Source organism: Sphingobacterium puteale, from assembly GCF_050986225.1.
Classification (GTDB): Bacteria; Bacteroidota; Bacteroidia; order Sphingobacteriales; family Sphingobacteriaceae; genus Sphingobacterium; species Sphingobacterium puteale.
Genome location: NZ_CP158959.1, coordinates 5,824,812 through 6,286,184 on the forward strand (window position 1 = coordinate 5,824,812; position 461,373 = coordinate 6,286,184).

Genomic DNA, 461,373 nt, shown 5'->3' on the forward strand with positions numbered 1-461,373 from the left:
TTTTTTTTGCTTTTGTAAAAATTATTACCTCATAAAGCTCAACAGATAGCACACAAGAAGAATTAACAACACCAAGAAAGCGATTTTCCAAAAGCTATAGGGTCTCTGTCCATACACCTTACCATTGAAAGCATTGACCATGATCTGATAACTCTTGCCCTTATACTGATAAGCTGAAAGCCATACGGGCAAGAGTATATATTTCAATCTGATTGACTTAAAATCACTATCGATAAGATCAATATCCTGGGTATCCCCACCAATATCATTTTCGACCTGCCGTTCAATTTCGCGATCCATAATAGCTCGGGCGGTTCGGGCCGCCACAACATGGTCGACACTAAATGTCTCTGCAATAAAACCACTCAGGTACTGTTCGTTAAATGGCTTCAGGTAACTCAAGTTCCATGGGCCAATTTTATCCGAAAACTTTTCGGGAAGCGAGGTCGATCCAGAGATAACGATGTCCCTAAATTGGCTATAAATTGTTCCCGAAGCAGGATACCAGTTCGTGCGGCGCTCCTCATATTCCTCCGTTTCACCGTCAGAATTACGTCGTGTTCGTGTTACATAATAATATTCACCACGTGATCCTTCATAAGAAGAATGCACATCCGAATCGTATGACCAAAATGGGATGTATACGCCTTTCAACCGATCATTCCGCGTATTGAAGATCCGCTTGAAATCATTGGGAGCAAACCAGAGTTTGCCTGCCCATTGCGTTAATAAACCAAAGGCTTGCTTATAGTCCACCGAGAAAGGCACAAGTCCATGGGGTTTAACGATACGTTTTTGCTGATGATCAATAACCAACGGTGATGCACAAAAAGCACACACATCTGCTGTAACATGGGGATTCAACCTCGAATTCGCCCCACAGTTGCTACAATGAACGACTTCCGCCAGATAGCTATATCGCTCGTCCGCGACACCTTCCATCACTTTTCCAAAAACTTTATAATCCGTAGCTTCAATCTCCCCACCTTCCGGCATGTTGTCCGCAATTTCATTTTTAGTCCCACAATACGAACATTCCAGGTAGGAAGTTCCGGGTTGATAAGTCAAAACAGCACCGCAACCTTGGCATTTTAACCCCCGCTCTATTTCGGAGGTCTTCTCTTCAAAACTCATACTTGTGATTAGTACTTAGATCTCTAAACTCCAGGAATTGGTGGCGGAGTTTGCGAAAACAAATCCTTTAATTCAACAATTTTATCAGCTTCAGTCCAGTTATCAAGCCCTTCTTTCCAAACTAAAGTTGAAGCCGTGAGTGTACCCTCTCCAAGCAGTCCACGTAATTGTTCCTGACCGAATGGTCCTTCTTGCTTTCCCTTTATTGCCAAGTAATAAGCAACGGCCTTTGGTATCGGTGGCGGAACAACGGCGCCTGTCGCAGCACCCGCCCCAGCCGCAGCCGTAGGATTGTTGCCATCAAAATTATTTTGCTGAAACACATTACCCATCTGCCCAACCATTCCTGCTCCCAAACCAGCACCAAAACCGGCACCAACAATGCCACCACTGCTTGGGTTTTCCGCCGCTTTTTCCATGGAATTAGCAGCTTGAAACTGTGCATAAGCACCAAGGTTTCCTACCACCCCCATACTGCTTCGTTTATCCAGTGCTTTTTCGACCTCCTCTGGAAATGAGATATTTTCGATCAAAAATTTGGTCAGGCTCAATCCGATCTCTTCAAAGTCGCCGCTTATTTTTTGTTGGATTAATACCGAAACTTCATCGTAATTCGACGCTAGATCCAGCGCTGGGATTTTTGATTCCGCAATGGCATCCATGCCTCTGGAAACAGCTATATTGCGCAATTGCTCCGTAATATCATCTACGGTGAATACCGGAGTCGTCGCAACCAGCTGCTTCATAAAAACAGCGATATCTTTTACCTGAAAGGAAAAATTTCCAAAGGCCCGAAGTCGTATCGGCCCAAATTCTGGATCACGTAACATGATCGGATTTTTTGTTCCCCAACGTTGATTAACAAACTGCCGTAGGTTGACAAAATAAACATCAGCCTTAAACGGACTGTTAAAACCGTACTTCCATCCGCTGATGGTTGTCATAATTGGCATGTTCTGCGTTGTCAATTCATATCTGCCGGGTTGAAATACATCGGCCACAACGCCCTCATTCATAAATACAGCGGCTTGCCCCTCCCGTACGGTAAGTTGAGCCCCCATCTTAATTTCATTCTGATACCGCGGAAATTTCCACACAATCGTATCCGTACTATTATCGACCCACTCGATAATATCTATAAATTCATTTCTGATTTTATCAAATAACCCCATAAATTTTTCTCTTTACAATTACTTACACTAAATGTAAACATTTCCTTGGAAACCGCCAATTTTACCATTCTTATCGGAAACCATAGATATCTAAAAAATTTAGTCTTTTATACTACATATCGTGGTTTATTTTTTATACTTTTGTTAGCTAAGTTCTACATAAATTTATGAGTACATATAACGAAGACAGTATTAGGTCCCTGGATTGGAAAGAGCATATCCGCCTTCGTCCGGGAATGTACATAGGAAAGTTAGGGGACGGTTCGGCCTACGATGATGGCATCTATGTTTTATTGAAAGAAGTTGTCGACAATTCTATTGATGAGTTTGTGATGGGCGCCGGTAAAACCATTGATATCACCGTAAACGAAAACAAAGTTTCAGTACGCGATTATGGCCGGGGAATTCCAATTGGATCTGTCGTAGATGTAGTTTCCAAAATCAATACTGGTGGTAAATATGACAGCAAGGCCTTTCAAAAATCTGTTGGATTAAATGGCGTGGGTACAAAAGCAGTAAATGCTTTATCCAGCCAGTTTACGGTACAGTCATACCGCCAAAATATAACACGTATTGCGCAGTTTTCCAAAGGAGAATTGGTGAATGACGAGCAGAAAGATACCACACAACGCAACGGTACATCGGTAACATTCTATCCAGATGATTCTATTTTCAGAAATTACAAATACCGTCCGGAATTTGTAGAGAATATGATCTGGAACTATGTTTTTCTAAACTCAGGCCTTACCATTAATTTTAATGGACAGAAGTTTATTTCTGAAAATGGATTAAAAGACTTATTAGAAAGGAATATAGATTCCGAATCCATGCGCTATCCAATCATTCACTTACGTGGTGATGATATTGAGATCGCAATGACCCACGGTCAACAGTATGGAGAAGAATACTATTCTTTTGTAAACGGTCAGCATACGACACAGGGCGGAACACACCAAGCAGCCTTCCGTGAAGCAATTGTCAGAACAATACGCGAATTCTACAAAAAAGAATTTGACGCATCAGATATTCGGTCCTCGATTATTGGCGCCATTGCCATCAAAGTACAGGAACCGGTTTTCGAATCCCAAACAAAAACAAAATTAGGCTCTCAGAGTGTCGGTCCGGAAGGCCCTACTGTAAGAGGCTTCATCAATGACTTTGTCAAAAAAGCATTGGATGACTATCTTCATAAAAATCCAAGTACGGCAGATGCACTGCAAAAACGTATTCTTCAATCTGAAAGGGAGCGTAAAGATATTGCAGGGATCAAAAAACTGGCCAATGAAAGAGCAAAAAAAGCATCTTTACACAACCGCAAATTGCGCGACTGTAAAGTCCACTTCAGTGATAAAAACGAGCGCAACCAAGAGACTACACTTTTTATAACAGAGGGGGATTCCGCATCAGGTTCAATTACCAAGTCACGTGATGTACAGACACAAGCGGTTTTTAGTTTAAAAGGGAAACCATTGAACTCATATGGCATGTCCAAAAAAATTGTGTATGAAAATGAAGAGTTCAATCTCTTGCAACATGCGCTCAATATCGAAGATGGACTAGATGGATTACGGTACAACAATATTGTTATCGCTACTGATGCCGACGTCGATGGAATGCACATTCGTCTCTTGTTATTGACATTTTTCCTACAGTTTTTTCCGGATTTGGTCAAAGCAGGTCATGTATCTATCCTCCAAACACCATTATTCCGGGTTCGGAACAAAAAGGAAACGATCTATTGTTACTCCGATGAAGAACGTCAAAAAGCAATTGCGAAACTAGGAGCCAAGCCTGAGATCACCCGGTTTAAAGGTTTAGGTGAAATATCACCTTCCGAGTTTGGCCTATTCATCGGAAAAGACATCCGTCTTGACCCGGTTATTTTATCAAAAGACAATAAGATTCAACAATTATTAGAATACTACATGGGCAAAAACACACCTGACCGACAAAAACATATCGTCGAGAATTTGCGTGTAGAAGTAGACCTTGAAGAAGAACTGACAAAAAAAGCGGGTTAATTAACCCGCTTTTTTGCAACCTACGACCTATATTTCATGCACAATCAAACCTTAATTCTGATCCAATGTCAAGATGCCGTTGGATTGGTAGCCAATATTTCCAACACATTGGCCAAATATCAGCTTAATATCATTACCATGCGCGAGTATGTTGATGAAGAAGCAAATAAATTTTTTGTCCGTGTCGTCTGTAACGGTTTATTTCCTAACCAGACACAGCTTGCCAATTCACTGGCCGAAGTGCTTCCACCTTCCGCGCAGATCCAGGTAAACCCCAGCAATCGGAAAAAAATTATTGTCCTTGTCACTAAAGAACATCACTGTCTGGCAGATATTCTGGTTCGCCAACATTTCGAAACCTGGGGAGCAGAAGTACAGGCGGTCATTGGTAATTATGATACCTTACGTTCATTTACGGATAAATTTGATATTCCATTCCATTGTATCTCGCATGAAGGCTTATCAAAAGAAGATTTTGAAACACAATTGATCGCGCAAATCAAAAATTACAATTTTGATTATATCATTCTGGCAAAATTTATGCGCATCCTCTCCTCCTTTTTCGTGGCTACATTCGAAAATAGGTTGATCAATATCCATCACTCATTTCTTCCTGCATTCATTGGAGCAAACCCTTACAAACAAGCGCATTCCCGAGGAGTAAAGATTATTGGCGCTACCGCACATTTTGTCACCGACCAGCTTGATGAAGGTCCTATCATCGTCCAGGATATACGCCATGTCAATCATACTTATACCGTTAAAGATATGGTAACTGCCGGTAAAGAAATTGAAAAAGCAGTTTTAAGCAGAGCGATACGCCTATTGAGCGAAGACCGTGTAATGCTCAACGACTATAAAACCATTGTGTTTGAATAGTGATCACAATCACCGCTGTAGACGTGTAGTCATTATTTTTTTTTCGCGTTATTCTTGATTATTTCGTAAAAGAACTATTTAAGAATGACGCACACTTTCCATATCCCGGTATTGGGGCTAGCCTTTTCAATAGACTCGGCAATCAAGGTTGCACAATACGGGATTTCTTCCGTAATGTCCATTGTTGACGACGAGCTCATCGAGCGCATGCGCCGCTATTACTGCGGGCAATATCAAATTCCTTATCATCCGATCTGCACAACGGAAGAAGACTTCCGTGCAAATAGAATCACCGCCTATCTCGATCTCGTACAGCAGGTGGTCAATAGGCAGATAAACTCCCTGAAACATCAATCCTTTACTGAAAATTCGGAACTGACCAAATACTTCCAGCTTTTACCGGATTCCCATCCCTCAAAACCGATCTATCACGCGATGGAAATTGAAACAAATCGCGCGATCAAAACAGAGCTTCAAGACCTGTTGATCAATTATCTGAAACCCGGAGACATCAATGTTAATATTATGTCCAAAGTGGACAAAATAAATTATAAGAATGGCGTTCCTTTAGCCCAGCACTACTCGGATGCTTTAGCCGCCTTACGCGGGTTCGCTAATTCCACATTACACTCTTCAGTCATTCTCTCCGCAGGAATGAACCCGCATTTATATGCCTATCTTGCTGAATTACCGGCATTCTTCCCAAATGCTGACAGCAGTTTTAACAAGAAGGTCGTTTTAAAAGTCAGCGATTTTAGATCATCCCTTATCCAGGCAAAATATCTCGCAAAAAGAGGAGTCTGGGTTTCTGAGTTCCGGGTAGAGTCTGGATTAAATTGCGGTGGACATGCTTTTGCAACAGATGGTTTTCTATTGGGTCCCATTTTGGAAGAGTTCAAGACAAAAAAACAAAGTTTACAAGCGGAGCTCTTCACAATTTATCAGGACTATTGGTTAGGACATGGCTTACAGTTGACCGATTCACCCCAGGTCAAATATACCGTACAAGGCGGAATAGGCACCGCCATCGAACATCAATTTCTATTGAATTACTATGAATTTGATGCTGTGGGCTGGGGCTCGCCTTTTTTAATGGTTCCGGAAGCTACAACTGTGGACAATGAAACGTTGAAAGCACTGGCAGAAGCTGAGCAAACAGACTTCTACTGTAGCGGAGCTTCACCTTTAGGTGTACCCTTTAATAATTTTAGAACCAGCAGCGCCGAAAAGTTACGGTTAGAACGTATCCAAAAAGGAAGGCCCGGAAGCCCTTGTAAAAAAGAATATCTAATCGCCAATCGGGAATTTGGAGAAAAGCCGATTTGTACCGCATCACGTGCATATCAACACCAAAAAATCCTGGAACTGCAGAGGCAGCAACTTACGGCTGAAGAATACAACAAGGCATTCGATACCATCACCGAAAAAACCTGCCTCTGTGAAGGACTGGCTGCTCCCGCTTATCTCAAATACAATATCCAACAAAATAAGGAGCAGATGGCTGTCTCCATTTGTCCGGGGCCAAATCTGTACTGGTTCAAAAAACAATATTCTTTAAAACAGATGATTGATCATATTTACGGCCGCGTGTCGATACTAGAAAATTCAGACCGGCCATTTGTGCTGATCAATGAATTAAACCTTTATATCGATCATATCCAAAAATATATCAGCGACAATAAAGATAAACTCAATGACAAAAAACTAAATTATATTGCCAAATTCAAAGCACAATTACAGGCCGGAATAGATTACTATCATAAACTACAAGATCAGCTCTCGTATCTTCCTAAAAGCACCCTAGAAGCTATACCCTTACAGCTGGAGCTTGCAACTATCCGTTTAAAAGCCCTTCAGATATAGGTCGTATTGGGACTAAAATAAACGCGGCAGGTCCACAGGACTGCCGCGTTTATTGGATTAATAAATATTCCTGTTTATTCAACAGGAATATTTACCGTGCAATTTTACGAAATTTCCCAAAAACTCCCAGTGGAAGTTTTGGCCCTGCAGTAGCTTGCAGAAAAAGCTCGCCAATTTCTAAATTTTCTACTTTCGGAAAGGCAGTTTTTATTAAATTTTCCACAATGACCGAAGAAAAACCCAATGAATAAGTATTTAAGATCAGGAAATGCTCTTTGGGATCCAACAATTGAACCACCTCTGTCATCATCTCCATAATATGGTCTTCGAGCTTCCATTTTTCTCCTTTTGGTCCATGTCCGTATGCTGGTGGATCCAAAATAATACCATTATACGTATTTCCCCTTTTTAGCTCGCGCTTGACAAACTTCAATGCATCCTCAACTACCCAACGGATATTATCCAGGTTGGAAATCTCCATGTTTTCATTCGCCCAAGTGACCACTTGCTTAATAGAGTCGACATGTGTTGTGTCTGCTCCCGCGGCCTTCGCTATTAATGAAGCTCCCCCCGTATATGCAAAAAGATTTAAAACTTTGGGTTTCTCGGCCTTAAAAGAACGGACAGATTCCGAAATATAATCCCAATTGACAGCCTGTTCGGGAAATATCCCAACGTGCTTAAACGAGGTCAATCCCAATCTGAATTTGATAGCGACATCATCGTTTTTATATTGGATATGCCAACGGTCCTGGATTTTTGGATTTTTTTTCAACCACTCTCCGGTAGTAGCCGAACGTCCCTTGAATTTGATATGATAACGTTTGTTCCATTCTGCATCGCTCAAAGCCTTGGGCCACACAGCCTGTGGCTCCGGCCTAATTAATATCAGATCGCCAAAGCGTTCTAATTTCTCAAAATCACCACAGTCAATAAGCTCATAGTCTTTCCAATGTTGTGGGGTCAATAGTTGTATATTCGTTGTTGCCAAAATCAAAATTTTCCGACAAAACTAAGCTAAATTTCCCTTATATTGAAATTTAGCTTCCGCCCATCCGCTTTGGAAATGGAAATTCCTCACATCAAAACAGCAGAAAAATCCATGTAATCCAGGATCTTCAATCTAGGCCAAAACACGGGAAATCTATGATAAATGTAAATATATTCATTATCTCACCGGTTATTGCCCCATAGAAGCTTTGGCACTTTTCATCAATGGGCTTGCAAATACAAAATTATTTAATTCCTCCACATCGGATCGCATCATATCTTTATTGGATCCCTCCCAAAATTTTTGCCCTTGATATAAAAATAGAATATACTCACCGATCCCCATAACAGAGTTCATGTCGTGGGTGACGACGACTGTTGTGCACTTCAGTTCCTGGGTAATTTTAAGCACTAATTCATCAATTACAATAGAGGTCTCTGGATCCAAACCTGAATTTGGTTCATCGCAAAAAAGATATTTGGGATTCATACTGATCGCACGCGCGATACCAACGCGTTTTTTCATTCCTCCAGATAGTTCAGCGGGGAATAACTTGTTCCTTCCCTCCAGGTTAACCTGTTCCAAACAATGGTTTGCGCGGTCTAATTTTTCGGCTTTAGACATATCTGTGAACATATCCAAGGAGAACATAATGTTTTGCTCCACCGTCATTGAATCAAACAGGGCTGAATTCTGAAATAACATTCCGATTTCCTTCCGGATCGGTACGCGTTCTTCAAAATTCATTCTGGTGAAATCACTATTGTCAAACAGTACCTTACCCTTTTCGGGGTGATGCAATCCAACGATACATTTTAATAAGGTACTTTTTCCCGAACCGGATCCACCAATGATCAAACTCACTTTTCCGGGTTCGAAATTTGCACTTATTCCTTTTAAAACATGGTTCTCACCAAAAGACTTGTTAATATTTTCAATTTCAATCATAAGATCTTTTTAAAGCATTAATGCTGTAATTACATAATCTGCTGCCAGAATGGTAATACAGCCGACCACAACAGCTTCGGTACTCGCTTGTCCTACCTCGAGCGCTCCACCTTTCACTTTATATCCCTTATACGCCGATACTGAGGTAATGATAAAACCGAACACAACAGCTTTTACGAGCGCTACAGTGACTGTAAAGCCATTAAAATTGTCTTGAATACCTAAAATATAATCTGCAGGTGTCACAGCCCCGGATAGTGAGCCCCCTAGTAGCCCTCCCACTAAAGCACAAACGATGGCGATAATAACCAACATGGGAATCATCGTCACGCCGGCCAATATTTTAGGTAATATGAGATAGCCGGGGGCATTGATCCCCATGATCTCTAAGGCATCAATCTGCTCCGTTACGCGCATAGAACCAATTTGAGAAGAAATTGATGAGCCTATTTTCCCCATTAATACCAATCCCGAAATCGTAGGTCCCAACTCTAAAATATTTGAATCCCTATTGATAGAACCTATAATCGAATTGGGAATAAGGTCTGAAACCATCTGAAAAGCAATCTGCATGGTCATTACCGCTCCAATAAAAGTTGAAATGATCACAATAAGCCCCAAAGATCCTATTCCAATATCGGTCATGGTCAGTATGGTCTCCTTCCAATAGATACGTCCTTTCTCTGGTTTTTTAAAGACCGCCTTAAGCAGTATAAGATATGCACCAATGTGATGAAAAATCATATTATCAATTTAAATTCTGTATATTACAGCCACCAAATTTTAAGTTTGGCCCGCGTATCCATTAAAGGTAATTAATTCCGTCAAATATATAAACAAGCGAAAACCTAAAAAGTAGGAGAAAAACAAAATTACTTACCGACCATTTCGTCACATTTACCGAATTTTTATGTATAATAGCCTAATCTTTCATACAGTGTCCAATAAAGCGATTTACTTTTGGGGTATATAACAAACGGAATTAATCATGAACACACAACGTATAACAACTGGAATTACAATTCTTTTCATAGGTATTGTCTTATTATTATCCCAACTGAATAGCATATCCTTCAATTGGGTTGGAATTTTCCGATATTGGCCCTTATTCATTGTCCTCGCAGGAATTCGTATGTTGGTCCCTAAAGATCAACAGATAGGACAGTTTATTGCTATCGGTGCCACAGTAGTCATCTTGGGTTTCCTTACTTATATCGGTTTATCTACCCCAAAAGAGCCCCTATTAACGCAATTGCTAAAAAGTAAAACACTTGGTGTCAGAAATACTGACGACCCCAATGATAAAACGAGCTATTCAACGGAAAAACTGACTGTGCCGTTGGATAATAAAATCCAAAGCGCAACTTTAAATATAGATTTGGGAGCCACATCATTAAAAAACGACAGCTCAACAACTTCTGCAATATTCACCGCTTATAACAGCTCTAGTGAATATCTTTTGGGTATAACCACGCGTGGGGAATCCAGCGAAAAACTGAATATCAATCTTAAAGGTAAATTTAAAGACAAAGATTTTAACAGTAAAAACAACAATACGCATATTGCGCTCAATCCAAATATTGTATGGAAGCTGAACTTTGATATCGGGGCAATTGATGCCAATTTGGATCTTTCAGCTTATAAGATTGAGCTATTGGATATTGACGCCGGTGCAACAAGTCTAAAACTCAAACTTGGTCAACCTTTAGCGACAAGCAAGATCGCTCTGGACGCCGGGGCCTCCTCCATCGAAATCGCAATTCCTAAAAATGCAGCATGCCGTATCACAAGTGATAATGCATTATCGTCCACAGATTATGAGGGTGATTTCTTAAAAACTGAGGGCTTAGTCAAATCCACTAATTACGACACTGCAACACAAAAGTTTGATTTTGATATTAATGGTGGGATTACATCCATAAAAATTAGAAGATATTAATTGACAACGAATTTTTAGTCAATAAAAGCTAACTTTGTGTTATATATGAACACAAGTAATATGTTGAGTTTGCCAGGAATCTATTGTAATTCCAAGGTAGAATATTCGAGATGGAAAACGAGGGAAATTCAGATCGGCGACGTCCCTATGGGCGGAGACAACCCGATTCGTATTCAAAGTATGACTACTGTAGATACGATGGATACCCTAGGCTCAGTCGAACAGACCATTCGAATGGTAGAAGCGGGCTGTGAATATGTTCGTATCACGGCCCCAAGCATAAAAGAAGCTCAGAATCTAGCAAATATAAAAAACGAACTCCGGAAAAGAGGTTATCAGGTCCCCTTGGTGGCAGATATACATTTTACTCCAAATGCTGCTGAAGTTGCAGCCCGGATTGTCGAGAAAGTCCGGATTAATCCCGGTAATTATGCGGATAAGAAGAAGTTTGACCAGCTTTCCTATACTGCGGATGAATATAAGTTAGAACTGGAACGCATCTATACAAAGTTTGCTCCTTTAGTTAAGGTCTGCAAAGAGCATGGTACTGCCATGCGCATTGGTACAAACCATGGTTCACTTTCAGATCGGATTATGAGCCACTATGGAGATACCCCTGAAGGAATGGTCGAATCTGCGATGGAATTTATCCGCATGTGTGAAGATCTTAGTTTCCATAATCTCTGTATTTCAATGAAATCCTCAAACCCACAGGTGATGGTCAAAGCCTACCGTTTGCTGGTTGAAAAGATGGTTGCTGAAAACATGAACTATCCTTTACACCTTGGTGTAACCGAGGCAGGCGATGGAGAAGATGGCCGTGTAAAATCCGCAGTAGGGATAGGTACACTACTGGAAGACGGACTTGGGGATACGGTAAGGGTTTCCCTGACCGAGGAGCCTGAACGTGAAGCTCCCGTAGCAATCGCATTGGTTAATAGGTATAGCAAACGAAGAGCTACCTTAAACAGTCAATCAAAAGAAGAAATCGTACAACTCTCCCCAGATAGCCCGGCTATCCCCTATCAGAGTCAAGAGGTCAATACCTTCGTTGGTGGGTCACTAGTTCCCCGGATTGTGACAGATATTTCAAATGAGAATCTCAAGGATGCGCAAATTCTGACAAAAGTCGGTTACCGCTATGATATCCTTTTGGATAAATATCATATGGGCGAACAATCCGTAGATTTTGTCTATCTAGGAGACCATTTGCCTTCCTTTAATATGCCTGCCAATTTAAAACAGGTATACAACTTTACGACATGGTCGAAACTTCAGGACAAAACAAATATCCATCCGCTCTATACATTGGAAGAATTTGTCCAAACGGACAATAAGGATCGCGTTTTGAACATGGTAAAAATAAATAATACGGATTTAACGAGCCCACTATTTGAGACATTTCCTTTGGACAAGACAGTCGTATTTATCTTAGAAACGGATCGTACGCATGGAATGGCTGATCAACGTCAATTTTTCCGGAATCTACAAGAGATCAGCATTGACAATCCTGTCATTATCAAAAGATCGTATCGTCGAGAGGATTTCTCAGGACCTATGGGCGAGTTTATGAATCCAGAAGAACCGATCTCAAAAATCCAGTTATATGCTGCCACAGACATGGGGGCTTTATTAATTGATGGCCTAGGTTCGGGCATATGGATTGATTCTCCGGCCACACCATTGGAAAATATAGCATCGCTTTCGTTTGGTATATTACAGGCAACCCGTTCAAGAATATCAAAAACAGAATATATTTCTTGCCCAAGCTGCGGAAGGACCCTGTTCGATCTTCAGGAGACCACGCAAATGATTCGGAGCCGTACCAATCACCTCAAAGGCTTGAAAATTGGCATTATGGGCTGTATCGTGAATGGCCCAGGTGAAATGGCTGATGCAGACTATGGTTACGTGGGCGCGGGCCCCGATAAGGTAACTCTGTACAGAGGCCAGCAAGTCGTCAAGAAGAACGTAAGTTCCGCGCATGCATTGGACGAATTGATCAAGATCATTAAAGATGATGGGCGCTGGATTGATGAGGTTCAAGAATAAGCAAAAACCAAGGGGGATCAAATGATCCCCCTTGGTTTTTTATTTTAATAATGTCTGTTTATCAATCGAATTTTTTCCACGGATTAACGGACAGAAAATCTCTTGACCACTGTCTCTGATCCGGCAACTACACGCACAAAATAAAATCCAGTTGTCAATTTGCCCCCATGTTCGAACGAAAGATTTTGAATACCAGCATCCAGATTTCCATTCATCAACTGTAGAATCTCGTTTCCTAGCGCATCCATAACTTTAATGGACACACTAGATGATTTTGCTAATTTAAATGAAAGATTGACCTGTTCGGCGATAGGATTATAAAATACCTTAACGTTATTAATCAGTTTCTCCGTATCCTTGATTGTGTTATCACCAAATTCTTCATTACCGCTCCCAGTAGTCTGCAGATAAATATGGCCATCAGGAGACTTTGCATACACCCGAGCTACCCCGCTGCACAAAATCAGTGCGGTAATAAGTGTTAAATAAGCTGCTTTAAGTAGATTTCTCCCCATAGTGTTAAATTAGACTTCAAATATTGGTTACGGTTTAATCAAATATAACGCTAACTATTTGAATTATCAACAACAAAGTTACTATTTTGTTTAAAAATTTTTTAGTGAAACACGGGATCAAAAGATTCTTTTAACAAATTTTAACAGCTCTTGCGCATGTCAAATGAAATGCTAAAATTTGGCGCAGAAAATGTATATGCTTAAAGTATAAGTAAAAAGTATATTTTTGCATTATATTTTGAAATAAAATAAAATTTAAATGACAGATAACAGTCATCACAACAGCATCAATAAGGTGAGTTTCGCCGGGTTATTGATCAGTTTAGGAATCGTGTTTGGAGATATCGGAACCTCCCCGCTATATGTCTTCAAAGCAATCATGGGACAGGGTGCCATTCAAAAAGACCTGGTTTTGGGCGGCCTTTCCTGCGTCTTTTGGACGCTGACACTGCAAACGACCATCAAATATGTCTGGATCACACTACGCGCCGACAACAAAGGTGAAGGTGGAATTCTTTCACTTTACTCTTTAGTTCGCAAAAGAGCACCATGGTTAATTTTTCCAGCCATGGTAGGTGCAGCGACATTATTGGCTGATGGGATGATTACACCAGCCATCACCATATCCTCAGCGATAGAGGGTTTGGACATCAAATTTCCGGGCCTGCCAACAGTGCCGATTGTCGTAACAATTATTTCGTTACTTTTTATTATTCAACGGTTTGGAACTTCTGTTGTGGGAAAAGTATTCGGCCCATTGATGACAATATGGTTCACCATTATTGGCGTCCTTGGACTATCCCATATCCATTTGGCACCAGAAGTAATGAAAGCAATCAATCCCTATTATGCTTTTCATATTTTAATAACCTATCCGCACTCGCTACTCCTGATCGGTGCAGTATTTCTTTGTACGACAGGTGCAGAAGCGCTGTATTCGGATATGGGGCACTGCGGTAAAGCAAATATTCGTATCAGTTGGATCTACGTCAAAATTACATTGATATTGAACTATTTTGGTCAGGGAGCGTGGTTACTGACACAAGAAGGCCGGGTATTGGGGGGTGAAAACCCGTTTTACTCCATTATGCCAGATTGGTTTATCGGTTACGGTATTGCTATTGCGACCATTGCCGCCGTAATTGCAAGTCAGGCGATGATATCCGGATCATACACGCTGATTTCAGAAGCTGTACGTTTAAATATATGGCCCAAGGTTGCTATCCGCTACCCAAGCGAACATAAAGGGCAATTATATGTCCCATCAATCAACCTAATCCTCTGGATTGGCTGTATGATCGTTATCTGGGTGTTTGAAGAATCAAGTAAAATGGATGCCGCCTATGGTCTTGCCATCAATTTAACGGTATTGATGACAACAGTTTTAATGGGCTATTTCCTAGCCATGAAAAAAGTAAATCGTGTGCTCATCGGCATTTTCCTGGTCGCTTATTTTGTGATAGAATTAACCTTCTTGGTTGGTAATGGTGTAAAAATTGCGCATGGCGGCTGGTTAACGCTATTATTGGCAATTGCTTTGTTCGGCACAATGTACTGTTGGTATACCGCACGTAAGATTAAAAATCGTTTTGTTAATTTTATTAATATCAATAAATACTATCCAATTATATCGGAATTGAGTGAAGACAAGTCGGTTCCACCTTTTGCTTCGCATCTGGTATACCTAACCAGTGCGAATTTCAAATCTGAAATCGAAGCTAAGATTATTTATTCCATCATCAATAAAAAACCGAAGCGTGCCGACGTCTATTGGCTGGTCCACGTCGATGTGATGGATCACCCACACACAAGAGAATACTCCATTGATCAACTTATCCCGGGAAAACTGATTCGTATTGACTTTAAATTAGGTTTTAGAGAAGAGCAGCGTATCAGCCTACTTTTCCGAAAAGTCGTTGAAGATATGGTGAAAAAAGGCGAAATTGATATTACAAGCCAATACGAGACCCTCCGTAAACATAATATTCCAGGAGACTTCAAATTTGTCGTGCTGGAGAAGGTATTATCCAAAACGAATCAGATGTCCTGGATCGAGAAAGTGATTATGGACATTTATGGATACCTGAAAAAAATGAGTTTATCCGAAGAAAAAGGATTTGGTTTAGATTCCAGTTTTGTCACCATTGAGCGAGTTCCGCTGAATTTTCCGCAGACATCGGAAGTTCATCTCGTACGAAAAGATTAAGTCTTTAAAGGTGATGCACAAGCATCACCTTTTTTATTCAATAGAATTGCATTACTTTTGTTGCAAATATTATAACATGGCAGACGCTAATCCAACAAAGAAATTACACCCTCGAAATAGACATCTCGATAACTACAATTTTGACGAACTTAGCAAAATCGAACCTTCCTTAAAAGATTTTGTTACCGTAAATGCTTATAAGCTCAAAACAATAGATTTTAACAATCCGGAAGCTGTTAAAATATTAAATCAAGCACTTCTTAAAAAGTACTACCACATCCAACATTGGGACATTCCAAAGGAAAATCTCTGTCCTCCTATTCCGGGTAGAGCAGATTATATTCATTATGTTGCTGATGTGCTTGCCAGAGATAACAACGGTGAAATTCCAAAAGGAGGAAAGGTACGAGTGCTTGATATCGGTGTGGGAGCCAGTTGTATCTATCCCATTATTGGTCACCAGGAATATGGCTGGAGTTTTGTTGGTTCCGAGGTTATAAAAAAAGCCTATAAAAACGCTATTGAGATTACCCGTACCAATATGAGTTTAAAAAAGAATATCCAAATACGGTTACAAAACAATCCAAAAGCGATTTTCAAAGACATCATCCTTCCTGATGAAAAATTTGACATGATCATCTGCAACCCACCTTTCTTTAGTTCCCAAACGGAGGCATTACAACAATCTGTACGTAAAACTACAGGTATAAAAGATGCTAAAATAGATGAGACAAGCGTTGTCCAAACCTTTTCAGGACAAGGAAGTGAGCTTTGGTGCGACGGTGGAGAGAAAGCTTTCTTGACACGTATGATATTTGAAAGTCAGTTCTATAGAGATCAGGTGAAGTGGTTTTCCTCATTAGTTGCTCACCGTGAAGATGTTCGCTTTCTACTACATAAACTAAAGAAAATCAATGTAAAAGAATCTGAAGTTATCCGTATGGAACAAGGCAATAAAGTAAGCCGAATCCTTTTGTGGAGATTTTAAATATCAAATAACAAAGGAGCTATTATTCGATAGCTCCTTTGTTATTTGATACAACATAATACCAATTCTAAGCAGAGGTTGATCTATTTAGTTTGGAGTGTTTATAACCATACATAAAATATACCCCTAAACCAATTACCAACCAAATCACAAAAATAATCCAATTACTAGCACCAAGCTCAGTCATTAGATATAGATTAATCAATATCCCGATAACAGGCAGGAGAGAGAAATTCATTTTAAAGCTATAAATGCTCAAACCTAACCATGTTAACCAAAATATGATTACCAACATTTTATGTTCAACAATTTCCAAAAGTGAAGATCTCTTCCACTCGTCTAATACATTCTGGCCATAAATAGCGATACAAGCAATCGCGATAATGAATCCTGCACCTACTAGATATTTTCCGTTGATGTAGGGAACTTTAAATTTGGATTTGGCCGATAATCCAGAATAATCCATGTAGAGCACACCTGCACAGACCAATATAAACGCAAAGAATGTACCTACACTTGTCAAGTCAACAAAAAAATCCATCTTGAAGAACAGCGAAGGAATAGCTACTACGAGCCCCGTTACAATTGTGGCAAAGGAAGGCGTTTTGTATTTCGGGTGAATTGTCGCAAATTTCTTCCACAACAATCCGTCCCTACTCATTGTCATCCAAATCCTTGGTTGCGCCAGTTGATAGACCAAAAGTGCACTAGTAATCGCAATAACCGATGTCACGGATATAATGCCGGCCATATGGTCAAATCCAACATACTTGAATACGAAAGCCAAAGGATCTTTTACGTTAAGTTCAGTATAGTTGACCATTCCAGTCAACACGATGGTAATAGCGACATATAGGACCGTACAGATCAGCAAGCAATAAATCATGGCTTTAGGTAGATCGCGTTGTGGATTTTTACATTCCTCGGCCGTTGTGGAGATCGAATCAAATCCGATAAAAGCAAAAAATACAGCAGCTACACTTCCGAGGACACCCTCCAAGCCATTTGGTGCAAACGGAGTCCAGTTTTCAGGCTTCACATAAAATATGCCACCAAAAATAACCGCCAGAATTATCCCCACTTTAATCATCACCATAATCATGCTCGCCTTTTGAGATTCCTTGATGCCTATATAGACAAGCCAGGTGACCAAAAAAGTTATTACCCCAGCTGGCAAATCAAATATAATGGGCATTCCACCGATTCGTGGTGCACTGTTAAATGCTGCAAGCCCTTGTTGATCAATGGTTGTAAGGTTTGCTAAGCCATGCTGATTCATTTTATCTACTGCATCAAAGGCATAACCCGGAGCCATGGAAAGCCAGGCCGGTATATGCAAACCAAATCCCGCTAACATGGAAACAAAATATTGTGACCAAGATATAGCAATGACCGTATTGGAAACCGCATATTCCAATACCAGTGCCCAGCCTATAATCCAAGCAAACAGCTCACCAAAAGCCACATAGGCATAGGTGTAGGCTGACCCAGAAACAGGCACCGTGCTCGCAAACTGCGCATAAGCAAGAGCAGTAAACACGCAGGCAAAAGCGGTAAAAATAAAGAGCAGAGAAACAGCGGGACCACCTTCATAACTCGCTAACCCGATGGTGCTAAAAATCCCAGCGCCCACAATAGCTGCGATACCCAATGAAACCAGATCGGTTACTCCCAAAACCTTCGCGAGGCCAGTTCCACCCTCGTTTTGGGTATCCAGTAGGATCTGATCAACACTTTTCTTCCGAAAAAGTCTATGTGACATGTAAAATTAGTTTTATGCGTAAAATTATGCGAAAATAAATATTTTCAAAGTCTTATGCTATTGGTATTTTTTAGCGGACTATTTAAAGTCCACTAATTCGTAATGAATATATTGGTAAATTTCCTGGTAGTCCCCCATATGATGATGTAAATAGGAAACCAATTGTTCCGTCAATAATTGGCGCTGATTCTCTTGAATTTCAAATTGCCACAACCGCTTACAGATATTAAAAAGTGCACCTGCAATCTTCTCCATATGCGCATAATCATATAGATATTTCCACTCAATGAATTGATGGTAAAATCTGTCGAATTTAGGAATATCACTTAATTGGTTTATTTTCAAGAATTTTCGCACAGCATCTTCGTTCACTTGAGACATTGCAATATACAATTTATCAATAGAAACAGCCCTTTGCTGCGTCAGAATATGGTCCAATAAGAGTTCCAAAGCAATATGCGCCATAAAAGAAGGCCGAATAGGTAATCCTTGCAAGCTTGATTGTATCTGCAACTTTAACTGATGGGTATGATGAAAAAAATACGTTGAATTATGAAAAAGGCGATCGACTTCTATGTGACGGTTCCAACCGATATAAAGTTGTTCCAGCAAGGGATTGTCCAGCAGTTCATTTTCATATTGCCTGGGTTTGAGCACAAAAGTTTTATCTGCATTTTTTAATAGATCGGGCAACAACCCACCGACAATTCGCTCGGGATTGGTTGCAAACCGCTCAAAATAAAAATGTGACAAAAAATTCATATTAGCTTATTAGCGTGTGCTTTTATATGGAATTATTCGCTCAATATACGCTTAATCTCCTATCTTTGCATCTTGTAAATTAAAAAATTAAATCCATTTAACAATGAGCTTTGTAGAAGAATTACGTTGGAGAGGCATGTTGCAAGATATTATGCCTGGAACTGAAGACTTACTGAATAAAGAAAAAGTCGCTGGCTATATTGGCTTTGATCCCACAGGAGACTCTCTACACGTAGGACACTTAACTCAAATCATGACATTGATCCATTTCCAAAATGCGGGCCATAAACCGGTCGCATTGGTTGGCGGTGCGACCGGAATGATTGGGGACCCTTCTTTCAAATCTGCAGAGCGTAACTTACTTGACGAAGCAACTCTACAGCATAATGTTGCTTGTCTGAAAAAACAGTTAGGCAAATTTCTTGAATTTGGAGAAGGCGAAAATGATGCCCAGATGGTTAATAATTACGATTGGTTCAAAGATTTCAAATTTTTGGACTTTATTCGTGATATCGGTAAAATGATTACCGTCAACTATATGATGGCAAAAGATTCCGTAAAAAAACGTTTGGAAGGAGACAATGGTCTATCATTTACGGAATTCACCTATCAATTGATTCAAGGTTACGATTTTTATTACCTGTGGAAACACCACAATTGTAAAATACAAATGGGCGGATCTGATCAATGGGGTAATATTGTCACAGGAAGTGAAATGATCCGTCGCCAGGATCAAGGAACAGCTTATGCAATCACCACGCAACTGATTAAAAAAGCAGATGGTCAAAAATTCGGAAAAACAGAATCTGGAGCTGTATGGTTAGATCCAAAGAAGACTTCGCCCTATAAATATTACCAGTTTTGGTTAAACACCTCGGATGACGATGCCAAAAACTGGATTAAGATTTTCACACTTAAACCACAGGCGGAAATCGAAGCGATCATCAAAGAACATGATGCCGCACCACATTTACGCATTGTCCAAAAAGCATTAGCGAAAGACATCACTATCCGCACACACTCCGAAGAAGCTTACGAGACAGCAATCAAAACCTCTGAATTTCTCTTTGGCAATGGTACATTGGAATTTTTAGACAATTTAGATCACGAAGCCGTATTGGATGTGTTTGAAGGTATTCCGCAATTTCAGATAACAAGAGAAGATCTAAAAGCGGGAATCAATATCCTTGATCTCTTGGCTGTCAGTACGCAAGTTTTTCCTTCAAAAGGCGAAGCACGTAAAATGCTGCAAGGTGGCGGTGTTTCTATCAACCGTGAAAAAGCAACGGATATCGAACAACTTATTACCGAAGGTAATTTGGTAAACAATAAATACATCATTGCACAGCGAGGCAAGAAAAACTACTATTTGATTATTGCTTAAAAGTAGCTTTATTCGATAAAAAAATCCCTTCTTATTCTTTTAGAAGGGATTTTTTTATTTTTTATATATCACCTTAAGTACGCAATAAAATCTATTGGCTTTTAAGCTCATTTTTACCCAATTTTGATACTATAATCACTTATTTGAGTAGTTTTTCAAAAGCACGACGGGCAGCACCTCGAAAATGAACTTCTCCGCAATATTGATATCCCAACTTATCAAATACATGCAGCATACCTCCGTTATCAAAGTTTGTGTCCACTTTGATGCTATATACACCATTAAGAACAGCGATTTCCTCCACTCCTTGCATAATGGCTGTACCAACACCTTTTACATGCGGGTCCTGAGCTGCGGCCAGGCGATGAATGCCCACATATTCGCCGTCACTGAGCCATTTGCCATCGATAGCATTGTAAGCAGGTTCGATATCGAAAATTATAGCGACATAACCGATAATTTTACCATCAGCCTCCACCACATGCCCATATCCTTTATCAATATCTGACTGTACTACGTCTTCATTCGGATAACCATCTTGCCACTGCCTGCTGCCCTGCTCCTTGCGCAGTGCTATTGCCTGTTGGATAATTTCCCAAATCCTTCCTTTATCTGCCTGTTCCGCTTTCCGTATCTGAAACTTATTCATAATGCCTTAATTTGATCAGTAAAACTACATAATTTACTTTAACTGTAAAAGACAGACAAACCAGCCTCTTCTTCCCGATTTACTCCAATCTTTATTGCAAATCTCTTCTCAGGGCATAGTATTTGCTAGTTATACATTGCTATTATTCATTTAATAGCCTATCTGGAATTATTCGTTTATGAAAAAAATACAAACTTAAAATAATAGTCTTCATGATCTACAAAATACTATCAAAATAACTAAGTTTGTAAGCAGTATAATTGTGAACTTTTCAATGTCAAATAAAGGAAATACATTTAGGCAGGCAGGAAATTCAGTTTCTGGCAAGCGTGCCCCATCAAAAGAATCGGCAACATTTAAAAAAGAAAAAAGTCAAAAAACCAACTTCCCCAGAGAATACTCAGATGCACAGCAAAAGGCTGTCAAAATTCTAGGGATTTTATTGATTGTACTTTCGTTGGCCTTTGCCACTGCTTTTGTTTCCTATCTTTTTACATGGGAAGATGACCAAAGTTATATCGCCAAAACAAATGGCGGCTGGGGAACCCTTTTTAGTTCTTCCGAAGAAATTCATGATGAGACTGTCGAACTACCTGTCGTTGACAATAAATTAGGGAAATTCGGTGCATTACTGGCCAACCAGTTTATGTATGAATGGTTTGGAGTTGCCGCCTTCCTCTTTATCCCGGTATTGTTCATTTTGGGCTATCGGCTATTATTCAAAAAATCACTACTCCCATTATACCGCACTGTAGTTTACTCATTTGTAGCTATTGTCTTTATTTCAGTTACATTGGGGTTCATGCATGGTTTTATGGCGGATACACCGCACATGTTAGAAGGTAAATTTGGTTTTTGGACCAATAAATTACTGGAGGCACAGGTCGGTGTTGTGGGTGTAGGCTGTATTTTAGCATTCGCTTACCTGACGACATTGATACTCTTGTACAATTTAGATTTTAAATTCGTATTGTTTAGCAATCGAAGGTCCAAATCATTATCCGAGGATCTCGAGGATGAAGATGTAGAAGATTCCTATTCCGCAAATAGTTTAAGGACCAAAGTTCATGTAGAAGATGACTCAATACAATCTGTTAGAGAATCTTTCCAACGGCCAACTTCAATAAATGAACGGTTTCAATCCAGTCGGGAGAATAATTTAAAAGAAGAGCTTGAGCGACCCGCATTTACGCATCATCCAATACCAGAGGTACAAATAGATCCAAAGGACAAGGTTATCCTCACCTTTGATGATAGCCCGCTGGAACGCACAGAACATACACCATCAATTAGCTTCACCATTGATCAACCGGAGGATGATAACGAAGATGAAGAAGATAACCTACACCTTCAGGCGAATTCCAGTCCGAGCGTAACGATTACGCCACAAGCGGAGCCAGAACCTCCTCTTGAAGTAGCTGTAATCCCAGGATTGGTTGTCGAAGACATTAAAGAAGAGAAGGAAATAACAGCAAGTGATCTTGTTGCCCAATTTGGTCAATATGATCCCAAATTAGATCTATCGGGATATCAACATCCGACACTTGACTTGCTCAGAGATTACGGAACAGGCAAAATAACGATCAATCAACATGAACTTGAAGCAAACAAAAACAAAATTGTTGATACACTTCGGAATTATAGCATTGAGATTGAAAGTATAAAAGCAACAATCGGTCCTACAGTAACCCTATATGAGATTATACCGAAACCCGGCGTACGTATATCAAAAATCAAAAATCTGGAAGACGACATTGCTTTAAGTCTCGCAGCACTCGGAATCCGGATTATCGCACCAATGCCGGGTAAAGGAACTATCGGTATTGAAGTACCTAACTCAAGCCCAGAAATGGTATCCATGCGTTCTGTATTGGCTACTGAAAAATTCCAAAAAACGGATATGGATCTTCCCATCGCATTGGGAAAAACCATTTCTAATGAAGTATATATTGCGGATTTAGCCAAGATGCCCCACCTTCTGGTTGCGGGAGCCACAGGCCAGGGTAAATCTGTTGGTATCAATGCGATTTTAACATCCTTATTATATAAAAAGCATCCAGCAGAACTCAAATTTGTGCTTGTCGATCCTAAAAAAGTGGAACTTTCCCTATTCAAAAAGGTTGAGCGCCATTTCTTGGCTAAGCTACCCGATGAGGAGGAAGCGATCATTACAGATACAAAAAAGGTAATCAATACACTAAACTCCCTTTGTATCGAAATGGATCAGCGATACGACCTGTTGAAAAATGCACAAGTTCGTAATTTAAAGGAATATAATGCAAAATTTATCAATCGCAGATTAAACCCTGAGGAGGGTCATCGATTCTTACCATATATCGTTCTTATTGTTGATGAGTTTGCCGATTTGATGATGACTGCCGGAAAAGAAGTAGAAACCCCTATTGCGCGGTTGGCCCAGTTGGCCCGTGCTGTAGGAATTCACTTGGTCATTGCGACCCAACGTCCTTCAGTTAATATCATTACAGGTACAATCAAAGCCAACTTCCCTGCTCGTCTTGCTTTCCGTGTGTTATCAAAAGTAGATTCGCGAACGATCTTAGATACCGGCGGAGCAGATCAGCTAATTGGCCGCGGGGACATGCTTCTGGCTACTGGAAGTGATTTGATACGTATTCAGTGTGCATTTGTCGATACACCGGAAGTTGAACAGATTTCCGATTATATCGGTGCACAACGTGGTTATCCGTCGGCATTTATGCTTCCGGAATATGTAGATGAAAACGGAGAGGGTTCAGGCAGTGTAGATTTTGATCCAAAAGATCGCGATCAATTGTTTGAAGAAGCTGCTCGTTTGATTGTCATGCATCAACAAGGTTCTACATCATTAATCCAACGTAAATTGAAATTGGGTTATAACAGGGCTGGACGAATCATCGATCAATTGGAAGCCGCAGGAATTGTCGGCCCATTTGAAGGGAGTAAAGCACGTGAAGTACTTTATCCAGATGAATATTCATTAGAACAGTATTTGGAGACGCTAAGAAACAATTAACATGAAAAAACAAACCGGATTCGTGCTCAGCTTTTTGCTACTTATAGCAAGTCAATACAGTTATGCACAAAATAACGCAAAAGCGTTACTTAATAAAGTCAGTCAAAAATATAATGGATACAAGACCATACAGGCTGGCTTCTCTTTGGACATCAGACAAGTAAACGGAAGTTCACATAGTGATGCAGGCACTATATATCTAGACAAGGCAAATAACAAATACCATGTCAATACCAAAAACCAAATTCTAATTTCAGATTCCCAAACACAATGGAATATCATGAAAGCAGAGAAAGAAGTGGAAATATCGGAGGCCAGCAACTCAACAAATGAGATCAACCCCACCAATATTTTTACATTCTATACTTCGGGCTTTAACTATACTTTAGCTAATGCGGAAAAAGCAAAAGGAATAAGCTTGAGTGTTGTGGAACTGAAGCCTATTGATAGTAAAAAAAACTATTCCAAAATCAAATTAAGGATCAATAAAGCGAATAATTTGATCTACGATACAACTATTTTTGATAAGAGCGGCAACCGATATACATACACCTTGAACTCACAGGAGGGAAACAAGGCCATTGCATCCAGCTTTTTTACTTTTAATAAAAGCAACTACAGTGGATTTGATATTGTCGACCTAAGATAAGGATAAAGTCTGCCGTCGGATGGATCAACTCTCTGGTCAAATAAGACTAACAAAAAAAGGATTTCCCCATAGGGAAATCCTTTTTTATTTTGTTTTTTCTTTGTCTAGAGCATATTAGGTTCTCTATCCAATGTCTCGGTTTCTTTGTCCGCATAACGCGAATACCCATGTTTCTGCGGATGTTCGATAATTTCCTTCATGGAAACCAATTTATACACGTAAGATCCAGTCTCATTGTTCAATTTCAAAGCAAAGTAATCATCCTTTTTTTGCCTTCTCATCGAACCTTTTAAACTACCGTCTCCGACATTGTAAGCGGCTGCCACCAAAGTCCAGTTACCGAATTGAGCGTAAAGATATTTTAAGTAACGTGCTGCTGCATGTGTGGATTTCACAAGATCTTTTCGATCATCCACTGCACCATTGACCCGCAGGCCATATAAGCGTGCCGTTGCTGGCATAAATTGCCAATAACCACCAGCCCCTTTCGATGAAACGACAGTCTTACTTAGGCCGCTTTCCACCAATGGGATGTACTTAAAATCTTCTGGAATACCATGTGATTTCAGGATCTTAGCAATTTTAGGCAAATAGGTTTCCGCCTTTTTATGCATATCGTAGGACCCTGTTTTTTTAAATGAAAATCTACTGAAGAACTTGCGTAATTTGCTTTCCACTAATGGACGATCCATCGGTAATGAATCATCAGCAAACGTCAATGAACTCAGGTAAGATTCAAAAGAATTATTTTTCTCTTTTTTCTCTTCGTCGCCTCCAAGATGAGCTGGAGTTTCGACCAACTTCGCTGCAACGATCTTATCGCTACCAGAAGTGTTGTTGTGTGGGGTTGAGTATAATTTTGACAGCAATAAAGCAAACAAAATCAAACTACTACATAATACTTTCTTTCTTATCATTCACTCCCTTAATGCTATCCTATCCACGAGTAAATTCGATCAAAAAATAGCTTGGTTCAAATTCAAGGGTACAAAGATAAATAGTATTTATTTAAAAAACAAATAGTTACGTTCTAGCTATCTCAAAGGGCATTTTTTTAGCCTCCAAAGCACGAAAATGCAAGAAAAGACAAAAAGATAAGGATTTTTTCGCAAAACCCAAAATTATACCTAACTTTGCAGTTCACATTTTAGCAAAACACAATGCCATTCAGCAATAAAAGGAACAGTCGTGATGACAACTCCAGAAAGTCACGGGGCAACTCAGATAGCTTCAAATCTAGAGGCGACAAAAACAATAGTTTCGGTAAAAAATCATCCTTTGGTTCAAAGGATCAATCTGAAAGAGGTTCTTTCAGAAAAGATGATAACCGCGAAAACAGATCATTCGGATCTAATAAATACGCAGACAAACCTTCCTATAGAGGAGAAAGTAATTCCTTCCGTTCAAAAGATAATTCAGACAAACCTTTCAACAAAGGAGGCCGTTCATTTGACAAAAATGATTCGTCAAGATCTTTCGACAAAAGAGATTCCTTCAACAAATTTGATAAATCTGAACGTTCTTTCGACAAGAAAGACAATTTCAAACGCTCCGACAGAAATGATTCATCTAGATCATTTGACAGAAGAGAAGGCTCATTTGATAAGAGAGATAGCTTCAAACGCACTGACAGAAATGATTCATCCCGGTCATTTGATAAAAAAGACGCTTTCAATAAATTTGAGAAATCCGAGCGTTCTTTCGAAAAGAAAGATGGAGCACGATCTTTTGGCCGAAAAGAAGGTTCATTCGAGAAAAGAGATTCGTATAAACGTTTTGTTAAAGATGAACGCTCTTCAAACGATCGCAACAAAAGTTTTGACAGACCCCATAAACCATCCAATAGAAAATTTGATGGTGACCGAAGCAGAAACTTTGATGAAAATAAAAATTTCGACGAGAAGCAATATATTAAGCGTCCTAAAAAGAAAACCGAAACTTCAACAGAAGACGACGGCTTGATTCGCTTAAATCGTTATATCGCCAATGCCGGTATCTGCTCGAGACGTAAAGCGGACGAATTGATCGCTGCAGGAGTAATTTGGGTAAATGGAGAACCTGTTTCTGAATTAGGGACTAAAGTTGATCCAGCAACTGACGAAATCCGTTACAATAACGAACGTTTAAAACGAGAGAAAATGGTTTATGTTTTACTGAATAAACCAAAAGATTATATTACCACTACGGATGACCCACAAGAGCGTCATACAGTCATGGAGCTTGTCTCTAAAGCTACCAAAGAGCGAATTTATCCAGTTGGCCGTCTTGACAGAAATACAACTGGGCTCCTTTTGATGACAAACGATGGTAACCTTGCGGAAAAACTTTCCCATCCACGTAACAGCATCAGCAAAATATACAATGTAGAACTTAACAAAAGCCTTACTCAAGGAGATTTTAACAAGATTAATTTTGGTATTGAATTGGAAGATGGTGTTATCAAACCTGATGATTTAAGCTATGTACAAGGAGGTTCCAAAAGAGAAATAGGTATTCAGATACACTCCGGTAAAAATCGTATTGTACGCCGTATTTTTGAATCTCTTGGTTATGAAATTGTGAAGTTGGATCGTGTGGTTTATGCTAACCTGACGAAAAAAGATTTACCACGCGGGCGCTGGAGATATTTAGAAGAAAGAGAGATTGTTCAATTGAAACACTTGATCTAAACAAATCTCATTTGAAAAATAAAATAAAGGACGGTCATTCAGTTACCCGTCCTTTATTTTTTATATTTGCACCTGATAAAAAGAGAGTACAAAAAATTAAAAGAATATGACTGATCCAAAAACACTTTCATCCGTAGCGGAATTCCATAAAACATTCCAACATCCGATCTTGGATACACCAACGATTCCTTCCGAACAAAGATGTGCCCTGCGGGTCTCTTTGATAGCTGAGGAATTAAAAGAACTAGAGGAAGCTATCCAGGATAAAGATCTTGTGGAAATTGCCGACGCCTTATGTGACATTCAGTACGTCCTCGCTGGAGCTGTTCTTGAATTTGGTTTAAAAGATAAATTTTCAGCGCTTTTTGATGAAGTACAACGCTCTAACATGAGTAAAGCATGTAAAGACGAAGCAGAAGCTATTGCCACGCAAGAACATTACAAACTGAAAGGAGTAGAATCTTACTATAAAGAAGTTGACGGGAAATTTTTAGTCTTTAGAACAGCTGATAATAAAACACTCAAATCCATTAATTATTCTCCAGCGGATCTAAAGAGCATTGTCGAAGGATAATTTGCCTTAGGCGATATCATAAAATAAATACGGTCTCCTATGGAAGCCGTATTTATTTTATGATATCTCATTTTCCAATCTTTATGGAATTATATGCTCTACTCTTCATCGGAGAAATCTATTAATTGCATTGAAAGAGACTGCCTTGCACTACTTTCCGGGCCTCTAGCCCCTTGTCAATATAGGTCTGAATACCTGACTTCGGCAATCCCCAGTTAGGCGCGATCAACAGCTCCTTATCGGCAATACCGAAAATACGCTGAATAATCAGGTCAGAACGCAAACGTGGTATAAATTTCGACAAGAAATCCGTATAGCCTTCCATAGAAAATAATTCAAAAGGCTCACGCTTGTATTTTACGCCCATGATGGAGCCTTCCACAATATGTAAATGATGCAGTTTCACGAACTTAATTTGCGTGAAGCGATTAATCTCGTCGGCATATTTCAACATCATCTCCTCGGTCTCCCATGGAAAACCAAAAATCGTATGTACACAGAGTTCCAAAGGTGTATCCTTTAGCATTTCCATCGTCTTAACGAATTCGTCGTGCGAACATCCTCTGTTGATTCTATCCAAAGTATCATTATAAATAGACTCCATCCCCATTTCCAAATCCACATCGTAACGATCTGTATAAGACTCCAACAATGCAATCTTTTCAAAATCCAAACAATCAGGACGTGTACCCACAGAAAGACCTAAGGTATTTTCGGGGTCAATACTTAAAGCCTCATCATACATCATTTTCAGTAGATGAGTCGGCGCATATGTATTTGTATTTGGCTGGAAATAAATGATAAATTTCTCGGCGCCATAGCTATTACGTGCTCTTTCAATGCCCGATTCCACCTGCTCCCGTATCGAAGGGATTTTACGGGCAGTATCCGGTGTAAAAGAATCCACATTACAGTAAGTACAACCGCCATAGCCCTTACTACCATCACGATTGGGACAAGTAAAATTACCATCCACGATCACTTTAAAAACTTTCTGTCCGTTATACTTTTGCTTTAAATAAGCGCCGTAATGATTATACGGTTTAATTCCGTTGTCCAATAATGTACCCATTGCGCTGCAAAGTTACTTAATAAAAATCATAAATGTATTACGGCTGAGGAACAAAGACTTGATTAGTACAGGCTCCTATGGCCTTTGTCGAGTTCCGGTTCGCGCCTAACTGTCAACGGGATTTCCGAAAGTAGTATATTCCTACATATTTCCCTGACGGTAACGCTCCTCATCGCGAGGGGAGCATCCAAACGAAAGAAGCCCTTGACTGTTTCCAGCAAGGGCTTCCGTGTAAAAAAAGGCACCGACCTACTCTCCCACCTGTTACGGCAATACCATCGGCTCTGGCGGGCTTGACTGCTCTGTTCGGAATGGGAAGAGGTAGACACCGCCGATATAGGCACCTAAAGTTTTTTTATAGTATCAAGCTGTCAGACATGAGTATTTAGACTTTCCTCTGAAAGTGTATACCCATCCTATAGCTCACTCTATATTGACATATATATTGAAAGAGTTCTGTTTCCTTTGTTTCAAAAATTAAAGAGGAAGACAACAGTGTCTGTCTGCTTGAGAAAGCTTCGGGCTATTAGTACCACTCGGCTTTGGTCTCTCAACCTTTACACCTATGGCCTATCAACGTAGTCATCTCCTACGACCCTATTAGGAAGTCTCATCTCGTGGCTAGTTTCGCACTTAGATGCTTTCAGCGCTTATCTATTCCAGACGTAGCTACCCTGCCGTACACCTGGCGGCATAACAGGTTCACCAGAGGTCTGTCCAACCCGGTCCTCTCGTACTAAGGTCAGATCCACTCAAACTTCCAACGCCCACAACAGATAGGGACCGAACTGTCTCGCGACGTTCTGAACCCAGCTCGCGTGCCACTTTAATGGGCGAACAGCCCAACCCTTGGGACCTTCTCCAGCCCCAGGATGTGACGAGCCGACATCGAGGTGCCAAACCTCCCCGTCGATATGAGCTCTTGGGGGAGATCAGCCTGTTATCCCCAGCGTACCTTTTATCCTTTGAGCGATGGCCCTTCCATACAGAACCACCGGATCACTATGTCCGTCTTTCGACCCTGTTCGACTTGTCGGTCTCACAGTCAAGCAAGCTTATGCCATTGCACTCCGCGTACGGTTACCAAGCGTACTGAGCTTACCTTTGAAAGCCTCCGTTACCTTTTTGGAGGCGACCACCCCAGTCAAACTACCCACCAAACAATGTCCTCCACATGATGGAGTTAGAAACCGGATACAGAAAGGGCGGTATTTCAAGGGTGATTCCATGACTCCTGGCGAAGCCACTTCAATATCTCCCGCCTATCCTACACATCCTGTACCCAATCTCAATGTTAAGCTATAGTGAAGGTGCATGGGGTCTTTCCGTCCCGTTGCGGGTAATCGGCGTCTTCACCGATACCACAATTTCACCGAGCTCATGGCTGAGACAGCGCCCAGATCGTTACACCATTCGTGCAGGTCGGAACTTACCCGACAAGGAATTTCGCTACCTTAGGACCGTTATAGTTACGGCCGCCGTTTACTGGGGCTTCGATTCAATGCTTCTCTTGCGATGACATCCCCTCTTAACCTTCCAGCACCGGGCAGGTGTCAGGCCTTATACTTCATCTTGCGATTTTGCAAAGCCATATGTTTTTGTTAAACAGTCGCCTGGGCCTTTTCACTGCGGCTGCTCATCACTGAGACAGCGCCCCTTCTCCCGAAGTTACAGGGCCATTTTGCCGAGTTCCTTAGCCATGACTCACTCGAGCACCTTAGGATTCTCTCCTCGACCACCTGTGTCGGTTTGCGGTACGGGTCTTCATAACCTGAAGCTTAGCGGGTTTTCTTGGAAGTCTGTTTACCTGCTCTATCAGCGCCACCGGAGCTTTGCTGTACTATTGGGTTTCAGCTAGAGTTGCGGATTTGCCTACAACTCCAATACCTACGCCTTTCAACGAACTATTCCGTCAGTTCGCGGCAGTGTCACTACTCCGTCACCACATCGCAGTTATCAAGAGTACTGGAATATTAACCAGTTGTCCATCGGCTTGCCCCTTTCGGGTGCGCCTTAGGTCCCGACTGACCCTGATCCGATTAACGTTGATCAGGAAACCTTGGTCTTTCGGTGGGCGGGTTTCCCACCCGCCTTATCGTTACTTATGCCTACATTTGCTTTTCCATAACCTCCACACAGCATTACCACTGTGCTTCCCCGGCGATGGAATGCTCCCCTACCAGATGCATATCTTTCAATGCAAATCCATAGCTTCGGTACCGTTCTTGATGCCCGTTTATTATCCACGCCCGGCCGCTCGACTAGTGAGCTGTTACGCACTCTTTAAATGAATGGCTGCTTCCAAGCCAACATCCTAGCTGTCTGGGCAACCGGACCTCGTTAGTTCAACTTAGAACGGATTTGGGGACCTTAGCTGATGGTCTGGGTTCTTTCCCTCTCGGCCTTGGACCTTAGCACCCAAAGCCTCACTGCCGGCCATATCTGATAGCATTCGGAGTTCGTCTGGATTTGGTAGGATTTGACTCCCCCGCACCCAATCGGTAGCTCTACCTCTATCAGACTCCATGCCGACGCTGTTCCTAAAAACATTTCGGGGAGTACGAGCTATTTCCCAGTTTGATTGGCCTTTCACCCCTACCCTCAGGTCATCCGGAAACTTTTCAACGTTTATCGGTTCGGTCCTCCATTACATGTTACTGCAACTTCAACCTGCCCAAGGGTAGATCACAAGGTTTCGCGTCTACCTCATCTGACTATGCGCCCTATTAAGACTCGCTTTCGCTTCGGCTGCGTCCCTGAAGGACTTAACCTTGCCAGACAAGAGTAACTCGTAGGCTCATTATGCAAAAGGCACGCTGTCACAGAATCTCTCTGCTCCAACCGCTTGTAAGCACACGGTTTCAGGTTCTTTTCACTCCCCTGTTCGGGGTTCTTTTCACCTTTCCCTCACGGTACTGGTTCACTATCGGTCTCTCAGGAGTATTTAGCCTTACCAGATGGTGCTGGTGGATTCCCACAGGATTTCTCCGGTCCCGCGGTACTCAGGATACCACTATGCCAATATTCTTTACCTGTACGGGGCTCTCACCCTTGTCGCGCAGTTTCCCACCTGCTTCCAGTTCATAGCATTGTACAATCTCGTGGTCCTACAACCCCGACCATGCCGTAACATGATCGGTTTGGGCTCTTTCCCGTTCGCTCGCCACTACTTGGGAAATCATTGTTATTTTCTTCTCCTACGCCTACTTAGATGTTTCAGTTCAGCGCGTTCGCGTTTTATACGACTATTCTTCAAATAGTCAGGTTGCCCCATTCGGAAATCTCTGGATCAAGTCGCATTTGCCGATCCCCAGAGCTTATCGCAGCTTATCACGTCCTTCTTCGCCTCTGAGAGCCTAGGCATCCCCCGTGTGCCCTTATTTACTTTCTTCACCGGCATAGCCTTTTGCTACTATGCGGCTGCTTTTGATATATATACCCGTATGCTACGCAAAGATTCGTCCGGCATTCACCGGGGGTCTCCTCTTTACATCAGACACATACACGTATTGTCTCTACTGTTGTCTTCTCTTGTAATTTTTTTTCTCTTTCAATATGTCAAAGAACTCTTTTTTTAGTAACCAGTAGTTAGATGTTAGTATTTAGACTCCTATATATCGCTATACCGTCATCTTCATACTAAATACTTGATACTATGTACTAAGAACGTGGAGAATAACGGATTCGAACCGTTGACCCCCTGCGTGCAAGGCAGGTGCTCTAGCCAGCTGAGCTAATTCCCCTTTTTAATTTCGTAGTCCCGAGCAGATTTGAACTGCTGACCCCTACATTATCAGTGTAGTGCTCTAACCAACTGAGCTACGGGACTAGCTATTCTGTTCATCTATCTCTCTCAGGGACCGCTCCATCCGGGGCGGGCACTTTCTTCTGATGTTTTATTCTTTTTCAATCATATGTAACGTGACGAGTACCGGTCCGCGATACTCTAGAAAGGAGGTATTCCAGCCGCACCTTCCGGTACGGCTACCTTGTTACGACTTAGCCCCAATTATCGGTTTTACCCTAACACGCTCCTTGCGGTCACATGCTTTAGGTACCCCCAACTTTCATGGCTTGACGGGCGGTGTGTACAAGGCCCGGGAACGTATTCACCGCGTCATTGCTGATACGCGATTACTAGCGAATCCAACTTCATGGGGTCGAGTTGCAGACCCCAATCCGAACTGTGAATGGCTTTTAGAGATTAGCACCATATTGCTATGTAGCTGCCCGCTGTACCATCCATTGTAGCACGTGTGTAGCCCCGGACGTAAGGGCCATGATGACTTGACGTCGTCCCCACCTTCCTCTCTGCTTGCGCAGGCAGTCTGTTTAGAGTCCCCACCATCACATGCTGGCAACTAAACATAGGGGTTGCGCTCGTTGCGGGACTTAACCCAACACCTCACGGCACGAGCTGACGACAGCCATGCAGCACCTAGTTTCGTGTCCCGAAGGACGGATGCGTCTCTGCATCCTTCACTAACTTTCAAGCCCGGGTAAGGTTCCTCGCGTATCATCGAATTAAACCACATGCTCCTCCGCTTGTGCGGGCCCCCGTCAATTCCTTTGAGTTTCACCCTTGCGGGCGTACTCCCCAGGTGGATAACTTAACGCTTTCGCTTGGACGCTGGCGGTCTATCGCCAACATCGAGTTATCATCGTTTAGGGCGTGGACTACCAGGGTATCTAATCCTGTTCGATCCCCACGCTTTCGTGCATCAGCGTCAATACCAGCTTAGTGAGCTGCCTTCGCAATCGGAGTTCTAAGACATATCTATGCATTTCACCGCTACTTGTCTTATTCCGCCCACTTCAAATGGATTCAAGCCCGTCAGTATCAAAGGCACTGCGATGGTTGAGCCACCGTATTTCACCCCTGACTTAACAGGCCGCCTACGCACCCTTTAAACCCAATAAATCCGGATAACGCTCGGATCCTCCGTATTACCGCGGCTGCTGGCACGGAGTTAGCCGATCCTTATTCTTCCAGTACATTCAGCCAGATACTCGTATCTGGGTTTATTCCTGGACAAAAGCAGTTTACAACCCATAGGGCAGTCATCCTGCACGCGGCATGGCTGGTTCAGGCTTCCGCCCATTGACCAATATTCCTTACTGCTGCCTCCCGTAGGAGTCTGGTCCGTGTCTCAGTACCAGTGTGGGGGATTCTCCTCTCAGAGCCCCTAGACATCGTCGCCTTGGTAAGCCGTTACCCTACCAACTAGCTAATGTCACGCGAGCCCATCTCTATCCTATAAATATTTAATCAACCGGACATGCGAACTGTTGATGTTATGCGGTGTTAATCTCTCTTTCGAGAGGCTATCCCCCTGATAGAGGTAGGTTGCTCACGCGTTACGCACCCGTGCGCCACTCTCATTAACTTAAAGCAAGCTTTAAGTTAAATCCCGTCCGACTTGCATGTATTAGGCCTGCCGCTAGCGTTCATCCTGAGCCAGGATCAAACTCTCCATTGTAAAATGAAGTTTTTGATTCCAACTATTTATAATAATCAGAATTCTTTTTTTATATCTCTGATCTTGGACCGAATTGAACTATTCTTGAATTTGTTCATGACTTTCGACTTTCGTCTGTCTACCCGTCACGCTTACATGATTGTATTTTCTTAAAGAACTTCTCTCGCTTCAACTTCCGTATCCGCTATATTCCGATGGGCACCAGGCCCCTCTTTATCTTTTTTTGTTTCCCTCCGTTTCCGTTGGGACTGCAAAGGTAGAAATCTTTTCGGAACTTCCAAAAAACTTTTAAAGTTTTTTTTCTTTTCCCTTTTTCCGATTTCCGCGTTTAAACTAAACTCAGCGGGATTTTAAATCCTGCCGAACCCTCTTAAACCCTTCTTTTTTCATGGATACCTGCTCTCGCGGTAACCGTCCCTCCCTTGCGGAGTGGTGCAAAGATAGGGAGTTTTCGGGCAAACTTCCAAGCCTTTTGTTCTTATTTATTTCGTTTTGCCGCTAACTGGCTGTGAACTTGGGGGATTATTTTTCCAAAAGAGGACTCTCCGCGGTCCGAAAGGCCGGTTATCCGCGGATCTGCGGCAGACTCTGGGGCACAACGGGGGACCGGGGCGGCGACCGGAGGACTGGAAGAGGATACAGAACGCCGTGAAATCCCGCTCCGCGGATTATAGAGCACTCCGGGGCACAGGCGGAACCGAAGAATGTCAGCAGCCTCCCGGCACTCGCCCGGAATCCGGAAAGGGCAAGGAAGCGGGAGGCCCGGTGGCAATACGCTGATCCGGCAAAGATTGCAGCACGGACGGTGCGGGTGGACAACGGAAAAACAGACGGATATTCCCTTCCAGACCGGGCTCTTCGTGGGATCACGGCGCGAGGAACAACCCGAAAATTTCAATTCGATAGCCTATGGAAAACAATAGTAATAGCTCAAGGAAAAGTTATGCTTTTACTTAGGTTTTAGTTAGGTTTTGTTTAGGTTTAGTTTAGGTTTTGCTTAGGTAAAATCTAAACTATACCTAAGGGATAGCTAACTTAAATTTAATTTACTACTAAGCTAATACTAAACTTATCCATAAATACGGGTAACAATGGGTGGATCATAGACAGAATTACTCGCTACAGGGAATTGTTTTTACTAAATCAACACATAATAACACGTCTCTATCTTCTTCAGTTAATCTTTAACAGGAAGGAATTCCTGCTAAGCACTTATAAATACCGTTTTAATAGCGATATAATGGTTAACTTATTTGCTTTATGAAGGGGAAATAGTGTCCGCCGCCGCCCCCCCCAGTTGGCCAGCCCCAGAACAGAGACTTCCCACTCTATCTCAAGCCGACTTTAATTAAGAGATCATTAGATGATAGACTATACTTTTTTTCGGTAACACCAAAACTTAATATGGCAGTAATGTTAATAACAACCAAGAAAGAGCATGTTATAATTCTATAGATATCATTGCAAATAGAGTCAATAATACAAACAGGTATAGCTGATATTCAAGCGCTGGACTCAAGCAAGAGTCATTTTTTTCGCAAAATCGTTTAACTATAAATGGTAGGATAATTTTAGAAAAACCAACGAACCTGTACGGAAAACTTATTGTTTATTGGCTTTAAAAACCCAAAAACGTTGAAGTGTATAATTAAAACCTAAGGAGACAAGCAACTCAACAAGTAGCTTCGAAAACAAGAAATTAAAACGGTAGACATCCACCAGAAAATGTATACCGGTAGATTTAAGCAGAATACTGCCACTGACAACAATCACAAACTTCCATAACTGGCTACCAACAGAATTTTGAGTGCTACCAAAAGACCAATACCGATTGATCAGAAAATTTACGACAGCGCCAAGGCCCCCGCTGATTGCGTTGGAGAAAGGTGCGCTAATATGTAACAGTTTATAACAGGCGGAATATACACCAAAATCAAACAATCCGCCCAGAAAAGCGGACAGTTGTGCTTTTAGAAAAGTAACAACTCTTGAAGACATATTTAGCCCGCCTCCTCTTGTTGTTTTTTCAATTTATCTTCCTTATCCTTCGCATCCCCCAATTTTAACAACAGACGTGTATCATTTGCATTAATAATAAAAAGCAACAGGCAAATCACAAATACACACCAATTAATGGAACCGGGTATCAATACCTCCAATAACATCACCAAGGAAATAATTACACGTATTTCTGTCGGGCCCAAGATTCCGGCATCTATAGTATACTTATCAGTAATTCTATACCGAAGTTGGGATATAATCATCGCCCATCCATATAAGGAGACCAAAGTAAAGCCGAGATATTTATAATCACCTGTCGTGTAGAGTACATATCCCAATCCGATAAATACCGTACTGATCCAATCCATTACAATATCGAGTGCAAATCCATACCAACGGCGTGATTTATTCCTATAAAATGCAATACGTCCATCCAATGAATCACCAAACCATTGTACAAAAAAACCAGGAATACCTAAAAGTAAATACCGGATATCAACATATTCTGCTAGTAAAAAACTACCTAAAACCATCAGGGATCCCAAAAAACCGATCGCCGTAAGGCCATCAGAAGTAATCCAATTCGGAACCCTCGGCACGAGGTACGTAATCAACTTTTGTTCGGGTTCACTCAGGATATTTGTTCTTTTTCGATCTTGAAAAAGCTTTTTATTTATTTTAAACTCACTCATTATCTGTGATTATAACCATTTATTTTCTTTATACCAAGCCAGTGCCTCCATTAAGCCCGCTTTCAAATTATATTTAGGTTGGTATTGTATTTGGCTTTGAGCCAATGAAATATCACAGCCCCAGTTTTCTGCTGTAAGTTCATTCAGTCGCTCTGGATATAGTACAGGTATTGTTTTAGAATTTTTATATACACGTTCAAAGATTACAGCCACTGCTTTGACAATCCCCAAGGGAATATGCATCCTGATCATTTTCTTCTGCGTGAACTCTTTAAAAATTTTGGCCATTTCATAACGATCATAAATGTGCCCATCACTTAGATTATAGCTATTTTTCCCACCTTGATCAAAACGACAGGCGTTTAAAATCGCTTGGACTAGATCCGTCACATAAATAAAGCTTAGCTTTTGAGGAGATTTTCCGACATAGGCATCCATTCCACCGTTCATTGTCTTGAAAAGAATAAAAATATCTTTCTCTCTGGGGCCATATACTGCTGTTGGCCGCAAAATTGTCACTGGTTGATCATCAAACTCGCTCAATGCGAGTTCCGCCTTACTTTTGCTTCGACCATAAGCTGTCACTGGGCAGTAGGGATTACATTCATCAATTAAATTGGATGCATAAGGAACAGGCCCTATGGCTGCAAGACTACTTACAAATACAAATCTGCGGATTGGGTTTTTCAGTGAAAAACAAGCCGACGCCAAGTTTTTGGTATAACCAACATTGACCTTGTCTAAATCTTCTTCGCGTTTGGCACGCGTCATTGCCGCCGCATGCACAACATAGGTATAGTTTTCCGATTCCAATAAAGCTTTGATGGAAGCTTCATCAGTGAAATCAGGATAAACAAATTTATCCACAACAGAACGAATTTCTGAAACATCACTCGACTTTCTAACGGCAGCATGAACTTCCATTCCTGCTTCCTTCGCCGCCCTTGTCAAATGATAACCCACAAAACCACTCGCTCCAGTGATTAATATTTTTTCTATCATAATGATTTTTGATACAAACGATAACGTTTGTACAATTCTCCATTCATTTGTTCAATGGCATGGTTCATCATGTAATTATGCTCCAACATCCACGAACATTCAGCCCCTTTTATATTGGAACCTTTCGATTCTTTAATAATCCGGCCATACAAACAGGCTTCAATTCCAAGCTTGCGATAATCCTCCAATACACCCAACATCAATACCCGTAGCAAATTAATTTTTTTCTTTCCGAACAACAACTTAAAAATACCCGTAGGAAGTAAACGGCCTTTCTTTACTTTGATAAGAATTTGATTGATATCGGGGATACCTAAGCCAAAACCAACGAGCTCCCCGTCTTTTTCGGCCACAATGGCAAAACGTGGATCGAGGATCATCTTCAGATCTTTAGCCGTATAGTTAAATTCATCTTCCGTCATCGGAACGAATCCTGAATTTTTATCCCAAGCTCTATTATAGATATCACGAACCTTAGCAGCTTCGTTTTTAAAATCCTTTACATTAAATTGGCGTAATGTAATTCCTGACCTTTTTAAACGTTCCTCCAGCTTATCCAAAAGCTTTACAGATCGCTTATCGGCAGTTTCTTCCATGACCAGATACGCCCTAAGATCTACCTTATGTCCATAACCGGCATTGGTAATCAAATCCATGTAATAGGGTGAATTGTAAGGCATCATCGCTACTGGTGGCCTATCAAAACCCTCAACCAAAAGCCCTACCGTATCATTGGTTGATAAATTGATGGGGCCGACGATGGTATCTCCACCTTTAGCTTTTACCCATTTCTCAGCAGTTTCAAACAAAGCATTAGCCACCTCCTGATCATCAATACAATCAAAAAATCCCCATTGCCCTTCATTGACATGATTAAAGGCGTTGTGATTGTTGTTCCAAATCGCGCAGATTCGGCCAACGATCTCATCATTACGAAAAGCTAGAAAGGGTTGTGCTTGGGAATGTTTGTAAAAGGGATGCTTGTCAGGGGAAAGCAAATCGAATTGTTCAAGAAATAAGGCCGGTACATAATTAGGATTTCCCGCATAGAGGCTATGAGGGAAATCTATAAACAGCCGTTTTTGTTTCTTTGTTTCAACGGGTACAATCTGAATCATATACGATTAGATTTTATATTAATGTTTCAACTTCAGCTTGTTTGAATACTTTAACCATCTTCTCAATTGCTTCATCGATTTGGTCATAAGTATGTGTCGCCATCAATGAAAAACGAATCAAAGACTCCTCCGCAGGAACTGCCGGAGAAACTACCGGGTTAACAAATACACCATCATCTTGGAGCATTTTAGTCACCCAGAAAGTTTTTTCATTACTACGAATAAATATTGGCAAAATAGGGCTTTCCGTAGCGCCTAGATCAAAACCATGGTCTAATAATTGCGCTTTGGCGTAATCTGTATTTTTCCATAATTTTTCAATGTGTTCAGGTTCATTTTGAATAATCTCCAGCGCTTTCAATGTAGAAGCAACAGAGGCTGGCGTCATCGACGCACTAAACATTACTGAACGTGCATTGTGTTTCAAGAAATCAATCACATCAGCATCGCCCGCTACGAATCCACCTAAAGAAGCTAATGATTTACTAAACGTACCCATGATCAAATCTACATCGTTATTAAGCCCAAAATGCGACGCTGTACCTGCGCCTTTGTGCCCAATAACACCCAAGCTATGCGCATCGTCCACCATAACGGCAGCATCAAACTCATTGGCTATCGTAGTGAGTTCTGGTAAGTTAACAATATCACCTTCCATACTAAAGATACCGTCCGTACAAATTAGTTTTGCGCTTTCTTCAGGCAATCTGGATAATTTAGCGCGCAGATCGTCCATATTGTTGTGACCGTATTTGATCACCTTCGCAAATGATAAACGGCTTCCATCAATAATAGATGCGTGATCACGTTCATCCAGCAAAATATAATCGTTACGGCCCATCAGACAAGACAAAGGGCCAAGATTTGATTGGAATCCTGTGCTAAACAGAATCGCGGCCTCTTTACCTACATAAGCAGATAGTTTTTCTTCCAGTTCTACGTGAATATCCAAGGTACCGTTTAAGAAACGCGATCCAGCACATCCAGTACCATACTTCTCCAAAGCATCTTGCGCTGCTTTTATAATACGTATATCAGTCGTTAACCCTAAATAAGAGTTAGAGCCGAACATCAATACACGTCTACCATCGATTTTTACCTCGGTATCTTGTTTTGATTGAATAGGCCTAAAATAGGCATATAAGCCCTTAGCTTTTAACTCCTCTACAATCTTAAATTGCGATATTTTTTCGCCTAACTTTCCTTTACTCATGCGATAAAAAGGTATTTCTAAAACTATTTCTAACTTTTAGATGTTATTGTAACAAACAAAATTCTCGAATTGGACTTTTATATAAAAAACTCTGTCTTCGAATAAAAATCTGCTCTATCCACAATGTAAGTTGAAATTCTACGTTGTCTATATTCACAATAATTCCAAAAAACGTTGCAAACATACGAAAACATAATCTGACTTTCACTTAAATTTAGTCATATTTTTAACACACCGCCCAAAACAGTTAATTTTATTTTAATACTCTCCTAACATCTTCCCCACACAATTCTACTATAAAATAAGACAATTTTAATAATTATATTTGCGAACTTTAAATTATCCTATAATTAGTTACATTTAGGTTCATTGCACTAGCAATGGTATAGACTTACTAATATACAACAATATATGGCTTTATCTTCAGATATCAATATAAAAAATAAAAAAGCTTCTTTTGAGTATCATCTACTGGACAGATACGTTGCTGGAATTCGACTTTTAGGCACAGAAATAAAATCAATACGGGAGGGAAAAGCAAATATTAACGATAGTTTCTGCAGTTTCTTCGAAGATGGACTTTACATTCGTAACATGCATATTGCCGAATATTCCATGGGTTCATTCTACAATCATGAAGCAAAACGCGACCGCCAGCTTCTGCTGACAAAAAAAGAACTTAAGAAATTAAAAGAAAAAGGTGAAGAACGCGGTTTTACAATTGTTCCATTGCGCATATTTATCAGCTCACGTGGTTTTGCAAAAGTTGAAATTGCCCTTGCACAAGGGAAAAAAGACTTCGATAAACGGGAAAACATAAAGGAAAGAGATGTCAAACGTGAGCTTGATCGCGTTATGAAATTCTAACTTTGTCATTGCGCCAGGACAAATGCCCCTGGCGTGATGCCTACCCTATTTTTAAACAGCCGAACAAAATAATTGACATCATTGAATCCTGCCCCAAAACAGGACTCCTTAACATTACGGGTCAAGAGCAACAACTGCTTAGCTCTATGAATACGCTGCTGAATCACATATTCCATTGGGCTAAGCCCAAGTTCTCTGTTGAACATCCTGGTCAAACTGGCCTTGCTCATATGCGCGGCCTTCCCCAATAGGTCTATCGATATCTTCTCTGTAATATTCCTACGGATAAAATCTTGTAAATGAACAAGTACCTTATTACACGATTTCCCTACCTTCAACGCCACGAGAGACTGCGACTGCAGCAATCGAATCGTGAGCTCCTTAAATGTCAGATCTGCCAAAACATCTTTAAGCGGATTCTCGCTTATAATAATCTGAAATAATTTATTAACCAATTCGGCCAGTTCGTTGGAATTGTAAAGATGAAAAAGTTCCGGATCAATATACCAGCGGTCTAGCTGTTCCTTTGGATAAAATTCATTTAAATAATCCAATACAGCTTCTATTTTCTCTTTTCGGATAGTGAGCGCCGAACACTGTGTAGGCCGCTCCAGCGTAGCTTCTGGAAAGTCAATATGCATACCGACCATGGCTGGCAATACGATCGTCTGTCCGGGTAGATAGTCGAAAGCTTTCATATGATCCAGGTGCATAATTTTCTTCCCTTGAATCATATTGATCATGACCAGGTCATCAAACCGCAGGGGTACATATTCAGACACACGATATGTCTCAAATATATTCAGTTCCAGGCTATCCAATGTAAATGCACGGCGGTTTTCTACCAGCGTACTGAGTTCCCTTCCCTGAGAAAATGGCAATGTGCGAATCCGTGTACTATCCTTCATATCGTATCAACTAAATATAATTGGAAATCAATCAAATATAACAAAAAAATCGAGCATTTGTTTCGGGGTATCCTGGAATAATATGCTTTGCTGCGCTGCAACGATGCTGCTATGCTTTGCATCAATAATGCTATGGTATTGAATAATTGCTGGCTAACTTTGATAAGAAGGGATTAAAAATAAGTAATAATAAATCATATGAGCGTAATTCAAAGACCATCGTTCAGAGAACGATACGACAATTACATTGGCGGTAAATTTATTGCCCCGATCCAGGGAAAATATTTTGACAACATCTCGCCGGTGGATGGTAAAGTATATACCCAGGTAGCGCATTCAACGAAAGAAGATCTCGATCTGGCAGTTGATACGGCGTCCAAAGCCTTTGAAACCTGGGGGAAAACATCGGCAACCGAACGCAGCATTATTCTCAACAAAATTGCAGACCGCATCGAGGCTAACCTGGAATATATTGCTGCAGTAGAAACCATAGATAACGGAAAAGCGGTACGTGAAACGCTAAATGCGGATATCCCGCTTGCCATTGATCATTTTAGATACTTTGCGGGAGTAATCCGCGCAGAAGAGGGATCAATAACCGAATTAGACAGCAATACCGTTTCCCTCATTGTGCACGAACCGATAGGCGTCATTGCACAGATCATTCCATGGAACTTCCCAATTTTAATGGCGGTATGGAAACTTGCTCCAGCTCTTGCTGCCGGAAATACCGTTGTTTTAAAACCGGCAGAAAGTACACCCGCATCAATTCTGGTCCTCATGGAAATTATTGGCGACCTGATACCTCCCGGCGTGGTAAATATTGTCAATGGCTTTGGGTCCGAACTGGGCAGGGCTTTGGTAACAAATCCAAAAGTTGCGAAGGCAGCCTTTACAGGTTCCACAGCAACGGGCCGATTGGTCATGCAATACGCTACAGAAAATATTATCCCCGTGACATTGGAATTGGGTGGAAAATCCCCAAACATATTCTTCAGCTCTGTCATGGATGCTGACGATGCGTTCTTGGACAAAGCGATCGAAGGGGCTGTTTTATTTGCCCTTAATCAGGGAGAAATATGTACATGTCCCTCGCGTTTATTGATCCAGGAGGATATCTACGATAAGTTTATTGCACGTGTTATTGATCGGGTCAATCAGATCAAAGTTGGCGACCCATTGGATCCGACAACAATGATGGGAGCCCAAGCTTCCAAAATTCAAAAAGACAAAATCATGTCTTATATCACACTGGGTAAACAAGAAGGAGCAGAAGTGCTAACCGGCGGAGACGAAAATAATGTCGGGGCAGGTTTTGAAGAAGGTTATTACATCAAACCAACGCTATTCAAGGGGAATAATAAGATGCGTATTTTCCAGGAGGAGATTTTTGGTCCGGTCTTGGCTGTTACAACGTTCAAAGATGAGCAAGAGGCCATAGCTATTGCGAACGACACCATATATGGCCTTGGAGCCGGTGTATGGACCAGAGATGCACATCAGCTTTATCAGGTTCCACGCGCCATCCAGGCTGGTCGCGTATGGGTCAATCAATACCACTCCTACCCAGCAGGTGCCCCATTCGGAGGCTACAAGCAATCGGGAATCGGTAGAGAAAATCATAAGATGATGCTTGCTCATTATCGTCAGGCAAAAAATATGTTAATTTCATACAGCAAAGAAAAACTAGGGTTCTTTTAACAATGGCCAACAGAATAGATAGTACGGACAAAGCAAAGGAGCTCATTCATACACTTGAAGCACAACACGGCCCATTGATGTTTTATCAGGCAGGTGGCTGCTGTGAAGGTACTCAACCTCAATGTTTCGAAAAAGAGGGATATTTTCCGCGGATGAATGATGCCATGATCGGATTGGTTGAGGGATATGAGTTTTGGGTAGACCGGGATTTGTTCGAGTACTGGAAACATGCACATTTCACCCTCGATGTGCTGGAAGGTTTTGGCCCCGGTGGTTTTTCATTGGAAACACCGTTAGGAAAAACCTTTAAAGTACATTATCGGCTCTTTACGGAAGAAGAATTAAAAGAACTTAGTCCGGTCAAACGTAGTGAATAAACACAGAAAACGGGTGGATTACTCCACCCGTTTTAAATCTTTGCCATCGCAAACAAAAGCATCCCAGTTAAATTAGGAAAATCATTCTATATCTAGCCCCTCTAAGACAGGAATTGGCTGCTTATTTTCATCCAAAGCAACAAAGGTAAAAACACCTTCTATGGCCATTTCGCGTCCTTCTTTATACATGTGCTCCAAAAATATTTCAACTTTCACCTTGAGACTAGTACGCCCGACATTTTGGACACGTGCGATTGCTTCAATAATACTTCCCGAAGGAATTGCCTTATTGAAATCAATACGGTCGGTGGACACAGTCACTAAAGTTTTGCGGCAGAATCTCGTAGCCGCCATGAAAGACACTTCATCCATAATGGACATCGCCTTACCGCCGAATAAGGTATCGTGATGATTTGTCAGAAAAGGAAATACTGTTGTACATACATGCGTTTCCGATAAATCAATACGTTCTTGTAAAGTCATTTATTGTTTTAATTTTGTCGATTTAAGAGGACACAAATGTAAGGCTATCCCAAAACAATTGAGTCATTTTTATCCCATATTTTCTTCGATATCCACCCCTATACCCTTTAATAACAGCGAGGCATTGAAGATCTTACACTCTCCGGTCTTCAATTTATAGTCAAACAGCATCTGCCCTTCGTCCACCTGAATGTCAAAATGATAATTTTTGATTTCTCCCGGAAACTCCTGTTCCAAGCTGGACAACTGCAAATCATGCGTAGCCACCATTCCTTTCCCATCCAAGCGGACTAATTTTTTGATAATCGCGCGGGATCCCAAATACTTGTCCACCGAATTTGTACCACGTAGCATTTCATCAATCAGGAAGAAACTATCCGTAGAGTAAGCGACTGTATCTAATATAAATTTCATTCGATTGAGCTCTGCCTTGAAGGTAGAGGTACTTTCATTCAGGTTATCCCGTATACGCATATAGGATATAAGCTTATAAATCGGCAGCCGAAATGTTGTAGCGGCAACGCTGGCTCCGGCATAAGCCAGAACTGCATTTATTCCAATTGTCCGCAAGAATGTACTTTTTCCCGCCATATTGGATCCGGTGACCAATGCAACCCGATGATCCATACTTGTATAATCATTGGCAACAACCTGTTCGCTCGGAATCAGCGGATGGAAAATGCCTTGTGCTTCAATCTTATCTTCATTAGGACGGTTTAAGATAACCGGGTAAATATAAGTTGGATGGTTTCTTTTCCAGATGGCCAGACTATTCACGGCCTCCACTTTTGCCAGGGTATCAAATGAATTCAGAATTTCCTTTTCATACTTATTTTTCCAATCTATAATCGCCAATACCTGTCTAAAATCCCAAAGCAAAAATAGATTCAGAAATAGACCAACGAACACATTATTTCGCGCATCTAGATTATTGATCAGTGCAGCGAGTTTTTTAAACGCTTTTGAAATAGGTTCAGCATGATTCCCTTGCTTTAATTCATTCGCCATTTCCTGTAGCGATGCAGACTTCCATGAATGGCTTTCAATAGCCTGTATGGCATCGGCATAGGATCCCAGCATTCCACCTATCTTGTCGATTCTTGAGGAGAATAAACTTATGTTACCTGCTTTGGCAAAAGCCCAAAGCACATGAAACAGGCCCAATATGGTGGCGACAGCCGCAAATTTGGGAATAAAAAAACTTCCAATGAGCGCCACCGCAAATAAAGCCGGACCAACCTTGACATACATGCGCATGAAGTCGTTTCCAAAGTTAAAATTCCGATCTTGAAAATAATTGGACAAAAAAGCTTTAATATCCAGCTTATGATTTAGGTTTGCCAGCAGTTTTGCCTGAAAATCCCAGATCCATTCGGATTCATTTTCCAATTCTTTCGAGGCTTCCTGATTGCGCCAGATCTGCTCCTTATCCAAAGGAGCACTGAACCAAGACGCCAGAAGGTCAATACCCTGCTTCGTTGTCGAACGGTTCAATTGGGCAAACAAAGAATAGGATCCAAATACATCCATATCCGAACTATAAGGATGGTTGCCGTCTTCAAATTGCTCGCCATGGGCATACATGTTCGCTTTCCCTTCCGCTATGGTCTGTTCGTTGGAAAGCACCTTTAAATAGGCTTCAAAATAATTTTTCTGAAGTTCCAGTTTACTTTGCCGGCGCACCAAATAAGCAAAAAGGAATAGCAAAGCAAAGAAACAAAAGAACACCAGGGGTAGACTTTCCAACTGAAAAGTATAAAACAACAGCGCTCCACCGCCAAGAATGACAAAGAGTCGGGTTAAACTCAGGGTATTCACCTGCTTATTTAATTTTAAGACCGTTGCCGCAATTTCCTGATGCTTTTGCGCATATAATGTAGCTATTGGAATCATTCCTAAATAATTTTTTATTCCATTAATCATTCAACTACCAGGCCTGATCGCCCACCAAAGGCACAAAACGGAAGGTATCTAATTCTATTCGATCAAAATCATTTTCTCCCACACGAATTATTGTTACCATTTTTTGAGACTTCTCGTCTCCCACCGGAATAACGAAAATCCCCCCTATTTTTAACTGTTTCAGCATGATTTCAGGCACAAATGGGGCTCCCGCAGTCACAATAATTTTGTCGTAAGGGGCATGCTCTACAATACCTTTGGAACCATCACCTAGAAAAAAATTTGCCTTATACCCCATATAGGGCAGAACCTGAATTGTCCGTTGATAAAGATTCTCCTGACGTTCTATGGTATATACGTCAGCGCCAAGTTCAAGTAAAATACAAGTTTGATAGCCTGATCCAGTTCCTATTTCCAGAACCTTATCTCCTTTTTTCACGTGGAGCAATTCGGATTGATAAGCGACAGTATAGGGTTGTGATATCGTCTGCCCGTCACCGATAGGAAAAGCAATATCCCGATAAGCCTGATTCCAAAACGTTTCATCAAAAAAGAAATGGCGTGGTACCTTTCCAATGGCTTCCAATACTTTTTGGTCCTCAATACCTCTTCCTTTTAGATGCTCGACCAATTTCTTGCGTGCACCTCTTTCCCGATAATTATCAATAAACTTATACGCCATGATATTTCAAATTTACTTTTAAAAAGGGATATATAGTCGAACTATTCACAAATCATTTAACATCAAGCCGATACATGATGGCGAATACCGAATACAGAACAAGGCTGCGTTACTTCAAAAAGACCTAATCCAAACAGCAACAGTAGATTAAAAATGACTATCGCTTTGGTTTCAGAATAATTACTACATGATTCTTCCAGGGTAAGCATAAAAAGCTGCAATCTTAATAAGGATCGACATCGACCTGCACACGAACACCGCTATTGGTCTTATCAAGCTCAAATTCCAATAAAACGGAGCGGATCAATTCCTTTACTTTGGCAATACTGATATTTGTCCGTTCAATCTTGAGGGTAATGGTCTGAATAAAATTATTCCGTACCCGGGAGACCAGTGGCGGTTCGGGGCCCAGAACTCTTGCACCAAGTTGCTGGCGTAGTGCCGAAGCAAAACGATTGGCAGAATCATAACATTTTTGAAAATCAATATGCTTAATATCAATACGGATAAGCCTATAAAATGGAGGGTAAAGATAATTCTTCCGCTCTGTGATTTCCGTCATAAACATCCCCTCATAATCATTGTTAACGACCTGCTCCAAGACCCTATGATTGGTGGTATAACTTTGGATAATTACTCGTCCTCCGGCTTCCCTGCGACCAGCCCGGCCAGCAACTTGGGAAAACAGGGAGAAAGAACGCTCATAAGCGCGAAAATCAGGGAAATTAATAATTGTATCCGCATTAACCACTCCGATTAAGCTGACACGTCCAAAATCAAGCCCTTTGGCGACCATCTGAGTACCGATCAGCACATCAAACTCGTGCTCATCAAAGGCCGTAATTATCTTGTCAAATCCATACTTTCCTTTGGTGGAATCCAGATCCAACCGTCCAATACGAATCTCCGGCATCAGCAATTCCAGCTCCTCTTCCACCCGTTCTGTTCCAAACCCTTTACTTTCAATATGCGGCATGCCACAAGCTGGACAGACCCGAAGCGGCGGTTCGACGTGTCCACAATAATGGCAATGCATCATGTTGGAGCTTTTGTGATACGTCAAACTGACATCGCAATTCACACATTTGGCTACAAAACCGCAGGTATTGCACTGGATCATAGTGGTGTGTCCACGTCTATTCTGAAACAGAATAACCTGTTCCTTATTTTTAACAGCCTCTTCAATCGCTTTTAACAGCGTACCTGAGAAATAGGAGAACATATTTTCTTTTCGCCCTTCTTCGGGAATATTGACCAGTTCGACACTGGGCAATTGCGCATTACCAAAACGCTCCAATAACTGTACAAATCCGTATTTCTTTGCTTTTGCGTTATAATAACTTTCCAACGATGGTGTTGCAGACCCCAACAGCACCTTAGTCTGATGCAAAAATCCTAAATAAATGGCCGTATCCCGAGCATGGTAGCGTGGTGCAGGATCAAATTGCTTGTATGAGCTCTCATGTTCTTCATCGATAATAATAATTCCCAGATCCTGAAATGGAAGAAATACAGAGGAACGGGCGCCAATAACGACCTGAAATTCGTTCTTCATTACTTTATGCCAGACTTCGGCCCGTTCGTTGTCATTAAATTTAGAATGATAAACCCCGAGCTTATCACCAAAATGCAGTTTTAGACGCGCTGTAATTTGTGCCGTCAATGCAATCTCCGGCAAAAGATACAACGCCGATTTCCCTGCCGCTATCGCTTGTTCGATCAGCCGGATGTAAATCTGGGTTTTACCCGAGGCTGTCACACCGTGCAAAAGCGTCACCTCTTTTTCTTCAAAAGATGCGTTAATTTCCGTATACGCTCTTTGTTGGTTTTCATTAAACTGAAAATTAGCATCCAGTTCGATATCTTCTCCCTGAAACCTCGACACGACCTTTTCCTTTATTTCAAATACTCCTTTATCGATCAAAGCTGTGATCGCCGCATTACCGCAGCCTGAGGCCTCTGCCAGCATGGGCCGAGTAATCTCCTCCGTTTTCTTGACGAGCTGCATAAATGCCAGAACCGCATCCTGCTGTTTAGGCGCACGGTTAAGACTATCCAAAAGTTCCCGCTTTGCATTCTCATTTCTAAAGTCCGGAGCAAAACGCAGAAATGCTTTCGTTTTAGGTTTATACCTTTCTGTAATTTCCTCCGAAATAAGGACGATACCTTTGTCAAACAATTGCTTTAAGATCGGAAATACAGTCTTCTGCCCCAGTAACTTGACGATATCATTGACCTTAAGTTCCCCCGCCACCTCCAGCGCCTCAATAATGAGGTACTCTTTATCAGATAGCGTTGATCGGTCAAATTCCTCTGTTATCGACGACGCTACTTTTGTTTCACTTGCCAATTTTAATGCCGCTGGAAGAGCAGCTTGCATGACTTCACCCAAACTACACATATAGTAATCTGCCAACCAATCCCACAATTTAAACTGAGCCAGATTGACAATGGGTTTGTCATCAATGATATCTAAAATATACTTTGCTTCGTATTTTAGTGGTGCTTCTTTGCTGACAGATTTCACCACAGCCGAATAAATTTTATTTCGTCCAAATTGCACAATGACCCGAATCCCAACCTGTACCCGATCATTCCAATCTGCCGGAATACGGTAGGTGTATGTTCTTGCTAGAGCCAACGGTAGAACCACATCAATGAACAAGGTATCTCTTTCACTAAAAATCGAAGATTGCGGATTGGACATAATTTCTTATTATGGGATAAAAATACAAAAAAAGCCGTAGAAAGAACAGCGAAGTCATCCTTCAAAAAGAAAGCCTTCCCCGACTAGTCTTGGGAAGGCTCCATATTTTTAAAGCTCGTGCGCTTTATTTTATGCAAACAGCAGGGTTATGATTTGTTCTTTAACGCGGCCACAAATAAGGCAATCCACCCAATGATCAATGATAGCCCCCCCAAAGGAGTGATAGGCCCCAAGATGGCGGGACTCCCAAAACCGGTTATCTCCCTGATACTAAGAACATATAGCGACCCCGAAAAAAAGATAATACCGACAATAAAGGCGATAAAAGACACTTTAATTGAATAGGTTTTTGCACGCGAAAAAGTAGATAAAAATAGTAATGCAAAGGTATGATAGAAATGATACTGATTTGCAGTTTTCCAAGTTTCGATATGATATGCACTTACCTTTCCTTCTAGACCGTGGGCACCAAAGGCCCCTAATATTACAGCTAATGCTCCTAATAAAGAAGCGGCTAAAATGATTCTCTTATTCATTATAATAAAGTGAATGCTGAAAACGTGTTTCTCCGATAAATGTATTAAAAACCGAACAAAATAAGGAATATTTTGTTAAATTTATATTACAAAGCCCCATTATCGGGATGATCTTCTAGCGCTTCCCGCATATTTTTATTAGGTTTGTTTTATAGATGGATCCATCCTGAGTTTCATGTAAATGACAGCCTCATTACCATCATAAAAGCAAATCGAAAGAAATACGCTCATGTATTACCATGGCAGGTGAGCAGCCATAAAAATATTTATTCTGATGAAAAAAACAATAGTCATCACTATTTTATTATTCATAGCCGTCATTGCGGCAACGATCTATCTTTTCGGAGATTTTAATAAAAACAACAAACAGGATTCAAAGGCCTTACAATATTTACCAGAAAACACCCTGGCCATTGCATCTTTCGCCAACGACGAGACTGTAGACACAATATTTAATGAGTACGAATTATTTAAAGCCATCCTGGGACAAGCAAATTTTGGTGATCTCGAACGATTAAAAGGAGAATTACTGCAAAGTGAACAACTCAGCCCCTTCGTTACTGGTCAACAAATCTTGTTGTCTTTTCACCGGGAAAAAGATCAGATAACACCACTTTATAGTGTTCAGGTTGGCCAAAGTCTGGACAATAATTCACTGGGGGCACTTATCGGACAGATCGGGAACAATTACAAGGTGCAACCATTTGACACCTTAGGTCAACGATTCTTCGGTCTCAATAAGGGAATAAAAGACAGCACGCTCTATTGTGCCTATTCACATGAAATTGTTTTTGCCAGTTATTCAAAACAGGTTCTCGCACAAATTTTCGACAAGAATATCCGAAAAATAAATACAAAACAGATTGAGTTCTTTGTCAATCATAACAATAAAAATACACCCCTCAGTCTGTATTTTTTCAATGACCAACTCGCGCAGGTTGCCCAGATATTGATGAAATCAAAATTTGGCAATTACCTCAATTTAATCGATTCCCTGAAGGGGCAAACCTCCTGGAATATGAATTTTAAACAGGATGCGCTGATCTTTAAGGGTGAAACAGATCTTACGGGAAGTAAAAACAGCTATCTTCAATTATTTGCCAATCAAACACCCCAAGTTCAGGCCTTAGGAAATTACTTACCAAAAAATGCGGCTTCATATATTGATTTCAGCATTTCAGATGCAGCCAGCTTTCATTCAGGATTAAAAGAGCTGTTAATCCAGCAAAAAGAATATGACCGTATAAGCAAGAACGTAAAAAATTTCGAAGATGATACTAAAATTTCCTTTGATAGCGTCATCACACCGCTCTTCAACGACGAATTTGCACTGGCTGAATTGGATAATCAAGATGTACTTGGATTAATCAGCTTATCGGATTCCAGCTTATTTGCAAATAACTTCAAGAAATTCAGTTCTTCAGTAGGTGACTCAATCCATCAATTTAAATATTCTCACCTCTTATATGCCTCTTTTGGTGAACCGTTCAAGGGTTTCACAAGGCCCTATTTTACCATCGTTGACAATATTATGGTTGTCGCAAGCAGAACAGGAATCCTGCGGGACTATCGCGAAGCATTCCGTGAAAAGCAATTTTTATCGGGCACTGCTATTTTCAAAAATCACGCAGCTTTACAAAATAGCCGCAGCAACGTCACCTTTTATTTGGAACCCAAAGCAGCTAAAAGCACTATTTTGGATAACCTAAAATCCGACTATGCAAAGAATTTTAAAGATGAGGAGCAATTTGGTTTTCAAAACTTTTATTCTTGGTCGTACCAGCTAAGCGGCAATCAAGGCACATTCGCATCCAGCTTATATGGACTTTATAAAAGTGATACACGCCTGGGCGGAAAACCGGAATGGACTGTCCAGCTTGAAAACCGTATCATCAATAAGCCCTGGATTCTGGATCAGGATGGTAAAAACAAATTCATCATGATCCAGGAACAGGATCATACCGTACATGCGTTTTCACCAGATGGAAAGGAACTTTGGCAAAACCTTTTCCAGGGCGAGATTTTGGGTGAACCGACTCAATTACAAGATCTCAGTATTGTCATTGTCACCAAAAGTCGGCTGTACCGGATTAGGCCTGATGGGAAAAATGTGAGCGGCTTTTCGGTCGAACTGCCTTCTACCGCAAGCTATGGTGCCACAGTAACCAACTTCAATAAAGAACAACGGATCTACATCCCGGCTACGGATCGTATTTTAGCTTACACCTTAGATGGCAAAAAAGTAGAGGGAATGGAAAATAATACCGTAGATAGTCGCATTCTTTTTGACCTCAAAACTACCACTTTGGGGCAGACGAATTACGTTATAGCAGGTACCAGTACAGCTTCGGTTTATTTTTTCAATGAAAATGGCAAAATTATCCGAAAGCAAACCCTGGATACCGACGGTGAAAGTGTTAAAAACCCGATCGGTTTAGTTGCTGCTTCAGATGAAAAAAATTCGTTTGTCTATGTCGCCGATAATAAAGGCAGTGTTTTTAAAGTACCTTTTGAAGGTGAAGCAAAAAAAATAAAACTAGGTAACTGGGGCAGGAATGTATTCTTTAATTTCGAAGATATTAGTGGTGGTGCCGATCGGGATTTTATCATTTTAGCCGACAATAAATTGAATGCCTATAGCGCAAGAGACTCCTCTTCCTATTTTGAATATAAATTCATTGAAGATGCGAGCAACAGGCCCCTATTTTTTAAACGTATCGGTAAATCCGATGTATTGGGAGTCGGCACTGACAATCGTATGATTTATGTTTTTGGATCGGATGGTTTGGTACAAGAAGGATTTCCAATGGAAGGCTTTTCAAAGTTCTATTATGGACCGATTAACTATGGCGACAATGCGAATTATTTGATTTGCATGAAAAAGGATTTCAAGGTTTATGTTTACAAGTTTTAAAAACTTGTAAATCAATTTTTTAAACCCCAAACAAAACAAAATAAGATGCAAAAGATCTTTATAAAAAATTTGTCTAATCTAAATTTTTTATAGTAGGTTTGCAGACTTAATATGACTATGCTAAAATCGGAAGAATTAAAAGAATTATTGGCGGAACCAAAGCGTATTGTAATCACTACACATTACAAGCCGGACGGAGATGCATTGGGTTCATCGTTGGGATTATATTTTTGGTTAACCGCAAAGGGACACCATGTTAATCTAATCGTACCATCAGATTTCCCTGCTTTTTTAGACTGGTTGCCCGGCTTGGAAAAGGTGCAGATTTATACGCAAAATATTATCTTACATAATCAGCAGATTGAGGCGGCAGATATATTATTCTGTCTGGATTTCAACGGTCTGGCCCGTATTCATGAGATGGGAGACCCTATCCGCGGGGCAAAAGGAATTAAATGTATGATTGATCATCACCTGGATCCGGAAGGATTCGAAGATTATGCCTTTTGGGATCCTTCAGCAGCTGCAACCGCGCAATTAATCTACCGTTTTTTGGTGAATGAGATGCAAGATGGGGACAGTATCAGTGCGGATATGGCAACTTGTCTTTATACCGGTATTATGACCGATACTGGCTCTTTCCGCTTTCGCTCCACCACCTCCGAAATCCACCGTATCATTGCGACTTTGATTGACTGTGGCGCACAAAACTGGGCGATCCATGAAGAAATTTACAACAGTTCTTCGGAAAGCCGTCTCAAGTTCCTCGGCTTTTGTCTGCTTAACCGTCTCGAAGTCATCCACGAGTATAATACTGCTGTCATTCATGTAACCAAAGAAGACCTCAATCAATTTCAGGTCATTACTGGAGATACCGAAGGTTTGGTCAATTATGCACTTTCCATCAAAGGAATTCGATTAGCTGCGTTAATTATTGACAGAAATGAACAAATTAAACTATCTTTGCGATCGATTGGAGAAGTTCCCTGTAATGAAATCTGTAAATTGTATTTCAACGGCGGCGGTCATCTCAATGCTTCCGGCGGAAATTCGAAAGATAGTCTGGATGTTGTGATCGCAAAATTCAAATCCATTTTACCAAATTATAAAGAAATATTAACAAAATAAGATATCGTAACATACATTAGAAAATGAAGAAAGCAATTCTATTTTTCGCGGCTGCCGGTCTTTTGATGACGTCATGCCAAAAATTCAAAAAGGCTGAAGGTGGTCTTGAGTATAAAATCGTGGATGATAATGCAAAAGAAAAAGCAGTATCTGGCGATTTATTAGCTATTGACATTGTACAATCAACAGATAGAGATTCTGTAATGAGCAGCACTTACGAAATGGGCATTCCTCAGATCGTTCAATTATATCCAGACAGCGTTATCGCAAAAAATCCAGGTGATCCAACAGGTTTATTCAAATATGTCGGTGAAGGTGATAGCTTGGTATTCAAAATCAACTTGGATTCCATGGCTGCGAAAACGCACCAACCCAAACCAGAATTTGCTGACAAATTCTTAGTGTTCTCGATCAAAGTGAAAAAACACTTCAAAAAAGGAAAATTAACAGATCAACAATTGGGTGAGCAAGTTCAGAAATACTTTGAAGAAGAATTGAACAAACACAAAGCTGCTGAGCCTGCAAAATTGGAGAAATACATCAAGGATAAAAACTTGAAAACAACAAAAACAGCTTCAGGCCTTCAATATGTGATCACGAAACCCGGAACAGGAGCAAATGCTAAAGTAGGTGATTCTATCCATGTAAACTACGTAGGTTCATTGACTACAGGACTTGTATTTGATACTAACCTTCCGGATGTTGCGAAAAAAGAGAAAATCTTTATGCCACAACGCCCTTACGAAGCATTGAAATTCCAATTGGGTGTTGACGGTGTTATCCCGGGATGGACTGAAGCATTCCAGTTGTTCAACAAAGGTACCAAAGCGACTTTAGTTATTCCTTCTTCTTTGGCCTACGGTGACCGTCCATCAGGTAAAATCCCGCCTTATGCCCCATTGGTGTTTGAAGTAGAGGTATTGGATATCAAACCAGGAAAAGTTCCTGCGCCAGCGCCCACAACTCCGGGAACAGTAGCTCCAACAGCAACTGCCCCTGCGACAAAAGCTCCGGCAGCTAAAAAATAACTTAGCAGAATAAACTCGCTAACAAACAAAAGAGCCGTTCCAGATGTTGGAACGGCTCTTTTGTTTACGCTGTTTTTATTAGTGCTGAATCTGTTTCCGCTTATCAGCCTGCTTTAACTTCCTTATCTTCCACCAAAGTACAACAACTGCCAGGACAAAACAGACGACCATAATGATCGTCAATGCCCATAGCGCTTTATTGGTATGGTAGTTTTCGGCATGTTGTATAAACATCAATCTAAAAATCCGGAGATAATGTGTCGAAGGAATCACATTGGCAATCCCCTGCACCCAGCCGGGCATTAGACTAGAAGGCCATGTAAAACCGCTCAGGATAAAAGCGGGTGTTGCGATCACCATCAAAACCTCCGTTGATTTCAATTGAGAAGGCAAAATCATACTCACTAAGACGCCAATAAAGCAAACCGCCAGCAAAAACACGAAAGTGCATAAAATAAAACGGCCCAAGTCGGCATGCAGTGGCATTCGATAATATTTCCCAAACCCCCAATACAACAGCAATATTCCGATAGACATCAATACATAAGGCAATATCTTGACGAGAATAAGTCCAATCGGATTGGAAATTTTCCGAACAAGATCAGGGAATGTATTTCCCTCAAACTCCGAAGAAAAAGATAATGCCAAGCCCAGTAACAAGACCTGTTGCAGTACGGTTATCAATACTCCGGGCAACATAAAATAGAGGTAATTACCGCTTCGAATATTTTGCTTAATTATCGTTGTCTTAAACGGTTCATACTGTTGAGCTGCTACCTTTGCCGGTACACCGCGCTTCATTTGCGCCTGAATCTGAATACCCGCTTTCATCGTCATCGCACAGACGTTGACGGCCATTAACGCCGTATTGGAGGTCAACGTATTCGCACCGTCAACAAATACGGTCACCTCGGGTAGACGGCTCTGTTGTACCCCCGAAGCAAAGCCCTTGGGAACATGAACAATGGTTGTTGCATCGTGTTGGATCGCAACATCCTTCGAATCAAACAAAGAAGGTAATACCTTCGCCACCCGAATGCTTTCATTGTCCGAAAGCATATCTATAAATGAACTACTTAAGGGGCTATTGTCTTCATCAACAACAATGACAGGCATTTCAGTGACCTTTCCCTGTTGATACACATGACCAATCAGAATACCATACAATATTGGTGCGCCTAAAAAGAGCATTAACAACACCTTATTGTTAAAAAAGAGTCTAAACTCCCGTTGGATTAATTCTAGAAATCTTTTCACATCCATTCCCTTTAATTCGTATGGAGAACCACAAGCGTTTTTGTTAACAAATCTTTTGTTCCAGCCATATCCTCGGGGACAACTTTTAATTCAAAGACTGCTTGCTGTGGATCAAAATCTGGATATGCTGAAGCGATATTGGCATAAGAATTCAATGCTTTTACGCTAACGATCTTGGCCGATACCTTTTCGTTGCTCCGATAAGGTATCTCTACAGTTACCACAGCCCCCTTTTGCAGTTTCCCGATCTGATTTTCCGGCAGTGTAAACCGAAAATAGGTAGAACGGTCAAGAAAGCCATTTACAATGGGGTAGCCTGCCATGGCCAGTTCACCCACTTTGAGATTGATGGTTTCTACACTCATGTCCTGCGGCGCAATCACATATTTCTCCCGGGCAGCAACATTCACCTCAGACATGGCGCCAAGCGCCCTTTCTTTTTGGCCTAAAGCCATAATCTGTTGTTCCTGCCGAGCTCCGCCCCTTGCTTCCGCCATTTCTGCCTTAGCAGCGAGGTATTGGTTTTTAGCGCCCTGATATTTTGCGTAGGTTTCATCATACTTCTGTTGAGGGATCAGACTATCCTGTAGTAAGGCCTCAAGCCGACTGATTGATTTCTTGGCAAACTCATATTGCTCTTTCAAGCCATCTACCTTTGCTTGCAACTGAACCAGTTGTCCTTTGGTCGCGCCTTTAACGGCCATATTATATTGTGCGTCGGCAGATTGCAGCGCCCCTTTCGCTTGCTCTTCCTTTGCATCTACCTCAGGAATATTTAAAATAGCCAGTGTATCGCCTGCGCGGACAAAGTCGCCCTCCTCAACCAAAATCCTGGCGATTTTTCCGGGTACTTTTGTGACCACAGTCACCTGCTCACGTTCTACTTTTCCCTCAATGGGTTTTTCTTTCACTTGATCTGCACAGGAAACAAAAATAGACAACGATAATATCCCATATAAATTTTTCATGTTACTCATGTATAGTTTGTAATAATTTTCCAGAAGTATGTAATAATTCGACGGCAGCATTTCGCTGTTGCAAAACGTTATTAAAATAACCGAGGTTAACCTTATACCAGTCATTTTCCGTCGCCAGCAATTCCGTCACATCAATCAACCCGGCCTGATATTGCTTTAAGGCCATTGATAAGTTGTTTTCAGCGACTTTCAGCTGTTGTTCACCTACTTTCAGTTTTTGATTTCCGGTACTGTAACCTACCTTATTTTTACTTAACAACAGATTAAGTTTTTCCGCTGTATCTTCCCTTTTTGTCGCATTAATGGTTTGGTCAAGCTTAACCTGTTTAATTTTATTATGATGTTCTCCGCCAGTATAGAGGTCCCATTTTATCCCGAGCCCGACCAATAGATTCGGGCTTCCTTTGATTGAATTTAGGGGCAGGTTCACTGTTCCCAATAGCGGTTGGTCTTTTATGCTCAATTTTGAATTGAATACATTTAAGTAATTTGCCGATCCAAAAGCAAAAACAGCCGGTAGAGCTCCCCCCTTTTCCTTTTTGTATAAATAATCATAAGCTTTTGATGATGCTTCAAGGGCTTTAAGTTCTGATCGTTGCTCAACATCATTGGGTATTTCCGACAAAAATATCGGCTTTAGTCCATAGTGAATGCCGCCGACCTCCTGAAAAGAAACGCCAGTTTCCTGCTCAATCTTCTGACAGAGGAGATCGCGATTTCCAGCAAGCTCCACCTTCTTCTCCTCTAGTTCGAGGAGCGCCAATTTAAGTTTATCTCGATCATAGGGAATAGCCAGGCCATTTTGTATCGCCTTATTGACTTTCTCCTGCTCTTTTTTTAGTCTCTTTTCCGAATCAGCGATAAGTTTCTCAACTTCGTCCAAAAGCATCAACTGGTCAAAAGAAGTGATAATATCCTTTGAGAGCGTCTCACGGCTCGCAGATTCCAAATATTGTTGTGCCAGGGCTTTCTCTTTGAGTGCCTTTATACCATTAGGAATCTGTAGTCCCGAAAAAATAACTTGTTTTACCGAAACACCCGCATATGCCGCCTGCCCATGCATACTGAATCCGGTCGCACCCTCAAAAAGTCCCAGGTTCAGCAGTGGAACATTCACGGTCGGAATATCCACGCTACCATTGCTATGCACATATCCATATAGCCCCAATGCAGAAACATGTGGCAGCCTGTTGGCTTTTACCCCTTCGGCTTCCAGCCTTGCTTTATCAACTTCATATGCCTTCAGTTTCAACTCCTTATTCGTTTGAAAGGCCTTTTGAATAATATCTTTTACCGATGGGTCAATCACTGACTGCGCATGCAGCTTATTTAAACCCATAAGCGATGCAAAGGTGAACAAACCCACACATAATTTCTTATTCATCATATGATTCATTTATTCTTTAAAAAATAGGGCAACAACCGTTCTTCTGTTTAACAGCAAATAGTAAAGTATGTTTTACAACACGCCATTTTTTCCAAGATAAGAAAAAAAGTATAGCCCATATATGACTCAAATTCTCATTTTTGGCTTTATAGCTAAAATATCCGATAGGAAGAGAATCCGTTATTAATTTTCATTTTGTTAATTAATAAGTTATCTTTGGAGAACGAATTGAAATTTTGGTAATGAAGCCGACCTCTTTATTCGATAATAACAAAAAGAAGTTTTTTACCCTAACCCGCTTTTGCCTCCAAGCAGAAAACTATGTTGCTTACTGATACACATACACACATCTATTACCATTCAGGTACCAATAAACTGCAAGAACACCTTCAACGTTGTTTAGACAACCATATAAAACGTCTTTTTTTACCAAACGTAAATAGCGCCTCCATCAAACCTGTATTCGATACGGTTGCAGCCTATCCAGAACACTGTTTTCCTATGCTAGGACTACATCCATGCGATGTTAAGGAAAACTATGTGGACGAGTTAAACAACATCCAAAAGAGCTTGGAAAATAACAAAGTCCATGCCATAGGTGAAATCGGACTAGATCTTTACTGGGACAAAAGTACGCTAAACATCCAAAAAGATGCTTTTCGAACACAGGTAAAATGGGCTAAGGAGCTTGGTCTAGCGATAGATATTCATTGCCGTGAGGCTTTCACGGAATTATTCGAATTATTGGAAGAACTCCAGGATGACAAGCTATTTGGTATCCTCCATTGTTTCACAGGGACATTGGAACAGGCTCAGCATGCGATTGACTTAGGCTTTGCACTTGGCATAGGTGGTGTTGTCACCTTTAAAAAAGCCGGATTGGACAATGTTGTCAAAGAAATCGACCTAAGACATATTGTATTGGAAACAGATGCGCCCTACCTCGCGCCTGTTCCTTACCGAGGTAAAGAAAATGAAAGTAGCTACCTGGTTTATGTTGCCCAAAAGGTCGCCGACCTACACGCGATTCCTATTGAAGAGGTCGCAGAAGTTACAACCGCGAATTCAAAACGTATTTTTGGTATATAATCTATAGAATCCCATGCACAATATTTTTATTATCTACACTGGCGGAACCATAGGAATGGTCAAAGACGAAACGGGTACTTTTGTCCCCTTCGACTTCGAGCTAATCAAGCGTAATCTTCCTGATTTAAGCCGTCTGGATTATAAACTGACCGTACACTCTTTCGAGCCGATCATCGACTCTTCCAACATGAAACCAGAGATCTGGATTGAAATGGCCCAGATCATCAAAGATAATTATGCGAACTACGATGGTTTTGTCATCCTACATGGATCCGATACGATGGCATTCACAGCGTCTGTGTTAAGTTTTATGCTTGAGGGACTGCAAAAGCCGGTCATTCTTTCCGGATCACAATTGCCTATTGGAGAGATCCGCACGGATGCACGCGAAAATATGATGACAGCGCTGGAAATTGCATCTGCAAAACAAGACGGTGTTTCGATTATCCAGGAAGTCTGCATCCTGTTCGACAACAAATTATTCCGGGGAAACCGCTCTTTCAAATATAACTCAGCCAAATTTGAAGCGTTCAGATCCCCCAATTACCCTGTACTTGTCGAAGCGGGCATTCACCTTAAATACAATACCGATGCTTTATTGAATAATATTGATAAAGAATTTATCTTACATACCAAATTGGATAACCGTGTTGCTGTATTGAAGCTCTTCCCGGGAATATCCGCGCAGACCATCAAATCTGTCCTGGATTCGGATGTGCGATCTATTGTGATGGAAACTTTTGGTTCGGGAAATACCACGACAGATAGCTGGTTTCTGGATTTATTAAAAGGAGCCATAGATCAAGGGAAAAACATCCTTAATATTTCGCAATGTAAGGTTGGTTCAGTCGAACTTGGGCGGTACGAAACTTCGCAAGGCCTGAAAGCCATCGGAGTACTCAATGGGTACGATCTTACATTTGAAGCTGCTGTCACTAAGCTCATGTACCTCCAGGGCGAGCTCGAAGATCAAAAAGAAGTTGCCTATTGGGTAGAAAAAGATATTCGCGGTGAACTGACGGTTAACGATTAGAAAAAACGACTAAAAGATAGGTATAAAGACCAAGGAATAAGGATCATGGACTTTGCAGAATAAGCTTAGGCTTACCAAGCTGTTGTCTTTGATCCTTGTTTATTACGCCCTACTCTTTTTACTATGGCCTTTCAGCCATCTCCGCCAGGACTTCAGCTACCACAAAATTACTTCCGCCCACAAAAATCAGGTCTCCCCCTTCGTATGCAGCCTTTGCCGCAGCAAAAGCCTCCTGTACAGAAGAATAGTCTTCACCATTCAGGTCAAAAGCCACTGCCTCCTGACGCAGTAAATCCGGGGGCATAGCCCTCGGCATATCCGGTGCAGCAAAATAATAAATTGCATCTTTGGGCAGGTAAGGCAACATGTGTGTCAGGTCTTTATCGCGCATAGCCCCAATGACAAAATGTAATTTGTTATAGGTAGTCGCGTTTAGATTTTTCAATACCTCATGAATGCCATCCTCATTGTGTCCAGTATCGCAGATGACAAAAGGATCTTTGGAGAGCTGTTGCCAACGCCCCTGAATACCTGTGGTAGACTGAACATGTTTTAAGGCTTCATGTACATGGGCGGAGCTGATTTCGAAGCCTTGCTTACGTAGTTCATCCACAGCCAAAAGAACACCGGCAAGATTCTTCACTTGATAGGAACCTTTCAGATCAAGTTGATAATGATCTATTGCACCATTGCCATCGATGGCTTCAATGTTGAGGTAATCCTGATCAACCCCCAGTATCCTTGTCTGATAAAACTGAGACGCAAATTGAATAGGAGCCGCTTCAGCATGTGCTTTATTCAAGAATACAGACGCTGTTTCGGCAGCATATTCAGAAATTACAACAGGTATATTTTCCTTGATAATACCTGCTTTTTCGCTAGCTATTTCTCCGAGTGTATCTCCCAGCAGATTCATGTGATCAAAACCGATATTGGTAATAACTGACAATAATGGTTTGATGATATTGGTGCTGTCCAATCGTCCGCCGAGTCCGACTTCAATAACAGCAATATCCACTTTACTTCTTTCAAAATAATCAAAAGCCATTGCTACGGTGATTTCAAAAAAAGAAGGCTGTACATCCTCGATCAGCGCGCTGTGCTTATGAACAAAATCCGTAACAAATTTTTCCTCACACATCAGGCCATTGACACGGATACGCTCCCTAAAATCCAGTAGATGTGGTGAAGTATAGAGTCCGGTTTTATAGCCTGCCTGGGCTAATATCGCCGCAAGCATATGGGAAGTAGACCCCTTTCCATTGGTACCGGCTATATGTAGGGTTTTGAATTTTTGCTGCGGGTTGTCCAGCGCATTGCAAAGTCTGATGGTATTGTCAAGGTCTTTTTTGAAGGCTGAGGCACCATCCCTTGTAAACATAGGCAATCGAGTATATAAATACTCGATTGCCTCTTTATAAGCATTCATCTGAATGATTTTTATCTTAATCTAAAATTGAACACAATCCGGCCAGTTTGGGAATCTGGTGCATTAGCCAATTGATTTAGCCGTGCACCGCGGACAGCACGTTCACATTTCTCCAACAATGTTGGATCCGTGATTGTAGTACCTTTTACTCCCGCACGCGCATAGGTAATCACGCCTTGCTTATTCACTCTGAATTCCACAGCAACCTTACCGGCTTGCTGGCCATTATCGTCAATGCTTGGCCGCTGGGTAAAACTACGGTTTTCAATAGACAACATCATATTGCCGTTACCTGATCCCCCCTCACCATAATTGCTCGCCAAAGGATCGCCCAACTTAGAACCTTGATTTCCCGGTGTTGTGCCAGTACCGTCTCCAGCGCCCTTGCCATTGTTTTTATTGCCCTTGAAAAGCGCTTTCGCATTTGCCTGTGGTGCTACTTCCTTTGTCTGCTTAGTTGTTTCGGGCGCTTTTGATACCACTTTCTTTTCCGTTTTTGTGACGGCAGGAGCCTCTTCCATATCTTGCGTTACAACCGCATTTTCGGCAACTTGTTGTGTTGGTGTAGGTGTGGGCGTCTCCACAGGATCTATCCGATCCGGTCGCTCACTATTTGCATTCGGATCAATAGAAGGCTCTTCCACACTCATGTAATCGTCGCCCATCCCCTCTGGAGAAGTTCCATAGTTTACAATCATACCACCCATACCATACTCGTCCGGTTCCTGTGCCTTAAAAACGACAAAGAAACCAATCAAAAGCAGTGATGCCATGACCAATGTAGATATTCCCAAAGCCTTAGGGAAATTATTTTCTTCATGTTGAAGATGATATCGCATTGTGTAAATCTCCTATATTAACATATGAGCAATAAACTTCAAAAAAGTTTAATTACCCCTACTTATCTTTTTTAGGTTCTGTTGCCAGCACCACTTTCACTTTCAGACGATTGGCTACATCCATGACCGAGATCACGTTCTGGATAGGAACGGTATTATCGACATACAGCATAATGGTCAATTCTTCGCCACTGGCCATCTGCGATTGGATTGCAGCTTCCAAACCTTCTACCGGAACAGGGTTTTTATCGATAAAATAGCCCAACTCCTTTGTAATAGATACTGTGATTGTCTTTTTTGCAACAGATTGTTCACCTGCGCTTGACTTTGGCAACAATAGTTTGACCACTTGCGGATTCGAAACTGCCGACGCCAACAGGAAAAACAACATCAGGAAAAACATGATGTCGTTTAGCGCTGAAGTATGTACTTCGGCAGATGGTTTATTTTTTCTACTTCGTAAGTTCATTATCTTCCCGGTTCATCCAATAAATCAATAAATTCTACTGCATCGGTTTCCATACGTAAAATCAATCGTTCAACCATCATATTTAAGATATGATAGCCTAAATAAGCCAGGATACCGACAGCAAGACCTGACGCTGAAGATACCATTTTCACATATAGACCACCTGATACGGATGCAATGTCGATACCACCCGCCAATTCTACCTCATGGAAAATCTTAATTACCCCAAAGATAGTACCAACGAAACCTAGCATTGGAGCGATACCGGCGATAATACCAAGGATATTGATATTTTTCTCCAATTTGGCTACCTCCAATTTACCGACATTCTCGATAGCCCCTTCAATGTCTTTGATCGGCCTGCCCACGCGTAACAGTCCTTTTTGCAACATACGTCCTAAGGCCGAGTTGCTGGAGCGACATACAGCCAACGCAGAGTCTAAATTTCCAGACAATACATTTGCTTTCACTTGAGACATCAAACTATTATCGTATCTGGCGGCTCTGCGAATGGTCAGATAGCGTTCAAAAAAGATAACCAATCCAATAAAGAACAGCAATAGGATCGGAACCATTATCCATCCCCCTTTGATCATCATATCGATCAAACTCATGTTTTCTGTACTAGCAGCAGCAGGTAATGGTTGTTGCGCAGCTTGATTAAACGTATCTACAGCAGCCCTGGCTGTATCTTGCACTAATGACATAATTATTAATAGTTTTATTTAGTTTCTATAATGTTTCTACCCAAGCACCTTCAATTTTTTTCTCTACAGATTTTTGAGCGAGGTCAGCCTCTGCTTTTGTCATGTAGGTATTCAAGATGATCTTCTTTCTATTCCTTTTATACTTTCCTTCCACAGCGCGTGCAGTCTTGTAGCCTAGCATCCGAAGACGTTTTGCCTCTTGCTCTGCCTGAGCCATTGTCCGTGCCGAACCGATCACAACCTGATATTTCGGCTGTGCTACGGGTATGGATTCTTTGATGACTGGATCCGCCTGCAAAACAGGAGCAGCTTTCTCAGTCGTTGCTGTATTCTTCCCTGATTCTACGGCTGTACCCTTTAACGAATCTGCCATTGTTCTGGCTAAGGAATCCACTTTTTTTAAACTATCCGCAGCGAGCACATTGGATGATGAATCAGCAGTTGGCAGATTATTTTTCTGAACGACTGTGTCAGCAGCGGGTTTTAGCGTGGGCTGGGCTCCGCCAAACAACGAATTTTTCAACCCCGGATTCGTGTACAATACGCCTACAGCAATCATGACCAGTACAATGGCTGCTGTTAGCCAGTACCAGATGGCATTCGAATTGCGTGGCTCCTCATAAATATGGGGTGCATAAGCAGAATTTGCAGCCGCAATTGCGCCAATTTCTTTTTGCGTGTCAATTTGCGCCGCCGTAAGAGTTGTGGTATCCTCCGAATCAGCTATGGCGGGTACTGCCACGGCATCCAATAGTTCGGCGTCCGCAGGGCTAGCCTCCTCTTCAGCTTGTGGTGCATCGGACTCAACCCCCGATTCAACAATAGCTTCAGCAACAGGAAGCGAATCCGTATCAGCAAGAGCCGCAGACTCTTGTTCCTCCTGCTTAGCTTGCTCTTCATTTTCAACACTGTCTGTTGCTTCAACGACAGGTTCTTCTGCATTTATTTCCCCAACAACATGTTCTGATGGGGCTGATTCGACCGAATCAGCAAGCCCGTGTTCGTCTTCGCGTATCGGAATAACTGTTTCGATTTCAGGGCCGACAAGATTGACAACAGGTTGAAAATTAAAGCCAGAGAGGTCCAGTGGTTTAAAAACCAAACTCGAACCATAGCTTATCAACAGACCGAGATCCTCCAGCTTCACCTGACCAAATTGTCCCAGGTCATTTCGCAATGCCCCAACGGTATCATCCAGTATTTGCTGCGCCTGCACCAAACTCAAATGCTCCTGCTGTTGGATATAATGCACGATATTGAATCCCCGCTGTGCGGAATAGTCCAGCTCAACATAGGAAATGGGGGGCAAAAACACATTGTTCTGTTTATCGAATTGAGCCGGAGAATGAATTCTTTTGAACACACCTATTCCGGGCACGTATACTTCCGTATAGCGTCTTAATAAACTATTGATGTCTTTGCCTAGATTCATTGTTCTCTGATTTAAAATGCAAATTTATAATCTTAATTCGTTAAAACGAATAATTAAGACCACCAATTACATTGAAGCCCAATCTTGGATAATACATGTAACGCTGATATTCCTTTCCAAAGATATTATTTGCTTTCACGAAAACACCAAATTGTTTTTTAATTCGGTATTCAGCACCAGCATTTAGATCAGCAAAGGAAGCAATCGTCAGCTTGCGACCACTATCTGCTACACGAGTACCGTCACTGTTATAATCGTAAACATAGGCATAGGTATTGCCTTGGCTAGAAAGCTCTGCATCAACGAAGAATTTATCCGAGATATTGAACCTTGCATTGGCTTGCAGCCTAAATTTCGGCAAGCCCCAGGCCTCTTCCTCATCGCTCAGATTATAGTCATCAATAAATACTTTTCCGCCTAAATTAACCAATTGTGATAGACGTACATTGATCTCCCCTTCCAGTCCCATATGCTTCGCTTTGTTGATCTGACCGTCATATACCACATCAAAAGCCCACGGAATATAACCGTTCTGGTCATTGCCAAATGTACTATTTTTAAATAAAGGTAGTCCTTCGATCTGTTTGTAAAACACCTTCACCTTATAGCCAAATGTCGCACCGGCATTACCTTTTAAACCACCATATACATTCAATTTTTCAATTGAATTGGCGATCCTGACATTTGGTGCCAAATAAGGATTCTCCTTCGCAAAATTTCGGAACGAGCCTTGTCTAACATTACCATTAACTCCGGCAAATAAAGAGATATATTCCGGAGCCAAAGAAAAATCGGCTTCTACCGATGGAAAAACATTAAAACGGGACTCATCTCCAAATTCCGAAGTCAGGTTGGCTCCCAAAGTGACATTATAGTTATCGCCCTTAAACCGAATGTACGGATTGATCAAAAACAAATTGTTCTTCACATTTGCCGTATCATTTTCGTTTTTGACATCATTCATGGTGACACTCAGGTTGGCTCCAACATTGAAAGCGCTCATGCGTTTGTTCAGATATCCGGACAGAGCGAAAGAATTTTCTTTTGCCTTGTAGGCATCCTTAAATAGGTAACCATCTACCTTCGCAGCGTAGCTCATCGCTTGCTCATTTTTTGGATCAACGTTACTTGTCAGTTCACCATTTAAATAAATATCGGTGAATGTTTGTTTATCCGGGGTGGTATTCAATAATGTCGTCCCCGGTTGGTCAAATGTCTGACCGTAGAAATTTGTACCATACCTATTGTAGCCTAAGGTACCTTTTACAGTCACGGCATCCAGCACACGGCGTCCAAAAACACCAATATCCTGTGTACTGAATTTCTGTCCTTCAATATTGCCCTTTTGGCTTAAATGTTTTGCAAATAACCCAAAACGCGTATTTTCAAACTGCTCGGATGCCAAATATGCTTCACCTAAAATCGAGTTATAATTACCTATTCCAAATTTGACATAATTGCTACTGTGTTCAAAAGGTTGTGCAAAGGGTATTTCCTGTACATTCAATTGTTTCAGACCAGTATTGATATCCAATTTTTTATCAATGATATTACCGTAGTTTAATTTGGGCTGATATTCCCGTTTGTTGGTCATATCGGGACTACGACGTATTTTTACAGCATCTGCAAGAATCGGTTTGTAATCGCGAACAACATCAAAAGAATCAATAGTGACCGGTTTTTCAGGATCATTCTTCTTGCCTGTTTCCTGTGCAAAAGAATTCAATCCCACGCCCATCAAAAGCGCTGCTAAGGTATATTTCTTCACATTTCTATTTTGCAACTTCTTCATTGTATCCTATTTCTTTTTGTTGTTCAATTTATTTAGACGTTCTTTTGCAGCAGGCAGAACATCATCTTTCGCATCGTAGTTATCCACAATTGATTCCAATGTCGCTTTCGCCTGGAATGTATCGCCTTTACCTGCATACGCATCCGCCATCGTGATAAAGCTTTTCGCTACCCAATATTCATAAGAGGAGAAATTGTCAGACAAATCCATTGCCGTTTTGATACAGGCATCGTACTGTTTATTTTCCAATTGAATAACAGCGACATTATATTTTGCTTCCGCACCGTATACAGTACGACTCTTCAAAGCTGCTAAACTGAATTCCTTCATCGCCTCAGTTTTCTTATTCTGCTTCACATAGCATTTTCCTGCATACAAGAAAGCGTTCGCGATCTCTTCTTCAGAAGATTTCTCGTAATTTTTCACCGCATTCGTGTAGTTTAGCGCTTCTTTGTAATCACCGATTTCATAATAAGAAACCATTAAATTATTGATTGCAAAACCGTAGTTAGATTTGTATTCGGAGGTAAGCTCCAATTTTTTCAACAACTGTGTTGCCTCATTATATTTCTTTTGTTTCAAGTATAGATTAGAGACCGAAATCAATGTACGTTCCGTATATGGTGAGGTCCAGTCGTTCAAGATAATATTGTAATCGTGTAAGGCATCTTCTGTATTTCCCAATGCGGCATTACTTTCCGCACGAACAAAACGCGCGTATTTCTCTTGATTTGGTTTCGGGAATTTATCGAAATAAGCATTTACAGCCTCGACTGCTCCTTTGTAATTGCCTCTGGAGAATAAAGTCGTTGCTGTTGAGAACGAACGCGAATCTTGTTCTGACTTCGAGACATCACCTAAATTGGTTCCCGTGGCATATTTGATATACCCCGTAGCATCCCCTTTATCCAGATAGATATTCTCAATTGATCGCATGGCCTGTCTGGCTTCATCCGTAGAAGCATATTGATCAACGACACGTTGGAACGTTGCCAAAGCCGCATCATTGTTGTCCTGATTATATTGAACCAACCCGATCGTTACTAAAGCACGTGGCACGTAACTGCTTCGCGGATATTTTTCAACCATCGTTTGAAGCCCTGCAATTGCCTGATCGCTTTCTCCCATCAAGAAACGGGTGTAAGGAATTTCAAAAGCAATATCATCCGCATAATTTGAATTCGGGAATTGTGCGATGACAGCATTAAGGGTTGAAATCTTACCATTATTGTCTCCTTGTAGCCCCTGGATAATACCACGTTGAAACAGCGCATAATCTTGACTTGGAGCTTTTGAAGAAATCAGCTTATTATATTCCGTCAAAGCTCTACCATAATTTTTCGACGAGAAATATGAGTCTCCCAAACGAGCGATGGCATCATTACGTGTATTCATCTCTATGCCTTTAGAACCGCCAGAGGCTAAGAAGCGTTCAAAGTAATTCGCAGCGGTATTATAGTTTCCGTTACGGAAAGCGGCATAAGCTAAGGCGTAATTTGCATAACTGTATACGTCCGTTTTATTTGCTCCCGGCAAACGTAAGAATTTATTAAAATTCGTTACCGCCTCACCGTATTTGCGTACTTCATACATCGCTTCTGCCTTCCAGTAAGTAGTCAAAGCGTAGATTTCTTCGTCATAACGATGCTGTTCTGAACGCATGAACAAAGAAATTGCATTTTCAAAAGCCCGCTCATTATAATATTCCAGCCCCCGGTAATAGGTTACTTTTTGATAAGCAGCATTGGCCTCTTTTCCTCGTTTTGGAATAGACTCTAAAATATCGACCGCATCACGGTAGTTTTTAGTACTCAACAAGACTTCCGCCAATAGCGTTTTCGCTTCTTCCTGGCGTTGTGATTTTGGATAAGTTTTTAAATATTCCTGCGTAGAAGCCAGTGCGACCTGATGGAACTCCAATTCGTAAGAAAGCTTTGCGTAGTTGAACAAACCTTCTTCTTTCATTGCTGGATCAAAGTCCAGTTTCGATGCTCTAAAGAAGGCATTACGTGCAGACTGTTTGTTCCCTTTTTTCAAGAAGCTATCCCCCAGGGTAATCATAGCCGATTGGTAATAAGCATCAGGCTCTGTCATTTTTTCCAGTTCCGTAATTGCCTTATCGTAATCCTTTAATTTATAAGCGATATAACCGATTTGATAACTATCCTGGTTATTCTGAGTCTTGCCTTGATCTTGTGCCTGGAATTTATCGTAATAATCTTTTGATGTTTTTAGGTCACCCTTGATAAAGTATGTCGCCGCGATAATGCGGAACATCTCTGTTTCGTTTTCTTGTTTTGTTTTCGACAAAATTGGCAACGCATAGTCCAACACATCGTCGTAGCGTTTATCCAAGAAATACAGTGCAGTGATATAATAAGGGTAACTATTTTCGAATTGTTTAGATCCATTTAGACGCTCAAATTCATTCAATGCCGTTTTGTATTCCGCATCTAAATAACATAAATACGCATAGTAGTAGATCGAGGCTTCCTGAAATTCAGTTTTCTGATCTTTCAGTCCCTCAAATAAGGGCTTTGCTGTCTTATAATCTTTCGTCATGAAAGAGGCATAACCCAATTTAAAGCGATATTCTACATTTTCTTTCCCGGCGAGATTTTTACTGTCAATCTTTGTAAACCATTCAATTGCCTTAACATAATCCTTTTTAGCATAATATGATTTACCTATCTGAAAGTAAGCGGCTTTAGAATTGGCACTTACAGGGAAATCTTTAATATATTTTAGGAAACGATTTTCGGCATCTGACTCGCCCAATTCCAAGGCGCATACTGCTTGGTAATACCGTACATTTTCCTTTAACAAAGATAGCTCCTCTGTCTCGTCCAATTGTAGGTTGGATTTCGTCCGCAAGGCCTCCACACGATCAAATTGTGCCGCTGCGGACCCGAATTTTCCACGTTCATACAATTCCATTCCAGTCTTGTATGCCTTGTTGATTTGTTGCCATTCTGTCTGTTGCGCTAATGCTGGCGTCGCCATAACGGTTAGTGCAACTCCCACCTGGTAAATCTTCTTATACATAATATGTGAAACCTTAATATGTTATTTATCTGCAAATGTAAATGAATCTCCCTTCAAACCGAGGTAAATTTGCCCTGACATGCAAATTTAATGACTTCTCCTCTTTGATTGGCCGATTTAAAATAAGCCAAAATTTATTGAAAATCAATTCAAATCTCTCCCTTTTTGGGAGATAGTTTTATTCATTTTACTAAATTATACTTTAATTGAGCTATTTTACACAAAAGTTATTAACATCTGTGAATAATCCAGTATTATAACGGAAATTTTGCACAAAAAATATGCCCGACCAAAAATAAAGTCAGGCATAATATTGTTGATTGATGAATCTGTCAATTTCGTCCTCCGGTAGCTAAAACCGGCTCAAAATCAAAATTCAGTTAGCCGCGTTGTCCGGCCAACAGATACAATACCGCCATCCGAACAGCAACTCCATTTTCAACCTGATCCAGGATAATGGAGTGTTCACTATCGGCAACATCAGAGGTGATTTCGACCCCACGGTTGATCGGTCCCGGGTGCATAATCGTAATTGGCTTTTCCAAAGAATCCAAGATTTCCTTATTTAAACCATATAACATGGAATACTCTCTCAAAGAAGGAAAATAGGCAATATCCTGACGTTCCAGCTGGATACGTAACATATTTGCCACGTCACACCAATTCAGTGCTTTTCTCAGGTCATGTTCCACCTTTACCCCCAGAGAAGTAATATGCTTAGGGATTAATGTCGTCGGCCCGCACACCATGACTTCTGCGCCTTGTTTCTGAAGACATAGGATATTAGATAAGGCCACCCGGGAGTGGGTGATGTCACCAATAATAGCAACTTTACGGCCCGCCACATCGCCAAAACGCTCGCGGATAGAGAAGGAGTCCAAGAGCGCTTGCGTAGGATGCTCATGTGCTCCGTCGCCAGCATTCACAATTTGTGCATCGACATGTTTGCTTAAGAATACGCCTGCTCCAGCATATGGATGTCGCATCACAATCATATCCACCTTCATCGCAAGGATATTGTTGACGGTATCGATCAAAGTCTCTCCTTTGCTCACTGAAGAAGAAGAAGCCGCAAAATTGACAATATCAGCAGATAGTCTTTTCTCAGCAAGTTCAAAAGAAAGCCGCGTACGTGTTGAATTTTCAAAAAACACATTGGCAATGGTGATATCCCGTAGAGAAGGCACCTTTTTGATCGGTCTATTTAATACCTCTTTGAAATTACTCGCTGTATCCAGAATCAATTGGATATCCTGTTCATTTAGATCTTTGATTCCCAACAAATGGCGAGTACTTAATTGTTCTACTGCAGCTGACATTTTATAGTATATTCAAGTATTTACTAATCTTTTTTTAATTGAAGTGTTCGTTCCCAAGGGCTTATTAGAACCTTCAGTTATCATTTTACTGAACCGGATTTCTAATCATTACCCGAAGGTTTTTTCTCCGTGACCAAGATAATGCTATCTTGATCGTCAGATTCTTTCCAGTTCACAATAACTTTTTGTGAATCTATAGAATCAACCTGTATTCCAATATAATCGGGTTGAATCGGAATCTGTCTGGAGAAACGACGATCGACTAAAACAAGCAACTCAATGCTTCTTGCTCTTCCAAATGCCTGTACAGCATCCATGGCTGCGCGAATGGTGCGTCCTGTCCACAAGACATCATCAATAAAAATAACGTCTTTACCTTCTACAATAAAATTGATATTTGTACTATTTGCTAACAACGGACCTGCATTACCTTTTGTACGGAAATCGTCCCGATAGAATGTAATATCCAGATCACCGACCAAGATCGGTTTTTCGATCATGCGTTCAAGTTCTTTGACGATACGTCTAGCTAAGAAAGTTCCTCTTGGTTGAATACCTATGACGACAGCATTTGAAAAATCACCGTGATTCTCAATCAATTGACGACATAGTCTTTGAATGGTGATTTGAAATTTTGGTCCGTCTAATAAAATCGACTGTTTCATTATGGGAATGTTTGAGCAAAGCTACACTTTTTTTAACAAAAACTATCGCTCGTTTCCCAATTAATTTCAATATTTCAACTCGTTTCCAGCATAAACAAAGAGACTAATAACTTTTAAAACAACAGTTCATCAATGCGGACAAACGAGCTCATTGGCATACCTTCTGGCACCACACAGCATATATCAGTTCCGAGGAAACCAGCTTCCGGTCCATATTACCTATTCAGTGTAAAAAGGACCGACGCGATACATTTGTCTAATCATTTTTCTTATTGCCCCGTGCAAAAAAATATACAGGTACCCCAATCAATACCAATATAAAACCTGGCCAAGTATATTGCGGCTTGTATATAATCAATAGCACACAAAATATAGTACCGATGAGGAGATAAATAATTGGTGTAATAGGAAATAAAAAAGTCCTGTATGAACGTTCCATTTCGGGCTTCCGAACACGTTGAATAATAACACCCAGTACCGTAATCATATAAAATATGACGATAACGAAAGAGATCATATCCAGCAAATTGCCATATTGCCCACTTAAACAGAGCAAGGAGGCCCAGATCCCCTGTAGCCATAGCGATCGGGCGGGTACATCATATTTATTGTTGGGAATAGCCTGTTTTAAAAACAGTCCGTCTTTGGCCATGGTCTGAAAAACCCGTGCTCCGGACAGCGCAAGACCATTGACACAGCCAAATGTTGATATCATAACGAGGATGGCCATGGCTATCGTACCACTGTGCCCGAGCATCTTCTCGGCGGCAGCAATTGCGACCCGGTCATTTGTGGCAAAAGCGATCTCTTCCCGGCTCAGGGCAGAAAGATAGATGTAGTTACAACAGATGTATAAAAGCATAACAAGGCTGGTTCCGATGACGAGCGCACGAACCACATTACGCTGCGGATTCACAATTTCGCCCGAAACAAAAGTAACGTTTTCCCAGGCAACACTGCTAAATACGGAGCCCACCATAGCCGCCGCCAGTGCCCCCATTAAAGCACCACCGGAAATCCCCATCCAGCCCTCACCTTTCAAATTCTGAAAAGCCTCCCAGCTGTACGCCATATTTTCCGAAAAATGATTTTCTTTGATTAAGAACAAGCCGCCGACGATCAATAGAACCAATGCAATAATTTTTGCTGAAGTAAAAAAAGACTGCACTGATTTGCCGCTCTTGATTCCGCGGGTATTGATATAGGTCAACAGGAGAATTACACCCATGGCGAGTATCTGTATCCAGGTAATCTTAAACTCACCACGCTGAAAAAGCGGTGCCGCATCGTTCAGTTGCGGGATCAAATAGGCAGTAAATTTACCGAAGGCGACCGCAACTGCCGCTATGGTACCCGTTTGAATAACCGTAAATAAGCTCCAGCCATATAAAAAACCAATCGGTTTGCCAAATACTTCGGTAAGATACGTATACTGCCCGCCCGCTTTGGGATACATTGAGGATAACTCACCGTAACAGATTGCCGCCGCAACAGTCGCTATGGCGGTCAATATCCATACGATTGCCAACCAGTATCCTGAGCCCAGTTGCCGCATCATGTCGCTCGACACAATAAAGATCCCACTTCCGATCATCGAGCCCATGACCAGCATAATCGCATCCCACAATTTCAGTTGACGTTTCATCATAATATCAGGTTGATTTTATGCCATTAAGCTAAGAAAAAATAATCAAAAAAAGAGCTGTCCTTTTTACACGCTGCTCAAATTTTATTTTTAAGCATGGCGCGTTAAAGGACAGCCCTTGGGATTAAAACCGTGTATGAACGGTTATTCTACACCATACTGTTGTTTATACGATTTCTCCAGCTCAGTCACCTGTTGCAGCAATTGTTTTTCCGAGGTGGAAGCCAATATACTTTTATAAGCACCCAGAGCCCGTAAAGCCGTCCCGATATTTGAATATTCCAGTTCAGCTTTTGTTTGGGCGATATCCTGGTACCAGCGCATATTCTGCGTCATAAATTTCAGATTACGATTGACAATTTCATTCGCACGTTTCGTTTCACCAGTTTCATACAACACATTGACAATTGGAATATAGCCTAAAATATCACGCATCAAGTACACACGTTTTGGCATCTTCTCATAAGTTTCAACAGCCACTTTACGTGCCTCGTCTTTATGACCTTCCATCATTAACTGTGTGGCAGTACCACCCATGACTGTATTTGTAATCATGGTGATCATGCGGTAGGATTCAGGATCTAAATAAGAAGCATTCGCCATATTACCCCATTGATATTTCGTTGTAATATCCTTAAAAGCAGACTGTGTATCCACTAAAGTTCCTTCAGATCCTGCAGGAGTCGCAATAGGCATTAAACGCAAGGCAAAACCTTCTTGTACCAGGTACTTATCCAATCCAAGGTAGTTGTCGTTTGGAACGGTCGCCGCAAAGTAAATTGGACGTTTCCAATTATTGTTCAATAATACGTTTAGGATCGACAATTCCGCTCTAGACACATAGTTTCTATTATAAGTCCATGTCATCGTATCGACGATAGATTCCTGCCAAGCTTTTGGTACCACATTATTTTTTAGCACAGCTTCCTTGTTTACCGGAAGGCTAAAGTTTTTGGTCGGTAAAAAGTTCTCAAATTTACCACCGCGTAATTCCAGTTTATTTTTTTGGTCATCAGACAATAAAATCTGCATCACCAAATCAAGATCTACGTGCCCGGGTACTTTCATATCTTGATAATAAAGTACCTCACGAACACCTTTTTTGAATTTTTCGTCATCAATATTGATCGGTAAGCCATCTGCCTGATTGACTTTCTGTTTCATTTGGCGCATATACCAATCCGAACTCAAGAGACTTAAGTTCACCACGCGTACATCCGGACGATAATTTTCAACTTCTTGTACATACCACAATGGATAGGTATCGTTGTCACCATAAGTGAACAAGATCGCATTTGGCGCACAGGAAGCTAAGTAGTTTTTCGCCAAGTCACGTGCTGTTGTTTTTTCTGAGCGATCATGATCATCCCAGTTTTGGAATCCCAACAATACCGGAGCTCCCAACAAACAAGCCGCTGTAGCTATACCTGCTGCCATCTTACCATCTACTTTCTTACTTAGATAATCCGCAATGGCAAATACGCCCAAGCCAATCCATATTGCAAAGGCATAGAATGATCCCGCATAGGCGTAATCACGCTCACGCGGCTGCAATGGACTTTGATTTAAGTATAATACAATAGCCAGACCTGTAAAGAAAAACAGTAATCCCACAATTCCGGCATCCCGTTGTCTTCTGCCAAAGTGCCAGAACGCACCGATCAAACCAATGATTAGCGGCAAGAAATAGTATTTATTATTTGAAGGATCCGTCTTCAATGAATCTGGAATCGCATTCTGTCCACCATTATGCATTTGGTCAATAGGCTTAATACCTGCTTGCCAGTTGCCCTCCGTGAAAGAGCCCTGTCCCTGTTGATCATTTTGGCGACCGGCGAAGTTCCACAAAAAATAACGGCCATACATGTGCCCGATCTGATAACTGAAGAAAAATTTCAGGTTATCACCGAATGTAGGCGATTGCCCCTCCGGAAGTTTTAGATAATCCCGATAATATCCATCATGTCCATCCCGATTACTATAAACACGCGGAAAGAACATCGTCTTATCGTATTTATAATCCATTCCATTCTCTACTTTCGTGTATTTATCCTTGTCTTTTCGATAAGTATAAGTTGGCACAGCATCCACTACTTGTGCATCGAAAGTCGGCCCGTTTAGAAGCGGCTCACTCGCATATTGCTCGCGTCCCAAATAACTTACAAAAGAAAAGGCATTGTCCGGATCACTATTATTTAAGGTAGGATTCGCTTTAGCACGTACCATGATCATCGCAAAGGAACTATACCCAAAGATGATAAACGCGGTACTGATCAGGATCAGGTTCAACATCGGTTTTGCTTTTTTGATCGAGTACCAGATACCATACACAAAAAGAGCAACCACTAAGATCAAGAATAGATTAAATCCGGTACCGAAGCCCATTCCCAGACTATTTACAAAGAATAAGTCAAAATAAGCCGCGGCTTTGACCGTGTATTGTATAATACCCCATAAAATCAAAGCCAGTACCACAACACCGATCAGGAATGCTTTGGTTGCTCCAGAAGAAGTCACTGTTTTTGAGCGTTTAAAATAAATTACCAAAGCAATGGCCGGAATCACCAAGAGGTTCAATAAGTGGACACCAATGGAAAGACCCATCACATACGCGATAAAGATCAACCAACGGTCAGATCCAGCCTCCTCAGCATGATTTTCCCATTTTAAGATCCCCCAAAATACAACAGCGGTACAAAGCGAAGACATGGCATACACCTCAGATTCAACCGCTGAAAACCAAAATGTATCCGTGAACGCATAAGCCAATGCACCGACAGCACCTGAACCAAATATTTTGATCAAGTCCGTTGAGGTATAGGACTCGCCGACTCCTTTTGCAACGACTTTCTTTGCAAGGGCTGTGATCGTCCAGAACAAAAACAGAATCGTCAGACCACTACAAACAGCAGATCCCACATTCATCCAAAAAGCGATCCGTGTGACATCACCCCCTGCTAGATTCGAGAAAATGTTTTGAATCATTAAGAATAAAGGTGCCCCTGGCTGGTGCACAATTTGAAGTTTAAAGGCTGAGGCGATAAACTCACCACAGTCCCACCAACTCGTCGATCGTTCGGCAGTCATGACATACGCTACTGTTGCAATGAGCGCACATATCCATCCTAAAAGATTGTTGATTTTAGTATAGTTCATAAAATGATAACTGTAAAAGTATTATAATACGGCTCGAAAATAAGGATAAGTTAATAAGAAATGAACTTTATTCTGATTTTTTAACACATATTAATTGAAAATTTTCATTACGCGATGCAATATTCGCTGTAAAGAAAGCAGGACAAAGCCATTGATAAGCTGGAGCAGGCCAATACCTAAGCTAAAAAACAGCAAGTATGTCTTAAATTTTCGGGCAAAACAAAAATTATTTATTTGAAAATCAAGCCCAATGCACTTTACAACACATTTTTATTTGCAGAAATAGGAATAGTCCGTATATTTGCATCATCAAATGTGAACGACATCATCACGATAACGAACACAATTGAATTGTTTGTCCGATAGTATAAGGGTAGTACGACAGTTTTTGGTTCTGTTTGTCTTGGTTCGAATCCAGGTCGGACAACAAACAATAGAAAAGGCTTGCAATTGCAAGCCTTTTCTGCGTTATATGCAAGGCTTATTATTTATAAAAGGGTTTAGATTTTTTTTAATTTGAATTTTGATTTTTAAAACAAATCTCTATCTTTGCGTCGTCAAAAGGAAAAAGACGGAAACGTTGGCTTTTTTGAGACATTGTCCGATAGTATAAGGGTAGTACGACAGTTTTTGGTTCTGTTTGTCTTGGTTCGAATCCAGGTCGGACAACTTTTAAAGTTAAGAGTATATGGATTGTGCAAACAATCCATTTTTTTTAATGTTTAGCTTTAAAAAATATTAGGGAATAAAATATTGAATAAACGACAATACAATAACCCAACATAAATATACAAAACCATGCCTTTGCAATTCAACACGGTTAAACTATTTGCAGGTTCTGGCACTACAGAACTGGCTGAAAAAATCGCACAATCTTACGGGAAACCTCTAGGGGACAAAACATTATCGCGTTTTAGCGACGGTGAGATTCAACCATTCTACAATGAATCTGTACGTGGAGCCGATGTATTTATCATCCAATCTACCAATCAACCTACCGACAATCTTTTTGAATTATTGTTGATGACAGATGCTGCAAAGAGAGCCTCAGCGCACTACATTACAGCGGTTGTCCCTTATTTCGGTTTCGCAAGACAAGATCGAAAAGACAAACCAAGAGTTGCCATTGGCGCAAAAATGATTGCCAATCTGTTGACAGCAGCTGGGATCCACCGCATCATGACAATGGATCTACATGCCGCACAAATCCAAGGTTTTTTCGATATCCCTGTTGATCACCTCGATGGCTCCATTATTTTTGTTCCCTACATCAAATCCCTAAAACTCCCTAACTTGACAATTGCATCACCGGATATGGGTGGATCATACAGAGCACGTACTTTTGCTAAATTCTTCAATGCAGAAGTGATCATCTGTGACAAACGCCGTAAACGTGCAAATGAAATTGAGTCAATGTCTATCATTGGTGATGTAACGGATCAGGATGTTGTATTAATTGACGATATCTGTGACACAGCCGGCACACTTTCAAAAGCTGCTGCTTTGATCATGGAAAATGGCGCGAGATCCGTAAGAGCGGTCTGTACACACGCTGTGTTATCCGGCAAAGCTTATGAAACAATTGAAAACTCCGTGTTATCAGAAATGATCGTAACAGATACCATTCAATTGGATACAGAAAAAGCAAAGCAATCGACAAAAATCAAAGTGTTGTCAACAGCTGATCTGTTTGCTAAAGCAATCACCAGCGTCAACCAACATACATCCATCTCTGATTTATTTGACGTCGAATAGTATATCGTATTTAGATATTGGTATGGAGACTCTGGTATAGTAAGCCTTCGGCTGAAATACTGGAGTCTTTTTTTAGTATTAAGTATTGATATAATAGTATTTAGACTCTGATATGGTAAGCCGGAGGATAGACAGTTTGTTTTTTATTCATGTCCTGCACAATTGGCCCTCTCTAAACAAGCATATAAGGGCGCCGCGGTTATACTTTAACAGCCCCTCCTCAAGTCAGCAACTTACAAAATAGCATTAGGGATCTTAGTCACTCAATATCAGCAACTTTTTTTGATAATACCAAAAATTAAATTATCTTTGCACCTCAAAATTTATAAAAATTAAAAGATGAAATCAATTGCTATTAGCGGTTCTGTAAGACAGAACGTAGGGAAAAGAGATGCAAAAGAATTGCGTTACCAAGGTTTAGTACCGGCAGTACTTTACGGAGGTAAAGAACAAACTGCTCTTTCTGTATCCGCAGCTGATTTGAAACCAGTTCTTTACACTGCTGACGTTATCATCGTAGAATTAAACGTTGACGGTCAAACAAAAAGAGCTATCGTTCAAGACGCACAATTCCACCCATTGACAGACCTAGTTACTCACGTTGACTTTTTAGAATTATTTGATGACAAAGAAGTATCATTGAATATTCCTATCAAATTAACAGGAACATCTCCAGGTGTTAAAATGGGGGGTAAATTAGTTCAAAAATTACGCAATTTACGCGTAAAAGCATTACCTGCTAACTTGCCACAAGAAATTGAAGTACCAATGGAATCTTTAGAAGTTGGTAAATCATACCGTGTAGCTCAAGTTCAATTGGACAACGCAAAAGTATTAAACAATGCTGACGATACAATCGTATCCGTTATCATGTCCCGTGCATTGCGTCAAGCTGAACAAGAAGCAGCCAAAGCAGCTAAAGGTGGTAAAAAATAATCTGAACAAGATTCTTAAGATACTACAGAAAGCACCGAAATTCGGTGCTTTTTTGTTTATTAAATTTTTATTTTTGCGTCATGAATTATCTTATCGTTGGATTGGGAAATATCGGAAGTGAATATGCCGATACGCGGCACAATATTGGTTTTATGGTTGCCGACGAGCTCGTTAAACAAGCTGGCGCTAGTTTCTCCCTGTTAAAATTAGCCTATTACAGCGAATTTAAACAAAGAGGGCATAACGTAACTGTCATCAAGCCGACTACGTATATGAACCTCAGTGGTAAAGCAGTCAATTATTATATGCAGCAATGTAAAGTGCCGATTCAGAATGTCTTAGTGATCGTGGATGATCTGGCGATTCCATTTGGTTCGCTCCGGATGAAACCCAAGGGAAGCAGCGCCGGTCACAATGGGCTTAAGTCCATCGAACAGCTTTGCGGTGGACAGGTATATCCACGTTTACGCTTTGGCATTGGTGACAACTATCCAAAAGGCAGACAGGTGGACTACGTCCTTGGTCCCTTTGACAAAGAAGAACAGGTAGAACTTCCTGCTTTAATAGATCATTCTGTCAAAATGATTCAAAGTTTTGTCAATATCGGCATCGAGTTGACCATGACAAATCTAAATACAAAATAAAAGGGACTGATGTCCCTTTTACTTTATTCCATCTGAAGATAATCGTTATTACCCTTTATCTTTTAGGCCAACAGCACGCTTTCTTTCGGCATCTAGCTCTGTTTTGATTGTTTTCTTTATCTTTCCATCCAGTGGTTCCCTATCTGCCTTCCTGTCATTCAATTCCCCCGCTTTTTTCTTTGTCGTTATGAGAATAACACCATTCGCCCCCGCTGCACCGTAAAGACTTGTTGCACTCTGATTTTTAAGAACTTCGATGGACGCAATATCTTCGGATTTCAGATCATTCCGGTCTTTAGATTGCACCTGACCATCAACAACAAACAACGGCTGTTCTTTTCCCGATAGCCCACGGATCCGGAGGCCATTAATATCCCTTGGTTCTCCCTCTACCTTCGTGTATGTTGCAGTTTGCGCCACAAATTTCGCCGTTTTCCCCGGGCTATCACTTTGCGCAGCTTTTCCCTCAAAGGTTATCGTTTTAGGATCATTTCCCTTATCACCGTTTTTATACCCCACTACCGTAATTACCCGCTCATCTGGGGTATTTTCTGATTTGTGTTTGTGGGATGCTTTATCCACTTTATCCGGATTTTCCCTAGCCCATTTTTTTGTGGTCACTTCAATAACACCATTTTTCCCTTCACGTCCATATTTTACCATAGCTGAAGCATCCTTTAAAACATTAATACTTTCAATATTATTCGGATCAACCCCCTTCATATCCTCAGAACTCATCTTAACCCCATCAATCACATACAAAACATTAACAGGATACTTTATCGTATGGGATTTTGTTGTACCAACGGAGTCCTGCTTCACTTGAAACCCCACGACCTTGCCCTGAAGGTTATTTTCAGATTTTTTTGTGGCATTTCCGATTTTAGTCGTCAGCAAAACAACGCCATTTTTACCTTTCTCCCCATAAATTGCTGTAGCCGACTTGTCTTTCAATACTGCCATAGATTCGATCTCCTCTGGAGCAACTGCATCCAGTTCTTTTTTGCTAACAACTACGCCATCCAACACAAACAATGGATTTCCAATTACGTCAGAGGTACCTCTCAGTCTCAAAGAACCAATCTGATCGCTTAATAAATTAGCTGTTCTCTTGGAGCGGCTTGTATCAATCTTTATCGTATCTGTCCTTATATCTTCCTGAAGCACTTTTCCCGCTTCACCAACCATCTTCACTGACAACGTGGAATCCCGCTGCTGACCTACCTCCAATTTATCGGCAGGCATTTGAATCGGCAGCACGGTTTCATTTGCCCGCTCAACAACCCCTTCTATGCTGCCCTCCGCTTTGCTTACAGTAAATGCTGCTCCCGTTAGTAAGAATATAGGCAAAAGGAAGGCATATTTACTCAGTTCTATTTTGGATGACCTTTTCTTATTCATCATCATAATGCGACGTTTTAATAGTTTAAAATTAAATTGATTGCTCAACCCTATTGAAGTGCCCTTTTTGGACACATTCAACAGGCTATATTGGTACGTCTGTTTGTCAATTCCTTTATTGAGCACCTGTTGATCAGTCAGAAACTCCAAATTTTGGCGAATGGCTCTGCGCATGAACCAGACGAAAGGATTGTACCAACAACACACCAATATCATTTCAAACAATAAAATATCCAGACTGTGAAGGCCTTTCACATGAATATCCTCATGCTTAAAAATATCTTTCAGCTCAGCATCCACATGCTGTTCTTTGTTGACATAAATTTTATTCAAAAATGAGAATGGAACAATAGGAATGATGACATTCCGAAATAGATAGGATCGCCACTGATCCGCTCTTGAGTGCAGATGAATCCTTAATAAACTCAACAGTTGGAATAGAAGCCTCAACATCAACAATATTGCACCTAATATAAATACCAACTCCACCAAGCTTGCCACTGTTAACCTCTCCTGCACCTGCTGTTCTCCCATATAAAGGAAAATCTGCTCACCAACACCCCCCATATCCAACCCGCGCCGCACAAACAGCGATTTTAAATCCAAAAACGGATATACAAAAGCAAATAATCCGCCTATTAAAAAGTAGAATCTATTCAGTGAATAGAAGGTTAAGCCTTTCAATAGCCCGACATAACCCAAATAGATTATACTCAACAGCAGATTGACTTGAATGATATAGGTCAGCAGGTTTTCCATCGTATTACGATTTGTTATTTTTAATCATATCCATGATCTCCTTCAGTTCATCTTCAGTCAGCTTTTCCTCTTTCACGAAAAAAGAAACCATCTCTTTATAAGAATTCTTGAAATAATCACCGACAAAGGAATTCATAAACTTAGCTTTATAGTCCTGTTCGCTTACCATAGGTTCGTAACGTTTCGCATTGGCGTAACGGACAGCTTTCACAAAGTCCTTGCGCTCCAGATTCTTTACCGTTGATGCCAAGGTTGTATACGGCATTTTTTCACCCTTGATATTATCCAGAATCTCTTTGATAAAACCTCCATTTAGGCTCCAGATAGATTGCATTGCCTGTTCCTCTTGCGCTGTTAACTTTTCCATGTATTAATCTTTTTTACTAATCTTTCACTAATCTACGAATAATTCGTAAATACCAAAAATATTTTACTTTTTTTATTTGTATCCCCGTAAACAGCATCTAAAGCCCCGATTTTTTGTAACGTTACAATATGAATCATTATTTGACGTATTTAAAATCAATCCTATCGAATATAAGATGACTGGCCGAAAATTTGTTATACCTTGTTTTTTATTTTAACTTTCGACTGTATATTATTTTATTTTCGCTACTAGACAGGCGGTATTGTGATGAAAATATACATGCCCTTCTATGCTGGAAATGAAACTTTAAAACAGGAATAATTCAACACAAATACAATAAAAATAAATGGCCAAAAGCATCAAAGCGATCAAATGTCCTCATTGTGGCAGCATAAAAGTCAGCACAATACGTCCCGACTTTTACAAATGTGACAGCTGCGGAACTGAATTTTTCTTAGACAATGACGATATTAACATCAATCACAATTACAATTATCCACGCAACAATACGGATCAATATAAAGCCATACGGATTGTACTATTTGCCGTTGTTGGTTTTATTGCGCTCATGTTTTTAATCGGAGCTTTAAGCGCCATTTTTTCCAAAAAACCCGAACCGAGTTATTCGACCTATAGTTCGTCCAACACTGCTGACAAAAAAGAAGAAGCCATTACGCTAGAATGGAATTACGCCTCAAACGAATTATTTTTGGACAAAAACAATATTCCCCACGTTGTCTTGGTGGGGAATGTCCGGAATTCAAAAGCGAGATTTGACGAAGGCAAAGACAATAAAGTCTATATTGGATTATTTGATCCCAAAACGGGCAAAAAGGAATGGATAAAGCCATTGATGGATACTCCCGTCGAATTATCGAGTAGCGACGTTAAATTACAGGTGTTTGAAGACCAAAACCTGTACATCATCGTAAAATCCAAGTATATCTATCAATTGGACAGAAATAGCCTCACCTACAAAAGTGTTCTTGAAAATTATGTCAAAGATGCCCCCTCACTCAGCACGGGCATTGCCAAAGTTGAATTTAAATACGAAGATTATGGATCTTCCTATCAAATAGTAAATAATGAAGGGCAAAATCTTGCCTATTACCCTTTAATCAATAAATCAATACCGGATAAGCAGCTCTACGATGAAAGAAGGAAAAAACTTCCCAATCCGAGCACAAAAACTGAATTCACTTTTTCAAGTAAATCCAGTTATTACCCCGAGGAGAAAATTCAGTTAATCCAATACAATTATTATTATCAATATGGATATCCCAAAGATAGCCCCCGCTTTTCATGGGATAAAGATTATGGCAGATCAGGTATTTTTACCGACCGCGATCCCTACAAAAAGGTGCTGATCAATTCATGGCAATTTAAGGGAGCCCGTCTCATTAGTTTTAAAGACTTTACACCGGGTCGGCTCTATTTTCAGCCTGTAGTGGTTGCTCAGAATGACAAAACGCTTCTGATTGCATACAAACCAACACCTGCGGAAGACGATCCTTTACAGATCCAGCTATTGGATGTCGCTACAGGTGCCATACAAAAAACAGTCACAACAGACCTTAAATCCATTTATGGAAATGGCTGCCTGCTCAAAGATGGTTTTATTGTCAAAGGTTCAAGCGACTATTACTATTTTGATAATAGCGGAAAACAAATCAATAAATTCGAAGGGTACAACCCTAAATTCGATACACTAAACTAAACACTATGGGACTATTCAATCTTTTTAACAATCAACTATCCGAGGTCATTGAGTGGAAAAATCAGGACCCTCGTATATTATGGTATAAATTTCCTTCCGAAAGAAATGAAATTAAGAATTCCAGCAAACTGATCCTGGCTCCAGGACAGGGCTGTATTCTTGTCTATGAAGGAAAAGGCGAAAACCTCCTTACGGAGGCAGGTACCTATAATTTAAAAACGGACAATCATCCTTTCTTCACCACATTAGCGCGATTAAGACAAAATTTCGAGTCAGAGCACAAGCTTTATATTTATTTCTTTCGTACGGCCGCAATTGTCAATCAATCCTGGGGAACAGGAAACCCAGTCAAATATATTGACCCACAATACAATCTGCCCGTTGAAATAGGCTTGAACGGTACTTTTTCTTACGTCATCAAAGATCCGGTACATTTCTATAAAAATATCGTCGCCAATCAAAACACAGTTAGCACGGCAGTCATTCAGGATATTATTAACCAACGAATTCCACAACAGATTGTCTCACAGATTGCGCAGAAGAAATTAGGTTACAATGAAATCGATAGTCAGTTGCCTATTTTGTCCACAGATATCAAAACAGCGGTTGAACAGGATTTTAAAGATCTCGGTTTAGATGTTACAGATTTTAAAATCTTAGGAACCCAATTTGACTCAAACACACAACGTCGGATTGGTGAAATCGCTGACTTGACGACACAAAATCAAGCTGCGCAGCAAGCAGGCTTGAGCTATGTGGAACTGGAAAAATTACGCGCCCTCCGGGATGCCGCTAAAAATGAAGGTGGACTGGCAGGTATTGGTGCGCAACTTGGGGTCGGCATGGAGCTGGGCAAACAATTTGATCTGCAAAAAGAAGAGATTAAAGACAATATACAAGCGGAAGGAGATTTTGTCGAAAAACTACAAAAACTACAATTGCTATTACGCGAAAACATCATTACACAGGACGAATTCGACGCGCTCAAAAAACAGATTCTCAACAAAATATAACCCATCATGAAATATATCTTTGGCATATTATTTACCCTGGTTATCCTATTTGTCGCCACCTATTTTCTATTGGGACTCTGGGGTATACATTTTTTGGATGCTGAAAATTTCAGCAAAATCCTATGGACAACAGGAATTCTAACGTTGACATCTATTATTTTGGTATGCTTCGTCATCTTACCTTTTTTTGGTTCGGGCAAAAACGGAAAATATGAAGATAAAGGGAAAGTCGCTCAGCGAAAAATAGATTAATATTTCGGACATAATAAGATAGTGTTAAATTTGAATAAACTATTTGCGTATTTAAGTAAATCGTTATTCAATATTATCCAAAATGACGTAATGATGTCATTTAAATTCCAAAAGAACTTTCAGTTTTAAATATCAAATAGTTAAATTTGTGAGATTAGCATACAAATCAGATATAAGATAATATATAAACATGTCAGATAAAGCATCTATAAATTTAGACGGCACTTCTTATGACCTTCCGGTCATTGTCGGTACTGAAAATGAAAAAGCAGTTGATATTTCCAAATTAAGAGATCTAAGTGGATTTATTACGTTAGACCCGGGATACAAAAACACGGGTGCAACAAAAAGTGCGATTACTTTCCTTGACGGTGAAACAGGTATATTGAGATATAGAGGATATCCAATTGAGCAATTGGCAGAGAAATCGACTTTCCTGGAAGTTGCTTATTTATTGATCTATGGAGAGCTTCCTAAAAAAGAGGTATTGGAAAAATTCAGAGCTGACATTAAAAAGCAAATGATGATTCACGAAGACATGAAAAATTTCTTCGCCGGATTTCCATCCAAATCCCACCCAATGGGCCAACTTTCTTGTTTAGTAGGTGCCTTATCTGCATTTTACCCTGAATCTTTAAATCCAAACCTAACAGACGAAGAAGAAGATCAAACGATCATCAATCTTTTGGCAAAAATGCCAACGATCGTTTCTTGGATTCAAAAGAAATCACTAGGTCATCCCGTCGTTTATCCTAAAAATAACTTAGGTTACATAGACAATTTCTTAAACATGTTATTCGGCGAGGTTAACGACGAAAAAACATTCGATCCTGTTGTGATTGATGCCATGCACAAATTGCTTATTTTACATGCTGATCACGAGCAAAACTGTTCTACATCAACAGTTCGTATCGTAGGTTCATCGAATGCCAACCTTTATGCGTCTGTTGCCTCGGGGATCAATGCCTTGTGGGGTCCGTTGCATGGCGGTGCCAACCAAGCCGTAATTGAAATGCTTGAAGCGATCAAAAATGATGGTGGTGATGCGGAGAAATACCTAGCAAAAGCCAAGGATAAAAATGATCCGTTCCGTTTAATGGGATTTGGTCACCGTGTATACAAAAACTTCGACCCTCGTGCTAAGATTATCAAAAAAGCATGTGATGATATTTTAGAAAAATTAGGCGTTCAGGATCCCGTATTGGACATCGCCAAAAAACTTGAAGCAGCAGCATTAAATGATCAATACTTTATCGACAGAAAGCTTTATCCGAACGTCGATTTCTATTCAGGTATTATCTACCGTGCATTAGGCTTTAAAGCAGATATGTTTACCGTATTATTTGCGTTGGGCCGTCTTCCGGGATGGATCGCGCAATGGAAAGAAATGCGTGAAAACAAAGAGCCTATCGGCCGTCCAAGACAAGTATATGTCGGACATACAGAACGTAATTACGTTGAGTTCTCAAATCGTTAATCGATTGATTTCCATAAAAAAAGCATCCCAAGGGATGCTTTTTTTATGGAAATACTGTTACAGCAGCTTTTCCAAAAAAACACTATGTGATAGCACGTTATGTAAACATAAAGTCTATTATTTTTCTGACAACATCCTCAGTTAGCAGCTTACATATCCAAAATCTAAATACTCAAATCTAAATACTAACCTCTCTAATATGTCACGATAATCTACTTGTTAAGTATATTTTAATTTTTCCCTATCGAAATTCCCTGTTTTTCGTTAAGTTTGCGTATTCATTGGTCGCTTATTAAAAATCATTATAAATAAGACTTGATAGATACAATACTACATATCTTGGTTCCCATTGCTATTTTCACCTTTATAGCAGCATTTACCTTATTTGCAGTATATGCCGAACGTAAGATTGCGGGATTTGTCCAAGATCGTCTCGGGCCAATGGAAACCGGAAAATATGGCAGCCTTCAGACCATAGCCGATATTCTCAAATTACTTCAAAAAGAATTAATAACACCGACATTAGCCGACACAATTCTCTTTAGAATTGCCCCGATTATTATTTTTGTGGCTGTTTTCACAGGTTTTTCGGTCATTCCCTGGGCCAAAGATTTTATTCCGGCGAATACACATACGGGGCTATTCTTTATTATGGCGATCATCTCCATTGATGCCTTGGGAATCCTAATGGCTGGCTGGGGATCAAACAATAAATATTCACTGCTCGGATCTATGCGTGCCATCGCCCAAATGGTTTCTTATGAAATACCCGTCGGGCTCTCCCTGATTACCGTCGTGATGTTAACACAGACCTTAAATCTCAACGAAATCGCAATCGGTCAGGGCATTCTGACCAACGGAAGTATCAAATTTTTAGGTTTTTGGGAAGTTAATGAGATTGGCGGAATTTTCGCCTGGAATATTTTTCAGGCCCCCCACCTAATAGTAACCTATATCATATTCTTTATCGCAACGCTTGCCGAATGTAACCGGGCGCCATTCGATATTCCCGAAGCGGAATCTGAATTGGTCGGTGGTTTCCATACGGAATATGGCGGGATACAGTTTGCCTTTATCTTCCTGGCCGAATATGCCATGATGTTTTTGGTAGCGATGTTGGGTGTAGTCCTGTTTCTGGGTGGATGGAATACACCGCTCCCTAATATCGGCGCAGTACGATTGGCAGACTGGACAACAGGCCTTGCCTGGGGAATCTTTTGGACCTTGACCAAATCGTTATTTATCGTCGGAGTACAAATGTGGATCCGGTGGACCTTACCCCGATTACGTGCAGATCAATTGATGAGCTTATGCTGGAAGGTATTGACTCCGTTAGCCTTTGTTTGCATGGCCATTTCAGCCATTTGGAGAATTTTAATTATAGCATAAGATATGATATTTAAAACGGCTTCCCACGCATTTCGTACAGCAATCAAAGGACTATCTTTGACTGTGAAGCACTTGTTTGGCGCCCGACGTTCGCGTCAGGAATTGAATATCAAAAATGATAATTACTTTGACCGACAGGAGGGCATCGTTACGGTGCAATACCCGGCCGAAAAAATGCCTATTCCTGAAGTTGCCCGCTATCAATTGCAGGTGGATATTGACGATTGTATCGTATGTGATCTCTGTGCCAAAGCATGCCCTGTAGATTGCATTGAAATTGAGGCGATCAAATCGCCGGAAGCGATCGGAAAAACTTCAGACGGTAGTGTAAAACGGTTATATCCAGCCAAATTCAATATTGACATGGCCAAATGTATGTATTGTGGCCTATGCACCGTTGTCTGCCCTACCGAATGTATTGTCATGACCAACGAATATGATCGCAGCTCGCAAAAACTGACCGATCTGATCTACGGATTTTCGGACATGACCGACGAACAGGTTGCTCAGCGCAAAGCCGAATGGACGCAATTTCAAGCTGAAAAGGAGGCAGCAAAGCAAAAATAAGAACATGGAAATTATTTTATTTTATGCCTTCGCTGTACTGGCAATCGGATCTGCACTTTTATTGGTTAATCTTAAAAATATAGCCCGCGCCCTATTTTTATTTTTCATCGTTCTCTTTGCGATGGCGGGTCTCTATCTCTTTGCCTTAGCAGATTTTGTAGCCATCACACAGATCATGGTTTATGTAGGCGGTGTGCTGATCCTTATGCTGTTTGCCTTTATGCTTTCCAACAAAGAACTATTGAAAGATCTTCAGGACAGCAGTGGTTCATTTTTGAGCATGCCCAGGTGGCAAGCAGTTGTATTGGCAATAGGTTTTCTAATACTTATGATCTTTGGTATTACAGAATGGCACCAGTCCATTCCTACCTGGATCCAACAAGCCAAAGAAAATAATACGGAGATTATTCCAACAGATAATAATATTCAACAAATCGGATTACGGTTTATGACCTTCTATGTATTGCCATTTGAAGTCATATCGGTTTTTTTGATGATGGCACTGATCGGAGCCTCACATTTATCCAGAAAGGAGCGCAATAGATGATCACACTAACACATTTTTTGGTTGTTAGTGCCTGCATATTCTGTATTGGCCTTTATACCGTGCTTTCAAAGAAAAATGCCATTATGATCTTAGTAGGTATCGAACTGATGATTAATGCAGCTATCCTAAACTTTGTAGCTTTTGGCAAATACGATAAAGTCAGTTATGGCGGACAGATTTTTGCCTTATTCGCCATTGTCCTTGCTGCTGCTGCAGTTGCGGTCGGATTAGCATTGGTCCTGAATGTCTATAGACACTATAAAACCATTAATCCGGATGAAATAAAAGAATTAAAAGATAAGTAAGAATTGGATCCAGTTGCCCACATATCACCCATATACACCGCGCTGATTGCAGTAGCCGCACCATTTATTGCCTTTTTATACCAAGCGATGGCTGGCAAGCGTGATCAGTCAGGAACCATCTCCCTGATCGGCATCGTATGTAGTTTTATATCCGGTGGAATCACTTGGCTGGCCATCTGGAATCATCCGATCGCATCCGCTGAGATCAACTGGTTCACCATTGGTGCTTCAACTTTTAAGGTAGGCATCCTATTGAACAACCTGAGCGCACTTATGCTGTTGCTGGTTCCCACAGTCGCCCTTCCCGTACATATCTATTCGAGAGCCTATATGAAAGGAGACCCGGGCATCCATCGTTACTGGATGTATCTTAGTCTCTTCTGTTTTGCTATGCTGGGACTAGTGGTGATGGATAGCCTGTTGCTCATGTATATCTTCTGGGAATTGGTCGGTTTTGCCTCCTACCTCCTCATTGGTTTCTGGTTTACACGCGAAACGGCTGTTCAGGCCAACAAGAAAGCATTTATCGTAAACCGCATCGGAGACCTCGGTTTTCTGGTTGGTTTAGCAATCATATTTACGCAATTTAAGACGCTCAATCTAGTTGACCTTTTTGGTGAAACGGGATTGATCTATCAGTCTGCTGTCACCAATGGGCAATGGGTCTCTCCTGTCAACAGCATGGACCAGGTTTGGCTTACAATAGCAGGACTGGCATTTTTCTTTGCGGCTATGGCTAAATCAGCTCAGTTTCCGTTACATATATGGCTGCCAGATGCCATGGAAGGGCCAACATCGGTATCTTCGTTGATCCATGCAGCTACCATGGTCGCTGCAGGTGTATTTTTGCTGGCCACCGTATTTCCGTTATTCAATGAAAGTGCATTGATATTTATCGCTATCATCGGTACAATCACCGCCGCAGCCGCAGCCTGTTTTGCATTAGGTCAATACGACATTAAGCGCATCCTGGCCTTTTCAACCATCTCACAATTGGGCTTTATGATGGTCGGAATCGGTATTGGAACCTGGGATGCCGCACTATTCCATTTGGTCACACACGCCTTCTTTAAATGTCTCTTGTTCCTTTCCGCGGGAGCTATTATCCATGAGATGGCACACCTCAAAGCACACAGCCAACTTGATTTCGATCCGCAGGACCTGCGGAATATGGGTGGACTGAAAAAGTATATGCCCAAAACCTTTATCCTGATGAGCATTGCTTCATTGGCACTTGCAGGATTTCCTTTGACATCAGGCTATCTTTCCAAAGATAGTATCATCATCTCTTCCTTTGAATGGGCTTTATCGAAAGGTGATTTTTACCTCATTATACCGGTAAGTCTCATCATCGTCAGTATATTGACCGCCTTCTACATTGGCCGCTTAATCTTTAAGGCTTTTTTAGGTGAACTTCGAATCCTGGATCAGGTTCAGGACAAACTACAAGGTGACCCTTTGCATGAGGCTTCCAAAACCATGTTGATTCCGATGATGCTATTGGGGCTCTGCTGTCTATTTCCGTTATTTTCTCTCAACCCAGTATCTTATCATGATTCCTGGTTGATGGATGGTTTATTATTGGATGAATATACGTTTGCACCTAGCCACAGCGCTCACTTGATTATTCCATTGATCTTATTGATCGGTTCGGTCATCAGTTGGATAATAGGCTGGAAATGGTACGTACAACATAAATATTCACTTAACAGCGATAGTCTGGCGTTGAAAGCGGCGTTCAACCAAGGCTATATCAATGAACTTTATCAATGGGTATTTGTTGACGGTACACTGAAAATAGCTCGGTTCTGTTATTGGTTTGACCGTTACATTGTGGATTCACTAGTTGCTTTTATTCAGTTTATCGTCCTATCCCTCTCCAGATTGAGCGTGTGGATAGACAAATATATTGTAGACGGTATTGTCAATGCTGTTGCTTCTGTTGCCTACTGGACCGGCAATCAGGTGCGCCTGGTACAGAACGGCAAATTACAGACTGCACTGTATTCCGTTTTTCTATTCGTTTTACTTGGTTTAATTTATCTTATATTTTTCTAGGAAATGCCTATTTTATCCTTACTGATATTTTTACCGCTTCTGGCGACGGCGTTTATCCTCGCCCTACCGACACGATACAAATCGAGTTACAAATATATTGCCTTGGCATTCACGGCTGTGCAATTTGTACTTGCTGGTATATGCTATGCACATTTTGATGCCAACAAAACCGGCGTACAAGATCTGGCGGGATACCAATTTGTCGAACAACTTCCCTGGATTCGCCTGGACTTGGGTTCTATCGGAAAATTAGAGATCGATTACCTGATCGGGATAGACGGTATTTCCATGCCATTATTACTGCTCAGCGCTTTTGTCATGCTGATGGCAATCGGTGCCTCCTGGAACATACAAAAGAGCCCCAAAGGTTATTTCGCCCTACTTATGGTACTCAATATGGCTGTAATGGGTATATTCTGCGCATTGGACTTCTTTTTATTTTATTTGTTCTATGAAGTCATGCTTTTACCGCTCTATTTCCTAATCGGTATATGGGGCGGCGCACGTCGTGAATATGCGGCCATAAAATTCTTTCTCTATACGCTCTTTGGTTCGGTATTTATGCTATTGATCATTGTCGGTTTATATTTTTCGGTTGTCAATCCCGAAACTGGGGCACATACCTTCAATATGATCTACATGATGAATCCACAGAATTATTTAGGGGATTCCATATTTGCCTGGGATGGCTATCAGGAAATATTGGGTATTTCCGCCAGATTAGTTGGCTTTGTGGTGCTCTTTTTCGCTTTTGCGATCAAAGTGCCCATCGTACCGTTGCACACCTGGTTACCTGACGCACACGTCGAAGCGCCGACACCGGTATCCATTATCTTAGCAGGTATCTTATTGAAAATAGGCGGCTATGGCATTATCCGTATTTGCTATAGTATCTTCCCCGACATGGCCGCGCTATCCAATTGGTGGCTAGGACTGATCGGCGTCATCTCCATTATCTACGGGGCATTAAATGCCTTAGCTCAAAAAGATTTAAAGCGGATGATCGCCTATTCATCGGTATCCCATATGGGCTTTGTATTGCTTGGTATAGCCTCATTGACAGCTGAAGGGATTTCTGGGGCGATGTTCCAAATGATTTCCCATGGTTTTCTATCGGCGGCACTTTTCTTTCTTGTCGGTGTGGTTTATGACCGTGTACATGATCGCAACATTTATAGTTTCCGAGGTTTAGCTCAGCTTATGCCCAAGTATACTGGCTATATTGCTGTTGCTTTCTTTGCCTCATTGGGGCTACCCGGATTCTCCGCATTTATCGGTGAGGCATTTGTTATCATCGGTTCCTTCAACGCAGCTAGTGTAGGTACAGGGCTCCCCCGTTGGATGGCCTTAGCAGGTTCTATCGGTATTCTCTTGAGTGCGGCTTATCTGCTATGGACACTGCAACGGATGTTTTTTGGAGAGATCAGGCTGAAAGGTGGTGAATCGTGGGTCAATGAACTAACTGACGTAAACAGCCGTGAACAACTGATTCTATTTCCGACCTTGGCTCTTGCTCTTTTATTGGGTATTATGCCATCCTTGGTATTCAGCAACCTCAATGCAAGTGTATTGAATCTGGTCAGCTTTATCCAACAATTTATTTAATCCAGCATGCTCGCATTCAGTCCATATATCAGTTCATTTATTGATCAAATTATTGTTAGTATTCCCTATTTCAAACCGGAATTAACGTTGATCATTACTTTTATAGGTACTATTATCGCCAGTCTTTTCGTTGATAAATATTGGGACAAGGCATCTTTCACGATTACAATAGCTGGATTACTGCTGAGTGGCTGCTACCTAGTTGGACAGGGGCTCAGTCACGTGGATATGGTTGGATTCTTCGACATGATTCACATTGATACATTTGCAACATCCGCACGAATGATCATCTTGCTGTCGACATTGCTGATTGCCATCTTTATTCAACAGCGTCATCAGCACGACCGCCCTTTAGGAGATTTGTACGCCGTACTCCTGACGGCGACCTTAGGACTGAATCTTTTGACCATGTCGAGCAATTGGCTAATGATTTTCATCGCAGTAGAAACCGTATCAATCAGTTCTTACATTATGGTCGGTTATTTTTCATCCAATAAAGCACAGTCCGAAGCAGCGATGAAATATGTACTCTTTGGGTCGACCTGTGCAGCCGTTATGCTCTATGGCGTATCCTTGCTATACGGTTTCACGGGAAACTTAAATTTTGATGCGCCAAGTCATATCGCGGGTTTGGTGGAAGCGCCGAAACTCATGATCAGTATTGCCCTCCTGTTTCTGCTGACCGGTATTGGCTTTAAACTGAGTTTCTTTCCTTTTCACGTTTGGAGCCCCGATGTTTACCAGGGTGCCCCGACAGTGATCACCACTTACCTGGCGACGGTACCTAAAATTGCTGTTGTCGTACTTCTGTCCAAGCTACTCGCGGCCTGGCTTGCTGTATCCTTTTATTTCAGCGATTTTTTGGCTTACGCGATCATCATTATTGCCATCGCAACCATGCTGATCGGTAATCTGGCAGCCTTACGCCAACAGGATGCCAAGCGGATGATGGCCTATTCTGCTATCGGTCATACGGGTATATTGCTGATGGCCGTATTGGTCTATCAAAATAATGAGTCAAATGTTTTACTATTCTATTTATCAATTTATACCCTGATGAATATCGCTGTCTTTATTTTTATTGATAGTTTGGAAGTCAGCTTGGGCAATACTTCAATTGATTCTTACAAAGGATTGGGTAAGCAATCTCCCGTATTGTTCACCGCTTTTTCTTTAATCCTAATCGCCTTGATCGGTTTGCCTCCAACCGCTGGATTTGTCGGTAAGCTACTGATATTTTCAAAGGTATTTGAACAATATCAAAACTTTCAATCCTTTGGTTTGCTTGCTTTATTAATCGTGGGCGCCCTAACCTCGGTGATTTCTCTATTTTATTACTTTAAGATTCCATTGAACGCATTCTTAAAAGATGGTCTAGGTCAGTATGTACACAAATCCAACCCTTTGCTTCTCGGTATTGGCTTGTTGTGTACCCTTTTGGTGATCTTGCTTGGACTATTCCCTGACGTATTGCTTTCTATTTTTTAAAAAATATTTCCTTTCTTCAATGGTGTGATCTACCCCAGATTTTACTGTGTTTATACAGGGCTTGAAGTTAAGGATAACTCCATAATATATTTTATATTTGTACCATGATTAGTGCAATAGCAAATCCCATTTTTCAACGTGCTATCCAGGATTACCACGTATACGATCAGATTGATCATCCAATCCAGAATCCGTATGACAAACAATCCCTAGAACATCTCCTGTACTTAAAGTGCTGGATTGACACCGTACAATGGCACATGGAAGATGTTGTACGTAATCCTGCCATTGATCCCAAGGACGGATTATATTGGAAACGACGCATCGATGAGTCTAACCAATACCGCACGGATACGGTAGAATATATAGATAGCTACTTTTTACAGAAATACCAGGGCATCGACGCATTGCCTTCAGCAAAGATCAACACAGAAAGTCCGGCATGGGCTATCGATAGATTGTCCATCCTCGCTTTAAAAATCTATCATATGGAGCAGGAAACGCTCCGTTCAGATGCCACAGAAACGCATATTTCTGCCTGTCAGGACAAATTGAATATCTTATTGGAGCAACGTAAGGATCTTTCACAAAGTATCGACGAATTATTGACAGCTATTGAGTTGGGCGAAAAATACATGAAAGTTTATAAACAGATGAAAATGTATAACGACCCCGAGCTGAACCCTGTACTTTATACATCCGGAAAATAAGGACATGCCCCTGCCGCAGCGAATCATAGTAACCCGATTTTCGGCCATGGGCGATGTCGCCATGGTAGCTTCTGTATTGAAAGAATTTTGTCAGCGGTACCCAGCTGTAGAGATTATCATGGTGAGCCGTCAGTTTTTTGCCCCATTTTTTGACGGCATAAAGAATGTTAAGTTCCATCCCTTTGAACCAAAGACAGTCCATAAAGGCTTTGGGGGCCTAGTAAGGCTAAAAAAAGAACTGGCACAGTATGGTGCGGATGCTGTAGCAGATCTGCACTTCAATTTACGCTCGCGCGTGCTCGATGTTTTATTTTCACTTACAGGCCTGAATGTCAAACAACTGAACAAAGGACGCCCTGAAAAGAAGGCGCTGACACGCAGAGAAGATAAGGTTAAGCGGCAGCTAAAGTTAACCGTGGAGCGCTATGCGGATGTATTCCGCGCTTTAGGTTTCCACTTTGAACTAAGTCACAAATTGAATTCTGATCTGCAAGACGTCCCCAAAGCGGCATTTAGTATGTTTGGCAATTTCGAACGAAAAAAAATTGGTATCGCAGCTTTTGCGCAACACCGATATAAAATTTTTTCACTGGCAAAGATGGGGCAGATCATAGACCATCTGACACATCATGGATATGATGTATTGCTCTTCGGAGGTGGTCAGGAAGAGTTTCAAATCACACAAAACTGGACCGAAAGTTTTCCGAACACTTACAATACCATTGGAAAATTTACGTTGAGAGAAGAGCTGGATATCATATCAAATCTGGATCTGATGATCAGCATGGATTCCTCGGGTTTGCACATGGCTTCTCTGATGGGGGTAAGATGCTTATCGCTGTGGGGAGCAACACATCCATACGCAGGATTTACGGGTTATGGGCAGCAAGCTGAGGACTGTGTTCAAGTGGAGCACCCCAACCGACCAAGTTCCGTATATGGCAATAAACCTTGCGATTGTGATGGCACAGAAGCAATTGATTTAATTACACCAGAAATGGTGATCGAAAAAATAACAGCGATAAGATGAGGATAGGATTTGATGCAAAGCGCTTTTTTTTGAACAAAACCGGTCTGGGCAATTACAGCCGTGATCTCGTTCGTATCCTGGAAAAATATGTCCCGGAAAACGAATACATCAAGTACACTACAAAAACTGGGAATTACGATATTAAAAATCCAAACCTCGAAAAGACAACCCGCCTGCCAGAAGGATTTATTAATACAAGATGGCCCAATCTGTGGCGACGCAGACGTATTGTTCATGATCTTAAGAAAGACAACATAGACATCTTTCATGGGTTATCAGGAGAAATTCCTTCAGGTCTTGCCAAAGCAGCTATTAAGTCTATCGTAACAATCCATGATCTAATTTTCATGCGGCATCCGGAGCTCTATCATCCCATCGATCGCTGGATTTACAAAAAGAAATTCAGACACGCCTGCACAGCTGCCGACCGTATCATTGCCATAAGCGAGTGTACAAAAAATGACATCATTGATTTATTTCACATACCTGAAAATAAAATTGACGTTGTCTATCAAGGATGCCATGAATCCTTTAAAACGGTCAAATCCGAAGAACAGAAAAGGACAATCAAAGAAAAGCTTGGTTTACCACAAGAATTCTTGCTTAATGTGGGGACAATTGAAGCCCGAAAAAATATCTTACCAGTAATAAAAGCGATCAAGGACCTCGCTATTCCGTTGGTTGTTGTTGGTAAACCGACACGGTACCACCAAGAAGTCATCGAATATATCGAGCAGAATAAGATGGAAAACAAGGTATATTTCTTCCAGGGCCTTGAAATGGAAGAATTGGCAATTTTATATGCCGCAGCGACCATATTTATCTATCCATCTATTTATGAAGGCTTTGGCATTCCCATTATAGAGGCACTCTATTCGGGAACACCGGTTATTACAAGTAAAATGGGCGTATTTCCGGAGGCAGGTGGACCTTCATCCTGTTATGTAGATCCTATGGACATATCCCAGATACATGATGCGATTAAATCGCTACTTCAAGATACGGGCAAGCGTAAGGAAATGAGCAAAAAAGGTTTAGAGTTTGTACAAAAATTCAATGATGACCGTGTCGCACAGCGGATGTCTGCGATTTATTCGGCCCTATAAATGTAAAGGGTCCTGACCCGTCGAAATAAAATATTTTTTCAATACCCGGAGTGAGATGGCATCTTCCTCGTGTTGATCCATAAAAAGCCTCACATACTCATGCGCATTTTTTACGATTGCTTCGGCTTTATCCACATGCTCAATAAAATAAAAAAGCTTGGCCTCTAAATCTGAATAGTCTTCTTTAATACAAATAAAGTGATGATCAGGTATCAGTGTACCTTCCATAAACCAAGTTTCATATTTCGGCATTGGCATTACAGCGATGGAATTAGAGGACATAATCCATTTCAAATTTGTCGCTACATCGTTCCCTTCCAAAGCCAATATAAATTTATAGGAAAGATGCTCTGTGATGGAAAGATAATCGGGGTCCGAAGTTTTAAATGCCTTTTTTAGATCACATAATGGATGGTCATGATATTTTTCAAAAAATATGTGGCGATGTTTTTGAGCGAACATGCTTCTCCCCACCAGGATGTCTTTCTTTTCGCAAAGTGGGATATGATCTTCAATAAAATTAAAATGTCGGCTCTTATCTAGATTTAGCAGCACGGCATTCGCATTATCTCCAACAATAGGTCTACTTTTTACAAGGGTCGGATTTGATGGAATATTGATGATGTCGCCCGGCAAAATCTGAAATTTCAGTTCTTGGTTAAAATAATTCAGATACTGTTTACTATCAAAATAGTAAACTCTGATTCTTTTCGGAATGCGGTAATCCTTAATGCGTATGGCATCGTTTGACAACGTTCGCCCTGGTGTCAATTTATTATAATAGTTGACGCGAAAGTCCAACCATTCGGATCGATTTCCCCAATCCGTTGTCAATATTTTCCGCGCCTTTCTCCTAAGAAAAGTCTTTGGTATTACCCCTCTGCACAACACTTCCAGATAATAGAAGAATTTTACATTTTTATTCTTAAAAAAAAGCTTCTTATAATTTAAATTCATGGCATAAATAAGAATATATCGAGCAAAGTCTCCACTATTTGTCTTTGGGTTTGATAACAGGGGTCTTCAGTTGCATTTTCTTCCAATGCAATGACCGATCCCCATAAATTAAAATCTTGCTTAATTTATATTTGAATTTCAACAATCCCCGATAATCATCTATTATTCGACGAAATGACACTTTGGGGTCTTCTTCCAATACCATATTAATTGCTTCAGTATAAACTGTGGGTCCCGTCATCTGATGCACATCATGGAGATACCGGTCCTCCTCGATGTTTCTAACGATCAATTCAATGGTTTTTTTTAAAAAGGGATGGCCTTTATCATAGATCAAGGCCCATTGTGCGTAGAGACTTCTGTTGTTCTCATGTGCTATTATCGCCCTATCATCCGGTTTGATAACATCATCCAAGCGACCGATAATATCACTGTCCAGATCCAAATAAATCCCCCCGTGAACGTATAAAACGGCATATCTAAAAAAATCTGCTTTGGCGGCACCAATTTGCAAACGGGCGAAGGCGTCATAAGTACGCTGATCAAAATGTTCTCTAATAAGATGATCAATTTGCGTATCATCAAAGAACTCTCGCCGATAGCCCTTATTCCGTTTCAGGAACCGCCAAATATAAAATTTGGTTAATAAAGGGATCTTATTTGTTTTAAAAGTTTGATATATAACCTTTGGAATCGCCACCTGAATTAAAAAGTTAAAATAATGGAAATAAATAGCAACGGAACGACAAAAAGCATCTTGAAATCGTCCAACTGCAAAAATAAAGATATATCCTTAAAAACACTCTTTTTTCATATATTTAGTAAGCTAAAATTCTGTTTTATTTAATAAAAACTGTAAGATATACAACAAACTATTTTTTATATCTTATTACAGAAAATATGTAATATATTTGTCACAAAATATAAAAACCTTAAAAAGTAGATGTCTTAGTTCAGAAAATCTAATGTCATTTTTTTAAAAATATTGTAACGATATAATGATCTACTACGTTATAATATATATGGTCCAATTTTCAATTATATCATAACATTGAGTCAAAAAATAAGCGCTTTAATTATTACATACAACGAGGAAGACAATATAGACGAGGTTCTTCAGAGTATGGAGTTTGCAGATGAGATTATTCTTCTGGATTCATTCAGCACAGATCAGACATTGGAACGAGCTCGATTGCACCCAAAAGTAAAGATTTATCAAAATAAATTTGAGGACTTCACCAAGCAGCGGAATTTAGCACTGACTTATGCGAATAATGACTGGATTTTATTTTTGGACGCTGATGAACGTTTATCTGCGGCCAGTCAAACTGAAATATTGTCAACGGTAAATGATCCGCAAGCAAAGGATGCGTATTACATGTATCGTCTCTTTTTCTTTTGTGGTGAACGGATAAACTTTTCAGGAACACAAAACGACAAAAATTTCCGTCTGTTCAAAAAGAGTAAGGCGACCTATGACACTAAAAAGAAGGTCCACGAGACATTAATTGTCAATGGGACGATCGGTAGTTTAAAAAATAAAATATGGCATTATTCTTTTGCTGATTATGCGTCTTATAAAGAAAAAATGGTTCATTATGGAGAGCTTAAAGGCAAGGAGCTCTATGCTAAGAACAAGCGATATTCGCTATTGAGTCACCTGGCCAAAGTATCTTTTAAATTTTTTAAGGCATACTTTTTGAAATTAGGAATTCTTGATGGGCGACGAGGATATCAACTTTGCTACTTACAGAGTCTCAGCGTACATGAAACATTTATGTCGTTGAAAAGAGAAGAAAAAAAATGAAGATTTGTATTATAAGCTTTGATTACTGGAATTACGACCACCATATTGTAAAGAAGTTACAAGAAAAGGGTATTGATGCCTCTCATATTAATATGGGATCTTATCGGTACAAAAGTTTCGGTGAACGGGCTTTCAATGCGATCAGCAAAATTTTTCTCAACAGAAACATTAAGCATGTCAAACGTCAGCAGTATGTACTTGAAACATTGGCAAAATTAGGGCCGCAGGATAAAATACTTGTATTGAATCCCCACACGCTGGATTACAAAACGATTAAGAAGATCAAATCATACACCCCGCACTTAATTTCCTACCTATATGACAATCTAGAACGTTTTCCTGTAGAAGACAAATTGGATCTGTTTGATAAGATATATTCTTTTGAAGACAAAGACGTAAAAAAATATGGCTTTGAGAAAATTACAAATTATAACTATCTTTCTGATCAACCCCTTCAATGCGATACGATTGAAAACGACTTATTTTATATAACATCCTACGACAAACGACGTATTAAATTGCTTCGTAAATTAGCATCTCGCCTCGCTACAATGAAAATAAAAAGCAAAATTATCGTCGTGGGGAAACAGGTATGGAAAGAAAAATTACGTAATTTTATACTCAAACCCTCTGGTTATAAATTGATTGAATTTAAAGACAAGCCGTTGGATGGAAAAATTGTTCTGGAGGAATATAAAAAGTCTAAAGTTATCATTGACTTAATGCGCGATGGACAAGAAGGCTTAAGCTTCCGCATTTTTGAAGCAATGGCTTTTGAGAAAAAGATTATTACAGATAATGTTTCCATACAAACATATGATTTTTATAATTCACAGAATTTTTTAATCATCAACTACGATCTTTCCAATATCGAAGATCATTTCTTCAATATTTCATATCAAAAGATACCCAAAAGTCTATATCAAAAATACTCACTTAATCATTGGGTGAATCATGTTTTTGGAATTTCTTCAACACATGATTATCCAAAAATTGTATGTCCTCCGTTGAATATCTCCAATTAATATGCTAGATCAATTTTCTAAAATTCGATAAATCCAGTTGTCAAAATTATACTTGCTCAATATCTCGGGATTAATAGGGCTATAAGGTACGTTGAGAAATTCATTTAAAGTACGCTCTTCATTATTCAGGACATAAATATTATGTGGATGATAGAAGTCATAGTTCATTACCTCCTTATTATTGGTAATTAATTTTCTACCATAACCAATTGCTTCAAAAACTCGAAAAGACAAGCCACTATGAACATCCACTAAAAAATCAACGAATATCTCGCTTTTCAGAGCCAATTTGATATTTTCCTGATATGTCATCGGTTTATTAATAAAAGTAATACCATCTAAAATATACTCTCCGCTCAAATTTCTATCCCCTGAATACAAGTAGAAATTAGGGATACCTTTATTTTGAACAATAAATTGGATTGCCTCTTTGATTTGTGGCCATCTAATTTTCATAAAGGTTCCCAGAAAAAAGAAAGAAGATGATTTGGGTTTTATGTCACTTCTATTCAAATGCCCAAAATAAAAATTAGTCGTTGAGACGAACCCTTTATCTTCTTGACTAGCATCTTTACTATCAAATACATAAAAGCGATCGAACAAATCTACCAATCTCTTTATCGCTGGGTATCTTTCAACACCATCCCATTGATAAGCGATCATTTTATTTGCCTTCAATTTGATTTGCTCAATAATCTCTTGAGGATAAATGTCAGCTCGGATCAGCATACAATAATCTGCTTTATTTTCTATTGATTGCAAACGTCTTACAACCTCAGAGCCTAATGCTTTAAACTTTAATCTGTTCTTGTATCCTTTATCCTTCAAAATCGTTTTGTGATATAAATTCGAAAGCCTATCCCAGATATTTCGATATTTAAAATAATCATCATCATAGCTAATATCAATCACGCCAAATCCAAGCTCTTCTAGCCGATTTATCAGAACTTTATAAATACTAAACGTTCTTGGCATTCCAAGAATAATACTTTTTTTTACAGATTCCATATATTGTTATTTATCCGGAAGATGTTGAGAAGATATAGCACAAATTTTTTATTTCTTCTTAAGGCACTTTTTAAAAAAATAAAAGAGCCTTCTATACCATGTATTATAATACTTTCTTTTATATAATGCAGCTTCGTTTACTTTCTCTAAAAGTACATCGATAGTTAGCCCATGATTTTTATACAGATTATAGTGTTTCCTATAGAGATATAGCGATGCATCAATAAACGAATTGTTCTTTTCATTTAAATCAGTTACTGAGTCCAGAGAATTTCTTCTACGATACAAAAAAAGAGGTTTTTCGATTTTACGGAAATAAGGGTAGATATGTAATAGTCGTATCCAAAATTCCCAATCTTCTACATAATTTAATTTTTCATCAAACATTCCTACGCTTTCAAACATTTCAGCCCTAATCATTGCTGTAACAGCCAAACAATTGCCAGATAACAAACGTTGGAAATCTAATTTTGGTAAATTGAATATACCTGATTGTCTTTCAAAAAATTGAACTTGAGTATAAACAACACTTAATGTATTATTCTCATCCATCATTCGAGCACATTCAGATATAAATGTTTTAGCTAGAAGATCATCCGCATCTAAAAAAACAACATATTTACCCTGGGAACGCTTAAATCCATAATTTCTTGTCGCCGAAACACCTTCATTCTCCTTGCTATATACCTGAATGTTTTGATATTGATTTGATAATTTCTCTAAAACCTCTTGACTATTGTCTGTTGAACCATCATTTACTATGATAATTTCCAGATTTTCATAGTCCTGCGCAATTACAGACTCAACCGTTTCCACTACAGAAGATTGATTATTATAAACGGGTATTATAATACTCACTAAACTTTTATTTGTCATTAATATAGGTTTCATTAATGCTTAATTTAGTATTGAGCCAATTCGTGAAAGAATACTTTTTCAAAATATCACTGTTTGGAGGAGAATATGGTTTTTTCAAAAATTCATCAAATCCCATTAACTCTAAATCCGTGAGGCTATCTATTACAAAATAATTATTAGGATGGTAAAAATCCGCATTCCGAACTGAAGTATTTGTTGTAATTACTTTTTTAGCAAACCTCATGCCCTCTAAAATTCTGAATGAATATCCATTATGTTCAGAAAGAACCAAGTCGACAATTAAATCCGCAGATGAAACATACCTCAATTGTTCCTGAAACGAAATAGCCCTAGTTGTTAGTTCCATATTTTCCTTCACATCGTCTGGAATTGACTTAAATTTATGCTTGTTATAAACAACTATAAACTTTACGGATTTAAACCGGGTTTTAAGGAACTTGTATATGAGAATCAAATATTCAACTCTACTTTCATGAAATGTACTCACATAATAGATATTATATCTCTCTGAATCAAGTAAAGAATCAAATCTAAATGGGAAATCGAAATAAAAATTAGGTGAATATATAAAATGATAATCAGGAAATTTATTGACATCCTTTTCATCAAAAACATAAAACTGATCAAAATAGGATATGTAATCTAATATGACCGGATCACGCCCTATGCCGTCGAAATGAAAACTAAGCATTAGATCAGTTTTTTGACGAATACATTTTATAATATCCTTATCAAAAAAGTCCGCTCTAAGAACTAAACAAAATTCAAATCTTTCGTGTGTTTCAATCCCATCAAGTTGTCTCTCTCGATTCAATTTATGTTGTAATTTGCCTTTATAAGATTTATCTCTAAAAATTAGTTTTCTAATTACATTTAAAACCCGCTGTCCAAAAGAGCCATAAGAAAAGGGATATCCTCGATCTTGTATGTGTACTACATCGTATTCCAAATGCTTTAAATTTTCAACAATTAATTTGTATAAATCAAAGCTATCCGGTGCCAGAAGTAAAATCTTTTTTCTTATATATTTATTATTCAAGATAAATTTTTATTCAAAAATACACAAAATTTGGAAATATGCTTTTGATTTGTGCATGTAACCAGCGCTTTTATAATGTCACCTAAAAACAGCTAAGACTATGAATATATTTTTTTAGAGTAGATTACAATCGTATTTCCTATTTTTGGAATATTAAAATTAAAATGAATGATTAAGCCGATAGCGATTTATTTACCCCAATTTCATCCTTTCCCTGAAAACGATGAGTGGTGGGGCAAAGGATTTACAGAATGGACCAACGTAACAAAGTCTACCCCTAAATTTAAAGGTCACTATCAGCCTCATCTACCCCGAGATTTAGGATTCTATGATTTAAGGCTCGAGGACACATTAATAGCTCAATCAGAGCTAGCAAAAAAATATGGCATTTTTGGGTTTTGCTATTACCATTATTGGTTTAATGGAAAATTACTAATGGAAAAACCATTAGAGAATATGCTGTCTTCCAAAAAAATAGAAATGCCGTTTTGTTTATGTTGGGCTAATGAGAATTGGACAAGAAGATGGGACGGACACGATGAGTTGGTTCTAATAAAACAAACCTACAATTCAGAGGATGATTTGAATCATATCCTTTATTTAATCAAGTTCTTCAAGGATCCTAGGTATATAAAAATAGAAAATCGTCCTGTTCTATTAATATATAGGACTGAGTTGTATCCTAATATCAAAGAAGCAACTGAAATATGGAGAAGAGAGGTCAAAAAAGCTGGTTTCCCTGATCTATATTTAATACGCGTAGAAAATATCTTACGCGACGTAGATCCATCAATATATGGTTTTGATGCAGCTATGGATTTTGCTCCGGACTTCAATCTCCATAAAAAACAACTCATAAAGGAAAACTTCTTTAGTTATAAACTCAAGAAATTCATGCATAAGTCTGGCATCAAAAAAAACAACCATTTCACAAATACCATTACTAAATATAATGATCTAGTAGACAGATCAATCGCTAAACCAAAAAGTAATTATAAACGATTTAGTTGTGTAACTCCTAGTTGGGATAATTCCGCTAGGCGTGAACAAAATGCTCTTATATATCATCAATCAACTCCTGAAAAATTCGGTCAATGGGTAAAGCAGGCAACCCAATTCACTAATGAAAATTTTAAAGACGATGAAAAATTATTCTTTATAAACGCTTGGAATGAATGGGCTGAAGGTAATCATTTGGAGCCAGATTTAAAATTTGGCACTGCTTATTTAGAAGCATTTAAAGAAAATTTTAAATCTGAATAATGATGTATTACTAATAAAAAATTGCATCTTGTTATATAGACTAGATGTAATTTTTTTATTTCACTCTCAATTTCAAGAGAAGATATATAAAAAAAGCCTTAAACGCATATCGGAATTCTTTCTTTTTTAAAAAAGATCTACCAGTGATTCTGATCAAAGATTTTCGTTGATAAAATTCTCTTTTGGCCAATGAAGTTCCGAAGTATGTTACTATTTTTTCCCATTTATCCTCAGCAAAGTGTGTATCAGAAATATTAGAACTTATTCCTCCGACATTATAGTTGGCGATAGTTAGCGGAATATATAAAAATTTTTGTCTAGCGGCCAATGATAGATTAAACATATAATCTGCTAAAATGGGATATTTTAGATCATAAAAGCGATGGTCCTCAAAAAAAATAGTAGAATTATAAAATATAGCCTGATGGCAAATATTTTCATCGAACAGTTCATTAATGGAAGTTTCACCCCTATACAGGCCTCTATCATTAAGCTTATAATGACTATTATTACCAACGATATTTACATCGCCATAAACAATATTGGAATCTGTTAACTTCAACATGTCATAGACTTGCTTAAGCACCAAATTAGAGCACAAGATGTCATCACTTCCCAAAAAATAAAACCATTCTCCTCTAGCACGCAAAATAGCTTTGTTCATCGCATCATAGACCCCAGCATCCCGTTCTGAATAAAACACGACCCTATCATCTGAGAAATTCTTCACAATCTCTGAAGTATTATCTGTGGAACATCCATCTTGAATAAGAATTTCAAAATCATCAAAAGTTTGATCTAAAACACTTTTAATACAATCTAAAATCGTGTTTGCACTATTAAATGTCGGAATGATAATTGAAAAAAACGCCATCTTATTTAAAAAAATTTATTACTCTAGCAAATAGGCCTTTCTTCTCAATTGGTTTAATATAATTCATAATATGTTTCCAATCGTCTCCTAACGGTTGTTCACTTTCATCGATGCGCTCCCCAATAAATCTAAAACCCTCTCTCATTATAGGAAAAGGTTGCCCTTCAAAAAATTCGTCATGCACAGTTTTGGAGTCGTTAAATTTTTCATGTATTGATTCTAAAAAAGCCTGGTCAACTCCATACTCCTGTGTTGTTTTTCGCACAACAAATTCTTCTATTAATTTTACCATTCGCAATTCTCCTCCTTTTATACCCCACATTCCGGCTAAAATTCCGAGCTTACTTGCTCCAAAGGGTATCTGATGGAAAGGATGATCACGCATAACATGTAACATTGTATTATCGGCAATCCACTCTTCAACGGCTAGAAACTCGCGCGCTGAGACTCTGGAATCAGCATCTCTAAAAACTACTCGGGCACAATCGTCCAAATCAGCTGCATAAAAGCGCCAAAAGGAAGGATGTATTGATTGATCATTTATCAAAATCAATTCAACATTTCTATTAGACAATTCATCCAGGATATCCTCAGGTACAGTATCGTCATGATATACGATCATTTTCCAACCAGGATAAATCGAGGGGATTAGATCTGCATTTTTTATCGTCCCTTTTGTATATATAGGAAGATGTCCCCACAGACTATATGATATATAATTTGTCTTTCTCATTTTAAATTGATCAATCCTTATTCGAAGGGATAACCCCAAAGTATAAAAGAATATTTCTAATGTAAACAAAGCTACTGTTTTTCATTTCTAAAAAAAATAGTCATCCATTTTCGAAATAAACTTTAGACCCATTTCTATTTTTCCTATTTTTATCGGATAGCACTATTTCTATTATCAATGAATATCATCTCACCAACTGTTACAGTATTTATGGCGGCTTATAATGCAAGTAAGTATATAGAGGCGGCGGTAAAAAGCGTTTTAAATCAAACATATCAAGATTTTGAGCTATTAATAGTTAATGATGGTTCAACTGACAATACTAATGAGATATTAAAATCCTTCAAAGATGAAAGAATTAGAATCATAAACAATCTAGAAAACAAAGGATTAACTTATACCCGAAATATTGCATTAAAGGAAGCTCGAGGACAGTTTATAGCAGTGATGGATAGTGATGATATAGCCTATCCAAACCGTCTAACAATACAAGTCGATGCTTTTAAAAATAATCCAAATTTAGCTTTATACGGAGGACAGGCCAAAATGATCGATGAAAACCAAAAAGAAATTGGTTTCATCGAGGAATCCGAAACAAACACCGAGCTTTTAAAAGTCAAACTATTATTTCATAACACGTTTGTTCATTCTTCTGTCATGATTCGAACTTCTGTTTTTAGAGAATTTGGCGGTTATCAAGAACCGTTCGCTGAAGATTACGACTTATTTCTGCGTATCGCACAAAAATATACTGTTGGAAATTCGAGCGAATTTATTATTGCTTATAGATGGCATGGAAGTAATATATCAAGAACGGAAGGCGAAAAAATAGTCAAACAACTTTTACCTATTAAAGGAAAATTACTAAAAAAACTTGGATTAAAATCAGCTATAAGTCAACAAAAAATATTAACAAATCCCTATGTCTGGGATGATGTACCGATCTATGCATATCAGGAGTTTTTTCGATCTCTATTGTCATATAATAAAAAAGAAAAAGCGTTTAACGAGCAAATATTGGAAGAGATCATTTTTCACAAATGGTACAATGCAGTAATACATTTAGGAGAAGCTAACACATTAAAACTTTTTTTCTCAAAGCCAATGTTTAAATGGAAATATTGCACTTTCAAAAAAATAAGAAAAACTTTTAAGAAATCCGTAAAGAGTATAATTAAAGCTAAAAAATGAAAGTAGTCAAATTTTTAGGGGGATTAGGCAATCAATTATTCCAGTATGCATTCTTATTAGCATTACAGCAAAAGTTCAAAACAGTAAGAGCTGATTTACGGTATTTCGAAGATTATCCTCTACATAATGGGTTCGAATTAGAAGCCGTCTTTAACATTACGCTTACTCAGCTAAGCGTATTTGAAACAAATATTTACACTTCGGAAAATAACAAATGGCTGTGGAGAAAATTAAGGAGATTATACAGAGCGAAAAATATCAGACACGAGGAAACGTCTTTTTTTTCTTATTCGAAAGAGATCTTTGAAGATAAAAAAAACCGCTATTATTGGGGATATTGGCAACATATAGATTACATCAATCGGGTCGCTCCTCTCCTTCGCCAACACCTCAAATTCCCCTCTTTTAAAGATTCGGAAAATATACAAATACAGCATCTGATACAACAGAAAAATTCAGTATCGTTACATGTTCGTAGGGGAGATTATTTGCAAGAACCGTTATTTAAAGATATATGCACGGAAGAATACTATCAAAAAAGTGTACAGTATATCCTTGAAACACAAGAATCACCTTTATTTATTGTGTTCTCCAATGACATTGCCTGGTGTAAATCCAGATTTAAAGATTTAAATGCAATTTTTGTTGAGCATAACACCGGCTCCAATAGCTTTCGAGATCTACAACTTATGTCGTTATGCAAACACAATATTATCGCTAATAGCAGTTTTAGCTGGTGGGGAGCTTGGTTAAATGATAATCCAGATAAAGTTGTAATATCGCCTAGAAAATGGATCAATGAACCAAACATCGATACTTCAGGCCTAGTTTTACCAAGCTTTGTTACATTCTGACTCAATTAAATTCGCTATTGATGCATTCATCCACCTATAATCCAAACTATGATATTGTCATCTGTGTGGGACCACAACATATTGAAATCGCACAGGTAGTAATCAATCAAGTTAACCGTCTTTTTCAGGCACAAACTATTTATGTCATAACCAATGACACTAATTTTAAATATTTTGAATCACTCGGTCAGACAATAGACTTAGTTCCTATTAACGAAAATGAATTATTTGACAAATTCAACTTTCAATCTGTTTCCCACTTTTTAATATCGAAATTAAATAATAGTGACAGAACTGGGTGGTATTTTCAGCAATTTCTTAAAATGGAAATTGCCAAAATTATTAAAAGTGACTATTATCTGATATGGGATGCAGATACCATTCCATTAAAACCGATCAGTTTCTTTGACAAGGAAGGCAAGGTGTTAATCCATAAGAGTGAAGAAAATCATGCCCCTTATTTTGAGACTTTACAAAACGTACTCGATATAGCAAAATCAGTAAATTATTCATTTATTTCCGAGCATTTTATGGTTCAAACGACCTTGATGCGACAAATGTTGTTTGACCTAAGTAAAAATGCTAGTGAGCGTCCCTGGCCCTATTATATCCTTGACAATATAGCAATAAAAGATATGGCACTTTCGGGATTCTCAGAATATGAAACTTATGGGAATTTTCTTAATTCTACTAACCCAGATAGTTTTAGATTACGGACCGCCACTGGGGAATTATTGAATACCTCTAGAAATGGCAGCATGCTTTTTGGCACTTTACCAAACACAAAAGACCTCAAATTTTTAGAGGTCTTAGGTTTACATTATGTCACATTTGAGATCTGGCAGGATATCAACCTGAAAGAGATAAAAAACAACAAAAAACGTACTAAATTATTTTTTCTTCTTGAAAAGATCCCGTTGATAAAATTGCTAAATAAATTAATCGCAAAAAAAATTAAGAAAACTTATTCATTACCTCCACAACCTTAATGATATCCTCTTCAGCGTGCCCATAAGAAATAGGAAGACTCAGTATTGTTTGGTGAATTTCCTCCGAAATAGGGTATCTCTCGTTTGATAGAATCCCCTCCATCGCCTTCTGTCGATGTGGAGCTATAGGATAGTGGATTTCTGTCCCGATACCATTATCTAATAGGTATTTTTTCAATCTATCTCGTTCAGGATGACGTATTGCAAAGATATGGTAAACATTCTGTTCGGTTTGCACAGTCGGAAGTATAAAATCAGACTTTAACTCACGCAGATAGACTGAGGCCAGCTTCTGCTTGTGAGCTGTAATCTTATCCAAATATTTCAATTTTACAGATAAGAAAGCTGCTTGAAGTTCATCAAGCCGGGAGTTATAGCCCACTTCATCAAATACATATTTCGCCGAAGAACCATAATTTCGTAGTGTACGAATCGACTTATTAAGCCCCTCATCCTTACAGGTTATGGCACCGGCATCTCCCAATGCACCCAAATTCTTTGTCGGATAAAAGCTAAATGCGCCAAAATCACCAAATGAACCCGCCTTTTTGCCTTTATAACTAGCTCCATGAGCTTGCGCACAATCCTCAATAACCTTTAAACCATATTTCCCTGCCAGTTGAAGGATTGGATCCATGTCACATATCTTTCCGTAGAGATGAACAACAAGGATAGCTCTTGTACGTGCTGTAATAGCCGATTCAATTTTTTTGGAATCAATATTATACGTATTTATATCAGGTTCTACAAGAACTGGCTTTAGACCAGCCTGCATTACAGCAAGTATAGACGCAATGTAGGTATTCGAGGGAACAATCACTTCATCACTCGGATCAAAACCAAAATAACGCAATGACAAAACCAACGCATCTAGTCCTGAAGCAACTCCGACGCAATGCGGCACACCACAATAGCTCGCAAATGATTGCTCAAATTGTGCGACCTGTTTTCCCAAAATATACCAGCCTCCATGCAATACTTCCTGAAAAACGCTCGTATATTCATCCATAAATTCCTTATTGACTTGTTGTAAGCTCTCGTAAGCGATCATGTATAAAATAGGGTTCGTAAATATAATCTGTTGAATCAAAAAATTCGGAAGCGAGTACCATTAGGATAGCATCTTCCGAAAAGTCAAACATCTGATGCCAGTCCTTGGGTTCCAAAATCAGGCATTGATCTGGTGAACTCAATTCAAAAACGCGCTCATTAATTCCGTCCTGGTTATAAATAGCACAACTTCCCTTCAGGCAAATCGCAGCCTGTATCGTTTGATGATGTCGATGTCCACCGCGGGTAGAACCATCCACACCGTAGATGTAAAATATCCGCTTTACATCAAAAGGTGTAACTTTTTCGATCACCGTTAGATTTCCACGATCATCGGTGAATGTTTTTAAGTCAATTTGGTAAGCCATTATCTTAAGAAGTAAGATTGATGATAAAATTCTCTGAATTTGCCTCGGATATATAGATGAAACATACGCCTTAATGATTTTCTAATTCGCGGAATTTCATAGGTTTCATGCGCAACAACATGACGCGATAATGATTTTAACTCTCGTTCAACAACTACTAAAGCTTTTATATAAGGTTTATATAAAAATTCAACATCATTATCACTAACCAAATAGCTTCCAGCTAGTGAAAAAGAACTTCTTTCGGCATATTTTAAGGCGTGAAAGTGATAGAATATAACTGGGAACATATGTTGAGTCGCCAATTCACGTCCCCAAACTTGACCGATTCTGTGAGTAAAATCATATTGCTCCACGTTCCAAATAGCTACCCCACCCCCTAAATGCTCCAAAACATGAACTCCTGTAAACATAGTGGTCCATCTATCCAGGTATTTCTGATCACCAAACCTACCCGGCTCTCTTCGATTATAGCACCATTCCAAACATGCCGCACGCCACCATTCCAGTACAGCAAGCCCTTCATCTGAATTTTTAAAGTAAACAAACTGTACGCAATAGATACCCCCCGATTCACTGTCATCACATATAGGAGTATATCTATGCGGGGTAATAATTACTGACGCACCTCTGGCCTCCTCTATTAACACTTCAGGATCTGCATAGAAGAACAAATCGGCGTCTAGATAGGTACAATTTGACAGACCATAATTACGGATGCTATACAAAATAATCGAAGGCGTACATGTCCAACAATATTCACCTGTTGTACGAGTAGGTTTTACAGCCAATAGTTGTTCATCCTCAAAATCCGACAAGGGGATAATTGTTGCTTTGGGAAGTTGCAATTTTGTTAGTGTCTCATAACATGCATCATCAAATGCAAAAATATAAAGATGGAAGCTCCTAGCCCATTTTTCAAGTGACCGGTACATCGCAAGCCCTCTTGAAAGATACAGTGAATTAAATAAGGTGCAATAATTATACATATATTATATACTTTCTCAAAACTTCGTTTATTATTATTTGTATTCATATTCAAGACCTGTTGTCTCCTTCCGCAAACACAATGAAATGGAGAACAAAAGCGTTAATACTATAAGAATCAAAAATTTTAATCATGGACAACACTAAAAAACTTTATATCATCCGACACGCCAAAGCTGAAACCATTCCCGGAGTCAATGACTTTGATCGTGCATTGACAGCTGAAGGGATACAACACGCAAAACAGGTTGCAGAGAAGCTTGCAGCCAGACTCACACTCAACGATAACAGCATTATAATCAGTTCTCCGGCTAATAGAGCCGTACAAACTGCCCGGGTCTTTTTGGATGTCATGGGCACTCCATCTTTTGATATCCAACTGGAGGAGTCTATTTATGAATGTACCTATAAGCACTTACTTTCGGTCATCAACACCATCCCAGATCATATAGATCATGTTCTACTTTTTGGGCACAATCCGACATTGACGGACTTGGTGGAATACCTAACCAGAAAGTCAGCTTATCTCCGCACCTCATCATTTGCAGAGATTAAGATCGATGCCGGCTTTACCTTTCAAATGCTTAGTGGCAATTGCGCCGATCTCGTACAGATTGTTGATTAAAATATAGATTAAAGAACGATAGGTCCTGGAACAAATCTCCAGAACAGTCCAATTTTGTAATAGTGACTACTCATGGATAAAAAAGTCCTAGTCAATCCGGTCATTTTTTTTAAAAAAATTAAAAATATAATTCTAGCAATTTGACTAACTGAAAAAGCCTTATGCAATTTCGACTTGCATAAGGCTTTTAGTTCGCTTTTTATCAGCTACAACGTTTATTTACTATTCCTGATATTTTTCATTGAAACCGTTTTCTCTACACCATCCATCACATAGAAATAGCCCAGCGCGTTGCCCGAAATATTTCCCTGTACATTTGCCGGAACGGCGGATAACAATCCTTTCCATTTTGTCTCTTGGAATAAATTGTAAAGAAACTTAGCATATCGGGGAGAAATAGCAAATTTTGCTATCACTAAGCTATCTTTTTTACTCATTTCATAACTATAGGATGAAGCGAGTAAGGTATTTAATACATTTGGTGCTCCGGACTTAAAACTGTAGCTGAAAGGCGCTTTAAACACCGTAATACTTTCATCCGAAAGTTCTTTTTTGGGCAGGATCAGCCATTTATTAGAATTTCGCATGCCAAACAAATAGGTGGAGACCTTGACTCGAAAATTTGGATGAGCATCGGATTTCTCGGCAGGAATAAAAGATTTCTCTATTGGAATAATAGATACAAGCTGGTCTTGTGCCTCGTATATCCTGCCATTTGATTCAATTCTCAATTGGAACAGATTATCGACTGTATCTTTCAGATCAAATAATTCCCCCTTGTATAAACCATCGCCTAGATCTTCAAATATAATGTTATTAGGTCCATTTCTTACTGTCACAACAGCAGCATCTATTCCCTGGGTAATAGTTCCAGCTGAAGATATATTTAGCCGCTTAAGCTGTATATATTGTTCTCGATAGAGCGTATTAATGCCTCCTTCGACGATCATATCATAAGATTGCTCCCTCTCAACCACAGATTTTTCACATGATAGGAGCACATAACATAGAAGAAACAAAATGATTATTTTCATGGCTTTTAAAATCTAATTGCATAATTTATAGCCGGAACAATTCCAGAAAAGGAAGTCTGCTGAACAACAGGATTACCGCTCTCATCTTCAGAAAAGCTATAATAAAGTGGATTGCGTCGGTCCAACACATTATATAAACCGATGTTCAGTGTACTTCGTCGGCCTCTTTCCCTTTGTTTTTTTGTTTCTAGGTCTATTGAACAACTGATATCTAAACGGCTGAACAATGGCATCCGATGAGAATTTCTATTCGAATAAATTGGAACGATAATCCCTTCATATTCCGTAAAACCCATAGGATAGGTCAAAGGACGGCCTGATTGTAAAGTATAAAATGCATTTAAATGTATTAAACTACTCAGATCATACGATAAATTGCATTTTGCGACATGTGGAATATCAGCGTTTGCAACATATTCCCGATCTTTATTAATTCCCATAATTTTACGAAAAGACCGAGACCAACTATAGAAAAAAGTGCCATCAATGTTTCCAACTCTTTTATTCAGTGAAAATTCCACCCCGTACATCCGGCCATTTCCCTGCTTGACCTGCGATTCAATAAAAGGGTTCAAAATAAGCTGCGCATGGTCAATAAGCTCAACTTGATTTTTCATTTTCTTCCAGTATCCTTCCACACTGATGGAGCCTTTAAAAATCAATTTATGTAACCGAAAAGAAAAAGCATCTGCGGATTGCGGTTTTATATTTTGGCCAGCAGGTATCCAAGCTTCCAGCGAAGAAAATGCCAACTCGTCATTTTGTAGCAGTTGGAGGTATTGATACAGTCTATTATAGGAAAATCTCGCACTATATCCTGAACCAAATCTATACATCATTGTGATACGAGGTTCCAGCCCATAATATGTTTTCCTTTTATCGGCCTCTTCAGCCAACATTTTATACTGATTATTATTCAGTAAGTAGTACCGTCCAAAAGAAGTGCTGGCAAACGCATTTACACGGGTACCTAACACCACGCGAAAGGTGGAATCTATTTTCCAGTTAAAAGAGGCATATCCGATATATTCATAGGCTTGTGCCCTAAAAATATTATCCTCATTATTGACATCTACTGGAGCAATCTCACCTGGTTTAAAGCGATGAAAGGTAGCCTGAGCTCCAAAATCCAGCGTACGCTCTAATCCCATAAAATAAGTAAAATCTGCTTTTAAGCTTTTATCCCTGATTTGCGTCAGCCAAGTTCTGTTATCAGAAGATTCTGGTTTACTGACATCCAGCTTATTACGATAATTACTAAGAATCGCTGAGACATTCATAAATAAACGTGGACTATGCACATAATTCCACCGCAACGTTGAAGTCCAATTACCCCAACGATTTGTATTTTTATTTAGAGCCACCACCTCGTCCTGTCCTATATACCCTGAAAGATATATCTTATTTCGTTCTGTGAGAGCATAGTTCAATTTCACATTATAATCACTATAGGTTCCCTTGACATTAAATAACCGATACTCCGTATTTAATAGATTTGAAATGCTTGAGCGCGCTGTAACTAAAAAAGATCCTTTACCTCTTTTGATAAATGGTCCCTCTGCCCCTAAACGTGCAACCAAAAGGCTTGTTCCACCAAAAAAATGCGTCGCCCCATTATCGCCGTCCCTTGTGTTCATTTCCATAATGGACGCTAGCCTACCGCCATAATTAGCAGGTATTCCATCCTTATAAATCTGCGTATGTTTTAAAATATCCGAATTGAATACAGAAGTCAGGCCAAATAAATGTGAGGGATTGTAAACCACAGCTTCATCAAGCAGAATAAGGTTCTGATCCTTTCCACTACCACGTACAAAAAGATTACTTCCTCCTTCCGTTAGTCCATTAATGCCATTTTGCATCTGTAGAACCTTTATAATATCTGCTTCGCCCTTGTAGAAAGAATTATTTCGGAAGCGGGCCCAGTTTATTTTCTCATTCAAGCGCTGTTGTTCTCTATCAGCAACAATCGAATCAGTATCAACAACAACCTCTTTAAGGCTCATATCGACTGGCGAAAGCTTAATGAGGAGAAAACTATTCTCCATTTCAGGCGTAAAGTGGATATATTTTGTGCGATAACCAAGGTAACTCACCACACAATCGTAGTTATTTTTTGGAAGCGTCAATGAATAGAAACCATAGTTGTTACTAAAACCGGTTCTATTTTTTTCAGCAATTACCAAACTGGCACCAATCAAACTCTCACCGCTCAAACCGTCAACAACTCGTCCTTTTATTGTGAAAGTTTTATCCTCAGGATAAAAAATCAATGCCCGATTGATTACTGTATAACCAATTTTCGAATCCTTCAGCAAATAGTCAAGAACATCTTCCAGGCTAGTTTTATTGAAGTTCCTACCATAAATAATATTTCTGTTAAAGATCTGCTCATCATAAGACATAGACACCCCATAATTTTTATGGATTTCCGTCAAAATCTGAATAATCTCTTTATTTTTTGTATCGATAGAAACTTGCAAACCCGAGAGATTGCTTTGGCTAAATGACTTTAGACAAGTAGAAATAAGCAGTCCGAAAAAAAAGAGAAAACGAGGCAGAACAATACCCTTCATAGCAATACTCCTCAGCCTCTACTCGTAGATACTGTACCCCTTTTTACTTGCTTTCCATTTCACATTTAATGTCTTGGAAAGAATCTGCACAATTTCATTCAATGATTGGCCATCGAAATACATGCTCAACTTACGGGCTTTTAAATTATCTCCAACCACAATGATGTTGGATTGAAAACGCTTTGTAAGATCAAAACAAATATTATCTAAGCGTTCATTGGTGTAACTGAGTTTCTGGGCTACTTTATGCTCATTCTCCAAATTATCAGGGGTAGCCTTTGATAAGGAAGCGGTCTCTTTTTTAAAGAATCCCTTTTCATTCTTTTGTAAAATCAGTTCTTTTGCCGAAGGCCCCTTACTGCCACTCAATGCTACGGTCCCTTCTTTCACTAGCACCTCTACATCCTCAGCGAGTAAGTTAACTTCAAAAGATGTACCGATATCACGCACATAATTATGTGCCAGTTCGACCACGAAAGAAGAAGTGCGCCCATGCTTTACATCAAAAAATGCCTTCCCCTTTTTTAATGCTACAATACGTTGCTGGTTAAATGTGCGTTTATTAAACGACGCCTCTGCGCCCGCATGTAATACTAGCACAGAGCTGTCGGGCAGTAATATAGGCTCCTGTTCTACCGATCCATATAATTGGACTTCATATCCCATCCAGCGGTCAAAGTTCAGGTAGCATGCAAGTCCAATCATCAGCAATACTGCCGCAGCAACAAGTTTCATCCAGGGTTTCCAGATTGCTTTCATAGGTGTAGGCAGCGTTGCTTCATCAGTTGCCGGTGCCCGATCCAACCGTTGTTTAAATCTATCCCACTGGCTATTGGTATCTACATTTTTATAATGTTCCAGCACAATAAGGTCATCGGATAGTGTTCTGACTTCATTATATAGTTTCGGATTTTCCACATCCTCAGAAAGCCAACGTTCAAGCAACAGCCTTTCCTCAGCGGAAATAACCCCATCCAGATCTTTCTGGATCAAGTCATAGGGAATAAATCTTGACGTATTGTTTTCTTCCATATTTATATGATAACAAACTGAACAAAAAGTCCTAATGAAAAAAATAAAAAGCCAATTAGGAACAGTACATATACTTCTCGCTTTGCCAATGCAACCCGAATTTTATCATAGGCAATGGTCAAATGATTTTTAACGGTTTTAATGGAGATTCCCAATTGATCCGCAATTTCTTGCTGTTTCATCTTATCGTATTTACTCATGAGAACAATTTTCCGACATTGTGGAGGCAACTCTTCTAATATACTTTCGATCATTAACAATTTGGATTCATATAAAGTCGCGTGATCAGTTTGGTCCGCATCGTCTGCTGGATTCAAATCCTTTAAATAATTCTTATTTCGATCCTTCAGGCGCTGGTTCTTTTTAAGGTGAGTAAGTGAAAGGTTGATGACACTGCGCGATAGATAAGCTCCGAGGGATTGATTAATAACCAGCTTGCCCGCATTTTCCCATAACATCATAAATACATCATTTGTCAGTTCCTCGGCGATCGCTTCATCTTTCAGGTACCGAAAAGACAATGTATATAATTTACAGAAGTAGGCTTTATAAATAGTTTCAAAAGCATCTCTATCTTTATGAACTATCTTTTTGAGCAGCTCAACGTCGTTTGACATAGGACTTTGGTAAAGCTAATAATAATCGTATGTAAAAGTAATCAAATTAATCTGTTCTTATGGAAATGAAAAAATAAAGTTCTTCACCCTTCAATCGAACGCATGATTAAAGACAACGTTCTAAATAACAATAAGATCTCTTCTTCCGAACATTCCTTTTTTAGACGGAAAAACAGAAAGCTATGCTACAACGAACATCTTTCCTCCATTTTCACTACCTTCGTCTTATGGCGAATCAACTTCAGTTTGAAAACTCTCCTTACCTTAAGCAACATGCGCACAATCCCGTGGATTGGATGCCCTGGGGAGCGGACGCCTTAAAAAAGGCGAAGGAAGAAAATAAACTTATTATTGTCAGCATAGGCTATTCAGCCTGCCATTGGTGTCATGTGATGGAACGGGAGAGTTTTGAAAACTCGGCTATTGCACAGACCATGAATAAATTTTTTGTGTCTATCAAAATTGACCGCGAAGAACGCCCTGATATTGACCAAGTGTATATGCTCGCTGTCCAATTAATGACCAATGCCGGTGGATGGCCTTTGAATTGCATCTGCCTACCTGATGGTCGTCCAATTTATGGCGGCACTTATTTCAAACCGCATGACTGGCAGAACATCCTGTTACAGATTGCACAGATGTGGGAAGAAAAACCCGAGGTAGCTTTGGACTACGCCAATAAATTGGAGAATGGAATCCAACGGGCGGAGAAACTTCCCATCCAACCCATTCCCGAACAATATACGCACCAGGATCTCGAAGACATCGTTTTACCATGGAGCGAAACATTCGACCAGAAAGAAGGAGGCTACAAAAGAGCCCCCAAATTTCCCCTGCCCAACAACTGGCTGTTCCTTTTAAAGTATGCTGTTCTAAACGAAGACCAGGCGATCTTGAACCACGTCCATTTTACCCTGAAAAAAATCGGTTCGGGAGGAATCTATGATCAGATTGGCGGCGGTTTTGCCCGATATTCAGTAGACCACTACTGGCATATCCCCCATTTTGAAAAAATGCTTTACGACAACGGACAGCTGCTTTCTCTTTATGCCGAAGCTTATCAACAAAATAAAGATCCATTTTATAAAAGAATTATTGAAGAAACAATTGCTTGGGCAGAGCGTGAAATGCTGGCCCCTAATCACGGTTTCTATAGTGCTTTGGATGCTGATAGCGAAGGCGTCGAAGGGAAATACTACTCTTTTTCGAAAGCTGAATTTAATGAAGTTCTAAGTAAAGATGCGGAATTATTCCGCCGGTATTTTAATATTTCTGAAATCGGAAACTGGGAAGAAGAGCATACAAACGTTCCCATTTGCGCCATTAATGCAGACCAACTTGCCACAGAAGTCAATATGTCACCTGACGAATGGGCAGAGTTTTTAAAAATATCGAAGGCAAAACTTTACGATTATCGGGAACAACGTGTTCGTCCCGGACTCGATCATAAACAATTGACAACCTGGAACGCCCTCTTATTAAAGGGACTGATAGACGCGTATCGAAGTCTTGGCAATACGCATTTTTTGGATCTCGCATTGAACAATGCAACATTCATTTGTGAACAACTTATTCAGGAGAACAGCTATATATTACATCAACCGCAGGATGCAAACCGTGCAATATCAGGTTTTCTGGACGATTATGCTTTTACGATAGAAGCCTTTATAGCTTTATATGAAGCGACATTTGATCAAAAATGGTTGGTCATCGGACGTCAGCTTGCTGACAAAGCCATCGCATTGTTTTATGATCCCGAACAAAAAACATTCTACTATACTTCTATAGAAGCGGAAGAGCTAATCGCCCGAAAAAGTGAGATCATGGATAACGTGATTCCCTCTTCTTCCTCAACGATGGTCCGTCAGTTGAAACGTCTGGGTTTACTTTTCGACGATGAAAATTATACCGCCATAGCTGATCAGTTGTTGGCGAATGTATTTCCTCAAATCAAAACTTACGGTTCCGCGTATTCAAATTGGGCAATATTATTGCTAGAAGAAATATATGGGATCAATGAAATTGCATTGACAGGCGAGGGGGCATTAGCTTTTCGCTCTGAACTGGATCAATATTATATACCCAATAAAATAGTTCTCGGCGGGACGGAAGAAAGTCTTCCACTCCTGGAGAATAGAATCGGAAAGGAAACAAAAGCATATCTTTGCAAAAATAAGACCTGTAGTCTTCCACAAGATTCCATAACAGCGTTAATAAATTATATTTAATAAACGGTAGTCCAAGGCTACCAAAAATCAAAATCAGATGGCTATAAAAGCAAACGACGTCGTAGCATTGACTTACAGACTTCACACAGTAGAAAACGGTGAAAAAGTTTTCGTTGAAGAAACAACTGCAGAACAACCTTTAGACTTCTTATATGGTGTAGGTATGATGTTGCCTAAATTTGAAGAAAACATCGCTGACTTAAATGTAGGTGACAAAGCTTCTTTCGAATTGGTACCAGAAGATGCTTACGGTGAAAAAGACGAAAGAGCATTCGCACAATTGCCCGTTGATATGTTCAAAGAAACTGGCTTACCTCCAGTAGGCGAAGTATTGCCTTTGCAAGACAACCAAGGAAACCAATTCCGCGCTGTCGTTGCAGAAGTAACTCCAGAAATTGTTATTGCGGACTTAAATCACCCAATGGCTGGTAAAACGTTGAATTTCGATATCGAAATCTTAACTGTACGCCCTGCTACGGAAGAAGAATTGTCTCACGGACATTCTCATGGTGTAGATGGCACACAAGGTCACTAATCAATGATCAAATAAAACAAAAAAGGACGTTAATCGACGTCCTTTTTTGTTTTACTCGATTCAAAATATGTAACTTGTTTCTAAAACACCCATCATGCCCACATTCGCCGAAAAAGTCATAACATTCAACAAGCAGCTTCATTATCAGGGAGACCTTCCTTCCGATTTTAATGTCATCAACCCCTACCTCGATAACCCCGAAACGCTGGTCGTCATGCAGCAATTTTATAATAAGTATTATAATGACAATCTCAAACGCAAATTTATCATCGGGATCAATCCAAGCAGGCATGGTGCAGGCGTCACTGGCGTGCCTTTTACAGATACCAAACGATTATACAGTGCCTGTGGCATAAAAATGCAATCCGCAAACACGCATGAAATCTCCTCGGTATTTATGTACGATATGATTGAAGCCTATGGCGGGCCTGAGATCTTCTATAAGCAATTTTACATCAATTCCCCCTTTCCCTTAGCCATCGTCAGACATATCAAGCCGGACAGCTGGATAAATGCCAACTATTACGATGATAAGCAGCTTTTTGAAATGGTGAAACCCTTTATGATTGAATCCCTAAAGCAGCATATTTCTATGGGACTGGAAACTGACGAAGTCTTTGTCCTCGGAAAGAAAAATGCGACGTTCCTCGCAAAAATCAACAAAGAAGAGAAACTTTTTGGAGAGATGATCATCCTGGATCATCCCCGTTATATCCAACAATATAAATCAAAAGACAAACAATTGTATATTGACAATTATATCCGATTATTAAGCAGTTTGTAAAATGTGGATAAGTATGTTAATTTACTGAACACCAACCTTATTTATGTTGATAAGTAATCTCACCTATTAAGGCGATATTTTGCTACTTCCTCTATCGGCCAGCTGTAAGTCGTTTAAGTAGGTCCAATAGTGAGTCATTGCTTTACTTTGAGAACCGAGTCCGTGTCTTATCGACTATTTACCCGTCGTTCGAAGATGACTCGAGGCACCTTCGGGCTTTATTCGTACTTGAAAGCAGGTAAAAGCATTTTCCGAGAGGCTTGCTACCGCCTTATCTCCGAGTTTAACTCGGACTCACCACGGACTCATGTCGCTCTCACCACGGATACACCCTAACCCCGATACGAAGATGTATCGAATGAGATACGAAAGGACATCGAAGCAGAAGTCTTGCGTTCATGCGATATTCGCCATAATCTTTACTTGAACGGTTAATCAAAAAAATCCACTGCAAATTTAATAATGGTCATTTACCAGCCATTATCATTTTGGCAAGGCCCAGTACTTACCAATTTTCATTTTTCTAAAAATAAACAATTATTTGTTTTTCAATATCTTAATTACTTAAATTCAACCTATGGCTATTTTAGAAAACGGTAGTTTGAAGGGCTTGGTTGGGAACCTTGTCTTTCGGAAATCAAATGAAAAAACAATTGTGCAAACTGGCCCCGGCCGTAAAACAAAACAAACGCAAGCAACAAAAGCGGCCGCTATAGATTTTGGACATGTTAGCACTGCAGGATCTCGTATCAGAAATATAATGGGGGAAATACACCTAAACATGCATGACAGCTCCATGCACAACCGACTAATCAACCATTTAAAACGAGTAACCCGAGCAAGCAACGCTCCAGTGGGCGAAAAAACAATGCGGAGTGGAAAAATCGATCGTCTCATCAATTTCCAGTTCGTCGAAAAATGCCACATGCACGATTACATGCATTTCGATCCAGAAATAAAATTGTTAGACACAAAGCAAGTCGCCATACAGTTCCCAAAGTTTGACATGCAGAAAGATATTCATCGCCCGAGATACTGCAATCTCATGAAAATAAATTTGATGATCGCCATATTCAATTTCGAAAAGCAGCAATATATCCGCTGGTATAAACACCAGATTCCGATAGACTTACAGGCACCTTCAAAAGATGTTGAATTGGAAGAATTACTATTTGATGCGAACGATCAAGATGCGGAGACAGTGCTTATTGGAATGAATATCGAATACTATGAAAGATTCCGCGAAAATTATTCCCTGCTAAACAATAAAGATTTGCATCCCGCCGCTATAGTAGGTGCGTTTATTATTTAATAAAATCAAGGTATTGGCACGATGGAATGATCCTATACTAAATACATTTTGGGAGAAGCTATAATTTACCCAGAAGCAGTTATTGGATACCACGTACAATAAAGAGAATACCTTAATTGCCTATTATTGATAAAAAACAATAAGTTGCTTAAATCACTAAGGGGAATTTAAATAAACTTGTTATTTCAATTTCTCAATCTCTTCAATTGACAGCCCGATAATATCAGCTATGACCTTGGGTTCAAAACCGCTCTTCAACATCTTTAAGGCCGAGATTCGCTTCTCGGCTTCAGCTTTGGCCCGTTCCTCCTGCCGACCTTTTTCTATTCCCTTTTCCATGCCTTTTTCCATACCTATACGTTCTGCTGTAAGGCGGATACTTTCCGCATCCCTCTTATCCTTAAGGCTCAATTCGTATGCTTTCATATCTTCTGAATTTAGATTTGACACCTCTCCTATGTCAAAGATAAGACCAAAGACATATGTTTGAAAAGATAAAGCCACATGTCCATAAAACTTTTTATCTCAACCTCCTCTTTGCGAAAATTAGGCAATGAAGTTTATGAAAACGCGGAGAATAATCCTTATATTTACCGTATCTGCTGATACAGCATTGCGCGATATTACAGATCTGGTCAATAAAGGTGTGCTATTGAAGACAGATTCAGGGGGCAGAAGTACAAATCACTTCATATCCTCCAATCTACTATAAACCATTGCCTTAAAAGTTCGTTGATGGCTCGACCACGAGTCTGGCTTGAACATTATCTTGATCACATCGCTTTCATAATTTTCCGTTATCTTGAGAATCAGCTGTTCAAGATCGGACGGATCTGTCCGATAATCAATCTGAACTCTAGTCGCAATTATACTCAAGAACCCTAGCTTATCGGTGGCGTATAAATATTTCCAAAATTTTAGCAGTAAAGACAGCTTAACGCGATAATCTACAAGATCAAGCATTTTCTTATAATTCTTTTCGTGCTCCAATATCCGGAAATATAACTCAGCATATTCTTCATGTGCCATATTATTGCGAAGCATACTCAATGTCTTCGTTCTAAATTTCTTATTTAGCTCTTTATCGTTGGAATTGTCCATAATAAAAACATAATCCGCGATATTTGGAGCGCTCGAAAATTTTTCCATTTTAACATAAGCTAGCTTGCTAAAATCTCCATTATCCGCATAGATATCTTCTAGAATGTCCAAAAAAGGTTCATTATATGCTGGATTCACATTCCCAGCGATTACCCTATTGCAATAATCAATGGCTTTGTCGGAATCAAAATGTCGGATTGCTTCTATTAATTTCAGATTATACTTCGCTTCCCATTGGCGGGGCACAAAGTAATCAGCCTTTTCCTCAAACATATTATTCTCAAGCAATACGTCTAAAAAAAAGCCATCAACAACTACAGACATGTGATAGCCCCCTGCTAAAAAAGATGCGATCAGATCTTCTATTTTGGCAGCCAGCAATCGTTTTCGCCCCGCAGTAGAGCTTTGGTAGATCTGTATAAATAATTCCAACATACCGCCCTGTGAGTTTTCCTCCGCCCACATTTTATCCCAATAAGAATTTGTCAATGCGGCCCACTGTATGTCAGAATCAACATGAGCGATGATTTCAGCGATTTTCGAATTTCCGGTTTCAATAAACTTTCTAAAACGCGTACCAGTATAAAAAACGCTATATTCAAGATCCAAAACAGTATTATATACTGCCGAAAACAAATCGATGATCTTTTCATTTCCGATATTCAACGCTAAATACTCCCAAAAAGGCACAAGTGCCTTTTCCCATAACTGCACAATCTTCTTAACTTCCGAAGCTTCTATCTTCTTGCGTTTACCCACCACCGAGACTACTGCATCTTTTAAAATCTTCGCGACATCTGTTGCTTGAAATTCATGCTTATTTTTCCCGAATTTCAGCAGAAACTGTAATTCAATATCTTTATTTGACTTGAAGAGCTCCAAGAGCCAAGAATTAAGCTTTTCCTGCTCAATTGTCAACAACAATTGCTCGCTCGCATTGATCTTTTTGGGTGGAACCTTTTTATTCGTTTTATTTTTAGTGGTTTTAGGACCTGCTTTTGGAGATAAAGCTGAAATAACAGAAAGCTGATGTACACAAAAGGAATCCCGCGAATTGCAATCACAAGAATGTACAATAATAGTATCTTTATCCAGCAGAATGTTGACATCATAGGACTCATCACCCTCATCTACATAAGCGACATAGTTCCCTTTATTGTCAATTTCCTCTAATTCACGAACGCCTAGCTTTTCTGCTTTGGCAAGTTTAGTTGGACTCTGTTTGGATAAAATTTCAGTAATCTTCATAATTTATAATTGATTAAAAGATATGCTAAAGATAACAATCACAATAGTTTTGTCGCCCGCAACATTTCTCTTTTTCCCGGTGCCCCCGGAGCTTTCTCGATGGAAAAACCCAAAGATTTCATACTACGTTTGAGATTACCCGTAATGGCATAAGTAACAAAAACACCGCCCGGTTTAACGAACTGGGCGACATGCGCCAATGCCGCATCGCTCCACATCTCGGGCTGATGTATGGCGGCAAAAGCATCAAAATACACTACGTCAAACTGTTTTTCGGATTGAAAATCCATCAATAAAGTATGAGCAATGTAGAGCTGTAAACGCTCGTGAATTTGTACCGGCTGCTGCAATGCCGCTTCATAGTGACTCAGATAAGCCGACCAGACGCTTGCATCGACGGTCTCATTGTATCCTGTTGCGGCAATGGTTGCTAGCGCTAACGGAAAACCTTCGATTCCGACATAGTCTACCTGAATTGATCTGTCCCGGATATATTCTGCTGTTTGCAGAAAGTTAAGTCCGGTACCGAATCCCACTTCCAGAATGGAGACATCCGAAGCTGCTGTCTGTTGCACATAGTGATCCAAACCGCTTTTGATAAATACATGCCTACTTTCCTGGACAGCACCATGCTTTGAATGGTAGCATTCGCCTATCTCGGCATTGTACAATGTCTTCGAGCCATCTCCCGTTGTTACAAAATCCATGTTCGTCATACTCATTATTAAAAAAATCAAATATCTCTTACGCATCACCGATCTAACAAACGGTGCAGCAGATCAACACAAAAACAGCGTAAGCCTGTAAAGCAGGCAATATTCACATTTTCAGGTTCTCATAGCAACAGTGATGATCTTCTGTAGTTATATCCGCTCAAAGATAAAAAGCTGGCTCAAATAAATCCCAATTAATCTTTATCCAAATGTTATGGAGTGAAACCATCACCATTTCACTTAAACCGAGGAAAACGAACGATTGAATTCACAGATACCTTACCCATTAAATGAGTAAACGAGTTCATTTATGTCAACACGACCAATACTTATAATTAATTTAAATGGATAAAAATAATAGATAAAAAGATTATTTTAGCGTCGTAAACGCTAAACAATCACAGAACCTAATGGCATACTCAGCAAAAACTTTTATACGGAACTATGGCAGCATCCTATTGCTGCTCCTTGGCATCAGTATCGGAAGTTTAATCGGCATATTTTTTCCACATTTTGTGAATAACCTGAAGCCAATTGGGGATATCTTTCTAAACCTGCTCTTTGTCAGCGTCATACCCCTGGTATTTTTTGCGATAGCCTCATCGGTCGCCAATATCGAAGGCGACAGTGTATTAGGTCGTATCATTGGCATGATGTCGCTGGTATTTGTGGTCGGGATTGTCGTTGCCGGTGTTAGCAGCGTTATTTTCCTCTATCTGTTTCCCGTCAGTTCAGACCTTCCGATTGAGCAGGCCAAAGATGTCATCGATACAGCTGCACAGGATTCCTGGGGCGAGAAAATGGTCCGGTTCCTGACTGTTAGTGAATTTTCCAGTCTATTGTCCCGCCAGAACATGCTGGCCTTTGTGATATTCTCATTTTTAGTGGGTATCGCCACACGCAGATCCGGTGCTTCTGCTGACATGTTCCGAAAATTTATCAATTCCGGAAATACCGTCATGGGCAATTTATTGGTCATGGTCATGAATCTTGCTCCGGTCGGACTCGGCGCTTACTTTGCCTACCAGGTCGGTACACTTGGTCCACAGCTCTTTGGGTTCTATGCCAAACCCATCGGCCTGTATTACATCTTTGGTATACTTTATTTCTTTGCAATATTTAGTTTATTTGCCTTTCTGGCATTTGGCTTCAAAGGCATCAAACGATACTGGAAGAACAATATTTTACCTTCTCTGACTGCACTCAGCAGTTGCAGCAGTCTCGCTACCATGCCGGCCAACTTACTGGCAGCAAAACAGATTGGCATACCCGATACCGTTGCCAGTGTCGTCATCCCTCTAGGCACAACCTTGCATAAACATGGTTCAGCCATCGCCTGTATCTTTAAAATTTACATTGCGTTGCTGTTGAGCGGACAAGATTTTTTTGTACCTGCCAATCTGATTATGGCTGTCGGGATTACCTTGCTGGTCAGTATCGTTGCCGGTGGTATTCCAAACGGTGGATATATCGGCGAGATGCTCATCATATCGGTTTATCAAATGCCGACAGAAGTCATCCCCTCGATTATGATTATTGCGACTTTAGTAGATCCGTTGGCGACGATGCTCAACGCGACCGGCGACACCGTGGCTGCGATGTTGACCACCAGACTCATCGGACAGAAACTCTCCGACCCGATCACCGAAACAACAGTAAATAACGGCTAAAAGCGATAAGCAAAGAATATCTGTCCGTATTGATGTCGATGAAAGACAGACTTAAGTTCCTTGGAATTGAAAATATAATTAATGCCGTAATTGACCTTGTGGTTGGACCAGCTGAAGCCTATCCGGTGACTTAACATCCAGGGTTCAATCTGATATAATGCTCCGATAGGATCATCCTTCCCCAATCCGCCCTGTATCGTGGAGTTATAAAAAACGCGAGCAAAACTAGGTTGATAAACAAAATACCATTCCTTCTCGTTGTCACTTCGGCCCTGCGTCAAATGTCCATGGGTAAAGGTCGAAGCGTGGTACGGTTTAAGTTTACCTGCACGTATCGGAATTCCAGCTTCGATATTGCTATTGTTCATGCCCAGAACTCCTCTTCCTATCACACCAAGATCGAAGGACTGCGATTCATTCCGGTACATTCCTTTCAGATATTTCGCCTGCAGATCCACACCAAAGGCATTGCGCAATTCCGTTTCCCAACCTGTGGCCTCATACATTCCAAAAAGATGGTGGATAAACTTCTGCGCATCCTCACCGTATGACCGGGATCCGATTTGCCCAAACTCCACTTTCAATTCAACAGCTTGCTCTGCCTTCAAAAAATGGGTCGCCGCTGCGCTCAAATACAGGTACCCCGCAAAAGGCCGGTCATATTTCTTATTTCGCTGACGGTAATCCATCATGCTAATACCATTGTAGATCCGTTGTCCAAGTTCAAAGTCCAGTACTGTATTTGAAATTTCTGATGTGCCACTTGGCGGTAGTGCAATGCGATAGTTGACATTGATACCATTGGTATAATACCTGTCCTGGCCGATCAATAGATAGACATCGTTGTCATTCTGAATAGAAAGCTCCTGATTGCGCGACCTCACCTGCCCAAAAACCAAAAAAAATGGAAATATAATTCCATATAAGAGCAGTAACGACCGCAAAGCAACACTCATATTAACAGGCAATTGTAAAATTCATGCGATATAAACTGCGACAAAATATTAAATCTCGACTTAAATTATTCAAAAGCATCCAAATATACCTCATTTTTTCAGATACAACAATCTATTTAGAACAAATATAAATAATGTCGAAAAGTTGCATTATTCCTTTCTTCGCAAATCTATTTGTAATTTTGCATTCGATTAAGTGTCAGTTATTGTCAAAATGATCGCATGCAAAGCGCTCTTTGATGTTGACACCTAATTCATTTTAGGGGAAACATGAGATCTCTGAAGGTGGTCGCAATACATAAACAAATAATACGAACGAAACTGTCAATAAGTGCTCTCTTGTTCAGATCATATCCCGAACAGTTGCTCATGATAGCTTCATCGCAAACAAAACCGCCGAAGGCAGCATGAATGCCTTAAAGAGGAAATAGACTAAACGAACAAACAAATTAAACGGATGAAAAAAAGTTCCATCATTCTAATCGCTATTATTGCAGTGGCAATTGCCATGATACTTGTTATCTATACGGATTCAAGTACCTACTCGACATTTTCCGAGGCAAAAGAAAAGAAAACAGAACTATATGTGGTCGGCCAGCTCAACAAAGATAAGGCGCTCCACTATGACCCAAAGACAGATGCCAACAAATTCAGCTTTTTCATGTACGACAATGATGGTACAGAGTGTGAGGTTGTCTTCAGAGGTGCAAAACCTCAGGACATAGAGCGTTCAGAACAGATTGTATTGACTGGTAAAATGGACGGTAATGTGTTTAGAGCGAGTAAAATATTGATGAAATGTCCTTCGAAATATAACGATAAATCGGTCGTGACGGAAATCAATGCCACAGCTTTCAATAATTAATCTGTAAAATCAATTTTTCAATGGACGTTAATTACGTTGGTGAGCACCTGCTACCCGGGCAGATCGGACAGTTCTTTATTGTTCTTTCCTTTGGTGCCGCACTTTTATCTTGTATCGCTTATTTTTTCGCGACTAAAAACCCTGAAGAGACTTCATGGAAAAAGATCGCCCGCATTGCATTCTGGATTAATGCAGTTTCTGTGGTAGCCGTCGGCGCAACTTTGTTTTACATTATTTACAACCACTTTTTTGAATATAATTACGCGTTTGCACACTCTTCGAGAGACTTACCCACATATTATATTATTTCGAGCTTTTGGGAAGGACAGGAAGGAAGTTTCTGGCTGTGGACCTTTTGGCAAACGGTACTAGGAGCGATATTACTATTCAAAGCCAAAAGCTGGGAAACTTCCGTGATGACTTTTGTGATGCTCTGTCAAGCTTTTTTAGCCTCGATGATCATAGGCGTTGAATTATTGGGATTACGTATCGGAAGTTCCCCATTTATCCTTTTACGTGACGCAATGAACTTCCCTATCCTGAAGGAAGCAAACTATTTATCACTAATTAAAGACGGTAACGGCTTAAATCCACTCCTGCAAAATTATTGGATGGTGATTCACCCACCGACCTTATTCCTTGGTTTTGCATCGATGATTGTTCCTTTTGCTTATGCGACAGGTGCTTTATGGACCAAACGCTATAAAGAATGGATCAATGCAGCTTTACCCTGGGCACTATTTGCGGTCATGATTCTTGGAGCCGGCATTATTATGGGTTCATTCTGGGCGTACGAAGCACTTAACTTTGGGGGCTTCTGGGCTTGGGATCCTGTAGAAAATGCGTCTATTATTCCTTGGTTTACCTTGATCGCGGCGGTACATGTCATGGTTGCCTATAAAAACTCGGGCCATTCGTATTTTACAGCAACATTTCTGGCGATGATCAGCTTTGTGCTGGTAATCTATGCGTCTTACCTGACGCGTAGCGGTGTTCTTGGCGAAACCTCCGTTCACTCTTTCACCGACTTAGGTATGAGCGGACAGCTGATCTTATTTAACGTTGCATTTTTAGCGATTATGGTTGTCTTTCTTGTTGTTAAAAAGAAAGAAATGCCGATTACTGAAAAAGACGAAGATATTTATTCCAGAGAATTCTGGTTATTTATCGGTGCTTTGGTACTGACTGTTGCCTGTGCACAGATCATTGCTTCTACCTCCATTCCGGTATTTAACAAAATTTTTGGCACCAAGGTAGCACCTCCCCTGGAACCAATCCAACATTATAATAAATGGCAGTCCGGTTTCGCGGTTATCGTCATGATTATGACCGGATTTACACAGTTCTTAAAATACAAACGCACGGATAGCCGCAAGTTTTTAGCATCTACTGTAGCATCGCTGGCTGTAGCCATTATCCTGACAGCAATTATTTCTTATTTTACCAAAACATATACCAACCTGATCTATATCCTGATCACTTTTGCCAGCATCTTTTGTATTCTGGCGAATATCCGGGTGCTGGGTGATGCAGTCAAAGGTAAGTGGAAATTGGCAGGTTCTTCGGTTGCCCATATTGGTTTTGGACTGTTACTTATCGGTGCTATGGTCGCTGCAGCGACAAACGAGGTTATCTCTGTCAACAATACAGGCTATATCGCTGTATCTGGTTTTGATAAAGTCGAAAAGCCGGGAGAGAACCTATTCCTAACCGAAGGACAGCCCGTGCAGATGGGTGAATATAAAATCACCTATATCGGTGACAGTATTGTAGCACCAAATACCTATTACAAAATCAAATACGAACGTGTTGACGAGGAAACAGGTAAAGTGAAAGAAGAATTTGTGCTACAGCCTTTCGCGCAAAACAATGCCAAGATGGGCGGTCTGATCGGTACTCCGGCTACCAAACACTATATTACACATGACGTATATACGCTGATTACTGCAGCTGCAGCTGAAAGTCAGGCGCAGCACGCCAAAGTAGCGGACGAGGAAAAAACAGGTTTTGAAGATTATGAAGAACCTGCGACCTATCAAGTCAGCATCGGTGATACCTTACGTTATCGCAACGGGTATTATGTCATTGAGGGACTGAATAAAGAAGCGCAATTAGAAAAAATCCCAAAAGGTCCTAACGATGTGATGGTGGGTTTAAAAATAAAGGTCTTTGCAGCGGATAACAAACAATACGAAGTGCAGCCCATTTACTTGATTAAGGATGGTGGAGTTTATGACTTCAATAAAGACGTCACTGATCAAGGTCTTAAATTTAGGTTTACGGGAATCAAACCGGACAAGGATAAACTGGAAATCATGGTCTACCAAAAACCATTGCCCGAGAAAAAATGGGTGGTCTTTAAAGCGATCAAATTCCCCTACATCAATTTCTTTTGGTGTGGAACGATTGTCATGACTATTGGTTTTATCATGTCTATTGTCAGAAGAAATAAAGAGGAAAAACGAAAACAAGCAAAATAATGAACATTGTTATCTTAGGAAGCGGAAATGCCGCAACACATTTCGGACAAGCATTTCAACTGCTGGGACATCAGATCGTTCAAATCTATAGTAAAACAAAGGCCAATGCGGATGCATTGGCCTTTGCGCTTCAATGCCCGGGCATAGACGATCTATCCCAACTGCTGCGTAATGCCGATCTTTATCTTATCGCCGTTTCTGACCAAGCTATTCCCAGACTTGTAGAAACAATGACACAGGACATCAATGGAATTGTTGTGCACTGCTCTGGAGCTACCGATATGGCTATTTTAAACCGCTTCAGGAATTATGGTGTCATCTATCCTCCGCAATCGCTCTCCAAAAACAAAATCGTTGACTTTTCACTTATTCCCTTTTGCGTCGAAGGCAGCGATACAAGCATTGCGAACAGCTTACTTCAGCTGGCACGCACGTTTTCTTCCCGAAGCATCCTGTGTAATTCACAGCAGCGATTGGCGATCCACCTATCTTCAGTCATGGTCAACAACTTTTCAAATATTTTATATCAGTTCGCTTATGAGCTGTTAGAAGAGCATAATCTTTCCTTTGATCTGGTCAGACCGATCATTTTGGAAACGGCAGAAAAGGTTCAAAATCACGTTCCGATAACAGTTCAGACAGGTCCGGCAATCCGGGGAGATGAAGCAACACAGCAAAAACATTTGAAATTTATTAGCAATAAACCAGATTTACAGCAAATCTATCAACTTTTGTCGCATCAGATTACTAAAAGAAAATAGTTTATTAGAAACAGTTATAAACTTATCAAAACTTATTCTAGCATAGTAAATATAACTATTTACTTAGGGAACTTTAGTACATTTGCTCTGTCCAAAAGCGCATTTTGGAATGCTAATTGAGCAATAATATATTCAATTGGACTAAACATTAAAATAGCGAATTAAAACTAAACAATCGTATTTTCTATGGAAGTTAGAAAACTCATTATTTCAATAATGATTGTGATTAATTTAATCATTGTATCATTTGGCTTTATATTTACATCGAGCTGGTTTTGGTTATTGATCATTCCATTCCCGCTATTGTTGATCGCCTTATACCATAGTTTCCAGACCAAACATGCAATTTTACGCAATTATCCCTTGGTTGGTTACTTTCGTTATATCTTCGAATCCATTCGTCCCGAATTAAGACAATACTTTTGGGAATCCGATATGGATGGTCGTCCGTTCAATAGGAGACAGCGTTCCATTGTCTATCAACGGGCAAAAAATCAGCGCGAGACAGTTGCATTTGGTATGCAAACAGATCCACAGGCAGTTGGTAATGAATGGGCTGCGCATTCTGTATTTCCCTGCCATATTGAAAACCATGATTTACGTACTAAAGTTGGAAATGAAGCCTGTAAAAAGCCATATAGCTTAAGTGTATTCAATATCTCGGCAATGAGTTATGGTGCGTTGAGCAAAACTGCTATTACCGCCTTAAACAAAGGTGCCGCACTACAGAATTTTGCTCATAATACCGGAGAAGGTGGTATCAGTGATTACCACAACAACGGCGGTGATTTGATCTGGCAGGTAGGTACCGGTTATTTCGGCTGTCGTAATTCGGAAGGTAAATTTGACCCTGAACTTTTTAGGGAAAAATCAAACCGTGAAAATGTGAAAATGATCGAACTTAAGCTTTCACAGGGTGCAAAACCCGGTCACGGAGGTATCTTACCGGCCGCAAAGAATACACCCGAAGTGGCGGCGATACGCCATGTCATCCCGGGCACGGATGTGATGTCCCCGCCCGCACACAGTGCTTTTTCTTCACCAACGGAAATGATGTATTTCATCCAACAGATGCGCGATCTTTCGGGAGGAAAACCTATCGGATTTAAAATATGTATCGGTGATAAGCACGAATTTATGGACATATGCCATGCCATGCAAAATACGCAGATCTTCCCGGACTTTATTTCTATCGATGGATCTGAAGGCGGTACAGGGGCCGCGCCACTGGAGTTTACGGACAACCTCGGCATGCCGCTATATGATGCATTGGCATTTGTAACCAAAACCCTGATTGCATTTGGTCTGAAAAAACACATCAAGGTAATTGTGTCAAGCCGTATCGTCACTGGTTTTGATATTTTAAAAGTGATCGCTCTGGGTGCCGACGCATGTTATAGTGCACGTGGAATGATGTTCGCTTTAGGTTGTATTCAGGCCCTAAAATGTAACGAAGACGTTTGTCCGGTCGGTGTTGCCACGCAACAGCCGCATCTGTACAAAGGACTGGATGTGAACGACAAGTATGTACGTGTTGCTCAATTCCACCGCAATACACTACGCGCCACCGTTGAGATCATGGAAGCCTGTGGGTTCAAAACCTTGGCCGACGTATCCGCAGACAAATTCTATCGCAAAGTGGATGCAATACGGACGTTAAGTTTTCAGGAGATCTATTTTGGCACCGAAGGAAAATTGGTCAATAGCCACACGGACTTTGAAAGCAAGCTTTTCGAAGATTAATCTTTGGTCTAGCAACTATATACAAGAAGCCCTCAGTCGTTATTAACGCTGAGGGCTTCTTATTTTCCTTTCCCCTATTGGCCTTTTGGTTCAGCTAATTTCATAATCCATGTGATTCCTAAGTATATTCCCGATATTATTTCAAATTGAATAATACGCGATGCAACGCGGTATGCGAAAGTGCAATTTGATCATCGGTCAATCCTCCCAATGCCTGTTCGATCGTATTATTGGCCTGCTTCATACCTTCATCCTTCATTTTGCGGCCGGTTTTGGTCAAATAGATCAAATTCGAACGTCTATCGTTTTTATCATTAACACGGATAACCAGATTAAGCCGCTCCAGATTATTGATCAGGCGCGTTACACTTGGCTTGTCCCTGAATGTACGGATCGCCAGCTCCTGTTGGGTCAGTCCCTCCTCTACCCACAGATTATACATAATACTCCATTGCTCTGATGTAATACTTAAGCCTGCCTCCTTGAGATTACGCTGCAATCTCCGCATAACAGCGATTGAATATTTCCCAGTCAGGAAATTATAAAAATACTCTTGCGATACTAAATCTTGGTCTAACATATAAATTATGGTTATGGTTGTTTACGCAACTTATGTTGCTAATCATATTATGCTCAAATCAAGATAAAAAAACTAAACTTATTTTGGCTAATACTTAGCCTAAAGTACGCTTTTCTACAGTTGTGTCAAACAAATTTTATCAACATGCAATAAATAGATGTTAATAAATCATCATAAACGATTTATAGTAGACTGAATTTAGGAATAAAAGGGATACAAACAAAATAAAATTGCTTGTCTTTATACCTAATTTTGGGAGGAATTCTCCCGCAGTAAGAAGTGTTATCCGATTGTAAATGAATCAGAGTCCTTTAAAAACGGGAATTTTTCACGTGCCTCTAGCAGGTCATTCGGATTTAAGGTAAAGGTGTATAGGTCTTCATCTTCGGGTTTATAGTAAACAACATCACCTAACGGTGATATGCACATTGATCCACCCGAGTAATAAATATCATTGCCATCGTGCCCAACCCGGTTCACACCGACAACATAAGCCTGATTTTCAATAGCACGTGCAGGGATAAGTGCTCTCCAATGTGCTGAGCGCTTATCAGGCCAGTTAGCTGTGTAAACAAGAATATCGTATGCTGCATTTTGATTCTTAGACCAGACCGGGAACCGGAGATCATAACAGATCATAGGACATATTTTCCAACCTTTGATATCGACTAAAATGCGTTCCTTGCCGGGCTCAAAATACTCACTTTCTTTTGACATGCCAAAAAGATGACGTTTATCGTATTTCACATATTTGCCATCAGGGAACATCCATAGAAAGCGGTTGTAGTATTTTCCACCCTCTTCAATGATCAATGATCCGGCGACAACACAATTCAATGAACTTGCCATTTCAAACAGCCATCTCGTGGTAGGACCATTGGCCGGTTCGGCACATTTTTCGACGTTGTTCGTGAATCCCGTATTAAACATCTCCGGTAAAATAATCAAATCTGTTTTTTCGCGCAACGCAGATAGCCTCAATGCCAGATTATTCAGATTTTTTTCAATATTTTCCCAGAATAAATATGCTTGAAATACGGTAATTTTTAAAGGATCCATGAACGTTATCTAAAATTTATTTAATTATTTAGTACAAAATAGCCATTTATTGGCAAAATACGAATTTTAATGGAATTTTCTATCTACTGCTGTCTAACCAAAAGGTTATTTGCTAACAGTAATAACGCTTCCTTACGTTCCTTTGGTACATCCAATGCGCTCATTTTTTCAAATGCACGCTGTGTATAGACATCCTTTAGTTCATCTGCCGATTTTCGGACCTGATACTTATCGTATAATTTGAGCATATCTTCGACTTTGGTCGGAACCGCCTCGACAGTTGCATGTAATAAATGTTGCATCATGGGAACATCCTCCGGAGCAATAACCTCCATCAATTTAACCAGTAAAAAGGTTTTTTTATTGATTATAATATCACCGCCAACGATTTTGCCGAAAGTATCGGGATCGCCGTAGGCATCCAATATATCGTCCTGCAGCTGGAAAGCCAAACCAACATTTTCCCCAAAATCATAGATCAGTTGCTGCTGCTGTTCGTTCGCTCCTGAAAGAATAGCGCCCAATTGCAATGCCCCCCCTAAGAGGACAGATGTTTTCAAACGGATCATCTCCAAATAGTCTTCCATAAGCAATGATCCACGGCTTTCATAATCCATATCGAGCTGTTGGCCTTCACAGACCTCCATGGCCACCTTACTCAAAATTCGCAAAGTTGCCGGCAAATAGACCGGATTACATTTGGAGATTTCTTCGTAAGCCTTGACCAATAGTCCGTCTCCGGACAGAATGGCAATATTTGCATCCCATTTTTCATGAACGGTGGTTTTTCCCCTCCGCAAGGGTGCCTGATCCATCAGATCGTCATGTATCAGGGAAAAGTTATGAAAAAATTCCACAGCCTTTGCCGCCGGAATAATTTCTTCCATTTCTTGCATGCCAAATAACTCGGCCGCCATCAATGTAAGCACTGGTCTAACCCTCTTGCCGCCCAAAGTCAATATATACCGTATCGGATCATATAAATTTGTTGGAGTTTCAGGAAATTGACTTGTCTCTATCGCCTCTATCACGAGCTTTTGTAAGTGTTGCATATATCTTTACGATCGAATCATGCGAATATAGCAATAACATATAGAAATGGCAATTTTGTACCACCAAAGCAAGTCAGCTCAAAATTGTACATTTGTATAAGTCTTTTGTTATGCGCATACTGATTATTCATACATTTTATCAAGCTCCTGGCGGTGAAGATACTGTTTTTCAACAGGAATCATCGCTCCTATCCCAGGAGCACGAGGTCCATACCCTCACCTTTCAAAATAAAAAAGGTTGGCTCGGGGCCCTTCAGACGATAGGATCTTTTTGGAATATCTTTGCGGCGCAGCGTGTGAAGAAATCAATTCACGCGTTTAAACCAGATATTGTCCATCTCCATAACACGCATTATGCCTCAGGCCCGCTCCTGATACGTACAATAGCCAAGCTGGGTGTACCACAGGTAATGACACTGCACAATTTTAGGCTACTCTGCCCTTCGGCAACGCTATACCATCATAATCATTTATTTCTGGATTCTTTGCATGAAGAATTTCCCTGGACAGCAGTTCGACAAAAGGCATTTAATAATTCTACAGTCAAAACATTTCTGCTGGCACTGAATTACTGGCTTCACCGCCGAATGGGTACTTGGGAAAAAGTGAATCGTTATATTAATTTAAGCGGCTTTGCCAAGTCTATATTTGTGGAGTCAACATTAAGCATATCTACCGAAAAATTTGCGGTAAAACCTAATTTTGTTTTCCCTGCCAGCGTAGGCTCAGACATCTCGCAGTCTTATTTTATTTATGTGGGGCGGCTTTCCGACGAAAAAGGAATATTGCAACTGATTGAGTCCGTAAAAGGAACTAGGTTGGAACTCCGAATTATCGGTGCTGGACCCCTGGAAGAGGAGGTCGTGAAAAGCATAAGTGGGCATTCCAATATCAGCTATCTCGGTTTTAAATCCCGGACGGAAATTTTACCCCTCCTTGCCGCAGCACAGGCGCTGATCGTTCCTTCCATCTGTTTCGAAGGAATGCCAATCACGATCCTTGAAGCTTACTCCGTAGGAACAGCCGTACTCTGTTCAAAATTAGGGCCTTTACCGGAATTGATCATCCCGCACAAAACCGGACTGACATTTGATCCTCACAATTATAACGAAATTGCTGCGTGTCTGACGCAGTGGAATGCCAAGCCAGCGAATGAAAAAGATGAGATAAGAAAGACCTGTCTTGCCTATTATTTTAGTAAATTTACTCCTGAAATAAACGAAAACGAATTATTAGCGATCTATAAAGACGCTATTGAAGATAAAAAATTGAACAAATGAGCATTATTGTAATGGATAAGCTGGGTTTGGCACCTCAGATCCAAGCTACACTGGAAACAATCTATGATCCCGAATTAAAACCGGCAAATATCGTTGATCTGGGTCTCGTCTATGAAATTATTACTAAAGAGGATGGCATTGCAAAAATTGTCATGACACTCACTGCTCCCGGCTGCCCTGTGGCTGGTGAAATCATGAATGAAGTGCAGGAGAAAGTTGCTGGAATAGAGGGGATCACAGAAGCCTTGGTGGAATTGACTTTTGATCCGCCCTGGACCAAGGATATGATGTCGGAAGAGGCGAAACTCGAATTGGGATTTTTATAATTTAGGCGGCTTTTTTGTAATTATCCGCCACTCTTATTTTCAAGGTCGCTCAACTTCTTAAGCGGCTTGGCTGTATTGGCATCACTTCCAAAGAGCACTTTCCATAGGTTGCGGGATTCCTTGGTCAAGAGCGGTGATACAATGGAGAGGATCAATACATACACCACGACGAACGACTGGATTACGGGAAGCAAAGCACCTGCTTTACCGATATTGGCCATGATAATCGAAAACTCTCCGCGGGCGGATAGGGTAAAGCCGATGTCAAAGGAAGTTTTGGGCTTCATTCCCGAGAATTTGGCTGCAAAATAACCTGAAGCAAGATTACCCATGACGGTCACCACAGCTGCTATGGAGGCCCACAGCACGGCTCCCCCCAGTGACATCATATCTATGGATAGTCCGAAGCTAAAGAAAAACATTGCCCCAAAAAAGTCCTTATAGGGCAGTACCATCGCTTCAATTTTCTTAATGTACTGCGAATCTGCCAGCACCAATCCCGCCATCAAAGCACCGATCGCCTCAGCAACATGAATAGTCTCCGAAAATCCTGCAACGATAAATAGCAGTGCAAAGATGACCAATATAAATAGTTCGGAAGTTTTGTCTTTTAATAAACGGTCTATGGCTGGCACTAATTTACGGCCCAAAACCAAAAAGGCTAAGATAAAGCCCAATGCCAGCAAGGAAGTCCCTGCTACGGTCCAAAACGAGCTGCTACCTGTCAATATCAGCCCCGAAAGAAAGGAAATGTGCATGGCAATAAACAGGTCGTCAAACATGATCATTCCCATAATAACCTCTGTCTCTGGATTTGCCGTTCGTTTAAGGTCAGTGAGCACCTTAGCAACGATCGCAGTCGAAGAGCTGGTCATGATACCACACAGTACCATCATCTCCTTAAAAGGCATATCCATCAGCCATCCGATCAATAGTCCCGAGGTAAAATTGAGCAGCACATAGATTGTTCCTCCAGTTACGATCGCTTTACCGGATTTAATGAGTCGATTGACTGAAAATTCCAGTCCCAGATAAAATAAAAGAAACAATACCCCTAGCCTCCCCATAAAATCTATAAAGGGTTTGCTTTCGGTAAATGTGAGGTCTACCACCCCTATCTGAGGTGCATGCTGCCCCAAAACCATCCCTATAATAATGAAAAAAGGAATGACGGAAAACTTAAGCTTGTTGGCAATCAATCCAACAATGGCTACAAGTCCGACAGCGATTCCAATTTCCAATATTAGGGTATGTGATAGCATAGATTACAGTAGAATTTCCTTTAAAAGTTTGATGTTGTTTTTCTTTCCGGCAATGACCAAAGTCGTTCCCGGAGTGATCAGATAAGATGGTCCAGGGTTGATGACCGTTTCATCATCTCTGATTCCGGCAATAATGGAAGCTCCTGTACGTTGCCGTACCTCCAATTCTCCGATCGTTTTCCCAGCCCCCTCCCATTTGCCTTCGAGCTTGTACCATTCGATACGCAAGTCATCCAAAGCCACTTCAATTGTTTCCAATGCCTTAGGCTTATAGGAAAGACCACCTATAATACCCGCTATCTGACGAGATTCATCATCATTAAGTGTCATCACACAACGTGATTCGTGCTCTTCATCATCATAACGATACAGTTCCCGTCGACCATCATCGTGGATCACAACAACCATATTGTCTCCCGCATCGGTTTCAATTTGAAATTTCTTTCCAATTCCAATCAGATCGGATTCTCTTACAATAGACATAATCTTCTATTTAAATAAATACCAATAATAATAGCGAAACGCCATTTTACTAAAAACAAATTTAACCAAAAACTCAATCTTAAACGAATCCGCCACACGCGACAGCAGGGGACATCAACCGGCAGATTATCCCAAAATACTAAAAAAAGTTCAGAAAAACGAGTTTTAGGCCGTTTAATTCATTAAAAAACATCAGTCAGCGCCCCTTCGTGGAATTTGAATTCCACAATGCTTTTCATTGGCATATCATTTTTTCTCTACCTGGCCTCAATAAGTTTGTAACTTCCGTCAGGACGCAGCTGGCTACGGCCCATGGTTATATTTTTAGAGTGATAGAACAGAAAAATCCAGCCTTCGGGAGCCCCCTCTGTCCAATACCGCTGCCGGAGCTCTTTCGAGCGTCGTCCGTCAAAATCGTATTTGGCTACATAATTATGAAAAATTTCCTCGGGTTCAGGCAACACATCACCTCCGAAAAAATAGTGCTCTCCCCCTGTACGGATGTGAAAGGCCTGGTGATTTGGTGTATGTCCGCCATTATGCACATAGCTGATCTCGGTATTTATCTCTCCTTCCCCCTCGACCAACACGAGGTTTCCGCTCCGTTGGACGACATCAAAAATTTCTGTACGGTAGGAACTGGAGATACCAGAATAGGCATCCTCCCATTCGCCCCTTTGCACAATATACTCAGCCTCCGGAAATGCAATACGGGGCGAGCCTTCTTCCGTTTTTACCATACCACCGGCATGATCTTTATGCAGATGTGACATCAATACATATTTTACATCATCGGGCTCATAACCTAATTTGCGGATATTATTGTACAGCTTCAGCACACCACGGTCGTCCGTATGCCCCAGGCCGGTATCACAGATCACAATACCTGATTCTGTTTTGATCAAAAAAGGATGAACATGGATAAACATGGATCCGGGACGATCTTTCGGATCATCCACAGCCGGATCAAAGGGAACGAATTTTCTACTTTTATCAACGGAAAAAGAACCTTCATATAGAGAATAAGCCTGCACCATATTTAAAACATTGGGAATATGCACGTTAAGCAACAGATGGTCAATACCAGGTTTAGGAATTAGGTAAGTCCAGCCTTAAAACGTATATTTACACTTAAAATATTGTGCAAAGATATGCAAAAAAGGTGGGTACTAAAATCTAAAACTGATGTCAAAATAACCAACAAACTGCGCGAGGAATTAAATATCAACGCTGTATTAACAGAGTTGCTTGTCAGCAGGGGCATTGGAAGTTTTGATGAAGCAAAACAGTTTTTTAGACCACAATTGTCTGATTTGCACGATCCATTTTTGATGAAAGATATGGAAAAAGCCATATCCCGAATCATCCAGGCCATTGGCAACAAAGAAAAAATTTTAATCTATGGTGACTACGATGTCGATGGCACAACAGCCGTTGCCGTAGTCTACAGCTTCTTCAGAGAATTCCATAGTCAGCTTGAGTTTTATATTCCCGACCGTTATGCGGAGGGTTATGGTATATCTACACAAGGTATTGATTATGCTGCTGCAAATGGATTTACTTTAATTATTGCATTGGATTGCGGCATAAAGGCCATCGATAAGATTGCGTATGCCAACAACAAAGGGATAGACTTTATCATTGGCGACCACCATCTGCCGGGAGAAGAACTTCCGAAGGCTTTCGCCGTGTTAGATCCAAAACGTGCCGATTGTGATTATCCGTATAAAGAACTTTCGGGTTGTGGCATCGGATTCAAGATCATTCAGGCTTTCATCCTGACCAATGGTATGGATATCAATGCCTGTTATCAGTTTTTGGATCTGGTCGCGGTCAGTATCGCTTCAGATATTGTTCCGATCACCGGAGAGAACAGAATCTTAAGCCATTTTGGATTAATCAAGCTCAATACCAACCCTTGTGTTGGACTAAAAGCCCTGATAGACCTTTCCAATAATAGAACAAAGACCTTCACGGTCAATGATATTGTCTTCCAGATCGGGCCGCGCATTAATGCCGCCGGAAGGATCGACCATGCCAAGGATGCTGTTAAATTATTAATTTCAAAATCCTTACAGGAGGCCAAAGATTTCAGTTCGAGTATTGATGACCAAAATAATGTCCGCAAGGATTTTGACCTAAAGATAACCGAGGAGGCATTGGCACTCATTGAGGAGAATGTCGTTCTCAAAAGCCGAAAATCTACTGTACTGTACAAAGCAGACTGGCATAAAGGTGTTATCGGTATCGTTGCCTCACGATTGACCGAGAAATATTACCGCCCGACCATTATATTGACAGAAACAAATGGTCATATCGCGGGATCCTGCAGGTCAGTGATCGGATTTGATTTATATGAGGCCCTAAACGAATGTGCCGACCTGCTCGAACAGTTCGGAGGACATAAATACGCCGCTGGACTAACCATGTCTCTTGACAATGTAAGTCTGTTTCAAGATCGCTTTGAAGAGGTTGTTGCCCGAAGAATCAGTCCGGAGATGCTGACACAGGAAATTCTGATCGACGCCAAACTTCAGCTGAAGGATATAGACGCAAAGTTTTTCCGTATACTCCAACAGTTTGAACCATTTGGCCCACAAAATGAAGCTCCGGTATTCTTGAGCAAAAAAGTAAGTGCGGTAGGTCCGGCTTTTCCTGTCGGTACCAATCATTTAAAAATGACGGTTGTACAGGAAGATTCCGCATCTTTTGATTGCATCGGTTTTGGATTGGCCGAACACATCAGTCTTATCAATTCAGGCCAGAGTTTTGATATCTGCTATAGTATCGAGGAAAACGTCTGGCGCAGCAAAAGGAACTTACAGCTCAATATCAAGGGAATTCGATATTAGTATTATTACGGATGGATAACGAGTACGTGAATTTAGGTTTTGTGGGGTTTAGAATGATCTAAATACTACGACCATGATACTTAATACTAAGAAGATATTAATATATTTACAATAGATTTGCATCAACATGCTCCAACCGTAATTTCCGCATTAAATTCAGGTCATCTGGTATATTGCGGAAAAAGTAGAGCACAAACTTATAGCAACAAGATAGATCAAGAAGATGATTTTAAAGGCAGAGCATCTCATAAAAAAATATAAACAACGTACTGTTGTCAACGACGTATCCTTTCATGTAGAACAAGGAGAAATTGTCGGATTATTAGGGCCAAATGGTGCCGGTAAAACGACCTCCTTCTATATGATTGTTGGTCTGATCAAGCCCAATGAAGGAAAAGTTTTCTTAGACGACCAAGAGATCACGCAAGATGCGATGTATCAACGCGCACAACGTGGAATAGGTTATTTGGCTCAGGAGGCTTCTGTCTTCCGCAAGTTATCCGTGGAGAATAATATTCTTGCCGTACTGGAGATCCATTACCCCAATAAAGAAGAACGTATGGCCAAACTGGAGGAATTATTGTCCGAATTTAGTCTGCACCGTGTTCGTAAAAACAGAGGTGATCTTTTGTCAGGGGGGGAACGCCGGCGTACCGAAATTGCCCGTGCATTAGCTGCAAATCCTTCTTTTATCCTTCTGGATGAACCATTTGCGGGGGTCGATCCTATTGCCGTAGAGGAAATACAAACGATCGTAGCAAAACTCAAGACGCGTAATATAGGTATTCTAATCACGGATCACAATGTACAGGAGACCTTATCCATTACGGATAGAGCGTATCTTTTGACCGAAGGCAAGATTATGCTTACCGGTACACCTGAGGAAATTGCCGACAATGAGCTGGCACGGAAATTCTATCTGGGCCGTCACTTTGAATTGAGAAGGAAAAAATTTTAAAGCAAAAAGAATACCCGCTATGGCCTTATTAAACTCCATTTTTACTTGGTTCATGAAAAAAAGGATTCACCAGATCGAACTTTTTATGAAATATCCGCACGATGTACAAGAAGAATGGTTCCAAAGTTTAATCTCTACCGCAGAGGCAACAGAATGGGGAAAGAAATACGATTACACGAGTATACTCACACCTGAAATATTTAAAGAACGTGTCCCTATACAGGACTATGATGATATCAAAGGTTATGTAGACCGCATGATCAAAGGTGAGCAGAATATTCTGTGGCCTTCGGACATCAAATGGTTTGCAAAATCTTCGGGAACAACCTCTGACCGTAGCAAATTTATCCCCGTCAGTGAAGAGGCTCTTGAAGAATGTCATTTTCAGGGCGGTAAGGACATGTTGACCATCTACTGCCACAATAGACCCGAAAACCGTGTTTTCACGGGAAAATCGGTTGTCATCGGCGGCTCTTCCCAGATCAATAACTTCAGCCCAGACTCCTATTATGGGGATTTATCTTCGATCCTGATCCGAAATCTCCCTTTTTGGGCAGAATTCAAGCGAACCCCGAATATGGAGGTGACCTTAAATCCCAATTTTGAAGAGAAAATTGAGCAGATAGCCCAAATCACCATTAAGGAAAATGTAACCAGTCTAGCGGGTGTGCCAACCTGGAACATTGTAATGGCCAAACGTATTTTGGAAATCACGGGCAAAGATAATTTATTGGAGGTATGGCCAAATCTGGAATTTTATGGTCACGGTGGCGTAAGTTTCAAGCCTTACCGCGAGCAATTTCACAAGCTGATTCCCTCAGACAAGATGTATTATCTCGAGAACTACAATGCCTCCGAGGGGTATTTTGGGTTACAGGACAAATCGGATTCCGAAGATCTGCTGCTGATGCTGGACTATGGGATCTATTATGAATTCCTTCCGGTGGAAAGATTACATGAGGAAAACCCGACAACGCTACGCCTGGATCAAGTAGAAATCGGCAAGAATTATGCGCTGATCATATCCACCAATGCTGGACTATGGCGTTATAAGATAGGGGATACGATCAAGTTTACATCACTGTCACCTTACCGTTTTCAGATATCAGGCCGCACAAAACAATACATCAATACATTTGGAGAAGAAGTGATCGTGGACAATGCCGAACAAGCGTTGGCGGAAGCAAGCAAATTGACAAATGCTCGAATTAAAGATTATACCGCGGGTCCGGTATATTTTCGGGAAGCAGAAGCTGGCGCACACGAATGGGTTATCGAATTCGAACAGCAGCCTAACGATTTTAATCGCTTTTGTGAAATATTGGATGCCAAGTTGCGGGAAATCAATTCGGATTATGACGCGAAACGATTTAAGAACATGGCATTGCAAGCACCAATAGTCCATAATGCGCCGTCAGACACTTTTTATAAATGGATGAAGTCTAGGGGTAAATTAGGTGGACAGAATAAAGTTCCAAGGCTGAGCAATAATAGAGAGTATCTCGATCCGCTTTTGAAGATTTTACAAGATTGACCTGAAGTCTGTCCTAGTGGAGATTAGCCAAAATTTTTCCAATATATTTTTGGCTAATCTCTTTGTTTAGGGTTTAATTGCGGTTTTATACAAAAACACAAAAAAACCAAGGATAAAATTCACAGAAATACCTTTCTTTTGAATTTCAACATCACGCTGTAACAATTCGCGAGTTTCACCCGATGTTACTTCATTGCTTTTGTTAAGACTGTGAGTCAATTCCATACTAAGTTTATTTTATGATAAGTGATTTTATAGCGTAAAGCAAACCAAATGCCCATACATGGCTGCATTCTTGATTTCCAAACTTTATGCCATAAATGCAAGAGAGGTGTTAATTAATATAAAATTAACACAATTAATTAATAATAGACAGATTCCAAAAATTTCTTAGTCAAATCTTTCATTTTTATATAAAAAGTGTAGTCATTTGGAGAATGACTGTCCGAAATAAAAGGCATTGTGCCGAACGGGAAATTATCCGGACAAAGTGCGGTTTATATTTCAATTTTTCCTAACTTAGCCTAAGTAATATAAAAAATAAGATGAACGCGACAGAGAACTATTCAATTCGCGTAGAGCCAACTCAAAATTCAAGACTCTCGCAAGTAGATTTCGACAATCTAAAATTCGGAAAGATATTATCCGACCACATGCTGGTCGCAGACTATGATGATGGTGAATGGAAAAGTGTCAGCATCGTCCCTTATGGAGACATCAGTATCAGTCCTTCGATGTCTGCTTTACATTATGGTCAGGCGATATTTGAAGGCATTAAAGCTTATAAATTTGCGGATGGTACGGTGAGTATCTTTCGTCCGGATAGAAACTGGGAAAGATTCAACAAATCAGCAGCCCGTCTTCAGATGCCTGAAGTCCCTGAAGAAATTTTCATGGATGGACTGAGCAAGCTATTGGATATTGACCGGAATTGGGTTCCTGCTAAAGAAGGTTCTTCTTTATATATCCGCCCATTTATGTTCGGTACAGAAGCAGCTTTGGGCGTACATCCATCCAAATCGTATAAATTTATCATTATTACGGGACCGGTAGGTGCTTATTATAGTAAACCAATTAGCTTAAAAGTTGAAACTTACTATACCCGTGCAGCCGAAGGCGGTGTTGGATTCTCGAAAAATGCGGGTAATTATGCATTGTCGCTTTACCCTACCCAATTGGCTAATGATGAAGGCTACGATCAAATTATGTGGACTGACGCAGCTGAACACAAATATATTGAAGAAGCCGGTACTGCAAACCTGATTTTCCGTATTGGCGACACCATTATCACGCCGCATGGCGATACCATCTTACATGGTGTAACCCGTCGTACCATTATGGAATTAGCGGATAAATGGGGCTATAAAACCGAACAGCGAAAAGTATCCGTTCAGGAGCTTATCGATGGCATCAAATCGGGAACAGTAACCGAAGCATTTGCCGCTGGAACAGCAGCAACAATAACACACATCAGCCGTATCGGTTTTGAAGGACAAGACTACAACTTACCTCCGGTAGAAGGCCGCGAGTTCTCCAATAAAGTCTTAAATTACCTGAATGAATTGCGCTACGGTAAATTAGCTGATTCATTTGGATGGAACTACTTGGTGAAATAAAAGGATAATCCATAATAAAAAGGGCAGTTGGGGATCATCAACTGCCTTTTTTTATGCGATAGGGTCGACTAGTTCTCCTTATTGCCATCAAGAAGTTTAGTCTGTATAAAATCAATGATATCCCCCGTCTCAGTAGGCTGGAACCAGAAAGTATCGCCATATTTTTTAAACCAGGTAATCTGACGCTTTGCATAACGTCTTGAATTCTGTTTGATTTTGTCCACAGCATCTCCCAAGGAGATATTTCCGTCGAGAAAGTCAAATAATTCGGCGTACCCTACTGTAAGCAAAGCGGGCTTGCTTCTAAAAGGAATCAATGATTTTACCTCCTCCAGCAAACCAGTTTCCATCATACGATCTACCCGAAGATTGATCCGTGCATACAATTGGGAACGCTCCATATTTAACCCTATCGTCAAAATATCAAACGGTCTTTTATCGACATCTTTCCTATGATAAAAGGACATTGGCTTGCCTGTAGCTTCAAACACTTCGAGGGCGCGCACGACACGCTGTGGATTATCAATGTCAGCGACTTTATAGTAGGCTGGATCAATTGTTTTTAAGCGTTCCTTCATCTGTTCGATCCCCAATTGCTCCATTTCGCTATTAAGCCGCTCTCGCACCTCTTCCCCGGCCTTGGGAAGGTCATCCAGACCTTCACAGAGTGCGCGAACAAATAATCCGGATCCACCGACCATAATAACAACATCATGCTGTTTGAAAAGTTCATTCAGTCTGAGTAAGGCTTCGCGCTCAAAATCGCCCGCAGAATAATCCTGACGAATGGAATGTGAATTTATAAAGTGATGTGGGGCACCGGCCAGTTCTTCTGCGTCCGGCTTAGCCGTACCGATGGTCATCTCCCGATAAAACTGCCGGGAATCGGCAGAAATGATTTCGGTTTTAAAATATTGAGCCAATGAAATAGCCATTGCAGTTTTTCCAACAGCAGTCGGACCTACAATGGCTATCAGTGTTTTTTTGTTTGCCATAATATGTGCTTCAGATGCTCAAATCCGCATTGAAGGCATTTTCAATTAATATTCGTCTTCGTAGCCGCTTGATTCTTCACGCTCCTCCTCGCCTTCTCCCTCTTCATCCTCGTCGTCGCTGTCAAATCCATCCAATTCATCCTCGTCATCCACACCGTATTGCGTATCATCTTCTTCAACATAATCATCTTCTTCAACAGCATCTGACACCGGAAAATTAGCCGCGGTCATTGTTTTAGGCACCTGACCGACAGATTTGAACAAAGCCGGATACGCTTTACCCGCTTCCTCCTTCAAAATTTTGATCAGTTCCACCTGAAAATCATAAGGACGGTCAAAGTTATAGATGTAATAAAATTTTTGGTGTGGATCATCAATAAACTTGCTCAGGCGAATATTCTCCATCAACAAAACTTCTGTATCTTTCTTACGCTGCGTGGGTTTAAAAGCAATTTCTGTTCCTTTTTTCCACTGATCATTGCTTACGTAGAAAGAGGAAGAAGCATCTGGCGCGTAGCCTGTCGTTTTATGGATTTCCTCATGCATGTCTAAAAATGTACTTTTGGAAGGCATATCAATTTCGCGATATACATCTTCATAATCTTCAAAAGTAACTCTAAATCTATAAATTGCCATCTTTTATGTATTCTTCTTTTTAGCAGTTTAAAATTAATACTATATTTTAAGAATTGGAAATTTCCAATGGGATTTCTTGCTTGACCTCCAAGCCCATGTCTCCGGCTTTACGAACTAAATATTGATAGGCTTCGACCCGGGAATTGGGGATATCACCTTCCAAAATAGCTTCGCGGATCAGATTTTTCAACTGTCCGACAACACGTCCCGGTGTCAGTCCAAAAAGTGTCATAATATCTTCGCCACTGATGGGTGGTTGCCAATTTCTAATCTTGTCACGTTCTTCAACGTCCTTTAGCTTTTGCTTGACAAGTTCAAAATTCTGGCGGTATTTTTTCTTTTTAAACTCGTTCTTCGTTGTCACGTCCGCATGACACAACATCATCAGGGCATCGATGTCGTCATCGGCCTCAAATAGTAAACGTCGAACGGCAGAGTCGGTGACCGTATCCTGTGCCAGCACAATCGGACGAAGATGCAATTGTACAAGTTTCTGTACAAATTTCATCTTTTCATTCAATGGTAATTTCAGTTCGGCAAAAAGCTTCGGCACCATCCGTGCACCACGGTCTTCATGTCCATGAAACGTCCAGCCCAATTTTTTATCGAAACGTTTTGTCGCCGGCTTGGCAATATCATGCATTATAGCAGCCCAACGTAACCAGAGGTCCTCAGAAAGTTCACACACATTATCCAATACCTCCAATGTATGGTAAAAATTATCCTTATGCCCCTTTCCATCAATAATATCAACACCATGCAGGTTGTACATTGCGGGGAAGATCAATTCCAGTAGGCCCGTATCAAAAAGATATTTAAAGCCTACAGAGGGTTTAGGTGAAAGAATGATCTTATTGATTTCGTCGATAATCCGTTCTTTTGAAATGATCTTGATGCGTTCTTTCGTATCCGTGATCGCTTTAATGGCCTCAATGTCAATTTTAAAATTTAGCTGAGTTGCAAAACGGATTGCACGCATCATACGCAAGGGATCGTCTGAAAAGGTTTCTATTGGATCTAGCGGGGTCCGGATAATACGTTGTTCAAGGTCTTTTACACCTTCAAACGGATCTACCAAGGTACCATAATCAGCCTTATTCAACGAAAAAGCCATGGCATTGATTGTAAAATCACGGCGATTCTGATCATCGCCCAATGTGCCATCCTCCACGATCGGCTTCCGGGAGTCCGCACGGTAGGATTCCCTCCTTGCGCCAACAAATTCAACATTCAAGCCCTCAAAAACGAGCATTGCGGTACCAAAGTTTTTGTAGACTGAGACTTTAGTATGAATTTTTTCACCCAGCAAAGTTGCAAACTCAATACCACTTCCTACCACAACAATATCCACATCATTCTTGAATGGACGCCGCATAATATAGTCGCGTACATAGCCTCCGATGACATAACACTCGGTATTTGTCTGCTCGGCGAGCTCTTTGATGATTGAAAATATTGGATGTTGTAAATTATCGTACATAGTTAGAACAGGAGGTAAAAAACCAAACAGTTTGCAAAAGTAATACTTTTTTTTAGTATTAGGCATTGCGCTATTAGAATTGAGATTTTGATCGTACAAACTCTATGCAGATACGACCGGTGTTTACCTTGTCACGCTGGAATCATTATAACTCCTTAATGACAATGTGATTCTCGTCATCTGCTTAACTTGACACTTATACCGCTATAGATCAAAAAAAATCAGCAATTATTACAGGCCTAATCCCGGTCTTTGGACAATTTGCGGAAGGCCAATGGGTTCTTCAATAATTCAGCTTGTTCCCGGCGGCGTTTCACAATATGGACCGCAGTAAAAATTGCCTCTACAAATGAGCTCGGTGACGCCAGGTTTTTCCCTGCGATATCGTACCCTGTACCATGATCCGGCGAAGTACGCACAATGGATAATCCAGCCGTATAATTTACACCGCCTCCCTTGGCGATATGTTTGAAAGGAATCAGTCCCTGATCGTGGTACATGGCCAGTACGGCGTCAAATTTCTCATAAGCGCCTTTTGCAAAGAAACCATCTGCAGGATAGGGGCCAAAACAGAAAATCCCCTGTTCATTTGCTTTTTCAACCGTTGGTCGAATAATCTGGTCGTCTTCGGTTCCGATAATCCCGTGATCTCCAGCATGTGGGTTAAGTCCCAAAACGGCTATTTTGGGTTTCTCAACCCAGAAATCCTTTTTCAAAGATTCGTTCATCAGAACGAGCTTTTTCAAAATTGCCTCTTCAGTGATATTCGTAGCCACATCGTGTAATGGGATATGACCTGTCACCACACCAATACGCAGCTCATCACAGACCATAAACATCAGCACATCATCAGCTCCAACCTTTGCCTGCAAATATTCGGTATGCCCAGGAAATTGGAACCCCTCCTGTTGAATATTATGTTTGTTTATCGGTGCAGTCACCAATGCATCAATTTTACCGGCTTTCAAATCATCGATTGCTCGCTCGAGAGACAAAAAAGCATATTTGCCCCCGATTTCATTTTCCTCACCCAAAGAGATCTTAACATCTTCCTGCCAGCAATTGATCATATTCGCCCGTTTGGAATGGGCCTGTTCAGCATCATTGATGACGTTAAAACTAAAATCGTTTACTCCGATCGCTTTTCGGTGAAAAGAGGCAACTTTTGTATTTCCATAAACAATCGGCGTAAAAAAATCGCACATACGTTGATCCACCAATGACTTAATAATTACTTCAAGTCCAATGCCGTTAATATCTCCTACGGTAATTCCGATTTTTAGTTTATCACTCATCCTTTTTTAAATGCTTTGACTCAAAAATAGGGATTTTTTTTTAGTATTGAGTAGTTAGATATGCGTATTAAGATTTTGGGCGAACAAGTCTCTGGTCTAAAAACTTTCTGTCCATTTGAATTTTTACTTTTGACTTTTTACTTTATAAAGCTTTTAAATTTCTAATTTTGCATCATGAGTACAGTTAGAGCAAAAAAACATTTAGGACAGCATTTCTTAAACGATAAGAATGCCGCGCAACGTATTGTAGAAGCATTGGATCCTAAATTGGGTTTTAGCCAAGTACTCGAAGTCGGTCCGGGAATGGGTGTCCTTTCAGATTTTCTATTACAGAAAGAAGAATATGAGACCTATCTGATCGATGTGGATGATGAATCGGTCGCCTATCTGGATGACAAATATCCGCAATTGGGAAAAAGATTGATCCATGGCGATTTTCTAAACCTTGACTTTTCACAATATTTTGGTGAAAAAATGGCTATCATCGGCAATTTTCCCTATAATATTTCCTCACAGATCCTCTTCAAAATTTTGGACGAGCGTCAACGTGTTGTTCAGATGACAGGTATGTTTCAAAAAGAGGTCGCTGAGCGCTGTACAGCGAAAGCAGGCAGTAAAGAATATGGTATCCTGAGCGTATTCTTACAGGCGTACTATAAAGTAGAATATCTCTTTACCGTAAAGGCAGGAGCATTTAATCCACCACCCAAAGTATTGTCGGGTGTCATTCGCATGACGCGAAATGACCGTGAACAATTAGCCTGTGACGAGAAGCTGTTCTGGCGGGTCGTTAAAGCGGGCTTCAATCAACGTCGCAAAACCTTGCGGAACTCGCTTTCAGGCGTTGTCCCAAAAGATAAAATGTCAGACAATCCGCTATATGAGCTGCGGGCCGAACGATTGACAGTAGATGACTTCGTTAGCTTGACCAACGAGATCGCAAATAGTCTTTGAGATGAATTTAACAGATAGCACATTTATCATCGTTGGTGGAGGTATCGCTGGATTATGTGCCGCAATTGGCCTGAGACAGTTAGGTATTGAAGCTCATGTTTATGAAAGTGTGCCTGAACTCAAAGGAATAGGGGCCGGATTTGGTCTCGCCGCTAATGCCATGCAGGCTTTGGATCATTTGGGACTAAAAGATGAAATCAGCCAAATTGGACATTATCTTGGTTCTTATAATGTTCTGGATCAAAAAGGAAATATTTTGGTCGAACCGAATACCAAAACAATCAGTCAAAAATACAAACAGGACAACTTTGCCATACACCGAGCAGACCTGCACCGATTTCTTCTGTCAAAGATTCCCGACAGTCAAATCCATCTTGGCAAACGTGCGCTGTCTTTTGAGCGATTAGGTGAACAGATCCGCGTTCATTTTGCCGATGGTAGCCAAGTAATGGGTAACGCTTTACTTGTTGCTGACGGTGTGCACTCCCTTATACGCCAACAGTTGCTGCCGACATCAATCCCTCGCTATTCAGGCTACACCTGTTGGCGGGCGACAATTGACAATAGCAGTATCCAACTCAAAAAAAGCACAGAAACATGGGGCGCAAAAGGCAGGTTTGGTATGACGCCTCTTGTTGGCAATCGTATTTATTGGTACGCCTGTATCAATAGTGTACAACAAAATCAACATTTAAAGAATTGGACCACGGCGGATCTGTTGGATAATTTCAAAGATTACCACGCCCCTATTCCGACAATTCTATTAGAGACGAAGGATACGGAATTGATCTGGAATGACATTATCGATATCGTCCCATTACGACAGCTTGCTTTTGACAATATCCTTTTACTCGGAGATGCCGGTCATGCCACCACCCCCAACTTGGGACAAGGTGCCTGTCAGGCCATAGAAGATGTCGCGGTATTGTTGGACGAATTAAAAACAGCATCTTCGATACCCAAAGCCTTCTCCCGATTTGAAAAACGTCGCTTGGACCGTGTCAACTATATCTGCAATACTTCGTGGCGAATCGGGAAAATCGCGCAATGGGATAAACTTGCTTTGATTGGCATGCGCAATTTCTTTATGAAAATTATGCCAAATAGGCTTAAGCAACAACAGTTGAATAAATTATTGTCCGTAGACTTTATGCAAATAAACCGTGACCATGAAAGCTAATATTTTGATTGTCGATGACATCCACGAAATTATGTTGGAGAAATTTGAGCAGGCGGGGATCGCTTATGACTACCAGCCTGACATTGATCGCGAAGAAGCGGAAAGAATCATTGCGAACTATTCAGGTCTGGTTATCCGCTCTAAATTTCAGGTAGACAAACCTTTTCTTGACTTAGCGCCCAACTTAGGTTTCATCGCCAGAGCAGGGGCCGGAATGGATAATATTGATGATAAAATTGCGGCACAGAAACAGGTTATATTGATTCCGGCCAATGAGGGTAATCGAGATGCTGTCGGCGAACACATGATCGGCATGTTGTTAAGCTTGATGAACAATCTCAACCGGGGCGATCAACAAGTGCGGGCTGGCCAGTGGTTGCGCGAAGCCAACCGTGGCTATGAACTTAAAGGGCGTACAATTGGTCTGATTGGCTATGGACATAATGGTATGGCTATGGCCAAAAAACTTTCGGGCTTTGACGTGAAGATACTGGCTTATGATAAATATCGGACCGACTATACGGACCAGTATGCAGAAGAGTCCACTATGGAGAATATCTATGCACAAGCGGATATTATTAGCTTCCATATTCCGCTGACCGCCGAAACAAAGGAAATGATTGATGATGCTTATTTATCGAAGTTTAGCAAACCTATCTTCTTCCTATTAGGCGCTAGGGGTGGAATTGTACAGGTACCGGCTGTATTAAACGGTCTTGACAAAGGCCGGATCCTTGGCGCAGCCTTTGATGTGCTCCCTGTTGAAAAGTTTCCTAAGCTTGCCGAGCAGACCTGGTATCCAGACCTTATTAGTAGAGACAATGTAATTTTGTCCCCCCACGTAGCAGGTTGGACATTTGAAAGCTATTACAAATTATCGGCAGTTGCTGCAGATAAGATTATTGCATTTTTAAAGCTTCAGGAAACGCTTTAACAAAGATGACACTTATTGGCCTCAAGTTCCTCTAATTAAAGCCCTTGTTCTTTATGCGTCTTCGGGGACTATGAAAATGATTTAAACAACACCACGATCAAAAATTGTAGCACTAAGCTACCGTCCAATAAGTAGGCATAATGGTAGTGATCTTTTGTTTTGAAAACCGCCAGTTTTAGGAGTGCATATATCAGTATATTGGTTAAGATCAGTCCCAACTTGATCCATAGCAGATATGGCGCAACAAGGATTAACAAACTATGTAATAACAACAGGCTATAAGTTAGATTTTTCGCTTTCTGCTCCCCTAGCATATTGGGCAGCGTGCGCAGATGATAGTAAGAATCCTGCTGAATGTCACGGATATCAAAAGGTAGTGTGCAAATAATCAAGAATATAAATTTGAGTACACAAAGTGCAGCAAATACCCAACGCGCTATCGTATCCCCTATATTGAACAACTCGACATAAGGGAGTACCACACTACTACAAACCCAAACCAAAGCGATATGAAAGATTTTGGCCCCTGGTATTTGCCGCAATCCCACTTTTCGATTATGGAAGGTAAATAGAGGCATTCCGTACAATAAGCTCAATATTCCTATAAAGCCTAAAAACAAGAATGAATACAAGTGAATATGTAGCAAACAGTACCCAAGAACAATCAATGCAATGACATTATTAAGCCACATTACCCACTCATTGTTAAATATCCAACGGGTGCGTGCAAAATTTGATTCTTTTGGATTTTTGGGCTTAGACCACCATAAGCTAAAATTATAGAGCAACAATGTTGCTGTTCCCTCAACCAGAACTATATATAAATTGATTGGCCGTTCAAATATGATATAAGTCAGTGCACATTGCGCCATGGCGGCCAATGCAATCAAAATATTCGTATAGATGCTGATATAGAATATCTTTCTTAGAAACAACATGCTCGTCTAAACTTACCGCAAGATAACAATCTTGATAAATAAAAGTAGTTTAACATTATATTAAACATCAAAATGTTGATAAAATGGGCAAAAACCGCTAAATTGTACACCGAAATTGAAGTATCAAAAACAATTTCGCAACGATAACTTTATAAATTAAAATAATTCATAATAATCCTATAACAATGAGCCTACAAATAAAATCATTTGAAGAATATCAAAGCGAATATAAGCGAAGTGTAGAACAACCTGAGGAGTTTTGGGCGAGCATAGCGGATCATTTTTTCTGGAAGAGGAAGTGGAACAACGTGCTGAACTGGAATTTTGAGGAACCTAGTATCAAATGGTTTGAAGGTGCAAAATTAAACATTACTGAGAACTGCCTAGACCGTCATATTTATGCCAATGGCGATAAACCTGCGATTATCTGGGAACCAAATGACCCAAATGAAGCGCACCGCATCCTTTCCTACAAACAATTGCTACAGAAGGTCGAGCAATTTGCCAATGTATTAAAGAACAACAATATCAAAAAAGGTGACCGTGTCTGTATCTATTTGCCGATGGTACCTGAATTGGTGATTGCGGTACTGGCCTGTGCGCGTATCGGTGCTATCCATTCCGTTGTCTTTGGCGGATTCTCTGCGCGTTCGATTGCGGATCGTATTGAGGATGCGGAATGCAAATTGATCGTGACTTCCGATGGCAGTTACCGTGGTAATAAAACCATTGGCCTTAAAAATATTGTGGATGATGCGTTGATGCAATGTGATAGTGTAGAGAAAGTCATTGTATTGACACGTACACGTACACCAGTATCCATGATCAAGGGGCGTGATGTATGGTGGGAAGATGAGATCAAGAAAGTAGAAACGCAAGGTAACCCAGCCTGCCCTGCAGAAGAAATGGATGCCGAGGATACTTTATTTATCCTTTATACGTCAGGATCTACAGGCAAACCCAAAGGTGTAGTACATACCTGTGGTGGCTATATGGTCTACACAGGATATACCTTTATGAATACCTTCCAGTATCAACCAAATGATGTATTTTTCTGTACTGCTGACATTGGTTGGATTACTGGTCATAGCTATATTGTTTACGGACCATTATCTCAAGGTGCAACGTCATTGATGTTTGAAGGTATCCCAACATTCCCAGATGCGAGCCGTTATTGGGATATCGTTGATAAATTTAAAGTCAATATCATCTACACCTCTCCTACAGCCTTACGTTCATTAATGGCTTTTGGCGATGAATATGTCAATAAAAATGATCTTTCATCCCTGCGCGTACTGGGTTCAGTAGGCGAGCCTATCAACGAAGAAGCCTGGAACTGGTTTAACGAGAAAGTAGGCAAAAAGAACTGTCCCGTCGTGGACACCTATTGGCAGACGGAAAATGGGGGTCACCTGATCACCTCATTAGCTGGCGTTACGCCCGAAAAAGCAAGTTATGCCATGTTCCCGATGCCGGGAATACAACCCGCATTGATGGACGAGAACGGAAAAGAGATCGAGGGCAATGATGTAACAGGTAATCTATGCATCAAATTCCCTTGGCCGGGTATGTTACGGACGACTTGGGGAGATCATGACCGCTGTAGACAAACATACTTCTCCACCTACAAAGACATGTACTTTACGGGCGATGGTTGTTACCGTAGTCCAGAAGGATATTACAAGATCACGGGCCGTGTGGATGATGTCTTGAATGTATCCGGCCACCGCATCGGTACTGCTGAAGTAGAAAATGCCATTAATATGCACGCTGATGTTGTGGAATCCGCTATAGTCGGCTACCCGCACCCAGTCAAAGGCCAAGGTATCTATGCCTATGTTATCGCCAATCACCATACCGATGCAGATGCTACGCGGAAAGATATCATGGAGACTGTATCGCGTATTATTGGCCCTATTGCCAAACCGGATATTATCCAGTTTGTCAAGGACCTGCCAAAAACACGCTCCGGTAAGATTATGCGTCGTATTCTACGCAAGATTGCTGAAGGGGATATCAGCAATTTGGGAGATACCTCAACGCTACAGGATCCAACGGTAGTCGAAGGGATTATACAAGGTGCTGAAAGCTTAAAAAAATAGTTCTGCTAGAACCTTTAACAAAGAAAAGCCTCCCAAATGGGAGGCTTTTCGACTTTCAATGAGTTTCTGAGTTTTATCTTAAATTCAATCGTATTGGGAGGGTATATGCCACACGCACAGGCTCGCCTCGTCGCAATCCGGGCTTCCACTTCCCAAATTTCTTTACGACACGTATACCGGCTTCCCCAGTACCAAACCCCAAATCCTGCTTGACCTTAATATCCTCAACCTCGCCAATTTTATTGATGACAAAATCTATCTCCACAATACCGCTGACACCATTTTTCATGGCCTCTTTTGGGTAGTCAAAATTTCTGGCAACAAAAGTCATCATCTTATATATTCCTCCCGGATACTCTGGATTGACTTTATAAGTCGTTGAATCATATTGAACAATAGCGCCATTCGCCTTTGTTAAAGCCCCCGATAATAAACTATCCTGACTATAATTTTCCACAAAGGAATCTTTTCCCATCCATCCTTTCCATTCTCCCTCACGTAAATTATTAACAATTTCACCTTCTTCATATTCCTCTTTTCCTTCTACATTAAAGCGAATACGTCCATTTCCATTTTCCAATGTCTTGTTCTGAAGAGAATCATAATATACAATGTAGATTGGCTTTTTAACTTGTAACTTCTTTTTGTAAAGTTCGCTAGGATAAAAAACCATCATTTTCAGAATCCACGAGCTCTCCTTCATCGGTAAAATTCTCTAGGCTCTTTAATGTACCATTTTCATAGAATTCATATTTCTTACCTTGAAATTGGAATGGGTTAGGTCCATTCTTACTGATACCGTTGAGTTTGATCGAGTCGTTGCGCAGATAATATTCCTCAATTCGATAGATCTTATCTTTGCCCTTGGCATCGACATGGACTGTCCTTAAAAAATAGGCCGAATCTTTTTGTTCAGTTTCATCACCATCTTTTTTATGATATGTGGTAAAGGCGATTTGTGCTGAAAGACTCAATCCACAAAGGTTGAATAGAAGAAAACAAATAAGTTTCACCGGAAAATGTAAATAATACTTCATAATGGTTGTTAATATCTGTATAAATTAATAAATCGTTAGAGTAAATTACAAATTACCAGGTTAAATAATTATTAGGTTCCTTCAACAGAACTGCAATTAAAGCGATTGAGTTTTCCACATAATGTTAATAACAATGTTAACAACTCAGAATATGATAGAAAAAGCCACCTCATTGATGAAGTGGCTTAAGTTTATATCAGCGCAGGGGAAAATTCGGCACAATTATTAATATCCCGGATTTTGTGTAAGACCAGTCCCTAAACTTATCTGTGCAGAAGGAATAGGATATAAAAGGAATTTCTCATCTTTCAGATTTTCATATTTTTTAAGCGCTAATTTCGTGCGGCCAAAATCAAACCAAGTCTCACCTTCAAACATAAGTTCCCTTTCTTTTTCTTCCTGCACGGCGGTGATGAAGGCGTCCAAATTACTGTAGGTATCTATTGGAACCGTGACACCTGCACGTGCCTGTACAGCTTTCAACGAGTTGTAAGCTGCTGTACTCACACTATTATCTACACGTGCTTTAGCCTCGGCATGGATCAGGTAAATCTCCGCAAGCCGGATAACAGTAAGGTTTTGACTGGCTGGCGAGAAATTTGGAAACTTGCCCATGAAGTAATTATTATTACTTCCTTTTTTCACAGTAAAATCCTTTCGTTTGTCCTGCTCCGAATATAGGTCAAGGATTGCAGAATCTTTGGCAAAGAACAGCACGCTGGGATTGTCATTTGCAACCGCTGCAAGCGGATTCGTTGCCTGATCGTCAAATTGGATTTCGAAAATAGCCTCGTTTGTATTTTGTGTCGTCCAAATTGTACTGTAATCCGTCACTAGGTTAAAGCCACCTGCTGTCAGAACTTCATTTGCCATATCCGCTGCTTTTTTATAGTCATTGGTAATGGAAGCCTGATACAGGTAGACCTTTGCCAGCAACGCTTTCGCTGCCCAATGAGAAGCTCGTCCCTTGGCAGCATCACCTGTATTTGGGTTCTCTATGGGAAGCGCAGAAATCGCATCCGTTAGATCCTTAACAATCTGTGTATAGAGTGCTGCTTTGTCAGATTCAGCGATATCAATATTATCCCCTTCTTTGGTATAGGAAAGTTTCAGCGGTGCTTTACCAAAGGCACGTACCAGAAAAAAATAGTTCAGCGCTCTTATAAATTTAGCTTCGCCAACAAACATCTTTTTCTTGTCTTCCGTGATCATGGCCCCGGTCATTTTAGGCACTTCCTCAATAACTTGGTTGGCCGCATTGACCGCGGTATACACAGCCTGCCATATATTGGCTATCCAAGGATTGATGGCTTGTATTCTGTGCTCGAAAAAGTTTTCGTATTCGGGAAAACTTGCAGCATGCCGAACATGAGCTGCCGAAAACTCTGGAACAACAATGATAGACTGACCAAAAGAGAATGAATTCATCATCGTCCGGTACATCCCCAAAACAGCAGCATTAGCATTGGTTTCGGAATTGAAAAATTCATCTTGGGTTATCTGTCCAAGCGGGTCTCGATCTAAGAATTTGGAACATGATATTGCAAAAGAAGCCATCATGGTCACCAAACAAAGTAATATTATTTTATTTCTTTTCATCCGTACAAATTATTTACGAGTATATATTTTAAATTGCTTAAACGAGCTTGCCATACTCCGTTTATTATCCCTGTTGTGCTTGTCCCGGGAGCGGTTTATAAACAGTGAATCGTGAATCCGGACCGCAGGCATCATCGTGATTTATTGAGTGTCTTAGAACGTTACGTTAACACCGGTAGTGAATATACGCGGCTGTGGATAACTGCCATAGTCATACCCATAGATCAGTCCGGTATTGGCACCGCCATGACTTGAACTCACCTCTGGGTCATAACCTCTATAGCTTGTAAATACAAAAGCATTCTGCACAGTAGCATACCAACGGAGTTTTTTCATTTTGATCTTCTCCGCGATACTGGACGGCAATGTATAACCGAATGTGATATTTCTAATTCTAAAGAATGAGCCGTCTTCGACAAACCTTGAGGATATTGCACCATTGCTCAGGTCCCCGGGTGCCGGCCTCGGAACGTCGGTAATATCGCCGGGTGATCTCCATCTATCGACAAAGTCAACAAACTGATTGGAACTCGGGTTGAATCCTTCCAGTCCCGAAGCCAGGTTATAATTGAAGATATCATTCCCATAAGTGAATTGCCCCTGGATACTTAAATCAAAATTCTTATAAGCAAAATTATTGGTAATACCGCCAAAGAACGATGGATTAGGATCGCCGATCATCCTTTGATCTTTGTAGTCTGTAGGTGTTACGGCAGAGCCATCCGCACCTAGGTAATCGATCATCCCTGTCTGTGGATTTACACCTGTCGCTTGCCAGCCATAGAATACGCCAAGGGGTTGTCCCACTATTGCACGGTTCAGATCACCTACCCCGCCACGCATTTCTGTCAATCCCTCAGGTAAAGCAACTACTTTATTTCTATTAAAAGTCATGTTCAGCGAAGTGGTCCACTTGAATTCGCCGACTAAGTTTTTAGTCGTCAGTTCAAATTCGAAACCTTTATTTTCAATATCACCGGAGTTAGTAAACCGGGTGAGATAACCTGAACTAGTCAGAATAGGCAGTCCGATTAGCAAGTCCGTTGTTTTCTTGTAATAGTAATCGGCCAATATTGAAATTCTATTTCCCAGGAACCCGGCATCTACACCAACATTCCACTGATTGGTGGTCTCCCATTTTAAATTACGATCGCCCAATACATTGGGCACAAACCCCGCCAGCCCCATGTAGTTGTAGCCACTAGAATATAAAGAACGACTGGCATAATTGCCGATATTTTGATTCCCGGTAATCCCCCAGCTCGCACGAAGTTTTAAATCATCGAGCACCTTAGAATCCTTTAGGAAATCTTCTTCTGTAAGTCGCCATGCTCCTGCGAATGAAGGAAATACTGCCCAACGGTTGTCAGCCCCGAATCGTGATGAGCCATCCGAGCGCACATTCGCATTGAGGATGTATTTATCTTTATAGATATATGTTGCACGGGCAAATCCAGAAGCAATAGCCCATTCTTCGGGATACGAATTTGCACCGGTAATAACCCCTCCGGCCGTAATATAAGGGATATCATTATTGGGGAAATTTGAACGTTGTCCATGAACAAACTCAAGCCTGGATTCCTGAACCGAAAAGCCAGCTAAGGCATTGATGCTATGATCACCAAATTTCTTGTCATAGGTCAGTGTTGTCTCATTGATCCAAAGCTGATCCCTGGTATTGCGGCGTGCGCCGATACCACCCTGACTCGCATACGAACGAAGCCCCACAGGGGGCATAAAGAATGTCTCGTCAATAAAACTGATGTCTGTACCAAAGCTTGTCTTTAGTAAAAGCTCTGGGACTATATTGTATTCTGCGCTGGCATTTGCCAATACGCGAAAAGTCTGCGCTTCATTGGTCGGAAGCGTCAGCATAGCGACAGGATTTTCACGTGTCGCCCTCACCTGGTCATATACAAAGTTGCCTGTCTCGTCACGCACCGCTAAGTTGGGCGGAGAAAATATGCCACTCTTAGTGGCTCCTTCTTTTGAATTCTCTTCCTGAACACGTTTGTTGACAGCTCTGGTTAGGTTGATTGCAGTAGAAAATCTAAGTTTTTCATTGTGCTGATGGTCCAGATTTATACGACCGCTTAAGCGGTTGAAGTCGGATCCCAACAGTACACCGCCCTGCTTCATGTAGCCAACAGATGTGTAATATTGTGTCTTTTCACTTCCACCCCTTGATGAAAGCTCGTAATTCCTGGTTCCTGCATTTCTGAAGATGGCATCCTGCCAGTTCGTATTGACATTCGGATTGGAGAATATCTGCTCGGGAATAACCGCTTTAGGATCCTGTTGCTGTAAGATTTTGTAATAATCTTTCATATAATCCTGATACTGCTCGGTATTCATAAAATCGTAATACCTTTCTTTCGGCACCTGTGAGAATCCTTCGTACATATTAAAGTTGAACTCACTTTGTCCAGCTACGCCTTTTTTCGTAGTGATCAGGACGACGCCGTTTGCAGCTCTTGAACCATAGATTGATGAGGATGCCGCATCTTTTAATATCTCGATGGATTGGACATCAGAGGGATTGATCGAGGATAGCACATTGATCCCTTGGGTACCGCCTCCAAAATCAAATGTAGACCCTCCCGTGAAGTTGGTCGTACTGTTGACTGGAATACCATCGACAACATATAATGGGTCTGAACTTGCATTGATCGATGTTGTACCTCTTACCCTGATACTTATCCCTCCTCCCGGAGAGCCAGACTTTTGGGTAACCTGAACCCCGCCCGCCTTACCCTGTATGGCCTGGGTAATACTTGGCAATACTTCGTCTTTGATCTCATTAGCACCGATACTTGATACCGCACTCGGTAATGTCGCGCGATCCATCGTACCGTAACCTACCGCAACAACTTGTACAGAATCAAGCACTTTCGTTTCACCGCTAAGCACGACCTGTATATCCTTCCGATCTCCAACGAGCTGCGTGACTGCTTCGAAGCCGAGCGAAGAAAACCTGAGTTCGTTCTTCGGGCCAGCGGCAATTTGAAATTTACCGGATTCATCTGTACTTGCAGACACATTTGTACCGACTACCGCTACGGTAACTCCCGGCAGCGGCCCCTTGGGCCCAGTTACAGTTCCCGTCACTGATGCCTTTCCAGCGGTCACTGCACCACCCGAACCCTTCGGACTCCCAGCAACGTTCTTAGTGCTATCCTGATTACCAGCGGCGTTTTTAGTGCTATCCTGGCCAGCAACAGTTATACTATCCCGGCCGGCAGTAACTTTTGTCGTGCTATCCCGACCAGCTGCGACAGTGGACGAAGAATCCCTGCTATTGGCTGTCGAATCTGTTTGCACCTCCGCAGTACCAGGCGACAGGACGACTTCTATAAGTTTTTGATTGTTTACAGGAACTTCTTTAATGGCAAATCCAGTTTTTATAAAAACTAATACACCATTAGGGTCCGCTGAAAGTCTGAACGCTCCAGTTTGATCTGACAATCCGCTATTGCCCGTTTTCTTTTCGGTAACGACCACTCCTGCAAGTGCTGTTCCCAATGAATCTGTGACTTTACCGCTAATTCCGATCGTGTCAACCGCAAGGAAAGAAAGCGGTTTGGTACGCCCAACTACATTAGTGCGGTACTTGATTTCGGTCGTGTGAGCCTGCCCTGAGTGGCAGAAAAGAACAAAACCGCAGGCAATGAGGAGAGTGTGGTTTAGGGGGTGCATCATACGTTAAATATTTATAATAAGAAACTAATTGAAATAATGACGTTCCAAGCAAAAATGGAAATACATGTAACAAATTTGAAACATCGATACGTTAAAATCCGTTCATTTATATCAATTTTGTTACATATACTTATAGATAATAAAACGTCCTTAAATCTAATTTGTTATTAACTATTGATATTAATTTCAAAAAAAACATTAACGATGCATTATACATTTACGACAAATAAAAACACAAACTTCTGAATATCAATATATTTAAAAAACAATACTATAAAATATTCTTACTTATATAATGATGAAAAAAAATCCGCCGGCAACTTGAGATCGAATACCGCGTTTACTTTTGATTAGGGCTTAGCTAAAATGTCGATACAGATTCTGAATGAATGGAAAATACGATCTCAGGGATGATGTGAAAAAAAATAGCCACATCATCACGACGTGGCTAAAAATAAACATATGAATTTAATTAAACAGTTGCTATTTGTATGAGTTTACCGAACTTGCAACCTTCCAGCTTCCGGCTTCATTTACTAAGGTAACGAGATCAGTTTTTATAAAATCGTCGAATTTCATTGTAATGCGTGCGACCATGTAATTTTCGGATTCCTCTAAGATCTCCGTATTTGTGCTACAGTTGAGTTTTTCTCCTTTTTGTTTTTTCAAAAAGGAAATCACTTCTGAGCGTTTATTGGTACGTCCATTCTGACCTTGGATCTTTTGGCTAAAATCGGAGGTAAATAATTGCTCCACTCCACCGGATACTCCTTCGGTCATCACCGATACATAGCTATCTATAGCCAAGTCAGCTGTGGATAGGTTCAATGCTTTTCCGGGATTACTTGCTGCCATTGTACATGTTGATACCGTGATCAAAGCTGCTGCCGCGAATGTTTTTATTAAAGTTTTCATAACCTTTTATACTTTATATTGTTAGTTTTTTTGTCTCTTTTATAATTGTCGCAAGGATATTGATTTTGTTGCATCATTTCCTTTAAGATTCTGATTCAAAAGTAAGACAACGCATGATGCTATTTTATTACATTTAGACTAACGTTCGGAAAAAGTCGGTGAAAGGGGCAATTGGGACGGTAAATTGGAAATAACTGAGCGTATATAGCAACTCAATAATAAAGGATTATCTTCCTATCAGTTGGTCAAAAATTGAATAAATTCTATAAAAGATTAGGATCGGTTAAATTTTGAATATCATCGAGATCTTTAGGTCTATTACTAGATTTCTTTGCCTCTAATAGCCTGTTTTTATGCAGGGTACGTATTTTAAGGTTATCATCTTCAAAAAGCACAGCCTGATTAAAATTCTCCTCAAAATCTAAGCCTTTTACTTTTAACATAATGTCAATCGCGACAGGAGGAATTCCAAATGTAAAAACATCCCATATTGGATGGTTTAGAAAATTATCCTCAGTCATATCAAACACGGGCATTCCAAAGTCTGAGAATGCTGCTTGCAATTTCAAATAATTTTCCGAAGTTCTGTCCACCCAAATATCCATATCACCGGTTGTACGCGAGTAACCATGTAAAATTACCGCAAAACCTCCAACCAATATATATCTTACCTCGTTCTTATTTAACGCTGCAACAAAATCTCTAAAATCTTCATTAAAAATATTTGCCATAATAAGTTGTAATTATCCTCTTGAAGAAACTTTAAATTTGCTCCTATCCATTTTTGGAGGATTCTCTAATGGAAAATTATAGGCCACACTATTTAAATATAGTGCGATTTCGAGCCGCTGTTGCCAACTCAAACGCGCATAATAAGGTGAATGATTTGCAGCCTCCTCGGCAGTTTGTGCTTTGAACGCTGATCTATCTAAACGAAATGCTTTCATTTATCAAAAATAAGTAAATCAAATATGTAATCCAATTCCTTACATGGGACACCGAATTACTCACAGCTGAAAAGCGGCTAAAATGGATGAAGGGCTAAAGTCAACTTCATTGAGCACATTACATCGTCGGGCACTTTTATGGAGATATAGGATCGTAAATCCAACCAGGATGGGTGTGCCAACAAATTCGATCGCCCATTCTTCGATGTTATGATATCTTTTCAGTTGGTGCATGGATATATGAGAGAAGAGGGGGGCAAAGTTTTTTTATGACAAATGACTAATCCTTGCTACGTGCATTTGTATCAATGAAGTCGTGAGTAAATCAATGTAATTACCTCGCTTGGGCTTTCATTCTTCTTAGTCTAAAGCCAATCTATAGAAGAAAAGCTGTCACCTAATTTTGCTTGAAACAAATATAGGTGACAGTTTCATAATTTGTTATCTGTTTGGTATCATCAACTATTTCAAATTTCCATATATAACATTATTCGAGTTTACAATGGAGTACCAACCTACTATAGGAGTGCCAACCCGATTCGGCACCCAATCTGTCTTATAGGGCGAGTTATTTATTAAATAATCTTCCAATTCACGAAGTACTGATCGGCGAGTATTCCAATTTCCCGTTGTATTATTTGTCGGATTAGATAACGTCAGGACACCGTCCACCAAAGTATAATCAAAATACATCGTTGCGGTAAAGTTTGCAGTAGAATAATAATAAATATTGATACTTAATTGCTTACTACTTTCAAATTTGAATTCAAAATGCCTAAATTTCACTGTACCGAATTTCGTTACCGTATTTTTAATTAAATCTGGGAATGATGTGTTAATCAAAACTTCAGGCAATGTGTTTACGTCATTTGGAGTACCAAGTATTTTGTAGGTTCGGTTATAGCCATACACACTTTCTAACGGCAAAATAGGCTGGGTATCTTGTAGTAATTTTATTCGTTGGCCATCAGTAGTCACAAGATACAGATCATTGCCGTCAAGTATCGCCTTGACAAATGATTTATTCCCAATGGCTACAGGGTCATTAAAATTGAGGCCGGCTAGATCATAATTAAACTTGCCAGATACATTACTAACTCCTTTTTCACTATTAATATACTGAAAAATAGCACTTTTCCCAGTTGTAGGTGTAAATTCAATTTTACTTTCGATATCATCAACTTTAAAATAATTATTGGTATGCGACTTAAAATATGCTGCAATTGCATCAATAGAATTTTTGTATTTACCGTCCAAATAGTCCTTCTGTTCACTTTGCTTCAGCTTAACCAATCTCAACACATTACCATATCTTTTGCCTTGGAGGGTCAATGTATCCGCAGTAATTTTAAGAAGCTCAAATTCTATATCACTTTGCAATCCATTACCAGGAGTACCTCCATTTACAGATGGTGTAGGGTCTTGTAACATTGTAATATAATTGTACGTATCAAACATCAGAACAGCATTCATTGTCCATGTCACTCTATAAGTAGATTCTTTCAACACGGTAGAACTGCTGGTGGAAAAGTCAGACAACATGCTGAGGGTTTGATCAGGTCTAAAATCAACATAAAAGCCATAACCACCACTTGCCTTGGTGTTGAGTGCTGCTTTCCAGCCATATGGTGAGGATAATAACGCAGTCTGTAAAGAATCCAATTTTTCAGCAACACGTTCCTCAGGTTGCTTGTCAAAAATAAATTCTACATTATTTTTTTTACAACTACAAAAAAGTGAAATTATAGTTATAAAGAACAAGAGTATTTTTTTCATTTTTGCTAAATTAATTTAAAACAATAGGTCCATAAAAATAACTCTCAGCATTTCCTTGAACATAAAAACCAGCATATTTTCTGAGGTTCGCTAAGCCTGCTGTTTTTGGTAACCAATCAGGCACAAAAACGTTATTGGTTAAGTAGTCTATCAGTGGCTGCCATCCGGAGATTGTTATCCTTCCATTATTATACTCTGTGCCGGAAGAAGTATTAGGAACATAGATAAACTTTACACTACCGTCAGCCTGATAGGAAATATTAAAATCGAAAAATGCTTTCGTAATTGATGTCGAAGTAGATGAACTGCTATAGGAAGCCTGAATCTGTAACATGTTACCATTAAACACACAAGAGAAGTTCCTAGCAGTTCTACCTGTGCTGCCATTTATATTGAGTCCCAGCTTTTGTTCTACATCAGTCCAGACAGTTTTAAATACAGCTGACTGGCCATAGGAAACATAATGGGCTCCCTGATTCAAATCAACATCTATTTGTCGGAGATAGGACTGTTTCATCTGATAAACAAGTGTTTCCGTTGGATCTTTATATAAGCTGGCGAGTGTCCTAGACATTTCATATTGCAATTGTCTAAAATCAATATCATAATATTGCTTAAAATAGTCTACGACGATAGCTTCCTTTTGTTTTAATTTGGCCTTACCATCTGCTCCCGCAGCATTAGCATAGCGATCGTAATATAACTGTCCTTCAACCAGTAAATGTGCCACTGTCTCTGCAAAATCCTCCGTATATTGATCTCTTGCATATCTTGAGATAAACCCCAACTTTTGCGCTAAATCTTCCGTGTTTGCTGAATTCGTCCAATCGGAAGTATAATCAGAAGGCGTAATTTTTTCAAAAGTTGGTGGGATTTCGATGGTCTGATTTAAAATATGTGTGAACTCGTGGTGAATGGTTCGCAATCTTCTTTTTACATTATTGTAGTCATTTTCGTCCAATGTATTTAAATTATAAAGTATTACGCGCCTTCCTCCGTCAGCAGTGCCTAGTGTCTCTGATCCGTTTGAATTATATACCGTAGATCCAAAAAAGACAAATTGTTTTGGTGTGCGCGTTTTGATAAAGGTCGCTCCTGCTACTTTCTCATAAACTTTGATAAAACCATTCAGTACCATTTCGGCCGTCGGTTTAACACGATCTATATTGGGTGGTGAAATATTCTTGGCAATATCACCCATGGAACGATCAAAACGATACACCACCTCAATGTTGTAGGGATTTGTCAAACTAGCTTCCAACCAATTATCTAGCTCTCCATAAACGTATTTATCTGAATTATAATCATTCAGATCCACATCTAAATTGCTATCGCTCTTTCTACAAGAGTATTGTAAGATAGCGAGCATCGAAAACGCAATGAGTATTAAAATATTATTTCTTTTCATAAACTATTATCTTGGATTTTTTCCTACTCCAGCAATAGATGCCTCGTCAGGTATTTGAAACATTCTTCTATTATCATCTGGGGACAGAGTCTCAAAGGTCTCCGTGCCATCTATATCCAGAAAATTGTGGACTACTGGAATACGATGTCTTAAGATATCTAACCAACGGATACCCTCTGTAAGGAATGCCAATTGTTTATACTGTAAAATCGTCTCGATCAACGCTTCCTGATCTGTCTGAGCAGTTGTAAAATAGCTCTTCGCTTTTGCCAATGTTACATTGTGATTTGCGGGGTTAAAGTCAACAATTCTCGTACTTGCAAAATAATTGATATCATTCAGACCATTCACATAATCATTTTTCATCACATAGGCTTCAGCTCTGTTAATTAAAGCTTCATCCGCTGTCATAAGCGGAACCATGGTATATGGCTGTCCAGTACCCGCTGATACATTGGTATAAAAGAAATATTCATTATATTTCCGAGGCCAATAATGTGTACTACTTGCATAGGAAGAACCATTCCATTGAAATGTAGCTCCAGCTACAGTCACCTTACCGAAGGTTGCAAGATATTTATCCCGACCATAACCAAATCGACTATAATATCCCGTACTCTGTCTTTGGTAAATTGAATACGTATCCGCAAGTAACAAATTGTAGTTTTTATCCGCCTTTGTGTATTCGATTTGTCGTTCAGCAGTTGTTAAATCTCTAATTTTCGTTGCTTCAGGCCGAGTGTTATTGGTATAATCACCGTTTTGAAACACTTCATTCGCATGCAATATTACTTTATCCCAATCGCCTTTAAATAAATAAAAACGAGTTGCAAATGCATTTGCTGCAGAATAGGTAAAATGATATTTAGGCACTTTCCATTTACCGCCTTTCAACAGGGGAATCCCTTCTTCCAGGTCTTTTTGAATCTGCTGATAAACGGATTCTACTGTACCGCGTTCATATTGTTGTAAGGCAATTTTTTCGGGTTGTGTAACATAAGGAATACCCGGCGAGCTATTATCTTTCCCGATCTGATATGCTTTTGCAAAATAAGTGACAAGCATAAAATGTGCATAAGCTCGGGCAACCAATGCTTCCCCTTTGTATGGCAGCACAGATTTATCCAATTTAAACTCATCAATGGAAGCCAATGCTTGATTTGCGCTTGCTATAGCAGCATAACAACCATTCCAATATTGAGTTGGTGTATTGTTTCCAGATCCGGCAATATCGTTCCAGCGATACAGATCCACATAAGGATCCAATAATGGAGCTCCACTGTTAGGACCTTTATCATTCACATTGTCTGAATATGTTTCTGCCATTGCTAAATACCCATATCCTGGGTATGCTGAAGTCACCAGTTTAGCGACCTTGTCAACCGTATTGATTTCAGTCCGCATATCCGGTTCCTGCTCCAAGTATTTTTCACAAGAAGACAACGACAATGCTGATAAGATAACTACCGATATATATATTTTTAATCCTTTCATTATTTTAATAATTAGAAGCCTACTTTTAATGAGAGTGTATATTGACGGGGTACAGGCATGGCCACACCGCCGTTGTTGAAGAATTCCGGATCTGCACCGTTAAGTTTTTTATCCGAGTACAACAGCGCAATATTATTTCCGACGAGTGATACCTGTAACGAATTAAGACTTATTTTCTTTAATAAATCCTTGGGAAATATATAAGTCAATGCGACCTGCTTTAACCGCACATAGTCTCCTTTAGCGACACGTTCGGTTGAATAATTATATGCATTATAGGGATATACCGCATCTACGGTAGAACCATTGGCGCGAATTACCGAGTTGTTCTTTACGTAACCATCAAGTAAAGATGGAATATTTGTATACATCTCATCGCCCGGCATCAACCATCTATTGACCATATCTTTTGAAATCGTTTGCATATCAGTGTAAACGCTAGCATAGGTGGGTTGAAGACGAATAAAATTGCCTGCCGCGAAAGTAAAGAGTGTGGACAAGGACAGTCCTTTGTACCCAAATTGATTAAAGAAACCACCCGTCGTAGTCGGGTTCACCGGACCATGATATTTCAGATAATCAATTGTTTGACTCTGCAAATTGATATAAGTATCCTTTATGCCTTCTGTACCAATAAAGGTTGGGTAGCCATAGCGAGAATCTAAACCATCAAATTGAATAGAGAAAAGTCCGCGTTGTGAATACCCTTGTACTGCCGCCCCTTCAGCTCTGACAAGTGTCCAGATATTTTGGTTGACGTCCAATCGCGTGACTTCGTTCTTATTTATGGCAAAATTGAACTGTGTACGCCAGCGAAAACCGTCTGGATTTTTAAACGGGCTGCCTGCAATAGTAAACTCAAATCCATGAGCTTTCATTTCTCCATAGTTGGCCTGTTTTGTAAACTGTCCACCAATACCAGATGTACGTATCGAACCAATCAGGTCAAAAATATTCCTTTTATACCAATCCATTGTCAACTCAACCTTATTATTAAATAAATTAAGATCAGTACCAATATTCGTCTCATACATCTTTTCCCATGTTAACTTGGAGTTTTCCAAGCTACTTATATATATAAGACTTTCCTTTTCATCTTCATATGGCCTTTTTGATATATCATTGTAAAAAATAGGTGAGGAGTTTCTGGCACTACCTAAACTCGCAGTTAATCCATAAGTCGCTCTCAAACTGAAAGCGTTGACGATATCATTCTTCTTAAAAAATTCTTCCTGGTCAACATTCCATTTCCCCGAAACATTCCAGGTAGGTAACCAACGCGCAACTCTAGATTTCCCCAATTGGTTTGCTCCATCGTATCTTGCCGTGAAATTGACCGAATACTTATCCTTATAGGCATAGGCAGTTCTCAACATTGTCGCAACATAACGATCATAACCATAGCCCATGCTAAAATATGGGTTACCCGCTTCAATAATTTTTTTAAAATAGCGGTAATTTGGATTCACTAAGCCGCCACTTGCAAATTGATAACCTACACCATCGTACGAAGAATTTTGCCTGTCCGTATACCTCATTTCCATAGATCCAAAGACATTTAATCTATGATCTTTTGAGAAGGTATTATCATACTCCAAATTTTGGCGCAAATAGTAATTTTTTAAATTATTATTAATTGTATTAAAGAAACCGCCCTCCGGGAGAACAACAACAGGAGGATCGTTAGGATTATCCGGGTCTTTGTACAGCCACTTATTCCCATCTGCAATGGTAGCATCGCCATTCGCGAGATAAGATTTAATCACATTTGAATTTTCCTTCATTGAATGTTGACGCTCAGTTTTCGCGTAACGATAAGCTCCATCGACGGAATAAGTTAATTTTGGTGTTATTTTATATTTCACCCCTCCCTGCACTTTAATGTCAAGCATATTGAGTGCTAGGCTATTATTTTGCAATTCGTTGATAATATTAAAATCACCATAATTTCTCACGAAATACTCTAAATCACCATTTTCATCATAAGGTGTGATCAGTCTGCTTGTATTTAAAGCGTATGAATACGGGTTGATATCAAAATCCCTAGAATATTGGCCATACACAGGATCAGATTGTCTGGTTAATGTTCCAGGAGCACGTTGATCGCGAATAGCCGTGTTTACAAGAAATTCTGCACTCAACTTATCACTAATCTTTATATTGTTCCTAAGATTACCCGTATATCTTTTTACATTATCCCCCAATGTTTGCCCATTATCACTTGTCAAACTACTTGAAAAATACGTTTGAGACCGTGCAGTACCAGAATTAATACTAAGAGAATGTTCTTGCAATAATGAATTCCTGAAGAGTACGTCAAACCAATCTGTATTTGCTTTAGCATATCTGCTTAAAAAGTTCAACCGATCTTGTAAGGTATTTTTCAATGCAAAAGAATCTGTCGTCTCGTCATATTGATACATCTGGTTGTACATCTTATAAAATATGCCACCTGTAGAGCTTCTTGACACACTACTATGATTAAAACTTCCTTTATTTTCTAATTCCAACAAAACAGACATCTGTTCCGCAGAGTTCATAATATCAAACTGACTATAGCTTGGTTTTAGATAGGTCGTAAATGTTCCAGAATAGTTGATCAATGGTTTTCCTTCTGTATTTTTACCTCTTTTGGTATTCACCACAATAACGCCATTCATGGCACGAGCTCCATACATTGCTGTTGCCGCCGCATCTTTCAAGATAGTAAAGGATTCTATATCATCTGGATTAAGCCCCGCTACCGATGATCCGATCAACGTATTGGCATCACCTGTAGAAAGTGCCTCATTGGAAATATTGACCACATCTTCTAAAATAATTCCATCAATAACCCATAGCGGTTTATTGTCACCCGAAAGTGAAGTTGCTCCACGAACAGTAATTTTGGGAGCAGCACCGAAAGTTCCAGAAACATTCTGCACGGAGACCCCTGCCACCTGCCCTTCTAACATCCTGGAAATATCAGGTACTCCGCTTCGTTCGGCATCCCTAGCATTTACTTTAGAACTTGCCCCAGTAAACAGCTTGCGGTCAACATTCTGATATCCGGTCGCAACAACATCAACAACATCCAGTTGATTATCCGATGATGTCAATACAATAGGAATAATTGCACGACCATTGACAGTAACTTCTGTACCCGAAAATCCAACATACCTGACAACCAAAGTTGCGGAAGAGGAAGCATTAATCTTGAATCGTCCCTGTTCATCGGTTTGAGTAGAAACCGAAGTTCCTTTTACGGTCACTGTAGCACCACTCAGTCCTTTTCCGTCTTTATCCTTAACTGTACCTGTAATCGACTGCTGTAGCAATGCAGTAGGTGTAGTCGTATTGCTATTTTTTAAATTGCTATTGACAGAGATTGTATTGGCAATAATCTTATATTCAATATTATTATTTTTCAATACAGCGTTAAGTGCTTCCTCAACAGTGGCGTTCTTGACATTGACTGAAATTCTCGCTTTCGAATTCAGATTTTCACTGTACAGTACGCGCAGATGAGACTGCTTGGAGATTGCAGACAAAGCTTCTTCAATACGTGCATTCCGCATGTTCAAGGTGACTTTCTGGGCAGTGCCTTTAGCATGCACACCTGTAACAAATGCAAATAAAAGACATGTACTAATTTTCATAATACGTAGGGGTTTGCAAAACCGCGGATCTCGAGGGATCAAGAGCCACCTTTTGCTAAATGGTAAGTTATTCATACATTTACACTTTGTGGTTAATTGGGGTTTAATTGTTCACTTTTTAATTTAGGACCTGATAATCACATTTTTCTGAACAGGGATGCGCCAACATTCCTGTTCTCTTTTTTAAGGTCTTTTGGGTAGGTATTAATTTGTCATAAGCAGCCGGTTTTGGGTTTAGTTCATTATTATATTTCTAGCTTTTCGTTTCTATGATCAATTTTCTTCCATCCACTTCAAATTTGAGATTACTTACATAGGATAGCATTTCCAGAACCTGTGATAATTTGACATCACGCTCGATACTTCCGGTATACACCTTGTCCAGTTGTACGTTTCCCCTGAATTTCACATCCAGATCGTACCATCTCGATAATTGATGTGCGATATCTACGATCGTCTCCTTCTTGAAATAAAACTCATTATTGTGCCAGGACAGATCGCGTTGCAAATCCGCCTCTCCCTTGATCAGATTATCCCTAGAAGACCATACATATTCTCCGGGTGATAACTCAACACGTTCGTTATTTCTCCTAACCTCAACTTTGCCTTCCGCAAGCGTTGTACGAACCTCTTCTGAATAGGAATTCACATTAAAATGTGTGCCCAGAACTTTGATTTCATTCCCTTTGGACTCCACAATAAAAGGGTGATCCGGATTGTGCGCCACTTCAAAATAAGCCTCGCCTTCCAGAAAAACCCGGCGTTCTGTTTTTGAAAATTGCGCAGGAAATTTCAGTTGAGAAAGTGCATTGACCCAAACTTTTGTACCATCCACCAGCGTCATTTTATAGAAACTCGCCTTTGGGACAATTAATGAATTATATTGTGTAGGAATAGCCTGATCTGTCGCTTTGACGATCAGCTCATTGCTATTGCCAACAAGATTATTGTTTTTAGTCAGTGTTTTCGTAGAATCGTTATCCAGTGAGATCTTTGTTCCGTCGGCCAACACTAAGATTGCCCCACTTGTCGCTGGCGCGATATCTTGTGGCTGTGCAATAACAGCATGCTTTTCTTTGGAATTATCGGTGGTTAATTCAGTTCGCCATAAAACAAAGCTTCCAACTAAAAATGTAATAGTGGCGGCAATCCCCAACGACCATTTTCCAATTGATGTTATTCCTGTACGATTTTTATTATTTAGTTTATTCCAAGCCTTGTTGGCGTCCAATTTGCGGACAATGGATAAATCATCTTCTATATTTTTTGCCTGGCGGAAAGATTCCAGAAATTGTTTGTTCTGCGGACTAGCATTTAACCAGTCGTCAAGCTGGCTTTGCTCTTCTCCGGTCAAGTTACCGCTAAGGAACTTCCGAAGTATTTCGGCAATATGTCCTGTGTTTTCTTTCATATTCTACACTAAAGAAACGCAAGACGAAAATAGGGGTGACAAGAATTTAAATATTTTTTAACAAAAATATAACAAGGGGGATAAATTCTGGATTTAGGCGTTTCAACAGCATTTTCATGCCGCGTTGCTTTTGGGTTTTCACGGTGTTGATGCTAATTTGAAGTTCTTTGGTGATCTCAAGATTAGACAATCCTTCCAGGTATCCCAACCGGAAGACCTGTTGGCAGGAGGCAGGCATTTGTTCAATAATTTTATAGATCTCCTGAATGAGTTCACTGTGGATCATATTCAATTCAAGCGCTGTGTTATCTTCTTCGGTAAAGCCAACTACAGTCCAATATTTTTGACGCACTTTTTCATGGCGTATGTGATTATAGCAAGCGAAGCGCACAGAACTGTAGAGATAGTTTTTGATCGCAATCTCATTATCGCTTACTTGGTCCGTATGTTTAAAATACGCGATAAAAGCATCTTGCACCAGATCCTCTGCGACCGTCAGATCACCTAATATCTTCCACGCAAAATGACAGAGCCCGTTGTAGTGTGTTTTGAATAATACTTCTTCCTTCTGCATAGTTAGATCACTTCCTTTTCCAGCTACTGTGTTTTATAGATGGGATATTTTAGGATATATATGTGCATCTCATGAAGATGCTTAATAATTGTGCTATAAAAATGGCTAATATTTTTTATTATTTGCAAGAAAAATATTTCAAAAAGACTATTTTTCCATTTTTTCATAAGGATCACGCTGTAATATTTATTATAAAACGAAAAGGAAAATGTATTGGGGTGATAAAAAACAAAATATTTCCCGGATTATAGATATCAAAGAAAAAAACAGTTCTTTTTGGATTGAATTGTCACAAGGATATGAGAAAACTCCCGCGGAACTTTTATTTAAACAAAAAGCTGAATTATAATTATACCTCGGGACGCATTTATTTCCGCACTTTTCGTTATTGCTTCATCCCTGACCGTAATCCTTTGGTTGGACTACAGAATTACTTACAGAGCCGACGTGTTCACTTGCCAGGCTCATCCTGTTGCTTAGCCGGTGTATTGGTTCTCTTCCACTATCGCATGTGTTACTTGAGATATGTAACAGTTTCCCGATGATGCCCTTCGGCACGCTTTGGCTATTTATGTGAATCCTTCGTCCTTGGAAGCAATTGCTTACGTCAAGGAACTAACGGCATTAGCCGAGTATGCGAAATGAAGGAACAATACCGTGTTTCTTCCACCTTATATAAGGTTTACTTCGTTCGTCGCAGCGAATCATTCGCCACTAACTGTGTCTATTTGGTGGAATATGTAGTTTGCATCTTCTGCTGATCGGTCTCTGTCGATTATGAACCTGTTTACTTGAAGCCTTTCCGTTTTCACTTGCTCTATCCATCGGAATTTTTCCACGATCGAAGGATTTACATCCCAGCGCCAAGCGTTTACTCTGATCGGTTACGTTTTTGCTTCGGCTGCTTACCGGTTTGCAACAAGGGAGGAAGCGTTTGCGTCCCGGCAAATTAATTATGAATAATCTATGCAAAAGGGGTGTCTCGCAATAATTTTGAGACACCCCTTTTTTTACCTCCATCCAATTTTATGTAGAAATAAATATCTTTTTTATTTTTATTATCGACCAATTCCCCAAGCAAGTTGTGCATAGAAACCTCCTAATCGATCTGCAGGTACGCCTGTGGCTTTCGTTACCACTGATATCTTTCATCTTTATGGAGCAAACTATTTAATTGACTTTTTCTTTCTAGTTCGCCCGTCAACAAATGTTAGGATCAAACCGCCAAGGATTACCCATACAAATGCTGCAATAAACCAAGATAAGGTATGCTCATTAACTTTTTTTTGAAAATAATAATTGATAACCTCCCCCATAATTACCATAATAATCATTGCCAGGCAGTATCTTAAAAATAACTTATAATGATTTTTTATAATTAGTCCTTTTTTAATTCTAAAGACCAGTTTTCTCAAATTATTTGATATTGCTCAACAAAGAAAAAACAGTCCATAAATTGCTACACAAAGTAATCTCCCAAGAAAATGAAAATAATTGTAATAGAAGAATACAATATATTCATTAACCAATTACTTTTACTCTGCTTTTTAAAAATTAAATGATAAAGTGAAATCAGCCAAATTATCACAGTCAGCAATACCATCGGGATCGTGCATAGCTCCACAATAAAAGAAATAATTGCATTAGCCAATTCAGGAAGATATTGATGTGTTGAATAATTTGCTATCAATAACGCAAAGTACAGTAAACAAACTTTAGACAATAAGTTCATTAACAATAATATATTAGAACGATTCGGCAAGTTCTGTGTTTGCTTTTCCATGACAGTATAATTAATTAAGTTATCGAATTTTGATAAAAATTTAATAAAGTGGGGCCTCCTTAAACAGCCCCGCTTTATAATTATCCTCTCAATCATACCATTCTGTAAAAGCAATATACTCGATTACAATGGCCCCAAACTAATCCATCTGCGTGCATCAGTTGCGGTAACTAAATCGAAAGTATTCGCTCCAGTCTCAATAACATATAAACCTTTAGGATCGGTAAAGTTTAGTGCCGTTTGAATAATGATATTGCGGTATACTGTAGGAAGCGTTCCGAGAATACCATAAACGTCATATTTTAGCATGCCTGAGCTTTTATCAATCGTCGGAGTAATACCAATACCGTATCTCAAACTAAAATTTGCTCCATACGCAATTAAGTCAAGATCTTCATCGTACCCTAACCACGCAATACGTTGATTTACACCAGTACCAGCCGTTATGCTAGCATCATTTAAATAATCGACGACATTGTCCATTACCCAAGGTGTAAACGATAGTTGTCGATCCGCTTGCCAGAATCTACTTACAGCAGTTTTATCATAGAACAACGGTTCATTTGCTTCAGATATTTTCAATTCTTGAGTTCCCAATTTGCATTTAATGTATCCAGCGGCAGCATCATAAGTTATTTCATCCAAACTCGAAAGCGAATCTTTTCCCAAAACAATAGGTTCAAAAAAGTTTAGGTCATTATCGACAACGAAGAAATTTCCGCTTGTAGTTTTTCTTACACCATCGATATACTGTATAAAATCAATTTTTCTATTCCCATTATCAATTTTCAATTCATAATCTCCACCATTAATCACTGTTCTCTTAAAATAGGTACGGACCTTAGCCATTTTTTCCAACATAGTCCCGGTATTATTATATGTTTCGTCAATTTCGTTTTGCGATTTTGCTTTAACCAATACCAGCTGACTTTTATTGAATGTACCTTCTAATACAACTTTATCAGTTGTTGCAGAAACAATGGCAAATTCAAAATCGGCAGCGTATCCTTCTCCTAAGGCACCTCCCAAAACTGACGGAGTCGGGTCTGATAATTTATGTAGTGTTGAATAAGTATCAAATAACAATGTTGGACGTTGAAGTGCTTTAACTCGATAGGAACTTTCCGATCTTTGGTTATCAAACTCAGCGTTCATGGACACTCTATTTTTTCCATCAAATTTAAACGTAAAATCTACCGCAACATCTGTATTAGTCAAAAGATAAGCTTTCCAACCAAACTCAGCATCTGCCAATATACTATTATATCTATCGAGAGTTTCATTGATACGTTTATCTGTCGTATCAACTGGCGTAGGTTCAAATTTATTACACCCTGATAGACAAATTATAACTGTTAACAATAAAAAATAAATTCTTTTCATATCATTTTATTTTAATGAATTTATAGCTTCTTGGGTCACGGTTTGAAGCTGGTCAAGATCAATATCCCAAGTTTCTTTCAAATACGATCGAATGATCGCTTCTTTTGCACGGAGAGCAGCTGTCCCAGGTCCAGCACTATTCACCCTCGCTTCAAATGCTGTCTTTCCATCAGTTAACATTATAGCTAGCATTTCCACGAAATCATCTTCCACAGTATTACGAGCATAAGCAGAAATAAACCCTAGTTCTAATACTTCATCATCTTCATAATTGAACCAAGTAGCATCATATCCATCAGGAGTGATCAAAGCATAAGCAGGAGTAAACATTTTCTTTTGATGAAGAATATGACCAAATTCATGATGCATTGTCTTTAACATTCGTTTTACCTCCACCTTATTGGATTTTTCAAAATTATTAACAACAAACAAGGTCACTTTTTTTCCTCCTTCTGCTTGACCTAAAACAATTGTTCCATTTGAATTATACTCTGGACTTCCAACTAGTACAAATTGTTTTTGGGACATCACTTTCATAAAAGTCTCTCCTTTCACTGCTACATAAGGTTTAATCCAGACATGCTCCATTGCTTCCATAACAGGCTTCACTTTGCTTTCAAGTGGAGGTACTAGTGTTTTGTCCATATTGACTTCTGATCGATCCCACTTATATTTAACTTGGATATTATAAGGAACTGTGAAGTGTTCGTCTAACCAATTATCCAATTCTGTTTTGACCCATGTATCACCTCCAAGTCTTAAATCCTCAATATTTAATTTCTCCTCCTTTGTACATCCCACCATAAGCACAGACAGTACAATGAGACAAATAAGTAACTTTTTCATAATTTTAAAATTTATCGTGGGTTCTTATCCAGTCCTGAAGCAATAACCTCAGTAGGTAATTGCAGAACTCTACGGTTATCTTCAGGCCCAATTGTTAAATTTATATCTCCTTTTACACTACGATGGTTAACTGTCCTTTTCAATCGGATGATGTCAAACCAGCGCATACCTTCAAAAATATACTCCTGACGTTTAAAGTTTAGAATAGATTCTACCAAAGCATCTTTTATTGATAGGTTTGGATAGAATGATGTTACTTTTGCAAGTGTTAACTTATGATTTGGATTTGATTCATTATATCCGGTTATTCGTTTTGAAAGAAAAGCATTTAAATCATCTATTACAGCTTGATTATTTCCTAAGTTTGCATTTGCTTCGGCTCTATTAAACAGTACTTCTTCCATAGTAAGTAATGGTATGACATTATAAGGTTCACCAAAATTTGCAGATATTGTTTCTTTGATAAAATTCTCCGAAAATTTCGGTATATTAAATACGGTCTCGGTTCCTCCAAATATTTTACTTCTATAAGTGAGCTGAATTTTTACTGGATTATTTGCTGCTGAAAATATTTCAGCTAATAAAGCCGAATTTAAACCATAATTATAACCAGCAAACGATCGTCCCCATATTGAGTTCGCTTCACATAAAAGCAAATTAGCAGATTCTGTTGACTTAGTATAAATAGCTTGAAGATCATAATAAGCCAAATCTTTATACTTACCATTCCAATTTCTTAAAGAAGTAGCGATCGTACCGGTACTGGCTACTAAATTGGCATACTTTACAACATTTGCATAATCCTTTTTAAATAAATAAAATCTGGTAGCAAAAGCATAGGCTGCATTTTTCGTAAAATGATACGCTGGCGATTTATAAGTGGAATTATCTATCAACGGAATCCCTGCTAACAGATCTCTCTCTATATTATCATAGACAGCTGCTACTGTACCCCGCGAATATTTCCCTAATGCTGTTACCTCAGGTTTCTCAACATAAGGAATCCCAGGATCAGTAGAGGATGAACTCTCATCATACGGGCGTGCGAAAAAATTAACCAACATAAAATGATTATACGCTCTAGCGACCAATGCCTCCCCTTTTGATGCATTTAATGTCGGATCATTACCTAATTCAGCAATGGACTCAAGCCCCTGATTTGCAGCAGCAATCGCTTTATAGCATTCCTGCCAATATCTCGCAGGCATATCGTAAAGTGACTTTACTTGATCTTTGAATTCCCAAGGAAAAGAGTTCTGTTCGCTTCTTGAAGAGACTCCTTTGTCTCCCGCATTGTCGGACATGGATTCGGCGAATGCAATATATGTCGATTTAGGGTAAGCCGAGGCTACCAATTCTTTAATTTTAACAGGTGAATCAATTTTTGTCCTTGCATCTGGTTCCTGTTCTAAAAATTTATTACAACTGCTAAGCGTTGCACCTAAGACTATTATAAATAAATACTTTTTCATAAAAAATTCATTAAAATCCTACTTTAAGTGATAAAGTATACATTCTTGAAACTGGTAATGCTACTCCACCTGTACCAAAAAATTCCGGGTCTTGCCCATTGAGTTTTTTATCGGCATAAATCAACCAAAAATTATTAGCTACTAAACTTAAAGAAGCATTTCTCAATTTGATTTTTTCCATAAGTTTATTGGAGATATTATATGTCAACCGGATAGTTTTCAATTTCAATAAATCACCTTTTGCAATACGCTGATCTGAATAATTATATGAGTTATAAGGGAATTCACCATTCAACCCGTTGAACGTTCCTCGATCAGGTATGGCTGGAATATTCGTATCCAATTCGTCGCCAGGTACAACCCAACGATTTCTAAATTCAAGAGGTGTAGCATCTAAATCTGAGTAGGAACTATTAAACACAGGATTTAATCTAACCTTATTGCCTTTTGCGAAAGTAAACAATGCAAATAAGCTAAATCCTTTGTAATTAAACGTATTGCTAAAACCTCCCATAAAAGTTGGATCTGTAGGTCCTTCATACTTTAAAAAAGAAATATCATCTCCTTGAGGATCTATATAAGTCACTGTTTCACCTGAACCGTTATGGAACATTGGGACGCCAGTTTTGGGGTTTAGTCCACCAAATGGAATAGAATAAAGACCTCTATACGGATGTCCTTGCAGCGGTCCTCCGTCTGTTCCAACCAATTCGAATATAATTGGTGTCCCCTCAAGTTTGGTCACTTCATTTTTATTAAAAGCAAAATTCAGATTACTGTTCCATGAGAAATCAGTAGAAGGTTTAATATTTGCTCCCAAGGTAATCTCAAGACCCTTGGATCGCATATCTGCGTAATTGAAATTTTTCTTATACTCACCTCCTATTGCAGGTGTTCTCGCATTATAAATCAAATCAAAGCCTTTTCGATCATATAAGTCAACTGTTAAATTTAGCTTGTCTTTCAAGAATCCAAAATCAAATCCCAGATTGGCTTCATATTGTTTTTCCCAAGTTAAATCGTTGTTAGCCAAATTGATTATATTTATCACATTTTCCTGTTCTGTAGGAAAGGGCCTTAGTGAACTAGAACTTTTTACAACTAAACTTGAATTGGTTGCGCTACCAATACTCGCTGTCAGTCCATAAGTACCACGAATTGTAAAACGATTCATAACCTCTTTTACACTCGAATTATCATAAAATTTTTCACGGTCTATATTCCAAGCGCCAGAGATATTCCATGTGGGTAACCAGCGAGCGGTAGCACTGCTACCCATTCGATTTGAACCATCATATCTAAATGTACCATTAATTGCGTATCGGCCATCATAGGCATATGCACCCCTAAACAAAAAATAAGTTTGGCGATCATATGTCGGTCCCATACTATAATACGGTAGATTATTAGCAACAGCTTGTTCTATCGCCTTTGGATCAACAAAAGGAACTCCGCCCTTATCAAATTGATAGCCATAACCAATGTTTGATTTATTTTGACGATTCGCTGAACGAATTTCCTGGGCAACAAAAAGATTTAAATCATGCACTTCGTTAAAATTCTTATTGTATTCCAATGAATTTCTAAAGGTATACGATTTCAAAAAATCGTCCGTTGTATTATAGAATCCGCCATAAGGGAGCACAGTTTCTGGTTCCGCAGCAGTATTTTCTGGATCTCTATAAAGGAAACGGTTATTTTTTCGAACTTCTGAATCAACGCCTAAGGGGTCGAACGACGTACCTGCGCGATAAGCCATTGCCATATTAGAATTCTCACGAATTTTATGTTCCTGACCAGTCTTTACATATCTCATCGCACCCAAAGAGCTAAAACTTAAGCCATCCAAAATTTTATATGTAAGTCCCCCTTGAAACTTGAGATCCAACATATTCAAATCCATGGTATTATTTCTTAATTCATTGATAATATTGAAAGGAGCATAATTTCTTCTAAAATATTCTAGACTTCCGTCTTCGTTATATGCTGTAAGTGTTCTACTAGAATTGATCGCATAAGAAAAAGGATTAATATCAAAATCTCTAGAGTACCTACCTTCCACCGGATTACTCACGCGCCCTAACGTTCCTGGGGCTTGCTGATTTCGTATAGCTCCGGTAGTGATAAAATTCAAGGAAAGTTTATCAGAAAGTTTAAAATTCGCATTCAAATTTGACGTGAAACGCTCTACATTGTTTCCCATAGCCCAACCATTATCTTTCAGATAAGATGTAGAAAAATATAATTGACTTTGTTCGCTACCACCATTAAAACTTACGGAATGCTCCTGTTGCAATGAATTTTTGAACAATAGATCAAACCAATTCGTATTCGCCAATGCATAGCGTTTCAAAAATGCTCCCTTTGCCTCATCCGTATTTTTTACTCCATAGTCACCTAAACTTTCATCATAATCAATTAAGGAAGCAAGCTTTGTATAAACACCTCCATTCTCCGCTCGGGAAGTAGGCGAATAATTGAACCAGCCTTTCCGTTCCAATTCGGCATATACGGACATCTGATCGACCGAATTCATGATGTTATAATTAGAATAGTTGGGCTTCAAGTTTACAGAGAAATTACCTGTATAGTTTACCTGAAGTTTTCCAACTCGTCCTCTTTTCGTACGTACAACAACCACTCCGTTCATCGCTCGTGCTCCATATTGTGCTGTCGCAGAAGCGTCTTTAAGAATATTGATATCTTCAATATCATCCATATTTAACCCAGCTACTGAAGATCCTATTAATGTAGAAGCATCGCCAGATGAGAGCTGTTCATTAGATATATTAACAACATCTTCTAAAATTACTCCGTCAATAACCCACAAAGGCTTATTCTCACCTGTAATGGACGTAGCTCCGCGAATCCGCATTTTAGGAGCAGCGCCGAAAGTTCCTGATACATTTTGGACTGATACACCCGCCACTCTACCTTCCAATGCTCTACTAACATCTGTTGTCCCCTCTTGAATAACATCTTTTCCTTTTAAAGAGACCGCTGCTCCAGTAAACAATTTAGGATTCAAGTTTTGAAAACCCGTAGAAATTACAACCTCTTCTAGTTTATTCTCATCAGATGTTAACACAATATTCAAATTATTTCGATCTGAAACAGCAACTTCTCTGACAGCATAGCCAATAAAGCGAATAGTCAAGGTCGCATTACTGTTAGCATTTATTTTAAAATGTCCGGATTCATCAGTCTGCGTAGTGATAGCGGTTCCTTTGACAGTCACTGTTGCCCCGGCCAGCGCATTTCCATCTTTATCTTTTACTGTACCAGAAACTCCTTGCTGCACAATATTACTTGATCTACTACCTTCCGTTTTCCCATTGACAGAAATCGTATTAGCTATAATCTTATACTCAATATTATTGCTTTTCAAAACGGCATTTAATGCATCAGCAACGGAAGCGTCTTTCAGATTGACATTGATCCTCGCTTTGGAATCAATATTTTCCCCATAAAATAACTGCAGATTGGACTGCTTGGAGATCGCGTTCAGTGCTTCTTCAATCCGTGCATTTTTCATTTTCAACGTAACTTTCTGCGCAATGCCATTGGCTTGAACTCCGGTCACAAAGGCGAAAAGAAGGCAGGTACTAATTTTCATAATACGTAAAGGTTTGCTAAACCGCGGGTCATGAGGTATCAGTCGCCACGTTTTGCCAAATGGTAAGTTATTCATACATTTACTCTTTGTGGTTAATTGGGTTTACTTAATTCGCTTTTTAAATTTTTAGGCCTTTTTTAATCATTTCCGGACAGGGATGCTGCAACATTCCTGTTCTATTTTTATGTAAAGGCTCTTAGGTTAGGTATTATTTCTCTTACATAAGTACTCCTCCTATTTGTTTTCTACTATTAATTCTTTTCCTTGAAGCTCAAATTTCAGGTCACAGACATAGGTCAGCATTTCCAACACCTCTGACAGCTTAACATCACGTTTAAAATTACCGGTATACACTTTATCTAATACCACATCTTTTTTAAATTTCACTTGGATATCGTACCATTTAGACAATGTAGAGGCTATTTCAACAATGGTTTCTTTCTTAAAATAAAACTGATTATTATGCCAAGACAGGTCGTGTTCCAAATCGGCTTTTCCTTTCCGTAGCTGTTCTCCTACGAAATTCGCGTATTCTCCCGGCTCCAGGACAATCACATGTCCAGAATGACTTACTTGAACTCTACCCGAAGATAATGTGGTACGAACATTATGACCATAGGCATTGATATTAAAATGTGTTCCCAATACTTTTACTTCATTCCCCTTGGACTCGACATAAAATGGTCGCTCAGCATCATGTGAAACCTCAAAATAGGCTTCACCATCCAAAATTACCCGGCGCTCTTTCTCATCGAATTTTTCAGGAAATTTAAGTTGCGAATTTGCGTTGACCCAAACTTGGGTACCATCCTCCAGATTTAATTTATAGAAATGCCCTTTAGGAACGACTAATGTATTGTATTCAATTGCCGATTCTGTCAGTGGTGCTGCTACAGCTGCAATCCCGCTTTTAGTCTCGTCCATAATAACTTTTGGGTCTAAGTTTCTTACCGAACTTTCCAATGGCACTACTGACCCATCTGCCAGCAGCAGTAAAGCTCCGGGCTGGGCGGGCAGAATATCCTTTTTTCCGGCTGTATTGGTCACTACTTTGCTCGGATCGACGACCTCCCGATCACGCAGGTAAACTAACACCGCCCCAAACAGCAAAACAAAAATAGCTGCAATACGAATAAATGGCCAATAATTTATTTTTTTAACAGATCTAACAGCACCTACTCTTCGCCAAGCCTCTCCTTCGTCAAGATCCGCAAAAAAATTCAGGTCCTGCTCAATATTTTTTGCATCCCGAAATTCCCTAATTAGATCGTCATTCCTTTGATCAGATTTCCGCCAGTGCTCAATTGAATCGCGTTCCGCAGCACTTTCCTGCCCACGAAGAAATTTCTGGATTAATTCGGCTATGTAATTGGAGTTAGCTTTCATATCTATAGGTTAGAAACCCTATAGATTAATATGGGGTGACAAATATTTAAAATTATTTTAACAAAAAAATAACAAAGGGCAAAAATTCTGGATGTAGCTTGTCCAACAGCATTTTCATACCGCGCTGTTTTTGAGTTTTAACGGTATTCACACTGATCTGAAGCCTTTCTGTAATCTCTAAATTAGACAATCCCTCTAAATATCCCATTTTGAAAATTTGCTGACAGGCAGCCGGCATTTCTTGAATAATCCGATAGACTTCATTGATAACCTCCGTATGGATCATTGATAATTCAACAGAGTGTTCATCCTCTTCCGTAAAACCGACCTGTGACCAGTATTTCTCCTTTACCTTCTCGTGCCGGATATATTTTAAACAGGAAAACCGAACAGCAGTGTATAAATAATTGCGAACAAAATTCTCGGATTCATCCATGCGCTGTTTTTCCCTAAAAAAGGTAATAAAAGCTTCCTGTACCAAATCTTCCGCAACGGAAGACTCCCCCACGAATTTCCACGCAAAGTGACACAAACTTTTATAATGCTGTCTAAATAACTTTTCTTCAGGTCCCATAACTTAAAACGGGTGTAAAAAACAATTGATCAGTCGCGATTAATGGAGATCGACAAACTAGTCTAGTGTAAAGATAGAATTTTAATCTTACTTTAACAATTATTAAATCAATTCTTCCTTGACCACAGGTTTAAATTACTTTAAGCCCATTTACAGTGACTGATTCCGTCTTCAAGCAAAAAAAAAACATTTATTGGAATCAATGAACAAATTCACATCCGCTAAAAAAAACAAATAAACAACGAATTTTTTAAAATTAAAAAAGCACTGATAATCTTTTTTATTAAAAACATTTCTACAATATTATTTTTTCACTAAAATTGTATTGCATTTTTTAATAAAAAAAATAACCATTTAACATTGAAAACCTTATTAATTAAATTAACAATAGTATTTCAATTGATCCTGTTAAGCTACTGTGGAAGAAAAGACGATTATTACATTGGGGAAAAAATAGCAAAAAAAACGGTTCTGTTCTATATCTCAGGAAATAATGATTTGAGAAATGAAGCCTTCTCAACAATAAAAAAGATTCAAAAAGGTATAAAGGAGATTGATGGCAGTGTCATTGCTTATGTTAAAACAGACAAACACAATTCTTACCTCCTTAGAGTTCGTTATTCTTTAGAAGAAAGAATCATCTCTGACACGCTAAAAATTTATCAAAATAGCAATAGTTCTGATCCAAATTTTCTTCAGAAAGTTGTGGCTGATTCCAGAAGCTTTGCACCAGCTGATTCTTATGGACTAATTTTATGGTCCCATGCCACTTCTTGGCTCCCGAAAGCGAAAGCTGTAAATACTAAATCTTTTGGAAACGATAACGGTTTTGAAATGGACTTATTGGATCTTAAACGAGCATTACCCAATGATCTTGATTTCATTTTATTTGATGCATGCTACATGGGAAGTATAGAAGTTATGTATGAGTTAAGAAATAAAGCTAAATATTTCATCTCTTCTCCGGCGGAAGTATTGGCCTCGGGTTTCCCATACCAAGATTGCACCGCTGATCTTTTCGCTGGAGAAGAAGGCTTAAAGCGAGTTTGTGAAAGCTTCTTTAATTATTATCAGACAAAGAAAGGACCATATGCCTCAGCTACAGTTAGTTTGATTGATGCTAAAAAACTGAACCTGATTCCAGCAGGAATAAAGCGAATTATTGAAGATACGGATAAGCTTCAAATAAATATTTCCGGAGTACAAAAATTAAACTTCCAGAATGGATCTGATTTATTATCGTCTTACGATCTTTTGGATTTAATCAGTAAGAACTACCCTACTAATAAACTCTATAATTTAGAGAGGTCTTTAGAAAACGTAGTCATCTATAAAGCTAACACTAACTTCTTCTTAAATCAAAAAATAAACTCTTACTCGGGATTAAGTGTATTTGTCGGAAAAAAAACAAAAAAAACATACTTAGATGCCTATAAAAAATTAGAGTGGAACAAGGACACCAATTGGATTAATTACTTCAAAACTACTTAAATAAATTTTATGAAAATCAAATCAATTATTATCCTGTCATTATTATTGACATTTATCATTTCTTCTTGTAAAAATGATATTGCTGAGCAACCGTTAAAAGTAAACCGTGCAGAGATAAAACGAATGGCCTCACTCCATCACAAAGGACTCGAATACCTAAAGGAAAATAGAGTAAAAACAAAAGGAGCAGGTATCCAAGTCCCTTTAGATCCTATTCGAACTCCTTTAGAAATAAGCAATGAATTAACACCTGCGCTTTTTAATTATCTAGAACTTGAAGGGTTACAAGACTACAAATATTTAGCGAACTCAATTCCAGGATTCAATTTAGATAATTTGCCTACAATTAGTTTAAGCCAGACGGGGCAAGCTTATAGTCAACAGTTTTACCTGACGAGCAACCAATTGCTAGCTATACAAGAACCATCTTCATATCAAGATCTGAACAACCAAATCGAAGCTATTATCACATCCACTACCTTTTTAAATCTTTCCACAGAGGAGCAGACAATTTTAACCAGCGCTGCAGAGGTAATGTTGGATTCTTATTCCTATTGGTCGACTCCAATTAATATTCCACAATTGGTCGCTACAAAAGGCTTTTGGGGCGGTTTTTGGAGGACGGTAAAACGTGATTTAAAAGGAGCTATAAGTGGTGCAATTACAGCTGGTATTGCTAGTAGAAATGGGACAGCGATGGTAGCTGGAGCTATTGCAGGAGCGATACTACATTCAGCATTTGCAGCTGAATTATCTGAAAATGAGCAACCTTTATTTAAAGACGATAGAATGGTCTTAATTGGAAATGTTCTGGTTCCTGCTGAATTTGATGAGATTATCTATAAACCACAAGTACCAGTCTTGAACTTCCCTACAAATTACATTGGTACTTATTATTACGTTTCTCACGAAGGATATGCACACAATGACAATACAATGTACCCAACATTCATTTATAGTAACAACAACAAAAACTATTACAATGTGGGATTAACTTGTTTATTGCCTGACGGAATTTATTTTAATAAATCCAATCCAAAATATTACAAAGTAAAAGACGGAATTGTAATCGAAATAGGGAATAAGCCAACATTTTCATCAGGAGAGGCTAAACCAATTCAACACGTTATAGACAATTTATTTCCTGCTTGTAACTAGCTATTAGGCGGGTTGTATGTCAAAAATATCTAAAAAAGAATTGAATTCTGAAAGATGACTCTATTTCAACGGCCAAAAAAAAGAACCAGATTTATAAATAAATCTGGCTCTTTTTTTCAAAGCATTTTTAGCGTCAAGAAATTCCCCAAGCAAAACAAAACCATCTTTTTTTGTCTTTATACGAAGCAAAACATACAAAAACTCCAATTTTTTCGAGTTTTTTTACTATATTGTAGACTTTCAAAAAAAACCTTCATAGCCAGATATGTATCAACAGCGATGAAATTTCGAAGGTTCTTATTGAAAAACGTATACTTCCAATAAAAATTAAAACAAAGACTAAATGCTATTTACTGTTCTATCAGGATTAATAACATCGAGCCTTATTGTTCCATTTGGTAGATTCCTAAAAACCAAATGGGGTTTTATTCTCGCATTCTTACCGGTACTCCTATTTCTGTATTTTACAAAATTTGTGGTACCTATCGGCCAGGGATCTTATTTTGTCCAATCCACAGCGTGGGTTCCGTCATTAGGTATCAATCTGGATTTCAAATTAGATGGGCTCTCCCTGCTTTTCGCCTTGCTAATAACTGGAATAGGAGCGTGTATATTCTTCTACGCGAATGCCTATCTGAAGGGACATAAATACATCGACCGATTTTTCGGCTACCTCTGTTTGTTTATGTCCGCCATGTTGGGTCTGGTACTGTCCGACAACATGCTCTTGCTCTTTATATTTTGGGAATTAACATCCATTAGTTCGTTTTTTCTGATCGGCTTCAACAACGATCAGGAGGATTCCAGGAAAAGTGCGATGACCGCGCTATCCATTACGGGCCTCGGCGGATTTTTTCTGCTTGCTGGTTTTGTATTGATAGGCAATATCGCTGGAACGTATAATATCAGCGAACTTGTCGACAAGGTTTCTTTGATTCAACAGCATCCACTTTTCCCGCTTATTTTTGGACTGGTCGCGCTCGGTGCCATTACAAAATCTGCCCAGTTTCCCTTCCATTTTTGGCTGCCGGGGGCAATGAAGGCCCCAACACCGGTATCAGCTTACCTTCACTCTGCAACTATGGTGAAAGCAGGGGTATATTTGCTGGCCCGCTTCTCGCCAATCTTGGGCGGAAATCCGATCTGGATGTATTCGCTTATGATCATCGGTGGTATTACCATGCTCTACGCAGCATTTCACTCGCTTTTCAGAACGGATCTTAAGGGGGTGCTGGCTTATTCGACAATATCCGCACTGGGGATCTTGGTTTTCTTACTTGGGCTTGGGTCTAAGGAAGCTGCCATCGCTGCAAGTGTTTTTATTCTCGTGCACGCCTTGTACAAAGCTGCGCTGTTCCTAATTACGGGTATTATAGACCATGAAACCGGGACAAGGGACCTCACCGTTCTACAGGGCTTACGGAAAGTCCTAATGCCTGTTGCCATTGCTGGCTTCCTTGCAGCTCTCTCCAGTGCAGGCGTGCCCTTGACCTTTGGATTTATTGGAAAGGACCTGATCTATGAGGCTACTTTACATGCTGCCCCTAGTTTATTCCTCTACTTGACAATAGCCGCCGTAGCAACAAACATACTGCTGGTATCGGCTGGATTTATGGCTGGAATCAAACCCTTTATCGGCAGATTACCTGAACAGTTTGACCATATCCATTTACCTTATAAATCGATGTGGATCCCACCGTTGCTTTTGGCAATACTGGGAGTGATCTTTGGTTGCTTTCCCGGTTTTGTTGGCGACTGGATTTCCGGACCAACCGCAAACAGCATCTTGGCGCAACAGGAGGTCTTTCATCTAAAAATATGGCATGGTTTTAACCTCATACTTTTGCTGAGTGCCATCACCATCTTGGTCGGAACGCTTGTATTTATTTCCAACACGCCTAGTCACAAGAAACTGGCCTGGATCGCTACGTTTGAGAAAATTTCGCCAGCGAATATTCTCAACGCATGTGCCCGCGAAATTGAATTATTTTCGGCCTTTTTTACCGCAAAGATGCACAATGGCTATCTACGCTCCTATTTATTGAAGATCATTCTATTCGCGGAATTATTGATTGGTTATCAGCTTTACCTGGGCGGTCCATTACACATCAAATGGGATACCCTGTCACCTGTGAGTTTCTATGAGGTGACAACCGTATGTATCTTAATCGGCGCCATTGTATTGACGATCAGAACCTCATCAAGATTAACCGCAGTGGTAGCGACAAGTGTTGTAGGCTATGCGATATGCCTCATCTTTGTGTTCTATAGTGCACCGGATCTAGCAATGACACAATTTACGATTGACACTTTAACAGTGGTTCTTTTTGTACTGGTCCTTTTCAAATTACCGTCTTTCCTAAATTTGGCAAACCGACGTACCATCATTCGGGACGCCGTGGTCGCCATCATATTTGGCATGCTGCTTTCCATGGTCGCCTTACGTGTCTTACATGAACCGACAACCACAGATATTAGTGACTTCTATGGTGATTATGCTTATGTATTGGCCAAAGGAAAAAATGTTGTCAATGTACTGCTGGTGGACTTTAGGGGCTTCGATACCATGTTTGAAATCGTTGTGCTGAGTATTGCAGCACTGGGAGTCTACAGTTTATTGAAATTACGTTTAAAATCCTCTGATAAAGAGTAAAATGAAAAAGTTAAAATTGGAAATTAAAAAGGGAGTCAGTACGTAAGCCTTAGGCTTGTATCAGTAAAATCTCAATACTCCTATCTAACTACTCAATACTATAAAATGAATAGCACGATATTACAAACCGCGACGCGGTATCTCTTACCGATACTTTTATTATTTTCGGTATTCCTCCTGCTTAGGGGGCATTACTATCCCGGCGGGGGATTTGTAGGTGGCCTGGTCGCATCCATTGCTTTTGTACTGCATAGTTTTGCCTTTGGTACTCAGAACACCATGAAACTCATTCAGTATAAACCTTTGTCACTGATTCCCATTGGACTTGGAATTGCTGCGGTAAGCATGTTTTTACCTACCTTTTTTGGCTATCCGGTCATGACCGGACTCTGGCTGGAGGAGAAGATCCCCGTCATCGGTATGATCGGCACTGCTCTGTTTTTTGATCTCGGAGTATACTTTGTGGTCATTGGGGTCGTATTGACTATTTTATTCACGATCGCTTTAAATAAGGAGGAGGAATAATGGAACTGATTCTCGTTTTATTGATCGGTATTCTATATGCCGCTGGAATATACCTCATCTTGCGACGCAGCATGGTAAAACTACTTTTGGGGATTATGTTATTGGGCAATGGTACCAATATTTTGATCTTTTTGTTGGGTAATATTATCAAAGGTAAGCCGCCCATTATTGATCCTGATTTAAAAGTATTTACGGACATCTATGCGGATCCTATTCCGCAAGCGCTTATTTTAACTGCAATCGTGATCAGTTTTGGCTTGACTTCGTTTGCTATTGTGCTGCTTAAACGTGTTTACGCATTGCTGGGCACGGATGATTTGGATGATTTGAACACGCCTGAGGAAGAAGATATATGATAGACAACCAGATTATTGCCACGGTGATCGTGCACCTTTTTATTGCCATTGTACAACTGATGTTCTGGCGGAAATCGACTGCGCAGCGTTTTTTGAGCGTAGGTGGAAGTATTTTAGCACTTATTCTTGCATTTAAGCTTTTTTTCAAGGTCTATGACGGCGAAATCCTGACCATGAATGCGGCTAATTGGAAGGCTCCATTTGGAATCGTCTTTGTTGCGGATCTATTCAGTAGCACACTTGTTCTCCTCACCTCAATTGCAGGACTTGCCGTTTCCATTTTTTCCTGTGTGGGTGTCGGAAGACAACGTATTTTATATGGCTATTTTCCTATTTTTCATTTCCTGATGATGGGCTTAAATGGAGCATTTTTGACTGGAGATATTTTTAATCTATACGTCTGGTTTGAGGTTATTATCATCTCTTCATTTGTGCTGATGACACTGGGGGGGCGTAAATCACAATTGGAAGGTGCAGTAAAATATATGGCCATGAATATATTGGCTTCTACATTCTTCTTGACAGGTATCGGTATCTTATACGGGATCTCGGGCTCGCTCAATATGGCTGACTTGGCCATGCGTATACCCAAGATACAAAATCAGGCACTCGTCGAAATTACGGCTACTTTTTTCCTGATTGGTTTTGGTATCAAATCTGCTGTTTTTCCGCTTTATTTTTGGCTTCCCTCTTCCTATCATACACCGCCCTCAGCCGTCGCCGCGACCTTCGGCGGATTATTGACCAAAGTGGGAATCTATGCCTTATTCAGGGTATTTTCTTTATTGTTTATCCCAAACCATTTCACCAAAGAATTGTTGGTCATATTGGCTGTACTCACGATTTTAACCGGCGCTTTTGGCGCTTTGATCAAGACAAATATCAGAAGGTTATTCTCCTACCTGATTGTTTGCCATATTGGTTTTATGATTGGCGGTTTAGGTTTATACAGCAAATGGGCGCTATTGGGTGCTATTTTTTATCTTATTCACGATATCATGGTAAAAACGAACTTGTTCTTAATGGCAGGCGTCATTCGGCAGCTCCGGGGTACCATGGATATGAATAAATTGGGTGGTCTTTATGCACAATACCCAAAGATTTCCTTACTTTTCGCTATTGTCCTCTTCTCCTTGGTAGGTATCCCCCCTTTATCCGGATTCTGGCCCAAAATCTATCTTTTTAAAGATGCCTTTCAATTGGAGAAATATGCGTTTGCCGGAGCACTGATCATCGGAAGTTTTATTACGCTCTATGTCATTGCCAAAATGTGGGCTCAGGTCTTTTGGAAGGATGCCCCGCAGCCAGAAATCATCGAAGACAAATTTGCCAAAATGATCGGCTACAGAAAAACAATGCTGCTCTTGCCTGTGATTATATTGGCATCTGCATCGCTTTATATCGGATTTAACGCAGAGGCTATTATACACCTTGCAGATCGGATCGCTACGCAACTATTGGATACTTCACCTTATATAAATGCTGTATTGGGAGGACAGAATTAATATGATAAAGCAGTTTTTAATGAACCTCATGCTCTCCTTTATTTGGGTGGCACTGACAGGATCAATGTATTATTCAAATTTCCTGTTCGGTTTTTTACTTGGCTTTGCCATTCTTTGGATCATGAATAAGAATGAGGCGGATCAACGTTATTTCTATCGTGTTCCAAAAACAGTCAGTTTTATTCTTTTTTTCCTCTGGGAGATGATCGTCGCCAATGTTCAGGTTGCTTACGATGTCATTACACCAAAGTTTTTTATTAAACCGGCCATCGTCAAGTATCCTATGGATGCCAAAACTGATCTGGAGATCAATTTGCTTTCAACGTTTATATCACTCACACCGGGCACACTTATTCTGGATGTAAGCGAAGATAAGAAAACGCTTTTTATACATGTAATGTACATGAAGAGCAAGGAGCAATTTGTCTCCACACTTAAAAACAATGTTGAACGCCGACTTTTAGAACTCTTACGATGACTTTAACTACTTACTTCGATTATGTTATCCTGCCGATATTAACGATATCGGTTATACTTGCGTTTATCCGCCTGTACAAAGGCCCGCAGATCTTTGACAGGGTCATTGCACTGGATCTCATTATCACAATTGGAATTGGAATTATTACAGTCTATAGTATACGGACTTCGCAGGAAGTATTTTTAGATATTGCCATGATCTTGGCCCTGATCGCATTTTTAGGAACTATAGCCTTTTCATTTTATTTAGAAAAACAAAGCAATGATGACTGATATTACGTTAGCAATTTTAAGCACGATCGGCGCACTGGCCATATTGTTCGCTTCAATTGGCATATTAAGAATGCCGGATTTCTATTTACGGCTTTCTGTGACCGTAAAAGCAGCGACCTTAGGCGTTGGTCTTTTATTGATCTGTGCCGCAATGACATTCCCGGATGTGTCAGTAACGACCAAAGCGATAGCAATTGGTTTCTTTCTCATTTTGACCGCACCAGTTGCCGCGCATATGATCGGACGGGCTGCCTATATACAGCGTGTAAAAACCTGGAAAGGAACAACCTTAAACGATCTGGAAAAAGAAGGGCAGCTGGATTGCAGAAAAGAAAATTTTTAAACTTTGCTGTTTCAATATTTGGTTAAACGGCACCATCAACAAAATACCTTCGACACAGATAAGGGGTCAAAATTTTGACCCCTTATCTGTGTTGGTTCGATTCCAATAGATCATGCCCCCTGACTTCCGCTAGAGGAACTAAAAAATAATGCAGACCGGAGCCGGAACTTTAATTTCCTTACCCGTGTCAGTCAATAATCCGGTCTTGGGATCACGACTGAACAAAACAATATTATTGGTATACTGATTAGCCACCAGCAGGTATTTTCCATCGGGAGAAAGATTAAAATTCCGCGGCCCCTTTCCTTTTACTGAAGTATTGGACAGTTTTTTTAATCCTCCGTCTTTTTCCACCGAAAAGATCGCTATCGTATTTGCATCACCGCGGTTGGTCGCATATATAAATTTTCCGTCTGCAGAAATCTTAATATCTGCGCCACCATTCTGACCCTTGAATCCCTCGGGGTTGATTTCGTAGGTACTCTGATACATCCAATCATTGCCCTCTTTCTTAAAAGAGGCAATTTGTCCGGTCATTTCCAATATTGCATAAAGGAATTTTTCCTTTTTATCGAAAACAATATGACGGGGTCCTCCACCTGCCGGGGTAAAGAAATCTTCGGATGCTTCGGCTAGGCTAAAAGCATCTCCACTCTTGTTAACCGGAAATACCGAGATTTGATCCAATCCCAGATCCTGCACGTATAAGCGGTCGCCTTTGTTTGAAAAAAAAGCAGAATGGACGTGTGGCTTTTCCTGGCGGACGGGATCAACGCCTTTGCCTTCATGTTGCACCAGCCGGCTTCTTTTACTTAAGACACCATTTGACTCGAGATCAAATAGAGCCGCCGATCCACCAGTGTAGTTTGCAACAGCGAGCAGATTCCCTTTCGGATGAACTTCAACAAAACAAGGTGATTCTCCGCCTGTAGGGAGTGAATTTAAGAAAGTTAATTGTCCATCCTTAAATGAATAGGCGGAAACTGTGCCCTCTTGGTTTGGAAGTTCGTTGACTGCGTAGATAAAATTATTATTCCGTGCCAGAAAGGACGGATCCTTACTTTCCTGTGTACTGACTAGTGCAGCCTCACCGGTCTTTGTATCGAAATTATAGATATAGATACCTTTGCTTTCTGTTTTGTTCGTATAGGTTCCAACAAACATTGGAATCTGTTGTGCAAAACTTGCCATCGGTAAAAGTGTCATCAGATAAATAAAAGCTTTTTTCATATGTATACAATCTATTAAAAAATAAAATACCAAAATTTCGCTTTGTTCGCACTATGAGGCAAAAAATCAAGATACTTTTCGACCTTATCATTAGCGCCGATAAACTTGTTAAATTAGGTTAAAACCGCCCTTTCTAAGAGGCAAATCCGTATTTTTAGCGAATCAATTTTAACAAGTCGAAAATCTCCATTTGAAATATTGGGATTATAAAAATATTGTTAAATAAAAATACGAATAATTCATATAATCTGATAATTTTGTGCTGTTGTTCAAAATAGTATCTATTGAACGACAGAATCGGGAGATTATTAGTGATCTAGATGATTTCATCGTGACACGGATCTGTATGACCTGTACAGGATTTACAAACTGTTCGCGACTGTTTCATCAGCATTTAGAAATATATTATTTAGATGAAACCATCATGATTTATTCAATTACATAAGGGAATGAATAGATCTGACAGCTTCATCACAAATGAAAAAAAACCGAGTGAAACGAGTTCATTTATACCGATGAGATCGACACTTATAAATAATTTAAAAAGATGAAAAAAAACATATATATATTGTTTTTGTTGCTGTTTGTATCAATTCAGGCCAGCTTTGCACAAAATCAAATTATTGACCGTGTGGTGGCCACTGTTGGTTCGGGAATTATCCTACAATCTGATTTGGATATGCAATATTCACAATGGCTTGCCCAAGGGAATAAACCAAATGAGAAGTTTAAATGTGGAGTTCTTGAGCAATTGATCATTCAGAAGCTCCTTTCCCAACAGGCAGTAATTGACTCCATCGATGTGACAGAAACAGAAGTGGATGACAACTTAAATTCTCGCTTGCGCCACATGTCGCAACAGGCTGGTGGTCAAGAACGGCTGGAAAAATTCCTGAACCGTTCTTTGCTGCAGTACAAAGAGGAAATGCGCGCAAGCGTTTTCGAGCAGTTGAAAGCGAATAAGATGCAACAAAATATCGTTCAAAAAGTGGACGTAACGCCACTTGAAGTAAAACGTTATTTTGAAGGATTGGATCAAGATAGCCTTCCTTATTTCAATACGGAAGTAGAGATCGGCGAAATCGTTATGCTGCCTCAATTGACCGACGAAGAGAAAAAAGAGCAACGCGAGAAGATCGAAGGTATCCGCAAGCAGATTGTCGATGGCTCAGATTTCGGAACCATGGCTCGCCTTTATTCACAAGATCCGGGTTCGGCGCCATACGGTGGTGACCTTGGCTTTGGTACCCGTGACAATTATGTAAAAGAGTTCTCGGCAATGGCTTTTAAATTAAAGCCGGGAGAGATATCACCTATTGTTGAGTCAAAATATGGCTTTCACATCATTCAGGTACTGGAAAGACGGGGTGAAGAGGTGCATACCCGCCATATTCTGATGAAAATGAATCCCGGTGCAGCTGCTTTGGAACGGACCAAAAACAAATTGGACAGCATCTATAAATTGGTTGTCGACAAGAAATTAGATTTTTACCACGCTGCTACCAACAATTCTGACGCTGAAGAAAGCAAATTTAACGGTGGTATGGTCTTAAATCCACAAGGATCCAGCCGTACAACGTTAATTCCGATGGATGGACTAGAGAAGTCCGTATTTACTGCCATTGACCCACTAAAACCGGGGGAATATTCAAAACCGGAACAATTCACCGATAAAACAGGAGAGATAGGTTACCGTTTTAACTATCTTAAAACCCGTATCCCGCCGCATAAAGCAAACTTAGATCAGGATTTCACCAAGATCAAGGATGCAGCAAAAGAAGATAAAGTACGTCGTAATCTGAGCAAATGGTTTGACGATAAAGCGAAGAATACTTTCATAGATATCAGTGATGACTTTGGCGCTTGTGAAGAACTAGAAAAATGGAGAAAAAAATAAAGAATTTCTCCCTACTCCAAAATAAAAAAGACTTGAATGCATATTCAAGTCTTTTTTATTTTATTTTCTAGAATAGCTCCAAGTCTATTTCTCAAACATCATCTCGATCAGGATATTCCAGTTTGCCTTCTTTACATCATCTTTTGCCAGTTCACTCAGTTGCCATATCCGGATATAATTATACTTAACGACCTTATCTTTTTGTCGTACAGTTGCAGTTCCTTTTGTATAGGCAAAATCTCCGCTATAAGAACGTTTTACTTCTTCCGGAACCGTTTCGATCGTCATTCGTTGTTTCTTCAGGTAGGCCATCATTTTATCCTTTCCTTCCATCGGACTCGTCCAGGGAAACAGAAACCGTACATCTTCACTCAAAAACTCTTTGTAAGCCGTAGGATTGTCCGCTTTAAGGACAGTGGACATCAACTTATCAGTTTCCAGAACAATATCTTCACGCTGGTTTAAACGCACCTTTGACCGATGCTTGAGGTACCATGAATCCGTCGGTTCAATAAATTCCAGATCAAAGTCACCATCCTTACCATTATTCTCCACTTCGGCACGGATATCAACTAACCATTTTCCTTTCTTGTTGCGTTTCCATACTGTCAGGTATTCCCCGTGGCGCAATCGGGCGCCCACTTTTTGAAAATCCATGGCACCAGATGTCACCCCAAACTCCAGGCTTTTAGCAACAAGCGCAAAAGTAGGCTGCCAGTCTAATACATCTGGAATATTGGGCCTATTATTGAGGTAATTGTATGCATTTACCGCCGAAGGAACATAAAATGTGGATTCTTTGTCAATAATAGATAAAAATGCCTGATGGGGAGTTGAAGCTTTCGCCAATGCTGCGGCATCTTTATCAGCCTGTAGTAAGCTCCCTACTTTTTCGGGTATCTGTGCGTACAATGTTGTACCCATTGTACTCACCAATGCAACAATGGATAACCTGTTCCAAAAATTCATATGCAAATGATTATTTATCAGAGTTCATTTTTTTGTATTGGATGAACTCGTTACACTCGGTTTTCTTTTAAAGGCGACAGGAAATATTCTCTGGTTTTAAACGTATCTAAACTTTCCAACGATGAATATTCCATTTTTTTCCTCTTTTTTTGATTCGATTTTTTATCTATCAAATCTTATTCCAAAGTGTTCCTTCTTTACTATCTTTCAGTTGGATACCAATTGCATTGAGCTCATCACGTATGCGATCCGAAGTGACAAAATCCTTATTTGCTTTTGCCTCATTACGTAATTTGATCACTAGGCTCATGACATCGTCAATATCATCTGTCCCCGAAGCTTGATCATTTCGCAGTCCAAGAATATCTTCGACAAACTCTTTCATGAAAATTTTTAGCTTTTCCAATCCTTCTTCAGAGACTTTTGCTTTACCGTCATAAATGGAGTTAATGACCCGCACGATCTCAAATAATTCAGCGATCAGCACCGGACTATTGAAATCGTCATCCATTGCGGCATAACATTTATGACGAATTTCTGCCAGATTGAACGAGTCAGCTCCATTTGAAACCTTGAGTTTATCCAGCAATCCCATGGCGCTCATCAAGCGCTTATACCCCTTATCAGCAGCATCCAGTGCTTCATTGGAAAAATCCAATGTACTTCGATAATGTGCCTGTAGCATGAAGAAGCGAACAGCCATTGGCGAATAACCCCTATTTAACAAGGGGTGGTTGCCGGTGAACAGCTCCCCCGGTAAAAATCCATTACCCGCGGATTTGGACATTCTTGCACCATTAACCGTCAGCATATTTGTATGCATCCAATATTTAGCAGGTGCAGTATGATTACAGGCTTCAGATTGTGCGATTTCGTTCGTATGATGTGTAGCCGCCAGATCCATTCCACCGCCGTGTATATCAAACTGGTCACCTAAATACTTTCTGCTCATTGCCGAACATTCAATATGCCATCCCGGAAATCCAACGCTCCAAGGTGCCGGCCAGCGCATAATCGTTTCGGGTTTTGCTTTGATCCACAGCGCAAAATCCAAACGCCCTTTTTTTTCATCCTGCCCACTCAACTCCCGCGTATTGTTCAGCATGTCTTCCAATTTGCGATTGGTCAATACGGTATAATCATACTGCTGTACGTATTTTTCAACATCAAAATATACTGTACCATTTGTTTCATAAGCATAACCATTGTCAATGATCTGTTCGATCATTTCGATCTGTTCAGAAATATGACCTGTTGCAGTTGGTTCAATGCTCGGCGGCAAGGTATTGAAAAGACGCAAAACATCATGAAAACCAATGGTATACTTCTGCACGATTTCCATTGGTTCCAGCTGTTCCAGCTTAGCCTTTTTTGCAAACTTATCATCTCCTTCATCACGATCGCCCTCCAAATGCCCTGCATCTGTAATATTGCGTACATAACGTACTTTATACCCCAAATGACGTAGATACCTAAAAATCAGATCAAAAGAAATGAACGTTCGACAGTTACCTAAATGTACATCGCTGTAAACGGTAGGTCCACAAACATACATCCCAACAAGGTTGGCGTGGATCGGTTCGAATTTTTCCTTTGTTCGCGAAAGCGTATTGTATAAAAAGAGATTGTGGTCCATGTTTGTTCTCTGCTTGGAAATCTATTTTTGTCTGAAATATATTTGAATAGGCACACCTGTAAAGTCAAAGTGCTCACGCAATTTATTCTCAATAAAGCGTTTATATGGATCTTTGATATATTGTGGCAAATTACAGAAGAAGGCAAACATCGGTGTTCTTCCTGGCAATTGTGTCACATATTTAATTTTGATATATTTTCCCTTTAAGGATGGAGGTGGATAGCTCTCGATAATATCCAGCATCACTTCGTTCAACTTTGAAGTCGGAATCTTTTTTGTTTTGTTCGCGTAAACCTTGTCAGCCACTTCCAATACTTTTAGGACACGTTGTTTTTCCGTTACCGAAGTAAAGATAATTGGCACATCCGTGAATGGTGCTATTTTTTCTCTGATCCGATCTTCGAAGGCTTTCATCGTCTTGTTGTCCTTCTCGATCAAATCCCATTTATTGACGACGATTACGATACCTTTACGATTTTTCTCCGCCAAGTTAAAGATATTCACATCTTGCGCTTCCAAGCCATCCTGAGCATCCAACATCAAAATAGTCACATCAGAATCCTCCAATGCTTTGATGGTACGCATGACCGAATAGAATTCAATATCTTCGTTTACTTTTGATTTACGGCGAAGACCGGCAGTATCGATCAAAAGGAAATTATGTCCATATTGATTGTAATGAATCCGGATAGAATCCCGTGTTGTGCCCGCCATAGGCGTTACGATATTACGGTCTTTACCGATCAATGCATTTGTCAATGAGGATTTGCCCACATTTGGACGACCTACAATTGTATATTTAGGTAAAGCTTCATCTTCTTCCTGCTCTTCTTCAAAGTGCGATACGACAGCATCCAATAGCTCTCCGGTACCAGAACCTGTTGCAGATGAAATATTGAATACTTCTCCTAAACCGAAAGCATAAAATTCGGCAGATTCATGATGCAATTTAGCATGGTCAACTTTGTTGGCTACCACATATACGGGTTTAGAGCTTCTTCTGAGGATATCAGCGATTTCATCATCCAGGTCAGTAATACCAGTAGTAACATCTACCATGAATATAACGACTGACGCTTCCTCAATAGCGATGTATACCTGATCACGGATTGCCTCTTCAAAGACATCATCCGAACCATGTACAAAACCACCTGTATCAATTACTGTAAATTTCTTTCCGATCCACTCCGCCGTCTCATAATGACGGTCGCGCGTCACCCCGCTAAAGTCATCAACAATCGCTTTTCTACTTTCGGTAAGACGATTGAATAAGGTAGATTTACCAACATTTGGGCGACCAACAATTGCAACAATATTTGCCATATTTATTTTATTTGATCCACCTACTATCACAGCAGACGGCACTTTTATGCTAAATTACACGTTAAGGGTACAAAGATACGGATTCAAAAGGGATTATGGAGACACAAAAACAAAAATGGCTTTACCGTGAAGTAAAGCCATTTATAGGGTTTAAATTATGAATATTCGTCTAGTTAGACGTTGGATTCTGCGTTAATTTCCCCGGATAAGAGTTGATGGCATCCTGAGGGATGAAATATGTTACCCTAAAATCAGTTGGGGCAATATCTTCAAACTGCTTTTGCGGCCCTGGATACGTTCTGTTTAGCGGTTCACCATTACGGAAAACATCATAACTACGTTCAGCTTGGAATGCCAACTCCAATTGCCGCTCCTTATCAATTAATTTACTTGCATTATTTGCATCAAGTGATGTATACCCGCCATTGACAATAGAACGATTTCTGATGGTGTTCAGATCATTCAGGGCAGCACCATAGTTGCCTAATTTTGCCTGCGCTTCGGCACGATTCAAATAAATTTCACCTAGACGGCTAATTACTGGTGAATGCAATTGCGACTCTTCACCTTCACGTGAACACTTTACGATATAAAATTGTGGATAGGCACGATTCAGCGAAATATAGTAGTCAATCACACCTTCATATGTTTTTCCATCCTCATAGGCAATAGAATAGGTCTGTTGTGCCGCATTGACAGCTTTTAGCGTATAGTCTTTAACAACGTCCTTATCATCGACCTTTTTCACCTCACGAACGGTCACGGTACCGCCATTGATTGTCACAGGAAGCTGCATATAACTCGTCGTCAATGGGTCACCAGCTTTCTTTGGTACATCTTGCTTAACAAATCTAAATACAGTTGAATATTTACCCTTGTCATCTTTGGAATAAGTAGGCTCAATAAAGGCGGCACGTGCGTCAACAATGGAATAACGATCAGGTCTCCAGTCATTACGGCCAGTCTCATTTAATAGATCAATGTATTTTGCACTAGCATACATTTCTCCCCAGCCCATACCCCCGATATTGGAGTACATACCACCAATACCATAGTAATGATCATCGCCAGAAAACTCGGTAGCAACACGTTTCACCGCAAAAATAGTTTCCGCATTATCTTCAGGTTTGAATGTATTGTACTTCATGAATTGAGCACGCCCCAATAAACTGTACTTACCGGAGTTGATCACTTTATCCGCGTATTCTACCGATAAACGCGCATATTCAGCATTCGGATTTTTATAAGTACCACTCATATACAAGTATATACGGGAGAGCATTGCCTGAGCAGCTTCTTTCGATGCATAGGAATGTCCTTTATTGACCGTAATCAAGGCTTCCGCTTTTTTTAAGTCACTGATGGCCTGTGCATAAGTATCTTTCACCGTAGAGCGGTCAGGAAAATTCAAATCATTGATCACATCATCAGGTGTACCGTTTACAATGGGAACACCAAGGTTTGTCTCTGGACTTTGGTAATACGGTTTCCCAAATGCGCGGCAAAGGTAAAAATACATCATTCCACGGATGTAATAACATTCGCCTAATTTATTATCCATCTCCGCGCTTTCTCCCTCTGCGTAAAGCTTAATAATATTGGAAGACTGTGCGATTGCTTTGTAGCCATAGTCCCAAAAATTTTGCAAACGGTAGTTATTCGGTGTTCTTGCGTAGGAGATAAATTCATAAAAAGCATCTGTAGATGACCCACGGATCATCATGTTATCTCCGGCGTATTCGCCTAAACGGTGCATTGGATCCGACCATTGTTTTAATTGAGCATAAGTCCCAGTGACCATTGCATCTGGATTATTGACAATCATGTCGCCGTCCATTGAATTTTTTGGTAACCGGTCTATATCACATGAGGATACCGCTGTAGCGACCATTAATCCCATTAATATCTTTTTCATTGTTCTTTTTCTAAACGTTAAAATTAAAATGTTACGCTCGCGCCAAACATAAACTTGCGAACCATTGGGTACACCGAAACTCCTGTCGATCTGACGATCTTACCACCGGCACCTTTTCCATCCGGTTCAGTTAATGGAATTTCTGGATCAACTCCTGAATAATTTGTAATCGTAAATAAATTCTCGCCGGCTAAGAAAACACGCAAGTTTTTAACATTATATTTCTTTAGGTCAAAGTTATACCCTACTGTCAAAGATCTCATCTTTAAAAAATTATTACTTTCCAAAAAGCGCGTGGAAGGTGAGTTGCCTTTATCCTGGTTGTCGTATCTTGCTATTGGGTGAGTAGCGACGTCCCCAGGTTTTTCCCAGCGTGTCCACCCGTCCTGAAGTTTCATTTGATTACGGTCGGTATATGTACCATCCGAATCAAACTCCTGGCGTGAATAATTATAGATTTTACCACCCAGCGAAAAACCAAACACTGCATTTAAATCAAACTGTTTGTAGCTCAAGAACGTGTTAAACCCACCAAAAAGATCAGGATTCCCTTTTCCGGCCTTACGGAAAGTCGCCTCTGAATAATTTGAAGTAGTCGTTCTTGTCTCGTTTCCATCTGCATCCGTTCCATATTTGTACCACATCGGAAGACCATTATCGGAATTTACTCCTGCCCATTCCTTTAAATAATAGGTATCAATTGGATTTCCAGGTTCAAACAAACGTTGTGCTGAACCAGCTATTCCCAAATCATCGCCAGCAATGATGGGTTTAGATACGGGATTACCATTTGCGTCCTTTGTCGTGTATAATTCGGTCAGCTTATTGACATTATGGCTTAAATTCAGATCCACGCTCCAATGCCAATCGTTATTCCGAATAATATCACCACCGATGGTCAATTCGACTCCACGGTTTTGCATTTCACCAATATTCTTCCATACATGGTTGACACCTGTCAAGCTGCTGATCGGAACATTATACAAGATATTATCCGTACGCTTATTATAGTAGTCGAAATTCAGACGAACCCTATTTTGGAATAACGCGGCATCAACTCCGACCCCTGTTGTATATGTACGCTCCCAGGTCAGATCAGGGTTGGCATGTTGATCGATCAATGCTCCAGGGATTCCATCATAACTTGACGTAATTTTCACGGAGTAAAGCTTATATTGCGGATACAAATCACTTGGACGGTTACCCACCGAACCGTAAGCAGCTCTTAACTTCAGGTTATCTACCCATGGCGCGTTAAACCAGCTTTCTTTATTAATGTTCCACCCTCCACTGATTGAGAAGAAATTTCCATATTTTGCATTTGTCCCAAAATTGGAAGCACCATCGCGGCGAAAGGACACTTGAGCCAAATATCTGTTATCATAAGCATAATTCGCATTGGATAATAAAGACTGAACTGCCCATTCGGTAATCCCCCCTTTAAAACGTTCTGGTTTTGCCGTTACATCCGGCACCTCAAATCCAGGTACAATACCCGTACCAGCGGCATCTAATGATTTATCTTTATAATCATTATATTCATAAGCAACAAGACCATTTAAGCTATGCTTATCCCAAGTTTTATTGAAACGTAAAATATGGTTAGTATAACGGCGTGTAAACTCTTTACGATATTCTGAAATACGCCCGATCACACCTTCGCCACTATTTGAGCGAGGATCTGTGTAATCTGTCGCCGAGTAGCTGATGTATCGATAGTTATTGACAGAGGAGAATGTCAACCAATCGGTCAACTTAACATCAAAATCCAGATTACCCATAAACTCGTAGTTGGAATTTTCGGACTTGTTCCATTGCAGATCATACAAATAGTTGGTACTTTGCGCATTTACCCATGAGCTACTACGGTGTGGCACGAGATTACCATTTGCGTCGTACGGACTGTCCCAAGGTAAATTGGAGTACATCGCACCAACATCATATTGACGATCTTCAACTGAACGCTTGGAACCAACGATAGATGGCTTGATAGTCAACCATTCAAATGGTTTATAATTCGTACGCAATCTAAAATTATAGCGATCATAGTCGTAACCTTTTACCGCACCAGCCTCATTATAATAACCTAATGACAAATAGGACTGTAATTTTTCCGTCCCTCCTTGAATAGAGACATTATGATTTTGGACAAATCCGGTCTTCATCGCTAATTTCCACCAATCGAAGTTACTGTTGCGTAATTCGGGGTTCCAGCGTGTAAATTGAATTTTCTCAGGGTTCGAAAATGATGCAAAGTAATCGTAAAGCTCTGCACCATCCATCATTTCCATGTTACCATTGGTCAGTTGGTTGATCCCCATTTTTGTGGAAAAGCTAATACTTGTTTTTGATGCAGATGGATTTTTAGTCGTTACTACTACTACGCCGTTTGCGCCTTGCGACCCGTAGATCGAAGTTGAAGCTGCGTCTTTTAGAATTGTTAGCGATTCGATGTCATCTGGATTGATATCGCCAGGGCTACTTCCAACAATTACGCCGTCAATTACCCACAAGGGACTTGTGGTCCCGCTTATCGTGGCCTGCCCACGAATGACAACCCCACCGTTTGATCCCGGTTTTCCCGCTCCTGGTGCGACATATACACCAGCGGCTTTGCCGTTTAGCATGTTTTCTACGGATGGCGTTGTCACGTCACGCAATTTGTTGCCTTTGACCGCCTGAAGTGCCCCAGTCAAGCTTTCCTTTTTTTGTTGCGTTCCGTACCCTACAATAACAACCTCTTCCAATGCTTCGCTATTGGACTCCATGCTGATACTGACCACGGAACCCATTACGGTCACTTCCTGTGTCTTGTAACCGATGCTATTGATCACTAAAACGTCTCCATTTTTAGCCTCAATGCTAAATTGACCATCAGCTCCAGCCGAAGTAGAACGTGAGGTACCTTTAACACTAATGGTTGCTCCCGCTAGGGGACCATCCGCGGACTGTACTTTTCCACTTACTTTTTGCTGAAAAACAGCACTGTTCAACAGAACATTACGGTCTGGAAATTTAAGACCATTAGCATTAGCTGGGTTGTGTGTACTTGTTATGAGTAAAGCTAATGATAACAGACTCAACTTGTGATTGTCGAGAATCTTTGAAATCATAATATCTAATAGTTAGTTTAAAAATTGATTAGCGTGCTAATCAAAATTTAGGTACATGAATGCTAAAACTAGAAGAAGATAGGGGCATATCAAAATTCCAACAGCATGAAATCGATTGCGCCAATTAAACAAACGATTGCATAAACATCCTATTGCAACAAAAATGTTCCGTTCTTATTTGAGATCTTGAAAGAATAAGGTATACTCCAAATCCGAGGGGGCATTCAACTGATAAGACTAAATTAAACCACTCTTATTTTAGAAAATAATAGTCGAATATTAAAATGAGCGAAGCATAAATGAAAAAAGCCGAGGTTATCACCTCAGCTTTCTCTTTAGTAGCGGGGACCAGACTCGAACTAGTGACCTTCGGGTTATGAGCCCGACGAGCTACCAACTGCTCCACCCCGCAATGTATTTTTAATTTCTTTAAAAGAACCGGTCATTGCAAACCGGCTCTTTCTTTTAGTAGCGGGGACCAGACTCGAACTAGTGACCTTCGGGTTATGAGCCCGACGAGCTACCAACTGCTCCACCCCGCAATGTATTTTTGATTTCTTTAAAAGAACCGGTCATTGCAACCGGCTCTCTTTTTAGTAGCGGGGACCAGACTCGAACTAGTGACCTTCGGGTTATGAGCCCGACGAGCTACCAACTGCTCCACCCCGCAATGTATTTTTGATTTCTTTAAAAGAACCGGTCATTGCAACCGGCTCTCTCTTTAGTAGCGGGGACCAGACTCGAACTAGTGACCTTCGGGTTATGAGCCCGACGAGCTACCAACTGCTCCACCCCGCAATGTATTTTTGATTTCTTTAAAAGAACCGGTCATTGCAACCGGATCTTTCCTTTAGTAGCGGGGACCAGACTCGAACTAGTGACCTTCGGGTTATGAGCCCGACGAGCTACCAACTGCTCCACCCCGCAATATATTTTTGAACAAAATTGCTTTTTTCTTTTGAAAAAACAAGATTATGATCCTTCCGAATTGGAGTACAAAGATATATTTTGTTTCTTTGTAATCCTAATAAAATTTAGAAAAATGTCACATAAAGCAGGATTCGTAAGTATCATCGGAAAGCCAAATGCTGGTAAGTCCACCCTAATGAACGCTTTAGTAGGTGAAAAGATGTCTATCATCACACCCAAAGCGCAAACGACAAGACACCGCATTATCGGTATTGTAAACGATGAAGACCATCAAATTGTGTTTTCCGACACACCGGGCGTCATCAAACCAAACTATTCTTTACAGGAATCAATGATGAACTTTGTCCAGGGATCGCTTATTGATGCGGACATTATTTTATTTGTGACTGATATCCACGAGAAATACGACGAGAATGACGTATTGGAGAAATTGCGTAAAACGAATTCTCCGGTAGCCGTCCTGATCAACAAAATAGATAAATCTTCTGAAGAAGAGGTAAAGGCCAAAATTGAATTCTGGCAAGAAAAGCTAAATCCGGACACAATCTTTGCTATCTCAGCCAAGTTGGATCATAATGTATCCGCTGTCATGCAATACATCAAAGATAAGTTGCCGATCCATGAGGCTTACTACGAAAAAGATGAACTGACAGACAAATCCATGCGTTTCTTTGTCTCCGAGATGATACGTGAAAAAGTATTTAAACTGTATGACAAGGAAATTCCTTACAGTACAGAAGTGATTGTTACTTCCTACAAAGAAGAAGCAAATATTACGCGTATTGCCGCGGAAATTATTGTTGAACGCGATTCGCAAAAAAACATTATCATCGGTAAAGCGGGTGCTATGATCAAAAAAGTAGGTACCTATGCACGCCAGGATATCGAAGAATTTATTGATGGAAAGGTTTTCCTGGAACTTTTCGTTAAGGTAATTCCTGACTGGAGGAGCAAAAAGAATTACCTCAAACGTTTTGGATACGACGATTAATCAAGTATTGAGTAGATCGTATTGAGTATTGAGATTTGGTTGTACAAGCCTATGGCTTACAAGCTGTCTTCAATTTCTTGTCTTGACTCTTCAGATGTGATATGGAGATTTTTGTTTTGAAGCCCTAGCCTGGCAAACTTGTCTCACTAAAATATGTACGAAGTGCTTTAATCTGCTTCAGATTGAGCACTTTTTTTAGGTCTTCATCCGAAGCTTCCTTCACTCGTTTAACAGATTTAAATTCGGTCAGCACCCTTTCCACCGTTGTTTTCCCGATACCGGGTATATTTTCCAATTCAGACACAAAAGTCTTTCGGCTACGTTGATTACGGTGAAAGGTGATCCCAAAACGGTGGGCCTCATCACGCAGATGCTGAATGACCTTTAACGTTTCCGATTTCTTGTCTAAATACAGCGGATACTGATCCCCGGGATAGAAAAGCTCTTCCAGTCGCTTGGCAATACCGATGACTGTTACCTTACGTTCTATCCCTAGTAAGCGCAAGCTTTTTAATGCAGCACCTAACTGTCCCTTACCACCGTCGATAATAATCAATTGCGGCAAGGATTGATCCTCATCCAATAACCTTCTGTACCGTCTAAAAACAGCCTCCTCCATGGTTGCAAAATCATTCGGGCCCTCCACTGTTTTCACATTAAAATGCCTATAATCCTTTTTGGAAGGCTTTGCATCTTTAAACACCACAATGGCCGATACAGGATAATTTCCCTGAATATTGGAGTTGTCAAAACACTCAATATGTTGTGGCAATACACTCATGCGGAGATCTTTCTGCATCTGTTTTAAAATACGCTCAGTGCGGATATCCGGATTCAGCTTTTCATATTGCAACAGGCGTTCCTTTCTGAAAAAAGCTACATTTTTTTGGGATAGCTCCAACAACTTTTTCTTCTCGCCCAGCTTAGGAACTGTAAAACGTATCCGTTCATTTTCCTCAATATCCAGTTCAAACGGCACAATAATCTCCCGCGACAGACTTTTAAACCGTTCACGTATTTCGGGGATGGCCAAAGACAGGAGTTCCTGCTCACTCTCATCCAAGCGACGTTTCATTTCAAGGGTCTGCGTCTGAATAATGACGCCATTCATTACCTTTAGATAATTGACAAAGGCATACCCTTCATCCGAAGCAATACTAAATACATCCACGTTGGTTATCGAAGAATTGACCACGGTCGATTTGCTCTGATAATTATCCAGTTTATCGAGTTTGGCTTTAATCAATTGTGCCCGTTCAAAATCAAGCGAAGCTGCTGCTGCCGCAATGCTTTCCTTTAACCTATTGGTGACCACGGAAATTTTACCATTCAGAATATCTTTGATGTCACTCAGATTCTGATCGTAATCTTCTTCAGACTGATAGCCTTCGCAGGGGCCCTTGCAGTTTCCGATCTGATATTCGAGACAGATTTTGAACTTACCTTTTCGGATATTATCCTGCGTAAGTGCCAGATTACATGTCCGAAGCGGAAACAATTCCCGAATCAGATCAAGTACGATATGCATCATACCGACAGAAGGGTATGGCCCATAATAGCGGGAACCATCCTTAATGAATTGACGGGTCCAAAACACTCTGGGAAAAGGTTCATTCTTAATGACAATCCATGGATAGGTCTTGTCATCCTTGAGCATGACATTGTATTTTGGCTTATGCTTCTTGATTAATGAATTCTCCAGCAACCAAGCATCAATTTCGGTATCTACTATAGTAAAAGAAATACGGTTGATCTTACGGACCAAAACACGGGTCTTACCGTTCAATTGATTTTCATTGACAAAATAAGACCCCACCCGGTTACGAAGGTCTTTCGCCTTACCGATATAAATCAGTTCATCGTGTTTATCAAAATACTGATAGACCCCTGGTCGATGAGGTATTTTCTTTAATTCTTCTCTATAGTCAAATGTCAAAACTCTAAAAATTAAAAAGTAAAAAACGGAGGCAGCTTGTAAGAAATGGGCTATCGAACCAAAGCCTCCATGATCACATCTGAAAAGTCAAAACAAGAAAATGAAGACCATTTGTAAGCCGCAGGCTTGTCCAACCAGAATCTCAATACGCAATACTAACTACTCAATACTAAGATTAAAATCCCAAACGGTCATCCTTTAGTTTCGGCTCATCCTTAGTGCTTGAGTCTGTAGATCCGTCTTCGACATCAGAGCCGCCACCACCCCAATACTGATTACAGTCAATAACGCGGGTAAGTCCACCCTGCGGTTGTTCGAAATCACCTTTCGTATATTTTAAGTTTGAATCTTTGTAGACCTTTTGCATAAAGAAAGCAAAGACTGGCATAGCTGCGGCAGCCCCCTGCCCATATTCCATCCGGTCAAAACTGATTCCGCGATCCTCTGCTCCCGTCCAGACCCCTGTAACCAATTCTGGAGTAATACCGATAAACCATGCATCAGAATTGTCATTGGTTGTACCCGTTTTACCACCGATCGGATTGGTGAGCTTGTATTTCCACTGAATACGTCGTGCAGTACCCTGAGATACAACTTTTTTCAGCATATCAACAATAATATAAGCGGACTCGCTATTCAGCGCTTTAACAACTTTCGGTGCCTTATCATAGATTGGTGTACCATTTTTGTCTTCTATCCGTAAAATCGCTGTTGGTTCGATCCAGGTACCCTGATTAACGAAGGCAGAATAAGCGCCGACCATATCAAAGACCGATGCTTCGTAGGCGCCTAAGGAAATGGAAGGATAATTAGGTATATCGCTTGTTATTCCCATGCGTTTGGTTAATGCAGCAACCTCTGCTGCACCTACTTCATGCACGAGATAAGCCGTAGCATAGTTTTGGGAATAGGCTAATGCTTTTGCCAGGGTAATCGGGTTACCTCCTTGCGCATTTCCGCGTGGTGTCCAACCGTTGTAAGTTTGTTGGTAATTAGGAATACTATAACAAGGCGAATAACCGTTATCGATAGCCACTGCGTAGGTAAATGGCTTAGCCGTAGACCCTACCTGCCGTGTTCCCATTTTAACCTGGTCATATTTGAAGTGGTCAAAATCAATTCCGCCAACCCAAGCTTTAATATGACCTGTTTTTGGTTCCATGGACATCATGGCATTCCGTAGCATTAGCTTGTTGTATTTAATGGAATCCATTGGCGTCATCATGGTATCTTTACTGCCTTTCCAGGTGAAAATATTCATCGCAACTTTCACATTGAAGGCTTTTTTGATCTGATCGTCATTTAATCCCTCTTCGCGTAATATCCGATAACGATCAGAACGTTTCATTCCACTGATCAGCAGTTTCGCTTTATCTCCTTTGAACGGATCCCTATTTTTCCACTGCGCTGAAAATTTCGATTGCAACTGCTTCATCCATTCTTTCTGCGCATCCTCAGCATACTGTTGCATGGACATATTGATGGTCGTATAGATCTTTAATCCATCGCGATCCAAGTCATAAGGTGTCCCGTCAGCTTTAACAATCTTAAGATTAGCAAATTCCTTCTTAATCTGATCCTTCAATACAGCTCTAAAATAAGGTGCCAGCCCTTCCCCGTAGTTTGCGATTTTCAATTCCAGTCCGAGTGGCTTCTCCTTCGCATTCGATGCTTCTTCGGCAGAAATAAAATTGGCCGCCACCATATTATTTAATACAGTGTTACGCCGAATTTTTGACTTCTCAGGATACCTTACGGGTGAATAAGCTCCCGGACCTTTCAACATGCCCACTAAAAGCGCCGCTTGTTCAGCAGTTAATTTATCCGGCGTGGTATTGAAATAAGTTCGGGCTGCAGATTTTATCCCAAATGTATTATATGCACCGAAATCCACCGTATTGAAATACATGGTAATAATCTCATCCTTAGTATAATTTCTTTCCAGACGGACAGCAGTCACCCACTCTTGAAATTTTTGGATAACCCGTTTTAAAAAGTTCTTTTGGCGGCCATCAGAAAAAAGATTCAGCGCCAGCTGTTGCGTAATGGTACTTCCCCCCTGTTTATTGCCGGTCAATGTATGGAAGATCACGGTAAAGGTACGTGAATAATCTATCCCAGAATGGTCATAGAAGCGCTTGTCCTCTGTGGATACCAATGCTTTGACCAAATAGGGAGACAGCTCACTGTATTTAACATTCGACCGGTTCTGTACATAATAAGTCCCTAATACTTTATGATCCTCCGTAATGACCTCAGACGCTAAATTGCTTTTTGGATTTTCCAGATCGTTAAACGAAGGCAATTTTCCAAATAGTCCAAGGCGTATACTCAATATAAACAGGAATCCCAAGGCTACAATACCGATAATGATCTTCCAAAAATTGAACGTATATCGTTTTATATCGCCTTCAGTAAGTTGATTTTTTTTTGATACTCGCTTCATCTATTTACTAAATTTCATGTGCAAATATTATTCATTTATGCTTGTTTTCATTGGCATTGATGAATGTACTGCATTTTGTTTTTTAAGGCTACATGGAATATCCAGTTTTTTGATCCGTGTCTATTTTTTTTATTTGGATATTTCACTATTTGCTCTTATATAGACTTCAATATGATTTTAATGTCCACTCTATCAGATAATGTGCCAAAGAATGCTTCATGGCAAAGGTATTACTAATTCATTCAAAAGTTTGCATGAAAACATGAAAATGTTTCCTTTTACCAAGTTGATGAGGATATTATACCCGTTCTATCAAACAGACAGCATAAGCAACGACTCCCTCTTGCCTACCGATAAAACCCATTGTTTCATTAGTGGTTGCTTTGATGGAAATATCATCCGCATCCAGACCTGTAGCTTCAGCAAGTTTGACCTTCATCTGTGGAATATAAGGCTTGATTTTAGGTGCTTCAAGGCAAAGCATCGCATCAATATTGCCAAGTTGATATCCTTTTGCCTGAATCAATTTCATACATTCTTTCAACAGCAACAAGCTACTGATCCCTTTCCAGCGCATATCCGTATTGGGGAAGTGATAACCGATGTCTTCCAGGTTTGCAGCGCCCAAAATAGCATCACAGATGGCGTGGACCAACACATCGGCATCTGAGTGACCAAAAGCTCCTGCATGATGCTCCAACTGTACTCCTCCAACAATAAATGGATGCCCCGCCTTTATTTGATGGACATCAAACCCAAATCCTACCTTGATTTTCATGATTACTATTAAATTATGAGAATACGTTTTTCAACGTAATAAATAAGTTCGTTTCGCTTTGTTTGTTCTGTAAAAGATGCCTCATACCTAGTCCATTTATTTACTTCACAAGCTTAAATTGTGACCACGATACTTTTATAGCTACGAAGATAACATTTTAGTACTGATATTTTGAAATGGAGTTTAGCATCGGACATGATCTTCTGCTTTAACTGCTGGCTACCAATAGCGGTATAATCCGAATAACAAAGGGCTATTTCGTCGGAAATAGCCCTTTTTAATAATTTATTGTCTGTTTGTTTTACTCAACCTTTCAGGATGGAGCTATACTTCCACTTCTTCGGGCGCAAACTGATCATATACTTCGCCAAATGCATCGTAATCCTGATCACCGTTAGGTTCAAAAACCTGAATATCTTTGGATCTGGCAAAATCAACAATCTCTGTATTGACATTTTCATCAGCTACGACAACCATATCCGTAAAATGCAATGCACCTTTATAGATTGCTTCATAGCTACCATCACCATACACTTGCGCATCCTCAGCTTTAAAAGCACCTTCCGGAGCCATTTCGGCATACTTTGAACCCAATGTACCTTTGAACTCTTCGTTAAACAAAGAATACATCACTTTTGCATCCTTAAATGTAGGGTCATCCTTGTACGTTGTTTTCACGTAAGCAGGCACCAAAGCAGAAAACCATCCATGACAGTGTACTACATCAGGTGACCAGCCTAATTTCTTAACAGTTTCCAACGCTCCTTTACAGAAGAACACCGAACGCTCATTATTGTCTGCAAAGAATTCGCCATGCTCATCACTAAAAACTTTTTTACGCTGAAAGTAGTCCTCGTTATCCAAGAAATACACCTGCATCCGGGCTGCAGGCAGTGAAGCTACTTTAATAATTAGCGGATTATCATTATTATCCACAACAATGTTCAAGCCTGAAAGACGAATCACCTCATGTAATCTATTTCTACGCTCATTGATATTCCCAAAACGAGGCATCAAGATTCGGATTTCAAAACCCTTCTCTTGCATCGCTTGAGGCAGTTGACGTGTAATTTCAGAAATTTTGGTTAATTCGAGGAAAGGCGACATCTCGTGAGTAATAAACAATATCTTCGTTTTTGCCATCTCCAGTTATTTTTATTTATTATTTTCGAACAGTAAAATCGGTCTACAAAGGTACAAAAAAAATACTTACCATGCAATTTACTATCAATCATCGTTTTATATTCCCAAAATAATATGCAACTTTGCGAACAAAAAACTATTCAGCAAAGTGGAAATTTTCAAAACGAAAGCATCCCTCCAAGCACATCTCCAAAAAGCACGCTCGGCAGGTAAAAAGATAGCCTTGATCCCCACCATGGGAGCACTTCATGAAGGGCATTTGTCGTTATTAGATTATGCCAAACCCATCAGTGATATTCGTGTTTGTAGCATTTTTGTCAACCCTACGCAGTTTAACGACCCCAAGGACCTGGAGAAATATCCACGTCCGATTGAAAATGATATCAGGCTACTGGAGTCCGTCGATTGTGACATTTTATTTATGCCAAGTGTAGAAGAAATGTATCCCGATCAAGACGAAAATTGGCATATTGACCTTGGCGAACTGGATCAAATATGGGAAGGTGAAAAACGTCCGGGCCATTTTCAGGGTGTAACACAGGTAGTCTATAAATTGTTTACTCTAGTACAGCCCGATATTGCCTGCTTCGGTCAAAAGGATTTTCAGCAGGTCATGGTCATCAAACGTATGATCGAAATTAAAGATCTTCCAATTCAATTGGCGATCTGCCCAATAATCAGGGATGAACACGGTTTAGCCTTGAGCTCCAGAAATATGCGCCTGAGCGAAGAAGGAAAAACAAAAGCCCGCGCACTTTCGCGTTCGTTACAATATGTAAAAGATCATCTTGCAGACAACATTGACCTACAAGAAATTAAAGAGAAAGCCCTTACTATTTTGACACAGACAAAGGGAGTAACAGTCGAATATTTTGCGATCTGTGAAAGCAACTCTTTAAAAGAAGTTGAGCGGATTGATGCCAGTAAACAGTATGTGGTACTGGTAACAGCCTGGGTTGAAGGCGTTCGTCTTATTGATAATATGACGTTAGCTTAATAAAAAAAATTTTACCTTTGCGCCATGGTAATAGAAGTAATGAAATCCAAGATTCACCGCGTGAAAGTCACACAGGCGGAATTGAATTATGTGGGTAGTATCACGATAGATGAAGATTTGATGGATGCTGCAAATATCATCGCTAACGAGAAAGTTCAGATCGTAAATAATAACAATGGGGCCCGCCTGGAAACGTATGTGATTCCCGGACAGCGCGGATCGGGCACGATCTGTTTAAATGGAGCTGCCGCACGGTTAGTACAGGTTGGCGATATCGTTATTATTATTTCTTATGCAACAATGGACTTTGAGGAGGCTAAGCAGTTTCAGCCTTCTTTAGTTTTTCCGGACGACAACAATCATTTGATCAGATAGTATCGAACTAGCGACTCCAATACTTAATAATAATTTTATCCAGTAGACACACCTACTGCTAAATAAAAATCGTATTTTTGAAGCGTTACTTTATCAAGTAGCGCTTTTTTATGGAATTAAAAACAACAAGAAACCTGCGTCAGCTTATCGCATCATTCCAATTGGCTTTGATGTCGCTGATTATTATTTCTGGTGTTGTTTTTATGCACAAAGAGGTAAAATCGACTGGGGAAATCGTGATGCACACGCACCCGTATGATTTTACAAAGAAAGAAAAGCCTCAGGAAACCGATGACCAGATCGATTATCTGAATGTCATCTATCAAAACACATATGTTCAGACGGAATTCATCGTTCTCGAGCTTCCAGCACCAAAGGAAATTCAGACAACAAGTTACTCTTCGATCTGTCCAGAAGTTGCCCGTATTTCAACTAGTCCCTATTACCTCCGAGGACCTCCCCGCTTAGCATAAAAACATTTATTTTTTTTAATCAAACGTACCGTGAAATAACATCAGGCAATGCCGCCGGCATTTGTCAGTTGCTTTATTTCCAGAATCGAAAAATTGATCAAGATCGTGGGTTGCCCACTGTTGCACCTGTTCATATTTAATGATTAAAAGAAAACGGTAGATTGGCTGCAGGTGAGGGATCTGCAGTCCAAAGATCTTAGTACATCTTAAGACTAAGTTATATAGTCAATGTTATATGATACAGCTGACAGGCAAGATTCTAAAATTAGCATCACCCCTGTCTATAGCGAAAAGTATGCAATATAAAAGATTATAAGCTTTTAGGATTAAGATCTCAAAACGAAGTACTCCATACTCAATCTTATAAAAATGCTAAAGCAATATACGTTGCTGGCTACACTAATAGCCGGCACATCCACCATATACGCACAATCACCTCTGGAGGGATATTTATTCAATAAAAACCGTGAAGCCATTGCTTCTGGCACATTGACCATAAAGAACAGCAAATCAGCCACAACATCAGATGCTGATGGACACTTTAAATTCAATAACCTGACTACGCCCAAAGTAACTTTAAATATTTCCGCTGTAGGTTATCGCTCACTGACAAAAGTGATCAGTTTGGACACCTTAAAATCACCGCTTCAGGTCCAGCTCGACGAAGACAATCTTAATCTCGACGAGGTTGTCGTTTCGGCTACCCGTTACGGTGTCAAACGTAAGGATGCACCGGTTGTGGTCAATGTCATTGGTCCAAAACTATTCAATGCGACACAATCCGTCGCAATGTCAGAGACATTAAATTATCAACCCGGTGTTCGGGTGGAAAATAACTGTCAAAATTGTGGTTTTTCGCAGGTTAGGCTCAATGGTCTTGAAGGTCCATATTCACAGATATTAATCAACAGTAGAGCTGTTTTTTCGGCATTAAACAGTGTCTATGGATTGGATCAGATCCCGACCAGCATGATTGACAGGATCGAAGTTGTCCGTAGTGGCGGCTCAGCACTATTCGGTGCCAATGCCATCGCCGGAACTATCAATATCATTACGAAAGATCCCGTCGAGAATGACTGGCAGGTAAAATCCACCAATTCATTGATCGGCGGCAAAAGCTGGGACAATACCGTAGACTTCAATACTTCTCTTGTGGCGGAGGACTTAAAAACCGGTGCAACATTTTATGGCATGCACCGTAATAGGGAATCTTATGACGCTAATGGCGATGGATTTTCTGAGATCACCAAGCTTCGGAATACTACGTTTGGCACCAAGGTGTTTTACAAACCGAGCGATCTGGATAAAATTACCATTGATTTCAGCACGGTCAATGAATTCCGTCGGGGTGGAGATCAGCTTGATAAAGCGCCCCACCTGACTCAGATCACAGAGCAATTGCAAACCAGCTCCATTGTCGGGGGAATCACCTACGATCATTATTCCGAAGATTACAAACACAAACTGTCGGCTTACGGTTCCGTTCAGAAAACCGCACGGAACAGCTATTATGGCGGTCTTGGCGGCGGAACCACACTCGCTGACAGTACGCTTGCATCCAATTCGTATGGAAAGACAAACGACATTGCGTTAGTTGTTGGAAGTCAATACACCTACAATTTTGAAAAGGATGTATTTACTGCTGGCGTAGAGTTTTCATACAATGATACACAGGATGAAATACCCGGATACAAACGCACTATCGATCAGCAAAACAAAGGATTAGGAACTTATGCACAATATGAATGGAAACCTTTTGCGACATTAAAAACGCTGATCGGTGCCCGTTACGACTACACCTATGTCGATGGCAAATACAGTCTTGCAGGCATAGATCGGAATTCGGATCAACGTTTCGGAACTTTCAGCCCACGTTTAACCGTGCTGTATGATCTGACAAAAGACCTCCAATTCAGAGGTGGATATGCACGTGGATTTCGGGCTCCACAGGCCTTTAATGAAGATATGCACGTCACCTCTATCGGAGGTAATCAGGTTTTTGTCCTGATTGGCGAGAACTTAAAAACCGAATATTCCAATGCTTATACGGGTTCCTTCAGTTACAACAAGAATTTTGGAAATGTACAGACAAGCTTTCTTGTCGAAGGCTTCTACACGGACCTCAACAATCAATTTGTGAATGTTATGGCTTCAGAAAAAGACGGACTGATCATTCAAGAGATGCAGAATGGCGAAGGAGCACGTGTATATGGTTCTAACATCGAAATCAATATTGCCCCTTCATCCTGGCTTTCCTTCCAGACCGGAGGAACAATCCAACGCTCGCGTTATAAAAAAGATCAGCTGATCTATGAAGGCAAAGAGGATACCCATGATATCTGGACAAAGAAATATGTCCGGACACCCAATATCTACGGTTATATGAACACAAACCTAAAAGCGACCAAACGATTTGCAGTCGATCTGACAGGAGTATATACAGGTAAAATGATTGTGCCACATATCCAGCAAGATATTATGACCTTAAAAAATGCAAGAGATTTTGTTGAATTGAACCTACGCTTGGGATATACTCTGCCTGTACATAAGGATTTTAGTATCGAGTTCTTTGGTGGTGTACAGAATATGTTCAACGCCTTTCAAAAGGATTTTGACAAAGGTGCATTACGGGATTCGGACTATATCTATGGCCCTACACGTCCACGAACATATACCTTCGGTGTTCGGGTAGGACATTTTCATTAGGAAATTGCCATCGGGAGAAATAGACGTTAATAAAAAAACAATGAAATATTGCCGGAAAATAAGCATGCTATTGATCGCATTATTTTATCCGCTCCTCCATTTTGGACAGGAGCGGATAAATTGGGTCAGTTTTGAACAGCTCGATTCTTTACTTGCAGTCGAGCCGCGGGAGACCCTTATTTTTATCCATACCGACTGGTGCTCATATTGCCGGAAGATGGAACGGGAGATATTCACCAAGCAGAATCTTGTCACCGTGATCAATAAAAATTATTATGCAGTCAGTTTAGACGCGGAATCTGCGCAGGAAATTACTTTTGATCAGAGCGTTTGGAAGCCGAAATCCAACAAAAAAAGAACTGGCCAGCATCATCCTTTGGCGTTAGCGTTATTGAATGGGAAACAGATGGTTTTCCCAAGCCTTCTTCGATTTGACAAGGAGTTTCGCTTAAAAAATATACAACAAAAATACCTGAACTCAAAAGAGTTAAATGATTTTTTAGAATAATTTAACATATTTGTGTAGCGAAACCAAACGAACGTGCGTTTGGAATCTTATAATTAATACACACTTTAAGAAATTATGAAAAATATCACGAAATTTTTAATGGCATTTTTGTGTCTGGGAATGATCTTCGCGTCTTGTAATAAAGATAATTTTGACTGGGATGAATATTACAGACAACAAGAGGAAGCTATCAAAAGGGAGAAGGCAAGGCAAGATTCTTTATATAAAGATCAAGCTCCTTTATTATTAGAATATGCGCAAAAAAACTTTAAAAACGAAGCCGGACAGCCAAATTATGTTGTAGATGATTCAACTAAGATTGTTTATCAAATTTTAAGCCCCGGAGACAAAACCTCTTACACTTATAAAGCTCAGGTTGGAAATGGAGGCTATGTAATTACGTCGCCATCGGTAACAATCAACTTCAAAGGACAATTGTTGAACGGAACTGTATTCGATCAAAGTAAAGAGGGTACGCCGACTAATTATAGCAACTTAAGTCCTGCGATCAATAAGTATGGCGGTTCGTGGTACTATGCATTTATCCCTAAAGTAATTAGTCAAGATGGTCGAGAGTTAAAATTCAATGGGCTAACAGCCACAGGCTTAGTGAAAGGATCCAAAATTCGTTTTGTAGCACCATCTTATTTGGGTTTTGATCAAAAAGAATTTAAAGATGGAAGTGAAAAAGTAACGGTTCCTGTAAATACACCCGTTGCTTATGAAATTGAAGTTACCGCAATTGCTGCAGCCACTTCAAACTAAAAAACATACTATTTAAAGAAGCCATTTTCATCCCGAGAATGGCTTCTTTAAATTAAAATTAACATAATACCATGAAAAAACTACTTTCTGCCCTATTCTTTGGACTAACACTGACCTCGATCTTTTTTGCCAGCTGTAACAAAGACAATTTTGACTATGCCGCTTGGGAAAGAGAACAGTTGGAAAAACAACGCATTCAGGATTCCATCAACAAAAAGCGCGTTGAAGAACAATTTCCTATTATCAAGAAATATGTGGCGGACAACCAGCTTCAGAATGTACTATATATTGATTCTCTAGGTCTAGCCTACCAGCTTTTAGCTACTGGAGAGGAGAGCTCATACACCTATTCATTTAATTCCAACGGTGGAATTATTGCTCCTGATGCGACGGTAAAATACATTGGTAAACTTGTTCCCAGTGGCACAATATTCCAACAGACCGAAGAGGGAAAAACAGCTACATTGAATTTATCCAGCGTTATCACAGCTTGGCAGATCGCTTTTCTTCCGAAATCCATATCGTATAATGGCAAGGACATTCCAACAGGAGGAATTACGCCAACAGGTCTAAAAAAAGGATCTAAAATACGCATCATTACCCCGTCTCCTTGGGCTTACGGTGATACGGGCAAACAAGGCTCTTCCGCTTCAGACGTTTCGATTCCAGCTAAATCACCTTTAGATTTTACAATTGAGGTTGTTGATATTAAAAATAAATAGTCTTACAAAAAACACAATAGGTCTTCAAAAACCATCCAAAAAAGTTTTTGAAGACCTATTAACCGTGCTATGAATAAATTTTTATCGCCTTTATTTTTAGGAATCGTAGCCCTCGCTCTACTGAATGTTGTTAGCTGCAATAAAAACGACGATATCCCTATTTATAATGCGACTGAGCAATTTAAGACAGATTCCGTCCTACTTAAAAATTATGTTGACAGCTGGTTTCCTGATGCACAGTATGATGCAGAAACGGGAATATGGTATGAGATGCTTGCCACAGGAACGGGTAACTATAACTATAAAATAGTAGATACACTAAATGCAAAACATCTCAAATTTTCTCCTACCGTAAAATATGTAGGAAAACTTTTGAATGGGAATATCTTTGATCAAACGGAAGCAGGCAAAACATCAACCTTCAACATTAGAACAAATACAGGCTATCAATATCCCTTCGACAGCACAATTATTCCGGCTTGGACATTCGCCTTCGCACCAAAAAGGATTGGAGATATGAAATTAGGAGGGCTGACCGAAAAAGGGCTTCAAAAAGGCTCCAAGATCCATATTGTGGTACCTTCCAGATGGGCGCATGGGAGTCTAGCAATGGGTAAAATCCCTGCTAATTCTCCATTGGATTTTGTTATCGAAGTCGTAGACATCAAATAAGATCCTTCAACACAAAAAACCGGTAATATTTTTAAAATACAAACGTAAAGACGTCTAAAGCAACTTCTGATTTTAGGTGTTTTCTATTTCTTCCTGTTAATCACAATATAATCTTATCAAAAATATCGTATTATATTTCCCCTTGGCTACTGGAAAATAGGAATATGCTCAAAATAATAAATCCCAACTAGAACAATAAGTGCATTTCCCGACTTAGGAATCCAGCCGAGTAAAGCTCCATGTCTGACCGGTATAATAAGTGAATAGGAAGAGCTTTTAAACAACAAAAGCTCGAAGTGGGGAACTCCGAGCTTTACCTAACCAATTATTAACCTAAATTATGAAAAGTTCTTTATATATTATTTTGTATATATCTTTCTGTTTTGATATATCAAAGGTAACACACATTCCCTTTCATGTCAAGAAATTTAACAGCATTTAACGTTGTTAAAATTATGTTAAAACAATTTAGCAAATTGTAACAGGCTAGTGACCATGTTTGAATAATATTTATTGTGAAATAAATTAACCAATAGATATAATTAACGATAATAATGCACGAAAGAATTCATTGGAAGCTTTTAAATATATTCTGAAGCAGTATTGTTCAAGATTCGACGAAGTGTGTAAGACCATATCATGGTCTTCAAAATCAGAGAATTAAACGGCCAATTTTTAAGAAAAAAATAAGCAAGGCAATGAAAGCCTGAATTCTTTTAGAAAACAATATCAATAAACAAACACTTTCAATAAAAAGGAATAAATTTGTGTAAGAGCTTTTGTCAGTATACACTACGTTTAATGAAGTGCGTTAAAAAATAGGAAACTATCAGAATTTTCTTGACGACACTTGCCATCTAATAAATTGAAAAAAGAAATAGGAATGAAAATAGCTTTAGCACAATTGAATTACCATATTGGTAATTTTGAAGCAAATACAAAAAAAATAATTCATGCCATCAACCAAGCCAAAGAAGCATCGGCAGATCTTATCATATTTGCAGAACTCGCTATCGGAGGTTATCCGGCCAAAGACCTGCTGCGAAGTAAGGTATTTAAACAACAGTGCAACGCCGCTATTCACCAGATTGCAGCTCACTGCCAGGACATTGCCTGTATCATCGGTGCGCCTGTCACAAACAGCGATCCTGAAGGAAAAGCACTTTACAATACCGCCATATTTATCGAACAGGGAGCTGTTCGAAATATTGTAAAAAAGGGTTTATTACCAGATTACGATGTATTTGATGAATACCGATACTTTGAACCCAACAAGCGTTTTGATTGCATCACATTGAACGGTGTAAAAATTGCCCTGACCATATGTGAAGATCTTTGGGACGACGATGAGGGCGGCAACTCATATGTAGGTGACCCTATGGCCGAACTCCGAAAAGAGAACCCTGATCTACTGATCAATATTGCAGCTTCGCCATTCTCGTACACACATTTTGAAGAGCGTGTTAAAGTGCTTTCCCGTCAGGTCGTGAAATCCAATCGTCCACTGATATATGTCAACCAAGTGGGGGCACATATGGATATTATTTTTGACGGCAGATCACTTGCGCTCAACAACGACGGAACAAAGGTCGCTGAATTAAAACGATTTGAAGAAGACCTACAGTATGTCACCTATCATCAGAAAAATATTACTTCAACCACCGCTCCGACAAAAGATCCTATAACAGAGATTGCCTTGATCCATGACGCATTGATTTTGGGATTACGTGATTATTTCCAAAAATCAGGATTCAAAAGAGCAGTATTAGGTTTATCAGGAGGATTAGATTCAGCCTTGGTTGCTGCCCTGGCCTGTGAAGCACTCGGCGCAGATAATGTGCTTTCCATTTTAATGCCTTCTGTCTATTCCTCAGATCATTCCATCAAAGATGCAATGGACTTGGTGACCAATACCGGCTGCAAACACCATATCGTCCCCATTAAAGATATCGCTTCAGCATACGAAAATACACTCGCTCCACTTTTCGAAGGTTTGAAACACGATACCACCGAAGAAAATATACAGGCGCGTGCACGTGCTGTTATCTTGATGGCCGTATCAAACAAGTTTGGCAATATCCTATTAAACACTTCCAATAAAAGCGAGGCCGCTGTTGGTTACGGCACCTTATACGGCGATATGGCAGGCTCCATTTCGGTCATTGGCGACGTCTATAAATCCAAAGCTTATGAACTGGCTCGTTATATCAATCGGGAGCGTGAAATTATCCCGGTCAACACCATTGAGAAGGCCCCCTCAGCCGAATTGCGTCCCGATCAGAAAGACTCGGATTCCCTACCGGAGTACGACCTACTGGATAACATCTTATATGAATTGATTGAAAATGAAAAGAGCGGTTCCGAAGTTGTAGCAATGGGATTCGAAAAAGCGTTAGTAGAAAGAGTGAGTAAATTGTTGGACAATGCTGAATTTAAACGCTTTCAGGCACCGCCAATCCTGCGGGTGAGCCCCAAAGCTTTTGGTACGGGAAGACAGATTCCACTAGTAGCAAAATATCCATATTAATTTTACAATTAGCATTAAACCATATTTATAGTTTTTTGTCTAACATTAATAAATTAAAATCCGTGCTGTACAGTACAAAAATGAATTGCCATAATAATTGCTTTGGCTTGCTTAGAGGCCGCCAGAGCGAATAGTTAAGAAAGTTTAAAACAATTTAAATAAATATAAGTTCCATATAGGCCATGAAATCTTCATGAATATACAGCTAACAAGCAAAACAAGCTGCTCATGATAGATTCATCACAGTTAATAAACAAATTACTACGATGAAAAAGATTCTGTTATTTTTGGTGCTCTGCGTTGCGTTGGCATCATGTTCGTCTTACCAATACAATACCACTCGGGTAGAGAAGATGGATTTTACTCCTTTCAAGACGTATGCCTGGCTACCACCGGTAGACTCGCTTTCAAAGTCTTATTTTGATAATGATATTGCCAAAACTAACATTTTGGATGCCGCAAATGCCGCCTTGGAAGCGAAGGGACTCCAATATTCAAAAGATAATCCTGATCTATTATTCCGTTATATCACTATCGTCAATAACAAAAGCCGTCTGGTATATGGCGGTGGCGGATATTATGGTTGGGGAGGTCCTTGGGGCTGGTACAGACCATGGTTCTCACCTTATTATTATGGTGGCGGATATTACCCTGTTGCTAAGGAGCGTTACCGTTATGGCCACTTGATTATCGAAGCTATTGACCGCAAAACAAATGCAGTGATCTGGCAAGCACGTGGTTCGGGTGATGTAGATAATCCAGAGAAAGCAATCAACAACATCAGTAAGGTAGCACAGGGTGTGATTGACTTATTTCCTGTAAAAACCTTAAAAAAATAAACAAAGTTTAATTTAACGCCTGTAATAGAAAAAGACCGGTTTTCTTCGATTAACCGGTCTTTTTCTTTTTGAACATGTTTAAGGCATTGCCCCCACGTTATATATCGGCTCCGGTTTATAACCGTTTAGGAATCTCCTAATAATCCTAAAAAGCGGTCACTAAACGGAAGGTCTCAATTTTAAGTAGAATGGTACTTCAACGCGTTCTTTGGATTTATTAATGATCAATTCAGCTGCCATCCGACCCATCATCTCAAAATCAGTCGATATTGTCGTAATACCATTAAGAATAAACTTCTTTAATGGCGTCTCATTATAGGAAATGATACCAACATCTTTTCCGATGATCAATTTTTTTTGAATAACCTTGTTCAACAATTTGACGAGATCGTCTTCAATTATATTGATATAGCAAGTACCTTTCTCTACTTTCTCTTCATCTATATCGGAGACCAGCTCATGGTCAAAGGCATATTGCTGACAGAATTTATAAAATCCCTTGATAATAGCTTTCGGGAAATCACTATAGTCTGGAAATACCAGTTTCAGGTTTTTATACTTGCTCAGTACTTCATTAGCTTCCTCCAATGCAGAATAAATATCATGTTCATAATTTTCGTAAACCGCAGGAAAGTCGCCGGGCACATCCTCAATGAACTTCCCCAGCAACATTAGCTTTTCGGCAGGAATTTTACGGATAATATCCGGTGCTTTGTCTCTCCCTTCCTTAAAATGAGGGAAGAGTACATAATGGTCATAGGTTTTGGTTAGACTCCCCAAAAGGGTGTTCAGATACGATAAGTCTGAATTGTAAACAAACAAATCCAAATTGGCATGATCACCGAGTTCTCTTGCAAAGGAATCGTATACAATTTTTTTATGTGCGCTCAGCTTATTAAGAAAGAGCGCTATCTTAAGTTTTGATTGAACATCAGTTTTATTTACATAATATCCCTTCCCTGGATTGGATGCTATGATCTCATTTTTTTTCAGATATCGGTACGCTTTTTCGACTGTGTCGCGTGATATCTCCAGATATGCACTCAACTCATTAATGGAAGGCAACATATCATCTCTGACCAATATTTCATTTTTAACAGCATCAATAATCGTATTTGCCAATTGCAGATACTTGGGCGTGGCAGAAAAATCACTAATTTCTAAAGTTTTTAAAAATTGATTTACAGAATTGGTCATTGTTAGATTTTAATAATTTTAAAATTAACGATTTGTTTATAATTTTTTTAAAAAAACCTTAAAAACTACCTCTTTCAAAATCCTCCCTCTATGCAGCCCATGATAAAAGGACCTGTTGCCTTTGCATCATTCTCACGAATTCGCTCACCTACGTAGTAATCATAACTACCGTCTCGATACGGATTTCCCCCCAAACCGGCAACGGCATTACACTGTATCAATGTCCACAATCCATTTTCTTGTTTTAATAGTTTCTTTTGGATACCCTGATATAATCTATCTACCAAACTTTTATAGCTTTTTGAAAGGTATTTTTTATTCATGCCTTTCGAGTAAGCATACAGAAACATGCTATTTACTGACGCTTCCTGATAATTTCTTTCTTTTTTTGGCTGGTCAATTACTTGCCACCAGAGGCCTTCATTATCTTGATAGTTAGCAAGAGCATTGGCTAACGATTGCGCCAATTGAATCAATTTGTCTCTTCTGGGGTAATCTAACGGCAACTCGTCCAATACATCGATGACCGCCATAAAATACCAGCCAATACTTCTCCCCCAAAAATTGGGCGACTGCCCCGTTTGGGGATTTGCCCAAGCTTGCTTTTTGCTTTCGTCCCAAGCATGATAATACAATCCTGTCCTAGGGTCCAATGTATGTTTAGCAGTAATTAAAATTTCGTCAATAGCCTTATCATAATACTGATCATCCGTACTCAGCTTAGCATATTTAGCGAGAAATGGCCCGGTCATATAAACCCCATCCAGCCAGATCTGATGGGGATAAATCAGCTTGTGCCAATAGCCACCTTCGAGTGTTGTAGGCTGGTATTTTAGTTGGTGAATCAAAGTTTCAATAGCCAGTCGATATTTTTGTTTCTTGGTTTTTTCATAAAGTTCAAAGAGAATTTTTCCTGAATTGACAAAATCCACATTATAGGCACTAAGCTCATATAGATGAATTTCGCCCTTTTCATTGATGAGTGTATCCGCCCACTTTTCTACATAATTGAAGTATTTTTTATCTCCTGTCTTTTCGAAAACTTTTAACATGGCAAGACAACCTAAGCCTTGGGAATACCCGAAATATAATCGTTTACCGTGATCCAATTGCCAGGCCTCGGGAAACCGCTTCATTTCTGAATCTGCAAAATGTTGATACATCGATTGTGCTGTCAGCGTAGATACTACTCCCAGTAAGCATAGGAGAACAATTATTTTTTTAAAGACCATATGTTGTACTGTATGATTAAAATAAATATTTTACAATTATTATAGTACTTATAAAGAGTTAAGACTTTCTGGAGCTAATAGATAATGTCATTAGTTACCTTTTAATAATGGCATATAATTAAATTATGAACTTACCTTACGAGAGGTAATAAATATGTACATCAGCCAGTAATGCTAAAAATATCACAAAAAGAAACAATAACCGTCCTGAGCTATCTTGATTTGCATGCTGTCTGAACGATTTCGCGCAGCAAAATATTGACTTCGTCACGTAGAAAAGTCATTCCGACCAGTGTTTCGTTTGTTTTCCCACGTGGAATTTTCATTTCCCCACGTGGAAAAATCGTTCAGACACCCGACTTTTTCATTTCGCCGAGTGACAAAATGAAAAAGTCCATTAACTAAACAAAGAAGTCGGGGGGCTTTTTCATTTCGACAGGCGTCAGGGATATTTTGTCCTAAGGGGAAATCAAACGTTCACCTGTCGAACTCATTTTGCCAAGTGGAAAAATTGCGCAAATACAGCGCAATTTTCCACAGACAGAGCGCAAAATCGATCGGAAGGAATATGAAACCAAGACTTTTCCTTTCAATCTGATCGGTTCCACAGACTGGATTTCAATAAGCATAATTGATCTCACTCCACCAGAGTAATCACCCATCTTACATTTCAAGCAAACTAAACTGTTAAATATATTTCGTAATTACTCCAATGGATACTGAACAAACCAATTTTTTCGATTCAACAAATATTGATGAATCTGATTAGCTTGCCCGGAAGTATATTTTTGAGCTACCACATCAGCTAAAATTGCAGGATCGTTCCAACGATCAGCAATCCGCATCATGGTAAAATATGCCTTTGCTTCTCCTGCACTTTCCATCAAGGTCTCTTTAACAACCAATTTATCAAATGCTTTCTTATACGCATCCATTTTTTCGACAGTTGACAAATCATCTTTGCTGACACCTTCCGGGTAAACAGGTGCAAGATTGACCCGACGTCTGATCCCCCAATTTCTAGCGAGGCTAACATTCATCACCGCATCATCAAATGGATACTTCAAATTGCCTGCATTTCGTGAAAGATACAGCTCCACACCATCATTCAATAACGCCTCGGCCTGATCAAACATGCCCAAGTTATTTAGGGCCTCAATCATAAAAAAATGTATGTCAGCATCTCTATAGATGACGATATGGACGTTATTTTTATAGATCTCTGAAGCGCTCTCCCGATCTCTTGAAAATTTGCGGATGACCCATTCGCCATTCTGTAGATAATAAGTGTAATTCTCGCCCCGATATTGATCACCCAAGGTGTGACCATCATATCTAATTTGTTCCTGGTATCGTCGCATTGCCACTTCCGTTGGTTTTAAATAATATACAGAAGGATTTAGGTTCGAAAAAAACTGAATCAACCTATTTGTCTGGTTTCTTTCAAAATCATAAGGGACAATATTAATCAATACCCTTGTCCGTGTTATTGGATCTCTGGTAAATACCTGAACCCACTCTCCGTTATAATCGTCGTTACTGACCTTAAACTTATTACTTCCATTGTCATAAATAAAGCGAATACCAATATCGACCACTTTTGTATACTGCTTTGTCCATAGATACAATTCCATCAACAATGGTTCCGGTGAGGGACAAATCATATTCCAGGTAAGATCCTGTTGATTGGTGTTGACCCCTGGGAACAGAATATTGCCCCAGTTTGCGACATAGTTACCATCAACCCCGTCCAGGCCAACTTCCATTAATGAAACAAGTTTAGGCAACAATTCATCTAAAGAAATCAGGGGAATGGAAGACAGATTGTCTAAATCGATTTTCGAATTATCAAAATAGGCTACCTTGCCATATAATTTTCCTAGCGTCAAATATGTCCACACTTTAAAACGTATTGTGCCAGAAATCAATGCTCTATAGTGTTCGTCTTCTAGTGCTTTTGGGTTTGCTTTTCGATAGGTTATGATCTTTTCCAAATAGGCATTGGCATTGACAATAAGATCATAATAGGTACGCGGATTGGAAAAGGCATTCCCCTTCTTTTCTTTATAATTGTACAAATCCCACAAATCCTGTGGTGCATTGGCAGTAGGTTCGAGGAGGTCTGTCCGCAAATCGCTTAAAAACACGGTCTGATCGGCCAGCGCCTGCATTTTTGCAGCCACCCCCATATAGCCTGAATACAATTCATTCGTTTCTTGCCCATATTCCTTGTCCGTCAATATATCATTGGTATTCACTTCAAAATATTTGGAGCAACTAGTAAAGAACAAGCACAGGACTATTATGCCATAATGTATATGATAACTTTTCATACTTTTCTAGAGTTTAAAATTGACGCCTAATTTAAAAGTTCGAGGTAATGGGATTTTCCCATAATCTACGCCGGTATAACCAACGCTATTGCTGTATGCAGTTACAGGATCTAGCCCCAAATACTTACTCCATGTAAATAAATTTTCAGCAACGATATACCATTCCGAATTGGAAAGAATCTTAAGCCTATGATTGCCAAATCTATACGACAACGACAAATTCTCTAAACGTATGTAAGAGGCATCTTCAATCCAGCGGCTAGAAAATCGTGCGTTCTCCATAGGGTCACCGTATTGCGCCTGAGGGACATCGGTTTGCTGACCATCAGTCTGCCAACGACGTAAAGCTGCAATAGATTGATTGCTGTAACCAGCGAGATCCTCAAGACTTCTCCGTACAGCATTGTAGGTCTTGTTGCCTTTGGTAAAACTCATGATCCCTTGCAGTTGGAGCTTCTTATGACGCAAGGAGAAATATGCGCCCCCAAATAATTTGGGCAAACTATTCCCTAAATCGACCTGATCTTCGGCGTCTATAATACCATCATTATTCACATCTTTAAACTGAATATCGCCTGCTGCAAACATTCGATTTTTGTAATCGTACAAATTCAATTGCTCGGCCTCTTTGGCGCTAGCGATAACTCCATGGGATTGATAGCCATAAAAAGAAAAGGGTGACTGTCCTACCTGATGGATGCGAACAACTTCATCTTCCTGCCGCAACAGTATTGGATCCACGCTCAATAGTTTTTTCACCGTACTGTTTAATGTGGATAAATTACCTCCAAGTGTGAAAGACCAATCTTTTTTATCAACGAAAACGAAATTAGCATCAACTTCCAAACCATGATCATCGATTTGTCCCCCATTTAAGAATATCTTGTCGATCCCAGCTATGGGAGACACTGAAAAACCATTCAAAAGATGACTCGCTTTATTGTAATAATACCCGAAGTTCAAATTAAAACGTTGATTTAGTCCCGAAAAGATTAAGTTCCCCTGAAGGTTTTGGTTATCTTCCCATCGAATTTCATTGCTAGGGATATTTCCTACGACAATGCCAGCAAGTTGTCGATATAATTGGCTGCTGTAATACGATTGCCCAATCTTTGATGAAAAACGGCCGTTACCAGTTTTCGCGTAACCAAATTTTAATACTAGGTTGTTAATCGATTCCTGCTCCTTAAGAAAAGACATATTCGAGAGCAAAATTGACAAATCCGCTGCAGGCAACAATCCAAACCTTTTGGCATTTCCGCCAGTAACCGAAGTACCGTCAACACTCAGATTGACATCTAGTTTCAATAAGCTACGCCAGTTGTAATTAACAAAGCCATACATATTCATCCAATTCCAGTCTTCGTCATACCCCCAAAACTTACGACCTGCGTTGCTCACATAATTAAGTGTACGGTAAAAATCTGAACTCGTATTCCTGCCCGCACCTGCATCATACTCCTGGCTATTCAAAAGCCCTTGTATACCGGCACCAGCGTCCAGTTGATCTCTGCCCAATTGTTTCGCATAAATTCCGTAAAAATTCCATGAGATATTGGAAGATTTTCCGGCCCCTGATCGTGCAGTATTTAACGCTATCCCATTTTCAAGCGGTACAATTGTACCGCTTGAGAGCCCCGGAACGAAGGTAGTCTGTCTACTATAATTTGTATAGTAACCGAGCAAAGCATTAAATTGAAGACTTTTAGTCGTGCGGTAGCGTAAGTTAGCCTGCGCAAAAACATCGTAGATATCCGAAGTAAAATCGCCAGTTTGTAAAAGCGCTAAGGGATTAGATACTCCAAATTGTCTCACACCATCCAGATCAGTTAATAGATTATTGTCTTTATCCTTGGTGTAAGGACTAAGCATAGGTGCTCTGTACATTGCAGCCAACATAGGATTAGTGGCTTTTAGCATTCCCTGCTCTTGTAATCTTCCTGTGCTATAAGTTAACGCCATAACCGCATTCAAGTCGAATTTCTGTCCCAAAGCGATATTGGAATTCAAACGTGTACTATATCTTGTATTATTTGTATTATCCAACACACCATGTTGGTTCAATACACCAAGTGAGAGGTCATATTTTGCGATCGCATCGCCGCCTTTGATTCTTAAATGGTTATCTGTTACAAAAGCATTTCTATAAATCTGATCCTGCCAATCTGTTTTATTATTGTACAAATAGTTATAATAATAATTCGGGTCATCTTTCAGGAAAGGAAATTGTGTCAAGAGCTCCCCCATATCATCATAATTAGTCATACCAACCGCACCAAGATAGCTCTTATATTGACTGTCATTTAGTAAGGGCAACGTTTTAAACTGATGCGCTACACCGAAATTACCTCGGTACTCAATGACTGTCTCCATATCATCGGATGCAGATGTTTCCAATTTCAGTACACCATTGGAACCTAACGAACCATACCGTGCCGTTTCGGCTCCCTTTAAAAATCGAACGCTCTTAATGTCGTGCAGATTAAATGGAGCGAAGAGACTTCTCGAGTAACCACCTATTATCGGAGAATTATCCATATCTGGCAAATAGGGCACATTATCAACCACAATTAGCGGATTGTTGTTCGCTTCAAACGACCGAACACCCCTAAAATTTAAGGATCCCCCTTCGGAAGGCATCCCACTTTTGTTCGTGACGCGTAAACCAGCAATTTGCCCTGTGAGTACCTGCTCAACTGTAGCAGCCCCTTTTGGGTAATGATTAGCAGTCAATAACGTTGAATTCGCTGACGAAAATGATCCTGAAATTACATTTTCATAATGTTCACGTCCTTCCGAAATTAAGGTTATTTCAATTTGATTGCGACCGAGCACTTCTATACGTGATTCAAAGAACCCTGGACTCCAAATACGAATGACAGGGGATCCATCTGTTATTTTGTCCAACTGAAATGTTCCATCCGCTTTTGTCTTAGTTGTATGTTTCGAGTTCAAAACAGTCACAACAGCTCCCGCCACTGGCGTTTTATCGTACGAATTCACCACTTTTCCCTGAATATTTTGCTGGGCATAACTATTCATGCAGAATAATGAGAATGACAAAGCCATTGACCACTTCCAAACATGCTTACTTTTTTTATACATGAGATCTGTAAAATTTCATTTGGTTAATAATTATTTACTGTTGGAATTAATGCCCAGTGATAGGGTTCGATATTTTCTACAGTCCCCTTCCCTAATCCTGCAAATTCAACCTTTATTTTAAAGGACCGGATTTTATCGCCTTCGATAACGATGGGTCCGACCAGCCCTCCCCAACCATTATACTTCGTTCCAGATACGGTATTTGTTGCGCGGTCGTAATTCCAGGGTGTAGCAGGCTCGACATTTAATGATTTTGCCACAAGTTTATCATCTACATAAATATTCACAAATGGATGATTCTTGGCCAAAAATCCCATATATAAATTATATTCTCCTGGGGGCACTTCCACAATTTTATAACCGGTTGAACCATCAGGTTTCCGCTCCAGCATAATGGGTGTAAAATCAATCGATGCAGGCTTGTTATCTGCGATATCTCCTCGTATTAGCAAAGTCCTATAGGTTAGCTCTATACCCAATGTAGGGAAGCTCACCTTATCCCTGTCCTTGGGTTCTATATTGGTCACATTGGCTAGTGTAAATAGATTTGCTTTTTCATTTTCCGGCACATATTCATAGTAATGAAACAGCTGTTTTATCATTTTTATATGAACATTATTGGGAATTTTCAATTTCGTGACATTAAAAATTCGGCCATTACTCATGCGCTTATATTGTGGATCCACAAGTTGTACATTCGGCTTCCATAGTCGATTAAAAGCGGATGTAAGGTCCTTTGTACCATAATCTTCTATAATTTCATTATAAAAAATGGCTTCTTTGATCCAGGTATAGGCTATTAAGGAATCTTCTTTCAAAAACTTCTTTCCAAATTGATTATAGAGACTCTGTAAATCATCAAAACATTTTTTAATGACAGTATTAGTAGGCAAAAACATGCTAACATTTGCAAATTCAGAGCGGATGTTTGCCTTATCAAAAATTGGATTCGTAATGGTAAACACGGAATCGTATAAAGTATTTCCAGTTGGATCTACGCCAATAGGAACACTATTTGACAAATCGAAAATTGTATCGTTCATGGCAAGAACACTATCTCTAATAATAGAATAGTCGTTTCCAAGTCCACGGAGATAATCATAGATACTGACATCCGGTTTTAGCAATAGGTCAATTTCATGAACCACCCCATTTTTACAAAATTGATTGGCTTTTATAAGCTTGGCATCACCAACATATGCTTGACTCTCCTTGCGCGAAACCAACAGATACTTTCCATTTAAAGTAATTAGTTTTAGACCATCCTTGAGTTTTCCACTATCATATTTCAGGTTATTGATATGATACTTTAAAATCGAGGCTTTATCTTCTGTAGATGCTTCCAAGGCTGCCATCTGATCATTAGGCACTGCCCAAATTGTTAATTCTTGATCGCGTGTCAGCTCCTCAGCAATCCCATACTCTTCCAGCTTTGAGACAAATAGACTATATTGCGGTTGAGTTTTAAGATAAGCTAATAAATCCAAATTGGATACGGATCCTTGTTCCTCATAATGGTCGTTCCAATTCTTCTTACACCCTGTTACTACAACAAGTATCAACAGGAGAACTTCTACAATTTTTTTCATCTGTAAATAATTAGATCTCATTTATTTGGTCAATTAATCGGTTCGAATTGGATGTAATCTAAGGTCAGCAGCTTACCATCCAGGGACAGTATGCGTAGTGTATGGTTTGTTGTTTCATTAAATTCAACGGTCCCTAAGTCTTGTGACATGATCTTGTCCGAGCTGGTATTGGACATGACCAACCGAGGATAGAGCATTTCGTTATCTAATACAAAGGCACAGATTCCTGTATTTGAAGCATACTTCGTACTCGGCCATGTCAATTTGACTTTATACTTTCCCTTTACAATAGTTGGGCTTTGCATCTGAATCCAACCCGACTCTCCTAACTCCACACGTAAATGATCGTAATTCAGGGGACCGGTATACCAAATCCCATCCGCGCTCCTGTTGTTACGATAAATCAGGACATTTGACTTTGTCTCAGGCTGTGCCCGCCATACAATACTCGTTAGATCGGCCGCCACAAAGGTTTTATTATATTGAGCCCCTAGACTTGGATTTCTATATTGTATGACATTGGCAGCGATATCCGGGTAATCTGTAAACTCCCATACCACTTTTACCTGCTCAGGGACAAAGATTGGCATCCAACTATCAACCTCATGGATTACCCCATTCTTACACGGGATATTAATTTCATTGAACTGAATAGCACTACCAGCGTCTCCAGTCGCATTGATAACCAAGCCGTCCCCACCTTCACTAATTTTAATCAACTCGTATTGTGCCATTGTCTCCAAATTCATTTTTGTTGCACCGGCAGGAAATTTCCCTAAATCGGCAAACGAGCGTTGCTGTGCAAGTAAATGGTAAGCCATATAACGGTTGGCAGGATTGCTTGTCGACTTTAGATCTGAACCAGAGGCTCCCAATTTATTTAACAGCTCTGCTAACGTATGAATACCTTCTTTCAGATAAACATCATCACTTACCGCAAATGCCGTATACCTGAATCGTTGTTGAATTGGATGTCCATCTGGATCTGTGCCTGCAGTATACACGGTATTTAGTCGTTCATCATATCCGGTGGCAACGGCCAAATCGTAAAATAGGCTATATTTTTGATCTTTCAATCGATCCAATACGGTCGCTGTAAGTGGCTCCAAAACGTCGTCTATGCTATGAATAATACCGTTAGTCACTTTAATATCAAAAGCATTAAATCTAGACAGTCCATTCAAATAGATTTGATCTAGGCCACCTTCTTTAAATTCAACAAAAAGATTGTCATCAGTCGCATTTAAATCCGAGATTGCACCACTTTGAAACTGACCAAGATCAATTGAAACATTGGGAACAAGATGATAACGTACCAAATAATTCGCATCGTCTTTTGTCATTTGATCGACCGAAGTTAGACTCATTTTTTTCAGATATCGTTCGACACCTTCGTTGACCGGAGCAAAAAGCGTATAAATGGTATTAATATTTAACGTATTGTACAGGTCCGCCTTTTCGAGAACCTTAACCCATAGACTGTATTTTTCAGGCTGGTTTTTGAGGTATATAGCCATTGGCAAATCTTCATAAGCTGAATAGGTATTGTGTTCAAAATCATCCTTACAGGAGCTAAGTATTATTGAAAAAAATCCAATAAAAAGCAATACGATTTTAGAAAGAGGAATAAGATTCTTTTTCATTTTTGCATTAATTTAGGTTTTCATAATACGGGTTCTGCACGAGCAATTTATTATACTTCAATTCATCTGCATGGATTGGCAAATAATGTGCATTTTCATTGAGCAATAAGGATCTAATGACAGGCGTTGAAGCACCCGATACGCCTAGTAATACCTGTTCGATCAAATATTCTTTATATTTATATTGATCTCTTTGCGCTATGCGTAACAAATCAAACCAGCGCTTCCCTTCTCCAACAAACTCACGGGCACGCTCATCCATTAATACTTTTAATAAATCCAGTTCGGTACTGCCTGCTTCTAGAGGGCGGGAAATAGCTGCCCTCGAACGAATTGCAGTGATCAATTCCATCGCCTGGGGGTAATAACCTTCCCCTTTCATGATTAATGCCTCGGCCTTCATCAGATAAATATCTGCCATCCGGTAGATGATCCAGTTTTGGTCACTGTATGGCCTAGGAATTGTTGTATTTCCCTCTGCTCCTAAATATTTCCAAAGCTTATAGGTAACCGTCTCGTAGGATGCCCCTGCTCCACGAATATCTTCGGCATTTTCTGTAAATAATGACACACAGTAATTGGATATGATCCAATTATAGTTTGAGCCAAAGATTTCCATCAATTTATTTGTTTGGTTCTTGGTGTAATCAAACTGTACTTCAAAAATTCCCTCATTGGAATTACCGGGGCTGAAAATACTGAACCAATTATTTTTATTATTGACTGTTCCTTGCAAGAGTCCGTATTTTCCAGATTGCAGTATTGCATTACATGAAATAATTGCTTCGTCATATTTTCCCAACCAGAGGTAAACATCAGCGAGCAAAGCTTGTATAGCCCATTTTGTTGAGCGCCCTTTGCTTTCCCAAATGGTGGGCCAGATTTCCTTGCCGCTATTTGATGCAACTGTCAAATCTTGAATAATTTGTTCAAAAAGTTGGGGTCTAGATGATTTTGGCAACTCGTAAGCCTGCTGATCATCCATATAGGGTTCTAGGATCAATGGTGCCTCTCCAAAGCTTCTGACGATATAGAAATAACTGAGTGCCCGCAAGAAATAAGCCTCAGATAAAAACGAGGACATTGTTGCCTGATTAAATGAGGGATCTTTTTCAACGACAGCAGGAGCATACTTTATCACCATATTTGCGTAATTAATAATCTGATAAAATTCACCCCATTTTGCATAACTGTTTGTAGGCAAAAGAGAGAAGTTTTTTAAGCGTAAAAGATCGACATCAACATAACCTCCTAAGCTCAATGTATTTCCCCGTCCTTCACCCCATACTAACATTGTTTTAACAGCTCCCTGCAATTTGACGTAAGCCGCACCTAACACAGCTTCAACTTCAGCCTTATTCGTCCAATAGGCATCGCTGACCTGTTCATTCTGTGGTTTAAGATCAAGCCATTTTTGACAAGATGTTGCCGACAATAATAGGCACAACATCATTAATTTATAACATATTTTCATCCGCTTACTTTTTAAAAGTTTACATTTACGCCCAAAGCAAAACGTCGTGGACGGGGCGTGCTTGCATTATCCTGACTCAACATATAGATGTTACTTGAGAGAGAGACTTCTGGATCTTGTCCCGAATAATCCGTCCAAGTGAAGACATCTTGAACCGTAGTAAATATTTCACAGCGTGTCAATCCCCATCGCTCGATTAATTTTTTAGGAAGCGCATATTTTAAAGAAATCATTTTCAATCTTACAAAAGATGCATCCTCTACAAAGCGGTCAGACCCCAGGTAATTATACCCTTCACCATATAGCGCACGTGGTATATCCGTGACATCTCCCTCTTGCCGCCATCTCCCAAGAACCGCGGTACTTTGGTTAGCTGTTCCATACATATTCTCTGTATTGATCCGCACTTGATTGACGACCTTCTGGCCAAACCTACCGTGCAAAAATGTACTCAACGCAAATGCTTTGTATCGCAGATTTATCCCGCCTCCCATCGTAAATAAGGGCATTGCATTCCCTAAATAAACAATATCATATTGATTGATCACACCATTGCCATCGATATCCTGATATTTGGCGTCGCCGGCAAATACCCGCCTGTTGCCATTCATCATAAATACAGGCTGTCCCTGTAAATCATGAATCACCTGACCGTCTAGATCTTTTGCATAAGTATCTTGTTCATTCTGATATACACCGATATAATGATAGCCATAAAATGAACCTACTGGATTTCCCTCAATAATCTTATGAGCGTATTTACCATTACCGAAGTTGTAATTCTCAAATTGCATATTATCGGGTAGAACAATAACTTCATTTCTATTGCGTGACACATTCAGATTAACAGAGAGACCAAAATCCTTAGAACGGATTGCCTCAGCATTGAAAATCAATTCCCAACCTTTATTGGCTAATTTCCCGGAGTTGTAATACCGCATTTTACCAAAACCAGTGGATGAAGGTAAGGTCACATCTTTTTGCAGGAGGTCGGTCGTAACCCGATTATATAGCTCGCCCGTAAATTGCAGCCTGTTTTTAAAGAAAGAGAGATCTACACCAAAATCAGTTTGGGTTATTGTCTCCCATTTAAGATTATCCAATTGAATGGATACTGGTCCCACAGCAGTCATATCAATATAGCCTGGAGTGAGCGGCTGAAACGTGCCTAAATAGGTGAAAGCGCCCGAAGGGGCATTCCCACTTTTCCCCCAACTAAAGCGAAGTTTCGCGGTACTGACAAGACCTAGCTTTTTTATAAATTCTTCGTCACCAAGATGCCAGGCAGCACCGATAGAAGGAAACCCTTTCCAACGATGTTGTGCCGAGAGACTGGAGTTGGCCTCCCAACGGTATGTACCACTGACGATGTAACGATCCTTATAGGCATAATGTAGACTGGAAATCGCACCGATATTCCGTGTCTTAGAATTGCCAGATCCCATATTTACGACGGCTCCGCCAGCAGTCGGATCACTTAATGATGATGAGGCATTTCCCGATGTCTCACTGGCATAGCTAAACTTTCGTGCTTCATTTGTCTGCAATAAGCCTGTAGCAACGATGTTGTGGTCTTTTATTTTTTTATTGAAAATAAATTTATTCTCCGTGTTCAGATATAATTCATCTGATAGCATATCTGATCCCCTGTTAAAGAACGGGTCTGTCCAAATAACACCTGTAACAGCCTGCGGAAGATATTTTCGATTTTTCGTTGATCTTGTATCAAATCCAACTGTACCAATATATTGAAGTGCTGGAATAATATTATAGATCCCTCGAAAGACGACCCTTGCCTGCTCGCCAATCGTATTGTTAATAGACTCGTTCACCATCGCAACAGGGTTAAACATTTGATTATCGCCAAATGAACCCTGAAAGTTAATCCTTGGTGTAAAATATTGATCTGTATACTGGCCATCCTCCCCAATGACATAAGGGCTCATATTGGGCATTTTGGTCATGGCCATACCTCTTGGTGTACTGATATCTCCACCCGTCCAAAAATTCTTCCGATCGCTAATGGAATAGGACATATCGGCATTAACATTAAACTTATTAGAGAATTTATAATTGAGACTCAACAGTGTATTATAGCGATTCAGTTTGGTTCCTTTTGTCGTTCCCACATCATTTAAGAAACCTAGCGACAGCCTGTAGGTGGCTTTATCTCCTCCGCCACTAATCGAAAGAGAATTATCTTCGAAATGTCCTACTTGTGTTACCTGATTAAGCCAATTGGTATTTTGATTATACTCATTAAAATACACCCATGACGGATCATATTTAATTTCGTTGGTATTATAGAGTAAATTAAGATATGGAAGTGCGGCACTGTATCCTAGGTCGTTTACCGAATTCCATACAGCATCTTGCACCATGGCAACATACTGCCCTCCATTTAACATAGGGATAGTTTCTGCTTCCCGCTTAACATCCAATTTACTGGACAATGCAAATTGGGTTTTACCTTTCCGACCTTTTTTAGTCGTAAAGAGTAAAACACCGTTTGCACCTTTCGATCCCCAAATAGCAGTCGCTGCGGCGTCTTTCAATACCTCAATTGATTCAATATCGTTCGGAGAAATATTAACTAAGCCACCAAAATCCTCGTCATTTGCAGTAGAGAAGTTGAAATCGCTGCCTATGGATGTTGGATAAGGAACTCCATCAACCACAATCAGTGGTTCAGAATTACCATTCAATGATGATGTTCCTCTAATCCGGATAGAACTTCTTGCGCCCGGATCTGCACTGGATACGATATCGACGTTCGCCAGCCTACCTTGCAATCCGCTTTCAATAGAAGCAAAAGGTAAAGCCTCCAATTCCTTCATATCAAAACGCTCCGTTGCCGAAACCTGGTTACGGTAATTGATTCCCATACTATTTTTAGTATTGGCTTTCTCTTTGGTAATTACTACCTCGTCCATCACGCGATCATCTTTAACGAGTTTGATCATCACACTGCCTTGTCCCTTAAATGGTATTTTTGTTGTTTTGTAACCGATACACGCAGCGACAATAGTCAGCCCTTCACCGGAGGGAACCGCGATGGTGAATTGTCCTAAATTGTCCGTTGAAGCGCCCATCAGACTCCGATTATCTTTATTTTCGATATACACGGAAGCCCCAGCCAAAGGCGCGTTTTGCCCACTTTGAACACTACCTGTCAAGACTTTTGCCCGTTGCCCAAAAACGGGTAGCACAAAAGCAATGCAGGTAATCATTAAAAATATATTTAGCTTCATGAATTTTAGTTTATGGTAATGAAATCAATGCGAATGAAATCATGCCTATGGCTTTAAAAGTTTGTTAATATGATAAACAGCGCCATCATTAAATACTTGTGGCAAATAGTCTACGATTGGAATGCTCGTCCCATCCGAATCTTCCAGACGCAAGCTTGTCCCCTGATCAACCACGGTAAGCTGCCTATAAAGGTTATAACCTACTCTTCGTGTCGTATTCCAGATCCCTTGGACACCAAAACCGGGGAATGGATAATCGCCAATAGAATTGTCAGCAATAGAAACAAAATAGGATTTAAGATATTCCGCTAGAGCTGCCTTATCTGTTGGAATAAGGCCTGCCGCTAACCCCGACAAAACGGTAGCATTGTCTGGGGCGAACAGTATAAAACGATTACCAAAAAGAAAGGAGAGCGAACTGCCTGCGTCAATCATACCTGCTTTCGCCAATAATTTGGAGAATTCCGCGTATTTATTAAGGGGATTGCTACTTGTTTCAGCGCCAATCAGCGTAAACTTGATCGTCCGCGTTTCGCCCAACAACGTTTGAGCTGCTTCATAACTCTTTCCATTGTACCAATTTCCCCCAAGAGGCGTCACTGGTACAGACTCATTACTATTATAGGTAGCTGTCGAATACAGGTTTCCATTTTTTGTATATATATAGTTATATGGGTTTCTAGTTCGGTATACCTTGGTGCCAGCCAGACTACTTATATCATCATACACAATGTGATCGGAAACAAAAAGCTCCTGTTGACGTTGAGACATGGCCACTTTAACACCATCATTATTTTGAATCTGAACCTCTTCATCTCCAAATACCAAAGGACTACCTTCATTCCAAAAGATATAACTATCACCATAAAGCGTATTGAGAATTTCTTCATCAGACGGAATCAAAAGTGTGTACCGTATATCTCTACTCGCTAACGTTTTGTACATACCTGAGTTATAAAGCATGTACATAAAAATTTTGTATTTTGGATTGACCAATACAGGGCCGGCCACGCTATTAAAAGCTTCGGGAATTAATACTTTATTTAAGCCATAGAATACCCCATTTGAAGCTATCGCTTTATCTCCAACATCCGACTGCGTATTGAAAACAATAGGAATTCCATCGACTGTTTTGATATCGGAATTCTTACCGATCTCAGCAGGAAAAACAATATTTCCTGCGTATACATGGTTTCGTAGCATCATTGTCAAAGGCAACATGTCTACATCTTTCATCGAAGGGTAGTATGATTTAAAATACTGATTAAAAAAAGTCGACAATGCCTGATTATTGGGCGCAAATACATTAAAAGCTTTATAAGAGAGATTCCCAAGATCGGCATAGTCAGGGATACCAGCTTCACCGTTGTAAGACCATTCTGACGCTATTGCGGGTAGGGTTCCATGGTTGACTAAATATAAGGAGTCGCCTGGCGCAGCATAATTTAAACTAGCTTGTTCATCATAAGTAAAATTTCGAAAACGGTCATAAACAGACAAAAAATCTTTATAGCTTGTACTATGCGCCAAACGCTCATAAACTGTTGGCAATGGCGCGATTACCTGATCGACCACATAAACATAGCCGTTATCTGCAGGAATATCATATTCTGTAATTCCTGCATTAGAGACAGCAAAACCATTTTCTCCAGCCCAGCTACCTGGTCCAAAAAAGTATTCATAATTCTGTTTCGCATCAATTCCTTTCGTTTGAAAATGTGTTGTAGAAAGAATTGGTACAAACCTGTCCTTGTGATATACTTTTTTCAACTTTCCATCTGTTACATCAATTTCTTCAGTAATAGAGTCCTGACTTCTGGTGCGATGCTTATAATACAAACCAGCAAAGGCAGGTTGCACATTTTGACTCCCTTGCGGTTGATAATTCATCAGCCGACTCTTATCATAGGAATAATAGATAAGGTGGTAACCCATAATCTTTTTTAGCTCATTGACAGGGATCTGCTCTATGGAGGTCAGGTTTCTATTTCTCAAATAGTTTAAAAACACTTGGTCCTTGGGAGCAAAAACCGATACGATCGTCTTACCATTCAATATTTCTTTAAAACCGGCACGCTCGACTCCATTTAAGAAAATGGAAAATTCTTTCCGATTATCCAAAACCTCCCACACATTGCCCTTCAGCCAATCTGGTCTCTCATAATGCGATACAAGTTCCTTCTTAGAACAGGAATACATACCGGCTAAAAAGACACTAATAACATAGATGAATAGTCTTTTCATAAAAAATTTAAATACGCCAATTTGTTATACTGGCATTGGTTTATAATTGAGATTTGATTATAGCTGGATAAACTATCTTATTTTTGGGCTAACAAGATCAAATAGGCCTCCATATTTAAATAGCCCTTGAACAATGGATGTTTACTTGATTGCAAGGCATCAGCATTATTATTTTTGTCAAGCTTTAACTTTACTTCCCATTCATCAGGTATTCCATCTCCATCCGAATCCATCGGTAGATCGGCAGATTCAAATCTGCCCAACCCGTCATTTTCCAAAGGAAGATCCGATTCGCGATAGGTATAAAATCCGAGTGTGCCTTTGCTCTGTAATTCATGAATTAAAAAAGCATCAACCTGATCTCTTTGGGGCAAGGTGGCACCGACATGATCAATCAAATAGGAATACGCTTTTTTAGCGCTCATTTTGGGTCTCAAGGTAGGGTAGGTCTCGTAGAAGCCGGCTGTTTTAAAATTATCTGCAGCTAGCCCCGGGTACCAAGCTTCTGTAGCCTCAATTAATTCCCCGTCTAGCTTACCATTCTGATTATTGTCAAAATAATTACCCGACTGATAGAGATTAAAGTTGCCGTTTCCTCTAGAAAATGGAGTTCCTTTCGTCTTTGGGGTTGACGGCCCTCCCACAAAATAATTATTTAATATGGTCACGTTAGACTCTCCGGAGGATTCACCACCAAGAATGTAAGCATCAGCAGATACGCTATGATTAGGATAGGTTGTATTAGCGTTTCCAAAGTTATAAACAACATTATTGACAAATTCGTTAATGCCTTTCACTTTCGGATTTCTGGTCTTGTTGCTATGATATAATGATTTGATAATCGATATTTTTCCTCCTGTCTGTATCAAGCCGCCAGCAGAGTGATTGTGACGCTGTAAACCTTGACCAATAATCGAATTTTGAATGGTAATACTATCAGGCTCATTCCCTTTATTATCCCAGTTAATGGAAAATACCTCATCCAAGCCCCAAGTGAAAGACATATGATCGAGCATGATATTTTTTCCGTTGGCAATACCGGATGCATCGTCACTTTTCCCGGCACCCGCATTGGCGCCGAGCCTGATCCTCACGAAGCGCGCAATCGTCCCATTTGAGCCAGAAAAAGAAACTTTCCTTCCATATAGAACCACACCATCGCCTGGCGCCGTATGCCCGGCAATGGTGGTGTTTGCAGCAACAGCTAGATTAGATTTTAATTTAATGATTCCGGATACGTTAAACAACACAAAACGTCCAGGCTTGCTCACTGCGTCACGAAACGAGCCTGCACCGCTGTCATCCAGATTTGTTACAAAATAAACGCTTGGTGTTGCTGTCCCTCTGGCCCCGGTAGCAAAACGGCCAAAACCTTCTGCCCCAGGAAAAGCAAGTAGCCTTCCGTCCTCAGTTGTAGCATTACTTTCAGCCCATTCAATCCATTCCAATCTGGAAACAAGTGTATCTTTGGTACAAGAAAGAAGAATCATAGCCAAAGCGCCAAAAGAAAATAGACACTGTCTTTTCATAATGATGAGATTTTCAAGCCAGCCAGTGCTGGCTTTGGGTTTATAATTGTTATATATTGGTTTACACAATATTACACAATGCAACCGGTTTCATCATCCTGTACTGTACTGTTGTATGTCAAAAGGACACCAGGCATTGTATCTTGTTTTCTCCTATTTTTTGTGCTTTGTTACTATCCGTGCGTTTTCCGGTAAGAAGGTCGGTTCCCAGCCATCCAACACCTTCTCTTTTGTATATTGCTCTGCTTCGGCATCGGTCAGCTGATGTGACCAGCTAACTCGGCTGTTTATATGAGCTCCTTCACCACGACTTTTATATTCAGCATAATAAGCCGTCTTTTCATTCTCAGGATTTCCCCAATTATGCCAACCCTGCGGCCGAATATGTTTTCCCATTTCAGTATTCATAAAGACGACTTTTGCGTAAGGACGCCAAGGTCGACCCAACCATACCTCTGAGACATTGTTTGCAGCGGTTAATTTACAGTCGACAAAGACATAACCATAGTGCTGCTCATCCGGAGTAGAAGCAGCAGTAATATAGCCTGCGGTACGGTTGCTATGAACCTGGCATTTGGAAAACACGGTCGTAGATCCTCCAAACATAAAATCCACAGAGCCTTCTATATAGCAATTTTCCAACAGGGACTTTGTTCCATTGTGTCCGTACCAGGTATCCTGATAGCCCAACATTTTACAATCATTGAAGGCGGACCTAGGTGCGTCGATATATAAAGCGACCGCTTGTCCGGCATCCATACCCGCAGAATTGGCAAAAGTAAGCCTTTCACCAACAAACTGATCTCCTTTTATATATACGGAGCGGGAATCTGCTGTTCCATATGTACCACCATCAGGTTTAGTTTTACCACTGTAATTGTCAAATGTCAAGATAGTCGTTTCTTTATCTTCACCTATCAGGTGAATAAGGGGTTTATTTTGTGGTATTTCAATGATTTCTTTATAGGTACCGGATTTGATATAGATATAAAAGGGTTGTGCTCCATTGACTGGAGCTGCATGAATGGCTTCCTGTACAGAAAGATAATCTCCGGTACCATCTTTTGCTACAACAATATCCGGTACGAAATCTTCTTTGGGCATCGCTGCAGTAGTGAATGTCTTTACCTGCTTTTTGGAGGTTAGCGATGGCGATGTAAGGTTTATGCTCCGCAGTCTGACTGTATAAGCTGTATTTGCTTCCAAGTCCTCAAAAGTATATTTGGTGTTCTTTATCGTATCGGACTGCCTCAAAGTTGAGACAAAAGAAGGTCCTATTGAAAGTTCAGCAAAATATCCGTCAGCACCAGTAATGGGATTCCAGCTGACGGCTGCTTGATTATGCTGGCTTTCAATATGTATCTCCTGGGGGCCTTCTAACTCAGAAAGCATTTGTTGATTATACAGCATTTCATTTTTGCAGGAAGGAAGGAATAGGATACAATTGAAATAGACCGCACTATTGATCCAATGTAAGATTTGATTTTTCATCGAACTAAAATTTAATATAAATGTTTTACCAAACTATTTAGATATACCTCTACGTTATCATAGCCCGGGCTCAAATCCCTATCATTTGCATTTGGTTTGTTCGGATCCAACTTGTTGGCGGTCTCCCAAGCATCTGGCATGCCGTCCCCATCGCTGTCTTTTAGAACTGTTCCTTGTTTGAGTTGAGGCCATCCACCAACATCGTCTTGTGAGTCAATAATGCCATTTCGGCTCCGCTCATCGCCACTAGATCCATTCGCCGTAAAATTCCCATTCTTAACTGTATTTATAATCTGGATGTCAGCATCATCCCGTACGAGTGAGGCGCCTACTTTCTCCAGAACGGTATGATAAGCTTGTTCAGCTGATTCGGTTTTCACATTATCTTCAATCGGCAAAGCTGCTGTCAACTGGATGGCACTTAGCGTAGCTGCGTCCAATATGCCATATTTTGCATTGAATTGATTCGCTACGGCATTTGTCCAGTTATCGGAATTAGCCAGAACATTCCCTTCAATGAAGTTTCCCTGAACATAAAATTCTCCCCATTTGTTGTAAATGGGCGAAGCCTCATTTTTTAGATATTTATCGATGGATACTATTCTGCCACGAACACCAGACCGCGTAGCAGGACCGGGTTTATAATAATTATTAACGATATTGACATGCATCGCTTCACCACCATAACCGCTATTGCTTGCCCAATTGTAGAAAACATTATTTCTAATATCAACGAGATCCGTCAATGCATACGCTGATCCTTCCCGCTCTCCTAAGCGTGGATTCCGGCTGTCATGATGCGCTACCAGATTGTGATGAAATGTCGCTTTCTTTCCACCCCAAATGGCACCATAACCATGTGCTCCTTTGGCATGTGCCGATAAGCGCAAACTTTCGGCGATAATACACCATTGCATGGTGAAGCTGTCGTTATTATAAAATGATGCACATTCATCTGTAGACCAACTCATCGAACAATGGTCAACCAGTATATTTTTGCGTTCAAAACCACCTATCGCATCCCCCTCAACCTGTTGTCGGTCCCCCATCCGGAAACGCAAAAATCGGACGACAATGTTATCGGCTTTTATGCTAACCGGATAATCCTGCAGGCAAATTCCATCTCCAGGAGCGGACTGCCCGGCGATAGTCACATCACCATTCTTGATATCCAGATTACTCTTCAGCACGATATTGCCGGACACTTCAAAGACGATAATACGTGCCCCGGTCTGATCTAAGGCTTCGCGCAGGCTCCCCGGCCCCGCGTCATTCAGGTTGGTCACTTTGATGACCCGACCACCCCGGCCACCTGTAACCTGGCGTGCAAAGCCTTCGGCCCCGGGGAAAGCATATATCGGCTCCACAGCAACAGCTTCTGTCTGAAAGGATTTGTATATGCTCCGCGATGTAAATGCTGGATTATCCTGATCTATCGCCCTAATCCGTAAGGTATAATCTGTCTTGGGTTTTAAATCAGCAAAAGCATATTGCTCATTTTGAATAGTATCGCTGGAGTAAGCTGCCTTACCGAAGGAGGTTCCTTCCGCCAATTGTAGGAAATAGCCATCTGCCATCGGATCCTTCGTCCAGCTAAAATTTGCCTTTGTTCCTTCGACCTGCACATTTAGATTCGAAGGATCCGCCAAAACTCCCCCGTTATCGGGCTGCTGTACAATGGATTTTGAGCATGCGGCATACATGCTAACCGTAGTTAACAGTAGTACTGTTGATAATTTCATCATGTTAAGTAAGGTTTAAATGGGGTATAGCTATATAGGATTCGGTTATTCTCATGGTCTCCAACGTGGATCTCCGGCATTGTCTTTTCCGGCAAAGCCGTTATCTTTAATCTTGAAGTTGCCCGCTTCTGGATCTGTAAATAAATCCGTACTTTTCTTGGAATAATCAAGTGTGGACAGCGGAATTAAATCAGACGCCTCCTTCCAGGTAAAATCGGCCGTACGGTAATTTCCGCCGGCAGTAATCTGTGTACTTGGATTGATTCTTATGCTGCCTAATGTTTTGTTTGTCGCATTTGGTTCTGTGGTCTTCGGATCACCGAATATCACACCCTTGATCTCAAGCCCGCCGGTAATGGTATTTGTGGTACCGCCAAAATCGACAACGTTCTTCCCGGCAAGCGGGACACGATAAAATGTGCTGTTCAAAACTCTGTAAACGCCGCTGGCGTTATTTTTACTGGCTAGAAATAGCTCTGTATTATAAACAGTTGAATTTTCGAATGTGAAATTATTGACTGCAGACTTGTTATCATCGACTGTCAGCACTCCATATCCACCTATGTTAAACAAGATACAATTGGAAAAAGTCTGCTGCCCAACAGTGATCCCCCCTCTGTACCTAGTTACCCCGCGCACATCGTGTATGATACAGTTTTCAAAAGAAAATAGATTGATAGTTGCCATTGTATTTGGATTGAAAATATATTTACCAGCTGCATCATTACTAAATATTTCGAGGTCAACAAAGGAAAGCTTAGCTATCGTGCTATTGGCTGTAATACCAAAATTAGATACTCCACTGATGGACAATTGTGCTTTGATCTTGATCAATGGATTATCTTCGGACATTACTGTCACTGATTTACTGAAATTAACACCGGTCGATATTTCGTATGTGGCTCCCTTTTTCAATAAGATGGTCACCCCTGCATTGGCTTTTGAGATGACATCCCCCAAATTAACACCTGCGGGGTTTTCCTTGCTCAAATCGATGATTTCACCGCTCAAAGGATCTTTTGTCGTGTAATTATTTTCACCCCTAAATTTCTCACCGCTATAAAGCGCCACGCGATAGGCCGTTGCTGCTTTTAGATTTTCGATCAACACCCAGGTATCGGAGATATTTTGCGGTGTTAACACTATTGTCTGGACGAGTGTTTCGGGAGTGGATTCGGTAGCTCCCTGAAAAACCTTGACCGTTGTCACGGCGTCACCTTCATTATTCCATTTAAACAGAATACGATTCACTCCAATGTCCGATGAAACCGGATTAAGGACGATCGTAGGAAACCGCGGAGTCTTTATTTCACCAAAATCCGCAGGTCTCGAATTTTTAGCAGCATCCGTGGGGTGAAGCGTTGTTACACGGACTTGATAAAGTTGCTCCCAAAGCAAGTCATCTACCGTTCCAGCAGTCGTGTCCACGACATCAATTGATTTTGTAATAGTTTTAAAAGTATCTATACTGACCTCAACTTTATAACCGCCAGCTCCCTCACTCTCCTGCCAGGCAACATCAATATAATTACCGGTGGCTACGAGTGCTCCCTTCATAGAGGGTCTAAACAATCGCGGAGCATCACCGTCCAGCTCCGCGGTCCATTCTTTTTTACAGCCCGACAGGAGTAGTATCACTGTGCCCAAAAGCATAATCGAGTGGATTAAATATGATATACGTTTCATCTTAAATACGTTTTTGTTTTCCATCAATCCGATGGAAAATAACCTGATTAAAAATTATAGCCTTCATTTTTTAATGTCCCCAAACTGCTGGTCACAGTAGAACTATGCAGGGGCAATATATAGGGCGCCGGGGCCATTCCTGTATCGTCTTTATATCCCCGCCATGAGCGCAAGATGTAATCCGCGGCACGCTTTTCTTTATCGTTGTATAGCGCTTTAAGCCAAGTCAGATTAGTATATCCATCCGGGTTATCCCCCTTTGAAGGACTGTCTTTTAACTTAGGTGGCACAACGACCTGTTTAAACAATCCACCATACCATTCGATTGTTTTGTCTGCTTTCAAACGATAGTAAAGATTCCCCGGTAAACTTGCATATGGGCCTGCTCCATTAAAGGTGTTTTCGCCTATCTCCATCAGTTTTTTACGATTTTCGGCAATTTTTTTACCAAATAGATTCCATCGGATTAAATCATAATGACGAATGCATTCACCGCCCAGCTCCCAAGCGCGTTCATCAACTATCGCATTGAAAAAGGTGCCTTTACTTCCCGAAACCTGAGTCACATATTGATCGACCTTATTCGTCCATGTTGCTGCTGAAAAGGCACGTTGCCGTACTTTTTTCAATGCCTCTTGGGCCTCGAGCGTCGGACCATTCAGTTCATTCTCACTTTCGGCATACATCAATATAACATCCGATAAACGCATAATAGGCCAATTTATCCCGGTTCCTTTAGCAGAATTTGAACCCGATGGTGTCGGCATAAGCATTCTATTCCATTTGCCTATACCTATTCCCGTCGCACTGATCGTCGCTTGCTCCAGCTTAGAATTATATTTGACGAACGCTGCTGTTTTGGATAATCTGGTATCCAGGGTGTCAAAACTATATACATATGCCGGATTATAGGGCATATAACTCGACCCAGATCCATAAGGATGCTCTCCAGCATCAACCGCAACGCCAATATTCCACCCCACATCGCCAAAGCCCGGAGCAAAAGCGACTTCAAAAAGCACGTCAGTTTTACTGTCAACAATCCATTTGCTTTGATTATCGAAAATATCTGCGAATTTTGGATTTAACGAATGTCCTGACTCATCCATCACTTTTTTACTATACTCTTTTGCAATTTGATAATAGGTCAGATAATCGTCTTTACGCTTCATAGTCATATCAGGATATAGCCAATAACCTCCTCTACATAAAGCTAATCGGGCAATTAAGCCTTGCGTAAATTCTCGATTTACAGATTCGACACCATAGCTCAGCTGCGAAGCTGGTTTCATACTCGACTCAATACCGATAAGGTCTTGAATCAAGGTACTTAAAATTGTATCCCGTCCAGTTCGCGACAGGTATAAATTATCTCCCCCTTGCGTAGGTTTTAATTTGAACGGGACATCCCCCCAGTAATTGACCAACCAATAGTACCATAGCGCGCGGAGCGCTTTAGCTTCACCTAGCAGCTGCTTCATGTCGGCATGATTGGCAATAGGAGACTGTTCAATTCCTTCGATAGCCAAATTTGCACGGTTAATCGCATTATAGGCGTTGTTCCAAACCGTCCGGATATCGCCGTTACCATCCGTAGCTTCCATGGACCAGATATCCCTTCTCGAGTTTTCCGGTGCAGCTCCCACTCCGCCAACTTCAATGTCCGTATTGGGAATAAACGCATTGGAAAGCCGGGAGGTAAAAGCATCTTGATTAAATAAAGCGTAGATGCTACTCACTCCTTTGGTTGCATCGCTCACATTGGCATAGATCGTCTCTTGTGTAAAATTTGATGGCGAATCCGTATCTAGAAACTTCTCACAGGAGATCAGTCCCAGTGAAATAATTAAAGCTATATATCTTGATTTTTTAAAATATTTTCTCATGGTGTTCTTATTTAAAATTGACATTCAAACCGAACGTAAAGGTTCTACTTTTTGGATAGGCAGAATAATCCACACCCGGTGTTAACGCAGCATATGCGCTGCTTCGGGTAGTTGAGACTTCAGGATCATATCCGGAATACTTGGTCCATACAAAAGCATTGTAAACAGTAGCAAAGAGACGCAAAGAGGCTATTCCAACGCGTGAGGTCAGTTGCTTGGGCAAGGTATAGCCTAAAGTTACATAGGAAAGCCGCAGGAATGAGCCATCCTCAATGGCATCGGAAGTTAATACAGGAGATGCTGTGCCCATCGAAAATGGCGACCATACTTTGGCATCTTTATTCAGTGCTGCAAGTTCGTCCAAGCCTGTTACCAACTCCCCGGCATTATTGATATACTTAAAGCGGTCATGGGAATTCATCCGATCGGAAATATTACCAAATGTCGTTCTATAGAGCATATTATACTGTATACGCCCCGAATTATAGATGTCATTTCCGTAAACCCAGTTAAAAAAAGTACTTAAGTCAAAACTTTTATAGCGGCCGTTGAATCCTACTCCACCGGAATGTTTAGGTAAAGCATTTCCAATCACCTGCCTATCCCCTTCAGCTGTTATGAGACCATCTCCATTGAGATCTTTAAGCTTCATCGTTCCTGGCCTAATGCCCAATGTTCCGCCAAGTATACCCTGCGACGAAGCGATTCCATCCTTAAGGGTATAGGAACTACCACCATTGTAAGATTCAAAATCATTTGATGTATAGAAACCGTCGGCAACATATCCATAAATCTGCCCGATGGTTTCACCTACATTAAAAAGGTAATCATCTTGCGATTTAAGGTCTGTACCCGCCCAATTGGATTGCAAAACTCGTCTATTATTGCCGTCAAGTTTTTCAATTTTCGGAATATTACGACCTATATTGAACGAGAGCGTCAATCCATAATCCTGCTTTTCGATCAGTGGTGCTGTGAGCCCTATTTCAATACCCTTGTTGCTCGTTTCTCCAAGATTGATCAATTGCTTGGTAAAACCATTATAAGGTGGAATTTCATTGTCGATAATTAAATCTTTTGTTGTGTTTTTGTAGATATCAATGATGGCCGAAAGCTTATTGTTAAAAAGGCTGAAATCTAAGCCTAAATTACGCGAGACTGTTGTTTCCCATTTTAGATTGGGATTTGGCAAAGAAGAATTTAAGATATTGTAATACGTCTGATTAATATCCCCGGCGCCATAAGGCCGATTTTGGCTAGGTCCGTATAACATTCGCCAGGAATCGTTGGCGATCCGGTTATTTCCTGCCTGGCCGTAGCTCAAACGCAGCTTTAGGTCATTGATAAAACTCACATCCTTCAAAAAATTTTCTTCTTTCACCTTCCAGGCCAAAGAGGCCGAAGGGAAGTAGCCCCATCTTTTGGTCGGTGCAAATTTGCTACTGCCGTCGGCACGTAATGTTGCATAGAGAATATAACGATCTAAATAGGAATAGTTTGCACGGCCAAAAAAGGACACAAAATCTTCGCCACGGACTTCATATGTTTCCATGCGTTCAGGTGTCCCCAAAGCCATATTCGAAAATAAAGCCTCTGGCGTTACATTTTCGTTGAAATATTTGGCCCGGTTCAAGCTGGTATTACCCGTGGTAAAACTCAATTCATGTCCCAGTAAGAGATTTAAATTATGTTTTTTATCCTTGAGAGCTGTATAGTTAGCGGTATTCACAAAACGATAAATGCTTGCATTGGATAAATCAATTTGACCTAAAGGCAAATTCAAACCCACATTCCGGGATTCTCCGGTCAGCGGGCCCCAGTAGCGTTTGCTATCACCTCCACGCAGGGTGATTGCAGCCTCGGAACGAAGGTTCAGATTTTTTAATGGGTTATAGGTAATGGCCGCCCCGAAACTAAAGTCACGGGTTTTCCGCTGCCGGTAATCCTGTTTGGCGAGTTCAACAGGGTTGATCAGACTACGAAGAAAATTATCGTAATCGTCTTCGCCGTCGACTATTGTAGTAGGATCGATAACCATATGATCCACCAAACCATTAATCGGCCTAGTCTGGATACCATCTGAAATACGGACGCTCGAAGTTCCCGATGTTCCGGCGCCATCGATCACATTATTGGTATACCGGGCGGAAAGATCCAATTTGAGATTTTTGTACAATTCATGGTTCAATTTGAAATTAAAGTAGTATCGTTTTTGTCCAGAATTGAGCATTAGCCCTTCGTCCTTGTTATAGGTATTGTTAAAGCCCCATTTGGTTTTCTCTGTCCCCCCGGAGATGGAAAGGTTATGCTGGCTGGAACGCACAGCACCACCGAAAAGTTCGTTTTGCCAATTGGTACCCGCTTGATATTTGTAGAGTTCCAGGTCATCATATTCGCCAAAGAATTTTTTAAAATTGGTATACTCGCTCGACGTTGTTCCGCGAATCATTCCATATTCATAATGCAGGAGGGCAAATTCATAGGGTGAAAGTACCCCCAATTCCTTGGGCATATACTTACTTTGAAAAAAGTTATTATAATTGATGCTGGTCTTGCCAGCCTTTGGTGTCTTGGTGGTGACAATAACGACACCATTTGCTCCTTTGGAACCATAAATTGCTGTTGATGAGGCATCTTTTAGTACATCAATGGATTCGATATCCGAAGCAGAGATATCGTTGAGGTTATTAACAATAAAACCATCGACAATGTAAAGGGGGGCATTATCTTGCGTAATTGAGCCACCTCCGCGTACTCGAATAACGATCTCTGCCCCCGGAGCACCATCCACTGTGGTGACCTGTACTCCCGGCAGCCGGCCAGTTAATGCTTCGGCAACATTGACCACAGGCGCTTTCTCCAATTCCTTTCCTTTGATCGAACTCACTGCACCGGCAAGATCCTTACGTGAAACAGTACCATAGCCAATGACAACAACCTCATCAAGTCCACGGGCATCTTCCTGTAGGGTCACAACAATATTATTGCCGATTGCAGCGGGCTTTTCAGCTCGAATAAATCCTACAGAAGAAAAAACTAGGGTATCCTGGAGAGAGCCAACGGCAATAGTGTATTGTCCATCTTTATTGGTACTTGCCTGCTTGCTTTTTCCTTTTATGCTGACCGTTACCCCCGACATCGGTCTTGCATCAGGACCATAGACTGTCCCCACAATTTTCTTTTCCTGCGCCAAGGCGACTTGTGCCACAGAAATCAGAAACAACAAGGTTTTGATTTTTCTCATAATTAAGTTACTATATTAAATTGGTTATTATTTTATTCGTGAATTACTTCACAGCAGTGTTAGCTGTTATCGTTGCTTTTTAATATCGATTCGTAATTCTTCTAATAAAATTTACAGCAAATTTCAATTGGTTATTCTTGCAATTCGTATAAACAATATTAACTGAAAACAGGCTTGATACCATAGAATGGTGCGATTAAAATTACGCAAACGATACCGGCAACGTTTGCAGGACAGTTCAGGACAGTCGATGGTAACAACCGGTTGCACGTTAGATTTAAAAACATATCAAAGTTAAGACAAGATGAATCACCACCATGTATCGTCGGATATTTCACCAAAGATTAAAGATGCATCTGCGTTAAAAAATCCAGAATGGATCTAGGAAATATTCTTCTGAATAAAAAAGGCGTAATCAGATTTGATTGCGCCTTTTTGTGAAATAGTCCTGTCAATAAAAGTTTAGAATATCAACTTGGAGTATCACTCTATTTTTTTGCAAGTTTATAAATTTCAGTTCCTGCCAACAGGAAACAACCTAGCCCATAATCTTCAAAATCCGGAACTTTATCGACAGTAACAGGCTGTCCATCTTTAGGTTCTTTCCCTGTCGATTGTATGTATCCTAAAAAGCCATTTGGTTGCAGTGACTCCTTCGAAATTGCATTCCATCCCCTTTCCACTGCTGGTAAAAAATCTTTTTTCGCCAAATGCCCTGTATTTATTCCCCAAGCCATTCCATAAACAAACAATGCAGTACCCGAAGCTTCTTTTCCGCCAAAATGATTCGGGTCGTGCAAGCTCACATTCCAGAAACCATCTGTTCTTTGTAATGGACGCAATGCTTCCGCTAACTTTTGGAAATCATCCAGATACTCCATATAATGTGCATCTGTCTTAGGTAGTTCCTGAAGCACCAGGGCCAGTGCTGCGAGCACCCAGCCATTTCCGCGTGCCCAGTAACAGTCTTCACCATTAGGTTCGGCATAGGGTGGTATAAAATCCTTATCGCGCCACCACAGGTTGTCTTTCGGATTAAAGAGACCATGCCCTCCTTCCTGATATTTAATATGACTATACATCTTATACATACAGTCAAAATATTTAGTATCGTTTAACGTTACGCCCAGTTTGACAAAGATCGGCATCGCCATTTGGATCGCATCGATCCAAGTCCAGTCATCATATCGGCCACTATTGATGACAGAGTCTATATTTGCTTTGATCGCTGCCAGACGTTCAGGTTTCGGATCAATGCGATATAGATCAATATAAGTCATCCCACAATTTTGATTATCGGCATGTCGTGTATAAACTTCACCACGAACAGGTTTCCAATGATGTTTTTCACCCCACTCTACTGCATAATCATAATATCGTTTCTGTTTATCGATCTTGTAGAAGGCCATCAGTCCCTCATAGTACACACCACGGGTCCAAATATTGGCCGGCCTTTCTTTATTTGTAATGATGGTTTTAACAGGGTCTGGCCATTTACGCATAAAATAATCATTCGCAGAACGCAACTCACGCACAATCGTTGACTTAGCGGGCAATTCCTGAGCAATTGTTGCTACCGTTCCACACCCCAAAAGCAATAGTAATATTATTTTCTTCATCTATTAAGGCATTTTTTTAAATCCTTCTTTTTTTATAACCCATGAACCGTCTTTTGGAAACCCGGGTAAATCACTGTTGGAAGCGTCCCAACCTTCAAGCATCATCGCTACGGCCGTCAGCACCCCACCATTGCCTGGCAAATAGATTCGCAGGCGTCCATCTTGATAATTGTGACCATTTTTGAGATAAGTATTGGTTTGGATATTCATAAATAATGCATCCAGCGCTTTATTGGGAAGATTCAGACGGGCAGCATTCATGGCCGTCATCGGGAAATCCCAACCCCAGGTTTTTTCCCAATGCCATTTCTTTAAAACGACATCCAGCGTATTTTTCATTATATCTTTATTCAGCTTCGGAGATTCAGGAACCATCCCCAATGCACCGAGTACCGCAGGATGGTCTGTCATCCAACGATCGTAAGTATAAGAATCGGGAGCAGTTTCAGTGGCCAAGTAGACCTTGTCTTTACTTGGTAAGGGGGCCAATTTTTCAATCACTTCATCCCATTTCTTAACCCTGGGCTCACCTAATCTTTCTTTCCATTGTTGGGCTATACGAAGTGCCCAATCCCAATAAGCAACCTCATAAGTCGGATTCATCGTCTCCGAAGCCTTAAAAACTTCTTGCGCGGGAATAACTCCTTTTCCTACATTATATCGACCTGTGGCCTGATCATAATGTGCAAAGTCAGCCATAAAATCAGCCGTTGCAAACACCAAATCCTTGTATTTTTCTAAAACAGCCAAGCCCTTTTTATCCCTGTATGCCAATTCCGTCATATAGATAATATGCGGCTGCTGCCAAACTAGAAATGCTGCTACCGACGAAGGACTTTCATTACCTTCATTATCAGACATTTTGACCCATCGGACGCCTTGATAACCTTGCCGCTTTGCAAGCTCCCTCGCTTTTTCAAAAGTCCGAAAGTAATAGTCCAATGTTTTTTCCATGATGTCGGCTCGTCCCCACAATGCAAAATGTACGGCGTGCCACCAATGCATTTCTGTATGCGGCTTCCCATACCAACTATTAAAGGTAAGTCCTGTCTCTTGTGGCGGATTGCTTCCCCCGCATTGGACTTTTGTCAAATATTGAGATAGCACCACTCTCCTTTCCAATTCATTGGCCCTGGGGTCTGTACTTCCTGCAAAGTCAACGGCAGCACCGCTTTCCCAAAAATGCTTCCAGAATGCTGTACTTTCGCCAGCCGCATCAAGATAATTGTGGGCTTCATTATCGAATTTATTTTTCGGTGCAAATGCAAAAGAAAAATCAAATTCCTTTAGTCCCGCTGCTGGTTGGTACACGAAATAGTGTGGATCTGTATTTTTTATCGTTCCTTGGGAATAATCGAGTTTCGTAAAATAGTCTGTTCCCTGCAACTGATGATTTATCAATGTAACATTTGCCGATTGCGTTACGATCGTAGTTTTATGATTATCCGCCTGATCATAATTAGTCCCTTCATCCAAAAATTTCCCACTTGGGTAAGGATAGTGTATAAATATTTTAAGCCTTTTTTGTGCTATCAATGGCGAAGCGACATGGACAGCGATACGGTCATTACCTTGATACGATGCGGTTTTTACAGAAACCGCTTCTCCTTCAATTCGAAATTCACTTGTGACAATACCGGTCCAAAGATCCAGCTGCTGTCGAATATGCTGTATATCCTGAACGGCTGCCCGTTGGCCATTTTTCAGATAAAGCTCCAGGCCAACGTTCCCCAATTGTAAACGATGTTTGTTTTCTCTAAAGTAGTTTACAGCCTCCACATTACGCGCTGGCTCTTTCAGTTGGATACTATATTTTGCATCCCGCCCTTCGTTGTTAAAGTCGTAGGATTTTAATGTTTCCTCAAATTTATAGCTCTTTGTATTAGGAAAGGCATCCCATCCCCACTCGGACTGTGTCCCCAAAGAAACACCATTTTTATAATATATAGGAAACGATTGCATCCCAGTAGCATCAACAGTATAGGCAAAGGCACCGTTACCTACGGTAAGTGAGGCCAGGGTATCCATTGCTTGATTGGAGACATTATGTCTTCTGACAACGCTCTCCCGATTAATTTTTGTTTCCTGTTGTGCCTTGCTCAACATAGGGTATATTATGCTCGCAAGGGCAATGAAAATAATGTTATATTTCTTTTTCATTTATAGTTGGTTTTATACAAACTTTATCCGTATCCAAGATGTTAGTCCAAAGCGATGGATTACATTTCTGAACTTCCTTATTTTATCTATCGCATTAAAGTAAAACTTATCAAACCGATGACCGCATCGTTTGCCACAGCCATGAGCTCCAAAGATTGCAACGTCTTTTTCCTATTCAATGGTAGATCCAATATGGTCGCAGCTCCCCCATCAATTGCACGATTACTATACCCCTTGATTTCCGTATAACGTTTCCAGGTCCCCCCTTTGTAAAGCTCTCCCGATTTTAAACTGATTCGATACGGAATTCTTTCATCGGGCAGTTCAAACGCATGGTTGTCATCCAGATAATCTTGTTCGATCGGCCACCAGTTTATGGGGTTGATCAGATCGAGGGTATCAGCGGTTCCATCCCTATAATTGATCTTAATCTTTGCGTTTACAAATTGAGATTGCATCGGATTTGTAGAACCGGAGACCAGCAAATACATTTTGCTGGCCTGACCTGCTAAAGGTATCTTAACGCTTTCCGGATAGTTATCCCACTGGCTGACAAAGACCACATTTTTGGAATCATTTTTTAGCTGAAACGGAATCCCAAGGTATGTTAAATTCCCCTGATTGCCTTTTTTCATGATTCCACTGTCATCAATATTTGCCGTGGTCAAGGGATAACACCAATTGCCTATACCCTGCCAGGGGAGCTGCAAGGTAGGTCCTTCTGGCCTTGGCGAAAGATATTTTTGTTGAAAAATATCCGTCAAACGAGCATTGTAATAGCTTGATAAATTTTCTTCCAGAAAACTTGGTTTATCGTTGATATTCCAATCAATATAATCTACTTTTTGACGATAAGCTCCTGTAATCACATAAAAACTGTTTGTTCCTTTTGAAAAGATATGGGCAGGAAGCGCAAGTTCTTTTTTCTCATTAGATTTTAAGTTTAAGCTAGTCTGAAAATCGTTATGCTCAATCTTCAGGTTTTGCAACTGATCTGAACGGTTTTCTAGCGTCAGGTAATAGTTTGGTTCTCTACGAACGATGGTTGATTTTATCGGCGGCAGTAACCGCATATCAACCGCTTGCCACCAAACCATAGCTCCCTGCTGAAGCTTTACAAAAAAGGTTCCAACGCGGTCTTGCTGGACAAAAGAAAATTTGTGATCTACGCGATTTTGGATAATTCTTTGTGGATCGTAGCATTCCAACAATTGGGTATTGGCAGCTAAAGGAAATGACCATTGATCGGTGAATGCTTGCTCCACATGTTGGGTATCCTGCTTTTCGAGCTTACCTTCGCCGATTATTGTGACGTCGAAATTCCACTCAGCTTCAGATTCAATAACAATACATGGTCTATTGATAGCGGAAGGTTTTAGCGACCACTTTACTTCCTTTCCATTGACTTTAACAGCCTTCACCTGGGTAAAATCTACGGGAACCTCCAAAACAAGTTTTACGGGCATCGCATAATGGGTCTTCATCTGCAATGTGATAGCGGTATTATCTTTTTTATACGCATAACTCCATTCCGGCATTTCAATTTGCGCAAAATTCCATGCCAATGGAAAGCCCGGCTTAATAAACAATTGATTATCCAATAGTCGTGGATGTACACCAAATAACCCTTCAACCAAAGTTCGTGATGCAACACCTATGGGATCGGCAAAATCGCGGTATAATTCGCCACGAAATGCATCATAATGGGAGAGTTGCTGAAAGTTACCAGGGCTGATTCCGTAATACATGCTCTCCATGAGATTACTTTTCCAGAGCTGATAGGCATCATCTGCCCGACCGGATTGCCAGTACGCAAGTGCCGTTTGCAGATTCTCGGCCAAAGCTACATTATTGGTTGACCAAGTATAAGGTTGCCATCTCGTCGTAGGCAATGTATACAGGTCATGCTGTTCCTGTCCTTTGAAGCGAATAGGAATCCGCGGCAAATAATTAGTTACATATTGCAGGTTTTGGTAACTTTCAAAATCATCCAGCATAGCAGCGTCCGCAGCATGATAAATCGTCCATAGGCCCGGATTTTCGTGTACAAGCTGGTTGCCAAGCGCATCCTGAAACTCCGCAAAATGTCCTTTTTCTTTCAGCCAAAGTCGGTCTTTTAGCGCTTTTCGAATCTTATTGGCTTCTTGTTGATAGGGAGTCGGGTCCTCTCCTATGACCTTTGCGAGTTTGGCCATCATGTAATTGGCACGGTACATATAAGCGCTCGTGTGCGTGACGGCACCGCCAGAATATTGTAGTCCGTCACTGGCCCAAATGGCACAATAAGCATCATATAAGCCGTCATTGTCCCGGTCAAAATTTCGCTTTTCCCAATGGAGATGCCGAGTCAGGGTGGGCCACATCTGTTTGATGTAAGCAACATCCCTCGTATAATTAAAATGCGACAACAGTTGATCAATAAAGACCAAGTTCATATCGTAGTGATGGGCGACTCTGTTGTTATTGGGATTGCGGGAAATATAGCCCTTGGAAAACATGGAAGTCCCCATTTTCTCCAGATGTCTTGCGAGGTGCAGTGCGGTATCCATCACAACCGGGCCAGAACTTGGTTCAACCACCTGCGAATTGGCATAACTCGAAAAGTGCTCTTTCGCTCTGGCATGCCATCCCAATGCATCTGCGGTATAAGCTCCTCGCCATGCATTCAAACGCATGCGCCATGCTACAGCACCATGCAAAAAAGTGGGCGATTCCCAAATACCGTCGGCAGCTACCGCGAGCGCCGCCCCTAAATTATTGATATATCGATCCGGGGTATTTATTTTAACACGGCTAGCCAAAGAAACCCTTTTTTGCTCTGCTTCTTCGTAGGCCTTTACCAATGAACTTTCAGAAAATTTCTCAGCAGAAAGCCTACCCTTTGAGATTTGAATATAACATATTTTTTTAGCTAAATTAAGTTCCCCAACAAGGATAGGGCTGCCCTTGTTCTCAGACTTGGTCAAATTCGATAGATCGTCCAAAACCGTAGCATCTGAAACACGAAGGGTTGAAAGCCCAGAAAAATTACCCTGAATAAACTGCAGTTCATTTTTCTTATTTTGATACTTTAGTCCGAAACTATTTTCTTTTAGTGTATATTGATTATGTTTACAATATGCGGGCAGAAGATAAAACCCCGATTCCGGATCTGCACCTATGTCGCCATTTCTACTGAATGTTTTTCCGCTGGCACCCCCATACACAACATACAGTTGTACTTCTGGTTTAATAGCTGTTCCCTCTAGTTTTACAATCATCCCTTCTGCCTCGGCCTGCGCCATCACAACGATATCGATATAACCGTTGCCCAATAAAGCATCTTTGATACGATAATGCATAGCTCCAGGTCGATATCTTGTCTCGATATGGTCGGCATCTATCATTTTCTTACGCGCCTGTTTATTGCCTAGGACAAATTGTAGATTTCCCCCCATTCCGGGCATATATAATGCAAATTCCGGTAAATCTCCCGCTTCGACCCGTGATGCCAAATTATTGCCATAAAGTGCCCGATTGAATCGATATCGTCCATTCACCAGCAAAAAGTCACCTTGATCTTCGGTATAATGCAATACACGATCATTATGTTGCCAATGTTTGGATTGGGCAACAGCGAACTGCAAGGCAGCTCCCACTAACAAACCGCAAACAATCAAATGCTTTCGTATCATATCAATCTTTATTTCATGTGCTGACTATAACAGCTTTGTTTTTTTGATGTAACTTCTTGCTGCTTCGTAGTCACTGGCGCTAGTGCTTTCCATAGATAGCTATTTCATGTTAATCAAAAGACTTTAGCTCTTTTCCGTTGACAATAACATTCTTTAATGAAACATTCTTTAGGTAATCCACTTTGAATGCTTCTTTTACACCGTTAATTTTACAATTGACCATTGTAAAATCTGTCACAGGCGAGGTCTCATATGCGGTTGATAACACAGCGTATTTCCCGCCACCGTTGACCTGAAGATTTTCGACCCAGATGTTACGGATTGTCGGAATATGTTTCCCAGGTTTTTCATAAAACATATTGAAACGTACCGCCGCTTCCTTATACTGTCCCACCTGCGTGTTATAAAAGAATATGTTTTCGATGATACCACCTCTACTGGAACTGGTTTTTATCCTCAAGGCACGATCCAGATTGGGACTATCCATCACATTGTTAAGTGCGTAGATATTTCTGGCTCCGCCTGCAATTTCGCTACCGATGACCACGCCGCCATGACCATCTCTCATCTCGCAATTTTCGATGATATGATTTTCAGCGGGCCGACCAATATTGCGGCCATCTTCATCCCGCCCGGATTTTATAGCGATACAATCATCGCCGGTATCAAAATAACAATTTCTGATCCATACATTTTTGCTTGCTTCGGGATCACAACCATCGTTATTTGGTCCATGGCTAACCACTTTTACGCCTTCGATCAATACATTCTCGCATAAGACAGGATTCAGATTCCACATAGGGGAATTAATCAGCTTGACCTCAGCAATCCAAACATTTTTGCATAGATAAGGTTGAACAAAATTTGGCCGAAGGAAATGTCCGTCCCCGAATACCCTTTTACGCGCATCCATTTCTTCGGCCATCTGTTGATGTAGAATTGCGCGAGCAGGTTTTTGTTCACCCGGGCGACCTTCATGCCATCCATATTTGCGCGCACCACACCAATACCACCAATGGTCATTATTCGCATTTCCGTCCAATAATCCATTTCCTGTAATCGCAATATTTTCTTCTTTATACGCATAGATAAAGGGAGAAAAATTGATACACTCCATTCCTTCCCAACGTGTGAAGACCATCGGATAATCTGCACTATCTCTACTAAAGAGCACTGTTGCACCCGCGCTGATATGAAGGTTGACATTACTTTTCAAATAAATAGCACCAGTCAAGTAGATTCCTTTGGGAACAACCACCCGTCCTCCGCCCTGTTTATTGCAAGCTTCAATCGCTTTTTTAAAGGCTGCTGTATTTTTTGTTTTGCCATCCCCAATAGCTCCGAATTCAGCGATGGAATAATCCTTATTTTTGAATGTAGGAGCCACAATAATCTTTTTGAGCTCTTCAATTTCATTTAAAGGTTGCTGGGCACTCGTCCACGTTGTCTGTTGTGCTTGACTTGCTACACATACAAAAAGTGTGAGCAGCATACTAAAAATTTTTTTCATGGGTATATAATTGTTTCTGGTTATCATTGTTGTAACAGCTTTCAGGTTTAGTGCACTTGCATCGGTCTTCAGCATACAAAGGCACAACTTTGCAACTACTTTCTCAAACTGAACATGACTATGGCAAATTCCTCACACGATCTCAAAAACAAAAGTTGTCGAGGTACCAGCTACACCACCTTGGGTAGCTCCAAATAGGAAACGAGGTTTATCTGTAATTTTATCCATTAAAATCATGGGCCGTTCAAGCCGACCAAACCGTTTCAAATTTGCCGGTGGTAGCGGTTCCTGGACATATTTAGTTAAATTCAAATACGCTACTTTCGGTTCGGACCATTGCAATCCATCTGATGATGCTAAGATTAGGCCATATTCATGATTATAGAACCCCATATCCCTTGCGATCAAACAATACTGCCCATCCTGCTTCCAAAGGAAAGCGTCTTCAAGCTGGGCATTATTGGGCCGGTTCGAAAAATCAATCACTGGATGATCAGCTATTTTAATGTATGGCCCCAAGGGATGATCTGCTTTGGCCAACCCATATTTCCGATTCCCCCGGACAGAACCTTTATCACGGAGGTATTCGGCTGTATTCCAAGATTTGTAGTAAAGCCAAAATTTACCGTCATCGCCTTTTAAGAATGCTGGATTTGTGGTGCAATGATCATCCCATGTACCTTCGGCACCGGGCATCAAAATGGGACGATCACTGCGTTTCCATGGTCCATCCAGGTTTTTCGACGTTGCCACCCCAATTCGCTTCGTATCTGTCTTGCCATTGGAATTTCCCATATAAAATAAATAATAGGTATCATCTATTTTTTTTATCAAGGGATTATGGCAAGTGGTACTGTCCCAAAAACCTTCTCGAGGTTGTAGAACAATATCTTTATGTTTGAATGCTTCGTAGGGCGAATCGGCGATCGCATGGGCTATTTCAGAACCTTTGATCCAGCCCCCCATTCCTTTCTCCTTTCGCCAACGTGAATAAAAAAGATGCACTTTCCCATCCTCGCCCCAAATCGGTGATGAACACCAAATAAAATAATTTTGTAATTGCAATGAACGACCGATCGGTTTCAATTTAAAATAGGGCGACTCTATCCAGCTTTTTTTGGCCGATGTACCTAAAGGTAATACCGCTGTCATCCATAAAAATGCATTTGACTTTAAGAAGACTCTTCTATCCATGTGAACATTTCCCTTCCGTTGATTTACAATTTGGTTTATCCAGATCCGCAATGTTATACGAATCAAGCCGTAAGATACCAAAACTAGCTAAAGCACCTATCCTGCCCTATCCTGCAACCGATTGCAAACCAATATTTACAAATCTTCTAAAGGATTCCTCAAAAAAAACTACCCATTCTAGTACAGAACAGGTAGATTCACGTTTATTATATTCACTAAATTAATAGCCTGGATTTTGCATTGCTTGTTTTTCTGCCGGTGTCAATGCGGCACCACTTTCATTGGTCGTTGCATCCAAGAAAGATTGCGGAATCGGTCGGTAATAGTGTGTATTTGGACTAAAAGCTGCTCCCGTACGAACATAACCATCATTGAAGGCTTTCCATCTTGCTTCTAAGGTTTTGGTACGAGCTAGGTCTTCCCAGCGATAGAGTTCACCGCACAATTCGCGTGTGCGTTCATTCAATAGGAAAGCCATCATTTTCTGCGCATTGCTTGCTGCGCCCAATTTCTCATAGATCGGAGCATCGACTTTCGAGTTATAAATATCGGCGACCGAATTAATCAGCATCTGCGATTCGGATGATGCTGTTGTCTTGGGCATATCATTATTGGATTCATAGTAGGAGTTTCCTTCCCAATAAATTGCGCCCTCGGCTGAAAAACCGCCACCTTTACCGACAGCATACGAATTATTCTTGTAAGCTTGTCCACCGTCGACATGCTTGGCCCGGTCTTCACCATTTTTATATCCGGCACGATTCCGTAATTTATTGATCCATTGTATGGCATTAGCATACTGACCTTCGCCTTTACGGATATATGCTTCGGCCACCATCAATACATCTTCTGCCGAACGGGCCATAATCACATCACGGGTACCATTGGCAGATGCGATACTTACTCGGTAACCATCTCTAAATTTCGAAAGTGCCACATAACGTGATTGTACACCATAGTAACCATTGTTACCATGCTGACCTACCCAAGCCTGTGGTTCACCTTGGAAATAACGCACAAACGTATGCGGATTTTGCATCACGCCATTTTTAAGAACTCCTGTTGGATCACTCGCTATCGCCTTATAACGCGTATCGCCGGCATTGTTCACGATATACTTGATACCCAACTCACCACCTTTAAAACGTTTATCTTTTACCGCGGTTCCGGCAGGTGCATAAGCGATATTCGCGGCAGTCCATTCTGGTGCATTAGCGGTATTATTGGCACCGTACATCGTAATAAAAGATTTCCAAAAACGGGAGTCATTCACACGATCAAAGACATCCAATGTATAATTTGTGGTACGTGCATAGGAGAATTCACGATCACCCGATATATCTCGGCTTGTTCCACCTAAATCTTGGTATACGGCTGGGTAATAGAGATGGATTTGATTTCCATAACGTCCCCATGTCGCCTGATCGTCCGAGAACTGTGCCGAAAGAACAACCTCAGATACTTTTTCGTTGGCGCTATTGGCTTTTTGATAATCCCATAATTTGACATAATCATCAACCAAAGGGTGCGCTGCAACAACTTCCGATCCGTATTTAATGACAGCATCCAAATCTTCTGCGGTATATTTGGAATTCCAGGAAGCATATAACTCACTCGCACGGGTTAATCTTGCTTTGGCAATGTAATGCGCCGCAGCAGATTTGGTGACCCGCCCAAATTGTGTCGCCGAAGCAGGCAACAATGTATAAGCTTGTTCAAGATCTGCTATAGCTTGGGCAAAACAAGCATCCTCCGAAGCCCGCGTGAAATAGGATTCTACTTTTGTAGTTGGTGTCAATTTGAGTGGAACTCCACCAAACTGTACAATTAGTTGCAGATAGAAATAGCCTCGCATAAAGTATCCTTCGCCTAGACGTGTATTGTAGTTGGCGTTGGATTTATCATAATACAACGGTACATTCTGAATCAGCGTATTGGCCGATTCGATACCGCTATACATATTGTCAAATACTGGCTTAATATTTCCGCCACCATAGGTTGATTCCATAGAATTTAGATCCGCACTATAGCTGTTGAAACTTGGGGAAGGATTATTTGCATCTGTAAATTCGTCTGCACCCAAATTGAACAAGGCCATACCCCAGGTATAGTTGTATTTAAACTTCAGCTTCGAGTAAACTCCTGTAGCCAGATCATCCAACCCTGCCTGCGTTTTAAAATATTCCGTATCTGGGATAGTAATCTGGTCCTCTTTTAAAAAGTCTTTGCTACATCCATTCAATACCAGCAATCCAGCAGCACCAAAGATGGAAGCAATTAATATTTTATAATTTTTCATGAATATCTTTTTTAATCTTTTTAAGGTCTAAAACCCAATGTTTACACCAATTACTGCACCCCGAGTTGTTATTGCAGACCCTGATTGCGTTGTATTATTATTATAACTTGACAAATCCGGATCCAAAAAATCTACTTTTGAATACAACATTGCGGGATTCATGATCTGTGCATAGACTTTAAAATTACTGATACCTAGTTTTTCCAATTTTGCCCTTGGAAAATTATAACCCAAACTCACATTCCGCAACTTAATAAATGATCCATCACGGTAATTCATGGAAGAGTTCTTCGGGTCCGCAACATCGATACCATTCAATCCCGGTTGATAATACTCCGCGTTTTCATTCACGCCAGGGATAAAATAATCCAATTTACGCATCATAAAACGTCCACCTAGATTTTCTGCCCCAGCATTGATCATTTGCCCCCAACGGGAGAAAATAAAGAACGATAAATCAAAATTCTTATAGGTAAAAGTGTTCATAATACCACCGGACCATTTCGGGCGATAAGATCCCAAAATCTGCCGATCATAGGTTGGGTCTATTTTTCCGTCAGGTACACCTTCCGGACCACTGATATCCTTTACACGAATCTGTCCGGGATTAGCGCCATATTTTTTAGCTTCATCCAGTTCCGAGGTTTTCCAAATACCATCGTAAACATAATCGTAGGGTACAGAAATTTGCTGACCAACAAACAACTTATTATCGACATCTTCTGTTCGCCCATTGTTCAATTGCAAAATCTTATTTCTATCCATTGACCAAGTTAGGGTTGTATTCCACTGAAAATTATCATTTTTCACATTGACTGTATTCAGCTGAAAATCAATCCCCCAACCCGATGTTTTCCCCACATTGGCCCAAGTACTCGGAAATCCGGTAACAGGGTTTAAACTCATTGCGAATAATAAGTCGTTCGTTTTTGTTTTAAAGAAATCCACAGCACCATTGATACGATTATTAAAAAATCCATAATCGACACCAAGATTATATTGGGTGGTGCGTTCCCAGCCCAATTCCGGATTGGCCATTTTCTGCGGGTTCGCTGCAGAAGGATCTGATGCCACATAACCCGGGCTCGAATTGTTAGCATTCCAATTGTAAAAATTTTGCGTCAATCCTCCTTTTGTGCCATAGGCGCCAATTGCAGCGTTGCCAACAACCCCCGCGCCTACCCGTAATTTTAATGCATTAATAAATCGCGCATCTTGCATAAAATCTTCTTGGTCAATGCGCCATGATGCAGCAACAGATGGAAATGAGCTCCATTGGTGACCAGGCGCCAATACCGAAGATCCATCCCAACGCACAAAGGCTGTTAACATATAACGGTCTTTATAGCTATAATTAGCACGGGCCATATAAGATTCCATCTGAACTTCTTCTAGCCCTGTTTTCCAATTGCCAGCGAGACCACCAGAATTGATATTATACCATAATTCTCTTGCACTATAGACATTAGTTGCTTTCATTTCACTAATTTCAAGATTCTTTTTCGACGAACTTTGCAATAATGTAATGCCCAAATGATGATCTGTTCCAAAGTCCCGATCGTAGTAAATTAAATTGTCCAAGGTCCAAGCAAGATTCCTATTAGTCGAGTAAGTCACAGCATTATTACCATCACCATTAACTCCTGCGGCCGCATTCGCCAAACCCAAACGGTAATATCTAAACTCAGGACCAAATTGTATCCGATATCTCAACCCTTTCAATGGCGCATAAATCTGTCCAAAATCCAATTGACTAAAGAAACTACCATTAGCACCGAAAGTCTGACGTTGATTAGTATTATTTGTCAACTCGTTTATTGGATTGATAATATTTACTTCTCCTGCCGCGGGATTACGAAGGTAGTTCCCGTTTTCATCGAAAGGTACTGACCATGGCAACATACTCCGCAAAGCTGAGTAATAATCGCCCGCCCCCGTGACCGATTTGGAGAAGTTATAACCATAGTCTTGATCGGAGAAAAAGGTATTTAGAGAAGCTCCCATGGTAAACCATTTCGTCGGAGTCGCTTCAAAACTTACTTTTGAGGTATAGCGATCAAATTTTTGGCCTGGTTGTGTGGCATCTTGTTTTAAATAGCCAAATGAACCATAACCTTTTGAATTCTCTCCTCCACCTGAGATGCTTAAGGTGTGCTCTGTCGATAAAGCGTTTTTACGTCCTGCAGCAGCCCAATCGTAGCTACCGACTAAGCTTGGATCCCATATGGTATTATTATTGGTCCATCCTTTGGCAATATTTGCCCAAGAAGCCGGCACTTTAGACCATTTCTTATAATCTGCTTCATAGTTAGGTGTCATCGTACCGAAATTTGCCAAACGTGCATAATCTAACCATTCGGCAGCATCCATATACTCCGTTACATCGTACATCTTTTCAAATGTTGCTGTACCTGCATAGTTTAACATTAACCGACCTTTTTTACCCTGCTTCGTCGTCACTAAAACTACACCATTAGCACCACGCGAGCCATATACAGCTGTTGCAGACGCATCTTTTAGAATATCAATAGTTTCGATGTCACTCGGATTGATATTGTCAATGCCACCGGCCTGCAATACCATTCCATCGACTACATACAGCGGATTTTGATCTGCATTGATAGATCGTACTCCCCTGATTTTTATACTACCAGTGGTTCCCGGTCGTTGATTCGATGTAATATCCACTCCCGCAACCTTACCTTGCATGGCCTGCAACGCATCTTTTACGGGCATTGCCTTCAGTTCTTTTTCGCCCACACTCGCTATCGAACCCGTCACATCTTTCTTTTTCATCGTGCCGTAACCAACCACCACGACTTCATCCATCACATCGACCTTTTGTGTTAGAACTACATGGAAGCTATTTTGACTACCCACAGAAATTTCTTGAGATTCAAAACCAAGACTTCTGAAGGTTAATACATCAGATGGCAGCGCATTTATGGTAAATGAACCATCGGCATTGGTCTTTGCCGTCATCGCTCTGCCTTTTACCTGTACCGTCACGCCTTGGATAGGTGAACCTTTTTCATCATTTACCTTTCCAGTCCTCGTAGTTTGAGCAAACAAGTTGAAGGTACACAGCATCGCCATAAACAGCAAAAAAGCGTACTTCTTTACATGATGATCAAACCTAATTGTTAAATAGTTTATCATTAAAGTATTATTTAGGTATTATTTTATTTTTCCCCTTGTTGATCTTCCGTAGTGAAAATCTATTTTCATTATAACGAGATAATAAAAAAGCTGTATGATCTTTACTTATCGCTTAATAGGCAGGCAAACTTAAAAGATTATCAGGATTCCTCTCAGGCTTATAATGTTGGCTAAAAATAACAGGATGATCTGTAATAACCATCCTGTTCAATCCTGTGATGAGTTAGCGTCAAAAATAAAAAAAACGCCCTTAAATACTAAGGGCGGTTAAATTAATCAAAATATTAATATCCGGGATTCTGTGTATATAATCCGGGACTATTGTCGAGTTCAGATTGTGGGACTGGGTATAATACATAATTCAATTGAAAATCTGACATCTGTTTTGCCTGATCTTCTTTCGCAATCCACGCCTTCATGACCGGTTCTACGGCACCACTGCGGATAAGGTCAAACCAACGCAATCCCTCACCAATAAACTCACGTCTCCGTTCGTCCATCAACTGAGAATTAGTTATATTGGCCAGCTCTGTAGTCAATCCAGCACGTTTTCGGATTTGGTTAACAACCGCATCCACATCAGTCGAACTGTTACCGGGAGCGCCATTCAAGATGCATTCTGCCTTTAACAACAGCAAATCACTATAACGAAACACAATATAATTGATCGGCCAATCCATGCGGCTCGCAGGCACTTTCGTCACATCAACGAATTTTTTGACAAAAGATCTAGTTTCAACAACATTGCCATAGGTATACCCTTGCTGAATACTGAATGTTTTCCTACGATCACTTGCATCATACAATTTTAGCAAGTCTTCAGATACAGGTCTAATCGTAAGGCCTCCTTGTGTGGCTAGCCCGAGTGAATTGAACCAGTTGTCAGGTACGAGTACCCAAGGAAAAGTAGCCCCTACGACAGGGGTCGCCCCACTTGAATATTCTATATTGAAGATCACTTCCTTGTTGCGCTCATTACCATAATCAAAAACGCTATTATAACTTGTCAACAAACTAAATTCATTGCTATTGATCACATCGTTAAATTGCTCCACAGCTTTCGCCCATTCATTGCTGTTCAAGCCCGCTCCTTTAACACCTAAAGTGGGTCCTGACCGCGTCATATAAACCAATCCCAGCAACATTTTTGCAGCGTATTTATTGACACGACCTTTATCTACCGCCGCATAGGCACTGGGGGCTGGAAGGGCATTAATAGCCTTGTTCAGATCTTCAATAATCAAGCTATACAGCTCCTCCACGTTGCTCCGTCCAATATTTTTGGCTTGACTGGCAGACACAACCTTGTCGATCAGTGGCACTTTTCCGAAGTATCGGATCAAATCAAAATAAAAAAATGCACGCAAAAATCGAGCTTCACCTTCCATTCTATTACGAATATTCGCATCCGCGATAGCCGTAGAACCATTTGCCGTAAGTTGTTCCAAATAATTGTTTACCCGAAAAATACCGTTGTAATTTGTTTGCCAAGCTTCTATTACATAGGGATTACTGGCAATCGTTTTATGAAAACTATTGATTCCTTCCCAGTCTCGTACCCCTCCATCCGACACGGCGTACAAATTGTCAGATCGTGTTTCCGAAAGACTCATCAAGCGGTCCGGATATCCTCGTGTACTGTTATAGATGGCGTTCAATCCTTGAACAAAATCATTCGTAGTCTTAAAGTACGTGTCAGATGTTGCACTCGAAATTGGCTGCTGGTCCAGATCCATTTTGCAAGATCCCAATAGACCTGCCATCAACAAAAATATACTCAACTTTTTCATCATTTTAAAAATTTACGTTTAAACCAAATGTTACTGTTTTTGGAATTGCCAAGCCTCCATAATCACCCGCTTCGGGATAATCAACGCTTCCGCTTAGGTTTGTATTGGAAGATTCTGGATTTACACCGCCGTCATATTTGTCCTTTCCCCAGAAATTTTCCAATGTCACAAATAAACGGACTAAACTAAGTTTGGACTGACTCCCCAATTTTAGGTCTTTTATATTATAACCAAGTGTAACGTTTCGTAGGCGCCAATAATCCGAAGAATACAACCAATCTGTATTTTTGATCCGTCCGAATGTTGAATACGCTTTTCCCACGCGACCTTCCCCGGGATCCTCTTCTGAACGCCATCTATCCCGATAAAATCCAAGTGCATTGTCCGATGATCCTTGACCGGTACGCCCCAATGCCCTTCCTAAAAGGGAATAGATATGGCCTCCATTTTGGCCTTGAAACATGAAACTCAAATCAAAATTTTTATATTTAAAGTTATTGGTGATTCCCCATACATAGCTCGGGTTTGGGTGTCCCACAATTACGCGGTCATTCGCGTCGATCACGCCATCACCATTGGCATCCACATACCTTGGGTCGCCTGCCTTTTGGCTACCATACAATGCGGTCCCGGCATCAATGTCCGCCTGACTCAATATACCATCTTGTTTAACAACATAAATACTATACATCGGTTCACCAACCCGCAAAAGGCTATGTTGGATATCGAACGAAGACGGAATTAAGATTTCTTTCTGCTCCCCATCAAGTTTTGTTACCTTATTGGAATTATGACTGATGTTAAAAGAGGTAGACCACGAAAAATCCGACTTTCTGATCTGATGGGAAGTGATCTCGAAATCCCAACCTTTACTTTTTACTTCACCGGCATTATCCAAATAGGAAGAAAAACCTGTCGCTAGCATAGAAGGCACGTTCAACAATAGATCACTGCTCTTACGCGTATACCAGTCAAACGATCCCGTGACGCGGGAGCCCCATAGGCCAAAATCCAATCCAACATCATAAGTTCGGGATTTTTCCCATTTTAAGTCCGGATTAATGATATTGCTTGGCGCTTGCCCGGATGACGAAAGACCATTTGACGAATAATTATAAAAGCCCAATAAAGCAATGCTGCTGTAATCTCCGATATTATTATTTCCAGATTCACCATAACTTCCGCGCAGCTTCAGCTCATTGATAAAGGTGATGGGTTTCATAAAATTCTCTTGCGACAAACGCCAACCCATGGACAGCGACGGAAACCAGCCCCATTTTGTATTGGACCCAAAACGGGACGAGCCGTCACGTCGAATACTTCCCGAAAGAAGGTATTTTCCGTCATAGGCATATTGAACCCGTCCAAAATAAGACAGCAAGACGCTTTGTGTTGCGCCGGTTGAAGCCACCGTAGCGACTGCACCATTCAACGTTGTGATGGAACTATTGGTATAACCTCCCTGTGAGGTGATGGAAGAAGTTTCAAGTTTATCAAAATTATAGGCCTGCCCCAACAAAGCCGTAATATCATGTTTGTCGATATTGAGATGATAGTTTAGGGTGTTTTCATTGACGAAAGTTTGCTTTCGATATACGCTATTGGATCCATAGGTCGCTTGATTCGGGTTGTTGGTGCGATTGGCCAAAGTTCCGCCTACGGTATAGGGCTGAAATCTATTGCTTCGACTATCGGTTTGATCCAGATTGACCGTGGTCTTAAAATTTAAGTTCTCCAGGATATTGTACTGTCCGTAAACCGTCCCCAATAAACGTGAAATTTTGTTTTCCCCCATATAATAGTTCAATTTTGCAATCGGATCATTTGTTGATGTGCTCCAAGGGTATTTTTCGTTGTCAAAAACGTTCACCGTTCCTGCCGGATGATCCTGAACCGGCGACATCGAGTAAATTTGATGCATAATATTGTCCTTTCCTTCCACCCCGGGGTCATTTCCTATTGAATAGGTCGGTGCCAGGTTTAAACCAAATGCGAATTTCTTATTCGGTTTCACTTCGACGTTAGCTCGCGCAGTATAGTTTTTATAGTCTAATCCTTTAACAATACCTTGCTGATTGAGATAGTTTCCCGACACATAATAATTGACAAATTCTGTCGCTCCCGAGGCAGCAACCTGGTAGTTTTGGATCACGCCTTTTCGATACGCTTCGTCTTGCCAATTAATGAAGTAAAGCCCGGGATGTCCAGGTTCCAGCCAACGGTCATCATACATATATGATGTATTATATGTCCCATCGGCGAGCCCCAATATTTTCCGTCGTTCGGCATTGCTTTGGCTTGCCGACCTTCCTGTACCCGAGGCTTCCCATTGCGCATTGATCATCTCCACCGCTCTATCTATCCATTCTTCACCATTCAACATATCCAATTTCTTATAAGCCTCGGAAATGCCTACGTATGAATTGAGACTCACTTTGGCCTGACCGCTCTTTCCACGTTTTGTGGTGATCAGAACAACACCATTTGCCGCCCGGGATCCATAAATTGCAGCTGCAGATGCATCTTTTAAGACCTCGACAGATTCAATATCGTTGGGATTCATATTATCCAAAGGATTTCCTGAGGCATAGTTTCCGGAACCATTCTGTGCAGCCGTTGATAAGGGAAAACCATCAATAACGTACAAGGGTTCACTACCGGCAGTAATAGAACCCGATCCCCTGACCTGAACACTTAACCCTTTTCCGGGAACTCCTGTAGATTGCTTGACCCTTACTCCAGACATCTGTCCGATCAGGGCTTGATCAACACGCGCAATAGGACGCTCATCGAGATTTTCGGCATTGAATTTTGAAACTGGAGCAATAAGATTAGTCCGTTTTTGGGATCCATAACCAATGACAACTACCTCATCAAGCGATTCTTGTTTAGAGGTCAAGTTCACTTGTAAAAACGAGAGGTTAACGACATTGAGGGTTTTAGTGAGGTATTCTATCGAAGTGAAGGTAATTTTATCCCCTGGCTTGGCAACGACACCAAATTCACCATGTTGATTCGTTGTTCCATTACTTTTGCCGTTGACATGAATAGTTACTCCACTGATAGGTTGACTTTTATCGTCAACAACTTTTCCTTTCAGCAGTTCTTGAGCATATAATACCTGAGTCAAAGCCAACTGGGTCATTACTACGGTACCATATCGTAAGATATTTTTCATGGGTTGAAGTTTAAATTGTTATTTGTGATTTATATTGGTAACTGGAAGTTATAGTATCCCTTGAAACTAACTATCCTGAACTTACAGGCCCGCATGTATCTAGTCTGTTACAGAAAGCAAAAAGCCCCTTAAATGGGGCTTTTTATTGGTATATATGTTTATTAATGTAACAAGATTATTCTCTTTTGAATCCTGTTAAACGTCAAAATCAACTTCTTGCCGTGGTGAAAAATTGACCAGCCAAATAGGAGCGCCGGCGGACACATCCAATCGTTTTCACTTAATAACTCCACAAAGTCACGGGGCCGATCAAACCACTTTCCATGGGTTTCCAATCGCTGGCATCAAAGTTTTTATAGTTGATATTTACAAAGTTTATTTCATGATAATTACGCCACTGAACTTTCTGCTGATCCAAATGACGAATACGGTTTGCCATTAAGTTGGCGACCTCAATACGAATCTTGTTTTCGCCATCAACCAATAATGTGGTAATATCCTGTTGAAACGGAATTGACCATAAGACACCCGCATCCTTTCCGTTAATATACACCCTGGCGCTTTCCGCAACACGCCCAAGTTTCAGAAGATAGGATTTTGATTGATCCTTATGGATAGAAAATGTTTTCTCAAAGGCCGCTGTACCTGAAAAATTGATGGCATCTTTATCGCCCCATTCGGTCCAGGAAGAAAGTCGATCTAGCTTTTGGGGCTTTGGTAACACCGGGCCTCCAGCGACAAAACGTACTTTCCAATCACGGTCCAATTGAGCCACTTGGATGGATTCGTCCTGATAACGGAAAGGTTCTTTGGCTTGTTGCTCCGAGACCAAGACTATCCAGGAATAACCCGATGGAATCTGCACTCTTATTTTGCCATCAATCGATGGCAATTGATATGTCCGCCCGGTTTGGGGATCCAGCAACGAATAATACGCGGCTTTCGCATTTAGTGTAATGTTTCGATCCACCATCTGTTTGCTATGATTAACAAGATAATAGTATGTATCATTACCTGCTATGCGTCTCGAAAATTTCAACCCTGTTTGGTTAATTCGTTCAGGTGCGATTTGTTCCGTCTCAAGTGCTGAGTTGACATCCGTCGTCAGATAGATTTTTCCCTTTCCAAAAGCTGTATACTGGTTCGCTTTATCTTTTTCGAAACCTAGCGATGCAATTAATTTATTGAACAGTGTACGCCGTTTCTCTAATTGGTTATATCCAGGAACCTCTCGCGGTAATTGCTGGAAGATGACAGTTGCTCCTTGATTGGCCATTTCCAGGATTTTCTGTAGTGTCACTTCCGAAAAATAATGACAGGCAGGAATATAAATTGCACGATACGGGATCGCATCCTTCGAAGTATGTAACTCCCCATCGTTTACTGTAGTTCCGGCCAGAATTTTATCTGTCGCGAAATCAAAACTATATCCTCTTTTCTGTAGCTGTACACTCTGTTTATAAAATTCTGTCGGATGTAACCAATCGTCAACATCATGCACTTTTAAAGCCTTATCCATCCCTTTTGCATTGTTCCAAATATCATAAATGGGCCAATATACGAGCAGTTCATTATCGGCACGACTGGACTGTAAGATGGACTGAACACGGGTAATATATTGATTCAAACCTGTGAGATGATCCCAAAAAGAATTTTGCGGGACAAAATTAACGGAAGCATAAAATAACCATCCCGGAAAGGGTACATTTTTTGGTGAATATGTTGTGCCGTGGTAGAACACATGGTTCACTCCGGCGAGGAATAGTTGTTCGACTTCAGGTTTCGTTTGCGACAAGGAGGTTTTAAAATGTTCCGTAAGCCAAGTGAAAGTCTCCGAAGAAGTATATTTTTTACCGTATACATTTGTTGCCGATGTCGCAAATTTGGCCATCATAGGATCTGGATCCACATTACGGATATCCGCGGTATCGCGTCTTAAACCGGGAATATCAAAACTGCTGGATCCAAAGGTTTCACACTCCGCAATATCGGTATCTGCATATAAATCGATCAGATTTCCTGGAGACCCATGCGCTTGATTTTTCGAAATAGCTTTATAGCGATGGGCAAAATCCGTAAATGGATTCAAAAAATTCTGGGTAAGCAGCGCATTCACGACTTCACGATAATCCGATTTAAGGCCTGCTGTTTTAGCTTCATCCTTGCCCCTGCCTGCAAAATCTAGCAGGTTATCTTGTAGTTTGTATCCTTTTATCCGTTCGAATGACTGCAAAAAATCATCCGTCCAATTTGCCCCATATACTTCGTAGCTGTCGTTAAAAAAAGCATGTACATGCAATGGTTTGCCCTTAAAAGCTTCAGCAAATCTATTAAAATAGGATCCGACGGATTGCTTTCCAAGATGATCCAGTGTATACCCCTCGCCCCCTGGTGCTGCACGTTTAACTTTTTGGCCTGTCCTTCCCGAAAATACAGCCGATAAACGAATATCGGTAGGTGCTTCCCAGGTTCCAGTGGTCTTTGAAATATACTCATCCAGATTAATCTCACTATTGTCGGATCTAAACGCCCGTAAAGCCTGCAAAAAGAAATAATGCTGTTTAGGATCCTTAGGTTTTAGGGGAAAGGTAATTTTTTCACCTTTTTTTAATTCAAATTCATCTAGGATTAATTTGGTAGCGGCATCCTTTTCTTTGATTTGAGGTCCCCCAAAGGGCCACCCCGTCCCCAAATTAATGTCCACTCCCATTCCCAGCGTACCGGCTTTATCCGTAGTTACAGCTAACATATTCATCCATTGTGGTGAAAGAAAGCTCAGGTAGTTGGATTCAAATCCCTTAGCGCCATAAATCGGTGTTATCTCAACACCACCAAATCCACTTTTTTCAAAGAGGGTCAATTCACGTTCGACATTAGGTCGGTCTACAGCTGAACCAAGCCACCACCAACGTGTCCACGGCTTCATTTCTTTGGTAATTGCTGGCCATAGATCTTGTGCAATACTTCGGCCAGAGGCCAACAGATTACAGACAAGCAGGAACGATATATAAATTTTCTTCATGTTAAAATTGGGCTAATCCATGTGAAATACCTTTTTCAAACTGACCGATACCGGAGAATGATCGGCATGTACTTCCATGATATCATACATATAATCCCACCATTGCTGAACAATAGTTTCTTTGCCCAATTCCTGTGACGAATGCCCCGCCAAGTACTGAACAGCAAATAATGTATCCGTCTCTTCGTCCAAAAAGATACTATAGTCAGAAACCCCATTTTCGCGCAATAAGGTTATTAATTCTGGCCAGATCGCATCATGTCTCCGCTTGTATTCCGCCGACATACCTGGTTTCAGTTTCATCTTAAATGCTATTTTCTCCATCTTGTTTATGTATTGAACTGTTTTATTATTACCGTATTATTAATTGGCTAATACCTGATGGATATCGGCTTCAATAATACTCAAGGTACCTTTGGCATTGGCATCATTACGAGCCAACCCATCATCAAGTTTCTTACCCCCCATTTCCACCTGATTGTTTTCCTTTGCTGTAAAAGGTGCGTTTTTAAGTTTTATAGTTACCATTTCGCCCTTAGTACGCGGAAATGACAATGTACAATAGCCTAATGTCACATCCGTATTTCCATCAAAAACAAGCTTGTCGTCAACGAAAACCTGTAATGGATAGGATCTTGATCTAAAATTATTCAGTTTCAGATCGATTTCATCCATATCGGATTTTTCCTGTAAGATGTATGTAATCCAAGCAGTACCTAACTGGCCATCATTGACCCAGTCGGATAGCTCATTGTCATCATAAGACTGTGCTACCCTCGCTTGGTTAGCTCCAGCTGCCGCTGTACAGATTTTAAGACTTTTTTTCAGCTGCACCAGCGTAGGTTTCGTTGGACTTGGTCCCCGCGCTAAAAATGAAGGTAAATTTTCATTGGATTCTTTGACAAAATAATTCGCCATCGTTCTGATAGGTTGTACCATCCAGGTAACCGAATCCGATAAAAGGCCTTCAGCCACTGCTTTCAATACAACCTTACCCGATTTATCGTACTGTGTACGAAGTAATACACGGTTTATACCAGCCTCGACCGGAAACGATCTGGCTAAAATATAATTGTCGGGACCCTGAGCAATTCCACCACGCCAATCCATTGGTCCATCTAGCTGGAAATCAATTTTGTTTGAAGCCAATGGGCAGCGTAAGCCATTTTTATCGAGCACTTCAACTTCGGCCAATACCATATCGTTCCCATCTGCAAAAAGGCCATTTTTGCCATGTTGTGCCGTCAAACGGATTTTATACGGTTCGCCTGTGGTTCTGAGCTCTTTTGTATTCAATAATTTTCCTTCTTTGCTGAATGATTTCGCAGTCAATACGCCAGCCTCAAAATCAACAGCTGGAAAACGGTATAGGAAATCATATAGCTTTTCTGCCGCTCCCTGTACTTTTCCATTCACAGCTAATTCTACATGGTCAGCGGCCGAAACGACTAATACATCCTTTTTCGTTCCTGGAGCATAGTTCCAGTGGCCAACGAGATGTAATCCCTTTGGATCTGGATCAATCCAACCATCCCACATAACCTGATGGGCAAAATAAGCATCTTTGGGGATGCGCATGGCATCTACTTCGCCACTTCTTCTATAATTCTCTTTTCCCCTAAAATGTGTATTGGAATCTGAGAAAATAATATTGACGCCGCCCGAATTTACTCGATCACCAGTTCCTGGACGCATTTTCCAATATTCCCACCAGCGATGTACAGCTTCAACAACATAACTATCCTGGTTTCTGTTATAATCACTGGCATCTACACCTTTATAAAGCGGCCCTTCACCATCCTTGTGAAATGGATAACTCCATTCGTCCCAATATTTACGTAAGGCCTCATCCCGCATATATTCGGTTGCGATCATGGGGTGACGCGCACTTTTATTGATATACAGCATTTCACCACCATATTCAGCTAGCTCACTATCCAGCATTTCTCGGGAACCGATTGCCCGTCCACCAGCTGGATCATATTGATCACGAATAGCCTTCATCTCCGCCATATGTTCCTCCGAAATCGACTCGTTTCCACATTCATAAAACAAGACACTTGGATTATTCCGATAATAAATAATTGCATCACGCATAAGCTCTGTTCGCTGTTCCCAACGTCTACCTTGCGTATCTTTTTCAGCATCTCCAGCAGGTAGCATCTGCATAAGTCCCACACGATCACAGGATTCAACATCCTGTTTCCAAGGGGTTACGTGCATCCAGCGAACCAGATTGGCATTGCTCTTGACCATCAGCCCATTGCTAAAATCACTTAACCAAGGTGCTACAGATAGGCCAACGGCAGGCCACTCGTTACTGGTACGCTGCGCATAGCCCTTCATCATCAAAACTTGGTCATTGAGGTACACCATTCCATTCTTGAAAGCAGTTTTTCGAAACCCTGTTTTCGTCTGTACAGCATCGATAGTTTTGTTGCCCTGTACGATTTTTGTTGTCAACGTATAGAGATAACCGTAACCCCAGCTCCAAAAATTCACTTGACTCAAAGCTGAACTCATAGTCAATTGTTGTGTTTGATTGGCAGGAAGATTGAACTTTTTTGAAAAAGTTTTCACCAACTTCCCATCGGCATTACGTACTTCGGCAACAAAGTTGACCAGGCGCGATTGCTGGGTTTCATTTTTCACCTCGGAAGAAACAAAAAGATCCATTGTCTTTTTAGGGATGTTCATATTCTTCGCATACACGTAAACACCCGTAGTCTTTAAATTGGAATATAATGGTAGCGTCTGATAAATTTTTGAAGCAAAGTGGATCCATACATTTTTTGGAATTCCACCATAGTTTGCATTAAAGTTTTTATCGTTCCACTGATACGTACTGTTTGTTGCTTTTTCACGATAGCTCCAGCTATTGTCTATCCGTATAGCCAAGATATTTTCGTGATCGCGATCAATCAGGTCCGAAATATCAAATCCTGCAGCCATGACGCCATTTTCATGGCGACCAATAAATTTGCCGTTGAGATAAAATTCTCCGCCAAAGCGAATTCCTTCAAATTCCAAAAAGACCTTATCAGAAGTTACTCCCTTGGGGACACTAAACTTTTTTCGATACCAGACAATATTCGCTGAAAGGTCATGGATCGCTTTCGCGAAAGCTTCATCTTCATTCCATGCCTGAGGCAAGGTAACCTGTTTCCATACGCGATCATCAAATCCTGCGGCAGAAGCGTTGTTGACATCGCCGATGTGGTAACGCCAGTCAGCATTAAAACTAAAAGTCTTCCGGCCTGCTTGAGCATATGTGTCGAACGAAAGTAGCAGGCAACAAAAAATAAAGAATAACCTTTCCATCGTATACTTTTTTAGGGCTAATAAGAACGCGTACTTTTATGTATAGCATAACCGGCTCCATTCCCATCACGAATGCTAATTGATCAGGTTGCTGTCAACAACCTGAATGAGACAGCTTATTTTGACAACATCTTATAAACCTCTGTGCCCCCTAATAAGAAACAACCCAAACCATAATCTTCAAAATCCGGCTGGCTTGAAAAACTGACGGGCTGCCCATCCTTAGGTTCTTTTCCCGTTCCTTGTAAATAGCCTAAAAAACCTGAAGGGTGTACCGCTTCAGCAATCATTGCTTTCCATGCTTTTTCGACAACAGGTCGATATGTTTTAGCATCTAGAAATCCATTATTAATGCCCCAGGCCATACCATAGACAAACAATGATGTCCCTGAGGTCTCGCGCCCGCCAAAATTACTAGGATCATGCAAACTGACATTCCAAAACCCATCCGGCCTTTGAATAGGAACAAGTGCTTCCATCAGCGCTTTATAATCGGCCAGATATTCCGCCCGGTGGGCTTCGTTTTCCGGGATTAAAGAAAGTACCCTAACTAAAGCAGCCACGACCCATCCGTTACCGCGTGACCAATAGCAGTCCTCACCATTCGGTTCTTTGTAGGGCGGAACAAAATCCTTATCACGCCACCAAAGTTTATCGGTCTTGTTATATAGACCACCACCTTCCTGTGTTTTTGAATGATGATACATTTTATACATGTAATCAAAGTAAGTTTGATCCTTGGTCATTACACCCAATTTAGCGTAAATTGGCATGGCCATTTGTATGGCATCGATCCAAGTCCAATCGTCTACTTTGCCCGATTTGATAATGTAATCTATATTTGCTTTAATCTTTTGGATACGCTCAGGCTTCGGTTCAATCTCATAGAGATCCAGGTAGGTTTGCCCACAAGCCTGGTCATCGGCATTTCGGGTTTCCAAACCATTCCGCATTCCCCAATCATGTTTGTTTCCCCAATCCACAGCATAATCGTAGTATGCACTGTTTTTGTCAATTTGATAAAGTGCCATGAGCCCTTCGTAATATACGGCCCGGGTCCAGATATTGCTCGGCCGCCAACGGTTGGTGTAGATCGGTTTCCCCGTATCCTTCCATTTATTCATGAAATAACGATTGGTTAACTGCAAGGACTGAAGGACATCCACAGCAGCGAGTTCTTTTTTCTGTTCGGCCATCTTTTTTGTCGACGAACATGCTGAAAGGAAAAACGCTATCAATAAAGTAGCCGTATAAGTATTAAATATTTTCATGTTTTTCTATATAGTTATTCATAACGGGTATTTCCCTTTTTTTGTGCTAGTTGTTCGTAGGGTATTACACCAACTCTTTTAGCCCAATTTTCATAGCGCTGAACCATTTCACGGTATACCTTTGGAAAAGAGGCTGATAAATCTATTGTTTCACTCCTATCTTTTTCTATGTCATATAGATACCACCTATTTTCAGGATAGGAAGAAACCAATTTCCATTTTCCTTTGCGCACAGCTTTGTTGCCTTCATGTTCAAAACAAATTTCCCTGTCGATATTCTGCTGTTGCGCTGTCCATAGCGGAAGCAAAGATATTCCTTCCATTGGTTTAATCGTATTACTGGCATAGTTCTTAGGATAGCCCGCTCCCGACCATTGTGCTAAAGTGGGCATGATATCGATCAAATGGGCGGGCATATCAAACTGCCTTCCCCCCTGTAGGTATTTCGGTCCATAGGCGATAAATCCCGTTGCATTCCCTCCCTCAAACTCCCAATGTTTGAACTTTTTGAAAGGCGTATTACTCACTGCAGCACCTTCGATTCCATAAGCTGTAAAAGAACGTGGATGACTGGCAGGAAATTCATTGGCAGCCCTGATTTCTGCTGTAAATCCCGCATTGCTTATTGTCTCATTACTCGCGCCGTTATCGGAGAGAAAGATAAAAACGGTATTTTCCAATTGTCCTTTCAACTGGAGATAATCAACCAATCTACCCACATTTTGATCCAATTCGTCGACCATCGCCGCGTATACAGCCATCTTTTCATCCCATTTTACTTTTTCTTCCCAACTGCAATCATTCCAATTTCTCAAGGTTGTATCAATTTCCGACAACTTCGTTGTTGGTGGTAATATTCCTAGTCGCAGCTGTTTCTGAAAACGCCTTTCACGGATAGCCTCCCAGCCTTCCATATATTTTCCCCGATACTTTGCAATATCCTGCGGCTTGGCATGTAAAGGCCAATGGGGAGCCTGAAAAGCGAGGTATAGAAAAAAAGGATCCTCTTTTTTCGTTTCCAAATGCTCGCCAATGAAAGTCATTGCATAATCCGTATAGGCATCCGAGCTATAGTAATCTTTTGGCGGAACGATCGCTTCATTGTCCAAAGCTATCGTCAATGTTTGCTTGGGTCGATAAGGTCTGTTTTCAAAGTAGCTGTTTGCTCCATCAATCAATCCATAATAACGTTGAAATCCACGCTGTAGCGGCCAATTTTCCTTCTCCTGTCCCAAGTGCCATTTGCCAGCCATATAGGTCCCATAACCTGCACCTTTTAATAGTTCAGCTAGTGTAACCGAATTTCTATTTAAATAACCCTGATAAGCAGGAAAAGGACGCTTATTCATCATATCGCCCACGCCCGCCTGATGCGGGTATAATCCCGTCAATAGGGAAGCACGCGATGGACAACAACGTGAAGCGTTATAAAAATTGGTCATCTTGATGCCTTCATTTGCCATCTTATCTAGATTTGGAGTCTGAATTTCAGAACCAAAGCAACCCAAATCCGAATAACCCATATCATCGGCCAGAATCAACACAATATTGGGTCTTTGCTGTGCATGCAATGAAAATTGTATCAATAGAAAAAAGATACACAGCGGAAATAGTGGTTTCATCATGCTACATAAATTTCTTTAGTCCGATTTTGGTTTGTGCTTTTAATTGCTCAGCAACGAGTTTAGCATTCAACAGCGCGCCCTCTTTGATCGTATGCGTCGCATCCTTCGGATCAAAAAAATCCGTTTCTACTTTCTTTTTCCCTAGAGTTTCATAATGCGCAACAACAACATCCTGTAACGGGATAAAAAATGCCCCAGCCTGTTGCGCAGCCTCCTTAGCCCATTGCGCATAATCTGATCTGCGCACCTGGTTTCCATCCCATGCGTTACGCGGAATTGGCGAACAGATAATTGCTGTGGCTCCTTTATCTTGAATATTCTTCACAAAGCGTCGTAAATAGAAACCATAACTATACACGACTTCATGTTGCTTCAATAACGGGTTATACACTTCCTCATAATCGTCACCATTTCCCTTTATCGTTCCACGGGCACGTAGCGTATCCACAATGGGACTTGAATCATTATGTCCAAATTGCATAAGGACAAAATCGCCTGGCTGTATGCTATCCAGTACCTTCTGCCAAAGCTTTGGATTGTTATAAAATGTCCGGGTACTTGTTCCCCCCAAAGCACGATTCCTGACATTGATCTTATCTGATTTAAAATACTGACCAATAAAACTTCCCCATCCCCATTGTCCGTTTGAGCCATTTCCCTGTCCGTTTTTTACGGTGGAATCACCAATAATAAACAAGGTCGGTTTATGTTGTTGTCCCAAAAAGGACATACTGATTACAGCAAAAAGGGCCGCAGCCCATGGCAACAATTTCATCTTCACTATTATTTAATATATTGTACTAGCTGACTTTTAATCCTACGAAATCCTTCGATTATAGACAATGCATTATCTCGCGCCCCATTTTTATTCGTATGGGTATGGTCACCTGGAAAATAGTTAGATTTTACTGCTTCAGGGCCAAGCCGATCATATTTATCTGCTGTAATACTGTTTAGATCCAAAAAAGCGACGCCTTGTTCTTTCGCAATCTCCTTTGCCCACAGTCCAAAATCCTTATCTGCCCGCTTCACTTTACCTTGATGATCCCATTGGTTGCGCGGAATCATGGATAATAAGATCGGTGTTACCCCTTTTTTCTTTGCTTCAATCACAAAACGACGTAAGTTTTCACCGTAAGTACGTACGGTCTCTTTCTTCCCATTTCCCCAATCCAAAACAATAGAATCCTGACCGATACCCCGTAGCACACCGCGATAGCCTTGCTTACTGGTATCGGGCTTACTTCCTTCGTTATGGCCAAACTGAATCAATAAAAAATCTCCCGGCTTGAACAAAGAATCAACTTTTGCCCATCTTCCTTCTTTGACAAATGTACGTGTACTGCGCCCCGCCATCGCATGATTGTCTACACGGACTCGTGTCGTATCCAATAATTCAGGAAGCAGAGTACCCCAGCCCCAATATTCCTTATTGCTGTTCTTAACGGTCGAATCACCGATAAGATAAATCGTAGGTTTATTTTGTTGTTTTGCAAAGGATATCAAAAGAAAGGCTGTCAGTGCCATCCCTATCCATTTTATTGTATGCTTCATTTGCTAACTTATCTATTTCTTTTAGTCAAAAAATCCAAATCGCGCTTCCAAATTTCTATTTCTTATAGGCATACTTAACCAGCCGAATGTTTGGTTTGACCGGCCGATTCATACCCATACCAAGGTAATAGCCCACATGCGGCGGTTGATTATAACCTACATTCTGCCATGCAATACTCAGACGATACTGCGGATCGTGCATTAGTGTATATACGCGCTGTTCTGTTGGAATCGTTGTTGTGTAGATACGCAGATTCTGGTTATCTTCTGAACGCAGGACCAATTCTTCCCGCCAGTCACCAAAAATATCAGCACTCAGATTGGGCGTACTTTTGGATCCATTGATTGATGAACTACCTGTCGCCGTAAAGATTCGTTCCGTTTTCCCATTTTGATATTTTTCAATATAGTTACTATTTAAAAGCTCACGGCTTAAATCGGCATCCCACCAGATCAAAAAATTGGTCGATCTCGGAGCCCGCCCGATAATATTTCCCTCGGTATCATACATGTCTTTAGACCCCAGCCACCATAGATATGCTCCTTTATGATCGGGATCAATATTTGCAGCAACACCGCGAGGAATATCTTGGTCTATTGCACTTTGAAACAATATGTCTCCCGTTTTGGCGTCCAACAAGGCTACCCCTATCCCTTTTCGTCCCCCTTTCAGTTCATGAATTCCAAAAATCTCCAGTCCGGGCCTTTCAGGATCCAAGTCACTGACATGCAATGCATCGCCATGCCCCAACCCTGTACTATACAGCCCCTTTCCATTATCATCAATAACCATCGACCCAAAGACAATTTCATCTTTACCATCTTGATCTACATCAGCAACTGTGAGGTTGTGATAGCCCTGACCGGAATAAGGGTCTTGACGAACCTTGCTGTCGAATACCCAGCGGCTCACCAATTTTTTATCTTTGAAGTCCCATGCTGCCAAGGCCGTACGTTCATAATATCCTCTCGTCATCACGACACTCGGATGTATGCCGTCCAAATATGCTACACAAGCTAGAAAACGATCACTGCGATTAGCATTCGTATCTCCCCATGAGCGCAGATCCCCACGTTCAGGTAGATAATCCACAGTACTTATCGCCTTGCCCGTCAGCCCGTCAAACACGGTTAAATATTCAGGCCCTTTCAGTATGCGGCCTACAGTTCTTGAACTTGATACGGTATCACGCCAATCGGCTTTTGGATTACCAATAACATGTCCGAGTGCATCTTTAGTACCATCGGCAGTTTTACAGACCAGCTCGGCACGGCCATCGCTATCGAGGTCGTAAACCATGAATTGGGTATAATGTGCTCCTTCCCGGATATTTTTACCCAAATTGATTTCCCATAAAAAGGTACCATCTAGTTTATACGCCTGAAAAATAGGTTCTGAAGTAATGCCATTATGTGCATTGTCATGTCCAACACCGGTCTGATGAACAATAAGTTCATAAGTTCCGTCTCCATCCAAATCGCCCACAGAAACATCCCCCGGTGTGTAGCCTTTGGGGGTGCGTAACGGAATATTCAAGTATTGCTGTACTTTTTGATCTTTGGATAAAGTGAGTTTAGCAACTTCCTTTTCTTTCCCCCCCGACACAAGATCTAAGGTGTAGGTTACATCTTTACTCAGGTCAACATGATCGTCCAAAAAGTTGGTACCCTTTGTTAAAGGTGCGTTATTCAATTTTTTATGTATACCATTTCCTTCCTGCCGATAAATAGCAAAGGCCGTGTCAAAATCGTCGGTACCCAACAAACGCCAGCTCAAAAACACGGAATTTTCCGTAGTTTTTACACCAACCATTCCTCGATCCAAAAACTCCATTTTGCGTTGGCCTGAAACGGCTAGAGAACCTATCAGTGCTCCTGTCAAAAGAATAAGTTTTGTTTTCATCATTCAAGGTCTACATCACAGCAACATGCTGATAGATATTATTGCTTTTTATTATTAACGGTTACACTGTTTAGAACAAATCTTTTAATGTATTCCTTATGAATAACAGGATCTTTACTCGCACGGACATGCATATTTTGAAATGTAAAATCCGATAATACATATTGCTCCGAATTGAGTACATCAAAAACAATGTCGCAATCCAGATCAATATTACGCAGGACAATATTTCTCGCATAAGACATTTTGATATCTTTCTCGCCCTTTAAATCAAAAAATTGGGTCCAGGGTTTGATAAACAACAGACTATTGACATTTCCTTTTACATTTTCAATCAAAATATTTTCATATTCCTGTGGTGTATCCGGACGCATCTTTAGCTGCAACAGCTTACGCGCTTTATCCAGCGTGTTGTTTCTAAAAATCACATTATAACTATGAATTGACTCACTTCCGCACGTCAGTGCACTATGACAAAATCCAAAAAAACAATTTTCAATAATGATATTTGAATTGGGACCATTGTTAGTATCCTTATCGGAATTCGGCCCCTTCCCACCTTTTAATGCGATCGCATCATCGTTAACGGACAAGTAGCAATTCTTAATCAATACATTACGGCAGACATCCAAATCGATTGCATCGGAACTAGGTGCCTTGACAGGTTCCTTTGGCGCTGAAATATGTAAGCCGATCAATTTGAGGTTTTCACATTTATAATAATGAGAGGTCCAGAAGGGAGAATTGATTAAGCGAATGCCCGAAATCTGTACATCTTTGCTATTGGATACATAGAGTAAGCGCGGGCGCATTTCGTCCATATTTGTACATTTTGGATTAAACTGCCGTCTAAGCCAAAAAGACCGCCAGTAGCGTAACCCGTTTCCATCGAGCGTACCCTTGCCTGAAATTGTAAAACCATCCACCCGATCTGCATTGACAAGCGCCAAAAAATATTTGACCGTTTGCCCCTCCATACGCGTCTCTGCCAATGCAAAATCTGCAATATCATCGCTTCCTTTTAATACAGCTCCTTCTTCTAAGTATAGGTGTGTCTTTGGCTTAAAAAATAATGACCCACTCAAATAGATACCTTTCGGTACGACGACCACTCCCCCACCACTGGTATAGGCTTTATCAATTGCTTGCTGGATTTTGGCCGTTTGCACAATGGTGCTATCTGTCGTTACACCAAAATCAGTGATCAAAAATTTCTTTCCGAGCGTTCCGATATCGGTCGATTTTACAGTTTCAAACCATTTTGAGATTGCTGTTCCGTCCGGAAATTTTTCTTGCGCATGTGCTGTAGACAACAACACAAGTGAGGTAAGTAGATGTAAAAAACGAAAGAATTTTTTCATAATATTTAGATTTATAAATATGTTTCCCCCTAACCTATCAATCCATTCCATGCAATGAACGGCCTTTTAGAATTGATTGCGTCTAAGGACGCTTATAATAAGTAGTTATCCCTAAAAGTATCAACATTTTTAACAAGAGCTGTCCTGTAGTATCCTGAACATCATACCCACTAGTTGCCCTATCCTATCAATTTGTCTGAAAACAAGTCTACTATCGGCTTTTCAAGCAGCTACGTAATATCTTTGTTATAGAGGAAACTAACCTAAAATAATGGTAATCCAACAATATTGTTCCTACTATTGGCACGAAACTTTCGACGGGACGCCATCTATTTTTTGCCCCGTTGAATTATTTACGGTAACTCAGCACTTAGGCATGATTTATTCGTTTTTTTGCCATCTGTTGGAAGCATTGAATCCTTTTTCTTACGAACTTTTCCGTACACGCAAAACACGCGACATTTTCGCGAATTGGCAGACCAACTACGATCCTTTAAACTCCCTTAAACTCCCTTTAAGTCCCTTCAAGTCCCTACATTATTTGACTTAGCTTCGGGATTAGTTCGAGAATGCTTCGCAACTACTTCGACCCTTCTTCGACAACGCTTCGGGTGGGCTTCGGGTAGGCTCCGACACGAAGCCGAACAACAATCGAATAAGCGCCAACGCCGTCCCCTCGCTGTCCCGAAGCAGTCTCGAACAGCTACCGGACGATTCCCAAACAACTGCCGAACAACTAACCGAAGCTGCAAAAACATACCGAGAAGTATTTCAGATAGACGATAAATTATTTTCCAAACCACCTTGTACTGTCCTGCTCCGTAAGATTAGGCGAAAAGCTGATAGTTCTTTATTTTTAACAATTATTGTTCTTTAATTAGTTAGCCCCAGGGCTTCATTCAGAACTTATTACCAATCAATTATGACATATAAATCAATCTTTACAATCATTTTATTATTAAATTCGTTCGTTGGCTTAAGCTTTGCACAAACAGGCAAGATCGCACAGGAAGAGATCAACATTCAGGCTCCATTTGAAATTCCAACGTTTAAGGTTCCCAATTTCGAGCATTGTAAAAACTACGATATCCGCGATTTTGGTGCCAGGCAAGGAGATAAGAAAAGTACTTCCAGCGCAATTGCAAAGGCAATTGACATGGCGACAACTTCTGGGGGCAATATCATCATTCCGCCAGGCGAATGGCACACCAAGACTATACACTTAAAAAGTAATATCAACTTGCATATCAGTGCAGGAGCAACGTTATTATTTTCGGGAGACCCCAAGGACTATCTGCCTGCTGTTCACAGTAGTTGGGAAGGACTAGAATGCTATAACTACTCCCCGCTGATCTATGCCTATGAAGCGACAAATGTTGCCCTTACCGGTAAGGGAACCATAAAAGCAGATCTTACTGTTTGGGAGAAATGGTTTCCAAGACCGAAACCACATATGGAGAGCATCAAAAATCTTTATAACTGGGCACAAGATGGAATACCTGCCGAACAACGCCTTATGGTCAATGACACATCTAATCTCAGACCGCAATTTATTCAATTCAACCGTTGTCAACATGTTAGAGTCGAAGATATTAAGATCCGAAACAGTCCTTTTTGGACGTTGCACCTCTACTTAACGAAAGATGTCCTTGTACGTGGGATCGACATCTATGCCCATGGTCATAACAATGATGGGATCGACCCAGAAATGAGTCAGAATGTATTGATTGAGAATTGCATTTTTGACCAAGGTGATGATGCTATTGCATTGAAATCAGGCCGAAATCCGGAAGGCTGGCGATTAAAAACACCAACAAAAAATATTGTGATCCGTAATTGCGAGATCCGCGATGGTCACCAATTGCTTGCCGTTGGGAGCGAGCTCTCGGGTGGAATTGAAAACATTTATGTAAACAATTGTACGGTCCTACCCAATGAAAAATTGATGCATTTACTGTTTATCAAAACGAATGAGCGTATGGGTGGCTATGTTAAAAACATTTATTTTTCAAATATTAAAGCCCAAAATGTAAAAGAGGGTATACTTGGAATTGATACCGATGTCCTCTATCAATGGCGCAACTTGGTACCAACCAAAGTCAAAAAACTAACGCCCATATCGAACGTCTATCTTTCAAACATTGATGTAGAAATAGGTGAATTTATTTCAAAGATCAACGGCAATTCGGAACTTCCAATTCAGACAGTTCAATTGAAGGATGTACGGCTCAAGAAAATAACCTCAACTGCAGTCCAAAATCAATATATCAAGGGTTTCTCTTACATACAATAACAGGTCAAGCCGAATTGATTCCCGACATTCAATAAACCTGATGCCATTGATCTTCACACATAAAAAAGGCTTTTCTATTAAAATAGAAAAGCCTTTTTTATGTGTGAACCGGGATATTAATCGGTCAATACATTTATTTTAGGCATCACGAATTGCGTATTTTCTTTTTCGCCCTTCGGAGTACCAAAGTAAAAATAGAGTGTCCGGTTTACATTTTTATTCATTTGATTCGATTCTCCTGCAGGTCCATTCACTGCGGCATTACCATTTATCCCCAGGGCCAACTTTGTTCCAATTGGAGGAATAGCGTCCAAAAAGGAAATATCTCCAGTAGGCAATTGCGGATATCCTTTGGGACCTGAAATCCCATAAAACTCGAACAGCCGTAGAAATAGATCATCTTGATCTGTTGCGACCAAAAACTTTCCTTGAACGGTATTGAATTGTACCCAACTGACATCCGAAAAGTAGCCTTTAAATTCAGGAAATGTCCATTGACCAATACCGGCTTTTCCATCATTGTACATTTTTTCCCATGTATTAAGCGTAACACCTTGCAACCTATTCTTCCATATGCGATAAGGGCCATTTCCCAGCCATTTGGCACCGATAATATAGTTTTCAGGAAAGTTGAAGCTCACTCCCGCATAAGGTGCCGCTTTTTTCATGTTATAGGCATAATCGAGTTTCAACCAACCATCCGGACGCATCGTCCAACGGATAAAGCTTAGATTACCATCAAACATAAACTCGACTACCTCATTTTTTCCTTCTCGCCAACGTTTAGTGCTCTTCAGCTCTGACTGACCATCGATAAGCACCGGACCATTATTGAAAGCTAATTTCATGCTATAATCATTGGCCAGATCAACCAATAATCCTGTTTTTTTAGAAACAAAAGCAGTTATCCCATTTGCCTTAAGGATATAATTCACACTGTCTTCTTTCGCTTCAACATCGGTAAAAGATTTCAAGGGTAGGATTTCAGCAGTAAGAGCTTGATTGGATCTTACCCGCCATGTCCAGGTATAGATTTCCGCACCCTGTGGATCAGTCGCAGTCAATAACAGTGCATCATACTGCTTCCAGTCAACAGGCAAATTCAACTGCAAAGCCCCCTGTTGCGTAGGAGCCACTACGGGACTATTTACTTTCAGGTTCAGCACCGAATCCATGCCCGATTCATCCGCATAGGGCTGTTGATAAGTAACCAGTTTACCCTCAAATCGACACGCTTTTAGATCGGTAAAGTGGAAACGATTTTCCACCGGAATAGTTCCATTGAAATCAGCAGGTAATTTCTTCATCGTAATATGCACAGGTGCATAGATCTCCCGAATGGCATAGAAACTTCCTTCTTTTTCGCGATGTGGTCCAAGGATTCCGTCCGGGGCATTTACCCGGTTGACATCAATCACATTATTGAAATCTGTTCGTACGATACCTTCATCTGCAAAATCCCAGATAAATCCGCCTGCACCCAATTTGGAATTCCAGTGCAACTCCCATATATCTGCTAATCCTGCTGCGGCGCCACCGTCATCCTGTGCATGGAGAAATTCGGTCGGCATGTATATATTTGGACCTTCCAGAATTTTTTTTGTTGAATAAAAGTCTTCATAATGGTTGCAGTCGATTCCATTGATTGCATTTCCCGGTCTATGGTGTGCATGGATCACTGTTCGTGCGGAAAGATCATATTTTTTGTACTCGTCTACGAGTTCTTTATTGTGCCCGCCTTCATTACCGTTACTCCAAAGTATGATAGAAGGGTGATTGGCATCTCGGATAACCATTTCTTGCACCAGCTTTTTACCTACAACGGTACTATACGCCTTTTGCCACCCGGCCAATTCATCCAAAACATATAAGCCCAATGAATCGCAATAAGCTAAAAACGACCGATCTGGCGGATAATGCGAACAGCGTACCGCATTCATATTCATTTCCTTGATCAATTTAACATCATTCAGATCCAACTGGGCGTTCACCGAACGTCCGGTTTCGGGCCACCATACATGACGATTCACACCTTTCATCTTCACTTTCACACCATTGACGTAAATGCCGTCTCCTTGGCGAACTTCGATCGTCCTGAAACCAAAACGATCCTGATATTGATATCCTTTTTTCTTGCCATTTACTAGGGTATAGGTAACCTGATATAGGTTTGGTGTCTCCGCTGTCCATAACAACGGTTTTTCTACTTTCATTTCGACCAATTTCACTGAATCTTCCGAAGTAATCGGAAATTTCTGAGTTGAGATCACATTCCCCTTTAAATCTTTGATCTCTACCAATAGATCATTAGCTTTAGACAAGTCCTCCAAATGCACATTGCTTCGAAAAGTTCCGTCTGCTTTTGCATCAATAGCTGTCCAGCTGATATGTTCATGTGGCGTCGCCTCAAGGTACACCGGTCTATAAATCCCGCCTAAAATCCAATAATCCGCCAGACGCTCCGCATTGTTAACGGATTTATCGGAAGACATCTTCGATACAGTGGCTTCTAATATGTTGGTCTTGCCAAAGGTGATCTTGTCGGTAACATCGTACTTAAACCGATAGAAAGCACCTTGGTGGATATCTCCAGCGATCTGGCCGTTGACCTTGACTTCAGTATCCGTCATCGAACCCTCAAAAACCAAGCTTATTTTCTTACCTTTCCAATGCTTTGGAACAGTAAACTGATGCCGATACAGACCTTTCTCATCATGAAATACAAAATTTTTTCCATAGGTTACATAATCACGTCCATAATTATAAGCTCCAAATCCCTGCTGTTCCCAATGGCTCGGCACTGCAATCTTATCCCATTTTCCTGCTTTACGTCCTCCTGTCACCCAGAAGTCCCAATTCACCGTGTGAATATTGTCTGTTCCTGAAAGATAATGTATTTCTTTCTGCGTCTGTGCTAAGGCCATCAGAACAGACGTAACGCATAGCAATGCAAGCAAGACAATTCGAATTTTAAACATAGGTTTATTTATTGAGTTTGCAAACCCCTAAAATAAAAAGTTCAGGACACTAAAGTGTCCTGAACTTACCTGAATTGTTGTAATTTTCTTGTATGGCGCCCCTTAATGGCAGGCTACGGGCTCAGGATAATCTCCTGTCGCCATCCCTTTGACCAATTGTCCACATTCGCGCATAGAAGCTGCGTAAGGATTTTCAATCTCCTTGTCATAACTTAACCAATAGCCTTTTTCCATGGGACAATATTGTAAGTAAACGGCTTCATCTGTACATTTCATCGTTTCCATTATGGTAAATAGGGATTGCGTAATTGCAGAGAAGGAAACCTTCATTGCCTTCATATCCTGCGCAGATTTCAAGCCGGCAGCATCTGTCTTCATGGTCTGACTGACCTTCTTGAGGCGCATCATATCATCGAGCTGCAAACCTTTTAGCCGAAAGTTCTGTACTTCTTTTTCTAACTGAACGACATGCTCTTTACTGCCAGCAAAGTTCTCATCCGTGATATCCTGTTTCACCTCCATATAGGCCTTAAATAATCTGTCGCGCTGTGCTTGTGCATTATCCTGCCCGCTTAATTGGCAAGAAACCAGCATGAAGCCGATCACACATGCCACATACATTTTTTTTAATCTACTTTTCATTTTAGTCTTTGTTTATTTGATTTTGAATACGTTTAATTTCTTGCAGCATCAAATTCAGATGCTGCTTATTGAGTTGATCTGTTTGCTTGGCATGAAGCAGATTGATCTGCTCAATCAAACTAGGCAGATAATTTCTGACATACAGTTGTACGTCACTGCGCTGCGCCTGTGTAATGATATCCGACCCTGGTCCGATTTTCGGGTTGACAACTTGATTTACCCGTTCCAGAAAATAGCGTTGCTGGCCACGTTTGAAGGCATCCATCCGAAGATCCCCACCGGGCAATGTCCATACCCCATGACCAACGTCTTCCAAATATTCATTCAAGGTGTAAGGATCCTCATTACTTAGAGACTTGACATAAACATTATAAAGCAAGCCGGGACTCATCAGCATGTTGAGCATCTGCTCTTGTTGATCATTTATTTCTTTATTGGCGTCTATTCCAATGAGCGACTGTATATTGTCAGGATATAACCACAAGGGTGGAGCGAATACATTATTATTTACATAGTGTACTGCTGCTTTCACTTTTTCTTTGGGAACTGCTGCGTAGACGGCTCCTTTTTGACCCCGGACTTTATTCGTAATCTCTTGGCTTCCGATATTTTTTAGCACATGATAGAGATAACGATTAAATTGTCCTCGGACAGCTCTATGCATATCCTTTAGGTTGCTATAATCATCGCCAGGTTCATGAGTCCAATCCACCAAATGAGTAACTACTTTTTTCAGATTTTTGATACCATAGGTACTTGCCAATATTGAATCATCACCAAGATCTTCCTTCTGACTACGCGGATCCTCATTGTTTCCTTCACCACCAAACCATAACTTCGGGTTAGCCGTCAGGCTGTCTGTCACCTGTTTTGTAAGATAGCCGCGCTCTTCTTCACCACTTGAAAACTGTGGAAGATATTGATACCCCCATTGAATAGCCCATTTATCGTACATGCCTACACGCGGGTATATACCAGACAACCCCACACCATCTTCGGGCTGAGCGACATAATTGAAACGTGCATAATCCATAATTGATACCGTATGGCCATTTTTTTCCACCCATTTCTTGTCGCGCAATTTCTCGACCGGTGTTTGGCTGCTTGCCCCCATGTTGTGACGCAGACCCAAGCTATGTCCCACTTCGTGTGAGGAAACAAAGCGAATTAACTGCCCCATCACTTCGTCATCCAGCTGCATTTTTTGAGCAGCTTTGTTTAATGGCCCCACTTGTACCATAAACCACTGTTGAACGAGCTTCATAACATTATGATACCAGCCGACATGCGCTTCGATAATCTCACCGCTTCTAGGATCTGAGATCCGCGGTCCATAGGCATTTGCTTTTTCAGAAGCGAAATAACGAATCACGGAAAAACGTGCATCTTCAAGGCTCATGGTGGTATCTTGTTCAGGCCATTCTTTGCCTACAATCGCATTTTTAAATCCGGCTTGTTCAAATGCGACATTCCAGTCGTTGATACCTGCGATGAGATAAGGGCGCCACTTCTTGGGCGTCGCGGGATCGATATAATACACAATTTGCTTTTGTGGTTCTACAAGTTCACCTTTTAAGTATCGCGACACATCTTTGATTTTAGGTTCAAGTCTGTAGCGTTGTATAAAATTCAACGCTTTAGAACGTTGATCTTTATCGGTGAATAGGATATACTTGTTTGCAAAATACCCTACACGTTCGTCGAAAATCCGCTTTTTCATCGGCACCTTTGGAAGCAGTACCATGGAGGTATTGGTTGTAAAAGTCATTGCCCCAGTCAAACTTGCCGCTGGTGTGCCAGATGTCGACGAATAGGTTTTTGTTGTTTTTACTTCCAAATTAATGGGAAAGACCTTCATGTCTGTAATGAAAGATCGGTCATCCGCCAATGAAGATAGTTTATTTTCGCTTTTTATCTTACTATCAAATGAAATTGCAGCATTGTCTTTCCGAAAAAGATCCGTCACATCAATAAGATAGCCGTTCTTTGCCGGATTAAGTCCTTTGATATCTAAAATCGCGATAATAGGATCCTCTTGTGACTGTACTAAGGCGGTCCGTATGGCATCGTTTTCTGGGGCATCTTGTTTATAAATTGCTGCCCGCAACTGTATACGGTCACCCAGGCCTTTCTCGAAATAAAGTGTCTGTTCATTCAGTTTTTCACCACCATACATTGGGAATCCCTGTGGAGCAGACACCAAGCGCGTTACCGTCAGAAAATAGCGGTTCAATAAACTATCCGGTATTTCCAAATACCATTTCTTTTCCGACTCTACGACGTTAAAAACGCCAGACCGGGCAATTTTCTTCTTATTTAAAATCTTGCTATAAGCTTCATTCAGATCATTTTTTGATTTTACAGTGTCCGTCTTGCTCAGGCTCTGTTGAGCTTGAACCATACCGCCGGACAAAAGCAAGGCAAGGGTACTATAGATAATTTTGTTTTTCATGTGTAATGTAATAGCATATATTAAAACGGTACAGTTTCATCAGTGTTCAACCGTAGGTTTGGATTTAACTTCATCGCATCCAATGGAAATGGAATAATATACATTCGTGAATTCGGAGCCAATGTATAGGTCTTTTGCTCCACCGTCTTATTGACAATCGGGAATACACGAACGAGCGTTTTGGCATAATCAGGTTCTAGATTCAAGCGTTTCAGATCGAAAAAACGATGGTAACCGATTGGCAATTCCCGACGACGTTCGTTTATCACTAGATTCATCACTTCTTTTCGGGTCGTTGGGACCGCCAATATTGCTTTATCGCCTTCGATCCGGGTTTTACGTAAGGTATTCAACATGTTAATAGCCTTGGCAAATTGATCCTGACGGGCATAACATTCGGCCAACATCAAATAAATCTCCGGTGTTTTCAGCCCTACTGTGGGAAAGAAAAAAGCAGTGTATTTCACGTTGTAGTAACTTGCTCCAGCGCCAATATCCAGAAAACTGGCATTTGAGGTCGTGTAGAATAGACTAAAACGTTTGTCTTCCTTATCAAACATGCTTGTCAATTCCGGGCTTAAGATATAGCTGTAACCAAAGTTCATCTCCGTATAGCCATTCACATACATGTAACTCAATACTTCTGGATTATTTTCAGCGATTATAGGCGTCTTACTCGGACCACCTAACTTTTCATACTGAACAAGATCAATTAGCTGCCCATTAAGCTGCAATGCTTTTTCAGCAGCAGTTTGTGCTTCAACAATTTCTCTTTTGAAAAGATGTACCTTCGCCTTCAATGCATAGGCAAAGGCTAAGGATGGATGATAGGGGTTTGTAGGTTTTTCCTGCAAATGCGGTAAAGCATCCTCGATATCCTTTTGGATAAAATCGTATACCTGCTGTACCGTCGATTTTACGGGCATAGCTTCCAGGTCATATTTATCCATGATACAGACGCCGCCATCCTGAGAAGCAGTATTCGCATCATAGGCTTTGGCGTAGACATTAATCAGGTGGAAATAATCAAAGGCTCGATACATCTTGGCCTCAGCCTTGGCTAGGGTCTTTAATTGACTATCTCCTGTACTTTCATCAACCAAAGAAATAATCATATTCCACTGTGCAATGTATTTATAGCACTGATTGTAAAAGCTTGATGCAGTGATGCGACTTACTCGATCCTCCTGTTCTTGAAACAAAAAGTTGATCGTGTTAATATTAGGTGTCAAACCAATTACATTGGATTCCTTCAAATACTGGTCATCGACCAAATACTGAAAGTTATTGATGGGATACCCTCTATTGGGATAAGCAACCAAGTCGTAATAATCTTGCGCTGTGCTCACCAGTTGTGAGCCTTTTGGTGTTATATCGAGGTATTTGTCACAGGCGGAAAAGACCAGTAAAGTCACAAATGCCGCCGCCAAAGTTTTAAAAGTCATCGTAGATTCAGATTAAAAAGTTAATGAAAGCCCCATGAGGAATGATTTAGCCAGCGGCAAATTGCGTGTTCCGCTATTGAGCGAATAAGCTTCTGGATCGATGTCATCACCAGCGGCGCTCCAGGTCCATAAATTATTCACCTGCAAGGTTAATTTGACGTTTTGCATCCCAGCTTTCTGCGCTAATTGTTTTGGTAATTGATAGCCGACGGCCACATTTCGCAGCTTGATGTAATCTGCTGAAACAATCTGCTTGTCGCTATATCGCCATAAGGTAGATAGTTTGCTCGCGTCGGTACGCAATTTGTCAGGATAATCAACCAGCAATCTTGGGTAATCATTATCCGCACCTTCTGCCCATCGATTGATCAAACCAGCGTTTGTCAGCTTATCACTAGCTAAGTCGATTGCATCTTTACGCAGTTTATGTCCGCCCGAAAAGACAAACATGGCCGAAAGATCAAAAGCCTTATAGCGCAAACGTTGATTGATGGAACCTGTATATTTGGGAAACAGTGTCCCCATATTCACCAATGCATCTGGCGAGGTAATATCTTTAATGCTTGTCGGAGTACCGTTCTCGTCAAAAACAACATTTGATTCACCGTTTTGATCCAAGAAATATGGATAACCATTCACCATGCCCCCGTAGCGATATGCCATAATTGAATTATAGCTACTTCCTTTAAAAAAGTAATTACTTGGCGAACCGACATACGATTGTGCTGTAGATGTTAAGCCGTTCACTTTCTCCACCTTGTTCTTATTGAAGGAAAATACCAGCTGTGTGCTCGCCGTTAAATCTTTCTTCTTCAACCAAACTCCATTGATATTAAATTCAATACCTTTATTCCGTAACGCACCATTGTTAATCACACGGGAACTGGCTCCCACAGTAGGGTCCAATACTGAGTTGACCAACAAATCCGAACTATATCTATTATAGGCATCGATACTAGCCGAAAGACGATTATCGAAAATCGAAAAATCCACCCCTAAATTGGTGGTTGTTGTTTTTTCCCAGCGTAACATCGGATTTGGCAATGATCTCTGTTCCAAATACTGTAGATAAGGAAAAAGTTTATCCGATTTCCAGGTTGCAGTTCCATAGCTGGAACTGGCTTGATCCACGTTACCGGTAATACCATATGTAGCCCGCAGTTTGAGTGAATTCAACCAGTCTTCATTTTTCATAAAGCTTTCGTTGCTGACATTCCAGCCTGCTCCAACGGACCATAAAGGACGATATTTAAACTTTGGATCTACACCAAATAGATCTGCTTGATCTACCCGTATGCTTCCAGTCAAGTTAAATCTATTGTTATATGTATAACCTGCGTTGGCATAAAGTGAAGTATATCGATGTAAAGTTTCTGTTTGCGCCCCGCCATTCAAATCAGATAATCGGTTGTTTCCCCCGTACACATAACTCGTTATTCCTGTTTTACTTAAGGTAGCCCAATCAATTGTGGTCGAAGTCAATGTTACTGGATTGTACCCTAAAAGCAATTGTTCAATTGAGCGTGGTACATGTGACTGTCGCATCTCGAATCCGGCCAGTGCTGTCAGTTGATGTTGACCATATTGTCCAAAGGTATTATCGTAGTTAAACTGATTCCGAAAGGTGTAACTATAGCGTTTGCTCTCAAATTGATAGTAACGTCCCCCAGCAGGTAAGTTCTTGGTATAAATACCCGTCGCATCATTGTAACTGACCATCGCATTTGATGCAACGCGCATCATGTAGCTATCTTCATCGTAGAAGCTTTCACGTGCTGCTTGGCCCAATTCATATGAAAACTGTGTCTGAAAAGAAAGTCCTTTGTAAATATTGGCCCGCAACGATGTAAAAGCACGAAGGCCTAAACTTTTATTACTTTCAATGCCCTCTCCTAATGCCTCAAGCACATTAAAGGATGTACTTTTTAGATTTCCATTAGCAGCAATTTGTTCCGCCGTTTCGCCGTTAATGGCAGAGCCCGGTCCTACTGAACTGGACAATTCAACGTACGGCGTATAAACTAAGTTGCCACTTTCATCTTTGATGCGAGCATAACGTGGTTGCAAGAACACATTATTGTAAACGCCGTCGGTTTCTTTATTTACTGTATACGTACCATTCAGTCCTACTGTTGCAGACAACCATTTGGTCAAATTAAACCCCGACTTCAAATACAGATTGAATTTATCATTCTTTTCATTGACCACCTGTCCCTTACCCTTATCATAATTAAAAGAAACAAAGGTATTGCTCTTACTGGAATTCTGGGAGATGCTCGCATTATAACGTTGACGTATTTCATTCTGCCAGACATTTTCCGTAAACTCCTTGATATAATCGTTGCTCCGCCATGAATTGATCGTTGCTTCGCGTTCTTGCTGACTAATCGCACCAATGGATTCTTTTCGAAATAGATCATACAGTGGTGAATAATATTTTAGACTACCACTTCCAAGCCTTCCGTAGTAATTAAATAGCGATTCACTGTTCGCATAACGGGATAACTCCTTCTTATATACATCAATTTCATAATCAATTAAATCCGATGTACGCGCATAGTGCATTTTGGAGATATCCGGTTTCTGTGTGATGAATTGGTCCATATTAAAGCTCACGGAAACACCTTGCCCCTTCCCTTTTTTGGTGGTCACGACGATAACCCCATTGGCCGCACGGGCACCATAAATGGACGCCGCTGTCGCATCCTTCAAAACGGTAACGGACTCAACATCATAGGGGTTAATATCGTTCAAGGTGAACTCCGTCGGCAGGTCATCGACAACAATGAGTGGATTGGTGGTTACCTGACTGGAATAGGTGCCAATGCCCCGAAGTACGGGGCTGTCTGCACCGGAGCGCGTTGGATTTTTGATATAGGTCAATCCAGCCACCTGACCTTCTAATGCGGAAGTCAAATCGGTATTAATCTGTTTGTTCAATTGATCATTGCTAATACTCGTATAAGCTCCAGGACTACGTTCTTTGCTGATGCGCTGATATCCCGTTATCATAATTTCGTTGAGCATAGACTCCTTTGCACTCAACATCACACGGATGGGCCGAGCAATTTGTTCCGGACTGAAGTGCATGACCTTTTCATTAAAAGAAACATGCCTAAAAGACAATTGGATGTCTGAACTAGCAACATCCAGTTCAAAGTCACCATTTCCGGAACTGATCGTCTGACTATCATCCTGTAAATTATGAATAGACACGCCGGGAATGGTATTACCCAAACTGTCTATTACTTTTCCGTGTACAAGCTGACTATTGGTTGATACAGCTTTACGATAGAGAATGATCCGTTTGTTTTCCAACCGATAGCCGAAGGGCTGATCCTTAAACAAAATGGATAAAGCATCTTCGACGCTTGATAGTTTCAGATTAACACTGATCGGGTGCGCCGATTTGAGCAGATTGCCGTCAAAGACAAATTCGTAGCCGTAGTGATCCGATAAACTCGTAATCACTTCTTTGACATCAGCATTTTTAAAATTCAATTGTACCTGTTGCGCATGTAATTCATAGGGGTCAATCATGCTCATCAAGGCAATTCCAGCAACCAAACTCAGGTATTTTCGCAAAAATACCGGTTGCTTTTCGGTTAGGTGTGACATGGTAGATTAAGGTAAATGTACTATTTAGTTGTTATTTTTTATCAGTAGTTTTTAATGTGATTTTATTATTGTTCAATTGAAAATTTAGACCACTTGCTTCATTCAATAGATTCAACATTTCCTGTAATGGAATATTTTTTCGGACCTTCATATAGATCGATTGATCAGTTGGCAGCATGATGGTATCGACATCTACGCCATACCATCTGGACATATCTGACAAGATAAGTCGAAGTGACTGATCCCGGTAATCAAAGTAGCCAACCGTCCAAGCAACAGCTTGCTTGGGAGCCAAATTTTCAATATGTATTCCTTTCTGATCGGTTACAGCTGTTTCGCCTGGACGGAGAACAATTCTTTCGGAGGTCCCCGATTTACTCAAGGCTATCCGTCCAGACATAAGGGACGTGGTAACCTGCCCATCACTCGTATAATTTCGTACGTTAAATACAGTTCCCAATACTTCAATTTTTGCCGCACCAGCATTTACCGTAAATGGTCTTCGCGCATCGTGGGCGACTTCAAAGTAACCTTCCCCTTCCAAAGAAACTTCCCTTTTTGCAGGGGTAAAAGGGAGCTGAAACCGTAAAGTTGATGCAGCGTTCATCGTAATCTTACTGCCATCTTCCAAAACTAACCTAAAATCCGAATTGGGAGTATAAATCGTTTGTAAACTTGGATTTTTACCTACTGCGATTACTTTTACAGTTTGACTGTCGATTCGAGAAAACGCAATATCGCCTACTGTCCAAATCGAATCCGTTTTCGGCAAAATGGCTATTTCTTTACCAGATTTATCTTTAACATATAAAATAGGTTCCGAAGGGGCTATCACATCGGAATGCTTGGGGCTTTGTTTCGCATAAAACCATGTAGCCAATCCCGCCATAAAAAGAATGGACGCAGCCGCCCACCAGCTCTTTTTATATCTTAAACGGATAGGCAGCTTTTTGGACTCGTTCAGTTTATTTTCTAATCGCTGCCTAATAACCGGGATATGCGCAGCGAAAGATTCTTCGACTTGATCTGCCTCAAAATCATCAATAGCAAAGGAAGTCAGCGCATTCAATTCTTCATCACCAGCTTTCTCAAAATACAGAAGGAGCGCATCCAGATCAACACGATTGATACTCCCATTCAAATAGCTCTTGTAAATATTTTCTATTTTTTTTGCCATATCTATAAGTTAATACGCAACTTACTAGCAAAAACACTATCGCTATCTTATTATTTTTAAAAAAAATAGAAAGTAACAAGAATGATTAAAATTTCATCATAGTGGTCCTGCACAAATTGGCGAATATGTTGATTGGATTTGACCATAGCATTACTCACAGTAGATACGGAAATATTCAATTTTCTAGCAACCTCTTCGTAACTCTTTTGTTCTATTTTACATAAAACAAAGATTTCTTTCCTGCGCTCACTTAAGGTATTGAGCGCTCTTTCTAATAATGCGGACTGTTGTTCTTGAATATCGCCCTCTTTGTCCATAACGTAGAGCTGCTCGAAATGTTGATATAAATTTTCCTGCAGTGCCGTTTCCTTAGCTAATTTTCTATACCAAGAAATCACATCATTTTTTGCAATCGTAAAGATCCAAGATTTAAAACTTCGAGTGGGGTCAATAGTGGACCTCTTTTGCCAGACTTTTAGGAATACATCTTGTACAATCTCTTCACTGACTTGCCTATCTTTAACCATTCTGAAAACATTGGAAAATAGGGCATGGCTGTAACGCTCGTATAAAGCAAAAAAAGAGTGCTCGTCTCCTTGGGAAAGCGAAATCATTAGCTTATTTTCTGCGATAGCATCCATTGTTAACTTTTCAAAAGGAAAGGTAGCATGCTGTTTAAACACTTAACCAGCGACCAAATTTACAAATTTTCAGCTTAATATAAACGCCAATGACTTTCAAACGAATATATTAAATTCATCTTAGGCCATTTTGATTTGTTCACATAAGCAGAACAGCACAGGATGACAAATTCATTCAGTATACCTAAACTTGTCGTATTAAATTGGTTATTTCCAAATTTCAATGGTGAGTACTTTATATGACACTACGCGAGTTACAGTAAAGGAAAGCCCATAAAAGAGCATTATATTTTTTATCATAAATTTAGGATTAATTGGTTATTTTAAAGGTTTTCATTCTCCCCGTTTGAAAACCTTTTTTTATAACACCCTTCTATTACCGGATGGCAACTATAGTTATAACTTCGTAATTTCAGTAACAACTAGATAACTTCAAAAGTAGTGTACTTCAATAGAAAAACAACAGAAATACACTACTCTGTTCTAAAAGGCAATGCCGGTAATCCTTCTTTATTAAAAAAATTGGGACGAGCTGTTTCATTCCAGCCAAAGCGGACCTGTTTTGGTGATTTTATCGATGCTGCGGATACAATCACTTGATTGCCATCGATCTTCGCTTCAGCAGGTACAAATTTGCCGTCCTGCCCTGCGATCTCAAACCAGGTCAATTGATCCCCTTTACACTGTAATCCGCTGCCAACATGCTTAAAATTCAAAATAATGTGATCTTTTACGATCTTTTTGCTTTTATATTGCGGTCCTGAAAAAACAGTATTTTTCAGGCCATAGTCAAAAGCCAGGGGCCACAGTGCCAAACGACGCCCCACTTCCCATTTATAGGAAGGGTGTATATCAGAAAGGTCATCGACCAAATCCGTGACTACAGCCATTCCCGAATGTTTAATATCCATACATTTTGTCTGGATCTCCCAGAACCAAGGCAATGCCTCTGCAGTATGTTTTGTTTTGTCATTCCTTTTACTATAATAATAAGGTGCAATCTGAACATAGTAAAATGGCATATTTTTATCCTGCCAGACACGACGCCAAGTGTCGATCAGCAATTTTTGTTTTGCATAGTAACGTGCATCCTCAAACATAAGATTGCTTTCACCCTGATACCAGATGAAGCCTTTCATGGCGAAAGGTGCCAATGGACGGATCATCGCTTCATACATTTCTCCGGCGACGGTATTTTCAATTTTGGTTTCACCATTTTGCATCTCCTGCTTAAAGAGACCGGAGTTTTGATAGGCCTCCAAGGGTGTCCATGGCTCTATTCTACTGCCGCCCCAGGATGAACTAATTAAACCCACAGGAACATTCAGCTGTTGTTGTAGTGTCTTTCCAAAGAAATAACCCGGAGCGGAAAACTGGCCAAGTGAGTTTGGACCTGCAATTTGCCATCCGTTAGTTTCCACATCCCCCAGAGGCCCTTTCTTTTTGGCAACAAGGAATAAGCGAATTTTTGGATTTTCAGGTTGGTGCAACTCCTCCTTCGCTAGATCAATTCCAGTAGCAGGCTGCTTATACCCCTTACGTAATTGCATCGTATACTCCATATTGGACTGCCCCGAACATAGCCAAACTTCACCCACAACAACATTTTTCAGCAAAATTGTATTATCTCCCTTTACTTCCATAGTAAATGCATCGAAACTTGCTTTTTGAGCAGTAAAGGTAACACTCCATGCTCCTTTTTGATCGGCCACTGTTTTTCTTGTCAAACCTTTCAATCTGACTTCAATCTTCTCCTGAGGATCTGCATGCCCCCATACCACCACTGGTTTTCCTTGCTGAAGTACCATATTCGATCCAAAAACATGTGGTAATGTGACTTTAGCCTGTGTGCTGAACGCAATACCTGCCAAAATAAAGGAAAAGAGGATTTTCTTCATGCTATTTTAATTGAATTGTCTATTCTTAAAACCAAGAGAAACGTTCAATCAGAGGCTTGGCATAGGACAAGAACCGTCATGACTATCCCTTAAATAATATTTATCTATGTCTGCGTATATTCGGATTCAGTGCCGAACTCATGCAATGAAATTAAGCATCTATTTATCGATATGCAACCTGTACTTCACTGTTTCACCCTATAGCATAATACGATAGCCTGTCAATAATCAACAAGGCTATCTATTTACTTTTAATAAATTTGATAAAACCGTTTGATTTATTGTGAAAGCTGTCCCATGACGTACTCCCTTCGGAAAGCGCACCAGATCGGAGACATCTTCCCAGTTGATGCCGTCTTTGCTTCTTACAGCCCCATATTTGTGGTCGCGGTACTTATCAAAATATACATACATATACTCCCCAACCTGCAGCGGAGCAGGCCCCTCCGCCCAATAATTTCCTGTAATCGGCTTAGAGACATTAGTCGGAAATCCTTTCGCTAAACTCTTTGTTGTTGTGATCCGAATATTTTTCTCAGGTGGGTTAGAATTTTCATTTTTCAACACCATCATGTATTCCTTATTGGCCTGCTGTATAATAGCCGCATCAATGACACTAAATTCGGGATCAAAATATAACTTGGTTTTTGAAAAACGTTTAAAATCCTTTGTCGTGACGCTATACATCCGATGGTTTAAGCCTTTTTCACTATCGCTGGTCTGTACCTCTTTATGTCGACCGGGGATCGTCGTGGCCCAAATGATATAATATTCCTTCGTCGCCTTGTCGTAAAAAAGCTCTGGAGCCCAAGCATTTTTAGCCTCAGGTTCATCTACCATGACCGGTAGTGCTTTTTGTTCGGTCCAATGCATAAGATCTTTAGAAGAAGAGTATCCGATAATTTTATCCCACCAGCCTGTTGTCCATACCAGATGAAACGTGCCATCAGGCCCTTGGCAAATACTGGGATCGCGCATCAGTTTATCTTTTCCCACAGTTGGTTCTAAGAAAGGTTTACCCTGATTTAAAGGCTCCCATTTCAGTCCATCCAAGCTGTAAGCGAGATGTAACCCATCGGCGCCATTACCTATGAAATAGGAAAAAAGATAGACAGGAGACTGTGCCTTAGCCAGGCAAGTCAATACAACGAAGAGCGTGACTAGAAATTGTTTTTTCATTTTTATAATCTTATGAATAAGTCTATAACGAGTTTCCATTATTGAGCAGGAAACGAATACTTTAATCCAAATATACGGTTACTTCATCGACCACTACGCCCTCATCAAGCGCTTTGATACGCAATATGTCCTGTTGCAATGAAGCTATTTTAAATTTAACCGTTCGAATAGCCTGGTTTCGCAAGACATTCTCTTTCCATTCTTCACTTCGTCCGATTGTTTTATAAGAAATAGCAGACGAATGCTGTTGCCCCAAAGACAGCTCAAAACGCAAATCATCTGAAGAGACAGGATGTGTAGGCAGCAAGTGGACGACAATGGTAACAGAATCGCCCTTGAGCCCTTTGAGCGGATAACTGGCTTCTGCGCCCAATGGGATAGCTCCGGCCTGCCCTTGATACCCCAAGCCTTCAAATCCTATTGCCCCCTCTAAATCTTTACCAGGAATTCGCTTGTCGGGTTGATCATCATTGGCCAGCGGAGCAACTGCTTTCTCTTCTATAATCTTATCGAAAACAGCAAGGTTTCTTGGTTTATAGTCCATCATACCCTTCCACTTACCTTTATTCAAAGCATTGTATTGCGCAGTTAAGGAAACAATTTTATCATATGCATCGTGGCTTTTTTGCCATTCAGCTTTGCCATGACGTGCCAACTGCGCATAAAGGTGTTTTTCATTCATCTTTGCCGCTGCAACAACCGGATACAGGACTAATTCAAAATATGCATCCTTGCGATCCAACGGGACTGATGCCCCAATTGAGGTGGCTGCATCTTGAATATGTTTATATTGTTCCAATCGCTTTTTGATCTGCTGTTCGGACCAAGGTAGGTCTTTCACAATTTTATAGGCTGGATCTTTTTCTTCCGTACGTGTATTTCCCATAAACTCAGGTTTTCGAATATACGCCAACCGATAATGTTCCTTCATAATCGGCACAATCTTCTTCGCCAAACGATGTCCAAATTCCCGTTGCAAAAATTGGCTCATATGCTGGTAAACGCCGATTTTTTGTATATGATCCATATCCCAAGCCATATCCATCAGGAGTTCAATTTGGTATTCAGCAGGCTTAATGTCCCCAACATTGACAATCCACATTTTTTTAACATCATGATGATAAGCTGTATAAAGCTGCTGATAGATCAGCGCCGGACTCATGGTCGACAACCAAAGATAATCATGTGGTCGCCCCCAATAGGAAACATGATAATACAGTCCATTACCACCCGACCTTTTTCTTTCTATCTGATTTGGGAAGTGGGTGATATAGCCATAATTATCGTCACACCACATCAGTGTTGTATAGTCAGGAAGATCCATACCGGCTCTATATACGTCCAATACCTCTTTATAGGGTATAACAACCTGAGGAATCTGCGCGGGGTCTGCATTGACATATTTTTTCAACAGATCCGTTTGATCTTTAATGACCTCATTGATCGCATCTTTATAAGCTGCAGTTGTTTTGACGCCCTCCATTGCTCCATCGTGTTTCCCACGCATACCCAGTGTAAATATGTTATGGGATTGCCCCAGTGTTTTGAGTCGATTGGACCAATAATCAACAATCTCATTTTTATTCGTCAAATAATTATAGGCCCCCCGACCTACGATATCCCATTCCGTCGCACTATTTCGGGCAAGGGGTTCACAATGAGATGAGCCGATATATATCCCATATTTTTCGGCCATTTCTCGATTTCCTTGGACAAAATAGAAAGGAACAGTTACTTCATGCATTGCTGGCCAGATTGAATTAGCCCGCAGCCGCAATAATAATTCAAAAATACGGGCATAAGTCTTAGGCCCTATGGTTGCCATTTCTTTTGTTTTGGCCGGATCAATTCCTGCATCTAACTTTGCTTCGGGTTCATAGGTTTTGCTGCTCCAAGGTGTCAATCCCCAGTCCTCGTCATTTATAAAAATCCCCCGGAATTGCACGTTAGGAAATTGCTTGTCTTCAAAATCGACGGGTAGAGAAATCGTTGATTTTTTACGGGGAACCACATCAGCCCACCAACTCCATGGAGAAACGCCCAATTTTCTGGAAATTTCCATCACTCCATATGCCGTACCTCTAGCATCAGAGCCTACCACTAAAAGTGTCGGCACTTTTTCGATCGGAATCACCTTCAAACAAAACATTTCCCATTTACCTTCCATTTCAGGAAGACGGATATTATAATCTTTTATCAGTTTGTCGATAATTGGATCATTTAATTCCCCAATTATAATCGCTCCGCCATCTGCACTACCTATTCGTCTAAAAACAGATTGGCCAACCTGCTGTGCGTCTGCAGCCAACAGTTCCAATGCGGTTTCAACCACAGCGTTAGTGCCTCCGTAATAGATATTCGCAGCTCGACTATTTTTGATCAGATGGAACGCCTCGCTCGAAAACAGTGGGAGTATTGCCAAACAGAGATTAATAAAAACTAAAATAAACTTTTTCATCAAAGCTGGATATATCATATTACTTGAATTAGGCTATTTCGTTGCCGGAGGAATCCGGATGATGGTCAACGAATACGGCGGCAATTTTTGATGTTTAAGTTTTTCTACTGTCTCAGTCCGTTCTTCAGGTTTCGCTGTTTTACTATCCAATTTCCCTGTCAGCTGCGAAACAACCGCTGTGTCCGCTTTCAAATCAAACTGATCCAGTTCCAATTGTATGTTGGCCGCAACAGGCAAAATATTAACCAGTTTTACAATGAGCGATTGATCTTTCGGATCTTTAACCATAGAAAATGCCACGCGCTTCTGTACATCAACTGCAGCATTAGAATAGCTGGCTTCCATTGGAATATACTCAGTCCCATTATTACGGCCAAATAACTGCTGTACGTAATAAGATGGTGTTAAATTCACCTCAGTATTGGAGAAATAAATAAGGTCGGGGCGCCATTGGGTATAACCATCTTTCGCCAATAACGGCGCATAAGACGCCATCTTAACGATATCAGCATTTCTCTCTAATGCCGTGAGATAGGCTGCCTCCGCCAAAGCCACTTCTAAAGTACTTGCCCTTCCATGAATATGAGCCGCATATTCGCCCAAATACACCTGTGATTTGCTGCGATCATATTTATCATAGAAGTCCTGATTATGAATAAACCAGCCCGGTGTCTGATAATAGTGTTCGTCCATAATGGGTACATTCAATTTATCAGCAATTTTCCAACCTTCTACATAGTCAGTTCCTTCAAAAAATGGCCCTGCCGTCCCAATAACCTGTATTTCGGGATATTTTGCACGGATAGCGTTATAAATCATGGTAAAACGCTCCTCAAAAACATTCGATATTAAATCTTCGTTACCAACACCAATGTATTTTAGATGAAATGGCTCGGGGTGCCCCGCGGCAGCACGTACCTTTCCCCAGGTACTATTTTTATCGCCATTGGCCCATTCAATCAGATTCAGTACTTCCTGGATATAGTCATCCATATCTTCCATTGGGACACCACATTGTTGTCCACCCAATGGGTGACCGTGAGCACCCGAATTTTGGCAGGGTACACCAGCCGCCACTACTGGAACAGCATAGGCACCGATGTCTTCACAAAATTGAAAATACTCGTAATATCCCAAGCCCACGGTTTGATGATATCCCCACATATTACGCTGTGGCATACGGCTTTCCAGCGGCCCTACAGTATTAGACCAATGGTAGATATTTTCAATCCCATCGCCATGTGCTAAACAGCCACCCGGAAAACGGACAAAACGGGGATTCAATGCAGCTATAGCATCGGCCAGATCCTTACGCAATCCATTTTTTCGCCCTTTAAATGTATGCTGAGGGAATAAAGAAATCAGATCCAAATCCAATTGTTGTCGGTCTGTAAATACAAATTCCAATACGGCATCCTTACAGGTTTCATTGGATGTCAATACCAATTGATATTTTTTCCAGTTTTTACTGTCAACAATTACGGATTTCTCATCGAGGATTTTTCCGTCTTTTGTACTTATCCGGATCTTTAGTTTAGGTGCTTTACTAACAGTGCCCCTTCCGAAAAACGAAAGATCATAGCGTTCATTCTTATTCAAGGCAATACCATCGTAGCCTATATTTCTGAAGATACCCTCACCTTGCAATCTCGCATAATGTTTATTATTAGGATGAATTGGATTGATGCTGTCAATATGAAACTGCCCTGAGCCATCCATACGCCAAGCAGTTTTCTCATTCCAATCTTTATCATGCCCCTGTTTATCGTCCAATTTATATTCAAAATCCCTATTTTGAATCAATTCTGCATAAAGACCTCCGTCTGCGGCATAATTAATATCTTCAAAAAAAACACCCACCAACATATCACTGATGGACTTGGTTTGTCCTACCTTCGGCGTTAATTTGACATCCAATGGCTTTAGGCCAGGGAAGCGGGCATCATCGTCAACGCTTCGTTCGGACCATTGCTTTTGCTTAAGCAGCGCGAGATCATAGTGCTTGATTAATTCTTTGACAACAGGCCATGAAACTTTCAACTTCGTTCCATGTAAACGATCGCCATGAAGTGAAATATGTTCACGAGCCAATAAACTGTTTTTTACAAGAGATTCAGTTGATTTATCCAAATCTTTTAATGCAACATGATAGTCCTGTCTGCCCCAATTGAAAAAATCAGTGGTAAAAGTATATGCATATGCTCCGTTACTTTCAGGACTTAATTGCCATGCGCAGGACCAACCACCTTCATTTCGAGGGAATAGTACAGGATTTATCATCCGTTTTTCTGATCCCCACCGTCCATAATCTGATTTCACAAAGGCAAGATCCGTTCCGATGGAATTCCATTGTTTACCGTCTAAACTCCAGGCATATAACAGCCCTTCCCTCCCAGCATTCTTTTCTTTTGCATACGCAAAAAAATAAACCGAATCCGGTTCAGAAGCGCTGCTGCTGTGGACGTGAGCACTGAAAATCCAAAATAAACAAAAGAAGCAAAGCGATTTTGTAAGAAACAAATTATAGGCTCTTAATTTGAAGTTATCCGTTTTCATTGGTTATAATTAATCATAATATTTATAAATGTATAAATTACAATTATAAAACGCAAACGGCATTATCAAAAGAATGTGCTGTCATTGACATGTTACGATTTTATTCCTTTTTAACTAGCACCGAGAGGTTTGAATCAAATTATGGTTATGAATGGTTTAATGTTGATTGCCTGTAACTATAGTACCTATACTACAATTATATTAAATATTCTTGCAATCACCATCCTGTAGTATCATGGTCAAAATCAACAAATAGCGTACAAAAAAAGCCGAACAAAATCTATCGTTCGGCCTCACATTATATCAATACAAAACTAATTGCCATCTGGTTTCACAACACTATTAATTAGACTTGGCGGCCAATACCAAGTTTTAAAATTATCTGGTTGCTGCGGATCAAAGCCCTGAAAATCGACGATATGGTCTGCTATATTCAAGTTGTTTTCTTTAATTCCTGTTAGCACCATTTTAGCAATCTCATAGGCACCATAGGGATTGAAATGGGTATTATCGGCCAAATCATTTTTTTGATTTGGAAAAGTATGCGCAGGATAGTGGACGAATGCCCGTTTGGATTCTTCAACTCCTAATGCCTTATAAAACAAACTTGTTTTCTTATTGAGATCGATCAAAGGAACTTGAAGTTCTGCTGCGACCTTTCGAGCCGCATCCGGAAAATCACCTAATGTCTGCAACAGATTTCCCTGTTCATCAAATGCACGCCGTGCCGTAGAAGTCAAAATAACGGGTATACCCCCTTTGGTTCGAAATTCATTAACAAAGTGCCGCAATCGTTCGCTATACCCTTTATACGCTCCGGCATGCTCTCCCTTTTCTTTTTGATCATTGTGTCCAAATTCGATAAACAAATAATCTCCGGATTTGGCGACCGAGAGAATCTTTTCCAATCTTTTTGAGGACAAAAACGAACTTAAAGCTAATCCAGATTCTGCATGATTAGCAATGGCTATACCAGAATCAAAAAAACGAGGAATCATTTGTCCCCATGAAGCCCATGGTTCATCCTCTTGATTTACCACAGTAGAATTTCCCGCCAGGAATATAGTAGGTATATCGCGAACCGATTCGATACGAATGGCTGAAATACAATTCGTTTGTTGAAACTCTAACGTCAACTTATTATCCCAATCCAATTTCTGGAGTTCACGTGGCTTCTTCAATGCTACAATCCCACCAGAAACTATCTTCGGATTTTTAATATGTACAATAAAGGTCCTATCTAACACTCGATTGGGGAGCACCTCTTGATTTTCAATTTGCAGCCTCCGGGATTCAGACCGTATCGTACTGCTGTAAGCTTGATTCCCTAATCCCTGATATGAAATCGTAATCTTATAATTTCCTTCAGGAACTTTTACCGAAAAATAAAATGGCTTTTTGCTAAAAAGATTCCTATTTTTTTGATCAATAGTGACACTTTGTTCTGTTGAAAACTCGAAACCATATCCTTGGTTGATCTGATAGGCCATTGCCTTCTTCAAGAGGATGCTGCCGCTCTTTGTCGTATGGCCAAAATTAAACTCTTTTACGATCTGCTCCGCAAATAGTACGGGACACTTTATCAATATAAGAAGACCAATTGTTAAGATTAATCGCTGCATTTTTAAGTTCTATAATTAAGTTGTACAAATATAATTCTTCATCTTAATCTAGCTTTCCTGCGCTTACCTGTACTTTAAAAATCAAAAGTGCCCCTATCAACAGTTCAGGACAGCTGAACCATTAAAATTTAACAACTTTACATATCATATAATAATTGGTATAATTATTCATAATTTTAGGTTTTTAATAAAAGGTTTCCTTACTCCCGTTTGGAAACCTTTTATTTTTATAATTCCCAATAATGTCCACTCATAGCTCATTAAAAAAGGCCAGACAACAAGTTGCCTGACCTCACACGATAACTAATAAAAAAACTAAATCCTATTTCATCTATAACACCGCACTAATGCGTTTGCTGTTTGGCTCTAAAATACCTTAACTCAATAATATCATTTGGAATCGCCCGGCTATTCCAATGCTCATGAATCACTAAAGCTGCACCAAGTGCAGTAGCTTGGGCCATAGAGGCTCCAAACACTTCACTATTTGGAAAGGCTTGAGCCAGCAGCCCCATATATATGTGATTACGGCTAAAGCCTCCATCCACAAATATTCGCTGCACTCCGGTTTGATTCATGACAAGAGTAGTCGCCTTCACTTGAGCCTTGACCAAATGCATCATTAGCACGTGATAAGCTTCAACATAATCGCCAAAATGACTCAGATCAATTGTGGAAAAGGCAGACAGTTCATCCGAAATATCCAAAGCTTGATATTTTTCTATTATGGTCCAATCCAAATCGATCTGCTTAAACTTACCCGTGGAAATCTGGAATGCTTTAGCAATGCGTTTTACTTGCTCCTCATGCTCATATCCTGCAAATAGTCTTGATGCTTTCACAGGTTTACCCGTATAGGTCATATACGAAAGACAGTCACTGTGAAGTTCTTCTTTGGTGAGCGGATCAATGTTGAACGGATTGAAAGAAATACACCAGGTTCCCGTCGAAATCAATATAAAAGGTTCATGAAAATTCAATAAATAGGGGATCAATGCAGACGAACTGTCGTGCAAACCGCTTCCAACTAGATAACCACTTCCAGGAAATGTCGCCCTGTAAAGACGATCTCCCTGAACGATCGGAGGCATTTTATCAATAATTCCTGTATCTTCTACCCACTTATGATAATTATTTTTACTAAAATCCCATAGCGCTGTATGACATCCAATACTTGTCATATCCGAATAAGCTTGCCCCGAGATCAGATAACTCAAGTATTGTGGAAGGTGTAGCGCCCACTTTACTTCCTTAAATACTGCTGGTTTAAGTTTTGACAAACGGTAGACCTGTAGTCCTGAATTCAGACTCCCCAAGCTTGGAGAGGAGGTTTCTAATGCGAATTTATCCTTTCCACCGTATTGTGCATAAAAAGATTCCAACAATTTTTTAGGGTATTCTTTTAAATAATTATATAATGGTGTCAAAGGCCTGCCGTCTTTATCAATGTAGACAAAGCTTGCTCCATATGAGGTAAAATTAATTGCTTTGATTTCAAACTCGCCCTTTCGAAACACTTCATGCAACGAATCAAAAACTGACAGACGCAAACTCTCCAAATTCTCACAATGGTCGCCATCTTCATCTACAGTTTCCAAAAAACGAGCCGACCGTTCAAATACGATTTGGTACTGCTCGTTAAAGAGAAATAATTTCTTGTTCGTCTTCCCAACGTCGAATATGGCGACTACTGGTATTGGTTTCCCCTTCATTCTTTTTCCCTAATTACAAACCTGTAGCTACAGAATTTACTCCGCGTTCCTCGATAAGTTTACTGCGTAAATTTCCTTCATTAAATAACTGAACAGGATTTAAAGCAGCTCCACTTCTTAATCTAGCCTCAGCTACTAAGGGTCTAACATCTGTCCGGAATGCATCTTGCAATATCTCCTGGGCTTTCACAATATCATTTGCTTGCTGTGCCTGTTTCAACGCTTTACGATCGACCAACAAAGCCTGAGCATATGCAATCTTAATCGCTTCAACTGACTGTAAAAGGTCTACCAATGGGTCTTTTAAATTATGGGAGGCATCAATCATCCACCCCAGTCCGCTTGCATGATCAATACCTTTCACATCCATACCGTCGATCAATTCATTAAAGATCAAGAATAGCTGATAAGGTTTGATACTACCTGCAGTCAGGTCATCGTCGGCATATTTGCTATCATTGAAATGGAATCCGCCCAATTTGCCTTCCATCAACAATAAAGAAACAATTTGTTCAATATTTGCATTTGGGAGATGATGTCCCAAATCAACTAATGTATATGCTTTCGGTCCTAATTTGTTTGCCAACAACAGGGATTGTCCCCAATCACCAATTGTCATGGAATAAAAATACGGTTCAAATGCTTTGTACTCTACAAAAAGTTTCCAATCTTCCGGCAAATGTTTGTAGATTTCCTGTAAGCTTGATAAGGTATTTTGAAACGCTTCTCTGAAATTCAACTGTCCGGGGAAGGATGATCCATCGGCCAACCAAACTGTCAACGCTTTAGAACCAACCGCTTTGCCATAGTTGATTACTTCAATATTATGGTCTACAGCTTGCTGACGAACTTTTGGATCGACATGGTGTAGGGAGCCAAACTTATAGCTATGCTCCTGGCCTGCCTGATCTTGAAAAGTATTAGAGTTTACTGCATCAAATCCAATGTCCAAGGAAGATGCCAATGTTTTAATTTTCGCTGCATCTGAAGGAATATCCCAAGGGATGTGCAGCGAAATTGCTCCACTCGATCTGTTAAGTGCATGCAACAAGCCAACATCCTCAAGCTTTTGCTCTAAAGTAGCCGGTTCACCTGCTCCAGAAAAACGGCCAAAACGAGTTCCACCTGTACCTAATGCCCAGCTTGGTATGGCAATTTGAAACTTTTGAAGTTTATCCAGAATTTCATCTACCTGTGCAATATCTCCCGACACATAGTCAAATGCTCTTTTATGCTTATCTTTTAATTGGCTATTGTGCTGATCTATAATTTTCTTATCTAAAATCATGATTTAATGGTTATCGTGTAAAAATACTAGGTGTCGCGCACATCTTTTCCCTTTCTGAACGCGACACCTAAGATATAAAAATTAGCGTACAAACGCCATAGCAACACCTCCGTCAACGTTTAGCACATTTCCAGTAGATTTATTCAATAATCCACCGACAAAAGCAAAACATGCATTTGCAATGTCTTCTGGAAGGATGATCTGATTCAAAAGCGTTCGTTTTGCATAGTAAGCTGGTAATTCAGCGACCGTGATGCCATAAGCCTTAGCGCGACCTTCAGCCCATCCACCTGCCCAGATATTGCTGTCTGAAATAACCGCATCTGGATTCACAACGTTCACACGTACTCCTGCAGGGCCTAATTCTGCTGCACACAGACGACTTAAATGCAATTGTGCAGCTTTTGCACTCCCGTATCCTGTATTATTGGGACCACTAACCAAGGCATTTTTACTGACAATATTGATGATATCGCCACCGATTGCTTGGCCTTTTAAGAGTGAAGTCGCTCCTTGAGTAACTAAGAATTGGCCTTTTACCAATACATTGTACAATAAATCCCAATCTTTCTCTGTATGATCTTCGATTGTCTTGGAAATCGATAATCCCGCATTATTTACGACAATATCGATACCACCAAATGCTAAAGCAGCATCTTTTAAGGCGTCCTTAATAGATTCCGCATTGGTTACATCAAGGGTCGTAGCAATGACTGCATCATTTCCAAATTCTGCTACAAATTCTGCTTTACTTGACTCCAAACGTTCTGTATTGATATCATTTAACACGATAACAGCACCTTCTTGAGCCATCTTTTTGGCAATTGCTTTTCCGATACCGCCACCGCTTCCAGTGACCAAGGCAATTTTTCCAGACAAAGCTTTTGGCTTTGGCATACGTTGAAGCTTCGCTTCTTCCAGTAACCAATATTCAATATCAAACGCTTCCTGACGGGGCAAAGCAGTGTATTCACTTACGGCTTCGGCCCCTTTCATGACATTGATCGCATTGGTATAGAATTCTGCCGCTACACGTGCCGTTTGCTTGTCTTTGGCAAAAGCAAACATACCAATCCCCGGATACAAAACAATGACCGGATTTTTATCACGTACAGCCGGACTGTTTTCGTGTTTGCAGTTTTCGTAATATTGTGCATACATTTCACGGTATGCTTCAAACAATGGTGTCAATTTCGCTTTTAGTTCCTCCACATTGTCCAGATCTTCTGATTTATCCAGATTCAATACCAACGGTTGAATTTTAGTTCTTAAGAAGTGGTCCGGACAGCTTGTACCAAGCGGGGCCAAACGTTCTAAATCATTTGAATTGATAAATTCCAATACACGCTCATCATCCGTGAAGTGTCCGATCATGTGACGTTCACTGGAACAGAAACCTCTTAAAACAGGCGCAAGTTTAGCTGCCTGCGCAGTTCTTTCCTCCTTACTCAAGCTGGTTACCTGCTGCCCACCGAATACAGGTGCCTTTTTACCATAATTTTGCTCAAGATATGCCGCGCAAGCTTCGATGACATCCAAGGAATTGACATAACATTCGTATGCTGTATCGCCCCAAGTAAATAAACCATGTGACCCCAACATAATACCACGGATACCTGGATTTTCTTCCAAGCAGGCACGCAATTGCAGCCCAAGATCGAATCCCGGACGTTGCCAATCTACCCAGCCAATGGTTCCGCCGAACAATTCCTGTGTAATTTTTTTACCATCTTTGGCAGCAGCAATCGCAATCGCAGCATCGGGATGTAAATGATCAATATGTTTAAATGGTAAGAATCCATGTAAAGGCGTATCTATAGAAGGTGCTTTTGACGCTAAATCATAGATACAATGGTTAAATAACTCAACCATTTCATCTTCATGTTCAAGACCACGATAGACATTCTCCAAATTGCGGAGACGTTGCAAATAAAGAGCCGCAAGACCTGACTTTTTTAACGTTCCGATGTCTCCACCAGATCCTTTAATCCACATCACATCAACTTCTTCGCCCGTCAACGGATCTTTTTCCACAACTTTACAAGACGTATTACCACCGCCATAATTTGTGATTCTTAAATCTGCACCTAGAATATTTGAACGATATAATAACAAAGCTACCTCATCACCACGAAGTGCTTGAGCTTTCTGATCGTCCCATAAATAATTGACATGTTTGTACGTTTTCACTTCTTCTATATTTTGTTTTAATATTAATTTTCTAATGTTTTAGCAAATCCTACGATACAAATGGAGATGATAATTGTCACGATACCTGCTATTATGGAACGATAGGTAGGCCGATCTACACCTTTCCATTCTTTGAGTACCACACCCCAAGCATTTGATATCAAAATGATAAACGCCATATGCAATATCCAAGAACTAGCTCCATTACCCAAGCGGCTTTCGCCCATACCGTAAAAGAAAAACTGTAAATACCAAGTCGTTCCTGCTAAAGCACATAAAAGTAAATTCTTGCCTTTAGGCACATCAGATTTCGTATAATCCGAAAACGTTTTGTTCTTGATCAAAAGGTAAAGACACCATAGGAAATTAGTCGTAAAACCGCCCCATAAAATCACAATGTAAGTGACATTATTCTGGTAGAGAAATTCACCTTGATTTGGATTAGCAGACTTCCACAATATATTTGCGACATCAGCCATGGGCTTCCCTGATTCAATACCAAAATTGAAACAAGCACTCAATATTCCAGAAACAATAGCCACAACGATCCCCAGCCCAAAATTATAATCAGACTTGCTTTCTGAGGACAATGTGGATAAGCGTTTTTCTTTTGAAACACCAGCTTTACCACATAGATAGACACCAAGCACACAGACCAAAAGTCCAAGAAGGATACATAGACCAGATTGGGTCGTAAAAAAATAATCTATGCCATGTTTGCCCTCGGCCTTATTGAAAAAATAATAGATGCTGGGCATCAAAGAACCAAAGACCATGCTAAGCCCTAAAATAATGCTGCTACCTAACGAAACACCGAGATAGCGCACACCAAGACCATAAGTTAATCCACCAATTCCCCAAAGCAAACCAAACAAAAAAGTATAACCTAATGTGGCGTTATCTGTACTTTTAATAATTTCAGCAAAATTGGGTATGGTTAACATCGCCGCTATAGGCGGCACAATGATCCAGGAAAAAAGCCCCCCTAATATCCACATGGATTCCCAAGACCATCCTTTTACTTTCTTGTACGGCACATAAAAACTTCCCGAGGCGAATCCGCCTATGAAATGAAATATAACTCCGAAAACTGCATTCATATAAACGTTATTTAGGTTCTTAACGACTAAGTTAATTCATTGTTTTTTTAGAACTGTTATGCACTGTTATGACCACCTCGATTTTGTGTGCAAAACAGACAAACGGAGCGGTCCAAAGCAATAGACAGCCCAGTTTTATTTATTTAGTCTTGTATTTTTAGCAATTTAGGATTCAAAAGTGTATACTTTTGCTTTGGCTCGCAATGCTTAAATCAATTCATAAGCTGTAATATAATGTTAGCAATCTACGAATAGCCTATTTTAAGAGGTTGATAATAGTTGCTTCCCGTTCTTTTGGGAAAACTTTTAGATCCAATAATTTACCATCCTTTAACCTCCCTTCGACCGTGGTCTGCCCGGGAGCATGCAGCTTAAAATCCACATCCCAATCTTTGGGCCATGCCGGAAAAAGGTAAATTTTATCGTCAACGGCCTGCAAAAGCATTTCCTGTAAGCCGATCATGCCCGAACCACCCCAGTTATGATCCGGATCCCAGTCAAAGCCCGGTCCCCAAAAGGTTGGAAATCTTCGTTCTGAATTTTTGAGCTTTAAGACAGTCAATTGTTTGGCTTCATCGGTCAACCCAAGACGTGCAGCAAAGATATTATGCTGCTTCCAGCCGACATGGCTTTTGAATTTAAGCACATCGGGATCATCCGTATAAGTATTGAGCGCAATACCCATGTCGGGTTTACCAATACCGTAAATTCCCCAAGGATATACAGGATAGAGCTGCGGGGATTCGGTATTGTTGATCCGGGCCCATAGCTGTGCTGGCGCCAACATCTTTTTACCTCCAAGTTCACGTTGCGGCAAAGGTGGAATTCTGGTCAAAAACCCCTGCAAATAACGACACATTTCAGCATTGATGTAGCCTTTCGGCAATGCCAGCAATCCTTTGGTTACTTGCTGCAAAGCGGCAATGGTAGTAGCCGAATTATAGGCCATTTTATAGGTTTCCGCGGAGGAACCCGGATACAAGACAAGATGACCTGCATCGTCCAATACCTTGCTACCTCTTTGCCGAGCCCGGTATTGATAATGTTCGTCAAAAAAGCGTAGGCAGCTCTCGATTAGTGGTATATAAGCCCGAATATCGGATTTATTGTAACGTTCGGTTTCCAGCATCATCATGCAGAACTCCAGTACGGTATCCCACTCATATTCCAACCAAGCATTATATTCCAGGCCCTTATCGAAATCTTTTGGCCGTTTCCAATTGTATTCTGCTGGATTGGGTAAACCAAAATTTTCAATCTGCTCCGTAAAGCTTGCACCAGAATGTCCCCAATAAAATTTGGATCGCCATTCGGCGTTACTCAAAAGACGTTGGTAAAACTTAAATTGTGCCGGCATTAAATCAAAATCACCGCTCTTCAATAATGGCCAGTAGACCAAGCGCTGATTCTGTGCGGTATGGGTACCGCCTCCCCAGTTGCGGAAATCTGGTGTGAACGTAAACGTACTATCAATTGTGACAGGATCATAGGTGAATAGACCCCCGTTAAATTTTGTCGGATAATCCCCATAAGCATTACAAGCCAGCATAAATCGAAACAACTGATAGTTTCGGCCAACTTGCCAAGCTTCATTATTAGGATCTGTTAAGCCAGGCCGGATGACGATATGACTTCTACCCCAAAAGGCTTTCCACCATAATTCCGTCGCTCGTTTGAGGGATACAAAGGTAGGTTTGGGCGTAGCCAGATCCTCCAGTACTGCTTTCCAGTGTTGCAGGTCTGCCTGTTGCCCTACATGCAAGGTCACTTGAAGCGCATGATTGGTCTTTGCCGCTTTACTTTTAAGTATCCAGGATTGGTAGGGTGTATTCATATAGGTCCCTGCACGCTGGCCAACGTATTCAAAATTCTCACCTTTTAAAAGACCTCCTGAAATCCGGCTTTTTAATGGATTGTATAACGAATCTTTGATAGTCGACAGACCTTGCTGGTCCACGACGATATCGAATGCTGTACTATCTTGATTTTGATGATAAAAAACAATTTTATTAGCCTCAACGCCAATTTGGTCTTTATGTGTGACAACGGGCCTTGGCGGTGCCCACTTCCAAGAATTCGCGTTATTTTCCTTCTTCTTAGGAAACAGATCCTGAAAACGCCAGCTCTCGTAAGCTGCTTCCACCTTGATCTTCTGATTGGCACTTACTTCGAGATGTACATTGGGATTAAACACATCTACCCAAACCAGTACTTCGGCCTTGACGCCTCTGCTTTCGCCCTTCAAGACAATATGACCTTTATCCAACTGCAATTCCTGCTGGAATTTTCCTTCTGCAAAGGGGTTGGGATATAGATGGAGGCGGATGCGGCCGAGCTTCAACAAAGTATTATTCTCGTCAAATGCACCTGTTTTCCCCAAGTACAAAAGTAATTCGCCATGCTCAACCCAAACGTTCAATCCAATATCTCCACCACCTACAGGCATGGATTCAGATGAATTTTTGCTCTGTGTGGTCCAAGATACATTGTAGTCTTTCCAATTGAACTCTTGAGCCCCAATTGGGCTCAATAAAACAATTATTAAAACTAGAATCCCTATAATACGTTTTTCAATCATCATTTCTGTTTACCAATCGTCTGTACGGAAAGAACTTAAGGGCAAGCCATTGGCACCGAACACATCTCCGACAACGAAATCTTTAAATGCATAACGAACAGCCACTGGCTCCTCAACTTTGAGCGACGCTACAACAATGGTCTTTCCTTTCAAAACAGCGTTCGCAGGATAAAAAACCTGATCTTTACCCGCAATTTCAAAAGTCTTTATTTCTTTACTATATGAGGTCAGCCCTAGCGGTACATCCTTAAAAGAGAGTACTGCAGTATTGCCTTTAATTTCCAACTTTTCATAAACAGGACTTTTGAGATTTAGTGTACTAAAACCGTAACTATCGTGTAGCGCCAGGTAGGCCAACCGTTCACCACTTTGCTGTTTATGTGATGGGTGGATGCAATTCTGTTCGCCCAAATCCAAGGTAACAGCCATCCCGGAATACGGAATTTTATCCAATGATTTACGCTGTGCATCCCGTAAATAGGCCGAATTGTATTTTCCCCCTACATGATAAGGCGGCAATGAAGCGTAATCAAATGGCGCAATTTGCATAAAATAAAATGGAAGTTCATTATTTCCCCATAACGCACGGTACTTCTCGACCATCCGGGGAAATAAGACTTCATATTGATCTGGACGTTCGTAATTAGACTCACCTTGATACCAAATGATACCTCGAATGCCATAACCGGCAATGGGATGAATCATACCATTGTATAACATGGTCGGTACGCGATTTTTATCTTTCAAGCCTTCCTCTTGTTTTGGGATTTTTATATCTTTCTGATCCGCCAGCCAAGATGCCTCCATCCAGGCTTCGATATTTGAACCGCCATAGCTGCTATGAATCAAACCGACAGGCACCCCTAAAGTTTTGCGCAGTTGTCGGCCGAAATAGTAGGCCGTTGCACTAAAACCGACCACAGACTGCGGTTCGACTTTTTTCCAAACACTTGGCTTGCTATCGGATGCAGGCTGTAACAAGGGATTGCGGGGTACGGTATAGATACGCAATTGATCGTCCCTTGAATTCATCATCGCTTCTGTACTGCCGAGGATGGGTTGCCCAGGATAGCCCTTTAAGGGCATTTCCATATTCGACTGGCCCGAACACAGCCAAACTTCACCGATTAAAATATCGTGCAGTTCAATCACATTTTTTTCTGAGACCTTGATCTGATAAGTTCCACCTGCTGCTGGTGTCTGCACTACAATTTTCCATTGGCCAAGCTTGTCCACCTTCGCATGATATTTTTGCCCATTCCAGGAGGCCTGTAAGGTTACTGTTGTCTGGGGGTTCGCCCAGCCCCATACCGGGACTTTACTTTGTTGCTGCAGCACCATCCCATCGGTAAAGAGAGCCGATAAACGTACTTTCGCCTGGCTACTCAATTGGGCCAACAGTAACGCGATCGCAAAAAAACAAGTTTTCATTGTCATAAATTATCGCTTTAAAAAACTGGCATCCAAACGCTCATGTCTCCAAATGTACGGTTTCCCCAAGCAAAATAGGGCACTAAACGTACCGGAACAGTCTCCGGCTTTCCATCAGATGTTTTCCGGTACAGCGAATTCCATTTCGTACTGTTTTTCCGATAGGCATTTCCCTCCAACAGAACAATATCTTGGCCCAGTATATTTTCATGTCTTGGCGCGAACTGTTCGCCTTGTTTCATTTTTAGATCAAAGATATTGATGTCCGCAGCCACATCCTGCTTTTCCAGACAATACACAATTGGTCCACGCATGACCGCAACCTGATTGCGGGTTTCCTCGACCAATGGATTTGATTCCATCAAAGAAACATCCATGGGTAACCTAATTTCAATGCGGTCCCCCTTTTTCAGCGGTCCGGCTAAAAGGGCATAGCCTTTCTCGATCGGTGCGTCTACTTTATTCTTGTTTTTCCATATTTCTGCCTTTCCAGCCCAACCCGGTATCCGTAGTTTCAAAGTATGATCGGAAGGAAACTCTTTTAAGGTGAAGGTGGCAGTTCCTTCCCATGGGTACCTGGATTCTTGTACAATGCTGATATGTTTGCCTTGGTATGTTGTATTCAATTCATTTCCGCCATACAGGTTTACCGCAACAGCATCTGTGGATAGTCCGTAAGCATAGTTGGCTACTTCTGCAATCGTACGAACGATATTGGGTGGACAGCAATTAGATAATGAGATATAAGGAACCCGCTTTTTCGACCAGCGCTGCTGGAATGGAAGATCGGATGAATAACTCAATGGATTGGTGTACAAAAATTTGTCGCCATCTAAACTAATCCCTGACAGTACGCTATTATAGAGCGCCAGTTCCAATATGTCGATGTATTTTGCATCGCCCGTGAAATTAGCCATGCGCCAATTCCACAACATATTGCCAATATTTGCACAGCTCTCATTATGCGCAGTTAAGTTGGGCAATTGATAATCCCGCCCAAATGCCTGATGGATTTTCTGTACCTCACTGGGATTATAGGAAGTTCCGTCAGGTGAGGTACCATCATACAGCGATCCCAGACCACCAGTAATATACATCTTATGCTTAGTGACATCAGCCCAAATTTCAAAAAGGCGGTTGCTCAATGTGGTATCTGCAATCTCGGCACATAAGTCGGCAACTCCTGCATAGAGGTAGCTTGCCCGCACGGCATGTCCCGTGGCTTTATGCTGCTTGCGGAATGGGATACGGTCCTGATTGTCGTCAGTACCATCCTCAATCTCACCTTTAATATCGATCAAGTGCTTGGCAAGTTCCAGGTATTTTTGGTCTTTGGTCGTCCGATAAAGTTCTACAGTACCCATATAATGAGAGGGACAGATCGCGTTTCGGGCCAAGGTCGGATTGGATTTTTTATAAAATCCATACAGGTAGTCGGCGGCTTTGATTGCGATATCCAACAACTCACGTTGTCCGGTCGCCCGATAATGTATACATCCTGCTGTCATCAAATGCCCGATATTATAGGATTCAAAGCTCAGCCGATCTTGAAACTCAATATTTTGTCCCGATCGCTGCTGGTCAATTGTCGCCTTGGTATAAATATAGCCATCTGCACGTTGCGCTTTGCGGATAACGGGAATAACTTCATCCAGCATGTGAAGCAGCTTTTTATCTTTTGTCTGTGCATAGATTGCGCAGACAGCTTCCAATGTTTTGTAAAAATCGCCGTCATGAAAGGATGGCCCTGTATGTTCTCCTTTCTCCAAGCCTGCCGCAATTTCGAAATTCCGATAGGCGTGACTGATCGAAGCATCTGTATAAACGTGCCAGAGTTGTGGCACCATCTGCTCATAGCATGACTTTGTACGATCGGCCCAAAAACCTTTGGTCCATTGCACATCCCCCATATCGACCGCCTGTTGGACGGCATAAGGGCTTGCGCCAGTATTTGTAATAGACTTTTCCTGGGCCTGGACCTGCCAGGCCGTCGCGAAGAAGAGAGCCAGGATCAATAGTTTGCGCTTCGTTTTCATGATTTCTTTATTTTGCATCTAGCCATAGTAATTCAACTTTCCCCTGCAAGCCCGAAGGCAGCAAGCCTTTCAGAAACTTGTCCGATGCCGTCGTTTTTATTTTCTTTTCTGCAGCGGGGTTTTCTTTTTCGTACAGCAAGCGATTGCCCCAGGTGTTGTACACTTTCACCCTGATTTTATTATCTCCTTGCCGGATAAAATCAGTCACATCGATCTGATAAGGTTTGGTCCAGACGACCCCAGCAGACTGTTCATTGACAAAAATTTCAGCCATGGATTCGATCGCTGAAAACTCCAAATAAGCACGCTGTTTTTTACCAATTTCATGAACACGCAAGGTTGTCTCATAGCTTCCGGAGCCAGCATGGTACCTAGTTTCATTGTCTGTACTGCTTGTCCAAAACTGAGGTTCCTGCTGTTTAAGCGTTTGTTTGTTGTGCAGCCCATCAGCCGTGAATGACCAGGGTTCTGTCAAGGCTGTTTTCCCGGATAACTGATAGGTTGGTACATCAATCTTTTTATCAGTGGTTAACACAAAGCCGGATTGATAGGCTTCAAATGACAAGTCAAAAACTGTCCTATCCTTGATCACTTTAAACGGTAGCACCGCCAGTTTGTCGCTTACCGGATCGTAACGGTATGCATATCGGTTATTTGTCCGTAAAGACAAAGTCGCTCTTTGCCTTAGGCTGTCCTGATTGGCCACAAAAAACAAATGGCCGCCATCGAAACGGCGATGGTTCCAGGAAATATGCGGATTGTCCCCTTCGTTGATCAGCACATCAGGAACAATATTTAATGGACTAAAATCCTTGGATTCATAGTGTCCAACAAGCACCCGCCCTTTTCCGAGTTGTTTAACCTGTAATGTTGTATTTGTGAATGGCTCGAGATTGCTGAATAATTCTTTAAGCAAACTGCGATATTGTTGTGCTTTTTCATCCGTCAATTTGCCCCGCCAGGTCTGTGGTATATCTTGAAAAAGCACCGTAGCCCCTTGATTGACAAGACTCCTGATACGTTCTAAGGTACGAAGGGAATACTGGCTACCATTCGGATTTAATGCTGTTTCTCCAGGCATCACAAGTAAAGAGTAAGCAATATGGTCCGCAAAAATCACCTTACCGTCTAGCACCCTAGTCTGGTTCCATAGTGCATCGGGATTGAAGGAATCGTAGGCATAGCCGCGTAGCGGATCAACCCAATCTTCGGGCCTATACATATTGGCTCCTGTGGTCACCCCCGCAACTTTCTGCATCGGTAAGCCGACATTGGCCAACAGAGAATCTGTCCGATGGACACGGCCTTCACCGATAATACCAGGCAGCATATTGACCAAAGCACTTGGAAGCAGGGATCTTCTGGGAATCTCTTCACCAATAAATACAGCTACATCACGTACGGGTACCCCGTGTTGTAAGAGTTGTTGTGTCCGGATGGCATAATTCACCCATTCTTTACCGGGTTTCCACCAGGTTTGATCGCGCTGAAAATAGGTTCCGATACCATCCATGGTCATACCTGGTTTGCGGTCTACCCAAGGATTGTGGACATATACATGGTAAACTAGATTATTGATTCCCAAGGCGTAATTTCTATCCTGAAGACTTTTCAGGAGTCGTGGATGTTCGTCCCATTGAGCCCGAATCTGGGTAAAGGCTTCGGACATCGTCACCTGTTTACCATAAATATGGCTTCCAGAAATGGCATCCAGGATATCAGCAGGTTTATCGTGCGAAGGGCTTCTGAGCCAAAACTCACCCATTGGACGATCGGTTGAAGCAAAATGGGCCAGCCCATCACCGACCATCACGGGAGCCGTGGCTTCGGCTGTAAATTCGACTCCGTATTCATCCGCTTTTTGGCGTAATGTCGCATAACCATTCTCCTGCAACAGCTCACTGATGGTCTGTCTGTAATCTTGCAAAAACGCTTCGGAATCTTCTACACTATTGACAAAACAACCCGTCAAAACAGGGAGATAGTTGGTCAAGTCATAACCCCGGCGTTTCAAAAATTCGTTCGGAAAACTTCGGGTCCAGTTTTGACTACCACATTCCCAAGAATCAATATGAAATACCGTGAGGACTTCTTTAGATAATTGCGGATCTACCTGCTTTTTAGCTGCCCCGAACCACTGGTCAAATTGAAAAGCGACAGTAGCCGCGTCTAATTTATCACATTCCAGACCTTTTCCTGCACCAGCAGTTTCGTTTTTATGTCCTGTGGAGGTATGTCCAACACGCAATATTTTCCACTTTCCTTCCGGCAGTGTCAGGTCGACACGACCTGCTTGGTCGGGACTGGGCAAACGGATAAGCTGTTGCTGTCCGACGATAGCGTCTTTGTCTACGGTGCTTGGTTCAGAGTTTTTTCCTACACGCCAGATTTCTCCCGTCTTTCCTTCGATCTGATTGACCTGCGCTTCTTCAAACAGACTGATGCCGTTTAATTTTAGCGAAGGTTTCCATTTACCGGAATCGAGGTCTTCGGCTCCAGGCTCACTGCCCACGGGATCGTAGACAAAACGGAAATATTTTGCTCTGGTATAGGGAATCAGGTGTGTGACGCCATTGTCCCAGTCCAACCAGCCCATTCTTGGGGATTCTAATTGTGTAATCTTCCGAAAATTTAGGCCATCATCGCTAGCCCAAACTTGCAAACGGTTCGCTTGGTAGTTGGATGCTGTCCATTCAATTTTCAATGAATTGCAAGGGAAGGGCTGATCAAATGCATACTGTATCCAACCTGACGCAGCTGTTGCAAAATTTTGTTTATTCCCTCTTTCAGCCAGTCGTTTTAGATCTTCGCCATAGCTGTTGGATACGTGAACCTTCTCCGTAAAGCTTTTTCGCGGCGAATGTGTCAATGGCAGTGCAAATAAGGCAATATCTTCGTAATAGCCTTGTTGGGCTTGTGGTTGTGGCAATTGAACATTGCGCATCCGCTCGCCCTTGCTATCGATTACGGTATCGGCATGCACGACTTTCTGCATCGACTTCTCTGGACTGATCCATGGTCCCCCCGCGGTTGCAAATCCATCATTGGGCAATAAAGCTATTTTTACCCCATATTTTTTTGCTTCGCCGACGATATATTTGAACATATCCCACCATGCTGGTGTTAACGTCTCTGTCGGTGGATCGAAAAGAGGCGGATTGGTTTTACCCTTGATCGGTGCCAGGTAGGCTCCTGCGATCTTATTTTCTGCCATCGCTTTCAGATCCGCAGTAATACCTTCCTTAGAATAACTGGCATGCATAAAGTACCAAAATACCCATGGTTTTGCCTGTTCAAACGAATGTTGACCCAAAGGAACTAATGCCGTTGGAATACCTTTAATCTGTGCATTGCCGCTCAAACAGCCAAAAAGAAGACTTGTCCCTAATAGCAACTTAATCCTCGTCATATCTTATCTTGTTCTTTGAAGCTATCCAAAAGTTTGGACAACCTATTTCTTTCAATTTTGAATGTATCCCCTTTATTGCGTCATTTCAACTAGTTGACTACTACAGGGTTTAACTTTACTTACTGGATATCTTCCTACTAATCTTCATTTATTTAATTGTATTGCACAAAATCCTTGACCGATTGTTTCAAATCTGTCGGAATCAGATAAAAGGAATAGCTGTAGTCTTTTGCCGGAATTTGATATTTTTCCAACGGTTGCGACACATCTGTCCAGGTATCATTTCCGCCAACACCCATCTGCTTTAAATCGACATTTAAAGTGATCTTATCTTCTTTTTTCAATTTAAACCAGTGTTTTGCTTCGACGATCGCTTTTTGTGAATAAGACCATGCACTCATATACAGCGGCTGCTCGCCGACAACCAAAAGACCTGCATTTTTATTTTGAAGGTGCATCCAACGAACATCCATCCGATTTCCGTTTTCCTGTGGATAAAGATAATGCTCCATGAATTGATCGATGTTCATGTGGTAAACACCAAGATCAAAACCATAAGCACGATCGGGATAGTTTTCCATGGGCCCTAAGCCATAGTATTGGATATCTTCAAATGTGGGATTGATCCCCATTTGGAGCCCAACTTTAGGGATATTAGGTAATCCAGCCTTCACCTGCAGCTGGTAATTGACGAACACAATACCTGGATTTTTCACCGTATAGATCACTTTTACCTGTGCGGAATCACCTGCAAGGGCGTACAATGTCTGGATTTCATACCCTTGATCTTTTTCCTGCGCGTTTACTGACACTACTCTTGGCGCGCCATACCAGTATTTTAGTTTTTTATCCGGTTTCCAGCCCCGGCGGTCATTGTCCGTAGCTGGTCGTGTGAAGCTTGGTCGAATGGCATCTTTGATAATTTCCTGCCCCTTGTAATTAAACGCAGTCAAACTTCCGGTCGATTTGTCAAAGCTAGCCTGAAAAGCGTTACCCCTGATCTGATACTGATCGGCAGTTTCTGTCTTTACCAATTTGTTGCCTTTGTAGGATAAAGGTCGTAGGACATTGGATTGATCCTGCAATCGGATCTGTGATGAAGACACAACAAATCCTGCTGGCGCCCATGAAGTCGCTTCCCGTAAACGGAACTGGATATCAAGCTGATATTCCTGATCTGCGGCACGTTTGAAAGGTAAATATTTGGCAAAGCTTACCTGTGCAGAATCGCCTGCGGCTAAATCGATAACCGATATCGGCACTTCTTTTACCAGCAGCCCATTTCTGCGAAACAATAAGACGGCATCGTAATGATTTAGGTTGAGTGCCGCTGATCTATTTTTTAGCTGTACCATGATCTTTTGCGCATCAACCAAAGTGACCTCTGCAGGCTGATAGATCCGTTTATTTTCATACATCGCCGCTTTTGGCCGACCCCAGGCATCCGTAATACCATTCAGGCTAAAAGCACCATTGTGTACCTTTTCACCAAAATCACCACCATAGGCCAATACTTTACCATAAACAGAATCCTTACGGATCAAGGCCTGATCCTTATAGTCCCAGATAAAACCACCGATCAAACGGGGATGTGCACGAAAGATATCCCAGAAATCAAGAATGTTACCGGTCGAATTGCCCATGGAATGGGTATACTCAACAAAAAGGATCGGGCGATGATCGCCATTATCCTGATTTAAGAGTAACGAGGGGGTGAAAATACCGGGATAGAATCGCGATACCATATCAACATAATATTGATCTTTTATATTTTGTAAACGATGGGAGTGATCGTTGGATTTTGGATAGCGTGGATCTGAAGGATCAATATAGCCCGGTAGCTGATGGCTGCCCATGGCCGGTTCGTAATGTACTGGGCGCGTAATGTCAAAATCATGGATCCAAGCCGCCATAGACGCCGTGTTCGGACCTCTTCCAGATTCATTTCCTAGCGACCAAATAATAATGGAGGGATGGTTCTTGTCACGTTCTACCATCCGCGTAACCCGTTCGTTGAGTGCCGCCAGCCAGGCCGGATCGTTCATCAGCTTTCCTCCTAGACCATGTGTTTCCATATTGGCTTCATCCATCACCATAATACCATAGCGGTCACAGAGTTCATAGATATAAGGGTCATTGGGGTAATGTGAGGTCCGAATCGCATTAAAATTAAATTGCTTGATCTGACGAATGTCGGCTTCCATATCTTCCCGTGTCAATGCCTTTCCACGTTCAGGATGGTGATCGTGACGGTTGACACCGTATAGATAGGTGGTTTTGCCATTGATCAAAAGTTTACTGTCTTTTGGAGAAAAAGCGATACTCCGAAACCCGACTTGACAAGTCTTCGCTTCCAACAAGCGATTTTTCTTATCGTAAAGGGTCAGTACCAAACGGTAGAGATGAGGTTCTTCCGGCGACCATTTCTTTGGATTTTTGATCGTCGTTTCCAATAAACCAAACTTCACGTTGTCCAACCTCGGATAGATTTCATCAAAGATGGCTGAAGCATCTTTCTCTAGTGGTTTATCGAGAATAGGTTTATTATTGCTATCATACAGTTGTGCTTTGAGCGTAAAACCGTTGATGCTGTCGCCTGAAAAATTATCGACTTTTGGGCGAAGCGAGAATTTGGCATCTTGATAATCAGCATCTAAAGTGGCCTGCCAATGAAAATCAGCGATGCGAACTTTCGGTTCAGCCATCAAAAATACCTCACGGTGAATACCGCTCATGCGCCAATGATCCTGATCTTCCAGGTAGGAAGCATCGCTCCAACGCAGGACTTGGACAGAAATACGATTTTTACCTTTTTTAAGGTAAGGTGTCGCATTGAACTCGGATGGTAAACAGGAATCTTCCGCATAGCCTACGTAGTTGTCATTAATCCACAACTGATAAGCTGAAATAACCCCGCCGAAATGTAAGGTGATATTCATTCCATCCCAGGATTCGGGCAATTCGAATGTTTTTTGATAAGACCCGACACCATTGTACTCTTTGGGAATGCGCGGCGGATCAATTGGACTAAATGGATAGACTGCCGAACGGTAAATGGGGATATCATAACTTTTCATTTCCCAATTGGAAGGGACCTGTATTTTGTCCCAGCCTTTGACTTCGGATACATGAAAATCTTGAGGTGCATCGGCCGGTTTAAAGGCAAATTTAAAATCCCATTCGCCATTTAAAAAGAGCATTCGTTTATTGCTTGCCCGGTCATTCTTCAAAGCTTCTTCCACTGTCGCATAGGAATAGCCCGTGGCACGTGAGGGATCCCGATTGACCGATGTAATCATCGGATTTTCCCATGGTGCAGCGATTTGTCCATTCGGCACTGGCGGGATGACCGCAGGTTTTCCATCAACCGTTTGTGCCTGTACCGAAATTACTGACAATGACAACAACAGGGCAACACCCAGCTTGGATACGACTATTTTTTTATATAACCTAGTTTTTGTAATCGACTTCATATGCTATTCCTTTTTCCAAGACGAGCTCATAGTCGTTCCCTGAAATATGTTTTACTTGACCTTGTTTTACACGTGGAACTGTTTTGCTTTGCAACTTGAGCTTTCCTGTTCCAATAGGCGATTTAATCTTGATTTTATTTTTTGACACGTAAAGTTCGATCTCACCCAGAGGTGTGGGCACCTTTCCTTCCATCCATTCCAGCGATGCCAGATAGGGTCTGATTTCATACTGTGCGTAGCCCGCCGCTGTAGGTTGCACACCAAGATAGTACTTACCCAGCAAATAGATCGGGCTTGCTCCCCACGAATGACAAAGGCTCTTGCCAAAATCTCTTCCATACATCGCATAGTGCTCGGCTCCTTTTTTCGCTGGATTGAATTCTTCCCAGAAGGTCGTCGCACCAAGTTTTAGCATACCGCCCCAATAGTCTTTCATTTCTTTCATCACATAGTCCTTTTCACCAAGTTCACACAAAGCTTCAAGTTCATAGTAGCGCATATAAGGTGTGGTAATCTGTTGTACTTGATCATTTAACAAGACATTAGCCTTCACGCCTGCCTGTTGCTGTTCATTCAGATAATTAAAGAAAATCGCAAACATATTGCTGTAGCGTGTCACGTTATCGGTTTGCTTACCATCAATACGGCTATGTGCAAAGGCTTTTTTCTGATCGTTCCAATAATAGGCAAATAGCTTATCTTTGAGTTGTTTCGCTTCTTGTTGATAGTGCCGGTTGTCTGTCGGTTCACCAACCAAATCGGCACACATCGCCATGGTTTCGAGACTACGGCAAAGCAATAATTGTTCAAAGCTCACTTCCCCTTGCTTGCTGAGACCTTCGGCCCAGTCAATAAATACCCAATCGCCAGCTAAACCTTTCATCAAACCATCACTATTTCTTCTATCCAGACAAAACTGCATCAGACTTTTCATTCGTGGATAGATGCCCGCTATAAATTCTTTATCACCGGTATAGCGGTAATAATCAGCAATGCTCAAAAACCAATAGAAGGTATAGTCCATGATGGTGTTGATGTGGCTGATCGTCGGTTCTTTACCCCGTAAGGCTAAAATCGTTCTTTTGACGGACTCGGAATCAAAGCCCAAATAGTAATTCATCGCATAAGATTGGTAGGCATCACCGCTCCAGATCCAGCGATCGCGTTTGATACCGTCAATGAAAAACTCACGTGTGGTTAACTCCATGGTATATTTGGCAACATCCCATATCTTGTTTAATTCATTGTCTGAACTGCGAAAGAATCCGCGATCTGCAACAGGTAAGTATTCGTACTGCATGGATACCTGGTCGAATTTCACCGTTCCTTCAGGTTCCAGGTAGACAAAACGGAAGGCTTTGGAAAGGTCGAGTGTACTGTCCTGTGGTTGTTGGTTGTGTACCTCAAGTAAATCGATGGTCTCGCTGGTTTTAGTTGAAAGTGCTTCTTCACGGGATTCGCCATAATAGATGTTCAGGTGACCTGTCCCCACCAGCTTATGCAGGGTAAGAAAACCAAATGTATTTTTTCCGAAATCAACCAAGAGACCTTTACCTTGTTTTTCTTGCGAAAGCGCTTGCTTTGGCTTAACAGGCAATTTAAATGCGGATGGGCGAACTGTTGGTTCATCAAAGTTCCATTTACCAGCCTTAACATAGGTTGTTCCAGATTGATCAGATGCTTTGCCTGTCTCGTCTATCCATTCCTTATCTTCATACGTTACGTTCCAGTCACTATCCGTCGTTACAGTGTTTCCAGCTACATACAGCGCTGGCACGTTCCCCTGGTTATAGACTTTGACGTTGATCTTTTGCTTTCCTTTTTGGAGCTTCACCTTATCGGGTGTCCCATGAAGCATTTTTCCATTGATCTTCACGTTATACTTACCTTCGGCATAAATACGGATTTCCTCCGCTGCCGGCAAGTCAAATTCTTTACTGAATTCGACCAGCACATAGTGACTGTCCATCTTCCAGAAAGGCGGGAAAAATGTACCTCTTTCGGTGCGGCGATTTTGCATATCGTTGCTCAGCCAGACCTCATAATCCCCCGGATACCAAATCCAGGTGCTCTTATGTTGCGCGAATGATGTCGTTGTGGTGATAAGACATGCTATCATTAAAATAATTTTATTCATATGCAATGATGTATTTTTGTAGGTGCCCCGGGGAGCTTCCAATTTATTTTTGTGCATGGCCTATGTTTTTGCAGGTTTATATCCATTGAGCGCGAACCACAGTATGACAAGGTAGCAGGTTAAAGGGACACTGTATCCAATCTTTGTATTGTCATTGGCGGCATCAATAAGCATTCCTGTTAGGAATGGAAATACTGCGCCACCGACAATGGACATGATCAACCAAGAAGAGGCTTGTTTCGTCTCGTTCCCCAGCCCCGCAATACCCAGGGAAAAAATTGTTGGAAACATGATTGACATAAAGAAGCCAAGTCCGCCCAACGCATATAAGATCACCATTCCCGTCCCCGAAATGGCAACAGCTGCCAATACTGCGCAGCAAACAGCATAAATTGCCAATAAACGCTGGGCTGTCGTATAACGCAACAATAGGGTACCGACAAAACGTCCGCCCATAAAGAGCAAACCATATACACCTAGGAAATACCCCGCAGTCTTCTCATCGACACCGGCTCCCTGCTGTGCCATACGAATAAAAAAACTGGTCACACAAACCTGCGCTCCAACATAGAAAAACTGTGCGATTACAGAAAAACTCAAATGCTTATGCCGAAGTACTGCGAATAAACCAGAATTTTGCACCTTTTCTCCTTCCTTCTTTTCACCCTGAATTTCAGGCAGTTTAACAAACAAAAAGACTAACGCTACGACTAACAAGATTAAACTTAATATCAAATAAGGCATTTTTACGGAAGACGCTTCATGAAGCAGATACGCTAACCGGTTGCTCTCCGACATAGCCGCCAGTTCCGTTTCTGAATAGCTCCTACCCGACAAAATAAAGGTAGTACCTGCAACTGGAGCGACCATTGCCGCCAATCCATTAAAGGAGGCCGCCAAATTAAGCCGATGTGTTGCTGCTTCGGGCTTACCTAAAACTGCAGCATACGGATTAGCCGCTGTTTCCAATAAGGCTAGTCCACAACCAATAATAAATAATGCCAGCAAGAAGAGCTCATACATACGGTGATCTGCCGCAGGGATAAATAGAAATGCACCTACGGAGAATGTAACCAGTCCTATAATAATGGACAATTTATACCCCCATTTGCGCAAAACATAACCCGCCGGCAGTGCCATAATGAAATAAGCGAAGAAAACTGAAGTATCAACCAGTGCCGACTGGCTATTATTCAGCTGACAGGCTTTTTTCAAATGCGGGATCAGCACACCATTTAAATTATGAGTCATACCCCATAAGAAAAATAGGCTGACAATCAGAATAAAAGGAAGCAGATAGCCTTTACTAGATGTCTCTGTTAACTTGATTGATGATTTTGTACCAATTTCCATATGCTTATCGGTTAAATTGACGCTTCCTTGCGTTTTGCCAATAGGATATGGTCTGCGACCAACACCACCACACCATGTTGATTGATAATTTCAACATGTTCAACTACGGTACCAAATTCAGGCTTTTTTGCATCGGATTTTTCAGAAATAGTCACCTCTGCGTGGATGGTATCGCCAATAAATACGGGCTTGACAAAACGAAGGCGATCGTAGCCTTTGGAAAACGCTTCCGGATTAATAACTGAGGCCGTCAGTCCGATACCGATTGCAAAGATCATTGTGCCGTGCGCAATACGTTGTCCAAAGGGTTGGGTCTTGCACCATTCTGCATCGAGGTGATGGGGGAAGAAATCGCCTGTATGTCCGGCATGAACAACAAAATCTGTTTCGGTGATCGTGCGGCCCAATGTTGTCCGTTTATCGTTTAATATATAATCTTCAAAAAAAATAGATTCGAAATGCATAATTTAATTTAATGTTGGTTTTAAGGCTTTGTTTCTTTACCCCTTTGCTATGGGTTGCCCCCCTTGGGCACTGCTTTGATAAGCAGCCTCTACAACGGCCATGGTATGGATTACATCTTCAACTGCGGCTGGTAATACCGCTATTTCACCCAGTTTAAAACGCATCAAGCTGCCCATGCTGCCAATGAAAGCATCGGGAAACCAAGTTCCCTCGATCGGGTAGGTCACCCATTCCGGTTGGCTGCCGTCTGTTGGCTTGATACAATATTCAAACACATCAGATACCCCATGCGGATAATCCATCAGCAAACCCATTGTCGCTTTGATAGCCCCCTTGGTACCTTCCCATTTGATATAGCTTTCTTCATGCTTTGGCCCGAATTCGTGGTCATGGTTGGTATTGACAACTGCATGCAGGGTATCACCATAGTCAAATAATAAGGTTGTCCTACTGGAGGATAAATCTTTAGCCGGGTGTTTTAATGTTTTTGCATAAACCGATTCAGGATTGCCCAGAAAGGAGCGAATCAAATCGATATAATGGACACTGTGATAAAGAATTTCCAAGCGTGGGTGTACCATGACATGGGGAAAGAGCTGCCAAGGTGTATGCACCGATACGCGTACTTCCATATCGTAAAGTTCACCGATATAGCCTTGCTCGATCAACCAACGTGCGGCGTTTACAAATGGTGCCTGCCGAAGCTGACAGTTGATTGCAGCTACCAAGCGTTTACGTTGGCAGACTTCCAATATCGCTTGACTATCGGTATAATAATCGCCCATAGGCTTCTGAATCAATACAGCCGCACCATTGGGTAAGGCCTCCAAAGTCTCGATAAATTTATTCGGCATAATGGTTACATCATAAACCGCGTTTTCAGGAGCTTGTGCAACAGCATCTTCCACCGTATCGTAAACATATGGAATGCCAAATTCTACTGCCAATGCTTCTGCTTTCGCCTTTGTACGATTGACAATACCATGCACATGAAAACCTGCCTTACGGTAAGCCGGGAGGTGTGCATCTTTCACTATACCACCTGCGCCTATAATAATAATCGGCAAAGCAGTCTGGGGCAAAATCGCTTTATAAGGGATATCTATCATAACCATGCATTTATTTTTTCCTGTGCTTTTGTTAACAATGAAACACTACTTTCATCGGTCTTAATCGCAGCAATTACAGTATCATCGATGATATGTGCAATCTGAGGCCAATTGGCCAAGCGCGGTAATGTGCGTGCAGTATCGTGCAATTCCGCCAATTTATTATAAAAGGGTATCATCCGATTGATTTCGGAATCATACCAGGTGGAGTAACGACAACCTACTCCTCCTTCAACGGTGAGCAGCTTATCTTGTTGGCGTCCGACTGCAAAACGTATAAAGTCATAAGCCAACTGCTTATGACGACTACCTTCTGGAATTGCATACAACCAATACACATTTAATGAGGGGGACATCCCGCCTTCTGCCGAAGGAATAGCTGCTACATCCACCTTACCTTTTACTGCCGAAGTGGTATCAATCTGTGCCCAGGATGCAAAACCAAACCAATTGACCATCATAGCTACTTCACCCCGCGCAAAGGCAGCACCAGCCTGCACTGATTCATAATTGGCCGATTCGGGATGCAATCCGCTATCCTTTATAAATAAGCTACGATAAAAATCCAATGCGTCTACAGCCAATGGCTGATCCAACTTAACAGGTACGTCGCCTTGCTGCAAATCTCCACCGCGGGACCAAAGTTGAATACAGAAATCAAATACCGCATTATGTCCATCCGGATAGCCAGCAAACACTGTCCCGTACAAGTTATCTTCCGGCCGCGTAAAAAATGCTGCAACAGTCATAAAATCAGGCCAGGTTTTTGGGACGGCCAAAGGCTTTCCGTAGCATGCCTGAAAACGCGCTTGCTCTTGCGGATCTTCGAATAAATCTTTTCGAATAACGAGGCATTCGGGACCATCATGAAATGGCAAGCCAAATATTTGCTCGTCAAAACGCTGTAAAGCTTGTAAGCTTTCTGACCAAGCCCCCTTCAGGTCTTCCGGTGGATTTTGTACAATCATACCATCCAGTGCCGACAAACCCTTGGTTTCATAGGCACGTGCAAGCCAATCGGTATTGATGTGAATGATATCCCAATCGCCATTATTAAGGCCTTTCTTTTCAAAAAAAGCTGCTGTCAATTCCTCTAAATCCAGCGGAACAAACTCCATCTCCACCTCCGATGGATATACCTCCTGATAAGCTGCCCAACATTTCTCCATGGCACGCTCAAAAGGTTCAAATTTTCGCACAGCAAAACGTAATTTATCCATACAGTTCCTCCAGTATTTTAGCGGTGTGCTCACCTAGTTTGGGCGAACCTTTTGTGGCGGTCAACCGCTCGCCATCGATGCGAATCGGGCAACGGGTGGTTTCATAACGGAAGCCGTCGCCCATCGTTACTTCCTGTAGCATGTCTAGCACTTTAAAAGCATCGTGGTCGGTCAAACGGCGCCAATCCAATACATCGGCGCACCAGATATCCGCTGCTTCCAGTATCTCAAGCCAATGTCTGGTACCTGCTGTCGTCAGGTGCTCGGCTAAAATGGCCTTAATGGTATCTCTCTCCCGAAAAGCTTGCTCTCCGTCAGAAAAACCTTCTAACAAATTGCAATTCAATAATTTACCAAGAAAAGGAATGGACCCCATCGCAAGGGCAAGAAAACCATCCTGCGTACGATACACCCCATAAGGTGCTGCCAAATATGCATGTGCATTGCTCACCTCGCTACGTTGTGGCAACAATTTGCCATCACGAAAATAGGTTGTGACGGCCTCAAACTGTATATCCACAGCAGAATCCAACATGCTGACATGAACATGCGCTCCTATCCCTTGCATCGCCCGACGGTACAGGCAGGCCAATACGGCACTACATAGATTGGATCCAGCAAACATGTCCACAATGGAAAGTCCCATGGCTACTGGACCATTATTTGCATCGCCACTCAACCAAGTCATCCCGGTAAGCGATTGCAATAATAAATCCTGGCCAGGCCGCTTAACCCAGGGTCCTTCTTTTCCATATCCCGAGATCTCTCCATAAATCACCGTCGGATTGATCTCTCGGACACCTGCATAGTCAAAGCCCAAACGTTCCATGACACCTGGACGAAAATTGTGCAACACCACATCTGCCCGCGCGATTAAATCACGTATAATCTGTTTGTCGGATTCGCTTTTCAAATCCAACACCATACTTTCTTTATTCCGATTAATGGCATGAAACACTGTTGAAGTACCATTCAATATCGTATCAGAGGTATATAGTTGCCTGCAAATATCACCCGTTTCTGGTTTTTCTATTTTTATAACCCGTGCGCCTAAGTCAGCTAGCCGTAAACTTGCTAATGGCCCGGATAAAAATTGACTAAAGTCGACTACGGTATAACCTGCTAATGGTAACATATTAATTTTCTAAATAATCGTGAACAATTGATGCCGTATGCTGGCCCACTTTTGGTGCAGGTTTATCCGCATATAAACGTTTTCCATCGATCTGGTACACGCTACGGGTGGTGGTCAGTGCGGTGCCATCTTGTAAAGTGACTTCCTGCAGCATTCCAGCCTCCTTAAAACCCTGCTCCTCAAAAAAACGATGATAATCGTTGACTGCACCACACCAGATCCCTTCGGATTCCAAACGGGATATCCACTCGCACGTTGTCTTTTGACACAATACGGCAGCAAATTCTTGAAGTATTTCATCACGTCGTGAAAACCAGGTTGCAGCGTCTTGATAGAACTGTCCAGACAAGCCTATGGTTTCTGCAATATGCTTTACATTGCCCATGGCCAAGGCTAGATAGCCATCAAGGGTTTTGTAGAGTCCATAAGGCGCACTTAAATAAGCATGGCCAGCTCCTCTAACCGTCGACCGCTGAGGCAGCTTGCGGCCATCGTTGACATGTGTGGTCAGCATTTCAAACTGCATATCCAACACAGATTCAAGCAAACTGACTTCAACAAGAGCTCCCTGTTGGGTATGGGCACGTTTCAACAATGCCGCCAATATACCTTGTGTCAGATGTGTGGCACAGTACATATCCACCACGGCCAATCCAAAAGGAACCGGCCCATCCTGTGCACAGCCCGATAACCAGGAAAGTCCCGACAGCGACTGCACGAGTAAATCCTGCCCTGGTTTTTTTGCCCATGGACCTTCATTACCGTAGCCCGTTACTGTGGCATAGATCATTTTTGGATTGATTTTCCGTACGCTCTCATAATCCAAACCGATCTTTTCCATCACCCCCGGACGGAAGTTATGTGTCATTACATCGGCTTGGCGGATTAATTTTTCAATATTTTCCAGATCATTTTCATCTTTCAAATTGGCTGCATACGATTCTTTATTTCTGTTGATGGTATGAAAGACCAGGCTGCTCTCATCTACAAAAATATTTTTAATCGCAATCTGCCGCCCCCCTTCGCCAGCCCCCGGACGTTCAATTTTGACGACTCGGGCACCGAGATCCGCCAAACGCAAGCCAGCAGTTGGCCCAGCCATAAATTGTGAAAACTCGAGGACCAAAAGTCCTTCCAGTGGTTTATTATCCATGATCTTCTTTATCCACTAATGATTCCAGATACATCGCATTCATCTTGTCCAAAACTGCCTTTTCGTCGCCGCCATCCCTTAGATAATCAACCACGATATCACCAGCATGATCCTGAAAATAAAGATGTCCATCATAACGCGGACGCAAATAAGCCCGATCTAATGCGGGTAGTGTGTTGCTAAAATAATTGGCCGTAGCGGCATTTACTTGCTCATTTTTCCAGGCACGTAAATGTCCAGGCTGGCCGCCATTTTCGACATATAGCGTTTCCTGAACTTCCGGTGTCGCGACAAATCGTGCATAATCCATGGCCACATCAATATGCTTGCACTTTGAGGATACTGCCAGCCCCGCACCACCAAGTGTGCTGATCATAGGCGTACCATTTAATGACACTAAATCATGAAAATACAACACCTTACGTGCATAACCTGCCCGAGCGTAATTCGAATAACCATAGGCAAATGGACAGTAAGCAATTTCATCACGCTGCGTCATTTCTTCAAACACCCTAAATGGATTTTTATCATAAAATCCGGCATCCAGTTCATCCGCAAGTGATTTGAATAATTTTAAGACCTTTATTCCAACTGCGTCGCTGATTACCTTTTCGTTATCTTGGCAAGGCTCTTCACCCAAAGAACAACAAAGACCGTAAAAGTGCATCAAGGAATCAATCGGCAACAGCGAAAATCCGACTTTTCCGGTTTTTGCTAGCGCTAAAACATCTTCAAATGTACGTGGAAGTGCCACTTGCAAGGCCTGTAAAAGATCCGGACGACTTGCAGCCACTGGTGTTGCAGCATCCGTAGCCAATGCCCATTGCTTTCCAAGAAAGTTATAGCTTTCATGAGATTTCCCAACACTATTAGCACGCTGATCTGCCAAAAAATCTGCGGATAGGTAATCATCAAATGCAGCGAGCATCCCCTTCGCGGCAGCATGTCCCGTCCATGGATGGTCAATAACCAATAGATCGTATTCCATTGCCAAATCTGTCACTGATTTATCAGCAAATTCCTGTAAAGTCCGTTTTGTCCAAACAATTTCAACTGCTGGACATAATTCTTCATAACGCTGCGCAGTCGCAACCATCGGTACAAAGCCTCTGGTATGCCCCCAGGTAATCCCTTTTAACTGGATTTTCTCTGTCATTGTGTATTCATTTATTATTTTATGTTGTCTTGTCGAAAAACAGAGCAACTGTAACTATCATCTTATGATCAAGGTCTATTACCGATTCCTCCTTAAAAACGCCAAAATACAATAGTGGAGTCACGGCTATTTTATCCTATTTCGTTTCGCTATTGATCTGATAATATAGCCTATGCGGAACAGTCCTGTTTTTAATTTTTGATATTATTGTTTATAATCTTTTCCCTTGTCATGCTTTTTCCCAAAGAAAAAGCGGTTTATAGTATTCAAATATAAATACAATATTTGAATATAAAAATTTAACATGCTTTTTTGAGAAGCTAAAAACTCATAAATACTTTTTCTATCTTTAGCCCGATCATTTGTTAGCAAAACATATTATGATAGTAAATAGCTCCGATAAATATAAAGCACCAGCGCTCGAAAAAGGATTGCAGATTCTTGAATTTCTGGCCCTACAACCAACAGCACAATCCCAATCCGAGATCGCCTTGGGCTTGCATCGAAGTCCCAATGAAATCTATCGCATGCTTGCATCACTGGAGTCCAACGGGTACATTCATCGTGATCCAATTTCATCTAAATATTCGCTTTCACTGAAGCTATACTATCTTTCACACCGGCATTCCTTTGTAGAGAAACTACGGGCAACGTCATTACTACCGATGCAGAATACGTCCAACGAAATCAAGGACCCCTGTCACCTCTGTGTTATTTACGATAATCAGGTCATGGTCATCGCTTACGCCAGAGGTTCGTCGCCCATCAGCATCATGATTGAGGAAGGCAACCTCTACAACACGTCCCAGACCGCGTCTGGAAAGCTCCTTTTAAGTTTTTCCGAGGCTAAAAAAAGAAAATCCATTTTAGAAGCCGATCCCTATTACCGCAGTTTGAAGAAAGCAGAACGTCAGCAATTTGATAGCGACCTAGCCGATATCAAACGCAAAGGCTTTTATGAGATGCCCAGCGCATACGCCGAAGGCATCATCGATATTTCTGTTCCCATCGGAACCAGTGAAACAGGCATCATCGCCTGCCTCACGGTTTCAAAGCTCGTTCGACGTCAAATGGGGCAGAATATACCCACCGAAACTATTGTTGAAAGTTTAAAAAAATGCAGATCACAAATTGAATCCAATCTAGGATTAACTTGACAAAGGCTATTTAAAATAAATATACAACAAGAGCATAACCACAAATAACATTGCCCAAGCAGTCTTCACGCGGCCACTTGGTTTCTCCACAGTGATATTGTACATATCCCTATGTTCCATTTCATAACCCGACTTGGGTACACAGTATGCTAGGCCTATTCCAATAATAAGTAGCAGCATAAAAAGACTAAAGGAAAGCATTAGATAATGCGGCCAAAAGAAATAAATATCTTTTGGGAAAATCCAGAGATAACATACACCTGTCCCCAAGCTCATTACCGCACCAAAAGTCAAAATCGTATTGATTGCTGCTCGATTGGTTCTTTTCCACAACACGGCCATTAGAAAAGCAACAGCTAAAGGTGGCGCAATAAATCCGAGAATAGACTGAAATACATCGAAAAGATTGAGCCCTTTAATTTGGTCAATCGCCAGGGCAACGAAAACCGAAGCTAGACAGCCGATGATAACTGTATAACGTCCTACCTGGGTGATTTGCTTATTGGTTGCATCTGGTCGAATATGCTTCAGATATATGTCCATGGTGAAAACAGTACTCAAAGAATTAAGCGACGAACCGATGGTGCCCACCAATACAGCAATTAACACCACGATTACCAATCCATTCAGACCTGTAGGAAACAGGTTGGTCACCATGGTCATATAAGCAAGTGATGGATCATTAAGTCCCGGAAATAAAACCGAACAGATGATACCGGTGAGGATAAACAGCGGCAAGGAAAGTATCTTGAGCCAAGCAATAAAATTAATTCCCAGTTGCCCCTGTTCGAGATTCTTTGCACCCAAAACTGATTGTACCATGGCTTGATCCGTACAGAAAAAAGCGATTGCTGCCACTGGATAGCCTAAAGCGATCGCATACCAGGGGTAATCTGGATCGCTTGCCGGTCTGATCAACGACCAATAATTGGCTGGAGTCTGTTGTATTAAAGAACTTATGCCACCGATTTTGGAAAGCCCAAGGAAAGTCAGAAAGGCCGACACGGCGATCAGCAAGATCATCTGAAAGATATTGATTTTAGCAACTGTCTTTAATCCACCCGTATACGCAAACAGACCAGCTAGAGAGACTAAAACAGTAACCGATTGCCACATGGGAATTCCCAAAATCTGCCGCACTAAAAATCCGCCAGCAAACAGCCCCAACGACAACCATGAAATAAGCATTTTTACCAGTGAATACAAAGCCAGAATAGTTTGCGTATTTGGACCGAACCGCTTACCCATAAACTCAGGTAAGGTGCGTACTCCGGTAGAAATATAGCGCGGTGCAAACACCACCGCCAATAGGAAAAGATAGATAAAAGCATACCAGTCAAAATTGACCGCAACGATGCCTGTTGTATAGCCTACTGTAGCAAAAGCCAGCAACATGGACGGTCCGACGTTCGTCGCCCACATATTGAATCCAATACTGTACCAGCTTAAGGATTTGCTGGCCAGGAAGTGTTCTGCCCCTTCTACCTTTTTACGGGATGACAAGAGACCGATCGTCAGTAATGCGACCAAATAGACTACGACGATGCAATAGTCGTAAATGGTTAACTTGTCTAAGATACTATTCATCTTCCTAGGTTCAAGTCGACACCATATCTTTCCAACAGTTCCTTTGGACGGACGGGCTTTCCTGTTGTCAATGATTCATCCATAGCTTGCAATAAGGCTATAGTGCCTATACCCTCTTTCATATCTGGGGAGGCTTCCGCTCCAGTACGGATGGCTTTTGCGAAGTGCTCCAGGTAATTTTGATATTCACCGGCATGATGGCTTTTTCCTTCAAAACGGAAATAATGTTTTAGTTTATGCTCCCAAGTCAGCATGCGTTCTTCGCCCGTTTTATCCGTAATTGCATACCTTAGGTCCATATAATCTGCCTGACTAGCACCTTCGGTCCCCCGTAAAATGCAGCTCATTTCACTATCCCTTGTGACAGGTTGCACAGGTCCGGTATATGCACCACTTACTCGGGCTACACGGCCATCTCCGGCTTTGAAAATAAAATGCATGGTGTCTGGATTTTGCAGCCCTCCTTTTTTTCCGTTGGCGCTCAGCATGCCATATCCCATCACTTCTTCAATATTCGGCAGATACCAGCGGATAAAATCGACCGGATGACTCAATCCACCGTAAAGCCATTTGAAGGAAGACTGTAAAGACCAAGGCTTCTCCAGAAACCAGCGGTGATCAGCATGATAATAGCCTTCAATGGTAATCAACTCACCAATCAGTCCGGCTTCAAAATCTTCTCTTTGCTTTTTCACCGGTTCAAAAAAACGGGAGCTCTGCCCAACAAATACACGCTTATTTTTCTGAGCTGCGAGTTCCAATAAACCATTGGCATCGGCCAGATTATCAATAAATGGCTTGGTGCAGATCACGTGTTTATCGTGCGCTAGCGCCAATCGGATATGCTGTGCGTGAAGATGATCCGGGGTATAAATTGCAATAGCTTCAATGCTTTTATCATTAAGCATTACTTGATAATCATTGGTATAATCATGAAAGTCAAATTCTTTCATGCGTTTGCGCCCTAGGTCTTCGTTCAGGTCGCAGACTTTGACCAAATCGATATATGGACTTTGTAGTGCCGCAGACATCGTGCTACGTCCTTCACCAAGTCCTAATATTCCTAATTTTAACTGTTGTATCTGTTCCATTTTATTGTTTATAAAAAATCCATGTTTCATTCACGCCCGTTCCGGGAATACCTTCCTGATAGGTCCCCATAAGTTTGTTCCATTCCATAACCCGTGGATTGTCCTTGGTCGTTAGCTGATCGATTGTTTGAAAATCCTGTCCTTTTGGAAAAGAAATATATAACATCAGCTGACGTCCATTGCGGTAGACCAATACCTCGTCAAAGCCTGCTCTGCAGAACCCTGCTGCAACTTCGGGCCATTCGTTAGATTGATTTTTATGGGCCTCAAAATAAGCCTCCTGTTTCGATTTATCGTCCACCAGTTGTGCGGTAAGTAACACAAAATCGATGTCTTTCACTTTTTCGGCTCCACAGTTGCTCCGATCGAACGTATAAAATAGATCATTGAATAACTTATAAGAAATTGCCGGATAATTGGCTACCCAAGCACTCGATATTTTCTTACCGATTTCATCGTCTGTCATCAGCAAGATATAATCCTTCCAGCGATATACCTGGCTGCTATCGGCTCCTTGTTTAGCAAAAAAATCTTTGATTTCAGTCAGTTTAAGCTGCTTTTTTACATCATGGATCTGAAAAAACACAGGTTTGGTAAAAGGAACATAGGTATTGAAAGATGCATTTTTAGGAATTGATCGTTTTTCGGACAATAAAAAGTTATAACGCGGACTGATGCCTGCTTCTTCTTTCACCCTTGCACCTGCCTCGGGGCCGTTATTTATCCACTCAACACTTGGTCCATTAGCGTTTCGCAATATTTTATTGGATGGAAACCAGTTGTTGCTGACATTCATATAGGCTGAGCCTTCATCGGTATAGAGATAAAACCAATGTTCAGGAATATGCGCATAAGGCGACACATAGATACTGTCGATATAATTTTCCTGAATTTTTGTTCCGGGCTGAGCCGATAAGGTGTAAATACCGGCTACATCATACATGTATTTGCCATAACGTGTGATCTTATTTTTGAAAACACGATTATTACGCATAGTATTGACTGTCGGTGTCCAGCCCCAGCCCAAGCTAATGCCTGTGTACGGCAGATCAAGCAATTCATTATTTGTAATAGCTACATTGCGGACAAAACCGGCACCAATCCCTACTGTTCCCCAATCCTCATTCCCAATATCTTGGATTAGATTATTGCTGACCACAACACCATCGGTCAAGATACGCTCATCGCTGGGCTGAAAAGGCAAATGTGCTTCCACTTGTTCGTCCGAGAACTGACCGAGTAATATACCAGATCCGCCGATATCCTGAAATAGATTTCCATTTAAACTATCTTTTAGATTGCCAGCTCGATAGTCTATACCTGTCGCGGCTAAATGGGCGAACCGGCAAGATGAGATTTTAGTAAATGCGGTATGATTAAGTAGGACTGCAGCTTGAGGCCGTCCCAGCCAAGCCTGGTTCTCCAATCCCGCTTTATCACTGGTGCCCGGTTTGGCCAATTTGTACGCATCCAAAAAATACATACCTGCCTGTAAGGCAACGTGTCCGTAGTAGTGCGGCCTTAACCAGGAGCTGTGCTGAAATTGAAGCCCTTCGATATATACATGACAAACAGGTGATTCCAAAGTCCCTTGCATCCTCAGGATCGTTTCAAGATAAGGCGCTACAACATGTAACTTGTTTAAGTTTTCATCAGGTCTTTTATAGTAATATACTTTATGGTTTTCTTCATCCAAAAACCATTCTCCCGGCTGATCCAAAAATTCAAGGGCATTGACCAGACGAAATGCCGAATTGCCATATTCCTTAGACAACCAAGGCTTAGGCCAAGGGTGTTCATTCTGTAATTTACCTTCCGGTTCATGAAAAAATAGTGTGGTACTATCTTTTGTGACTACCGCCTCACGAACCCGGAGCTGCGCTATTGCCCACCACTGATGGATGAAAAACTCCATACCGGCCTTATAGGCAAACCTTTTCGGTAACACGTTCGGAATGACGGCCGCTTGTTTTTGGAAATCCCAATTGATGATCCGGGGCAAGTGGGCATCATCGTGACTTTCCGCACGGATTGCTTTACGTGAACCAACCCACAATTGGCGGAAAGGGAAATACTTTCCTCCGGCCTGAGGGGCATCTGCCACCACGATATGCTTAGCAATAGCAGGATCCAATCTCTTTTCACTTTTTACTCGCCGCCAGCCTGTAACAGGAATCCCACCCGAAAATATGGCTTCATTGCCTACCGCTTTTATCCATGTCGGACTTTCGGCTGTTCCGCTGTCTTCAGGGCGGATAAAAATAGTCTGAGTAGGCACATACTGTCCATCCTGAATCCAGATTGTGATGCCATGCTGCATGCGCGGATCGTTTAATCGTCGCCATTCCCTAGCCTCACGCAGGGCATCCTCCAAACATGAAAATGGAGCTCCCGGACTGCCATCCCGTTGTTCCTTGTTGCTTTGTTTACCCACATGGATTTCACCTGTCTGCGCCGACAGACTACCGAGCGAAAAAAATATAAAAAACCATATGAGAATTGTCTGCTTCATCTGTAAATAATTTAAATATGATACTATTCGGTTTCAGCCGTACTTATAGACTCAGAACAATGGCTATCAATAGCCACTGTTCTAAAGAAATTCACCGAGGTTGCTAATAGCATCCATCTGTCCCTGCGGAATAGGCTGAAGGGCATAAACGCCATTCGTAAAGCTGTTTACCTTAGGACTGAATAACGAACCTGAATTAAATTTCACCAAAAAAGGATAAAAACTATATCTCGCTGTACCTAGATCGATATTTGTTGGTCACCTAAAGCCGAGCTGATAATCACAGTACAGGGTGTGTCGACCATTTTTTGAATCATTCCCAATGCTTTTCCCTTAAATGTTCTTCTTTTGGGCTGATGTAAGCCCCTTAGGTCGGCCTGAAATCCGTTATCGGTTCCAAGCACTTTCGCATTTCCCTTTACAATAAACTCAATTTCCTGATCATTGTGCAACACGGACTGTCCTGCTTGATCCACCAGTTCTGCGGTCACAAAATAAAGGTCCCGGGATTCTCCTGCGGCATATTTTTCATGTTCCACAGAAACTTTTACTGCATGTGCTTCTGTGGCCGTGCGGACACTTGCTTCCTGAACAATTTTACCGGCCCGCTTTTTAACCACCTTCAGTTCGCCTTTTTCAAAAGGCACCTTCCAGCTAGCGTGCAAACGATCTGCTGTCTTTGCTGAAGTTCCCAAACTCTTACCATTGAGAAACAGTTCGACCGCCTCAGCCTTGTTATAATAAGCCCACACGTCCACACTATCGCCCGTTTTCCAATTCCAATGCGGTAAAAGATGCAGGACATCCTTGTCAGTCCATTCAGACTGATACATATAGTACACGTCTTTGGGAATACCGGCAAGATCAACAATGCCATAGTAAGAGCTCCTTGCGGGATAAGGGTAAGGCACTGGCTCGCCCAGATAATCGAAACCTGTCCAGACAAACGTTCCGGCCAGGAAAGGACGATTCTTGACCGCCAACCAAGCTTTCTCATGGCTTGTGCCCCAGTAGGCGGCAACATTATCATAGGCCGATACCGTAAAATCAGGATTGCCATTGACGACATATTTGTCCTTCGATGATGCAGGCCAAAGCTGAATCGTGTCGTGCAGCCTGTCATATACCCCTCTGGTCTGTAAGGCAGACACGGTTTCTGATGCCAACAGCGGTATATTTTTGAATTCTACAGGTAATTTATCATAATCTTCATGCTTGTAGTTGAAGCCCAGTACATCCAAAGCCTCTGCCTGTGCGATAAAATTCTTTACATAATTATTTTCGGTCAAGGCAGCAGTAACGGGGCGTGTTGGATCCAGAGATTTTACCAATTTGGCCATTTCTTGCGTTAAGGCAATACCCGTGGAGTCAAATTGTTCTCGAATTTCATTTCCGATGCTCCATAGGATAACCGAAGCATGATTACGATCTCGACGCACCCATGCCTCAATATCCTTGAGGTGTTCCGTAGGAAAGTCAATGTGGTAGTCGAACTTATTTTTTCGCTTTTTCCACATGTCAAAGGCTTCATTGTAAACCAAAATTCCCATTTCGTCGCAGAGATCGAGTAACTCTTCTGCGGGTGGATTATGCGCAGTGCGAATGGCATTGGCGCCCATTTCTTTCATCATAACAAGCTGCCTTTTTGCAGCGGACTTATTGAAAGCCGCCCCTAAAATGCCCAAATCATGATGCATGCAGACTCCATAAATCTTCAAAGCCTCGCCGTTTAAGTAAAAACCTGTTTTTGCATCAAACCGAATTGTCCGGAATCCAATTCGCTTTTCGATTTGATCTTCGATTGTATTATTTTCAGTTAAAAGAGCCAGCTGCACGCGATATAAATTCGGCGCAAGGGGACTCCAACGTTGTGGTTTTTCCACTTGAAGGGATGCATCTATATGACCATCTTTCTCCAGCCCTGCTTTTTTCAGCAGCAGATTGCCATTGGGATCCCATACCGTAATTTGATATTTCTTCCCTGCAACTCCATTAGAACGGGAACGCTTATTCAACTTGGAAAGTATTTTCAGCTGTCCCAGTTCACCATGGATTTCGGGCGTGGTGATAAAAGTCTCCTGCTCATCGAGGCGTACTGGACCGGTCTTGATCAGATAAACATCCCGGTAGATTCCGGAACCTGAATACCACCTGGAGTTTGGCTGTTTACTATTATCCACACGAACAGCGATCCGGTTGGGCTGGTTCCCAAATTTAAGATGCGGAGTCAGATCCAGTGTAAAAGAGAGGTAACCATTGGGCTTTTTCCCCAAATAAACCCCATTGATCCATATTTCAGCATAGCGGTAAACTCCGCCAAAGTACAATTGTATATTTTTGCCTTGATCTGCGGTCGGCAACTTAAACTGCTTACTGTACCAGCCAATTCCGCCGGGCAATGCTCCACCGGCGTTTCCAGCAGGATAGGCAGCGCTAAATTCAGCTTTAATACTCCAGTCATGGGGGAGTTCGACCGATTCCCAAGCTTGAGCATCCCCGTCGCTCAAGCGAAAACCGAGGTGATCCTGCAAAGTAAAATGCCAGTTTTCATTAAAGTGGATTTTGGCGCGTCCCTGCCCAGATACAAGTTGTAGCTGCAACAGAAAGAGAACAGAAATAAAATAATGTAACTTCATATTAAATGATGATTTATAAGCACTGTTATCACTGCCATCAATGATATTATTGTGCTTGTTTCTTTATTCATTAATCAATGTTGAGGCATTTATGCTGCTCGATTCAAAGCTTGGATAGAATGGTCCTTCCTGGATGATGATTTCCTAAGGACTATCCGTGCTTTTGGTTTAAGATCTTAAAAATGCAGGTTACTCCGGCCTAGATCTTTAGAGGTCGCCAAGGCTATACCACGGTTACCTTTGCTATCTACGGCACAATAAAAATGATAAACAACGCCCTCCGTTTTCAGCACAAAAGACTTGTGGGCATATTGCTGATCAAAGCTTTCACTTGATTCGATGAGGTTGGCTCCCCCCCAGTCTGTCCAATGGATCAGGTCTTTGGAAGCGGCAAAACGGTTAAATGCCCCCTTACGATCTTTCCAGAATGCACCAAAATAGAACATGACCCAAGTATTATGGATCCGCTGAATCATAGGGTCTCCCGTAATTCCTACCGGATGGTGAACCACAGGGTTCGGCTGGAACCTCTTCCAGTTTTCCATATCATCTGACACAGCCATACCGATACGTTCGTACCAACGAGTAGGTTTGTTGTTTGCCAAGGAGTCCCCTACAGCATTGTAATACATCACGAAGCGATGCCCCGTCTGTTTATCAGGATCCTCAATCACATAGCTTTTGAATAGCTTATGCCGATTTTCCCACCAAGAAACATCCGGATCCGTACTGGTCAACACGGGCTTGGACAACCGTTGCCATTCCACAGGTTGTGTTGGTTTTTTAGTTGTATAAGCCATTCCAATCGCCAGCGGCTCAGGTTCGTAACCAGCTGTGGAACCACCGAAATATGACATCCAGTATTTTCCAGCGTAGCTGTTGAGCTTATACTTCCCGCCCCATTTTGTATCAACCAAGGCATTGTATCCTGCTCGCTGCTTAGCATCCCAGCCGCCATCTGGTGCCACGGAGAGTTGTTTCCCCAAGGTCTTCCAGTTCAAAAGATCCGAGCTCTGCGCCAGCCAGGTCTCATAACCACTTCCATCAAACACAATATAGGTCATATACCAATATTTTCCTTCCTTATAAATTGTCGGACAATCCATCAGCTCACCTTTACGCTGTGGGACCAACACGAGCCCATATTTGTAAGGTGTCTTTACTTCTTCATAAATTTTTGTCATTTCCGCACTGGAAACTGCCGGAGTCTGAGCCTTTAATTTAGGGCCGACCAAAGCAATGGATAGCAATAGCATTAATCTTTTCATCTGTCTACTCTTTTTCTTCGTTAGTACAATCTGAACTATTTACGTTGTTGTCTAATGGTATTTCAATGGGTTTATAGCTGGCTAAAATAATCGCGATATCAGCTTTTACTGAGTAATTGTATATTTTCCCGAGCCCAATTTCAGTTCCACCTGCTCCTTGGTAGAAACCACAGCATCGCGATCCAGCTGCTTTCCATTGACCAAATAGCTTCCTTTAGGCAAAATCAACGTACATTGGCTATTGACAGGAATTTCCAGTTGATAATTTCCTTTCGATTGTTCCCGGTTAAAATAAATTTTCCCATATGGACTTCTAAAACTTATTTCACAGTCTTTCAGTGCATTTAGCAATTTGGGCTCGATCCGAAAATGTTTAAATGCAGTCGATCCTGCATCTTGCTGTATCCCACCTAGACCGGTATGAAACCATTCCATCAGGTGTCCGAGCATAAAATGATTATTGGAGACGTTTGGAAGGCCCGCCCAGGACTCGGTCAGTGCTGTAGCACCTTTCCGCAGTTGATAACCATACCCGGGCCTGTCGTCACGGTGATGCATAGCATAGATCAGATCATCACGCTTGTTGGCCTGCAACACCTGTAACAAATAACGATGACCGATATCTCCGGCGGTCAACGCCGTATCATTTTGGCAGACGGTTGTTGTTAATTTTTTAAAAACAGCTTGTTCTACCTCCTGAGGTACTAATCCAACATAGAGCGGCATGGCCAGCGCCGTCTGACTACCGGAACCATAGCTATGCTCCTGAGGCCGATAAAATTGCTGATTGAACGCATCGAATACGGCCTGCTGTAAATTCTCAAACTTGTTAGCATCTTCTTTCTTTCCAAGCTGCGTAGCAATCTCTTTCATCAGTTTGAGGTCGTAGTAATAGATTGCTGTAGCCGTGATTCCTGGAGTAGTCAGCTGGGAGACACCCGGCCGCTCAGGCCCCAAATCATACCAGTCACCCAAACCCTGTGTCAAAATATGTTCCTTCGCCTTTGTGCCCAAATAATCAATATAACCGGTCATCATGGCATAATTATCAGTTAGAAAGGCCTTGTTTCCATACCAGCAGTAGGCATACCATGCCAGGATAATCGAGCTGCTTCCCCACTCGGGTGAATCCCTGAACATATCTCCGCCCCAGTCAAATTGCACATATTCGGGCGCTATTTCAGGAACCAACCCATCCTTTGTCTGAGATTGGCGCATATCCCGCAGCGACTTGGCAAACAGGCGTTCAGCATCAAAGTTAAATTGTACCGACGGCCCCATTAAATGTAACTGCTCCAGCCATCCTAATTTTTCGCGGTGCGGACAATCGGTAAAGACACTGACCATATTACTTTTAATAGCCCAATTGATCAATTTATGGATCTGATTAAATAGCGTATCGGAGCTTTGAAAGCTTCCTACCTGTGTCGTGCTATTTCTAATATGGGCCAATTGTATCGCATCGATTCGAATTGGTTTGCCGCCTGCAGAACGCAATTGAACCTCGGCGTAGCGAAATCCATAATACGTAAAACGTGGCTGCCAAGACACCGTCTCATCTTTTGCAAAAATATATTGGTAATAATAAGGGTTTCCCGAATGCTTTTGACTAGGACGTCCATCCGCAGTCAGCAATTCGGCCGGATACACCCGTACGGTATCTCCCGCTTGTCCGGTCATTTGCATGGTGACAATACCTGATGCATTCTGTCCAAAATCATAGGTGATCCGTTTCCCCCCATCAGCTTGCTGAAATCCAACAGGTGCAAAGCGCTGCATAATTTTTACCGGATCGATATCCTGTGCCCGTAGATGCGGTCCATCCGTTATGACCGCTTGCTGCCAGCTCCTGTCATCGTAGTTGGGAGCTGACCAATGATCAGGCAAAATTTGTGCATTGTAGTCCTCGCCTCCATACATGCTGGAAAAAGTAATTGGTGACCGGTGTGTTTTCCAGCCTACATCACTCACGATGAATTCCTGCGTTCCGTCCGTAAAAGTATTGACAATCTTAAGTTTGAGTTTTGGTAGACCAAAAGCAACTTTATGTTTTTGGAATCGACCTTTAATTGGTGGAATATAATAAAATCCATTTCCTAATAGGGCAGCAATCGTATTTTTACCTTGTTGCCAGGCTTGGGTAAGATCGTAAACCACATAATAGGCTTCTTTATCATATTTCGTCCAGCCCGGCTGTAGCACTGCATCATCTACCCGCTTGCCGTTCAAGAGCAATTCGTAATGTCCCAGACCTGCCACATAAGCGATTGAAGAACTGATCTTCTTTTTCACCTGAACTGATTTCCTGAAAACCGGAAGCTCATAACTTTTATCCAGGCGGAGCTTGCTGGAACTTAGAGGTAGTGGGTTGATCAACGAATCCGGCAATATATCTTTAGCAATCCATCGTGCATTCCCCCAATCTTCTGCATTCAACAATCCCGTATGAAAACGTTGTACCGCGCTTGTAGCTGTCTCCTTTTTATTATCACGTACCTGCACACGTATGTAATAACTTGTACCTGTAGCTAAAGGGGTTCCCTGGTATAACAAATTTAGGGATTGTTCTGTCGCTACCCATTGGGAATCCCAAAGCATGTCCTGCTTTGCAAAACGAGCGCTTTTACTGACTTCAATACGATAAGCCTGTTGTCGTACATCAGATTTATCGCTGCTCAATTGCCAACTAAACGCGGGTGTTAAAGTATTTGTGCCCAATGGGTTTTCGCGTCCTTCGATTAAAACACGAGTCACCGCTAACTTAGCCATACCAACCATGGGTATAGCAAGTAATAACAGGAAAATGCTTCCTAAAACGATTCCCTGCTTTCCAATATTTTTCATTCTTTTTTTCTTTTTTCCCCGGTTGTATTCATATCCAACTATTAAGGCGCTTCTGTCATTACACGGACACGATCCTGTATCAGCCCCGAAACATTGGTTGTTGAGACACTGGTATCTTTACACACAAACACACTATTTTTAATTTTGATATTTTTAGCATCTTTAACTGACAGATACCGGTCCCCACGGCCAAAGACGCGATCAATTCTAACATCATCCAAGACTGATTCTGGAATACCTTCGATCTTAATACAATCTTTAGCTGCATCAATATATATATCCTTTATTTGGATATTTGAGAAACGTGGTGTCAGGGCGTTCTTCTGAACTTCGAAATCACGGTTGGCTTGGTTTCCAACGTGCTGGGCCTGTCCCAGCATATCCCAACGCAATGCCGACTCAACATCCCGCATGCGAATACGTTCAAAACGCATGGCAGATCCGCCGCCGCCCCGCGGCCTTCTAGTTTTAAAACGGATACCAACATTGGTTTTTCCAAACACACAATCATGGACATACACCTGCTTGGCCATGCCCGCAGTCTCGCTACCGATCGTAAATCCACCATGACCTTTTTCCGAAAAGCAATAGCGGACTACAATATTTTCAGAAGGTCTGTTCACCCGTAGTCCATCATATCCACGTCCTGCTTTTACGGCGATACAATCGTCGCCAGTATTCAGGGTGCAATACTCCACAAGCACGCGGTTGCACGATTCAATATCTATCCCATCACCCCGTGGTATACCAATTGACTGTATACGTACCCCACGGATCACGACATCCTCACAGTACGTGGGAACGATATTCCAAAAAGCCGTACGCTCCAGTGATACACCTTCGATCCAAACTTTTTTGCAGTTAATAGGCGCAATGAGTGCGGGTGGAAAGATGAAATCTGCGGTCTTTCCATCATAGATTCGCCGCTCAACAGGCGTATTACTGTCCACAATCTTTTCAATGACATCGTGCGTCATGGTTTTGCTTCGAATACTTCCATCACCGGGGCCAATAACCTTACCCCATCCTGTGACAGCAATATTTTCGGCTCCATTGGCATAAATACACGCACCCAAACTATATAATTCTACACCTTCATTTCGTGTAAACACTACGGGAAGAAAGTCCTCAATTTCACTTTCAAATTCCAATACTGAACCCGCATCCAGCTGTAGATTAATATGGGATCTCAGCGTAATCCGTCCCGTATGATGATGTCCTTTCAATACTAGCGTACCGCCCCCCTGTGCCGCAAGCTGGTCGAGCTTACCCTGAATATCGTCATTCGGCCATACGGTATCTTGTCGCGTCGGAAATGTTGGCCGCTGGACATTCCATGCCGTAAAAGGGGATTGCATTTTCTCTGGCTCAGCGGGCATCTGTCCAGCACCTACCTGATCAGCACGCAACAGGATCTTATCCAGCTGCTTTTCAACCGGAATACTTCGACATCCCTGCATGCCCATTACTACTACGACAAGCGATATTATCCAGTTTAATTTCATTGAAACACCTGTTTTACGTAACGTGTATTTGCACCAAAATTTTCTTTGACGGCACGTGGTGATAGATTAGCATCGCGAGATCGCTCGATCACGAGCCAACCGCGCCAGCCCATACGATCTAAGGTTTGTTTTACCAGGGGCATATTTAGTCGTTTATTATTTTCGAGCCAGACACCGTCCTCATCCGTACAATGTATCTGACAGATCCGCTTCTTTCCTAAAATAGTCAGCTCCTGAATCAGATCACGCCCTTCTTTCAACGGATTGGAAAAATTAAAATAGATTTGGATATGTTTGGACCCAATTTCCTTTAAAAGATCAACCTCAGCTTTTGCATCCAATGCTGTTTCAATCCCGATGATCACACCGGCCTTTTTTGCCATTTCACCTACTATACGAAGACGCTCGACGATAGCAGGTCGCAGTTCGGGATATTTAACCAAGTCGCATGTCACGCCTAAGGGCAAAAAAGCCACTTTAATTCCCATTTTCTGACAAGTGTCCAAACAATCCCCTACCATCTGCTGATAAGTCGGCCGTGTGGCAAAAGACTGTGCATAAAAGCCGGTCATGGCCAACGAACAGATCGTTATTCCGGTTTCCTTTGCTTTGTCAAGAAAGGCCTTCCGTTGCGCAGGATCGCCTAACTTACTGTCAAAAGTAACCCGGTTGCCCAGTCCGCCCATATCTACCTCCAACCCATCCGCTCCTATTTCTTTTGCCAGGTCAAATGCACTTAGTTTTTGTCGCTTTAAGATCATCAGATCAATTACAGCGACATTGTAGCGTCGCTTAGGTGCAGCAAAGACAGCGGAAGGCAGGGCTGCTGCGCCAATCAAGGCCAGGGTATCGCATATAAATTTTTTTCGGTTCATCATAGTTCAATCTGATATGATTTTAATACTACTTTCAATTGTTCCATCCCGCGAATCGCGTTTTTTGGTAAGTTTTCCCCCTTCTTTCCAAAACTGTATAATAATTCCTCCGGCTCGATCTGAATACCAGTCTCCGCGATGATATCGGCAGCTTTAGCTTGATCTAAATGAAAATGATCCAGCAGGAATTTGTAGAGTGCCTGCCTTTTGTTATAGCCAAAATCATGACCTTCATCGGGAAAATGTGCGTGTCGCACCTGATTTTGCTGCCCATAATAACCATAAATATGTTGCAGGTATGGAAAATCGTTGATAGCGGTCTCCTTCGTCCAATCCTGTCCATCGGAGATGATCAGTTGTGGTTTGGGGGCTGTCATCGCTGCCAGTTCGACATTATTGGTCCCCCCACAGACAAAATGCACGGGTAGTCCACTTTCACAGGGGCAACCTCCAAAGAAGTAGGATGACATCGCCACGACCGGGGCGACCAAAGTAAAACGATCGTCCAAGGCGGCCATTAAAATACTGTGACTACCTCCGCCCGATCCACCACTAATGCCTACCCTGCTTCGATCGACTTGTGGCAGGCTCATAACATAGTCTAAAATGCGCTCCGCGCCCCAGGTCTGCATTAACATCGCCTCACTGCTGCGATGATCTGAACCAGCGAACTGCAATAAAGACTCCCCCCAGGCAAATAGATCATAGCTTACAGCCATACAGCCCAGTCGAGCTAAGGTGATAAATCTCTTCTGCGCGTCCGAACGATAACGCTGCTGCGGCCAATGACCATCAGGAGAAAGTACGACAGGGATATTTTTCTTCTGTTTGAGCGGAGAATAGATACTGCCATTGATATAGACCCCTGGTATAATTTCTAAGGCAAAATTCTGAACTTGGTAGTCCGCATAGCGGCGTACATTGCCCAAGCGAATGGGTTGATCCGGTATACTTTTCAGTTTATCCCAGTACATCGCTTGCCTAACCGCAGCTCGCAATTGATATTTTCTCTTTTCCCAACTTGCCTGATCCGTATATTTTTTAGACAATAGGTTCAGAAAATCCCAGCCTTCCTGTGGTTTCCAGCGGTTATATTCGTATGATTTTAATTTATACGTATTGGGCTTTGCTTCCTCTTGCAACTTAAAACCCAAGGGATACAGCAAATTGATTTCTGTGCCCCCAAGATCTGCCCTAAACTTCCAGGGTGCGTAGTCCACCATAATGTCTTTGACATTGCGTGGATCATATTTAATCTTGACTTGATACCGTACTTGCATCATTTCCAGCACTTTTTCCAGGGACTGCTTAAATTTATGTTCATAATTGAGTAAGCTGTCCTGCCCCTTGACAACAAGCGAGACAAAAAACAAGCAGACTGCACAAACGAACTTAATCTTCTTCCTTAACATATGCATTAGGGTCTGGTTTTTTATATCCTTTTTTTGTTGGCCAGATGCCATTCTCAATCGGGATTAACTTCACTTTCTTCGGATCTACGACGACATGTTTCATTTTCTTTCTACGCCAGGTGTAGCCAAAATGCAATAGCCCATCTTTGGTTTGAATCACTGCGGGATAAGAATACTGACTGATTGGCGAATCCTCAAGAATAAGTGCGGCCTGCCACTGCTTGCCATCTTTGGAAAAAGCAACATTTAATGGGGTGCGCGCGCCCTTGGCTAGATTACCTTCTGGAAGTACGTGATTGTAAACCAATACATGCCGTCCGTCTTTTAGCGTTACGGCATCTGTACCCGAATTATTATTGGGGAGCGTCGTTTTTTCCAATGGAGTCCAATGTTCGCCCCAGTCGCTAGACCAAGATGTTACGATCGCACGGTTGCGTGTGCGCGCCAATATTTGCAACCGACCATTTCCATGGTCGAGTATGCTTGGTTGTATAGCATCCAGATTATCTGCACCACGGGCGATTGGACCTATCTTGCGCCAGGTCTTACCAAAATCCGAACTCGCTTCAAAATGTACGTTCCAGCCATTTCCTTCGGTACTGGAAGGACTCAGCAAGGTGCCATTTTGCAAAAGAACAGGTTTGTTTTTCACCGGTCCAATAAAGCCATCGGGCAATCGTTCGGCAGCAGACCATGTCTTTCCGCCATCGTTGGAGCGTTTGAGCATGCCCCACCATTCCGATGGCTTGGGCCCAATTTTATAGAATAACAAGAGATCTCCGTTAGGTATTTGATATAAAACTGGGTTCCAGGTCGGCAAGCGCTTGCCATCCGGTTGTACACCATCCGCTGCCGACACTGGCGCTAACCAGTTGCCGTTTTCAAATCTACTCACATAGATCTCCACATCGGGGTGACGTTCTTTCGTTCCACCAAAAAAGGCATAAACCAAACCTTGATCGGTCTCTGCCATGGTAGCGGAATGACAGGAAGGGAAAGATGCCGTATCATAAATAAATTCGTCTTTTTTTACTCCTTTTTGCCATTCTTTTAACGTCGGATTTTGCCCGTAAGAACACAAGGAATATAAAAAAAATAGGGCTGTTGCGAATTTAATCTTTATCTTCATAAATGTATTTTTAATATTATACATGTATACTAAATACTGCTTATAGTTTAATTTTGAATTGGTAATCTCCAGATCCGATAGTGAACCAAGTGCCTGATTTTTCCTGTCGTAGGATCTGAATATCTTTATTGTTTTTTAATTTTCGATTGCTTTCCAGGATAGATGACAGTACCGTTTTGGGCAGATAGATCTCTGCTTTGGTATTGGCCGGAATAGAAATCTTCCATTCAAAAGCCGATTTGCTTTTGCTCCAATTGGATTGAATGGTTCCATAAACACTTTTATAGCTTGCATCCACATGATCCAACCCTGCTACGACCTGCGGTTTCATCACAACAGTCTGAAAAGCATGCTCCTTTGATTTGATGCCCGCCAGATCCTCATAGAGCCATACCAAGAGGTCGCCCAACATCATCACATGGTTTTGTGAATTCATTTTGGGATGGGCAGTATTCCCGTTCCACAACTCCCAAATTGTTGTTGCCCCATTTTCGACCATATAACCCCAAGAGGGATAGGTCGTATTTGTGGCAATTTTATAGGCAAGATCTGCACGACCGATTTTGGTTAGCGTACGCATAATCCATTGTGTTCCGATAAGTCCTGTACTCAGATGCCCCCGATTTTCTTTTTCGACAATCTCAACGATCCGATTACTGAGCTTTTCTCTATTCGCATCCTCTACCAATCCCAAAGACATTGGTAGTAGGTTATCGGTCAATGAATTACTGCCATAATAACCTGCATCATGATAGAATGCCGTATTAAAATTTGCTTTCATCTTTGCTGCGCGGTCCAAAAAGTCAGTTTGATCTCGTTCGTTGCCAATAAGGGCACTAAAGCGGGCCATCGTCTGCAGCAAATGATAGTAATAAGATGTTGCGATCAATGTACTTGGATATTTTTTATCCGCAATCTTTCCTCTTCCGGCTTCAATGGTTATCGGTGGGAAACACCAATCTCCATAACTATCTTTGGTAATGATACCGCCCGGGCCTGTATAACGGGCCTGCATATAATCCATCCATTTTTTCATGGCCGGATAATGTTTCTCCAAAATGCGTAGATCTCCGGTCTGCTGATAGAGCATATCGGCGATAAACAGATAAGTTCCTGGCCAGCTGATATTATCACTATAGTAGCGCCAGAAAGCTGGTGCAACATCCGGTAGCGCGCCATCCTCCTTTTGGGACAGCCGAATATCTTCGAGCCATTTATGATAAAAATTGGCGTTGTCAAAGAGGAAGCTCTCACCGTACGCACTGACTGGACGGTCCCCCAACCAGGGTTGACGCTCGTTTCGTTGTGGACAATCCACCGGTATACCTTTGTAGTTTGAAGCAATCCCCCACCATGCATTTTGATGGATCTGATTGATGAGTGTGTTGGAAGACACAAAGGTTCCCGCATCAGGTATATCGTCGTAGACAAAACGACCAACAAAATTACTTTTTGAAGCTACCCCAGGATAACCGCTTACTTCCACATAACGAAATCCATGATAGGTAAACCGCGGCTCCCAGGTTTCTTTTCCGCCACCTTTTAATATATAATGATCCGTTGCTTTGGCATCCCGTAGATTGGTTGTAAATAACTCGCCGTCTTCCGTCAAAGATTCTGCAAAACGGAGTGTTACCGCTGTTCCACGCGTACCAGTCACCGTCATCTTTATCCAACCCGAGAAATTCTGTCCGAAATCAAGGATGTATTTTCCTTCGGACTTTTTGACAATCGAAACTGGTGCAATATCTTGCATAACCTTCATACCTTCCGACTGCGCTTCATAATTGCCACCGGGCTCCTGCACAAAAGCAGCCTTTAACCATGTTTTATCGTCATAATCCGGATTTGCCCAGCCCGTTAGCTCCTTTCTGGCATCATAATTCTCACCGTCATATTCGTTATTTGCCGTTATGGGTCCTTCGGTCGTTCCTTTCCACGAATCATCGGTCTTAATGACTTCCGTTGAGCCATCCGTATAGGTCAACATAAGCTGCATCTGCAATTTGGGGAATCCAAAGGTTTTTACTTTATAAGGTTTTGCTTGACGCATGGCATAAAACCGTCCATTTCCCAAAATGACACCAAGCGCATGTTTACCCTGCGAAAGTGATTTTGTTACATCCAAAACATTATATTTAATGTTTTTGGTATAATCCGTAGGCACTGGAGCCAGTACTTGATCCCCTATCTTCTTGCCGTCAAGATATAACTCATAAAGTCCGAGCCCCATCACATAGGCTGTAGCCTGTTTTATCTGCTTGGTTGTTGTAAATTCCTTTCTGAAATAACGGGCAGCCAATTGCCCGGTCTGTTCATTATCTGTCGGGAAGTACTGATCAAAACCAATCCAGCGTCCTGTCCAATCCTTGTAATGCAGCAGTCCCACAGTCCAACCCGCCGGCTCAGACCAGCTACTTTCACCCTTATTCGTATACACTTTTACTTTCCAGAACACTTCCATGCGGCTCCGCAGAGCGCTGCCTGCATAAATAACATGCGTGGAATTATTCGAAAGCTGTTTCCCAGAATCCCAAAAATCGCCGATATTCTGATCCAGTTTTTCTTGTGAAGAAGCAACCAAAACCCGATAGGCTTCTTGTCGGATAGACCGCTCACTGCCCTGCAATTGCCAGCTCAGTCTTGGAGCAATGACATCTATACCGATCGGATTCGACCGTAATTCAGTCCGCAGGTTTGCAACAGTGATCTGCGCTGTAGCTTGATGCCACAAGATCGACAAGAAGACCGATACAATAGATATGACAGTTCCTGCTTTCATTAGTTTTCAAAATCAAAATAGAGGACCATATGCAGCGCTCGACTCGGTTCCTTCTCAAAATCGTAGTAAACGTGCTTCATGCCCATAGGCCCGGTCGTTTCTGGCTTTTGTGTTTTCGTGCCTATGGCTGAAATACCATTCATAAAAGAAATATCCCCTTTCGGGAAAGTGGGTTCCATGTTTTTCCATTCGGTATCTTGCTGTTCTTTTGGCGTATATAAACGCAGAAACACATCCTCCCGATCGGTAAACACGCGGAAACTTTGATCTTTTCCGATAAATTTGGTCCAGTACATATTGGCATGGTACCCTTTAAATTCGGGATATTCAAATGGCGATTCGCCCGTTGCCGTGTTATTGTACTTCTTTTTCCAAACGCCAAACTGATTCCCTTTCATCCGGTTTTTCCAAACCCGATAAGGGCCCATTCCCCGATATTCAACACCTTCGATTTGATCTTCTGGAAAATCGAAATTCACTCCGACAAAGCGCGTAAAATAACTCTCAGGAAAATATTGAACATGCATTTTCAACTGTCCCGAAGCAAGGATTTCCCAACGCAAGGTATTATAACTATCTTTTTTATCAAAAGTAGATGCGATAATCACCTTTCCATCTTCACGGGTCAATTTGAAATTCTTATAATTTGTCGCCGCTTCCTGCAAAACCGGTCCGTTTTTGAAAGGAATAATTCCTTTTGCATTTTGCACCTGCTCGAGCAACCCGCTCGTCTTATTGACCTGATAACTAATGCCATTTGCTTTTACCAGATACGTATTCGGGGTCTCCTGTACGACAATCTCCCCTGTTCCATTTGGTTTCAGGAGACTACTTGCCACCTGATTCGGCAATGTAATTGGAAAACTCCAGGTAAAAAGTTCCTGTTGATGCACATCTTTTGCAGTAATATATAAAACATCAAAGTCCTCCCAACCTGTAGGAAAGTCAACTTTTAAAATCCCTTTATCACCAGGACGGATATTGGGAGCGACAATCGTTCCGCTTTTTGTTGCTTTCACTTCATCATAACCGCCCAGCTTTTTGAGTTCGTACGAAAATGCACACTGATTAGTATTGGTAAAAGAATATCTATTTTCAATATGGAACGAACCATCAAATCCTTTGGTCATTTCTCGTTTTTCAAAGAAGATAGGACTCCATACTTCTTTAATGGTAAAGAAGCTTCCTTCCTTTTCGCCGTGTGGACCAATAATACCATCTGGGCCACGATTTCCGTCAGTATCTATGATACCACCTTTATCCGTCCTGACGATGCCCTGATCACGAAAATCCCAAAGAAAACCGCCCGCAGCAAGGGGATTGGCAAGCATCGCTTTCCAATAATCCTCCAATCCGGCACCATGCCCGCCATCGTACATGCCATGCAAAAACTCAGTCGGCATAATGATATTGTGCCCATGATCATAGGTACCAATACCATAATTATATTCCCGGTAATGAGTTGTTTCAAAACCATCATGTACGGCCCAAGGATAAATCACGGCACGTTTTTGAATATCCTCCTCTGCGAAGATGGGATCGAAATCCGGATTATGCCCACCTTCATTGCCATTTGCCCAGAAAACAACGGACGGATTATTTTCGGATACCGCCATCATCTCCCGCAATAATTTGGTACCGACTTCCTTATCGTAATGTCCGTGCCAACCCGCTAACTCGTTCATGACATATAAGCCCAATGAATCACAAACAGCCAAAAAATGATTGTCTGGCGGATAATGGGCCATCCGAACAGCGTTCATATTCATTTCCTTCATGAGCTTCACATCGGCAATACTAACTTCCTTACTCGTCGTCCGTCCAGATTCCGGAACGAACGCATGCCGATTGACCCCTTTGAATCGAATCTTTACGCCATTGACATAAACACCATCACGTTCTTTCACTTCTATGGTTCGAAAACCAAATTTTTGCTCCAGCTTGTTTTGTACCTTACCATTTTTCGACAAGATAAATTGCGCCGTATATAAGTTTGGAAATTCGGCAGACCATAATTGCGGCGCTGAAAATTGTCCCTCGAGCCAGTTATTTTTGTCTGACAACTTTTTTTTCAGCTGTTTTCCAAATTTCCTTCCTTTGGCGTCAAATAGTTGAACGGTAATTTCATCGGCTTCTCCCACCGTCTTTATTTTCGCTCGGAATGTTCCGTCAGCCTTTGCGTCCAACGAAACACGTTCAATATGATGCTGGGGCAGGGCCTCCAAATAGACCGGTCTAAAAATCCCACCGAAAATCCAGAAGTCACCTTCCCGTTCCGCCGCATTCACCGACTTGTTTGCCGAATGTTTAGCGACATTGACTTCCAATAGATTTTCTTCGCCAAACTTCAATAGTTTCGTAATATCGTATTTGAAAACATAATATGATCCCTGATGGATGGCGCCGGCCAGCTTACCATTGATCTTGACTTCGGTATCAGTCATAGATCCTTCAAAAACAATACGCACCTGCTTATTTTTCCAGTCATCGGATACTTTAAAGCTATATTTATAGTGACCTACCTCTTTCCCTTTATCAGCCTCTTTATTGAACCCGTAATTATATTTCCCGAAGCCTTGTTGTTCCCAGTTGGAGGGAACTGGTATTTTCGTCCATTTCCCGGCATTCATGCCTTCGCTCACATAAAAATCCCATAATACACCATCATCCTTTCCTGTTCCAGAGAGGTACTGGCTCGCTGTTTTTTGGGCAGATACCTGCAATCCCATAGTCCCCAAAAAAAGTAAGGATAACGCTATTTTTGTTTTCAAGTTCATGATCGCTAAAGACTATTTCAATTTAATATGTTGTAATGGATTATTTGTTCTAAAAGGTGCGGCCGGCAGGTCAGCGGTATTCACCAGGTTGGGCTGGGCAGCTTCGTCCCATCCGAACCGGATCTGACGGATCTGTTGTACCTGGTCACTTTCAAGTACGACTGTCTGTCCGTTGATAGCAGCCTGTGCTGGATAAAAGATGCCATCCTCACCCGCAACTTCAAATGATGTTAAGGGCTTGCCGTCTACGGACTTTAATCCGGCAGCATGTTTCAATTTTACCCTTGCTTGTTTGCCTTGATATTTTACGGCCTCTAGTTCAGGACTATCGGCTACAATATTTTTATGATAGACATATTTTAAAGCCTTAAGGGCATGACGACGACCAATTTCCCATTTATAACTTGGATGGAGATCGTGTGGATCATCGACCAAATCCGTCGTAATGATACGTGCTGTATGTGGCAATTGTAAAACCAGATCTTGGGCTTCCCGAAATTCCGGCAACACCGTTCTCGGCATACGGACATGACCTTTTTCGTCCAGGGAATAATAAAAAGGTGCGATCTCGGTAAAATAAAACGGTAATTTGGGGTTCTCCCAAAGAGTTCGCCAATTTTCGATCAGCGCCTTCATTTTATAACTATAACTAATATTCTCTTTTAAAAAGGTATTGGATTCACCTTGGTACCAAACAAATCCTTTTAAGGTATAAGGCGCTAATGGTGCAATCATCGTATGAAAGAATTTACCGGGATCGCCTTCTTTCTTTTTATCTTTCAGATAAGGTGAACCTGCCCAATATTCTTCGGAGAACCAGGGCTCGATTCTGCTGCCGCTCACAGCTGATGAAATAATGCCTACAGGAACACCTAATTCTTGCTGTAGCGTTTTCCCGAAGAAATAGGCCGGTGCAGAAAATTGACGCAGTGCCGAATCCCGTGCTACAGCCCAGCCCTGATATTGGCCATCCGGTTTGGCCAGAAATTTCCGGCGTACCAAAAATATTCGGATATTGGAATTGTTTGCTTCGGCCACTTCGTTTTTAGGGAAATAATCACCCTTCAGCGGAGTTTTTACCTTCTCAATTTTACGCATTTGGTATTCCATATTCGATTGGCCCGAGCACAACCATACTTCACCGACCAAAACGTCTTTAAGTTCGATCGTATTGTTTCCCCTAATGGTCAACGTCTGTCCAACCGCATTAGCCGGCATGGCTTTTAGTTCAACTTTCCAACGACCATTTTGATCGGCTTCTGTCCTCTTCAACTGGTTTTGAAAAGCTACGCTTACCTGCTCGCCAGGGCTCGCTGAACCAAAAATGGCGACCGGCTGGTTGCGCTGCAAAACCATGTGATTGGCAAAAATATTGGGCAATATGACATTCGCCTTTGCCGAAAAACCGGCTACCAATAAAGCTATATGTACAATAAACCGTCTCATTTATTTCAGCTTTTGAGCTTTCAACGAAGTAATCTGATAAGTGGCTTCTTTTACCGAAGCTCCCGCATTTTCGACATCAAAGTCCTGATCTGTTTCCGTATCCGCATTGGGAAACCTTCTGACATCGCCCGTACGGAACGACACTTTGCTCACATTACTTACCGGTTGAAAAAATAGCTTCGTACCTTTGTCCTCGCCATTGATAGCAACTTGATAAGAGCGGGTGCTCACATCGAAAGTCAATGCAAAGTGATACGTTTTTCCCTCCTCATATTTCGTCAAAGAGGCATTTCGGTATCCGGCTTTATTTTTGATCATGCCGTCTTTGTCCATGATAATTCTCGCGGCTGCTAAGCCACTATCATTTACCAACTCAATCTGTAAAGAGCCGTGATCATTTTGTTGTGGCGTTACGGTAAATTCAATGGTGCCTTTTTGCGCCGATTGAATCACACGATCTGCCTTCGCATAGTCGAAAGGATCTTTATCACGCAAAACCAACGCTTTTCCTTCAACCTTGGCACTTGCCCACAATGGACTATAAATGTTCCAGTTGTTATAGGCTTGTCCTGCATTTTTCGCGAAATTATCATTCACGGCCTCATCGACGGTAGACTTGATCGGAACGGGTACAACAGCAGTCCAAATATCTTCTTTATTCATGCTGTAGGTCAACCACATGTTATTATCGGGAACCACACCATTGCCTTCGACAATACCACGGACATATTGCGGTCCATAAGACTTATAGTTCCCGCCATAACGCATCGTGGTGATCTCTCCGTTGACCAATAACAAATCCGTGTAATTCAAGCCATCATTACTGGTTGATACGGCCAAAGGCCATCTGAATTCGGAAGGATTATACACCGTTGCATAACGTCCATCAGCGGTCTTTTGCCCCCAGATCTTTGCATTGCTGTTCACGAAACCCGGCGCGCGCAACGGTGAATATTGCCAGGTCTTTCCATTGTCCTTGCTCATCGATGTCAACGCATGCTTCCATAAACCGACGACCCTTCCATCATTGAGATGATAAAAGGAAAACGCTTTTACCGGACGTTGCAAAGGAATTAACGGATCGTTTCGGTCGGACTCCTCTACCCATTGTTGCATCATAAGTGGTGTACCGAGCAACTCGTCACAAGCTTGTACAAATGCCTTATCCTGGCTCTTTTTATAAAAAGGGTATTTGGCACCCTTCTCGTCGAAAGAGGCATTGAAGTGAATAAAATAGATTGGCCCAAAGCTACCATCTTTGTGGATCTCCCGGACGACACGTCCAAGACCATTCCCATCATTTGGATCGTCCTTGGCATCCAGGGCTACACCGTAGTAAGCAAGCGTCAGCAATTTATCATTCTTTGCATGATAAAAGCCCATACGCTGGTGCATGATTGCATATAAATTTTTCTCGGCCTTATCAGTTCGTCCCGGCTTGGTAAAGCCTTCCGGAACCAGATAAGTCGGGAATAAATCCGTTGGATTAGACCAATTGCGGCCATCTTTTGACGTCAGCAACAAGGTTTTTCCTTCCGCGATATGCTCGCCCACGGGATTGCTCAGAAACTGTAAATAATAAGTATTATTCCAATACGCCAAAAAGGGCTGGTGGTTATAGGTAAAATTGTGTCCGCCGGCCAATTCAGGAAATTCTCTGTTTGCTCGAAATACCTGGATATTGTGCGTACCCACAGCAGGTGTAAGCTGCCCGTGGTGATAGTCTACATTGGATAATGTCTTTCCTATATACCTTACCGTATCTTGCTGTGCTACCACCTGTTGCACGACAGCAGCCAACGATAGACTGACTAATACTGATTTGATCATCATATTATTTCTTTTTGGCTTCATCCCGAAGCAAATTTTTTAAATCTTTATTGGACGCTTTGAAGATCGTTCCATGTTTATGCCCTTCTGGAACGGAAATCATGTCGTTGATTTTTTCGAAGACCTTGAAATCTTTGGTGGACACAGCCTCATAGCTTTTAGTGCCATAAGAGTCGAAATAGATCAACCATTGATCCTTGACTTTAAGCACCGCAGGTCCCTCACTTAAATACGGGGAGAAAGTCTCAGAGATCTGCTTAAATGGCCCCAACGGATTTTTCGCAAAGGCCACCTTTAGATTTCGGTTGGGCCGTGTATTATCCTTTAATACAAGTACATAATCCTTTTGCGCCTTCTTGACAATGACCGCATCAATGATACTAAAGCCCGGATCGCTAAATAATTTCGTCTCTGTAAAGGATTTAAAATCCTTTGTCGTCGTATAGTACATCCGGTGATTATTTTTCTCCTCTTCCACACCTTTTGCGAAGCGATAAGGAATGGTGGAAGCCCAAATAATAATAAACCGGTCTTCTATATCATCATAAAATAACTCTGGCGCCCAGACATTGACGGTATTTGCTTCTTGTTGCATCACTGGAACGATCTGTTGATTTTCCCAATGGATCAGGTCTCTCGAACGGGCATAACCAATGCCCTCATTTCCCTGCCAGCCAATAGTCCATACCAAATGATAAATACCTTGTTTATCCCGGATCATCGACGGATCGCGCATGATTTTCTGTTTTCCTAATTCCGGCTTTAAATACACCCCGTTAATCGCATTCCAATGGTATCCATCTTTGCTATACAGATAGCGCAAACCTTCATTGGCCGGTTCGTGGAACGAGGTAAATAGGTAAACATCCCGCTGACAGGAAGCCAAGAGCGATACCACACTAAATAAAATAAACAATTTGACCAAATTCCTCATTAAATGCTATCTAAGATCAATACCCAGTCGTTTCCGTCCTTTTGTCCTCCGTCAGGCACAAAAGTTTGTACACCCTTGTTTTCAAATTCCCCGATTACCTTGGTCGATCCATTCCGAGGGTCAAACCAGGAAGCTTTTACTTTGTACCCGTTGATTTTTCCCATATTAATTTTCATTTCCCTACCATTGTAATTGTAGATAAATGCATAGTCCGATGTTCTTGTTGCGAGTAAGCGATTGTATTTCTCGCCATTATCCGCAATTAAAGACTGATCTGGAACACGATCAAAGTAATTGTCTTTGGAAAGCATAAGTTCTTTTAAGTACTTCATCTGAGCAGCACCAGGTGCATTGATAGCCGAACTCCATACTTCATCCGAACCATAGGCCGAAGTGGAGTCTTGCTTTCCATGCATCTGCATGACCGAGTTCTGTCCGTAGGTATACCCAAATGCCCCAGCAAATACAGACCAGTATCCGTATCGTCTTACGTCGGCATCGCTCCAGCGTGGCTGAGTAATGTCGTGTAATCCCTGTGGGATGCCTTCATAAGAGGGTTCGCCGTCTATCGTTGGCTTGAAGGGCTTCATATCCCAGTCGGCTGCCATAAACTTCCAGTTATCCTCACCATAATGTTTCTGTTCATTCGCGGAAGTGTCCTGAGCATAAGTACGGTGTCCCGATTGCACCATGTTGAAATCTAGCCAAGGTCTATCGTGGAACCAATCCGAAGAAGCCGTTCGTCCTCTAGGATGAAAAGTCATTAAATGGTTATGATCGATGGATTTTATTGTTTGGCCGATTTTCTCCCACACTTCCATCTTATCGGATCCCTTGATATCACCCCCATTCAACCAAATGATATTCGGACGGTCTTTCCACCTTTCCGCAAGAAACGTGGCATATTTTTCTGCTTGCTCAACTGACACTTTTCCATCCTTCACCGGTGATCCCCAAACCGGGACCAAAGCAACGTAGAGTCCTTTTTCAGCTGCCTTATCAATAATGTAATCGACATGATCCCAATAATCATACGCTGTTGCATTATCCGGATTGTTCCCTTCAGTCACCAGCGGTCTGGAAATATCTTTGTTGACAAACGAAGAATCACCATAACTATTTACCGAAGGAACCGTATGCAGGACCATGGCCTGGATGACATTGAAACCTTTTTGTTTTCGATCTTCCAGGTATTGATCAGCTTCGGATCGGTTGAGTTTATTAAACAATAACCAACCTGTATCACCCAACCAAAAAAAGGGTTGTCCGTCTTTGGTCATCATATATCTGCCATTTTCCGATATCTTCAATAATGTAGTATGCTTTGACTCCTTATTGGACGCACATGAAAAAAGCGCTCCTACGACTGTAAATAGTATAAGTTTCTTACGAATAGACATGTTGTTATTTCTTATTTAGCCAAATAATTTCTGGCCCTTTTGTATAATTGCTTAAATTAATGTGCTTGCCCAAATTGATCTGCTCGATTTTGGTAATCGCTCCGTTTTTCGGATTAATATGTGTCATTTCAAAACGTCCTTTATAATCAGATAAGTCAATGTCTTCACCTATAGCTTGCTCGCTATAAATAATCAATCCTTGTGCGCTCTTTAATAGCCATGTACCTTTGTTGATTTGTACAGCTTTCATAGTCGATGCCGCACGGTAGAAATCATTGTTCCCTATTTTAGGTAAGTTGGCCATAGAACCGCCGGCCATAAACGAGGCCCAGGCCATCGTTGGGTAGTTGTCCGCAAAGTATAACACTGCTTTATCTGGATATCTTGTACGGTACTCGGATACTGCTTTATAAACGGCCTCCATCGATGTTTTCTTTGGCTTCAACAATCGTGCATGCTGACGTGGTGCCAGATTTTGTCCCCCCTGAGGTGCATAGGTCTTTCCATCGGCTTGGTAGTGCCAGTAGCGGATGTCAATAACCTGAATTTCTTTAGCACGTTCTTTATCGGCTAAAATGGCATCCTGTACATCTTTTGTTGCACTCAAACCAATAATTGGATTTTTACCTGTCTCCGCTTTCCATTCTTTGATTATATCGACCCAAAACTGAACGAAATGTAAGGGTCCCGTATATTCGGCGCTGATCATCTGAATGACTCCCGAGTTATCTTTAAAGTTATTCAAGCATTGACGGATATAAGCGCGATGTAATGAACGACGAACAGGATTACTGATATCATAGAACTGCTCGGCCATGAAAATACGTTTGTTTCCGGCATAAGGAACAGGCTCTGGAAATCCCACATTGTTAATATTATTGGCGGTCCGCCATGGAAAGTCCGCATAATGCGCACCGGCTTCGATAATATTATGCTGGAAATAATTTTGGTGAATCAAGACTAAACCTTTTTGGTCGGCTAGATCTGCATATTGTTTCAGGCGTTCCCAATAAAATTTGTTATACTTGGTCAAATCATACTTAGATAGGCCGTCATAGGCTAGCCCTTGGCCACTACGCGCAAAGGGCAGTTCATAAAACGGCGGCCACACTTCCCCATTGATCCGACGAATACGTTCGTGATCATCACGTCTCCGATCGTACCAAAGTCCGTAATTATGATCAATAGCGATAATATTATCTTTTTTTAATGAATCCGTCATCTCCTCAAGATCGTCCGTCAACCCCGCGCCAACCTCTCCAGGCACATAGCGCGTGATATGTGGTTTAGCTTTTTCAGCACCATGCGGTCGAGCGCTACCACTCCACCAGGGAACATCCGATTTGGTCCCTACGAGTATTTCATCACCACGTACCAACCAACCGTTTTCGACACGCATATCGGCTTGTTTTTTTGCTGGGGTAGTCTCTTTATAGCCGATCTGATCGATGGTTTTTACATTTGCCGTCGTATTTAAGGAATAACGATTACCGGCTTCTACAATAAAGTCAACCAGTTTTGCCATGGGGTTTTCAGACTGACGTGTCAGTTCCATGGCAACACTGACAGGAGGGCTACTGGATGCTTCGGTCAGCACTGGCAACAGTACTGCGCGTTCATCAGCAGCTAGGCCAATTCTTTCCCGTAGCTGCGCATAATACAAGCTTTTGGGCTTGATGTATTCGTTAGATTGCTCCCAATAGCCATTTCCCTGAAACTGGGACCAAATCCCAAAAGCCCAATTCTGTGCTGTTGGTGGTTGATAACACTCTACAAGTCCAGCTGTCGACTGCCAAAATACAGAATTTGCTGCCGACCATCCAGCTCCCTGACCATCTTGACCTCGGTTTTTATAGCTTAGCGCCTGCGCATCTATATCTGCATTGTCAAAAAGAACTCCCGACGCCCAGCTGTCTATTCCACCACTGAAACTGAAAGGCTCTACTGCTTGACATTGGACAAAAGCATTTGGGCCTGCTGCCAGGTAGCCTACCGCGAAATCGTGATATCCATGTTCGGAATAGAGCCGTTGAAACAAAGTCTGCTGACCCTTTGTAAAAAAAGTATATCTTCTTTGCCCACCAATTTCCGAAACCGGATCCCGGGAAATACAATCTTCAACGGTTAATTTCTTCGTGCTTGCCAAAGCGTAAACAGCTGATCCTGCAAAATGCCGGAACTCCATGCGACGAACCCAAACGTTTTCTGCATTTTCAATCGTAATTGCCATCCAGCGATGGTCGTCGTCTTTTGGGTTATTCGCATCGAAGGAAGATCTAAGTGCAATGTTTTCTATACCTACATTTTCGATTCTTCCTTTCCAAGTATATTGTTCAACTGTAGCTTGGCCATAACGTCTATCCAATGCTGTTGTAATTGGCGCATCGATCTCGATACGATTACCTTTCACAGCAACAATCGTTCTATCCCAGGTAACATCGCGTTGCCCGGGCTTCCAGCCTAAAGAGGTAATGCCACCACCAAAATGATCGGTACCAAGCTGATTAATCCAGTCTTGGGTAGAAGGTCTTGTAATCCTAATTTTATCTCCAGCTTTATAGGAAGCTGCATGATCAATATCCAATACCCGCGCGTTGACAGGGACGTAAGAACTTGTTACGTTTGTCTTTTTTGCAAATGTGATATCGTCTTTTCCAAGAATACGGATGAGCGTTTCTCTTGTTGTCCCCTCACCAACGATGGCGGTTCCATTTTTTGTGAAGCCGCTGCCACGCAGAATTACACCTGAGGCACTCAATTTAAGAGAACCGGAAACAGCATAGGTTCCGGCTTGTAAGAGAACTGCACCGCGCAGCCCATCTTTACCTAAAGGCAAGGATGCGACATAGTCGATAGCAGCCTGTATACGTTGTGTCGCATCTCCTGTTTTTACAGGAACGACAACAGCAATCTGCGCTGTAGGAATAGCTTCGTTCCCCCCTTTGTATCCTGCATAGGAAAAGTCAGGAATTTGGTTTCCAAGCGAATCTGCATGGTAAACGAACTTTGACTCATCCCATACCAAAGGAGTATATGCCTTCATTTGTTGTGCATGTGCAGTACAGATAAAGGCATATAGTCCGAGACAAGAAAAGAACAGCATTCTTTTTCTCATGGTTATTTCTTATTTTTTGGCACGACTGCATCTAGTGCAACAACCCCATTTAAATAATTCTCAATATTGGCATAGCCATTTTTAGCTATTTTTCTTGAATCACTTGGATCATTTGGATTCAATCCCATATTTTTCTCTACATCATCCGGAATACCATCATTGTCTGCGTCCTGGTAAGGTACTCCCTGATAAGCCGGATAACCACCTACCTGTGCGATATCAGATATAATCCCCTGCTTGTAAGAATCCGCTGGCAAACGTCGTTTCACATAAGCCGATACAAATCCATGCTGCGTCTTATCTTGATTGTAGTAAACCTTATTCTCAGCAACTTGCTTTATAATCCGTGTATCCACTGCATCTTGCTTTGGCAAAAATGCGCCTACATTTTTAAGTACATAGTTGTAAGCATCTTGTGCGGATAGTGTTGTAACGGGTGCCATTGGAAAAGGTTTATCCACCCGAATTTCTTTTTCGCGGCCGCCAACATTCGGTAGATCTTCAATCTGGATACCTCCAGCCCAATTGTCTTTAGTTACTTTTGGGAAACCCTCTACTACATTTCCATGCGCATACACCTTCCCATACTGATCTTTAAACGCCTTATCTCTTCCAGACTCTGGTTTTAAAATCCGGTATACAATCGGCTTATCTTTTGGTGTAATGGGGCCAGGTTTATAGTAATTATTGATAAAATTAAATAACGACCTATTATCACCACCATCAGCACTTCTATTCCACCAATTCCAAATAACATTATTGACAAACCCGAAATCGCCATACATTCCTATGGAAGGATTCCGGCTGATATTTGAAGCCCAGAGATTACGCATAAAGGTACTATTCAAGCCGCCTATTGTACTTCCAAAAGCGTGGTTGTACGCATCCAATGCTTCAGAAAAAATAGAATTTTGTATCGTAATATTGACGGTAGGTAATTTGAGGTTCTTACCTTCCCGGTCGTATACATGCCGATAGATCGACATATTTTCATCCAAGCCCCAGCTTGCAGATACATGGTCAATCATAATATTGCCGACTACATTTCCTCCTACAGCATCGTCACGGCGTGTTACATCGGTTTGCCCACGACGTAAACGCAAAAACCGCAGGATAACATCATGCGTATCAATTAGAAAAGATTCTCCGGCCACACATACCCCATCGCCAGGGGCTGTTTGTCCAGCAATCGTGATATAGGGAGCCTTAACGACAATCGGTTTCTCGAGTTGAATAATTCCGGCAACATTAAATACGACAATGCGTGCGCCACCGGCCTCACAGGCCTCTCTCAGTGTACCTGGACCGCTATCAGCTAAACTTGTGACCACAAAAACTTTTCCGCCTCGCCCTCCAGCAGTAAAAGCACCGCCGCCTTCAGCACCGGGGAAAGCTTTTATTTTTGACTGCGGTAGATCTTCAGGTTTAGCAGCCCAAGGAATATAGGGTTTACCTTCTTTCTTAATAACTTGCTGTGCTTCCGCCCAAACTTTCTCTAAACGTATATTTTCCTCATTTTCCCGCTCAGCAGCCATTTTCTTTAGCGAATCTGGAATAACTGGATATTGCGCCAATGTAGCTATTGGGCTTATTAGGCCCAATAGTAACACGGTATTCCGATTAAATAATGATTTCATATGTAAATGATTAACCTAAGCCCGCAAGCTCAGTTATTTTTATATATAAATACCCTAGCTTATTTGATTCTTTATCTGTCACCTAACCAGTGGCATTCCAGGGCAATTACTTTGCAGCGAGTTTATTAAGATATATTTCGATGTTTGCGTAACCTGATTCGGTAATTTTTGCTGAATCACTTGGATCATTTGGATTCAATCCCATTTCTTTTTCTACCGCATCCGGAATACCATCATTGTCCGAATCCTTATATGGTGTACCTTTGTAGACGGGATAACCGCCTACTTGGGAAATATCCGTAATAATGCCAATCTTATACGAGTCTTTTGGTAATCGTCTATGTTCAAAATCTTTTTCAGGCAGCTTCACGTTGCTTAATAACTTCACCGGTTTACCATTTTTCACATCACCAATAACACGTGTATCGACAGGATCTCTTTTTGGTAAGGTCGCACCTGCGTGATCAAGTACATAACCATAGGTCTCTTGTGCAGTCATCACTGGGAAATTAGCATGCGGAAAAGCTTCCTTGGCACTCATTGCCGCAAAGTATGGTTGAGCTTCTTCGTAAGTCATCGCATCGCCTTTTTTATTTTCCAACTGTATTCCCCCATCCCAGTTATTTGAAGTTACTTTCGCATTGCCTTCCACAATATTGCCTTTAACATGCGCACGACCAAATACAACATAGGATAATTTACTTCTACCTGATTCAGGCTTTAAAATACGGTAGCTGACAGGTTGACCCAACGGAGTTGCAGGGCCTGGCTTAAAGTAATTGTTGACAATATTGTATGTCGCTTGGTAATCACCACCATCAATTGAGCGGTGCACCCAGTTGTAGACAACATTATTGTAAAAGTTGAACAAACCATTCCAACCAATAGATGGGTTACGGGCTGCGTTATTCGCCCAGAGATTGCGCATAAAGGTACAATTCTCTCCACCTAAAGTACTCCCAAACGCATGGTTCCATGTATCCAGTGCTTCTGAGAAAATAGAATTTTGAATGGTAATATTTACGGTACCACGTTTTTCTTCTGCTTTACCGGTGCTATCATTATACATATGACGGTACATGGACATATTTTCATCCAATCCCCAACTTGCCGACACGTGGTCTATCATAATATTTCCTACCGGATTACCACCGATCGCATCGTCTCGACGTCCGACATAAGTTTCACCGCGTCTAAATCGCATATGACGAATCAAGACATCGTGTGTATTGATCCAAACAGATTCACCAGCTACGCACACACCATCGCCCGGAGCAGACTGTCCTGCAATGGTCACATAAGGAGCACGAATAATTAAGGGGGTCTTTAAACGAATAATGCCTGAAACGTTAAATACAATAATACGTGGGCCGCCTTTTTCGCAAGCTTCCCGTAATGAGCCGGGGCCATTGTCTTCTAAGCTTGTGACCACATACACTTTACCGCCACGGCCACCAAAGGTGAATTTACCGCCACCTTCAGCTTCTGGGAAAGCCAAAATCTTAGCTTGTGGGAGATCATCAGGCCGTCCTGCCCATGGAATATAAGGTTTACCTTGTTTTGCGTATTCTTCTATGACAGGAAGGGCTTTTTGCCAAGCTTCATCCGATTGTTTGGTCGCTTTACGCATCAGCTCATCTGTATTCTTCTTAACGTCTTCTGGAATTTTGGGATACTGACAAAATGCGATTGATGTAATGAGACTCAACAATGCTGTCAGCGTTATTTTATGTAACATGTTTATCTAGTTAGTAGGATTTATAATTTCTATTTCAAATATATGTCAATAGTACATTTATCAAAAGCAATGTATGTCACAATTCACATACATTGCCTTAATATTTTTTACAAAAAAACTATTTTAAAGGATCAAAAGTTCCTGCTCCATTCATGCTATCCCAACCAGTAGTTTGTTGTAAATAAGGTGAAGTAGACAAGATTGTTTGATTTAATCCGAAGAAGTAATATTCCGTATACCATCTAAATTTCCAAGGAATATTTGTCGGATCTAAATCATCTTTTTCGGCAATTACAAAATAATTATCATACAGGTAATCCAAATACTGGTCCTGATTTGCAATCCCATCAGGATAAGTTGCGGGTTGGCGTTCGACGACAGGAACACTTGAGCCATTTCGAACCAACGGATCTGAAGCACCGGTATATTCCATGCCATTGTTTTTCACTGTAATTAATAAGCCTGTTCTTCTTGTTCCATTTAATGGTTTTACACCAATACGTTGGGCGGTAGGTGAATCCTCTTCAAAAAGCTTCCAACGTCTCAGGTCATAAAATCGTTTACCTTCATACGCAAATTCCAATTTGCGTTCATTAATAATCGCTCCAAATAATTTATTGCGATTGCCTGCAACAGTGGCTAAACCATATGATCCATCACCGACCTCAATTCCCGCACGTTTCCGAATTTCAATGATTCCATTTAAACCTTCTTGTAATTTATCGACACCGATAGCCGATTCCGCTAAATTCAATACTACTTCCGCAAAACGCATTTCCATATAATCTGTACCACTTTGCTGAAATCCAGCGGCCCCATTCGATGTAGCAGAAGCAGCAGGGTTAGATCCCTTTCGAAGATAGATACCACTTGCATTAGAACCTTTAGTTTCCGTCGAAACGTAGGCTCCTTTACTATTTTTCCAATAATAGGTCCACTGACGGTAGCTCTCCCCATTGGCGTAAGGAAATAAAGCGCCATTATAAACAAAGGTTTTGCCAAATCTTGGATCTCTATTTTTATAAAACTTTTTCGCATCATACGTATAGGTAGATGTCGGATCGTCAATATTTTTACCATCTAACATCGGGAAAGCATCAAAGATCTGCTTAGTTGGCGAAATCGATCCTGCACCGGAAAGCTCTCGTGGTCGAATTGCTTGCTCCCAGCCATTATTTTTTACAGCTGTAGAACTAGAAGATGCATTATTAAATCCGTATACAATAACAGCTTCGGGATTATTTACTTCGGTAAACCACATATCACTCCAAGCCTTGCCTCCTGTAGTACCTCCGGTTTGAAATAAACCGAAGCCATTTTGCTCCAGCAAAGCTTTTGCTTCCGTATTTGCCGCATAGGCAGCCTCCCAACGATCCCGTGAATCATTTGGATTAAATTGCGGACTAGCATAAGTCAGAAGCACGCGTCCTTTTAATGCCGCCGCTGCACCACTGGTAATCCGGCCCCAATTGCCTCCATCCCATTTGCCTGGCAAAAGGCTTTTCGCTAAATCCAGATCTTTCACAATTTGCGCAATACATGCTGTCGTGCTACTTCGAGGAACTGAATTAGCATCATTATCTCCTACTATCGGATTTTGTGATTCGAGCACTAAAGGTACACCACCATACATCCGCACCAATTGGAAATATTGAAAAGCACGCCAAAAATACATTTGACCTTTCAGTTGATTTCGAGTTGCTTCATCAATCCCACCATGATCAATTTTTTCGAGAAAGACATTGATCTCTTTCATTCGCGTCCACACATTATTCCCAATACTGGCACTCATGCGCTGACCAAAATATTTATTTGCATGATTGTTGATGTAGGAAATCACATTCCATTGCTTATTGAAATCGGTCTCCCCGGCTAATTCATCTGTGGTCTGTGTAAAAGTATTGTTATACCCTCCGTTATCTGAAGCATCCTGAGTCGCAACGAAAGATTGTGCATTATTAGCTGGCAAGAACAGACCATAAACATAATCCACGTAAGCTGTAGCCAAAATAGGATCCTGAAATAAATCCATTTCATCTACAGCTCCTAAATCTCTTTTTTCCTCTAGAAAATTATCTTTACAAGCTTGATTTGTCAATAACAGACAACAAAGCCCAATATTTAAAATTGTTAATTTTTTCATTGCTCAATTATAATGTCACATTAATACCAAAAGAATAAGTTCTCAAATTCGGATATACATCCCATCCACCACCATTACCATCTTTATAACTAAATGGATTATAAATTGTCAATGGATTCATAGCACTTAAATAGGCCCGTAAATTTGAAACTTTCAAGTATTTATTAACCTTATCTGGAAATCTATAGCCTATATTAAAGCTGCTCATCCGCATTTGAAAAGCCGGAACAGTCCAGAAACTCGAACGAACATTATACATATCTGACCAATTTGGGTTTGGCATATTTCCTGTTGGGTTTAACACTGGATCGTAAACATTGCCCCAAAAGGCAGGCAAATTCGTGTAAACACGCGAAATATCATTATTCAATGGCTTACGTTCCGTAATTTCATTATAACCACCGAAAGAACCGGTTATAACTGCTTCAGCACTAATTCCTTTATAACCAGCCTTTAATGTCATCCCAACCGAGTAATGATTAGTATTGTTTTTGGCTAATTGAATTTGGTCGAATTCGTTGATAATACCATCCGGGCCAGCAAACGTACCATCAGCTTGAAGCGCCCCCCGAACGTCACGATAGTAGAGCATACCGGGCCTCAACTTGTCGGCCGTCTCATTGAACACTTGCGTGATATTGTATTGACTAACGTAGTTATCAATATCTTGTTGTGTTTTAAACATACCCAAATAATCATAACCCCAAGCACCGTTATCTGAAGAAGCATTTAGCTGTGGATTCCACGGGTACATCATATCAACCTCGTTATAATTCCACACAAGAATCTTATCATTTGTCCATGAAAGGCGCGCGCCAACTCCATAGCTAAATTCATTAATTTTATCTTGCCATCCCAAGTCAAACTCAAGACCATAAGTATTCTTTTTTGCAAAATTCTCAGCAGCGACAGAACCGCCAACTGAGATTGGGACATTACCTGTACGTTCGAGAAGCAAATTTCGTCCGAAATTATAGTAACCATCAATAGTAGCCGACAATCGGCTATTGAAGAAACGAGCATCGATACCGATATTGTTTTTATAATCATTCGCCCATGTGGCGTTCCGGTTAGCCGTTTTCTCCATCTTCATCCCTGTCGTTGCATCGCCATTTCCACCAAATACTCCCCCTTTTCCAATTTGATAGGTATATCGTTGTTTCCACCCCCAAGCGGCGGTCTGATCATTGCCCAATTTACCATGCGATAGGCGCAATTTTAAATAATCCACACCTTTTACATCAAAGAAATCTTCTTCACTGATCACCCATCCTACAGAGATGTTATAAAATTTTCCCCAGTAGTTTTCGGGAGCAAATTTGGTCGAGGCATCTGAACGGAATAATACCTCCGCAAGATATTTATCACTATAGCGATAATTCAATCGACCAAGGTAGCCCAGGGTTCCGGATTCATAAGCTGCTGTACGTCCTTCTACAGAACCAAAAGCAGTTCCAAATTGTCCATTCGTATTTTGTAATGGATCATTTTTCCAAACGTCTTCTTGAGACGATTTTGCTTCCGCTTTTTCTACCGAAAATAAGCCCGAGAAATTATGTTGTTTCCATTGTTTATCATACGTTGCTGTAAAGTTTGCTTGGTAATTACTTCCTGTTGCATTTGAAAAATAAACGCGATTACCGTTGCTAAAAGTAACAGCCTTTTCGCCAGATATATTTTCATCGTAAATATGTCCGTTTTCGCCGCTTCTTTGATCAAATGTGTACGTTTGGTACTTTGTACCTATTTGATCTCCACGTTCATTTTTTAAATTTTTAGCATAGGATCCACGTAAAGTCAAACCTTTCAACCAGGGTGCCTGGTATTCGGCATTGAGGTTAATACTAAATTGTCTTGAATCGGTTGTTGTTAAATTACCTAATTTCTGCAATTCAAAATAATGATAGGCCGATAGATCTCCAGCCGTGCCCGGCAGACGAACAGGTAAACCATTCACATAAGCTGGAACATAAGGTGAAGCCAGCAACAGGTTTCTGTAATCGTTATCGTCATTTTCACCACCGATCTTGTTAAAGGTTTTTTGCTGATTACCTGTATTTCCCGAAACCTGCATACCAACCTTAAAATTACTGGCTACCTGGATATCACTTCCTGCACGAAAATTCCAGCGATCATAATCCAGTGTACCCAAATTACCATTCTGTTTGTTATAGGCCACGTTTGCAAAATAGGTTGCTTTATCTGCCCCTCCTGAAATATTCAAGGAATGTCGTGTAAGATAACTTACTTTCCAGGCATCATCTAACCAATTATAAGAATGATTCTTAAAATGGTCCAGCTCATCTTGCGAGAAAAACCATTTGTCAAATCCCGGCGATTTTGGATCACGGTTTGCACCATTTTCCCCATTCATAATATTGAAGTAATTACCAAACTGATAAGCATCCATTACTTTTGTACGGTAGGTCGCATCATTAATGGCATATGATCCATTGTAGCTGATTTTTGGCGTACCCACTTTTCCTTTTTTGGTTGTCACCAAAACAACACCATTTGCCCCTCTAACACCATATACCGCGGCAGCACCGTCCTTTAAAAAGGAAATATTCTCAATTTCTGACGCATCGAGATTGTTAAATAGCGTCTGATCAGGTTGATTTTGACCATCTACCTGAATCACACCATCAATCACAAATAAAGGGGTACTTGTTCCACCATCTTTTCCTCCACCCATTGGATTCCGTATAATATAGCTTGGTTTTGCTCCCGGACGGCTCGTTCCCCCGCTGACGTTAAGGCCTGCAACCCGGCCCACCAATGTCGCGCCCACATTCGTAGATGGCAGATCTTCTATCTCTTCCGCTTTAATTGCCACGACAGAGCCTGTTAAATGTGCTTTTTTCTGCGTGGTGTAACCAACAGCAACTACCTCTTCGAGTTCCTGACTTTCGGCTTCCATGCGTATATTCAATACATTCTGGTTTCCAACGGGGATTTCCAGCCTTTTATAACCAACAAAATTGAGTACCAAAATCTCGTTTCCAACAGGCAGGTTCAGCCTAAATGTACCATCTGCATCTGTTGAAGTCGCCGTCTTTGATCCTTTAATGGATATCGTTACTCCGGCAAGCGGTTTTCCATTTTGATCAACGACCTTTCCTGTTATATTTTTAAAAAAGTTTAAATTGTGTTCACTTAGATTTACTCCATAGGAGTATGACGGAATGATCCCGCCAGTCATTATTCCAATAGCCAGCAGTTGTGCTAACCTTTTAGAGGATTTACTCGGGAATATGAGCTGATTCATAATTTGGGTATTAATTTGTTTTATTGGGTTATTTTTTTAATCTCGCGGCCCATTTATCGCCTTCTTCCTTTAGGTTATAGCCATGGGACGCTAAATAGTTATTGATTTTGCCTTTATATTTACCGAACCAAGCGTGCTTTTTTTCTGAAGATTCAGCCTGCATTGCAAAATCCCGTGCTTCATACAGCAAACTGTCGATCATATGCACTTCGTCTTTTGTAAGCCGCGGAATCATATCCTGGTAGGCTCTCACCGTATTTGGATAGACATTATAGGTCATGCCGTTTTTAACCGCCTCAACTTCCTGCTCTGTTAAAACCTCTTTTAGCCGTTTTACAAACGCCTGATTTAAATTGTTGGTTTCCTGCAGCGTCTCCTGCGTGATTTGCTCTTTTAGACTCTTATCGGTATTCTCCTTGATTTTTAAATCACGAAGTGTATAACAAGCGTTTAAAAGATAATACTGGTCACGGATAATGTGAGCTGCTTTTTCTTGTTTGGCCTGATCTTGTAACGCTAATTTTGCTACAATTTTTCCTGATCGATCGGTGATGGTTTTCCAATAAGTGTCTTCTGTCTGACTAAATGTCATAGATACACTTAAAAATAAAAACATAAATAATGCAAAACGTTTCATAGGCATGAATAGTTTATCCCTTTTTTGGTTATTATTAAACATTAAATAAAGTCCCTTACCTTTATTTTTTTTCTATAAATTCTCAAACAAACTTCAAAATGATATAAAGAATTTTTGAGTCTTCAATATAACTGAAAATTTTATTGACAACCGTCATGCACTATGCTGACATTTACGCTATTTAACCTCTAAATTGTCAATAATAACACCTTCTGAATCAGAAGAGTACAGCTTAACAAAATAGGTACCCGCATTAATCATTGTCTTTGTATCAGTATTGATATAATTCCATTTGCCTACACGTGTAGGCTCCAATTGTATTGTAGTTTTAGGCACCAGCACATGCTTATCTTTGTCCAAAATTTCATAATAACCACGACGTGCTTCCTTAAATGGATTATGATACTTAATCGATAACGCATACACATCTGCCGCGCCAACCTGAAACTGCCAACCGATATAACCTTCATTTTTGTTGAATGCCACACGCTTTTGTCCTGCAAACTCGATTTCGGAAACACCATCGCGCCAGCTACTTTGATAGGCCTTATAGTTTTTCACCTCTTTAAGGTCATACACGGGCAGCATCCCACTTTGCTGCTGAAATACCAGAATTTCCCCTTGCGTCTTGGTCGTTATGGAAAGCTCTTCCCCTGCCTGCAATACCTTACGGAATACGGCCAGATATTTCCCTGTATTCAATTGCACACTGTCTTTGGTCTGTTCAAAATCATCAGGCTGATTACTCCCCAATAAGAAAACATTGGTAGGCTCTTTAAAGTGTAGGCGATAGGTTCTATTGCTATCAAGCTCAAAATAATCTGAACCAAACAAGGAAGATGGTAAGGAGAAAAATGTTGTTTCAGTAATCCCTTCCCTTTTCAGGCAGCTACCTATATCCAACCAGCTGTGGAGCTTAATATTTTGATTCCCTAATTCAAGATTATAATGCTTTTGATCAAGCGATAAGGTTTTCCTGTTTTCTTTTGATGCAATAGCAATAGCCTGTATCACCGCCTGACCAGCATAAATACGTGGAAAATTAATAACAATCTTTCCATTCATGACTTTAATAGGATAACTTTTTTTTAAGGCCTGCTGGAACCCAGCATTTTTATAAATATCAAACTGATGTTCCACAACTTGACCATTAATGGCAATATCAAAAACACGATCGCCTTTTCCCGATGAAAACTTCCCGTACCAGGGTTCGGCAAAATACAGTTCGACGAAATAATCTCCATTCGGTAAGTCAAATTGATACCCCAAGTTATCAAGCCCGTAGCGGAACGTCTGAAAAAGAGGCCAGTCCTTTGTTCCTTTGATAGGGTCAGAAATTATCCGTTGACTGGCAAAATTCGTGCTCATCCCATTGAATTTGTCCGCCCATGACCTACTTCCCCAGGCGAGCATGGGCCTATAAGGCTGGTCAGCCTGCCAGTATCCCCCATATTCATCGATATAAGTATCTCCGCCACAATTGACGCGATAGATATAATGATATCCCTGATCTGGTTTTAAAATCTTGGATTGCTGCTGCAAGGCAGCAAAATGTGGACTTTCAGGAAAGTTTTGTAATATAATGGTATCACGGGAAACCACTTTTCCAGCATTTCGTCCTTCAGCATAAAGTACATTGTAATTTACCTTGACGCCATCAAATTCAATATGCTGTCCAAACCCTGGATGTTGCTTTTTTCCAAGCGATAACGAACCGAGATCGTTGAAAAGTTCTACTTCATCACAATTCGAAAAAATACGAATATTATCTTTTATCCCAGGGGTCAACCAACGATTCGGCCAAGAATGCATGGCGATGTACACCATAGGCTGCTCTTTCTTACCATAATGCGATAAATACATATAATAAGCATCTGTCGGTTCCCCCCAGGGTGTCAACAACCCTTTATAATTAACCGGTCCAATCCGATCAATCTCACGATTTCCCTCTCCCCCCTGGATACGGCCAGGATTATCATGTGAGTTCCAAAGCCATAGATAATGGCCTACAGCGCTATCTTTCACCGACTCTGCCAAACGTACCTTGGTCTGTAAAATATCAGCAAAACGTTCTTCATTGTAATTATTTTCGTTGGGTAGATAGGGCGGTTCGGCATGTATACCCAGACTGCGCCAAGCACCATATTCACCCACGAGCTGTTGCTTTTTTAGATCGTTGCCATAGGTTTTTTGATCTCCCCCATAAGTACCCGTCCAATTTTGCGGTACGTCCCAATCAGTCCCACTACCGCCATTACATGTGGTTACTAAACGTTGTATAGATGCTGTTGGATCTAATTTGCGAATCAACGCAGTACATTCACGTGCAAAATCTTCCGGAAGCGTACTTTCATTTTCCAGTCCCCATAATATTACTGACGGACTATTTCGACGTTCGCGCACCCAATCCGTCAGCAATCTCTTAAAGTTCGCTCGAAATGCGGGCGTATCAAACCAGATGTGTGCCGCAAGCTGTGTCCATAACAAAATACCATGTTGGTCCCATGCCTGTTGATAACGCAGGTTATGTGGCTGATGCGCATCACGAAAGGAGTTGAACCCGAGTGCTCTGATGTGCTTAATCCGGGAATCGATCTCTTCTTTTTCGAAAGCGTGTGATTGCCCGAATTTATGTTCATACTCCGCAATACCGTTTATAAATACCGGTGCTCCATTAACTAAAAGACGTGGATCACCGGATGGTTTTAACCCTTTTGACCAACGAACAGCGCGAATTCCGTAAGGTGTTTCTATCTCGTCTATGATCTGTCGACCTATTTTTAACTTTATTTTTATGCGATACAAATAGGGTGAGGTCACAGACCATAATTGTGGATTGCTAAAAACAAGATCTTTCAATCTAATTTCCTTTATAGCATTTCCTTTAATCTGGTCTTTTGATGTAGATCGAACAATTAATTTTCCTTTGTGGTCCAAAACCTCCGTTATAAGCTCCAGATCTTTATTAAGATGGCTTTTATTACTCACTTCCACGACTTGGTGTACGATCGCCTGCTTATGATCAACGGTTTCATCATTCCAATAATGTTCACCAAAAGGCGTAATAGACACTTCATTTTTGATCAATAGACTCACTGGACGAAAAATTCCCATAGGCTGCGATCCTTCAGAAAATCCCCGCTCTGTCGAACAGCCTCCATCCACCCAAGGAAGATCCATAATATGTGCCGGATGATCTGCCCGAACGGCCAAAAGATTGGGACCCCCATCCAATTTGATCGCATCAGTGACATCCAGTGTAAATGTGGTTCTTCCCCCAGCATGATATCCTACCCGTATGCCATTTAACCAAACTGTTGCATAGGATCCTACTCCCTCAAAAAATAAATAGAACCTATTTTTATTCCTTTGCTGTTTAAGAGAGAAAGTTTTTCGATACCATGAGTAACCGTGTAAATTGCCATGCAGCAATCTGCGATATCCTTCGTAGCCATCCCAGTTATGTGGGACATTTACTTTCCGCCAATCTTTATCTGTCTTAAAAGACAAACGGTGAAATCCACCGTACCTAGCAGAATCTTTTTGGTCCATTATCGTCAACCAGTCTGTATCCAGTGCAATCGTTTTACGGATTTTTTGACCATAGGAAAACATTCCGAATAATAATATACAGGCACAGCAAAACAGCCTACTCAACAGCATCAATCTGGTTTTCATTATTTCTTTAACTTCAATTCTTGATCGAAGGCATAGGACCTGCCCTTCTTTGTTTTGATTTTTACTTCGCGACTAGCATACCGCAAATGGAGTTCTTCTCCAGCAAGCGATTCAACAGTCACCTCCAATAACTGATTGTCTTTCCATTCCATATTAACCTGAAAAGCCCCCCGTGCTATGAGTCCCCTAACTTTACCCGTGCTCATTTCCTCTGGCAATGCTGGTAATAATTCAATCCCGTTGATATGGCTCTGAAGCAACATCTCGGTAATTCCTGAAGCTCCACCAAAGTTGCCATCGATTTGAAATGGTGGATGGGCATCGAATAGATTCGGATAGGAGCCGCCTCCTTGACCCGCCGGCCGCAATAGCATTTTAACCATGTGATAAGCATGCTGAGCATCTTTTAATCTAGCCCAAAAATTAATTTTCCAGGCCAGGCTCCAACCCGTTCCCTCATCACCACGTAGTATCAACGAACGTTTTGCAGCTTCGACCAATTGTGGCGTATGGGTCGTATTGATTTCGTCTCCTGGAAATAACCCCCATAAGTGGGATACATGACGATGTTTATTTTCTGGATCGTCCAAATCCATCAACCATTCCTGGAGCTGTCCATGTTGCCCAATTTGATTTGGTGCTATTTGATCTCGCATCTCCATAATTGAATCCCGCAATTGAACATCTTTCACCAATAACTTGGAACTTTGATCGAAAATATCAAACAACGAACGAATAATCTGATGATCCATTGTAGGTCCTTTGACCAAACCTCCATTTTCTGGAGAATTTGAAGGCGAGCTGACCAACCATCCCGTTACTTTGTCCTTGACAAGAAAGTCCTTGAAAAATAAGGTAGCATCCTTAATAATTGGATAATATTCTTTTAAAAAGTGTAAATCTTGCGTGTAAAGATAATGCTCCCAAAGATGTCGCACCAACCAAGCTCCACCTGTGGGCCATATACCATGGTTGGAATTATTAATGGGAGCTGTACCCCGCCATAAATCCGTATTGTGATGTAACACCCACCCCCGGGCAGCATAATATTCTTTGGCCGTTTCTGCACCCGCTACGTGAAGGTCTCGAATCATTTGGAATAAAGGTTGCTGCAGCTCAGAAAGATTCAATGCTTCCGTCGGCCAGTAGTTCATCTCTAGATTGATGTTGGTTGTATATTTACTTCCCCAAGATGGTTCCAAAAATGGATTCCAGATTCCTTGAAGGTTCATGGGTTGGCTTCCTTCTCTTGATGCAGCAATCTGTAAGTAACGTGCAAATTGTACATAAAGTGCCACAAGCCCAGGATCAGCATGCTCCACAGCACGTTGTAATCTCCTATCTATCGGGATTGTATCTAACTGGTTTACCCCACCAAATTCTACAACAAAGCGATGATATAAACGCTGGTAATCTTTTTGATGGATTTGATACAATTGATCAAAATTTAGCTTTGTTAATTTCTTAAATTTTTCCAATGCAACAGCAGCGTACTTCTCATCCAATTGTTGATAAGATTTAAAATTTGTTGCCGCACTCAAATAAAGCTGAGCTTCATCTGCTTGGTTCACCAAAAGTTCATCACCATCATAGGATAATTGGCCCCCTTTCAATTTGAGCTTTACGAAGACTGTTCCACGCATCGACCCATTCTTCACCCATGCTTCCAAGCAGATAGACGAATCAGCGATGTGATTAAGTTCATTACGCTGATGTTTGGTCTTTAGAGCAAGCCTAAAACTAACTTTTTTCTTCTGATCAGCCTGCAGTCGCACACCAATAAAATTGTTAGGCTGGCTCGCAAAATAGGTTCTTGTGTATTGTACTCCCTTGAAAGCATAATTGACCCGGACTTCGCCTTTATCCAAATCGAGTATACGGCTATAGTTTTCAGCGACATCGTGATCAAACTGCAGTCTCAATGAACCAAAAGGTTGATAGGATGCTTGATAACTCCCTATTTTCGGACTGCTTTGATCTTGAATATGGTATTTCCACTCTCCATTTAGCGAGATTAGTTTTCCGGTGGAACTTTTTAATCCTATTGACTGCTTTGTATCCTTATATCCAGCTACACCTCCTTTTCCTTCTAAATTGATCACCTGAATAGCGATACTATTCCGCCCTGTACGCAATAATCCCATCGGAATTTGATAGTGTCTCCTAGTTTCATCTCCCGTAGATTGGCCGACGAGCTCACCATTGATATAGGTGTAATCATTGGTTCGTATTTTATTTAAATCCAACGACCAGTGCTCAGCTAGATCATTTTTTGACAGGTTAAAATCATAACGAAACCACACTGCTCCGTCCAAGCCTTCCAGCCCCTCAGTTTCCCAACCCTCGTAATGCGGAACGGTAATAAGTGGCCATTTACTATCATCAAAAGAGAATTCAAAAGGACCATGTTTTTGTTTTCGGATGCGACCAATTTTGTCTAACCAAGCGGTAGGGTCCTCTGATTCACTTTTAACTCCCATAAACTCCTGCATCGCCAAAGATTCTGCTTCTTTCTGTCGGCCTTGATCCAGCAATTCGCGGATTTTTTGAAGATACGTTGATGCTCCTTTTTTATTGTAATTCCGTGGCCCATCGGTCCATAATGTCTCTTCATTAAACTGTAACTCTTCATTCCCAACTCCTCCATAAACCATGGCTCCCAGCCGTCCATTACCAATAGGTAAAGCCTCCTGCCACTGTTGGGCAGGACGATCAAACCACACACGTGCTTGTGCCAAAGCAGAACCCAAGGGGCATATCGATAAAACAGACACGATGAGATACAGGTATAAACGCATTATTTAATTTCTAAAGGATTTATATTTGATGAGAGCTGACCAGTTTTATAGGTACCACGGAGAATTTGCTTTACTCTTGCTAGATTATTACCATGGATATAAATAGACTCATTCGCAGAGCCTACCATGTCTAAAAATAGCGCTGTACCTATTGTAGGAAAACAGCTCTGCACATCGACTGACTGACAGTTTTCCAGCTCGATGAGCGATTTATCTACCGCCGGTGTCGTGTTTTTTACATTTAATATATTCAGTTCTTTCCCATTATTGACAGACAATAATGAGCCTTGTTTGACCGCTACGTTGACGTTACTCAATGTCAAACCATTGACATTGAGTACTGAAAAACCGGTACTTCCTTGCATGTTGATATCCGAAAAAGCAACATTCTCTATGGGCATTTCTTCCAAGCCACGGATATAGCCAATACGGTTTGTTGTGCCAGATAAATTGTTAATATAGATATTCCTGAACTTAGGCGTGCGTTCACTAATAGGCCCTGGTTCACTTTTGGCATATTCCATATCCATGACGATTGCTTGATCTCTAATATCGCGCATGACAATATTGGATACTTGAATATTTTCCACAATACCTCCTCTACCTCTCGCAGTCTTTAAACGTATACCGCGATCCGTTCCATCAAAAATACAATTGGAAATCACAATATTTTTCACGCCACCCGACATCTCGCTTCCAATCACTACACCGCCATGTCCACGAAGCATTGTACAATTTGTAATCGTATAATTTTCGGCTGGGATGTTAATTTTTCGTCCCGAACGATCCTTTCCTGATTTTATCGTAATGCAGTCATCCCCCACACTGATGTGACAATTAGCGATCCGAACATTAGAACATGATTCGGGGTTAATACCATCGGTATTAGGCGAGGGCGGGTTATCGATGGTCACACCATCCACAGTAACATTATCGCAATATTGTGGATTAATTGTCCAAAATGGCGAATTCTGAATTTTAATATCTTTGATCTGTACATTTTTACAATTCAAGAACTGTATAAAGGGCGGGCGTAGAAATCCTCTTTCGATCCATCCCGGAAGGTCCGGAGCCAAAACAGCCTTGTTGAGACGTTTAAACTCTTTTTGCCATTTACTGTCTTCAGTCTGCTTTTTAACTTCGACCTCTGAATAGCCCCACCACTTTTTACCATGTCCGTCGATCGTACCACGGCCTTGAATACTAATATTTTCAAGGTTATTGCCATAAAATAATGGCGAAAAATTGGTTACAGCAGTTCCCTCCCAACGGGATTCTACCATGGGTAAATAATCATCAAAATTATCGCTAAAATGCAACTCAGCGCCAGCATCAATATAAATGGTGATATTACTTTTCAGGTGAATTGGACCTGTTATATATTTTCCCGCCGGGAAATAGATGGTTCCTCCTCCTTTATTTACAGCTGCTGCAATAGCTTTCTTGATAGCCAATGTATTACTTCCGGTACTGTCTTTCCGTGCACCAAAATCCATCACATTTAGCCAAGCTTGCGCCTGCAAACCCAACATGGATAAACAAAGGAAAACAGTTATTATTCCGCGACGATAGTGCTTTCTGATCATATTAATTTAAGTTAATCTTACAATTTTTTAAATCCTTTTGTTGCAAAGACATCGTTCCATCCACATAGATGGTCAATCCCTTTCCTTTGTGGTATCTTTCACCGGTAGCATCCCAATAGATGTCGATGTTCCTATTGTGATACGTCAATTGAGTTAGCGCAAAATAGTCCCACTTATCTTTCGAAATCAATGGTTTTATCTCGAGCATAGAATCAGTTCGCGGTTTTATTCCGATTAAATCCTGGATAATGATATCCGCAAATGTAGAGTGGTTATAAAATTTACTTCTCGGATTGTCGCCTTTCAACCATGCTCCTGTCCGCTCATCTTGGTATTCACCAATATAAGGGTTACCGTTCATCACATGCGATTTTGCATATTTGTGAATCTGCTCGTATAAATCATTCGCATTTATCGCGTTATTCCGCTTGTAATCGCTTAAGTAATTAGCCATTCCACGGATCGTCTGCGAACTTGTGAAAGGCCAAATCGCACCATCCCATTCACAACTATGCCCTGTCCCGCGTGTTCTAAAGGTCGGTTCTCGTCGCTCGGCAGTCGTTGTTCCCCAAGGAGCATTAAATCCTGCCGTATCAGGCAACTGGAGCCAAGCTTTTCCATAAGTCGTTTTGTCTGGTGGTAAATGAAAGTACCAAGGGATAAAACCGATTGCTTCACGTGTGGGATGTAGTGGTCCTTTTTCCAGTTTTGTTTTAAAAAACTTATCATCTTTGTCCCAGAGTGAATCCAATACCAATTGACGTAGAGATTGTGCATAGGTGCTGTATTTTTTCTCCAATGCTGGATTTGACACCAATTTGGCAATTGCTGCTATTGCCACAGCGTTGCCATACATATAACTATTGATCGATGGCCGCATATTATGCACTTTACGGCCACCGGAGACGGATTCCTCCATGCCATCTTGAACATCATATTGCCAAAAAAGACCATTTTTGCTTTTCCTCTCTTTCTCCCACTTTTCAAAGTCGAGATCCAGGTCCGATAGTCGATCTTTTAAATATTGCGTATCAGGATTGACTTTATAATAAGCTAATAAAGCATCCGGTAGCCATGAACTAAATTGATGGAATCTAGGCTTGGATTGCCCCTTATCAGCATGATAGAGCCAAAAATCCATGTATTCTTTTAAAAATGCATTGTTCTTCAACCATCGTCCCTCATATAAATGGTGGCCGAGTGCACAACTGATTGAATTATATTTTCCGGCATGCTTTACTGGTTCAATAAATTCTGTCACCAAGGTACCTTCTGGACTCGACTTGATATGTTTTCGATAAGACCACCATCGGAAATAATACGTTTGTTCAATCTCCTTATCGGGACAGTCCAATAAGGGAATATTTTTCTGCATCCACCCATAAGCAGCTTTATTGGGAATATTATTGATAACAGACTCGTTATCATTGGCATTGAATCTCTGAACGTAAGTTTGAAGTTTTTCAGCTAACTTTTCCTGCGCATTCCCATGTAGCGAGTATAATAGAAAAGCGAGCGCAACGATATTAATTTTCATTTCCCTGGTTATATCAAAAAGTGGATATTAGATTTGATTTAGTTTGCCGTAAAATACCCACTTCATTTATGTTATTTATCCTGTACTATCCTGAGCATACATGCTCATTTACAATTTTGTACCCTTAAAATAGCCAAATAGGTCATCAAGGTCATCTCCTTGATTATCCACATCAGCATTATAGGGATATACGAGCTGGCTGTCGTCCACGACACCTAAAATTAGAGCCTCTCCTTTCGGAATTTTCAGTTCGTTTGTTCCCGCAGGAAAGGAGTAAGTATGAATATCTACCACAGGCATGTACTGAATTCGGATCGCATTACGCACTTTTGCCTCTGCCTGGCCAAAATCGTTGGCACTCGCATCAATTTCCAGGACGGGCCTAGGGGCAAACACCTTATCTGTACTATTGAAATAGCCAACCAATATTTTTACAGGCTTCTGGGTTTTAAACCGGAGCTGTGTACCAGTTAACTTTTGTTTGCCTGCGTCTATCTGTACTGCCATCAGTCCTTCTAATTCCTGGGCTAAATGTGTAACTACAAGTTCCTGGTCCACATATAACTTTGCTCCTTTTTTTAAAAGGACCAATTGCTGATGATCAAAAAAGGTGATCTGTTGGGACATTAATCCCGCTTTTGAATGCGTAGGATTATCGTTCATCGTTGATAAGGAATCTATCGCATGTTTAAAGTTGTTCAATTCAGTTTCAAAGACAGGAAGCATCTCTTTCCAGTGAATGAATGTCGCATCTGCACCACGCATCGGTATTTTACGTTGTTTGGTCTGCATGCTGTTTGCATATAAATATGATGCAGTAGTAAGGTCCGTGAGTTTACGGTATTCCTCCACACTTCTTTCCAAATCAGGCAGGGCTTTCTCGAGCGCGTGAATATCGCGATCATATTTATATCGCAAAAGTTCAATGGCAGCCTTGACCTTATAACTATAATGATTTGCTAACAATTGATGGATTCGAATATCATTGACCCATCGATCAAATTCAGCCACATTTTTAGTTGGCTTTCCCAATCCCTTGATCAACGTTGCTGCGCGTTCCCCATGCTGCACAATTTCCCTTGCCACCTGGGCAGGTGTTTCTCCGATATGGCCTTCATGGTGGTAATCCTTCTCTACATAATCTATAATCATTTCTCCTTCTGGAGCCTCGGATTCATAAAGTAGGGTAAATAAGCCATAACGATAAGGATTAATCAATTGCGTCATCAACATTCCCAAAGAAGAGGTCTGTCTGTTGCCGTCTGTAATACCAAATCGTCGTAGGATTTTAGGTGATATCTCACCAATTTCTTCAATGGCCAACAGTAATTTTTGCGCATCCTGCTCAGGAACACCATAATATTGTACAAGCTCCTTCGACCAATAAGATTGCTCTTGTGACGAGTCTCGATTTTCATTCCATGCGTACCGCGCCCAAGCTTTGTACCACATCCAGTCCCGGTCTACTTGAAGCAGTCTATTATCGACCTTATCAGCTGCATATGGCCAATCCCAATACGAAGCCTGTGGATAAATATGAATGCCATTCGAATGATGGACTTCATGCATAGCTTTGACCGATTTTTGGATGAAATCAGGCGAGCCATAACGGAAGGGTTCCAAATTGGCCAAAATATGTACATTCTGAATATGTACGGTTCCGATATCACTTAATGAGCGATGCAATTCGGCCCATTTACCACGAGGAGTATAGGTCGTCAGTGCCTCGCCATTATATTTAGCCATTGTATACAGATTCTTATAAATTGGTAGTGCTGCTTGCATCACTGCCGGAGCGTCGGTATCATGAGCCCTTAGAATGATAGGGGGCTCACCCTTGGCGCGCGATGCATGTAGTCCGTCCTGTACTCCGGGTATAATCGTCTTCGTAAACCAATTGATATCATCTTGTGCCACCCCTTCCATTGCTTCACCCAAAGTAATCAAGAGCCCTACATTTGGATATTTAGCCACAAAAGCGGCAATACTTTTTCGTGTGTAATCAGAAATTAAAGGTGTAATAATCCGATTGCGTTCCTGGGTCTTTAAACCATGACGATCGGCAAAAGGCTTAGGCAGGATAATGTTGTAAAACATCTGGATAATCCAAATTCCTCTCTTGTTGGCTTCTTTGGTCAAGAATGTATACATCTCCTCGTTTTTTTGGAATGTTGTCTCATCCACTTCAAGCGCATATGGATAATCCTTTAGTTTTACTAAAGAAGAAAAAGGATGTCCATTCCATAAATACAAGGCATTATACTTATTTTCGGCCATCATATCTAAATACTTCAACCATAATTTTTTATCATAAAACCAAGAAAAAGATTCAGGTGTATAAGGGTATTCGTAAATGTCATGTCCCGGCAAGTAAGTCGTTTTCTGAAGGCCGATGCTTGTCCCACGCATAACCATTTTTGGGCCATCGGCAAAAAAGAACCGTCCACCATTCAACCATTGTTTATGTGCAAGCAATGCCATACAACCATATAACACACCTGACTCATCAGCGCCGATTAATGAGATGGCCCCATTTTCGGTCTTTCTATATAAAACAAAATGTTCCTTCTCGATCAACTGAACTTTAATTGAATCCGGTAAAGACTTCTTTTGCACCAGCGTACTCACCTCAATACCTGAAGTGTGGATGGCAATCGATTTGGACAGTTCTTCTTGTAGCAGATCTATTGCATATTGAAATCGCTCTCGATTTACGATGCGCTCCATGGTATAAAAAACGGCCCCTTTTTTATTTCCTGCATAAAGTTCACCAAGGAGAGAACAGACACAAAATACCATGCATAGTAGCCTTTTGTACATAATTGGTCATTTATAATTTACTAATAAATGTCAATTTTACACATAAATTTCCAAACATTGAAATACGTATCTCGTTTTTTACAAAAGCTATCCCTTACAAATACAGATTTACCTATTATTAACAAGAATATTTTAGTATTTTAGAGGATACTCAACAATAATTCATTGAAAAAATATTTGCTATTTCTAGATACAGAAACGTCTGGCCTACCGAAAAAATGGAATAAAAGGTACACAGAAAGCGATAATTGGCCACATGTACTGCAATTGGCTTGGATCATTTTTGACGAAGCCCAAAATGAGATCAAACGGAGCAATAAATATATCTACGAACCACTCATTCCAATCAGTCCGGCATCAGAGCAAATCCATGGGTTGACGCCCCCATTCTTAAGGCAATATGGTGAGAAGAAAAAAGATGTGTTGCGCAAGCTCAGTCATGACATTAAAAAATATAAACCGCAAATTGTCGGACATTTTCTTTCCTTCGATCTCCAAGTTTTATCAGCAGAGTTCTACCGATCGAACCTGGCTCTCCCATTTGGTGACTTAGATTATTTTTGCACACTGTTATATAGTAAAAGATACGTAAGAAACCCCAATATGGTCCATCTTCCGCTTTCGCTATTACATGAATCCTTTTTCTCGGCTCCGCCGGAATATATGCACGATGCAGAAAAGGATGCTGAGATTACGGCAAAATGCTATTTTGAAATGATTCAACGAAAAGATCTGACCCATCAAGATATCCTAAACCAACAAACAGAGTTTGATAACATATTCTAATGCTGTCCTCATGAAAAATCCCGAGGTTATTCTTTCCATACTGAAATCTACCCCCCCTTTTCAGGCACTGCCCGATTCCCTACAGCTCAGTATTGTAGATATATTCCATGAATACCGCTTCTCCAAAGACACGCTTGTCTATCGTCAGAACATTACCGACATGGATGGAGTCGACTTAATCTTTGAAGGCGAATACGAAACGTTCTTCTTGGATGACCTAGATAACAAAAGATTGACGGAAATTCACCATAAACCCTATTGTTTCGGCGGAATATCCGTCCTTTTGAATCGAACAAAAGCATTAAAATCTGTAATTGCCAAGAAAGGCACCGTCATTTATCGTTTGCCCCGGAAAAACTTTATTGAGCTATGCAACGCAAATGAAGAGTTTTTCCATTTTTTCACCAATTCTTTTGGCAGGAGAATGCTGGATGAAGAATTTTCTCATTTTGTCAAATCCCCAGCTTCTTTCGAAGAAAGCTATTTTGCAGCAGATCAATTATACTCAAGAAAGATCGAACACATCACCTACAAAGATATCGTTTCCTCGGCCCCAGAAACGCCCATCTATGAGGTTGCAAAGACAATGGCAAACCAAAAGGTAAGTTGCTTATTTATCAAAGACGACAATAGCATTATTGGTTATGTGACCGATATGACTTTGCGGGATAATGTAGTTGCTCAACAAATACCGGTTGACCATCCGATTGTGGAAGTCATGGACAATCCTATTGTTAGTATTTCTGATCAGTCTTATCTTTATGAGGCTGTATTAAAAATGTTCCGTACAAAATCAAGGTACCTGCTTGTGGAAAAAGAAGGAAACTATGTTGGCTTCCTAAGTCGTAATCGCCTGTTGAGCGAACAAGGACAATCGCCACTTGTATTCATTCAATCGGTAAAACTAGCAGAGACGCTGGATGAATTGCGCGAGAAATGGAACAATGTTCCGGAAATTATCCACCAATTGCTTGGTAGAGGTGTAAATGCCGAAATTGCCAATCAGGTGATCACGACGGTGGCAGATAGTATTGCGCTCAAAGTAATCGAAAAAGTAATCGGGGAAATAGGTGAACCTCCGGCAAAATTTGTTTTCATGGTCACGGGCAGCGAAGGAAGAAAAGAACAAACGCTGATGACGGATCAGGACAACGCAATTATCTATGAAGATAAAGCCAACGAACAGCGTGAATTGGTGCGTGATTATTTTCTCCGTTTCGCTACTCATGTATCCGATCATTTGAATACAATAGGTTTTAGCTACTGCACAGGTGGTTATATGGCTAGCAATCCCGAATGGACACACTCCCTTTCCCATTGGAAAAACAATTACAAAAAATGGATTGAAGAGAGTGTTCCGGAAAATGCCATTAAGTTTTCAACATTTTTTGACTGCAGACGGCTATACGGCGACCCGGAAATTATTGATCAGCTTAAAGAATTTCTCAATATCGAGTTACAGCGCCCTAATGATCGCTTTTTCGCGTTTATCGCCAAAAATGCCTTACAATATGAGCCGCCGTTAACATTTTTTAAAGCAATCAAAACACAAACCATCGGTTCATCGGAAGTCTTCAACATAAAAAAAGCGATGACACCTATCGTAGACTTGGTTCGTGTTTATGCCCTGAAAAACCGTATTTATGAAGAAAACACCGGCGGCAGGCTCAAACAACTGCTTGATTTGGGCGTTTTTACGCAGGAACAATATGAGGAATTGCATCAATCTTACTACTATCTGATGTCGATTCGCCTGAAAAATCAAGCGAATCAAATTCGGATAGCCAAATTAAGTCCAAACAATTATGTACCTATGGACAGTCTGACAAATATTGAGAAGGCAACCATTAAAGAAATATTTAAAACGATCAATAACTTTCAGCTGGGGATTAAAGTAAAATTCACCAGTAACCTCTTTGGGTAATGGCCCATTTTAATGACTCGGTACGACTGGAAGAATTTTCCCATCTGGACCAAACTGCAATTTGTCCATACAGACCTCCCGATTATAACCGGCAGCATCCCCCATTGTTATTCCGTTGGGGTAATTAAATCGATGGTAAATAATATGCCACTCATCTTTTCCCGGTACCTGCAGTATGGAGTTGTGCCCAGTACCAAAAATTCCGAGCGCCGCATCTTTCTGCAAAATGAGGTTATCATCAGGAACTTGAATTGGTCCCAAAGGAGATGTTGAAGTACCGTATCGAACCCGATAATTTTCACTACGGGTATCGTTTTCAGACCATAAAAAGTAATAAGTTCCCTTTCGGAAGAAAACATAAGTACCTTCGCGAAAGGTGCGATCCGGTGTTATTAGTTTAATCGAATTTTCCTTGATCGTGATCATATCTTTATTGAGCTCGGCCACAGCAAGATGTCCATTCCCCCAATACAGATAACTTTTACCTGTCTTAGGATCAGTAAAAACCGCGGGATCAATTTCTTGGCCGCCTTTCACACCATTCGGCTTAAAGTCTATCAACGGTTTACCTGAATCTTTAAATGGTCCTGTCGGTGAGTCAGCTACGGCAACACCTATTTTCTGGGCTGCTGTAAAATAAAAATAATACTTATACCCCCCTTTTACTTTCTTTTCTATGATTGTCGGTGCCCAGGCATGGTGCGTACCCCACAGAACATCTTTTTTTAAATCTAATATCACACCCTCATCTTTCCATTCCTTGAGGTTCGTAGAGGAAAAAGTTTTGAAGTAATATCCACCCCAACCGTCAAAGCCATCACTCGTTGGATAGATATAATATTTCTTTGTCTTATTGGAATACAATACATCTGGATCTGCGTAAAAGCCTTCCAATATAGGATTTCTCACATTGTTCAATGTGATATCAGCTGGTTTTCCCCAATGTTGAATCAATTTATTCAACTCATTTCTTGAAAGCGGTAAAATAGTGCCATGTCTAGGATGAAAATCCATATCAATCTGTTGATCTATCGCTTTAAAATGATGTAGATCCTGAGATTCACAAAACTGGTACTTCCCTTTTTTATAAACATCATACATGAGGACATAAGTATCGGATTGATTACGTTTAAAAACCCCAGATCCTTCCACATCTTCTGAGGTTACCTGTTTATAACCCGGTTGTTCCACCCATTTTCCAGAGGTCAAGGAATCTGTAATGGCTTGTTTTATGCCTTTTCCATCGCCCTCCGTTTTATAAAACAAATGATATAATCCATTTTTAACAATAATATCCCCATCAATACAGGATTGACCGTTTTTAGGCAAAAACAACACCTTAGGTTCGCCCTCCAGATCCGTAAAATCACGATTAGCATAAGCATAATAAATCACATCGGGTTGATCTCCATATTTCATGGACCAGTAAACCATATATTTACCTACACTTGGATCAAATATAGTCTGGGGCGCCCAAACCCGTTTTAAGTCTTTCTGCCCTTGATAACGTTGTTGGATGTTAATCACATGATGATCCCAGTGAATCAAATCTGTAGATTTTAACAAAACCATGGCCCGGTTAGAATCCCATCCTTTGGATGCCGTCATATCTGTTAATACCATATAAAATGATTTTCCATCTTGCGCACGTAGAATATGTGGATCCCTTACACCACCTGTACTACTGATGATCTTAGAATCCAATATCGGCTGATTATTGTTCAGTGCCCTGAATGTATAACCGTCAGTACTAATCGCAAAACAAACTGCCTCGTCTGCAACGGCATTTCCTTTAAAATAGGTAAATAAGTAAGCGGCAAAATCTTTTTCCGATGGACCAAATTTATATTCCTGAGCAACTACGCCGGATAAGGACCCAATGATTGAACAAACAGCCCCAATGATGGACATCAACTTTTTTGTATTCATAATAAAGTGCCTGCAGATAATCATCCTATTTCGTGGACATTTTAATCAAGGTAAATGAATAAGGCTCAAATGTTTCAACGAGCTTCTTTCCCTTATAAGTCACGGTATCTTCCTTTGGGCTAATAATTAATGGCTCTTCCAAACTGTTACTCACATTGAGGTCGGCATTTGCCAACGTGATCTTTTGAGCCGTCGCCAAGAGCTTTTTTCTCGAAACGATGTCTAGACTCACCTTTATGGGCTTACTGTTGTAATTGACCACTTTCAAAACCAACTGCTGCGAAAGATCGTCATAGACAGCAGAAGCATATAGGCTATCTCGTCCGGCAACGGGTTCGCCCTCACGTTTGATCGGAATAATAGACGTCCCTTTATTGGTGGCATACAATTTTTGTACTTGGTAGCTAGGCGTTCCATATACCTTCAAATTGTCAACCCAAATTAAGTCGGGCGACCATTGCCATCCATCTACATGGCCAAACAAAGGTGCATAAGACGCCATCTCGACAACATCAGCATTTCGTTCAAGCCCAGTCATAAAAGCCGCTTCGGAAAGTGCGGCCTCCCAGGTACTTTTCCCCGGGCCGTTTGGCCGTGTTGTATGTGAAGCGTACTCACCCGCGAAAATCTTTACGCCATTTCGATCATAATTGTCATAGCGGCTTGCACTCGAAAGAAACCAGGATGGTGGGCGGTAATAATGTTCATCTATGATATTTATATTCATCGCGCGAAGTTTTTCATTAAGGAAATCAAACCGGTCTCCCTCCGGATCAGTTCCTGAACTGGCGATAAGTGAAATTTCGGGATGCTTTTCGTTCAACGCTTTCTTAAAAACAGCCAACCGTTCGATATATTGAGGTCCCCAATTTTCGTTTCCAATCCCCAACATCTTGAGATGAAAGGGCTCGGGATGTCCCATTTCAGCACGCAATTTACCCCATTTTGTATCTATAGACCCATTGGCAAATTCGATCAGATCCAACGCATCCTGAACATATTCATCTAACTCCTCTAAGGGCACGACTTCACCGGTATTAAACTGGCATGCCATTCCACAATTGAGGATGGGGACCGGCGTTGCACCGATATCTTCTGCCAATAAGAAATACTCAAAAAATCCTAAACCAAACGTCTGAAAATAATCCGGCGTCAAACGATGTTTAAATTCGGTGTTCCAACGGTTGATGATCAACTCCCTTTCGGTAATTGGGCCAACCGTTTTCTTCCATTGGAATCTATTGGCAAGATCTTTACCTTCCACAATACAGCCGCCAGGAAAACGGATAAAACCAGGCTTCATGTCTGCGAGCATCTGAACCATATCCTTTCGCAAGCCCTTTGGTCTTCCTTTCCATGTATCTACCGGGAATAACGACAGCATATCAATATCTAAAGTACCTGATCCTATAAACCAAACGTTTAATTTAGCCTTAGCTGTCGTTTCCGATACTGAAAATTTAACAGCGGCTTCGGACCATGATGTAGCCGCATTTAATGGAAATTCAGCTTCACCAATTACTTTATTCTGTTCGTTTAAAACTTCGACATGGATTTTCATGCCAGTCGCAGCACGCTGATACTGCAAAGAAAACTCGTAAGCTTCCCCTGATTTAACGCCCATACCTCTAAAACCTTCATTTTGCAGTCCCAATTTCAGATTGGTCGTATTATTTAGTCTTAGATAACGTTTGTTCCCTTTGCGCTTACTGTCGTTTAACAGTAAATAAGTGCCTTCAGGTCCATTTTCCAGCTTCTTCCAAGCCATCCATGGCTGATCGAATTCAAACGATCTATTTTTCACCAATTCGGCATAGATCCCTCCATCGGCGCCCAAATTGATATCTTCGAAAAAGACACCCCACATGTGCGGCGATATTTTGCCCGTAGGTTTGTCCAACTGTATATTCAGTTCAATTGGGGACTGCGCCACTGCCGAAGAGCCTAAACCCGCCAGCAATAGCATCATTGACACAATTTTCTTCATCTATTAGAATTATTTATCTTTTCTATTATGTTTAATGGTAAATGAACTCGTTCCACTCGGTTACATACTGATCAATCCTTCATTTATCAGGTCTTTACAAAATGCTACATTAACTCCAGTACAATAACAGAAAACGCAGGAATATCAACCTCAATAGTTCCATCCACAATTTTTGCATCTTTATAAACCACAGGTGTAATCACCGTAGGTTTTTTAAATGAATTGTAATCTCTTAGATTCTTAGAAGTAAGGATCCGACCGGTGACTTTTGCCGCTTTGACAGAGCCAAGGTCCACGCGTACTTTATTTTTCCTTTTTGGATCTATATTCACTAAAGAAATATGTGTGCGCCCTTGTTTGTCTTGTGATGCAGAAACAGACACCGCCGGAATCTTTTCGTTATTAAATTCAAAATCTGTTGATTGAAGAGAAATGGGGATTAATTTCGCATCCTGATGCACCTTATACATTTCCATCACATGATAAGTGGGTGTTAGGATCATATTCTTACCCTCGGTCAAAATAACAGCCTGCAAAACATTTACGGCTTGTGCCAGATTAGCCATTTTAACACGGCGGGCATGATTATTGAAAATATTCAACGTCATCCCCGCAATCATGGCATCACGCATCGTATTCTGCTGATAAAGGAAGCCGGGGTTTGTACCTGGTTCAACCTCATACCAGCCGCCCCACTCATCAACGATCAGGTCTACTTTTCCTTTTGGATCATACTTGTCCATAATGGCAATATTCTTTTCCACCAGTTCATTCATGAACCAAGCCGACTTCATCGTCCTAAAATATTGTTCTTCCGAATACTCGGTCGCTGATCCTTTCTTGTCCCAGTTGATCACGGCATAATGATGCAGACCCATACCCTTCATCAGACCACTCGGTATTTTCTTCATTAAGGTCTCGGTCCAGTTGTAGTCTGCGCTATTGGCTCCAGAAGCAATTCGATATAAGCCGCTTCCATTTGTCCAATCCGACATAAATGTGGCGTATTTACGGTAAATATCCGTGTAGTAATCAGCAGTCATGTTTCCACCACAGCCCCAGGCTTCGTTTCCCACGCCCCAAAACTTTACCTTCCAAGGTTCTTGTCGACCATTTTTTCGTCGCCAATCCGACATGGGGCTTTCTCCCTTAAAATTCACATATTGGACCCAGTCGGCAAGCTCTTGCACCTCACCGCTCCCCACATTACCCGCCAGATAAGGTTCTGCACCAAGTAATTCACACATATTGAGAAAATCGTGTGTACCAAAGGAGTTATCCTCTGTCACCCCACCCCACCAATTATTAACAATAGCAGGGCGCTGTGCTTTGGGGCCGACCCCGTCTTTCCAATGATAGGTATCCGCAAAACATCCCCCCGGCCAACGTAAATTGGGAATGTTCAAATTCTTAAGGGCTTCGATAACATCTTTCCGGACGCCATCAGCATGGGGAATCGAGTCATTTTTCTCACCGACATAAAATCCATCATAAATACAGCGCCCCAAATGTTCGGCAAAATGTCCATAGATATGTCGGCTTATAATCTGCTCCTGCTGCGGCGTTTCTAATCTTACACTACTCTGTCCATACAGTAATCCAGTGGCCAGCGTAAAAGCAACGCCTAATTTTAATCTTAGTTTCATGATCTAAACTTCATTATTTAACACGGAATCGGTAAGTTGTTTTTGAACTATATTTTTCTCCGGGTTTCAATACCGTTGATGCAAAATTGGGATGGTTCGGTGCGTCCGGAAAATGTTGTGTTTCCAGACAGAATGCCGAACGGAAGGGATAAACTTTTCCTTCTTTTCCTTTTGGATCTGAATCCTTCATAAAATTACCGCTGTAAAATTGCAGGCCCGGCTCTGTTGTGTAGACCTGCATTTCAATCCCCGTTTTCGAAGCATATACCGCAGCTACTTTCTGGAAACCATCCTTCTTGTTAAGTTCAAAATTATGATCATAGCCTTTTCCGATCTTCAATTGTGCATTTTCATCTTCAATATGGGCTCCCACAAGCTGTGGTTCTGTAAAATCAAATGCTGTACCTGCAACAGGCAAACTCTTTCCTGTCGGAATTAACGTATGATCAACCTCTGTTATCGCCTTTGCATCAATTTGAAGTTCATGATCTAAAATAGAAGAATCGCCGGCACCATTAAGATTAAAATAGGCGTGATTTGTCAGATTTAAAACAGTTTCTTTGTCCGTCGTTGCTAGATAATCAATGGCCAACCCACCATTTTCTTCGAGTGTGTAAGTAACCTCCATTTTGACTGTTCCGGGATAACCGGCCTCTTTATCGGGTGAGGTATATGCCAGTGTTATCGAGGTAGCCGTATGATTGATTACATCCCAGACTTTGTTGTATACGCCATTTGTCCCACCATGAAGCGAATTCTCACCATCATTTTTTTCCAGGGAATAAGACTCCCCATTCAGTGTGAAAGAAGCTTTACCTATACGGTTACCATAACGTCCCACAATTGCTCCGTAAAAATTATTATAGTTTTCCTTGTATTCCTTCGCTGAATCATAACCCAAAATTACATCCGTAACACCGCCGTCTTTATTCGGAACTTTTAATGTCACCAATCGCGCGCCATAATTCGTGAGTGTGACAGCTAATTTATCATTCTTTAGTTGAAACAATTTAACCTCTTTACCATCAATCTGACCATCGAAGGTCTGGTTCGACGTAGAATCAGCCGAAGTTGCCGCTTGCTTATTTTGAGTCGAAGAGGATTGACATCCATACGCTAAAGAAGCACAAGTCAACAAACCAATAATAATTTTCTTATTCATCTGTATTTAAGTTTTTATTCCATCATCCAAGATGGAGTTTCCTAGTTACATTAGGAAGGGTTCATAATAATTTCTAGCATTCAAAAGTGGCCATTTTACCAAAAACGAACATAAATCGCGGTCACCAACAATAAGGTTACAACAATTAATGCCAATACGGATGGTTCAACCTTGAACATCGATTTATCCAAGACAAAAGCTTTTGGATTAATTTTTGGCCCAAATAAGCTTACGCCTATCATGGCTATCATGGTAAAAACAAACGCCAGTCCCATACAGATCTGGAATGGAATCTCATAAACCCCAGCTTTATTTGGATAAGCTGTATAGATCCATGTTTCCGGTCCGAAAACTTTTGTTGCAAACTCGTTAAAAAATACGGACAAAACAAAGCCCGTGACAAGCCCTGTAATGGCGGCAGCCCCCGTCGTTCTTTTCCAAAACATGCCCAATAAAAACATCGCAAAAACACCAGGGCTGATAAATCCAGTATATTTCTGGATAAAAGTAAACCCGCCGGCGCCACCGATGCCCAAAGCATCATTCCAGGTAAACAATACGGAAAGTAAAATAGAGATAACAATAGTTATCTTGCCAACCCATACCATTTTTGCTTCGCTCGCATCTTTATTGATATATTTTTTAAAGATATCCAATGTAAAGATTGTTGCAATACTGTTGGCCTTTCCGGCCAATCCCGCCACAATAGCAGCTGTAAGTGCTGCCAGCGCAAGCCCCTTCATGCCATTTGGCAGATAACCCAATATCGCCGAATAAGCATTATCGGCATGAAACACACCTCCCGGAGCCATTTCCTGTTGCAAGGCTCCATTTTTATATAACACATAAGCAGCAATCCCCGGTAGCATCACGATAATTGGCATAAACAACTTAAGAAAACCGGCAAAAAGAATTCCAGTACGCGCCGTTTTTAAATCAGCTCCCAAAGCTCGTTGCGTGATATATTGATTACAGCCCCAGTAATTTAGGTTGACAATCCAGATTCCTGCAAGATACATCCCTATTCCTGGCAACATCAGATACTTATTAATTTCTTCCTGACTAGCCCCCGGCCCAGGTTTGGAAACAAACAAATTAAAGTGTTCCGGCGAATCTTCCATCAACTTATTAAAACCGGCCAATACATCCTTGCCTAATCCAAAATGCTCACTTACTAAAGTTAATGCAACATACGTTGTAGCAATACCACCAATAATCAGTACCACAACTTGGATAACATCCGTAAAACCGATCACCCGCATTCCTCCCAATGTGATAACCACAGCAAACACGGCCAAAGCCACCGTGATGGTATGGAAGCTATCTCCACCACCTGCCATACTAGAAATGGCAATGGCTCCTAAATATAGAATCGACGTCAGGTTGACAAATACATACAAAAACAGCCAAAAAATAGCCATGATAAGGCTCGTTGTTTCATTGTATCGGTTATTTAAAAACTGCGGCATGGTGAAAATCTTATTTTTTAGATACACCGGGATAAACCAAACCGCAACAATGATAAGCGCCACCGCAGCAATAAGTTCATACGCTGCTACAGCAATTCCAACTTCAAATCCATTACCGCTCATTCCTATAAACTGCTCCGCAGAAATATTGGATGCAATCAATGAGGAGCCGATCGCCCACCAGGTCAGTGACCCTTCCGCCAAAAAATAATCCTTGCTGCTGCTTAGACTATTCGTCTTCTTGCGATAAATCCAGTAGCCATAGCCTGCCACGATAAAGAAGTAAATCACGAATATAACGTAATCTACCGTTGCAAATTTTTCCATATTTTCCAAATTGGTTATTTATCAAATAAGCCATTTATGCCCCGAAGATTGGGTACATAAATGGCTTACAAACTATTACTTACTCAGTAAATAATAAAGTTCATTCCATTTCAATTGATCTTCGAGGTTTGCAACCGTAGTCTTCTCATCAATCAACACATATTCTAACCCTGCTATGCGCGCAAAATCTTCAAGATATTCAGGTGTCAAACTCAAGCTATAAGCGGTATGGTGAGCACCGCCAGCAACGATCCAGGCACTACAACCTGTTTTCATATCTGGAAGCGGTTTCCATAATACCCGGGCAACTGGAAGTTTTGGTAATTCTTCTTCGACAGAAACCCCTTCAACCTTATTGACGATCAATCGAAAACGTGTCCCCATATCAACCAGCGAAGCATTGAGTGCATCTCCGCTCTGCCCGTTAAAGACGAGACGAGCCGGATCCGCTTTGCCGCCTATTCCCAATGGATGTACCTCAATTCGCGGTTTGTCAGTAGCCAAGGCTGGATCGACTTCCAACATGTGTGAACCCAAAACCATGGCATTTTGCGGATCAAAATGATAGGTATAGTCCTCCATAAATGCTGTCGTTCCTGCCAGACCAGCTCCCATGACTTTACATGCTCTGACCAAGGCCGGCGTCTTCCAGTCCCCCTCACCGGCAAAACCGTATCCTTCGGCCATTAAGCGCTGTACCGCCAAGCCCGGAAGCTGCACCATGCCATGCAGGTCTTCGAAAGTATCTGTAAAACCTTTAAAATTGCCTTGCGCTAAGAATTTGCGTAACCCGATTTCAATTTTAGCAGCTTCAATCAGATTGTCATGAAATTCACCACCGACCTTTACGTTTTCTGCCAGTTCATACGTAGCTTCATACTCGGTCAATAAAGCCTCTATTTCTTCATTAGTGCTCGCGTTAATAACCTGAACCAAATCACCAATCGCATAGGTATTTACAGAAAAACCAAATTGAGATTCCGCTTCCACCTTGTCGCCATCCGTAACAGCTACATAACGCATATTGTCGCCGAACCGCGCAAATTTGGCGCCTTGCCAGTCATGCCAGCCTGCTGCGGCACGTGACCATACATTAATACGCTCCAATACTTCAGGGTCTTGCCAATGTCCGGTCACCACTTTACGGCCTATTTTCAATCGGCTTACAATGTGGCCAAATTCACGGTCGCCATGTGCGCTTTGATTGAGGTTCATAAAATCCATGTCAATACTGCTCCAAGGAATATCCTGATTATACTGGGTATGTAAATGCAATAATGGTTTTTGTAAAGCTTTTAATCCTCTGATCCACATTTTAGCAGGCGAGAATGTATGCATCCATGTAATGATACCGACACAATTTTTTTCGCTATTGGCAGCTGTTAACGTTGCATAAATTTCATCTGTATTTTTGACGATCGGTTTATATCTCACTGCCACAGGAATCACCGTATGCGCATTTAAATAGTTTGCGATTTCCTCGGCATGTATTGCAACTTGGCGTAAGGTCTCTTCTCCATATAGATCTTGGCTTCCAACGATAAACCAGACCTCAAGTTCTTTTAAATTAATATTCATTTTTAAATAGTAGTTTTTTTGCTATTGTTTTTTATCATCACGAATTACTGACCATAGTAGGCATTGGTTCCATGCTTCCTTTCATAATGTTTTTTGATTAATGCGGACTTTAACCTCGGCGCATTGGGGTTAATCTGCTCTGTCAACAAAGCCATCTTGGCAACTTGTTCCAGTACCGCGCTATTATAAACAGACTTCATTCCATTTTTACCCCAGGCAAAAGGCGCGTGGTTGCCAACTAGAATCATTTCCACTTCTTTATAATCAAGCTTATTTTCGGTAAAGTGATTGATAATCTGAAAACCGGTTTCGTGCTCGTAGTTTCCGGCGATCATCTCATCACTCATGGGTGGAGCACAGGGAATATCTGTTGTTAAATGATCGGCATGTGTCGTTCCGAAAATCGGAATATCGCGTTGACTTTGCGCCCATGCTGTTGCATAAGTTGAATGCGTATGTGTAATACCGCCAATTTCTTTCCAGTGTTTATATAAAACAGCATGCGTTTTTGTATCCGATGAAGGTCTAAGATCTCCTTCAACCACATTACCGTCAAAATCAACAATGACCATTTGCTCGGGAGAAAGCTCCTCATAAGGTACCCCACTGGGTTTAATGGCAAAAACTTCATGCTGCCGATCCACAACACTGACATTTCCAAATGTGAAAAGTACAAGACCCAATTGGGGCAGTTGCATATTGCAACGGTATGCTTCTTCTTTAATTGAATTATACATAATAAATATTCATCGATTAAACAGTAATGGCTAACGATTCTTTCCCTTCGATGAAAGCTCCGAGCGCCTTGTAGCGTTCATAACGTTCAGCATAGATTGGCACCCACTTTTCTTCGGGTACATAGGTACATTCGAAACCTTGCCCCATGGTTTTCATGGCATCCTCAACACGGTCATACAACCCCGCCGCAGTAGCCGCGAACATTGCCGCACCGATGGCACAAGTTTGCTCACTCTTGTGTATACGAATTGGCATGTTCATGACATTAGCCATCATCTGCATAATAAAAGGGGATTTTTTGGCTACGCCACCAAGACCGATCAGCCCTTTAACAGGAATTCCCTGATCAACAAAACGGTCCACAATGGCTTTTGCTCCGAAACAGGTTGCTTCAACAATAGCTCTAAATATCCGTGGCGCATCGGTTCCTAAATGCAATCCTGTAATTGCACCTTTCAATGATTGATCCGCATCAGGTGTTCTTCGACCATTCAACCAATCTATCGCCAACTCCGAAGTTGCGGTCACTGACAACTCCGCTGCCTTTTTACTCAAACTGACCAACAATGTCTCTTCCAAACCATTCACAACTTGCTCACGAACGTCATCATTCAGACCTTCTACATCTTGTAACGCCTGTTTAGCAGGCCATAACAAGACCTGTTTCAACCAAGCATAAGCATCGCCAAAGGCGGATTGCCCAGCTTCCATACCGATCATTCCCGGAATGATCGAACCATCCACCTGACCGCAGATTCCCTTCACAAGTGTATCTTGAACCTCTTCTTTTGGTGCAACAAGCATATCACAAGTCGATGTGCCCATGACTTTACTGAGGTAATAAGGTTCGATCTGTCCACCCACAGCACCCATGTGACAATCAAAAGCACCGATACCAACTATCACCGATGTCGAAAGCCCCAAACGTTCGGCCCATTCCGCTGAGAGATTCCCTGCAGGTTTATCTGCCGTATAAGTTTCTGAAAATAAACGATCCACAACACCATCCAATAGCGGGTCAATATCCGTAAAGAAAGCATTTGGAGGCAGGCCACCGAATGCTGCCGCCCAAAGCGACTTATGACCGGCAGAACATACACCCCGCTTAATCGCAGATGCATGCGTGCCTCCCGTCAATAAGAAAGGAATATAATCACAATGCTCAACCCAGCTAAATGTCGCTTTACGAACTTGCTCGTCAACTCTAAAAATATGAAGTAACTTAGCCCAAAACCATTCCGAAGAATAAACACCACCAACATATTTCAAATAATCAACAGCGCTTGTTTCGTTGTAGTCATTGATTTCCTTGGCTTCCTTAACGGCGGTATGATCTTTCCACAGGACAAACATCGCATTCGGATTATCCTTAAATTCATCCAGCAAAGCCAAAGGAACCCCTTGCTCATTGACAGCAATAGGGGTTGATCCGGTGGTGTCTACCGAAATTGCTCTTACGGCCTGTCCAATATTCGCTATTCCCGATTTTTGTAAACAATCCTTTACTGTCGCCTCCAGACCTTCGATGTAATCTAAGGGATGTTGTCTAAACTGACTGGATGCAGCATCGCAGTATTCCCCTCTTTTCCATCGTGGATAATAAAATACTGAAGATGATATTTCTTCTCCATTAATCGCATCGACCAATACAGAACGGACCGAATCGCTTCCGTAATCTATCCCGATGACATATGATTCATTCATTTTTGCTGAATTTGGTTTATAATTTATAATTGTTTCAAACATTATTTTTCAATGCCCTCAATCGAAGATAAGCATTCTAAAATAATTAGTGTCAAATAAACATTTATTTTTTTGAATTTGAAAGAAAATTTTCATATTTAAAAAAATGAATTAACTTCATCCCGTTAATCATGATGAGCTTAAATGCCTGTGTATGTTGTATTGAAACATTTTTAAATCAGTTACCGACCAAGTATTGTATTTATTTTTAGCTAGTCACTTTATAGTTTTGATCATGAAAACGGGAGGAAGTCAAAAAAAGAGATAAAAAACAATAGACAATGGAATATTATAAAAAAGATTCAGGGATTCTTTTAGCTGTAGACTGTATTATATTTGGCTTCAATGGGGAATCCCTAGAAGTATTGTTGATTAAGCGTGATTTTGAACCTGAAAGAAATAAATGGAGTTTGATGGGTGGTTTTGTTCAACCCAACGAAAGTCCAGAAGAATCTGCCAGTCGGGTGTTGAAAAAATTAACCGGTCTTGAAAATGTCTATATGGAGCAATGCAGTGTCTTCGGCGAACCCAAGCGCGAGCCTAATGACCGAGTGATAAGTATCTGCTATTTTGCATTGATCGACACCCAACAGTATAAGCATATCCTGAGCGACGATTATGAAGCAAAATGGTTTCCATTACAGCAGCATCCTACACTGATATTCGATCACGAGCAAATGATAGCATCGGCACAACACCGCCTACGTATGAAAGCAGCACTATATCCTATTCTGTTCGAACTGCTACCGGAAAAATTCACGATTCCGCAAATCGCAGCCTTATATGAAGGTGTCTATAATATCGAGCTTGACAAGCGTAACTTTAGTCGAAAACTACTCGCATCAGGCTTAATCATCAAACTACAGGAAAAAGACAAAGAAAATTCCAAAAAGGGGGCTTTCTATTTTAAGCTAAATACAGCGATCTATAAAGAGAAAATTATGTCATTTCTCCGTTATCTGCCCAGCTGGGGCCTCGAAACATAAAGATATCTATCAAAAGAATAGACTATAATCGGAATATATTTCACTTTCAATTTTCGTTTTTTCAATATTTCCTTATATTTATCACAGGCATATGCTAGCTTTGTAGCTGGAATATTCTGATTAAACTTATTATAATAACGATAGACAACATGAGCAAATTGAGATTAGCATTTGTATTCTTTACGATTTTATTTATTTCATCGTACACTTTATTACAGGCTCAAACTCCTGCAGCAGCGCCGGTTACCGCCACCCAGCAGGCAAATAACGCTTATAAATACAGCCCGGATGGACTAAAAAAAGGGAGCTTGGCAAATCAATTTGATCACTTAAATTATATATCAAAAAACAATTATGACTTCAAGATGGTGCGGAAGACCAACCTTGACATCGTCAAAAGAAATGTTGTTGATACTGTTGCAAAGCTGCATAAGGAAATCAATTCCCTAAAATCCTCATCCAGCAATTATTCATCCAACACCAAGAATTTGCAGGATTCTATTCAGACATTAAAGGATCAACTCGCACAGGAGCAACAAAAGACAGATAGCTTTTCATTCTTGGGTATCAATACATCCAAGAGCTTATACAGTACGGTCGTTTGGACCATCATCGCCGTCTTGGCTGTAGCGACTTTCATCTTTTTAATCTCTTATAGAAAAGCAAAAGTCGATACAGTAGAATTTCAAAAGACAGCAGAACAATCACAAGAGGAATTTGCGACATTCCGTAAAAAGGCCATGGAAAAAGAACAACTGCTGAAACGTCAATTGCAAGATGAATTAAATAAAAAGATCTAGTCAGGTCGTCATAAGACTATATTATACAGGATTCTTATCGACCTGAAGCGGGTCCTCATGACGGCCCGCTTCAGGTCGATCACATTTGTATACCCTCTGAGCTTCACCTTACGAACATCGGAAACGAACAGCAGTTCAAAAAAAATAGTGTCACCAATACACCGAAATAGTATATTTGCAACAACAAGAGTCGAAACTCACAGAATTACAAGAGATAACATTTTGACCTACATTAATGAAAATATAATTTAATTGCAAATTCTATTTGTTTTTAAAAACGAATAACCTTATTTTTGCTGACCAAAAAAGAGGCCTTTTATGTCTCTTATATAAAATTGATTAATAAATATTTAGTCCCTATAATATGCCCAAGATTGGTAAAATAGCGCAGATTATCGGCCCAGTTGTTGACGTCAACTTCGCCGACAGTGAAAATCTACCTAAAATTTACGATGCATTGTACATTCAAAAAGAAAATGGACAACGTGTTGTATTGGAAGTTCAACAACACTTAGGTCAGGATCGTGTACGTACAATTGCCATGGACGCAACTGAAGGTTTGGTTCGCGGAATGGAAGTTGTCGATACTGGTGCTCCTATCAAAATGCCTGTTGGTGAAGAAATCAAAGGTCGTGTATTCAACGTAGTTGGTGATGCCATAGATGGTATCCAAAATTTGAGCAAAGAGAATGGTCGTCCTATCCACAACGTCCCTCCTAAATTCGAAGATTTATCTACTGAATCCGAAGTACTTTTTACTGGTATCAAAGTTATTGACCTTTTAGAGCCATATGCTAAAGGTGGTAAAATTGGTTTATTCGGTGGTGCCGGTGTAGGTAAAACTGTATTAATCCAAGAATTGATCAACAACATCGCTAAAGGTCACGGTGGTCTTTCCGTGTTTGCCGGTGTAGGTGAACGTACACGTGAAGGTAACGACTTATTGCGTGAGATGTTGGAATCAGGTATCATCAAATATGGTGAGCATTTTATGGAAGGCATGGAAAAAGGTGAATGGCCTTTGGACACTGTTGACCACGAATTAATGAAAGACTCTAAATGTACTTTCGTATTCGGTCAGATGAATGAGCCTCCCGGTGCACGTGCACGTGTTGCTTTATCCGGTTTGACTGTGGCAGAATATTTCCGTGACGGTGATGGCGAAGGTCAAGGTCGTGACGTCCTTTTCTTCATCGATAACATCTTTCGTTTTACACAAGCTGGTTCTGAAGTATCCGCGTTGTTAGGCCGTATGCCTTCAGCAGTAGGTTACCAACCGACATTAGCTACAGAGATGGGTTTGATGCAAGAGCGTATTACATCAACTAAAAACGGTTCAATCACTTCAGTACAAGCAGTATATGTACCTGCCGATGACTTAACTGACCCTGCTCCAGCGACAACATTTGCTCACTTGGACGCAACGACAGTATTGTCCCGTAAAATTGCTGAGTTAGGTATCTATCCTGCGGTGGATCCTTTGGATTCTACATCACGTATCCTTTCTCCTGCTGTTTTAGGTGCTGAACATTACGATACCGCACAACGTGTAAAAGAAATTCTTCAACGTTATAAAGAACTACAAGATATTATCGCCATCTTAGGTATGGACGAGTTATCCGAAGAGGATAAGTTAACTGTTCACCGCGCACGTCGCGTACAACGTTTCTTATCACAACCTTTCCACGTAGCAGAGCAATTTACAGGTTTAAAAGGTGTATTGGTAGACATCAAAGATACCATCAAAGGATTTAACATGATCATTGATGGCGAGGTTGATGAATATCCAGAAGCTGCCTTCAACTTGGTAGGTAACATTGATGATGCTATCGAAAAAGGTAAGAAATTATTAGCAGAAGCCGTTTAATTTAGATTATATCTAAGAATAATGAAATTAACAATTATCACTCCCGACAAATTAGTATACGAAGGCGAAGTAACATCTGTTACGGTCCCTGGCTCTGCGGGCTCTTTTCAAATTTTGAAAGACCACGCGGCAATTGTTTCTACTTTGGAAGATGGAAAAGTAATTATTCAACAAGGTAAAGGTGGACAAGAAGTGTTCATTAAAGGTGGCGTCGTGGAAGCAAAAGACAATGTCATTACCGTGCTTGCTGAAGGAATTATCGGAGATTAAATCAATTGGTTTTAAAATATTGAAAAGCTTCCGATAGAAATATCGGAAGCTTTTTTTTTAAAGTTTTTTTGACAATTTCTTCATTTTAGGAAGAAATTTGCCCTTTGTAACAAAAAATAATTTTTTGACAGGGTAGACCAATTTTAAATACGGTATACGACTAACAAAATTTAAAACCGAAAAACAACTTAAAATAAAGTTTAAAATTTTTTAAAATATAAAATTTTAAAATTTTATTCTAAATAGAAAATTAGCACTTTACCTATTGCCAATTATTGTAATTCCTGCTACCTTGAGGAGATGAAAATCGAAGGTTTTTACAGCGGCCTGAGATAGCATGATTTACCAGCAAAAACCAAAAAGGGAAATTATTTATATAGGTAAATTTTGGGTTATGAAATACTACGACAAGAACACATTGATTTATTTGGATGGAGCCTTTGTAAAAGCCTCCGAGGCTGCATTGAATCCCTTTGCACAATCGCTTCACTATGGCTACGCTGTATTCGATGGTTTACGCGCGTACAATACCCACAATGGTCCGCGCATCTTTAAAGCGGACAAACATTTTGACCGATTGAAGAAATCCTGCGAAGCGGTGAATATCCCTTACCAATGGAGTAACAGGGAGCTAATTGACAAATGTTATGAGCTTTTGGCCATCAACAATTTACGGGAGGCTTACATCCGTCCATTGGTACTCACCGGCTCGAATATGCACCTGACTTCTTCCACGGAGGCTAATCTGATGATTGCCGCCTGGGAATGGGGACCTTATCTCGGTCAGAACCTTTTGCGTGTATGCATCTCTGATATCAAAAGACCTAATCCAAAATCTTTTAAAACAGACTCGAAAATATCAGGTCAATATGTAAACTCTATTCTAGCGACGACAGAAGCCATTAAAAGGGGTTTTGATGAGGCACTTATGCTTGATCATGAAGGCTTCGTGGCCCAGGCTTCCAGCGAGAATATTTTTATTGAGAAAGATTTCAAAATTTATACACCGCCAGCGAAAAACATTTTTCCCGGCATTACACGGCAGACCGTTAAAAACATCTGTAAAAAACTGAATTTCGAAGTCATTGAAAAACAATTGACAGTAGAAGATATCTATACAGCTGATAGTGCATTCTTATGCGGTACAGCGGCTGAAATTATCGGAATCAAACAAGTCGACGATGTCATCTATCAAGAAGCGTGGGAACACAGCATAGGTGCATCGATCCAAAGAAGATATAAAAATTTAGTATTAGAGAACGAAAATTATGAAGTCATCATCTAACGGCGAAAACACAATGAACAAATACAGCCGTACATTTACACAAGACGAAACGCAACCTGCTGCAAAAGCAATGCTTTACGGTATCGGTCTTACGGATGCCGATATGGAGAAAGCACAGGTCGGTATTGCCAGCATGGGATATGATGGTAATACGTGTAATATGCACTTAAATGATTTGGCACAAATCGTCAAAAAGGGCGTTTGGAACAATGATTTAGTGGGTTTGACCTTTGGAACCATTGGCGTCAGCGACGGTATGAGCAATGGTACAGACGGTATGCGTTATTCGTTGGTAAGCCGTGACGTGATTGCCGATAGCATCGAAACGATCTGTGGCGGACAATATTATGATGGCTTGATCTCTATTCCTGGCTGTGACAAAAACATGCCTGGTGCAATTATGGCAATGGCCCGTTTGGACCGCCCTTCTTTGATGGTATATGGAGGTACTATTGCTCCAGGCCACTACAAAGGCGAAGAATTAAATATTGTGTCTGCCTTTGAAGCATTGGGACAACGCATCTGCGGAAATCTTTCTGACGAAGACTATGAAGGCATCATCAAACATACTTGTCCTGGCGCTGGTGCGTGTGGTGGTATGTATACAGCCAACACCATGGCTTCTGCCATCGAAGCTTTGGGAATGAGTCTACCTTACTCATCTTCCAACCCTGCGATCTCCGAAGAAAAGAAAAATGAATGTCTAGAAGCGGGTAAACATATCCGTACCCTACTTGAAAAAGATATCAAACCTTCAGATATCATGACGCGCAAAGCATTCGAAAATGCATTACGTACCATCGTGATTTTAGGGGGTAGTACCAATGCCGTACTTCACTTTATTGCGATCGGTAAGGCCGTAGGCGTTGACATCTCACAAGATGACTTCCAGCGCATGAGTGATGAAACACCTGTATTGGCAGACTTTAAACCTTCGGGCAAATACCTGATGCAAGATCTTCAACAATATGGTGGAACTCCCGCTGTAATGAAATACCTTTTGGACGAAGGTTTATTGCATGGTGATTGTATCACCGTAACTGGAAAAACTGTTGCCGAAAACTTAGCTGATGTCAAATCCATTATGGAATATGATCAGCCTATTATCAAACCATTGAGCAACCCAATCAAAGCAACAGGACACTTACAGATCCTTTACGGAAATCTGGCTGAAAAAGGTTCCGTGGCAAAGATCTCCGGCAAAGAAGGTGAAAAATTCACTGGTCCCGCACGTGTGTTCGATGGCGAACATGACTTAGTAGCAGGAATTGCCTCAGGCAGAATTAAGCCCGGAGATGTTGTCGTTATTAAAAACGAAGGCCCGGTAGGTGCCCCAGGCATGCCGGAAATGCTTAAACCAACATCATTAATCATCGGTGCCGGCTTAGGTAAATCTGTGGCGCTTATTACAGATGGGCGTTTCTCCGGCGGCACACACGGTTTTGTTGTAGGCCACATTACACCAGAATCTTACAAAGGCGGGTTAATTGGTTTAGTTCATGATGACGATATCATCGAGATTGATGCTGTCAACAATACGATCAATGTGAACCTTTCCGATGAGGAGATTGCACAACGTCGTGCAGCATGGGTACAGCCGGCTTTGAAAGTCAGTAAAGGCGTATTATACAAATACGCTAAGACTGTAGCCGACGCCTCAGAAGGTTGTGTAACTGATCTATAAAAAATCAAAAAATGGAGACACTTCGTGTGCTGAAGGTTTAAACAAACGGAACTTCCGATCTAATGTCTCCAGATCTAATATCTAAATATTAAAAAAGACTGAATAATCAACAAAACTAAAAAATCAACGTAATGAGTACACTGGAAATAACAGAAAATAAGGCTGCTACCAAGCAGGAAACTCCGACACAAATTTCGGGATCGAAAGCTGTTATGGAGGCCTTATTGAGCGAAGGAGTTGATACCGTATTTGGCTATCCGGGTGGTGCGATCATGCCCATTTATGATGCCCTTTATGATTATACGGATCGTTTGAAACATATCTTGGTGCGCCATGAGCAAGGAGGAATCCATGCGGCCCAAGGTTATGCAAGAACTTCCGGTCGTACAGGTGTCGTCTTCGCGACGAGTGGTCCCGGAGCAACAAACCTAGTTACCGGGCTGGCAGATGCCATGATCGACAGTAACCCGATCGTCTGTATTACAGGCCAGGTCTTTGCTTCACTATTGGGAACCGATGCATTTCAGGAAACGGATGTCATCAATATTACCGCACCGGTCACCAAGTGGAACTATCAAGTCACTGACGCTACTGAAATTCCAGCCGCACTCGCTAAAGCATTTTATATTGCCAGCACGGGTCGTCCGGGTCCCGTATTGATCGATATTACCAAGAATGCACAAATACAATTGTTCGATTACTTCGGTTACGAAAAATGCAATCATGTGCGTAGTTATAGACCTGCTCCGCAAGTCCGTAAAGAGTATATCGAACAAGCTGCTGAGTTGATCAATAATGCAAAAAAGCCATTTGTACTTTTTGGTCAGGGGATTATCTTAGGAAAGGCAGAAGAGGAATTCAAAGCTTTTATCGAAAAAACAGGCATTCCTTCTGCCGCCACTGTCATGGGATTGAGCGCACTTCCTACAGACCACAAACTTCATGTCGGTATGTTGGGGATGCACGGAAATTATGCGCCAAACGTCATGACCAATGAATGCGATGTCTTAATTGCTATTGGCATGCGTTTCGATGACCGTGTCACAGGCCGATTGGACAAATATGCCAAACAGGCAAAAGTGATCCATTTGGATATCGATCCAGCCGAGATTGACAAAAATGTACAAACAACTGTACCTGTATGGGGCGATTGCAAAGAATCACTTCCAATGTTGACTGAATTGGTTAAAACCGTGGATCATTCCGCATGGTTAGCTCAGTTCCGCGAACTCGAAAAAGAGGAAATCAAAGAAGTCATCACAGATGAATTGCATCCAAAAACGGATATCATGACCATGGGCGAGGTGATCAATGTGTTGAATGAATTAACCGGTGGGGACGCAATCATAACCACAGACGTTGGTCAGCATCAGATGGTCACATGTCGCTATGCAAAATTTAACAAGAGCAAGTCAAACGTCACATCAGGCGGATTGGGAACCATGGGTTTTGGTCTTCCTGCAGCTATTGGCGCCTGGTATGGAGCCCCTGAGAAAACTGTCGTAGCCATCATCGGTGACGGTGGTATCCAAATGACCATTCAGGAACTGGGGACCATCATGCAATTTGGCGCAAAGGTAAAAATCTTGATCTTGAACAACGAGTTCTTAGGTATGGTACGTCAATGGCAACAACTGTTTCATGACAAACGCTATTCATTCGTGAATATCACCAGCCCTGACTTTGTTGCAGTTGCCAAAGGTTATTATATCGATGGACAGAAAATTTCGGAACGGAAGGATCTCCGCAATGCCCTTCAGACCATGCTTGACCACGATGGTGCTTATCTATTGGAAGTTATGGTAGGAAAGGAAAACAATGTATTCCCGATGGTTGCACAAGGAACATCCGTATCGGAGATTCGATTAAAGTAAAAAGTCAAAATGGAAAAACAAGAATATACCATTACTCTATATACAGAGAATTCTATCGGCCTTATCGGAAGGATCTCAACGATTTTTTCAAGAAGAAAAATCAATATCGAAAGTTTAAACACATCGCCTTCTGAAGTAGAAGGTATACATCGCTTCACCATTGTCATTACAGAGGCAGAGGATGTGCTGCGTAAGCTTTGCCGTCAGTTAGAAAAACAGATAGATATCCTTAAAGCCTATTACAATACCAATGACGAAGTGATCTGGCAAGAACAGGCCTTGTATAAAGTACCGGCAGACGTTGTCAATGAAAAAGTATATGTGGAGCGTTTGCTACGTCAATATGGAGCCAATGTGGTTGTGATCCGCAACGATTACATCGTGTTCGAAACCGCAGGCCACCGTGAAGAAATTGATAAGCTGACGGAGGAATTGACAAAATACGGGTTAATCGAATTTGTCCGTGGTGCCCGTATCGCCATCATTAAAGATAGTGCTGGCTTCCACTCCAAATTGGTTCAGTTTGAAGCACAGGAACCGTCGATAGAAATCGTTGAAAATGAATATCTCGACAAACGGGATGATGTATTTACCATGTAATCAGATGCAAGAGACATTTAAATTTATCTTACAGGCCCGCCAAAAATTCATTGAATTGGTGGATAACCTTTCCATAGAACAACTCAACAAAATCCCTGCTGGATTTAACAACAATATTATCTGGAATTTTGGACATATCGTTGTAAGTACACAGACTTTGGTCTATGTGCGTACCGGTATCAAAGCGGATACCGCCTGGGTAAAATACAATGAAGATTATAGAAAAGATACCAAGCCCACACGTTTTGTCGAGCAGGCTGAGGTGGATGAATTAAAGACAATCGCTATCCAAAGCATCGAACAAATCGCCAAAGACTATGAGAATGGCGTTTTTGAAGAGATTACCTCGTTTTCAACAGCAACTTATGGTTATCCAATGGGCACAGTCGAAGATGTTATCGCTTTAACCTCAGGACATGATAATGTTCATTATGGTTATGCTTTGGCGCAACGTAAATTAGTACAATAAAAAAATAAATAATCAACAACCAATAACAGAAAGAAAGTAAAACAATGGCAAATTATTTCAACACCTTACCGCTTAGAGAGCAGTTAGAACAATTAAGTCACGCTGAATTCATGGACAACACCGAATTTACGGATGGAGTAAATGCTTTAAAAGGTAAAAAAATCGTAATCGTAGGATGCGGTGCACAAGGCTTGAACCAAGGTTTAAACTTAAGAGATAGCGGACTGGACGTTTCTTATGCTTTACGTAAAGAAGCTATTGAACAAAAAAGAGATTCTTGGAAAAATGCTACAGACAATAACTTTAACGTAGGCACTTACGAAGAATTAATCCCAACAGCAGATTTGGTCATTAACCTGACTCCTGATAAACAACATACCTCAGTGATCAACGCGGTCATGCCTTTGATGAAAGAAGGTGCAACATTATCTTATTCACACGGTTTCAACATCGTTGAAGAAGGTATGCAAATCCGTAAAGATATCACTGTGATCATGGTTGCTCCAAAATGTCCGGGTTCTGAGGTTCGTGCAGAATACCTTCGTGGTTTCGGTGTCCCTACTTTGATCGCTGTTCACCCAGAGAATGATCCACAAGGAAAAGGTTGGGCTGAGGCAAAAGCATACTGTGTAGGAACAGGTGGTCACAAAGCCGGTGTATTGAAATCTTCATTTGTAGCCGAGGTAAAATCAGATTTAATGGGTGAACAGACAATCCTTTGTGGTTTGTTACAAACAGGTTCGATCTTATCTTTCGACAAAATGATCGAAAAAGGAATTGAGGCTGGTTATGCATCCAAATTGGTACAATACGGTGTAGAAGTGATCACTGAAGCCTTGAAACATGGTGGTGTAAGCGGTATGATGGATCGTTTGAGCAACCCTGCAAAAGTGAAAGCTTTTGAGATCTCAGAAGAGCTAAAAGATATCATGCGTCCTTTGTTCCAAAAACACCAAGACGATATCATGTCCGGTCACTTTAGCAAGACGATGATGGAAGATTGGGCAAATGGTGATGCTAACTTATTGAAATGGAGAGCTGAAACAGGCGAAACTGCATTCGAGAAAACGCCTGCAGGTGATATTAAAATCAACGAGCAGGAATACTTCGACAATTATACTCTAATGGTTGCTTTCATCCGAGCAGGCGTTGAATTGGCTTTCGAAACAATGGTTGAAGCAGGTATCAAACCAGAATCAGCATACTACGAATCATTGCACGAAACGCCATTGATTGCCAACACAATCGCCCGTAAGAAATTGTTTGAAATGAACCGTGTTATTTCTGATACAGCGGAATATGGCTGTTACCTATTTGATCAGGCTTGTAAACCTTTATTGGCTGATTTCATGAAAACTGTTGATACCGATCTAGTAGGTAAAAACTTTAATGAAGGTAAAGATGCTGCTGTTGATAACGCACAGTTGGTTGTTATCAATGAAATTTTGCGTGACCATCCTGTGGAAATCGTTGGTCGTAAATTGCGTAAGGCGATGACGGCAATGAAAGCGATCAAAACTGTTTAAAAATTGATACGAATTATTTGTTCTTTTTAAAAACGGATAGCATATCCGGATGAATTCAATCCACAGATATGCTCCAAAATCATGAATATTTCGTAATTTAGTATATTGAAATCAGGGTGATATTGAGACATTTACAATATCGCCCTGATTAAAATAAAAATAACATAAGAGAGATTAAAAAATGTCAAAAACATTAGTAGAAAAGATTTGGGATGCTCACGTCGTCAAGCGTGAAGAAGGGTTTCCGGATATTATATATATCGATACCCACTTGATTCATGAGGTTACTTCACCGCAAGCTTTTGATGGCCTACGCAAAAGAGGAATCCCAGTTTTTCGTCCAAAGCAAACGGTAGCAACTGCCGACCATAACGTACCGACACTCAACCAACATTTGCCGATCAAAGAAGAGCTATCGCGCTATCAAGTCGATATGCTGACCAAAAATTGTGCTGAATTTGGCATTGAATTATATGGTTTGGGACATCCTTACCAAGGAATCGTACACGTGATCGGTCCTGAGTTGGGTATCACACTACCTGGTAAAACAATGGTCTGTGGTGATAGCCATACGTCAACGCATGGAGCCTTTGGAGCTATTGCTTTTGGTATCGGAACCTCTCAGGTAGAACAGGTCTTTGCGACACAATGTTTATTGCAGTCCAAGCCTAAAACCATGAAAATTGAAGTCAATGGTACTTTACAAAAGGGTGTTGGCGCAAAAGATATTATCCTCTATATTATCGCCAAGATTTCTGCTGCAGGAGGTACAGGGTATTTTATCGAATATGCTGGTTCAGCCATCCGCTCTTTGAGCATGGAAGCGCGGATGACCATCTGTAATATGAGTATCGAAATGGGGGCACGCGGCGGACTTATTGCACCGGATCAAATCACATTTGATTATGTGGAAGGCCGCGAATTCGCACCAAAAGGAGAAGAATGGGACCAAGCCTTAGCATATTGGAAAACATTATATTCAGACGAAGATGCGATCTTTGATAAAGTATTGACATTTGATGCAGCTGACATCGCTCCTATGATTACCTATGGTACAAACCCCGGCATGGGTATGGGTATCACAGAGCATATCCCGGCAACAAATGCACAACCGGAATCCGAAAGACCATCCTATCAAAAAGCGCTGGACTACATGGGCTTTAAAGATGATTCCACGGTCTTAGGTAACCGCGTGGATTACGTTTTCATCGGAAGCTGCACCAACTCCCGTATCGAAGATTTACGTGAGGTAGCTTCATTCGTGAAAGGGAAACAAAAGGCACAGGACGTCGAAGTATGGATTGTTCCGGGCTCAAAACAGGTAGAAAAACAAGCCAAAGAAGAAGGCTTGGATAAAATCTTTGAAGCCGCGGGATTCCAACTACGCGAACCGGGATGTTCCGCATGTTTAGGCATGAACGAAGATAAAATCCCTGCGGGCAAATACTGTGTTTCGACTTCAAACAGAAATTTCGAAGGACGTCAGGGGCCCAATGCACGTACCATGCTGGTATCTCCACTGACAGCAGCAGCAGCAGCAGTAACGGGTAAAGTAACAGATGTTAGAGAGTTAATATAGTATTGAGATGAGAGAATTGAGTATTGAGACCCTGATTGTCCAAGCTTTCAGCTTATAACTAGCTCCATTTTTTAATTTTTAATTCTGACTTACTAAATTTTTGACATGAAAAAATTTGAAACTTTAACATCACAGGTAGTTCCATTACCTATTGAAAATATTGATACTGACCAAATTATTCCAGCACGTTTTCTAAAAGCGACCACTCGTGAGGGATTTGGCAATAATTTATTCCGTGACTGGCGCTTTGATAGCGATAATCAGCCAAAAGCAGATTTCGTATTGAACAGCCCCATCTATTCAGGAAAAATATTGGTTGCCGGCAAGAACTTCGGTTGCGGTTCCAGTCGTGAACATGCTGCTTGGGCAATCCAGGACTACGGCTTCGATGTCGTTATCAGTTCGTTTTTTGCGGATATCTTTAAAGGTAATGCGCTTAATAATGGTGTATTGCCTATTCAGGTTCCCGAAGAATTTTTAGAGAAAATCTTCGAATTGGTCCACCAAAACCCAAATACCCAAATCATCGTTGATCTCGAAAAACAAACGGTGATGTTAACCGAGACCGGCGATCAATTTGAATTTGAAATCAATCCATACAAAAAATCATGCTTGATCAATGGATACGATGACATCGATTTTATCCTTAATCAAAAAGATTTAATTGAATCATTTGAAACAACAAAAAAATGGTAGACCCTGTCGTCCATATTGCCAATTTAACGATTCAGCACGGTAAAGATTCCGTACTGCAAGATTTAAATTGGCAAATTTTTCCTGGAGAACAATGGATCTTAGGTGGTCCCAGTGGCACAGGAAAAACAACGCTCGCAAAAGCAATTGTAGGGCAATTAAAATATGAGGGCGCCATATCCTTCCATCTGGATAACAATAGTTCCCTTCCTCCAGTTGTCCATTACGTATCCAATTGGTTTCAGTTTACCAATCTTGAAGGTGATCGCAACTTCTATTACCAACAACGCTATAACAAGTTTGCAAAAAACGATACCTTAACGGTTTTTGCTGAATTGAAACATTTTGCGAAGGACGAACAGCTGGCCTTCGAAGATGTGGCACCTTACCTTACCATCTTTGGATTTGAAAATTTCAAAGACCAGCAATTGATCGAACTTTCCAGCGGCGAACATAAACGCTTACAATTGGTCAAAGCACTTTGGCTTCAGCCGCAGGTCTTGGTTATCGACCAGCCTTATACCGGACTTGATGTACAATCCCGAAAAGACCTGAACCAGATCTTCGATCAGCTTGCGGACAAGGGCGTATCCCTCTTACTAATCAGCAATGATGACGAACAACCGGATTGTATTAATCGTTTTGCCGAAATCCAAAATGGAAAAATTGTTCTCCGTCATCATAGCAGAGAAATTTCAAGGGGAATACCACGAAAACGCAAGGAATTACCGTATTTCTTACAGCAACCACCCAAAATCTCCGACCCAACGATGGTCAAGATGCGGCAGATCAACATTTCATACGGTGAAAAGCAGGTCTTGAAAAACATTGATTGGGAAGTAAAAGCGGGAGAAAAATGGCTGCTGCAAGGACATAATGGATCGGGAAAATCGACTTTATTAAGTCTGATCAACGGGGATCATCCCCAGGCTTACGCAAATGACATCCATCTTTTTGGTAAAAAGAGAGGATCAGGAGAAAGTATATGGGAAATCAAAGAGCATCTGGGCATTATTTCTCCCGAATTACATTGGTACTACGATATGAATGCCAATGTTGGACAGACCATTGCTTCGGGATTCTTTGACTCGATGAGCCTGTATCAAAAATTGGGCTATGAACAACAGCAGAAGCTTGATCAGGTACTCCATTTTTTTGATCTCAAAGACGTGAAACATAAAACATTAGGATCTTTACCTTTAGGCCAACAGCGATTAGCATTGCTGGCGCGTACAATTGTAAAACATCCGGAATTGCTTATATTAGATGAACCTTGCCAAGGATTGGATAAGGAACAATCACAATATTTTAATGATGTGATCGATGACCTGAGCAAGAATGGCCAGACCCTTATTTATGTCGGTCATTTCCAATCCCAATTACCTACCTGTATAGACAACAAGATGGTACTGGAAAAAGGTGAAATTAAGTCTGTAGAACGAGTTATCCACAAAAAAGAGACTTTATCAACATAAAAATTGTTGAAAACGACAATTAACAATAGATATTTAGACGAAAGATAATAGATATTAGACAATGGACATGAGCGGGTGGATATTCAAATTTGATAAAAATAGCACCTCAAGACTCATATCTCAATACGAATAAAACAATGAAAAAAAATATTTTAATCATACCTGGAGACGGCATCGGCCAAGAAGTAACCACATGGGGTAAAAAAGTTTTAGAAAAGATCGGTGAAAATTATGGTCATGAATTCAGTTTTGATGAAGCAATCATGGGCCATACGGCGATTGAAGCTACCGGCAATCCACTTCCTGACGAGACGTTAGCAAAAGCCAAAGCATCAGATGCCATCCTTTTTGGCGCGATCGGACATATCAAGTACGATAATGATCCTTCGGCCAAGGTTAGACCAGAACAGGGTTTGTTGAAAATCCGTAAAGAATTGGGGTTATATGCCAATCTCCGTCCTATCCTTTTATTTGATGAATTATTGGATGCATCGAGTTTAAAACCTGAAATTCTCCAAGGCACAGATATCCTTTTTTTCCGTGAGTTGACGGGTGATGTGTATTTCGGTGAGAAAAACCGTAATGAAGACAATACCTTCGCTTCGGATTTGATGAACTACCACCGTTATGAAGTAGAACGTATCGCACGTAAAGCTTATGATGCAGCACGCACCCGCAACAAAAGATTATGCTCTGTAGATAAAGCCAATGTATTGGAAACATCCCGCCTGTGGAGAGAAGTTGTACAAGAAATTGCAAAAGAATATCCAGATGTTGAAACTGAACACATGTTTATTGACAATGCAGCAATGCAATTAGTCAAGAATCCAAAGAAATTTGACGTGGTATTAACAGCGAATCTTTTTGGTGATATTTTGACTGATGAAGCATCTCAGATTGCGGGATCAATGGGCATGTTGGCCTCAGCTTCCGTTGGCGATGGCACAGGTTTCTTCGAACCTATCCACGGCTCGGCACATGATATCGCGGGCCAGAATAAAGCGAATCCGCTTGCTTCAATTTTATCCGCTGCATTGATGCTTGACATTAGCTTTGGTCTACAGGAAGAAGCAAAAGCGGTTACTAATGCGGTTGCCCAAACGCTCAAAGCAGGCTGGAGAACCGGTGATATTGCGAATGCCGATACAGAAGCTTCTAAAATCTTGGGTACTCAGGAAATGGGAGAGAAAGTGTTGGAGTTTATTAAATAGTAATGAGATATGCGTATGGAGTAATGAGATTTGGGTGCCACAAACCAAAAAAGATCGCTGCACTTACACTCTTTGCCCCATACTTCTTTAGTTATAAATCTTTTGAATTAAGAAATTATGTTACACGATCCTAATCATCTTTACATCTTCGACACCACATTGCGTGATGGCGAACAGGTACCGGGTTGCCAATTAACTACTCCAGAGAAAATTGAGATCGCAAAGGACTTAGAAAAACTGGGGGTTGATATTATCGAAGCTGGTTTTCCTGTTTCCAGTCCCGGAGATTTCCAATCTGTCGTAGAATTGTCCAAGGCGGTGAATGATGTTATTATATGTGCATTGACCCGTGCCAATCAAAATGATATCGACGTAGCTGCGGAAGCATTGAAATATGCCAAACGTCCACGTATTCATACCGGCATTGGCTCTTCAGATATGCATATCAAGTATAAATTCAATAGTACACGTGAAGAAATTTTAGAACGTGCCGTCGCAGCTGTAAAACACGCTAAATCTTACGTGGAAGATGTCGAGTTTTACGCTGAGGATGCCGGTCGTGCTGACTTGGAGTTTTTGGCTAAAATGATTGAATCAGTTATTGCTGCTGGTGCAACAGTTGTCAATATTCCCGATACCAATGGCTACTGCTTACCAGACCAATATGGTTCAAAAATCAAGTACCTTAAGGAAAATGTACGTAATATCGATCAAGCTATTATTTCTGCACACTGCCATAATGATCTGGGGCTTGCTACGGCCAACTCTATCGCCGCGATACAAAACGGTGCCCGTCAGGTAGAATGTACCATCAATGGTATAGGCGAACGTGCCGGTAATACCTCATTGGAAGAAGTTGCAATGATTCTTAAAGTGCATAATCAAGCTTTCGGAAGCCTAACTTCGAATATTGATAGCCGCATGTTTACCTATCTATCCCGTAAAGTGAGCGATATGATGAACATGCCCGTGCAACCAAATAAAGCGATTGTTGGCCGGAATGCCTTTGCCCATAGTTCAGGCATCCATCAAGATGGTTTCCTGAAGCACCGCGAAAACTACGAGATCATCAGACCGGAAGATGTAGGCCTTGATGAAGCAGATATCATTTTGACGGCCCGTTCAGGAAGACATGCACTTAAACACCATTTGGAGCGCCTTGGTTTCCATCTTGAAAAAGATGATCTGGCAGATTGCTATCAACGCTTTTTGGTATTGGCCGACGCAAAGAAAAATATTTGTGATGATGACTTAAAAAGCCTCATCCAAGAAAAGATATAGAAAATGGAAGGCTGCATCTGCAGCCTTTTTTTATCAAAAGACAACCTTAATCATCCTATTAAAAAAATGGATCTATCAACCTTAAACATCAACTCAGAAGCTACGCTTGAGCGCATCAAATCGGTGGTCAATCGTACGCCTTTACAATATAACCGCTATTTATCCGAAAAATATGGCGCAGAAGTTTATCTCAAACGGGAAGACTTACAGGTCGTCCGTTCCTATAAACTGCGTGGTGCCTACAACAAGATTATTTCCCTGACAGAGGAAGAGCGCCAACGGGGCGTCGTCTGTGCAAGTGCTGGTAACCATGCTCAGGGTGTCGCCTTTTCATGCAAAAAACTGGACATTAAAGGCGTTATCTTTATGCCCGGCCCGACGCCGCGTCAGAAAATCTCCCAAACTGAAATGTGGGGCAATGGAAATGTTGAAATTGTATTGACCGGAGATACGTTTGACGATTGCCAAAAAGCGGCACTGGCTTACACGGAAGAGCATGGCATGACCTTTATTCCTCCATTTGACGATCTCAAGGTTGTGGAGGGACAAGGCACCGTGGCCGTAGAAGCATTACAGGATCTTCCTGATATGGATGCCATCTTTATTCCGATCGGTGGTGGCGGTCTTGCGGCAGGAGCAAGTTACTACCTGAAAAGCAAAAATAAAGCGATCAAGTGTTACGGAGTCGAACCGGAAGGAGCACCTTCCATGCAGGCTGCGCTGGAAAACGGAGCACCGATCGAATTGGAGCATATTAACAAATTTGTTGATGGGGCTGCTGTAAAGAAAATTGGCGCGACCACCTTTGAGATTGCCAAACAATTGCTGGACGATACGCGCTCCATTCCAGAGGGCAAAATCTGTACTTGTATCTTGGAACTATATAATAAAGACGCCATCGTGGTCGAACCAGCGGGAGCACTTTCTGTTGCAGCTTTGGAATTTCACAAAGAAGAAATAAAAGGCAAGAAGGTCGTTTGTATTATATCAGGCGGAAACAATGATATCGACCGCATGAGCGAGATCAAAGAACTATCGTTACTTTATGAAGGTTATAAACATTATTTCATTGTCCGTTTTCCTCAGCGCCCGGGAGCATTAAAACTCTTCGTTTCTGAAGTGTTGGGTCCGAAAGATGATATTACCCGTTTCGAGTTTATCAAAAAAACAGAACGGGAAAGAGGTCCGGCCTTAGTTGGGATTGAGCTCAATAAACCTGAAGATTACGAAACACTGATCGCAAGAATGAAAGAGTATAAGTTTGATGTCATTGAAATCAACAAAGACCAAACATTGTTCGAATATTTGGTATAAGAATAAAAGCCAGTGATTAAAACGCTGGCTTTTATTCTTATACACTCTCATTTTTTTTCATATAGCTTGATGCCACCCAGTCACGATTTCGTCAAGTTCTAAAAAAACAGAAAATTTTCATCACATAAAAATCTTATATTTAAGTGTTTAATCAAAAAAATAAGCACATATGAGAGTACTAATTTTAACAATTTTGACCTTAATCGGTCAACTTAGCTTCGCCCAGACAGACAAAAGTAAACGCCCGAGTCCTCCAGAAAACACCAAGGTAACCACGACAGATGGGGTTACGATCGACATCAATTATAGCCGTCCTTCACTTAAAGGCCGTAAGCTTGGTGTTGATATCGCTCCCGTAGGAAAAGTCTGGCGTACAGGTGCCAATGAAGCAACCACCATCGAATTCAATAAAGATGTACTGGTCGAAGGCAAAAAACTAGCGGCGGGAAAATATGGCCTTTACAGTATCCCCGGAGAACATGAAACAACCCTTATGTTCAGCAAAGTATGGGACCAATGGGGAACAAAATATGATGCAAAAGACGATGCCCTACGTGTTTCGGTCAGCAACGGCACAAGCAGCAATGCGCAAGAGCAGTTTAAGATAAGTGCCACACCAGAAGGCACTGTATCCTTAGAATGGGGAGAATATGTGGTTCCCTTCAAAGTTAAAGCGAGTAATTAACTGATCCGATCAGTCCATTTACAAAATAGGACACTCGTCGACGTACGACGGGTAGCCTATTTTTGTATTGTCGGAAAGCAGTTGGTATGGTTAATAAATAGTCGTTTCTTCGCTAACGGTATTATCTGTTTTATTTAACCCGTACTTTAACATAAAGGCATTATACTCTTCCTCCTCGCGGGTCATTTTATCATACCAGTTCTTTTTAAGTATAAGTGTGGTAATACCCAATAGCAAGACTGTTGTCAACAAACCCTGTCCCTGTTTGATCACAATATACATGGGAACCAAGGTCAGGCAGCATTGCCATACAATACCAACGGCCACATTGGCCATATCCCGCTTAAAATGATCGTTCTTTTTGAGATCCGGGTATTTTTCTAGTGCTTTCTGATGAATGGGTCCCCAAAATCCCCAAGGCCGTACACGTACATAAAAATCAATCAGCACTTCCTTCTCGGTAGGCCGGGATAACCATGTACCTGCAAAACAGCCCAATAGAGATAGGACAAAAAGCAAAGGAAAAAAATAGAGCGGAAGGGTATCCGGAAAAAACTGCGGGAGTATCACTGCCCCAAATATACCCGCCAGCATTCCCCAGAAAAATCCGGCACCATTAAAACGCCACCAGTGCCATTTCAATACATTTGCCGCAATATAACCACCATATAAAGCGGAGACAATCCATTGTAATACCGAATTGATATTCTGCACATATAAGCCAATAATGGTACTACAAACGACCACAGCAATAGAAACCACATAACTCAAACGGATCTGCTTCTTTGGCGAAGCAGACCGGTACATAAACTTCAATAGTACATCATTTACCAAATAAGCCTGTGCGGCATTGACTGTTGAAGCGAAAGAAGACATAAATGCGGCCAATAGGCCCGCCAGCAACAGCCCGGTTAATCCTATCTTTCCGAAGCGGCTAATTGCCTTGGGCAGTATAATTTCAAAATCCATCTGATTGCCCATATGTGCAAATTCATCCCGAAAAAATACCAGAGCTAATACCGTGAAACCCATAATCATCAGATAACGCGGGATAAGTAGGATTACCGACACCGAACCACTCATTAAAGCGGCCTCTTTAGGGGTTCTGCAGGCCAATATCTTCTGCATGTCATAGTTGGCCGCCGGTCCTGCCATGCTCATAAATATACCTTTAAATAGCATCATCATCACAAATACCGCAAAAAGACTGTATTGATCATCGGCAATCCGGTCCATGATGGAAGGAAGTAAAGTACTCCAGTCCAAATCCAAGTGCCAACCGAAGAAGGGGGAGTCCCAACCTTCAGGTGTGTTTGCTGCCAATAGCTCGGGGCTAACCTCCTGCATGGCAATAACAGCGATGGCAATTCCCGAAATAATCATAATGCCAAACTTGACCATATCCGCCCACACAATACTGTGCATTCCACCAAGCATGACATAAAATGTCGTTATCGCTGTAAAGAGAATACCATACAGTTGCGGAGCCATTGCTGGGTCAATCGTCAAGGGAATAAAGCGGGATACCTGTTCCCACGGAAAAAAAACTTCCATGAACTTCCCTATACCGATAAAGCCATAACATAAAAACCCCATTACCGCAACTATGGCATATAGAATAACGATGGTATAAGCTCCATCAGCTCCCCGACCATGACCAAAACGTGTACGGATCCATTCTGCTCCGGTCAGGACATTGGATCGCCGCAGCCAGACCGACAGATAGACCATCAAAAAAATCTGATTAAAAACAGGCCATAACCAAGGGATCCACATGCTTTTTAAGCCATATACAAAAGCAAGATAGACCATCCACATGGTTCCCGAGATGTCGAACATACCCGATGCATCAGAAATACCGAGCATATAATAGGGAAGCGTTTTTCCGCCTAAAAAATACGAATCAAGATTCTTGCCGGCTCGCTTTTTAAGGATCAAACCGATGACAATCATCGCAAGCAAATAACTGACGATGATAACTATATCTATTACGGAAATTTCCATGAATATTCTTTTCGTGGTCATCCGCAATCTACAATTATATTTCTATTTCTCCAATTGATCAATCACGACCGAAACAGGATAGTGATCAGATATCCCCTCAAGTGCGGGACCATTATGTACCTCCACCTGCTTGGCATGAGATGCTAAGGGTTCAGACAGCAAAATATAATCAAGTCGTTCAGAAACCGTGGCTATCCTGGGGTCTCCCCATTTCCAATTGTAAAGCGTAGCTGAAGGATAGCTGGTACGTTTGATTTCGGGAAATATAGATCGTCCGATACAATCTTCAAAACCCATGGCCAAAAAAGTCGATAGTACACTATAATCAAATCGCCCCCCTCTCATATTGCCATATTGGGGATGCTCCGTGTCCCATTTTATGAGATTGTTCTTCAAAGAGGACTGCTTTTCCAGCCAAATGGCATCCAATGGGGAATAGGCATTCAGATCCCCCAGAATAATACAGCTATCCAGGTGATTATTTTTTACATATTCTGCGATTTGTTTTGCTTCCCCCAGCCGATATTGCCAGGAAAAGGGACTAAGATGCGTGACAATAAAGTCTAAGTTTTTAATCTTCACATGCAGCATACCATGCCAAAATTTATCTAGCCGGGCGTTGACAACAGTGATCGGATACCGGGAGGAAATACCGACAGGATAGCCTTCCTCCTTTAATAAAACAGCGTAGTTGTGGGCGTATGTCTTGGCCAATTGTAGTAAGTCGGCCCGCTTAAAGTCCACCAGTTCCTGCAATGCCACAACATCAGGTTGCTCCTTCTTCATCCACGCACTAAATTTATCCTTTCGATCCTGCTGCTTTTCAAAACCGTTCCAAATATTATAGGAAATAATTTTCAACTTCGCCCGTTCCTGGGCATACAAAAGGGATGTCAGACACAGAAGACCAATCAGAGTCAGGATTTTAATATTATCTTTCTTTAACATATCACGAGTTTGTTCAACGTACATTTTTTTACTGCATTTCATACAGCCATAACTCTCATGAATCCACAAGATTTCATTTATACTGGGCAGTTGAGCTCGATACCGGATCAAATATGCCCTCTAGGCCAGCTTCATCTATCTCTATTTTGTCAGGCGATCGATCGTTCCATTGCTTTTATTACCCACGTAGGCGGCATTATGATCGATCAGATGAATCACTTTGCGCAATGATTCCGCAGAGCGTAGCCCGTCCTCCGGTGTATTCAGGCAATAATCCAGCAGTTTGGTCACCGAAGAAACCGCAACATGTGTCCGCGTATCACTGGAGGCATAATAAATGTATACGGTACCATCCGCGTCCATGATCCAACCATTGGAAAACAATACATTGGAGACATCGCCTACTCTTTCCTCCCCCTCGGGAGCCATCAGATAACCCGCCGGTTCCGCAATTAATTCGCTTGGATCCTCCAGGCTCGTGAGATAAAGGTATAACACATAGCGTAAGCCGGCGGCAGTCCCCCTTACCCCGTGCGCGAGGTGTAACCAGCCTTGATCCGTCTTTAATGGCGCTGGCCCCTCCCCGTTTTTGAGTTCTTTGATGGTATGGTAAAAACGCTTATTAATAATCTTTTCCTGACCGATTACGGCATTGCTGATATCGTTCACAAGAGCCCACCCGATACCGCCACCACTTTTTGCCAAAATAAAATCATCCTGAGGGCGTGTATAAAATGCATACTTACCTTCCACAAACTCTGGGTGCAACACCACATTACGCTGCTGGCTATTTGCCGTTAGATTTGGTAGACGGTCCCAATGAATCAGATCTTTCGACCTGATGATTCCTGCCGAAGCAACCGCACTTGAAAGATCACCGGGAGCAGCATCAGGAACATGCTTCTCACTGCAGAAAATACCGTATACCCAACCATCCTCGTGAGCTGTGAGCCGCAGATCATAGACATTTGTTTCCGCTTCGTCCAAATCAGGCAACAATAGCGGATACTCCCAAAAATGAAAATTGTCAACACCATTATCGCTTTCAGCGACCGCAAAAATAGACTTCCGGTCAACACCTTCCACACGGACGAATAACAGGTATTTACCTTTCCAATGCAGTGCACCAGCGTTCATCGTTGAGTTGAATGCGATTCGCTCCAAAAAATGAGGGTTTGTCAATGGATTGAAATCATAGCGCCAGCTGAGTGGAATATGTTCTTTGGTAACAACAGGATTTAAATAACGGGTGACAATCTTTCCCATATCCAACAGACCGACATTCGTTTTTTCCAATAATAAGCGTTGCGTTTCGATAATATAAGTTTGTTGACGTTCAAAGGATTCGGACATAAATTACGTAAGTTCAAAAAGTTTATTTATAAATTCGCGGGATATAGTGGTATACGTGTTACGCGGTGAAATGCGGTACCACTACCGGCAGTGATCTCCAGCTCAAATACAACCTCTTTCGTTTTAGGGCTAATCTCAATGACACGTCCTCCCGTCCCGGTACTTGTTTTGACGCCCATGCCCGGAAAGAATAGTATATTACCTGTCTGCGGGAGGTATTGCACACCGGACAAAGCCTGAGAAAAAGCCTCGACTCCCCTTTCCTTTCCATAACACCAAAGTTGTTGTACTGTTCTTTTAGTTGCGTCAATTTTATACTCAACAACCCGGCTATAATTATTTGTACCGCTTCCAAAATTGGGAATCCAATTCCGGTTATAGCCATTATCAAAGACCAAAATACGATCTTCCGCAAGTGCAACCGGAGTATGAGGGCCCCAAGGCCAGTCAAATCCTGCGGTGCTGGCATCCCCATTGATAACAGCAGGGTCAGTAATGAGTGTCCCATCTTCTGCAATAGGTTTTAAAAGCAAGGATTGATATTTAGCTCCCCAAAACTTATGTGGAGATATCATCCATTGTGGTTGCCCAGATTGGTTAAAACATAGGATTCCCTGATATCTTAAAGTCGCCAATAAGTCATTTCCGATTTCGGCAATAGAATTATTGTGGGCCCAATTATTGGGCGTCTGTGAAAATGCAGGTGGTGTAATACCATCAGGTTTTATATAGCGAGCTGTGTCCAGTTGTTTGGCAAGATCCCATTCCATGACCAAACTCCCTGTCTGGGGATTCAGTTCGATGATATGATCATTCACACGCGGTTCACCATTAACTAAACGCGCGGCCGTTTTTGTGACTGTTATTAAAAAATTGCCATTGGCAGCCTCTGTAATTTCATGGTGAAATCCGAATCCTGATTTAGCGAGATCCCATTCACGTTTCAAATTACCGAACATATCAATTTCCACTACTCTTTTCTGGGATTGGTCACCAGCAATAAAAGTTCCGCTTTTAGTACGCTTGAGACCAATGGAATAAGAGAGCCGTTGCAGTTCCGGGGATGATTTAAACTGCAGAAGCCAACGCAATTCACCCTCCTGATCAACCATATATGGAAGTGAAACATCAGCTTCGCTTCGCCCTGGATAATGCACAAGATTGACGCCCGGCTCCATTTTACCGGCTTGGGCTTTTACTATTTTCCACCTTGGAAAGTCTTGCATATTCAATGCCGCAGTCTGGATATGTATGGTCGTTTTCCCTCTTTCGTTTCCTTCGCGATCGGTAAAAATCAAATCGACAATATTGTCGTGATCAGGATATAAGCCCAGCACAGGCACGCTTTGTCGCGGAATATCGGTATAGCACAAATGTGTAATTGCTCCTGCGGAACCATTTTTGCCCTGCACAGTTACTTTTACACGACCGTAAGTAGGTAGCCAAACATCAACCAAAGCCGCGAGTGGATTGCAGCCCGAAGGATTGAGCTTAATTTTTTCAACAATATAATCCAGCGCAGTACCTTTTGTCGGAACGATTAATTTATCCCCATTTCTGAAGGTTAGATTGGTGCGCCAGCGTTCGAGCTCAGCTTTGATGTTAGAAACCTCTTGCTGTGGAATATGGACACGGCTCTTTTCAAAATTGAAAACATACTCTTCTGCTTTCTCCTCGACGTTGAGGAGCAATTCACCAGCCTCAATTTTTGCATTTAGGGATAGCTTTGCCGTTGATGCTTCCGATGTCTCCCGATCTTTCTTACACGAAACAAACAGTATAAACAAGGTTGTGGTATATAAAGCCAAATTTGCAAAGGTCCTAGCTATTCTTGTTGTTATCATACCCATATGTTATAAAAATGGAACTTCTATTATATTCCAACAGCGAAAATTCCGCAATACCATTACTACGGTTGGGGACAAATTTAAGCTGAAATGCTTACAGTTTCAGATGAACTAAAACCGTAAGCATTTTCTGCGTTTATCGCCACAATGGATGTTGCTGAATTTTTGAATTTGTATTGATTTCACCTTCCGGAATAGGAAGATAATAATGTTTGGGCTGGAAATTATTCGCACCTTGCTTTTTGTTATCTACAAAAATCTGTTTCATTTGTGTTGGTGTATACCACCGTTTTAGATCAAAAAAGCGATGTCCCTCAAAGAAAAATTCCAATTCATTTTGTTTTATGATTTCTTTCATCAACTCATCGGCATTGGCCCAGGTTTTATTTGCTAAACCTGCGCGGTCACGAACGCGCTTCAAGCTAGATGCGGCTCCAGCGATATTTCCATTTTTGGCACAGGCTTCAGCATGCAATAACAAGACCTCAGCAAATCGAAATACACGAAGGTTATTATTCCGGTTTGCAGCATCGTACATACTATTTGCTCCAGCGATATTTCTATAAAAATTGGTATATTTCTTAATCAGGAAACGACCGGTTTTACCGTCAATTGTTGGGTAAGTTGGCTCCCCACGTTGCCGCTTCGGTCCAGCATTACTCCACATAAGGTCAAAAGGCTGATTGCCAAACCAGGCACCATCAGTAAGACCTGTTTCATAATCTGAATATTTCCAAAAGAAACTTGTGTACATCCGTTTATCAAAGCGGGTATCTGAACCTGCGGGACGTTCTTCTGAAATAAAATCACGAACAACAGCTGCCCCGGGCATTAATTTAAACCAGGCACCTGTACCATCTGGTCCAGCAAAGTTAGGCAGCACAAAGCCCATCGCACAAGAAGCACAGTCTACCCCCCAATTTCCATCCCCACCGAACTTACTGTCATAAACTATTTCCCAAACCGACTCCTTATTAAGCTTAGTTGTTTCCTTGAAATTATCTTCAAAATTAGTCATCAGCTCATAAGCATAGGGGGCAGTCAATAAGGCCTTCAATTCTGTTTCGGCCTCGGTATATTGTTTGGTATATACCAATGCCTTCCCCAGATAGGCGACCGCAGCCCCTTTCGTAACCCGGCCAGCCTCGGCTGCAGATCGTGTTATTGGCAGATTGTCCTTCGCTATTTTAAAATCTGCAATGACCTGTTTCCATATTTCAGCTTCAGGTGACGCAGGTTTGCTCGCACCATCTGGATCATCGTCTGTCGGCAATACTCTTAACGGCACATCACCATAATTAGCCGCAAGCAGAAAATAATACATTCCCCTTAAAAAGCTAGCTTCTCCGACCAGCTCTTTTTTTCGGTTTTCATCCATTGAAACACGCGGTATATTTTTTAAAAACACATTTGCTCTATTTATTCCGCTATACAAGCTACCAAAATCACTTTCTGGGGTACCTGCGGAATTGAGGAAGTTGACATATTCCCATGTAAATGCTTCCTCACCACTTAGAAACCACATATCATCCGCTCTGTTCATCGTTTGATAACCACCGTACGCCCCATAGTAGCCTGACATTTGTGAACGAATTGGTGAATAAATCGTAGCCATCGCAGACTGCGCATCGGATTCAATTGCCCAATAAGTCTCTTCAACTGGTAAATTCGGATTGGTTCGATCCAAAAAATCTGACTTACAGCCTCCTAAGAACAATAAGGATGCTGCTATAACTGTATATTTTTTTATTGAAAAGTTCATCTATATCGTATTTAAAAAATAAAATTTATCTATTTAACAGATCGATATCCATTAAAAGTTAGCCTGAAAGCCAAACATAATAGTCCGTGCCAATGGGAAACGACCATGATCCGTACCAGCTGTTAATACACCAGATGGCGTTCCATTATCACCGTTGCTCTGACCTAGATCCGGCGTATAGCCTTTATATTTTGTCACGGTAAACAGATTGTCCCCAGCCAGAAATACGCGTGCGTTTTTCAAAGTAGCCTTACTTAGCCATTCTGCGCGTAGTGTATACCCAACTTCAATAGTTTTTAAACGTAAGAAAGCTCCGCTCTCAATCCAACGGTCACTCACCCGACGCTTATTGTCATTTGGATCCTCCCGTGTGTACCGCGGAATATCAGTATTTGGTTTGCTTGGCGTCCATGAATCTAATAAACGGGCAGAATGATTATTCACTTCATTGGTTTGTTCCATGCGTGCCCGGGTATAGTTATAAACCTTATTACCATACATGCCATCAAAGAAGACAGTCATATCGAATCCTTTATAGTCTAGTCCTCCTCGAATACCATAAGCAAGACTTGGGAAAGGGCTACCAACATACTGACGGTCATTATTATCAATACGACCATCTTTGTTATAATCTACAAATTTGATATCCCCTGCAGCGGCATTTGGTTGAATTACTTTACCATCCACAGATTTATAGCCTTGTGCTTCTGCATCTGACTGGAAAAGTCCATCGGTTTGGATCACCCAAAACCCTCCAATTGGATAACCAACTTTAGCCCAGGTAATTGTACCCTCACCCTGCGGGTTGTAACCACCAAATTCCTGAACGTTACCTATTGTAACAGCTTTCACTTTATTTTTTACCGTGGAAGCGTTCACACCAATGCTATAGTTCAATTCTCCAACAGAATTCTTGTATGTCGCTAATAACTCAAAACCCTTGTTGCTAATTGTACCCGCATTCATCACCGGAGTTCCCTTAAGCCCAGCCGAAGGAGGTTGATTGATCCCTAAAAGAATATCTTTTGTCTCGCGTACATAATAATCTGCGCTGATGTTCAATTTCTTTTGCATAAATGCCAAATCCAATCCAATATTGCTTGTCGCTGTTTCTTCCCAAGTCAGATTTCGCGGTGAAACCCAATTGATACCGGTACTTGCTCCCTGCCACCAGGTACCACCTTGCAAATAATTGATGCCATAAGTAGTTATCCTTTGTGTGGTGTAATTTGCAATTTCCTGATTACCCAGTCGACCATAACTGGCACGGAGTTTAAATTCATTTACTGTACCTTTTGCTGTTTCGAAAAATTTCTCATTCATCACATTCCAGCCGAGAGCGATAGACGGAAATACCCCATATCGTGCTCCATCTGCGAATTTGGAAGAACCATCGCGACGTATTGTCGCTGTAAGTAGGTAACGACTATCATAACTATATATTAAGCGTCCAAACTGGGAGATCAATGCCGCTTCATTTAGACTACCTGAAGTCGTTTGTTCCGTCGGAGAGGCAGCATCAATAGCATCAGTTCCCAATGGAAGATTATTTCTCCCCGCACCAAAACCCCGATTGGTGTTTTCCTGCGCGGAATAACCCGCTAATAATGAAATGCTGTGTTTGTCAAACGTGTTATCGTAATGCAATGTATTTTCAACTAACCATTGATTGTTAAAAAATGCGCTTTCATTGAGAAAAGATTTACGCACATCGGTACCATAGGTATAGGCATCCCCTTTATTATAATTCCTGCCAGTTGTCTTGTTGACCCCGACATTTAATTTATATTTTAGCCCCTTAACAAACAAATCTACTTCGGCGTATCCATTGAGCATAAGATCCGTCTGATATACATGTCGGTTAAATAAGTTCAAAATCCCCACTGGATTGTCCAAGTTCTTCATCCACGGCGCATAAGTAGCATATCCACCAACTAAATTGGCATCATAAATAGGTACCAAGGCGTTTTGCCTTAAGATATCTGTGATAGTCAGGTCTGAAAATTTTCGGTCACCTGATTTTATCAAAAAGGTATTTCCTAGCCGTAAGTGGTTGTTAAAAAAACTAAAGGTATTTTTTGTACGCAGATTGAAAGCTTTATAACCGGTAGTCTTCAAGATACCTTGTTGATTTAAGTAACCTCCGGACACACTATAGGTAGACTGTTCTCCCCCACCAGAAATATCGAGATTGACCTTATTAACTGGGGCTGTATGAAACACCTCGTCCTGCCAATTCGTATTTGTATTCAGATTTTGTGCTTCTTTTGGTAGATACCCGTTATCCTGTTGAAACTGTTTCCATTGTGGGCCATCCATCAAATCCATTTTTTTAGGAAGGCTTTGAATACCCGTGTATGCATTTACGCTTAAAGTCGCTGGAGTTGCTTTTCTACCGCCTTTTGTGGTAATGATAACAACACCATTGGCCGCCCGAGATCCATAGATCGCAGCAGCTGAAGCATCTTTCAAAACTTCCAGTGAAGAAATATCATTGGGATCCACCATATTGATATCGCCAAATACGCCATCAATGACGTAAAGAGGCGTATTATTCCCCATAGAACTTAGCCCACGGACATTAATGCTCATACCTGCCCCCGGCGTTCCACTAGCGTTAGATACCGTTACCCCGGCAACACGCCCCTGTAATGCGCCAGCAGCACTCTTTGCTAGATTAGACTGCAGGTCCTTTCCTGTAACAGATGCTACAGCACCTGTTAAATCACCTCTTTTTACCGTACCATACCCGATAACAACAACTTCCTCCAAGTCGGTGCCCGACTGAAGTATAATACTATATGCCGATGCTTCATTAACAAGAACCTCCTGTTCCTTCATACCTACATAGGTAATTTTTAAGGTCTTCCCTTTCTCAACATCAAGCACGAACGAACCATCAGCATCAGTTTTTGTCCCTCCGACACCACCTTTGATGTTTACAGTAGCACCCGCCACTGGCCTATTATCCGCATCAAGGACTTTTCCCCTTACTTTTTGGGATTGTTGTGCCCAAGCAAACGTGCCATAAGCCGAAAATAAAAGCAGTAAAGCTGTTTTTTTCATATTTTGTGTATTTAAGGTTTACAATAAATAAATAGATAGATTGTATATAATATGTTTATACTTAATTGGTATGCTATTATTGGTCTACAGGACGAAATTAGAGAAAAGGAGAAGTCAGGAATAGCAAGATCAGGTCATTTGTATTGTACTTTTAATTCATATTTCCGATAAAGGTATCTCAAGAAATATAAACACAAACGATTGCGCACTCCAAAAATTTAAAGAGGTTAATGAAAATACACACCAGCTTAAAACAAAAATCAAAACACTGAAAAACAACACATTAAAAATAAATCAGCAGCAATTCATTGAACTCTAAGTCCATTTTTATTGAATTATTTCGCAGCATTGGACAATGCTGTGTGATCGTTTTTCAAACAGTATGGTTACTATCCGACAAGTTTCCGATACTCAGCCATTGCTGTCGTAAGTATGAAAGAATGTACGCAGAATCTGCGTATAAGAGAAGATGTAACAGCCAGATTGCTAGATAATCATCTGCTGTTTCCGCAGGCTATTTCTGTATTCAATGGGTGTTATCCCTTTTTTCTTCTTGAATACACGGTAGAAATAAGAAACACTATTAAAACCACATTGCTCGACGATATCGGCAATTGGAGTCTCCTCTTTTAATAGCCTTACAGCCATGTTGATCCGAAAGTCAAGTAAGTAATCTGTAAAATTCAATGTTGTAGCCGATTTCAAAAAGCGAGAGAAGGTCGATTTGCTCATGTTCATAATCGCCGCCACCATAGGCAGGCTCAATTCTTTGTTGATATTAGCAATGACATATTCCTGCAGACGCCCCATAAGCAGTTCGCTATTGCTCAAAACAGTATTTGTTGCTGTGGATAATACACGGATATCCTCGCCCTTTGAGAGTTCATAGAGCAAGACAAGCAGCTTCATCACCGAATAGAAACCGTCGCGCTCTAATGTCAATATACGGAGCAAAGGAAGCACACGATCGACAGTATTTTTTCCAAATACAACCCCGCGAGATGCTTTTGACAAAAGTTGTTGTATACTTGTAAATTGCTTTTTATCCAGATATTGTTCGATGAGAGAAGGATGAAACTGTATGGTGATTTCATGAATATCGTTCGATTGGCATTCGCCATCTTTCCAGGCATGTTCAAGCTCAGGGCTTGCAATCAGTACCAGGTCCTGTTCACCGATCGTTTCTATGGAATTACCAATGATACGTTGTGCGCCGGGAGCCCCTTCCACATAATTGAGCTCGTATTCGGGATGGATATGTACCGGAAAAGTGAAAGAAGATTTTCGCCTGTCAAAGACCACAAAGCAGTCATCAGCGGACAATGGTGATTTCTCTCGAAATATATCAGGTCTCATAATCAGTTCTTATTCCCTTTGGTAAATTACTCAAACTTAACTAAAATTATACGCATAACCAATGCCACCTTCTTATCAAAAAACATTTCAACTCAGCGACAGTCCGTTAATTTGAGTTGCTGCCTCCCCGCCACTCAAGCGTCGGTCATCATTTTCCACTGTACAAAATGCATCACCATTCATTTTGTACAGTGGAAAAATACCTGATGGGACTTTATTCTTCTTATAAGATAAGAAGAAAATAGGCTGCATTTTAGACAGCCTATTTTTCATTTAGACACAACAATTAATTCTTTAAGTATTTTTCCAGGAATTGATCCTGCTCCCATAGGAGGTGAAAGATATTCTCCTTCGCGACGTAGCCATGGGCTTCACGTGGCAAAATCACCATGCGCACAGGCGCGCCCAAATTCTTTAAGGCCTGAAAATAACGTTCTGTCTGTAGAGTAAATGTTCCCGGATTATTATCGGCTCCGCCATGAACAAGCAATAAAGGTGTCTTCATCCGGTCTGCACTGACAAATGGGGACATGGTCATATACAACTTTGGATCATCCCAAAAGTTACGTTGTTCGCTTTGGAAACCAAACGGTGTTAATGTTCTATTATAAGCCCCTGAACGGGCAATTCCGGCAGCAAAAAGCTTTGAATTGGAAAGCAGATGTGCAGTCATAAAAGCCCCGTACGAATGTCCGCCAACCGCAACTTTTTTGCGGTCAATATAGCCCAGTTTATCTACCGCATTAATCGCTGCCTCGGCATTGGCGACCAGTTGCTCAATAAATGTATCATTCGGTTCCTTCTTTCCTTCACCTACAATCGGGAAGGCCGCATTATCCAGTACAGCATAGCCTTTGGATACCCAATAGATAAATGAGCCATAACTTGGGAAGGTAAATTCCTTCGGATTCGCCGTACTTTGCCCTGCAGTATTCTTGTCTTTATATTCCCTCGGATACGCCCACATCAACAGGGGTAATTTTTCCTTTTTATTCAGGTCATAGCCGGCTGGTAGATATAACGTCCCCGAAAGCTCCACACCATCCTTACGTTTATAGCTTAAGATTTCTTTATGAACTTTTTCAAGTGATTTAAATGGGTTTTCTAATGTTGTCAATGCAACTTGTTTACCCGATTTTATATTTTTTAGGTAATAATTCGGATAGACTGATGCGGATTGAAGTGAAATCAGTAATTCACCCGTTTTTGGATTTATAATCTCTCCGATCCGCTCTTGTAGCTCAGATGCAGCAGCTGTATATAATCGTTTTTTCTTTAACGTTTGTAGGTCCAATTCTTCAACAAATGGGAACTCACCTTCTTTTGTAAAGCCTTTTCCTACAAATAAGGCTTTGTCTTTATCGATATACATGCTGTAGTTTCCGAGCGCATTTTTCTGTTGATATACGTTCCCCGGATCGTTATAGACATCCTGACTATTTCTGTCATGCAGCAATTTGGATTCACCGGTCGAAGGATTGACAACAAAAGTCTTGGCATTACGCGTATCGTACCATTGCGAATAAACCAACGCATACTTATCATTCCCCCACACAACTCCTGCATAGCGGTCCTTCGTTTTGAAGATCAGCTTTCCTGCACCCGTATAAGGGAAGTCCAACGTATAAAGGGCATCACGAAATTCTGCCGCTTTGTTGGCATCGCCACCATCCAGGGCTTCAACATAGGCTAAGGTTGCCGGCCGATCGTCCCGCCAGTGCAAAGACCGTCTTCCTGGACGTGTCGAAGAAAACCCTTTGGGCATAACCTCCGTTAAGGGCACCTCGTTAACCAGTGCAATCTCTTTTCCGGATAGATCATAGATCCGTGTCTGTTGCGGAAAACGTGAGGCTGGCACCACATAAGAATAAGGTTTTGCTATTGTTGTTACCATCACATAGGCACCGTTAGGCGAAAAGGAAACCCCTGTGTAGATACCTTTGTCTTTAAAATTGGAAATTGTTCCGTCCAGATCCACAAACTGCAAATTGGACTGTACCAAGGTTTCAAAATTCTGTTCGTCCTGCGGGTTTTTCAATAGATCCTGATAGGTTCTCAATTGTGATATCTTCCCGTCACTTGTTGATACAACTGGTCCAGTGGGCAGATCTCTGGACGGATCCAGTAATGGTTTTTTTTCTTTTGGCAACGCCGTAATGATTAATCTCTTTGAATTACCAAGCCATTGAAAAGGCGCATCCAGCGTCGCATTTAAATTGTAGGCGGTCAATTGTTTTACTGTTTTCGTTGTCAGATCCAGAACAAACAAAGCCGTCCCATTATCGTTTGTATTGGTAAATGCCAAATGGCTATTGTCCGGTGAGAATACAAAATTGGATAAGGAGGGTGTGTTCGGCATCCCCACAAAATCTGTATCCTCTACCTGTTGTCCGATTTTCTTCAAACCGATCTTATTGTAAAAGACTGTCGAACTTTCCATATTTGTGCGTGGATTGATCCGTAGTCCAGCCAATTTCATTTCTTCCTGCCCCAGTTCCTCCAGACTCTTATAAGTTGACCGATAAGTGAATAACAACCATTTGTTGTCACTTGACATTTTTATTTGAGGCGGGCGGGCAAAATCGGCCAGGGCCAAAATTTCGGAAGTCGGTTTTTGAAAGGTAATATTCTCTTGCGCTTGTGTTTTTAGAGACAATAATAGCAAGAGACCATAGTATAGCTTCTTCATAAATTTATTTTGCAAATTAGGGCAATAAAAAGTAATAAATTTATGAAAAAAAATCAAGCATTGTAGTCGTTTTATGACACTAAAATTAAACTTGAATAGTTTCATAAAAAACAGGCAAAATTTCATAATTTAAAGTTATCCACATTTATATACGCCAGTATATCAGACACTTATCAGCACCAACAAGCAGTAAACGCATCCTATGACAAACTTTTACCCAAAATGTGGAAAAGTCAAACTAGCGCTTCGCAAGAAAATATGTGATATTTGTTAAGCTAATGAAAGAATTGGCAATTCAACGAAGTAACGACCTTTCTTTTTCTACGAAGATTGGATTAAAAAAATAAACATACAAACATGGCAAGAATTATCAAATTTGAGAAAAACGATTGTGCTCCTTGTGCGCAAGTATCGGCTTATTTGGATCAAAAAGGTATCCAATATGAAACAGTTAATCCTTTTGATGAACCTGACTTGGCCGCAAAATTCAAAATCCGTACGGTACCAACAGTAATCGTATTGGAAGATGAAGAAATTCAACACCGTATCATTGGCTTTAAACCAGAAGAATTGGCAGCCATTGCACTTTAATAAATCGAAGTATCATTAAAACAAACACGACAACATGATACACATTTATTACGATTCCAGAACGGGTAACGTACAGCGTTTTATGGACAAAGTCGCACAGATCACTGGCTGGCAGATCCATAAAATTAGCGCTGACCTTCAGGTAAATCATCCCGGCCATTTGGTCACATTTACCACGAATTTTGGACAAGTGCCCGAAAACACAAAAGAATTCATGAAACGAGAAGCTAAAAACATTTATTCTGTAACCTCAAGTGGCAACCGCAACTGGGGGCCAAATTTCGGTTTGGCAGCTGATCGTATTTCACAGGATTTCGACATTCCACTGGCATTCAAATTTGAATTGTCCGGAACAATGGAAGATATAAACCAATTTATTGACATCTTAAAGAACTTTTGCGATGGTAGCAAACGAAGTAGCAAAAAACTGGATATTGCTTAATAATGAAATCATGATTAAGCATGATGACGAATTCAGCTTACATAAAGATAAGGAAGCTGTTCGTGCATATTTCCTGGAATATGTAAATAAGAACACGGTGTTCTTTTATACACTGAAAGAAAAAATAGACTATTTGATAGAAAACAATTATTATATTGATTTTTATCAATGGTTTACATTTGAAGAAATTGAAGAAGTATTCAACTATGTGTATGCCAAAAAATTCCGTTTCGAATCCTTTATGGCAGCCTTCAAATTCTTCCAGAGCTATGCACTTCGTGATGACTCCGGTGAAAAATTCCTGGAGCGCTACGAGGACCGCGTTGTTGCGGTATCCCTGTTCCTAGCACGTGAAGAAGGTGTAAAAAAAGCGATTGAATATGCGGAGATCATGATCAACCAAGAATACCAACCTGCAACGCCAACATTCTTGAATGCGGGTAAAAAACGCTCCGGGGAATTGGTATCCTGTTTCTTGGATGAAATTGGGGACAACCTGAACGGTATTGGTTATGCGGTTGATTCAGCCATGAAATTATCCTCTATCGGTGGCGGGGTGTCTTTCAATATCTCCAAAATCCGTGCACGTGGCGAAGCGATCAAAGGTGTTGAAGGCCGTGCAGGTGGTGTACTTCCGATCATGAAAATCATGGAAGATACATTCTCCTATGCGAACCAATTGGGGCAGCGCCCAGGTGCTGGAGCAGTATACTTAAATATCTTCCACTCTGATATTGAAGAATTCCTTGATTGTAAAAAGATCAATGTGGACGAAAAAGTACGCATCAAGTCACTTTCAATCGGTATTATCGTTCCGGATAAGTTCATGGAACTAGCGGAGAAAGACGAACCTTGTTATTTGATCTACCCACATACAGTGATGCAAGAGTATGGACAATTCTTGGATGAAATGGATATGGACAAGATGTACGATGAGTTGATCACCAATCCAAATGTCAAAAAGAAAAAAATCAACGCACGTCACCTGTTGGTTAAGATCGCACAGACACAAAAAGAATCAGGTTACCCTTATATCTTCTTCAAAGAAAATACCAATCGTGTACACGCTTTGAATGAAATTGGTCAGGTGAAATTCTCCAATCTATGTACTGAGATCATGCAGGTATCACAAGTATCCGATATCGAGATCTACGGTAAACAAGATACGATCCGTTACGGCATCTCCTGTAACCTTGGTTCGTTGAATATCGCTACGGTGATGGACAACAAACGCATCAAAGAAACAGTAAAAACAGCGATGCGAGCGCTAACAGTGGTCACTGATGTAACCAACATAGATATGGTACCTTCAATTGCAAAAGCAAACCGCGAATTGCACTCTGTAGGACTTGGTGCGATGAACCTACACGGTTACCTTGCGAAAAGCTTTATTATGTACGAATCTAATGAAGCCTTGGATTTTGCCAATACGTTCTTCATGATGATGAACTACTATTCATTGGAAGCATCCATGGAAATTGCCAAAGAACGTGGAAAAACATTTGTTGGATTTGAAAAATCAGCCTATGCAGATGGCACTTATTTCAATAATTACGTGAACCGTGACTACCTTCCAAAAACAGCTAAGGTACAAGAATTGTTCGAAGGTATACATGTTCCAACTGTTGAAGATTGGTTAGAATTAAAAGCAAAAATCAAAGAACATGGCATCTACCATGCGTACCGTTTGGCGATTGCTCCAAATCAATCTACATCCTATATCATGAATGCAACAGCGTCGGTCATGCCAATTGTGGATATTATTGAAGTGCGTGAATATGGTGATAGTACAACTTACTACCCAATGCCATATTTGACAAACGATAACTATTTCTACTTCAAATCGGCTTATGATATGGATCAGTTCAAAGTATTGAAATTGATTTCGGTCATCCAACGTCATATCGACCAAGGGGTATCTACAATTTTGCATACCAATTCGAAAGACTCCACAAGAGATTTGTCTAGATATTATATCTATGCACATAAATTGGGATTAAAATCCCTTTATTACACACGGACAAGAAAATCGACCATCGACGAATGTGTCTCTTGTTCAGCCTAATCTTGAGATTTTAGTATTTGGATATATAATGTGAATAGGTCAAAAGTTGCCAAGTTATCGGCAACTTTTGGCTTAATCAACAGATCAGAAATTCAAATACATGATAATAAATGCCTAATACTTTAAAATAAAAATGAGTAAAACATATAAAGCTGTCAATTGGAATACTCCCGAGAACGATTATGTATTGATGTTCTGGGAACAAAACATTCGTCAATTCTGGATTGACACCGAATACATTCCATCAAAAGATATCGATAGTTGGAAACGTATCAGCCCAGAAATGAAAGATGCCTATAAAAAAGCATTAGGTGGTTTGACCCTATTAGATACCTTGCAGAGTCATACGGGTATGCCAAAAATTATCGACCACATAGATACTTTACAAAATAAAGCTGTATTGTCCTATATGTGTATGATGGAAGCCATTCACGCAAAATCCTATTCCACTATTTTCACAACGGTTTCAACGACAGCTGAAATCAATGATATCTTCGAGTGGGTTCAACAAAATAAATACCTACAGTACAAAGCGCAGATGATCGACGGTTATTACCGCGCTATCGATAAAGAAGATGCTTCCGATGAGGAGATCTACATGGCTATGGCTGCTTCCGTATTGTTGGAATCCTTCCTGTTCTATTCAGGATTCTTCCTGCCTTTGTGGTTATGTGGTCAAGGTGAAATGGTTGCTTCCGCAGATATCATCAAGAAAATCGTCGCTGACGAATCTATTCACGGTGTATTCGTCGGATTGATGGCACAGGATCAATTCAAAAAATTAAAGAATCAAGATCAGGTAAAAGCACGCTTCCTGGCTTTACTTTATAACTTATATGAAAACGAGTTGAAATATACTGAAGAAATCTACACGGAAGTTGGTTTAACTGCGGAAGTGAAAGAATATGTTCGTTACAATGCGAACAAAGCATTGATGAACTTAGGTTTTGATCCGATCTTTGAAGTAAAACAAGTCAACCCAATTGTCTTAAATGGCTTGAATACAGAAACGACACAACACGACTTCTTCTCTAAGAAATCGACAAACTACGAAAAAGCGACAGAAATCGTCCACCTAAAGGATGATGACTTCAAAATGGATGTGCTTGTCGATATATAAGGATTTTCAATAGATCTAAAAAACCCGGAAGTTAAAACTTCCGGGTTTTTTATTAGGGTGAACGTATTCTATTGTTGCTGAAAAGCTTTAATGGCCTGACCGCGCCAAGCAGCATCAAGCGGAGCGCCAAGCAACCAGGTCAATGTGGGCGCGATATCATAAATCATCACTGTTCCTTTGATCTCCTTACCTTTGGGTACTCCCGGTCCGGTCATTACCCATGGAATCTCAACTTCTGCCAATGATTTGCCACCATGTCCTTTACCCGTACCTCCATGATCCGCAGCGACAACAAAGATCGTTTCATCTGCAATACCCGCATCCTTAACAGCCTGCTGCAATGTTCCGATCCGACGGTCCACCTGCTTTAGTTCGGCATAATATTCAGGTGTATCATGGCCTATGTTGTGACCGACACCGTCAGGCTGATCGAAATGCACAAAAGTGACTACCGGTCTTTCTTTTTTGATAATATCCACAGTCGTATTCAATGCTGCTTCGTCATCATCCTTGGTATTAATAATCTTTTGCACGACTTTATTATCAATCAGGTACCCTATTCCCGGCCAACTGTGAACCACAGCAAATTGCGCTTTGGGATTCATCTGTGCCACCGCATTGAACAAAGAAGGAAACATCCCATTTTCAGTTTTGACAGTTGAAGGGATTTCAGGTGTTTTGCTATCCCATTCCGTATAACCATGTATTGTCGGTCCGGCCCCCATCAGCATGGAAGCCCAGTTCACCGCACTAGACGAAGGTAAAACCGTACGAACATGTGTGCTATACGTTCCTTCCTGCATCATCTTTTTAAGATTGGGCATCTCCGCTTTTGGAAGGGCATAAGCTCCAAACCCATCGAATCCCACCAAAACGACATGCTTGATCTTTTTGCTTTGTGCCAACACCGCATTTGTAGTCAAACCTACCATGAGTAATGGCAATAATAAATTTCTAATTTTCATAATTGTTGCACTTGCAAAGACTTAAAGACTTAAAAATAGAAACTTTATTTTATTAATTATGTTAAGTAAACATTATTTAATATATCTATCCAATATGTTACATTAAATTTAAGACACATAAAAAGCCGCTAGAAATTCCTTCTAGCGGCTTTTGTAAAGGACAATTCACCACCATATCCAATTGTCTCAGCCCAGAATTTTAGTTACTATTAATAACCCGGATTTTGCTTTAAATTAGGGTTCATTGATATTTGTTGTTGAGGTATCGGAAATACTGTCTTTGTATCAGTTGTCGGCTTATGATCCCACCAAGTTGCTGTATGGAATTTACCAAAACGAATTAAATCCCTCCTTCTGAATCCCTCGAAAATAAACTCCCGACCACGCTCCGCTAAAAGTTCATCCAACGTTAATGTACTTGTTGTATATTGTCGTTCAGCCCAATCAGAATCGGTAAATGCTCTTTTTTTGCAACTATTGATTAGATCAACAGCTTCCTGTGATGCAATACCACCATTTTTCCGCATCAGGGCCTCTGCTTTCGCAAAATAAATCCAGCTCAAACGATAGACGTTCCAATCCGTATTATTGTAATTTTCATCGACGGGTATCTTTACACCATTAACATTCCCCACAAGTGAGTTACCGAGTTTATATTTATTAAAACGGATGCCACTATTTTCTTCACCGTCGCTCATTGTAGAGGATGTACCGCCAGTTTTGGCCCTTCGAATATAATCGACAAAAACCAACTGTTCTCCCTTATATTCTTCTGATCCTTCCACAGTTTTACCATCCACAAACTTAACCATCGGTCCGTCTAAAAACCATTCTTTTTTCCGCAGATCTTTTTCATTGTATTGACCAAAAACACCAGGGATCAAGACGATACCATTATTTCCAGTTCTCCCGCCACCATAAATCTCACTTTGCACGAAATGATAAAACTCACCAGGAAATCCAGTTGCAAAATCGGCTATTTTATAATCGTAGGCAATTGAAAAAATGGTTTCCTTGGACATATCATTCGTAGGCACATAAGAGTCTGTTATATTAGAGTCTAACGCCATAGCACCATTCAATCCTCCCCCGGCACCCGATATCAATTTGTCAGCCGCTGCGATACAATCGTCCCATCGTGGTTGCCCATACCATTTTTCAGCATTTAAATATAGTTCGACTAACATCGCATAACCTGTAGCCTGCGAAACTCGGCCTAACATCGCTCTAGATAGTTTGGGCGCTGAATCAATATTATCCAAGATTTCCTTTTCAATAAATTCAAAAACCTCTTTCGTAGAAGAAGGTTTGGGTAATGGTTCTTCCGCTGTACTAGGGGCTTTAGTCGTTATCGGGATGTTTCCGAATAGATCCATTAATTTCAAATAATGTAAAGCACGCAGCAGCTTAAGTTCGGCGATGAATTCGGTCTTCTCTACATCTGTTAAACCCATTTCAACCACATCAGATTTTTCAAGAATATCGATGGGACTATTACACAAACCAACCCCCCAATACATCAATACCCAAGCTTGGTTTAATCCACCTTCATCTACTGTCCAAGTGTGATAATGTAGCCGTTTCCATTTCCCGCCGTCTTCTCCATGCCGTCCCTTGGTTGGCCAGGCCAATTGATCCGCAGATAACTCCGCAGGCCGCCACCATCCATCCTGCCCTGAGGGGGATATCCATGCATTTGCATGCGTATATGGCCGTAATACTGCAGATATCACTTCATTCTTATTCTTATAAAAATCGCCTGCGACAATAACATCATAAGCGTTTTCATCTAGGTTTGTACAACTTGATGCATTTATTACACACACTAGAAGTAAAATTTTAACAATATTTTTCATAATAATCATTCATTAAAAACTAAAATTTACACCAAACAAAACTGATCTGGTGTTGGGATAGGGACCTCTACTGTCAATGCCCAAACGCTGTCCATTAATTTCGTTCCCTAAGCCTGTATCCAATACAAAATCTGGATCATTTCCCGAATAACTAGTAATGGTTGCTAAATTCTGAACCGTCAAATACGCGCGTACATTATTTACCCACGTATTGTTCTTCAATTTAAACCGATAACCAATCGTAACTTCATCAATTTTTAAGTGGCTACCACTCTCCAAATAATAATCAGAGTACATATAGGTATCGTCTATTTCTTTATATTTGGTAAATGCGTCTCTCAAAAGATTCCCTGACCATACTTTGTTGCCATAAGAAAGCGCTGTCGTGTTTAAAATATCGTAGTCGAATTTACCTCGCATAAAGATTCTTAGATCAAAATTTTTATAAGAGAAATTATTGGTCCAAGAGAGATAATATTTTGGAACCGCGTTTCCTAACACCGCCAGGTCAGAAGCATTTAAATCATCTCTTGAATTATTGATCGCGTCATTGCGAACAGCCTCGCCGTTTCGATTATAAAATAGCCATTTTCCTTCGTCATCAAATCCCGCAAACCGTTTACCAAAAAACTCGCCGATACGATGTCCTTCATAGGTCGTGAAAGCGTTCCCTAACGCCCCTGCTCCACCTATATCTCCGAACTCCTTATATCTGACCGTAAAAATATTATTCGAATAACTTTCCATTACATTTTTCAATGTACTCGCCGTAAAGTCCATGTGCCACTTAAAATTATCTCGATCAATAGCACGATAACTCAATGCCAATTCAATACCTTTTGAAGAAAGTGTACCCACATTAGAATAAACATTTTCTCTTATATAAGGCGGTTGCGGTGTCTTATAAGTGTCTAATAAATCGACCGTTTTTCTTTGAAAAAGATCAATTGAACCTGAAAGCTTATTGCTCAACATCGTGAAATCAACGCCAATATTTGTCTCCTTCTTGGTCTCCCACCTTAAATTTGGATTGGGGTTACGGTCCGGACCATAGGTTTCCCGGTAGATTTCATCTGGGTACAAATACTTACCTCCTCCTCCTAAGGTCAATCGAGAGGCATTATTTGCAAAACCCGTATTTCCCGTTTCGCCATAACCTGCACGTAATTTCAAATTATTTATAAAACCAACATCCTTCATAAAGTCTTCATTGCTGATATTCCAGCCTACTGACACTGCAGGAAAGCTTCCCCATTTGTTATTCGCACCGAATTTGGATGAACCTTCACGTCTTAGAATAAATTGGGCCATATACTTATCCGAGAAAGTATAATTTATCCGACCAAAAAAAGCGATCAATGTATTATCGTTCTTATAACTGTCCAGATTGGCACGGCCATCGCGTAACGCTTGCCCTTCCGACATGTTATCCTCATTAAAACGATCGTTTATAAAACCCCTATTGTCTGCACTTTGCCCCTCATCTTTCTCATAACGGTAACTGTAACCTGCCAATGCTGTTATGCCATGTTTCTCTGCGACTGTCGTATTGTATTGGAGTGTTGGTTCAAACGCATACTTTTCATTCAACAGATTGGATTTGGAAGCATACCCGCCCCCTGGATAATCTTGGTCTTCCAACGATGCTTCGCTGTTTAAAGCCCTATAAGCACCATCTATATAAGAATTACGCTGCACTGACCCAAAAACACTGGCCTTTAACCCTTCAATTATATTTAAATCCGCTTTTCCATCGAGTGAAGATGTCTGTTGTTTCCGATAACTGGTTTCGGTAAATAATCGAGCAAATTCATTTGTACTTGTCCGATCATAGCGATAAGATCCATCTTCGTTAAAATTTGAAAGCGTCGGATTTTTGGTTGCCTCGCTTTCCCATCCTCCGCCGCCCAACAAGTTTGCATTGTTTGTATTTGTCGCTATATTCAAGAGAACGTTCAAGCGATCATTAAGCCCCTTCTGATTGATACTTGTTCGCACCGTATACTCCTTTCGCGAATTTTCCTTGGCGATACCTTCCAGATTTCGGAAATTCACGCTTCCGCGATAAGTGGTTGACTCATTACCTCCTGACAATGAAAGATTATGATTTTGCGAAAAATTATCCTTATTAATCAAATCATCAAAAAACTTTGTGGAATTCCCGAAATCTGTTTGTTTTAACTCACCGGATGCAATCTTGTCCCTAAACTCCTGTGGAGTCAAAAAATCAGGTCTGTTATAAACAAATTCCTTTCTAAAATAGCTGGAATAGTTGAATATAGCTTTACCTGGTTTTCCTCTTTTTGTCGTAATTAGAATGACCCCTGCGTTGGCACTAGTTCCATAGATAGCAGCACCGGATCCATCTTTCAATACATCCACTGATTCGATATCATCTTGCTGTAAAAGATCTGGATTACCTCCAGGTATTCCATCAATTACAAAAAGGGGGCTAGCGCTACCTGTGACAGAAATTGCACCCCGCAATTGCGTAGCAACACCTGAATTAGGATTCGATCCACTTCTGGAAACCTGCAGACCTGCGACCTTACCTTGTATTAGATCCAAGGGGTTTCTTGCTCCACTTTGTCGAAATTGGTCTGCACTTACGTGCGCGACCGAAGATGTTACTTCCTTCATTTTTTGCGTTCCATAACCAACAACAACGACTTCATCCAATTGGCTCTGATC

The 461,373-nt window shown here is 41.0% G+C and carries 317 protein-coding genes, 7 tRNA genes and 3 rRNA genes (1 of these 327 cut by a window edge); 110 read left to right on the forward strand and 217 right to left on the reverse strand.

Annotated elements, in window-relative coordinates:
* Nucleotides 1-24 precede the first annotated feature (24 nt).
* Nucleotides 25-1,134, reverse strand: a complete 1,110-nt coding sequence (locus tag ABTV71_RS24445; protein ID WP_433901394.1) for a zinc finger domain-containing protein — start codon at nt 1,132-1,134, stop codon at nt 25-27.
* Between the two features lie 23 nt (nt 1,135-1,157).
* Nucleotides 1,158-2,306: an SPFH domain-containing protein gene (locus ABTV71_RS24450; RefSeq protein WP_121127273.1), complete on the reverse strand. Its 1,149-nt coding sequence runs from the start codon at nt 2,304-2,306 to the stop codon at nt 1,158-1,160.
* A 167-nt stretch (nt 2,307-2,473) separates the two neighbouring features.
* On the opposite strand from ABTV71_RS24450, the gene ABTV71_RS24455 reads away from it, so the two are divergent.
* The 3 genes from ABTV71_RS24455 to ABTV71_RS24465 all read left to right on the forward strand — a co-directional run bounded on the left by ABTV71_RS24455 (nt 2,474) and on the right by ABTV71_RS24465 (nt 7,069).
* Nucleotides 2,474-4,327 (forward strand): DNA topoisomerase IV subunit B, encoded by a 1,854-nt coding sequence (locus ABTV71_RS24455; protein WP_121127274.1) that lies wholly within the window; start codon nt 2,474-2,476, stop codon nt 4,325-4,327.
* A 36-nt stretch (nt 4,328-4,363) separates the two neighbouring features.
* Nucleotides 4,364-5,206 carry a formyltetrahydrofolate deformylase gene (gene purU, locus ABTV71_RS24460; protein ID WP_121127275.1) on the forward strand — a complete coding sequence of 281 codons (843 nt, stop codon included), beginning with the start codon at nt 4,364-4,366 and terminating at the stop codon, nt 5,204-5,206.
* An 84-nt stretch (nt 5,207-5,290) separates the two neighbouring features.
* Nucleotides 5,291-7,069 carry a hypothetical protein gene (locus ABTV71_RS24465; protein ID WP_433901395.1) on the forward strand — a complete coding sequence of 593 codons (1,779 nt, stop codon included), beginning with the start codon at nt 5,291-5,293 and terminating at the stop codon, nt 7,067-7,069.
* 91 nt (nt 7,070-7,160) lie between these two features.
* On the opposite strand, the gene ABTV71_RS24470 is transcribed toward ABTV71_RS24465, so the two are convergent.
* The 3 genes from ABTV71_RS24470 to ABTV71_RS24480 form a co-directional block, all read right to left on the reverse strand.
* The gene (locus ABTV71_RS24470; RefSeq protein WP_121127277.1) at nt 7,161-8,066 is read right to left on the reverse strand and encodes a class I SAM-dependent methyltransferase; all 906 of its coding nucleotides are present in this window, start codon (nt 8,064-8,066) and stop codon (nt 7,161-7,163) included.
* Nucleotides 8,067-8,249: 183 nt separating this feature from the next.
* Nucleotides 8,250-9,008, reverse strand: coding sequence for an ABC transporter ATP-binding protein (locus tag ABTV71_RS24475; protein ID WP_108636691.1), 759 nt, complete (start codon nt 9,006-9,008; stop codon nt 8,250-8,252).
* A gap of 9 nt (nt 9,009-9,017) precedes the next feature.
* A complete protein-coding gene (locus ABTV71_RS24480; protein ID WP_121127278.1) occupies nt 9,018-9,752 on the reverse strand; it encodes an MlaE family ABC transporter permease in 735 nt (244 codons plus the stop codon).
* A 244-nt stretch (nt 9,753-9,996) separates the two neighbouring features.
* On the opposite strand from ABTV71_RS24480, the gene ABTV71_RS24485 reads away from it, so the two are divergent.
* Together ABTV71_RS24485 and ispG are read left to right on the forward strand one after the other, a co-directional pair.
* Entirely contained in the window at nt 9,997-10,947 is a 951-nt protein-coding gene (locus tag ABTV71_RS24485; RefSeq protein ID WP_121127279.1) for a LiaI-LiaF-like domain-containing protein, read from the forward strand.
* A gap of 45 nt (nt 10,948-10,992) precedes the next feature.
* On the forward strand, nt 10,993-12,999 hold the full coding sequence (gene ispG / locus ABTV71_RS24490; RefSeq protein WP_433901396.1) for a (E)-4-hydroxy-3-methylbut-2-enyl-diphosphate synthase: 2,007 nt from the start codon (nt 10,993-10,995) through the stop codon (nt 12,997-12,999).
* A gap of 83 nt (nt 13,000-13,082) precedes the next feature.
* On the opposite strand, the gene ABTV71_RS24495 is transcribed toward ispG, so the two are convergent.
* A complete protein-coding gene (locus tag ABTV71_RS24495) occupies nt 13,083-13,514 on the reverse strand; it encodes a T9SS type A sorting domain-containing protein (RefSeq protein ID WP_121127281.1) in 432 nt (143 codons plus the stop codon).
* Nucleotides 13,515-13,773: 259 nt separating this feature from the next.
* Here ABTV71_RS24495 and ABTV71_RS24500 point away from each other — a divergent pair, with 259 nt between their 5' ends.
* A complete protein-coding gene (locus ABTV71_RS24500) occupies nt 13,774-15,720 on the forward strand; it encodes a KUP/HAK/KT family potassium transporter (protein WP_433901397.1) in 1,947 nt (648 codons plus the stop codon).
* Between the two features lie 76 nt (nt 15,721-15,796).
* On the forward strand, nt 15,797-16,708 hold the full coding sequence (gene rlmF, locus ABTV71_RS24505) for a 23S rRNA (adenine(1618)-N(6))-methyltransferase RlmF (protein WP_121127283.1): 912 nt from the start codon (nt 15,797-15,799) through the stop codon (nt 16,706-16,708).
* A gap of 67 nt (nt 16,709-16,775) precedes the next feature.
* Here the strand turns inward: rlmF and ABTV71_RS24510 are convergent, their stop codons facing one another.
* Nucleotides 16,776-18,470, reverse strand: coding sequence for an amino acid permease (locus ABTV71_RS24510; protein WP_433901398.1), 1,695 nt, complete (start codon nt 18,468-18,470; stop codon nt 16,776-16,778).
* 78 nt (nt 18,471-18,548) lie between these two features.
* Nucleotides 18,549-19,232: an ACP phosphodiesterase gene (locus ABTV71_RS24515; RefSeq protein ID WP_121127285.1), complete on the reverse strand. Its 684-nt coding sequence runs from the start codon at nt 19,230-19,232 to the stop codon at nt 18,549-18,551.
* A 103-nt stretch (nt 19,233-19,335) separates the two neighbouring features.
* On the opposite strand from ABTV71_RS24515, the gene tyrS reads away from it, so the two are divergent.
* The gene (gene tyrS / locus ABTV71_RS24520) at nt 19,336-20,616 is read left to right on the forward strand and encodes a tyrosine--tRNA ligase (RefSeq protein ID WP_121127286.1); all 1,281 of its coding nucleotides are present in this window, start codon (nt 19,336-19,338) and stop codon (nt 20,614-20,616) included.
* A gap of 139 nt (nt 20,617-20,755) precedes the next feature.
* On the opposite strand, the gene ABTV71_RS24525 is transcribed toward tyrS, so the two are convergent.
* Entirely contained in the window at nt 20,756-21,265 is a 510-nt protein-coding gene (locus tag ABTV71_RS24525; RefSeq protein WP_433901399.1) for an N-acetyltransferase family protein, read from the reverse strand.
* Nucleotides 21,266-21,539: 274 nt separating this feature from the next.
* On the opposite strand from ABTV71_RS24525, the gene ABTV71_RS24530 reads away from it, so the two are divergent.
* Together ABTV71_RS24530 and ABTV71_RS24535 are read left to right on the forward strand one after the other, a co-directional pair.
* Nucleotides 21,540-24,278, forward strand: a complete 2,739-nt coding sequence (locus ABTV71_RS24530; RefSeq protein ID WP_433901400.1) for a DNA translocase FtsK 4TM domain-containing protein — start codon at nt 21,540-21,542, stop codon at nt 24,276-24,278.
* A gap of 1 nt (nt 24,279) precedes the next feature.
* Nucleotides 24,280-24,927: a LolA family protein gene (locus ABTV71_RS24535; protein WP_121127289.1), complete on the forward strand. Its 648-nt coding sequence runs from the start codon at nt 24,280-24,282 to the stop codon at nt 24,925-24,927.
* A 104-nt stretch (nt 24,928-25,031) separates the two neighbouring features.
* Here the strand turns inward: ABTV71_RS24535 and ABTV71_RS24540 are convergent, their stop codons facing one another.
* Nucleotides 25,032-25,844, reverse strand: a complete 813-nt coding sequence (locus ABTV71_RS24540; RefSeq protein WP_121127290.1) for a lytic transglycosylase domain-containing protein — start codon at nt 25,842-25,844, stop codon at nt 25,032-25,034.
* 243 nt (nt 25,845-26,087) lie between these two features.
* Here ABTV71_RS24540 and ABTV71_RS24545 point away from each other — a divergent pair, with 243 nt between their 5' ends.
* A complete protein-coding gene (locus ABTV71_RS24545; RefSeq protein WP_433901401.1) occupies nt 26,088-27,596 on the forward strand; it encodes a pseudouridine synthase in 1,509 nt (502 codons plus the stop codon).
* Between the two features lie 106 nt (nt 27,597-27,702).
* A complete protein-coding gene (locus ABTV71_RS24550; protein WP_121127292.1) occupies nt 27,703-28,170 on the forward strand; it encodes a nucleoside triphosphate pyrophosphohydrolase family protein in 468 nt (155 codons plus the stop codon).
* Nucleotides 28,171-28,291: 121 nt separating this feature from the next.
* Here the strand turns inward: ABTV71_RS24550 and ABTV71_RS24555 are convergent, their stop codons facing one another.
* The 11 genes from ABTV71_RS24555 to spt form a co-directional block, all read right to left on the reverse strand.
* Nucleotides 28,292-29,242 carry a TIGR01212 family radical SAM protein gene (locus ABTV71_RS24555; protein WP_433901402.1) on the reverse strand — a complete coding sequence of 317 codons (951 nt, stop codon included), beginning with the start codon at nt 29,240-29,242 and terminating at the stop codon, nt 28,292-28,294.
* Nucleotides 29,243-29,478: 236 nt separating this feature from the next.
* Nucleotides 29,479-29,590 (reverse strand): 5S ribosomal RNA (gene rrf / locus ABTV71_RS24560).
* A 159-nt stretch (nt 29,591-29,749) separates the two neighbouring features.
* A 23S ribosomal RNA gene (locus ABTV71_RS24565) occupies nt 29,750-32,633 on the reverse strand.
* A 278-nt stretch (nt 32,634-32,911) separates the two neighbouring features.
* Nucleotides 32,912-32,985: transfer RNA gene (locus ABTV71_RS24570), tRNA-Ala, on the reverse strand.
* A gap of 12 nt (nt 32,986-32,997) precedes the next feature.
* Nucleotides 32,998-33,071 (reverse strand) — tRNA-Ile (locus ABTV71_RS24575).
* A 121-nt stretch (nt 33,072-33,192) separates the two neighbouring features.
* Nucleotides 33,193-34,722: ribosomal RNA gene (locus ABTV71_RS24580) — 16S ribosomal RNA — on the reverse strand.
* The 16S, 23S and 5S rRNA genes sit together here with 2 tRNA genes alongside, the layout of an rRNA operon.
* A gap of 1,602 nt (nt 34,723-36,324) precedes the next feature.
* Nucleotides 36,325-36,720, reverse strand: a complete 396-nt coding sequence (locus tag ABTV71_RS24585; RefSeq protein WP_433901403.1) for a GtrA family protein — start codon at nt 36,718-36,720, stop codon at nt 36,325-36,327.
* Between the two features lie 2 nt (nt 36,721-36,722).
* Entirely contained in the window at nt 36,723-37,415 is a 693-nt protein-coding gene (locus ABTV71_RS24590) for a CDP-alcohol phosphatidyltransferase family protein (RefSeq protein ID WP_121120455.1), read from the reverse strand.
* A gap of 9 nt (nt 37,416-37,424) precedes the next feature.
* Nucleotides 37,425-38,417 carry an NAD-dependent epimerase/dehydratase family protein gene (locus tag ABTV71_RS24595; RefSeq protein ID WP_121120456.1) on the reverse strand — a complete coding sequence of 331 codons (993 nt, stop codon included), beginning with the start codon at nt 38,415-38,417 and terminating at the stop codon, nt 37,425-37,427.
* Complete coding sequence (locus ABTV71_RS24600) at nt 38,414-39,535, reverse strand: hypothetical protein (RefSeq protein ID WP_121120457.1); 1,122 nt, start codon at nt 39,533-39,535, stop codon at nt 38,414-38,416. The genes ABTV71_RS24595 and ABTV71_RS24600 overlap by 4 nt, the downstream gene beginning before the upstream one ends.
* A gap of 13 nt (nt 39,536-39,548) precedes the next feature.
* The gene (spt, locus tag ABTV71_RS24605) at nt 39,549-40,748 is read right to left on the reverse strand and encodes a serine palmitoyltransferase (protein ID WP_121120458.1); all 1,200 of its coding nucleotides are present in this window, start codon (nt 40,746-40,748) and stop codon (nt 39,549-39,551) included.
* 411 nt (nt 40,749-41,159) lie between these two features.
* Between spt and smpB the strand changes: the two genes are divergently transcribed.
* Nucleotides 41,160-41,615, forward strand: coding sequence for an SsrA-binding protein SmpB (smpB, locus tag ABTV71_RS24610; protein ID WP_108635088.1), 456 nt, complete (start codon nt 41,160-41,162; stop codon nt 41,613-41,615).
* 5 nt (nt 41,616-41,620) lie between these two features.
* Here smpB and ABTV71_RS24615 read toward each other — a convergent pair whose 3' ends face one another.
* Nucleotides 41,621-42,523 carry a helix-turn-helix domain-containing protein gene (locus tag ABTV71_RS24615; protein ID WP_433901404.1) on the reverse strand — a complete coding sequence of 301 codons (903 nt, stop codon included), beginning with the start codon at nt 42,521-42,523 and terminating at the stop codon, nt 41,621-41,623.
* Nucleotides 42,524-42,721: 198 nt separating this feature from the next.
* Here ABTV71_RS24615 and ABTV71_RS24620 point away from each other — a divergent pair, with 198 nt between their 5' ends.
* The gene (locus ABTV71_RS24620; RefSeq protein ID WP_433901405.1) at nt 42,722-44,224 is read left to right on the forward strand and encodes an aldehyde dehydrogenase family protein; all 1,503 of its coding nucleotides are present in this window, start codon (nt 42,722-42,724) and stop codon (nt 44,222-44,224) included.
* A 2-nt stretch (nt 44,225-44,226) separates the two neighbouring features.
* Nucleotides 44,227-44,601 (forward strand): DUF779 domain-containing protein, encoded by a 375-nt coding sequence (locus tag ABTV71_RS24625; RefSeq protein ID WP_121120461.1) that lies wholly within the window; start codon nt 44,227-44,229, stop codon nt 44,599-44,601.
* 81 nt (nt 44,602-44,682) lie between these two features.
* Here ABTV71_RS24625 and ABTV71_RS24630 read toward each other — a convergent pair whose 3' ends face one another.
* The 5 genes from ABTV71_RS24630 to ABTV71_RS24650 form a co-directional block, all read right to left on the reverse strand.
* Entirely contained in the window at nt 44,683-45,084 is a 402-nt protein-coding gene (locus ABTV71_RS24630; RefSeq protein WP_121120462.1) for an acyl-CoA thioesterase, read from the reverse strand.
* Between the two features lie 69 nt (nt 45,085-45,153).
* On the reverse strand, nt 45,154-46,977 hold the full coding sequence (locus ABTV71_RS24635; RefSeq protein ID WP_433901406.1) for a MutS-related protein: 1,824 nt from the start codon (nt 46,975-46,977) through the stop codon (nt 45,154-45,156).
* A gap of 34 nt (nt 46,978-47,011) precedes the next feature.
* On the reverse strand, nt 47,012-47,668 hold the full coding sequence (locus tag ABTV71_RS24640; RefSeq protein WP_121120464.1) for a protein-L-isoaspartate(D-aspartate) O-methyltransferase: 657 nt from the start codon (nt 47,666-47,668) through the stop codon (nt 47,012-47,014).
* 223 nt (nt 47,669-47,891) lie between these two features.
* Nucleotides 47,892-50,375, reverse strand: coding sequence for a replication restart helicase PriA (priA, locus tag ABTV71_RS24645; protein WP_433901407.1), 2,484 nt, complete (start codon nt 50,373-50,375; stop codon nt 47,892-47,894).
* A 146-nt stretch (nt 50,376-50,521) separates the two neighbouring features.
* Nucleotides 50,522-50,911, reverse strand: a complete 390-nt coding sequence (locus ABTV71_RS24650) for a DUF423 domain-containing protein (protein WP_433901408.1) — start codon at nt 50,909-50,911, stop codon at nt 50,522-50,524.
* A 274-nt stretch (nt 50,912-51,185) separates the two neighbouring features.
* On the opposite strand from ABTV71_RS24650, the gene ABTV71_RS24655 reads away from it, so the two are divergent.
* The 3 genes from ABTV71_RS24655 to ABTV71_RS24665 all read left to right on the forward strand — a co-directional run bounded on the left by ABTV71_RS24655 (nt 51,186) and on the right by ABTV71_RS24665 (nt 55,981).
* The gene (locus ABTV71_RS24655; protein WP_433901409.1) at nt 51,186-53,825 is read left to right on the forward strand and encodes a hypothetical protein; all 2,640 of its coding nucleotides are present in this window, start codon (nt 51,186-51,188) and stop codon (nt 53,823-53,825) included.
* Between the two features lie 117 nt (nt 53,826-53,942).
* A complete protein-coding gene (locus ABTV71_RS24660; protein ID WP_433903728.1) occupies nt 53,943-54,953 on the forward strand; it encodes a DHH family phosphoesterase in 1,011 nt (336 codons plus the stop codon).
* Between the two features lie 23 nt (nt 54,954-54,976).
* Nucleotides 54,977-55,981 (forward strand): FKBP-type peptidyl-prolyl cis-trans isomerase, encoded by a 1,005-nt coding sequence (locus ABTV71_RS24665; protein ID WP_121120468.1) that lies wholly within the window; start codon nt 54,977-54,979, stop codon nt 55,979-55,981.
* 78 nt (nt 55,982-56,059) lie between these two features.
* Here ABTV71_RS24665 and ABTV71_RS24670 read toward each other — a convergent pair whose 3' ends face one another.
* The 3 genes from ABTV71_RS24670 to ABTV71_RS24680 are packed head-to-tail and all read right to left on the reverse strand — an operon-like array spanning nt 56,060 to nt 59,602.
* The gene (locus ABTV71_RS24670) at nt 56,060-57,238 is read right to left on the reverse strand and encodes an ABC transporter permease (RefSeq protein ID WP_433901410.1); all 1,179 of its coding nucleotides are present in this window, start codon (nt 57,236-57,238) and stop codon (nt 56,060-56,062) included.
* A gap of 11 nt (nt 57,239-57,249) precedes the next feature.
* Nucleotides 57,250-58,206 (reverse strand): HlyD family secretion protein, encoded by a 957-nt coding sequence (locus ABTV71_RS24675; RefSeq protein WP_433901411.1) that lies wholly within the window; start codon nt 58,204-58,206, stop codon nt 57,250-57,252.
* 1 nt (nt 58,207) lies between these two features.
* Nucleotides 58,208-59,602, reverse strand: coding sequence for a TolC family protein (locus ABTV71_RS24680; RefSeq protein WP_433901412.1), 1,395 nt, complete (start codon nt 59,600-59,602; stop codon nt 58,208-58,210).
* Nucleotides 59,603-59,923: 321 nt separating this feature from the next.
* Here ABTV71_RS24680 and ABTV71_RS24685 point away from each other — a divergent pair, with 321 nt between their 5' ends.
* Nucleotides 59,924-60,691 (forward strand): TatD family hydrolase, encoded by a 768-nt coding sequence (locus tag ABTV71_RS24685; RefSeq protein ID WP_433901413.1) that lies wholly within the window; start codon nt 59,924-59,926, stop codon nt 60,689-60,691.
* 13 nt (nt 60,692-60,704) lie between these two features.
* Nucleotides 60,705-61,724 (forward strand): asparaginase, encoded by a 1,020-nt coding sequence (locus ABTV71_RS24690; protein WP_121120471.1) that lies wholly within the window; start codon nt 60,705-60,707, stop codon nt 61,722-61,724.
* A gap of 121 nt (nt 61,725-61,845) precedes the next feature.
* On the opposite strand, the gene ABTV71_RS24695 is transcribed toward ABTV71_RS24690, so the two are convergent.
* The 11 genes from ABTV71_RS24695 to ABTV71_RS24745 form a co-directional block, all read right to left on the reverse strand.
* On the reverse strand, nt 61,846-63,153 hold the full coding sequence (locus ABTV71_RS24695) for a bifunctional folylpolyglutamate synthase/dihydrofolate synthase (protein WP_433901414.1): 1,308 nt from the start codon (nt 63,151-63,153) through the stop codon (nt 61,846-61,848).
* Between the two features lie 11 nt (nt 63,154-63,164).
* Nucleotides 63,165-63,992 carry an energy transducer TonB gene (locus ABTV71_RS24700; protein WP_433901415.1) on the reverse strand — a complete coding sequence of 276 codons (828 nt, stop codon included), beginning with the start codon at nt 63,990-63,992 and terminating at the stop codon, nt 63,165-63,167.
* Nucleotides 63,993-64,050: 58 nt separating this feature from the next.
* The gene (locus ABTV71_RS24705; protein WP_108635073.1) at nt 64,051-64,461 is read right to left on the reverse strand and encodes an ExbD/TolR family protein; all 411 of its coding nucleotides are present in this window, start codon (nt 64,459-64,461) and stop codon (nt 64,051-64,053) included.
* Nucleotides 64,461-65,168, reverse strand: coding sequence for a MotA/TolQ/ExbB proton channel family protein (locus ABTV71_RS24710; protein ID WP_104383976.1), 708 nt, complete (start codon nt 65,166-65,168; stop codon nt 64,461-64,463). The genes ABTV71_RS24705 and ABTV71_RS24710 overlap by 1 nt, the downstream gene beginning before the upstream one ends.
* A 25-nt stretch (nt 65,169-65,193) precedes the next feature.
* On the reverse strand, nt 65,194-66,600 hold the full coding sequence (locus ABTV71_RS24715; RefSeq protein WP_433901416.1) for a hypothetical protein: 1,407 nt from the start codon (nt 66,598-66,600) through the stop codon (nt 65,194-65,196).
* 40 nt (nt 66,601-66,640) lie between these two features.
* Nucleotides 66,641-68,392, reverse strand: coding sequence for a hypothetical protein (locus ABTV71_RS24720; protein WP_433901417.1), 1,752 nt, complete (start codon nt 68,390-68,392; stop codon nt 66,641-66,643).
* A gap of 6 nt (nt 68,393-68,398) precedes the next feature.
* Complete coding sequence (locus ABTV71_RS24725; protein ID WP_121120475.1) at nt 68,399-71,437, reverse strand: tetratricopeptide repeat protein; 3,039 nt, start codon at nt 71,435-71,437, stop codon at nt 68,399-68,401.
* A gap of 380 nt (nt 71,438-71,817) precedes the next feature.
* Nucleotides 71,818-72,756, reverse strand: coding sequence for an aspartate carbamoyltransferase catalytic subunit (locus ABTV71_RS24730; RefSeq protein ID WP_108635068.1), 939 nt, complete (start codon nt 72,754-72,756; stop codon nt 71,818-71,820).
* A gap of 101 nt (nt 72,757-72,857) precedes the next feature.
* On the reverse strand, nt 72,858-73,421 hold the full coding sequence (gene pyrR, locus ABTV71_RS24735; protein ID WP_121120477.1) for a bifunctional pyr operon transcriptional regulator/uracil phosphoribosyltransferase PyrR: 564 nt from the start codon (nt 73,419-73,421) through the stop codon (nt 72,858-72,860).
* Nucleotides 73,422-73,677: 256 nt separating this feature from the next.
* Nucleotides 73,678-75,069, reverse strand: a complete 1,392-nt coding sequence (locus ABTV71_RS24740; RefSeq protein ID WP_245971210.1) for an APC family permease — start codon at nt 75,067-75,069, stop codon at nt 73,678-73,680.
* Nucleotides 75,070-75,210: 141 nt separating this feature from the next.
* Nucleotides 75,211-78,222 carry a glycosyltransferase family 117 protein gene (locus ABTV71_RS24745; RefSeq protein ID WP_121120478.1) on the reverse strand — a complete coding sequence of 1,004 codons (3,012 nt, stop codon included), beginning with the start codon at nt 78,220-78,222 and terminating at the stop codon, nt 75,211-75,213.
* A gap of 798 nt (nt 78,223-79,020) precedes the next feature.
* Here ABTV71_RS24745 and ABTV71_RS24750 point away from each other — a divergent pair.
* The 3 genes from ABTV71_RS24750 to pth all read left to right on the forward strand — a co-directional run bounded on the left by ABTV71_RS24750 (nt 79,021) and on the right by pth (nt 81,557).
* Entirely contained in the window at nt 79,021-79,977 is a 957-nt protein-coding gene (locus ABTV71_RS24750; RefSeq protein WP_121120479.1) for a ribose-phosphate pyrophosphokinase, read from the forward strand.
* Between the two features lie 339 nt (nt 79,978-80,316).
* Nucleotides 80,317-80,913 carry a 50S ribosomal protein L25 gene (locus ABTV71_RS24755; protein WP_121120480.1) on the forward strand — a complete coding sequence of 199 codons (597 nt, stop codon included), beginning with the start codon at nt 80,317-80,319 and terminating at the stop codon, nt 80,911-80,913.
* 80 nt (nt 80,914-80,993) lie between these two features.
* On the forward strand, nt 80,994-81,557 hold the full coding sequence (gene pth / locus ABTV71_RS24760) for an aminoacyl-tRNA hydrolase (protein WP_121120481.1): 564 nt from the start codon (nt 80,994-80,996) through the stop codon (nt 81,555-81,557).
* Between the two features lie 48 nt (nt 81,558-81,605).
* Here pth and ABTV71_RS24765 read toward each other — a convergent pair whose 3' ends face one another.
* On the reverse strand, nt 81,606-83,717 hold the full coding sequence (locus ABTV71_RS24765; protein ID WP_433901418.1) for a TonB-dependent receptor plug domain-containing protein: 2,112 nt from the start codon (nt 83,715-83,717) through the stop codon (nt 81,606-81,608).
* A gap of 4 nt (nt 83,718-83,721) precedes the next feature.
* A complete protein-coding gene (locus ABTV71_RS24770; RefSeq protein ID WP_104383965.1) occupies nt 83,722-84,084 on the reverse strand; it encodes a BlaI/MecI/CopY family transcriptional regulator in 363 nt (120 codons plus the stop codon).
* Between the two features lie 346 nt (nt 84,085-84,430).
* Between ABTV71_RS24770 and ABTV71_RS24775 the strand changes: the two genes are divergently transcribed.
* From ABTV71_RS24775 to ABTV71_RS24840, 14 genes are all read left to right on the forward strand, one after another.
* Nucleotides 84,431-85,801, forward strand: a complete 1,371-nt coding sequence (locus ABTV71_RS24775) for a hypothetical protein (RefSeq protein ID WP_433901419.1) — start codon at nt 84,431-84,433, stop codon at nt 85,799-85,801.
* Between the two features lie 5 nt (nt 85,802-85,806).
* Entirely contained in the window at nt 85,807-86,814 is a 1,008-nt protein-coding gene (locus ABTV71_RS24780; RefSeq protein ID WP_121120484.1) for an SPFH domain-containing protein, read from the forward strand.
* 6 nt (nt 86,815-86,820) lie between these two features.
* On the forward strand, nt 86,821-87,066 hold the full coding sequence (locus ABTV71_RS24785) for a hypothetical protein (RefSeq protein ID WP_104383962.1): 246 nt from the start codon (nt 86,821-86,823) through the stop codon (nt 87,064-87,066).
* 190 nt (nt 87,067-87,256) lie between these two features.
* On the forward strand, nt 87,257-88,543 hold the full coding sequence (locus tag ABTV71_RS24790; protein WP_121120485.1) for a citrate synthase: 1,287 nt from the start codon (nt 87,257-87,259) through the stop codon (nt 88,541-88,543).
* Nucleotides 88,544-88,858: 315 nt separating this feature from the next.
* Nucleotides 88,859-89,932: an NADH-quinone oxidoreductase subunit NuoH gene (nuoH, locus tag ABTV71_RS24795; protein ID WP_433901420.1), complete on the forward strand. Its 1,074-nt coding sequence runs from the start codon at nt 88,859-88,861 to the stop codon at nt 89,930-89,932.
* Between the two features lie 3 nt (nt 89,933-89,935).
* Nucleotides 89,936-90,499: a NuoI/complex I 23 kDa subunit family protein gene (locus ABTV71_RS24800; RefSeq protein ID WP_120260076.1), complete on the forward strand. Its 564-nt coding sequence runs from the start codon at nt 89,936-89,938 to the stop codon at nt 90,497-90,499.
* A 4-nt stretch (nt 90,500-90,503) separates the two neighbouring features.
* Nucleotides 90,504-91,046, forward strand: coding sequence for an NADH-quinone oxidoreductase subunit J family protein (locus ABTV71_RS24805; RefSeq protein WP_121120487.1), 543 nt, complete (start codon nt 90,504-90,506; stop codon nt 91,044-91,046).
* Complete coding sequence (gene nuoK / locus ABTV71_RS24810; protein WP_108635057.1) at nt 91,043-91,351, forward strand: NADH-quinone oxidoreductase subunit NuoK; 309 nt, start codon at nt 91,043-91,045, stop codon at nt 91,349-91,351. Before ABTV71_RS24805 ends, nuoK begins: the two co-directional genes overlap by 4 nt.
* Nucleotides 91,352-91,354: 3 nt before the next feature.
* Entirely contained in the window at nt 91,355-93,409 is a 2,055-nt protein-coding gene (locus ABTV71_RS24815) for an NADH-quinone oxidoreductase subunit 5 family protein (RefSeq protein WP_433901421.1), read from the forward strand.
* Nucleotides 93,410-93,412: 3 nt separating this feature from the next.
* Nucleotides 93,413-95,014 carry a complex I subunit 4 family protein gene (locus ABTV71_RS24820; protein WP_433901422.1) on the forward strand — a complete coding sequence of 534 codons (1,602 nt, stop codon included), beginning with the start codon at nt 93,413-93,415 and terminating at the stop codon, nt 95,012-95,014.
* Nucleotides 95,015-95,020: 6 nt separating this feature from the next.
* Entirely contained in the window at nt 95,021-96,502 is a 1,482-nt protein-coding gene (locus tag ABTV71_RS24825) for an NADH-quinone oxidoreductase subunit N (RefSeq protein WP_433901423.1), read from the forward strand.
* A gap of 104 nt (nt 96,503-96,606) precedes the next feature.
* Nucleotides 96,607-97,212 (forward strand): DUF4254 domain-containing protein, encoded by a 606-nt coding sequence (locus tag ABTV71_RS24830; protein WP_433901424.1) that lies wholly within the window; start codon nt 96,607-96,609, stop codon nt 97,210-97,212.
* A 4-nt stretch (nt 97,213-97,216) separates the two neighbouring features.
* Nucleotides 97,217-98,242, forward strand: coding sequence for a glycosyltransferase family 9 protein (locus ABTV71_RS24835; RefSeq protein ID WP_433901425.1), 1,026 nt, complete (start codon nt 97,217-97,219; stop codon nt 98,240-98,242).
* Nucleotides 98,239-99,348: a glycosyltransferase family 4 protein gene (locus ABTV71_RS24840; protein ID WP_433901426.1), complete on the forward strand. Its 1,110-nt coding sequence runs from the start codon at nt 98,239-98,241 to the stop codon at nt 99,346-99,348. The genes ABTV71_RS24835 and ABTV71_RS24840 overlap by 4 nt, the downstream gene beginning before the upstream one ends.
* On the opposite strand, the gene ABTV71_RS24845 is transcribed toward ABTV71_RS24840, so the two are convergent.
* Nucleotides 99,343-100,305, reverse strand: a complete 963-nt coding sequence (locus ABTV71_RS24845; protein ID WP_433901427.1) for a glycosyl transferase family 90 — start codon at nt 100,303-100,305, stop codon at nt 99,343-99,345. The two genes, ABTV71_RS24840 and ABTV71_RS24845, sit on opposite strands and share 6 nt — an antisense overlap.
* 34 nt (nt 100,306-100,339) lie before the next feature.
* Nucleotides 100,340-101,005, reverse strand: coding sequence for a glycosyltransferase family 32 protein (locus ABTV71_RS24850; RefSeq protein WP_121120495.1), 666 nt, complete (start codon nt 101,003-101,005; stop codon nt 100,340-100,342).
* A 351-nt stretch (nt 101,006-101,356) separates the two neighbouring features.
* On the opposite strand from ABTV71_RS24850, the gene ABTV71_RS24855 reads away from it, so the two are divergent.
* Entirely contained in the window at nt 101,357-102,112 is a 756-nt protein-coding gene (locus ABTV71_RS24855; protein ID WP_220700000.1) for a glycosyltransferase family 2 protein, read from the forward strand.
* Nucleotides 102,109-103,137, forward strand: coding sequence for a hypothetical protein (locus ABTV71_RS24860; RefSeq protein WP_121120497.1), 1,029 nt, complete (start codon nt 102,109-102,111; stop codon nt 103,135-103,137). The genes ABTV71_RS24855 and ABTV71_RS24860 overlap by 4 nt, the downstream gene beginning before the upstream one ends.
* Nucleotides 103,138-103,146: 9 nt before the next feature.
* Here ABTV71_RS24860 and ABTV71_RS24865 read toward each other — a convergent pair whose 3' ends face one another.
* From ABTV71_RS24865 to ABTV71_RS24875, 3 genes are read right to left on the reverse strand one after another with little or no spacing between them, the layout of a single operon-like run.
* A complete protein-coding gene (locus tag ABTV71_RS24865) occupies nt 103,147-104,145 on the reverse strand; it encodes a hypothetical protein (RefSeq protein ID WP_433901428.1) in 999 nt (332 codons plus the stop codon).
* A gap of 48 nt (nt 104,146-104,193) precedes the next feature.
* Nucleotides 104,194-105,036, reverse strand: coding sequence for a glycosyltransferase family 2 protein (locus tag ABTV71_RS24870; protein ID WP_433901429.1), 843 nt, complete (start codon nt 105,034-105,036; stop codon nt 104,194-104,196).
* Entirely contained in the window at nt 105,011-106,063 is a 1,053-nt protein-coding gene (locus tag ABTV71_RS24875) for a hypothetical protein (protein WP_433901430.1), read from the reverse strand. Before ABTV71_RS24875 ends, ABTV71_RS24870 begins: the two co-directional genes overlap by 26 nt.
* 168 nt (nt 106,064-106,231) lie before the next feature.
* Between ABTV71_RS24875 and ABTV71_RS24880 the strand changes: the two genes are divergently transcribed.
* On the forward strand, nt 106,232-107,326 hold the full coding sequence (locus tag ABTV71_RS24880) for a glycosyltransferase WbsX family protein (RefSeq protein ID WP_433901431.1): 1,095 nt from the start codon (nt 106,232-106,234) through the stop codon (nt 107,324-107,326).
* Between the two features lie 55 nt (nt 107,327-107,381).
* On the opposite strand, the gene ABTV71_RS24885 is transcribed toward ABTV71_RS24880, so the two are convergent.
* Both ABTV71_RS24885 and ABTV71_RS24890 read right to left on the reverse strand, forming a co-directional pair.
* The gene (locus tag ABTV71_RS24885) at nt 107,382-108,200 is read right to left on the reverse strand and encodes a glycosyltransferase family 2 protein (protein WP_433901432.1); all 819 of its coding nucleotides are present in this window, start codon (nt 108,198-108,200) and stop codon (nt 107,382-107,384) included.
* Nucleotide 108,201: 1 nt separating this feature from the next.
* Nucleotides 108,202-108,933 (reverse strand): hypothetical protein, encoded by a 732-nt coding sequence (locus ABTV71_RS24890; protein WP_433901433.1) that lies wholly within the window; start codon nt 108,931-108,933, stop codon nt 108,202-108,204.
* Nucleotides 108,934-109,110: 177 nt separating this feature from the next.
* Between ABTV71_RS24890 and ABTV71_RS24895 the strand changes: the two genes are divergently transcribed.
* From ABTV71_RS24895 to ABTV71_RS24905, 3 genes are read left to right on the forward strand one after another with little or no spacing between them, the layout of a single operon-like run.
* Nucleotides 109,111-110,124: a glycosyltransferase family 2 protein gene (locus tag ABTV71_RS24895; protein WP_433901434.1), complete on the forward strand. Its 1,014-nt coding sequence runs from the start codon at nt 109,111-109,113 to the stop codon at nt 110,122-110,124.
* A complete protein-coding gene (locus tag ABTV71_RS24900) occupies nt 110,121-110,978 on the forward strand; it encodes an alpha-1,2-fucosyltransferase (protein WP_433901435.1) in 858 nt (285 codons plus the stop codon). Before ABTV71_RS24895 ends, ABTV71_RS24900 begins: the two co-directional genes overlap by 4 nt.
* A gap of 20 nt (nt 110,979-110,998) precedes the next feature.
* Nucleotides 110,999-111,967: a DUF6492 family protein gene (locus tag ABTV71_RS24905; RefSeq protein ID WP_433901436.1), complete on the forward strand. Its 969-nt coding sequence runs from the start codon at nt 110,999-111,001 to the stop codon at nt 111,965-111,967.
* On the opposite strand, the gene ABTV71_RS24910 is transcribed toward ABTV71_RS24905, so the two are convergent.
* The 3 genes from ABTV71_RS24910 to ABTV71_RS24920 are packed head-to-tail and all read right to left on the reverse strand — an operon-like array spanning nt 111,933 to nt 114,320.
* Nucleotides 111,933-113,018 carry a DegT/DnrJ/EryC1/StrS family aminotransferase gene (locus ABTV71_RS24910; RefSeq protein WP_433901437.1) on the reverse strand — a complete coding sequence of 362 codons (1,086 nt, stop codon included), beginning with the start codon at nt 113,016-113,018 and terminating at the stop codon, nt 111,933-111,935. The genes ABTV71_RS24905 and ABTV71_RS24910 overlap by 35 nt on opposite strands.
* On the reverse strand, nt 112,984-113,385 hold the full coding sequence (locus ABTV71_RS24915) for a sugar 3,4-ketoisomerase (RefSeq protein ID WP_433901438.1): 402 nt from the start codon (nt 113,383-113,385) through the stop codon (nt 112,984-112,986). Before ABTV71_RS24915 ends, ABTV71_RS24910 begins: the two co-directional genes overlap by 35 nt.
* Nucleotides 113,385-114,320 (reverse strand): glycosyl transferase, encoded by a 936-nt coding sequence (locus tag ABTV71_RS24920; protein WP_433901439.1) that lies wholly within the window; start codon nt 114,318-114,320, stop codon nt 113,385-113,387. The genes ABTV71_RS24915 and ABTV71_RS24920 overlap by 1 nt, the downstream gene beginning before the upstream one ends.
* Nucleotides 114,321-114,505: 185 nt before the next feature.
* Between ABTV71_RS24920 and ABTV71_RS24925 the strand changes: the two genes are divergently transcribed.
* On the forward strand, nt 114,506-114,997 hold the full coding sequence (locus ABTV71_RS24925; protein ID WP_121120507.1) for a SixA phosphatase family protein: 492 nt from the start codon (nt 114,506-114,508) through the stop codon (nt 114,995-114,997).
* 215 nt (nt 114,998-115,212) lie between these two features.
* Here ABTV71_RS24925 and ABTV71_RS24930 read toward each other — a convergent pair whose 3' ends face one another.
* Genes ABTV71_RS24930 through ABTV71_RS24945 form a run of 4 tightly spaced genes read right to left on the reverse strand, consistent with a single transcriptional unit; the run spans nt 115,213 to nt 120,256 of the window.
* Nucleotides 115,213-116,031 carry a DUF4249 family protein gene (locus ABTV71_RS24930; protein WP_121120508.1) on the reverse strand — a complete coding sequence of 273 codons (819 nt, stop codon included), beginning with the start codon at nt 116,029-116,031 and terminating at the stop codon, nt 115,213-115,215.
* 5 nt (nt 116,032-116,036) lie between these two features.
* Nucleotides 116,037-118,607, reverse strand: coding sequence for a TonB-dependent receptor (locus tag ABTV71_RS24935; RefSeq protein WP_433901440.1), 2,571 nt, complete (start codon nt 118,605-118,607; stop codon nt 116,037-116,039).
* Nucleotides 118,608-118,625: 18 nt separating this feature from the next.
* Nucleotides 118,626-119,639 (reverse strand): FecR domain-containing protein, encoded by a 1,014-nt coding sequence (locus tag ABTV71_RS24940; protein WP_433901441.1) that lies wholly within the window; start codon nt 119,637-119,639, stop codon nt 118,626-118,628.
* A 2-nt stretch (nt 119,640-119,641) separates the two neighbouring features.
* Nucleotides 119,642-120,256, reverse strand: coding sequence for an RNA polymerase sigma-70 factor (locus ABTV71_RS24945; protein WP_121120511.1), 615 nt, complete (start codon nt 120,254-120,256; stop codon nt 119,642-119,644).
* Nucleotides 120,257-120,483: 227 nt separating this feature from the next.
* On the opposite strand from ABTV71_RS24945, the gene ABTV71_RS24950 reads away from it, so the two are divergent.
* The 4 genes from ABTV71_RS24950 (at nt 120,484) to ABTV71_RS24965 (ending at nt 125,115) form a co-directional block, all read left to right on the forward strand.
* Complete coding sequence (locus tag ABTV71_RS24950) at nt 120,484-122,484, forward strand: thioredoxin domain-containing protein (protein ID WP_433903729.1); 2,001 nt, start codon at nt 120,484-120,486, stop codon at nt 122,482-122,484.
* Nucleotides 122,485-122,521: 37 nt separating this feature from the next.
* Complete coding sequence (locus ABTV71_RS24955; protein WP_121120514.1) at nt 122,522-123,019, forward strand: FKBP-type peptidyl-prolyl cis-trans isomerase; 498 nt, start codon at nt 122,522-122,524, stop codon at nt 123,017-123,019.
* A gap of 94 nt (nt 123,020-123,113) precedes the next feature.
* Nucleotides 123,114-123,803, forward strand: a complete 690-nt coding sequence (locus ABTV71_RS24960; RefSeq protein WP_433901442.1) for an SMUG2 DNA glycosylase family protein — start codon at nt 123,114-123,116, stop codon at nt 123,801-123,803.
* Nucleotides 123,804-124,380: 577 nt separating this feature from the next.
* Complete coding sequence (locus ABTV71_RS24965) at nt 124,381-125,115, forward strand: hypothetical protein (RefSeq protein WP_433901443.1); 735 nt, start codon at nt 124,381-124,383, stop codon at nt 125,113-125,115.
* A gap of 180 nt (nt 125,116-125,295) precedes the next feature.
* Here the strand turns inward: ABTV71_RS24965 and ABTV71_RS24970 are convergent, their stop codons facing one another.
* Nucleotides 125,296-125,541: a hypothetical protein gene (locus tag ABTV71_RS24970; RefSeq protein WP_147430273.1), complete on the reverse strand. Its 246-nt coding sequence runs from the start codon at nt 125,539-125,541 to the stop codon at nt 125,296-125,298.
* 136 nt (nt 125,542-125,677) lie between these two features.
* Between ABTV71_RS24970 and ABTV71_RS24975 the strand changes: the two genes are divergently transcribed.
* Nucleotides 125,678-125,827, forward strand: coding sequence for a hypothetical protein (locus ABTV71_RS24975; protein ID WP_433901444.1), 150 nt, complete (start codon nt 125,678-125,680; stop codon nt 125,825-125,827).
* Here the strand turns inward: ABTV71_RS24975 and ABTV71_RS24980 are convergent.
* Nucleotides 125,800-127,464, reverse strand: a complete 1,665-nt coding sequence (locus ABTV71_RS24980) for a hypothetical protein (protein WP_433901445.1) — start codon at nt 127,462-127,464, stop codon at nt 125,800-125,802. The genes ABTV71_RS24975 and ABTV71_RS24980 overlap by 28 nt on opposite strands.
* 38 nt (nt 127,465-127,502) lie before the next feature.
* Nucleotides 127,503-128,171 carry a tRNA (5-methylaminomethyl-2-thiouridine)(34)-methyltransferase MnmD gene (gene mnmD, locus ABTV71_RS24985; RefSeq protein WP_121120519.1) on the reverse strand — a complete coding sequence of 223 codons (669 nt, stop codon included), beginning with the start codon at nt 128,169-128,171 and terminating at the stop codon, nt 127,503-127,505.
* A gap of 416 nt (nt 128,172-128,587) precedes the next feature.
* Here mnmD and ABTV71_RS24990 point away from each other — a divergent pair, with 416 nt between their 5' ends.
* Entirely contained in the window at nt 128,588-129,847 is a 1,260-nt protein-coding gene (locus ABTV71_RS24990; RefSeq protein ID WP_121120520.1) for a dicarboxylate/amino acid:cation symporter, read from the forward strand.
* On the opposite strand, the gene ABTV71_RS24995 is transcribed toward ABTV71_RS24990, so the two are convergent.
* The gene (locus ABTV71_RS24995) at nt 129,844-130,803 is read right to left on the reverse strand and encodes a lipid A-modifier LpxR family protein (protein ID WP_433901446.1); all 960 of its coding nucleotides are present in this window, start codon (nt 130,801-130,803) and stop codon (nt 129,844-129,846) included. The two genes, ABTV71_RS24990 and ABTV71_RS24995, sit on opposite strands and share 4 nt — an antisense overlap.
* 457 nt (nt 130,804-131,260) lie before the next feature.
* Between ABTV71_RS24995 and ABTV71_RS25000 the strand changes: the two genes are divergently transcribed.
* The 4 genes from ABTV71_RS25000 (at nt 131,261) to ABTV71_RS25015 (ending at nt 136,652) form a co-directional block, all read left to right on the forward strand.
* The gene (locus tag ABTV71_RS25000; RefSeq protein ID WP_104383916.1) at nt 131,261-131,668 is read left to right on the forward strand and encodes a cytochrome c maturation protein CcmE domain-containing protein; all 408 of its coding nucleotides are present in this window, start codon (nt 131,261-131,263) and stop codon (nt 131,666-131,668) included.
* A gap of 20 nt (nt 131,669-131,688) precedes the next feature.
* The gene (locus tag ABTV71_RS25005; RefSeq protein WP_121120522.1) at nt 131,689-134,148 is read left to right on the forward strand and encodes a heme lyase CcmF/NrfE family subunit; all 2,460 of its coding nucleotides are present in this window, start codon (nt 131,689-131,691) and stop codon (nt 134,146-134,148) included.
* Nucleotides 134,148-134,909 (forward strand): Rossmann-like and DUF2520 domain-containing protein, encoded by a 762-nt coding sequence (locus ABTV71_RS25010; RefSeq protein ID WP_121120523.1) that lies wholly within the window; start codon nt 134,148-134,150, stop codon nt 134,907-134,909. Before ABTV71_RS25005 ends, ABTV71_RS25010 begins: the two co-directional genes overlap by 1 nt.
* Nucleotides 134,910-135,095: 186 nt before the next feature.
* Nucleotides 135,096-136,652, forward strand: coding sequence for an FMN-binding glutamate synthase family protein (locus ABTV71_RS25015; protein WP_121120524.1), 1,557 nt, complete (start codon nt 135,096-135,098; stop codon nt 136,650-136,652).
* 136 nt (nt 136,653-136,788) lie between these two features.
* Here ABTV71_RS25015 and ABTV71_RS25020 read toward each other — a convergent pair whose 3' ends face one another.
* The 3 genes from ABTV71_RS25020 to ABTV71_RS25030 form a co-directional block, all read right to left on the reverse strand.
* The gene (locus tag ABTV71_RS25020; protein WP_108635019.1) at nt 136,789-137,232 is read right to left on the reverse strand and encodes a MarR family winged helix-turn-helix transcriptional regulator; all 444 of its coding nucleotides are present in this window, start codon (nt 137,230-137,232) and stop codon (nt 136,789-136,791) included.
* Between the two features lie 282 nt (nt 137,233-137,514).
* Complete coding sequence (locus ABTV71_RS25025) at nt 137,515-138,291, reverse strand: amidohydrolase (protein WP_121120525.1); 777 nt, start codon at nt 138,289-138,291, stop codon at nt 137,515-137,517.
* 83 nt (nt 138,292-138,374) lie between these two features.
* Nucleotides 138,375-139,343: a polyprenyl synthetase family protein gene (locus ABTV71_RS25030; RefSeq protein WP_121120526.1), complete on the reverse strand. Its 969-nt coding sequence runs from the start codon at nt 139,341-139,343 to the stop codon at nt 138,375-138,377.
* Between the two features lie 110 nt (nt 139,344-139,453).
* Between ABTV71_RS25030 and ABTV71_RS25035 the strand changes: the two genes are divergently transcribed.
* On the forward strand, nt 139,454-140,623 hold the full coding sequence (locus ABTV71_RS25035; protein ID WP_433901447.1) for a glycosyltransferase family 4 protein: 1,170 nt from the start codon (nt 139,454-139,456) through the stop codon (nt 140,621-140,623).
* Nucleotides 140,620-140,949 (forward strand): iron-sulfur cluster assembly protein, encoded by a 330-nt coding sequence (locus tag ABTV71_RS25040; RefSeq protein WP_433901448.1) that lies wholly within the window; start codon nt 140,620-140,622, stop codon nt 140,947-140,949. The genes ABTV71_RS25035 and ABTV71_RS25040 overlap by 4 nt, the downstream gene beginning before the upstream one ends.
* 20 nt (nt 140,950-140,969) lie before the next feature.
* Here the strand turns inward: ABTV71_RS25040 and ABTV71_RS25045 are convergent, their stop codons facing one another.
* The 3 genes from ABTV71_RS25045 to ABTV71_RS25055 form a co-directional block, all read right to left on the reverse strand.
* A complete protein-coding gene (locus ABTV71_RS25045) occupies nt 140,970-142,211 on the reverse strand; it encodes a cation:proton antiporter (protein ID WP_121120529.1) in 1,242 nt (413 codons plus the stop codon).
* A gap of 3 nt (nt 142,212-142,214) precedes the next feature.
* Nucleotides 142,215-142,694, reverse strand: coding sequence for a cation:proton antiporter regulatory subunit (locus tag ABTV71_RS25050; RefSeq protein ID WP_077438826.1), 480 nt, complete (start codon nt 142,692-142,694; stop codon nt 142,215-142,217).
* A gap of 257 nt (nt 142,695-142,951) precedes the next feature.
* Nucleotides 142,952-143,755, reverse strand: a complete 804-nt coding sequence (locus tag ABTV71_RS25055) for an MBL fold metallo-hydrolase (RefSeq protein ID WP_433901449.1) — start codon at nt 143,753-143,755, stop codon at nt 142,952-142,954.
* 90 nt (nt 143,756-143,845) lie between these two features.
* On the opposite strand from ABTV71_RS25055, the gene recJ reads away from it, so the two are divergent.
* The 4 genes from recJ (at nt 143,846) to ABTV71_RS25075 (ending at nt 149,654) form a co-directional block, all read left to right on the forward strand.
* The gene (gene recJ / locus ABTV71_RS25060) at nt 143,846-145,546 is read left to right on the forward strand and encodes a single-stranded-DNA-specific exonuclease RecJ (protein WP_121120531.1); all 1,701 of its coding nucleotides are present in this window, start codon (nt 143,846-143,848) and stop codon (nt 145,544-145,546) included.
* A 223-nt stretch (nt 145,547-145,769) separates the two neighbouring features.
* Nucleotides 145,770-146,504, forward strand: a complete 735-nt coding sequence (lptB, locus tag ABTV71_RS25065) for an LPS export ABC transporter ATP-binding protein (RefSeq protein ID WP_121120532.1) — start codon at nt 145,770-145,772, stop codon at nt 146,502-146,504.
* Between the two features lie 19 nt (nt 146,505-146,523).
* Nucleotides 146,524-148,038: a GH3 auxin-responsive promoter family protein gene (locus ABTV71_RS25070; RefSeq protein ID WP_433901450.1), complete on the forward strand. Its 1,515-nt coding sequence runs from the start codon at nt 146,524-146,526 to the stop codon at nt 148,036-148,038.
* 545 nt (nt 148,039-148,583) lie between these two features.
* Entirely contained in the window at nt 148,584-149,654 is a 1,071-nt protein-coding gene (locus ABTV71_RS25075; protein ID WP_121120534.1) for a branched-chain amino acid aminotransferase, read from the forward strand.
* Nucleotides 149,655-149,722: 68 nt separating this feature from the next.
* Here the strand turns inward: ABTV71_RS25075 and miaA are convergent, their stop codons facing one another.
* The 4 genes from miaA to pdxA all read right to left on the reverse strand — a co-directional run bounded on the left by miaA (nt 149,723) and on the right by pdxA (nt 154,060).
* Nucleotides 149,723-150,649: a tRNA (adenosine(37)-N6)-dimethylallyltransferase MiaA gene (gene miaA / locus ABTV71_RS25080; RefSeq protein ID WP_433901451.1), complete on the reverse strand. Its 927-nt coding sequence runs from the start codon at nt 150,647-150,649 to the stop codon at nt 149,723-149,725.
* A gap of 45 nt (nt 150,650-150,694) precedes the next feature.
* Nucleotides 150,695-151,285: an IS1096 element passenger TnpR family protein gene (locus tag ABTV71_RS25085; RefSeq protein ID WP_121120536.1), complete on the reverse strand. Its 591-nt coding sequence runs from the start codon at nt 151,283-151,285 to the stop codon at nt 150,695-150,697.
* Between the two features lie 46 nt (nt 151,286-151,331).
* Complete coding sequence (locus tag ABTV71_RS25090; protein ID WP_433901452.1) at nt 151,332-152,765, reverse strand: CCA tRNA nucleotidyltransferase; 1,434 nt, start codon at nt 152,763-152,765, stop codon at nt 151,332-151,334.
* Nucleotides 152,766-153,004: 239 nt separating this feature from the next.
* Entirely contained in the window at nt 153,005-154,060 is a 1,056-nt protein-coding gene (pdxA, locus tag ABTV71_RS25095) for a 4-hydroxythreonine-4-phosphate dehydrogenase PdxA (protein WP_121120538.1), read from the reverse strand.
* A gap of 174 nt (nt 154,061-154,234) precedes the next feature.
* Here pdxA and rsmA point away from each other — a divergent pair, with 174 nt between their 5' ends.
* Genes rsmA through ABTV71_RS25110 form a run of 3 tightly spaced genes read left to right on the forward strand, consistent with a single transcriptional unit; the run spans nt 154,235 to nt 157,128 of the window.
* Nucleotides 154,235-155,014, forward strand: coding sequence for a 16S rRNA (adenine(1518)-N(6)/adenine(1519)-N(6))-dimethyltransferase RsmA (gene rsmA / locus ABTV71_RS25100; protein WP_433901453.1), 780 nt, complete (start codon nt 154,235-154,237; stop codon nt 155,012-155,014).
* Nucleotide 155,015: 1 nt separating this feature from the next.
* Nucleotides 155,016-156,194, forward strand: a complete 1,179-nt coding sequence (locus tag ABTV71_RS25105; RefSeq protein WP_433901454.1) for an FAD-dependent monooxygenase — start codon at nt 155,016-155,018, stop codon at nt 156,192-156,194.
* Nucleotides 156,184-157,128, forward strand: coding sequence for an NAD(P)-dependent oxidoreductase (locus tag ABTV71_RS25110; protein ID WP_433901455.1), 945 nt, complete (start codon nt 156,184-156,186; stop codon nt 157,126-157,128). The genes ABTV71_RS25105 and ABTV71_RS25110 overlap by 11 nt, the downstream gene beginning before the upstream one ends.
* Before the next feature lie 68 nt (nt 157,129-157,196).
* Here ABTV71_RS25110 and ABTV71_RS25115 read toward each other — a convergent pair whose 3' ends face one another.
* On the reverse strand, nt 157,197-158,066 hold the full coding sequence (locus ABTV71_RS25115) for a hypothetical protein (protein ID WP_121120542.1): 870 nt from the start codon (nt 158,064-158,066) through the stop codon (nt 157,197-157,199).
* Nucleotides 158,067-158,251: 185 nt separating this feature from the next.
* Here ABTV71_RS25115 and acs point away from each other — a divergent pair, with 185 nt between their 5' ends.
* Entirely contained in the window at nt 158,252-160,168 is a 1,917-nt protein-coding gene (gene acs / locus ABTV71_RS25120) for an acetate--CoA ligase (protein WP_433901456.1), read from the forward strand.
* A gap of 73 nt (nt 160,169-160,241) precedes the next feature.
* Here the strand turns inward: acs and ABTV71_RS25125 are convergent, their stop codons facing one another.
* From ABTV71_RS25125 to ABTV71_RS25220, 20 genes are all read right to left on the reverse strand, one after another.
* Nucleotides 160,242-160,844: an energy transducer TonB gene (locus ABTV71_RS25125; protein WP_433901457.1), complete on the reverse strand. Its 603-nt coding sequence runs from the start codon at nt 160,842-160,844 to the stop codon at nt 160,242-160,244.
* A complete protein-coding gene (locus ABTV71_RS25130; RefSeq protein WP_433901458.1) occupies nt 160,825-161,205 on the reverse strand; it encodes a hypothetical protein in 381 nt (126 codons plus the stop codon). Before ABTV71_RS25130 ends, ABTV71_RS25125 begins: the two co-directional genes overlap by 20 nt.
* A gap of 225 nt (nt 161,206-161,430) precedes the next feature.
* Nucleotides 161,431-162,804: a RagB/SusD family nutrient uptake outer membrane protein gene (locus tag ABTV71_RS25135; protein WP_433901459.1), complete on the reverse strand. Its 1,374-nt coding sequence runs from the start codon at nt 162,802-162,804 to the stop codon at nt 161,431-161,433.
* 153 nt (nt 162,805-162,957) lie between these two features.
* Nucleotides 162,958-166,503 carry a SusC/RagA family TonB-linked outer membrane protein gene (locus tag ABTV71_RS25140; RefSeq protein WP_433901460.1) on the reverse strand — a complete coding sequence of 1,182 codons (3,546 nt, stop codon included), beginning with the start codon at nt 166,501-166,503 and terminating at the stop codon, nt 162,958-162,960.
* Between the two features lie 483 nt (nt 166,504-166,986).
* On the reverse strand, nt 166,987-167,418 hold the full coding sequence (locus tag ABTV71_RS25145) for a nuclear transport factor 2 family protein (protein ID WP_433901461.1): 432 nt from the start codon (nt 167,416-167,418) through the stop codon (nt 166,987-166,989).
* 263 nt (nt 167,419-167,681) lie between these two features.
* Nucleotides 167,682-168,149, reverse strand: coding sequence for a DUF6036 family nucleotidyltransferase (locus tag ABTV71_RS25150; protein WP_172396350.1), 468 nt, complete (start codon nt 168,147-168,149; stop codon nt 167,682-167,684).
* A 12-nt stretch (nt 168,150-168,161) separates the two neighbouring features.
* Nucleotides 168,162-168,365: a hypothetical protein gene (locus ABTV71_RS25155; RefSeq protein WP_172396349.1), complete on the reverse strand. Its 204-nt coding sequence runs from the start codon at nt 168,363-168,365 to the stop codon at nt 168,162-168,164.
* Nucleotides 168,366-168,425: 60 nt separating this feature from the next.
* Complete coding sequence (locus tag ABTV71_RS25160) at nt 168,426-168,599, reverse strand: hypothetical protein (RefSeq protein WP_433901462.1); 174 nt, start codon at nt 168,597-168,599, stop codon at nt 168,426-168,428.
* Between the two features lie 228 nt (nt 168,600-168,827).
* Nucleotides 168,828-170,141: a DUF4302 domain-containing protein gene (locus ABTV71_RS25165; RefSeq protein WP_433901463.1), complete on the reverse strand. Its 1,314-nt coding sequence runs from the start codon at nt 170,139-170,141 to the stop codon at nt 168,828-168,830.
* Between the two features lie 10 nt (nt 170,142-170,151).
* Nucleotides 170,152-171,549 (reverse strand): substrate import-associated zinc metallohydrolase lipoprotein, encoded by a 1,398-nt coding sequence (locus ABTV71_RS25170; protein ID WP_433901464.1) that lies wholly within the window; start codon nt 171,547-171,549, stop codon nt 170,152-170,154.
* Nucleotides 171,550-171,555: 6 nt separating this feature from the next.
* On the reverse strand, nt 171,556-173,043 hold the full coding sequence (locus ABTV71_RS25175; RefSeq protein ID WP_433901465.1) for a RagB/SusD family nutrient uptake outer membrane protein: 1,488 nt from the start codon (nt 173,041-173,043) through the stop codon (nt 171,556-171,558).
* 11 nt (nt 173,044-173,054) lie between these two features.
* Nucleotides 173,055-176,681 carry a SusC/RagA family TonB-linked outer membrane protein gene (locus ABTV71_RS25180; protein WP_433901466.1) on the reverse strand — a complete coding sequence of 1,209 codons (3,627 nt, stop codon included), beginning with the start codon at nt 176,679-176,681 and terminating at the stop codon, nt 173,055-173,057.
* A gap of 253 nt (nt 176,682-176,934) precedes the next feature.
* Nucleotides 176,935-178,092, reverse strand: a complete 1,158-nt coding sequence (locus ABTV71_RS25185; protein ID WP_433901467.1) for a FecR family protein — start codon at nt 178,090-178,092, stop codon at nt 176,935-176,937.
* Nucleotides 178,093-178,138: 46 nt separating this feature from the next.
* Nucleotides 178,139-178,666: an RNA polymerase sigma-70 factor gene (locus tag ABTV71_RS25190; RefSeq protein ID WP_433901468.1), complete on the reverse strand. Its 528-nt coding sequence runs from the start codon at nt 178,664-178,666 to the stop codon at nt 178,139-178,141.
* 1,906 nt (nt 178,667-180,572) lie between these two features.
* Entirely contained in the window at nt 180,573-181,832 is a 1,260-nt protein-coding gene (locus ABTV71_RS25195) for a DUF4302 domain-containing protein (protein ID WP_433901469.1), read from the reverse strand.
* Nucleotides 181,833-181,838: 6 nt separating this feature from the next.
* Nucleotides 181,839-182,678 (reverse strand): zinc-binding metallopeptidase, encoded by an 840-nt coding sequence (locus ABTV71_RS25200; RefSeq protein ID WP_433901470.1) that lies wholly within the window; start codon nt 182,676-182,678, stop codon nt 181,839-181,841.
* Between the two features lie 11 nt (nt 182,679-182,689).
* Nucleotides 182,690-184,150 carry a RagB/SusD family nutrient uptake outer membrane protein gene (locus ABTV71_RS25205; RefSeq protein ID WP_433901471.1) on the reverse strand — a complete coding sequence of 487 codons (1,461 nt, stop codon included), beginning with the start codon at nt 184,148-184,150 and terminating at the stop codon, nt 182,690-182,692.
* 10 nt (nt 184,151-184,160) lie between these two features.
* Entirely contained in the window at nt 184,161-187,766 is a 3,606-nt protein-coding gene (locus tag ABTV71_RS25210; protein WP_433901472.1) for a SusC/RagA family TonB-linked outer membrane protein, read from the reverse strand.
* A gap of 234 nt (nt 187,767-188,000) precedes the next feature.
* Nucleotides 188,001-189,152 (reverse strand): FecR family protein, encoded by a 1,152-nt coding sequence (locus ABTV71_RS25215; protein ID WP_433901473.1) that lies wholly within the window; start codon nt 189,150-189,152, stop codon nt 188,001-188,003.
* A 52-nt stretch (nt 189,153-189,204) separates the two neighbouring features.
* Complete coding sequence (locus tag ABTV71_RS25220) at nt 189,205-189,726, reverse strand: RNA polymerase sigma-70 factor (RefSeq protein ID WP_433901474.1); 522 nt, start codon at nt 189,724-189,726, stop codon at nt 189,205-189,207.
* 360 nt (nt 189,727-190,086) lie between these two features.
* Here ABTV71_RS25220 and ABTV71_RS25225 point away from each other — a divergent pair, with 360 nt between their 5' ends.
* The 9 genes from ABTV71_RS25225 to mnhG all read left to right on the forward strand — a co-directional run bounded on the left by ABTV71_RS25225 (nt 190,087) and on the right by mnhG (nt 198,507).
* The gene (locus ABTV71_RS25225; RefSeq protein WP_433901475.1) at nt 190,087-191,217 is read left to right on the forward strand and encodes a clostripain-related cysteine peptidase; all 1,131 of its coding nucleotides are present in this window, start codon (nt 190,087-190,089) and stop codon (nt 191,215-191,217) included.
* A gap of 9 nt (nt 191,218-191,226) precedes the next feature.
* Entirely contained in the window at nt 191,227-192,375 is a 1,149-nt protein-coding gene (locus ABTV71_RS25230) for a hypothetical protein (RefSeq protein ID WP_433901476.1), read from the forward strand.
* Between the two features lie 343 nt (nt 192,376-192,718).
* A complete protein-coding gene (locus ABTV71_RS25235; RefSeq protein WP_433901477.1) occupies nt 192,719-195,028 on the forward strand; it encodes a putative monovalent cation/H+ antiporter subunit A in 2,310 nt (769 codons plus the stop codon).
* 105 nt (nt 195,029-195,133) lie between these two features.
* Nucleotides 195,134-195,553 (forward strand): Na+/H+ antiporter subunit B, encoded by a 420-nt coding sequence (locus ABTV71_RS25240; protein ID WP_433901478.1) that lies wholly within the window; start codon nt 195,134-195,136, stop codon nt 195,551-195,553.
* Nucleotides 195,553-195,909 (forward strand): Na+/H+ antiporter subunit C, encoded by a 357-nt coding sequence (locus ABTV71_RS25245; RefSeq protein WP_104383872.1) that lies wholly within the window; start codon nt 195,553-195,555, stop codon nt 195,907-195,909. The genes ABTV71_RS25240 and ABTV71_RS25245 overlap by 1 nt, the downstream gene beginning before the upstream one ends.
* A complete protein-coding gene (locus ABTV71_RS25250; protein WP_433901479.1) occupies nt 195,906-197,414 on the forward strand; it encodes a proton-conducting transporter transmembrane domain-containing protein in 1,509 nt (502 codons plus the stop codon). The genes ABTV71_RS25245 and ABTV71_RS25250 overlap by 4 nt, the downstream gene beginning before the upstream one ends.
* A 1-nt stretch (nt 197,415) precedes the next feature.
* Complete coding sequence (locus ABTV71_RS25255; protein WP_108634981.1) at nt 197,416-197,892, forward strand: Na+/H+ antiporter subunit E; 477 nt, start codon at nt 197,416-197,418, stop codon at nt 197,890-197,892.
* Nucleotides 197,889-198,164 (forward strand): monovalent cation/H+ antiporter complex subunit F, encoded by a 276-nt coding sequence (locus ABTV71_RS25260; RefSeq protein ID WP_121120558.1) that lies wholly within the window; start codon nt 197,889-197,891, stop codon nt 198,162-198,164. The genes ABTV71_RS25255 and ABTV71_RS25260 overlap by 4 nt, the downstream gene beginning before the upstream one ends.
* On the forward strand, nt 198,154-198,507 hold the full coding sequence (gene mnhG, locus ABTV71_RS25265; protein WP_245971213.1) for a monovalent cation/H(+) antiporter subunit G: 354 nt from the start codon (nt 198,154-198,156) through the stop codon (nt 198,505-198,507). Before ABTV71_RS25260 ends, mnhG begins: the two co-directional genes overlap by 11 nt.
* A 138-nt stretch (nt 198,508-198,645) precedes the next feature.
* Here the strand turns inward: mnhG and ABTV71_RS25270 are convergent, their stop codons facing one another.
* Nucleotides 198,646-199,737 (reverse strand): lactonase family protein, encoded by a 1,092-nt coding sequence (locus tag ABTV71_RS25270; RefSeq protein WP_433901480.1) that lies wholly within the window; start codon nt 199,735-199,737, stop codon nt 198,646-198,648.
* A gap of 547 nt (nt 199,738-200,284) precedes the next feature.
* On the opposite strand from ABTV71_RS25270, the gene ABTV71_RS25275 reads away from it, so the two are divergent.
* Nucleotides 200,285-201,634, forward strand: a complete 1,350-nt coding sequence (locus ABTV71_RS25275) for a peptidylprolyl isomerase (RefSeq protein ID WP_121120561.1) — start codon at nt 200,285-200,287, stop codon at nt 201,632-201,634.
* Between the two features lie 84 nt (nt 201,635-201,718).
* On the opposite strand, the gene ABTV71_RS25280 is transcribed toward ABTV71_RS25275, so the two are convergent.
* The 10 genes from ABTV71_RS25280 to ABTV71_RS25325 all read right to left on the reverse strand — a co-directional run bounded on the left by ABTV71_RS25280 (nt 201,719) and on the right by ABTV71_RS25325 (nt 211,517).
* A complete protein-coding gene (locus ABTV71_RS25280; protein WP_121120562.1) occupies nt 201,719-202,603 on the reverse strand; it encodes a DUF4440 domain-containing protein in 885 nt (294 codons plus the stop codon).
* Between the two features lie 169 nt (nt 202,604-202,772).
* Nucleotides 202,773-204,239, reverse strand: a complete 1,467-nt coding sequence (gene cysS / locus ABTV71_RS25285) for a cysteine--tRNA ligase (protein ID WP_433901481.1) — start codon at nt 204,237-204,239, stop codon at nt 202,773-202,775.
* A 21-nt stretch (nt 204,240-204,260) separates the two neighbouring features.
* The gene (gene der / locus ABTV71_RS25290; protein WP_104384042.1) at nt 204,261-205,562 is read right to left on the reverse strand and encodes a ribosome biogenesis GTPase Der; all 1,302 of its coding nucleotides are present in this window, start codon (nt 205,560-205,562) and stop codon (nt 204,261-204,263) included.
* A gap of 169 nt (nt 205,563-205,731) precedes the next feature.
* Nucleotides 205,732-207,477, reverse strand: a complete 1,746-nt coding sequence (locus ABTV71_RS25295; RefSeq protein ID WP_121120564.1) for a RagB/SusD family nutrient uptake outer membrane protein — start codon at nt 207,475-207,477, stop codon at nt 205,732-205,734.
* 23 nt (nt 207,478-207,500) lie between these two features.
* Nucleotides 207,501-210,590: a SusC/RagA family TonB-linked outer membrane protein gene (locus tag ABTV71_RS25300; RefSeq protein WP_433901482.1), complete on the reverse strand. Its 3,090-nt coding sequence runs from the start codon at nt 210,588-210,590 to the stop codon at nt 207,501-207,503.
* A gap of 339 nt (nt 210,591-210,929) precedes the next feature.
* Nucleotides 210,930-211,002, reverse strand: a tRNA-Met gene (locus tag ABTV71_RS25305).
* A gap of 57 nt (nt 211,003-211,059) precedes the next feature.
* A tRNA-Met gene (locus ABTV71_RS25310) sits at nt 211,060-211,132 on the reverse strand.
* Nucleotides 211,133-211,187: 55 nt separating this feature from the next.
* A tRNA-Met gene (locus ABTV71_RS25315) sits at nt 211,188-211,260 on the reverse strand.
* 55 nt (nt 211,261-211,315) lie between these two features.
* Nucleotides 211,316-211,388: transfer RNA gene (locus tag ABTV71_RS25320), tRNA-Met, on the reverse strand.
* A gap of 56 nt (nt 211,389-211,444) precedes the next feature.
* Nucleotides 211,445-211,517: transfer RNA gene (locus ABTV71_RS25325), tRNA-Met, on the reverse strand.
* Nucleotides 211,518-211,632: 115 nt separating this feature from the next.
* Here ABTV71_RS25325 and era point away from each other — a divergent pair.
* Nucleotides 211,633-212,511 (forward strand): GTPase Era, encoded by an 879-nt coding sequence (era, locus tag ABTV71_RS25330; protein WP_077437022.1) that lies wholly within the window; start codon nt 211,633-211,635, stop codon nt 212,509-212,511.
* Nucleotides 212,512-212,635: 124 nt separating this feature from the next.
* Here era and uvrC read toward each other — a convergent pair whose 3' ends face one another.
* The 4 genes from uvrC to ABTV71_RS25350 all read right to left on the reverse strand — a co-directional run bounded on the left by uvrC (nt 212,636) and on the right by ABTV71_RS25350 (nt 218,814).
* A complete protein-coding gene (gene uvrC / locus ABTV71_RS25335) occupies nt 212,636-214,447 on the reverse strand; it encodes an excinuclease ABC subunit UvrC (protein ID WP_433901483.1) in 1,812 nt (603 codons plus the stop codon).
* Between the two features lie 175 nt (nt 214,448-214,622).
* Complete coding sequence (locus ABTV71_RS25340; protein ID WP_121120566.1) at nt 214,623-216,893, reverse strand: transglycosylase domain-containing protein; 2,271 nt, start codon at nt 216,891-216,893, stop codon at nt 214,623-214,625.
* 298 nt (nt 216,894-217,191) lie between these two features.
* Entirely contained in the window at nt 217,192-217,671 is a 480-nt protein-coding gene (ispF, locus tag ABTV71_RS25345) for a 2-C-methyl-D-erythritol 2,4-cyclodiphosphate synthase (RefSeq protein ID WP_433901484.1), read from the reverse strand.
* A gap of 324 nt (nt 217,672-217,995) precedes the next feature.
* Nucleotides 217,996-218,814 (reverse strand): glycogen/starch synthase, encoded by an 819-nt coding sequence (locus tag ABTV71_RS25350; protein ID WP_433901485.1) that lies wholly within the window; start codon nt 218,812-218,814, stop codon nt 217,996-217,998.
* Between the two features lie 148 nt (nt 218,815-218,962).
* Between ABTV71_RS25350 and panC the strand changes: the two genes are divergently transcribed.
* The 10 genes from panC to ABTV71_RS25400 all read left to right on the forward strand — a co-directional run bounded on the left by panC (nt 218,963) and on the right by ABTV71_RS25400 (nt 229,398).
* The gene (gene panC, locus ABTV71_RS25355) at nt 218,963-219,811 is read left to right on the forward strand and encodes a pantoate--beta-alanine ligase (protein WP_433901486.1); all 849 of its coding nucleotides are present in this window, start codon (nt 218,963-218,965) and stop codon (nt 219,809-219,811) included.
* 24 nt (nt 219,812-219,835) lie between these two features.
* The gene (panD, locus tag ABTV71_RS25360; protein WP_121120570.1) at nt 219,836-220,186 is read left to right on the forward strand and encodes an aspartate 1-decarboxylase; all 351 of its coding nucleotides are present in this window, start codon (nt 219,836-219,838) and stop codon (nt 220,184-220,186) included.
* Between the two features lie 110 nt (nt 220,187-220,296).
* A complete protein-coding gene (locus ABTV71_RS25365) occupies nt 220,297-220,659 on the forward strand; it encodes a hypothetical protein (protein ID WP_433901487.1) in 363 nt (120 codons plus the stop codon).
* A 369-nt stretch (nt 220,660-221,028) separates the two neighbouring features.
* A complete protein-coding gene (locus tag ABTV71_RS25370) occupies nt 221,029-223,365 on the forward strand; it encodes a TonB-dependent receptor (RefSeq protein ID WP_433901488.1) in 2,337 nt (778 codons plus the stop codon).
* A gap of 40 nt (nt 223,366-223,405) precedes the next feature.
* Complete coding sequence (locus ABTV71_RS25375) at nt 223,406-223,873, forward strand: thioredoxin family protein (protein WP_433901489.1); 468 nt, start codon at nt 223,406-223,408, stop codon at nt 223,871-223,873.
* A gap of 75 nt (nt 223,874-223,948) precedes the next feature.
* Nucleotides 223,949-224,638, forward strand: a complete 690-nt coding sequence (locus ABTV71_RS25380) for an FKBP-type peptidyl-prolyl cis-trans isomerase (RefSeq protein WP_121120574.1) — start codon at nt 223,949-223,951, stop codon at nt 224,636-224,638.
* Nucleotides 224,639-224,709: 71 nt separating this feature from the next.
* Complete coding sequence (locus tag ABTV71_RS25385) at nt 224,710-225,360, forward strand: FKBP-type peptidyl-prolyl cis-trans isomerase (RefSeq protein WP_433901490.1); 651 nt, start codon at nt 224,710-224,712, stop codon at nt 225,358-225,360.
* Nucleotides 225,361-225,429: 69 nt separating this feature from the next.
* A complete protein-coding gene (locus ABTV71_RS25390; RefSeq protein WP_121120576.1) occupies nt 225,430-226,032 on the forward strand; it encodes an FKBP-type peptidyl-prolyl cis-trans isomerase in 603 nt (200 codons plus the stop codon).
* 883 nt (nt 226,033-226,915) lie between these two features.
* Entirely contained in the window at nt 226,916-228,559 is a 1,644-nt protein-coding gene (locus tag ABTV71_RS25395) for an NAD+ synthase (protein ID WP_433901491.1), read from the forward strand.
* Nucleotides 228,560-228,825: 266 nt separating this feature from the next.
* Entirely contained in the window at nt 228,826-229,398 is a 573-nt protein-coding gene (locus ABTV71_RS25400) for a DUF4136 domain-containing protein (RefSeq protein WP_121120578.1), read from the forward strand.
* 159 nt (nt 229,399-229,557) lie between these two features.
* Here ABTV71_RS25400 and ABTV71_RS25405 read toward each other — a convergent pair whose 3' ends face one another.
* The 33 genes from ABTV71_RS25405 to ABTV71_RS25565 form a co-directional block, all read right to left on the reverse strand.
* Entirely contained in the window at nt 229,558-230,595 is a 1,038-nt protein-coding gene (locus tag ABTV71_RS25405) for a GntR family transcriptional regulator (protein WP_121120579.1), read from the reverse strand.
* A gap of 74 nt (nt 230,596-230,669) precedes the next feature.
* On the reverse strand, nt 230,670-231,827 hold the full coding sequence (locus ABTV71_RS25410; protein WP_121120580.1) for a glycoside hydrolase family 88/105 protein: 1,158 nt from the start codon (nt 231,825-231,827) through the stop codon (nt 230,670-230,672).
* 704 nt (nt 231,828-232,531) lie between these two features.
* Nucleotides 232,532-234,160 carry a RagB/SusD family nutrient uptake outer membrane protein gene (locus tag ABTV71_RS25415; protein WP_433901492.1) on the reverse strand — a complete coding sequence of 543 codons (1,629 nt, stop codon included), beginning with the start codon at nt 234,158-234,160 and terminating at the stop codon, nt 232,532-232,534.
* A 6-nt stretch (nt 234,161-234,166) separates the two neighbouring features.
* On the reverse strand, nt 234,167-237,229 hold the full coding sequence (locus tag ABTV71_RS25420; RefSeq protein WP_433901493.1) for a SusC/RagA family TonB-linked outer membrane protein: 3,063 nt from the start codon (nt 237,227-237,229) through the stop codon (nt 234,167-234,169).
* 59 nt (nt 237,230-237,288) lie between these two features.
* Nucleotides 237,289-238,854: a fasciclin domain-containing protein gene (locus ABTV71_RS25425; RefSeq protein ID WP_433901494.1), complete on the reverse strand. Its 1,566-nt coding sequence runs from the start codon at nt 238,852-238,854 to the stop codon at nt 237,289-237,291.
* Nucleotides 238,855-238,883: 29 nt separating this feature from the next.
* Nucleotides 238,884-240,497 (reverse strand): fasciclin domain-containing protein, encoded by a 1,614-nt coding sequence (locus tag ABTV71_RS25430; RefSeq protein ID WP_433901495.1) that lies wholly within the window; start codon nt 240,495-240,497, stop codon nt 238,884-238,886.
* Nucleotides 240,498-240,504: 7 nt separating this feature from the next.
* A complete protein-coding gene (locus ABTV71_RS25435) occupies nt 240,505-241,971 on the reverse strand; it encodes a RagB/SusD family nutrient uptake outer membrane protein (protein WP_433901496.1) in 1,467 nt (488 codons plus the stop codon).
* 11 nt (nt 241,972-241,982) lie between these two features.
* Nucleotides 241,983-245,222: a SusC/RagA family TonB-linked outer membrane protein gene (locus ABTV71_RS25440; protein ID WP_433901497.1), complete on the reverse strand. Its 3,240-nt coding sequence runs from the start codon at nt 245,220-245,222 to the stop codon at nt 241,983-241,985.
* 45 nt (nt 245,223-245,267) lie between these two features.
* Entirely contained in the window at nt 245,268-247,466 is a 2,199-nt protein-coding gene (locus tag ABTV71_RS25445) for a fasciclin domain-containing protein (protein WP_433901498.1), read from the reverse strand.
* A 77-nt stretch (nt 247,467-247,543) separates the two neighbouring features.
* Entirely contained in the window at nt 247,544-248,995 is a 1,452-nt protein-coding gene (locus tag ABTV71_RS25450) for a pectate lyase family protein (RefSeq protein WP_433901499.1), read from the reverse strand.
* Nucleotides 248,996-249,148: 153 nt separating this feature from the next.
* Nucleotides 249,149-250,486, reverse strand: a complete 1,338-nt coding sequence (locus ABTV71_RS25455) for a pectinesterase family protein (RefSeq protein WP_433901500.1) — start codon at nt 250,484-250,486, stop codon at nt 249,149-249,151.
* 11 nt (nt 250,487-250,497) lie between these two features.
* Nucleotides 250,498-252,231, reverse strand: a complete 1,734-nt coding sequence (locus tag ABTV71_RS25460; protein ID WP_433901501.1) for a fibronectin type III domain-containing protein — start codon at nt 252,229-252,231, stop codon at nt 250,498-250,500.
* Nucleotides 252,232-252,279: 48 nt separating this feature from the next.
* Nucleotides 252,280-253,914 carry a DUF4957 domain-containing protein gene (locus tag ABTV71_RS25465; RefSeq protein WP_433901502.1) on the reverse strand — a complete coding sequence of 545 codons (1,635 nt, stop codon included), beginning with the start codon at nt 253,912-253,914 and terminating at the stop codon, nt 252,280-252,282.
* Between the two features lie 47 nt (nt 253,915-253,961).
* Nucleotides 253,962-255,800, reverse strand: a complete 1,839-nt coding sequence (locus ABTV71_RS25470) for a RagB/SusD family nutrient uptake outer membrane protein (RefSeq protein ID WP_433901503.1) — start codon at nt 255,798-255,800, stop codon at nt 253,962-253,964.
* A 7-nt stretch (nt 255,801-255,807) separates the two neighbouring features.
* On the reverse strand, nt 255,808-259,044 hold the full coding sequence (locus ABTV71_RS25475; protein WP_433901504.1) for a SusC/RagA family TonB-linked outer membrane protein: 3,237 nt from the start codon (nt 259,042-259,044) through the stop codon (nt 255,808-255,810).
* 488 nt (nt 259,045-259,532) lie between these two features.
* The gene (locus ABTV71_RS25480) at nt 259,533-260,663 is read right to left on the reverse strand and encodes a glycoside hydrolase family 88/105 protein (protein WP_433901505.1); all 1,131 of its coding nucleotides are present in this window, start codon (nt 260,661-260,663) and stop codon (nt 259,533-259,535) included.
* Between the two features lie 3 nt (nt 260,664-260,666).
* Nucleotides 260,667-262,823 carry a hypothetical protein gene (locus tag ABTV71_RS25485; RefSeq protein ID WP_433901506.1) on the reverse strand — a complete coding sequence of 719 codons (2,157 nt, stop codon included), beginning with the start codon at nt 262,821-262,823 and terminating at the stop codon, nt 260,667-260,669.
* 86 nt (nt 262,824-262,909) lie between these two features.
* On the reverse strand, nt 262,910-266,497 hold the full coding sequence (locus tag ABTV71_RS25490; RefSeq protein WP_433901507.1) for a DUF4450 domain-containing protein: 3,588 nt from the start codon (nt 266,495-266,497) through the stop codon (nt 262,910-262,912).
* A gap of 109 nt (nt 266,498-266,606) precedes the next feature.
* The gene (locus ABTV71_RS25495) at nt 266,607-268,007 is read right to left on the reverse strand and encodes a glycoside hydrolase family 28 protein (RefSeq protein ID WP_433901508.1); all 1,401 of its coding nucleotides are present in this window, start codon (nt 268,005-268,007) and stop codon (nt 266,607-266,609) included.
* A gap of 132 nt (nt 268,008-268,139) precedes the next feature.
* Nucleotides 268,140-269,201, reverse strand: a complete 1,062-nt coding sequence (locus ABTV71_RS25500) for a glycoside hydrolase family protein (protein WP_433901509.1) — start codon at nt 269,199-269,201, stop codon at nt 268,140-268,142.
* Between the two features lie 220 nt (nt 269,202-269,421).
* The gene (locus tag ABTV71_RS25505; RefSeq protein ID WP_121120591.1) at nt 269,422-271,500 is read right to left on the reverse strand and encodes a RagB/SusD family nutrient uptake outer membrane protein; all 2,079 of its coding nucleotides are present in this window, start codon (nt 271,498-271,500) and stop codon (nt 269,422-269,424) included.
* Nucleotides 271,501-271,527: 27 nt separating this feature from the next.
* Nucleotides 271,528-274,659: a SusC/RagA family TonB-linked outer membrane protein gene (locus ABTV71_RS25510; protein WP_433901510.1), complete on the reverse strand. Its 3,132-nt coding sequence runs from the start codon at nt 274,657-274,659 to the stop codon at nt 271,528-271,530.
* Nucleotides 274,660-274,943: 284 nt separating this feature from the next.
* Nucleotides 274,944-276,452 carry a RagB/SusD family nutrient uptake outer membrane protein gene (locus tag ABTV71_RS25515; protein WP_433901511.1) on the reverse strand — a complete coding sequence of 503 codons (1,509 nt, stop codon included), beginning with the start codon at nt 276,450-276,452 and terminating at the stop codon, nt 274,944-274,946.
* 1 nt (nt 276,453) lies between these two features.
* On the reverse strand, nt 276,454-279,627 hold the full coding sequence (locus tag ABTV71_RS25520; protein WP_433901512.1) for a SusC/RagA family TonB-linked outer membrane protein: 3,174 nt from the start codon (nt 279,625-279,627) through the stop codon (nt 276,454-276,456).
* A 280-nt stretch (nt 279,628-279,907) separates the two neighbouring features.
* Nucleotides 279,908-282,649 carry a glycosyl hydrolase gene (locus ABTV71_RS25525; protein WP_433901513.1) on the reverse strand — a complete coding sequence of 914 codons (2,742 nt, stop codon included), beginning with the start codon at nt 282,647-282,649 and terminating at the stop codon, nt 279,908-279,910.
* Between the two features lie 12 nt (nt 282,650-282,661).
* The gene (gene rhaM, locus ABTV71_RS25530; protein WP_121120596.1) at nt 282,662-282,973 is read right to left on the reverse strand and encodes an L-rhamnose mutarotase; all 312 of its coding nucleotides are present in this window, start codon (nt 282,971-282,973) and stop codon (nt 282,662-282,664) included.
* Between the two features lie 39 nt (nt 282,974-283,012).
* A complete protein-coding gene (locus ABTV71_RS25535; protein ID WP_433901514.1) occupies nt 283,013-285,970 on the reverse strand; it encodes a glycoside hydrolase family 2 protein in 2,958 nt (985 codons plus the stop codon).
* 116 nt (nt 285,971-286,086) lie between these two features.
* The gene (locus ABTV71_RS25540; protein WP_433901515.1) at nt 286,087-287,241 is read right to left on the reverse strand and encodes a glycoside hydrolase family 88/105 protein; all 1,155 of its coding nucleotides are present in this window, start codon (nt 287,239-287,241) and stop codon (nt 286,087-286,089) included.
* A gap of 14 nt (nt 287,242-287,255) precedes the next feature.
* Nucleotides 287,256-288,866 carry an arylsulfatase gene (locus ABTV71_RS25545; protein ID WP_433901516.1) on the reverse strand — a complete coding sequence of 537 codons (1,611 nt, stop codon included), beginning with the start codon at nt 288,864-288,866 and terminating at the stop codon, nt 287,256-287,258.
* Nucleotide 288,867: 1 nt separating this feature from the next.
* The gene (locus ABTV71_RS25550) at nt 288,868-289,641 is read right to left on the reverse strand and encodes a rhamnogalacturonan acetylesterase (protein ID WP_433901517.1); all 774 of its coding nucleotides are present in this window, start codon (nt 289,639-289,641) and stop codon (nt 288,868-288,870) included.
* Between the two features lie 8 nt (nt 289,642-289,649).
* Complete coding sequence (locus ABTV71_RS25555; protein WP_433901518.1) at nt 289,650-290,420, reverse strand: rhamnogalacturonan acetylesterase; 771 nt, start codon at nt 290,418-290,420, stop codon at nt 289,650-289,652.
* 55 nt (nt 290,421-290,475) lie between these two features.
* Nucleotides 290,476-292,326, reverse strand: a complete 1,851-nt coding sequence (locus tag ABTV71_RS25560) for a rhamnogalacturonan lyase (protein ID WP_245971216.1) — start codon at nt 292,324-292,326, stop codon at nt 290,476-290,478.
* Nucleotides 292,327-292,361: 35 nt separating this feature from the next.
* The gene (locus ABTV71_RS25565) at nt 292,362-293,684 is read right to left on the reverse strand and encodes a rhamnogalacturonidase (protein WP_433901519.1); all 1,323 of its coding nucleotides are present in this window, start codon (nt 293,682-293,684) and stop codon (nt 292,362-292,364) included.
* 922 nt (nt 293,685-294,606) lie between these two features.
* On the opposite strand from ABTV71_RS25565, the gene ABTV71_RS25570 reads away from it, so the two are divergent.
* Complete coding sequence (locus ABTV71_RS25570) at nt 294,607-295,977, forward strand: glycoside hydrolase family 28 protein (protein ID WP_433901520.1); 1,371 nt, start codon at nt 294,607-294,609, stop codon at nt 295,975-295,977.
* A 116-nt stretch (nt 295,978-296,093) separates the two neighbouring features.
* On the opposite strand, the gene ABTV71_RS25575 is transcribed toward ABTV71_RS25570, so the two are convergent.
* From ABTV71_RS25575 to ABTV71_RS25715, 29 genes are all read right to left on the reverse strand, one after another.
* Entirely contained in the window at nt 296,094-298,955 is a 2,862-nt protein-coding gene (locus tag ABTV71_RS25575; RefSeq protein WP_433901521.1) for a glycoside hydrolase family 2 protein, read from the reverse strand.
* Nucleotides 298,956-299,057: 102 nt separating this feature from the next.
* The gene (locus ABTV71_RS25580; RefSeq protein ID WP_433901522.1) at nt 299,058-299,597 is read right to left on the reverse strand and encodes a DUF3347 domain-containing protein; all 540 of its coding nucleotides are present in this window, start codon (nt 299,595-299,597) and stop codon (nt 299,058-299,060) included.
* A 1-nt stretch (nt 299,598) separates the two neighbouring features.
* Nucleotides 299,599-302,049 (reverse strand): zinc-dependent metalloprotease, encoded by a 2,451-nt coding sequence (locus ABTV71_RS25585; protein WP_433901523.1) that lies wholly within the window; start codon nt 302,047-302,049, stop codon nt 299,599-299,601.
* 20 nt (nt 302,050-302,069) lie between these two features.
* Complete coding sequence (locus ABTV71_RS25590) at nt 302,070-303,494, reverse strand: RagB/SusD family nutrient uptake outer membrane protein (protein ID WP_433901524.1); 1,425 nt, start codon at nt 303,492-303,494, stop codon at nt 302,070-302,072.
* A 12-nt stretch (nt 303,495-303,506) separates the two neighbouring features.
* Nucleotides 303,507-307,112 (reverse strand): SusC/RagA family TonB-linked outer membrane protein, encoded by a 3,606-nt coding sequence (locus ABTV71_RS25595; protein WP_433901525.1) that lies wholly within the window; start codon nt 307,110-307,112, stop codon nt 303,507-303,509.
* Nucleotides 307,113-307,143: 31 nt separating this feature from the next.
* Entirely contained in the window at nt 307,144-308,289 is a 1,146-nt protein-coding gene (locus ABTV71_RS25600) for a FecR family protein (RefSeq protein ID WP_433901526.1), read from the reverse strand.
* A 56-nt stretch (nt 308,290-308,345) separates the two neighbouring features.
* Complete coding sequence (locus ABTV71_RS25605; RefSeq protein WP_433901527.1) at nt 308,346-308,930, reverse strand: RNA polymerase sigma factor; 585 nt, start codon at nt 308,928-308,930, stop codon at nt 308,346-308,348.
* Nucleotides 308,931-309,403: 473 nt separating this feature from the next.
* Nucleotides 309,404-310,828 (reverse strand): sialate O-acetylesterase, encoded by a 1,425-nt coding sequence (locus tag ABTV71_RS25610; protein WP_433901528.1) that lies wholly within the window; start codon nt 310,826-310,828, stop codon nt 309,404-309,406.
* Nucleotides 310,829-311,065: 237 nt separating this feature from the next.
* Nucleotides 311,066-312,007 carry a glycoside hydrolase family 43 protein gene (locus tag ABTV71_RS25615; RefSeq protein ID WP_433901529.1) on the reverse strand — a complete coding sequence of 314 codons (942 nt, stop codon included), beginning with the start codon at nt 312,005-312,007 and terminating at the stop codon, nt 311,066-311,068.
* Nucleotides 312,008-312,068: 61 nt separating this feature from the next.
* Complete coding sequence (locus ABTV71_RS25620; protein ID WP_433901530.1) at nt 312,069-314,465, reverse strand: glycosyl hydrolase 115 family protein; 2,397 nt, start codon at nt 314,463-314,465, stop codon at nt 312,069-312,071.
* A 33-nt stretch (nt 314,466-314,498) separates the two neighbouring features.
* Complete coding sequence (locus ABTV71_RS25625) at nt 314,499-317,021, reverse strand: alpha-L-arabinofuranosidase C-terminal domain-containing protein (protein ID WP_433901531.1); 2,523 nt, start codon at nt 317,019-317,021, stop codon at nt 314,499-314,501.
* Between the two features lie 314 nt (nt 317,022-317,335).
* A complete protein-coding gene (locus ABTV71_RS25630; RefSeq protein ID WP_433901532.1) occupies nt 317,336-318,643 on the reverse strand; it encodes a rhamnogalacturonan acetylesterase in 1,308 nt (435 codons plus the stop codon).
* A 344-nt stretch (nt 318,644-318,987) separates the two neighbouring features.
* Nucleotides 318,988-320,355: an FGGY-family carbohydrate kinase gene (locus ABTV71_RS25635; protein WP_433901533.1), complete on the reverse strand. Its 1,368-nt coding sequence runs from the start codon at nt 320,353-320,355 to the stop codon at nt 318,988-318,990.
* Between the two features lie 13 nt (nt 320,356-320,368).
* A complete protein-coding gene (locus ABTV71_RS25640; protein WP_121120616.1) occupies nt 320,369-321,643 on the reverse strand; it encodes a sugar isomerase in 1,275 nt (424 codons plus the stop codon).
* Nucleotides 321,644-321,724: 81 nt separating this feature from the next.
* Nucleotides 321,725-323,833 (reverse strand): bifunctional aldolase/short-chain dehydrogenase, encoded by a 2,109-nt coding sequence (locus tag ABTV71_RS25645; RefSeq protein ID WP_433901534.1) that lies wholly within the window; start codon nt 323,831-323,833, stop codon nt 321,725-321,727.
* 23 nt (nt 323,834-323,856) lie between these two features.
* The gene (gene rhaT, locus ABTV71_RS25650) at nt 323,857-324,933 is read right to left on the reverse strand and encodes an L-rhamnose/proton symporter RhaT (protein ID WP_433901535.1); all 1,077 of its coding nucleotides are present in this window, start codon (nt 324,931-324,933) and stop codon (nt 323,857-323,859) included.
* A 256-nt stretch (nt 324,934-325,189) separates the two neighbouring features.
* On the reverse strand, nt 325,190-327,514 hold the full coding sequence (locus ABTV71_RS25655) for a DUF5703 domain-containing protein (RefSeq protein WP_433901536.1): 2,325 nt from the start codon (nt 327,512-327,514) through the stop codon (nt 325,190-325,192).
* 6 nt (nt 327,515-327,520) lie between these two features.
* Nucleotides 327,521-328,942 (reverse strand): sialate O-acetylesterase, encoded by a 1,422-nt coding sequence (locus ABTV71_RS25660; RefSeq protein WP_433901537.1) that lies wholly within the window; start codon nt 328,940-328,942, stop codon nt 327,521-327,523.
* Nucleotides 328,943-328,959: 17 nt separating this feature from the next.
* Complete coding sequence (locus ABTV71_RS25665; RefSeq protein WP_433901538.1) at nt 328,960-330,978, reverse strand: aceric acid hydrolase; 2,019 nt, start codon at nt 330,976-330,978, stop codon at nt 328,960-328,962.
* Between the two features lie 7 nt (nt 330,979-330,985).
* A complete protein-coding gene (locus tag ABTV71_RS25670; protein ID WP_433901539.1) occupies nt 330,986-334,387 on the reverse strand; it encodes a glycosyl hydrolase in 3,402 nt (1,133 codons plus the stop codon).
* A gap of 152 nt (nt 334,388-334,539) precedes the next feature.
* On the reverse strand, nt 334,540-337,860 hold the full coding sequence (locus tag ABTV71_RS25675) for a glycoside hydrolase family 2 TIM barrel-domain containing protein (RefSeq protein ID WP_433901540.1): 3,321 nt from the start codon (nt 337,858-337,860) through the stop codon (nt 334,540-334,542).
* Entirely contained in the window at nt 337,838-340,054 is a 2,217-nt protein-coding gene (locus ABTV71_RS25680) for a trehalase family glycosidase (RefSeq protein WP_433901541.1), read from the reverse strand. The genes ABTV71_RS25675 and ABTV71_RS25680 overlap by 23 nt, the downstream gene beginning before the upstream one ends.
* Before the next feature lie 3 nt (nt 340,055-340,057).
* Nucleotides 340,058-341,350: an L-fucose:H+ symporter permease gene (fucP, locus tag ABTV71_RS25685; RefSeq protein ID WP_433901542.1), complete on the reverse strand. Its 1,293-nt coding sequence runs from the start codon at nt 341,348-341,350 to the stop codon at nt 340,058-340,060.
* A gap of 11 nt (nt 341,351-341,361) precedes the next feature.
* Nucleotides 341,362-341,814: a MaoC/PaaZ C-terminal domain-containing protein gene (locus tag ABTV71_RS25690; protein ID WP_165309219.1), complete on the reverse strand. Its 453-nt coding sequence runs from the start codon at nt 341,812-341,814 to the stop codon at nt 341,362-341,364.
* Between the two features lie 36 nt (nt 341,815-341,850).
* Nucleotides 341,851-342,924 carry a Gfo/Idh/MocA family protein gene (locus ABTV71_RS25695; RefSeq protein ID WP_245971219.1) on the reverse strand — a complete coding sequence of 358 codons (1,074 nt, stop codon included), beginning with the start codon at nt 342,922-342,924 and terminating at the stop codon, nt 341,851-341,853.
* Nucleotides 342,921-344,144 carry an extracellular solute-binding protein gene (locus ABTV71_RS25700; RefSeq protein ID WP_433901543.1) on the reverse strand — a complete coding sequence of 408 codons (1,224 nt, stop codon included), beginning with the start codon at nt 344,142-344,144 and terminating at the stop codon, nt 342,921-342,923. Before ABTV71_RS25700 ends, ABTV71_RS25695 begins: the two co-directional genes overlap by 4 nt.
* On the reverse strand, nt 344,137-345,279 hold the full coding sequence (locus tag ABTV71_RS25705; RefSeq protein ID WP_433901544.1) for a CaiB/BaiF CoA transferase family protein: 1,143 nt from the start codon (nt 345,277-345,279) through the stop codon (nt 344,137-344,139). Before ABTV71_RS25705 ends, ABTV71_RS25700 begins: the two co-directional genes overlap by 8 nt.
* 1 nt (nt 345,280) lies before the next feature.
* Nucleotides 345,281-346,432 (reverse strand): CaiB/BaiF CoA transferase family protein, encoded by a 1,152-nt coding sequence (locus ABTV71_RS25710; RefSeq protein ID WP_433901545.1) that lies wholly within the window; start codon nt 346,430-346,432, stop codon nt 345,281-345,283.
* Nucleotides 346,425-347,588: an ABC transporter substrate-binding protein gene (locus ABTV71_RS25715; protein WP_433901546.1), complete on the reverse strand. Its 1,164-nt coding sequence runs from the start codon at nt 347,586-347,588 to the stop codon at nt 346,425-346,427. Before ABTV71_RS25715 ends, ABTV71_RS25710 begins: the two co-directional genes overlap by 8 nt.
* Nucleotides 347,589-347,968: 380 nt before the next feature.
* Between ABTV71_RS25715 and ABTV71_RS25720 the strand changes: the two genes are divergently transcribed.
* Nucleotides 347,969-348,745 carry an IclR family transcriptional regulator gene (locus ABTV71_RS25720; RefSeq protein WP_121120629.1) on the forward strand — a complete coding sequence of 259 codons (777 nt, stop codon included), beginning with the start codon at nt 347,969-347,971 and terminating at the stop codon, nt 348,743-348,745.
* A 6-nt stretch (nt 348,746-348,751) separates the two neighbouring features.
* Here ABTV71_RS25720 and ABTV71_RS25725 read toward each other — a convergent pair whose 3' ends face one another.
* The 28 genes from ABTV71_RS25725 to ABTV71_RS25860 form a co-directional block, all read right to left on the reverse strand.
* Entirely contained in the window at nt 348,752-350,332 is a 1,581-nt protein-coding gene (locus ABTV71_RS25725) for a sodium:solute symporter family transporter (RefSeq protein ID WP_433901547.1), read from the reverse strand.
* Nucleotides 350,329-351,423, reverse strand: coding sequence for a Gfo/Idh/MocA family protein (locus ABTV71_RS25730; protein WP_433901548.1), 1,095 nt, complete (start codon nt 351,421-351,423; stop codon nt 350,329-350,331). The genes ABTV71_RS25725 and ABTV71_RS25730 overlap by 4 nt, the downstream gene beginning before the upstream one ends.
* 1 nt (nt 351,424) lies before the next feature.
* Nucleotides 351,425-353,935 (reverse strand): L-rhamnose mutarotase, encoded by a 2,511-nt coding sequence (locus tag ABTV71_RS25735; RefSeq protein WP_433901549.1) that lies wholly within the window; start codon nt 353,933-353,935, stop codon nt 351,425-351,427.
* An 81-nt stretch (nt 353,936-354,016) separates the two neighbouring features.
* Nucleotides 354,017-354,142, reverse strand: coding sequence for a hypothetical protein (locus tag ABTV71_RS25740; RefSeq protein WP_433901550.1), 126 nt, complete (start codon nt 354,140-354,142; stop codon nt 354,017-354,019).
* A gap of 32 nt (nt 354,143-354,174) precedes the next feature.
* A complete protein-coding gene (locus ABTV71_RS25745; protein WP_433901551.1) occupies nt 354,175-356,571 on the reverse strand; it encodes a glycoside hydrolase family 2 TIM barrel-domain containing protein in 2,397 nt (798 codons plus the stop codon).
* Nucleotides 356,572-356,747: 176 nt separating this feature from the next.
* Entirely contained in the window at nt 356,748-357,839 is a 1,092-nt protein-coding gene (locus ABTV71_RS25750; RefSeq protein ID WP_433901552.1) for a glycosylase, read from the reverse strand.
* A 105-nt stretch (nt 357,840-357,944) separates the two neighbouring features.
* Entirely contained in the window at nt 357,945-360,683 is a 2,739-nt protein-coding gene (locus ABTV71_RS25755) for a family 78 glycoside hydrolase catalytic domain (protein ID WP_433901553.1), read from the reverse strand.
* A 41-nt stretch (nt 360,684-360,724) separates the two neighbouring features.
* Entirely contained in the window at nt 360,725-362,188 is a 1,464-nt protein-coding gene (locus tag ABTV71_RS25760; protein WP_433901554.1) for a glycoside hydrolase family 28 protein, read from the reverse strand.
* Nucleotides 362,185-363,066 (reverse strand): sugar phosphate isomerase/epimerase family protein, encoded by an 882-nt coding sequence (locus ABTV71_RS25765; RefSeq protein WP_433901555.1) that lies wholly within the window; start codon nt 363,064-363,066, stop codon nt 362,185-362,187. The genes ABTV71_RS25760 and ABTV71_RS25765 overlap by 4 nt, the downstream gene beginning before the upstream one ends.
* Entirely contained in the window at nt 363,063-364,475 is a 1,413-nt protein-coding gene (locus tag ABTV71_RS25770; protein WP_433901556.1) for a glucuronyl esterase domain-containing protein, read from the reverse strand. The genes ABTV71_RS25765 and ABTV71_RS25770 overlap by 4 nt, the downstream gene beginning before the upstream one ends.
* Nucleotides 364,456-365,604 (reverse strand): sialidase family protein, encoded by a 1,149-nt coding sequence (locus ABTV71_RS25775; protein ID WP_433901557.1) that lies wholly within the window; start codon nt 365,602-365,604, stop codon nt 364,456-364,458. The genes ABTV71_RS25770 and ABTV71_RS25775 overlap by 20 nt, the downstream gene beginning before the upstream one ends.
* 40 nt (nt 365,605-365,644) lie before the next feature.
* The gene (locus ABTV71_RS25780) at nt 365,645-368,386 is read right to left on the reverse strand and encodes a family 78 glycoside hydrolase catalytic domain (protein ID WP_433901558.1); all 2,742 of its coding nucleotides are present in this window, start codon (nt 368,384-368,386) and stop codon (nt 365,645-365,647) included.
* On the reverse strand, nt 368,386-371,163 hold the full coding sequence (locus tag ABTV71_RS25785) for a glycoside hydrolase family 2 TIM barrel-domain containing protein (RefSeq protein ID WP_433901559.1): 2,778 nt from the start codon (nt 371,161-371,163) through the stop codon (nt 368,386-368,388). Before ABTV71_RS25785 ends, ABTV71_RS25780 begins: the two co-directional genes overlap by 1 nt.
* Nucleotides 371,164-371,175: 12 nt before the next feature.
* The gene (locus tag ABTV71_RS25790) at nt 371,176-372,609 is read right to left on the reverse strand and encodes a sialate O-acetylesterase (RefSeq protein ID WP_433901560.1); all 1,434 of its coding nucleotides are present in this window, start codon (nt 372,607-372,609) and stop codon (nt 371,176-371,178) included.
* Nucleotides 372,610-374,442 carry an exo-alpha-sialidase gene (locus ABTV71_RS25795; RefSeq protein ID WP_433901561.1) on the reverse strand — a complete coding sequence of 611 codons (1,833 nt, stop codon included), beginning with the start codon at nt 374,440-374,442 and terminating at the stop codon, nt 372,610-372,612.
* A gap of 1 nt (nt 374,443) precedes the next feature.
* Nucleotides 374,444-375,373, reverse strand: a complete 930-nt coding sequence (locus tag ABTV71_RS25800; RefSeq protein ID WP_433901562.1) for a glycoside hydrolase family 43 protein — start codon at nt 375,371-375,373, stop codon at nt 374,444-374,446.
* Nucleotides 375,373-376,773, reverse strand: a complete 1,401-nt coding sequence (locus tag ABTV71_RS25805; RefSeq protein WP_433901563.1) for a glycoside hydrolase family 140 protein — start codon at nt 376,771-376,773, stop codon at nt 375,373-375,375. The genes ABTV71_RS25800 and ABTV71_RS25805 overlap by 1 nt, the downstream gene beginning before the upstream one ends.
* A 4-nt stretch (nt 376,774-376,777) precedes the next feature.
* Complete coding sequence (locus ABTV71_RS25810) at nt 376,778-379,888, reverse strand: DUF6298 domain-containing protein (protein ID WP_433901564.1); 3,111 nt, start codon at nt 379,886-379,888, stop codon at nt 376,778-376,780.
* A gap of 2 nt (nt 379,889-379,890) precedes the next feature.
* On the reverse strand, nt 379,891-381,525 hold the full coding sequence (locus tag ABTV71_RS25815; RefSeq protein WP_433901565.1) for a polysaccharide lyase: 1,635 nt from the start codon (nt 381,523-381,525) through the stop codon (nt 379,891-379,893).
* A 106-nt stretch (nt 381,526-381,631) separates the two neighbouring features.
* Complete coding sequence (locus ABTV71_RS25820) at nt 381,632-383,263, reverse strand: polysaccharide lyase (RefSeq protein WP_121120644.1); 1,632 nt, start codon at nt 383,261-383,263, stop codon at nt 381,632-381,634.
* A gap of 118 nt (nt 383,264-383,381) precedes the next feature.
* Nucleotides 383,382-385,406, reverse strand: a complete 2,025-nt coding sequence (locus tag ABTV71_RS25825; RefSeq protein ID WP_433901566.1) for a RagB/SusD family nutrient uptake outer membrane protein — start codon at nt 385,404-385,406, stop codon at nt 383,382-383,384.
* 7 nt (nt 385,407-385,413) lie between these two features.
* Nucleotides 385,414-388,674: a SusC/RagA family TonB-linked outer membrane protein gene (locus ABTV71_RS25830; protein ID WP_433901567.1), complete on the reverse strand. Its 3,261-nt coding sequence runs from the start codon at nt 388,672-388,674 to the stop codon at nt 385,414-385,416.
* A 28-nt stretch (nt 388,675-388,702) separates the two neighbouring features.
* Nucleotides 388,703-389,311: a DUF3826 domain-containing protein gene (locus ABTV71_RS25835; protein ID WP_433901568.1), complete on the reverse strand. Its 609-nt coding sequence runs from the start codon at nt 389,309-389,311 to the stop codon at nt 388,703-388,705.
* 177 nt (nt 389,312-389,488) lie between these two features.
* Nucleotides 389,489-392,989 (reverse strand): malectin domain-containing carbohydrate-binding protein, encoded by a 3,501-nt coding sequence (locus ABTV71_RS25840; RefSeq protein WP_433901569.1) that lies wholly within the window; start codon nt 392,987-392,989, stop codon nt 389,489-389,491.
* The gene (locus tag ABTV71_RS25845; RefSeq protein ID WP_433901570.1) at nt 392,989-395,787 is read right to left on the reverse strand and encodes a glycosyl hydrolase family 95 catalytic domain-containing protein; all 2,799 of its coding nucleotides are present in this window, start codon (nt 395,785-395,787) and stop codon (nt 392,989-392,991) included. Before ABTV71_RS25845 ends, ABTV71_RS25840 begins: the two co-directional genes overlap by 1 nt.
* Nucleotides 395,787-397,373: a glycoside hydrolase family 28 protein gene (locus tag ABTV71_RS25850; RefSeq protein ID WP_433901571.1), complete on the reverse strand. Its 1,587-nt coding sequence runs from the start codon at nt 397,371-397,373 to the stop codon at nt 395,787-395,789. The genes ABTV71_RS25845 and ABTV71_RS25850 overlap by 1 nt, the downstream gene beginning before the upstream one ends.
* 1 nt (nt 397,374) lies before the next feature.
* Nucleotides 397,375-398,910, reverse strand: a complete 1,536-nt coding sequence (locus ABTV71_RS25855) for an MGH1-like glycoside hydrolase domain-containing protein (RefSeq protein WP_433901572.1) — start codon at nt 398,908-398,910, stop codon at nt 397,375-397,377.
* 108 nt (nt 398,911-399,018) lie between these two features.
* On the reverse strand, nt 399,019-401,730 hold the full coding sequence (locus ABTV71_RS25860; protein WP_433901573.1) for an alpha-d-galacturonidase: 2,712 nt from the start codon (nt 401,728-401,730) through the stop codon (nt 399,019-399,021).
* A gap of 165 nt (nt 401,731-401,895) precedes the next feature.
* Between ABTV71_RS25860 and ABTV71_RS25865 the strand changes: the two genes are divergently transcribed.
* Nucleotides 401,896-402,516: a 3'-5' exonuclease gene (locus tag ABTV71_RS25865; protein WP_183078577.1), complete on the forward strand. Its 621-nt coding sequence runs from the start codon at nt 401,896-401,898 to the stop codon at nt 402,514-402,516.
* Nucleotides 402,517-402,526: 10 nt separating this feature from the next.
* Nucleotides 402,527-404,440, forward strand: coding sequence for a DUF294 nucleotidyltransferase-like domain-containing protein (locus tag ABTV71_RS25870; RefSeq protein WP_433901574.1), 1,914 nt, complete (start codon nt 402,527-402,529; stop codon nt 404,438-404,440).
* Between the two features lie 9 nt (nt 404,441-404,449).
* Here ABTV71_RS25870 and ABTV71_RS25875 read toward each other — a convergent pair whose 3' ends face one another.
* The 8 genes from ABTV71_RS25875 to ABTV71_RS25910 all read right to left on the reverse strand — a co-directional run bounded on the left by ABTV71_RS25875 (nt 404,450) and on the right by ABTV71_RS25910 (nt 416,980).
* A complete protein-coding gene (locus ABTV71_RS25875) occupies nt 404,450-406,369 on the reverse strand; it encodes a family 43 glycosylhydrolase (RefSeq protein WP_433901575.1) in 1,920 nt (639 codons plus the stop codon).
* Nucleotides 406,370-406,394: 25 nt separating this feature from the next.
* Nucleotides 406,395-408,356 (reverse strand): alpha-L-arabinofuranosidase C-terminal domain-containing protein, encoded by a 1,962-nt coding sequence (locus ABTV71_RS25880; protein WP_433901576.1) that lies wholly within the window; start codon nt 408,354-408,356, stop codon nt 406,395-406,397.
* 104 nt (nt 408,357-408,460) lie between these two features.
* On the reverse strand, nt 408,461-410,002 hold the full coding sequence (locus ABTV71_RS25885; protein ID WP_121120656.1) for an alpha-N-arabinofuranosidase: 1,542 nt from the start codon (nt 410,000-410,002) through the stop codon (nt 408,461-408,463).
* Nucleotides 410,003-410,015: 13 nt separating this feature from the next.
* The gene (locus tag ABTV71_RS25890; RefSeq protein WP_433901577.1) at nt 410,016-411,164 is read right to left on the reverse strand and encodes an aldose epimerase family protein; all 1,149 of its coding nucleotides are present in this window, start codon (nt 411,162-411,164) and stop codon (nt 410,016-410,018) included.
* 95 nt (nt 411,165-411,259) lie between these two features.
* Nucleotides 411,260-412,960 (reverse strand): sodium:solute symporter family transporter, encoded by a 1,701-nt coding sequence (locus ABTV71_RS25895; protein ID WP_433901578.1) that lies wholly within the window; start codon nt 412,958-412,960, stop codon nt 411,260-411,262.
* A gap of 75 nt (nt 412,961-413,035) precedes the next feature.
* A complete protein-coding gene (araA, locus tag ABTV71_RS25900; protein WP_433901579.1) occupies nt 413,036-414,538 on the reverse strand; it encodes an L-arabinose isomerase in 1,503 nt (500 codons plus the stop codon).
* 44 nt (nt 414,539-414,582) lie between these two features.
* Nucleotides 414,583-415,275 (reverse strand): L-ribulose-5-phosphate 4-epimerase, encoded by a 693-nt coding sequence (locus tag ABTV71_RS25905; RefSeq protein ID WP_121120660.1) that lies wholly within the window; start codon nt 415,273-415,275, stop codon nt 414,583-414,585.
* A gap of 16 nt (nt 415,276-415,291) precedes the next feature.
* Nucleotides 415,292-416,980: a ribulokinase gene (locus ABTV71_RS25910; protein WP_433901580.1), complete on the reverse strand. Its 1,689-nt coding sequence runs from the start codon at nt 416,978-416,980 to the stop codon at nt 415,292-415,294.
* Between the two features lie 320 nt (nt 416,981-417,300).
* Here ABTV71_RS25910 and ABTV71_RS25915 point away from each other — a divergent pair, with 320 nt between their 5' ends.
* The 17 genes from ABTV71_RS25915 (at nt 417,301) to ABTV71_RS25995 (ending at nt 436,618) form a co-directional block, all read left to right on the forward strand.
* Complete coding sequence (locus ABTV71_RS25915; protein WP_433901581.1) at nt 417,301-418,005, forward strand: NUDIX hydrolase; 705 nt, start codon at nt 417,301-417,303, stop codon at nt 418,003-418,005.
* Nucleotides 418,006-418,154: 149 nt separating this feature from the next.
* Nucleotides 418,155-418,805 (forward strand): hypothetical protein, encoded by a 651-nt coding sequence (locus ABTV71_RS25920; protein WP_108634879.1) that lies wholly within the window; start codon nt 418,155-418,157, stop codon nt 418,803-418,805.
* Between the two features lie 364 nt (nt 418,806-419,169).
* Complete coding sequence (gene atpD, locus ABTV71_RS25925) at nt 419,170-420,672, forward strand: F0F1 ATP synthase subunit beta (RefSeq protein ID WP_108634878.1); 1,503 nt, start codon at nt 419,170-419,172, stop codon at nt 420,670-420,672.
* 21 nt (nt 420,673-420,693) lie between these two features.
* Nucleotides 420,694-420,942 carry an ATP synthase F1 subunit epsilon gene (gene atpC, locus ABTV71_RS25930; protein ID WP_028071934.1) on the forward strand — a complete coding sequence of 83 codons (249 nt, stop codon included), beginning with the start codon at nt 420,694-420,696 and terminating at the stop codon, nt 420,940-420,942.
* Nucleotides 420,943-421,336: 394 nt separating this feature from the next.
* Entirely contained in the window at nt 421,337-422,227 is an 891-nt protein-coding gene (locus tag ABTV71_RS25935) for a branched-chain amino acid transaminase (RefSeq protein WP_121121234.1), read from the forward strand.
* Nucleotides 422,211-423,911 (forward strand): dihydroxy-acid dehydratase, encoded by a 1,701-nt coding sequence (ilvD, locus tag ABTV71_RS25940; protein ID WP_121120662.1) that lies wholly within the window; start codon nt 422,211-422,213, stop codon nt 423,909-423,911. The genes ABTV71_RS25935 and ilvD overlap by 17 nt, the downstream gene beginning before the upstream one ends.
* Before the next feature lie 131 nt (nt 423,912-424,042).
* On the forward strand, nt 424,043-425,785 hold the full coding sequence (ilvB, locus tag ABTV71_RS25945; protein WP_121120663.1) for a biosynthetic-type acetolactate synthase large subunit: 1,743 nt from the start codon (nt 424,043-424,045) through the stop codon (nt 425,783-425,785).
* A 9-nt stretch (nt 425,786-425,794) separates the two neighbouring features.
* On the forward strand, nt 425,795-426,385 hold the full coding sequence (gene ilvN / locus ABTV71_RS25950) for an acetolactate synthase small subunit (protein WP_108634875.1): 591 nt from the start codon (nt 425,795-425,797) through the stop codon (nt 426,383-426,385).
* A gap of 4 nt (nt 426,386-426,389) precedes the next feature.
* Nucleotides 426,390-426,854: a DinB family protein gene (locus tag ABTV71_RS25955; protein ID WP_121121236.1), complete on the forward strand. Its 465-nt coding sequence runs from the start codon at nt 426,390-426,392 to the stop codon at nt 426,852-426,854.
* A gap of 44 nt (nt 426,855-426,898) precedes the next feature.
* Nucleotides 426,899-428,380: a ketol-acid reductoisomerase gene (gene ilvC / locus ABTV71_RS25960; RefSeq protein ID WP_121120664.1), complete on the forward strand. Its 1,482-nt coding sequence runs from the start codon at nt 426,899-426,901 to the stop codon at nt 428,378-428,380.
* Between the two features lie 181 nt (nt 428,381-428,561).
* The gene (gene leuC / locus ABTV71_RS25965; protein WP_121120665.1) at nt 428,562-429,959 is read left to right on the forward strand and encodes a 3-isopropylmalate dehydratase large subunit; all 1,398 of its coding nucleotides are present in this window, start codon (nt 428,562-428,564) and stop codon (nt 429,957-429,959) included.
* 105 nt (nt 429,960-430,064) lie between these two features.
* On the forward strand, nt 430,065-430,655 hold the full coding sequence (gene leuD, locus ABTV71_RS25970) for a 3-isopropylmalate dehydratase small subunit (protein ID WP_121120666.1): 591 nt from the start codon (nt 430,065-430,067) through the stop codon (nt 430,653-430,655).
* Complete coding sequence (locus ABTV71_RS25975) at nt 430,649-432,127, forward strand: ATP-binding cassette domain-containing protein (protein WP_433901582.1); 1,479 nt, start codon at nt 430,649-430,651, stop codon at nt 432,125-432,127. Before leuD ends, ABTV71_RS25975 begins: the two co-directional genes overlap by 7 nt.
* Before the next feature lie 137 nt (nt 432,128-432,264).
* Nucleotides 432,265-433,338, forward strand: coding sequence for a 3-isopropylmalate dehydrogenase (leuB, locus tag ABTV71_RS25980; RefSeq protein WP_433901583.1), 1,074 nt, complete (start codon nt 432,265-432,267; stop codon nt 433,336-433,338).
* 117 nt (nt 433,339-433,455) lie between these two features.
* Nucleotides 433,456-434,619 carry a 2-isopropylmalate synthase gene (locus ABTV71_RS25985; protein ID WP_104383780.1) on the forward strand — a complete coding sequence of 388 codons (1,164 nt, stop codon included), beginning with the start codon at nt 433,456-433,458 and terminating at the stop codon, nt 434,617-434,619.
* A gap of 66 nt (nt 434,620-434,685) precedes the next feature.
* A complete protein-coding gene (gene ilvA, locus ABTV71_RS25990) occupies nt 434,686-435,933 on the forward strand; it encodes a threonine ammonia-lyase IlvA (RefSeq protein WP_121120669.1) in 1,248 nt (415 codons plus the stop codon).
* 169 nt (nt 435,934-436,102) lie between these two features.
* Complete coding sequence (locus ABTV71_RS25995; RefSeq protein ID WP_433901584.1) at nt 436,103-436,618, forward strand: DUF2911 domain-containing protein; 516 nt, start codon at nt 436,103-436,105, stop codon at nt 436,616-436,618.
* A 90-nt stretch (nt 436,619-436,708) separates the two neighbouring features.
* Here ABTV71_RS25995 and ABTV71_RS26000 read toward each other — a convergent pair whose 3' ends face one another.
* From ABTV71_RS26000 to ABTV71_RS26040, 9 genes are all read right to left on the reverse strand, one after another.
* Nucleotides 436,709-438,622 carry a sodium:solute symporter family protein gene (locus ABTV71_RS26000; protein ID WP_433901585.1) on the reverse strand — a complete coding sequence of 638 codons (1,914 nt, stop codon included), beginning with the start codon at nt 438,620-438,622 and terminating at the stop codon, nt 436,709-436,711.
* A gap of 42 nt (nt 438,623-438,664) precedes the next feature.
* A complete protein-coding gene (locus tag ABTV71_RS26005; protein ID WP_433901586.1) occupies nt 438,665-439,594 on the reverse strand; it encodes an endonuclease/exonuclease/phosphatase family protein in 930 nt (309 codons plus the stop codon).
* Between the two features lie 117 nt (nt 439,595-439,711).
* Nucleotides 439,712-440,923, reverse strand: coding sequence for a glycoside hydrolase family 130 protein (locus ABTV71_RS26010; RefSeq protein ID WP_121120673.1), 1,212 nt, complete (start codon nt 440,921-440,923; stop codon nt 439,712-439,714).
* 26 nt (nt 440,924-440,949) lie between these two features.
* Nucleotides 440,950-442,767, reverse strand: coding sequence for an aryl-sulfate sulfotransferase (locus ABTV71_RS26015; protein WP_433901587.1), 1,818 nt, complete (start codon nt 442,765-442,767; stop codon nt 440,950-440,952).
* A 139-nt stretch (nt 442,768-442,906) separates the two neighbouring features.
* Nucleotides 442,907-444,532 carry a RagB/SusD family nutrient uptake outer membrane protein gene (locus tag ABTV71_RS26020; protein WP_433901588.1) on the reverse strand — a complete coding sequence of 542 codons (1,626 nt, stop codon included), beginning with the start codon at nt 444,530-444,532 and terminating at the stop codon, nt 442,907-442,909.
* A 51-nt stretch (nt 444,533-444,583) separates the two neighbouring features.
* Nucleotides 444,584-447,598, reverse strand: coding sequence for a SusC/RagA family TonB-linked outer membrane protein (locus ABTV71_RS26025; RefSeq protein WP_433901589.1), 3,015 nt, complete (start codon nt 447,596-447,598; stop codon nt 444,584-444,586).
* A gap of 486 nt (nt 447,599-448,084) precedes the next feature.
* Nucleotides 448,085-448,954 carry an AraC family transcriptional regulator gene (locus ABTV71_RS26030; RefSeq protein WP_121120676.1) on the reverse strand — a complete coding sequence of 290 codons (870 nt, stop codon included), beginning with the start codon at nt 448,952-448,954 and terminating at the stop codon, nt 448,085-448,087.
* 87 nt (nt 448,955-449,041) lie between these two features.
* A complete protein-coding gene (locus ABTV71_RS26035; RefSeq protein ID WP_433901590.1) occupies nt 449,042-449,227 on the reverse strand; it encodes a hypothetical protein in 186 nt (61 codons plus the stop codon).
* A 13-nt stretch (nt 449,228-449,240) separates the two neighbouring features.
* Complete coding sequence (locus ABTV71_RS26040) at nt 449,241-451,643, reverse strand: S9 family peptidase (RefSeq protein ID WP_433901591.1); 2,403 nt, start codon at nt 451,641-451,643, stop codon at nt 449,241-449,243.
* A 357-nt stretch (nt 451,644-452,000) separates the two neighbouring features.
* Here ABTV71_RS26040 and ABTV71_RS26045 point away from each other — a divergent pair, with 357 nt between their 5' ends.
* The 4 genes from ABTV71_RS26045 to nrdF all read left to right on the forward strand — a co-directional run bounded on the left by ABTV71_RS26045 (nt 452,001) and on the right by nrdF (nt 455,861).
* A complete protein-coding gene (locus ABTV71_RS26045) occupies nt 452,001-452,234 on the forward strand; it encodes a thioredoxin family protein (RefSeq protein WP_077437059.1) in 234 nt (77 codons plus the stop codon).
* Between the two features lie 34 nt (nt 452,235-452,268).
* Nucleotides 452,269-452,676 (forward strand): class Ib ribonucleoside-diphosphate reductase assembly flavoprotein NrdI, encoded by a 408-nt coding sequence (gene nrdI / locus ABTV71_RS26050; protein ID WP_104383772.1) that lies wholly within the window; start codon nt 452,269-452,271, stop codon nt 452,674-452,676.
* Nucleotides 452,636-454,741 (forward strand): class 1b ribonucleoside-diphosphate reductase subunit alpha, encoded by a 2,106-nt coding sequence (gene nrdE, locus ABTV71_RS26055; protein ID WP_108634861.1) that lies wholly within the window; start codon nt 452,636-452,638, stop codon nt 454,739-454,741. The genes nrdI and nrdE overlap by 41 nt, the downstream gene beginning before the upstream one ends.
* Nucleotides 454,742-454,874: 133 nt before the next feature.
* The gene (gene nrdF, locus ABTV71_RS26060; RefSeq protein ID WP_121120678.1) at nt 454,875-455,861 is read left to right on the forward strand and encodes a class 1b ribonucleoside-diphosphate reductase subunit beta; all 987 of its coding nucleotides are present in this window, start codon (nt 454,875-454,877) and stop codon (nt 455,859-455,861) included.
* Between the two features lie 68 nt (nt 455,862-455,929).
* Here the strand turns inward: nrdF and ABTV71_RS26065 are convergent, their stop codons facing one another.
* From ABTV71_RS26065 to ABTV71_RS26075, 3 genes are all read right to left on the reverse strand, one after another.
* On the reverse strand, nt 455,930-456,826 hold the full coding sequence (locus tag ABTV71_RS26065) for an alkaline phosphatase (protein WP_433901592.1): 897 nt from the start codon (nt 456,824-456,826) through the stop codon (nt 455,930-455,932).
* A 209-nt stretch (nt 456,827-457,035) separates the two neighbouring features.
* Nucleotides 457,036-458,682 carry a RagB/SusD family nutrient uptake outer membrane protein gene (locus ABTV71_RS26070; RefSeq protein WP_433901593.1) on the reverse strand — a complete coding sequence of 549 codons (1,647 nt, stop codon included), beginning with the start codon at nt 458,680-458,682 and terminating at the stop codon, nt 457,036-457,038.
* 12 nt (nt 458,683-458,694) lie between these two features.
* Nucleotides 458,695-461,373 carry the 3' portion of a SusC/RagA family TonB-linked outer membrane protein gene (locus ABTV71_RS26075; protein ID WP_433901594.1) on the reverse strand. The gene runs 375 nt beyond the window's last position, so the window shows 2,679 of its 3,054 coding nt (coding positions 376-3,054); its start codon lies off the right edge, out of view — the gene reads right to left on this strand; its stop codon occupies nt 458,695-458,697.

Bases quoted from the DNA above. Each gene is read 5' to 3' on its own strand.
- ABTV71_RS24445 (WP_433901394.1), bottom strand. From the start codon at position 1,134: ATGAGTTTTGAAGAGAAGACCTCCGAAATAGAGCGGGGGTTAAAATGC.
- ABTV71_RS24450 (WP_121127273.1), bottom strand. From the start codon at position 2,306: ATGGGGTTATTTGATAAAATCAGAAATGAATTTATAGATATTATCGAG.
- ABTV71_RS24455 (WP_121127274.1), top strand. From the start codon at position 2,474: ATGAGTACATATAACGAAGACAGTATTAGGTCCCTGGATTGGAAAGAG.
- purU (WP_121127275.1), top strand. From the start codon at position 4,364: ATGCACAATCAAACCTTAATTCTGATCCAATGTCAAGATGCCGTTGGA.
- ABTV71_RS24465 (WP_433901395.1), top strand. From the start codon at position 5,291: ATGACGCACACTTTCCATATCCCGGTATTGGGGCTAGCCTTTTCAATA.
- ABTV71_RS24475 (WP_108636691.1), bottom strand. From the start codon at position 9,008: ATGATTGAAATTGAAAATATTAACAAGTCTTTTGGTGAGAACCATGTT.
- ABTV71_RS24480 (WP_121127278.1), bottom strand. From the start codon at position 9,752: ATGATTTTTCATCACATTGGTGCATATCTTATACTGCTTAAGGCGGTC.
- ABTV71_RS24485 (WP_121127279.1), top strand. From the start codon at position 9,997: ATGAACACACAACGTATAACAACTGGAATTACAATTCTTTTCATAGGT.
- ispG (WP_433901396.1), top strand. From the start codon at position 10,993: ATGAACACAAGTAATATGTTGAGTTTGCCAGGAATCTATTGTAATTCC.
- ABTV71_RS24495 (WP_121127281.1), bottom strand. From the start codon at position 13,514: ATGGGGAGAAATCTACTTAAAGCAGCTTATTTAACACTTATTACCGCA.
- ABTV71_RS24500 (WP_433901397.1), top strand. From the start codon at position 13,774: ATGACAGATAACAGTCATCACAACAGCATCAATAAGGTGAGTTTCGCC.
- rlmF (WP_121127283.1), top strand. From the start codon at position 15,797: ATGGCAGACGCTAATCCAACAAAGAAATTACACCCTCGAAATAGACAT.
- ABTV71_RS24510 (WP_433901398.1), bottom strand. From the start codon at position 18,470: ATGTCACATAGACTTTTTCGGAAGAAAAGTGTTGATCAGATCCTACTG.
- ABTV71_RS24515 (WP_121127285.1), bottom strand. From the start codon at position 19,232: ATGAATTTTTTGTCACATTTTTATTTTGAGCGGTTTGCAACCAATCCC.
- tyrS (WP_121127286.1), top strand. From the start codon at position 19,336: ATGAGCTTTGTAGAAGAATTACGTTGGAGAGGCATGTTGCAAGATATT.
- ABTV71_RS24525 (WP_433901399.1), bottom strand. From the start codon at position 21,265: ATGAATAAGTTTCAGATACGGAAAGCGGAACAGGCAGATAAAGGAAGG.
- ABTV71_RS24530 (WP_433901400.1), top strand. From the start codon at position 21,540: ATGTCAAATAAAGGAAATACATTTAGGCAGGCAGGAAATTCAGTTTCT.
- ABTV71_RS24535 (WP_121127289.1), top strand. From the start codon at position 24,280: ATGAAAAAACAAACCGGATTCGTGCTCAGCTTTTTGCTACTTATAGCA.
- ABTV71_RS24540 (WP_121127290.1), bottom strand. From the start codon at position 25,844: ATGATAAGAAAGAAAGTATTATGTAGTAGTTTGATTTTGTTTGCTTTA.
- ABTV71_RS24545 (WP_433901401.1), top strand. From the start codon at position 26,088: ATGCCATTCAGCAATAAAAGGAACAGTCGTGATGACAACTCCAGAAAG.
- ABTV71_RS24550 (WP_121127292.1), top strand. From the start codon at position 27,703: ATGACTGATCCAAAAACACTTTCATCCGTAGCGGAATTCCATAAAACA.
- ABTV71_RS24555 (WP_433901402.1), bottom strand. From the start codon at position 29,242: ATGGGTACATTATTGGACAACGGAATTAAACCGTATAATCATTACGGC.
- ABTV71_RS24585 (WP_433901403.1), bottom strand. From the start codon at position 36,720: ATGTCTTCAAGAGTTGTTACTTTTCTAAAAGCACAACTGTCCGCTTTT.
- ABTV71_RS24590 (WP_121120455.1), bottom strand. From the start codon at position 37,415: ATGAGTGAGTTTAAAATAAATAAAAAGCTTTTTCAAGATCGAAAAAGA.
- ABTV71_RS24595 (WP_121120456.1), bottom strand. From the start codon at position 38,417: ATGATAGAAAAAATATTAATCACTGGAGCGAGTGGTTTTGTGGGTTAT.
- ABTV71_RS24600 (WP_121120457.1), bottom strand. From the start codon at position 39,535: ATGATTCAGATTGTACCCGTTGAAACAAAGAAACAAAAACGGCTGTTT.
- spt (WP_121120458.1), bottom strand. From the start codon at position 40,748: ATGAGTAAAGGAAAGTTAGGCGAAAAAATATCGCAATTTAAGATTGTA.
- smpB (WP_108635088.1), top strand. From the start codon at position 41,160: ATGGCTTTATCTTCAGATATCAATATAAAAAATAAAAAAGCTTCTTTT.
- ABTV71_RS24615 (WP_433901404.1), bottom strand. From the start codon at position 42,523: ATGAAGGATAGTACACGGATTCGCACATTGCCATTTTCTCAGGGAAGG.
- ABTV71_RS24620 (WP_433901405.1), top strand. From the start codon at position 42,722: ATGAGCGTAATTCAAAGACCATCGTTCAGAGAACGATACGACAATTAC.
- ABTV71_RS24625 (WP_121120461.1), top strand. From the start codon at position 44,227: ATGGCCAACAGAATAGATAGTACGGACAAAGCAAAGGAGCTCATTCAT.
- ABTV71_RS24630 (WP_121120462.1), bottom strand. From the start codon at position 45,084: ATGACTTTACAAGAACGTATTGATTTATCGGAAACGCATGTATGTACA.
- ABTV71_RS24635 (WP_433901406.1), bottom strand. From the start codon at position 46,977: ATGATTCCAATAGCTACATTATATGCGCAAAAGCATCAGGAAATTGCG.
- ABTV71_RS24640 (WP_121120464.1), bottom strand. From the start codon at position 47,668: ATGGCGTATAAGTTTATTGATAATTATCGGGAAAGAGGTGCACGCAAG.
- priA (WP_433901407.1), bottom strand. From the start codon at position 50,375: ATGTCCAATCCGCAATCTTCGATTTTTAGTGAAAGAGATACCTTGTTC.
- ABTV71_RS24650 (WP_433901408.1), bottom strand. From the start codon at position 50,911: ATGAATAAGAGAATCATTTTAGCCGCTTCTTTATTAGGAGCATTAGCT.
- ABTV71_RS24655 (WP_433901409.1), top strand. From the start codon at position 51,186: ATGAAAAAAACAATAGTCATCACTATTTTATTATTCATAGCCGTCATT.
- ABTV71_RS24660 (WP_433903728.1), top strand. From the start codon at position 53,943: ATGCTAAAATCGGAAGAATTAAAAGAATTATTGGCGGAACCAAAGCGT.
- ABTV71_RS24665 (WP_121120468.1), top strand. From the start codon at position 54,977: ATGAAGAAAGCAATTCTATTTTTCGCGGCTGCCGGTCTTTTGATGACG.
- ABTV71_RS24675 (WP_433901411.1), bottom strand. From the start codon at position 58,206: ATGAAAAATTTATATGGGATATTATCGTTGTCTATTTTTGTTTCCTGT.
- ABTV71_RS24680 (WP_433901412.1), bottom strand. From the start codon at position 59,602: ATGATGAATAAGAAATTATGTGTGGGTTTGTTCACCTTTGCATCGCTT.
- ABTV71_RS24685 (WP_433901413.1), top strand. From the start codon at position 59,924: ATGTTGCTTACTGATACACATACACACATCTATTACCATTCAGGTACC.
- ABTV71_RS24690 (WP_121120471.1), top strand. From the start codon at position 60,705: ATGCACAATATTTTTATTATCTACACTGGCGGAACCATAGGAATGGTC.
- ABTV71_RS24695 (WP_433901414.1), bottom strand. From the start codon at position 63,153: ATGAATGCTTATAAAGAGGCAATCGAGTATTTATATACTCGATTGCCT.
- ABTV71_RS24700 (WP_433901415.1), bottom strand. From the start codon at position 63,992: ATGCGATATCATCTTCAACATGAAGAAAATAATTTCCCTAAGGCTTTG.
- ABTV71_RS24705 (WP_108635073.1), bottom strand. From the start codon at position 64,461: ATGAACTTACGAAGTAGAAAAAATAAACCATCTGCCGAAGTACATACT.
- ABTV71_RS24710 (WP_104383976.1), bottom strand. From the start codon at position 65,168: ATGTCATTAGTGCAAGATACAGCCAGGGCTGCTGTAGATACGTTTAAT.
- ABTV71_RS24715 (WP_433901416.1), bottom strand. From the start codon at position 66,600: ATGAATCTAGGCAAAGACATCAATAGTTTATTAAGACGCTATACGGAA.
- ABTV71_RS24720 (WP_433901417.1), bottom strand. From the start codon at position 68,392: ATGAAGAAGTTGCAAAATAGAAATGTGAAGAAATATACCTTAGCAGCG.
- ABTV71_RS24725 (WP_121120475.1), bottom strand. From the start codon at position 71,437: ATGTATAAGAAGATTTACCAGGTGGGAGTTGCACTAACCGTTATGGCG.
- ABTV71_RS24730 (WP_108635068.1), bottom strand. From the start codon at position 72,756: ATGTCAGCTGCAGTAGAACAATTAAGTACTCGCCATTTGTTGGGAATC.
- pyrR (WP_121120477.1), bottom strand. From the start codon at position 73,421: ATGAAACAGTCGATTTTATTAGACGGACCAAAATTTCAAATCACCATT.
- ABTV71_RS24740 (WP_245971210.1), bottom strand. From the start codon at position 75,069: ATGATGAAACGTCAACTGAAATTGTGGGATGCGATTATGCTGGTCATG.
- ABTV71_RS24745 (WP_121120478.1), bottom strand. From the start codon at position 78,222: ATGAACTATACTAAAATCAACAATCTTTTAGGATGGATATGTGCGCTC.
- ABTV71_RS24750 (WP_121120479.1), top strand. From the start codon at position 79,021: ATGCCTTTGCAATTCAACACGGTTAAACTATTTGCAGGTTCTGGCACT.
- ABTV71_RS24755 (WP_121120480.1), top strand. From the start codon at position 80,317: ATGAAATCAATTGCTATTAGCGGTTCTGTAAGACAGAACGTAGGGAAA.
- pth (WP_121120481.1), top strand. From the start codon at position 80,994: ATGAATTATCTTATCGTTGGATTGGGAAATATCGGAAGTGAATATGCC.
- ABTV71_RS24765 (WP_433901418.1), bottom strand. From the start codon at position 83,717: ATGGAAAACCTGCTGACCTATATCATTCAAGTCAATCTGCTGTTGAGT.
- ABTV71_RS24770 (WP_104383965.1), bottom strand. From the start codon at position 84,084: ATGGAAAAGTTAACAGCGCAAGAGGAACAGGCAATGCAATCTATCTGG.
- ABTV71_RS24775 (WP_433901419.1), top strand. From the start codon at position 84,431: ATGGCCAAAAGCATCAAAGCGATCAAATGTCCTCATTGTGGCAGCATA.
- ABTV71_RS24780 (WP_121120484.1), top strand. From the start codon at position 85,807: ATGGGACTATTCAATCTTTTTAACAATCAACTATCCGAGGTCATTGAG.
- ABTV71_RS24785 (WP_104383962.1), top strand. From the start codon at position 86,821: ATGAAATATATCTTTGGCATATTATTTACCCTGGTTATCCTATTTGTC.
- ABTV71_RS24790 (WP_121120485.1), top strand. From the start codon at position 87,257: ATGTCAGATAAAGCATCTATAAATTTAGACGGCACTTCTTATGACCTT.
- ABTV71_RS24800 (WP_120260076.1), top strand. From the start codon at position 89,936: ATGATATTTAAAACGGCTTCCCACGCATTTCGTACAGCAATCAAAGGA.
- ABTV71_RS24805 (WP_121120487.1), top strand. From the start codon at position 90,504: ATGGAAATTATTTTATTTTATGCCTTCGCTGTACTGGCAATCGGATCT.
- nuoK (WP_108635057.1), top strand. From the start codon at position 91,043: ATGATCACACTAACACATTTTTTGGTTGTTAGTGCCTGCATATTCTGT.
- ABTV71_RS24820 (WP_433901422.1), top strand. From the start codon at position 93,413: ATGCCTATTTTATCCTTACTGATATTTTTACCGCTTCTGGCGACGGCG.
- ABTV71_RS24825 (WP_433901423.1), top strand. From the start codon at position 95,021: ATGCTCGCATTCAGTCCATATATCAGTTCATTTATTGATCAAATTATT.
- ABTV71_RS24830 (WP_433901424.1), top strand. From the start codon at position 96,607: ATGATTAGTGCAATAGCAAATCCCATTTTTCAACGTGCTATCCAGGAT.
- ABTV71_RS24835 (WP_433901425.1), top strand. From the start codon at position 97,217: ATGCCCCTGCCGCAGCGAATCATAGTAACCCGATTTTCGGCCATGGGC.
- ABTV71_RS24840 (WP_433901426.1), top strand. From the start codon at position 98,239: ATGAGGATAGGATTTGATGCAAAGCGCTTTTTTTTGAACAAAACCGGT.
- ABTV71_RS24845 (WP_433901427.1), bottom strand. From the start codon at position 100,305: ATGAATTTAAATTATAAGAAGCTTTTTTTTAAGAATAAAAATGTAAAA.
- ABTV71_RS24860 (WP_121120497.1), top strand. From the start codon at position 102,109: ATGAAGATTTGTATTATAAGCTTTGATTACTGGAATTACGACCACCAT.
- ABTV71_RS24865 (WP_433901428.1), bottom strand. From the start codon at position 104,145: ATGGAATCTGTAAAAAAAAGTATTATTCTTGGAATGCCAAGAACGTTT.
- ABTV71_RS24870 (WP_433901429.1), bottom strand. From the start codon at position 105,036: ATGAAACCTATATTAATGACAAATAAAAGTTTAGTGAGTATTATAATA.
- ABTV71_RS24880 (WP_433901431.1), top strand. From the start codon at position 106,232: ATGATTAAGCCGATAGCGATTTATTTACCCCAATTTCATCCTTTCCCT.
- ABTV71_RS24885 (WP_433901432.1), bottom strand. From the start codon at position 108,200: ATGGCGTTTTTTTCAATTATCATTCCGACATTTAATAGTGCAAACACG.
- ABTV71_RS24890 (WP_433901433.1), bottom strand. From the start codon at position 108,933: ATGAGAAAGACAAATTATATATCATATAGTCTGTGGGGACATCTTCCT.
- ABTV71_RS24895 (WP_433901434.1), top strand. From the start codon at position 109,111: ATGAATATCATCTCACCAACTGTTACAGTATTTATGGCGGCTTATAAT.
- ABTV71_RS24900 (WP_433901435.1), top strand. From the start codon at position 110,121: ATGAAAGTAGTCAAATTTTTAGGGGGATTAGGCAATCAATTATTCCAG.
- ABTV71_RS24905 (WP_433901436.1), top strand. From the start codon at position 110,999: ATGCATTCATCCACCTATAATCCAAACTATGATATTGTCATCTGTGTG.
- ABTV71_RS24910 (WP_433901437.1), bottom strand. From the start codon at position 113,018: ATGATCGCTTACGAGAGCTTACAACAAGTCAATAAGGAATTTATGGAT.
- ABTV71_RS24915 (WP_433901438.1), bottom strand. From the start codon at position 113,385: ATGGCTTACCAAATTGACTTAAAAACATTCACCGATGATCGTGGAAAT.
- ABTV71_RS24920 (WP_433901439.1), bottom strand. From the start codon at position 114,320: ATGTACCGGTCACTTGAAAAATGGGCTAGGAGCTTCCATCTTTATATT.
- ABTV71_RS24925 (WP_121120507.1), top strand. From the start codon at position 114,506: ATGGACAACACTAAAAAACTTTATATCATCCGACACGCCAAAGCTGAA.
- ABTV71_RS24930 (WP_121120508.1), bottom strand. From the start codon at position 116,031: ATGAAAATAATCATTTTGTTTCTTCTATGTTATGTGCTCCTATCATGT.
- ABTV71_RS24935 (WP_433901440.1), bottom strand. From the start codon at position 118,607: ATGAAGGGTATTGTTCTGCCTCGTTTTCTCTTTTTTTTCGGACTGCTT.
- ABTV71_RS24940 (WP_433901441.1), bottom strand. From the start codon at position 119,639: ATGGAAGAAAACAATACGTCAAGATTTATTCCCTATGACTTGATCCAG.
- ABTV71_RS24945 (WP_121120511.1), bottom strand. From the start codon at position 120,256: ATGTCAAACGACGTTGAGCTGCTCAAAAAGATAGTTCATAAAGATAGA.
- ABTV71_RS24950 (WP_433903729.1), top strand. From the start codon at position 120,484: ATGGCGAATCAACTTCAGTTTGAAAACTCTCCTTACCTTAAGCAACAT.
- ABTV71_RS24955 (WP_121120514.1), top strand. From the start codon at position 122,522: ATGGCTATAAAAGCAAACGACGTCGTAGCATTGACTTACAGACTTCAC.
- ABTV71_RS24960 (WP_433901442.1), top strand. From the start codon at position 123,114: ATGCCCACATTCGCCGAAAAAGTCATAACATTCAACAAGCAGCTTCAT.
- ABTV71_RS24965 (WP_433901443.1), top strand. From the start codon at position 124,381: ATGGCTATTTTAGAAAACGGTAGTTTGAAGGGCTTGGTTGGGAACCTT.
- ABTV71_RS24970 (WP_147430273.1), bottom strand. From the start codon at position 125,541: ATGAAAGCATACGAATTGAGCCTTAAGGATAAGAGGGATGCGGAAAGT.
- ABTV71_RS24975 (WP_433901444.1), top strand. From the start codon at position 125,678: ATGAAAACGCGGAGAATAATCCTTATATTTACCGTATCTGCTGATACA.
- ABTV71_RS24980 (WP_433901445.1), bottom strand. From the start codon at position 127,464: ATGAAGATTACTGAAATTTTATCCAAACAGAGTCCAACTAAACTTGCC.
- mnmD (WP_121120519.1), bottom strand. From the start codon at position 128,171: ATGGATTTTGTAACAACGGGAGATGGCTCGAAGACATTGTACAATGCC.
- ABTV71_RS24990 (WP_121120520.1), top strand. From the start codon at position 128,588: ATGGCATACTCAGCAAAAACTTTTATACGGAACTATGGCAGCATCCTA.
- ABTV71_RS24995 (WP_433901446.1), bottom strand. From the start codon at position 130,803: ATGAGTGTTGCTTTGCGGTCGTTACTGCTCTTATATGGAATTATATTT.
- ABTV71_RS25000 (WP_104383916.1), top strand. From the start codon at position 131,261: ATGAAAAAAAGTTCCATCATTCTAATCGCTATTATTGCAGTGGCAATT.
- ABTV71_RS25005 (WP_121120522.1), top strand. From the start codon at position 131,689: ATGGACGTTAATTACGTTGGTGAGCACCTGCTACCCGGGCAGATCGGA.
- ABTV71_RS25010 (WP_121120523.1), top strand. From the start codon at position 134,148: ATGAACATTGTTATCTTAGGAAGCGGAAATGCCGCAACACATTTCGGA.
- ABTV71_RS25015 (WP_121120524.1), top strand. From the start codon at position 135,096: ATGGAAGTTAGAAAACTCATTATTTCAATAATGATTGTGATTAATTTA.
- ABTV71_RS25020 (WP_108635019.1), bottom strand. From the start codon at position 137,232: ATGTTAGACCAAGATTTAGTATCGCAAGAGTATTTTTATAATTTCCTG.
- ABTV71_RS25025 (WP_121120525.1), bottom strand. From the start codon at position 138,291: ATGGATCCTTTAAAAATTACCGTATTTCAAGCATATTTATTCTGGGAA.
- ABTV71_RS25030 (WP_121120526.1), bottom strand. From the start codon at position 139,343: ATGCAACACTTACAAAAGCTCGTGATAGAGGCGATAGAGACAAGTCAA.
- ABTV71_RS25035 (WP_433901447.1), top strand. From the start codon at position 139,454: ATGCGCATACTGATTATTCATACATTTTATCAAGCTCCTGGCGGTGAA.
- ABTV71_RS25040 (WP_433901448.1), top strand. From the start codon at position 140,620: ATGAGCATTATTGTAATGGATAAGCTGGGTTTGGCACCTCAGATCCAA.
- ABTV71_RS25045 (WP_121120529.1), bottom strand. From the start codon at position 142,211: ATGCTATCACATACCCTAATATTGGAAATTGGAATCGCTGTCGGACTT.
- ABTV71_RS25050 (WP_077438826.1), bottom strand. From the start codon at position 142,694: ATGTCTATTGTAAGAGAATCCGATCTGATTGGAATTGGAAAGAAATTT.
- recJ (WP_121120531.1), top strand. From the start codon at position 143,846: ATGCAAAAAAGGTGGGTACTAAAATCTAAAACTGATGTCAAAATAACC.
- lptB (WP_121120532.1), top strand. From the start codon at position 145,770: ATGATTTTAAAGGCAGAGCATCTCATAAAAAAATATAAACAACGTACT.
- ABTV71_RS25070 (WP_433901450.1), top strand. From the start codon at position 146,524: ATGGCCTTATTAAACTCCATTTTTACTTGGTTCATGAAAAAAAGGATT.
- ABTV71_RS25075 (WP_121120534.1), top strand. From the start codon at position 148,584: ATGAACGCGACAGAGAACTATTCAATTCGCGTAGAGCCAACTCAAAAT.
- miaA (WP_433901451.1), bottom strand. From the start codon at position 150,649: ATGGCAAACAAAAAAACACTGATAGCCATTGTAGGTCCGACTGCTGTT.
- ABTV71_RS25085 (WP_121120536.1), bottom strand. From the start codon at position 151,285: ATGGCAATTTATAGATTTAGAGTTACTTTTGAAGATTATGAAGATGTA.
- ABTV71_RS25090 (WP_433901452.1), bottom strand. From the start codon at position 152,765: ATGTACGATAATTTACAACATCCAATATTTTCAATCATCAAAGAGCTC.
- pdxA (WP_121120538.1), bottom strand. From the start codon at position 154,060: ATGAGTGATAAACTAAAAATCGGAATTACCGTAGGAGATATTAACGGC.
- rsmA (WP_433901453.1), top strand. From the start codon at position 154,235: ATGAGTACAGTTAGAGCAAAAAAACATTTAGGACAGCATTTCTTAAAC.
- ABTV71_RS25105 (WP_433901454.1), top strand. From the start codon at position 155,016: ATGAATTTAACAGATAGCACATTTATCATCGTTGGTGGAGGTATCGCT.
- ABTV71_RS25110 (WP_433901455.1), top strand. From the start codon at position 156,184: ATGAAAGCTAATATTTTGATTGTCGATGACATCCACGAAATTATGTTG.
- ABTV71_RS25115 (WP_121120542.1), bottom strand. From the start codon at position 158,066: ATGTTGTTTCTAAGAAAGATATTCTATATCAGCATCTATACGAATATT.
- acs (WP_433901456.1), top strand. From the start codon at position 158,252: ATGAGCCTACAAATAAAATCATTTGAAGAATATCAAAGCGAATATAAG.
- ABTV71_RS25125 (WP_433901457.1), bottom strand. From the start codon at position 160,844: ATGATGGTTTTTTATCCTAGCGAACTTTACAAAAAGAAGTTACAAGTT.
- ABTV71_RS25130 (WP_433901458.1), bottom strand. From the start codon at position 161,205: ATGAAGTATTATTTACATTTTCCGGTGAAACTTATTTGTTTTCTTCTA.
- ABTV71_RS25135 (WP_433901459.1), bottom strand. From the start codon at position 162,804: ATGAAAAGAAATAAAATAATATTACTTTGTTTGGTGACCATGATGGCT.
- ABTV71_RS25140 (WP_433901460.1), bottom strand. From the start codon at position 166,503: ATGATGCACCCCCTAAACCACACTCTCCTCATTGCCTGCGGTTTTGTT.
- ABTV71_RS25145 (WP_433901461.1), bottom strand. From the start codon at position 167,418: ATGAAAACTTTAATAAAAACATTCGCGGCAGCAGCTTTGATCACGGTA.
- ABTV71_RS25150 (WP_172396350.1), bottom strand. From the start codon at position 168,149: ATGGCAAATATTTTTAATGAAGATTTTAGAGATTTTGTTGCAGCGTTA.
- ABTV71_RS25155 (WP_172396349.1), bottom strand. From the start codon at position 168,365: ATGAAAGCATTTCGTTTAGATAGATCAGCGTTCAAAGCACAAACTGCC.
- ABTV71_RS25160 (WP_433901462.1), bottom strand. From the start codon at position 168,599: ATGCACCAACTGAAAAGATATCATAACATCGAAGAATGGGCGATCGAA.
- ABTV71_RS25165 (WP_433901463.1), bottom strand. From the start codon at position 170,141: ATGAAAAAAATACTCTTGTTCTTTATAACTATAATTTCACTTTTTTGT.
- ABTV71_RS25170 (WP_433901464.1), bottom strand. From the start codon at position 171,549: ATGAAAAGAAATAATATTTTAATACTCATTGCGTTTTCGATGCTCGCT.
- ABTV71_RS25175 (WP_433901465.1), bottom strand. From the start codon at position 173,043: ATGAAAGGATTAAAAATATATATATCGGTAGTTATCTTATCAGCATTG.
- ABTV71_RS25180 (WP_433901466.1), bottom strand. From the start codon at position 176,681: ATGAAAATTAGTACATGTCTTTTATTTGCATTTGTTACAGGTGTGCAT.
- ABTV71_RS25185 (WP_433901467.1), bottom strand. From the start codon at position 178,092: ATGAAAGAAAACACAGGACATATTGCCGAAATACTTCGGAAGTTCCTT.
- ABTV71_RS25190 (WP_433901468.1), bottom strand. From the start codon at position 178,666: ATGCAGAAGGAAGAAGTATTATTCAAAACACACTACAACGGGCTCTGT.
- ABTV71_RS25195 (WP_433901469.1), bottom strand. From the start codon at position 181,832: ATGAAAAGAATTTATTTTTTATTGTTAACAGTTATAATTTGTCTATCA.
- ABTV71_RS25200 (WP_433901470.1), bottom strand. From the start codon at position 182,678: ATGAAAAAGTTACTTATTTGTCTCATTGTACTGTCTGTGCTTATGGTG.
- ABTV71_RS25205 (WP_433901471.1), bottom strand. From the start codon at position 184,150: ATGAAAAAGTATTTATTTATAATAGTCTTAGGTGCAACGCTTAGCAGT.
- ABTV71_RS25210 (WP_433901472.1), bottom strand. From the start codon at position 187,766: ATGAAAATTAGTACCTGCCTTCTTTTCGCCTTTGTGACCGGAGTTCAA.
- ABTV71_RS25215 (WP_433901473.1), bottom strand. From the start codon at position 189,152: ATGAAAGCTAACTCCAATTACATAGCCGAATTAATCCAGAAATTTCTT.
- ABTV71_RS25220 (WP_433901474.1), bottom strand. From the start codon at position 189,726: ATGGGACCTGAAGAAAAGTTATTTAGACAGCATTATAAAAGTTTGTGT.
- ABTV71_RS25230 (WP_433901476.1), top strand. From the start codon at position 191,227: ATGAAAATCAAATCAATTATTATCCTGTCATTATTATTGACATTTATC.
- ABTV71_RS25235 (WP_433901477.1), top strand. From the start codon at position 192,719: ATGCTATTTACTGTTCTATCAGGATTAATAACATCGAGCCTTATTGTT.
- ABTV71_RS25240 (WP_433901478.1), top strand. From the start codon at position 195,134: ATGAATAGCACGATATTACAAACCGCGACGCGGTATCTCTTACCGATA.
- ABTV71_RS25245 (WP_104383872.1), top strand. From the start codon at position 195,553: ATGGAACTGATTCTCGTTTTATTGATCGGTATTCTATATGCCGCTGGA.
- ABTV71_RS25250 (WP_433901479.1), top strand. From the start codon at position 195,906: ATGATAGACAACCAGATTATTGCCACGGTGATCGTGCACCTTTTTATT.
- ABTV71_RS25255 (WP_108634981.1), top strand. From the start codon at position 197,416: ATGATAAAGCAGTTTTTAATGAACCTCATGCTCTCCTTTATTTGGGTG.
- ABTV71_RS25260 (WP_121120558.1), top strand. From the start codon at position 197,889: ATGACTTTAACTACTTACTTCGATTATGTTATCCTGCCGATATTAACG.
- mnhG (WP_245971213.1), top strand. From the start codon at position 198,154: ATGATGACTGATATTACGTTAGCAATTTTAAGCACGATCGGCGCACTG.
- ABTV71_RS25270 (WP_433901480.1), bottom strand. From the start codon at position 199,737: ATGAAAAAAGCTTTTATTTATCTGATGACACTTTTACCGATGGCAAGT.
- ABTV71_RS25275 (WP_121120561.1), top strand. From the start codon at position 200,285: ATGAAAAAAAACATATATATATTGTTTTTGTTGCTGTTTGTATCAATT.
- ABTV71_RS25280 (WP_121120562.1), bottom strand. From the start codon at position 202,603: ATGAATTTTTGGAACAGGTTATCCATTGTTGCATTGGTGAGTACAATG.
- cysS (WP_433901481.1), bottom strand. From the start codon at position 204,239: ATGGACCACAATCTCTTTTTATACAATACGCTTTCGCGAACAAAGGAA.
- der (WP_104384042.1), bottom strand. From the start codon at position 205,562: ATGGCAAATATTGTTGCAATTGTTGGTCGCCCAAATGTTGGTAAATCT.
- ABTV71_RS25295 (WP_121120564.1), bottom strand. From the start codon at position 207,477: ATGAAAAAGATATTAATGGGATTAATGGTCGCTACAGCGGTATCCTCA.
- ABTV71_RS25300 (WP_433901482.1), bottom strand. From the start codon at position 210,590: ATGATTTCAAAGATTCTCGACAATCACAAGTTGAGTCTGTTATCATTA.
- era (WP_077437022.1), top strand. From the start codon at position 211,633: ATGTCACATAAAGCAGGATTCGTAAGTATCATCGGAAAGCCAAATGCT.
- ABTV71_RS25340 (WP_121120566.1), bottom strand. From the start codon at position 216,893: ATGAAGCGAGTATCAAAAAAAAATCAACTTACTGAAGGCGATATAAAA.
- ispF (WP_433901484.1), bottom strand. From the start codon at position 217,671: ATGAAAATCAAGGTAGGATTTGGGTTTGATGTCCATCAAATAAAGGCG.
- ABTV71_RS25350 (WP_433901485.1), bottom strand. From the start codon at position 218,814: ATGGCAAAAACGAAGATATTGTTTATTACTCACGAGATGTCGCCTTTC.
- panD (WP_121120570.1), top strand. From the start codon at position 219,836: ATGGTAATAGAAGTAATGAAATCCAAGATTCACCGCGTGAAAGTCACA.
- ABTV71_RS25365 (WP_433901487.1), top strand. From the start codon at position 220,297: ATGGAATTAAAAACAACAAGAAACCTGCGTCAGCTTATCGCATCATTC.
- ABTV71_RS25370 (WP_433901488.1), top strand. From the start codon at position 221,029: ATGCTAAAGCAATATACGTTGCTGGCTACACTAATAGCCGGCACATCC.
- ABTV71_RS25375 (WP_433901489.1), top strand. From the start codon at position 223,406: ATGAAATATTGCCGGAAAATAAGCATGCTATTGATCGCATTATTTTAT.
- ABTV71_RS25380 (WP_121120574.1), top strand. From the start codon at position 223,949: ATGAAAAATATCACGAAATTTTTAATGGCATTTTTGTGTCTGGGAATG.
- ABTV71_RS25385 (WP_433901490.1), top strand. From the start codon at position 224,710: ATGAAAAAACTACTTTCTGCCCTATTCTTTGGACTAACACTGACCTCG.
- ABTV71_RS25390 (WP_121120576.1), top strand. From the start codon at position 225,430: ATGAATAAATTTTTATCGCCTTTATTTTTAGGAATCGTAGCCCTCGCT.
- ABTV71_RS25395 (WP_433901491.1), top strand. From the start codon at position 226,916: ATGAAAATAGCTTTAGCACAATTGAATTACCATATTGGTAATTTTGAA.
- ABTV71_RS25400 (WP_121120578.1), top strand. From the start codon at position 228,826: ATGAAAAAGATTCTGTTATTTTTGGTGCTCTGCGTTGCGTTGGCATCA.
- ABTV71_RS25405 (WP_121120579.1), bottom strand. From the start codon at position 230,595: ATGACCAATTCTGTAAATCAATTTTTAAAAACTTTAGAAATTAGTGAT.
- ABTV71_RS25410 (WP_121120580.1), bottom strand. From the start codon at position 231,827: ATGGTCTTTAAAAAAATAATTGTTCTCCTATGCTTACTGGGAGTAGTA.
- ABTV71_RS25415 (WP_433901492.1), bottom strand. From the start codon at position 234,160: ATGAAAAGTTATCATATACATTATGGCATAATAGTCCTGTGCTTGTTC.
- ABTV71_RS25420 (WP_433901493.1), bottom strand. From the start codon at position 237,229: ATGGCTTTGTCATTCTCATTATTCTGCATGAATAGTTATGCCCAGCAA.
- ABTV71_RS25425 (WP_433901494.1), bottom strand. From the start codon at position 238,854: ATGAAAAAAATTGTAGAAGTTCTCCTGTTGATACTTGTTGTAGTAACA.
- ABTV71_RS25430 (WP_433901495.1), bottom strand. From the start codon at position 240,497: ATGAAAAAGAATCTTATTCCTCTTTCTAAAATCGTATTGCTTTTTATT.
- ABTV71_RS25435 (WP_433901496.1), bottom strand. From the start codon at position 241,971: ATGAAAATATGTTATAAATTAATGATGTTGTGCCTATTATTGTCGGCA.
- ABTV71_RS25440 (WP_433901497.1), bottom strand. From the start codon at position 245,222: ATGAAGCTAAATATATTTTTAATGATTACCTGCATTGCTTTTGTGCTA.
- ABTV71_RS25445 (WP_433901498.1), bottom strand. From the start codon at position 247,466: ATGAAAAGACTATTCATCTATGTTATTAGTGTCTTTTTAGCCGGTATG.
- ABTV71_RS25450 (WP_433901499.1), bottom strand. From the start codon at position 248,995: ATGAAAAGACAGTGTCTATTTTCTTTTGGCGCTTTGGCTATGATTCTT.
- ABTV71_RS25455 (WP_433901500.1), bottom strand. From the start codon at position 250,486: ATGAAAAATCAAATCTTACATTGGATCAATAGTGCGGTCTATTTCAAT.
- ABTV71_RS25460 (WP_433901501.1), bottom strand. From the start codon at position 252,231: ATGATGAAATTATCAACAGTACTACTGTTAACTACGGTTAGCATGTAT.
- ABTV71_RS25465 (WP_433901502.1), bottom strand. From the start codon at position 253,914: ATGAAACGTATATCATATTTAATCCACTCGATTATGCTTTTGGGCACA.
- ABTV71_RS25470 (WP_433901503.1), bottom strand. From the start codon at position 255,800: ATGAGAAAATATTTTAAAAAATCAAGATATATAGCTTTAATTATTTCA.
- ABTV71_RS25475 (WP_433901504.1), bottom strand. From the start codon at position 259,044: ATGAGAAAAATCAAAACCTTGTTGTTTCTGATTTCTGTGGCACAAGTC.
- ABTV71_RS25480 (WP_433901505.1), bottom strand. From the start codon at position 260,663: ATGAAGAAAATAATATTACTATTGCTTTTGGGGTGTGGAACGGTAGCA.
- ABTV71_RS25485 (WP_433901506.1), bottom strand. From the start codon at position 262,823: ATGAAAAAGAAATATAACATTATTTTCATTGCCCTTGCGAGCATAATA.
- ABTV71_RS25490 (WP_433901507.1), bottom strand. From the start codon at position 266,497: ATGATACGAAAGCATTTGATTGTTTGCGGTTTGTTAGTGGGAGCTGCC.
- ABTV71_RS25495 (WP_433901508.1), bottom strand. From the start codon at position 268,007: ATGAAAAAAATTTTTAGTATGCTGCTCACACTTTTTGTATGTGTAGCA.
- ABTV71_RS25500 (WP_433901509.1), bottom strand. From the start codon at position 269,201: ATGGATAGAAGAGTCTTCTTAAAGTCAAATGCATTTTTATGGATGACA.
- ABTV71_RS25505 (WP_121120591.1), bottom strand. From the start codon at position 271,500: ATGAAAAATTATAAAATATTAATTGCTTCCATCTTTGGTGCTGCTGGA.
- ABTV71_RS25510 (WP_433901510.1), bottom strand. From the start codon at position 274,659: ATGATAAACTATTTAACAATTAGGTTTGATCATCATGTAAAGAAGTAC.
- ABTV71_RS25515 (WP_433901511.1), bottom strand. From the start codon at position 276,452: ATGATGAAAAAGTTGAGTATATTTTTGTTGATGGCAGGTCTATTGGGA.
- ABTV71_RS25520 (WP_433901512.1), bottom strand. From the start codon at position 279,627: ATGAAAAATATCTTACGATATGGTACCGTAGTAATGACCCAGTTGGCT.
- ABTV71_RS25525 (WP_433901513.1), bottom strand. From the start codon at position 282,649: ATGAAGAAAATTTATATATCGTTCCTGCTTGTCTGTAATCTGTTGGCC.
- rhaM (WP_121120596.1), bottom strand. From the start codon at position 282,973: ATGGAGAAAATAGCATTTAAGATGAAACTGAAACCAGGTATGTCGGCG.
- ABTV71_RS25535 (WP_433901514.1), bottom strand. From the start codon at position 285,970: ATGGAAAGGTTATTCTTTATTTTTTGTTGCCTGCTACTTTCGTTCGAC.
- ABTV71_RS25540 (WP_433901515.1), bottom strand. From the start codon at position 287,241: ATGAAAATATTTAATACTTATACGGCTACTTTATTGATAGCGTTTTTC.
- ABTV71_RS25545 (WP_433901516.1), bottom strand. From the start codon at position 288,866: ATGATGAAACCACTATTTCCGCTGTGTATCTTTTTTCTATTGATACAA.
- ABTV71_RS25550 (WP_433901517.1), bottom strand. From the start codon at position 289,641: ATGAAATTGTTGCCATGGGCTGCGGCCCTTTTTGCTGTAATCAGTATG.
- ABTV71_RS25555 (WP_433901518.1), bottom strand. From the start codon at position 290,420: ATGAAGCATACAATAAAATGGATAGGGATGGCACTGACAGCCTTTCTT.
- ABTV71_RS25560 (WP_245971216.1), bottom strand. From the start codon at position 292,326: ATGATGAAAACAAAACTTATTCTTTTGACAGGAGCACTGATAGGTTCT.
- ABTV71_RS25565 (WP_433901519.1), bottom strand. From the start codon at position 293,684: ATGAAAAAATTCTTTCGTTTTTTACATCTACTTACCTCACTTGTGTTG.
- ABTV71_RS25570 (WP_433901520.1), top strand. From the start codon at position 294,607: ATGACATATAAATCAATCTTTACAATCATTTTATTATTAAATTCGTTC.
- ABTV71_RS25575 (WP_433901521.1), bottom strand. From the start codon at position 298,955: ATGTTTAAAATTCGAATTGTCTTGCTTGCATTGCTATGCGTTACGTCT.
- ABTV71_RS25580 (WP_433901522.1), bottom strand. From the start codon at position 299,597: ATGAAAAGTAGATTAAAAAAAATGTATGTGGCATGTGTGATCGGCTTC.
- ABTV71_RS25585 (WP_433901523.1), bottom strand. From the start codon at position 302,049: ATGAAAAACAAAATTATCTATAGTACCCTTGCCTTGCTTTTGTCCGGC.
- ABTV71_RS25590 (WP_433901524.1), bottom strand. From the start codon at position 303,494: ATGACTTTTAAAACTTTGGCGGCGGCATTTGTGACTTTACTGGTCTTT.
- ABTV71_RS25595 (WP_433901525.1), bottom strand. From the start codon at position 307,112: ATGTCACACCTAACCGAAAAGCAACCGGTATTTTTGCGAAAATACCTG.
- ABTV71_RS25600 (WP_433901526.1), bottom strand. From the start codon at position 308,289: ATGGCAAAAAAAATAGAAAATATTTACAAGAGCTATTTGAATGGGAGT.
- ABTV71_RS25605 (WP_433901527.1), bottom strand. From the start codon at position 308,930: ATGGATGCTATCGCAGAAAATAAGCTAATGATTTCGCTTTCCCAAGGA.
- ABTV71_RS25610 (WP_433901528.1), bottom strand. From the start codon at position 310,828: ATGAAGAAAATCCTCTTTTCCTTTATTTTGGCAGGTATTGCGTTCAGC.
- ABTV71_RS25615 (WP_433901529.1), bottom strand. From the start codon at position 312,007: ATGAAAAAACAATTTCTAGTCACGCTCTTCGTTGTATTGACTTGCCTG.
- ABTV71_RS25620 (WP_433901530.1), bottom strand. From the start codon at position 314,465: ATGAAAAAGTTTATTTTAGTTTTTATTAATCTCTGTTTGGCAATACTC.
- ABTV71_RS25625 (WP_433901531.1), bottom strand. From the start codon at position 317,021: ATGAAAACGGATAACTTCAAATTAAGAGCCTATAATTTGTTTCTTACA.
- ABTV71_RS25630 (WP_433901532.1), bottom strand. From the start codon at position 318,643: ATGCAGCGATTAATCTTAACAATTGGTCTTCTTATATTGATAAAGTGT.
- ABTV71_RS25635 (WP_433901533.1), bottom strand. From the start codon at position 320,355: ATGAAGGGGAAACCAATACCAGTAGTCGCCATATTCGACGTTGGGAAG.
- ABTV71_RS25640 (WP_121120616.1), bottom strand. From the start codon at position 321,643: ATGATTTTAGATAAGAAAATTATAGATCAGCACAATAGCCAATTAAAA.
- rhaT (WP_433901535.1), bottom strand. From the start codon at position 324,933: ATGAATGCAGTTTTCGGAGTTATATTTCATTTCATAGGCGGATTCGCC.
- ABTV71_RS25655 (WP_433901536.1), bottom strand. From the start codon at position 327,514: ATGATGATTGAAAAACGTATTATAGGGATTCTAGTTTTAATAATTGTT.
- ABTV71_RS25660 (WP_433901537.1), bottom strand. From the start codon at position 328,942: ATGAAAACTTGTTTTTTTGCGATCGCGTTACTGTTGGCCCAATTGAGT.
- ABTV71_RS25665 (WP_433901538.1), bottom strand. From the start codon at position 330,978: ATGAAAACGAAGCGCAAACTATTGATCCTGGCTCTCTTCTTCGCGACG.
- ABTV71_RS25670 (WP_433901539.1), bottom strand. From the start codon at position 334,387: ATGACGAGGATTAAGTTGCTATTAGGGACAAGTCTTCTTTTTGGCTGT.
- ABTV71_RS25675 (WP_433901540.1), bottom strand. From the start codon at position 337,860: ATGAAGTCGATTACAAAAACTAGGTTATATAAAAAAATAGTCGTATCC.
- ABTV71_RS25680 (WP_433901541.1), bottom strand. From the start codon at position 340,054: ATGCACAAAAATAAATTGGAAGCTCCCCGGGGCACCTACAAAAATACA.
- fucP (WP_433901542.1), bottom strand. From the start codon at position 341,350: ATGGAAATTGGTACAAAATCATCAATCAAGTTAACAGAGACATCTAGT.
- ABTV71_RS25690 (WP_165309219.1), bottom strand. From the start codon at position 341,814: ATGCATTTCGAATCTATTTTTTTTGAAGATTATATATTAAACGATAAA.
- ABTV71_RS25695 (WP_245971219.1), bottom strand. From the start codon at position 342,924: ATGATAGATATCCCTTATAAAGCGATTTTGCCCCAGACTGCTTTGCCG.
- ABTV71_RS25700 (WP_433901543.1), bottom strand. From the start codon at position 344,144: ATGGATAAATTACGTTTTGCTGTGCGAAAATTTGAACCTTTTGAGCGT.
- ABTV71_RS25705 (WP_433901544.1), bottom strand. From the start codon at position 345,279: ATGTTACCATTAGCAGGTTATACCGTAGTCGACTTTAGTCAATTTTTA.
- ABTV71_RS25710 (WP_433901545.1), bottom strand. From the start codon at position 346,432: ATGGATAATAAACCACTGGAAGGACTTTTGGTCCTCGAGTTTTCACAA.
- ABTV71_RS25715 (WP_433901546.1), bottom strand. From the start codon at position 347,588: ATGACAGAGAAAATCCAGTTAAAAGGGATTACCTGGGGGCATACCAGA.
- ABTV71_RS25720 (WP_121120629.1), top strand. From the start codon at position 347,969: ATGATAGTAAATAGCTCCGATAAATATAAAGCACCAGCGCTCGAAAAA.
- ABTV71_RS25725 (WP_433901547.1), bottom strand. From the start codon at position 350,332: ATGAATAGTATCTTAGACAAGTTAACCATTTACGACTATTGCATCGTC.
- ABTV71_RS25730 (WP_433901548.1), bottom strand. From the start codon at position 351,423: ATGGAACAGATACAACAGTTAAAATTAGGAATATTAGGACTTGGTGAA.
- ABTV71_RS25735 (WP_433901549.1), bottom strand. From the start codon at position 353,935: ATGAAGCAGACAATTCTCATATGGTTTTTTATATTTTTTTCGCTCGGT.
- ABTV71_RS25745 (WP_433901551.1), bottom strand. From the start codon at position 356,571: ATGAAGTTACATTATTTTATTTCTGTTCTCTTTCTGTTGCAGCTACAA.
- ABTV71_RS25750 (WP_433901552.1), bottom strand. From the start codon at position 357,839: ATGAAAAGATTAATGCTATTGCTATCCATTGCTTTGGTCGGCCCTAAA.
- ABTV71_RS25755 (WP_433901553.1), bottom strand. From the start codon at position 360,683: ATGAAAAATATTGGAAAGCAGGGAATCGTTTTAGGAAGCATTTTCCTG.
- ABTV71_RS25760 (WP_433901554.1), bottom strand. From the start codon at position 362,188: ATGAAATTAAACTGGATAATATCGCTTGTCGTAGTAGTAATGGGCATG.
- ABTV71_RS25765 (WP_433901555.1), bottom strand. From the start codon at position 363,066: ATGATGAACCGAAAAAAATTTATATGCGATACCCTGGCCTTGATTGGC.
- ABTV71_RS25770 (WP_433901556.1), bottom strand. From the start codon at position 364,475: ATGTTAAGGAAGAAGATTAAGTTCGTTTGTGCAGTCTGCTTGTTTTTT.
- ABTV71_RS25775 (WP_433901557.1), bottom strand. From the start codon at position 365,604: ATGAAGATAAAGATTAAATTCGCAACAGCCCTATTTTTTTTATATTCC.
- ABTV71_RS25780 (WP_433901558.1), bottom strand. From the start codon at position 368,386: ATGAAAGCAGGAACTGTCATATCTATTGTATCGGTCTTCTTGTCGATC.
- ABTV71_RS25785 (WP_433901559.1), bottom strand. From the start codon at position 371,163: ATGAACTTGAAAACAAAAATAGCGTTATCCTTACTTTTTTTGGGGACT.
- ABTV71_RS25790 (WP_433901560.1), bottom strand. From the start codon at position 372,609: ATGAGACGGTTTATTGTACATATAGCTTTATTGGTAGCCGGTTTTTCG.
- ABTV71_RS25795 (WP_433901561.1), bottom strand. From the start codon at position 374,442: ATGATGATCAAATCAGTATTAGTCAGTCTATCGTTGGCTGCTGTCGTG.
- ABTV71_RS25800 (WP_433901562.1), bottom strand. From the start codon at position 375,373: ATGAGGAATTTGGTCAAATTGTTTATTTTATTTAGTGTGGTATCGCTC.
- ABTV71_RS25805 (WP_433901563.1), bottom strand. From the start codon at position 376,773: ATGTCTATTCGTAAGAAACTTATACTATTTACAGTCGTAGGAGCGCTT.
- ABTV71_RS25810 (WP_433901564.1), bottom strand. From the start codon at position 379,888: ATGAGAAAAAGAATGCTGTTCTTTTCTTGTCTCGGACTATATGCCTTT.
- ABTV71_RS25815 (WP_433901565.1), bottom strand. From the start codon at position 381,525: ATGAAATCATTATTTAATCGGAATACCGTGTTACTATTGGGCCTAATA.
- ABTV71_RS25820 (WP_121120644.1), bottom strand. From the start codon at position 383,263: ATGTTACATAAAATAACGCTGACAGCATTGTTGAGTCTCATTACATCA.
- ABTV71_RS25825 (WP_433901566.1), bottom strand. From the start codon at position 385,406: ATGAAAAAATTAACAATTTTAAATATTGGGCTTTGTTGTCTGTTATTG.
- ABTV71_RS25830 (WP_433901567.1), bottom strand. From the start codon at position 388,674: ATGAATCAGCTCATATTCCCGAGTAAATCCTCTAAAAGGTTAGCACAA.
- ABTV71_RS25835 (WP_433901568.1), bottom strand. From the start codon at position 389,311: ATGAAACGTTTTGCATTATTTATGTTTTTATTTTTAAGTGTATCTATG.
- ABTV71_RS25840 (WP_433901569.1), bottom strand. From the start codon at position 392,989: ATGAAAACCAGATTGATGCTGTTGAGTAGGCTGTTTTGCTGTGCCTGT.
- ABTV71_RS25845 (WP_433901570.1), bottom strand. From the start codon at position 395,787: ATGCGTTTATACCTGTATCTCATCGTGTCTGTTTTATCGATATGCCCC.
- ABTV71_RS25850 (WP_433901571.1), bottom strand. From the start codon at position 397,373: ATGATCAGAAAGCACTATCGTCGCGGAATAATAACTGTTTTCCTTTGT.
- ABTV71_RS25855 (WP_433901572.1), bottom strand. From the start codon at position 398,910: ATGAAAATTAATATCGTTGCGCTCGCTTTTCTATTATACTCGCTACAT.
- ABTV71_RS25860 (WP_433901573.1), bottom strand. From the start codon at position 401,730: ATGTACAAAAGGCTACTATGCATGGTATTTTGTGTCTGTTCTCTCCTT.
- ABTV71_RS25870 (WP_433901574.1), top strand. From the start codon at position 402,527: ATGAAAAATCCCGAGGTTATTCTTTCCATACTGAAATCTACCCCCCCT.
- ABTV71_RS25875 (WP_433901575.1), bottom strand. From the start codon at position 406,369: ATGAATACAAAAAAGTTGATGTCCATCATTGGGGCTGTTTGTTCAATC.
- ABTV71_RS25880 (WP_433901576.1), bottom strand. From the start codon at position 408,356: ATGAAGAAAATTGTGTCAATGATGCTATTGCTGGCGGGTTTAGGCTCT.
- ABTV71_RS25885 (WP_121120656.1), bottom strand. From the start codon at position 410,002: ATGAAACTAAGATTAAAATTAGGCGTTGCTTTTACGCTGGCCACTGGA.
- ABTV71_RS25890 (WP_433901577.1), bottom strand. From the start codon at position 411,164: ATGAATAAGAAAATTATTATTGGTTTGTTGACTTGTGCTTCTTTAGCG.
- ABTV71_RS25895 (WP_433901578.1), bottom strand. From the start codon at position 412,960: ATGGAAAAATTTGCAACGGTAGATTACGTTATATTCGTGATTTACTTC.
- araA (WP_433901579.1), bottom strand. From the start codon at position 414,538: ATGAATATTAATTTAAAAGAACTTGAGGTCTGGTTTATCGTTGGAAGC.
- ABTV71_RS25905 (WP_121120660.1), bottom strand. From the start codon at position 415,275: ATGTATAATTCAATTAAAGAAGAAGCATACCGTTGCAATATGCAACTG.
- ABTV71_RS25910 (WP_433901580.1), bottom strand. From the start codon at position 416,980: ATGAATGAATCATATGTCATCGGGATAGATTACGGAAGCGATTCGGTC.
- ABTV71_RS25915 (WP_433901581.1), top strand. From the start codon at position 417,301: ATGGAATATTATAAAAAAGATTCAGGGATTCTTTTAGCTGTAGACTGT.
- ABTV71_RS25920 (WP_108634879.1), top strand. From the start codon at position 418,155: ATGAGCAAATTGAGATTAGCATTTGTATTCTTTACGATTTTATTTATT.
- atpD (WP_108634878.1), top strand. From the start codon at position 419,170: ATGCCCAAGATTGGTAAAATAGCGCAGATTATCGGCCCAGTTGTTGAC.
- atpC (WP_028071934.1), top strand. From the start codon at position 420,694: ATGAAATTAACAATTATCACTCCCGACAAATTAGTATACGAAGGCGAA.
- ABTV71_RS25935 (WP_121121234.1), top strand. From the start codon at position 421,337: ATGAAATACTACGACAAGAACACATTGATTTATTTGGATGGAGCCTTT.
- ilvD (WP_121120662.1), top strand. From the start codon at position 422,211: ATGAAGTCATCATCTAACGGCGAAAACACAATGAACAAATACAGCCGT.
- ilvB (WP_121120663.1), top strand. From the start codon at position 424,043: ATGAGTACACTGGAAATAACAGAAAATAAGGCTGCTACCAAGCAGGAA.
- ilvN (WP_108634875.1), top strand. From the start codon at position 425,795: ATGGAAAAACAAGAATATACCATTACTCTATATACAGAGAATTCTATC.
- ABTV71_RS25955 (WP_121121236.1), top strand. From the start codon at position 426,390: ATGCAAGAGACATTTAAATTTATCTTACAGGCCCGCCAAAAATTCATT.
- ilvC (WP_121120664.1), top strand. From the start codon at position 426,899: ATGGCAAATTATTTCAACACCTTACCGCTTAGAGAGCAGTTAGAACAA.
- leuC (WP_121120665.1), top strand. From the start codon at position 428,562: ATGTCAAAAACATTAGTAGAAAAGATTTGGGATGCTCACGTCGTCAAG.
- leuD (WP_121120666.1), top strand. From the start codon at position 430,065: ATGAAAAAATTTGAAACTTTAACATCACAGGTAGTTCCATTACCTATT.
- ABTV71_RS25975 (WP_433901582.1), top strand. From the start codon at position 430,649: ATGGTAGACCCTGTCGTCCATATTGCCAATTTAACGATTCAGCACGGT.
- leuB (WP_433901583.1), top strand. From the start codon at position 432,265: ATGAAAAAAAATATTTTAATCATACCTGGAGACGGCATCGGCCAAGAA.
- ABTV71_RS25985 (WP_104383780.1), top strand. From the start codon at position 433,456: ATGTTACACGATCCTAATCATCTTTACATCTTCGACACCACATTGCGT.
- ilvA (WP_121120669.1), top strand. From the start codon at position 434,686: ATGGATCTATCAACCTTAAACATCAACTCAGAAGCTACGCTTGAGCGC.
- ABTV71_RS25995 (WP_433901584.1), top strand. From the start codon at position 436,103: ATGAGAGTACTAATTTTAACAATTTTGACCTTAATCGGTCAACTTAGC.
- ABTV71_RS26000 (WP_433901585.1), bottom strand. From the start codon at position 438,622: ATGGAAATTTCCGTAATAGATATAGTTATCATCGTCAGTTATTTGCTT.
- ABTV71_RS26005 (WP_433901586.1), bottom strand. From the start codon at position 439,594: ATGTACGTTGAACAAACTCGTGATATGTTAAAGAAAGATAATATTAAA.
- ABTV71_RS26010 (WP_121120673.1), bottom strand. From the start codon at position 440,923: ATGTCCGAATCCTTTGAACGTCAACAAACTTATATTATCGAAACGCAA.
- ABTV71_RS26015 (WP_433901587.1), bottom strand. From the start codon at position 442,767: ATGATAACAACAAGAATAGCTAGGACCTTTGCAAATTTGGCTTTATAT.
- ABTV71_RS26020 (WP_433901588.1), bottom strand. From the start codon at position 444,532: ATGAACTTTTCAATAAAAAAATATACAGTTATAGCAGCATCCTTATTG.
- ABTV71_RS26025 (WP_433901589.1), bottom strand. From the start codon at position 447,598: ATGAAAAAAACAGCTTTACTGCTTTTATTTTCGGCTTATGGCACGTTT.
- ABTV71_RS26030 (WP_121120676.1), bottom strand. From the start codon at position 448,954: ATGAGACCTGATATATTTCGAGAGAAATCACCATTGTCCGCTGATGAC.
- ABTV71_RS26035 (WP_433901590.1), bottom strand. From the start codon at position 449,227: ATGAAAAATAGGCTGTCTAAAATGCAGCCTATTTTCTTCTTATCTTAT.
- ABTV71_RS26040 (WP_433901591.1), bottom strand. From the start codon at position 451,643: ATGAAGAAGCTATACTATGGTCTCTTGCTATTATTGTCTCTAAAAACA.
- ABTV71_RS26045 (WP_077437059.1), top strand. From the start codon at position 452,001: ATGGCAAGAATTATCAAATTTGAGAAAAACGATTGTGCTCCTTGTGCG.
- nrdI (WP_104383772.1), top strand. From the start codon at position 452,269: ATGATACACATTTATTACGATTCCAGAACGGGTAACGTACAGCGTTTT.
- nrdE (WP_108634861.1), top strand. From the start codon at position 452,636: ATGGTAGCAAACGAAGTAGCAAAAAACTGGATATTGCTTAATAATGAA.
- nrdF (WP_121120678.1), top strand. From the start codon at position 454,875: ATGAGTAAAACATATAAAGCTGTCAATTGGAATACTCCCGAGAACGAT.
- ABTV71_RS26065 (WP_433901592.1), bottom strand. From the start codon at position 456,826: ATGAAAATTAGAAATTTATTATTGCCATTACTCATGGTAGGTTTGACT.
- ABTV71_RS26070 (WP_433901593.1), bottom strand. From the start codon at position 458,682: ATGAAAAATATTGTTAAAATTTTACTTCTAGTGTGTGTAATAAATGCA.